Annotated in this window: 376 protein-coding genes and 4 pseudogenes; 206 read left to right on the top strand and 174 right to left on the bottom strand. The window is 33.1% G+C overall.

Annotated features, from left to right (window positions below; all coding sequences use genetic code 11):
• Positions 1-146: 146 nt before the first annotated feature.
• The 4 genes from HM985_RS09165 to HM985_RS09150 form a co-directional block, all read right to left on the bottom strand.
• Positions 147-680: a hypothetical protein gene (locus HM985_RS09165; protein ID WP_179375960.1), complete on the bottom strand. Its 534-nt coding sequence runs from the start codon at positions 678-680 to the stop codon at positions 147-149.
• Positions 681-1,343: 663 nt separating this feature from the next.
• Positions 1,344-1,844 (bottom strand): helix-turn-helix domain-containing protein, encoded by a 501-nt coding sequence (locus HM985_RS09160; protein ID WP_317167130.1) that lies wholly within the window; start codon positions 1,842-1,844, stop codon positions 1,344-1,346.
• 369 nt (positions 1,845-2,213) lie between these two features.
• Positions 2,214-2,603 carry a RidA family protein gene (locus tag HM985_RS09155; RefSeq protein ID WP_179375988.1) on the bottom strand — a complete coding sequence of 130 codons (390 nt, stop codon included), beginning with the start codon at positions 2,601-2,603 and terminating at the stop codon, positions 2,214-2,216.
• Positions 2,604-2,767: 164 nt separating this feature from the next.
• On the bottom strand, positions 2,768-3,331 hold the full coding sequence (locus HM985_RS09150) for a Crp/Fnr family transcriptional regulator (RefSeq protein ID WP_179375959.1): 564 nt from the start codon (positions 3,329-3,331) through the stop codon (positions 2,768-2,770).
• A 328-nt stretch (positions 3,332-3,659) separates the two neighbouring features.
• Between HM985_RS09150 and HM985_RS09145 the strand changes: the two genes are divergently transcribed.
• Positions 3,660-4,964 (top strand): FG-GAP-like repeat-containing protein, encoded by a 1,305-nt coding sequence (locus tag HM985_RS09145; RefSeq protein ID WP_179375958.1) that lies wholly within the window; start codon positions 3,660-3,662, stop codon positions 4,962-4,964.
• Between the two features lie 423 nt (positions 4,965-5,387).
• Here the strand turns inward: HM985_RS09145 and HM985_RS09140 are convergent, their stop codons facing one another.
• Complete coding sequence (locus tag HM985_RS09140) at positions 5,388-5,861, bottom strand: hypothetical protein (RefSeq protein ID WP_179375957.1); 474 nt, start codon at positions 5,859-5,861, stop codon at positions 5,388-5,390.
• A gap of 286 nt (positions 5,862-6,147) precedes the next feature.
• On the opposite strand from HM985_RS09140, the gene HM985_RS09135 reads away from it, so the two are divergent.
• The 7 genes and pseudogenes from HM985_RS09135 (at position 6,148) to HM985_RS09110 (ending at position 12,507) form a co-directional block, all read left to right on the top strand.
• Entirely contained in the window at positions 6,148-6,618 is a 471-nt protein-coding gene (locus HM985_RS09135; RefSeq protein WP_179375956.1) for a T9SS type A sorting domain-containing protein, read from the top strand.
• 12 nt (positions 6,619-6,630) lie between these two features.
• Positions 6,631-8,178, top strand: coding sequence for an Lcl domain-containing protein (locus HM985_RS17360; RefSeq protein WP_179375955.1), 1,548 nt, complete (start codon positions 6,631-6,633; stop codon positions 8,176-8,178).
• A gap of 291 nt (positions 8,179-8,469) precedes the next feature.
• Positions 8,470-10,017 (top strand): hypothetical protein, encoded by a 1,548-nt coding sequence (locus tag HM985_RS17355; protein WP_262886520.1) that lies wholly within the window; start codon positions 8,470-8,472, stop codon positions 10,015-10,017.
• 98 nt (positions 10,018-10,115) lie between these two features.
• Positions 10,116-10,373, top strand: a pseudogene (locus tag HM985_RS17265) (IS110 family transposase); the annotation flags it as partial.
• 345 nt (positions 10,374-10,718) lie between these two features.
• On the top strand, positions 10,719-11,054 hold the full coding sequence (locus HM985_RS09120) for an ArsR/SmtB family transcription factor (RefSeq protein ID WP_179375954.1): 336 nt from the start codon (positions 10,719-10,721) through the stop codon (positions 11,052-11,054).
• Between the two features lie 102 nt (positions 11,055-11,156).
• The gene (locus tag HM985_RS09115; RefSeq protein WP_179375953.1) at positions 11,157-12,164 is read left to right on the top strand and encodes a permease; all 1,008 of its coding nucleotides are present in this window, start codon (positions 11,157-11,159) and stop codon (positions 12,162-12,164) included.
• Positions 12,165-12,174: 10 nt separating this feature from the next.
• Entirely contained in the window at positions 12,175-12,507 is a 333-nt protein-coding gene (locus HM985_RS09110) for a hypothetical protein (RefSeq protein WP_179375952.1), read from the top strand.
• A 1,034-nt stretch (positions 12,508-13,541) separates the two neighbouring features.
• Here the strand turns inward: HM985_RS09110 and HM985_RS09105 are convergent.
• The 4 genes from HM985_RS09105 to HM985_RS09090 all read right to left on the bottom strand — a co-directional run bounded on the left by HM985_RS09105 (position 13,542) and on the right by HM985_RS09090 (position 18,905).
• Positions 13,542-14,693, bottom strand: coding sequence for an alpha-hydroxy acid oxidase (locus HM985_RS09105; protein WP_179375951.1), 1,152 nt, complete (start codon positions 14,691-14,693; stop codon positions 13,542-13,544).
• Between the two features lie 80 nt (positions 14,694-14,773).
• Complete coding sequence (gene fucP / locus HM985_RS09100) at positions 14,774-16,078, bottom strand: L-fucose:H+ symporter permease (protein ID WP_179375950.1); 1,305 nt, start codon at positions 16,076-16,078, stop codon at positions 14,774-14,776.
• Between the two features lie 92 nt (positions 16,079-16,170).
• On the bottom strand, positions 16,171-17,610 hold the full coding sequence (aldA, locus tag HM985_RS09095) for an aldehyde dehydrogenase (RefSeq protein WP_179375949.1): 1,440 nt from the start codon (positions 17,608-17,610) through the stop codon (positions 16,171-16,173).
• A 395-nt stretch (positions 17,611-18,005) separates the two neighbouring features.
• The gene (locus tag HM985_RS09090; protein WP_179375948.1) at positions 18,006-18,905 is read right to left on the bottom strand and encodes an AraC family transcriptional regulator; all 900 of its coding nucleotides are present in this window, start codon (positions 18,903-18,905) and stop codon (positions 18,006-18,008) included.
• Positions 18,906-19,094: 189 nt separating this feature from the next.
• Here HM985_RS09090 and rhaD point away from each other — a divergent pair, with 189 nt between their 5' ends.
• From rhaD to HM985_RS09060, 6 genes and pseudogenes are all read left to right on the top strand, one after another.
• Positions 19,095-19,889 (top strand): rhamnulose-1-phosphate aldolase, encoded by a 795-nt coding sequence (rhaD, locus tag HM985_RS09085; RefSeq protein WP_179375947.1) that lies wholly within the window; start codon positions 19,095-19,097, stop codon positions 19,887-19,889.
• Positions 19,890-19,903: 14 nt separating this feature from the next.
• Positions 19,904-21,691: an L-fucose isomerase gene (locus HM985_RS09080; RefSeq protein ID WP_179375946.1), complete on the top strand. Its 1,788-nt coding sequence runs from the start codon at positions 19,904-19,906 to the stop codon at positions 21,689-21,691.
• Positions 21,692-21,757: 66 nt separating this feature from the next.
• Entirely contained in the window at positions 21,758-23,068 is a 1,311-nt protein-coding gene (locus tag HM985_RS09075; protein WP_179375945.1) for an FGGY family carbohydrate kinase, read from the top strand.
• 50 nt (positions 23,069-23,118) lie between these two features.
• Positions 23,119-23,362 (top strand): annotated as a pseudogene (locus HM985_RS09070) (class 1 fructose-bisphosphatase); the annotation flags it as partial.
• Positions 23,363-23,514: 152 nt separating this feature from the next.
• The gene (locus HM985_RS09065) at positions 23,515-27,645 is read left to right on the top strand and encodes a hybrid sensor histidine kinase/response regulator transcription factor (RefSeq protein ID WP_179375944.1); all 4,131 of its coding nucleotides are present in this window, start codon (positions 23,515-23,517) and stop codon (positions 27,643-27,645) included.
• Positions 27,646-27,748: 103 nt separating this feature from the next.
• Positions 27,749-28,099: a DUF4047 domain-containing protein gene (locus HM985_RS09060; RefSeq protein ID WP_179375943.1), complete on the top strand. Its 351-nt coding sequence runs from the start codon at positions 27,749-27,751 to the stop codon at positions 28,097-28,099.
• A gap of 581 nt (positions 28,100-28,680) precedes the next feature.
• Here HM985_RS09060 and HM985_RS09055 read toward each other — a convergent pair.
• The 4 genes from HM985_RS09055 to HM985_RS09040 all read right to left on the bottom strand — a co-directional run bounded on the left by HM985_RS09055 (position 28,681) and on the right by HM985_RS09040 (position 31,834).
• Positions 28,681-28,887 (bottom strand): hypothetical protein, encoded by a 207-nt coding sequence (locus tag HM985_RS09055; RefSeq protein WP_179375942.1) that lies wholly within the window; start codon positions 28,885-28,887, stop codon positions 28,681-28,683.
• Positions 28,888-28,908: 21 nt separating this feature from the next.
• Complete coding sequence (locus tag HM985_RS09050) at positions 28,909-29,103, bottom strand: hypothetical protein (protein ID WP_179375941.1); 195 nt, start codon at positions 29,101-29,103, stop codon at positions 28,909-28,911.
• Positions 29,075-29,773 (bottom strand): hypothetical protein, encoded by a 699-nt coding sequence (locus HM985_RS09045; RefSeq protein ID WP_179375940.1) that lies wholly within the window; start codon positions 29,771-29,773, stop codon positions 29,075-29,077. The genes HM985_RS09050 and HM985_RS09045 overlap by 29 nt, the downstream gene beginning before the upstream one ends.
• 135 nt (positions 29,774-29,908) lie before the next feature.
• Positions 29,909-31,834 carry a T9SS type A sorting domain-containing protein gene (locus HM985_RS09040; RefSeq protein ID WP_179375939.1) on the bottom strand — a complete coding sequence of 642 codons (1,926 nt, stop codon included), beginning with the start codon at positions 31,832-31,834 and terminating at the stop codon, positions 29,909-29,911.
• A 336-nt stretch (positions 31,835-32,170) separates the two neighbouring features.
• On the opposite strand from HM985_RS09040, the gene HM985_RS09035 reads away from it, so the two are divergent.
• The 5 genes from HM985_RS09035 to HM985_RS09015 all read left to right on the top strand — a co-directional run bounded on the left by HM985_RS09035 (position 32,171) and on the right by HM985_RS09015 (position 39,595).
• Positions 32,171-34,084 carry a sulfatase gene (locus HM985_RS09035; protein ID WP_179375938.1) on the top strand — a complete coding sequence of 638 codons (1,914 nt, stop codon included), beginning with the start codon at positions 32,171-32,173 and terminating at the stop codon, positions 34,082-34,084.
• Positions 34,085-34,264: 180 nt separating this feature from the next.
• On the top strand, positions 34,265-35,032 hold the full coding sequence (locus HM985_RS09030) for a T9SS type A sorting domain-containing protein (protein WP_179375937.1): 768 nt from the start codon (positions 34,265-34,267) through the stop codon (positions 35,030-35,032).
• Between the two features lie 316 nt (positions 35,033-35,348).
• Positions 35,349-36,686, top strand: coding sequence for a T9SS type A sorting domain-containing protein (locus HM985_RS09025; protein ID WP_179375936.1), 1,338 nt, complete (start codon positions 35,349-35,351; stop codon positions 36,684-36,686).
• 193 nt (positions 36,687-36,879) lie between these two features.
• Entirely contained in the window at positions 36,880-37,503 is a 624-nt protein-coding gene (locus HM985_RS09020; RefSeq protein WP_179375935.1) for a carboxypeptidase-like regulatory domain-containing protein, read from the top strand.
• Positions 37,487-39,595 carry an outer membrane beta-barrel protein gene (locus tag HM985_RS09015; protein WP_179375934.1) on the top strand — a complete coding sequence of 703 codons (2,109 nt, stop codon included), beginning with the start codon at positions 37,487-37,489 and terminating at the stop codon, positions 39,593-39,595. The genes HM985_RS09020 and HM985_RS09015 overlap by 17 nt, the downstream gene beginning before the upstream one ends.
• Before the next feature lie 418 nt (positions 39,596-40,013).
• On the opposite strand, the gene HM985_RS09010 is transcribed toward HM985_RS09015, so the two are convergent.
• The 5 genes from HM985_RS09010 to HM985_RS08990 all read right to left on the bottom strand — a co-directional run bounded on the left by HM985_RS09010 (position 40,014) and on the right by HM985_RS08990 (position 51,156).
• Positions 40,014-42,971 carry a sulfatase-like hydrolase/transferase gene (locus HM985_RS09010; RefSeq protein WP_179375933.1) on the bottom strand — a complete coding sequence of 986 codons (2,958 nt, stop codon included), beginning with the start codon at positions 42,969-42,971 and terminating at the stop codon, positions 40,014-40,016.
• A 218-nt stretch (positions 42,972-43,189) separates the two neighbouring features.
• Entirely contained in the window at positions 43,190-45,136 is a 1,947-nt protein-coding gene (locus HM985_RS09005; RefSeq protein WP_179375932.1) for a T9SS type A sorting domain-containing protein, read from the bottom strand.
• A gap of 238 nt (positions 45,137-45,374) precedes the next feature.
• Positions 45,375-47,213: a sulfatase gene (locus HM985_RS09000; protein ID WP_218843400.1), complete on the bottom strand. Its 1,839-nt coding sequence runs from the start codon at positions 47,211-47,213 to the stop codon at positions 45,375-45,377.
• A 24-nt stretch (positions 47,214-47,237) separates the two neighbouring features.
• Complete coding sequence (locus HM985_RS08995; protein WP_179375931.1) at positions 47,238-48,761, bottom strand: sulfatase-like hydrolase/transferase; 1,524 nt, start codon at positions 48,759-48,761, stop codon at positions 47,238-47,240.
• 10 nt (positions 48,762-48,771) lie between these two features.
• Complete coding sequence (locus HM985_RS08990; RefSeq protein ID WP_179375930.1) at positions 48,772-51,156, bottom strand: glycosyl hydrolase family 95 catalytic domain-containing protein; 2,385 nt, start codon at positions 51,154-51,156, stop codon at positions 48,772-48,774.
• A gap of 132 nt (positions 51,157-51,288) precedes the next feature.
• Here HM985_RS08990 and HM985_RS08985 point away from each other — a divergent pair, with 132 nt between their 5' ends.
• The 6 genes from HM985_RS08985 to HM985_RS08960 all read left to right on the top strand — a co-directional run bounded on the left by HM985_RS08985 (position 51,289) and on the right by HM985_RS08960 (position 61,399).
• Complete coding sequence (locus tag HM985_RS08985) at positions 51,289-51,483, top strand: hypothetical protein (protein ID WP_179375929.1); 195 nt, start codon at positions 51,289-51,291, stop codon at positions 51,481-51,483.
• Positions 51,476-52,999 carry a sulfatase family protein gene (locus tag HM985_RS08980; RefSeq protein ID WP_218843399.1) on the top strand — a complete coding sequence of 508 codons (1,524 nt, stop codon included), beginning with the start codon at positions 51,476-51,478 and terminating at the stop codon, positions 52,997-52,999. Before HM985_RS08985 ends, HM985_RS08980 begins: the two co-directional genes overlap by 8 nt.
• 38 nt (positions 53,000-53,037) lie before the next feature.
• A complete protein-coding gene (locus tag HM985_RS08975; RefSeq protein ID WP_179375928.1) occupies positions 53,038-55,590 on the top strand; it encodes a right-handed parallel beta-helix repeat-containing protein in 2,553 nt (850 codons plus the stop codon).
• Positions 55,591-55,615: 25 nt separating this feature from the next.
• On the top strand, positions 55,616-57,208 hold the full coding sequence (locus tag HM985_RS08970; RefSeq protein WP_218843398.1) for a glycoside hydrolase family protein: 1,593 nt from the start codon (positions 55,616-55,618) through the stop codon (positions 57,206-57,208).
• A gap of 30 nt (positions 57,209-57,238) precedes the next feature.
• On the top strand, positions 57,239-60,055 hold the full coding sequence (locus HM985_RS08965) for a chitobiase/beta-hexosaminidase C-terminal domain-containing protein (RefSeq protein ID WP_179375927.1): 2,817 nt from the start codon (positions 57,239-57,241) through the stop codon (positions 60,053-60,055).
• Positions 60,056-60,247: 192 nt separating this feature from the next.
• Entirely contained in the window at positions 60,248-61,399 is a 1,152-nt protein-coding gene (locus tag HM985_RS08960; protein ID WP_179375926.1) for an adenylyltransferase/cytidyltransferase family protein, read from the top strand.
• A gap of 76 nt (positions 61,400-61,475) precedes the next feature.
• On the opposite strand, the gene HM985_RS08955 is transcribed toward HM985_RS08960, so the two are convergent.
• The 12 genes from HM985_RS08955 to HM985_RS08900 all read right to left on the bottom strand — a co-directional run bounded on the left by HM985_RS08955 (position 61,476) and on the right by HM985_RS08900 (position 79,966).
• Positions 61,476-62,672, bottom strand: coding sequence for a putative glycoside hydrolase (locus tag HM985_RS08955; protein WP_179375925.1), 1,197 nt, complete (start codon positions 62,670-62,672; stop codon positions 61,476-61,478).
• A 52-nt stretch (positions 62,673-62,724) separates the two neighbouring features.
• Positions 62,725-64,254, bottom strand: a complete 1,530-nt coding sequence (locus tag HM985_RS08950) for a sulfatase family protein (RefSeq protein ID WP_179375924.1) — start codon at positions 64,252-64,254, stop codon at positions 62,725-62,727.
• Positions 64,255-64,318: 64 nt separating this feature from the next.
• Positions 64,319-65,467 (bottom strand): alpha/beta hydrolase, encoded by a 1,149-nt coding sequence (locus HM985_RS08945; RefSeq protein ID WP_179375923.1) that lies wholly within the window; start codon positions 65,465-65,467, stop codon positions 64,319-64,321.
• 15 nt (positions 65,468-65,482) lie between these two features.
• Positions 65,483-66,979, bottom strand: a complete 1,497-nt coding sequence (locus HM985_RS08940) for a sulfatase family protein (RefSeq protein ID WP_179375922.1) — start codon at positions 66,977-66,979, stop codon at positions 65,483-65,485.
• A 32-nt stretch (positions 66,980-67,011) separates the two neighbouring features.
• Positions 67,012-68,619 carry a sulfatase family protein gene (locus tag HM985_RS08935; RefSeq protein ID WP_218843397.1) on the bottom strand — a complete coding sequence of 536 codons (1,608 nt, stop codon included), beginning with the start codon at positions 68,617-68,619 and terminating at the stop codon, positions 67,012-67,014.
• A gap of 8 nt (positions 68,620-68,627) precedes the next feature.
• A complete protein-coding gene (locus HM985_RS08930; protein WP_179375921.1) occupies positions 68,628-70,496 on the bottom strand; it encodes an alpha-L-fucosidase in 1,869 nt (622 codons plus the stop codon).
• A gap of 2 nt (positions 70,497-70,498) precedes the next feature.
• Entirely contained in the window at positions 70,499-71,716 is a 1,218-nt protein-coding gene (locus HM985_RS08925) for a DUF6786 family protein (protein ID WP_218843396.1), read from the bottom strand.
• Between the two features lie 158 nt (positions 71,717-71,874).
• Entirely contained in the window at positions 71,875-73,392 is a 1,518-nt protein-coding gene (locus HM985_RS08920) for an arylsulfatase (protein WP_218843395.1), read from the bottom strand.
• A 4-nt stretch (positions 73,393-73,396) separates the two neighbouring features.
• Positions 73,397-75,280, bottom strand: coding sequence for a sulfatase (locus HM985_RS08915; RefSeq protein WP_179375920.1), 1,884 nt, complete (start codon positions 75,278-75,280; stop codon positions 73,397-73,399).
• Between the two features lie 22 nt (positions 75,281-75,302).
• On the bottom strand, positions 75,303-77,195 hold the full coding sequence (locus HM985_RS08910; protein ID WP_179375919.1) for a sulfatase: 1,893 nt from the start codon (positions 77,193-77,195) through the stop codon (positions 75,303-75,305).
• Positions 77,196-77,224: 29 nt separating this feature from the next.
• Entirely contained in the window at positions 77,225-78,409 is a 1,185-nt protein-coding gene (locus tag HM985_RS08905; protein ID WP_179375918.1) for a putative glycoside hydrolase, read from the bottom strand.
• 33 nt (positions 78,410-78,442) lie between these two features.
• Positions 78,443-79,966 carry an alpha-L-fucosidase gene (locus tag HM985_RS08900; protein WP_179375917.1) on the bottom strand — a complete coding sequence of 508 codons (1,524 nt, stop codon included), beginning with the start codon at positions 79,964-79,966 and terminating at the stop codon, positions 78,443-78,445.
• 213 nt (positions 79,967-80,179) lie between these two features.
• On the opposite strand from HM985_RS08900, the gene HM985_RS08895 reads away from it, so the two are divergent.
• The 6 genes from HM985_RS08895 to HM985_RS08870 all read left to right on the top strand — a co-directional run bounded on the left by HM985_RS08895 (position 80,180) and on the right by HM985_RS08870 (position 91,261).
• On the top strand, positions 80,180-83,311 hold the full coding sequence (locus tag HM985_RS08895; protein WP_179375916.1) for a TonB-dependent receptor: 3,132 nt from the start codon (positions 80,180-80,182) through the stop codon (positions 83,309-83,311).
• 177 nt (positions 83,312-83,488) lie between these two features.
• A complete protein-coding gene (locus HM985_RS08890; RefSeq protein ID WP_218843394.1) occupies positions 83,489-85,225 on the top strand; it encodes an alpha-L-fucosidase in 1,737 nt (578 codons plus the stop codon).
• Positions 85,226-85,235: 10 nt separating this feature from the next.
• The gene (locus tag HM985_RS08885) at positions 85,236-86,384 is read left to right on the top strand and encodes a putative glycoside hydrolase (protein WP_179375914.1); all 1,149 of its coding nucleotides are present in this window, start codon (positions 85,236-85,238) and stop codon (positions 86,382-86,384) included.
• A gap of 26 nt (positions 86,385-86,410) precedes the next feature.
• Positions 86,411-87,952: a sulfatase family protein gene (locus HM985_RS08880; RefSeq protein WP_179375913.1), complete on the top strand. Its 1,542-nt coding sequence runs from the start codon at positions 86,411-86,413 to the stop codon at positions 87,950-87,952.
• Positions 87,953-87,959: 7 nt separating this feature from the next.
• Entirely contained in the window at positions 87,960-89,363 is a 1,404-nt protein-coding gene (locus HM985_RS08875; protein ID WP_179375912.1) for a sulfatase family protein, read from the top strand.
• A gap of 59 nt (positions 89,364-89,422) precedes the next feature.
• Complete coding sequence (locus HM985_RS08870) at positions 89,423-91,261, top strand: arylsulfatase (protein ID WP_179375911.1); 1,839 nt, start codon at positions 89,423-89,425, stop codon at positions 91,259-91,261.
• A gap of 113 nt (positions 91,262-91,374) precedes the next feature.
• Here HM985_RS08870 and HM985_RS08865 read toward each other — a convergent pair whose 3' ends face one another.
• The 16 genes from HM985_RS08865 to HM985_RS08795 form a co-directional block, all read right to left on the bottom strand.
• Positions 91,375-92,478: a formylglycine-generating enzyme family protein gene (locus HM985_RS08865; protein ID WP_179375910.1), complete on the bottom strand. Its 1,104-nt coding sequence runs from the start codon at positions 92,476-92,478 to the stop codon at positions 91,375-91,377.
• A 938-nt stretch (positions 92,479-93,416) separates the two neighbouring features.
• On the bottom strand, positions 93,417-93,650 hold the full coding sequence (locus HM985_RS17260; RefSeq protein ID WP_246284985.1) for a hypothetical protein: 234 nt from the start codon (positions 93,648-93,650) through the stop codon (positions 93,417-93,419).
• Positions 93,651-94,081: 431 nt separating this feature from the next.
• Positions 94,082-94,681, bottom strand: coding sequence for a hypothetical protein (locus tag HM985_RS08855; RefSeq protein WP_179375909.1), 600 nt, complete (start codon positions 94,679-94,681; stop codon positions 94,082-94,084).
• Between the two features lie 16 nt (positions 94,682-94,697).
• Entirely contained in the window at positions 94,698-95,201 is a 504-nt protein-coding gene (locus tag HM985_RS08850; protein ID WP_179375908.1) for an RNA polymerase sigma factor, read from the bottom strand.
• A gap of 10 nt (positions 95,202-95,211) precedes the next feature.
• The gene (locus HM985_RS08845; protein ID WP_179375907.1) at positions 95,212-96,078 is read right to left on the bottom strand and encodes a TraB/GumN family protein; all 867 of its coding nucleotides are present in this window, start codon (positions 96,076-96,078) and stop codon (positions 95,212-95,214) included.
• Positions 96,079-96,214: 136 nt separating this feature from the next.
• Complete coding sequence (locus HM985_RS08840) at positions 96,215-96,739, bottom strand: hypothetical protein (protein WP_179375906.1); 525 nt, start codon at positions 96,737-96,739, stop codon at positions 96,215-96,217.
• 282 nt (positions 96,740-97,021) lie between these two features.
• Complete coding sequence (locus HM985_RS08835) at positions 97,022-97,312, bottom strand: hypothetical protein (RefSeq protein WP_179375905.1); 291 nt, start codon at positions 97,310-97,312, stop codon at positions 97,022-97,024.
• A 360-nt stretch (positions 97,313-97,672) separates the two neighbouring features.
• Positions 97,673-97,942, bottom strand: a complete 270-nt coding sequence (locus HM985_RS17440; protein ID WP_179375904.1) for a topoisomerase DNA-binding C4 zinc finger domain-containing protein — start codon at positions 97,940-97,942, stop codon at positions 97,673-97,675.
• Positions 97,943-98,049: 107 nt separating this feature from the next.
• Complete coding sequence (locus HM985_RS08825; RefSeq protein WP_179375903.1) at positions 98,050-98,562, bottom strand: DUF6933 domain-containing protein; 513 nt, start codon at positions 98,560-98,562, stop codon at positions 98,050-98,052.
• A 144-nt stretch (positions 98,563-98,706) separates the two neighbouring features.
• A complete protein-coding gene (locus HM985_RS17255; protein WP_317167132.1) occupies positions 98,707-99,117 on the bottom strand; it encodes a CPBP family intramembrane glutamic endopeptidase in 411 nt (136 codons plus the stop codon).
• 27 nt (positions 99,118-99,144) lie between these two features.
• A complete protein-coding gene (locus HM985_RS17250; protein WP_246284983.1) occupies positions 99,145-99,480 on the bottom strand; it encodes a hypothetical protein in 336 nt (111 codons plus the stop codon).
• Between the two features lie 186 nt (positions 99,481-99,666).
• Positions 99,667-100,560, bottom strand: coding sequence for a tetratricopeptide repeat protein (locus HM985_RS08815; RefSeq protein WP_246284982.1), 894 nt, complete (start codon positions 100,558-100,560; stop codon positions 99,667-99,669).
• 616 nt (positions 100,561-101,176) lie between these two features.
• Entirely contained in the window at positions 101,177-103,021 is a 1,845-nt protein-coding gene (locus HM985_RS08810; RefSeq protein ID WP_179375902.1) for a hypothetical protein, read from the bottom strand.
• A gap of 158 nt (positions 103,022-103,179) precedes the next feature.
• The gene (locus HM985_RS08805; protein WP_179375901.1) at positions 103,180-104,676 is read right to left on the bottom strand and encodes a P-loop ATPase, Sll1717 family; all 1,497 of its coding nucleotides are present in this window, start codon (positions 104,674-104,676) and stop codon (positions 103,180-103,182) included.
• A gap of 225 nt (positions 104,677-104,901) precedes the next feature.
• Positions 104,902-105,981: a hypothetical protein gene (locus tag HM985_RS08800; protein ID WP_179375900.1), complete on the bottom strand. Its 1,080-nt coding sequence runs from the start codon at positions 105,979-105,981 to the stop codon at positions 104,902-104,904.
• A gap of 174 nt (positions 105,982-106,155) precedes the next feature.
• On the bottom strand, positions 106,156-107,178 hold the full coding sequence (locus tag HM985_RS08795; RefSeq protein ID WP_179375899.1) for a HEPN domain-containing protein: 1,023 nt from the start codon (positions 107,176-107,178) through the stop codon (positions 106,156-106,158).
• Between the two features lie 1,080 nt (positions 107,179-108,258).
• On the opposite strand from HM985_RS08795, the gene HM985_RS08790 reads away from it, so the two are divergent.
• Positions 108,259-109,317, top strand: coding sequence for a flavin monoamine oxidase family protein (locus HM985_RS08790; protein WP_179375898.1), 1,059 nt, complete (start codon positions 108,259-108,261; stop codon positions 109,315-109,317).
• A gap of 52 nt (positions 109,318-109,369) precedes the next feature.
• On the opposite strand, the gene HM985_RS08785 is transcribed toward HM985_RS08790, so the two are convergent.
• The 5 genes from HM985_RS08785 to HM985_RS08765 form a co-directional block, all read right to left on the bottom strand.
• The gene (locus HM985_RS08785) at positions 109,370-109,627 is read right to left on the bottom strand and encodes a DUF6952 family protein (protein WP_179375897.1); all 258 of its coding nucleotides are present in this window, start codon (positions 109,625-109,627) and stop codon (positions 109,370-109,372) included.
• A 45-nt stretch (positions 109,628-109,672) separates the two neighbouring features.
• Complete coding sequence (locus tag HM985_RS08780; RefSeq protein ID WP_179375896.1) at positions 109,673-109,981, bottom strand: thioredoxin family protein; 309 nt, start codon at positions 109,979-109,981, stop codon at positions 109,673-109,675.
• Positions 109,982-110,080: 99 nt separating this feature from the next.
• Positions 110,081-110,719, bottom strand: coding sequence for a peroxiredoxin (locus tag HM985_RS08775; RefSeq protein ID WP_179375895.1), 639 nt, complete (start codon positions 110,717-110,719; stop codon positions 110,081-110,083).
• 142 nt (positions 110,720-110,861) lie between these two features.
• Positions 110,862-112,526: a Na+/H+ antiporter NhaC family protein gene (locus HM985_RS08770; protein WP_179375894.1), complete on the bottom strand. Its 1,665-nt coding sequence runs from the start codon at positions 112,524-112,526 to the stop codon at positions 110,862-110,864.
• 150 nt (positions 112,527-112,676) lie between these two features.
• Positions 112,677-113,876, bottom strand: a complete 1,200-nt coding sequence (locus tag HM985_RS08765) for an aminotransferase class I/II-fold pyridoxal phosphate-dependent enzyme (RefSeq protein WP_179375893.1) — start codon at positions 113,874-113,876, stop codon at positions 112,677-112,679.
• Between the two features lie 167 nt (positions 113,877-114,043).
• Here HM985_RS08765 and HM985_RS08760 point away from each other — a divergent pair, with 167 nt between their 5' ends.
• The 3 genes from HM985_RS08760 (at position 114,044) to lpdA (ending at position 117,754) form a co-directional block, all read left to right on the top strand.
• On the top strand, positions 114,044-114,502 hold the full coding sequence (locus HM985_RS08760; protein ID WP_179375980.1) for an Lrp/AsnC family transcriptional regulator: 459 nt from the start codon (positions 114,044-114,046) through the stop codon (positions 114,500-114,502).
• A 111-nt stretch (positions 114,503-114,613) separates the two neighbouring features.
• Positions 114,614-116,263 (top strand): S41 family peptidase, encoded by a 1,650-nt coding sequence (locus tag HM985_RS08755; RefSeq protein WP_179375892.1) that lies wholly within the window; start codon positions 114,614-114,616, stop codon positions 116,261-116,263.
• 90 nt (positions 116,264-116,353) lie between these two features.
• A complete protein-coding gene (gene lpdA / locus HM985_RS08750) occupies positions 116,354-117,754 on the top strand; it encodes a dihydrolipoyl dehydrogenase (RefSeq protein WP_179375891.1) in 1,401 nt (466 codons plus the stop codon).
• Positions 117,755-117,826: 72 nt separating this feature from the next.
• Here lpdA and HM985_RS08745 read toward each other — a convergent pair whose 3' ends face one another.
• Positions 117,827-118,432: a hypothetical protein gene (locus HM985_RS08745; RefSeq protein ID WP_179375890.1), complete on the bottom strand. Its 606-nt coding sequence runs from the start codon at positions 118,430-118,432 to the stop codon at positions 117,827-117,829.
• 325 nt (positions 118,433-118,757) lie between these two features.
• Between HM985_RS08745 and HM985_RS08740 the strand changes: the two genes are divergently transcribed.
• The 3 genes from HM985_RS08740 to HM985_RS08730 are packed head-to-tail and all read left to right on the top strand — an operon-like array spanning position 118,758 to position 120,371.
• A complete protein-coding gene (locus HM985_RS08740) occupies positions 118,758-119,351 on the top strand; it encodes an RNA polymerase sigma factor (RefSeq protein WP_179375889.1) in 594 nt (197 codons plus the stop codon).
• Positions 119,335-119,508, top strand: coding sequence for a hypothetical protein (locus tag HM985_RS08735; RefSeq protein ID WP_179375888.1), 174 nt, complete (start codon positions 119,335-119,337; stop codon positions 119,506-119,508). The genes HM985_RS08740 and HM985_RS08735 overlap by 17 nt, the downstream gene beginning before the upstream one ends.
• 35 nt (positions 119,509-119,543) lie before the next feature.
• Positions 119,544-120,371, top strand: a complete 828-nt coding sequence (locus tag HM985_RS08730) for a mechanosensitive ion channel family protein (protein WP_179375887.1) — start codon at positions 119,544-119,546, stop codon at positions 120,369-120,371.
• Positions 120,372-120,508: 137 nt separating this feature from the next.
• On the opposite strand, the gene HM985_RS08725 is transcribed toward HM985_RS08730, so the two are convergent.
• Positions 120,509-121,561, bottom strand: coding sequence for an arginase family protein (locus tag HM985_RS08725; RefSeq protein WP_317167129.1), 1,053 nt, complete (start codon positions 121,559-121,561; stop codon positions 120,509-120,511).
• An 85-nt stretch (positions 121,562-121,646) separates the two neighbouring features.
• Here HM985_RS08725 and HM985_RS08720 point away from each other — a divergent pair, with 85 nt between their 5' ends.
• Entirely contained in the window at positions 121,647-122,534 is an 888-nt protein-coding gene (locus HM985_RS08720) for a chromosome partitioning protein ParA (protein ID WP_179375886.1), read from the top strand.
• A 59-nt stretch (positions 122,535-122,593) separates the two neighbouring features.
• On the opposite strand, the gene hutI is transcribed toward HM985_RS08720, so the two are convergent.
• Positions 122,594-123,832, bottom strand: a complete 1,239-nt coding sequence (hutI, locus tag HM985_RS08715; protein ID WP_179375885.1) for an imidazolonepropionase — start codon at positions 123,830-123,832, stop codon at positions 122,594-122,596.
• A 224-nt stretch (positions 123,833-124,056) separates the two neighbouring features.
• Positions 124,057-125,454, bottom strand: a complete 1,398-nt coding sequence (fumC, locus tag HM985_RS08710) for a class II fumarate hydratase (RefSeq protein ID WP_179375884.1) — start codon at positions 125,452-125,454, stop codon at positions 124,057-124,059.
• 332 nt (positions 125,455-125,786) lie between these two features.
• Between fumC and HM985_RS08705 the strand changes: the two genes are divergently transcribed.
• Together HM985_RS08705 and HM985_RS08700 are read left to right on the top strand one after the other, a co-directional pair.
• On the top strand, positions 125,787-128,177 hold the full coding sequence (locus HM985_RS08705) for a DUF2339 domain-containing protein (RefSeq protein ID WP_179375883.1): 2,391 nt from the start codon (positions 125,787-125,789) through the stop codon (positions 128,175-128,177).
• Positions 128,178-128,226: 49 nt separating this feature from the next.
• A complete protein-coding gene (locus HM985_RS08700) occupies positions 128,227-129,390 on the top strand; it encodes a DUF3999 family protein (RefSeq protein WP_218843393.1) in 1,164 nt (387 codons plus the stop codon).
• 3 nt (positions 129,391-129,393) lie between these two features.
• Here HM985_RS08700 and HM985_RS08695 read toward each other — a convergent pair whose 3' ends face one another.
• Entirely contained in the window at positions 129,394-130,059 is a 666-nt protein-coding gene (locus tag HM985_RS08695) for an ABC transporter ATP-binding protein (protein WP_179375978.1), read from the bottom strand.
• 198 nt (positions 130,060-130,257) lie between these two features.
• Here HM985_RS08695 and HM985_RS08690 point away from each other — a divergent pair, with 198 nt between their 5' ends.
• Entirely contained in the window at positions 130,258-130,536 is a 279-nt protein-coding gene (locus HM985_RS08690; RefSeq protein WP_179375881.1) for a hypothetical protein, read from the top strand.
• Between the two features lie 44 nt (positions 130,537-130,580).
• Here HM985_RS08690 and HM985_RS08685 read toward each other — a convergent pair whose 3' ends face one another.
• The 8 genes from HM985_RS08685 to HM985_RS08650 form a co-directional block, all read right to left on the bottom strand.
• Positions 130,581-131,153: a type 1 periplasmic binding fold superfamily protein gene (locus tag HM985_RS08685; RefSeq protein WP_179375880.1), complete on the bottom strand. Its 573-nt coding sequence runs from the start codon at positions 131,151-131,153 to the stop codon at positions 130,581-130,583.
• Between the two features lie 13 nt (positions 131,154-131,166).
• Positions 131,167-133,563: a TonB-dependent receptor gene (locus HM985_RS08680; RefSeq protein ID WP_179375879.1), complete on the bottom strand. Its 2,397-nt coding sequence runs from the start codon at positions 133,561-133,563 to the stop codon at positions 131,167-131,169.
• 375 nt (positions 133,564-133,938) lie between these two features.
• Positions 133,939-134,433: a DUF6787 family protein gene (locus tag HM985_RS08675; RefSeq protein ID WP_179375878.1), complete on the bottom strand. Its 495-nt coding sequence runs from the start codon at positions 134,431-134,433 to the stop codon at positions 133,939-133,941.
• Between the two features lie 49 nt (positions 134,434-134,482).
• Positions 134,483-134,920, bottom strand: coding sequence for a DUF6146 family protein (locus HM985_RS08670; protein WP_179375877.1), 438 nt, complete (start codon positions 134,918-134,920; stop codon positions 134,483-134,485).
• A 301-nt stretch (positions 134,921-135,221) separates the two neighbouring features.
• Positions 135,222-135,854 (bottom strand): DUF937 domain-containing protein, encoded by a 633-nt coding sequence (locus tag HM985_RS08665; protein ID WP_179375876.1) that lies wholly within the window; start codon positions 135,852-135,854, stop codon positions 135,222-135,224.
• 142 nt (positions 135,855-135,996) lie between these two features.
• Complete coding sequence (locus HM985_RS08660) at positions 135,997-136,947, bottom strand: D-2-hydroxyacid dehydrogenase (RefSeq protein WP_179375875.1); 951 nt, start codon at positions 136,945-136,947, stop codon at positions 135,997-135,999.
• Between the two features lie 123 nt (positions 136,948-137,070).
• The gene (gene serC / locus HM985_RS08655; protein ID WP_179375874.1) at positions 137,071-138,132 is read right to left on the bottom strand and encodes a 3-phosphoserine/phosphohydroxythreonine transaminase; all 1,062 of its coding nucleotides are present in this window, start codon (positions 138,130-138,132) and stop codon (positions 137,071-137,073) included.
• A 112-nt stretch (positions 138,133-138,244) separates the two neighbouring features.
• Entirely contained in the window at positions 138,245-139,303 is a 1,059-nt protein-coding gene (locus HM985_RS08650; protein WP_179375873.1) for an acyl-CoA reductase, read from the bottom strand.
• A gap of 77 nt (positions 139,304-139,380) precedes the next feature.
• Here HM985_RS08650 and HM985_RS08645 point away from each other — a divergent pair, with 77 nt between their 5' ends.
• From HM985_RS08645 to HM985_RS08585, 13 genes are all read left to right on the top strand, one after another.
• The gene (locus HM985_RS08645; RefSeq protein ID WP_179375872.1) at positions 139,381-139,737 is read left to right on the top strand and encodes a 4Fe-4S dicluster domain-containing protein; all 357 of its coding nucleotides are present in this window, start codon (positions 139,381-139,383) and stop codon (positions 139,735-139,737) included.
• A 708-nt stretch (positions 139,738-140,445) separates the two neighbouring features.
• Positions 140,446-140,679 (top strand): hypothetical protein, encoded by a 234-nt coding sequence (locus HM985_RS08640; RefSeq protein WP_179375871.1) that lies wholly within the window; start codon positions 140,446-140,448, stop codon positions 140,677-140,679.
• A 391-nt stretch (positions 140,680-141,070) separates the two neighbouring features.
• Positions 141,071-142,264, top strand: coding sequence for a porin family protein (locus tag HM985_RS08635; RefSeq protein ID WP_179375870.1), 1,194 nt, complete (start codon positions 141,071-141,073; stop codon positions 142,262-142,264).
• Positions 142,265-142,391: 127 nt separating this feature from the next.
• A complete protein-coding gene (locus tag HM985_RS08630; protein ID WP_179375869.1) occupies positions 142,392-142,802 on the top strand; it encodes a hypothetical protein in 411 nt (136 codons plus the stop codon).
• Between the two features lie 86 nt (positions 142,803-142,888).
• Complete coding sequence (locus HM985_RS08625; RefSeq protein ID WP_179375868.1) at positions 142,889-143,365, top strand: hypothetical protein; 477 nt, start codon at positions 142,889-142,891, stop codon at positions 143,363-143,365.
• 280 nt (positions 143,366-143,645) lie between these two features.
• Positions 143,646-144,296: a peroxiredoxin-like family protein gene (locus HM985_RS08620; protein WP_179375867.1), complete on the top strand. Its 651-nt coding sequence runs from the start codon at positions 143,646-143,648 to the stop codon at positions 144,294-144,296.
• Positions 144,297-144,387: 91 nt separating this feature from the next.
• Positions 144,388-144,975, top strand: coding sequence for a hypothetical protein (locus HM985_RS08615; protein ID WP_179375866.1), 588 nt, complete (start codon positions 144,388-144,390; stop codon positions 144,973-144,975).
• A 284-nt stretch (positions 144,976-145,259) separates the two neighbouring features.
• Positions 145,260-146,909: a glycoside hydrolase family 30 protein gene (locus HM985_RS08610; protein WP_179375865.1), complete on the top strand. Its 1,650-nt coding sequence runs from the start codon at positions 145,260-145,262 to the stop codon at positions 146,907-146,909.
• Positions 146,910-147,463: 554 nt separating this feature from the next.
• Complete coding sequence (locus HM985_RS08605) at positions 147,464-147,841, top strand: hypothetical protein (protein WP_179375864.1); 378 nt, start codon at positions 147,464-147,466, stop codon at positions 147,839-147,841.
• Positions 147,842-147,898: 57 nt separating this feature from the next.
• Positions 147,899-148,591 carry a haloacid dehalogenase type II gene (locus HM985_RS08600; protein ID WP_246284981.1) on the top strand — a complete coding sequence of 231 codons (693 nt, stop codon included), beginning with the start codon at positions 147,899-147,901 and terminating at the stop codon, positions 148,589-148,591.
• 57 nt (positions 148,592-148,648) lie between these two features.
• Complete coding sequence (locus HM985_RS08595; protein WP_179375862.1) at positions 148,649-149,212, top strand: helix-turn-helix domain-containing protein; 564 nt, start codon at positions 148,649-148,651, stop codon at positions 149,210-149,212.
• A 74-nt stretch (positions 149,213-149,286) separates the two neighbouring features.
• Positions 149,287-151,827, top strand: coding sequence for a heavy metal translocating P-type ATPase (locus HM985_RS08590; protein ID WP_218843391.1), 2,541 nt, complete (start codon positions 149,287-149,289; stop codon positions 151,825-151,827).
• Between the two features lie 205 nt (positions 151,828-152,032).
• Positions 152,033-152,374: a hypothetical protein gene (locus HM985_RS08585; protein WP_179375861.1), complete on the top strand. Its 342-nt coding sequence runs from the start codon at positions 152,033-152,035 to the stop codon at positions 152,372-152,374.
• A 64-nt stretch (positions 152,375-152,438) separates the two neighbouring features.
• Here the strand turns inward: HM985_RS08585 and HM985_RS08580 are convergent, their stop codons facing one another.
• Positions 152,439-152,627: a hypothetical protein gene (locus HM985_RS08580; protein ID WP_179375860.1), complete on the bottom strand. Its 189-nt coding sequence runs from the start codon at positions 152,625-152,627 to the stop codon at positions 152,439-152,441.
• 20 nt (positions 152,628-152,647) lie between these two features.
• Complete coding sequence (locus HM985_RS08575) at positions 152,648-153,913, bottom strand: arylsulfotransferase family protein (protein ID WP_246284980.1); 1,266 nt, start codon at positions 153,911-153,913, stop codon at positions 152,648-152,650.
• Between the two features lie 648 nt (positions 153,914-154,561).
• On the opposite strand from HM985_RS08575, the gene HM985_RS08570 reads away from it, so the two are divergent.
• The 3 genes from HM985_RS08570 to ychF all read left to right on the top strand — a co-directional run bounded on the left by HM985_RS08570 (position 154,562) and on the right by ychF (position 159,920).
• Positions 154,562-155,008 carry a response regulator gene (locus tag HM985_RS08570; RefSeq protein WP_179375859.1) on the top strand — a complete coding sequence of 149 codons (447 nt, stop codon included), beginning with the start codon at positions 154,562-154,564 and terminating at the stop codon, positions 155,006-155,008.
• A gap of 7 nt (positions 155,009-155,015) precedes the next feature.
• Positions 155,016-158,603: a PAS domain S-box protein gene (locus tag HM985_RS08565; protein ID WP_179375858.1), complete on the top strand. Its 3,588-nt coding sequence runs from the start codon at positions 155,016-155,018 to the stop codon at positions 158,601-158,603.
• Positions 158,604-158,825: 222 nt separating this feature from the next.
• Entirely contained in the window at positions 158,826-159,920 is a 1,095-nt protein-coding gene (gene ychF, locus HM985_RS08560; protein ID WP_179375857.1) for a redox-regulated ATPase YchF, read from the top strand.
• A 105-nt stretch (positions 159,921-160,025) separates the two neighbouring features.
• Here ychF and HM985_RS08555 read toward each other — a convergent pair whose 3' ends face one another.
• The gene (locus tag HM985_RS08555) at positions 160,026-160,853 is read right to left on the bottom strand and encodes a phosphatase PAP2 family protein (RefSeq protein WP_179375856.1); all 828 of its coding nucleotides are present in this window, start codon (positions 160,851-160,853) and stop codon (positions 160,026-160,028) included.
• Between the two features lie 207 nt (positions 160,854-161,060).
• Between HM985_RS08555 and HM985_RS08550 the strand changes: the two genes are divergently transcribed.
• From HM985_RS08550 to HM985_RS08540, 3 genes are read left to right on the top strand one after another with little or no spacing between them, the layout of a single operon-like run.
• On the top strand, positions 161,061-162,920 hold the full coding sequence (locus tag HM985_RS08550) for a DNA topoisomerase IV subunit B (RefSeq protein WP_179375855.1): 1,860 nt from the start codon (positions 161,061-161,063) through the stop codon (positions 162,918-162,920).
• Positions 162,917-163,390: a hypothetical protein gene (locus HM985_RS08545; RefSeq protein WP_179375854.1), complete on the top strand. Its 474-nt coding sequence runs from the start codon at positions 162,917-162,919 to the stop codon at positions 163,388-163,390. Before HM985_RS08550 ends, HM985_RS08545 begins: the two co-directional genes overlap by 4 nt.
• Positions 163,391-166,036 carry a DNA gyrase/topoisomerase IV subunit A gene (locus HM985_RS08540; protein WP_179375853.1) on the top strand — a complete coding sequence of 882 codons (2,646 nt, stop codon included), beginning with the start codon at positions 163,391-163,393 and terminating at the stop codon, positions 166,034-166,036.
• Positions 166,037-166,142: 106 nt separating this feature from the next.
• On the opposite strand, the gene HM985_RS08535 is transcribed toward HM985_RS08540, so the two are convergent.
• Together HM985_RS08535 and HM985_RS08530 are read right to left on the bottom strand one after the other, a co-directional pair.
• Positions 166,143-166,529 carry a hypothetical protein gene (locus tag HM985_RS08535; RefSeq protein ID WP_179375852.1) on the bottom strand — a complete coding sequence of 129 codons (387 nt, stop codon included), beginning with the start codon at positions 166,527-166,529 and terminating at the stop codon, positions 166,143-166,145.
• Positions 166,530-166,569: 40 nt separating this feature from the next.
• On the bottom strand, positions 166,570-167,013 hold the full coding sequence (locus tag HM985_RS08530) for a helix-turn-helix domain-containing protein (protein ID WP_179375851.1): 444 nt from the start codon (positions 167,011-167,013) through the stop codon (positions 166,570-166,572).
• A 303-nt stretch (positions 167,014-167,316) separates the two neighbouring features.
• Between HM985_RS08530 and HM985_RS08525 the strand changes: the two genes are divergently transcribed.
• The 3 genes from HM985_RS08525 to HM985_RS08515 all read left to right on the top strand — a co-directional run bounded on the left by HM985_RS08525 (position 167,317) and on the right by HM985_RS08515 (position 169,596).
• Entirely contained in the window at positions 167,317-168,459 is a 1,143-nt protein-coding gene (locus HM985_RS08525) for a M14 family zinc carboxypeptidase (RefSeq protein WP_179375850.1), read from the top strand.
• A 74-nt stretch (positions 168,460-168,533) separates the two neighbouring features.
• Positions 168,534-169,013, top strand: a complete 480-nt coding sequence (locus tag HM985_RS08520) for an Lrp/AsnC family transcriptional regulator (protein WP_179315306.1) — start codon at positions 168,534-168,536, stop codon at positions 169,011-169,013.
• 73 nt (positions 169,014-169,086) lie between these two features.
• Entirely contained in the window at positions 169,087-169,596 is a 510-nt protein-coding gene (locus HM985_RS08515; protein WP_179375849.1) for a DinB family protein, read from the top strand.
• Here the strand turns inward: HM985_RS08515 and aroB are convergent.
• On the bottom strand, positions 169,593-170,663 hold the full coding sequence (gene aroB / locus HM985_RS08510) for a 3-dehydroquinate synthase (RefSeq protein WP_179375848.1): 1,071 nt from the start codon (positions 170,661-170,663) through the stop codon (positions 169,593-169,595). The two genes, HM985_RS08515 and aroB, sit on opposite strands and share 4 nt — an antisense overlap.
• A 101-nt stretch (positions 170,664-170,764) precedes the next feature.
• On the opposite strand from aroB, the gene HM985_RS08505 reads away from it, so the two are divergent.
• A complete protein-coding gene (locus HM985_RS08505; RefSeq protein WP_179375847.1) occupies positions 170,765-171,937 on the top strand; it encodes a proline dehydrogenase family protein in 1,173 nt (390 codons plus the stop codon).
• A gap of 98 nt (positions 171,938-172,035) precedes the next feature.
• Here HM985_RS08505 and HM985_RS08500 read toward each other — a convergent pair whose 3' ends face one another.
• Genes HM985_RS08500 through HM985_RS08485 form a run of 4 tightly spaced genes read right to left on the bottom strand, consistent with a single transcriptional unit; the run spans position 172,036 to position 178,242 of the window.
• Positions 172,036-174,405, bottom strand: a complete 2,370-nt coding sequence (locus tag HM985_RS08500) for a GumC family protein (RefSeq protein ID WP_179375846.1) — start codon at positions 174,403-174,405, stop codon at positions 172,036-172,038.
• An 11-nt stretch (positions 174,406-174,416) separates the two neighbouring features.
• Complete coding sequence (locus HM985_RS08495) at positions 174,417-175,193, bottom strand: polysaccharide biosynthesis/export family protein (protein WP_179375845.1); 777 nt, start codon at positions 175,191-175,193, stop codon at positions 174,417-174,419.
• Positions 175,194-175,225: 32 nt separating this feature from the next.
• A complete protein-coding gene (locus HM985_RS08490; RefSeq protein ID WP_179375844.1) occupies positions 175,226-177,121 on the bottom strand; it encodes a polysaccharide biosynthesis protein in 1,896 nt (631 codons plus the stop codon).
• On the bottom strand, positions 177,115-178,242 hold the full coding sequence (locus HM985_RS08485; RefSeq protein ID WP_179375843.1) for a DegT/DnrJ/EryC1/StrS family aminotransferase: 1,128 nt from the start codon (positions 178,240-178,242) through the stop codon (positions 177,115-177,117). The genes HM985_RS08490 and HM985_RS08485 overlap by 7 nt, the downstream gene beginning before the upstream one ends.
• A gap of 300 nt (positions 178,243-178,542) precedes the next feature.
• On the opposite strand from HM985_RS08485, the gene HM985_RS08480 reads away from it, so the two are divergent.
• Positions 178,543-179,514, top strand: a complete 972-nt coding sequence (locus tag HM985_RS08480; protein WP_179375842.1) for an ATP-grasp domain-containing protein — start codon at positions 178,543-178,545, stop codon at positions 179,512-179,514.
• Positions 179,498-180,154 carry an HAD family hydrolase gene (locus HM985_RS08475; protein WP_179375841.1) on the top strand — a complete coding sequence of 219 codons (657 nt, stop codon included), beginning with the start codon at positions 179,498-179,500 and terminating at the stop codon, positions 180,152-180,154. Before HM985_RS08480 ends, HM985_RS08475 begins: the two co-directional genes overlap by 17 nt.
• A gap of 19 nt (positions 180,155-180,173) precedes the next feature.
• Here the strand turns inward: HM985_RS08475 and HM985_RS08470 are convergent, their stop codons facing one another.
• The 10 genes from HM985_RS08470 to asnB (HM985_RS08425) all read right to left on the bottom strand — a co-directional run bounded on the left by HM985_RS08470 (position 180,174) and on the right by asnB (HM985_RS08425) (position 192,442).
• On the bottom strand, positions 180,174-180,788 hold the full coding sequence (locus tag HM985_RS08470; protein ID WP_179375840.1) for a sugar transferase: 615 nt from the start codon (positions 180,786-180,788) through the stop codon (positions 180,174-180,176).
• A gap of 4 nt (positions 180,789-180,792) precedes the next feature.
• Positions 180,793-181,929 carry a glycosyltransferase family 4 protein gene (locus HM985_RS08465; RefSeq protein WP_179375839.1) on the bottom strand — a complete coding sequence of 379 codons (1,137 nt, stop codon included), beginning with the start codon at positions 181,927-181,929 and terminating at the stop codon, positions 180,793-180,795.
• Between the two features lie 5 nt (positions 181,930-181,934).
• The gene (asnB, locus tag HM985_RS08460; RefSeq protein ID WP_179375838.1) at positions 181,935-183,839 is read right to left on the bottom strand and encodes an asparagine synthase (glutamine-hydrolyzing); all 1,905 of its coding nucleotides are present in this window, start codon (positions 183,837-183,839) and stop codon (positions 181,935-181,937) included.
• Positions 183,840-183,854: 15 nt separating this feature from the next.
• Positions 183,855-184,997, bottom strand: a complete 1,143-nt coding sequence (locus HM985_RS17405) for a glycosyltransferase (RefSeq protein WP_179375837.1) — start codon at positions 184,995-184,997, stop codon at positions 183,855-183,857.
• A 6-nt stretch (positions 184,998-185,003) separates the two neighbouring features.
• The gene (locus HM985_RS08450) at positions 185,004-186,074 is read right to left on the bottom strand and encodes a glycosyltransferase (RefSeq protein WP_179375836.1); all 1,071 of its coding nucleotides are present in this window, start codon (positions 186,072-186,074) and stop codon (positions 185,004-185,006) included.
• 6 nt (positions 186,075-186,080) lie between these two features.
• Complete coding sequence (locus HM985_RS08445) at positions 186,081-186,662, bottom strand: serine O-acetyltransferase (protein ID WP_179375835.1); 582 nt, start codon at positions 186,660-186,662, stop codon at positions 186,081-186,083.
• A gap of 6 nt (positions 186,663-186,668) precedes the next feature.
• Entirely contained in the window at positions 186,669-187,901 is a 1,233-nt protein-coding gene (locus HM985_RS08440; protein WP_179375834.1) for an O-antigen ligase family protein, read from the bottom strand.
• Between the two features lie 7 nt (positions 187,902-187,908).
• Entirely contained in the window at positions 187,909-189,447 is a 1,539-nt protein-coding gene (locus HM985_RS08435; protein ID WP_179375833.1) for a lipopolysaccharide biosynthesis protein, read from the bottom strand.
• Between the two features lie 4 nt (positions 189,448-189,451).
• Positions 189,452-190,393: a glycosyltransferase gene (locus HM985_RS08430; protein WP_179375832.1), complete on the bottom strand. Its 942-nt coding sequence runs from the start codon at positions 190,391-190,393 to the stop codon at positions 189,452-189,454.
• Positions 190,394-190,639: 246 nt separating this feature from the next.
• Positions 190,640-192,442, bottom strand: a complete 1,803-nt coding sequence (gene asnB, locus HM985_RS08425) for an asparagine synthase (glutamine-hydrolyzing) (protein WP_179375831.1) — start codon at positions 192,440-192,442, stop codon at positions 190,640-190,642.
• A 312-nt stretch (positions 192,443-192,754) separates the two neighbouring features.
• On the opposite strand from asnB (HM985_RS08425), the gene HM985_RS08420 reads away from it, so the two are divergent.
• Positions 192,755-196,843, top strand: a complete 4,089-nt coding sequence (locus HM985_RS08420) for a T9SS type A sorting domain-containing protein (RefSeq protein ID WP_179375830.1) — start codon at positions 192,755-192,757, stop codon at positions 196,841-196,843.
• Between the two features lie 78 nt (positions 196,844-196,921).
• Here HM985_RS08420 and HM985_RS08415 read toward each other — a convergent pair whose 3' ends face one another.
• From HM985_RS08415 to porX, 8 genes are all read right to left on the bottom strand, one after another.
• On the bottom strand, positions 196,922-198,301 hold the full coding sequence (locus HM985_RS08415; RefSeq protein ID WP_179375829.1) for a nucleotide sugar dehydrogenase: 1,380 nt from the start codon (positions 198,299-198,301) through the stop codon (positions 196,922-196,924).
• A gap of 115 nt (positions 198,302-198,416) precedes the next feature.
• Positions 198,417-199,436, bottom strand: a complete 1,020-nt coding sequence (locus tag HM985_RS08410) for an NAD-dependent epimerase (protein WP_179375828.1) — start codon at positions 199,434-199,436, stop codon at positions 198,417-198,419.
• 74 nt (positions 199,437-199,510) lie between these two features.
• The gene (locus tag HM985_RS08405; RefSeq protein ID WP_179375827.1) at positions 199,511-199,888 is read right to left on the bottom strand and encodes a hypothetical protein; all 378 of its coding nucleotides are present in this window, start codon (positions 199,886-199,888) and stop codon (positions 199,511-199,513) included.
• Between the two features lie 45 nt (positions 199,889-199,933).
• A complete protein-coding gene (locus HM985_RS08400) occupies positions 199,934-201,133 on the bottom strand; it encodes an alanine dehydrogenase (RefSeq protein ID WP_179375826.1) in 1,200 nt (399 codons plus the stop codon).
• A 100-nt stretch (positions 201,134-201,233) separates the two neighbouring features.
• Positions 201,234-201,767, bottom strand: coding sequence for a hypothetical protein (locus tag HM985_RS08395; protein WP_218843390.1), 534 nt, complete (start codon positions 201,765-201,767; stop codon positions 201,234-201,236).
• Positions 201,730-201,876, bottom strand: coding sequence for a hypothetical protein (locus tag HM985_RS08390; protein ID WP_179375825.1), 147 nt, complete (start codon positions 201,874-201,876; stop codon positions 201,730-201,732). Before HM985_RS08390 ends, HM985_RS08395 begins: the two co-directional genes overlap by 38 nt.
• 156 nt (positions 201,877-202,032) lie before the next feature.
• Complete coding sequence (gene tsaE / locus HM985_RS08385; RefSeq protein WP_179375824.1) at positions 202,033-202,488, bottom strand: tRNA (adenosine(37)-N6)-threonylcarbamoyltransferase complex ATPase subunit type 1 TsaE; 456 nt, start codon at positions 202,486-202,488, stop codon at positions 202,033-202,035.
• Between the two features lie 190 nt (positions 202,489-202,678).
• A complete protein-coding gene (porX, locus tag HM985_RS08380; RefSeq protein WP_179375823.1) occupies positions 202,679-204,226 on the bottom strand; it encodes a T9SS response regulator signal transducer PorX in 1,548 nt (515 codons plus the stop codon).
• A gap of 41 nt (positions 204,227-204,267) precedes the next feature.
• Between porX and HM985_RS08375 the strand changes: the two genes are divergently transcribed.
• The 19 genes from HM985_RS08375 (at position 204,268) to truA (ending at position 224,264) form a co-directional block, all read left to right on the top strand.
• On the top strand, positions 204,268-205,497 hold the full coding sequence (locus HM985_RS08375; protein ID WP_179375822.1) for an HD domain-containing protein: 1,230 nt from the start codon (positions 204,268-204,270) through the stop codon (positions 205,495-205,497).
• Between the two features lie 51 nt (positions 205,498-205,548).
• Complete coding sequence (gene lpxD / locus HM985_RS08370) at positions 205,549-206,577, top strand: UDP-3-O-(3-hydroxymyristoyl)glucosamine N-acyltransferase (protein WP_179375821.1); 1,029 nt, start codon at positions 205,549-205,551, stop codon at positions 206,575-206,577.
• On the top strand, positions 206,564-207,970 hold the full coding sequence (locus HM985_RS08365; protein WP_179375820.1) for a bifunctional UDP-3-O-[3-hydroxymyristoyl] N-acetylglucosamine deacetylase/3-hydroxyacyl-ACP dehydratase: 1,407 nt from the start codon (positions 206,564-206,566) through the stop codon (positions 207,968-207,970). The genes lpxD (HM985_RS08370) and HM985_RS08365 overlap by 14 nt, the downstream gene beginning before the upstream one ends.
• Before the next feature lie 237 nt (positions 207,971-208,207).
• Positions 208,208-208,993: an acyl-ACP--UDP-N-acetylglucosamine O-acyltransferase gene (gene lpxA, locus HM985_RS08360; protein WP_179375819.1), complete on the top strand. Its 786-nt coding sequence runs from the start codon at positions 208,208-208,210 to the stop codon at positions 208,991-208,993.
• Between the two features lie 57 nt (positions 208,994-209,050).
• Positions 209,051-209,617 (top strand): elongation factor P, encoded by a 567-nt coding sequence (gene efp, locus HM985_RS08355; protein ID WP_179375818.1) that lies wholly within the window; start codon positions 209,051-209,053, stop codon positions 209,615-209,617.
• Positions 209,618-209,697: 80 nt separating this feature from the next.
• Complete coding sequence (locus tag HM985_RS08350) at positions 209,698-210,633, top strand: UDP-3-O-(3-hydroxymyristoyl)glucosamine N-acyltransferase (protein WP_179375817.1); 936 nt, start codon at positions 209,698-209,700, stop codon at positions 210,631-210,633.
• Positions 210,634-210,839: 206 nt separating this feature from the next.
• Complete coding sequence (sucD, locus tag HM985_RS08345) at positions 210,840-211,712, top strand: succinate--CoA ligase subunit alpha (protein WP_179375816.1); 873 nt, start codon at positions 210,840-210,842, stop codon at positions 211,710-211,712.
• 117 nt (positions 211,713-211,829) lie between these two features.
• Positions 211,830-212,576, top strand: coding sequence for a 3-oxoacyl-[acyl-carrier-protein] reductase (gene fabG, locus HM985_RS08340; protein WP_179315289.1), 747 nt, complete (start codon positions 211,830-211,832; stop codon positions 212,574-212,576).
• Positions 212,577-212,622: 46 nt separating this feature from the next.
• Positions 212,623-214,656, top strand: a complete 2,034-nt coding sequence (locus HM985_RS08335; RefSeq protein WP_179375815.1) for a VWA domain-containing protein — start codon at positions 212,623-212,625, stop codon at positions 214,654-214,656.
• 10 nt (positions 214,657-214,666) lie between these two features.
• Positions 214,667-215,482, top strand: a complete 816-nt coding sequence (locus HM985_RS08330; protein ID WP_179375814.1) for a prohibitin family protein — start codon at positions 214,667-214,669, stop codon at positions 215,480-215,482.
• Between the two features lie 270 nt (positions 215,483-215,752).
• Entirely contained in the window at positions 215,753-216,610 is an 858-nt protein-coding gene (hisG, locus tag HM985_RS08325) for an ATP phosphoribosyltransferase (protein ID WP_179375813.1), read from the top strand.
• A 16-nt stretch (positions 216,611-216,626) separates the two neighbouring features.
• Positions 216,627-217,913, top strand: coding sequence for a histidinol dehydrogenase (gene hisD / locus HM985_RS08320; protein ID WP_179375812.1), 1,287 nt, complete (start codon positions 216,627-216,629; stop codon positions 217,911-217,913).
• 58 nt (positions 217,914-217,971) lie between these two features.
• Entirely contained in the window at positions 217,972-219,015 is a 1,044-nt protein-coding gene (gene hisC, locus HM985_RS08315; protein ID WP_179375811.1) for a histidinol-phosphate transaminase, read from the top strand.
• 224 nt (positions 219,016-219,239) lie between these two features.
• Entirely contained in the window at positions 219,240-220,373 is a 1,134-nt protein-coding gene (hisB, locus tag HM985_RS08310; protein WP_179375810.1) for a bifunctional histidinol-phosphatase/imidazoleglycerol-phosphate dehydratase HisB, read from the top strand.
• An 87-nt stretch (positions 220,374-220,460) separates the two neighbouring features.
• Complete coding sequence (hisH, locus tag HM985_RS08305) at positions 220,461-221,042, top strand: imidazole glycerol phosphate synthase subunit HisH (protein WP_179375809.1); 582 nt, start codon at positions 220,461-220,463, stop codon at positions 221,040-221,042.
• A 101-nt stretch (positions 221,043-221,143) separates the two neighbouring features.
• Positions 221,144-221,860: a 1-(5-phosphoribosyl)-5-[(5-phosphoribosylamino)methylideneamino]imidazole-4-carboxamide isomerase gene (hisA, locus tag HM985_RS08300; protein WP_173589088.1), complete on the top strand. Its 717-nt coding sequence runs from the start codon at positions 221,144-221,146 to the stop codon at positions 221,858-221,860.
• Positions 221,861-222,001: 141 nt separating this feature from the next.
• A complete protein-coding gene (hisF, locus tag HM985_RS08295) occupies positions 222,002-222,757 on the top strand; it encodes an imidazole glycerol phosphate synthase subunit HisF (RefSeq protein ID WP_179375808.1) in 756 nt (251 codons plus the stop codon).
• A gap of 72 nt (positions 222,758-222,829) precedes the next feature.
• Positions 222,830-223,432 carry a bifunctional phosphoribosyl-AMP cyclohydrolase/phosphoribosyl-ATP diphosphatase HisIE gene (hisIE, locus tag HM985_RS08290; RefSeq protein ID WP_173589090.1) on the top strand — a complete coding sequence of 201 codons (603 nt, stop codon included), beginning with the start codon at positions 222,830-222,832 and terminating at the stop codon, positions 223,430-223,432.
• Positions 223,433-223,478: 46 nt separating this feature from the next.
• Positions 223,479-224,264 (top strand): tRNA pseudouridine(38-40) synthase TruA, encoded by a 786-nt coding sequence (truA, locus tag HM985_RS08285; RefSeq protein WP_179375807.1) that lies wholly within the window; start codon positions 223,479-223,481, stop codon positions 224,262-224,264.
• 133 nt (positions 224,265-224,397) lie between these two features.
• Here truA and HM985_RS08280 read toward each other — a convergent pair whose 3' ends face one another.
• Complete coding sequence (locus HM985_RS08280; protein WP_179375806.1) at positions 224,398-224,619, bottom strand: hypothetical protein; 222 nt, start codon at positions 224,617-224,619, stop codon at positions 224,398-224,400.
• A gap of 302 nt (positions 224,620-224,921) precedes the next feature.
• Between HM985_RS08280 and HM985_RS08275 the strand changes: the two genes are divergently transcribed.
• The 3 genes from HM985_RS08275 to HM985_RS08265 all read left to right on the top strand — a co-directional run bounded on the left by HM985_RS08275 (position 224,922) and on the right by HM985_RS08265 (position 226,863).
• Complete coding sequence (locus tag HM985_RS08275; RefSeq protein ID WP_179375805.1) at positions 224,922-225,824, top strand: mechanosensitive ion channel family protein; 903 nt, start codon at positions 224,922-224,924, stop codon at positions 225,822-225,824.
• A 109-nt stretch (positions 225,825-225,933) separates the two neighbouring features.
• On the top strand, positions 225,934-226,098 hold the full coding sequence (locus HM985_RS08270) for a hypothetical protein (protein ID WP_179375804.1): 165 nt from the start codon (positions 225,934-225,936) through the stop codon (positions 226,096-226,098).
• Positions 226,099-226,185: 87 nt separating this feature from the next.
• Positions 226,186-226,863 (top strand): DUF2461 domain-containing protein, encoded by a 678-nt coding sequence (locus HM985_RS08265; RefSeq protein ID WP_179375803.1) that lies wholly within the window; start codon positions 226,186-226,188, stop codon positions 226,861-226,863.
• Here HM985_RS08265 and HM985_RS08260 read toward each other — a convergent pair.
• Positions 226,858-227,304 (bottom strand): hypothetical protein, encoded by a 447-nt coding sequence (locus tag HM985_RS08260; RefSeq protein ID WP_179375802.1) that lies wholly within the window; start codon positions 227,302-227,304, stop codon positions 226,858-226,860. The two genes, HM985_RS08265 and HM985_RS08260, sit on opposite strands and share 6 nt — an antisense overlap.
• An 8-nt stretch (positions 227,305-227,312) precedes the next feature.
• The gene (locus HM985_RS08255) at positions 227,313-227,729 is read right to left on the bottom strand and encodes a glyoxalase (protein ID WP_179375801.1); all 417 of its coding nucleotides are present in this window, start codon (positions 227,727-227,729) and stop codon (positions 227,313-227,315) included.
• Positions 227,730-227,913: 184 nt separating this feature from the next.
• On the opposite strand from HM985_RS08255, the gene HM985_RS08250 reads away from it, so the two are divergent.
• Both HM985_RS08250 and HM985_RS08245 read left to right on the top strand, forming a co-directional pair.
• The gene (locus tag HM985_RS08250; RefSeq protein WP_179375800.1) at positions 227,914-228,807 is read left to right on the top strand and encodes a DUF72 domain-containing protein; all 894 of its coding nucleotides are present in this window, start codon (positions 227,914-227,916) and stop codon (positions 228,805-228,807) included.
• Positions 228,808-228,841: 34 nt separating this feature from the next.
• On the top strand, positions 228,842-229,234 hold the full coding sequence (locus HM985_RS08245; RefSeq protein WP_179375799.1) for an acyl-CoA thioesterase: 393 nt from the start codon (positions 228,842-228,844) through the stop codon (positions 229,232-229,234).
• On the opposite strand, the gene HM985_RS08240 is transcribed toward HM985_RS08245, so the two are convergent.
• Complete coding sequence (locus tag HM985_RS08240) at positions 229,231-230,469, bottom strand: mechanosensitive ion channel family protein (protein WP_179375798.1); 1,239 nt, start codon at positions 230,467-230,469, stop codon at positions 229,231-229,233. The genes HM985_RS08245 and HM985_RS08240 overlap by 4 nt on opposite strands.
• Positions 230,462-230,758, bottom strand: coding sequence for a DUF3817 domain-containing protein (locus HM985_RS08235; RefSeq protein ID WP_179375797.1), 297 nt, complete (start codon positions 230,756-230,758; stop codon positions 230,462-230,464). The genes HM985_RS08240 and HM985_RS08235 overlap by 8 nt, the downstream gene beginning before the upstream one ends.
• Positions 230,759-230,891: 133 nt before the next feature.
• Between HM985_RS08235 and HM985_RS08230 the strand changes: the two genes are divergently transcribed.
• From HM985_RS08230 to HM985_RS08210, 5 genes are all read left to right on the top strand, one after another.
• The gene (locus HM985_RS08230) at positions 230,892-233,363 is read left to right on the top strand and encodes a zinc-dependent metalloprotease (protein ID WP_179375796.1); all 2,472 of its coding nucleotides are present in this window, start codon (positions 230,892-230,894) and stop codon (positions 233,361-233,363) included.
• Position 233,364: 1 nt separating this feature from the next.
• Positions 233,365-233,595: a hypothetical protein gene (locus HM985_RS08225; protein WP_179375795.1), complete on the top strand. Its 231-nt coding sequence runs from the start codon at positions 233,365-233,367 to the stop codon at positions 233,593-233,595.
• 393 nt (positions 233,596-233,988) lie between these two features.
• Positions 233,989-234,447 (top strand): cold-shock protein, encoded by a 459-nt coding sequence (locus HM985_RS17170; RefSeq protein WP_218843389.1) that lies wholly within the window; start codon positions 233,989-233,991, stop codon positions 234,445-234,447.
• A gap of 181 nt (positions 234,448-234,628) precedes the next feature.
• On the top strand, positions 234,629-235,222 hold the full coding sequence (locus tag HM985_RS08215; RefSeq protein ID WP_179375794.1) for a fasciclin domain-containing protein: 594 nt from the start codon (positions 234,629-234,631) through the stop codon (positions 235,220-235,222).
• A 113-nt stretch (positions 235,223-235,335) separates the two neighbouring features.
• Entirely contained in the window at positions 235,336-235,809 is a 474-nt protein-coding gene (locus tag HM985_RS08210) for a GyrI-like domain-containing protein (RefSeq protein WP_179375793.1), read from the top strand.
• Between the two features lie 24 nt (positions 235,810-235,833).
• Here HM985_RS08210 and HM985_RS08205 read toward each other — a convergent pair whose 3' ends face one another.
• Both HM985_RS08205 and HM985_RS08200 read right to left on the bottom strand, forming a co-directional pair.
• The gene (locus HM985_RS08205) at positions 235,834-238,068 is read right to left on the bottom strand and encodes a type IA DNA topoisomerase (RefSeq protein ID WP_179375792.1); all 2,235 of its coding nucleotides are present in this window, start codon (positions 238,066-238,068) and stop codon (positions 235,834-235,836) included.
• A gap of 63 nt (positions 238,069-238,131) precedes the next feature.
• On the bottom strand, positions 238,132-239,058 hold the full coding sequence (locus HM985_RS08200) for a M23 family metallopeptidase (RefSeq protein ID WP_179375791.1): 927 nt from the start codon (positions 239,056-239,058) through the stop codon (positions 238,132-238,134).
• A gap of 340 nt (positions 239,059-239,398) precedes the next feature.
• Here HM985_RS08200 and HM985_RS08195 point away from each other — a divergent pair, with 340 nt between their 5' ends.
• From HM985_RS08195 to HM985_RS08170, 6 genes are all read left to right on the top strand, one after another.
• Complete coding sequence (locus HM985_RS08195; RefSeq protein WP_179375790.1) at positions 239,399-240,952, top strand: DEAD/DEAH box helicase; 1,554 nt, start codon at positions 239,399-239,401, stop codon at positions 240,950-240,952.
• 90 nt (positions 240,953-241,042) lie between these two features.
• Positions 241,043-241,492, top strand: a complete 450-nt coding sequence (locus HM985_RS08190) for a KTSC domain-containing protein (RefSeq protein WP_179375789.1) — start codon at positions 241,043-241,045, stop codon at positions 241,490-241,492.
• Positions 241,493-241,521: 29 nt separating this feature from the next.
• Positions 241,522-243,072: an SDR family NAD(P)-dependent oxidoreductase gene (locus HM985_RS08185; protein ID WP_179375788.1), complete on the top strand. Its 1,551-nt coding sequence runs from the start codon at positions 241,522-241,524 to the stop codon at positions 243,070-243,072.
• A 279-nt stretch (positions 243,073-243,351) separates the two neighbouring features.
• Positions 243,352-244,470, top strand: a complete 1,119-nt coding sequence (locus HM985_RS08180) for a DEAD/DEAH box helicase (protein ID WP_179375787.1) — start codon at positions 243,352-243,354, stop codon at positions 244,468-244,470.
• 309 nt (positions 244,471-244,779) lie between these two features.
• On the top strand, positions 244,780-245,769 hold the full coding sequence (lpxD, locus tag HM985_RS08175; protein ID WP_179375786.1) for a UDP-3-O-(3-hydroxymyristoyl)glucosamine N-acyltransferase: 990 nt from the start codon (positions 244,780-244,782) through the stop codon (positions 245,767-245,769).
• A 186-nt stretch (positions 245,770-245,955) separates the two neighbouring features.
• A complete protein-coding gene (locus HM985_RS08170) occupies positions 245,956-246,147 on the top strand; it encodes a cold-shock protein (RefSeq protein ID WP_179375785.1) in 192 nt (63 codons plus the stop codon).
• A gap of 102 nt (positions 246,148-246,249) precedes the next feature.
• Here the strand turns inward: HM985_RS08170 and HM985_RS08165 are convergent.
• Positions 246,250-247,641: pseudogene (locus tag HM985_RS08165) on the bottom strand (NAD-dependent succinate-semialdehyde dehydrogenase).
• A 238-nt stretch (positions 247,642-247,879) separates the two neighbouring features.
• Between HM985_RS08165 and HM985_RS08160 the strand changes: the two are divergent.
• From HM985_RS08160 to HM985_RS08150, 3 genes are all read left to right on the top strand, one after another.
• Positions 247,880-248,386: a peroxiredoxin-like family protein gene (locus tag HM985_RS08160; protein ID WP_179375784.1), complete on the top strand. Its 507-nt coding sequence runs from the start codon at positions 247,880-247,882 to the stop codon at positions 248,384-248,386.
• A 70-nt stretch (positions 248,387-248,456) separates the two neighbouring features.
• Complete coding sequence (locus HM985_RS08155; protein ID WP_179375783.1) at positions 248,457-249,335, top strand: YihY/virulence factor BrkB family protein; 879 nt, start codon at positions 248,457-248,459, stop codon at positions 249,333-249,335.
• A 171-nt stretch (positions 249,336-249,506) separates the two neighbouring features.
• Positions 249,507-250,697 carry a CynX/NimT family MFS transporter gene (locus HM985_RS08150; protein ID WP_179375782.1) on the top strand — a complete coding sequence of 397 codons (1,191 nt, stop codon included), beginning with the start codon at positions 249,507-249,509 and terminating at the stop codon, positions 250,695-250,697.
• A 721-nt stretch (positions 250,698-251,418) separates the two neighbouring features.
• Here the strand turns inward: HM985_RS08150 and HM985_RS08145 are convergent.
• The 3 genes from HM985_RS08145 to HM985_RS08135 all read right to left on the bottom strand — a co-directional run bounded on the left by HM985_RS08145 (position 251,419) and on the right by HM985_RS08135 (position 253,802).
• On the bottom strand, positions 251,419-252,018 hold the full coding sequence (locus tag HM985_RS08145) for a DUF6642 family protein (protein WP_179375781.1): 600 nt from the start codon (positions 252,016-252,018) through the stop codon (positions 251,419-251,421).
• Between the two features lie 399 nt (positions 252,019-252,417).
• Entirely contained in the window at positions 252,418-253,146 is a 729-nt protein-coding gene (locus HM985_RS08140; protein ID WP_179375780.1) for a hypothetical protein, read from the bottom strand.
• Positions 253,146-253,802 (bottom strand): sigma-70 family RNA polymerase sigma factor, encoded by a 657-nt coding sequence (locus HM985_RS08135; RefSeq protein WP_179375779.1) that lies wholly within the window; start codon positions 253,800-253,802, stop codon positions 253,146-253,148. Before HM985_RS08135 ends, HM985_RS08140 begins: the two co-directional genes overlap by 1 nt.
• Before the next feature lie 107 nt (positions 253,803-253,909).
• Between HM985_RS08135 and HM985_RS08130 the strand changes: the two genes are divergently transcribed.
• Both HM985_RS08130 and HM985_RS08125 read left to right on the top strand, forming a co-directional pair.
• Positions 253,910-254,101 (top strand): hypothetical protein, encoded by a 192-nt coding sequence (locus HM985_RS08130; protein ID WP_179375778.1) that lies wholly within the window; start codon positions 253,910-253,912, stop codon positions 254,099-254,101.
• On the top strand, positions 254,098-255,027 hold the full coding sequence (locus tag HM985_RS08125) for a hypothetical protein (RefSeq protein ID WP_179375777.1): 930 nt from the start codon (positions 254,098-254,100) through the stop codon (positions 255,025-255,027). Before HM985_RS08130 ends, HM985_RS08125 begins: the two co-directional genes overlap by 4 nt.
• A gap of 42 nt (positions 255,028-255,069) precedes the next feature.
• Here HM985_RS08125 and HM985_RS08120 read toward each other — a convergent pair whose 3' ends face one another.
• Both HM985_RS08120 and HM985_RS08115 read right to left on the bottom strand, forming a co-directional pair.
• Positions 255,070-255,249, bottom strand: a complete 180-nt coding sequence (locus HM985_RS08120; protein ID WP_179375776.1) for a hypothetical protein — start codon at positions 255,247-255,249, stop codon at positions 255,070-255,072.
• Positions 255,250-255,520: 271 nt separating this feature from the next.
• Positions 255,521-256,195, bottom strand: a complete 675-nt coding sequence (locus HM985_RS08115; protein WP_179375775.1) for an NAD(P)H-dependent oxidoreductase — start codon at positions 256,193-256,195, stop codon at positions 255,521-255,523.
• 255 nt (positions 256,196-256,450) lie between these two features.
• On the opposite strand from HM985_RS08115, the gene HM985_RS08110 reads away from it, so the two are divergent.
• From HM985_RS08110 to HM985_RS08045, 14 genes are all read left to right on the top strand, one after another.
• Positions 256,451-256,795, top strand: coding sequence for a winged helix-turn-helix transcriptional regulator (locus HM985_RS08110; RefSeq protein WP_179375973.1), 345 nt, complete (start codon positions 256,451-256,453; stop codon positions 256,793-256,795).
• Between the two features lie 453 nt (positions 256,796-257,248).
• Positions 257,249-257,887 (top strand): DUF6266 family protein, encoded by a 639-nt coding sequence (locus tag HM985_RS08105; protein WP_179375774.1) that lies wholly within the window; start codon positions 257,249-257,251, stop codon positions 257,885-257,887.
• 167 nt (positions 257,888-258,054) lie between these two features.
• The gene (locus HM985_RS08100; protein WP_179375773.1) at positions 258,055-258,714 is read left to right on the top strand and encodes a DUF6796 family protein; all 660 of its coding nucleotides are present in this window, start codon (positions 258,055-258,057) and stop codon (positions 258,712-258,714) included.
• A complete protein-coding gene (locus tag HM985_RS08095) occupies positions 258,701-260,428 on the top strand; it encodes a CRTAC1 family protein (protein WP_179375772.1) in 1,728 nt (575 codons plus the stop codon). Before HM985_RS08100 ends, HM985_RS08095 begins: the two co-directional genes overlap by 14 nt.
• A 127-nt stretch (positions 260,429-260,555) precedes the next feature.
• Complete coding sequence (locus tag HM985_RS08090) at positions 260,556-260,936, top strand: hypothetical protein (RefSeq protein ID WP_179375771.1); 381 nt, start codon at positions 260,556-260,558, stop codon at positions 260,934-260,936.
• 1 nt (position 260,937) lies between these two features.
• Entirely contained in the window at positions 260,938-264,456 is a 3,519-nt protein-coding gene (locus HM985_RS08085) for a metallophosphatase (protein WP_179375770.1), read from the top strand.
• Positions 264,457-264,484: 28 nt separating this feature from the next.
• A complete protein-coding gene (locus tag HM985_RS08080; RefSeq protein ID WP_179375769.1) occupies positions 264,485-266,095 on the top strand; it encodes a glutamate synthase-related protein in 1,611 nt (536 codons plus the stop codon).
• Between the two features lie 11 nt (positions 266,096-266,106).
• Positions 266,107-266,853 (top strand): hypothetical protein, encoded by a 747-nt coding sequence (locus HM985_RS08075; protein WP_179375768.1) that lies wholly within the window; start codon positions 266,107-266,109, stop codon positions 266,851-266,853.
• The gene (locus tag HM985_RS08070; protein ID WP_179375767.1) at positions 266,853-268,259 is read left to right on the top strand and encodes an FAD-dependent oxidoreductase; all 1,407 of its coding nucleotides are present in this window, start codon (positions 266,853-266,855) and stop codon (positions 268,257-268,259) included. Before HM985_RS08075 ends, HM985_RS08070 begins: the two co-directional genes overlap by 1 nt.
• 42 nt (positions 268,260-268,301) lie before the next feature.
• Positions 268,302-268,679, top strand: coding sequence for a DoxX family protein (locus tag HM985_RS08065; protein WP_179375766.1), 378 nt, complete (start codon positions 268,302-268,304; stop codon positions 268,677-268,679).
• 114 nt (positions 268,680-268,793) lie between these two features.
• Positions 268,794-269,810 (top strand): S1C family serine protease, encoded by a 1,017-nt coding sequence (locus HM985_RS08060; protein WP_179375765.1) that lies wholly within the window; start codon positions 268,794-268,796, stop codon positions 269,808-269,810.
• 164 nt (positions 269,811-269,974) lie between these two features.
• A complete protein-coding gene (locus HM985_RS08055) occupies positions 269,975-270,862 on the top strand; it encodes a DUF6268 family outer membrane beta-barrel protein (protein ID WP_179375764.1) in 888 nt (295 codons plus the stop codon).
• A gap of 5 nt (positions 270,863-270,867) precedes the next feature.
• Positions 270,868-272,862, top strand: coding sequence for a polyphosphate kinase 1 (ppk1, locus tag HM985_RS08050; protein ID WP_179375763.1), 1,995 nt, complete (start codon positions 270,868-270,870; stop codon positions 272,860-272,862).
• Positions 272,859-273,488 carry a Pycsar system effector family protein gene (locus HM985_RS08045; protein WP_179375762.1) on the top strand — a complete coding sequence of 210 codons (630 nt, stop codon included), beginning with the start codon at positions 272,859-272,861 and terminating at the stop codon, positions 273,486-273,488. The genes ppk1 and HM985_RS08045 overlap by 4 nt, the downstream gene beginning before the upstream one ends.
• Before the next feature lie 6 nt (positions 273,489-273,494).
• Here the strand turns inward: HM985_RS08045 and HM985_RS08040 are convergent, their stop codons facing one another.
• Positions 273,495-275,291, bottom strand: a complete 1,797-nt coding sequence (locus HM985_RS08040; RefSeq protein ID WP_179375761.1) for an AMP-dependent synthetase/ligase — start codon at positions 275,289-275,291, stop codon at positions 273,495-273,497.
• Between the two features lie 211 nt (positions 275,292-275,502).
• Here HM985_RS08040 and HM985_RS08035 point away from each other — a divergent pair, with 211 nt between their 5' ends.
• The 3 genes from HM985_RS08035 (at position 275,503) to HM985_RS08025 (ending at position 279,025) form a co-directional block, all read left to right on the top strand.
• On the top strand, positions 275,503-275,952 hold the full coding sequence (locus tag HM985_RS08035; protein ID WP_179375760.1) for a TlpA family protein disulfide reductase: 450 nt from the start codon (positions 275,503-275,505) through the stop codon (positions 275,950-275,952).
• Between the two features lie 157 nt (positions 275,953-276,109).
• Positions 276,110-277,291, top strand: a complete 1,182-nt coding sequence (locus tag HM985_RS08030; protein ID WP_262886518.1) for an MFS transporter — start codon at positions 276,110-276,112, stop codon at positions 277,289-277,291.
• 465 nt (positions 277,292-277,756) lie between these two features.
• Complete coding sequence (locus HM985_RS08025) at positions 277,757-279,025, top strand: chloride channel protein (RefSeq protein WP_179375758.1); 1,269 nt, start codon at positions 277,757-277,759, stop codon at positions 279,023-279,025.
• A gap of 50 nt (positions 279,026-279,075) precedes the next feature.
• Here HM985_RS08025 and HM985_RS08020 read toward each other — a convergent pair whose 3' ends face one another.
• The 3 genes from HM985_RS08020 to HM985_RS08010 form a co-directional block, all read right to left on the bottom strand.
• The gene (locus HM985_RS08020) at positions 279,076-279,609 is read right to left on the bottom strand and encodes a cupin domain-containing protein (RefSeq protein WP_173589378.1); all 534 of its coding nucleotides are present in this window, start codon (positions 279,607-279,609) and stop codon (positions 279,076-279,078) included.
• Positions 279,610-279,793: 184 nt separating this feature from the next.
• On the bottom strand, positions 279,794-280,423 hold the full coding sequence (locus HM985_RS08015; protein ID WP_179313303.1) for an alpha-ketoglutarate-dependent dioxygenase AlkB family protein: 630 nt from the start codon (positions 280,421-280,423) through the stop codon (positions 279,794-279,796).
• Between the two features lie 67 nt (positions 280,424-280,490).
• Positions 280,491-281,990: a BCCT family transporter gene (locus tag HM985_RS08010; protein ID WP_179375757.1), complete on the bottom strand. Its 1,500-nt coding sequence runs from the start codon at positions 281,988-281,990 to the stop codon at positions 280,491-280,493.
• A gap of 204 nt (positions 281,991-282,194) precedes the next feature.
• Here HM985_RS08010 and HM985_RS08005 point away from each other — a divergent pair, with 204 nt between their 5' ends.
• The 6 genes from HM985_RS08005 (at position 282,195) to HM985_RS07980 (ending at position 290,543) form a co-directional block, all read left to right on the top strand.
• Positions 282,195-282,608: an HYC_CC_PP family protein gene (locus HM985_RS08005; protein WP_246284978.1), complete on the top strand. Its 414-nt coding sequence runs from the start codon at positions 282,195-282,197 to the stop codon at positions 282,606-282,608.
• A 111-nt stretch (positions 282,609-282,719) separates the two neighbouring features.
• Positions 282,720-286,466 (top strand): efflux RND transporter permease subunit, encoded by a 3,747-nt coding sequence (locus HM985_RS08000; protein ID WP_179375756.1) that lies wholly within the window; start codon positions 282,720-282,722, stop codon positions 286,464-286,466.
• A gap of 15 nt (positions 286,467-286,481) precedes the next feature.
• Complete coding sequence (locus HM985_RS07995; RefSeq protein WP_179375755.1) at positions 286,482-287,723, top strand: TolC family protein; 1,242 nt, start codon at positions 286,482-286,484, stop codon at positions 287,721-287,723.
• Positions 287,724-287,846: 123 nt separating this feature from the next.
• Positions 287,847-288,329: a DUF305 domain-containing protein gene (locus HM985_RS07990; protein WP_179375754.1), complete on the top strand. Its 483-nt coding sequence runs from the start codon at positions 287,847-287,849 to the stop codon at positions 288,327-288,329.
• Positions 288,319-290,118 carry an efflux RND transporter periplasmic adaptor subunit gene (locus HM985_RS07985; protein ID WP_179375753.1) on the top strand — a complete coding sequence of 600 codons (1,800 nt, stop codon included), beginning with the start codon at positions 288,319-288,321 and terminating at the stop codon, positions 290,116-290,118. Before HM985_RS07990 ends, HM985_RS07985 begins: the two co-directional genes overlap by 11 nt.
• 20 nt (positions 290,119-290,138) lie before the next feature.
• Complete coding sequence (locus HM985_RS07980) at positions 290,139-290,543, top strand: heavy-metal-associated domain-containing protein (RefSeq protein ID WP_179375752.1); 405 nt, start codon at positions 290,139-290,141, stop codon at positions 290,541-290,543.
• Positions 290,544-290,657: 114 nt separating this feature from the next.
• On the opposite strand, the gene HM985_RS07975 is transcribed toward HM985_RS07980, so the two are convergent.
• From HM985_RS07975 to HM985_RS07955, 5 genes are all read right to left on the bottom strand, one after another.
• Positions 290,658-291,977 carry a GAF domain-containing sensor histidine kinase gene (locus HM985_RS07975; RefSeq protein WP_179375751.1) on the bottom strand — a complete coding sequence of 440 codons (1,320 nt, stop codon included), beginning with the start codon at positions 291,975-291,977 and terminating at the stop codon, positions 290,658-290,660.
• Positions 291,978-292,116: 139 nt separating this feature from the next.
• Positions 292,117-292,881 carry a phosphoribosyltransferase family protein gene (locus HM985_RS07970; protein ID WP_179375750.1) on the bottom strand — a complete coding sequence of 255 codons (765 nt, stop codon included), beginning with the start codon at positions 292,879-292,881 and terminating at the stop codon, positions 292,117-292,119.
• The gene (locus HM985_RS07965; protein ID WP_179375749.1) at positions 292,856-293,245 is read right to left on the bottom strand and encodes a hypothetical protein; all 390 of its coding nucleotides are present in this window, start codon (positions 293,243-293,245) and stop codon (positions 292,856-292,858) included. Before HM985_RS07965 ends, HM985_RS07970 begins: the two co-directional genes overlap by 26 nt.
• Complete coding sequence (locus HM985_RS07960) at positions 293,232-294,686, bottom strand: nicotinate phosphoribosyltransferase (RefSeq protein WP_179375748.1); 1,455 nt, start codon at positions 294,684-294,686, stop codon at positions 293,232-293,234. The genes HM985_RS07965 and HM985_RS07960 overlap by 14 nt, the downstream gene beginning before the upstream one ends.
• Before the next feature lie 112 nt (positions 294,687-294,798).
• A complete protein-coding gene (locus HM985_RS07955; protein ID WP_179375747.1) occupies positions 294,799-295,476 on the bottom strand; it encodes an NUDIX hydrolase in 678 nt (225 codons plus the stop codon).
• Between the two features lie 173 nt (positions 295,477-295,649).
• Here HM985_RS07955 and HM985_RS07950 point away from each other — a divergent pair, with 173 nt between their 5' ends.
• Complete coding sequence (locus HM985_RS07950; RefSeq protein WP_179375746.1) at positions 295,650-297,476, top strand: collagen-binding domain-containing protein; 1,827 nt, start codon at positions 295,650-295,652, stop codon at positions 297,474-297,476.
• A 47-nt stretch (positions 297,477-297,523) separates the two neighbouring features.
• Here HM985_RS07950 and HM985_RS07945 read toward each other — a convergent pair whose 3' ends face one another.
• The gene (locus tag HM985_RS07945) at positions 297,524-298,096 is read right to left on the bottom strand and encodes a phosphatase domain-containing putative toxin (protein ID WP_179375745.1); all 573 of its coding nucleotides are present in this window, start codon (positions 298,094-298,096) and stop codon (positions 297,524-297,526) included.
• A 414-nt stretch (positions 298,097-298,510) separates the two neighbouring features.
• Between HM985_RS07945 and HM985_RS07940 the strand changes: the two genes are divergently transcribed.
• Positions 298,511-299,383 (top strand): outer membrane beta-barrel protein, encoded by an 873-nt coding sequence (locus HM985_RS07940; RefSeq protein ID WP_179375744.1) that lies wholly within the window; start codon positions 298,511-298,513, stop codon positions 299,381-299,383.
• A gap of 234 nt (positions 299,384-299,617) precedes the next feature.
• On the opposite strand, the gene HM985_RS07935 is transcribed toward HM985_RS07940, so the two are convergent.
• The 7 genes from HM985_RS07935 to HM985_RS07905 form a co-directional block, all read right to left on the bottom strand.
• Positions 299,618-300,622, bottom strand: a complete 1,005-nt coding sequence (locus HM985_RS07935) for an LLM class flavin-dependent oxidoreductase (RefSeq protein WP_179375743.1) — start codon at positions 300,620-300,622, stop codon at positions 299,618-299,620.
• 282 nt (positions 300,623-300,904) lie between these two features.
• Entirely contained in the window at positions 300,905-301,864 is a 960-nt protein-coding gene (locus HM985_RS07930) for a carbohydrate kinase family protein (RefSeq protein ID WP_179375742.1), read from the bottom strand.
• A gap of 11 nt (positions 301,865-301,875) precedes the next feature.
• The gene (locus HM985_RS07925) at positions 301,876-303,363 is read right to left on the bottom strand and encodes a mannitol dehydrogenase family protein (RefSeq protein ID WP_179375741.1); all 1,488 of its coding nucleotides are present in this window, start codon (positions 303,361-303,363) and stop codon (positions 301,876-301,878) included.
• A 26-nt stretch (positions 303,364-303,389) separates the two neighbouring features.
• Positions 303,390-304,358 (bottom strand): ABC transporter permease, encoded by a 969-nt coding sequence (locus HM985_RS07920; RefSeq protein ID WP_179375740.1) that lies wholly within the window; start codon positions 304,356-304,358, stop codon positions 303,390-303,392.
• A gap of 3 nt (positions 304,359-304,361) precedes the next feature.
• Positions 304,362-305,903 carry a sugar ABC transporter ATP-binding protein gene (locus HM985_RS07915; protein ID WP_179375739.1) on the bottom strand — a complete coding sequence of 514 codons (1,542 nt, stop codon included), beginning with the start codon at positions 305,901-305,903 and terminating at the stop codon, positions 304,362-304,364.
• Between the two features lie 20 nt (positions 305,904-305,923).
• On the bottom strand, positions 305,924-306,976 hold the full coding sequence (locus tag HM985_RS07910) for a substrate-binding domain-containing protein (protein WP_179375738.1): 1,053 nt from the start codon (positions 306,974-306,976) through the stop codon (positions 305,924-305,926).
• 43 nt (positions 306,977-307,019) lie between these two features.
• On the bottom strand, positions 307,020-307,931 hold the full coding sequence (locus HM985_RS07905; RefSeq protein WP_246284977.1) for a hypothetical protein: 912 nt from the start codon (positions 307,929-307,931) through the stop codon (positions 307,020-307,022).
• A gap of 240 nt (positions 307,932-308,171) precedes the next feature.
• Here HM985_RS07905 and HM985_RS07900 point away from each other — a divergent pair, with 240 nt between their 5' ends.
• Positions 308,172-308,906 carry an NUDIX hydrolase gene (locus HM985_RS07900; protein WP_218843388.1) on the top strand — a complete coding sequence of 245 codons (735 nt, stop codon included), beginning with the start codon at positions 308,172-308,174 and terminating at the stop codon, positions 308,904-308,906.
• 137 nt (positions 308,907-309,043) lie between these two features.
• Here the strand turns inward: HM985_RS07900 and HM985_RS07895 are convergent, their stop codons facing one another.
• From HM985_RS07895 to HM985_RS07865, 7 genes are all read right to left on the bottom strand, one after another.
• Positions 309,044-309,640 carry a DUF6515 family protein gene (locus HM985_RS07895; protein WP_179375737.1) on the bottom strand — a complete coding sequence of 199 codons (597 nt, stop codon included), beginning with the start codon at positions 309,638-309,640 and terminating at the stop codon, positions 309,044-309,046.
• Positions 309,641-309,902: 262 nt separating this feature from the next.
• A complete protein-coding gene (locus HM985_RS07890; protein ID WP_179375736.1) occupies positions 309,903-310,202 on the bottom strand; it encodes a hypothetical protein in 300 nt (99 codons plus the stop codon).
• Between the two features lie 127 nt (positions 310,203-310,329).
• Positions 310,330-311,064 (bottom strand): LytR/AlgR family response regulator transcription factor, encoded by a 735-nt coding sequence (locus HM985_RS07885; protein WP_179375735.1) that lies wholly within the window; start codon positions 311,062-311,064, stop codon positions 310,330-310,332.
• A 47-nt stretch (positions 311,065-311,111) separates the two neighbouring features.
• On the bottom strand, positions 311,112-312,128 hold the full coding sequence (locus HM985_RS07880; protein WP_179375734.1) for a hypothetical protein: 1,017 nt from the start codon (positions 312,126-312,128) through the stop codon (positions 311,112-311,114).
• A gap of 13 nt (positions 312,129-312,141) precedes the next feature.
• Positions 312,142-312,741: a YbhB/YbcL family Raf kinase inhibitor-like protein gene (locus HM985_RS07875; RefSeq protein ID WP_179375733.1), complete on the bottom strand. Its 600-nt coding sequence runs from the start codon at positions 312,739-312,741 to the stop codon at positions 312,142-312,144.
• Positions 312,738-314,063: a YHYH protein gene (locus HM985_RS07870; protein ID WP_218843387.1), complete on the bottom strand. Its 1,326-nt coding sequence runs from the start codon at positions 314,061-314,063 to the stop codon at positions 312,738-312,740. The genes HM985_RS07875 and HM985_RS07870 overlap by 4 nt, the downstream gene beginning before the upstream one ends.
• Positions 314,064-314,159: 96 nt before the next feature.
• Entirely contained in the window at positions 314,160-315,194 is a 1,035-nt protein-coding gene (locus HM985_RS07865) for a sensor histidine kinase (RefSeq protein WP_179375732.1), read from the bottom strand.
• A 494-nt stretch (positions 315,195-315,688) separates the two neighbouring features.
• Here HM985_RS07865 and HM985_RS07860 point away from each other — a divergent pair, with 494 nt between their 5' ends.
• The 6 genes from HM985_RS07860 to HM985_RS07835 all read left to right on the top strand — a co-directional run bounded on the left by HM985_RS07860 (position 315,689) and on the right by HM985_RS07835 (position 323,404).
• On the top strand, positions 315,689-316,726 hold the full coding sequence (locus tag HM985_RS07860; protein ID WP_179375731.1) for a hypothetical protein: 1,038 nt from the start codon (positions 315,689-315,691) through the stop codon (positions 316,724-316,726).
• 418 nt (positions 316,727-317,144) lie between these two features.
• Positions 317,145-317,963, top strand: coding sequence for a hypothetical protein (locus HM985_RS07855; protein ID WP_179375730.1), 819 nt, complete (start codon positions 317,145-317,147; stop codon positions 317,961-317,963).
• 177 nt (positions 317,964-318,140) lie between these two features.
• Positions 318,141-318,938: a DUF4349 domain-containing protein gene (locus HM985_RS07850; protein WP_179375729.1), complete on the top strand. Its 798-nt coding sequence runs from the start codon at positions 318,141-318,143 to the stop codon at positions 318,936-318,938.
• Between the two features lie 49 nt (positions 318,939-318,987).
• Complete coding sequence (locus tag HM985_RS07845) at positions 318,988-319,506, top strand: hypothetical protein (RefSeq protein WP_179375728.1); 519 nt, start codon at positions 318,988-318,990, stop codon at positions 319,504-319,506.
• Between the two features lie 300 nt (positions 319,507-319,806).
• Positions 319,807-322,107 (top strand): Lcl domain-containing protein, encoded by a 2,301-nt coding sequence (locus tag HM985_RS07840; protein ID WP_179375727.1) that lies wholly within the window; start codon positions 319,807-319,809, stop codon positions 322,105-322,107.
• Between the two features lie 655 nt (positions 322,108-322,762).
• Positions 322,763-323,404, top strand: a complete 642-nt coding sequence (locus tag HM985_RS07835) for a DUF6266 family protein (RefSeq protein WP_179375726.1) — start codon at positions 322,763-322,765, stop codon at positions 323,402-323,404.
• Between the two features lie 154 nt (positions 323,405-323,558).
• On the opposite strand, the gene HM985_RS07830 is transcribed toward HM985_RS07835, so the two are convergent.
• Positions 323,559-323,816: a helix-turn-helix domain-containing protein gene (locus HM985_RS07830; protein WP_179375725.1), complete on the bottom strand. Its 258-nt coding sequence runs from the start codon at positions 323,814-323,816 to the stop codon at positions 323,559-323,561.
• A 494-nt stretch (positions 323,817-324,310) separates the two neighbouring features.
• Between HM985_RS07830 and HM985_RS07825 the strand changes: the two genes are divergently transcribed.
• From HM985_RS07825 to HM985_RS07785, 9 genes are all read left to right on the top strand, one after another.
• Entirely contained in the window at positions 324,311-324,628 is a 318-nt protein-coding gene (locus tag HM985_RS07825; RefSeq protein ID WP_179375724.1) for a hypothetical protein, read from the top strand.
• Between the two features lie 95 nt (positions 324,629-324,723).
• Complete coding sequence (locus HM985_RS07820) at positions 324,724-325,665, top strand: hypothetical protein (RefSeq protein ID WP_179375723.1); 942 nt, start codon at positions 324,724-324,726, stop codon at positions 325,663-325,665.
• A gap of 14 nt (positions 325,666-325,679) precedes the next feature.
• Entirely contained in the window at positions 325,680-326,231 is a 552-nt protein-coding gene (locus tag HM985_RS07815) for a DUF6705 family protein (protein WP_179375722.1), read from the top strand.
• A 226-nt stretch (positions 326,232-326,457) separates the two neighbouring features.
• On the top strand, positions 326,458-326,850 hold the full coding sequence (locus tag HM985_RS07810; RefSeq protein ID WP_179375721.1) for a hypothetical protein: 393 nt from the start codon (positions 326,458-326,460) through the stop codon (positions 326,848-326,850).
• A 373-nt stretch (positions 326,851-327,223) separates the two neighbouring features.
• On the top strand, positions 327,224-328,864 hold the full coding sequence (locus tag HM985_RS07805) for an McrB family protein (RefSeq protein WP_179375720.1): 1,641 nt from the start codon (positions 327,224-327,226) through the stop codon (positions 328,862-328,864).
• On the top strand, positions 328,857-330,233 hold the full coding sequence (locus HM985_RS07800; RefSeq protein ID WP_179375719.1) for an McrC family protein: 1,377 nt from the start codon (positions 328,857-328,859) through the stop codon (positions 330,231-330,233). The genes HM985_RS07805 and HM985_RS07800 overlap by 8 nt, the downstream gene beginning before the upstream one ends.
• 39 nt (positions 330,234-330,272) lie before the next feature.
• Positions 330,273-330,719: a GNAT family N-acetyltransferase gene (locus HM985_RS07795; protein WP_179375718.1), complete on the top strand. Its 447-nt coding sequence runs from the start codon at positions 330,273-330,275 to the stop codon at positions 330,717-330,719.
• A gap of 154 nt (positions 330,720-330,873) precedes the next feature.
• A complete protein-coding gene (map, locus tag HM985_RS07790; protein WP_179375717.1) occupies positions 330,874-331,638 on the top strand; it encodes a type I methionyl aminopeptidase in 765 nt (254 codons plus the stop codon).
• 335 nt (positions 331,639-331,973) lie between these two features.
• Positions 331,974-332,585 (top strand): peptide-methionine (S)-S-oxide reductase, encoded by a 612-nt coding sequence (locus tag HM985_RS07785; protein ID WP_246284976.1) that lies wholly within the window; start codon positions 331,974-331,976, stop codon positions 332,583-332,585.
• Between the two features lie 36 nt (positions 332,586-332,621).
• Here the strand turns inward: HM985_RS07785 and HM985_RS07780 are convergent, their stop codons facing one another.
• Positions 332,622-333,488 (bottom strand): EamA family transporter, encoded by an 867-nt coding sequence (locus tag HM985_RS07780; RefSeq protein ID WP_179375716.1) that lies wholly within the window; start codon positions 333,486-333,488, stop codon positions 332,622-332,624.
• Between the two features lie 381 nt (positions 333,489-333,869).
• Between HM985_RS07780 and HM985_RS07775 the strand changes: the two genes are divergently transcribed.
• The 4 genes from HM985_RS07775 to HM985_RS17400 all read left to right on the top strand — a co-directional run bounded on the left by HM985_RS07775 (position 333,870) and on the right by HM985_RS17400 (position 336,735).
• On the top strand, positions 333,870-334,994 hold the full coding sequence (locus HM985_RS07775; protein WP_179375715.1) for a DUF4932 domain-containing protein: 1,125 nt from the start codon (positions 333,870-333,872) through the stop codon (positions 334,992-334,994).
• 155 nt (positions 334,995-335,149) lie between these two features.
• A complete protein-coding gene (locus HM985_RS07770; RefSeq protein ID WP_179375714.1) occupies positions 335,150-335,749 on the top strand; it encodes a GNAT family N-acetyltransferase in 600 nt (199 codons plus the stop codon).
• Positions 335,750-335,890: 141 nt separating this feature from the next.
• Positions 335,891-336,397 carry a phosphate ABC transporter permease gene (locus tag HM985_RS07765; protein ID WP_179375713.1) on the top strand — a complete coding sequence of 169 codons (507 nt, stop codon included), beginning with the start codon at positions 335,891-335,893 and terminating at the stop codon, positions 336,395-336,397.
• 164 nt (positions 336,398-336,561) lie between these two features.
• Entirely contained in the window at positions 336,562-336,735 is a 174-nt protein-coding gene (locus tag HM985_RS17400; RefSeq protein ID WP_317167131.1) for a DUF6688 family protein, read from the top strand.
• Between the two features lie 129 nt (positions 336,736-336,864).
• Here HM985_RS17400 and HM985_RS07760 read toward each other — a convergent pair whose 3' ends face one another.
• From HM985_RS07760 to HM985_RS07740, 5 genes are all read right to left on the bottom strand, one after another.
• Entirely contained in the window at positions 336,865-338,115 is a 1,251-nt protein-coding gene (locus tag HM985_RS07760; protein WP_179375712.1) for an Lcl C-terminal domain-containing protein, read from the bottom strand.
• 79 nt (positions 338,116-338,194) lie between these two features.
• On the bottom strand, positions 338,195-339,415 hold the full coding sequence (locus HM985_RS07755) for an ABC transporter permease (protein WP_179375711.1): 1,221 nt from the start codon (positions 339,413-339,415) through the stop codon (positions 338,195-338,197).
• Between the two features lie 2 nt (positions 339,416-339,417).
• A complete protein-coding gene (locus HM985_RS07750; protein ID WP_217363304.1) occupies positions 339,418-340,161 on the bottom strand; it encodes an ABC transporter ATP-binding protein in 744 nt (247 codons plus the stop codon).
• A gap of 6 nt (positions 340,162-340,167) precedes the next feature.
• The gene (locus HM985_RS07745) at positions 340,168-341,370 is read right to left on the bottom strand and encodes an efflux RND transporter periplasmic adaptor subunit (RefSeq protein WP_179375710.1); all 1,203 of its coding nucleotides are present in this window, start codon (positions 341,368-341,370) and stop codon (positions 340,168-340,170) included.
• A gap of 75 nt (positions 341,371-341,445) precedes the next feature.
• Positions 341,446-342,777: a TolC family protein gene (locus HM985_RS07740; RefSeq protein WP_179375709.1), complete on the bottom strand. Its 1,332-nt coding sequence runs from the start codon at positions 342,775-342,777 to the stop codon at positions 341,446-341,448.
• Between the two features lie 325 nt (positions 342,778-343,102).
• Here HM985_RS07740 and meaB point away from each other — a divergent pair, with 325 nt between their 5' ends.
• Entirely contained in the window at positions 343,103-344,107 is a 1,005-nt protein-coding gene (gene meaB / locus HM985_RS07735; RefSeq protein ID WP_179375708.1) for a methylmalonyl Co-A mutase-associated GTPase MeaB, read from the top strand.
• A 34-nt stretch (positions 344,108-344,141) separates the two neighbouring features.
• Positions 344,142-344,897, top strand: a complete 756-nt coding sequence (locus HM985_RS07730) for an acyl-[acyl-carrier-protein] thioesterase (RefSeq protein WP_218843386.1) — start codon at positions 344,142-344,144, stop codon at positions 344,895-344,897.
• A 173-nt stretch (positions 344,898-345,070) separates the two neighbouring features.
• On the opposite strand, the gene scpA is transcribed toward HM985_RS07730, so the two are convergent.
• From scpA to HM985_RS07685, 9 genes are all read right to left on the bottom strand, one after another.
• Positions 345,071-347,206 carry a methylmalonyl-CoA mutase gene (scpA, locus tag HM985_RS07725; protein WP_179375707.1) on the bottom strand — a complete coding sequence of 712 codons (2,136 nt, stop codon included), beginning with the start codon at positions 347,204-347,206 and terminating at the stop codon, positions 345,071-345,073.
• A gap of 51 nt (positions 347,207-347,257) precedes the next feature.
• On the bottom strand, positions 347,258-349,057 hold the full coding sequence (locus tag HM985_RS07720) for a methylmalonyl-CoA mutase family protein (RefSeq protein ID WP_179375706.1): 1,800 nt from the start codon (positions 349,055-349,057) through the stop codon (positions 347,258-347,260).
• 31 nt (positions 349,058-349,088) lie between these two features.
• Positions 349,089-350,414, bottom strand: a complete 1,326-nt coding sequence (locus HM985_RS07715; RefSeq protein ID WP_179375705.1) for a sodium ion-translocating decarboxylase subunit beta — start codon at positions 350,412-350,414, stop codon at positions 349,089-349,091.
• Positions 350,415-350,471: 57 nt separating this feature from the next.
• A complete protein-coding gene (locus HM985_RS07710) occupies positions 350,472-350,891 on the bottom strand; it encodes a biotin/lipoyl-containing protein (RefSeq protein WP_179375704.1) in 420 nt (139 codons plus the stop codon).
• 91 nt (positions 350,892-350,982) lie between these two features.
• Positions 350,983-351,342: an OadG family protein gene (locus HM985_RS07705; protein WP_179375703.1), complete on the bottom strand. Its 360-nt coding sequence runs from the start codon at positions 351,340-351,342 to the stop codon at positions 350,983-350,985.
• A complete protein-coding gene (locus HM985_RS07700; RefSeq protein ID WP_179375702.1) occupies positions 351,342-352,901 on the bottom strand; it encodes an acyl-CoA carboxylase subunit beta in 1,560 nt (519 codons plus the stop codon). The genes HM985_RS07705 and HM985_RS07700 overlap by 1 nt, the downstream gene beginning before the upstream one ends.
• Positions 352,902-352,939: 38 nt before the next feature.
• Positions 352,940-353,347 carry a methylmalonyl-CoA epimerase gene (gene mce / locus HM985_RS07695; RefSeq protein ID WP_179375701.1) on the bottom strand — a complete coding sequence of 136 codons (408 nt, stop codon included), beginning with the start codon at positions 353,345-353,347 and terminating at the stop codon, positions 352,940-352,942.
• Between the two features lie 242 nt (positions 353,348-353,589).
• Positions 353,590-354,213, bottom strand: a complete 624-nt coding sequence (locus HM985_RS07690; protein ID WP_179375700.1) for a MarC family protein — start codon at positions 354,211-354,213, stop codon at positions 353,590-353,592.
• Between the two features lie 332 nt (positions 354,214-354,545).
• Complete coding sequence (locus HM985_RS07685) at positions 354,546-354,746, bottom strand: CsbD family protein (protein WP_179375699.1); 201 nt, start codon at positions 354,744-354,746, stop codon at positions 354,546-354,548.
• 236 nt (positions 354,747-354,982) lie between these two features.
• On the opposite strand from HM985_RS07685, the gene HM985_RS07680 reads away from it, so the two are divergent.
• From HM985_RS07680 to HM985_RS07655, 6 genes are all read left to right on the top strand, one after another.
• The gene (locus HM985_RS07680; protein WP_179312977.1) at positions 354,983-355,567 is read left to right on the top strand and encodes a TetR/AcrR family transcriptional regulator; all 585 of its coding nucleotides are present in this window, start codon (positions 354,983-354,985) and stop codon (positions 355,565-355,567) included.
• Between the two features lies 1 nt (position 355,568).
• Positions 355,569-356,234, top strand: coding sequence for an NAD(P)H-binding protein (locus HM985_RS07675; RefSeq protein ID WP_179375698.1), 666 nt, complete (start codon positions 355,569-355,571; stop codon positions 356,232-356,234).
• Between the two features lie 15 nt (positions 356,235-356,249).
• Positions 356,250-356,882 carry an NAD(P)H-dependent oxidoreductase gene (locus HM985_RS07670; protein WP_173589246.1) on the top strand — a complete coding sequence of 211 codons (633 nt, stop codon included), beginning with the start codon at positions 356,250-356,252 and terminating at the stop codon, positions 356,880-356,882.
• A gap of 13 nt (positions 356,883-356,895) precedes the next feature.
• Complete coding sequence (locus tag HM985_RS07665) at positions 356,896-357,894, top strand: NADP-dependent oxidoreductase (RefSeq protein WP_179375967.1); 999 nt, start codon at positions 356,896-356,898, stop codon at positions 357,892-357,894.
• Positions 357,895-357,992: 98 nt separating this feature from the next.
• Positions 357,993-359,153 (top strand): iron-containing alcohol dehydrogenase, encoded by a 1,161-nt coding sequence (locus tag HM985_RS07660; protein ID WP_179375697.1) that lies wholly within the window; start codon positions 357,993-357,995, stop codon positions 359,151-359,153.
• An 8-nt stretch (positions 359,154-359,161) separates the two neighbouring features.
• Positions 359,162-359,968: a type 1 glutamine amidotransferase domain-containing protein gene (locus tag HM985_RS07655; protein ID WP_179375696.1), complete on the top strand. Its 807-nt coding sequence runs from the start codon at positions 359,162-359,164 to the stop codon at positions 359,966-359,968.
• 99 nt (positions 359,969-360,067) lie between these two features.
• Here HM985_RS07655 and HM985_RS07650 read toward each other — a convergent pair whose 3' ends face one another.
• Positions 360,068-360,928 carry a hypothetical protein gene (locus tag HM985_RS07650; RefSeq protein ID WP_179375695.1) on the bottom strand — a complete coding sequence of 287 codons (861 nt, stop codon included), beginning with the start codon at positions 360,926-360,928 and terminating at the stop codon, positions 360,068-360,070.
• 163 nt (positions 360,929-361,091) lie between these two features.
• On the opposite strand from HM985_RS07650, the gene HM985_RS07645 reads away from it, so the two are divergent.
• The 6 genes from HM985_RS07645 (at position 361,092) to HM985_RS07620 (ending at position 370,670) form a co-directional block, all read left to right on the top strand.
• The gene (locus HM985_RS07645) at positions 361,092-361,736 is read left to right on the top strand and encodes a thiamine phosphate synthase (RefSeq protein WP_179312972.1); all 645 of its coding nucleotides are present in this window, start codon (positions 361,092-361,094) and stop codon (positions 361,734-361,736) included.
• Positions 361,737-361,807: 71 nt separating this feature from the next.
• Positions 361,808-362,707, top strand: coding sequence for an EamA family transporter (locus tag HM985_RS07640; RefSeq protein WP_179375694.1), 900 nt, complete (start codon positions 361,808-361,810; stop codon positions 362,705-362,707).
• A 34-nt stretch (positions 362,708-362,741) separates the two neighbouring features.
• On the top strand, positions 362,742-363,662 hold the full coding sequence (locus HM985_RS07635; protein WP_173589239.1) for a glutaminase: 921 nt from the start codon (positions 362,742-362,744) through the stop codon (positions 363,660-363,662).
• A gap of 163 nt (positions 363,663-363,825) precedes the next feature.
• Positions 363,826-367,158, top strand: a complete 3,333-nt coding sequence (locus HM985_RS07630) for a transglutaminase family protein (protein ID WP_179375693.1) — start codon at positions 363,826-363,828, stop codon at positions 367,156-367,158.
• 19 nt (positions 367,159-367,177) lie between these two features.
• Entirely contained in the window at positions 367,178-369,730 is a 2,553-nt protein-coding gene (locus tag HM985_RS07625) for a circularly permuted type 2 ATP-grasp protein (protein ID WP_179375692.1), read from the top strand.
• Position 369,731: 1 nt separating this feature from the next.
• Positions 369,732-370,670, top strand: coding sequence for a transglutaminase family protein (locus tag HM985_RS07620; RefSeq protein WP_179375691.1), 939 nt, complete (start codon positions 369,732-369,734; stop codon positions 370,668-370,670).
• Between the two features lie 8 nt (positions 370,671-370,678).
• Here the strand turns inward: HM985_RS07620 and HM985_RS07615 are convergent, their stop codons facing one another.
• The 5 genes from HM985_RS07615 to HM985_RS07595 form a co-directional block, all read right to left on the bottom strand.
• Positions 370,679-371,731: a zinc-binding metallopeptidase family protein gene (locus HM985_RS07615; protein ID WP_179312966.1), complete on the bottom strand. Its 1,053-nt coding sequence runs from the start codon at positions 371,729-371,731 to the stop codon at positions 370,679-370,681.
• Positions 371,732-371,801: 70 nt separating this feature from the next.
• Entirely contained in the window at positions 371,802-372,758 is a 957-nt protein-coding gene (locus HM985_RS07610; protein WP_179375690.1) for an alpha-E domain-containing protein, read from the bottom strand.
• Between the two features lie 9 nt (positions 372,759-372,767).
• The gene (locus HM985_RS07605) at positions 372,768-374,204 is read right to left on the bottom strand and encodes a circularly permuted type 2 ATP-grasp protein (protein ID WP_179375689.1); all 1,437 of its coding nucleotides are present in this window, start codon (positions 374,202-374,204) and stop codon (positions 372,768-372,770) included.
• A 417-nt stretch (positions 374,205-374,621) separates the two neighbouring features.
• A complete protein-coding gene (locus HM985_RS07600) occupies positions 374,622-375,716 on the bottom strand; it encodes an alkene reductase (RefSeq protein ID WP_179375688.1) in 1,095 nt (364 codons plus the stop codon).
• A gap of 130 nt (positions 375,717-375,846) precedes the next feature.
• Positions 375,847-377,103: a DUF2130 domain-containing protein gene (locus HM985_RS07595; RefSeq protein ID WP_179375687.1), complete on the bottom strand. Its 1,257-nt coding sequence runs from the start codon at positions 377,101-377,103 to the stop codon at positions 375,847-375,849.
• 199 nt (positions 377,104-377,302) lie between these two features.
• Between HM985_RS07595 and HM985_RS07590 the strand changes: the two genes are divergently transcribed.
• From HM985_RS07590 to HM985_RS07580, 3 genes are all read left to right on the top strand, one after another.
• On the top strand, positions 377,303-379,453 hold the full coding sequence (locus HM985_RS07590; RefSeq protein WP_179375686.1) for an FUSC family membrane protein: 2,151 nt from the start codon (positions 377,303-377,305) through the stop codon (positions 379,451-379,453).
• A 103-nt stretch (positions 379,454-379,556) separates the two neighbouring features.
• Positions 379,557-379,850 (top strand): hypothetical protein, encoded by a 294-nt coding sequence (locus tag HM985_RS07585; RefSeq protein ID WP_179375685.1) that lies wholly within the window; start codon positions 379,557-379,559, stop codon positions 379,848-379,850.
• 276 nt (positions 379,851-380,126) lie between these two features.
• Positions 380,127-380,648, top strand: a complete 522-nt coding sequence (locus HM985_RS07580; RefSeq protein WP_179375684.1) for a 5' nucleotidase, NT5C type — start codon at positions 380,127-380,129, stop codon at positions 380,646-380,648.
• A gap of 119 nt (positions 380,649-380,767) precedes the next feature.
• Here the strand turns inward: HM985_RS07580 and HM985_RS07575 are convergent, their stop codons facing one another.
• A complete protein-coding gene (locus HM985_RS07575) occupies positions 380,768-381,133 on the bottom strand; it encodes a hypothetical protein (RefSeq protein WP_179375683.1) in 366 nt (121 codons plus the stop codon).
• A 352-nt stretch (positions 381,134-381,485) separates the two neighbouring features.
• Here HM985_RS07575 and HM985_RS07570 point away from each other — a divergent pair, with 352 nt between their 5' ends.
• Positions 381,486-382,823: an exonuclease domain-containing protein gene (locus HM985_RS07570; RefSeq protein WP_179375682.1), complete on the top strand. Its 1,338-nt coding sequence runs from the start codon at positions 381,486-381,488 to the stop codon at positions 382,821-382,823.
• Positions 382,824-382,857: 34 nt separating this feature from the next.
• On the opposite strand, the gene HM985_RS07565 is transcribed toward HM985_RS07570, so the two are convergent.
• From HM985_RS07565 to HM985_RS07555, 3 genes are all read right to left on the bottom strand, one after another.
• Entirely contained in the window at positions 382,858-383,034 is a 177-nt protein-coding gene (locus tag HM985_RS07565; protein WP_179375681.1) for an adenylosuccinate synthetase, read from the bottom strand.
• A gap of 304 nt (positions 383,035-383,338) precedes the next feature.
• Positions 383,339-385,834 carry an ABC transporter permease gene (locus HM985_RS07560; protein WP_179375966.1) on the bottom strand — a complete coding sequence of 832 codons (2,496 nt, stop codon included), beginning with the start codon at positions 385,832-385,834 and terminating at the stop codon, positions 383,339-383,341.
• Between the two features lie 44 nt (positions 385,835-385,878).
• Positions 385,879-386,568, bottom strand: coding sequence for an ABC transporter ATP-binding protein (locus HM985_RS07555; protein WP_179375680.1), 690 nt, complete (start codon positions 386,566-386,568; stop codon positions 385,879-385,881).
• 28 nt (positions 386,569-386,596) lie between these two features.
• On the opposite strand from HM985_RS07555, the gene HM985_RS07550 reads away from it, so the two are divergent.
• Positions 386,597-387,343 (top strand): arylesterase, encoded by a 747-nt coding sequence (locus HM985_RS07550; RefSeq protein ID WP_179375679.1) that lies wholly within the window; start codon positions 386,597-386,599, stop codon positions 387,341-387,343.
• An 83-nt stretch (positions 387,344-387,426) separates the two neighbouring features.
• On the opposite strand, the gene HM985_RS07545 is transcribed toward HM985_RS07550, so the two are convergent.
• The 3 genes from HM985_RS07545 to HM985_RS07535 form a co-directional block, all read right to left on the bottom strand.
• The gene (locus HM985_RS07545; protein WP_179375678.1) at positions 387,427-388,737 is read right to left on the bottom strand and encodes a DEAD/DEAH box helicase; all 1,311 of its coding nucleotides are present in this window, start codon (positions 388,735-388,737) and stop codon (positions 387,427-387,429) included.
• A 2-nt stretch (positions 388,738-388,739) separates the two neighbouring features.
• On the bottom strand, positions 388,740-390,080 hold the full coding sequence (locus HM985_RS07540; protein WP_179375677.1) for a DEAD/DEAH box helicase: 1,341 nt from the start codon (positions 390,078-390,080) through the stop codon (positions 388,740-388,742).
• A gap of 215 nt (positions 390,081-390,295) precedes the next feature.
• A complete protein-coding gene (locus tag HM985_RS07535) occupies positions 390,296-390,547 on the bottom strand; it encodes a cold-shock protein (RefSeq protein ID WP_179375676.1) in 252 nt (83 codons plus the stop codon).
• A gap of 191 nt (positions 390,548-390,738) precedes the next feature.
• Between HM985_RS07535 and HM985_RS07530 the strand changes: the two genes are divergently transcribed.
• The gene (locus HM985_RS07530; RefSeq protein WP_179375675.1) at positions 390,739-391,308 is read left to right on the top strand and encodes a Crp/Fnr family transcriptional regulator; all 570 of its coding nucleotides are present in this window, start codon (positions 390,739-390,741) and stop codon (positions 391,306-391,308) included.
• A gap of 69 nt (positions 391,309-391,377) precedes the next feature.
• Positions 391,378-392,118, top strand: a complete 741-nt coding sequence (locus tag HM985_RS07525) for an acyl-CoA desaturase (RefSeq protein ID WP_179375674.1) — start codon at positions 391,378-391,380, stop codon at positions 392,116-392,118.
• A 10-nt stretch (positions 392,119-392,128) separates the two neighbouring features.
• On the opposite strand, the gene HM985_RS07520 is transcribed toward HM985_RS07525, so the two are convergent.
• Together HM985_RS07520 and HM985_RS07515 are read right to left on the bottom strand one after the other, a co-directional pair.
• Positions 392,129-393,058: a mechanosensitive ion channel family protein gene (locus tag HM985_RS07520; protein ID WP_179375673.1), complete on the bottom strand. Its 930-nt coding sequence runs from the start codon at positions 393,056-393,058 to the stop codon at positions 392,129-392,131.
• A 178-nt stretch (positions 393,059-393,236) separates the two neighbouring features.
• On the bottom strand, positions 393,237-393,848 hold the full coding sequence (locus tag HM985_RS07515) for a peptidase associated/transthyretin-like domain-containing protein (protein WP_179375672.1): 612 nt from the start codon (positions 393,846-393,848) through the stop codon (positions 393,237-393,239).
• A 518-nt stretch (positions 393,849-394,366) separates the two neighbouring features.
• Here HM985_RS07515 and HM985_RS07510 point away from each other — a divergent pair.
• The 11 genes from HM985_RS07510 to HM985_RS07465 all read left to right on the top strand — a co-directional run bounded on the left by HM985_RS07510 (position 394,367) and on the right by HM985_RS07465 (position 412,204).
• Positions 394,367-394,819, top strand: a complete 453-nt coding sequence (locus HM985_RS07510; RefSeq protein WP_179375671.1) for a hypothetical protein — start codon at positions 394,367-394,369, stop codon at positions 394,817-394,819.
• Between the two features lie 242 nt (positions 394,820-395,061).
• Positions 395,062-396,375 carry a hypothetical protein gene (locus HM985_RS07505; RefSeq protein WP_179375670.1) on the top strand — a complete coding sequence of 438 codons (1,314 nt, stop codon included), beginning with the start codon at positions 395,062-395,064 and terminating at the stop codon, positions 396,373-396,375.
• A 102-nt stretch (positions 396,376-396,477) separates the two neighbouring features.
• Positions 396,478-397,941, top strand: coding sequence for a T9SS type B sorting domain-containing protein (locus HM985_RS07500; protein WP_179375669.1), 1,464 nt, complete (start codon positions 396,478-396,480; stop codon positions 397,939-397,941).
• Between the two features lies 1 nt (position 397,942).
• Positions 397,943-399,415 (top strand): PorP/SprF family type IX secretion system membrane protein, encoded by a 1,473-nt coding sequence (locus tag HM985_RS17235; protein ID WP_246284974.1) that lies wholly within the window; start codon positions 397,943-397,945, stop codon positions 399,413-399,415.
• 263 nt (positions 399,416-399,678) lie between these two features.
• On the top strand, positions 399,679-400,530 hold the full coding sequence (locus HM985_RS17230; protein WP_246284973.1) for a sprD domain protein: 852 nt from the start codon (positions 399,679-399,681) through the stop codon (positions 400,528-400,530).
• A 70-nt stretch (positions 400,531-400,600) separates the two neighbouring features.
• Positions 400,601-408,814 carry a T9SS type B sorting domain-containing protein gene (locus HM985_RS07490; RefSeq protein WP_179375668.1) on the top strand — a complete coding sequence of 2,738 codons (8,214 nt, stop codon included), beginning with the start codon at positions 400,601-400,603 and terminating at the stop codon, positions 408,812-408,814.
• Between the two features lie 28 nt (positions 408,815-408,842).
• Entirely contained in the window at positions 408,843-409,826 is a 984-nt protein-coding gene (locus HM985_RS07485) for a PorP/SprF family type IX secretion system membrane protein (RefSeq protein WP_179375667.1), read from the top strand.
• Between the two features lie 216 nt (positions 409,827-410,042).
• Positions 410,043-410,345 carry a ribosome hibernation-promoting factor, HPF/YfiA family gene (hpf, locus tag HM985_RS07480; RefSeq protein ID WP_179375666.1) on the top strand — a complete coding sequence of 101 codons (303 nt, stop codon included), beginning with the start codon at positions 410,043-410,045 and terminating at the stop codon, positions 410,343-410,345.
• A gap of 12 nt (positions 410,346-410,357) precedes the next feature.
• On the top strand, positions 410,358-410,804 hold the full coding sequence (locus HM985_RS07475) for an arsenate reductase family protein (protein ID WP_179375665.1): 447 nt from the start codon (positions 410,358-410,360) through the stop codon (positions 410,802-410,804).
• A 23-nt stretch (positions 410,805-410,827) separates the two neighbouring features.
• Positions 410,828-411,637, top strand: coding sequence for a DUF1853 family protein (locus tag HM985_RS07470; protein WP_179375664.1), 810 nt, complete (start codon positions 410,828-410,830; stop codon positions 411,635-411,637).
• Between the two features lie 3 nt (positions 411,638-411,640).
• Positions 411,641-412,204: a pseudouridine synthase gene (locus HM985_RS07465; protein WP_179375663.1), complete on the top strand. Its 564-nt coding sequence runs from the start codon at positions 411,641-411,643 to the stop codon at positions 412,202-412,204.
• Here the strand turns inward: HM985_RS07465 and HM985_RS07460 are convergent.
• Together HM985_RS07460 and HM985_RS07455 are read right to left on the bottom strand one after the other, a co-directional pair.
• On the bottom strand, positions 412,194-412,889 hold the full coding sequence (locus HM985_RS07460; RefSeq protein ID WP_179375662.1) for a hypothetical protein: 696 nt from the start codon (positions 412,887-412,889) through the stop codon (positions 412,194-412,196). The two genes, HM985_RS07465 and HM985_RS07460, sit on opposite strands and share 11 nt — an antisense overlap.
• A gap of 139 nt (positions 412,890-413,028) precedes the next feature.
• Positions 413,029-414,543, bottom strand: coding sequence for a DEAD/DEAH box helicase (locus tag HM985_RS07455; RefSeq protein ID WP_179375661.1), 1,515 nt, complete (start codon positions 414,541-414,543; stop codon positions 413,029-413,031).
• 137 nt (positions 414,544-414,680) lie between these two features.
• Between HM985_RS07455 and HM985_RS07450 the strand changes: the two genes are divergently transcribed.
• Positions 414,681-415,250 carry an ExbD/TolR family protein gene (locus HM985_RS07450; protein ID WP_179375660.1) on the top strand — a complete coding sequence of 190 codons (570 nt, stop codon included), beginning with the start codon at positions 414,681-414,683 and terminating at the stop codon, positions 415,248-415,250.
• On the opposite strand, the gene HM985_RS07445 is transcribed toward HM985_RS07450, so the two are convergent.
• The 3 genes from HM985_RS07445 to HM985_RS07435 form a co-directional block, all read right to left on the bottom strand.
• Positions 415,225-415,659, bottom strand: coding sequence for a 3D domain-containing protein (locus tag HM985_RS07445; RefSeq protein WP_179375659.1), 435 nt, complete (start codon positions 415,657-415,659; stop codon positions 415,225-415,227). The two genes, HM985_RS07450 and HM985_RS07445, sit on opposite strands and share 26 nt — an antisense overlap.
• A 145-nt stretch (positions 415,660-415,804) precedes the next feature.
• Positions 415,805-418,129, bottom strand: a complete 2,325-nt coding sequence (locus HM985_RS07440) for a T9SS type A sorting domain-containing protein (protein WP_179375658.1) — start codon at positions 418,127-418,129, stop codon at positions 415,805-415,807.
• Between the two features lie 220 nt (positions 418,130-418,349).
• The gene (locus HM985_RS07435; RefSeq protein WP_179375657.1) at positions 418,350-420,350 is read right to left on the bottom strand and encodes an alpha-ketoacid dehydrogenase subunit alpha/beta; all 2,001 of its coding nucleotides are present in this window, start codon (positions 420,348-420,350) and stop codon (positions 418,350-418,352) included.
• A gap of 147 nt (positions 420,351-420,497) precedes the next feature.
• Between HM985_RS07435 and HM985_RS07430 the strand changes: the two genes are divergently transcribed.
• From HM985_RS07430 to HM985_RS07410, 5 genes are all read left to right on the top strand, one after another.
• Positions 420,498-421,448 carry an isopenicillin N synthase family dioxygenase gene (locus tag HM985_RS07430; RefSeq protein ID WP_179375656.1) on the top strand — a complete coding sequence of 317 codons (951 nt, stop codon included), beginning with the start codon at positions 420,498-420,500 and terminating at the stop codon, positions 421,446-421,448.
• Between the two features lie 90 nt (positions 421,449-421,538).
• Positions 421,539-421,868 carry a translation initiation factor gene (locus HM985_RS07425; protein WP_179375655.1) on the top strand — a complete coding sequence of 110 codons (330 nt, stop codon included), beginning with the start codon at positions 421,539-421,541 and terminating at the stop codon, positions 421,866-421,868.
• A gap of 3 nt (positions 421,869-421,871) precedes the next feature.
• Positions 421,872-422,813, top strand: a complete 942-nt coding sequence (locus tag HM985_RS07420; RefSeq protein WP_179375654.1) for a DUF1835 domain-containing protein — start codon at positions 421,872-421,874, stop codon at positions 422,811-422,813.
• Positions 422,803-423,675, top strand: coding sequence for a nucleoside phosphorylase (locus tag HM985_RS07415; protein ID WP_179375653.1), 873 nt, complete (start codon positions 422,803-422,805; stop codon positions 423,673-423,675). Before HM985_RS07420 ends, HM985_RS07415 begins: the two co-directional genes overlap by 11 nt.
• 120 nt (positions 423,676-423,795) lie before the next feature.
• Positions 423,796-424,650: a substrate-binding domain-containing protein gene (locus HM985_RS07410; RefSeq protein WP_179375652.1), complete on the top strand. Its 855-nt coding sequence runs from the start codon at positions 423,796-423,798 to the stop codon at positions 424,648-424,650.
• A 341-nt stretch (positions 424,651-424,991) separates the two neighbouring features.
• Here HM985_RS07410 and HM985_RS07405 read toward each other — a convergent pair whose 3' ends face one another.
• Positions 424,992-425,666, bottom strand: a complete 675-nt coding sequence (locus HM985_RS07405; RefSeq protein WP_179375651.1) for a uracil-DNA glycosylase — start codon at positions 425,664-425,666, stop codon at positions 424,992-424,994.
• Positions 425,667-425,722: 56 nt separating this feature from the next.
• Between HM985_RS07405 and HM985_RS07400 the strand changes: the two genes are divergently transcribed.
• The 5 genes from HM985_RS07400 (at position 425,723) to HM985_RS07385 (ending at position 431,001) form a co-directional block, all read left to right on the top strand.
• Complete coding sequence (locus tag HM985_RS07400; RefSeq protein WP_179375650.1) at positions 425,723-427,216, top strand: YfcC family protein; 1,494 nt, start codon at positions 425,723-425,725, stop codon at positions 427,214-427,216.
• A gap of 48 nt (positions 427,217-427,264) precedes the next feature.
• A complete protein-coding gene (locus tag HM985_RS07395) occupies positions 427,265-429,433 on the top strand; it encodes an endonuclease MutS2 (protein WP_179375649.1) in 2,169 nt (722 codons plus the stop codon).
• A 23-nt stretch (positions 429,434-429,456) separates the two neighbouring features.
• On the top strand, positions 429,457-429,876 hold the full coding sequence (locus HM985_RS07390; RefSeq protein WP_179375648.1) for a thiol-disulfide oxidoreductase DCC family protein: 420 nt from the start codon (positions 429,457-429,459) through the stop codon (positions 429,874-429,876).
• 461 nt (positions 429,877-430,337) lie between these two features.
• The gene (locus HM985_RS17435; protein WP_394351835.1) at positions 430,338-430,454 is read left to right on the top strand and encodes a DUF4140 domain-containing protein; all 117 of its coding nucleotides are present in this window, start codon (positions 430,338-430,340) and stop codon (positions 430,452-430,454) included.
• Between the two features lie 139 nt (positions 430,455-430,593).
• A complete protein-coding gene (locus HM985_RS07385) occupies positions 430,594-431,001 on the top strand; it encodes a DUF4139 domain-containing protein (RefSeq protein ID WP_179375965.1) in 408 nt (135 codons plus the stop codon).
• Between the two features lie 150 nt (positions 431,002-431,151).
• Here HM985_RS07385 and HM985_RS07380 read toward each other — a convergent pair whose 3' ends face one another.
• From HM985_RS07380 to aroC, 4 genes are all read right to left on the bottom strand, one after another.
• On the bottom strand, positions 431,152-431,484 hold the full coding sequence (locus tag HM985_RS07380) for a hypothetical protein (protein WP_179375647.1): 333 nt from the start codon (positions 431,482-431,484) through the stop codon (positions 431,152-431,154).
• Positions 431,485-431,488: 4 nt separating this feature from the next.
• Positions 431,489-432,289 carry a sulfurtransferase gene (locus tag HM985_RS07375; RefSeq protein WP_179375646.1) on the bottom strand — a complete coding sequence of 267 codons (801 nt, stop codon included), beginning with the start codon at positions 432,287-432,289 and terminating at the stop codon, positions 431,489-431,491.
• A gap of 131 nt (positions 432,290-432,420) precedes the next feature.
• Positions 432,421-433,866, bottom strand: coding sequence for a dicarboxylate/amino acid:cation symporter (locus tag HM985_RS07370; RefSeq protein WP_179375645.1), 1,446 nt, complete (start codon positions 433,864-433,866; stop codon positions 432,421-432,423).
• A 108-nt stretch (positions 433,867-433,974) separates the two neighbouring features.
• Positions 433,975-435,045, bottom strand: coding sequence for a chorismate synthase (aroC, locus tag HM985_RS07365; RefSeq protein ID WP_179375644.1), 1,071 nt, complete (start codon positions 435,043-435,045; stop codon positions 433,975-433,977).
• A 212-nt stretch (positions 435,046-435,257) separates the two neighbouring features.
• Between aroC and HM985_RS07360 the strand changes: the two genes are divergently transcribed.
• Entirely contained in the window at positions 435,258-436,112 is an 855-nt protein-coding gene (locus tag HM985_RS07360) for a UDP-2,3-diacylglucosamine diphosphatase (protein ID WP_179375643.1), read from the top strand.
• Here HM985_RS07360 and HM985_RS07355 read toward each other — a convergent pair.
• Positions 436,104-439,031: an FAD-binding and (Fe-S)-binding domain-containing protein gene (locus tag HM985_RS07355; RefSeq protein ID WP_394351824.1), complete on the bottom strand. Its 2,928-nt coding sequence runs from the start codon at positions 439,029-439,031 to the stop codon at positions 436,104-436,106. The two genes, HM985_RS07360 and HM985_RS07355, sit on opposite strands and share 9 nt — an antisense overlap.
• 141 nt (positions 439,032-439,172) lie before the next feature.
• Here HM985_RS07355 and HM985_RS07350 point away from each other — a divergent pair, with 141 nt between their 5' ends.
• Positions 439,173-439,661, top strand: coding sequence for a hypothetical protein (locus HM985_RS07350; protein ID WP_179375963.1), 489 nt, complete (start codon positions 439,173-439,175; stop codon positions 439,659-439,661).
• A 71-nt stretch (positions 439,662-439,732) separates the two neighbouring features.
• On the opposite strand, the gene HM985_RS07345 is transcribed toward HM985_RS07350, so the two are convergent.
• Both HM985_RS07345 and HM985_RS07340 read right to left on the bottom strand, forming a co-directional pair.
• Positions 439,733-440,506 (bottom strand): TIGR03915 family putative DNA repair protein, encoded by a 774-nt coding sequence (locus HM985_RS07345; RefSeq protein ID WP_179375642.1) that lies wholly within the window; start codon positions 440,504-440,506, stop codon positions 439,733-439,735.
• Positions 440,507-441,769: a putative DNA modification/repair radical SAM protein gene (locus HM985_RS07340; protein ID WP_179375641.1), complete on the bottom strand. Its 1,263-nt coding sequence runs from the start codon at positions 441,767-441,769 to the stop codon at positions 440,507-440,509.
• 177 nt (positions 441,770-441,946) lie between these two features.
• Between HM985_RS07340 and HM985_RS07335 the strand changes: the two genes are divergently transcribed.
• The gene (locus HM985_RS07335) at positions 441,947-442,546 is read left to right on the top strand and encodes a hypothetical protein (RefSeq protein WP_246284972.1); all 600 of its coding nucleotides are present in this window, start codon (positions 441,947-441,949) and stop codon (positions 442,544-442,546) included.
• 147 nt (positions 442,547-442,693) lie between these two features.
• Here the strand turns inward: HM985_RS07335 and HM985_RS07330 are convergent, their stop codons facing one another.
• Positions 442,694-444,217: a GH3 family domain-containing protein gene (locus tag HM985_RS07330; RefSeq protein WP_179375640.1), complete on the bottom strand. Its 1,524-nt coding sequence runs from the start codon at positions 444,215-444,217 to the stop codon at positions 442,694-442,696.
• 281 nt (positions 444,218-444,498) lie between these two features.
• On the opposite strand from HM985_RS07330, the gene HM985_RS07325 reads away from it, so the two are divergent.
• From HM985_RS07325 to HM985_RS07295, 7 genes and pseudogenes are all read left to right on the top strand, one after another.
• Positions 444,499-445,008, top strand: coding sequence for a DUF421 domain-containing protein (locus HM985_RS07325; RefSeq protein WP_179375639.1), 510 nt, complete (start codon positions 444,499-444,501; stop codon positions 445,006-445,008).
• Positions 445,009-445,133: 125 nt separating this feature from the next.
• A complete protein-coding gene (gene gcvT, locus HM985_RS07320; protein ID WP_179375638.1) occupies positions 445,134-446,216 on the top strand; it encodes a glycine cleavage system aminomethyltransferase GcvT in 1,083 nt (360 codons plus the stop codon).
• Positions 446,217-446,239: 23 nt separating this feature from the next.
• Positions 446,240-447,079: a sugar nucleotide-binding protein gene (locus HM985_RS07315; protein ID WP_179375637.1), complete on the top strand. Its 840-nt coding sequence runs from the start codon at positions 446,240-446,242 to the stop codon at positions 447,077-447,079.
• A 52-nt stretch (positions 447,080-447,131) separates the two neighbouring features.
• Complete coding sequence (locus HM985_RS07310; RefSeq protein ID WP_218843385.1) at positions 447,132-447,419, top strand: 4a-hydroxytetrahydrobiopterin dehydratase; 288 nt, start codon at positions 447,132-447,134, stop codon at positions 447,417-447,419.
• Between the two features lie 290 nt (positions 447,420-447,709).
• A complete protein-coding gene (locus HM985_RS07305) occupies positions 447,710-448,456 on the top strand; it encodes a YebC/PmpR family DNA-binding transcriptional regulator (protein ID WP_179375636.1) in 747 nt (248 codons plus the stop codon).
• A gap of 169 nt (positions 448,457-448,625) precedes the next feature.
• Positions 448,626-448,790 (top strand): hypothetical protein, encoded by a 165-nt coding sequence (locus HM985_RS07300; RefSeq protein ID WP_179375635.1) that lies wholly within the window; start codon positions 448,626-448,628, stop codon positions 448,788-448,790.
• A pseudogene (locus HM985_RS07295) lies at positions 448,762-449,814 on the top strand (tyrosine-type recombinase/integrase). The gene HM985_RS07300 and the pseudogene HM985_RS07295 overlap by 29 nt, the downstream one beginning before the upstream one ends.
• Positions 449,815-449,921: the final 107 nt, after the last annotated feature.

Raw genomic sequence — 449,921 nt, 5'->3', positions numbered from 1 at the left:
CCTATGATAATAATTACAGAAGTACTTTAGCAATAAATTAATAAGTTTTTACTTGTTTTTTACCACAGTACTTTGTTGGTAGCCGTTTTATTAAAAAAAATTATTTGCTTTAAAGTAATTATATTCTAATACAGAACTTTAAGAACCTATTGGCCAATGTGGTCAATGAGTCCACTCGAAGTTGTTCTTTTACAATCATTTTGTTGCCACCTATCACATTTAGTACAATAGTCTCCATTAGGAAGGCAACCACAACAATGGGCACAACCTTCAGAAGTGCAAACTGTACCGCCGAGACGCATAAAACTCAAACTATTTTGAGATATTTTAAAATTTTTATTTGATTTTTTTTCAATCAATGCAACTTTAGAGGCTGATTTATCTGTATTATTAAACTTTAGATAAAATTTATTTTCAACTTCCATTAAATCTACAGAGGTAGCTACTTTGTTTAATTGCGTCATAGCCGAGTATTTATTGAATGAATTTATTAACATTTCATTAGGAACGGATACATTAATTTGATTTTCAACAATATAAGCCACTGTATTACCTGTAAATTTCTCTACTTTAAAATCATTTTGGATAATTTCAACAACTTCATTTGCTTCGTATTCATCATCATTTGAGCAAGAGACAAAAAAGAGTATTAATACTGCAGACAAGATTACTTTATTCATAATAATTAAATTTATGCTCCATTAATGGTCTTGAGCTGTTAATTTTTGACCTTCTTAGTAGTATTTATTCTTAACTTTTCAAAGCATAATATACAATTTTATTTTCACTTCTTCGAGATTCCGTAAGTCGGATGGTTATTAATTTGCTCTGTCGGTGGTCAAATGGCTACCAACTCGTTATATCAAAACTTTTATCAGTCATATCCCATAAATTTAGCAGGATATAACAAAAGTTTACTATCTTAAATAGATAGGAGTAACGAAGTTAACTCTATTAATTGATATAGCTATACGTATATATCTCTAAATCATGTGCTAAGTTAAAATTTTTATGCTATAAAACTTACGGTAAACCGTAATGCCCAAATTATAACAACCCAACCCTTCTATAACGCAAAACCACCAAGCTTTTACCTAGTGGTTTTTAAATCTCTATTTAGAGGATGCTATAACAGCACTCGCTTTTACTTGTGAAACTCATTTAGCAAATACCAACGGAATAGCAATTTTGCGTCTCGATAGCTATCGGGATTTGTAAGTAGGCTAGAAGTAGCCATTAATTTTATTAGGTGTTGGCGCTATGTGGCTTTCTGTTGTTCGCTATACGCTTTGTTTTGGCCGTGCGACTGCGTGTTTAATTGGCGTTGTCAGTTAAATGATTGTCTATACTTTAAAGGCGACATTTCGGTTTTCTTTTTGAAAAAGTCGGTTGAACGATTGTGGTTGTTCAAAACCTAATTCATAAGCAATTTCACTTATGGATAAATTTGTTGTTAGAAGTTTTTCTTTTGCTTTTTCAATGAGTTTTTCGTGAATGTGTTGTTGTGTGCTTTGTCCTGTTAGCAAACGCAACGTATCGCTTAAATAATTTGCGGAATAATTGAGTTGATTAGCTACATATTCCACTGTTGGTAATTCGCTATTTAAAGTTTCTGTGTTACTATAATAATCGTTCAAAAGTGCTTCTGTTTTTGAAAGCAAATCATTGTTTACAGCTTTTCGGGTAATGAATTGGCGTTCGTAAAAACGATTACCATAGTTTAATAGCAAATCAATTTGCGACAGCATAATGTCTTGTGTGTGTTTGTCGATATGCTGGTATTCTTTTTCTATTTTTTGAAATATCTCAACAACATTTTGTGCTTCCTGCTCAGAAAGGTGCAACGCTTCATTTAATGAATATGAAAAATAGCCATAATTTTTGAATTTTACTTTTTGGATTGTTTTATTTTTTAAGTTCTACAATGCAAAACTCGTCCTTCTTTAAAAAGTAAATGTTTCCAAATCAAGGTTGATTGTAACCGAATCGGGGTTGAAATATGGGGCTATGTGTTTCGCTTCTTTTGGTTGGTGTCTGCCATTACCGCCAACGTTTTTCTTTTATGAGCAGTAGCGGATTAAAACACGCTTGCTTTCCAGATGACCATATATTAAATTAAACACAATAGTGGTTGAAGTTTGCAACCGAACCGCTATTGTGTTTATACATTATTGGGCATTCATTTTTTAACTTTTGAATACCTTAATCAAATACTATTTTACTACTGTAGCTTCTAATTCTACTTTTAAAGTTTCAAAGAGACTTTTTACTTCCAATACAGTACTTGCCTGTTTTATGTTATGCTCAGTTATCCAATTTTGGAAAACATCAAAACACAAAAAAAGCTCTTCAGATGAAGTTGCATAAATGTTTAATCTCACAATATTTTCACATTCATATCCAGCTTCCTTTATAACGCTTTCTAAATTTTCTATAGCTTGAATTAATTGGGCTTTCATATTGGAAGTGCTTGATTTTCCATCATCATCTATAGCTGTTTGCCCAGAAATATAGAGCGTGCCTTCTGGCTTTGTAACTTCAACTGCTTGTACATAACTTCTTTCATTTTGCCATTCCCATGGGTTAATTATTCTTTTTTCCATTTGTTTTTCTTTTTTATTTTGTGCTAATGTTGACACCGTAGTTCATACTATAATTGCTAATAATTTATTTCTCATAATTGCAATTTTGTTTTTACACTACAAATATTTGAATAATAGCATTAATCGAGTGTGACATACATCACAATTATAAAGAAGCTTAAATATTAAGAGGAAAGTCGACTAAGTGTCTCGCGCGAAACACCTAAATAAGACGCTAAAAGCGTTTTGGGAACTCGTTGAAATAATAAAGGATATTGTTTAAGAAGTTGTTCATACCTTTCTTTAGCATTTGATGTTAAAAAAGATAAAATTCTATTTTGTGAAGCACTATGTCCTGAGTTAGATTTTTCTAGAAAGAATTGTTTCATTTTGGGTAATTCAGCCGATAGTTTTTGATAATTTTGAAAACTTAAGGAATATACTATAGTGTCTTCAATGCACTGCAAAGACATTTTAGCCTTGGTTTGTGAGAAATAAGCTGAAAAGTCACTTTCCCACCAATCTTCCATTGCAAATGATACAATATGTTGTTTTCCGTTTTTATCATCGTAAACTAATTTTAAAAGTCCATTAACAACTAAATAACAATTCTTTACATTTTCTCCTTCTTGAATAATAAAATCATTTTTTTTATATTTTTCGAATGAGACATGTGATAGAATAAATGAGAACTCCTCATCTGTAAGCGGTATTAAATTTTCAATATGTTCTTTTAATTTTTCTTTCATTTAAATAACGAATACTAATTTGTGATATTATATGTATTATACAGAAATAGGTTGATTCTATTTGGTTCATATTTTCACGTTCAAAAGATTTTTTTTCAGCCGTTTAGAAGGCAAAAAAACAGTTTGAACGAGGTCTGTTTTTAAATCGTAAGTTCAAGTAAATTTACATTATTTTTTCGATAGGATTTGTATTTGATGTTTGGATTCAGATGGACTTCAGCAGGTTTTCTGAGATCCAGGCTGAAATTTATTTACTCTAGTTTATAAATCATAAAACTAAACCTTTTAACCTAATCAAAGTCTAACAAGAAAAACAATACTACTTATAATGAAAATTCAAAACCTTAAACCTTTTGTGGGAATCCTGTTACTATTATCGATTCTATATAGTTGCAATAATGATTCTGATATTGACGAAGCGCTAATTACCATACCAACATTGCCTTATCAAGCTGAAGGATTTGTGAAAATTGAAAATGGTTCCGGAGGTTTTTTCGCAAATTTAGAAAGTGGAGATAGATTTAGTAGAGATCACGATAAAATAGGAGATGTTAATGGAGATGGTGTTATAGATCTTGTTATTGGTGCACGATCAGACGATGATGGTGGTGTTGATACAGGAGCTGTTTATATTTTATTTATGAATAGTGACGGAACTGTGCAAAACAACCAAAAAATATCGATGCTTGAAGGTGGTTTTACAGAAACTTTAAATGTAGGAAACTTTTTTGGTTATGGTGTTGCAGGCATAGGAGATTATGATTTGGATGGAATTCCTGATATTGCAGTATCTTCTCCAGTACCACCGAATAATTCATTATATATTATTCACCTTAATGTTGATGGTACTGTTAAAGATTATGTGAAAAATGAAAATATTATAGCAAATGGTTTAACGGCTATTGGTGATATTAATGGAGATCATCGAGTAGATTTAGTAGCTTGTAATCCAGGATCTGATGTTGGTGGAACTAATCGTGGCGCTATTGATATTTTATTTTTAAATGAAGCATCGCAAATAATGTATACAAATACGGTTACTATAAATTCTACACAAGGAGGTTTTGGAGTGGGTCTTGAAGATGGGGACCAATTTGGAGGGAGAGAAGTTGCTATGCTTGGTGATATCGATAACGATGGCACTAAAGAATTGGCAGTAGGCGCTTTTATGTCTGATGGAGGAAAAGGTGCCATTTGGATTTTATCTTTAAACAGCACTACTTTTAATGTAGAATCTAAAGTTAAAATTACTGAAGGTACGAACGGATTTACCGATGAGCTCGTAACCGATTTAAACCCTAACGGAACTTTTGGTGGGCAGTTTGGTCATGCAATGTGTGCTGCCGGAGATATAGATGGAGATGGCATTAACGAGTTAATTACAGGAGCCAATCAGCAAAATGAAGGTTGGGCTTATGTTTTGTATTTAAATGCCGATAAGACCGTTAAATCATTTACAAGAATAAATAATACTGATGGAGGTTTTAATTTGACTTTAGATTCAGAAGAGCGATTTTCTCGTTCAATATCATATGTTGGAGATTTAAGAGGTGATGGCTCAATTGCTATCAATATTGGAGGAGGTGCAGGAGGAACTGGAACACTATACACGCTGTTTTTTAGACCACAGTAATCTTTAAAGTATATTCAATAATTTTGATTAAGAAAATGTATTTTTTGTATTGAGTATATTTTTTGTTTAAATAATAGATAATGGTCTCGGCTATGAGTAGTTGCGTGATTTAGCACTTAACTTTACAAGTAGACCCCAAGTTGGAAATTCCGTAGGAATTTTTGTAAGTAGGGAAGAACCTAGCCATTAATTATACACGGTGTTGCCAACAGTGTTTTTAGTTAATAGTAAATTATAGTTTCAGAATTAGGAAAGGTAAATTTGTTATTTCCAGGATAAAAGTTAGCCATAGTCGGCAAGGTGCTGGGTTTGCTGATTGTTTCTTTTTTCTCTGTTTTGGAATCTTCCTTCTCACAATCTGATGTTTCTTCTTGATAAATCACCTTGCCGGTTGATAGATTATAATCAAAATTAAAGAAATTATCACAAGGGGAACCAAAGTTTACTGTTGCTCCAAGTTGCTCCAATTAATTGAAATTTCCCGGTTTGAAATCTAAACCTATGCGTATAATGCCATCTTTGACGAGCGCCTCCTGAATGATTAATTACAATACAATTTTTATTAATGGAAATTCCTTCAAAAGGATCTCCCATCATTCCTCCGTGTTCACTTGGTAATATGGCTCCGACTGATTTTTTCCACAATTCCCATTTGTTATGGTTCTTTTTGTAAATGTATATTTGCCTTTCCGTGCCCATATCCGTTTCTTTTTCGGTATCGTAAACTATAACTTTTTCAAAAACACCATCGTTATCTAAATCTCCTTCTTTTTTATCGAGAATTTTAAAGTGTTTTGGTGTTTGAATTCGTTCCGTTTTTTTGTTTTCTTGACTTTTACAGAGCATAAATGAAAAAAGAAATAGAACTAAAACGCATGTAGATATGGATATTTTCATAGTGTTGGTCGCGATCTCATATATGAAAAGTAGCGTGTGAAGCCCACTAACTTTTCGGATTTTGCAAGAGCCAAATTTATAATTGGGCGTACCTTGTAAATATAGTAAAAACCTCTTAGAAAGCTTTTAATAGCTATGTCTTATACGCTGTGTTGCTATTAGTTACTATTATTCAAATGCTTTTGTTATATTCGCCATCAACTAATCTAGTTAGACTTTCTTCTTAGACTTTTTTCTGCCCTTTTCATTGAGTTGATTTAAGACGAATCTAAAAAAAATCAATTAAATGAGAAACACTACACTCGTAGCCTGTCTATTACTTGCTACACCATTAATTTATTCACAAGAAAACGTTCCTGCCTCCGGAGGCGATGCCACTGGCAGTGGCGGTTCGTCCAGTTATTCAGTTGGCCAGTTGGCGTATACCACCAATACAGGAAATGGCACGGTTACACAGGGCGTACAACAAAGTATCGAACTGTTTACCTTGAGCAACCCAGAACTAGCCACCGTAAAGCTGTCGGTGGTGACCTATCCCAATCCAACATCAGATTATGTGGTATTGGCCATAAGCGACGCCAAATTTATAGGTTTGAGCTATGTTCTTTATGATTTACAAGGTAGAGCGGTGTCACAAGGTCAAGCACCCCAATCTAACACGCAAATAGACATGCGAACCTTAGAATTAGGCACCTATTTGCTTAAGGTAAGCCACAACAAAAAAGAACTAAAGACCTTTAAAATCATCAAAAACTAAGCGTAACCAATTATGAAGAAATTTTACACAATTTTAGCGGCGGTTTTATTAACGCTAAGCACGTTTGCCCAAACGCCAGAAAAAATGAGTTACCAAGCTGTTGTAAGAGACAGTGGTGATAACTTAGTCGCTAACCAACCCATAGGGATGCAAATAAGTATTTTGCAAACCACCGCAACAGGAACAGCGGTTTATGTAGAAACACAAACGCCAACAACGAATATCAACGGATTAGTAACCTTAGAAATAGGTACAGGAAGTGTTGTAAGTGGCGATTTTGCAACTATAGATTGGTCTGCTGATACGTATTTTATAAAAACAGAAACCGATCCAACGGGTGGAAGTAGTTACACTATTACCGGCACTAGCCAATTAATGAGTGTGCCTTACGCTTTATATGCAAAAACATCAGGTAGTTCTACGCCTGGTCCAACAGGCCTACAAGGTCCCTCAGGTAATGATGGTGCCGACGGATCCGATGGTGCTGATGGCACTAACGGTTTGGATGGAGCAACAGGAGCAACAGGGTCTACTGGGCCACAAGGCGCACAAGGTCCAACAGGAAATGATGGTGCTGATGGAGCAGATGGAGCAGATGGCACTAACGGTTTGGATGGGGCAACAGGAGCAACAGGGTCTACTGGGCCACAAGGCGCACAAGGTCCAACAGGTAATGATGGTGCTGACGGAGCAGATGGAGCTGCAGGTACTGACGGTACGGATGGAGCTACAGGAGCTACAGGGTTACAAGGACTACAAGGTCCTGCAGGTAATGATGGAGCCGATGGAGTAGGTATTGCACAAACATTAAGTTTTACATCACCTAACTTAACACTATCTGATAGTGGCGGAACAGTAGATTTAACATCACTTATTAATGATGCTGATAGTGATATTAGTAACGAAATTCAAAATTTATCAGAAGTACTTACTGAAGGTAATACAGCAGATGCTCAAATAAAAAACGTAACCGACCCAACAGATGCCCAAGATGCTGCAACAAAGGCTTATGTAGATGCATTAGAGGCGCAAATAGCAGCTTTAGATGCTCGAATTACAACTTTAGAGCCAGCAACTATAGGCGACTTTAGAAATGGAGGCGTGGTATTCTGGGTGGATCCTACAGATAATACCCATGGGCTAGTTTGCGCTATAGAAGACCAAAGTTCAGTAATACCATGGAATAATGGTTCTTACATAGTTACCGGAGCTACAGGTACCGCAGTTGGCACTGGCGCTGCAAATACAGCTACTATTATTACCGCACAAGGTGCAACAGAAACCGATTATGCAGCAGGTTTAGCAAGAGCCTATACAGGAGGTGGTTTTAACGATTGGTTTTTACCGAGTCAAGATGAGTTAAATGAAATGTACCTAAATAAAGCAGCTATAGAAGCTACAGCAACCGCAAATTCAGGTGCTGTTTTTTATAACGATTACTACTGGAGTTCTTCGGAGGTCAATAATTCTTACGCATGGTACCAGAGTTTCGCCGATGGCAATAAGCTCGGCTTCTTTAAGTACATCAGCTACTATGTGCGTGCAGTTCGGGCTTTTTAACCATTTAGTTATTTATCAATTTAAATAGTGCCGTGTAAGCGGTCGGTTTTTATTTTTTAAAAATGGCACTACATACGGAATTACTGGTTTACAGAAATACTTGTAAACTGGTATTAGAAGTTTTTATAAGCACCAAATATTTCCCCGAAGAATAATAAGTATAGTTTGGGTAGAGCTATGGAGTGCGTTGTATTGGTGCTAATGCGTTGTATTTAAAGAGCCAACAGAGCACAAGAAAAAACAGCGTTTATAAATGCGTTTTTAGATAATTTTGAAATTAAAATATTAAATATGAAAAAAAAATTATACATATTTTTAGTAGCCATATTACTAACGGCAACCAGTTTTTCCCAAACGCCAGAAAAAATGAGTTACCAAGCTGTTGTAAGAGACAGTGGTGATAACTTAGTCGCTAACCAACCCATAGGGATGCAAATAAGTATTTTGCAAACCACCGCAACAGGAACAGCGGTTTATGTAGAAACACAAACGCCAACAACGAATATCAACGGATTAGTAACCTTAGAAATAGGTACAGGAAGTGTTGTAAGTGGCGATTTTGCAACTATAGATTGGTCTGCTGATACGTATTTTATAAAAACAGAAACCGATCCAACGGGTGGAAGTAGTTACACTATTACCGGCACTAGCCAATTAATGAGTGTGCCTTACGCTTTATATGCAAAAACATCAGGTAGTTCTACGCCTGGTCCAACAGGCCTACAAGGTCCCTCAGGTAATGATGGTGCCGACGGATCCGATGGTGCTGATGGCACTAACGGTTTGGATGGAGCAACAGGAGCAACAGGGTCTACTGGGCCACAAGGCGCACAAGGTCCAACAGGAAATGATGGTGCTGATGGAGCAGATGGAGCAGATGGCACTAACGGTTTGGATGGGGCAACAGGAGCAACAGGGTCTACTGGGCCACAAGGCGCACAAGGTCCAACAGGTAATGATGGTGCTGACGGAGCAGATGGAGCTGCAGGTACTGACGGTACGGATGGAGCTACAGGAGCTACAGGGTTACAAGGACTACAAGGTCCTGCAGGTAATGATGGAGCCGATGGAGTAGGTATTGCACAAACATTAAGTTTTACATCACCTAACTTAACACTATCTGATAGTGGAGGAACAGTAGATTTAACATCACTTATTAATGATGCGGATAGTGATATTAGTAACGAAATTCAAAATTTATCAGAAGTACTTACTGAAGGTAATACAGCGGATGCTCAAATAAAAAACGTAACCGACCCAACAGATGCCCAAGATGCTGCAACAAAAGCTTATGTAGATGCATTACAAGCGCAAATAGCGGCGTTGGATGCACGGATTATTGCTTTGGAACCGCTACCAACTATAGGCGACTTTAGATATGGAGGCGTGGTATTCTGGATAGACCCTACAGATAATACCCATGGGCTAGTTTGCGCCATAGCAGACCAAAGTTCAGCAATACAATGGTCTAATGGTTCTTACATAGTTACCGGAGCTACAGGTGTAGCAATTGGTACTGGTGCTGCAAATACAGCTACTATTATTACAGCACAAGGTGCAACAGAAACCAATTATGCAGCAGGTTTAGCAAAAGCTTATACAGGAGGTGGTTTTAACGATTGGTTTTTACCGAGTGACGATGAGTTGAAAGAAATATTCCTAAATGGAGCAGCTATAGAAGCTACAGCAACGGCTAACGGCGGTGCTGTTTTTAATACTACTTTCTACTGGAGTTCTACGGAGGTTAATTTTGAGAAAGCGGAGATAAGTAAATTAACTAATAATGGCTCTGCAGCTAAGGGCTGGGGATATAATGTGCGCGCAGTTCGGGCTTTTTAAACTTTCTTAATAAATAAAAAGGCGGCATTTTTGCCGCCTTTTTTATGCCACAATTCTACCGCAGAAAAACATACAATATCGTTAATAAAATTGTTTAAAGTAGTGTAAAAGGTAGGCCACGAATAAGTAAAATGGGGCATAAAAAGTTGAGAAACTTATTATTTAGGCGCAGTTTTACTGCTTGCAAATATAACCAGGCTTGCAAAGCAATTTATGAGCGTATCGTTGCCAAAGGAAAGCGTAAAAATATAGTATCAATAGCGGTTTGTAGTAATCTACTAAAGCAGGCCTTTGCCATCGCCAAATCGGGATTAATATATGATGGAAATTATAAAAGTACTTTGGTGAAACATTAATACCTTTTCACTTGTTTTTTGCCACAGTACTTTGTTAGCATATGAGATCTTAATGCTCACCAATAACCTATTCTTTTTTGGCATTCAGTTTTACTTTATTTAGATCGCTTAAAATTTTGCCTTTGGGATCTGCATTCCTTGTAAAACTGAATCCTGGTGCGTGGCAGAGAAGGTTTTCTTTATTTTTTCTTTTAGCCTTAACTCGTTAATTGTTTGCAGCATACTTTACATTTGATGTATTTTAAAATTTTAAAACTTTAAAGTGATGTTTGTATCTCAAACTATTTTATATATTTGCATTTCTAATCATATGTACTTAATAACATATGTTAAATTAAATGATGAATGGATAAACAAATTAAGATATTTAAGGCCTTATCGGACCCGACAAGATTAAAAATTATTTGGTTGCTCCTTCATATTGATGAAAAAATTTGCGTTTCAGAAATTGTAGACGTATTAGATGAGTATCAATACAATGTATCGCGCCATTTAAAATTATTAAAAAATGTTGAGTTGGTCGAAGAGGTTAAAGAAGGCAAGTGGGTGTTTTACTATTTAACCCCCGTTAAAAGCGAATTTAGACAATTAATTGAAGCTGCCATAAAATTAATTCCAGAAGGGCAATTGCATCAAGAAATTAATAAATGTAAACTATTACTTAAAGAACGCGATAAATAAAATCTATTTCTACTTTTTACAAAAAAAAATAAGCTTTTGCTTTTTTTTATAAAAACACATGTGTTTTTGCGCATATGTAATTTAAACCTTAAAATAAATAATATGAACGAAAAATTGAATTTAGCATTAGACGAGTTTATACATGTTGGCGTTGTCCTCGTCTTAATTATTGCCATTGTATCTATAATTACCGGATTAATAAGGGCATTTATACCACAAGAAACAATTCAGAAGCGGCTATCAAAAACAGGGAAATATAGTGGTCTCATGGGAGCCTTACTGGGAGTTCCAACTCCATTTTGCAGTGCCTCTATGGTACCTGTGTCTATGGGGATGATAGAAATGGGCGCACCTTTTGCAATGGTATTTTCCTTTTTGCTTTCTGCTCCATTAGCTAATTTTGTTGTTGTTGGTTTTATTTTTGGTGTGTTCGGTTGGAAAGTAGCTTTAGTTTATTTTCTCATTGTATTTATGGGGTCTGTTTTATTTGGAAGTATCGCCGGTAATACATCTCTTAAAAACAGTGTAAAACTTGTAGATTTAAAATCTAAAACACAGAAAACCACCTGTGGTTCTCAAGCAGCAGTGGGGTGCAGAGCTGTTTCAAGTCTGTCTGAAGACTCTCGCGGAACTGTTCCAAAACCAAATACCTCTTCGCACTTATTTTCTTCGGGACTAGCTGCACAAACGCGTGCGTCTCATCCGAAACTAACAGAAGCTTTTAACTTTGGTTGGGCATTGTTTAAGCGTATTTTTCCTTATGTTTTACTCGGTGCGGTGATTAGTGCCGTATCTGCTGTGTTTGTCCCTGATGCATGGGTTGAAACATATCTTGGGAATGATAGTCCGCTTGCCATTCCTATAGCGGCAACTATAGGTATTCCGTTGTATTTACGTATTGAGATGGCGATACCTATTTTACAAGCGCTGATTGTTAAAGGAATGAGCATGGGGGCTGCTATGGCTTTAATTATAGGAGGTACTGGAGCTAGTTTGCCAGAAATAGCCATTATTTCTTCCATGTTAAAACTTAAAGCCATCATTGCATTTGTGTTTTCTGTTATGACTATGGCTATAGTAGGTGGTTTTATATTTTACATTTTCTTTTAAAAAATAGGGTATGCAATTTCTAAGTCATTTTTTTAAATCCATAATTAAAGCCTGTCCTTATTCTCTTTTAGGAAAGCACTGTATAAGTGCTTTTAAGGAGAAGCCAAATACCGATAAGACTATAAAAAATAAAATACAGATTTTTAAATCTGGTATAAAAACAGGGCGTAACATTGCGCTAATTGGTGTGTTTTGCCCTTTTCTGTGGTATGCCATATTATCTGGCGCTCATATAGATTTTATAATACTGAACGCCATTCATTCTGGAATTGTTGCGGGTATTGGGCTTGTAATTATTAGTGTTAACTGCGTTGCCCTCTATGCGCAGACAAGAAAAGGTTAATTAGGGGTATTAAGCACATGATTAACACTTATTGAACAAAAGCCGCTTTGTTGTTAACTGTTACAGCAAAGCGGCTTTTTTGTTTCCTATTTAATTCTATCACTATGATTTGCTTATTTAGGTGCCTACTTTAGGAATGAAAGTGCTCCCATAACAATACCTCATAACAGCTGCTATAATTTTGATAAATCACTAGAGTTAAGCCTTTAATTAGGTGTGATAATTGTACTCTATTTTGATGTTTGGGTGTTATTAATTTTATTGAATTGCGATTGACATAACGTGTTTACCGTAAATCAACTTTTTAACTGAGCAGCAATTGACTTTATCATAACCGTTTAACTTTTATGATGGAATTATGTACAAGTGTGTATTCTGAAGTCACGGGTTCTATTTCTAGAGACTCTGTGAGAGCGAACAATTTCAACTTTGCATAAAATAACGTATTGTCACTTATGTAAGAAATCGCAGCTCCTAGTAATGCTGTTATTGTATTTCACCTCATGAATTGCTCAAGCTATTTATACATTTATTTTTTATTTTTTTTTTGGGGGTAGCTTATGGTCCTTTTGTATGGGTTTTAAAAGAAGGTTGTTTGCTTCACTTAAAAAAATTTTATGAAAGCTATTTTTGGTCATGATCAGCAGGCCTTCAACACTTTCATTCTTATAATTTCTTCTTATTTAAGGTTGTCTTATTGATTGCTTTGTAACTATGCGATAGGTATTAGCATATGCTAATTGCTACATTTTATAATTTCTCTGGCCTTTTTACTAATCTCTGATCTCTAATATATGATTTAAGTTTTTAGATACAGAGCTCCTAGCAACAAGTAAAATTTATTTTAAAGTTATGGTAGATTCAAAATGATGCATTAACACCTATGTATGATTAACATTCACACTTCTTTTTTATCAATTAAATAAAAACAATAAAAGCAGATGGCTCATTCATCTTGAATAACTATGGATTACTCCATTTTTTGAGGAACATTTTTCCCTAATGCTCTATGTGTATTATCTAAATTATAGGCCTTATTTTATAAGTAAATGTTTTGGTAAATCTTCTACTCGTTCGCAGCACAATTGTTCCATAACTTGCTTTAATTCTGTTTTTAAGAGCGAAATAGTATGGTCACCACCTTTATTGCCTAAGGCAGAAACACCATACATGAATGAGCGTCCCATAAACGTGAATTTTGCCCCAGTAGCAAGAGATCTGGCAACATCTGGTCCAGATCTTATACCGCTATCCATCATTACTTCAATTTGATCACCATACTTCGCAGCGATGTTTGCAAGAGGCCTAATTGTAGATTCTCCTGCATCTAATTGTCGTCCACCATGATTAGATACAATAATACCATCCAATCCTAAACGAATTGCTTCTTTAGTATCTTCTTCTGAAGCCACACCCTTAAGTACAATCTTACCTTTCCACATATCTCGAATAGGTTTTATTTTTTCCTCATTTAGACGCCCTGAAAATGTAGCATCCATAAATTTGCCTAATTGTTTTAAGTCTAATCCTTTTGGCATGTATGGTTTTAATGTTTCAAAACTAGGTTGACCGTAACGCAAGGTATTCATGGCCCATTTTGGTTTTCCTAAAACTTGCATGATATTTTTAACAGACATTTTAGGAGGCATTGCTAAACCGTTTCTAATATCTCTTGGTCTAAAGCCAAAAGTAGGCACGTCGCATAGAATAACTAATACAGGACATTCTGCAGCAGCAGCTCTATTTATAATATCATCTCTTAAGCGATCTTCTGCTGGGTGATATAATTGAAACCAAGCCTTACCTTCAGTTAGTTCTGCGGCACGTTCTATACTTGTAGTTGTTACTGTGCTTAAAATAAAGGGCACATTATGTTTGTGTGCTGCTTTTGCTAAGATTTCTGGAGCATTTGGCCACATTAAACCTTGCAGTCCCACTGGTGCTATCCCAAATGGGGCATCGTACTCAATACCAAACAATTTCGTTTTTAAACTTGCTCCGTTAAAATCTCTTAGGTATTGTGGAATTAATTGTACATCTCTTAATTCTGAGGTGTTTCTATGAAGGTTAACATCTTCGTTACATCCACCATCAAGATATTCAAAAGCAAATTTGGGAATCATTTTTTCTGCTTTTGTTCTTAAATCATCTACTGATGGGTATTTTGAGTTGAATTCTATAGCCATTTTTTTATGCGTCTTATAGTTGATAAATTTTATCTATTTGTATTCTGTTTTCATTGAAAGCAAAATGAGCTGTCTTCTCCTTATTGGTCTTTATATATTTTTAAAGTTCTATAACCGTATAGCGCAATAAAACAAAAACAAATAAATGGAAGAATGAAAGAAAAATTGACTCCTGAAAACGGACCTATTTTTTCAGTATCTATCATTAATCCTTGTAAAATTGGCATTAAAGCACCTCCAACAATCGCCATTACTAAACCAGCTGCACCAATAGCAGTATCGTCTGCTCTTAAACCATCTAATGCAATACCGTAAATGGTAGGGAACATTAAAGACATAAATGCTGAAGTTGCCACTAGTAAATAAAGTCCTGCAATACCTTCGATTAAGATAACGCCAGACATCGTTGCCATAGCACACAATGCAAAAATCATTAGCAGTTTTCTAGAGTTGACATACTTCATTAAGAAGGTGCTAATAAATCGGCTACATAAAAAGATGGCCATTGCTATGATGTTATAGTTTTGTGCCTCAGCTTTGGGTATGCCTAAGTGGCCTGCGTATTGAATAATAAATGTCCAACACATAATTTGAGCGGCGACATAGAATAATTGTGCTAAAACTCCTTCTTTATATTTTCCGTTTTTGAATAGTCTTTTAAATGAAGATGCTGCACTCGTTGGATTTTCACTTACTGCTCTTTTAGGCATTTTAGTAACTGCTATAATAACTAACATTGCTATAACAACAAAGCCTAGAATAACATACGGATTTCTAATGATTCCTAAATCGTGTGTTCTAATAACCGCTTTTTGAGCTTCGTTTAAGGTGTTGAAAACAAGTTCACCTGCTTCATTTCGTATATCAGAATCTAAGGCGATTAAGATAAATTTTGAAGCTACAAACATGCCAAATAATGACCCTATAGGATTGAAAGCCTGTGCTAAGTTTAAACGTTGCGTTGCCGTGCGTTCATCTCCCATCGATAAAATAAAAGGATTTGCAGTGGTTTCTAAAAAAGCTAATCCGAATGTTAAGATATATAAAGACCCTAAAAAGAATCCGAAAACTTCAAATTTAGCAGCCGGATAAAATAATAAAGCCCCAATTGCATAAAGCGTTAAACCTAAAAGAATTCCTTTTTTATAACTGTATTTTCTGACGAAAAGCGCCGCAGGAATAGCCATAGTAGCATAACCACCATAAAAAGCTAATTGTACTAAAGCGGCTTTTGCCGTTGATATTTCCATTACAGTTCCGAATGCTGCTACCATAGGGTTTGTAATATCGTTAGCAAAACCCCAAAGTGCAAACAAAGATGTGATGAGTACAAATGGTACTATGACCTCTTTAGATACTACTGGTATTTTTGTTGAATTCGTCATTTCGTCTTAGTATTTTAGTTACAATGAAAAAAAAGCACCATTCAAATTAATATCTAAAAATGAATAGTGCTTTGATAATCTAATCTTAATTTCTATCTATATTGAGCATAGATTACCTTCGTTTGAAGGTATTCTTCCATACCGTGCTTTCCATCAGCTCCACCAATTCCAGACTTTTTCCATCCTGCATGGAATCCTTGAATCGCTTCAAAATGTTCTCTGTTGATGTAAGTTTCTCCGTATTCTAATTCTTCTGCAGCGTGCATTACTTTATTAAAGTTTTCTGAGAAAATTGATGATGTTAAACCATATTCAGAATCATTTGCTAGCGCAATTGCCTCATCCAAAGTGCTAAATTTCATTACTGGTAATACAGGTCCAAAAACTTCGTCTTGGATAATCTGCATATCCTGTCTTACATTAGTTAATAATGTCGGTTGGTAGAAATAACCTTTATCAAACTGACTAGATTTTTGGCCTCCAACTAAAACTTCTGCACCTTCTTTTTTAGCAAACTCAACCATTTCGGCTACTTTATCTAATTGCGCTTTAGAAACCAATGCACTCATGTCAGGATTGTTTTCAGAAAAAGCATCTTCTACTTTTAAAGCGTTCATTTTAGCGGTAACCATGTCTAAAAATTGATCGTGAATCGATTCTTCAACATATACACGTTCTGCACAATTACATACTTGTCCACTATAAATAATTCTAGAACCAACAACGGCATTAACGGCCAATTCTAAATTAGCATCAGCACAAACAATTGCCGGAGCTTTTCCTCCTAACTCTAAAGATACTTTCGTGATATTTTCAGAAGCCGCTTCCATAACTTTCTGACCAGCAAAAACACTACCAGTTAAACTGATAATACCTGTAATTGGGCTTTTAGATAAAGCATTTCCAACTATTGGTCCAGAACCACACACAAAGTTTAATACTCCAGCAGGTAATTCAATTTTTTGTATTAAATCTACCCATTCCATAATCGTATTTGGTGCAATACAACTCGGTTTAATGACACACGTATTTCCTGTAATTAAGGATGCTGCCACTTTTCTTGCCATTACAAAAAATGGGAAGTTCCAAGGTAAAATACCTACTGCAACTCCAATTGGTGCCTTGTGTAAAAAGATGTGCTCTTTTTTACGATCACTTTGTATAATTTCTCCTTCAATTCGTCTTGCAAAACCTGCGTAATAATCAAAATAATCTGCAGTAACATCAATTTCTACTTGGGCTAAACCTATCACTTTTGCTTGTTCTGCAGCTAAGGTCTTAGCTAGAAACACACGATTTTCACGAATTACACCAGCCATTTTATGTAAATAGCCCGCACGTTCAATGGCTGTTAAAGCTTTCCAAGCGTATTGTGATTCTTTTGCTGCATTTAAAGCTTTATTTGCATCTTCAATAGAACCATGTGGTATCTTTGATAATACTTCTTCGGTACATGGATTAAGTACTTTAGTTACTTCTGAAGAAGTAGATTTTACAAACTTTCCGTTTATAAATTGATTAAATTCTTTCATGAGTGTTTACGTTTAGTTTATGTTGTAATATGTTTAATGAATTCGATATTTTTATTATAAATAAACAATAGTTCGAATTCTTATTTGCCAATATGGTTGACAAACTTATATAACAATGTGTTTTTGGTATTTATCCATATTAATCAATAATATGTATAATTTAAACATGGAAGCGTTTCTATGTTTCGATTTTCAACTTTATTTGATGCTGAAAACCCTATGTATTGTCATAGAAATTTGCTAACCGACTAACTTAATGGTATTAGTTCTTTACAAAGAATGAAAGAAAAGGATAGAGTGCGTTTCTCAAATCCGTCAATTGCTTGCTCAAAATCTTCATAGTGTTAAAAACACTCATATTTAGGCTTAAGATGTAAACATTTTGAAAGGTAGGTCTAGGTGTATTTACCCGATTTGTATGATGCCGGAGTTAATCCTGTAACCGATTTAAACACTCGCGAAAAATGGTAACGATCAGAAAAACCTAAATTAAAAGCAACATCTTCAATGGATTTATTGGTGTGCTCAAATAGCTCACAAGATTTTGCAATTTTTCTATTTTGAACAAATTGATGTAATGTAACGTTCATTTCATCTTTAAATAATCTGGCAAATGAATTGGGTGCCATATTTACCAGCGATGACATTTCAGTATTACTTAATTTTTTATCAATATGAACTTCTATATAGCGAATCACTTTTAGTACCCGTTCGTCTATATTAATGGTTTTCCATAATTCGGGACCAATACTGGTAAGTGCTTCTTTAATGAAGGCTTGTAACTTTAAATTAAAGGTGAGTTTGAAATCTTTATTTTCAATTTTTAAGCGGCCAGTTAAATAGTTTAATCGATCCTTTAAATAATCGGTGAGTTCAATTTTTAAAATGCCAGGATAAACACTATCAAAAGGCACTCCTAAATTAAAGTGAGCGAAGAAATGAATTAAGAACATATTTTCTAAATCCGCTTCATTATGGTTCATATTCAGCTGTTTTCCTGAAACATGAATACCTTCTGTGTGAATGTGGTTTTTAGTGTATCGTGATGAAAATGAAGTAAACGGAGGAATAATGTAGATATAATTCGGATCCATTTCAAAAATAGTATCCTGATGAATTAATTGACCACCTGTGTTTTTATTCCAATATAGTCTCCAAAACGGAAATACCATTTCATGACAATCCCATAAATCTAACAACCAGTATCTGCAGCATAACATCTTTAATTTCAGGTCAATAAAATTTTGGTGATTTGCAGATGGATCGCCTAATTCAATTTCTTTTACAAACTTCATGAAGCACTAATGTTTGAATTAGATACAAAAATACGGATTTTGAATATTTAATAAGGTGTATTCTGTCTCTATTTTTGTTACCATAATTTTATTTGGCAAATGCTCTCACCATAACTACAAACGTCATCTTAAATGTGATGCTTAATAGGGATGTACCATTTGATAAATTAAAACAATAAACACAAACACATGAAAACGATAAAACTTCCAGTACAGGTAGAAGCAGAATTAAAAAAAGTATCCGAAGTCGCGGGTTATTTATGGCAACGTGAATGGGCAGAGCGAAACGCAGGAAATATTTCAATGAACTTAACATCTTACTTTACAAAAGAGGAAGTGCAAGGCATTGGGACAGAAGTGCCATTTGAATTTCCAAAAGGAGCTGCAGGATTTGTAATCTACATTACGGGTACGGGTTGTTATTTAAGAGATTTAGTAGATAAGCTTGAAGAAGCATCTTGTATTCTTTATATCAATGAAGACGCTACAGCTTATTCCGTTATTTGGGGAGGTAAGCGTGAAAACTTTGGACCAACGTGTGAGTTAATTTCTCATGCAAGTATCCATTTATTTAACTCTATTCATCATCCAGAAAACTTAGCGGTTGTGCATACGCATCCCTTAGAATTAATCTGTATGAGTCATCATGAGTTATTTGATAATGAAGAAGAATTGAACCGACAAATCTGGATGATGTGTCCTGAGGTAAAAGTATTTGTTCCTAAAGGCATTCACTGTACACCTTATGCTTTATCTAGTACAGCAGCTCTAGCAGAAGTCACTATGGAAGCGTTTAAAACAAGAAACGTATCCTTATGGGAAAAGCACGGAGCAACAGCAACAGCACCAGATGTAATGAAAGCATGGGACTTTTTAGATGTAGCCAATAAAGGAGCTAAAATGTTAATGATGTGTTGGGCAGCAGGTTTTCAACCCGCAGGACTTTCAAATGATCAATTAACAGAATTAGAGCAATTCACATAATAAAAAATATAATCATGAGTAGATTAATAGGTAGACTACCAAAAGTAGGCATTCGTCCGGTGATTGATGGACGTGAATTAGGAGTAAGAGAGTCTTTAGAAGTTCAAACTATGGACATGGCTAAAGCAGCAGCCAAATTAATACAAGACACCTTACGTTTTCCTAGTGGTGAAAAAATAGAAATTGTAATTGCAGATACAACTATTGGTGGTGTTGCAGATGCAGCAGCTTGTGCCGATAAATTTAAAAGAGAAGGAGTTGAAGTATCATTAACTGTAACGCCATGCTGGTGTTATGGAACAGAAGTTATGGACACTGACCCTTTAACACCTAAAGCCGTTTGGGGGTTTAACGGAACAGAACGTCCAGGTGCTGTGTATTTAGCAGCGGCATTAGCAGGGTATTCTCAAAAAGGATTGCCAGCTTTTGGAATTTATGGTAAGGAAGTTCAAGATGAAGGAGATCAAAGCATTCCTCAAGATGTATCTGAAAAAATATTGCGTTTTGTAAAAGGAGGTTTAGCCGTTGCCCAAATGAAAGGTAAATCTTATTTGTCTATAGGATACAGTTCTATGGGTATTGCAGGATCTATGGTAGATGTTAACTTTTTACAAGATTACTTAGGAGTAAGGGCAGAATTTGTAGAATCGGTAGAGCTTTTAAGACGTATTGATGAAGGTATTTATGACCATGACGAATTCGAAAAAGCATTAGCTTGGACCAAAGAAAACTGTATAGAAGGAAAAGATTATAACAGTCCTGAAGCTCAAAAATCGGCAGAAGTTAAAGATGCTGAATGGGAAAAGGTTGTAAAAATGACATTAATCTGTAAAGATTTAATGAACGGAAATCCTAAGTTGAAAGCCATGGGATTCGGTGAAGAATCTAAAGGTAGAAATGCCATTATGGGAGGTTTCCAAGGACAACGTCAGTGGACCGATTACCAACCAAACGCGGATTATACGGAATCTATTTTAAATTCTTCATTCGACTGGAATGGAATTCGTCAAGCGTACACATTCGCAACAGAAAACGATTGTTTAAATGCTATTTCTATGTTATTTGGACACTTGTTGACTAACAAAGCGCAATTGTTCTCTGATGTACGTACGTATTGGAGTCCTGAGTCTGTAGAGCGTGTAACTGGTAAGAAATTAACAGGCATTGCTAAGGATGGCATTATTCACTTAATCAATTCTGGTTCTACAACGTTAGATGCAACGGCACAACAAACAGATGCTGAAGGAAATCCTACCATGAAACCATTTTGGGATATTACAGAAGAGGAAGTTCAAAAATGTTTAGATAATACAAAGTGGCCTGCTGCAATTGCAGAATATTTTAGAGGTGGTGGTTTTTCATCACAATTTAAAACTAGAGGTGAATTACCAATGACCATGTGTAGATTAAACTTGGTAAAAGGGATTGGGCCAGTTTTACAAATTGTAGAAGGCTGGAGTGTTGAGTTACCAGAGGATGTTCACGAAATTTTGAATGAGCGAACGAATCCAACTTGGCCAACAACTTGGTTTGTGCCAAGAACAACAGGTACAGGTTTCTTTAAAGATGTCTATACTGTAATGGCAAAATGGGGAGCCAACCACGGAGCGATTTCACATGGCCATATTGGTGCCGATTTAATTTCTTTAGCGGCTATGTTACGTATTCCTGTTAATATGCATAATGTTAATGAAGACGACGTCTTTAGACCAAGTGCATGGTCTGCTTTTGGAGAAGGCTTAGAAGGAGCTGATTATAGAGCTTGTGAAAATTACGGTCCGTTGTACGGATTTAAAAACTAATTAGAATAACTCAAAAGGGTGCTTGGCTTAATAACTAAACACCCTTTTTTTAATTTTTGAACTGTGATGGTGAATGTAATTGCTGTAATAGATATAGGGAAAACGAATAAAAAAATACTCTTATTTAACGAAGAGTTTGACGTTGTATACCGAAACTCAACCCGATTTGATGAGGTTGTTGATGAAGATGACTATCCTTGTGATGATATAGAATCGATTGAAAATTGGATTCAAAATGAAATAAAAAGCATACAAGCTGAAGGAGACTATGCTATAAAAGCGATTAACTTCTCTACGCATGGTGCGAGCCTTATTTATTTGGATGCGCAAGGCCAAAGAATTACACCGTTGTATAATTATTTAAAACCATTAAGCTTAGACACGTATCATGAGTTTTATGATGCTTATGGAGGTCAGGAAGAATTTTCTAGAAAGACGGCATCTCCGGCTTATGGTATGCTAAATACCGGACTTCAAATATTAAAATTACAAAAAGAAAAACCAGAATTTTGGAATAAGGTAGAGACGATTTTACATTATCCTCAATACTTAAGTTATCTTTTTACCAAACAAATTACCGCAGACTTTACGTCTGTAGGTGCACACACAGCAACTTGGGATTTTGATACGATGCAATATCATCAATGGGTTTCTGATTACAAATTAAATTTGCCTACACCACAAAATGGTAAAAAAGCTATAGTCACCACCTTTAATGGAGAAGACATAGCGATAGGTACGGGGCTGCATGATAGTTCAGCGTCTATTATTCCCTTGCTAGAAACAGAAAAGGATAACGAATTTATATTACTATCTACAGGCACTTGGATTATAGCCATGAATCCTTTTAGTAAGGAAACCTTAACACAACTCCAGTTAAAAAATAATTGCTTGTGTTTTATGACTCCTCAGAAACAGCAAGTAAAATCGTCTATGCAGTTTCTTGGCAAAATTCATGAAGTGTATATCGCTACTTTAAGCACCTATTTTAAAGTGGACATCGATACCCATTTACGGTTAGCGTTAAATGAAACATTGTGTCGTGAGCTTATGAATACAAATGCACGCGTATTTTTAGCGGAAGGTATTGATAGTGACTTTGAAGCACATCCTTATTTATTAACTAATTACAGTAATTACGAAGCTGCCTATTACCAATTGGTTTTTGAAATTAGCAAAAAAGTTATTCAAGGTATTCATTTAATTTCCGATGAAAATTCGGCAATTAAAGACATCTATATTTCTGGAGGATTTAATAAAAATCTCATATTTATAGCTTTCTTAAAGCTATTAAAAAATGATATTGAAATAAAAATTTCTGATTGTAAAAATGAAAGTGCTTTAGGTGCTGCATTGATGATGAAATCATATATCTAAAAAAATAAAAGATTATTATGAGTCATTAAAAACCGACTTTAGGAGAATTTATTATTAATCACCAGGCTTTATTTCCCTTTTTTAGTGGAGAATTATCCCTCTTTTAAATGCTTTACGTTTAGCTGCCAAAGTGGTTAATTATGAAGTCAATAAAACGAGTTTAGTCGATTTTTTTTGCGATTCTGGTGCTGTTAATGTACAAGGTGAGCATCAGCAAAAATTAGATGTTTTTGCCCATAAACATTAATTCCATCTTTAAAAAATAGAACTATTGTTTGTGGTATTGCAACTGATGGTTAGAAAAGTACATTAGGTATCGTCTCTAAACATATCCATGAGCACGCTCCTATTTATTGTGGAAGTCCTTCTTAAGATAAAAAAATACTTGAATTTATTCGTCAATAAATTAAAATACGTATATTCTTGTATCAAACTAAATATATAACATGCTTAGAATTATATGCTTTCTTTGTGTTGTAACTACACTCTCTACTAAACAAGCTTATTCTCAGAATTTTGAAAGAATTTCTAATAAAGAAGGCTTTAATCAGAATACGGTTAATTCCATAGCACAGGATAAATATGGATTTTTATGGTATGCCACCCCCAATGGCTTAATTCGTTATGATGGCTATGAGTTTAAAACATTCAGCACCCAATCTAAAGGTGAGCAAGCCCTATCTAGTAATAATGTTACTTATTTATTTAACGATAAAGATGGTATACTTTGGATAGGTACCAATGTTGGTCTTAATATATATGTGCCTTGGTTAGAACGGTTTTTCACAGTGCCACTTGGTTATAACATCGATGTCAATAAGATTGCCTCTCAGAATGACGGGTATGTTTGGATAACATCTTCAAAGGATTTAATACGGTGCAAATTAAAAGATGTTAGCAATGGTATTTTTGAGGTATCGGAGAATCTTCTTGATTTAAAAGGAAAACCTCTAAAGATTAACACATTTACATTTGGACTTAAGTCATCGCTTATATTAGGTACAACTGAAGGGTTAACAAAAGTGACGTATCAATCAGACGGTTCAATTTTAAAATCGGTACTTCCAGATTTTAATAATTTTGACTTTTTTAAAGCTAAAGAGATTACCGAAATCATAAAAGTAGATAATATCTTTTGGATTGGTACAACAGAAGGGTTGTACAGTTCTAATTTAGATTCCCAATCAGATTATTTAGTCAAGAAAATAAACGTTCCTAACGAAGCTTCTAAGTTCTATGTTAATAGCCTTTTTAAGGATATTGCTAATGCCATATGGATAGGAACGACAGGAGATGGACTTTACAAATTTAATCCAATTCTAAATTCTTTTAAACATTTTAATTACGACTCAAAGAATAAAAACAGCATTAGTAGTCATCAAATCAATGCGGTATATCAAGATAGTTTTGATGTGCTTTGGTTGGGGACCGCACAAGGAGGAATTAATAAATTAGATCTTTATCAAAAGCCATTTTATTCTTATACTAACAACCCTTATGATAAGTTTTCTATTGGAGATAATTTAATCACTTCAATTTTAGAGGATAACACTGGCAAGGTTTGGGTTTCAGGCTATAATAAAAAATTGTTTAGAAGTATAGAAGCCGTTAATGAAAGCAATATCGATAATATTAAGTTTGCCGATTTAGAACGTAAATTGCCCATCGGCAATACTGATGTGATACGTTATATCTATCAAGATCAAAGAAATTATATTTGGTTTGGTACCGACAAGAAAGTTATTGTTTATAGCCCAATGCGCAAAGATTTTAAAACCATTGAGTTCTTGTCAAAAGGGGATAAGACCCCTCTGTTTTTAACTCGAAAAATTGCGCAAATTAGTGAAACAGAAATTGTTTTAGCAGGAAATAGAATTATCGTTATCGAAAATCCGTGGCAATCAATTAATGAATCTGAGCACCCAAAAATCAACATTAAATCGACTTTAAATATAACAGGTCGTAAGGTGCAGAGTTTTTTGCATGATAGTCATCGTCAATTTTGGTTTGGTACAGATAATGGTTTAATGCAATGTCAATATGAAAATGGAAAAATTGAAATTATTAGAGAATATGACAACAATAAGACAGGAAGTCGTAAACTAAGTTACAATAGTGTTTTCACCCTTCATGAAGATGATAAAAAGAATATTTGGATTGGTACGTTTGGTGGAGGCTTAAATAAACTGGAATTAGATACTGACGGTAATCCATTGAGAATAGCGTATTTCAGAAAAAATAATATCCTACCAGATGATGTTATTTATGGAATTTTACCACAAAAGAACAGTGCTAATTTATGGGTCAGTACCGATATGGGATTGGTTCGGTTTCATACAGATACAACTAAAGTAAATGTCTTTGATGTTAGTGATGGTTTAATCCAAAATAATTTTAGACAGTCTGCATATGCCTTAGGTGCATCTGGTTATATGTATTTTGGAGGCTTAAATGGCTTAACTATTTTCGATCCACAAAAAATAGCGTTAAACACTCGACCTCCAAGAGTTTTAATTACGTCGTTACTAATAAATAACCAACCTATAAAGATTGGTGAAAAATTAAATAATATTACGATTCTTGAAAAAGCCATTTCGGAAACGGATACTGTAACGGTTTCTAAAAGTCAGCGTATCATTTCCTTTAATTTGGTTGCTGAGCACACCTCTGCACCTGCAAAAAATAAAATAGCTTATAAACTAGAAGGTTTTAATAAAGACTGGGTAGAGACAGGCGAAGGTAAATCTGCTGTAACGTATACTAATTTATCTGCTGGCACGTATACCTTAAAAGTGAAATCCGCTAATGGTGATGGTATTTGGAGTGATTCTACCAAAACTTTAACGTTAGTCGTTTTACCGCTTTGGTATCAGACTTGGTGGAGTTATGCTGCAATCGCTTTTGTATTTTTGGGTGCAGGAGTTGGTATTGTTTTCTATTTTGTTCAACATGAAAAATTAAAACAAAAATTGATCTATGAGCAATTGGATAAAGATAAAATAGAAGTTATTAACCAAGGTAAATTTAAATATTTCACCAATTTATCTCATGAGTTTAGAACGCCATTAACATTAATTTCTGGTCCTCTAGATAGAGTTATAGAAAATAATAACAATCCAGAGAGCGAGCGTTTCTTAGCCATTATTAAGAGAAATACGCATCGGCTTTTAAGTTTAATAGATCAATTAATTACATTTAGACAAGCAGAGCAAGGGTATTTAAATTTAAACTTTACAAAATCTACTTTAGGAGATTTCTTATATCCGACAACGGAAGCTTTTGAAAATTATGCTTTGGAAAAGAATATTAATTTTTATTATAAAATAAGTTCTCCAAATGAAGAGATTGCTATTGACGTAGAAAAATTGGAAAGAATTCTTTTTAATTTATTGTCTAATGCTTTTAAAAATACACCGGTTCAAGGCACTATAAGTATTGAAGCTTCAATTGTATTTAAAGATAATGTTAAAAATATAAAAATTGATGTAATAGACACAGGTAAAGGTATTCCGAAGGAAAATTTAAATAATATTTTTGAACGTTTTTATCAATTAGGAAACGAAGATGGAAATGTTAGTGGAGGAGGAATTGGTTTATCTTTTTGTAAATCTTTGGTCGATTTATTTGATGGTCGCATTTCTGTAAAAAGTAAACCAAATAAAGAAACGCGTTTTAGAGTTATTATTCCATCTTCAAAAATTGAAGACGTTAATACGGAAGACCATGACGTGAAAAAAACATTCATAAAAAATTGGGTACCATTACAAGGCAATATTACTGAAGAGCTTGATGATGCTAAGAAAAGTAAAAAACAACATAACGTTTTAGTTGTTGAAAATGAATTAGATATTCAAGACTTTCTAAAAAGTGCCTTATCGGATAAATATAATATCACCATAGCCAACCATGGAGTAGAAGCACTAGAAGAAATTAAAAAAACAGAGTTTAGCACTATAATAAGTGATGTGATGATGCCGGAAATGGATGGATTTGAACTATGTAAACGCATCAAAGCTAATCCCGAGACTTGTCAACTTCCCGTTTTATTATTAACCGCTTTAGGGGATAATGTAGATTTAATTAAAGGTTTAGAATTTGGAGCTGATGAATATATTAGTAAACCATTTTCTTTAAAGCATTTAGAACTTCGACTGAAAAAACTAATAGAGAATAATGTTAAGATCAAGGCTTATTTTTCAAAGAATAGTTTCCCCCCAAAAGACAAAAAGGAATTAGGATTGTCCAAAAGGGATCTCGAATTTTTAGAGAATATCACTGAAATAATAGAAAAAAACTTATCTAATTCAAATTTTGGAGTCGAAGAATTGTCTACAGAAGCAGGATTAAGCTCCTCTCATTTCTATAGGAAGTTGAAGCAACTTACGGGACAAGTTCCCAATGCTTACTTACGTAATTTTAGGTTACAAAGGGCAGCGGAATTGTTAGCTAGCAATAGTGGTTTTAACGTTGCAGAAGTGATGTATCAAATCGGTATAGAATCTAATTCTTACTTCTCTACTTCATTTAAAAAACTACACGGTATATCGCCTTCAGAGTACTCAAAAAGGCAGAAATGATAGTTTTCAGCAATGAAATGATGCATTATAGAATGCCATTAAAGTAGATATTAATTAAGTTTGTTGTAAACAATAATTAATTAACCTTAACAATTTTGAAATTATGAAAAAAACAATAGTATTACTTGTATTTAGTATCGCCATGTGCAGTTCATTATTTGCTCAAAAAAATGCAGATAAAAAAATAGACCAAAAAGTTAGTGCATATGTAGAAGCTGTAGAAAGTGAGTTAACACTAACGAGTGAAGAAAAGGAAACATTAATAGCATTAAAAGAGGCACAGGTAAAGGCTACTTTTGAAATTAATGCTAAGTATGAAAAAGGTTCTGAAGAGCTAAAAGAAAAAAGAAAAGAAAGTAATAAAGAATTTTCTAAGTCTCTTAATAAAGCCTTTGGAAAAGACAGAGCTAAAGAAATAAAGGCGGCATCCAGAAAGAATAAGAAGAAAAAGTAAATTCTTTTATAAGTGGTAACTCTACATACCTATTTATAAAATAGGTGCAACACTTGCAATAGATTAAAAGCATTCAAGTTTATAGAAGAGTACTCTCTTATTGAAATTGACAAGTTTAATATCCTTTAAAAGTATTCAGATAATGAATACTTTTAAAGGATATTTTTTGGTAGCATAGTCTTGTTTTAAAGGTTAATAACTACATTAAATATTTCTTTTAGATAAAAGCGTTACAGTATTGTTTGTAGGAGTAATGACATATAGAATGTCGTTATAAATGATAATTTAAATGTTAGATTTATAATATTTTGAATTAGTAATTACTTTTTTCTGATGTTTAATTTAATCCATTTACTATAGAAGTATCAACTAATGGTAATATATAATCCACTAAATGAAAGTAGTGTGGTTATACGTTATTTTAGGCATAAGCATTTTAAATTTTATTGGTATCACCTTAGGCTGAAAAATTAATTAAGGTGTCACCTCTATTGGCATTTTAAAATCTCTTTAAGGGAATTGATTTTAGGCATATCATTACAATCTGTTTTCTAATTTAGAAAGCTTACATAAACCTATATCTAACAAGTTGCCAAAGCTGTTCTTACCCAAGTATTAGCTGCTGTACATACGTAAATATGTGTAGCAGTCACTCTTATTTCACCTTCAACTCGAGTATCAGTAGCACTAGCAGGTGCTGTATTTAATATAGATAGCTTATATTGAGTGGCCTCAGTTGTACCTTCAACCTCAAGAGCATGTGTCGTTGCTATTTTGGCAATACCCACTCTATCATTGGTAAAATCTCCCTAAATCAATGGAATAGCGCTATCTTCATTTTGAATTAATAATGTATTACTAACCGAAGCAAAAGCCGTATTGTAACCCGCTGAATAACCAATAAAGACGTTAGAATCTCCCGCTGTAAAGCGACCAGTATCTTTTCTGATTAACACATTATAATCTCCAACTGATTCATAGCCAGCAAACACCAATAAGTACATTCTCTGTTCCGGCTAATTCGCTACCAGCTCTTTGACCGATAATAACATTACCCGCTCTTGAAGACAAATCTCCTGCAAATGAACCGATAGCAGTATTATTACCAGATATGTTAGTTCTAAGTGCATTATGACCAAAGGCAGAGTTTCTTCGTCCTCTGGAATTACTGGCTAAGGCTCTAAAGCCAAAAGCAGAGTTATTTAAACTTGTATTTAAACTCAAGGCTTGAAATCCCAAAGCAGAATTAGCATCACCATTTACATTTGACATTAATGCGTTAAAACCAACACCAACATTTTGATTGTGATCAGCATCATCATTTAATCCTGGATCTATACCAATAAAAATAGAAGAACCGTCATTAGTGCCATCTATATCAGATTTTGCATCAGAAAGATCGTTTAGCTTTTCAATACTCGAAAAGCGAATCCAACTTGTTGTTGCTTGATCCCAGTAATAAAAACCTTTAGAATTTAAACCAACCGTAGTGGTTAGGTAAACAAGCATTGCATCTTGCGCAGCAGTAGGATCTGTTGCAGGGAAGGTATCTATTCTAGGAATTAAGATGCCATCTTCATTTGAAGGTGTTGCTTGATTAGATGCTGTAATATCTAACGTGGTTTTTGGATCTGTGTTTCCAATACCAACTTGTGCGTAAGAAAAAGAGAACATGAATAAGATAGTATAGAATATGATTTTTTTTACAACGTACGTCTCTAACTAATTTATTTTTTATAATATGAGGGGGCGGTTTATACTTTTTTAAAATTAATGTTCTTTTAGATTAGGCAATAGCAGAAATGATTTTTATTGTTTTATGAATTTAAATACTTGAATTTCATTAGTTTCTGAGTAGGCTTTTAGAAAATAGACTCCTTCGATTAATTTTGAAACGTTAAAGGTCGCTTGATTGTTATGAAATTCTAAAACTTTTTCACCGGTAATATTGTAAATAATTGCAGAATCAATTTCTTTTGATAATCTAAAGTTTTGCTTTACAGGATTAGGAAATAAAACAAGTGTATTAAAGTCCTCATTAGAATCGATACTTAAGGTCTCACCTACTAAATAAGCTCCTTCAGGTCTAACATAGGGTTCGTAGTCTGGTTTTGGTGACTGTAACATTCTGTCGTTTATGGTTTGCATTATAGCCATTTCATCGTCAGAAATAAAACCATCTGCAATAGTGGTACTCCATGTCATAGTTGCACCAGCATCCGTAAAGGTTCTCACAAAGCGGTAGGCTTGTTCAGTTCCAAAAACTAAATCGGCGCTAGATACACTCCATTGCTGTCTGATAGGTGTAAAATAGTGTTTTAATGCTAACTTACTACCATCATAAGAAGACCAAGGATTTTCAGTAATTAAAGGAAAAGAAAACTCTTCATAAGCCCAAGAGTTGGGTGGTGCACCTTGAGCTAATGGAGTAGGGTGGCCAGCTGTAAAATCCATATAAGGGTCGTTAGCTTCTAAGAAGAATACTCTATAATTTCTAGGGTCCTCATCATCAATTGCGTCTGAATCTACGTAGATCTGAGCTCCATCCTCATCCAATACATAAGACTTGGTAATATTGGTGGCGATAGCCGCATTTGGGTCTACTTCTCTAATCATGGAGATAAAAGCATTTAAGTCTCCCGGTAAATTAGATACATTATCTACCCAATAGCCATCAACTAAATCGTTAAATCGTTCAAAAAAACCTCTAGCTAAAGTTCTCCAAGCCAAACCTTCATCTCCACCAAAACTAGTATTGTAATAGTTTTCCCATCCTATAATAATTCCAGCTTCAGTGGCATCAACATTCCCTTGAATAACTGCAGGTCCTGCTCCATTAACATATAAAATGACTTTTTTTCCAGCATTTCTAAAAACGTCAATAACATCGAGAATAATCTGCTCATTTTCTATAGACGGCACCATTCCTGGATGAATTTCATTAGCAATATCTACATAAGGGTTGTCTCTTAACGTATAAAAATAGCCATGTGCTGGGTGCGTAAAGTTTGTAATGACATGCCCAACGGCAGGTAAATTGTCTACAATTTCTTGTGCCCCAGCAACCCAATCATCTCCACTATCATTATCTAATCGAATACCACCGTGAACATTAAACCTTACTCCCCACGAACCAGATAAGAATGTAGCAAGGGGTATTGTTTGTTCAGAATAACCAGAGATAGTATCAATATAATAGGTTGATGTTAATCCGCTAGTATCTGCAGAAGCAAATACAATCATTATTTGATCGTAACCTCCAGCAGTTAAAACATCGGAAGGAATTGTTTCTTGATCAAAATCGTAAGAAAAAGACTCCCAAGCTCCCCCTACAGAAAAATTTGCTTGTATGTATAGGTTGCTTGAACCTCCAATAGTTGAGTTTTTTAAAAACAATCTGATTCTACTATTTGTGGTGTTCAAATCAGAAGTTTGTATGGATGTGTATGCTTTTAACGCTATCGTATATGAGGACAAATTTGTTATAGGTACTGATAAATCAAAAATAATTCTTGAATTTTCTTGCCCATTTCTTTCGAATTTAGAAACAGTTGCATTTGAGTTTATGCCATTGGTCTCAGGGTTTGTTTCATCTATAGTAAAAAGTCCTTGTTGCGTGTTAGAAAACTGGATGTTATTTGTTTGACTTGAATTTTCGTACCAAACTTGCTGTGCTGCAACTGGAGTTAAGCTAAAAAATATAAATAAAATTATTATATTAATTTTGTTAATCATGCTTTTTAATTTTTTATAAAGATAATGGACAGGCTATTATTGTGGTTTCTCTAATCCATCAGCTTCTTACTGTAATCCTTCACAATAATTTATTTATAAATATCTGGGAATAAGCTTGTTATAGCTTTATTGTTTTGTTTGTGGTTTTGTCAGTTTGGAAAGATGTTGTTAGTAATCTGTACATCCAATTGTAATAAAAATGATAAATTGGTGGATTAAAGCAAGGTTTTAAGTAATATAAGTAACACTATTACGGTATCATTTTGTTATTTCGCTGAAGTCAATAAAATGTCAATAACACTTTTAAGAGCAAAGAAATAATTCAATAACCCTGAGATGAAATATAAAGCTTATATCAAATGTATTATTGTTGGAATTTTATGTTTTAGCTGTAATGCACAAAATTCAAAAGTAACTCATCAAAATACTCAGAGCACCGATAGACCAGAACCCAATGTTCTACTCTTACTTACGGATGATTTAGGATGGCAAGACGTAAAGGTGTACGATATAGATGAACCATCTCCATACGAAACACCAAACTTAGATGCCTTAGCAAAAAAAGGAGTTCAGTTTTGGCAGGCGTATTCTCCAGCGCCTACTTGTGCACCCAGTCGATGTGCCATCATGAGTGGAAACCATCCGGCAAGAGCTCAAAAGACACATGTGGTTGGTGGAGCACCTCCTACGGTTTATGCTAGTAAAGAGACGCAGCGTATTATGGATCCTTGGTATAGCGGACGTATGCCAGAAAACGAAATGACATTAGCGAGAGTATTGCAAGAAAAAGGTTATACTACAGGCCATACAGGGAAATGGCATATGGCTATTAACCACTTTGCATTTCCGCAACCCACAGATCAAGGCTTTGATGTTTCTACCGCAGATCGTGGAGCAACAGTTCCTCAAAAACCACACCGATTAACCGACTTTGCAACGACTGATGCTTCCGATCCTTACCGATTAGATGAGAATGGGTTTCCTTACCATCAAAACAGTCAGGATGCCTTAAATTTCTTAAAAGAAAATAAACAAGATCCTTTTTTCTTATATTACGCTACGTTTCTTGTGCATGCTCCCATTCACACGAGAAGTAAAGCACTTTTAGAGAAGTATTGTGAAAAATTAGGGGTGCCTTTTCCAACAGACCCCAATCATTGGGAGGTAGAAGGGCAGAACAATCCTTATTATGCGGCCATGGTAGAGATGTTAGATTATTATGTAGGACAAGTTTTTGATTATTTAGAAACTACCGATGATCCACGCTGGCCAGGTCATAAACTAAGTGAAAACACTTATATCATTTTTACTTCAGATAATGGGGGTATGGAAAATGCGCATGGCGATATCGTAACCGATAATTATCCATTAGACAAAGGAAAAATAAACGCTAAAGAAGGGGGAACAAGAGTCCCTTTATTGATTTCAGGTCCAGGCATTAAAAAAGGAGTAGAATCTGATGTTGTTGTAAACGGACTTGATTTTTACCCAACAATCCTATCCTTATTAGGAATTGAGAAACCAAAAGACAAACATTTGGATGGTGCAGATTTATCGACGTTGTTATTAAAAGACCCTACCGATTCTAAATTGGTACTTGATAAAAACGGCAATGAAAGAACGACGATGATGTGGCATTTCCCACATGCTTCATACCAAAGTACGTTGCGAATCGGTGATTATAAATTCATTAGAAATTATGATTACAAAAACAATTCTAGAACACCAGAATTTGAGTTATACAAATTATATACCACCAATAATGGAGTCGCAGAACGTGTAGATATTGAGGAGGTAAATAATTTAGCGATGTCTAATCCTGAGAAAACAAAGGAAATGAATGCGCAATTGACATCTGTTTTAACAGAAATGAACGCCAGTTACCCGTCTTATAATCCACTTTACAAAAGTGATATGGAGCATAAAGAAACTGTTCCTACGGTGTTATTTGCGTCAAAAGACCATAACCAAGTCACTTTTAAATACAAAGAAAATGGAGCTGAGGTGGTAAAAGCTGATTTAATATATACCACCAATGGTGGGCATCGTTATGAAGAGTGGTTTAAAACCGATGCTAAGATAAACGCTGATGGTACCATAACAGCTAATTTACTTAACGGCACAACACATTATATTATTAATGTAATTGATGCAAATAATTTCTTAGTTAGTTATCCTGAAATGCCTACGATTAAATCTCTAAAAGAGGAGAAAAAGAAATATTCGAACTATGCTTTAAGTAGCATATAATTAAGTTTTCTATTAAGTTGATAACAGTTATCTTTAGCTGGAAATAAAATTATAAACCATTGTTTTTTAGGTGTTTTTAATATTTATGCAGAAAATGAGCATACTTTTGGGTTAATTGAGCAAAGAAAAATAAAATAATATAACTAATTTTGATTAACTAATTTTAAAACCATATATATTATGAAAAAACAATTACTATTTACAGCAATTTTACTTTTTGCTACAGGTCTTACATTTGGGCAAGCAACAGTGCTTGATCCATTGGACTCTGAAACACAGCAAATTAGTGTAGCCGGTACAAATTTTACTCAAACTGGGGGACCTTTTGAACCAAACGGAAATGGTGCTCATCTTAATGCAACTGAACCAGAAGTTCTTAATGGATCTATTAGTTTTGATGTAGTTTCTTCTGGAGCAGATTTCGAAACATCAATTGTTTTTCACGTAAGAAAATTATTTGGTAATTCTGGGAGTGTAACTATGACTGTTGATGGCATAACTGACGCACCGATTAGTTTAGCTGCTGACGCTAGTGCAAGCAATCTTAATGCCTATGAGACATTTGATACGTTAACATTTTCGCAAAATGTTACTATTACATCTGTTCCTAAAACGATAACATTGGATATTAATATTTTACAAGACCTTTCTAATAGCGCTAGAATTAGATTCTATTGGCTTAGATTTTCTAATGAAACTTTAGGTGTAGATGATTTTGAAACACAAGAGACAAGTGTTAAAGTTTATCCTAACCCAACAAAAAATAGCTTTCAAATAGATGCTAACAACAGTATTGAGCGTGTAGAACTTTATAATATTACTGGCCAACTATTAAAAACATATAGCGAAGAATCTAGTTATGATATTAGTGATTTAGCAACAGGTATTTATATTGCAAAGATTAAGACGGAATTAGGTTCTAAAACAATGAGAATTGTAAAAGAATAAGATTCTGTATTCAAGTCTTTAAAGCAACGAACGTTGTTGTTATAAATCGATTAAAAAAAGTTTCTTCGTTAAATTTAACGAAGGAACTTTTTTGTTTTCTCACAACATCACAAAATATTGTTATCTCAGTTTTATCCAAAAATAAATTGTCAAATGCCTATACTTTTAAGACTCATTTTGAGAATGCCCTTCATTAGGCAATAAACCCATTATTTAACTATAATAGTTTTGATAGAAAAGTTTTTGGTTGAAATGAGCAAAGCGAAACCACCTTGTATAACGAACTTTGATAAACTAAATTTTAAAACTATATATTATGAAAAAACAATTACTATTTATCATGTCTTTTATGTTTGCCACTACGTTAGCATTTGCACAAGCTATTATAACAGTGGATGCAGTAGATCAAGATTTCAATATGGTTTCCCCTTTGGTAACTTCTGTTTCTACTGGTACGGCTGCTACTATAGGAGGAAATCCATCAGCATATACTCAAATAAGAGCAGATGAAGCTGGTTCTGATGATGTTGCAGGAACGTTTGATCTTATTGCTCAAACTTCATCAGGTACTACTGACGGTACTATTTCATTTGATTTTAGAAAAAGAGAATTTAATACAATGGCTATAAAAATTACGGTTGGGACTGAAACACCACAAACATTTACGTATAGCGCTACCGATGGAGGTACTGGTACCTACCAGCAGTTAACGGCTACTTATGTTGGAGCTGTTACATTTTCAACTACTCCAACGCCTATTAGATTTGAAATTACAGATTTAGATTTAGGTACTGCACCATCAATAACTGCAGCCAGATTATATAAATTTAACGTTACTGATAAGAATGTGCCTGAACCACCTTTGGATGCAGAAGCTGTTTTAGAAGCTGGAAATGAATGGTACCATAACTATAGCCCAGATACATTTAACGCATCACTTAATGAGGTACAAGGTGGTGAGTTTTTAGAACAAGCATCAGCCGTTGCTACACCAACAACTACTGGAAACAGCAGTCCATTTGTTGCCAAGTTTACAAAAGGAGATGATGTACACTCACAATTAAAGTTCCAATTACCAGCTGTAATTACCTCAGCAAATCAATCAGCTGCTATTTTTAAAATAAGAGCTTATGCACCGTCAACGAATGTAGATGGCAGTTCTGGTAGAAGGTTACGATTGTTTTTAAGAGATGGAGTTGAAACAGTAGGACAAAAGAATGTAACAATTGATGTTACTGTTTATGATCAATGGCAAGAGTATACCTTTGATTTTACAGGAATTACACTTACAGAAGGTGTATCTTATAGTACTGTAAACCTATTATTTGATCAACCAGATGCTGATTTTCTGGCTACAGGAAATATATATTATTTAGATGCTTTTCAAGGTCCAGCTGGAGCCACATTATCTACAAATGACTTTGAATTAAATAGTGCTTCTATTAATGTTTATCCTAACCCTGTAACTAACAGTTTTCAAATAGATTCTAATAACAGCATCGATAGCGTAGAACTTTATAATATTACAGGCCAGTTATTAAAAACGTTTAGTGAAGTAACTAATTATGATATTAGTGATTTAGCAACAGGAATTTATATTGCTAACATTAAAACGCAATTTGGCTCTAAAACAATAAGAGTTGTGAAAAATTAAAGTATTTGATTAAATAACAAATTAAATCATAAAAGAGTTCCTTAGTTACATTAACTATGGAACTTTTTTACTTTTCTACAACCTCTGCAAAGCATATTTATACTACTTGTTTTATAAGTAAACATATGCAAGGTAAAGGCTTTAAAAAACATAGTAAGCACTCTAATTTGAGATTTAAGAGATTTAATTAGTAATGAACACATCAAAACTTTTAATACTACTTTTTCTGACCTTGTCTAATAGTTTATTTGCTCAGTCTGAACCGCCAATTAAAGGGATCGTTTATGATGAAAGCAGGGTACCTATAGCATTGGTTTCCGTAGCGCTTCTAAAGCAAAAGGATTCTACATTTATCAATTATGCGCTTACTGATGTTAAAGGTGAATTTGCAATTTTTGATACTCCAAAGGACTCCCTGTTACTACAATTTTCATATTTAGGGTATATAACGCATTTTGAGACTATTCATTATAAAAACCAACCTATAGATATTGGTAATGTCATTCTTAAAGAAGATGCTTATGAATTAGATGTCGTAACGCTATCTGCAGTAATTCCTATTCAAATTAAAGAAGACACAATTGCTTTTAATGCCAATTCGTTTAAAGTGAACCCAAGTGATAATCTAGAAACGCTTTTAAAAAAATTACCAGGTATAGAGGTTGAATCTAATGGGGAAGTCGTTGCAAAAGGTGAAGAAGTAACCAAAATATTTGTCGATGGTAAGGAGTTTTTTGGCGGAGATCCGGCTATTGTATTAAAAAATTTATCGGCAGATGCCATTGCAAAAATTGAAATTATTGATAAAAAAAAGTGATGAGGCAGAACTGACAGGAGTCGATGACGGTAACAAACAGGTTGTGATTAATTTTACCTTGAAAAAGACGAAAAAGAATCAAGGTTTCGGAAAGGTATCCGCAGGTATGGGATTAGATAGCCGCTATTTTGGCAATGCTAACTATAATAAATTTTCGCCAAAAACACAGTTGGCAGTTATTAGTAAATACAATAACATCAATATTACAGGCTCTAATATTCAGGGATTCTTAGAAAATGCTGATGGTATTGCTGATGAGTCTGATGATGATAACAGTACTGCTGCTCAATCAAAAAGTTTAAGTGGGTATTTAAAAACAGGTGTTGTTGGCATTAATATAGGTCATGAGTTTAAAGAGAAAGAGTCTCTAAATGCGGACTATTTTTATAATCTTTCGGATAATCGTGGCACATCCTTTTCCAAAAGAATTTCTTTTGCCAATACTAATAACTATGATTATGAAGCTGATAATAGGTTTAATAAAGAGTCAAATAATCACAATTTTAATTTTAATTATAAAAACAAATCGAGTAGGAGTAACAGCCTTACTATTAAAGGGCGTTTAAATTCGGATGCAGTAACACAGTATTCAATGAGAGATGGATTTTATTCTACAGTAGATGGTGATTTAGTAACTTCAAATAAACAAAATTATAGTAATACCACCATTAAAAAGTCACTCGACTTTGACATCAATTTCTATCAAAAATTAGCTAAAATAGGGCGTAGTTTTAGTGTTGGGTTTAAAACCAAAATATACGAGCAAAGTAAGGACAATGAGCAGACCACTTTTATAACTAGGAATATTAACACTGATAATCCTTCAAATAGAGACATTTTTGCGCTTAGAGATGAAGTGTTTAATAACGGTTTGTATAATTTCAATTTTAAATTTACAGCACCCATAGTCGGAAATCATTACTTAAAGTTTCAATTCTTTTTAAGAGTCTTAAATCAAAATGAAGATATCTATCAATTTAAAACCTTTGCATCTGATGACGATGAGGATGAACTCCTTGGCTATAAATACAACCATAGAGAAAGTAGTTTTCAAAATCGATTTGGCTATAGTTATAGCACTAAAAAATTGAATATATTTTCTGGTATTGAGCTTCAAGAGCTCGATCGATCGTTTGGTGTCATTACAGAAGATCGTTTTACTAGTAACCAATTTTACGTTAATCCGTTTTCCATAGTGCAATACAAACCTATAAATGGTGTAAAATACCGTTTGGTCTATAATAGAAAAATACGCAGCCCACGAACTTCGGAAAGCTCAACAGTTATCAATGATCTCAATCCTTTCTATATAAGAAAAGGAAATCCTCAGTTAAAAATAGAAAAGACTGACGCTATTTCTTTAATTGCTAATATCTTCAACTACAAATCATCATTAAACTTTACAAGTAGGATTAAGTATCAGTTTTCAAAGGATGCTATTATTCAAAACATTACTATAGACGATGACTTTGTTAAAACGAGAAGCTATATCAATAGTGGAGAGCGACAAAAATTGTCCGCTTATTTTAATTTTAGTAAAAAAATAAAAGGCTTAGGAATTCGCTACGCTATAACCAACAGCAGTTTTTATAATACGTCAACGTCATTAATTAACTTACAACTTAACGATGTGGTTTCAAAAGATATCTCAATGGGGTTATCTTTAGAAAACGCGAATAAGAATGTTATAGATTTAAAGCTAGGGACCAACTTCAGTGTTAATAATACCTCATTTTCTATAGAGCAAAACCTTAATAGAACCTATAGAAAGCAACATTACTATTCCGCTATAGATTATGATTTTACAGAGAAACTAAATTTTAATACCCAATTTGATTATTTCGTGTTTTCAGATAATCAGTTTGCTACAGATTTGCAACTTCCTATATGGAATATGGCTATTTCCTATAGTATTGGAAATGGCCATAATAGTCTTAAACTGGTTTTTATAGATCTTCTTGATAAAAACGTTGATTTCGAAAGACGAAGCACGACTAACTTTTTTGAAGAAACCACCTCAGAAAGTTTAGGACGCTATATGATCTTGAGCTACACTTATCGATTAGGTAACCGAAAGCAACAAAACGATTAGAATTCTAAGAAAACAATAGAAAGTAGTCTTATTACTTCAATAATTTTAAAGTCGGTTTACTATCGCCTTCATTTATGACGTGTAAAACGCTAGTTTATAGTTTTTTTATAGTGTCTAAATTTGATGTATACCAAAAGAAGCAAACAGATCCTGGAGTACTCAATACCTCGGCAATTTTAGTTTCTCGATCTTGCAATTATGGCGAAAAAAAAGGCATATTAATTGATGATGTTATTGAACCATTTTTAATCCAAGTAATGTGCCACTAAATATTTAGTTTTATTCATACATTACATATTATCATTTTATTTAGTCAAGTTTAGAATCGTTAATTGACACTAAAAAAAAATGCCCTTTCGCTTCAGACGACGTATCTCTTCGATGCAAAAGGGCAATTTTTAATTCTATAAAATTGAGCTTATTCCTTCAATAATTTTAAAGTCGATTTACTACCATCTTCATGTATGACTTGCAAAAAGTATAAGCCTGTTTTGAGCTCTGAGATATCGATGTCTTGATACTGATTATTAAATTCGTATGCTTTAGCGCCATGTACACTATACAATATGCCTGATGCTACGGATTTTGAAAGACTAAAAGTACCTTTAACAGGATTAGGAAATAACTTAAGTGCTTCTCTAGCATCTATCACCTCATTAACACCTAATGTACTTAAATCTAAATGGTATGTAACAGCGTAAACTCTAAATCTTGGTGTAGTACCTGCGGTGGCATTGGTAAGGTTAGTTACTAAAAAATCCATAGTTTGCGCCGCTTCAGTTATTGTTGTTGGCATATCAAATTCATAATATAAATCAGCTGTGCTGTTAGTACTTGTGTATTCAAAACTCTGGGTCTCACCACCAATGGTAACATCAAAGTTTGCCGTATCACCTGCAAGTGACCGCACTCTAAATACTATCTTTTCACATAATACAGATTCAGTAGCTTTTACATTGATATTAAAACCATCGCCTCCGCCTTCTGTTCTCATTTGTACAAATGCACCACCAGTAGTAGTATTTCCTATCAATTCTGCATATACATCTGTACTTTCTGGTTCAAATTGTTGTTCTTCTTCCGTTGTATTAAGCGTTATTTCACTCAGTGGTTGTGTAGCTCCTAAAACATTAAAGAAGAGATCTACAAATCTTACTCTTGGTGTTAATCCACCTGAATTAGAAAGTGAGGTTGTTATGACCTGTATTTCTTTAGATGACTGTGTAAATGTCACTGGAGTATCAAATTCAAATAATTCTGGAGTATTATTATTTGTACTTGTATACGTAAAACTTTGTGTTTCTCCATCAATAATAATATCGACATTTACAGTATCTGCTGATTGAGATATAATTCCTAATGTAATTTTATCACAAGTTATAGTTTCAACATCAGCAGGAGCTTTTACATAAAATTTTGCTCCATCTCCGCCTTCTTCAGTCCTTGCTTGTAAATAAGCTGTACCACCTATCGTTGTATTCCCAATTAACTCAGCATATTCATCTACTACTTTAAAAGCTTGTTCTCCAACAGCGTTAGCAAGTATTATCTTATGAGGGTTAAATATTGATATGGCATCCGATATGACTACAAAATTATTTTCATCTATTAACGTAAACACAACTCCTGTCGCTACTTCTGGCACATCGGCTGTAATCACGTTACCATCTATGGTTGCAGGAAGTTCAAACCATTCTTCTTCTGGTGTGTCTACTTCTTCTATCCTATAAAGCAAATAAGCGGTTTCAATAATTGCATCTCCAGGATTAGTAGTTAGCGTTGCTGTGGCTACACCTGTATTCTCATCATAAACTGTTGAAGTTATAGAAGGAACAATATCTTGATTAACTAAAGGATCACCACTATAATCTGGATTAAAATGTGGTGTTCTTGTATCGTTTTCAGCTAAAAGCGTCTCTAGGTTTAAGATCATTTCATTTTTAAGCGATACAGGCATGGTATCTATAACATCCACCATCTCTTCGATATCACTGTCAGATCCATCGTCATTATATAATTGGTAAGCTTTATAATAATCTCCGTTATCATAGATTTTATACAATTTATAATTTCCACTTCTAATAGCTGAAGATGCTCTTTCATCTTGTCCATGTGGGTAATGCCAAAAAAGGTCTGTTCTTTCAGTATTGTCACTATTTTTTATTTCTGTTTCAGTGCCACTTAAAAAAGGAAATAAACTTACACCATCTAAATTATTCAGAACATTTGCATCAAGAACGGCATCTGCTCCAGTAACCTCCATAATTGTAGGATAAAAATCTAAATGAGAAACTATGTTATCATATACTTGATTTTCTACAATACCAGGTCCAGTTATAACAAATGGTGTACGCAAACCGCCTTCTTTGGTGTGTGTTTTACCTAAATCTAAAGGAAAGTTATCTGTAATAATTTCTGACCCATGATTTTCTGCACCTCCATTATCTGACGCAAATATGATATACGTTGTATCAAATAATTTCATCCCTGGATTTCTTGGATCATCTGTCTCTTTTAAATAATCTACTACTCTCCCTAAACTCCAATCTAAACTCGCAATCATCGCTCCATAATAGGGATTTGTTTGGCCTGGAGTCGTAATGTTTGCATCGGTTGTAGGCACAGGAATTCCTAATTTATTACAATAATATTCTAGTAATGCTAAATCTCTTGTTTGTATAGGTGAGTGAACTAACCAATGAGCCATGTATAGAAAAAAGGGTTCCTCTTTGTTATCATCCATAAAATCCAATGCTAGTTCTGTTACAGCATCATAAGGTCTTCCATCTGCGTCTAATCGATAAGGATCATCTTCTGCATCTGTGGCAAAGTCCACTGATCGGTCTCCCATACTTCTCGTAATTCCTCTATCAGTGTCTTGGTAATCAAACCCTTGATCTACAGCTTCTGGATAAATATTGTGATTAGCTGCCATATGCCATTTACCAACATGACCAGATACATATCCTAAAGGATTTAATGCTTCAGCTATGGTCACTTCATCGAGTTGTAATCTGCCAGGATAATACGACTCTATAGTTTTATTTGAAAGTTTAACTTTAGGTATTTGCCCTCCTGCGACATGAGTCATTTTGGTTTTAAGAGGCATTCTACCACTCATTGTACCTCCTCTTGACGGTGCACAAGTTGGTGCTGAAGCATAGGCTTGTGAAAAATTAGCTCCATCCTCAGCCAATGCTAACATATTAGGTGTTTCCCAAGGAACAACATCTCCAACATCATTCAACTGGGTGTCCTGCCAGCCTAGATCATCTGCATAAATAAAAACGATATTTGGTTTAATTATCTCTTGACCATTTGTTTGTGGTAAAAAAAGAATGCTGAATAATAAAAGTAACGTCGTGTTTCTCATCATGAAATTAGTTTATTTAAAAAAGTTTTATCAAAAGTTACATTAGTTGCGATTATACCAAATAAACCATAAAATAAGCCTAATAATTTGCTTCTATCACTCACATACTTCATAATAAAATAGAACCGTAGACTTATGCTTAGATTTTATTAGTCGTCTGTGAACGCTATAATCCAAATTATTTTAGTCTCATTTTATAATTCATTTGGTATTACTTATTTTTACTTGGATACTATTATTTTTCGAGTGATGCTATAATTATTCCCATTCGAAAGTTTAATAAGGTAAATTCCTGATTTTAAAGTAGACACGTCTAATTGTGTGGTGGTCGTTCCATTAGTCCATGTTTTATTCAGTACTTTAGTTCCTAGTATGTTTAGGACCGTTATGTTATTTATATCTGTAGTTGTTCTAGAAATTGTGAGTCGATCAGCTACTGGGTTGGGATACAACCTAACATCCGATTGATTAGTAAATTCATATGAATTTGTACTAAGCGTTTCACCGACTAGATAAGCTCCATCTGGTCTTACATATGGTTCAAAATCGGGTACAGGACTAGAAAGAAGTCTATCGTTAATTGCTTTCATAATAAGCATTTCATCAGCCATCATATGGCCTTCATCAGCATTAGCATTAGATATTGTAGTTGCAAATGTAACGCCAGCATTGGCATCTATTAGAATTTTAGAAAATCTGTAAGCATCTTCTATTCCAAATATTAAATTTGCGGAACTAACATGCCATTTATCTCTAATAGGAAACCATGCATGTTTTAATACTTGTTTTTTTTCATACATTGACCAAGGATTACCAACCATAGCAGGTAATGTAAACTCTTCGTATCCCCAAGAATTTGGCGGAGCACCACCAGCTAACGCAGAGACATGTCCTCTTGTAAAATCTTGAGAAGTATTGTTTCCTCTAAAGTTTGATACATCATAGTCGCTTTCATCTTCATCATCAACTCCATCAGAATCAACGGCAACTAATACGCCATCTATATAATGTTTATGACCAAACTCAGACACTGACATAGCAGCTTCAGGATCGGCATCTTTAAACATTTGAACAAAATCTTCTAAATTTCCATCGTCAAGAAGTGCTCCTGTTGTATCAAACCAATATCCATCAGCATACTCTGCTATCGCAGGAATAAATCCTTGAACTAAATTTCTGTAAGCTAAATATTCATCTCCATTAAAATTAGCTGTATAATAATCTACCCAAGCCGCTTTCGTTTCATCACTTGCTCTATCTAAATAGTTAGAAGATATGTACAAAATAATCTTCTTATCTGCATCTTTAAATGTTTGCAAAACGTCCAGCATGATTTGTTGATTCTCTGCACTAGGAACTAAACTTTCGTGTATCTCTGTAGCTACATCTACATTAGTATTATCTCTCATTGTAAAATAATGAGAGTGTGCAAAATAACTAAGGTTTGTAATAACATGCCCTGCAGCTGGAAGTTCTGCAACAACCTCTTGTGCACCTCCTAATGGATCATGGCCTGTAGCAACTTCTGCATCTAACCTTTCACCACCAAAAACAGGAAATGTAACTCCCCATGAACCTTGTAACCAAGCCGCTGGATGATTTCCTACAGTAGCTGTTTGATCTGTTGATCCGTATATCTCATCAATATAGTAAGTCATGGCAGGTTCTTCTACACTACCATTAGCAAAACCTATTGTCATAAGATCATAGCCATCAACATGTGGAACCACAACATTTTCAAAATGAAACGTAAACATTTCCCATTCTTGTCCAACTGTAAAATTCAATTGTTCATAAACACGTTGTCCTTCATCAGAACTATCAAAAAACACTCTTAATTTTGAATTGTTTGTAGTTAGCTCATCAGTAGGTATATCAATATAGGCTTTAAACGTAACTGTATAATCGGTTAAATCTGTTACGTAATTGAATAAATTAAATTCCAAAAAATCTTGTGTACCTTCAACTCTATTAAATTTAGAGACAATAGTGTGTGTATTAATTCCTGAAGTATTAGGGTTTGTTACATTCTCAGTGTACTCTATATATTCTTCGCTAACAAATTCAATTTTTCGTGTATTTGTTTCGTTTTGTAACCATAGAAACTGGGCATTAGATATCTGTAGAAATGATATTGAAAATAAAAAAAAATAGAAAAACTTTGGCATAACGATAGTTGCTTAATAGCCTCCAAATGAATCATCATGTTCATATTTTGAAGACCATGTAAAAATAAGATTAGAGACTTAACTACATTTTCTCTCATTCACTAAATGATTGCTCTATACTACCAATTTCACGTTATACAGTGGAATAGTGCTATTTTGAGGTAATATGTATAAATAACAAAAGAAGCACTATAGAATTTAATCCTATAGTGCTTCTTTAAATATGAAATAATTTTAATTATTTAACGGCAATTGCTTTAGTTGCAAATACTTTAGTCGTTTTTTGGTAGCCTCCATCAGGATAACCTATTAAGTAATTGTTTTCGTCAATTAAATTAAAGACGTAATGCGTTGTTCCTTTTGGCAATGCTACAGAAACATTATCATTCCTAAGATTCATAGAAACAGGAAACCAAATTTCACCACGTACACCACCATTAGTTGTATAAATTAATTCTGCTTTTACCACCTTAGATCCATTGTTTTGATATTTTAACCAAACATTTTTTCCATCTATGCCATGCTCAACAACAGTAGGTATTTTAGATTTATTAGGTAACGCAGATTTACTAGTTGGATTTAAATAAGGATATCTCGCATTTAGTTTTTCTAATCGTTCTGTTAAAAGACGATTCATCTCTTCTGTTTTCTCTGGCATTTTTTCTGCTAGATTTTGAGATTCTTCAATATCGACACGTTTAGAGCCATTTTCGTACAATTGATATAAGGCCAAATCGGTATTTTCTTCAGTAGCCTTATATTCACGTACAAGTTTAAAATCTCCAATTCGTAATGTAGATTGCATAGCGCTGTTTGGAAAGTGCCACATCATCGTATTTCTTGGTTTTCCAGTTTCAGGATCTAAAACTAATTTAGCATCTGTTGGGTCTTTATCTAGTAATGTAGATAAATCAGCACCATCGAATATTTGATTTGCATCTTTTGGAGTGTTTGTCCAACTTAGTATCGTAGGATAGAAATCCACACCATTTACCATAACATTAGATTCCGTATTTGCAGCAATATTTGGTCCTGTTATGATTAGTGGTACTCGTACACCACCTTCTTTTGCATTTATCTTTCCTTTGTCTAAAGGATAGTTGTCTGTAATAATTTCTTTTGTATGTTGTTCCATACCACCATTATCTGAAGTAAAAATAACATAGGTATTTTCGATTAACATATGTCCTGGCCATCTTGGATCTTCTGTTTCTTCAAGATATGTAATCAGTTGACCTGTATAATGATCTATCATTTCTATCATGGCAGCATAATAGGCGTTTTTTTGACCTGCTTTGTCCCACATGTCATTCTTTTTAGGATATTCTAATCCTAATTTCTCATAGTATTTACGCAATAAAGCTTCACTTCTTGTTTGTATAGGCGTGTGTACTAATCGAGAAGCATAAAACAGAAAAAATGGATCTTTTTTGTTTTGGTCCATAAAGTCAATACCGTCTTGAGTGATGTCATCAAACGGAAAACCATCTTCGTCTAGTGTAAATGGATCTGAAGAATCCGTCGTTGCAAATCCTTTTGTACGATCGGTCATTCTTTTATGAGCGCCAAAACCATGTTTTGAAAAATCGAATCCTTGATCTTTAGGTTCAGGATAGTCTGTTACAGCAATACCAACGTGCCATTTTCCTGAATGTCCTGTTTTATAGCCATTTGATTTAAGGGATTCAGCTATCGTCACTTTAGAAGCATCTAAAGCACCGCGCATCCAAGGACTAATCAAGGTAGATCCATGATTAAAAGGCAATGGTGGATGTCCACCTCTTACACTAGTTCTTTCTAGACGCACTGGGTGTTGGCCAGATAAGATTGCACCTCTAGACGGAGAACACGTCGTTGCAGGAGAATACGCTTGCCAGAATAAAACTCCTTCTTTAGCTAATCTGTCAATGTTTGGAGTTTCGAATGGAGAAGGCTCGTCAATATCATAGCATTTTACGTCTTGCCAACCTAAATCATCGGTTAAAATTAATACTACATTTGGCTTTTTTGGTCTTTCTTGTGCAAAACTGCTTGACGTAACTAAAAAAGCCATTCCTAATAGAAATACTTTTTTCATGATGATTATTACTTAATTATAAAACTAATTTAGTTCAGACACAAGGGTTTTACATCTTTGTCTGTACACGTTTAAAATCTCTAAATAGGCTTTATTCCCAACTAAGTTATTCTGTTCTTTAGGATCGTTTATAATATCGAATAGCTCTTCGTAAATTGGGGCTTCATTCGTTTCCGTAGATTGATTTGGAACATATTTATTTCGGTCGTTTTTCTTACCAAACGAACGAATGTACTTAAACTGTTTACTGCGTACTCCTTCTTGTCTAGGGTAACCTTGATCTGTAAATAAGTTTTCTAAAAAGATGTCTTCTCTCCAATCTGTATTTTCACCGGCAATTAGTGGAAGCATACTTTTACCTTGATAGGATTCCGGTGTTTTTACACCACACATTTCTAAAATAGTTGCAGGAATATCTTGACCAACAACCAATTCCTCAATCACTTTTCCTTTTGTTTTATCCTTGAAAAATGGCGAATACACAATCATCGGCACATGCACCGATTCATCATACAAAATGGTTTTTCCGCCTAATCCGTGTTCGCCTAAAAACAAACCATTGTCGGAACAAAATACAATAATAGTATTGTCTGCTTCTCCTATTTCCTTTAAAAAGGCGCGTAAATTCCCTACCATTAAATCGATAGCATAATTAGCGCGATCCATTTTTAGCTTTTCATTTAATAATTTGCCTTTATTAGACGTGACATAATATTTCATTAAATCGGATGGTGCATACACTTCTTTAGGCAAACTAATATCTTGAGGATAGTCATCTGGTAATTCCATTTTATGCTTTACATCATCGTATTTTGTTTTATAATACTCTGGATCTGTGTCTTCCGATCCCATACCACCAATACTAGAGGCATGCGGAAGATTTAAATTAATCCATGCCGAAAAGGGTTTGTTAGGATCTCTTTTCTTCAATTGATTTTTAATAGATGGGTCTGCGTTTTTATAAAAGTAATCATAGTTTTCATCTTGTGACAAATAAGCTTTGGTCGCTTCTAAGAACCCTTCTATTTGTGTTTTGTTTTTAAGGTTAGCAAACTGTTTGTGTCTTTTTGCAGGATAAAACCCCAAATGACCATTACCATAATAAGCAAAGTCAGTACCTTTATTTAACGGTGTATTTCTTTTATCTCCAATTTTGGTATGGTGTTTTCCAATAAAAGCCGTGGAATATCCCGCTTGTTTTAATTGCGACTGCCAACTGTCTTGATATGACTTTTCTGAAATCACATTATTAGAAACAGAGGTAAACCCAATTTTGTTTTTTCGTTCCCATTGTGCTGTAAAGATATTGGCTCTACTTGGACCGCAAATAGGACTTGTAATATAGGCGTTGTTAAAAAAGATGCCCTCTTTTGCTAACTGATCGATATTGGGTGTTTCAGCTATTGGGTCGCCTGTCATGCTCAGAGAATTATACCGTTGGTCATCTGAAAAAATAAAAATGACATTCGGTTTCTTTTGTTGTTCTTGTGCTTTGCATGCTATAAACGAAGCGCATATAAAAATGCTGTATAGAATAGATTTTTTCATGAGTTTATATTTAATAAGAACTGTAGTATTTATGACCAGGTAATCGTTTTGTTTTTTCACCATAACCAAATAGATTTTGCTCTGCTTCCGATTTTGGTAATTCTTGAATACTTAAATCTGTTTTGTTTATTTCTTTGGAAGTAATAATAACCGATTCATTTTGCTTTAAATCAATTTTGTAAGAACCATCTTCGGATTGATTTATAGAAACGGACTTCCCATCGATATAAAATTTAGGATTTTCAAAATCTACATGAACGACGCATGCATTTCCCTTTAAACTTTTTATAGATACAAATTCGGTAACCCCTTCTACTTTTTTAGCACTGACCAAAAATGCACCTTGTGTTCTTAAATCATGAAACGCCACATCTTTCCATTTTTTCGGACTAGCAGGAAATACGCGTATTTTTCCGCCCCAACTTTGCAACATCATATCGTGTAAACTTGTGGCAAAAGACAGCGGACTTTCAATAACCGGATTAATTTTTCCTTCGGAATACATCGTAGTAGACGAAATATTTTTATGCTTAATTAGAAAATCTAAATAATAATACGCTTTTTCAGCATCGCCTAAATTGGCATACATAGAAGATGCTCCAGTTGCTGTATAACCTGTAACTGGCATGGCTTTGATTTTCTTACCACTATTAAACGTAACATCCAACCAATGGTCTAACGACGTGCGCAGTAGTTTTTTATCTTCTTCTTTTTCTGGTGTGATTACCATCAAAGGATAAAAGGCTAATAGATGCGAATAGTGTCTGTGCGGATTAGCAAAAGGTCTATCTTTTCCTACCATAAGACCATTTTCATCGATTTGAAAATCCACTAAATTATCCAACAGATGTTTCCATTCTTTTTTAAGCGGGTCATTTAATTCATGCTTTTCATCAATATCAATTAGGGTTTGACAGCTCCAACGAATTAAGGCCAACGTGAAATTAATATCTTGACCACGACCAGGTTTGTATTCTGGCGACCAACTGTATTTAATATGAATTTTGCCGTCTTCTGCTTCTACAGGATTGTCTTTAATATAATTCAGATAGCTATTTACCGTCTTTTTTAAAATCGGAAACAATTTATCTCGCATACGACTATCATCGCCTGCAAATTGGCAATGCAACCAATAATCGTTTAACATCCATGCCAACATATCTGGCACTTTTGCTCCGTTGAAAGCGATGAGGTCTTGCGGCATTAAAGCAGCAACGGCAGCACTATTTTTCCAACTTCCAGGCACATTGTTTTCTAGGTTTTTAGCATATTTGTCAATGTTGTTTGGTAGAGATTCTCCAATAGACATTCTATTGGCTGTTAAATGCGTCCAATAGATGAGTTGCACATTTAAATCGCCCCAAACCATTGGCCAAAACGTTCGGTTATACCAAGGTCCCATTAAATCTAAAATTGGACCGTTTCCTCTAGAAGCAGAGCCTAGTTTATACATTTGTATCCAATAGAATGATTCTTTTTCCGCATCATTGATGGTTAAAAAACTTAATGGATAATAGTCGTGCCACCATTTTTGATGGGTAGATACAAAGTTGTCTTTTTGGATAAGTACTTCTGCAGATTCTAAATTTTCTGTAACTATTTCTAATGAATTGTGATCAGGAAAACAATGGTGTACACTCGCTATTAATTGTTGTTTTCCGGAAGGATTACCTGTTATTTTATAACCTGTAGTAGTTTCTCCTCTATTATCATACAAGGGTTGGTAACAGAATTTGTAACCGTTTTTCTCACTGAACGTCGGTTTGGGTGCCATTTCTAAAGTTACAGCCCTCATTTTATCCCATGTACCTCCTTTTGGTCCTCCACCACTCTTTAAAACTTCGTATACAGGTGGAATAGGATCTTCAGCATGCCATGTGATTTCTATGGCTTCATCTTTTGTATCTGTTTCAAAATAAATGATATCAGTGGTGCTATGTGTCAACCCTTTAATGTTATAACTTCCTTTAGACGTTGTGATAGTACCTATTAATTCTGCGTCCCATAAATCTAAACGCATATCAATGCCCGTAATCTTTCCTTTAGATCTCAGTTTAAAATGACCTAATGGTAAACGGCTTCGTTTAATCCAAAGCATTTCATCCGCCTTTGTTTCAGCTTCTCTATGATCGTAATAATCATGTCTACCAATATGTAATGAGATGACATTGTCGTTTTCCTCTGGACTTTGATACAATAAAAAGCCAACATTACCATTTCCTGAATAGGGCGCGGTTTGCCATTTGTCTGGAACAAGATCCCAAAGCAGGTCGTGCTTAGATAAAAAGGATTCGTAATCTACTTTAAAATCGACTTGATTATTCTGAGAAAATAAGGTGCTCGAAACAAGAATAAAAAGATAAAGAATACGTATTTCTAATTTTAATCGAAACATGGACTATTATTTGTTTAGATAATGAATAACAAATATATTTTATTAACTAAAGAAAGTTGTTCTCTAATCTTGCAATTACTTTCTTTATTTCAGCATTCGGAAAATATGTAGTGCGTAAACCAAATTTTAAATATGGAACCCTTTTGGTTACTAATCCGTATAGGAAAAAAAATTGAATTGACCCTAAGAACGTCCATGATGACGCGCGATGATTTGCTCAAGTTTAAATTGAGTAAGAAAATGGTCGATAACAGAAAACACATTGTAGCATTAATGCATAGTTTTACATTATTAATTCCAATATCCAATCCAGATCAAAATGTATAAATCTATAATTGCAATTTTTGTATTATGTTTTAGCCAACATATACGAGCACAAGAACAAGTAGATACTAGTCGTCCAAATATCATATTTATTTTTGCCGATGATATGGGAATAGGAGATGTTTCTCATACCACAGGAAAAGCGGCGACACCACACTTAGATCGTTTGGCAGAAGAAGGGATTCGTTTTACAGATGCACATACCTCATCTTCCGTTTGCACACCGTCTCGCTATTCACTTTTAACCGGTCGTTATAATTGGAGAACAAGTTTATCTAAAGGGGTCATCCATAAACCGACTGCAAAACCGTTGCTTAAAAAAGGTGAAACAACCGTAGCAAGTTTGTTAAAGCAAGCAGATTATCATACCGCAATGATTGGTAAATGGCATTTAGGTATCGGTTGGGAACTGTTACCTAATTATAAGAAGGAAAAATGGCAAATAGGTGGAGGATGGAATATCGATTATACTAAACCTGCGATAACGCCAACAAGTAATGGTTTTGATTACTTTTATGGCATAGCAGCTTCTTTAGATATGCCTCCTTATGTTTATATTGAAAATGAAAAAGTGACAGAACTTCCTTCTGTTATGAATGACCCAAAGATACGTTCTAGAAAAGGGCCTTCTGCACCAAGTTTTAAATCAGGTGAATGTTTACAAGTTTTTGCAGAAAAATCAGTGGATTATATAAATGAGAGAGCTGAAGAAAAAGAACCGTTCTTTTTATACTTGCCATTAACCTCACCACATACGCCTATTGTTCCTAGTGAAAAATGGAGAGGAAAGTCTGAATTAGGACCTTATGGAGACTTTTTAATGGAAACAGATTGGGTTGTAGGAGAAGTTTTAAAAGCTTTGGATAAACATAATTTATCCGAAAACACCATTGTTATATTTTCTACGGACAATGGGTGTTCGCCTGCTGCAAAAATTCCTGCTTTAAAAAAGAAAGGACACTCACCTAGTGGAAATCTAAGAGGAAATAAAGCCGATATTTACGAAGGTGGCCATCGCGTTCCTCTTATTGTTCGTTGGCCAGAAGTTATAACAGCAGGAACACAAACAGATAGATTAACATGTATGACTGACTTTATTGCTACTTGTTCTGATATTACAGGTATAAAATTAGATGATACATCTGGTGTCGATGCCATTTCTTTTTTACCAACGTTAAAAGATCCAAAGAAAACAAATAGAGAAGACATTATTAGCCATAGTATTAATGGTTCTTTTTCTATCAGAAAAGGAGATTGGAAACTAGCACTTTGTCCAGGGTCTGGTGGGTGGAGTACGCCAAGAGCAGGGCAAACTCCAGAAGGATCACCTAGTGTGCAGTTATTCAACCTATCAGACGATATTGCTGAGACAACAAATCTGCAGGATAAATACCCTGAAAAAGTAGAAGAATTAACCCAACTACTTCAATCTTATGTTGACAAAGGAAGAAGTACACCTGGGGAAATTCAAAAAAATGATAGAGACATCAATATATATGCAGAAGATAAAGCAAAATAAATTACAGCTTAAATAGCAATAAAAAAATATGTAAACGAATGAAAAACTTAATTACCTTATTATTAATCTTATCTATTGTACCAATGTATGCACTAGATATCCATGTCGCTACAAATGGTTCAGATTCTAATGAAGGAACGGCATCTAAGCCTTTGTTAACTATTGAAGCTGCTCAGAAAAAATTAAGAGCTAGTGGACGTTTAGGTAAAGAATCTTGTCAAATCATAATTCATCAAGGCACTTATAGATTAAGCACGCCTCTAAAGATTACAACAGAAGATAGTGGTACTGAACAATTTCCTGTTATGTATGCTGCAGCTAAAAATGAAGAGGTCGTAATTACTGGAGCGCAATTAATTTCCTCTAAATGGGAATTATTTAAGGATGGTATCTATAGAACTAACGTTGGTGATTTAAATGCTATCGATCAACTTTTTGTAGATCATACCAGACAACATATGGCTAGGTATCCAAATTTTAACGCAGGATTTATACCTACAGATGGTGATGATTCTGTACGTGGTAAAAAAGCAGGCACAGTTCCTTTTTCAGGAGCGACGCCAGACGCTTGGGATGCTAAAAAAGCGGCAGAATGGGAAAATCCAGAAGGCGCCATCTTAAATGGAATGCATAGAGGGCTTTGGGGAAGTCAGCATTATTTTGTAACGGGTAAAAACGATAAAGGAGAATTGGTTTACGAAGGTGGTTGGCAAAACAACCGATCTGCTCCGCCTCACAAAGGGTATCGCATGATTGAAAACGTTTTTGAAGAATTAGATGTTCCAGGAGAATGGTATCATAATACTAAGGACGGTTGGTTATATTATATGCCAGAAGCCCATATAAATCTTAACGACACAAAGATTGAAGCCGTCCTTCAAATTAAACACCTTATTGAAATTTACGGAGATCATAAACTACCTGTTGCAGAAATGGTTATTCACAAAAGTGGTAATGCACAAAAAGAAACCGTTGTTAAAAACTACGAAACGACTAATCCGGTAAAACATATTCAAATTTCTGGTATTCACTTTACAGGGACAAAAAGAACCTTAAAAGAAACCATTGAACCTTTATTGAGGAGTGATTGGTGTGTATATCGTGGAGGTGCTATTCATATACGTGGTACGGAGAATATTATTGTTGAAAATTGTTCTTTCGAAGAATTGGGAGGAAACGCTGTATTTATTGATAGTTATAATCGTCATATAGAAATTAAAAGCAACTTTTTTCAGAATAATGGTTCTACGGATGTGAACTTGGTTGGTTCCTTTGCGGCGGTTCGTGATCCTTCATTTAGTTTTCAACATCTTCCACCACCAATAGATGAAATAGACACTACAATTGGTCCAAAATCTGAAGAATATCCAGCAGATTGTATAGTTGAAAATAATTTAATGATGCGTTGTGGTCGTTTTGAAAAACAAGCCTCAGGAATCAATATTTCTATGTCATCAAGAATTACAATTGCTCACAATACTATTAGTCATACACCAAGAGCCGCCATAAATATTTGTGATGGAACTTGGGGAGGTCATATTATAGAATGGAATGATTGTTTTGAAACTGTATTAGAAACGCACGATCATGGTGCTTTTAATTCCTGGGGAAGAGATCGTTTTTGGTTTAGAGCTGGCCCATCAGGACCAGATTTAATGGATGAAAATGGAAAGCCTATGATTAGTAATTATATAGATAAGTATCCAAATATGCCTTTATGGGATGCATATCAAACAACAACAATTCGAAATAACAGAATGCAATGCGATCATGGTTGGGATATCGATTTAGATGATGGTTCCACTAATTATGAAATCTATAATAATATCAGTCTTTCAGGTGGTATTAAAACACGTGAAGGCTATCATCGTAATGTTACTAATAATGTAATCTTAGGTAGAGGATACACCTGTAATGTACCATACCCTAAACCAACGCACGATATTTTTGAAAGTAACATTTTATGGGGTGGAACAGTATACAAATCTAGTAATCCAACGCTTTGGGGTGGCATACGCAATAAAAATTTCATTCACAATCCAGACGCTAAAGATGTCGTTCCTGCTTACGGTGTTCAGCAGCAAACATTAGATGATGCAGAAAGTCTCTATGGAAATGTTCTTTTTATAGATCCTCAACATGGCGATTTTACAGTTTCAAACAAATCAGCAGCATTACAACTTGGATTTAAAAACTTTCCAATGTCTGGTTTTGGTGTTACTTCAGGTAAATTGAAGCGTTTAGCGATGAAACCTCAAATACATGCACCAAAAGAGGTCGCATCCAATGTGTATGTGGAGCAAAAGATGAAAGGATTATTTGGAGCTAAGTTTAAAACGCTAGAAACAGAAGCCGAACTTACAGCAACGGGAATGTTTGACACCTATGGCGTTTTATTGGTTTCTGTTCCTAAGGATAGTAAATTGGCTAAAATGGGATTTAAAGTGGATGATGTCGTATTTGAATTAAATTCGGAAAAAATAGCAAATGAACAAGATTTTATTAAAAACATGAAGCAATTAGCGAACCATGAACATACCGTAAAAGTGTGGAGACATCAAGAATCAAAAACATTTTCTTTTGAAAAATAAATCCTATAATTCATCTAAAAAAATCATGAAAACAAACCATAGAACACAAGTAAACAAAGGCTTTTTTCTGTCACTTACATTTTTATTATTGACAGCAAGCGGAATGCTACACGCACAAAATACTTGGACTATTGCGTCTCAAGAAGACTGGCAAGCGAATATAGCAACAAAATCAAATTTGGAAATCACCAATGGAAAAGTAATTCCTACTGAAAAGGAAGCCGTTTTTCAAAGCGCCATGAAAAAGTTTACAAAAAAAAGAGCTGCACAATCCATTACATTTTCTCAATCACCAGAATGGTTAAATTGGGAACAAATCCCTACTGCAGCACCAGCAAATTTAGGTGATGCTCCTGTCGCATTGCAGTTAGGAGATGGAAATTACTGGATGTTTGGTAAATATGATACTCGAAAGAATAATAAACGACCGAATGATTTTAAAAGTAAGGATACCATCTTAAAAGGTTATGATGTGGTGTTAAAAACAACACATCTTCAAAACCAATTTGATGCGCCATCAGGATTAAAAAAATCGCTAAAGGGCTATCATGCTTGGCATAGTATCGATATGAAAAACTGGGTGCATTATGGACCTATATCAGACATGTCTTCACGTTGGGTAACTTCTGCAGAATATATTGATGGAAAATTTTATTTTTATTACGATTTTCCAAACGATCAAGATCCGCATTTACTTATTGATGACAACTTAACTGATGGTCTTGTTGGGGAAAAGATGGGCATGGCTTTTAACGATCCCTCAGATGGTTCTGATTGTGCAGTCATTAGAGATTTAGATGGTAATTTTCATATTATAGCTGAAGATTGGTCGCCTATTGATGCTTCTACGCATGCTTGGGATTCGCCCTTAGCAACGCATGCAGTTAGTAAAGACGGTTTTAATGATTTTAAAATTTTAAACCCTCCTGTAGATGAACGCACCAAACCAACTGGTAAATTTGCGGAATATGCACATCCACATTGGTTTAAGGAAGACCCTGATAATTATCCTGGAAAACCGTCACCAATTGATATACCGAGACAAAAAATCAAAAAAGGAGACGTCGTTGCTTTTGGTAAATACGAAATCCATGAGCCAGAACAAAATTCTTTTGGAGATTGGGCTTCTATTTCTATTGGTGGTCAATATTATTTATTCGCAGATTATGATCCAGCAGGTAAGACTGGAGGAAAGCATATGAGTGTTGCTTGGTTTACGTCTGATGATATTAATAAACAATTTGAATTTTGTGGAAGTATAGGTCAAGGCCATCCAGATCCAGATATCATGTTTGCAGAAGGTAAATATTACTTGCTTACGCAAACTAGAAACGATTATGTAAGTACTGGTCCTTGGGTAGAAACTGTAGAAGTAAGAATGGGTGTAGATACCACTAATGATGGATTGGTTAATGAGTGGAGTGATTGGCAAGTTGTAAAAGAACAATATGATTATATCAAAGGTTTTTCTAAGCAGGTTGAAAAAACACCAGCACAGTTGAATTTTTCTGACTTACCTAAAGGCTATGGTTTTCAATTTGAGGTTAAAATGACGGATACTACAGAAAATGAATCAAAACCAATTTTAGATAAGGTAGTTGTGTCGTTTAAGAAATAAAAAATTAAAACCGAATTTAAGTTTCATAAGATGATGAAAAATATATTAACCGTTCTTATCGCACTGTTCGTGTTTGGAAACGCTTTTGCCAAAGCTATTTATGTATCATCTAAAGGAGACGATGCTAATTCCGGAACAAAAAACAGTCCTTATTTAAGTTTTGAAAAAGCCTTACAAGAGGTAAAAAAATATGCAGGTAACGAAGCCGTTACGGTCTGGTTTACTTCTGGAGACTATTATCTTAATAAAACCATTGAGATAGGTAGTGATTATTCTGGAACGGAAAAATATCCCGTTGTATTTTCAGTTATACCTGGAGCAAAAGTAATTATCAAAGGCTCTCAGCGATTAGAGCATCTAGAATGGAAAGCCTATAAAAATGGTATTTATCAAACGCAAGTTCCTGAAGGCTTGTCTATGGATCAATTATTTGTTAATGAAGAACGCCAAGTTAGAGCACGATTCCCTAATTATGATTATGAGAATCCACTTCGCGACGGGAAAGGATACCTTCAAGTCACAGGTGGTACAGATAAGCGTTATGATACATGGTTTTCCTATGATCCTGAAACTTTTTCAGATAAAACATGGGAGCATCCAGAAACAGGAATTGTGCATGGTTTCCAAAGTCATAACTGGGGAAATATGCAGTACAGACTTAAATCAATTAATAGAGAACAAAATAAAATTTTTCTAAACGAAGGTGGTTGGCAACTTCAAAGAACACATGGTATTGGAGGAAAAAAAAGTCATGCGTCTTACTATTTTGTTGAAAATATTTTTGAAGAACTAGATGTTCCTGGGGAATGGTTCTTAAATACAGAAACCCATACGCTTTACTATTATCCGATGCAAGGCGTAAAATTAAGTGACGTTAAAATTGAAGTTCCTGTTATAAAAGATATGATTCAGTTGAAGGGTACTAAAGAAGCACCTGTAAAACATATTCAATTTAAAGGATTCAATTTTACACAAACCAACTACACGTTTATGGAGGCTTATGAGCCGGTTGCTCGTGGAGATTGGGCTATTCACAGAGGCGGCACAATTTTTATGGAAGGTACAGAAAACCTGTTAATTGCAGATTGTAATTTTGAATATGTAGGTGGAAATGGTGTTTTTATGAGTGCCTACAATCGTAATAATAAAGTAACTGGTTGCCGGTTTGTGCATACCGGAGAAAGTGCAGTTTGTTTTGTCGGTTCGCCGGAAGCTGTTCGGTTTTATCAAACTTGGGATGATAGATTAATGGACGGAAAAAACTGGAATCACATGCGCGAGAATATGGACTTAGAAGCCGGTCCTAAAACTCCAGATTATCCAAAGAATTGCATTGTTGAAAATAGCATTATGCACGATTTTGGTGATGTTGGTAAACAAGTGGCAGGTGTTTACATTTCTATGAGTCATAAAATAACAGCGTCTCACAATACCATTTATAACTGTCCACGTGCAGGCATATGTATTAATGATGGTACTTGGGGCGGACACCTTATCGAATTTAATGATATCTGGGAAACCGTAAGAGAAACAGGAGAGCATGGGCCTTTTAATTCTTGGGGACGAGAGCGACAATGGAAAGGAGGTAGAGGAACCGATGAGCACTTTATAAAGGAATTGACGCGACTGGATGCTATTGACAATGTGGTTATTCGAAATAACCGAATCGCTAATTACCGTAAATCTATTAGTGCAGGAAATTGGACGATTGATTTAGATGATGGCTCTAGTTACTATGAGATCTATAATAATTTAAATTTAGGGTCTACCATTAAACTAAGAGATGGTATGGGACGAAAGGTTTATAACAACATAACCGTAAGTGCGGTGCCTTTAGGTTGGCATGTATGGCCCAAAAATTCTGAAGATGAAATTTATAAAAATATTTTTGTGATCGCTGGAACTTTACCTGGAAAAACGACGCCTACAAATAACTTTATACGTGAAGTTGCTTTACCAACCGATGTTAAATGGAGTACCAATTACGATAAAAACCTGTATTGGAATGTTAATAATCCTGAAGGTTATAATATGACACAAGATATGAATATGGAGGAATGGAATAGGAGAGGGTATGACCTAAGTTCTATTGTGGCCAATCCTAATTTTGTGGATCCAGTAAACGGTAATTATCAAATTCAAGAGAACTCACCAGCTTTAAAATTAGGTTTTAAGAATTTCCCAATGGATGAATTTGGTCATCAGATGACACGTATTTTGCCTTTTGGAGGTGATTTTGAAAATGAGCTTGAAGTTAGTTTAGAAGCAGATATTAGAGCCGAAAAGGGTTCTAAGGTTTATTTCACCACAGATGGTTCAGAACCCAATAGGAATTCAACAGTATATTCTTCACCATTTAAAATAAAGAACTCTACCGTAATAAAAGCAAGAACTTTTAATACTAACGGCATTGCAATAGGATTTACTGCGGAAGCCGTCTTTAATAACGTAAAAACAGTTACATATCCAAGTTGGTTAAGCACCTTAATTGCTGGTGAATTTAAGGCAGATAGTAGCAATCAGGATAAAATTACAAAAACCAGAAAAGCACTTGAAAAAGAAATACATGGCGCTTTGTTGATTAATATTGCAGACGATCCAGATTTAATAGATGCCACAGGTGGCTATAATTTTGGCTGTTACATTAAGTCTTTGGATCCTAAAAAAGGACAAATGTGGTTAGATGCTGGACTCGGTAAGGATTGGGTGATTCAAAAATTAAATAAGCATAAGATTTCAAATATTGCACATTTACAGAAGTTCCTTAAAACATATTCGGGCCAAACCGTAACGATTACTGCGGTGCGAGATTATGGTACTAAGGTATTTGAGGTAAGCATTCCTTAAGTGTATATGTATTATTACAAATAATATGTAATAAGAAGACTGCTAAAAGGTGTATCAGAATTCAATAATCAGATTTTTTAAGGATTAATCTTTATTTATCAAAAAATGTATGAAATTTGGAGACTAGTATAGTTAGGTGCTTTAAAACCCTATTATTTTCTAGATTCACATCTCATAATATAGATTAAAAGAATGACTAAAAAAGTATTTGTTTCAGGATGTTTTGATATGCTACATAGTGGGCATGTTGCCTTTTTTAAAGAAGCGGCAACGTATGGCGATTTATATGTAGGAATAGGTTCAGACGCGACAATAGAAAAATTCAAGGGTCGTAAAACCATTACATCAGAACAAGAACGACTTTACATGATTGATTCTATAAAGTATGTAAAAGAGGTTTTCGTTAATAGTAGCTCAGGAATTTTAGATTTTAAGGAGGAATTGAAACAATTAAATCCAGATCTCTTTGTGGTGAATGAAGATGGTTTTTCATCTATGAAAGAAGAGTTTTGTAATTCTTTGGGTATTGAATTAAAAATTTTAAAACGGGTTCCTGATGCAGATCTACCTCCCCGCTCAACCACTGCCATTAGAACGACAGGGAATTGTTCATTACCATATAGAATAGACTTAGCAGGTACATGGATAGACCAGCCATACGTTTCCAAGTATCATCCAGGATGGGCTATAACCTTATCTTTAGAGCCAATCATAGAGTATAATGAACGTTGTGGTATGTCTACATCAACAAGAAATGCGGCAAAAAAAATATGGCCACATTACTTGCCTTTTGATAAACCAGAAAAATTAGCTGAAATACTTTTTAAATTTGAAAATACTCCTGGTTCAGCATTAATTTCAGGAGCACAAGATGCTATAGGCATATGTATGCCAGGAGTAGTTAGGCATCATTATGATAATGGGTATTGGCCAACAAAATTCGAATCCATTCATTCTGAATCTACGCTTTCATGGTTAGAAGATCATCTTTGTATGGTGCTGCTTTGGCCAAGAGCACAAGAGCTAGACCTGTTAAAAGAAACCGATATAAATGAAACCAATGTAAAATCGCTTTCTGTTTCTGCAGATAAGGTATGGGACGCCATTAAAAGTGAAGATTTGGAAAAATTTGCTGAAGGATTTTTAGAATCATTTGAAGCACAAACTAAAATGTTTCCTGCAATGGTTGACCCGAAAATAAAGGCAGAGATTGATAAATATAAAGACAAAGCACTGGGATGGAAATTAGCAGGTGCTGGCGGAGGTGGCTATTTAATATTGGTCTCTGAAAAGCCAATAGAAGGTACTATGCGCGTTAATATTCGTAGAAAAGAAGTTTTGTAAATAATTTTGACCACATTACTTTTTTATAAAAATAGATACTTACTTCTAAAATTGAAATTCTATTACTATAATTTTTTTAATGCCAAGTTATCTTAGCTTGTCTAGTTTCAGTATCAACCCAAACGGAAGCATGTTCAAATTCGCGCGTAAACTCCCAACCTGTCGTTGAGGTTCTATGGTATGCACCTTTAGGTGCGCCTAATGGTTTTTGCAATTCTGGATAATCCATTAAAGAACCATGAGCCAATTGCCATCCCCAACCATATTGAAAATAAGAATATGGCTGAGCCCCAATTAAGTAGCAAGCGTGATAAAACTCTAATTTCTCTTTAGAAAGTTTTGCAAAACGTTCATTTCTAAATTTTCCTTTGTAAAATGAAGGGTCTGAAACAGCTAGGCTGTCATACTCTACACCAATTCTAAATATAGACATTTTTCCTGCTTTAGAAATTCTAAGCATATCTTCCCAATCCTTCAATAGTTTTTCTTTACTTAGTAAGTCATTTCCATAATGTTCAAACATATTGGCATCTATAAAAGGGAAAACATGTTGTGCAAGCTTAGCATTTGCATTGTTACCAAGCAATATTTTATCAGGACCTAATTTTTCTTTTAATGCTTTCATCATAGTTCCCATGGCTATTTGAACGTCTTGGGCTTTATCTTGGCGTAACCATGAAAAACCATGCATTTGATCTATAAAAGCACCATCGGCACCAGAAAACTCAACGCCTTCTGCTACCGTATTTACCCACCATTCTTGAAAATCAGGATTTAAAACATCAAAATAAAAAACGTTTTTTCGCTCCTCTAATGCTTTGGTTTCAGGGTTTTCTATTAAAAACGCCTTAAGCTTTGGATGATTATTAATGTTTTGATGCGTAAAATTCTCATTATAAGATGTAAATGGCCATGCATAAGCTGAATTAAAATAGAAAAGCACTTTCATATCTGGCTTTAACTTTTTAAAAGCTGCTACCTCATGCTTTGCACCTAATTCTGCAGCACCTAATTGTCCTTGTCCATGCGATTTTTCAATACAAATAAAATCTGTGCGTTCTGCAATATGGTTGACTTCTTCTGAGTGTAACACTCTTATTGGGTCACCAAACATATAATACATTGGGGTCGTTTTCCAATTAAATTTGGGATAAAATGGTTTTGTTTCAAAAGTACTACCATCACTTATTTTATAAGGGGGTTGAACTGTTGCACATGAACAAAACAATAAAAAAAATGATAATACGCTGTTGATAACGAAACTGCTTTTCATTAAAAAAATATTTTGTTCTTTATATAATATTTAAGGTGAATAAATTAGATTATTAATCTTTTGCTTTCTTTTTATTTTTTGCTTTCTTACTTCCATTAACAGCTGTTTTTTTCCATAAAATAATATCATCCATATCATTTTCAGAAAATTCTCCTTTAGTACTTCTTCCTGTTTTTATATCTAATTCCAATTGCTTTAAAAGTTGTTCCGCAATTTCAGGACGTGTTGTATATAAGTTTGTAGTCTCGGCAGGATCATTTTCCATATCATATAATTGCGCAACAGGCATCGTATCTAATGTTGGATCATCTTCTTTTGGAAAACTCCAACCTCCTGATCCCTTAGATAATAACAATTTCCATTTTCCTAATCTATACCCAAAATGGCCACTTATGGAATGATGAATAACGCCAGCTCTAGTACTATTGATAGCTTCCCCATGTAATGCTGGTAAAAAACTCACACTATCTTCTCCACTTTTGCTTGGCATAGCAACATCTGTTATTTCGGAAAACGTAGCGAAAATATCGGTTAAGCAAATTAAATCATTGTTTGTGGTGTTAGGTTCTATGTTATTCGGCCATTTTACAATAAATGGTATGCGATGGCCGCCGTCCCATAAATCGGATTTTGAACCACGATAGCCTGCACTTACAATATGTCCTTTATTTGCAAGCCCTTTGATATTTGCAGCTTTAGAGGCACCATTGTCACTAGTAAAAATCACCAATGTGTTGTCTGATAATCCGTTTGCTTTTAGCGCATCAGTTATAGCTCCCACAGTGGCATCTGTTTGCATTACAAAATCAGCATAATTACCAAGTCCACTTTTTCCTTGCCATTCTTTAGAAGGTACAATTGGTGTATGTGGAGATCCTAAAGGCACATATAAGAAAAAAGGTTTTTCGTCTTTGTTTTTTGCTTGTTGGTTAATATACTCTACCGATTTAGTTGTTAAACGCGGTAACATATTAATTACTTCATCATGAATAATTACTTTGTCATTTTCTATAACTGCTTTCATACTACCCGCGTGGTGAAAACCATGATAATAATCAAATCCTCTATGAATTGGCCCATCTGGTATCGTTGCACCCACAGGTGGTAAGTTTCTGCCTTTTTTACGAATGGTTGTTTGTGAAACAGGATCTATATATTGAAAATTCAAATGCCATTTTCCAATGATAGCTGTATGATACCCTTGGTCTTTAAGAAAATTTCCAATTGTTGGTCGGTCTTCTTTAATTAAATCTGGAGCAAAACCAGATACGACGCCACTTTGTAATTTTGTACGCCAGCTATAACGTCCTGTCATAATCCCATAACGCGTAGGTGTACAAACAGATGATCCAGAATGCGCATCGGTAAATGTCATCCCTTCTTGGTTTAATTGATCTATTTGAGGGGTTTTAATTTTACTAGTTTCTGGAGCTAAACTTTGTACATCACCATAGCCTAAATCATCACAGACTATCAGGACAATATTAGGTTTCTTTGCATTTTCTTGTGCGTTTGCAAACCAAGTAAAGGTGCCGAATAGTATTACAATTAAGCTTAGGGTATTAAGTTTTTGCTTTTTCATGGTTATATTAATTTAGTATTGTTGTGAAATAAAATTTTTTAAAGGAATCTTTATTGTATTCCGTTTATTTTAAATATGAATTAAAATAGTCTATTGTTGTTTTGATTATCGATTCTCGTGTTGGATTAATGTCGGCTCCAACTTTTCGCCAATTATGACCTGCGTTTTTTACAATTAATGTGGTTACAGGTGCGCCAACTTTATTCGCTTTTTCTGCCATATAATAAGCGTGTTTTACTGGGATAGTGGTGTCCTTATCGCCTTGGATCATTAATAACGGAGCGCTGTTTTTATCTAAATAATTAATCGGGCTCATTTCCTTATACAGCGCTAATTTATCTTTAGTTTTGGTATCTGGTTTTGTTATTCTAGCACCAAATCGATCTTTAAAATTGGGGCTATCATCATGATTGAATAAACTGATATCTTCAAAATCGCAAGGACCATACCAAGATACTCCAGCGACCATGTTATACCTGTAAGAAGCCAAATCAGGATCGCCTTTTAAAGTTTCTGGTGCACTTAATAATAGCATTTGGGAAATATGACCACCTGCAGAGTCTCCAAAAGAGAAAAACCGATTGGCATCAATGCCTAATGTTTCACTGTGTTTAGACAAATAACGCATAGCATCTTTACTGTCTATTACGCAATCTCGCATGGTCGTAGTTCCGTCTTTTTTCCAAAGTCTATAACTCACGGATACCACACAAAATCCTTTTTCTAAAAGCGCTGTATGCACAGTTTTAAAAGAAGCATTAGCTGCTCCGTGTCGGCTACCGGTTGCCCAGCCACCTCCATGTGTGTATATCACTACGGGTAATTTCTCTCCTTCCTTTGACGTTTTAGGATAATAAATATCTAAGTATAAATCCTCGTCTTCGGTAACTTTATAAAGCACATTTAACTTTCTTTTTCCTTCTGTCTTTAGGTATGGAATTTGCTTTTTAGCCGAAAATTCTTCAAAGCTAACGAGGGCATCTCCGTTACTGTCCAATAATTTATTTAAATTTTTCCATAGGCGTTTGTTGTCCTCCTCTGTAAATTGACCGTCTTTGTTTACATCTAATCTTTCCCAAGTTTTGTTAATGTAAACATCGCGATACGCTCCGTTGGATTGGTCTTCTGATTGCGCAATTCCTTTTAAAAAAGGAAATGTGATACCTAGAATTACTAATGAAACATTAAAATTAAATCTTCTAAATTTTGTCATAACTCTGCTGTATTCTTATTTATTACTATACCCTTGGCTTTTATAAGTCTCTAAAAGTTGTTCTAATTCTGCTACAACTTCAGGATGTTCGTTATAGAGATTATTCTTTTCTTCAGGATCATTAATCATATCGAATAACGTCCCAGGAGCTTCGTTTGGTTTTGGTTCTATAGACCTTGGTTTTGTAAAACCACCTGAACCTAATTCGGGAGTGTATTTCCACTTGCCTTTTCTAATGGAGAACACACCAAACATGGAATGATGCACAACGGCTTCTCTAATTGGAGTCTCTATATTAGAGGTATAAGCAGGCCAAAGATTATAACTATCTTCAGCACCTTTTTCCACGTTAGGTTGATTTAATATACCAGATAAGGTCGCAAACAAATCTGTTGTACACATGAGTTGATTCGATTCCAATCCTGCAGGAATGACACCTGGCCACTGTGCAATGTATGGCACGCGATGACCTCCTTCGTAAATATCGGCTTTTTGACCTTGGTATATATAATTGGCACGATGCGCAAATTTTTCTTTATCTCTTTCGGTCCAATTAGAGCCGTTATCAGAAGTCACAATAATTAAGGTGTTATCTAGTTTTCCTGCTTTTTCTAAGGCAGTAACAACTGCACCAACAGCATCATCTACCATGGTTACAAAATCACCATAATCGCCTGCTTCAGATTTACCAACAGCATCACCTACTGGTAACCAAGGTGTATGAGGTGCAGTTAACGCAAAATAAAGGAAGAAAGGTTGGTCTGTATTTTTTTGATCATCAATAAAAGAAACCGATTTTTTTGTAAAATTGTCTAAGACTTGATCAAAAACAAAATTTGGTGCTTTTTCCCCTGGCCTCCAACTAAGACCGCGACCCTTTCTTTTTACGTTTGTATATGCTGTAGGTAATTCAACAGCTTTTCCATTTTCGATATATAAGTAAGGAGGGATGTCTAATGATGCAGGAATGATATATGAATAGTCAAAGCCTAAATAACTAGGGTCTTTTATGGGTTTACTAAAATCTACATTGCTAACTCCGTCTTTTGCTTTTATAGTCTTATCTCCATCTTTTGGTTGCATATCTAAGCCTATGTGCCATTTTCCAATACATGCTGTGGTATAGCCATTACTTTTAAGATAAGAAGCTACTGTTGGCCTGCTTTCTTCTATTAAAGCAGGTTTGTAACCGTTTAAAACCCCTTTTTTTAAGGAACTTCTCCAGGCATAACGTCCAGTAATGATACCATATCGCGTAGGTGTACAGACAGAAGAATTTGTGTGTGCATCTGTAAAATGAACTCCTTCTGATAGCATTTTATCCATGTGTGGAGTTTGAATTCCGGATTCTGGATTTAATGACGACAAGTCTCCATATCCCATATCATCGGCCAAAATATATACAATATTTGGCGCTGTATTTTTAGTCGTAACATCTTGTTTTTCGCTAGAGGTTTGAGCCTTACAAGAAGTTATAAAAGCTAAGATGAAAAGGAATCGTAATATGTTCATTCGTTCTTTTAATATAATTATTGTTGCTTAAATTATTTTTTTAAAGCAAACTTTGCTTGAGGCCATTCTCCTGAAATAGGATCGTTTTTTTGAACTTTTCCAGGTGTACTTCTGCCGTTTTGTATGTGTTGGATTAGAATTGCTTTTAATTCCTTAACCTTTTCAGGGAATTGATTGGCAACGTTATTTTTCTCTTTAACGTCCTTTTTTAAATTGTATAGAATTTCTTCCGCAGTAACATCTTTATGTATTTTTGTTTCGCCAGAGGCCATAATACCTGAGTTTGGAGATACAATTAATTTCCAATCTCCTTTCCTAATCGCAAAAACACCATACTTGTCATGATGAATAGTGGCATCTCTTAAATAATCTCCTTCATTGGTTAATAAAGGCATCATGCTAAAACTATCTTCGGCCTCATTATCCTTAAAATCATAACCAATAATATCTGCACATGTTGCCATAAAATCCGTAGTGCATATGGTGGCCTCTGAAACCGAATTTGGTTTTATTTTTCCTGGCCATTTCACTAAAAATGGGACTCTGTGACCTCCTTCTAAATAACTTCCTTTATAACCACTATAAATATAACTTGGACTGTGTTTTTCCTTTTTTAAAGTTTTTAAATCGTTAGTAGTAGCAAAACCGTTATCACTTGTAAAGATGACTAATGTGTTTTCGTCAATGCCTTGTGCTTTTAGTGTTTCAAAAATACGACCCATTAAATCATCTATCATGATTACAAAATCGGCATAAGGACTTTTAATGTCGCTTTGACCTTTCCACGGTGCAATTGGTAACACGGGATTATGTGGAGAAGGCAAAGGAATGTACATAAAAAAAGGTTGGTCTTTATTGGCATTTTCCTTAATGAAAGCAATAGATTTATCTACAACATTAGGCAGTACGTCTTCATGTTTAAAATCATCCGCAATATCTCCTCTAATCCAAGTGGCATATGGTGATTGTTTTTTGGTTTGAGCCGAAATTCCTGTTGGTACCATGGTGGCCTTATTATTTTCTATATACACAAAAGGTGGCATGTTTAGGGATGCTGAAATCATATATGAATAATCGAAGCCCATATCATTAGGACCAAACTTTAAAGGTTGACTATAATCAATAGCCTTAAAATTCAAGCGATCTGATGTCTCTGAAAAATGATCAAACTCTTTGCTGTTGTTTTTCATCGTCCAGTTTAAACCCAAATGCCATTTTCCAATACTTGCTGTTTTATAGCCCTTATTTTTTAGCATCTGTGCCACTGTTAATCTGTTTTTCTGAATTAAACTAGGTGAATTTCCCCAAGTCACAAATTCCTTTAAAGGTGTACGCCAATTATATCTTCCTGTTAAGATGCCATATCGTGTTGGTGTACACACAGAAGAAGAGGTATGTGCATCTGTAAACTGCATGCCTTCTTTACCCATTTGATCTAAATGAGGTGTTTGTATTTTACTGTTTTCGTTATAAATACTTAAATCACCAATACCCAAATCATCTGCCAAAATGTATATGATATTTGGTTTTTGGGGTTTTGGTTCTTCTGTAGTATCGTTATTATCAAAACTGGTAAGCATAAAAAGTGATGCCAATAATAAGCTACTAATTATAAGTGTTTGAGTTGTTTTAGTTTTCATAATTTTATTTAATTATTTTTTAAAGTCACTTCTATAACGTAACCAAGTGCGTCTTTAGGCACTCCTGTTATTGTGGTTTGTAAGCCGTTTTTATTCTGATTCCAATTAAGGATCTTATCGCTTCCTAATAGTTTTACCTGTTCAATATCTCCTTCACCCTTTTTTAGTGATTTTATTAGAATTTCTCCTTCTGTATTGGTGAGTGAAATAGCGTAAACCTTGTTTCCTTTAGTCGTGAACCAAAAATCTTTAGACGTGAAATTTCGTAGAAAACCTTTGGCAGCTCTATGACCTGTACCATCTAATAATGTTTCTTCTTGGCCTTCGTTTGGTGTTTTCCAACGGGTTGTTCCGTAAACAGCATCTGCATTTTGATGAATCCATTTGCCCATCTCACGTAGGTTTTCTGCACTAGTTTCGGGCACATGTCCTTTTCCGTCAGGACCAATATTCAATAAATAGTTTCCTCCTTTAGATAGAATATCTACAAAATAATACAGCAATTCTTTTGGACTTTTCCAATCGTCATCATAAGATTTATAACCCCAAGAATTATTCGTAGTACCACAAGTTTCCCAATACTTTTCTAACGTTTCGGAGGCCGAAGGAATCTTATTATCTCCGGCATCTAAATAATCTCCAAATGCATAACCCACTCTTCGGTTAACTAAAACGTTTGGATTGTTATCATAAACGAGTTTATAAAACTGAAAGGCTTGTGCTTCTGTAGTAAAACCTGTGCCATCAAACCAAATTAAACGCAGTTCAGGTAACATGGTTAGTAATTCTTTTATTTGTGGATAGGCTTTGTTTTCCAGATATGATTCATGTGTGTTTTCACTTGGATCCCATAAATTTTTACCATTTGGGTGTGTATAAATCCCTAAAGAATCGTTTACTTTTTTGATGGTCTTGTAATTCCCATCGGTGCCATCCATCCAATCATTACCATGAGAATAGTACACTCCGAAATCTATACCTTCTTCTAAACAAGCGTTATAAAGTTCTTTTATGATGTCTGCTTTGTAAGGCGTGGCGTCAACCATATCAAATTCAGAATGTTTAGAATTAAACAAGGCAAAGCCATCATGATGTTTTGAGGTGATAACGATGTATTTCATACCAACATCCTTGGCTAATTTTACCACATTTTGCGCAAAGGATTTATCAGGATTAAAGGTTTTAGCTAGTTCTCTGTAGTCTTCTCTAGGAATTTGAAACGCATACATCAACCATTCTGCAACTTTTGGTCCTGGATGTGGTGCGTTGTTAATTTTAGTGCCTTTCCAAATGCCTCCAGCTTGTGAGTATAATCCCCAATGAATAAACATGCCAAGTTTGGCTTCCTTAAACCGTTTTAATGCCTCTTGTTTTTCTTTGGATTGATGCATGGCTAACCATTCTTGATGATACTTATCAGAACCAATAGGTTTTTTATAATGTGGAATTATTCTTAGGCTTTTAAAATCGGCATCAGTCGTTATAGAAAGTGTCTGTTTTTCTGTGTTTTTTATTGAGAATATGTTTTTGAATTCTGAAACTATGTCATTCGAATTAATAACGTAGTTTTTCAATAAGGATGCTTCAAATTCTTGTTCACCTATTTTTATTTTTACAGATTCATTATTTTTAAAGGATGCTTCAGTTGAAACCATTTGAAGGACATAATCAGACGGCTGTTTTACATTAAAATTCCAAGAAAAAGTAGTTCCGTCTTGGTCTGCATCTGTTTTGTCTAATACGATCCAATTATCAGTTTGATTGAAACGCTTGTTTTCAGATACATTAGCTTTTTCTTTTGTTGTACAGCTATATTGTACGATTAAGGCTATAAAGAGCGAACATATAAGTACTGTGTTGATTTTTAATCGCTTCATGATTATAACGATTTTATAATAACATCTAAGCTTACACCTAAAGTAGCTTTTGCAATGGTATTTAATTCGTGTTCATCGCCTTTTAAATGCATTGTAGTTTGAATATGAACCATGGTTTTATTTGGTTGTAATGCTGCCGCTGGTGATGAGGTTTCTAACTCATAAAATGGTCCCATTGGCGGAACACCTGGTTCTGGAGAACCATCATTATAAGCATTTATGACATCTCCTGCAAAAGGTTCTTCTTGGTGCTCCCATGCTGAATTCACATAGCCATGAGGTGCTTCTTGGGTATTATAAGTCACCAAAGTTAAAACTTTACCTAATGCATCATAGCTTCCAGCAATTCCTTTTGAGCGTTTTGAGTTGACACCAATTTTACTCCGTTTGGTCCCATCTCCCTTAAAAAACAATACATCCTCTTTTACTTCTAGATAGTCTTTAGGCACCTTACCAAAATAAGTGTCATTTACTTTTTGTCCTAACACAATTTCTTTTCCCTCTTTAAAAGGAATAATCATAGTCGTTTCTGGTGAGGGGTTATACATTCCTAAAATCCATATAGAGGGTAACCCCGTTTCTGGTAGCCATGGTTGATCACCAATATTTGTAATTTGATTATTGGTTTGGTAGCCTACAAACTCAATGTTTTCGGAAAACGGTGTTCTAAGGGTATTTTCAATGGATGCTTTATTTAAAATAGAAATCGAACGTCCAATACCCATTTTAAAAATGGTTCCACTTTTATTTATGAGTTCACAATGGTGTTCAAACGTCGCCGAATGATCTGTATGGGAAACCAAGGTAAAAGCCTCTGTATCTATTACTGCAGGAGTTTTCCAATTTGAAAATTCAAAATCGTCTTCTGGTTTAAAAAAGAGCGAAAACTGACCTCCTTCAGGACCTAACCAAAAACGTTCTTCACCTCCAAATACATAAATCTGATTTTCTAAGCGCCCCTCACGTTCTTCTTCTGAAAGAAACCCAGCTTCAATGACTTTTTTGTTAATCCATCCAAAACCTTCGCCTTCAGCTACATTTGTAGTGCTCGTCATAACACGTCCTTGAAATTGAGGTGCAATAACTACAGCACTCTGTCTTTCTTGCAAAACAATAATATCGGTATGTTTTTTTAGAAAGGTGAGGTCTTTAGAAAAACCGTGGTCTTTTTTCATAGTATCAATCATAGTTTTAGAATGGTTGTGTCCTGATAAATTCATTAGAATCTCAAATCGTTTTGCTACGAGATAAAAATTTTCAAGGTTACTAATTTGCAATTTTTTTTAGATTAACCTCATATCTAATTCAACCTAAAAGATATCTCTTTTAAATAAATAGATCATTTTAGATGCGCTAGAAATCATGACATTTCAGCTTTTTAGTTTTTTTCGGCAATCCCATTATTCGGACTCCAATTAGGAATCCCTTGGGCTTCTAGTTGCTCATAATATTTGGTATGTAATGGTTGTTGTTTTACGCGCTTTCGATTTTCGTTTATCATAAGTGGAATAGAGGCAGACCACCATTGGTTATAAGGTTGCTGAAATTTGGCTATCACATCAGGATGTTCTGAAGCCACATTTTCGCGCTCTCCAGGATCATTACTAATATCGTATAACTCTTCATTATTAACAAAACGCCATTGCTGACTTCTAACCGCCATTTTAGTGTATTTGGCTTCGGTTACCATTCCGGTTTTCCAACGTCCGCAATGCACAAATAGCAAACGGTCTTCCCAATTTACCGCTGTATTTTCTAATAAAGGGATTAATGACAAGCCTTCTAAAGGCTGCATTGTTTCTTGTAGCTTAGCTCCAGTTAATTCCGCAAAGGTCGGGTATAAATCTAAGTGTGCGGTAAGTTGGTTAATGTCTTTTCCTTCGGTTAAAACACCTTTCCAATACAAGAAAAGCGGCACATGATCGCCACCTTCGTTCGGTGAGTTTTTTCCACCTTTAAGATTAGCATTAAAATGTTTTACCTTTTCTCCATTTAAAGTGCCTCTTAAATGTGTGGCCCCATTATCTGTGGTAAAAATGACTAGCGTATTGTCTAAGGCATCCCATTCTTTAAGTTTGCTCATCAATCTTCCGAAGTTGTCATCGATGTTTTCAATCATGCCATATCTACTGGCAGTGCCTTCATCATAGCCTAATTCTAAAAAACGTTTTTTATAGTTTTCAGGAGCTACCAAAGGAGCATGTGGCGCATTTAATGAGAGATACGTAAAGAAAGGTGTTTCTGTAATAATCTGTTCTTTTGTCCAAGCCAGAGCAGCATCGAAAAACACATCCGTACAAAAGCCTTTGGTTTTTACAATGGTTTTATTGTGAAGTAAAACATTATCAAAATAAACATTGTCTTTATTCGGTGGGAAATCTCCTAAACTTACTTGACCAATACCACCACCTCCATGCATCAACACTTCGTTAAACCCTCTGTTTTGTGGTAGATAGTCTTCAGCATCTCCTAAATGCCATTTCCCAAAAAGTCCGGTTTTGTAGCCTGCAGATTGCAACGCTTGAGGCAGCGTGTACACATCCAAAGCCATGCGTTCGCGCTCTAGAATGGTATGGGTAACCCCAACTCTAAATTCATGACGCCCACTTAGTATAGCAGCGCGTGTTGGAGCGCAAGTAGGACTTACATGGTATTCTGTAAATCGTGTTGATTTTTCATAGAACGCATCAATATTTGGAGTCTTTACAACCTCATTTCCCATGCACGACAAATCGCCCATGCCTTGATCATCCGTCATTACAAAGATGATATTGGGCTTGCTATTTTTTAACGTATTAGTACTTTCTTGGGCATGGCCCATTTGAATAAAAAACAGGAAACACAAACAACAGTTGGTAGCCACATTTTTCATGATTCCTATTTTTATCTTCAACATTTAATTACTTAACTTTATGAAATTCGCCTTTTACCATAAATCGATTCTCATCGATTAAAATAATGCCGTATTCTTTTGCTTCCTTTGGAACCGTAAAGGTGTATTCTAAATTATTGCTTCCAACTGCAACAGGTACTTTGATATACGTAGATTTTACTTTACTTTTCTTACCTTTTTTATTAGCCTTAGCCTTGTCTGAGATTTTTACAAGCGCATAGCTTTCAATCACATTCGATTTTCCTTTTTCTAATTGAATAGCAACTTGACGAGATTTTGCATCAAAAACATCATTCACAATAACCGGAATGGCTGATACTCCATCTTCGGTTTTAAATTTAGAAGGGTCTTTATAAGGCAATTTGGCATCATAGTCTTTCAGATAGTTTTCTAATTTTGAAGCTAAGGCTTTCGTGATTTCTGGCTCTTCTTTGGCAATATCATTCTGTTCTTCTAAATCATAGCGCTTCCCATCTTTATACAAACGATGCAATACATAATTACCGGTGATAAAGTTTTTATATAATTTATAGTCGCCAGATCGTATAGCAGATTGATTTTTAGTCTCGTCGCCGTAAGGGTAATGCCACCATAAATCTTCTCGAGGTTTTCCATTATTATCTTTAACCTCACTTTCATTATTTAATAAGACACCTGAAACATCCAAACCATCTAAATCTGAACGATAGTCAGCAGGAATTTTACTATTGGTAAGGTTTAAAATGGTTGGGAAATAATCTAACTGATTAATTAAAACATCGTGTGTTTTTCCTTTTGGAATCTTTGGTCCAGAAATGAGCATCGGTACTCTAATACCGCCTTCTTCTGAATATTTTTTTCCCTTGTCTAAAGGGGCATTATCTGACATCACTTCTGCTTTACGAGTTTCCGCTCCACCATTATCAGATGAAAAGATGATGTAAGTGGTCTCGTATAATTTTTTACCAGGATTTCTAGGGTCATCTGTTTTCTTTAATAAATCTATCACACGACCTAAACTCCAATCTAAGGTGGTTACCATAGCCCCAAAATAAGGGTTATTCTGACCTTCTTTAGTCCATTCAGTATCTACTTCAGGAAGTTCTACGCCTAATTTATCAACATAATAGTCTAGTAATTCACGATTTTTTGTGTGAATAGGGTAGTGCACCATCCAATGTGCTAAATATAAAAAGAAGGGTTCTTCTTTGTTATTTTGTATGAATTCTAAGGCATTTTCAGTCACCGGATCTGTTGGATATGAAATGCCTTTAGGCGATTCCTTAGTGAAAGGGAAATACTTTTCTTCACTTAAGCGATAAGCATCATTTTTATCATGAGTTGCAAAAGCTGTTAAGCGCGTATTCGGTTTTTTTGGACCTTGATGCGCTCCTCTAGACTCATGTGCAAAATCAAAACCTTGATTGGTGGATTTTTGAATTTCAAGCGCTCCTGCATGCCATTTACCTACATGTCCTGTTTTGTAACCATTCATTTTTAAAGCTTCGGCGATGGTAAAGTTTTCAGGCATTAATCCTTCAGGAAAATAAGGACTCATATATTTTTCATTCCTCTGAGCCTTAGGAATGCCTCCTCCGCTCACATTAGTGATTCCTGTTTTAGCAGGATGTAATCCACTTAAGAGTGCAGATCGCGAAGGCGCACAAGTTGGTGCTGGCGAATACCCATTGGTAAAGTTGATGGCATCTTTTGCTAACGCTGTAATGTTTGGTGTATCCCAAGCACAAGGTTCGTCTAAATCGTTTAATTGTACATCTTGCCAACCCAAATCATCAGCATAAAATATGATAACATTAGGTTTTATTAATTTGTCTTTTTCCTGACTAGTTACATAGTTCGAAGAAAAAAAAGCTAGTAATACTAGGATTATAAATGTGTTGTTAGTTTTCATTATTTATTTAAAGCTTGAGTTTTTAGTTGATTTTATGAAATTCACCTTGTACCATAAATCGATTTTCATCTATTAAAATAACCCCATATTCTATGACGCCTTCAGGAACAGTAAACGTGTATTCTAAATTGTTTTTACCTGATTCTAAAGGTATTTTTATGTAGGTCGTATCATGTTTTCCATATTTGCCTGTCTTTCCGTTCTTTTTCTTTTTAAGCTTGGTTGCTATTTTTACCAAGGCATAAGGTTCAATCACCTTAGTTTTTCCTTTTTCTAAGGTTATAGATACTTTACGGGAATTCGTGTCAAAGGCATCGCTAACAATTACTGGAATCGATGCTGCAGTACCATTATTTCCTTCACTTTTAAATTTTGAAGGGCTTTTGTAAGGATATTGCGCATTGTAATCTTTTAGATATTTTTCTAATCTTGAAGATAAATCTTTTACGACTTCTGGCGATTTGTCTGCAATATCATGCATTTCTTCTAAATCGGCTCGTTTTCCATCGTTATACAAACGGTATAATTCATAATTACCTTCAATATGGTTTTTATATAATTTATAATCTCCACGTCTTATGGCAGATTGCATTTGGTGATCTTGATTATGTGGGAAATGCCACCATAACTCTTCTCTAGTTTCTCCTTTGTTATTTTTCACAACACTTTCATTGCTTAACAACACATTTGAGATATCTAATCCATCTAAATTTGAACTGTATTTAGCAGGTATTTTACTTTCTGTAAGATCTAAAATGGTTGGAAAAAAGTCCAATTGATTGATTAATGCCTCTTTTGTTTTTCCTTTTGGAATATCTGGACCAGAAATAACCATAGGCACTCTAATGCCACCTTCTTGAGCATATTTTTTACCTTCATCTAAAGGAAAGTTGTCTGTAACGATATCTCCATTGGCTTTTTCTACACCTCCGTTATCAGAAGAAAAAATAATATAGGTCGTTTCATATAATTTTTTACCAGGATTTCTAGGATCGTCTGTTTTCTTTAATAAATCGACCACACGTCCTAAACTCCAATCCAAAGTCGTTACCATAGCGCCATAAAACGGGTTGGTTTGCCCTTCTGTTTTTATAGGAATATCTTCCTTAGGGAATTCTATTCCTAATTTATCACTGTAATATTGTAGTAATTCTTTGTTTTTAGTATGAATAGGAGCATGTACCAACCAATGTGCTAAATATAGAAAGAACGGCTCTTCTTTATTAGATTCAATAAACTCAAGTGCTTTTTCTGTCACCATATCTTTTGGATAGGAAATGCCATTAGGTGATGCTTTTGTAAAAGGCGGATATTTTTCATCACTCAATTGATATGGATCATTTTTTTGATGCGTTGCAAATTCAGTGAGGCGGTTGTCTGGTTTTTTAGGGCCTTGGTGTGCACCTCTAGATTCGTAAGCAAAATCGAAACCCTGATTTGTTGATTCTTGAATATCAAGAGTTCCTACATGCCATTTTCCAACATGCCCCGTTTTATAACCGTTCATTTTTAAAGCTTCTGCAATGGTAAAGTTTTCAGGCATTAATCCTTTCGGAAAAAAGGGTGCCATATAATCTGAACGTCCAGCGGGTGCAGGTATAGCGCCTCCGCTTACATGGGTAACCCCTGTTTTAGTTGGGTGTAAACCAGAAAGCAATGCTGCTCTCGAAGGTGCACAAGTAGGTGCCGGAGAATATGCATTGGTAAAGGTTATTCCATCTTTTGCTAATTTGGATATGTTAGGCGTTTCCCATGGACTTGGTTCGTCTAAATTGTTTAATTCGGTATCTTGCCAACCTAAATCGTCAACATAAAAAATGATGACATTCGGTTTTATTAAATCCTTTTTTTCTTGACTAATTCCATAATTAGAAAAGAATAATAAAATTGCAAGTGCTGTTAAAAGTGATTTCATTTTTTATTTATAAAAAATTAAGAGTTAGTTTATTTCCAATCCAATTGGGCTGTTTTGTTTTGTATATCTAAGGTAACGTCTAAATATTCAAAAGACCTTGTGTAAATGTAGCCTTCACGTACGGCATAGCCTTTTGGCGCTCCTAGTTTATTCTCATACTGCGGAAACGTTTTAAGCCAAACCGCAGATTTTTGAATATCATAACCATCATGTGGGTAAACATAACTGTGTTTTTCAGCACAGACTAGAAAAATAGCCAATAGATAATCTAAGCGTTTTGTAAAATTTTCATTCATGCTTACTTTTTTTCTAGCGTCATCAATACCTGCTTCAGCATTTTCTAATCCTTTACCAATACCAAGAGACATCGCTATAACACTGCCTTCTCTCGCTGATTTTTGAACAGCCTCAATACCTTTTGCTAGGTAATCTTCATAAGTCATGCCAAAACTTTCATGTTCAAAGCCTTCTATGTAAGAACCATCAAAGAATTTTAAGTAGTCTCTCCCTGAATCTTTAAATTCTGGTCGCACACGAAGAATATTTGCAATTAATAAATTGTCTTTTCCTATTTGAGCGTCTAAATCTGCCATCATGGATATATAGCCCGTTTTAATTGCTTCTCGTTTTTCTTCTCCAACACGATTGTTAAAAAACATAGGGACTAAAACTTTAATATTCGCATCTAAAAACACCCCATCAATAAATGGGCTTTCGGTAACTTTTTTCACATGGTTTAACCAATATTCACGAACATCGTCTTCAGAGATATCAAAGAAGCCTGTTCTACCGTTTGGCATCAACGCTTTTTGTCCTTTAGTGTTAACTAATAAAGCTTCGGGATGTTTATATAAAAATTCTTCATCTTCATTATAACCTCCCCAGTTTACAATAACATTTTTGTAGTATAATATTTTGGCATCAGGATTTATTTTTTTTACAGCTTTGGCAGCCTTGATTGTGCCTTTTTCCGTGGATCCATACGCTTTACTTCCCGTTGTTTTTTCAAAGGTTGTAAGAGGAAATTTTGAAAGGTAGGTTAGCTCCTCTTTTGTAAATGCTTCAGATTTACGCAGATGCATATACAAAGGCATTTTGTCCCAAGAAAATTCAGGTAATTTTTGTTTTACCAAAGCTATTTCTTGTTTTTGTACTGAACACGCACATAAAGAAACGGCTAATAAAACTACTAAAAAGGACGATTTTAAACGCATTGTTACCTCTAGTTAATTTAATTGTATTTTCAACTATTCTGTAATTATTTTAAAACAAATAGCAGATTGATTTGGGATGTTTTTAAAATCATATGTAATAGCCAAACCCTCTTTGTTTCGGTTCCAGCTGATGATTTCATCACTACCTAACAACTGTATCTCTTTTATCTTTTTTTGTAAAAGCCCATCTTGCTTTAACACCTTAATCAAAATATCTTCTGTTGGTGGTGCTAATAGAAAAGCGTAGAGATTTCCATCTTTTGTGGTAAAACGAATGTCTTTTTCTGAGAATGGCTTTAAATTCTCACCAGCGCGTTTTGTCACAATTTCTAAAGGCCCTTCCCCAAAAGTTTTCCAAGGTCTGGTATTGTAAATACCGTCTTGATTCATTTTTACAAAGGCACCAAAGTCACTAAGCATTTTTATTTGATTTTCAGGAATCGTACCATCGCCTTTTAGCGCCAAATTAATCATTACAATACCATTTTTACTAATGGCATCAATAGCATTACCAATTAAAACATCTAATGACATTTTAGTGAAAGCATCTTTTCTGTAAAACCAGCTTCCAGATAAATCGGTTGCCCATATCCATGGATGCTCTTGTTGTTCCCCAAACATTCCGCGTTCTAAGTTATACGTAAATGCAGCTTTATTCTCTTTAGCATTTTTAAAGGATAAGACAGTGGTTTGTTTGCCGTTATTCTCTTTTAAATCCTTATTTAAATACTCTGAAAATAATTTAACACCCAATCCTTTTCCTGTTTTTATAGACGGATAAGGCGAATCGTTATTAAACATATCTGGATCGTATTTCTCTATTAAATCCCAAGACCGCTTGTACCAATGTTCGTTCCAACTATCTTGACTCGCAAATTCTTTCGTGTCATAATCCATATTAAAGAATTCCCATTCTGGTGTGCCTTTTTTCTGAAATTTCCGAGCCGTTCTAAAAAAGCGAGGTGACCAATATAAGTGTGTAGATACTCCAAATTTTAAATCATGTTTAAAGGCCGCATCTTTCCATTCTCTAAGAATATCTTTCTTTGGCCCCATTTTAACCGAATTCCAAGGAAAGAAGGAATCATACATGTCAAAATTATCGTGATGTGTGGCCACAGGCATTATAAAACGCGCCCCATTTTCTTTAACAAATTTTACAATGGCATTAGCATCAAAGTTTTCAGCTTTAAAGTCTGCTATAAATTTTTCGTAACCAAATTCTGAAGGAGGCCCATAGTGTTCCGTATGCCATTGCGTTAATTTTACCGTTCTAAGTCTGTCTGGTTCATTCCTAGCATCATAATCTTCATCACCATACATTCGTCTTCCGTAGTGTGATCCATCTTCAACTCTGTTTTCGTCTATTGAAGACGGAATTCCCCAATGCATCCAAACACCAATTTTACCATCTTGGAACCATTTTGGCGCTTTGTAGTTTTCTGCCATTGCCTCCCAGTTGGCATCAATTGTTTTTTTTGCCTGCTTCGTTTGACTAAAAACAAAGCAAGTACTTAGTAGAAAAAAAAGAAGGGTAGCGCGTTTCTTTATGAACATACGTTATTATTTATCAGGTACACAAAGTAACCATTTACTAATTTAGTAACGCTTCTCTATTCCGTCATTTTTTTGCTGTAAAAATTCATATGCACCGAGATCCCATAGTATTAAAGGGGGTGGTGGAAATGAGAAAATTTTAAAACGAACTGAGCAAGTTGATTGATGTTATTTGATACATATTTGTAACCAATAAAACTAACACATCAAGTCATGAAAAAAATTAACTCTAAAAACTTATTGTTTTTAATTCTGTTGCAATGCTTTATTGGTTTTGCTCAAGAGCACGTTGTTACCGGCAAAATTACAGATGAAAACAATGTCCCATTACCAGGAGCAAGTATTATAGAAAAAGACACTAAAAATGGTGCGACGACTGATATGGATGGTGAATATACTATACTGTTAAAGACTCCTGATGCTGTATTGGAGTTTTACTATTTAGGTTTTAAGACTGTAGAGTATTCTACAGCGGGAAAAACGATTATCAATGTTAAGATGTTAGCTGACTCTGAGTCTTTAAATGAAGTTGTTATTAATGTAGGAATACGTGCTTCGCATTTAGCAGAAGTAAGAGCTAAAAGAGATGCTGCTACTGTAATAGAAGCTATTACACCAGAAGATATTGGGGATTTTTCAGACACTAACGCAGCAGATGCTTTGCAAAGAGTTGCAGGAGTACAAATAGAAAGAGATGTTGATGGGGTTTCTGGAGACAGAGTTTCTATTAGAGGTATAGGGCCACAATTTGTTGGTGTAACAGTGAATGGTCGTACACCTTTATCTGCAGGTAATGAAGGTAAGTCTGATTTTAGAAAGTTTAATTTAAATGTTATTCCTACCGAAATTATTTCGGGAGCAAGAATTCATAAGACAGCCCAGGCAAAAGAAGTTACAACGAATATTGGAGGTTCTGTAGATTTTCAAACTATAAGACCGTTAGACGCAAGATATAGAAAGAAGAATTATTTCGCCAGTATAAATGTAAGAGGCGCCTCTAATACACCAATTGATGACCTTGATTTTGGTCAAAGATTTTCAGGTGTTTATGGAACAAAAATAAATGATAAACTGGGTATTGCTGTTTCAGTTATTTATGCCGATGAAGACAATATAAAAGATGAAACTTCTTTAAGAGGAATTACACAGGGTATAAATCTTACGGATGAAAATGGGACAGAGTATTCTGATGTAATTGTGGGAAGAACCATTAATAATTCATTGTTAAGAAAAAATGAAGTGCGTTTTGCAACATCTGCAGCTATACAATGGAGACCAATAGAAGAAATAGATATGGTATTAGACTATACCCGAACCACTGTAGAAGCTAATTCGGATAGACAGCAATTTCAGATAGGTTTGGGTAGTACAGGAGCTACTCAATTGTTAGGAGGAAACCATATTTTTGATGAAGGAGATCTTGATTTTAATGGAAATATATTAACGTATATAAGTCCTTCTTCAGAGGACAATGCTAGGACTACCATTACGAATGCAAATCAATTTTATGATAATGAGTCTACCAATAATATAATTGGCTTAAATACAACATTTACACCAATAAATAAATTAAAAATCATTTCAGATATTTCGTATTCAGATTTAGATTTTTTTCAAAATTTAACACAAATAACTCACAGAGTTCAAGGACGTAACGGAGGATATGATCAAACAAGTTTAGATATTGATTTGAGAGGGGAACTTCCTAGTTATGGATTACCCGCAGAGGCTTTTGATCCAGCTTCTTTCGACCTTAATAGAGTTTCACGCAGACTTATTAAAACTAAAGGGTATAATTATGCTACAAAATTGGATTTTGAATATGAGTTAGATAAAAAATCAAAAATATCTTTTGGAACTAGATATGCGGTAACTGATTTTGAAGCTAGACAAACAACTTCCTCACATACTGATAGTGATCAATTAGGTGGTCTGTATGGAGGTATTGTAGCGGAACTAAATGAAAGTGGTGCTTACAGTGATCTTTTAGGAGAGATTGCAGGCGTAGGTTTTAATGAAGGCAATGTTGCTGGTTTGGAAAACGGATGGGTTAAAGTCCCTGGACAAGCTGTATTAGATTTATTACCAGGGTATGCTGATATCGATGGAGGGAGTATTTTTGATTTTGATATAGATTTAAAAGACGTAGAGGCAGAAGAAAATAATTTAGGTTTTGATGCTAGAAGATCTTATGGTGCGAATGAATCTAGCACCGATTTTTATACACAAATGGACGTTAAGACAGCGATTTTTAAGCTACCTGTAAGTTTAAATTTTGGAGTTAGAGCTGTAAGAACACAAAATAAATCAAGAGGATTTAGTGGAGTAACATTTGAAGATGCAGATACTGGTGATGATATTGATGAGTTTTCAACAGAGAATTTTTACTATGAAGTAGAAACTTCAAGATGGGACGTATTACCTAGCTTTAATGCTAATTTATCATTAAAAAGGAATGTTAAGTTAAGATTAAGTGCTTATGGAGGAGTTTCAAGACCAAAGTTTGTTGATCTAATTCCAAACAATGAGATTACTTTTCTAACCAATATTGATCCTGCAGATGCAGCAGACTTAGCTAATTCGGGATTAAGAGGAACTATTGTTTCTGGTAACCCTGACTTAAAACCTTATACAGCGTGGATGTATGATACTACTTTAGAGTTTTATACCAATAACGGAGGTGCTTTTATTTTTAGTGCTTTTTATAAAGATCTTAAAAATTATATAGTAAAAGCAGTAACACCAGATCAAACATATCCAGGTGAAGAATTATTAGGGATACCATTACCTGATGGCACAGGTGGTACTGATGATTTGACTGGTTTGTTATTTGATATAACCACACCAATAAACATTACAGATGGCCGAATTTATGGTTTTGAAGTGGGCCTTAATCAACACCTTTCTTTTTTACCTGGTTTTGCAAAAGATTTTGGTATAAAAGCTAATTATTCTTACGTAGAGAGTGAATTTGATGGAGATTTAGGGGAGCAAGCTGATGGTTTTCCTGGTACAGCTAAGCATAATGCTAATGGAACTTTGTATTATGAGCGATCTGGTTTTTCTTTAAGGTTTACGGCTGCTTATAGAGGTGATTACCTGAGTAATTTAGGCGCTATCGGTGGAAATACACGTGCAGATGAACCACACTATACTGAAGGAAGCACAACCCTTGGGATTACCCTTAGAAAGAGTTTATTAAATAAAAAATTACAACTTAGTGCAGGCGTATCTAACCTTACAGGTGAGGATATTCGTAGGTTTCAAGGAGGTGATACTCGAAATTTTTCAGCTTATTATAGTAGAAATCCTATTTGGAAATTAACGATGAGATATAAGTTTTAATAATAATTTTTGAGGATCATTAGGTTGATAAATATAAATGACTCTCAAGACTATATCAATGCCATAAATATTGAAAGTCTGGAAAAGACTTCTAAAAGTTTTAAAATTAATAATAGTACGTATATGTTAAAGAATAGATGTTTTATAGTTTCCGTTTTACTAATCTTAATTAGTGTTTTGGACATAAATTCTCAAGAGAAGGATAAAAAAGGAATGGAAGAAATGTGGGGTGAAACTAGCGTTACTGGTGATGCCTTAAAAAGTGGAAAAGCAAAGTTGTTCGATGAAGGCAACTACGGCATGTTTATTCATTGGGGTTTATTTTCAAACCTAGGTGGGGTATGGGAAGATAAAACCTATTACGGCATTGGGGAATGGCTAATGAGCAAACGTGTGGCCGATATCTCTCCAGAAGACTATATGGAAACGGCAAAAACGTTTAATCCTACGGAATTCGATGCTAAACAGATTGCGCAATTAGCCAAAGATGCTGGTATGAAATATATTATCATTACTAGTAAGCATCACGAAGGTTTCGCGATGTTCGATTCTGAGGCGAGCGACTTTAATATTGTCGATGCCACACCATTTGGTAGAGATCCCATGCACGAGTTGTCTGCGGCATGTAAGGAATTAGGACTTGGATTCGGGTTTTATTATTCTCATAATCAAGACTGGACAGCACCAGGTGGTACTAGAGGTCCTGAAGTTGACGCGCAAGGCAACAAAATGGATTTTAAAGATTACTTCTATAATAAGTGTAAACCTCAAGTTAGAGAAATCTGTACCAATTATGGTGATATAGATTTCGTATGGTTTGATACTCCTGGAGATATGCCAAAAGAATACGTTGTAGAATTAGCCGATATGGTTAGAGAGTTACAACCAAATGCTATGATGTGTAGTAGAGTGGGTTATGGTATGGGAGACTATGCGAGTATCGGAGATATGGAAGTGCCAACTAGAAATGTTGAAGGCCTTTGGGAAACCGCAGACACCAATAACGATTCTTGGTCATATGCTTGGTATGATAATAATTTTAAAAGTCCTAAGAAAATCCTTGGTCGCGTTATTGAAACCGTCGCTAGAGGAGGTACGTATTTATTTAATGTTGGTCCGGATAGCAATGGTGCTATTCCAAATATAGGGATTGAGTTTTTACAAGAATCTGGTCGTTGGATTCAAAAATATCCACAAGTTATTTATGACGCAGGCAGTTCGCCTTGGGGTTTTGCATTGCCTTGGGGAGATGTCACTACAAACGATGAATCTCTTTATTTGTCTGTAAGTGAATGGCCAACGGATGGTAAATTATACTTACCTGGATTGAAGTCTAAAGTAAAAAGCATTTCACTCTTAGATGGAAAAAAAAGCAGTCCGCTTAAATTTTCTAAGGCTAAAGATTGGTTAGTTATCGATGTGCCTTATAAAGCACCAGACGAGTTAATATCTGTAATTGAAGTTAAGCTTAAAGACGCAGAACCTATTGTAGAAACAAACTTAGGTATTTACCCCAATGTGCCGACCAGATTATTAACCGAATTTGGAGAAGCTGAAGGCGCAGAACAAAAAAACGTACGTTGGATGGAAAAATTTGGCGAATGGAAACACGCCAATCAAGTAAGCAATTGGGAAGAAGACGGCATGGTTTGTTGGGAGGTTAATGTTCAAAAACCAGGTTATTATTATCTAGATTTAGAATATAAAGGAGAAGGACGATTGGTTTGGAAAACAACAACAGATGAAGGTATAAAAATTCAAAATCAGCAAGCAGCAACCGATAAGTATGCCTATCGCAGAATGGGAATTTTAGAATTTAAAACGGCAGGTAATCATATAATAAAAACGTCTTTGGTTGAGGGTGATGCGCAAACATCGAGTCTAAAATCTATTAAAATTTTACCAATAAAATAATGTAAGCATCATGAAGTTAACCTTTTTGCATAAAAGTTTATTTTTATTCAGTTTGTTTCTATTACAAGCAGCCTTTTCACAAAGCGATAAGCATTATCCAAAGTTTAGTTGGGACAAAGTTCCTGTAGCTTTTCATTTTGGTAAAAAAGGAAACCTTTTAACAAAATCTGAAGCAAAATTTGTAGCCTCTCATTCTAACTTCACAGTATTAGAAAAGGCACATGGTTTTCCAAAATACAAATATTCAGAAGAAGCTATTGCAGCTGATGCAAAAGTGTTAAAAGATTTAAATCCAGACATGAAAGTGGTATTCTATTGGAATGCTTTTTTAGATTATAATATGTATGAAGCGCATGAAGATTATCAAACAAAATCAGATTGGTGGCTTAAAACAAAAACAGGGGAACTAGATTTAAAAGATGATAAATTAAAGCGCTATGATTTATCTAATTCCGAACTTAGAGATTGGTGGTCTGATATTGCGTTAGACAATTTAAAGAATGATAACATTGATGGTGTTTTCTTTGATGCCTTGGTTCAGGTTACAAATCCAGGTAATAAACGCTTATGGGGAACTGAAAAATTTGATGCCATACAACAAGGGTTAAAAGATTTAATTAAAGAAACTAGAGCTAAAATTGGTGAAGAAAAATTAATCGTTTATAACGGTATACGTTCAACACCTGTTAGAAATAGTGGTAATGATTTTCCGGATTCTACAGATGCCATTATGATTGAGCATTTTGGATATTTTAATAGCAAAACAAAAGAGAGTATGCTTCAAGATATTCAAGAGATGGAAAAAGCAGGTAAGAGCGGAAAAATTGTAGTGTTTAAGACTTGGCCAGAAAATGCATGGGTAAACAAAGGGTTTATGGCTAAATCTGATAAAGAAAAAGCGGAAATTTCTAAAGAACACCTAACTTTTGCGTTGGCTTCTTTTTTAGCTGGTGCACAAAAACATTCGTATATTATCTATAATTGGGGGTATCGCTTAAGTATGGGATCACTTTTATGGTATCCAGAATTTGATAAACCATTAGGGAAGCCTTTGAACGAGATGCAAGTCAATGCATGGATTTTAACACGAGATTATGAACATGCCCGTGTTTGGGTCGATTTAGAAAACAAGAAAGCTACCATTGATTGGAAAGCATGAAAAACCATAAATAAAGTAAAAAAACCATGAAGATTAGTACCTACTGTTATGTTTTCATACTGATGTGTTTAACATCTTGGCAACAACAAACAAAACGAACGGAGAAGGTCAATAAACCCAACATCATTATATTTTACGCCGATGATATGGGGTATGGTGATTTGGCGATTCAAAATCCACAATCTAAAATCCCAACACCTAATTTAGATCAACTCGCTAGAGAAGGGCTGCTCATGACAGATGCTCATAGTTCTTCGGGGGTTTGTACCCCAAGTCGGTACGCCTTATTATCTGGTCGCTATCATTGGAGAGATTTTAACGATATCGTACATGCCATGGGCGAATCTGTTTTTAAAGAAAATCAGGTGACTTTACCTCGGATTCTTAAAAATAACGGTTATCACACCGCAGCTATTGGGAAATGGCATTTGGGTTGGAACTGGGAATCCATCAGAAAAAAAGAGGTTACTGAAAAAATACAAGCGAAACACGGAAAGAGGGATGTCGAAATTTGGCCAGCTCAGGCTTACGACTGGGATCAACCTATTCCTAATGGCCCGTTATCCATAGGCTTTGATTCTTATTTTGGCGATGGTACTATCAATTTTCCACCCTATACTTGGATTGAAAATGATAAGGTTACAGAAGCACCAACAATAACGCTAGAACACCCAAAGGAAGATTTTGCTTTAGAAGGCAACTGGGAGCTAAGACCAGGGCCAGCAGTTAAAGGTTGGGATTTTTATAACGTTTTACCTACGGTTACAAAGTCTGCAGTCAGCTTTATTAAAAAACAAAAAAAAGCGGAAAAACCGTTCTTTTTATATCTGCCTTTTCCGTCTCCACATGCACCAATAATTCCAAACGAAGCATTTAGAGGAAAAAGTAAAGCAGGTCCTTATGGCGATTTTGTATATCAAACAGATGATGCTATAGGTCAGGTTTTAAAAGCTTTAAAATCCATTGGTGCAGATGACAATACCATTGTCATTTTTACATCAGATAATGGCTCAGAGCGTTATGCTTACGATCGTATTAAAAACTACAATCACGATAGTTCTCATCCATTTAGAGGAGTAAAAAGAGATGTTTACGAAGGAGGCCACCATGTACCGTTTATTGTAAAATGGCCAAATAAAATAAAACCAGGGACTACAAGTTCTCAGTTATTTAGTCAAATTGATATTCTAAATACCTTAGCATCTATTACAAATAGTGATTTACCAAAAGGTTTTCAACACGACAGTTATAATTTTTCTAAGTTGTGGTTGGAAGAAAATAAAAAGGTTGTAAGAGCGAATATTATTCATAATACATTTACATCCAAATATGCCGTTAGAAAAGGAGATTGGCTGTATATCAATAATAAAGATGGCTATCACGCCAGAATACCAGAATGGTTTGTTGAAGGACAACGTTTTAAAACGGCTAAGGATACTGTACAGCTCTTCAATCTTAAAGACGATATTGGTCAAACCACAAATTTAGCAAGTCAATTCCCAGAGAAGGTCAAGGAGCTGGCCACAGACTTGCACAATGAACAGAAAACAGAAACGTTTAAAAATTAATTTTATAATGCGCATAAACCCATTAAAAAACATTGTGTTAGGTGTCGTAGTTATGACGATGCTTTCTTGCAACAACACTAAAAAAGAAATTGTAGCAGAGAAAGAAGGTACCATAATAGAAGATTCAAGGCCAAACATCATTTTTATTTTTGCAGATGATTGGGGTTATGGTGATTTAGGTGTTTATGGAAACACGGAAGTCGTGACTCCAAACATTGATAAAATGGCAGCTGAAGGGACACGGTTTACACAGTTCCATGTGACTAGTGGTGTTTGTTCACCAAGTCGATCTTCGGTGATCACAGGTCATTTTCCAGCGAGACATCGCGTTCATGCCCATTTTGCAGGAAATGAAGTCAATGCCAGACGTAACATGCCGAATTATTTAAATGATTCCTTACCCGTTTATTTACCTCAAACCCTACAAAAAGCAGGGTATAAAACCGCACATTTTGGAAAATGGCATTTAGGAGGTGGTGGTCAACCTCATGGAGATCCTTCAGCACCAGAACCTAAAACTTACGGTTATGATGAAGCTAGAGTTTGGAATGGAAACGGACCAACATGGAAAGGAGATCAAAAATGGCCAACCACACGATTTATGGATACGGATACCTTATGGGTACAAAGTTCAAGTCGAATAGCTGTAGATGAAACGATTGATTTTATAAAGGATAATAAAGGCAAACAACCCATGTTTGTTAACCTTTGGCTAAAAGATCCGCACACACCATTATGGCCTTCAGAGGAGCAACGCAAAGATTTTAAAGGCTTATCACCAAGTAAGGAAACCTATTATGCGGTTTTGAAAGATGCTGATTTTCATATTGGACGCTTATTGGAGTCCATTTCAGAAATGGGATTAGATGATAATACCTTAATTATTTTTTCTAGTGATAATGGTCCTGCAGGATGGGGACCTTCTAAAGAAGCAGGTTCCACAGCAGGTCTAAGAGGTCGAAAAGTAGATATTCTTCAAGGTGGCGTTGTGGTGCCTTTTATTGTAAAATGGAAAAATCATGTGGAAGAGAATAAGGTAGATTCGACAAGTGTATTGTCTACAGTAGATTTATTGCCAACCTTTGCTAGCTTAGCAGAAACAGCGCTACCAAAAGACTATAGTATTGATGGAGAGAATATAACATCAATCTTAGAGAATAAAAGTTTTGAACGCACCAAACCTTTATTTTGGGAATGGCGTTTTCCAAAAGTAAAAACAGATCATTGGGCAGAAGGAGCCGTAAGAAATGGCGATTGGAAACTCTTATTTAATGACGCCATTAATAAAGAAGAACTCTATAATATTTCTAAAGACCCGTTTGAAAAAACTAATGTCGCAGAAAATAACGAGCAACTTGTAAGTGAGCTTAAAAGCTTATGGATGGATTGGAAAAAAGAATTGCCCCAATAGATAAAAACGGTTTTGTACAAATGAATAGACATCATCTACTTTTAAAAAATAGAATTAAAATGAATAAAAAAATAATTGTATTAATGGCACTTATGGGATTTGCTTTGTCATGTACATCCCAATCCCAAAAAACAGCAACAACGAAAAAAGCAAAACAACCTAATGTGATTGTTATTATTACAGACGACCAAGGTTATGGGGATTTAGGAGCTCACGGTAACACCTTGGTTAAAACGCCTGCTTTAGACCAATTTCATGACGAATCTGTACGATTAACAGATTTTCATGTGGGGCCAACCTGCGCGCCTTCAAGATCGGGTTTAATGACCGGACGCTATGCGAATAGAGTTGGGGTTTGGCATACCATCGGTGGTGTATCTATTTTAAGGGAGGATGAAGTTACTATGGCTGACGTGTTTCAAGAAAATGGTTACGAAACCGCTATGTTTGGTAAATGGCACTTAGGAGACACCTATCCTTCTAGACCACAAGATAAAGGTTTTAAATACACCATTACGCATGGTGGAGGAGGCGTAGGTCAGACACCAGATTATTGGGATAATGATTATTTTGATGATACCTATTTTAAAAATGGAGTACCTACAAAGTTTGAGGGCTATTGCACCGATGTTTGGTTTGATGAAGCTATAAAATATATTGAAGATAAAAAGGACGAACCATTTTTCGCCTATATTTCTGCAAATGCACCGCACCTTCCTTATAACGTTCCGGAAGCTTATTATAATCAATATAAAGATTTAGACATTCCTGAGTTTCAAAAGATATTTTATGGAATGATTACCAATGTAGATGACAACGTTGCAAAACTTCAAAACAAATTGGAAGACTTAAAAATAGCAGATAATACGATCGTTATTTTTATGACGGATAACGGAACGGCTTCAGGCTATAAAACAGTAGGAGGTAAAAAACACGGTTTTAATGCAGGCATGAAAGGCACTAAAAATAGTGAATATGAAGGTGGACACCGCGTGCCATTTTTTATATCGTACCCTGGAAAGCAGGTTGAAGGCGGTAGAGATGTTACCGATTTAACCGCGCATTTAGATATTTTGCCCACCTTAGCGACCTTGTGTAATTTAGAATTGCCTGAAGGACAAAAAGAAATGGATGGCTCAGATATTTCTTCATTGATATTAGGCACTGAAGAAACCATTGGTAGAGATTATCTTATTACCGATTCTCAGCGTGTGCAAAGTCCTATAAAATGGAGAAAAAGTGCCGTGATGTCAGATAAAATGCGATTGGTGAATGGTAAAGAATTATATGATATTTCTAAAGATCCAGGTCAAGACAATGACTTAGCTGCACAGTTTCCTGAAAAAGTAGAACAAATGCGAGGCTATTATAACGAATGGTGGAGTTCTGTTTCTACAGAGTTTAATCAGTTTCCTATTATTGTTTTGGGGTCAGATCAACAAAATCCTATAGAATTAACCTGTCATGATACACACGTACACGATTCTAAAATTCCGTGGAATCAGAATTATATTAGGGAAGCGCAAAAGAATCCTGTTGGAGGTGAATTTACCGTAGCCTTTGAACAGTCAGGAACTTATACGATTGAATTGAGTAGATGGCCTTTTGAATCTAATTTAGCCATTAATGCGGCTTTAGAAGGCAAAGAAGGTACCATTTCTACAGAAGCAATTGCAGAAGGTAGAACGATGAATTTTAAATCTGGTGGCGTAAAAATTGGAGCTTGGGAACAAACTAAGACTGTAGAAAAAGATGCAAAAGTCATAAGTTTCAAAGGTAATTTTACTGAAGGAGAAACCGATATGAGTGCATGGTTTACAACCGCTAAAGATGAAGATTGGGGAGCGTTTTATATTAAAGTAACTAGAGTATCAACAGACTTTTCTTTGATAGACTAACCATTCTATAGATTACGTTTTACAGAACAATTGTTATTGTAAATCGTTTTATGAACTAAAAAAAGGGAACGCCAGCGTTCCCTTTTTTTAGTTATTCATGTGAGTAAAGTGTGTTATTCTTTAGATGCTAGCATCTTTGATGTTGCAACTGTTCTAAAGCCCATATGATCGGATCCTGAATCTACTGAAACCCCCATTTTAGCTGAAATTCTAAAACTTGCACAATACGAGGCGTGGCATAAAAAAGAGCCACCTTTCATCACGTGTTCTACTTGATACGGATTATTAGGATTGAAATGTGTATCAGGGCCTTTAGGATTTACAATAGGTTGAGACGTATCTAACTCACTATAATATTTTACATTAAAAAAATCACTGGTCATTTCCCATACATTTCCAGCCATATCATATAACCCAATACTATTTGCAGGATACGATTTTACTGGAGAAATAAATTCAAAACCATCTTGAGACTCATTATTTGTAGGAAACACCCCCTGCCACGTATTCGCATTCGCATCTAATTTTGCAGCATCATTGCCCCAGGTAAATATGGTATTTGTATTTTTACCTTGGGCCGCAGATTCCCACTCTGCTTCAGTTGGTAAACGTCTATTAGCCCATTCACAATAGGCTATAGCATCTTGGTAGGCCACATGGACTACAGGGTAATCATCTTGACCTTCAATCGTAGAGTTTGGTCCATCAGGATGCCTCCAATTCGCTCCTGTTCTCCAAGTCCACCATTGGCCATAGTTCTCCATGTTTACCACAGCATTTACACTTTTATTGAAAATTAAGCTTCCGGGCTGTAGAATAGAATCATGTGGTTTTGGTGTGTTGGGGGGTAATTCTTTTTTAATTTCTTCCCAATCAATCTCACGCTCTGCTATGGTTATATAATTTGTAGCCTCTACAAACGCCTTAAATTGCTTATTAGTAACTTCAGTAATATCTATAAAAAAACCATCAACAGTAACCCAATGCGCCGGTTTTTCTCTAGGCATAGCATATTGATCCGCATCTTTTGCTCCTTGTAAAAAGGTTTTTGTTTCAACCCATACCATGCCTTCAGGTGCTTCTATTTTTGAAATTGGTTTGGTTTCAGATTCTAATGATGTTTTACCCTCTTGGTTTTTACAGCTATAAACGGTTGAGAAAAGTAATAAAATGATCGAAAAATAAGTGAACTGGTTTGTTCTGTTTTGATAATGCATATGGGAATTGTTTTAATATAATTATTCAGAATGATCGCCTTATGGTCATAACGTGATTATTGAATGGTTGTTCTTTAAATGATTTATTCTTCCGAGTGTAAATAAATTAAATTTGAGTCATACTATAGCAAATTATGGCAAATGTTTTTTTGTTAATTTTTTACTATTAATTCACAGATGTTAATGTTTCTACTTAAAAAATAAGCCCTTGATTTTGTGCTTTAATTTTCAATTCAACACTATAAATTCCTGTATTAAAAATGTTCATATTACTATTTTTTGTGGTGTTCGACCTCTCCAAAAGGCTTTATAATCCTAATTTAGCTTGTCTGTCGTAAATTGCAGTTATTCATTGTATTGTTCAGGGTGCATTATGGGGGCAAAAGCGAGTCGGTAGGTTCTGCAAAAAAGTTTCGTTTTGTACCTTTAATTGAAAACTACCTCAGCCAATAAAAGCTCAAGGTGTAAAGTAATGTAGTTGTTTCGTCATGATATTAGTGGGGTTATAAATATATATCAAAAATAAGTATACCAGGTCATTTTACTTTACTTAAATAGCCCAAATACCTACTCAATTCGTGTAAAATGCTTTAATTTTAAGATCTCAAACAATTACCGTTGGTTGTTGTGACCTGCTTTTTACGTTTAAAGATTGGTAAATTGTAAAGAAGCCGCCGTAAATCTTGTCTCTACCAATCTTAATATTAGCCTCATTAAAATTAGCTTTAAGTTCTGTATGTCGTTTAATTCTACCAGTTTTAGAGCCTATTTTTTTTACGGTAGTCCTTAATCATTTTTTGAGAATAGATTACTTTTCCTGTTGCGTTTTTAGTCTTTTGTAGCAGGTTTATTTAGATATCCCACTTAAGCGTAGCAGATGCATGAATTCTTATAAAAAATAGTATAAATTACATGAATAAAACATCCATAGAGCCATTTTATTTTATACGCTGTCTTTTCTTTTGCTCTATCTCTTTTGCTACTGTTTTGCGTAACGCTTTTTTTGACATATCGACACCTGTAATGAGTTGCATATCAGTAGTAATGTCTTGTTGAAAATCTTTTTGAAACTCAAGTTCTTCAATCTTTTCCTTTAACTTTTTAATGGATTCATTATTTTCTATTTTTAAAGGTATTTGTGATGAGCTTCGCAGTTCATCGTTTTTATTCATATCTGTATTTTGTTGTACTAAGATTCTGTATGTACTTAACCAACAGGAGATAGTTGTTCTGGGAATGTTATATTCTTTAGAAAATTGGATGTTAGATAGTTGACTGCTAAATATTTGGTTAACGACTAAAAGTTTGGTTTCTAAAGTTGCTTTTTGATAACTTTTTTTCGCCAGTGTTTATTTTGTGTTTTCATAAATGACTGTAATTAACGGTTTAATTTTTAGTCAACCTATTTCAGGAAAATTCAGGGTCATAATTATGCACAACGCGTTTGTGTATAGTTTACTTCGTCTGTTCGCTGCGCTCGGGTGTTGCGTGGTTTAGCAACTAATTTAATAAACACTTACGAACCCGTGAAGACTCTGCAGGAATTTTCGCAAGTAGGGAAGAACCTAGCCATTAATTATACACGGGTTGTTGGTGTGTTTTATTATTCAACATCAAATTCTTTCAAGATTTTTTCAAGATTTTTAATATGCACACCGTACAATTTATTAGACCAAGATACTGTCATTAAATATATAAGTATAGCTATTACTATATATCCAAAAATATAAAGAATAAGTGTTGTATTTGCCATATTTAATAGGATTAAATCATTATATACTTTCTCATCAATTTTTACCGAACCAAGAAATATGCTCGCCATAGCTAGTGGAAGTAACAGGCTCCCTGAAATTATTGCGGTCTTATATACTTCTAGTGTTAATTTGAGGTCATAAATAAAGGCTACTACAGTTTCTTTACTATTATTGTTTAAACTGATATATTTGGTTAAAAACCAACTCATTTTTGCTAAATACCCCAAAGTAATAAGACTGGTTATGAACATAAATATGTAGTAAACAGTTTTTGGTAATCGATGCATTTCCAGAAAACTTGGGACGGCAAAAAAGATTACAATTAAAACGAGTTGTGTGATAATTTCACTTTTCATACTCTTCCTTACTTTTTGGATAGGCATCTTGCTAGTTTCTATATCTTTCATACTTACTGGAATTTTACTGCCATCCATACTTTCGGAATTCATTTTTTGTTTAATATTTTCAAAATTCATATCCTTGATTTTTTATTATTTCTTGTAATTTACTTTTTGTTCTATTTATTTTTACTCTAACATTAACTTCTGAAAGGCCTAAATTATCGGCTATTTCTTTTCCAGATAAACCATCAATAAATTGAAGGATTAATGCTTTTTCAATTTTATTTAATTCTTTTACCGCTTTATAAAAACAAGCTAACTGTTGGTCTTTTTCATTATTATAATCTTCATGTGCAATAGGATCAATTTTTTTAGAATTATAGTTGTCTGGTTTTCTTTTTTCTTTTTTAAAGTATACAATTGCCGTGTTTAATGCCACTCTGTACATCCAAGAAGAAAAGGCACTATTCCCTTTAAATGTCCTTAGCGATTTCCATAATTGCAGAATGATTTCTTGAAATAAATCTTGCTGGTCTTCAGTATTATCAAAGTACATTCTAGATACTTTATAAAGAATCCCTTTATGAGTATTGATTGCAGTTAAAAATTCTTGTTCCGTTAATTGCATAAATTTCCGTCTAATTAAATACTGGTGTCACAGTATACCCTTTTTGTCTTAAAAGATGAATTATGCCATAATCGTGGGTTAAATGAGCGGCGCCAACAGCAAATAAATTACTTCTTTCGGTCATCATTTCTGGCATTTTTTCTACCCAATTCTTATTTCGGTTTATTTGCATAATAGTTGTGGCATTCTCGTCCATATAAATATCTTTAGAAACTAAATCTACTGCAGTTGTAATATCTTCATTATTATAGGCGATTATGGCTTCACCAAAATCTTTTTTATAAGATTCAAATAACAGTATTTGTTTTAACGCAAAGTCTGTCGGATAAGCCGTTCTCATTATTTCCATCTGTTCTGCAACGTTTTCTAAACTATAAATTGACTTTTGCTTTTCTGTCGCTAATGTCATAAGCTCCATTTCTAAAGATTTTATTTCTTTACAGGGTAGCATTTTTTGAATCATTATGGTATTTAGAATAGATAGCCCATATGAGTCAAAATTTGATAAAGGTACACCCATTACATTCGTTACAAGCGTATCTAGTTCTTCGAATTGTTGTTCAGATAGCTCCTGAGATATTTTCTTTGGATTTTTCATTAATTCTTGCATTGCTTTTATCTCTTTTGGATCAGATAAATTTATTTCTAAAACTAATGCATCAACATTCTGAAGAGTTTGAGTTATTTTTTTAGAAATTTCAAAGTCGTCTTTACACATCACATGTAAAGTTCCTAAAACATAAGAAGGTTCTTTCAGTTCTGAATGTTCTATTTTCCACAACACAGAATTTTCCAAATTTACTTTATTTTGAGCTTGAGAAAAACTAAAAGTTAATGTAAATACTAATATTGCGATAATTGATTTAAGATGTTTCATTATTTTGTTTTTTTTTTAATTCGTTAGGTAAGTATTGGAAACAAAAAATTGTTACAAAAAAAATGAAAATTGTTTTTTAATATATGGAAAGTGTTGAGTGCGTTGTTCGGAATTTACATTACCAGCACCCCGTCATCTACAGGTATGGTTTAGACTCTCCAGAGGGTATTGTATCCGGCATATTTCCATAATACTTCACCGCTATCGGAAACTTCCTAAACGGTGCCGTCTCTACCTTCTGCAATAAGCGTATATCACTTACCAGAAGTTGTTCCCATACCGGGAATATTATATTTCTATTAGATAAGTAATCTACATCATGATGAGCTGTTTGTGGGGTGGTGCTATAAGACACCTCCCAATCTGTTGTTTGGTCGGCATTTATTTTTTGAAATACACCACCATACCCTTCAAAGGTAATGGCAGCATCGTAGACTTTTAGACATACCAACATACTACCGTCATCTAGTAGACTGGCATCATTTCCTATTGCGGCATCAAAGTCCCAACTAAATATTTCGTCACCATTATGATTAATTATATCTACACCTTGCCCTGTTTGGTCCACTACCAAAATACAGGTATAGGTGTCTGTTCCTCTTGTAGTATCCGTATCGCTACTTTCAATATCATCATCATAGCATGCTGTAAAAAGTGCCATAACGGCTACTAAGACTAAAGACGTTGTGAGTAGGCTAGTATTTTTCCTAAATTATATACTTTGTATGTTGTTAGTTTATTCTTCCAAAGGATGTGCTGCGTGTTTTAATTTTTTTTTGCCACAGTATATTGTTGTGTGTCGTTTTTCTGCGCTCGCATTTGTCTCAAATAATATTCGATTTGTAACATAATTTTTTTTAATAATAAATTTGATAATATAAAAATTAACGTAATTCATTATTCATAATATGAATTACGCTAATTTTTAATTCGATTCAATGATTTATTCGCAATTTTTCATTGCTTTTAAAACTGCATTTTCAAATTCTTTCAGTTCTTCTTTTGAAGAATACTTACCCTCAATTTCTTCTTGCAATTTGGCAGCTTCCATGGCAAATGCAGCACTTTTATTTGCATCAGACGCATCTAATTCTCCCGATTGAATTTGTTGCGTCATCTTTTGTGATTTACACATTAAGTCGGCAAGTTTCTGAGCGTCACTCTCGATTGTACTTCCGCAAGATGCTAATAATAATGTGCTAAATAAGCCAATCGTAATTTTTAAACTCTTCATTTGTAATGTAATTATTAATTGCCTACTTCAGGTTATCATTGGCTTTTCGGCTAATTCCCAACTTTGTAAATAAAATATTTTTCTTGAAGAATTCCTTACGGATTTCCTCATTCACATGTTATTTTATATAAGTTGCTGGTAGCTAGAAAGATGAATTTTGATTGTCTGAAATGTTACTTTAATGCACCCCAATGTGTTTTTATATGCTTGACTTCGTCTGTTCGATGCGCTCGGGTGTGATGTAGTTAAGCACGGAGTTTAGCAAATAAAAACGAAAAATTAAATCTGTATGGATTTGCGTAAGTAGGCTAAGGCTTATAACGCATTGTAATATTGCGTGTTTGGTATGTATCATTGTAATTATATCGTGTTTTTACACTTCGGATAATTTATGCACCCTAGAAATTTTCCAAATCGTCCACTTCTTTTTACCATGAAACCACTTTTGCAACCTGAACATAGAAACGTGTTTTCTAAAATGTCTATGTTGTTACATATTTGATCACAACTTGGGTAATGTGAGCAGCCTAGAAACTGATTTTTCTTATATGAATTTTGTCTAATTACTAAATGTCCTGTTTGGCAATATGGACAATTGGTTTTACTTCTTTTTTCGTTGTTTGACGTCAACAAAAAATCGTTATCTGTAATTAACTTTTCAGTAAATAAATCATAGATAGAAAATCCGTAAGGATTTTTATAAGTAGACCAGAACTAGCCATAATTTATATACCGTGTTACACACTAGCTTTTTCTATAATTTCACTCATTACTTGTTTCGGTAGATTCCAATTCAACTGTTTAAAAGGTGTCAAATTCAATTTCTCTGTTAATTCTCTAATCACAGTAGAATTAATAGCCTCATAGTCATATTTAAGGTAGTCTATCTTTGAAATATTATAGTTGATGATTCCTGTCATTTTTTTATCGTTATCAGTCGCGTAGAATTTTAACTCTCCAATATTATCAACAAGAAATTCTGCATCAGTCTTAATTTTTTCAAAATCTAATTGTGCGTAAAAATTTTCAAGGAAGAATAAATGAAGTTTATCTAGTTCAGTCGTCGAAAATCTCGGAATTATAACAGAATAGAAACTTTTAGAATTAATAAAAATTAAACATTTTTTTCTTGCAATATATAATACAGAAGCATTCCATTTACCGAAAATATTTTCAACATTCAGAGTTTTATTTTCAATTCTTTTTTTTATTAACTTTTCTAGTTTTTTTGTTGTAAATATTTCTGTCATCAGCTTGTGTGTGAATTTGTTGTATGTGGTTTACTTCGTCTGTTCGCTACGCTCGGGTGTTGTGTATTTAAGCACCTAATTTAGTAAATAAAAATCGTATAGGGAATCGTTTAGGATTTTCGCAAGTAGGCTAGAACCTAGCAATTAATTATACACGGTGTTGGCAATAGTATTTTCTTTCTTCCACTTTTTCATTATTAGAATCCAAATTCCAACTGAAATTATTAAAATGATTAACTTTTCAGTTCCGTTAATTCCATTTTTTATTAAAGGATTGAACATCATTATTTGAATTATCAAATGAAAACAAGCACTCGCAATAATAGATTTAGTCAATTCAGCTACTTGTCCGATTCCCCAACTTCCGATTATCATCATTCCAAAAAAGAAAAGATTTTCTCCAACTGTGGCTTTCGTTAAAAATGTCAAATGCCATAAATACCATATAGTTCCAATTAATAGATATTTTTTCCAAGGTTTTAATGTTTTTAATTCTTCTTGCAAATAACCTCTCCAACCATATTCTTCCATTATACAATAGAGTAAAGTTCCAATTATAGCTATAAGCCCATAAAAATGTGATTAGAGTTCAAATTTATTTTTCACTCCAATTACCGTCAAAATAATAATTGGAATAATTGCCATTATTATACTTTTCGATTTTGATGTTCCAAAAAGTGTTATCTCTGCTTTTCTGTTCTTTTTCAAAAAAGGAATAACTATTAACGCACCAATAATTACTCCACTACCTTCAAGAAAAACCACAGTCAGTATAAAAAGCCAAGTTGGTAATTGTTCTAATTGTGATTTGAGTTCGAAAATGTCAAATCTGAAAATATTGGATATAGCAGTAGCAATAATGAAAAATATCAATATCCTTTTCCAATTGATTTTATTCTGTTCGATTGCGTCTTTCATATTAAAGCTAACGGAATTGTATATGGTTAGTTGCGTGGTTAAGCAACTAATTTAGCAAATAATTATCGACCAAGAAAGTCCGCGAGGACTTTCGTAAGTAAGCAAAAAGCCAGCAATAAATTATATACGGTGTTACCCAACGTTTTTTATTATTTAAATATTTCTATAAAATGAAAACGTGTTTTTTTACCATCTTACTTGGTATGGATATGTTTCGTATTTAGAATTATCTTCAGATATTGTGTTTCCCATTTCTCCATCTAATTTTGCCTTTGCATATAACGTTCTAAATTCTTCAATTTTATTTAAACGTAATAAGCAAATGGATTTGTAATATTCTACATCAGAAAAATTAGGGTATGAGGATAAAGATTTATCGAATATAGCAATGGCTTCTTCCCATTTATTTTGTTCATATTTACTAATACCATAATAAAACAAATCTATAAAATGTGCTTCTCCCCATTCTTCCTCTTGTTCTTCAATATCTATTTTAAAAATTTCCTCTGCTTTTTTATATTTATTTAGTTGTAAATTACATAAAGCAATATGAAATTTATAAGTGTGGTCCATAACATAAGAATTACCTTCGGTTTCGATGCATTTTTCAAAATCTTTAATAGCATCTTTATATGTTTTAGAAAATATACACTTGATAAAAGCACGATAACTTAACCATCTTTCTGAATTATACATTACTGCTTTATTTAAGTATTCCATACCTACTTCATATTTTTTTGCTTTAAAATATGGCATAGCTTTTTGTTGCCAAAAATAAGCTACCGTACTATCAATTTTTAATCCTTGATTCAAGCAGTTTTGCCATTCTTGCATTTCAAATCTATAATTATAGGTTTTAGCACAATTAGTTACATATTTTTCTATTAATGAGTCTTGTCTAATTTTTTTTGTCTCAATAGTTTCTTTTATTGATTTATTTTGGTTCTTGCATTGAAGAAAAAATATACATAGAAAAAGAATCAATATATTATTAAATTGAATTTTATAATGAGTAAGAAATTGATTCATAAATATTTTTAAAGGTTTCAGGTTTAAATGTTGGGTAACTAGTTTTATCATAATTTTTATCACTCATACCCCACAAATTAACCACGTAATAGCAAGTGTTTTTAAAGATCTAAAGTCAGGAGTCCCAAAGTTAATGCTATTTCTAAAAAAATCCATACATAATGTTACGTACAGCTGCACTTCGTCAATAGCTAAGTTAACACCTTCAAAATGATATCGTTTACGGTAAACGGTACTAGCAAAAATCTAAAGTATAAATGGATATCAACCACAAAAACCACCACGCCATCGCCAAGTGGTTTTGTATTCATATCTTATAACTATGAATTTTACGGCACTTTCCAGTCCATTTTTAAGTCGATTAATGCCTCATCTAAAGCTTGTTTTGAGCGTTTAGGGTAGATAAGCGTTACATGTTTTCTGGCTTCAGCTCTTTTTGCTTTATTCGCTATTTAACTTTAACGATAAACGTTAGGATCAATGGCAGAAAACTTGATTTTTATGTCTTCACGTTGTCCCCAGGATAGGACGTGTTGCCTATAGGTCTCTAGGTGATTAATCGGCTACTTTAGTCGCTTAAAATGGAATAGGGCATCTGTGTGGCTTTGCTTAAGTAGGGGAGGGCTAGCCCTAAATTATATGCGGTGTTAGCCACTGGTTTTTCCTCTTACTTACTCAATGCTTTAATTATGCGTTCCTCGTTTATTATTATATCTCGGAATAAAACGTGTGGAAATGCCGTGTATTTCGAATTTTTAAAAGCTTCTAGAATGTTTAATAACGTAGAGGCGGTAATTAATGATAAATTCATTTCTGTGTCCATTTCGCAATCTGTAACAAAATCATCACTAAACTCTGGTGCAATAAGTAATATTTTTACAATGCGTAAATCATTTTTTAAGGCTAAATTTTGATAAGATTTCAACTGTCTTGAAACGGTACTGAATTTATTATACCCTCTTTCTTTATTCGTTTTACATTCTACAATTATTACTTCATTGTTATCCAAATTTAAAAGAATATCAATCATATCCTTTTTTGTATTCAGGTTGTTTTTAAATTCATCATCAACGTTGAATCCTAAACCTGTAAATATTACCTTAGTTAATTCCTCGAATTTAATTCCGAGTTCACTTTCTTTAATAGTAATACCATTTTCTTTTAATAAGTTTAAGTTTCTATAAGCCACATTTTCAAAGTTTTCTAAATATAAATTTTCGACATCTTTATAATGTTCTAAAATATTTAAAATATCATCGCCTCTTTGCTTTATAGCATTGTCCTTTATAAATTTGGTTAAGTCTGTTTTTACGATTAAATCTAATATATCTCTGGGTTTAATATTGTAATCGAGTAGAAAATCTGCTTTTAATACAAACTCTTCTTGCAGCTCAAACTGCTCTTTTATTTGCTTATTTAATTTGGGAAGCGATAGGTTTAATTCAGTTAATAATTTGTCAAAACCATCTAAAGATATTCCAACCTTTTCATCGCGTTCAACATTTTCAAAATGTTCTATAAGGCTATTAATCTTATCCTCTAAAACGCTTCCTTTTAGATTCGAAATGTTTAAACCTTTTTCACAGAGCTCGTTTAGGGTTTTCTTTTTTTCTGTCAATGTACTTCCTGGTTTGTAGATGTCTTCTAAAAGCAAGTTTGTAAATGAAACCCCTTCTTTTATAATTTCTTCTATTTTTTGAGCATAAGATAATTTTCTATCCCTATTATGTGCTCTCGCAATCTGGTTGATTATGGGCTCTCTTAAAAGCTTTAACGTTCTACGGTAAAATTTTTCTGCAACTTCTTTCTCTCTTACTCTACGTAACATTCTAACCATTTCGTCTGCAACATAGATGGTATTCTCTTTATTTGAAAAGAAAATGATCCCTATATTTTTTAGTCCTTTAATGACCTCTTGAATGTCTATTGTTTTGGCAGGTAAAATAGAGTAATTAATCAGTTTAATTTCTTCTTGGGAAAGTCCTAATTGTTTTGAAAGTGTTAGTATTATTGATAATTCATCAGAGGATATTTTTGCATCCCTATTGTTTTCAATATCGTTATGATAGGCTGTATGTAAACAAGCCTTGTAAATTTTATAATCTCTTTTTTTAGTCTCACTCAATTCTGACTTATCATTAGTAGAATCAGTACTGAGATTTTTAATTCTGCTATTCAGGTGTTTTATTTCTTTTTCGTACAAACGTGAAAACCAATCTTGTTTCATTATACAGTTGCCATCACGAATTATAATATCAATTAAAATATCTAATTGAGACGTTATTTCCTGAAACTCACATTTAATGTGTTCTTGAAACTCACCAGACGTAAGTTCAAAAATTCTAGAAATATTTTGATTATCCACAGACTTTAAGCCTTTATCTGAAGAACTTAAAATTTTCTGGATGTCTTTTGCGTTTTTTGGATTTTTAGATATGATATTATCGATTATCTTAATGAATGAGTTCTTTTCAATGGAACCGAGTTTATCTAAAATTTTCTCTAATTTCATATTGTTTGGTTGTTTAATTAGTTTTTAGTTGAATGGTTTCGATTGAAAATAATAGCTCGCGATAACACTTGATTTTACAATTTCAAACCAAATAGAAAAAAGATGAGGGTTTTCGTAAGTAAGCTAGGACTAGCAATAAATTATATACGGTGTTAGGGCTAGTTATTTTCTAAACTTGTTAAACCTCTTTTTATTAGGTGTATTAATTTTGGATCTAAAACTTTATAAATTTTTTCGTTATTTGGACCTAATTTAGAGTCTTCTTCTAATAATTTGTATTTTACCATGGATTCCAATTTTGCTGTACTCCATCTTGTTTTTTGATTAAAAGTGGTGTTTAAATCTAAGATGGTAATATAAATTTTTCTTGTTCTCAATATTAAATTTATCATACTAATGACATCTTTATTTTTACCTGTTCTTGATGGATACATAGATAAGTAATCATATCTATTAGAAAATTTTATTAAACCTTTAGATACAGATTCAGTATCAAAAGTTGTAGAATTACTATTAGAAGTTTGATAATCGTATATGTCAGATAAGCATGAAATTAAATCTCTTGGTGATTTATTTGACATATTAATAACGTTTTCTTTGTCAGCTATGATTGAAAAAAGACTTGAAAAACTTCTTGTATTTCCTGAAAAATGTAAAATCCGTTTATCAATTAATGGCTCCATATCACTTTTTCTCCAACTAATATCTATTTCTTTAAATTTATCAAAACGAACTTTTTTAGATAGAGTAGGTTTTACTTCTGACCATAAACTAAACGCTATTGCAATGTCATTTTGTAATAGTAGTTCAGTGTCTGTTAAAATATCTTCCGTGAAACTTGCTATTTTGCTTATTTCTTGATTTAAATCTTGAAATTCATCAACTTTATCAAACAGAACTACAGAAGATTTATAATATGTTTTTTTTGTGATTGAATTCAATCTATTCAAAAGTTCTTTAAGATGTCGTTTACTCTTTTTTAGTTCTTGTTCTTGTAAATTTGCTGAAATATTGATATTATCCATCTCAGATAAATATTCAGTATAAGCAGTATTCGTTTCGAAATTGTTAAGATTTAAAGACTCTGCAATTAGTTTTGATGTAATTAAAACACCTGCACCAATTAATGAATTAGTTGGTTTAACAATTTTATTATATAAATTAATAAACCAATTTTTTGTTTTTATACTTTTTATATTATCAAATCTAGTTTCGTATTCTGTCTTAGTTAGAGATTGAAAGAAAAGTTTAATTAATAAACAAAGAGCTTCTTTATCTTCTTGATTTAACTTTTTTAAATAAACTTTATTTTTATCCAAAAAAAGAACATATTTAGTTACAAATTCTTGTAAAATTAAATTCAACAATTCAATCTTATTATCAGTTAATGATATTTCATCAAAGCGATCTATAATAATGGTTAGAACTTGTTCTTTTTCTAAATCTGTTTTTAATTTATGAATAATTGAAGATTTTCCATGTCCTCTTTGACCTAAAATAAATCTACTAGTACCAGATTTTAAATCATCCAATAAGGTTTGATAGAAAGCTGGTTCATAAAAAATTTCATTATGGAATTCCATTTCTTCCTCAGCAGAAAATTTTGAAAATGGATTTCTAGAAAATCCTAGATTTGTATTTAATTTACTTGTCATTAATTTGGTTGATGTTAATTAGCTACAACGTTCTTTTATATGGCTCGTAGCGTATAAATTAGAAAATTATTTTAGGATTAAGCACAAGCCAGATTTTTAAATTTTACTATTTATCTTTTTATTGGAAATCGTCAAATTTAAAAATTTGGAGACTTTCCAAATACGCCTTAACTTTGATTAATCATCTAACTAGCTATGAGATGTATACGTTGTTGCTCACAGTTTTTATACGATGATTTCTTGAGCGTGTAACCTAATTATATGGTCAACATCTAACAAATTTCGTTCTTTATAAAAGTTCGTATGCTCTTCATAAGTCAACCATCTTGAGCCAATCATTCTTGCATTAAAAAGTTCGTCAAAAATCTTGTATGAAACATTTTTTCCGCTAACGTTCTTTTTGTTAAGTGATTTTTCCGTTTCCATAATCTTCTTTACTTCGCAGATTGGAACGTGTAATCCAGTACTTACCATTTTACTATCTGAACTTTGCAATTTACTTGTCGGACGCAGAAAAGCACAACAATAAGGAAGTCTATACCCTTTAATATTCTTTTTGCCTTTTTCGTTGCTACAATAACCTGCTTGACACAAATTTTTACTCATCTTTTCTATTTGAGCACTTAAACTACCAGCTTTAAAATTCAAACTTTTATTGTTCCAAGTTTTGTACTGCATATGCAAAAATCGAATTTGTCCACTTTTCGTATCTAAATGTTCGTAGATTAAATCAGCACCGATAATATTTTCTGCATTATCTGGATGTAGAAGCCTTAAACGAAGAACATTATTACTATCTAATTTGTAATCAACAAATTCCTCTCTTTCATAGATTTTATGCTTTAATTTTAAGTCTTCTCTGTCTGCTAAATATGTATCTCTATTTAAGATTTTATGTTCTGATATTTTTCTTGGTTGAAAATATTCAATAGCACTTTTATAGTCTCTAATGCGTTTTTTTAGAAATCTCTTGTTGTCCTCATTTAAAGCAAGGCTATCCAAGTCTTTCAGGTCTTTTTCGATTAAGTCTACTGGATTTACTTCTTTTTCAGGTGTTGATTGAACATCTGCTAATTCTTTGTAGTACTTAACCCAATCACTTTCATTTTTTCTGTCCAGCAATACCGTAATCGATTCGTACATTTCTGGATTCAAATCCTGCACTAAATCAATTGTTTGTTCGTAAGAAATCGGTTGGTTCAATTTTCTAGAAATACTAACAACTTCTCGCAATGCATTAACAAGTTGAAATGCTATATCTCTTCTGTCATCTTCGTTAACTTTATCGTTTGAAAAATAGTCCATATTTTATTGTTTCTCGATGTTTCTTAAATTGTGGGCAACGTGTTTGTATATGATACGTTGCGTGGTTTAGCACGTAATTTAGCAAATAAAAACCGAATAGAAAATCTGCGAGGATTTTCGTAAGTAGGCTAGTACTAGCAATGGATTATATACGGTGTTGTAGAAAGTACTTTTTTATATTTCTTCCTTTATTTTAATATCATATTTTGTTTCAATAAATAAGATTATTTCATCAATCGATTTTTCAATTGCCTTTAAAATATCTATATATCCTTCTTTTGTTAAAGTTCTGTCCAACGAAAAGTGATGAACAATTCCGTGTCGGTATTGTATTATTTCGGCTATTCGATTTTCAAGATATTTAATAGAATTACCAACTTTCTTTTTTTTATATAAAATACTTCTTACGTCAATATTAAGCCATTCTTTATATGCTTTATTTAGTTGATTTAGATTTTGAAATGTATAATTACTTGCAATAACTTCTTCTATAGTTTTATTATTTTTTGAAAGTTCAATTGCAGTTTGAAAGTCAATTTTTTGATTAAATTTTTCTCTTTTACTTATAGCGTTTTCATCGTATTTGATTAAAATTTTAAAACATTGAGAAAAGAAATATTCAAACATAGAAACAGCAAAAGGAACTAAACCATTGTATATAACTCTGCTTGGGTCATTCAAACTTAATAATTCAAGCATTTGAGTGTTTTCTTTTGTATTCTCAGGCATTTTTATTGATGCTTCAGGCATTGAATAAATTACTGCTTGAATGTTAGAGTCAACGTGTTCATAAATGCTTTTTATTCCTCTACTTAACGGTGTACTTTCGTCTTCCCATAGAGGTGCGTATCGGTTTTTTCCATAGTCACCATAAATATCTCCTCCAAATAATTTTCTTGCATTCTTCAATACATCATTAAGCATTTTAACATCGTGCCAACTAGCGCTATATACATTTCTTACGTGTAATGCCCAATCGTTATCAGTATACTCTTTTTCTTCTTTCTCGACTGGATATATATCTGCAGAAACTCCAACAATTGATTTAAAATCTTCAAATTCAAACCAAGAATAATTTAACGTTCCTTTTGACCATTCCCATAAATGTTCACACTTTACAAATCCTAGATTTTCTAAATAATCTTTGAGTTCTTTTTTACTTGCCTTTTTCGGGTATAATGTAATATCTCTCCCCATTTAGTAAATTGTATAATGTATTCTTGGTCTCATTTATTTACTCGGTTTGTATTTTCTACAACTCGTTATATCATAACTTCTATCACTCATATCCCACAAATTAATCACGTAATAACAAGTGTTTTAAATATTTAAAGTCATTAGCCACGAAGTTAATTGTATTTCTAATAAAATCTATACGTAAAGTTACGTACAGCTACGCTTCGTCAAGAGCCAAGTTAAAACTTTCTATTCTAAATCATTTACGGTAAACCGTAATAGCCAACGCATAACATTCAAAAACCTATACAGATCAAACCCGCTTTTTTTATACAACGTGGGCTAAATAGTTTCAATGCTATAGTTTTGGTCTGCTATAAAGGGGGGTAGGTGTTTAATTACAGGATGTCTTTTGTTTTATGGCTTTTAAGCTTGTTGTCGGTTCATCTATAAAAATTACTAGTAGTGTGGTACACTTGTAGTAATAGTATTTATAGAAAATTTACTTACTGCAAATCCTAGCGTCCAGTCAACCATTAATTAAGTGTTTCTATTCAAACATTAGGCGGTGTTTAGGTCCAAAACGCAGATATATAAAGTACAGGTTATAGCGTGGTTATGTCATGCTTATAGTGTTGTTATGGCACGGTTATATCGTGTTTTATCCCATCCTACAAGCTAAGAAGGTCATAGTAAATGATTTCAACCTTTAAAGTCATGAGTCCTAAAGTTAATCCTCTTTCTAAAAAAAGCGATATGTAACGTTACGTACAGCTGTGCTTCGTCAACCGCTAGTTTACAACCCTCTAAATGATACTGTTTACGGTAAACCGTGTTAGTAAAACCCTAAAGCATAAAACGGTAGCAACCACAGCAACCACTAAGCCTTCGCCAAGTGGTTTTATGATTTATAATAATAAGATTTACAGCTCTTTTTAGTCTATTTTTAAATACCTAAGTGCTGCTTCTAAAGCTTGTTTTGATGGTTTAGGGTTAAAGTTGAGTGCCTCTTTAAATTTATTAATTTTCACCTCAGCTTGCCGTCGGTTCACTCAGAAAAATTATTGGCAGTTTGCGGTTAACTTATCTATCTTTGGTAGCATGAATAAAAGCATCGTTATCATAGGAGCAGGGCTTTCGGGATTATATTTAGGATATCTGCTTAAAAGAGCCGGTTTTACGATTAAAATATTAGAAGCTAATGATCGCATTGGTGGCCGTATTTTTACAAAAAAGACCCATGACACCTCTGTAGAATTAGGGGCCACTTGGCTTTGGAAATATAACAAGGATTTAATGGCGTTGTGCCAAGAGTTAAACCTAACTTTATTTGAACAAGCTATGGCTGGCGAGGCTTTGTTTGAAGCCACAGCTGATGCTACCGTGCAACGTTTTAAGCTTCCTGAAAATCAAGACATCAGTTATAGAATAGCAGGAGGTACGGCAGCGCTATTAGAGCAATTAGCGGCTCATTTTTCTGAAGATGAGCTCCTACTGAATGCCACTGTAAACACCATTCAGGAGCAGGGTAGTAGCATTGAGGTTATTACGGCACATTCTAAATTTATAGCCGATCGTGTGGTGTCTACATTGCCGCCTCAGCTTTTAGTGCATTCTATTGATTTTCCTACGGCATTAGATAAAGATCTTGTAGAAGTGGCTAACCACTGCCATACTTGGATGAGCGCTTCTATAAAATTTGCAGTCGTTTATAACACTCCCTTCTGGAAAAAGAAAGGCTTATCTGGCACCGGTTTTAGTCATGTTGGTCCGTTTACGGAAATTTACGATCATTCTGATATCGAACATAAAAGGTTTGCCCTCATGGGGTTTTTGAATGGCAGCTTCGCTACTGAAACCAAAGCTCAGCGAGAATTACGGGTTAAAACTCAGCTTTTAAAGTTTTTTGGCGACGATGGTGAAAACTACTTGTCTTACGAAGACAAGGTTTGGAGTCAAGCTCCACTAACGAGTACAGCAACTGATACGTATTTAACTCCGCATGCCAATAATGGCCATCCTATTTTTCAAAGGGCATATTTGAATGGTAAATTTATTGTTGCAGGTTCTGAAACGTCCCCAAGTTATGGAGGTTATATGGAAGGAGCTATTTATAGAGGTCATCAAATAGCGCTTCAATTAAAACATCAGTTTCTATAAACTAAAAAATCTCAAGCTTTCACTTGAGATTTTATGATGTTCTTTGCGCTTACTATTTATCAATAGATCCTAAGACGCGTTTCATAAAATTATTAACGGCCTCTTTTTTAGGGGCTCCATCTTTAATCATTTTATTCACTTCAATAGCGCCGTACATGTTAGAGATTAATTCTCCAATAACATCGAGCTCTTCATCTTTAAGTGATGGTACTTCAGTTAACGCTTCTAAAGTTTCAATGGTTTCAATGATGTAATCTTCATCATTGTCTTCAATGAATTGCGTTAGGTGTTTTATTACGGGTAGTTTCATATGCATTTCCTGCGAAAGCAGGAATCTATTAAAAGGTTAAACAAATTAAGCTACTTCGTCAATAAGTTCTTTTAAAACATCGAACTTATTTGTTTGTACTTGGCTTTTAAATTCACCATTCTTAAATGTCGCAAAGGTTGGTAAATTATCTACCGTTGCTAATTTTCTACTTTCAGGAAATTTTTCAGCATCAGCGATCACAAAGGTTGCGCCTTCATGCTCTGTTGCTAATTTCTTGAATTTTGGTTTCATTATTCTACAATTGCCACACCATGTTGCTGAATACTGAACGATAACAGTATCATTACTATTAATTAATTCTTGTAGATTATCTTGTTCTAATTCTTGTATCATAATTTGGTATTTTTTATATGTCATTGTGAGCTTAGCGTGGCCATCGATCTATTTAAAAGGTTAAGATTGCCACGCTTTGCTCGTTATGAGAGTGAGTTTTTAGTGCGTTGCTAAATAAGCTGCAGTACCCTTAGCATTGGCTTGCATTGCATCTTGTCCTTCTTCCCAGTTTGCAGGACAAACTTCTCCTTTTTCTTGTACGTGCGTTAAGGCATCAACAATTCTTAAATATTCACTAACGTTTCTACCCAATGGCATGTTGTTCACGCTTTCGTGTTGGATGATTCCTTCTTCATCAATGATGTAAGTTGCTCTAAAGGTTACGTTGTCTCCTTCAACCGTTACCAATCCTGTTTCTTCATCAAACTTTTCATTAAAAATATCTAAGATTCCTAAAGCTGACGCTAAGTTACGGTTAGAATCTGCTAGAATAGGGTATGTTACCCCTTCAATTCCACCATTGTCTTTGGCCGTACTTAACCATGCAAAGTGTACTTCTGGAGTATCACAAGACGCACCGATTACAATTGTGTTTCTTTTTTCAAATTCACCTAAGGCTGCTTGAAACGCGTGTAATTCTGTTGGGCAAACAAAAGTGAAATCTTTTGGGTACCAGAATAATACTACTTTTTTGTTATTGTTTTTTGCTTCTTCTAGAACGTTCACCTTAAAAGTGTCGCCCATATCATTCATTGCGTTTACGTCTAAATCTGGAAATTGTTTTCCTACTAATGCCATGTCTTTATAATTTTAAAATTATTAATTGATTTCTATGGCAAAGATACTTCTGATTGGTAGATTTAAACGTTAATCAAATTCTAATTTTTTATAAGTAAATAGACGTTAGCTATCGTGAAGATTTATATGTGATGGTTAAGAGTTATTTATCCTTAATCATCTTTATTTTTAAATTTAAAGCTGCAAAAATTAAAGTCGTAATTGGGCTTAACCAATTGAAAATTGCATAAATAAAATATTCGCCGACACCCACACCTAAAACACCACTTTGATAGGCACCACAGGTATTCCAAGGGATAAGAACGGAGGTTACTGTACCAGAGTCTTCTAGCGTACGGCTTAAGTTTTCAGGAGCTAAACCTTTGTCTTCATAAGCTTGTTTAAACATTTTACCTGGAATTACAATTGCTAAATATTGATCTGAAGCTACAATATTTAAACCTAAACAACTTGCAACAGTACTACCAAATAACCCAAAAACAGAAGAAGCAATTGCTAATAATGATTTAGTGATTCTGGCCAGTGCACCAATGCCATCCATAATACCCCCAAAAACCATGGCACAAAGGATTAAATAGATCGTCCAAAGCATGCCATTCATACCTGTAGAACTAAATAGTTTTTTAAGTCTTTTAATGGTAATTAGCTTGTCTAAATTTTCAACTTTAGTGTTAATAATTTCTGGTTGACTGTATTGTGTTGCAAAAAAGTTTTGTAAATCTTCTTTGGTATAGATGCCTTTTAAGTCGTTATCTGTAAAAAGATTTTCTAATCGTCCTTCATCACTATTTATGCTTTCAATATCAGATTCAGATAAAGCTTGCCTATAAGTATCCTCTGAAATTGTAATATTAATATCTGTTAATACAGAAGTTGTAATCGTTTCTACAGGCGACTCTGTAATAGAATTTATCAGTTTTGGTTGAAAGATAAACGCAAATATTATAGCTAAAATGACTCCTGATACAAGGGCTGCCAAAGGTTTTGTTTTTAGTAAAATAAGACCAACTACGGCAACAGGTACCAGAAATAACCATGGTGTTATATTAAAATAAGTATCTATAGTTTCTAAAATAAAACCTGTATCAGAACTTCCTGTGGTATCTATATTGGCACTAATAATACCAAAAACAACTAAAGTTATAATTACTGTAGGCACCGTTGTTATACCCATATATTTAATATGGGTGAACAAATCTGTTCCGGCCATTGCTGGGGCTAAATTTGTAGTATCACTTAAAGGCGACATCTTATCGCCAAAATAAGCACCCGAAATAACAGCACCTGCTATCATACCAGGTTCTATGCCTAAAGCAGTACCTATGCCGACTAAAGCAATACCTACGGTAGCCGAAGTGGTCCATGAGCTTCCTGTTGCAATCGAAATTATTGCCGAGATAATCACTGAAGCTGGTAAAAATATTTCAGGACTTAAAACTTGTAACCCATAATACACCATTGCAGGAATAACGCCACTCACTAACCAAGTCCCAGCTAAAGCTCCCACTAAAAATAAAATAAGGACAGGGACAAAAATACTTTTAAGGTTTTCCCAGACCTCTGCCATCATGGTTTTAAAGGTGGTTTTATTAAAAAAACCAACAGCTGCAGCGATTGCTCCCCCTATTAATAGTATGATTTGATTGGTGTAAGCGCCAAACCACTCTTGACTTTCTACAAAAAAGATATTGTAAGCCAGTAAGGTCATTAAAATAATGACTGGGATTAGGGCTTCAAATAGACTTAGTTCTTTATTATTTATAATTTTTTGGTCTTCAAAATCTATTTGAGAGGGCTTATCTGGCATTTTAGTTGAGTTTAGTGTCGTAATGTTACGATTTTGTTAAGTCATTTGCAAATGGATTAAGACTGCGAATAGATTTTAGACACCAAAAAAGGCTAGGTTTTCATTTCTGAAAAAGCTAACCTTCAATATCATTAACACTAAATATTAACATTACAAAATATTCAATTTCTTCATACAAACTTTCATCATTTTATAAGTCCGTTCTATATCGGCATCTAATCCAATAGAAAAGCGAATTAACCCATCGCTTAAGCCCATTTCTTTCTGTTCATCTTCAGGGATTTCAGAAGATGTAGAGCTTCCTGGTGCACTAAATAACGTTTTATAAAACCCTAAACTCACCGCTAAATACCCTAAATTATCTTCTTGCATCATTTCCATTAAAGCATTGGCTTTATCTAATGACCCTACATCAATAGTTAACATACCTCCAAAACCATATTTTTCATTCATCATAGATTTAAATAACTTGTGAGATGGGTGAGACGCTAAGCCTGGATACACCGTTTTTAAGCCATCGTTTTCAAACTTTTCAGCCAAATATGTGGCATTATAACTGTGTTGCATCATTCTTATGTGCAGTGTTCTTAAGTTTTTTAACACAGAAGCGGCACGTAAACTGTCCATAGTAGCCCCTAATAACATCGCTGCACCACTGTTTACATTTCGTAAATCATTTATTAATTCGTTACTGCCACAAACCACACCGCCAACAGTATCTGAAGAACCATTTATAAACTTAGTTAAACTATGAACTACAATATCTGCACCTAGATTAATCGGTGAAATAGAGAGTGGCGAAAACGTGTTATCGACTACTAGTTTTAAATTGTGTTTTTTTGCTAAGAGCGCTAATCCTTTAATATCTGCAACTTCCAGTAACGGATTGCTTACCGACTCGCAATACAATACTTTAGTTTTTGGCGTCATAGCCGCTTCTACCATATCTAGGTTTGTAATGTCTACAAATGTGGTGTCTATGCCAAAACGAGGTATAAAGTTTTTTAAAAAAGCATAGGTCCCCCCATAGATTGTTCTACTACTTACGATATGATCTTCAGTACCACAAAGTTGAAGTAAAACAGGAGTTATTGCTCCCATACCAGAAGCTGTAACCGTTGCGGTTTCTGTACCTTCCATAGCCGCTAAAGCTTCACCTAAATATAAATTTGAAGGTGTAGAGTGACGGGAATAGAGGTAGCAGCCATCTGCGTTACCTTCAAAAGTATCGAACATTGTTTTTGCCGATAAAAAGGTGTACGTTGATGAGTCGGAAATTGATGGGTTCACTCCACCAAATTCTCCAAAATATTGTAAGTCTTGAATATTGTTTGCAGGTTTAAATGCCATAATGATTAGAGTATTAGTTGTTATTTTAAGTCAAATTTCGTTATGTTTAGACTATTAATCAATACCTAAGTGAAAATTTAGATTTATTAATGGAAATAAAGATAATTTGTAGATTTTAATTCCTTAATTTGCTTTTTTGAATGATTAATTCCGAAAAAACAATAAGTATGACTTTTGATGCTATTGATAGAAAATTACTTCACTTACTTCAAGCTGACAGTAAACAAACCAATAAAGCTTTAGCTTATCAATTAAATTTATCAGTTACTGCGGTTTATGAGCGTATAAGAAAACTTGAAAAAAGTGGTGTTATAAAAAACTACGTCGCATTAATAGATAAGACTAAAGTGCAAAAGGATTTCGTTGCTTTTTGCCATGTAAAGTTGGTGCAACATTCGCAAGAATACGTCGTAAGGTTTGAACGCGACGTTAACGAGTTAGACGAAGTTTTAGAGTGTTACCATTTAAGTGGTGATTATGATTATTTACTTAAAGTATTAGTAAAAGATATGAAAGCTTTTAGAGTGTTTATGGTCGAAAAACTAACCAAAATTAATCATATCGGGAGTACACACAGCATGTTTATGATTAATGAAGTAAAACATACTACAGAAATTACGGTATAAGAGACGCTATATTTAAGTTTATGGCATGGCATATTTTTAATTTTTGTTTAAAAGCAACTATTCTTTATATTTTTACGTCTCTATTAATAGAACCACTTAATCACTATTTAAATGAAATTGAAAATTAAAGACTTGCTAAGCATACCTTATATTAATCAGAATTTATTATTTATGCTTTCCTTGGTGCTTTTATTAGTTTCTTGTGCAAGTATTGAAAAACATAATGAACAAATTACAAAGTTACATTCAGTAGCGGATCTTCATGAAGACATAGATCATGTTTACGATCAGTTACAACGTCATCATCCCCATTTGTATCAATTTACTTCAAAGAGGGTTCTAGATTTTAAATTCGATAGTTTAAAGAAAGCACTTAATACACCAACAGACAGTCGTACGTTTTACAAGCAATTATCTGGTGTAACTAAGTTTATTGGCCAAGGCCATATGGCGTTGTATCCACCAAGTATAAAATATAACAGAAAAGAACGCAAAGCACTAAAAGATACTAAATTTGAGATTATTAATCTTGATTTCGAGTATGTAAACGATAAACTTTTAATAGCTAAAGCTAGAGGTAAAGATTCGCTTTTAACTCATGCAGAAGTTCTCGAGGTCGATGGAGAAAACTCACAAAATTTAATAAATAACTACATTAAAACAATAGCTTCAGATGGTTATAATACGACCTTTCATAAAAGGGTTGCAGGTTTTCGCTTTATGAGTTATTATGCTAAGGACAAGGGCCGTTTTGATAGTATTAGTTTAACATTAAAAAAATTAGATTCAACATTTGTAAAAAACTATAAGCGTATTTTAATAAAAGATACAACCACGGTAAAAAACGATGCTCTAAAAAAAGATTCATTAGATACCGTTAAAAAGGAAATTGCCAAATTAACAAAGGCTGAACGGAAAGCCAAAAGAAAGAAATTAAAAGCGAAACGAAAACATAATTGGAATTATGGTTACAATGCCAGTAGAAAAGAATACACCCGAAATCTTAATTTTATAGGAAAAGACAGTACAGTCGCTTTATTAAAAATTAGAGGCTTTTCTAACGGGAGTTATAAGGAGTTTTACGACGAAAGTTTTAAAACTATAGATTCTTTAAAACCAGACGCTTTGGTGATAGACTTACGTAATAATTTTGGAGGCCGACTAAATGAAATTACCTATCTGTATGCGTACTTAACAGATCAAAATTTTACGTTTATTAATCCAAGTGAGATTAACAGGAGATTTCCAATTTTGAAAAGTACTATGGCTAATACAACACCAACAGGACTTAAAATTTTGGCAGGTTTATTTTCGCCTGTATTGGCCACTATCGATATTTTAAAGACCAGTAAGAAGGACGGTCAATTATATTATAAATTTAAATCTGCAAAAGCGCAAGAACCTCAAGATCTTAATTATAAAGGCAAAATATATGTGTTGATTAATGGCAATTCATTTTCAGCCTCTTCATTATTGTCTACGCAATTAAAAGGGAGTCATCGTGCTGTATTTGTAGGGGAAGAGACAGGAGGAGCCTATAACGGCACTGTAGCTGGTTTTTATAAATCTTATCAAATGCCAAACACTAAAGTGACTGCTCGGATAGGGCTTGCACATATTGATGCACAATATAAAAAGCAACCAGATGGCTATGGTATAAAGCCCGATATTAAAATTACACCAACTTACAAAGACCGAATCAATGGGAATGATCCTGAATTAGAATGGGTTTTAGAAGATTTAAATCAAAAAAGTGAGTAATCATTGCCTTAATAATGTTTTAAAAATTCGTAAAATATTAATCTAAAGTGTATTTTTGTTAGCGTTTTTAATCAACGAAAAAAAAATCTCATGAAATCATACGATGTAGCAATAATAGGTTCTGGACCTGGTGGATATGTAGCAGCAATCCGTTGCGCACAATTAGGCATGAAAACTGCAATTATTGAAAAATACTCTACACTTGGTGGCACTTGCTTAAACGTAGGTTGTATTCCTAGTAAAGCTTTACTAAGTTCTTCTCATCATTATGAAGAAGCAACAAAACATTTTGAAGATCACGGAATTGAAATTCCTGGAGAGATCAAAGTGAATTTAGAAAAAATGATTGGTCGTAAGCAAGCTGTTGTAGATCAAACTACAGGAGGGATTGATTTCTTAATGAAAAAAAACAACATTGATGTTTTTGAAGGTTTGGGATCTTTTATAGATGCGACGCATATTAAGATAGAAGGGAAGGATGCCCAAGAAATTGAAGCAAAGAAAATTATTATTGCAACAGGATCTAAACCCTCTAACTTACCATTTATCACTTTAGATAAAGAACGTGTAATTACGTCTACAGAAGCCTTAAAACTTAAAGAAATTCCAAAACACTTAATTATTATTGGTGGTGGAGTTATCGGTTTAGAGTTAGGACAAGTGTACCGTCGTTTAGGAGCTGAAGTTACTGTTATTGAATATATGGACAGAATACTACCAACTATGGATGCTGGTTTGTCTAAAGAATTAAATAAAGTATTTAAGAAAGCGAAATGTAAAATGATGCTTTCTCATAAAGTACAATCTGTTGAGCGTAATGGTGAAGAGGTTGTTGTTAAAGCTGAAAACAAAAAAGGTGAAGTTGTAGAATTTAAAGGTGACTATTGTTTAGTTTCAGTTGGTCGTAAACCTTACACAGCTGGTTTAAATCTTGAAGCTGCTGGCGTTAAAATGAACGATAGAGGCCAGATCGATGTCAATGATCATCTGCAAACATCTGCTTCTAATATTTATGCGATTGGTGATGTTATTAAAGGAGCCATGTTAGCACATAAAGCAGAAGAAGAAGGTACCTTTGTTGCTGAAACTTTAGCAGGACAAAAACCACATATCGATTATAATTTAATTCCTGGAGTTGTTTACACATGGCCAGAAGTTGCTGCTGTTGGTCAAACAGAAGAAGAATTAAAAGCAGCTGACGTTGCATACAAAGTAGGTCAGTTTCCTTTTAGAGCTTTAGGTCGTGCTAGAGCCAGTGGAGATATTGATGGTTTTGTAAAAATCTTAGCAGATAAAACGACAGACGAAGTTTTAGGCGTACATATGATTGGTGCACGTTGTGCCGATTTAATCGCCGAAGCCGTTACTGCTATGGAATTTAGAGCATCTGCTGAAGATATTTCGCGTATGTCTCATGCCCACCCAACATTTGCAGAAGCCGTAAAAGAAGCTGCGTTAGCAGCAACAGATGATAGAGCATTACATGTTTAGGTTTTATAGCAATTAAACCTATTCAGCGTTTTGTTAAAACAAAAAAGGCGAACTTATTAAGTTCGCCTTTTTTTATTTCTTAATTTCATCTAGTTCTTTAATCAAATCTAATACCCTTAGCCTTTTACTGTAATCATGCTCATTAATATCTCTAACAAAACAGTAGGCACTTATGTCGGCATTCTTTACTTTTTGAGACAATTCTTCAACTTTAAAAGGCCCAAATTCTTTTGAGTTTTCAATATAATAGAATTCGTGATCATAGATCATAGTACTCACTTTTTTTAAATATTTTTCTTTTAAAAAGGTCTGTATATCTTCAATTGAATTTAACTCATCATTGTAATTCGTAGCATTTATATAAAGTGCAAACTCATCATCATCTTGGTTGTTAAGCACTAAAATATCATCATCCTTAAAATAAGCACTCACTTTTATTAGTCCATCTTCAGTCTCAATAGAAAGCATATTAAGAGGATCAATACTCCATGATGTTTTTATAACATTATGCTGCCTTGTTATTTCGAGACTGTTATTTGCTTTAAACGTGTAAATTGATTTTTTGTTAGAAATTCCATTAACTAACACCCATTGTTGGTTTATAAAAAGAGCATCATGATGAAGCTCAAAATTAAAAGGCTTTAAATTGGGTATTGTTTTATGGAGATATTCACTCATTTAGCTGGTTTCAGTAGGTCCATAGTTAGCACACAATACCAAAATTTGGACAGATGTTTTCTTAAAGTTAATAATTTTATAGTGATTTCAAAATTTCTTTATTCTAATTCGTGTTTAAAAGCCATGAAAACCAATGTATCACCTGATTTTCTCTATTAAAAGTAGGATTGACGGCTACCAAAGTATTATTCGGGGTTTTTTATTCCGTATTTTTGCGAACTGTTTAACAAAATATATTTTCTTAAAAAAAATAAAAATTAAGTGACTTGTCCTAAAAACGAGTGTCTTAAGCATAACAACAATTAATTACAGACCGACAAATTCCTTGACTAAAGACGCCATTCATACTCTAACCGATGAAGCGCTTGTAGAAGCAATCGTAAAAACCAACGACACTATGTTGTTTGAGGTGCTTTATGATCGGTACGCTACAATGGTTTATAATAAATGCTATGGGTTTGCAAATGGTATCGATGAGGCTAAAGATTTAACTCAAGATGTCTTTTTAAAAGTTTTTATAAAACTAGCAAGTTTTAAAGGTAAATCTAAATTCTCTACATGGTTATATGCTTTTACCTATAACCATTGTGTGAATTATGTTACAAGGAATACCGCTAAAAAAATTGAGAAACAATCTATCAGTAGTGAAGTTATTGATATTGAAAATATAGGTGAAGTTATAGATTCTACTCATGAGTTTGAGAACATGAGAGTTGAGCACTTAAAATCAGTTATGGAGCTTATATCTCCAGACGAGAAAATGATTTTACTATTAAAGTATCAAGACAATTTATCGATTAAAGAATTGGCCGGAGCTTTAGATATTGGAGAAAGCGCAGTAAAAATGCGATTAAAAAGAGCAAAAGAAAAACTGGTACAGAAGTACTCAAAATATACGAAAGATGGAGAATCCATTTAAGCAAATAGATCAGCCTTTAAAGGAAGTTCCTGCGGAGCTTAAAGGAAAAGTTATGCATGATATTGCCTTGGCAAAGCTTTTCATGGAGTTAGCTGAGCTCTTTTCGTATAATATTGGTCATATTATAGACAGTGTCACTAGCAAAAGAAAAAAATAGCACCCCTTATATATCTCTAACATAAAATTATTAGTATGGAAAATATCATAGCATTAAAGGATAGCGGAATGCAATCATTAGCATCAATGTGGCCAGAAGTTTCTGCTTTAGCCTTAAAATTACTAGGAGCCATTGTCGTTCTGATTGTAGGCTGGATAATTACAAAATTTGTAGTTAAAGCCATACAGAAGCTATTAAAAGTAGCTAAGGTTCATAAGCTTGATGAGAAGTTAAATGACATTGAGATTGTAGAAGGTAAAACTCTAAATTTTGATACGGCAAAGGTGGTTTCAAAATTAGTAAAATGGTTAATGTATATTATTTTAATCGTTGTAATATCTGACATTTTAGGATTAGACATAATTTCTAACCAAATCAATGATTTATTAGGTTACTTGCCTCAATTATTTGCTGCTTTAGCCATTTTTATAATTGGATTACTGTTTGCTAATTTTGTAAAAAATGGATTAAAATCGCTTTTCGATTCTATGGATTTATCAGGAGGAAAGATGCTTAGTCAAGTTGTGTTTTTCTTATTACTTACGTTTATTTCTATTACAGCTTTAAATCAGGCAGGTATAAACACAGAAATTATTACCAATAATATCACAATGATATTGGCAGCATTTCTATTAGCTTTTGCCATTGCATTTGGTTTTGGAGCTAGAGAAGTGGTCAATAAATTATTAAATACTTTTTATGCTCGCAAGACTTATGAGGTTGGGCAAAAAATTATCTTCAATGGAGACAGTTATACTATAGACGCTGTTCAGAGTATATCTGTCATCTTAAAAAATTCTAAAGGAAAATTAATAGTACCGATTAAAGATATTGTAGAAGCGCAAGTACTCATGCAGGATTAACTATAAGGTTAGGGTTATAGATTTTGTATTTTCATAAAATATTAATCTGCACGTATTTGACGCTCTAAAGAACTCTTTTCATTAATTTGATTAGAGTTTTTTAGTTTATTATTTAAATAATAATGGAATTATTCAGACTATTTAATATTACGCTTAGCACGAATAAAATCCGTAATAAGATAACTAATTAGTTTTCCTATTTGTGTTTCCGTGTTTGGTGTAGGAGTAGCTTCACAAATATGTAGATAAGCGGCATTCTCGTGCGCTCCAAAATAATGAACAAATTGTCGCGCTTTTTTTACACTAAAACCGCTAGGCGTCATAGCACTACTTGTAATGTTTTTAATCGCATCACAATCAACCTCAATACCAAAAGGTCTATCGTTAATATGGTCTGATGCCGCTTTTAATTCCGATGTATATTTAAGCTCATTTCTAACCTCAATAGCTTCGTAAGTATTGTATTTAATAGCTTTAACTTTTTTTAGCGTATTTAAGAGTGTATCCGAAGTGTAATTTTCATGTAGACCAAATATAAAGTAGTTTTTTAGAAAGCCTTCAGCATAAGCATGGCTAAAACCATTACCACTATGTCTGCCTTCATCTGCTCTAAAATCAGAATGGGCATCAAAGTTTATGACATTAATTCTTTGGTTATTTGCTAAAGCAGTTCCTTTAATATTACCGTAAGCATTATTATGACCGCCACCGATAATTATAGGGATTTTACCTGCTTTTCTTACAGAAGTGATTATATGTGTCACGTCCCTATCTATAATTTCTACAAAATTTCTCACCTTAGAAATTTCTTTCTTTTTAGAAAGATTTAATTCTAATAGAGCTTTACGCTCTTCAGCGTATTCTAAATGTCCTAAGACTAAAACGCGCTTAGCTTCTGTAAATGTGTTGCTTTGAATGTTTAATAAAATTTTTATCGTAGCGTCCCAAGCACCATAAGTCCCTGAATTTCCATGGTTTGCTATAACGCCAATATCCTCTTTAATTCCAAAGACAACATAGTCAACATCTAAATGCGCAATATCATCGTATATCTTAGTGAGGTTGGGTAGTACCTGTATATGTTCTCCAAATTTTGTTTCCCCTTTACGTTTCTTTAAAAGATGTTGCCTTTCTTTTTCTGTAAATAAATTAAAGTGGTGCATTTTGATAAATAATTTTGAATAATACATTAAAAGTACATTTTTATTTAATTACTTTGACCTCATATTAAGATTAATAAAAACTAGAATTAACAAGACTCAAAAACTAAACAAAATGGAAGGTGCTCAAAAATCAAACTCAGGATTAAAAGTAGGCTTAGGCATACTATTGGTATTATTCTTAGTAACCGCTTTTTATACTTCGCAGCTTTATAGCGAAAAACAAGAAAATGAAAAGGTTCTAATGAACGAAAAGAAGCAAGTAATGGCTGATCTAAACAATATGGCTAAAGATTATGATGAAGCTATTGCTGAAAGTGACGTTGCCAATGAAGATTTAATAGCTGCTAAGGAACGTATTCAAGGCTTAATGGATTCATTAAAAGTTTCTCAAAATAGCGTTGGTAGCTTATGGAGTTACAAAAAGAAGTATATGGCGCTACAAGAAGAAATGGATATTTTATTAACTGAAAATGACCGTTTAAAAGGTGAAAATCAATATTTAGCTTCATCTTTAGATAGTACGCAAGTACAATTAGCAGAAAGAACCGTATTTACAGATTCTTTATTGGTTCAAAACACGCAATTATCTACAGTAGTTAAAGATGCTGCAGCATTGCAAACCGTAGGGTTAATAGGAATGGGTGTGATAGAAAGAAATAACGGAAAGCAGATTCCGACAGAGCGTGCTAGACGAAGTGATAAAATTAAGCTTTGTTTTACTGTTGCTAAAAACCTATTGACAGAAGCAGGTGATAAAGAATTATACGTTCAAGTTATTGATCCAAATAACAATGTCTTAGGTGAAAACGCTCAGATTGAATTTGGTGGTGAAGTCTTAAACTACAGCTTAATTAGTCGATTTAATTATGAAAACAGAAACTTAAATATCTGTGAGTATATTAATGAATTAGAAGATTCTAAGTTTGAAGAAGGTCGTTATATCATTAATGTCTTTAATGAAAAATCAATTATTTCAACTTCAGAATTTGAATTGAAATAAGCCATACAATTCTTAGTATTGGTATAAAAAAATCCAGAAGTTAAAACTTCTGGATTTTTTTATTTTAATAATTGGCCATTAATAATAACATGTTCAACGGGATCGTGAGCAAAGGCATATGGAATCTCACTGTAATGATTCATAGGTTTTGTAATAATTATATTCGCTTTTTTACCGCGTGTTATACTCCCGTACATATTACTAATCCCCATGGCATAAGCCCCATTTATGGTTGCTGCGTTTATCGCTTCTTCAGGTGTCATTTTAAGTTTTACGCATGCAGCGCTCACAATAAAATTCATATTACCGCTAGGTGATGACCCTGGGTTGTAATCTGTAGCAATGGCTAGAGGTAAACCAGCATCAATAATTTTTCTAGCCTGTGTATAAGAAATACTTAAAAAATAAGAACAACCAGGTAATGCTACTGGTATTGTTTCGCTTCCTTTTAAAGCTTCAATATCTTCGTCATTTATTTCTTCTAAATGATCTACCGATAAAGCCTTGTGTTTTACACCAAGTGCAATACCTCCAAGAATATTAAATTGATTGACGTGTATTTTTGGTCTTAAATGGTACTTGTTTCCTGCTTCTAAAATGGCTTCGGTATCTTTTATATCAAAGTAGCCTTTTTCACAAAAAACATCAACAAAGTGTGTGATGTTTAATGCCGCAGCTTGTGGTATTAATTCTTCTGTTATAAGTTTAATGTAATCTTGTTTTTTAGACTTATATGCATTTGGAATCGCATGTGCAGCTAATAGCGTAGGGATAATTGTAGCTAAACTTTCTTGTTTTAATCGCTTTATTACTCGTAGCATTTTTAGTTCTGCTTCAACAGTTAAACCATAACCCGTTTTTATTTCTACAGCTCCAGTTCCCATAGCGATCAATTGATTTAATCGTTTTAAAGATTGTTCAAATAAATCTTCTTCTGAAGTCTCCTGAAGTACTTTTGCCGAGTTTAAAATTCCTCCACCTTTATTAGAAATATCTTCATAAGATAAACCGTTAATTCTATCTACAAATTCAGAAGTTCTATCGCCTGCGTAAACAATGTGCGTATGAGAATCACACCAAGAAGGTAGAACAATTCTACCCGTTGCGTCTATTACCGTTTCTGCATCAATACCGTCGCAGTCTTCCATTGCGCCGTATTCTATAATAGTATCGTTAACAATATAGAGATATGCATTTTCTAATACAGGTAGAGTTTTCATCTCACTACCTTTTAGTATGGTCGTATTATGTTCATGAACCTGAACGAGTTGTTTAATATTTGTTATTAATGTAGACATAATAATGAGGGTTTGTAGAGGTGTTATTTCAATAAAAAAACGCTAGTAACCATTTTCTAGCGTTTTCTTTATTTATAGAAAATTGACTTTTACTTTGTTTCGCAATTGTAAAAGTCAATTTATCATTTTAATTATATTTTAAATCATTGCTATTTTGACCCTATTATAATTTTAAAAAGAATTTCTAAGCCTATAAAAGTGCCATAAAACAGTCTGTTAGTATCTTATTTTAGGGTGCCCACCATATTTTCTGGTTTTACCCATTCGTCATAATCTTCAGCAGAAACATAACCTAAATTTACAGCTTCCTCTTTTAACGTTGTTCCGTTTTTATGCGCTGTATTTGCAATTTCAGCTGCTTTATAATACCCAATTTTAGTGTTTAATGCCGTTACTAGCATTAATGAATTATTTAATAATTCTTCAATAACTTTATGGTTTGGTTCTATGCCGCTTACACAGTGCTCTTCAAAACTGACACAAGCATCTCCTATTAATTGCGCAGAGTGTAAAATGTTAGCCGCCATCATTGGTTTAAACACATTTAACTCGTAATGCCCTTGTGTACCTCCTACAGAAATAGCAACATCGTTACCCATAACTTGAGCACAAACCATGGTTAAGGCTTCACATTGCGTAGGGTTTACTTTTCCTGGCATTATTGAACTTCCTGGCTCATTTGCAGGAATGATAATTTCACCAATTCCAGAACGAGGACCTGAGGCCATCATTCTAACATCATTTGCTATTTTGTTTAAAGACACAGCTAATTGCTTTAAAGCACCGTGCGTTTCAACAATAGCATCATGTGCCGCTAAAGCTTCAAATTTATTTTCGGCAGTTACAAAAGGCAATCCTGTAAATTCTGCTATATATTTAGCCACTAATACATCGTAACCTTCTGGTGTATTCATTCCTGTACCAACAGCAGTTCCTCCTAATGCTAATTCACTTAAATGTGGTAACGTATTTTGTAACGCTTTTAATCCGTGGTCTAATTGAGATACATAACCCGAAAATTCTTGACCTAAAGTTAAAGGAGTGGCATCCATTAAGTGTGTACGCCCAATTTTTACAACGGTCTTAAATTCTAATGATTTTTTATGTAATGCATTACGTAGTTTAATGACTCCAGGAATCGTTGTTTCTGCTATTTTCTTGTATGCTGCAATATGCATGCCTGTTGGAAACGTATCATTAGATGACTGTGATTTGTTAACATCATCATTTGGTTGAATTGTTTTCTCACCTTCACCAATAACGTTTCCAGCAATTTGATGTGCTCGGTTGGCAACAACTTCATTCACATTCATATTACTTTGTGTACCAGAGCCCGTTTGCCAAATCACTAAAGGAAACTGATCATCGTATTTTCCTTCTAAAATTTCATCACATGCTTGTGCTATTAAGTCACGCTTTTCTTTAGGCAATACTTCTAAATCACAATTCGTATAAGCCGCAGCTTTTTTTAAATATGCAAAACCATAAACAATCTCTAAAGGCATTGATGCCGTTGCGCCAATTTTAAAGTTATTACGAGAGCGTTCTGTTTGTGCTCCCCAAAGTTTGTCGGCAGGTACTTTAACCTCACCCATAGTATCTTTTTCTATTCGGTAATCCATCTCTATATGTATTTATTGCTTCACAAATTTAACAATTTTAAGGAGGGTAATAAGTATTATAACAGGTTTTATTTGAACAGTTCTTTGATTCATTAGTTGATAAGTTGTAGCTCTTTTTTTGTTAATAAAAATTAGTGAGATTAAAGCTGATATTTATCATAATTAGTTTCTATCTCTAAATTTAATCTCTCAGAGCTGTTGTATTTGTTCTGCTTTTAATGAAAAATTAAGTTATAAATAATAGAACTAAAGTTTATAAAATTGATGGTTCTAAATATATAAGTTATTTTAGCTTCGTCTTTTATACCAAAAGATACCCAAATTAACAATATATGGCACATAGTCAGGAGCTTATAGAGAAACTCATTGAAAAATTAGAAATCTTATTTAAAAAGCAAGCTGAGTTTAATTCTGAAATTAACAGTTTGAAAGACGAATTGTACCGCTTACAATCTGGTTCAATTTCTGATACAACGACAGAAGAAATACAATTATCTGAGCCTTTACCCGTAGAAGAGCATGATGTTAAAATTGTACATCAGGAAGAGATCGCATCGGTTATACGCGAAGAAATAGCGCCTGTTTTAGAATCTGCATCTCAAAATGAATTTATTGCGCAAGAAGAAGCTAAGGTTTTAGATAATAAACCAAAGTCTAAATCTAGTTTAGAAAAATTTATAGGTGAAAACCTTCTTAATAAAATAGGAATTCTTATTACTATTATAGGTGTTGTTATTGGGGCAAAATATTCCATTGAAAATAACTTAATAAGTCCTACAACCCGAATCGTTATTGGTTATTTAATGGCTATAGGTTTATTGGGTTTTGGTATAAAGCTGAAAGAAAAATACGAATCTTATAGTGCTGTGCTTGTTAGTGGAGCTATTGTTATTTTGTATGTCCTCACGTATTTTGCGTACGATTTTTATGGCTTAATACCGCAAGTACCAGCCTTTGTGCTTATGGTTGTTTTTACCACATTTACAGTGGTTGCAGCTATTAACTATAACAGGCAGGTTATAGCGCATATTGGTTTAGTAGGTGCTTATGCCGTACCTTTTTTATTAAGCAGTGGCTCTGGGCAAGTAGAAGTGCTTTTTGGTTATATGGCTATCATTAATATTGGAATTTTAATCCTTTCGTTTAAAAAATATTGGAAACCATTATACTATTCAGCCTTTATATTTACATGGCTAATTTATGGCTCTTGGTATTTCTTTGAATATGATGAAGTAGATCACTTTTATTTAGCATTAGGTTTTCTAAGTCTATTTTTCTTAATATTTTATGTCACATTTTTAGCTTATAAAATGCTAAGAAAAGAAGTGTTTAAAACAAGTGATGTTGTTTTGTTATTGCTTAATTCATTTCTGTTTTATGGCTTTGGTATTGCTATTTTAGAAGATAATGAAACAGGTTCTCAGTTGTTAGGCTTGTTTACGCTAGGTAATGCGGTGATTCATTTTATAGTGAGTGTAATATTTTACAAAAAGAAATTGGGTGATAAAAACTTATTCTATTTAGCATCTGCAATGGTATTGGTATTTATTACAATTACTATTCCTGTGCAACTTAACGGAAATTGGGTAACACTACTTTGGGTAACTGAAGCGGCATTATTATTTGGATTAGGACGTACAAAAGCAATTAAGGTTTATGAAAAATTATCGTATCCTTTAATGGTCTTAGCTTTTATAAGCTTGCTAGAAGATTGGTCTTATGGCTATAGTGTTTATTATGGTATTGATGAAGACAATATATTACCACTTATTTTTAATATCTACTTTTTAACCTCATTGTTATTTATCGCTGCATTTGGTGCCATTGTTTGGTTCTCTAAAAAAGAAGCCTATGTTTCTGCTTTAAAGCCAGGTTCTATTTGGAATCGTGTATTTAGTTATGGCATTCCTGCGATCTTATTATTTAGTGCTTATTATGCCTTTAGATTAGAAATAGAAACCTATTGGGATCAATTATATTATACTTCTCAACTAAGTATTCCTAACGAAACTACTTATAATAACGTTATTAATAATTATGATTTAAATGATTTTAAAATCATTTGGGTTTTAAATTATTCGCTACTCTTTATGTCTTTGTTAGCGCTAATTAATTTTAAGATTATAAAAAGTAAACCCTTAGATAAAATAGCCTTAGGCTTAATTGTAGTAAGTGTTTTTACGTTTTTAACTCAAGGTTTGTTGACGTTAAGTGAGTTAAGAGAAAGTTATTTAAATCCTTCAGAATATTTTGCTCAGGGTGAGTTCTATTTATGGATTAGATATGTCTGTTTTGCCTTTTTAGCTTTTGCTTTATATACGTGTTATCGTTTTATTAAACAAGCAGAGGTAAACAAAGGATTTAAAATTGCTTACGATATTTTATTGCACGTATCTATAATATGGGTTTTAAGTAGCGAGCTTATCCATTGGATGGATATGTCTGATTCTACACAGTCTTACAAATTAGGATTAAGTATCCTATGGGGTGTTTATTCGTTCTTGTTAATAGCCTTCGGGATTTGGAAAAACAAAACTTATTTACGTATTGGAGGTATTGCATTCTTTGGTATTACATTGGTAAAGCTGTTTTTCTACGATATTTCTCACCTCAATACCATTTCAAAAACTATAGTATTTGTATCACTTGGAGTGTTACTTTTAATCATTTCATTTTTATACAATAAATACAAAAATCATATTACTGATGACGTTAAAAACTAGACTATTTTTAAGTTTTCTCATTGCTTGTGTAAGCTTCTGTTCTGCACAAATGAAAACATATAATTATAAAAGAGCCATAGAGAATGTAGGTAATGAATGGCATAAAATTACGTTACCAGATGCTGTTTTTTCTAAAGTGAATTCAGATTTGTCTGATATTAGAATTTATGGAACTACAGTTAATAATGATACTATTGAAGCTCCGTATTTATTGAAAATTCGTTCTGAAAAAGTAATAAAGAAAACAATTCCGTTTCATCTTATTAATAAATCAAAAGGGAATGACGGCTATTATTTTACATTTCAATTAAATTCTAAAAATACTATTAATCAGATTGATCTAAATTTTAATAATCAAAATTTTGATTGGAAAGTCGAATTGCAAGGCAGTCAAAACCAAAACGAATGGTTTACCATTTTAGAAGATTATAGAATTCTTTCTATTAAAAATGAGACGACAGACTATAAATTTACAAAACTGGTATTTCCTGATGCTAAATATCGTTTTTATAGACTTATTGTAAAAGGTGCTGAGCAACCAAAATTTGAATCAGCGCAACTTTTTAAGCATGAAATATCTGGTGGAAGTTATATTAATCATCAGATAAAATCTATTAAAAATGAAGTTGTAAAACCTAGCAAAACAACTGAAATTGAATTAGAATTAGAGCAATTGGTATCTTTGAGTCACCTTAATATTAATGTTAACAATACTTTTGATTATTACAGACCTATTAAGATTGAATATAGAAATGACAGCCTTAAAACAGAAAAAGGTTGGATACATTATTACAAAACTATTACTGATGGTACCTTAAATTCTTTAGAAGCTAATTCTTTTAATTTTGATAATACCATTGCCAAACATATTAGATTATCTATTTATAATGGGGATAATCAGCCATTGTCTTTTGGAGAAATCACTTTAAAAGGTTACGAGTATCAGTTAATTACAAGATTTACAGAGCCTGCAGATTATATGTTGGTGTATGGTAATACTTCTGCAAGACATCCTAATTATGATATTGCTAAATTTGAAACAAAAGTACCTGAAGGATTAGAAGCTTTAAAAATAGGAGAGGAGCAAATTATAGAGAAACAAGAACAAGCTACGGTAGAACCATTATTAGACAATAAATATTGGCTTTGGGGAATTATAGGCGTTGTTATTTTGGTTTTAAGTGGTTTTACTTTAAAGATGTTGAAGAAATAGAAATTATTGATTAACAATCTTTCCGTCAACCATCGTTAATTTTCGGTCTGCCATATCTGCTAATTCTTGATTATGAGTTACAAGAACAAAAGTTTGGTTAAACTCATCACGTAATTTAAAGAATAAGTTGTGTAATTGCTCGGCAGATTCACTATCTAAATTCCCTGAAGGTTCATCTGCAAAAATAATATTTGGATTATTTATCAATGCTCTAGCTACAGCAACACGTTGTTGTTCACCACCAGACATACTGTTTGGTTTGTGGTGTATACGTTCGCTTAAACCTAAATAATCTAATAATTCTTTAGCCCGTTTTTCGGCCTCTGCCTTAGGGGTGTTATTTATAAACGCAGGTATACAAACATTCTCTAACGCCGTAAATTCTGGTAGTAACTGATGAAATTGAAATATAAAACCAATATTTTTATTTCTAAATTTAGCTAAAGCTTTGTCATTTAGGGTTTTTATAGATTGTCCGTTTATAATTAGCTCGGTGTCCGATTTATAATCGGGTTTATCTAGGGTTCCTAAAATTTGAAGCAGCGTAGTTTTACCAGCACCAGAAGCACCAACAATAGAAATAACTTCACCTTCTAAAATGGTTAAATCAACACCTTTTAAGACATGAAGATCTTTATAGGCTTTCTTAATTTGCTTTGCAGAAATCACAGTTTTACTCATATCATGTGAAAGTAATACTTAATAGAATAATCTACAATACTATGCTCTAAATTTGTTCTTTTTACTGAAAAGATTTATTTTATATAATTCTATTGATTTTGTAAATTACACGTTGTTAGTGCGAAAGTGACAGCAGCATTTTATTTGGAATAGTTATTGCTTTATCTATAGTAATTAATACATTATATGAATAAATACAAAAAATTAGGATTAAGTCTACTCTTTGATGCTTTAGGCTTAGTCTCATTTATAATTCCAGGAATCGGTGAGTTTTCTGATATTGTTTGGGCTCCAATTTCAGGTTGGTTAATGACTAAACTGTATAAAGGAAAAGCAGGGAAAGTCGCAGGAGTCATTTCTGTTGTAGAAGAAGCTTTACCGGGGTTTGATGTGATACCAACATTTACATTGATGTGGTTGTATACTTACGTTATTAAAAAAGACACACCAGAAATTAAAGCATAAAAAAAGCACTCCATTGGAGTGCTTTTTTTAGTTTAAACTATGTTTTAGTTGACATCGTATGTAAACGTTACGTTAGCGTCTGTTGCACCGCCTGCATTTGTAATGTCTCCAGTACTAACACCATCAGCACTTTTTGTTGGTTCATGTCTTAAAGTAACCACTACTATATTACCAGTTGAAGTCGCACCAGAATTGAATGTCGTTGATAAGCCGATAGGATTTCCATCAACATCTATATCAGTATAAGTAACACTACTATTAGCATTGTTAGTCGTAAATGTATAAAATACTTGGTGATCAACCCCTTCTTCTAATACTTCTTCAGTAATATCTTCAGCAGGGTTTTCAAGTTCATTTAAAAACTGAATGTCTCCTGTATATTCTGTATCTGCTAAAATAGTTCCTTCCGTAGAAAAAACAGGTGCATCTGGTCCATCTCCATCTAAATCTTGACTTTGAAGCACTACCACATCACCACTCGCTGCTGTTAATTCTAAACGCACTGTTGTAATGATTTCTTCTTCATTTACAGCTTGAGGGGTGTCATCATCAGATGAACAAGATGTTAATGCAGATAAACTTAATACGGTAATAAATAAAAATTTAATTGTTTTCATGTTTGAATTTTTTTTAATAGTTAAATTGTAATTGTAACATTATATTTCTTCCTAAGTCATCAGCAAAATAACGAAGGCGGTTTAAGTAAGCTCTATAGTTGGTGTCTAATAAATTATTCACACTAAGCGCAATATTAAGATTGGTTTTATCTGAAGTTTCTAAAGTTACTTCAGCATATAAGTTTAACAATTGATAAGCACTTGGAGGGGTACTTACATCTACTAAAACAGTTTCGTTTGTAGAAGCGATGTAAGTTTCAAAGTTATTATCTGGATATTTTGTTTGTTCAAAAGTCCAATCACTCGTCAAAGACGCTGAAAACTGTTTCCAATCGTTAGTGTAAGTGATACTGCTTCGAGTATTAAATGCAGGTATATTTATAAGCGGTCTATCATTTTCAATATCATTTCCTACAGTATAAGAAGATTTATTTGAAAAATTAAAATGCTCATTTATATTATAGTTTGCGCTTAAATCGATACCGTACAACTCAGCATCTGTTTGTAAATATTCCCAAACAGGAAAAGCACCTCTAATGGTTTGCTCAATGCCTGTTGGTTCTATATACATGTAATCATTAATGTGATTGTAAAACGCTTCTGCCGTTAAATTAAATTGTTCTGAGTTATGGTTATAACTTGCCGAAACTCTATTAGAAGTTTCTTTGGTTAAATTTAAATCACCCAATTCAATTCTAGCAGCAGAGTGGTGTAAGCCATCACTAAACAATTCTGAAGGATTTGGTGGTCTGCTAGATAAGCTATAGTTTCCTATAAAACTATTATGCTCATTAAGTTGATAATTAAACCCCGCTGAAGCCGAAAAATTATGATAATCAAACACCGGGTTTACCAAAAGCTGAGTTCCTAAATCTTCAAGGATGCTATTTGAAAAATCTTCATCATAACCACGTTCTTCCCAACGTGATGTGATATAGTATTTTTTAGCATCGATGCGATTGTAATCATAACGTAATCCAAAATCTAAAGTCATTTTAGCGTTTAAATTATGCTCAGCTGTAGTATAGATTCCAAAATCATACTTGTCATAATCCGGAATTAAGCGTCTTATGCCTGTATCTGGATTTGCAAAGTTATCTTGATATCTACCCATTATTCCAAATTTTAATTTATAACCTTTAATGGCATCTAATACAATATCTGATGATATGGTATGGGTTTGAAGTTTTAGGTCTAAAGCTGGTGTATCTCTGTCATCTCCAACACGAATATCATATTCATAACGTTGGTTGTTTTGGTAGTCGTATTGTAAATTTACTTTCCCAAAATTTTTAAAACGTTTGTAATACATGGCTTTAGCGAGTTGATGTGTTACCTCTTGTTTAGGGGCGTTTATGTCATAGCTAAAATCTTCTATCACCAAAGGTTCTGGGCTATTAATAGCGCTTACTAAATCTTCAATATTTCCAATATGAGACGCTTTAAGAATCCCTATTTCATTGTTTAGGTAGCTGTAAAAGACTTCAAAACCAGATTCAAAGGTTTGTTTTCCAGCGCGAAAAGTAAGTCCTTTAGAATTAGAACCTGTATTGGTTAATACATAATCTGGAGCTTCAAAATCACCATTTTGTTTCAGCGATCCTTGCACAGAAGCAAACCAACCTTTCTTGGTATACTTATTTAACTTGGTGTTAAAAGCATAACCTCTACCGTTAGTTTGTCCGCTAAGTGTTGTTGTTCCAAATAATGTATCTTTTAAAAATACACGCTCTGGGTTGGCAACAACCACGCCACCAATAGCATCACCTCCATACGCAAGTGCCCCAGCACCTTTAATTACTGAGATTTGAGATACGGCATTAACATCCATGTTAGGCGCGTGCTCAATTCCCCAGTCTTGGTCCTGTAGTCTTACATTATTATTTAACATAATTAATCGACTACTGTGCATACCGTTAATCATAGGTTTAACGATAGCACTTCCGGTATTAATAGAAGAAACTCCAGCAACCTCCTTTAGCGCGTCGCCAATACTTAAAGCAGAATACTTTTTTAGAGTCTGTTCTTTAAGAATGGTTTCTTGGGCTGTTTTGGTTTCCTTTTTATCTACATGTGCTGTTACAGAAACTTCATTAAGTTCCTCAATATGGTGCTCCATTAAAATGGTTTTAAAGGAATCTCCATTTATTTCAAAACTTACGGTTTTGGTTTCGCAATTCGCATGAGATATGGTTAATGTCAAGGTCCCAGGACATAAGTTTTCAATTTTGAATTTACCATCTAAGTCTGAAAAAGCATATTTACCACTTTCTTTTTGGTATATCGTTGCAGACTCAATTGGTGTTCCATCATGAAAATCTTTAAGTTCGCCTAAAAAAATATAGGAGCAATCTTGACCGTAGCTAAAGCTTGAGATAGCGATAACTAGACCTATAATTATTTGTTTCATCAAAATAGATTTATTAGTGTACTAGAAAACTGAAGTTCTAACTCACTTGAGGAGGACCTCTAACAAACCTTGTTAATTGCTGATAATTATTAAAAGAGATATAATGCGAAGAAAAGATCTTGGTTGTATTTTTATTACCTATGATATCATAGGTGCAAAACACCAAGAATTGTGTGTTTGTGAGTTTAAATTTATAAAAATCACAAGAGAAGTCAGATTCGTGAAAGTGCGTTTTATGCTCATTATCAGCATTACAAACTTTATGAGCATGATGGGTAAACGCGTGCGATAATTTTACAACAGAAGGGAATAGCACAGCCAACACTAGCACTAATGCTAATGTTTTAAATAAAGATGTCAGTGCTGTTTTTATATTCAATCTAAAAATCGATTTAGCCCGAATCTACGGAGCATTTTCTTTTCAAATTCCCAGAAAAATTTAAACTGCCCAAAGAGCCATCCAAAGGTTACTAATAGAATTTGATAAAAAATAATTCCAATGATAATATATAAAAACCAATAAAGCGTAAGGTTTAAGTTTTCTTTAGTAATTCCAATAAACCTTATAATAGGCTTTCCGATAAATAAAGATGATGAGCCTGTAAATGCAAATACCATAAACACACGAATCATTTCCCATTTACAATCGAGAATCCATTTTTTTTCTAGCTTTTTAAAAATGAATAAAGTGAGCTTTAATAAAAGGTAGAAAATAACAATTGCTGCTATAATGATTGGTATAAGTCCGTAAACGTCTAAAAAAGCATTAGCCATCTTAAAAGCCGAATAAGCTAGAATTACAAGACCCATAACTGGAAATAACAATTGCCAGTTATGTTGAATCTCCCAATGTTTTTTAAATTTTTCCATATACACGATGTCGCGCTGCAAAACTAAGAAATTAAGATGTATTTAAAGTCTAAATTCTAGGACTAAACGAAGAAAGACGTTGTTTATACTTTATTTGGAAATAAAGAAAGTAGTTATATAACTTATAGTTCACTTCATATCCGTAATCTGAATACGTATCATAATCTATGCGAACTTCATATAAATTAGGATCATAATTTTGAGGCTGAAGGTTTCGTTGGTTCCAGCTTTGTACCATTAAGGCGTTTCTAGATTCTAACCATTCTTGAGAATGATAGCCTTCTGGTCGGGCTGTGGAGAGTAACCACGAATTAAATCCAGGTTCTATGATAATAATTTCATAATCATTTTCGTCACTACTAATAGAGACGGTGTCGCTGGCTATAAGGTTATTTTGATTTTCATTATTAATTACAGGGCTTGTGTTGTACGATTTACAACTTGCAATAAGTATAAGGATAATGATGAACGGGATAATTTTTTTCATGCTTTAGTTGTATTGATTTTAATGGTTATATACTTTAATTTTATTCTTCATTTTTAGATGATGAATAGTTCAAAAAAAGTAGCTGCTATAAGACCTAAAGGTATTAAAAAAATTATAAGCTATTTAGGGCTTTACTTCGATTTAACATTGCAAAGCAACAGTATTTACAACTAAAGAGCAATGCTAAATGCGTAAATGAACCTTTTCGCTAAGTGAAGTACTTGTTTGGTGAAGTTTAAAATTTTACCATAAAAAAAGCAGCTGGTTAAAGCTGCTCATATCTCAGTAGGGGTAATAATTTTTATTTTCCGAACATACCGCCTAAAAGGCTACCAATTCCACCTTCGCTTTTGTTACCTCCTAAAACCATTCCGGCAACATCATCTACAACACTTCCGTCACCATCAGCGTCTAATATTTTTTCTAAGAAACTTTGCTCGTTAGATGCACTGCTACCACCAAGTAAACCTCCTAAAAGGCCACTAATATCAGATTGAGAACTTACATTATTTTGGCTAGCTTGCTTCCCTAAAACGCCCATTAAAATTGGAGCTGCTACTTTTAGAATGTTAGCTACAGAACCTGCGTCTAAACCCGCTTTCTGACCAATAACTTGTTCAACACCCTGTTGTTTACTTCCTAAAACATGACCAAGAATTTTTGCACCGTCATTTTTTACAGTATCATCTACACCGCCATCAAACAAACCACCAAGGTTGTCTAAGATACTTCCGTTATTTCCGCTTAAAGCGCCCATAAGTCCTGCTGCACCTTCTGGAGTGGCAGCATTACGCTCCATAGCTTTCATAAGTACAGGCAAAGCCATTGTTAATACGCTGCTTGTTTTATCTTGATCCGTTCCTGTAGAACCAGCAACACCACTAATAATGTTTTTTCCTAAATCGCTGTTTAATAAATCTAATATTCCTGCCATTTTATTTTTTATTTAAGGTTAGTAAAATATTGTATATGAAGGTACAAAAAAAAGTCCCACATATGTAGGACTCATTTTTTTTCGTTTGGTCACAATTTTAATAGACGTTTTAAAACTTCTATTCCTGTGAAATTAAAAATTACTAGCCAAGAATAGTTATAATTTGTTCTGCTAGCTCCGTACCAATTCTGTCTTGTGCTTCATTAGTTGCAGCACCAGTGTGCGGAGTTAGTGATAAAGCAGGATTCATTAATAATTGAATTTCTGGTTTTGGTTCTTTCTCAAAAACATCTAATGCTGCTCTCGATACTTTACCGCTTTCTATAGCTTTAACAAGTGCAATTTCGTTAACAACCCCACCACGTGCAGCGTTGGCGATAATTACACCATCCTTCATTTGGTTAAATTCAGCTTCGTCAATCACGTAATCTTTTTGTGCTGGTACGTGAAGTGTTAAGAAATCTGCTTGCTTTAAAACGTCTTCTTTAGAAATGGTCGTGATTTCAAATTTCACTTTCTGACCATCAAAGAAATCTAATTCTAGATTTGCTTTTTCTAAAAATGGATCAAAAGCTACAACTTTCATACCTGCACCAAGTGCCACCTTTGCTGTTGCTTGACCGATACGTCCAAATCCTAAAACCCCTAAAGTTTTACCTTTTAATTCCGTTCCTTTAGCATAAGACTTTTTTAAACCTTTAAAGTTAGCATCACCTTCTAACGGCATATCTCTATTAGAGTTATGTAAATAACGTGCTAAACCATAAAAATGTCCGAATACTAATTCTGCTACAGAATGTGAAGATGCAGCTGGTGTGTTAATTACTTTAAGCCCTTTGCTACGTGCATAATCTACATCAATATTATCCATACCAACACCACCACGACCAATAATTTTTAGGCTAGGGCAGTTGTCAATTAGATCTTTTCTTACTGTAGTTGCACTTCTTACCAATAGCACTGAAACCTCATTTTTATTGATGTAGTTTTCTAATTGTTCTTGTGCAACAGTTGTTGTTATTACTTCGTAACCTGCAGCTTCTAAAGCGTTAATTCCACTTTGAGATACTCCATCGTTTGCTAATACTTTCATGATTTTCTTATTTGTAATTTAAATGAGGTAAACGCTAATTTACCTCACTTAGAATAACGGTTATTATTTGTTGTTCGTTTGTATAAACCTTTAAAAACGGTTAAACAGAACGCCTTATTACTTTTAAGCTTTACTTTCTAATTCGCTCATTACTTCAACAAGTGCTTTTACACTATCTAAAGATAAAGCATTGTACATAGAAGCTCTATATCCACCAACACTTCTGTGTCCGTTAATACCGTTAATACCAGCTTCTCTTACCATAGATTCAAAAGTTTCTTTTAGATTTTCGTTTTCTAAAGTGAATGTTGCATTCATTAGAGAACGGTCTTCTTTTGCGGCATAACCTTTAAATAATGGGTTTAAGTCAATTTCAGAATACATCAATCTTGATTTCTTCTCGTTTTCTTTTTCAATAGCTTTAATACCACCTAGGTTTTTTAACCATTCTAAAGTTAACATCGATACGTAAACGGCAAATACAGGAGGGGTATTAAACATACTTCCTTTGCTTATATGTGTTTTGTAATCCATCATTGATGGAATTTTACGAGATACTTTACCTAAGATGTCCTCTTTTATAACCACTAAAGTTGTACCTGCAGGTCCCATATTTTTTTGAGCACCAGCGTATATTAAATCAAATTTAGAAAAATCTAACTGACGCGAAAAGATATCACTACTCATATCACAAACCATCGGTACTGGTGATGTAGGGAAATCCTTCATCTGTGTTCCAAAAATAGTATTGTTAGACGTACAGTGAAAATAATCGTAATCCTCAGGGATATCGTAACCTTTAGGGATGTAATTGTAGTTGGCACTTTTAGACGAACCTACTTCGTAAATATCATCATAGATTTTAGCTTCTTTTATAGCTTTGTCTGCCCAAGTACCAGAATTTAAATAACCTGCTCTTTTTTCTAATAGGTTTAATGCGACCATTAAAAATTGTGTGCTTGCTCCTCCTTGAAGAAATAAAGCTTTGTAACCCTTGCCTTCAAGTCCTAATAATTCTAAAGCTAAAGCTCTAGCATTTTCCATGACGTCCACAAACGGCTTACTACGATGCGAAATTTCTAATAAGGATAAACCGTCATCAAAGTTTAATACAGCTGCTGCTGCTTGTTCCATTACAGACTTTGGTAGTATACATGGTCCTGCGCTAAAATTATGTTTTTTCATGAAAATTATTATTTCATTTCCGAAGCTTCGGAAATATGATTTTATTAATTAAAGAGCTACAAAGGTGCTAATTAATTGGTTATTTAGTGTTATAGAATTGATAATTTTTACTCTATATTTTTAACAAAAATTCAATAGTGTCTTCTCCATCTGCATAATCCCAAAGCTCTGGATTTTGAGTTTCACCAAATTGAATTGTAGTGTCAGTAAAAGAACGTGAAACGACACATTGTATTTTATCGGCGTCTGTTTTTAGTTTTTCTTGTAAAGTTTTACTGTTATCGTAATATTCATAAAACACAGTAGCAATGGGTGAGGCGTAACTTTCATCTTCCTTTATCATTAGGAATCCGTTTTCTAACATGTCAAATTCACTCATTAGATACACTGCTTTATTATAGTCGTAATTGTTAGCGTATTTAGATTCGTTTATAATAGGGTTCCATTTGTATACGGCATTAAAGAAACCTTCAAAATTGTAATCTTTTGGTACAAATATTTTAGAAACATTTCGACAGCCTAAGCCATAGTAAATAAAAATGTCATCAGATAAAGCTTCGAGTTCTTCCTTAGTTTCGTTTCCTGTTAAAACTGCAGCAGAGTTTCTGTTTTTTCTAATAATAGAAGGTTTGTTCTTAAAATAGTATTCAAAATAACGTGCAGTATTATTGCTTCCTGTGGCAATAACAGCATCAAAGTTTTGTAATTTTTCTTCAGTAAATTTTATTTTTCCTTTAAAGTCAGGATTAACAATTTCTAGGTATTTTGCTAAGAAAGGAAGTAAATGTTTGTCGTTAGAAGATTGTTTAACCAATACAGTATGACCCGAAATTAGAACACTTAAAAAATCGTGAAAACCAACCAGCGGAATATTACCTGCCATAATTATAGCTACCGTTTGCGGATTCACAGTTTGAAAATCATACTTTTTTAACCATTGGCTAATGTTTTCTTCTGTTAGGGCCCTCGACCAATTTTTTAAGGTAAAAGCAATATTTTGTTTTGTAAACCAGCCATTATGTTCTTGAGCTAGCTTTAGTTGATGCTTAAAGCCCTCATAAAATAAATCGTTGGCTTGGACATTATCATTTTTTATGCTAATGTTATCTTGAAATTGATTTAAAAATTCGCCTAATTTTACAAAAGCGTTAATTCTATCTTGTAAATCCATAAAGAGTTTGGTTATACGATGTTTTGGCTTTATTTTTGCAATTGCAAATTTAAGCAAACAATACTAAAAAAATTACTATGGCAATTATAATCACAGACGAATGTATAAATTGTGGAGCTTGTGAGCCAGAATGTCCGAATACAGCGATATATGAAGGAGCTGACGATTGGCGTTATGCCGATGGTACAAGTTTAGAAGGAAAATTAGTACTTCCAAATGGTAAAGAAGTTGATTCTGAAGAAACACAAGAACCCATTAGCGATGAAGTTTACTACATTGCTCCAGATAAATGTACGGAGTGTATGGGCTTCCATGAAGAACCTCAGTGTGCTGCAGTTTGCCCTGTAGATTGCTGTGTGCCTGATGAAGACCATGTGGAAACTGAAGAAGAACTTTTAGGGAAGCAACGTTTTATGCACCCTGACGGTCATTAAACTTTAAATATATACCGCTTGTTGGTAGGAATCCTGAGTCTTTGGCTCAGGATTTTTTTATGTTTTAATTTGAGTTAATTTGCTATGTAAGGGGCATATATGTGGTATGTATTTCGATTGAATTCGGTTTTATTTATTTTTTAATTAGATGCTTAAAAATGTGTGTCATATGCGTAAACAGCATGATGCTGTTTTTTTTAGTAAGGACTTTAGGCGGTGTTACTTTTTATTATAAAAAACTAGTGGAGCTAATGCAGCAGCCCTTAAAAACAGTCTGCAGAGCGTTAGGTTTAGAGAGCGATTGCCGGCTGCTTTAGTATCCATAAGCATTTTAAAATGATGCCTCAATTGCTTATGCAACGTTATGACGGGGGTACGTTGTATAGCCGTTTGATTCGCTAGTTCTTAAAATAAAAAACTGGAGAATAGATTACCACTATCTTTAAATATAGAAACACCTAATTATGTGTACCAAAGTACAGCTTAAATTTAATTTTAAACGGACTATAGACGGATTAAAATAGTAGCGATAAAAGGTCACATTTGTTAGCAATGTAAATGTATATAAACCATAGTTAATTATGGGTTTTCCGAAAATTTTGTGTTTTTTTACATGCTAGGTTTCATATATGTACCATTACTCATAATAAAAAAAATATAAAATTAGAGCGCTCAAAATAGTTCTATTTACTACAACACAATAACAAAATGATTATCGAACAAGAACAAAAATTTAAAGAAGTACTTTCTAAAATAGAAACGGAAATTAATGAGCAAAGTTTTTTTAATAAGTTTTTAGAGTTGTATCCTGAAGCTTGGAAAAAACATAAAATGATGTTTTCAACATTTAATAAAAGTAAACAATTTGGACAAAAAATTCCGTTACCAAAACCTGAGGTTTCTTTACGAAAAGAAATTAGGGTGTGGTTACGAAAACAATAAACTTGGAATGATATAAATAGCTATAACAATGCGTCGTATCGCAGCATAAAGTGACTATATTGGTTTCTTGTAGCGTGTTTTGACAAAAAAAGAAATAACTGTTATAAATTTTATATGGCATTGTTATCGTTTTTATTAAATATAGATCTCGATTTAGCTCTAACGAAAGTCTAAAACTTCTGCGTATCTATTCATTTTTCTCTTATGTCTTTTTTAAATTTATCTTTCAATTTAAACTGTGTATAACTGATCGCTGGTCTTTGTGTGTTTAATAAAAATCCTATTGGGTTTTGTATTCTGTTTTTATTGGCTAAATTGGAGGCTTATTCGTGCAATTGGTCTCACTTAAATATATTAAAGGTCATTTAGAGCAACGTTAATAAATACACTTATGAAAAGACCACTACTCATTATATTAACCGCAATTTTAAGTACTCAGTGTTTTTCACAAATTTTATTCGAAAAAGGCTATTTTATTGCTAATAATGATCAAAAAACAGAATGTTTGATTAAAAATATTGATTGGAAAAATAATCCCACAAATATTCAATACAGACTATCGGAAAACGCAAAACAGCTTCAATTAACTATAGCCGATGTCAAGGAATTTGGGATTTATGATTACTCTAAATATGTAAGAAGTACTGTTAATATTGACCGTTCTAGTGAAGACATAGATGATTTAAGTCAAAATAGAAATCCAGATTTTAAAGAAGAAACACTTTTTTTAAAGGTTTTAGTTGAAGGTGCATCTAATTTGTACCAATATGAAGATGGAAATTTGTATCGTTACTTTTATAGCATACAGAATTCTAATAATATTAAGCAGTTGGTTTTTAAAAGCTATAGACTCCCTGGAAATTTAATAAGAGAAAATAATGGATTTAAGCAAGAATTATTGAATGTATTCGACTGTGAGCATATAAAAACTAAGGCTATTGAAAAACTAAGTTATACTAAAGTAGACCTCGTCCATATATTTATTAAATATAATGCGTGCCATAATTCAGAAATTGTAAATTATGACGAAAATCAAAGAAGAGATGTATTAAGTCTAGCTTTGCGATTCGGATTAAATAGTTCTTCATATTCTATGAAAAATACAATGTCGAGCTCTAGAGCCATTGACTTCGATAATCAACTAGGACTTAGAGTCGGATTAGAAGCGCAGCTGCTTTTGCCTTTTAATAAAGACAAATGGGCCCTTATTGTTGAGCCAACCTATCAATATTTTAAATCAGAAAAAGTAGGCTTGTCAACTTCAGATATTAACGTAGATTATACATCAATTGAATTGCCTATTGGTGTAAGATATTATTTCTTTTTAAATGAAAATTCAAAACTATTCATTAATGGTTCATATATCTTAGATATCACAAAAAACTCAAAAATATCCTATGAAACGGGAACAGTATTGGATATTAAAAATTCCTCTAATTTAGGATTTGGCCTAGGGTACAAACAAAATAATAAATATAGTTTAGAATTGAGATATCATACGAGTAGAAACTTGTTAAAATATTATCAAGCGTATCATTCTCATTATGATACATTATCTGTCATATTAGGATATTCACTATTTTAAAAAAACATTAAGTAATGCTGCTTATTGATTTTTTAATTGTTTTATCCTTAAAATTTCTGTGGTTCGTTTTTGTTAACTAAATTAGTTACTTAGCTATGGAATAACAGATGTGAGCTAAAATTAAACTATGGGATACGAGTTACATATTAAACGCGACGAAGAAACTCATAAGATTCATAAAAAGGAGTGGCTAGATTATATGGAATCGGACTCTGAATTTAATCGAATTGAAAGGTTTTCTGCCGCCCTTGGAGATGACGAATTGTTAACTGTTTCTACACCAAATGGTGGCCTTTGGAAATCAGATAAAGGCGCGGTTCCTTTTACCTTGTCTGAAGAATATGGAGAAATAACGGTAAAGCATCCCGAGCATTGGGTTATAGAAAAGATGCTTTCTATTGCCAAGCATCTAAACGCTGTTGTTATTGGTGATGACGGTGAGCTATATGATGAAAACTACCTTAAAGATCCATTTGGAAACCCGTTTGAAAACGAACGTTCAGAAAATGGAAAAAAATGGTGGCAGTTTTGGAAATAAAACTTAGGTTTCAATTTCTTATGTATAGCTAAGGTTCTTAATCTAAAACAACAACCTTATTTAGAATTTAAATAGGGATAAAAATTATGAGAAAATCTGTAATAATTATAATAAGTGTGTTTGTTATGGCAATTGTATGTTTTGCCTTTTTCTTTTGGTTTATAGCTCACTCATCACGTACTGATTTGTCTCAAGATACACGCTTTAAAGATTATTTGAATCGCCCTTTTTTAGTTAAACAGCCATCAGTATTAAAGCGAAGTGCTATTAACTCAAACAGGTTTAGGGATTATTATATAGATGTTTCTTCAGAAGACGTCTTTCAAAATGATAAAACGCTACTTAAAAAGTACCATATAGGTGATACAATAATTTTTACTTCAGCAAAAAAACATTTCAGCTATCATGTTGGTGAAAGCTATTATTTATTAGGTCATGACACTCTCGACTCTGGTGAAATTATAGAATTTGAATACGGTGCTAGCTTTAAATATTCACCCGCTATTTGGGAAAGTCTTGATGCGTTTTTAGAACGAAGAAAGTTAAAAAAGGATTTTCCATAAAACGACTTCTCATTCATCATTCCAAGTTATTTCAAAAAATGATGAATAGAAATTTATTACTTTTATATTTTATCTTCTTGTAATTAACAAGAGCAATTTTATGAAAGCGGAAATTTAAAAGCTAAAGGTAGAGTAGGCGTTTTACTTTTTATTCAGGTATTCCAAAACCGAGTACTTTTAGTAGAAATTTAAATTTAGTTGCTATTTTAGCAACCAACGAAAACTAAATATTAAAGGCATATCTATTTTTAAACCTTTAAACTTAATTATAAAAAAAATAATGAAGCCATTAAAAGATCAAACAGATGCAAAAATAGCAGAGGGACGAAAAGCTAAACCAGACTTTATGGAAGGAGTGGATGCTATTATTAATAAAGCAAAATCTTTTAAACAAGGGGATGATGCCATTAAAATTGGAGAGAAAGCGCCAAATTTTGAATTGCCTAATCCTGAAAATAAAAGCATAGCATTAACAACTTTATTAAATAACGGTCCCGTTGTTATTACATTTTACCGCGGCAGTTGGTGCCCTTACTGCAACTTGCAACTTAGAGCCATGCAAGCTAAATTAAGCGCTATTAAAGCTTTAGGAGCTACTTTAGTTGCTATAAGTCCAGAAGTACCTGATGGAACAATGACCAAAAGTGAAATAAGTCAAATGGAATTTATTGTATTGTCTGATCAAGATGCACAAGTTGCTAAACAATATGGAGTTGCCTGGGAGGTGCCCGAATTTTTAATGGAGCATATGCGCGTAGATCGTCATCTCGACTTAGAACAAATTAATAATGGTAATGGCCGTATATTACCAATTCCGGCCACTTTTGTATTAGGAAGTGATGGTATTGTTAAATGGAGTTATGTCAATGTCGATTATAGAACACGTTCAGAACCGGAGGAGATTATTAAGGCTCTAAAAAACTTATCTTAAGAACTTAGTTTTGGTATAAAGGTATTTAAATTTAGAAAGCATAGAATATTTACTTAGAGAACAACCCATTATGAAATGTAATATAAAAAGTATGAGAATTCTAATTCTAATTTTTTATTTAGGAACACTATCAGCAATTGCTCAACCAAAAATTTTTGATCAAGATTATTATAGTGTAATTAAAAATAGAACTTTAAAATTTAGCCAAGTCGAAGATATGGTCTACATTACAAGTTGTGCAGCGTTTGATCAATGTGAAGCCCTACCCAATTCTGAGCTTGTCGTAGTGAAAGATTCATTAGTCGCTCAAAATGTCAGAAAAGTGTTTTTTAAAAACCCAGATCCTGAGGCATCACCTGATCAGCGTTTTAAAGCGCTTTTTCTTATCGATTATAAAGACGGAAGAAAAGGGATCGGTGAAACCTATGAGCATATCACAGATAAAATTTTAGTTAAGCTTTACCCTAAATCAGAATTAATGCAACTCAAACCCATCGCAGCAATAAGTCCCAGAGAATCTCAAGAAATCCTTTTGGAATTTGACAGATTTAAGATTGATGAAGCAGACCCTAAAAATCACTATATTATAAATTGGGGTGAATTTAATAATCTGATTATCGAGCGCGGGTATAACCCAATTTCAGCAGAAAATGAGGTTATTAAAAAAGCCGAACAATAGGGGTGTTAATATCGTATATCTAAACGTATGACATGTGAGTAGCATTAATTTATGACATGGTTTCTTGTGGAAGTTAATAATTGGTATCCTTAGTCTTTGGCTAAGGATTTTTTGTACTTAAAATTGTCTGAAAATTTTATGCGCAGTTGCTCGAAAATATACCTTTTTCCGTCTTTTATTTTTTCAAAATACCGTAAATTGCAAATGAACTAAACGACATATAAATAAGGTATAGATTTACTTTATTCTTGTACAACCTAATAAAATCTAAGAACAGAATGAGAATGCTTACATTCAATGACAAACGGAACAATTCCACCGAAAAAAAGAAGAGTCCATTTAATTTAAACCTCAAAAACCTTAAAGGGGTGCAATTTCTAATTATAGCAGGTGTGTTAGTAGGGTGTTCTAACCCACCTAAAAAAGGTCCCTATAATGCTTATGAGGCAACTATTTATCAAACATCACAAGCAGGTGATAATCTTAAATTATTATCGAATGCTGTCTCTGATAAAATAACGTCAGAGGGAAGTAAAGTATCTCTAGAACTTTTTCCAGATGAAGAATTTCAAAAATATTATGGTTTTGGTGCTTCCTTTACCGAATCATCAGCGTGGAATTTAGCAACAATTCCTGTAGCATCTCGTAAAGACGTTTTAACTAAACTTTTCAGTCCTACCGATGGTGCAGGGTTCACGCTTACAAGAACTCATATTAACAGTAGTGATTATTCAAATACCCATTACACCTATGTTGAAGCAGGGGATGAGGATCTTTCAACCTTCAGTATTAATGAAGATATGAAAGGATTTTCTGGAGATGAAAATGAGCAAGTCCGTGGAGTAGAATTGGTTGAACCTGGCTATGATCTTATACCGATGATTTTAGAAGCCTCTAAAATTCCTGGTGCTGATTTTAATATTATAGCATCACCATGGAGTCCGCCCTCTTGGATGAAATCTGGTGAGACAGCAGAGATGACCAACGGTTCTTTAATGCCTAAGTACTATGGCCTTTGGGCAGAATACCTATCTAAATATGTTAGCGCTTACAAAGCTCAAGGTATTACTTTATGGGGGTTAACACCACAAAATGAGCCCTTGCATGCTATAGATGCACAATGGGATAGTAATGGGTTTACGCCAGAGCAAGGGCGCGATTTTTTAAGAGATCACCTAGGTCCTCAACTTGTAAAAGATGGTCACCTTAATCTCGATGACTTAGAATCTGGATTACGTGTATTGATTTACGATCATAATAAATCTACAATGAATAATTACGTGAATGCAACCTATGAAGATCCTGAAGCTTCTAAGTATGCTTGGGGAACAGCTTTTCATTGGTACACCAATTCAGAGTTAAAAGCGAACCATTGGTATGCTGATGAAGTCGCTGAATTGCAAAAGAATTGGCCAAACAAGGGAATGATTCATTCTGAGTCTAGTATTGATATTGACGCTAATGACCCAATTGGTCAATATTGGAGAGCTAGTACCGATTATGCAGGTACTTTTGTACCTTTTGAAACTTATGCTTATGATATTATAACAGATTTAAATCATGGCACTCAAGGTTATGTAGAGTGGTGTAGTATTCTAAGTCACAAAGGGCAGCCAAACCCTTATAATAACTATAACAGCGCACCGGTATTAATTAATCCGGAAACCGATGAAGTTATTTACACCCCTCTTTATTATTTATTAAGTCATTTTAGTAAGTTTATCCGTCCAGAAGCTCGTAGAATTGCTTTGAAAGGTGACCAAAAAGAAGGCTTGATTTACACTGCAGCAAAAAATACAGATGGTTCAATTGCCGTTGTTGTTTTTAATAGAAATGATGAAGCACAAGACTTATCGATTAAATTAGATGATAAAATTTTTAGCTCTAAAATTGAACCTAGAGCTGTTCAAACATTACTTTTAAAAAGTAAATAATGTAATTCTAAAAAGAATTTAATAAAATTAAAAAGTGTTCTATGTTTTAAGCATAGAGCACTTTTTTTATAGGTTAGTGTGAAAAAATAATGGTAATTATTTTTTTAGGAATTTTTTTATTTTTAATGGACTGAGTAAGGCTTGATTGATAGGCTAATTTATTGTTATCAATTATTTAACCATTAATTTTTGATATTAATAAAACTTTAAAATTTAGTCAAGTTGAAGATATAATCTACATCTCAGGATATAAAGCGCTTATTAAGTCTAATATAGAGGCTAGAAGTAGTTACGAAACATTAAAAATAATTTCTCTTATAGATGAGAATTATCAAGAAATATTTTTAGATGTACCTTTAAAGATTTAAGATATAGCGCACCTAAAAGAAAATGTTTAATGAAGCTAACAATGTATAAGTTATTGTAATTTTGATAAAGCTATTGCTGCGGTAATTATAAATTTGTAATCATTATTACTAACTTGCACATCGGTTTTTAATGATAAAACCTTCTGCTATAGTAATCGACTTTAGGAGCATTAATTTTTTAAGTATATGACATATCAAGATGATTTTATTGTGTTCTGGGAACAGGTAAAACAAAGTATAGAAGCAGGGACATTTGCCAAATTAACAATGGCAAAAACAATAGGGAAACCTGAGTTAAAAAATATTTTTCTTAGACCTATCAATTCTGATGATGGTTTTAAGGTGATGTTAAAATATAGCTTTAGACCAAGGGAAACAGAAGATATTGCAGAAGAAATGACTTTAGAAGCTGCATTAAAAATAGTACAATCACATTTAAAAAGCTCTTTTTTATCTGTTATATTATTTAGCACAGTAAAGGATGTTACTTTTAAATTAAGTAAGAAAGGTGTCGGTAGTATTACAGAAAGTCATCCTACTTTTAAAAACGTTACTCAGGCCTAGCTTAAGATAAATGTTGTATCTTATAAAACAGATTTTTTATAACATAAATTATTAATGATGGATAAAAACAAACCAAGTAGACCTAAAGTATTATTTTTTGATGTTAATGAGACGCTTTTAGATCTCACCGTTATGAAAAAGAAAGTTGGTGATGCTTTAAATGGCAATGATAGCTTACTTTCTTTGTGGTTTACAACGATGCTGCAATATGCTTTAGTCACCTCAGCAAGTGGTCAATATAAGCCTTTTGGGCATATTGGTGCAGCAGCATTGCAAATGGTGGCTGCTAATAACAATATTGTACTATCAGAAACTGAAGCACAAAATATTGTTGTAAAATCTATGCAAAATTTACCACCACATCCAGAAGTCAAGGAAGCTTTAGCTTTGTTAAAAAAAGAAGGTTATAAATTGGTAGCTCTTACCAACTCATCCAAAGAAAGTTTAGAAAACAAGTTTAAAAATGTAGGTTTAACCTCTTATTTCGATGCCTTATTAAGTATCGAAAGCGTCGGTAAATTTAAACCCTTTTCAGAAACATATCATTGGGCAGCAGCAGAAATGAATGTCAATAATGAAGATTGTATGCTAATTGCAGCACATGGTTGGGATGTTGGCGGAGCGCTTTGGGCTGGCTGGAGAGCCGCATTTGTAAGTCGACCAGGTCAGCAAAAGTTTCCTTTAGCACCTGATACCGAAATAACAGCCTCTGATCTTAATCAAATAGCACAAATTTTAATCACCTATTAAATTGCTTCACAGGTAGTTTGCTTTACAGGCTTAAACAGGTAATTAATCAAATTAAAAATGCAAACACTTCACATTAAAAATATGGTTTGTAACCGTTGCATTACTGCGGTTCATAATATATTGGATGAACATCATTTAAAAGTGACATCTATAGAGTTAGGAGAAGTGATCCTTAATGACACGCTATCTAATCCAGCAAAGATTCAACTTGGTGTTAGTCTTAATCGTTTAGGCTTTGAATTAATAGATTCCAAGAAAAGCCAAATTATAGAGAAGATTAAAAACAGTATTATTCAACTCGTACATTATAAAAATAGCCAACTCGATGTTAACCTTTCAGACTATTTAGTTACAGCATTACATCAAGACTATAGTGCGCTTTCTAATCTATTTTCCGAAGTAGAAGGTATCACCATTGAAAAGTACTTTATTGCTCAAAAAATAGAGAAGGTGAAAGAGTTGTTAGTTTATGATGAATTAAGCCTAAGTGAAATTGCCTTTCAGCTTCATTATTCAAGTGTCGCTTATCTTAGTAGTCAGTTTAAAAAAGTCACAGGGCTTACGCCAAGTCATTTCAAAAAAATTGGTAATGAGAAGCGAAAACCTTTAGATCAGCTCTAAATCTCATAAATCCTTTCCATAATACTATAATAAACTTGTCTGTAGGTTTTCTGAACTTTGTAACATAATAGAAAATGAAAGAAAATATGTCAGACTCTAAATTTATAAAAGTTAGTTTTCCAGTACTTGGAATGACTTGCGCTTCTTGTGCAGTAAGTGCAGAAACTATTGCTCAATCTGTTAAAGGGGTTAATGAAGCTTCCGTTAACTATGCTTCTGCACGATTATCTGTTACTTATAATACTGAAGAAACTAATGCGGAAGCAATTCAAAAAGCAGTACAATCTATAGGTTACGATCTTCTCATAGAAGATAACGATGAGCAACAAGATACCTTAGAAGCTATTAACAAAAAAGCCTATCAACAATTAAAACAAAAAGCGACTTGGGCTGTCCTATTATCCGTTCCTGTGGCCGTGATAGGGATGTTTTTTTTAAATATGCCTTATGCCAATGAAATCATGTTTTTGTTCGCAACACCTGTGGTATTATGGTTTGGACGTGGTTTTTTTAAAAATGCATGGAAACAAGCCAAACATCGTTCGGCTAATATGGATACGCTTGTTGCTTTAAGTACAGGGATCGCCTATCTTTTTAGTGTGGTAAATATGTTATTTCCTGAATTTTGGGAAACACGAGGTTTGGAAGCTCATGTGTATTTTGAAGCAGCATCTGTTATTATCGCTTTTATATTGCTAGGAAAATTAATGGAAGAAAAAGCCAAAGGAAACGCTTCATCTGCTATTAAAAAACTAATGGGTTTACAGCCTAAAACTGTAACGTTAATTTTACCAAATGGCGCAGAACAAAAAACACCTATTGAACAGCTTCAGGTAAACGATATTATATTAGTAAAACCAGGAGGAAAGATTGCTGTAGATGGTACATTGATTTCTGGTGAATCTTATGTCGATGAAAGTATGTTGAGTGGAGAGCCCATACCTGCATTAAAACAGAAAGACGATTTGGTTTTTGCGGGCACTATAAATCAGAAAGGAAGTTTTAGATTTAAAGCCACCAAAGTAGGGAAGGAGACCATGCTATCTCATATTATAAAAATGGTGCAAGATGCACAAGGTAGTAAAGCCCCTGTTCAGAAACTGGTCGATAAAATAGCCTCTATTTTTGTACCTACAGTTATGGGAATTTCAATGCTAACTTTTCTGTTGTGGCTATTTCTAGGAGGTGAAAACGGTATGGTTCAAGGGCTATTAGCAGCCATTACGGTTTTAGTTATTGCCTGTCCATGTGCTTTAGGTTTAGCAACACCAACTGCTATATTGGTGGGGGTTGGTAAAGGAGCAGAACATGGTATACTTATTAAAGATGCTGAAAGTTTAGAGTTAGCAAAGAAAATTGATGCGATTGTTTTAGATAAAACGGGCACGATTACTGAAGGCCAACCTAAAGTTACGGATGTTCAATGGCTGCAAAATGATGCTACTTCATTAGGGATTTTACTTGGCATGGAGCAACAATCAGAGCATCCACTCGCCGATGCTGTGGTTTCTCATTTTAAAGGAAACCCATCGGAAGTTGTTACAGCGTTTAACAGTCTTACCGGTAAAGGTGTAGAAGCAAAGCATCATGCTAAAGCCTATTATGTAGGAAATCAAAAACTTTTAAACGAAAATAAGATTACGATCGACATTCAATTGCAGGCTCAAGCTAATACTTGGAGTGCGGCAGCTAAAACCGTTATTTGGTTTGCTAATAGTGATCGTGCTTTAATGGTGATGGCGATTTCAGATGCTATAAAACCGAGTTCTAAGGCCGCTATTGCAGAACTTCAAGAAATGGGTATTGTTGTTTATATGCTTACAGGAGATAATGAAACGACAGCAAAAGCGATAGCTGAACAAACCGGAATTAAACATTATAAGGCAGAGGTTTTACCACAAGATAAAGCCGAATTTGTAACAGCATTACAAGCCGAAAATAAGGTTGTTGCCATGGTTGGTGATGGGATTAATGACAGTACAGCATTAGCTACAGCAAACGTGAGCATTGCTATGGGAAAAGGGAGTGATATTGCTATGGATGTTGCTAAAATGACGCTTATTTCCTCAGATTTAATGAAGATTCCTCAAGCTATTGCGCTCTCTAAATACACCGTAGCCACTATAAAACAAAACCTATTTTGGGCCTTTATTTATAATGTAATTGGTATTCCTATAGCAGCAGGAATTCTTTACCCTATAAACGGTTTCTTGTTAAACCCTATGATTGCAGGTGCTGCTATGGCTTTAAGTAGTGTTAGCGTAGTGAGTAACAGCTTAAGATTGAAACGAAAAAAGTTAGCAATTAAAAATAACACTAAATTACAGGAAACAGCGTCTTTAGAACACGCCCCCGTTTCGTCTACAAACGCTACTGATATGCATACTTTAAAAACTGAAAAGATGAACACTAAAGCTTTAAAATTCAAAACAAACATTAATTGCGGACACTGTATTGCCACAGTTACCCCTTATTTAGATAAAATAGCTAAAGACCAATGGGAAGTTGATACCGATAATGCGGATAAAATATTAACAGTAAAAACCGATGGAGTTGAAGCAGTCCAGGTGATAACAGCTATAAAAGACGCAGGTTATACCATTGAAGCTTTGTAAAAGGGGATAGGGGTAGCTCTTAGTGATCGGCGTGGCTTCTACCTAGGAAAAACAATATAGAATTTTTATTTTATAAATTAATTACTGCTAATTATATCTATAATGTAAAGAAAAACTAACTTTGCCCACGCATACTGAAGCAGTTTTAGTAGGTCAGATTTAAATATTGAATTTGGCCTTTATGCCTTAATTGATTTATAATATTATGGAAAAGAACGAATTTTTAGAACAACATATATTTACCGGTTTAGAAAACATCAATGATGGTTATGAATCAGAAGTGACACATTATTTTTCGGAAGCAGCATTTGCAACCGTTTTAGAACGAGCAGCACATTTTGGTCTTGGAATCTATGTTATAGAAGCTCGTTTAGAAGGTGCCGTTTTTGGAACATATGGGCACGACAAAGCTAAGAAGAAAGCTACAGACCCCAAATGGTATACGCAAGCCTTATCTGATTTTAAGAAGCGCCAAGCTGATTTGGTTTATGGGGCGACTTATAAAGTTTCTCAAAAACTGTTAGATCGTAACAGTGAGAGTGCATAGTTTCTAAGTTTGCTCTCAAATTAATATCGAAATCCTGAGTCTTTGGCTTGGGATTTTTTTTAGATTATAAACGTGCTTCATATTGGTTTGGTTGGTTCGGAAAGCACACGTAAGCCTTTATGGTGATTACTGTAAAGGTGGCATATCGTTGGTGTATTATGATGTGTTTGTATCTGGTTTGCGCTGATTGGTATGGATTTGGATTTCTTTTACATAAAAAAATGACTTTTACTAAGGCTTTAGTAAAAGTCATTTTTTTAAGGGCTTTATTTTTTAATTCACGCCTAAAAAAGTAAGTCGATCGTCATCTACAGGTATGGAGTAAACTCTCCAGAGGGTATCGTATCCGGCATATTTCCATAATACTTCACCGCTATCCGAAACTTCCCATACTGTTCCGTCTCTACCTTCGGCAATAAGCGTGTTTCCGTTAGGTGTACGTACGGCTCCTCCTAATCCGGAGCTGTATAGTTCTGAATCAGTGAATGACCATACCAATTCTGGTTCGTTATCTTCACCAGCAACAAGTTGATAAGGTGGATTTAATTGGTATTCAAAAACCGCCGATTGGTTATCGTAAATATTGTTAGAAAACACTAACATGTTTCCTGTATCTAACAAATTAGGATAATGTACATCGTTTATGGTGACGTCTCCTACGTTATCGTAAGCTAGTGGGTTACCAAAACGGTACACTAAATCTCCACCTAAATTATAGTTTCCGCCCGTACTTGTTGTTGCTTGGGCTGTAGTTGTGCTGTGGTCTATCACCCATATCTCGCTATAGTTATTAATTGTGAGATAGATAATGTTATTTGTTTCATCTACAGTAATACCATTAGCATGCATGATATCTCCATTGGCTTGCCCACTGTTGTAGTTAATGTCTATTTTGTTAGGGTTGTCTTGTACGGTACCATAATTAAGTTTCGCACTGTCATGATCTTGAATTAAATGATCTGTAGCATGCCATTCCCAAACGATTTCTTGGGTTACAGGATTCATTTCAATGATCGCTTCAGGATAAATGTCTTGACTACCTGAAAATCCCATTTCTGTTGCATCACTAACTAGAAGCTGTTCCCATACGGGGAATATAATATTTCCATTAGCTAAGTAATCTACATCATGATGGGCTGTTTGCGTGGTAGAACTGTAAGACACTTCCCAATCTGTTGTTTGGTCGGCATTTATTTTTTGAAATACACCACCATACCCTCCAAAGGTAATGGCCGCATCGTTGGCTTTTAAACACACTAACATACTACCGTCATCTAATAGACTGGCATCATTGCCTATTGCGGCATCAAAGTCCCAACTAAATATTTCATCACCATCGTGATTAATTATATCTGCACCTTGCCCTGTTTGGTCTACCACCAAAATATAGGTTGAGGTATCTGTTCCTGTTGTAGTATCGGTATCACTACCGTCGCTACTTTCAATATCATCATCATTACATGCTGTAAATAGTGCCATAACGGCTAATAAGGCTAAAGACGTAACGCTAGCTGAATTCATTTTCAATGTGTTTTTCATAGGATCTATTTTTATGTTGTGTATTTAGATGTCGTTTTTAGTAAAAACACGCGCTTGGTTATGAAAATAATGTGGATTTTTATTATAATCAACTTTTAGTTAGTAGGTTGTATGTAGTTTTTTTAGTTTTTTTGTTCTGTTTTGTATCTATTGTGCTAGCTAATTATTGGATAAATTTTGTCACCTTTAATTCTATTGCGATCAAAAAATAGAACCTCTTATTGTTTTAATATTTGAAAAAGTTCTTATAGAAGTCCAAGTCGCCACGTTTTAAAATTAGAATGCAATGCCGTGTTTTGTCTTGTTTGTAAAGTTTCAAAATAGCCGTTAACAAAAGAGATGATTCCTGTAAAAGAACCTTACAAGTTTGTTAATTTATTTGTAGATTTCGTTTGAGAATTAAGGGTAACAATTTATTAACTGTTTTTAATACTTGAGCTCTAGTTTTGTAACGTTTAATGTGCTTAATTTTATGCTATATAAAACAAAAAAAGCGTCGTAAATATATTTTATAAGGGTTAATTGACACTTTAATAAAATAAAGTTATTTTATTATTCTTAAATTTTTAATATTAATTTGCATCTCGTAAGAATATTATTTTAAATCACTTGATTGGGAGGTATATGCCCATCTTGAAACTCTGTAACATGGAAAATACTAAGCTTCACCTTTTGCTTGCTGATGATGATATTGACGATTGCGACTTCTTTACGGAAGCTGTAGATGAAATATCTAGTACCCTTACACTTTCGGTTTTAAATGACGGTGTAGCCCTTATGGATTTTTTATTGGCAGCGGACAACCCTGTTCCTCATCTTGTTTTTTTAGATATTAATATGCCTCGAAAATCGGGGAGCGAATGTTTAGAAGCTATGAAGTCTTCGGTTAAATTAAAGGCTATTCCTGTTGTTATTTATTCTACTTCGTTAGATCGTACGGTTGTTAATCATCTCTATGATTTAGGCGCCCATTATTACATACAAAAGCCCTGTGAATTCACTAATATAAAAAAGGCGATTACTAAAGCCATTTCGCAGGTTACTGCGCTTGAAACGTCAAAGCGTTCGAGAGCTCAATTTATTATTGAACCTTAATTATTGCATGAGTATTAAAGCTGAACAATTTAATTTTTTAGAAGGAGGCGGTGCTGTTGGAGCCCATATTAGAACTAAAGATTGGAGTACTACGTCTTTAGGAGCCCCAGAAACTTGGCCAGAATCTTTAAGGACTATGGTAAGGACTATGTTAGACCATCCTTTTGGAATGTGTATTGCCTGGGGCCCCTCATACACTCAAATTTACAATACGGGTTATCTCCAGTTATTAGATCGCACTAAACACCCTGATGCTTTAGGACGAAGTATAAGAGACACTTTGGAGGAGGTTTGGGATCCTATTGGTACACTGTTGGATAAGGCGATGAAAGGCGAAGCCGCTCGGTTTTCAGATTTTTTGCTGCCTTTAAATCAGAATGGAGACGTTGAAAGTTGCTATTTTGATTTAGCTTTTAGTCCTATTAAGCTAGTCTCTGGAGCCGTTGGAGGTGTCCTAATCACTATTGTTGATGTGCCCCATAAAAGACAGATAGAAGGCGAACAGAAGGCTCATGAAAATGAATTGGAGTTTGTATTGGAAGCCTCTAAACTAGCAACCTACGATTATAACCCGCTCACTAACATATTCACTTGCAACTCCAGATTAAAAGTCTGGTTTGGTTTGCCTGATGAAGCAGAACTAGCACTCAGTGATGCCCTTAATGCCGTTGCTAAAAATGATAAGGAACGCGTTTCTAATGCGATTAAAGACGCCTTAGAATACCGTTCAGGAGGTAATTATGATATCGAATATGCCATTATCAACCCACTCACCTCAAAAGAAACCATTGTTTATGCCAGAGGTCGTGCTTGGTTTAATGCCCATCAAGTAGCCTACCGGTTAACAGGTACCTTAGAAGATGTAACGGATCGAGTTATAGCCCGAAAGAAAATAGAAGAAAGCGAGCGAAATCTACGCCTTATGATTCTTCAGGCACCCGTGGCTATATCTATATTTAGAGATAGTGATTATAAGGTTGAAATTGCGAATAAATACGCTTTAGAATTATGGGGGAAAACAGCAGCAGAGGTTCTTAATATTTCGATTTTTGATGCCATGCCAGAATTAATCTCTCAAGGTATAAAGGAATTGTTAGATGCTGTTTCTGAGACAGGTCGCCGCTACGCGACCTCTGAGCGTCCTCTTCAAATTAAAAGAAAAGGAATTTTAGAGACCATATATATCAATTTTTCTTACGAAGCCCTTTATGATTCTGAATTAAACATTAATGGTATTATGGCCATAGGGTATGATGTTACCTCACAGGTTTTAGCTCGAAAAAAGGTGGAAGAAAGTGAACAAAATATGCGTGCTTTAGTTGATAGTGCACCATTTCCGATAGGGGTTTTTGCAGGGGAGGAAATGCGTATAACGCTTGCTAATCAGTCTATTATGGATGTCTGGGGAAAAGGAAATGATGTGGTTGGAGAATTATTTACCAATATATTACCCGAAGTTGATAACCTGCCTGTTTTTGAGCAAGTGCAACAGGTGCTGCGCACCGGAGTACCATTTCATGCTAAAAATGAATATGCCGATATTTTAACCCACGGCGTACTAAAACGCGGCTATTTTAATTATAATTTCACACCTATTAGAGATGCCGACGGCCATGTTCACTCTGTAATGAATACCGCAGCCGATGTTACCGAATTGAATGAAGCCAAGCAAAAAGTAGAAGAAAGTGAGAAACGCTTTAGAAGTTCTGTAATGCAAGCTCCGTTAGGTATTGTTGTTTTTAGAGGTCCTGAGAATGTTATAGAAATGGCCAATGCTAGTTATTTGCAAATTATAGATAAAACAGAAACAGAATTTGTAGGGAAACCACTTTTTGAAAGTTTGCCAGAAGTTGAAGAAGCTATAGCTCCTATTATAGCCGCTATTTATGATACCGGAAATGATTTTTATGGTTATGAGTTTCCAATAGGGTTAACGCGTAAAGGGAAAACAAAAGTTAGCTATTTTAACTTTGTTTACCATCCGTTAAAGGAAAATAACGTTATTACAGGTATTATGGTTGTTGCTACAGAAGTCACAGCTACTGTAAAAGCGAAGCATCTTATAGAAGAAAATGAAGAGAAATTAAAACTTGTTATAGAAGCTAGTGAGCTAGGAATTTGGGATTTGAATCTTAGAACTCAGGCGATGGAGGCATCGGATCGTTGTTATGATATTTTAGGTTTTTCTGATGGCAATGCCTTAACACAAGAAAAGTTAATTTCTTTTGTACACCCTGATGATGTAGATCTTAGAGAAAAGGCTTTTGAAAAAGCGTTTATATCGGGTGTATTACATTACCAAGTTCGGATAATAGGAGAAGATCAAGTGCTGCGTTGGAAAGATGTAAAAGGCAAAGTTTTTTATGATGCTGATAATGTGCCAGAACGTATGCTTGGTACAGTTAGAGATATTACAGAAGAACGAAACTTTCATCAGCAGTTATTAGATCGTGAAGAGAAGTTTAGGCTTTTGGCAGATTCTATGCCGCAATTTATTTGGACCTCAGATCCGGAGGGGCATCTTAATTATTTTAATCAATCGGTTTTTGATTTTTCAGGATTGACTTTAGAGCAGATAGAAAAAGATGGTTGGTTACAAATGATACACCCCGATGATAGCGCCGAAAATATACGGGTGTGGAATGAGACCATTAACTTGGGCAAGGATTTTTTATTAGAACATCGTTTCCGTAAGCATGATGGAGAATACCGTTGGCAGTTAAGCCGTGCTATCCCTCAGAAGGATGCTAATGGAGTTATTAAAATGTGGGTAGGTACCAGTACCGACATTCAAGAACAAAAAGAATCTACAACCAAGCTTGAAAATATGGTGCAGCAGCGTACTAACGAGTTGCAACAAAAGAATGTAGATTTGGAAAAAATGAATAAAGAGTTGCAGTCTTTCGTCTATATCTCTAGTCATGATTTGCAAGAACCTTTGCGAAAGATTCAGACCTTTGCCTCGCGCATAAAAGAAAAGGAGTTAGATCGTTTATCTGATAGTGGTAGGAATTATTTTTCTAGAATGCAGGTGTCCGCTTCTAGGATGCAAAATTTAATACAAGATTTAATAGCTTATTCTAGAACCAATCCTCAGGTGAGCACTTTTGATGTTTATAGTCTTGAAGCGATTATTGATGATGCTAAAGAAACGCTAAGCGAAGAGCTGGAAGATAACGAGGTGTTCTTTGAGCTTGAGGATATTTGTGATGTTAACATTATTGTTGTGCAGTTTCAGCAGGTGATTTTAAACTTGATTAGTAATTCTATTAAATTCTCTAAAGGAGATGTCCCCGTACATATAAAGATTAGTTGCGACATCTTAAAAGGAAAAGATACTGGTATTGCATCTTTAAAACCAGATTCTAACTATTGCCATATACGTTTTTCTGATAATGGTATTGGTTTTGAACAAGAATACCACGAAAGGATTTTTGAAGTTTTTCAACGTCTACATACTAGAGAAGATTATTCGGGTACAGGTATTGGTTTGGCTATTGTAAAACGTATTATAGAAAACCATGAAGGCTTTATTAGTGCTAAGAGTGGGTTAGGAGAAGGAGCTGTTTTTAATATTTATATTCCTGCGCCTTAATTATAAGCTTATAAATTATGATGTTTTATTATGTAAGAATACGCCAACTTATAAATTCATATAGAAAGCCTGAGCCTGTGGCATGAGAAATTTTGAACCCAAAATCATTTCAAAAAATATAATTCAAACTATTCTATGAATTAACTACATTTGCACTCGCAAAATTTGCGATAATTAATTAACAAGATTCCCTAATTTAGGGAATGAAAAACAAGTTTTTCGATGAAAGCAGGAATCGTAGGATTACCAAACGTAGGAAAGTCAACCTTATTTAACTGTTTATCTAATGCCAAAGCGCAGAGTGCTAACTTTCCGTTTTGTACTATAGAACCTAATATTGGTGTGGTAAATGTGCCAGATCCAAGATTAGAGAAATTAGAAGAATTGGTAAACCCGGAGCGTGTTATGCCAGCAACTGTAGAGATTGTTGATATTGCAGGTTTAGTAAAAGGAGCTTCTAAAGGTGAAGGTTTAGGGAATCAGTTTTTAGCTAACATTAGAGAAACCGATGCTATTTTGCATGTATTGCGTTGTTTTGATGATCCTAACATTATTCATGTTGATGGTTCTGTAGACCCTATTAGAGATAAGGAAACTATTGATATGGAATTACAGTTAAAAGATTTAGATACTGTAGATAAAAAATTAGATAAAGTAAAGCGTGCTGCAAAAACTGGTAATAAAGAAGCGCAAAAAGAAGAAGCAGTACTTTTAAAAATAAAAGAAAACTTAGAAGCAGGAGTCTCTATAAGAGCTTTAGAATTTTCTGAAGAAGATTATGAAGATTTCGTTGTGCCTTCTCAGTTTATTACCGATAAGCCTGTTATGTATGTTTGTAATGTGGATGAAAGCGCTGCAACTACAGGAAATGCTTATGTAGATAAAGTAAAAGACGCTGTAAAAGACGAAAACGCTGAGGTTTTAGTGTTGGCTGTTGGTACAGAAGCAGATATTAACGAATTAGACGATTATGAAGAGCGCCAGATGTTTTTATCTGATATTGGTTTGGAAGAGCCAGGTTCTGCGAAGTTGATTCGTTCGGCATACAAATTATTAAATCAGCAAACGTATTTTACGGCTGGAGTAAAAGAGGTACGTGCTTGGACAGTAAATGTTGGTGCAACAGGCCCTCAGGCCGCAGGAGTTATTCATACGGATTTTGAAAAAGGTTTTATTAGAGCAGAGGTTATCGCTTACAATGATTTTGTAGAATTTGGAAGTGAAGCTAAAGTGAAAGAAGCTGGTAAAATGCGTGTAGAAGGAAAGAACTACGTGGTAAAAGATGGTGATGTTATGCATTTCTTATTTAACGTTTAGGTTATTTTTGGCTGCCCGTTTGTAGCTGATTTTTAAATATATAAATGTGTATTTGTAATCGTTTTTCTATTATGGATATACATTTTTTTTTAGTATTTATTGAGTTTAAAAAGTGTAGTTAACGCTAAATCCTTGGTAAGTATCACCAAAGCGTGTTTGGCCCATAACAGGTGAAAACCCAAATTTGGCATCATCCTTACGTTTGTGTAATTCTGGAATATAATAGCCCGCAAGTGCGCCTAGTGTATAGCCTAATAAAACATCGGTTAAAAAGTGTTCACCAGCCTCTAATCTTAAATAACCAACGGCGGCGGGCAATACTATAGCACCAGCCCAAACGTATGGGATTCCCGCAGAATCTGGATTAAAATCTTGAAATGCTTTTGCTGTAAAAAATGTCGCTGTCGCTGTCGCTGCTACATGTCCAGAGTAAAAAGAACGTTGTCCGTTTTTAGACAAGCGTTTAAAATCTGAGTTGTCAGTATCATAAACATAAGGACGCGAACGGTTGGCTAATCCAGCAGTAATGGTATAAAGCGCACCAGTTGTAGCCATACTTTCTAAATAAATTCCTAACACTTGAGCGGTATGGTCATTTACTTCATCATCTAAAAGTAAGACCAATGGCGCTGCAAATGAGAGCGCAAAAGGTATGTCGCTTAGTGCTCTGGCATTATCAGAGTTGTTACCAGCAGCCCAACGGTCTAATCCGTTAATATTGTTTTGATTGTTAACTATATTTGTGAGTTCTGTTTGGGTTAGATCGTCTTTATTTTTAATGATAGACAATCCGTAAGCACTTGCTCCAAGCGCTGATACTGTCCATATACCATCTCGTGTCCATTTCCATTCGTATGGGGACACCGATTTTTGCTGTGCCATTACTGGAAGGTTTAAGAGTGCTATAATTAATGTTATGACAAATATTTTCATGGTCTTGTTTCTTACAGGTTTTTTACAAAATTATCAGTTGCAATAGATTTGATTTGTTCATAAGAATTGAATGTTGACCCGTTTACCGAGATTGTAGTGTGCATACAGTTATTAAAGCTATTTTGTTAATTACTTTAGTACTCTATTATTTCATTTTTTAAGGTATAGTATTATATTAGCCCTTCATCTTAACACTTGCCCAACTCTATGTCAGAACAGACGGATTATACTGAAGATAACATACGCTCACTCGATTGGAAAGAACACATCCGAATGCGACCAGGTATGTATATCGGAAAGTTAGGAGATGGATCCTCTCCTGATGATGGTATTTACATTTTACTAAAAGAAGTCTTAGATAACTCCATTGACGAATATGTGATGGGAGCAGGAAAGACGATTGAAATTTCTATTCAAGGAGAACGCGTTATTGTCCGTGATTACGGACGTGGTATTCCTTTAGGGAAAGTCGTAGATGTGGTATCTAAAATGAATACGGGAGGTAAGTATGATTCTAAAGCCTTTAAAAAATCGGTAGGTTTAAATGGTGTCGGTACCAAAGCGGTAAATGCACTCTCTTCTTATTTTAGAGTTGAGTCTACCAGAGATAATAAATCCGCCTCAGCAGAATTTAATCAAGGAAATCTTACCAATCAAGATCTTTTAGAAGATACCTCTCGAAGAAAAGGAACGAAAGTGTCTTTTATTCCTGATGAAATTATATTTAAAAATTACAAGTATCGTAGCGAGTATGTTGTTAAGATGCTTAAAAATTATGTTTATTTAAATCCGGGATTGACGATTGTTTTTAACGGTGAAAAGTTTTATAGTGAAAACGGTTTAAAGGATTTGTTATCTGAGAATATTAAGGATACTGATATGTTGTATCCAATTATTCATCTTAAGGGTAATGATATTGAAATTGCCATAACACATAGTAAAACACAATATAGTGAAGAGTATCATTCTTTTGTAAATGGGCAAAACACGACTCAGGGTGGAACGCACTTAGCAGCCTATAGAGAATCTATAGTAAAAACCATTAGAGAATTTTATGGTAAAAACTATGAAGCATCAGATGTTAGGAAATCAGTAGTAACGGCGATTGCCATTAAAGTTATGGAACCTGTTTTTGAGAGTCAGACCAAAACAAAATTAGGTTCTACAGATATGGGAGGCGAATTGCCAACGGTAAGAACTTATATTAATGATTTTGTAAAAACCTATTTAGATAATTTTTTACACAAGAATCCGGATTCTGCTGAAAAGCTTCAACGTAAAATTCTGCAAGCAGAACGCGAACGTAAGGAATTATCCGGAATTCGAAAATTAGCAAAAGATAGAGCCAAAAAAGCCAGTTTACATAATAAGAAATTACGCGATTGCCGTGTACATTTTGGAGATATAAAGCATGATCGAAATTTAGAATCGACTTTATTTATTACCGAGGGAGATTCTGCATCAGGTAGTATTACAAAGTCGCGCGATGTAAATACGCAAGCTGTTTTTAGTTTAAAAGGAAAGCCTTTAAATTGTTATGGATTAAGTAAAAAGATTGTTTATGAAAATGAAGAATTTAATTTACTTCAAGCCGCTTTAAATATAGAAGAGTCTTTAGAAGACTTACGTTATAACAATGTAGTAATTGCAACTGATGCCGATGTCGATGGTATGCATATTCGTTTATTGTTGATAACGTTTTTCTTGCAATTCTTTCCTGAAGTCATAAAAGATGGACATTTGTATATTTTGCAAACCCCATTATTTAGAGTTCGAAATAAAAAAGAAACCATCTATTGTTATTCTGAAGAAGAACGACGCGATGCGATGGAAAAACTAAAACCAAAACCAGAGATTACTCGATTTAAAGGTTTGGGTGAAATTTCGCCAGATGAGTTTGTCCACTTTATAGGAGAAGACATTCGTTTAGATCCTGTGATGTTAGATAAAGATATGTCCATTGAAGAATTGTTATCTTTCTATATGGGAAAAAATACACCAACACGTCAAGAATTTATAATTGACAATCTTAAAGTTGAATTAGATGTTGTTGAAGATGCTTTATGAGAACAGATAATAGGGAAATAAAAAACACTATCATTTCTATCTATTTTATAATATTAGTCGTGGCTATTTTATTAGCAACTATTTTTAAGTCTTATCATTTAGTAGAAGGAAGTTCTTTGTATGTTCTATTGGGTTTATTAATAGCTGTGGTTATTGTACATTTTGTAGCGCGTTTTTTTGAATATGATAGTGATGGAGCCAATGTTATTATTACCAATAGTGGATTGATATTAAATGATTATTTTAATTATCGAGAAAATAAAGTTGAAGTCGCTAGAAATAAATTAACAGGTTATAAGATTGTTAATTATTATTTATATAAGAGTCTAATTGTTTATACTACAAATAGTAAGGGGCAAGTTTCAAAGGAGCGCTTTAATATTACACTTTTGAAACGTAAAAAAGTAAGATACGTAAGGCAGTCTTTAAAAAAGATTATAAAAGAAAATAAATCGCACAAATTAGGATAGATGGCAGAAGAAGAACATGAAGAATTTATAAATGAGGATACCGGTAATCAGGAGACTATTACCAAAGTTACCGGAATGTATAAAGAATGGTTTTTAGACTATGCTTCTTATGTTATTTTAGAACGAGCAGTTCCGGCAATTGAAGATGGTTTTAAGCCTGTTCAACGCCGTATCATGCATTCTATGAAGGATTTAGATGATGGTCGCTACAATAAGGTGGCGAATATTGTTGGTCATACTATGCAATATCACCCTCACGGTGATGCAAGTATTGCAGATGCTATGGTGCAGATTGGTCAGAAAGATTTATTAATTGATACCCAAGGAAACTGGGGGAATATATTAACAGGAGATCGTGCTGCAGCATCACGTTATATTGAAGCCCGACTTTCTAAGTTTGCTATGGATGTGGTTTATAATCCTAAAATTACAGAATGGCAATCTTCTTATGACGGTCGTAGAAAAGAACCTATTAATTTACCCGTAATGTTTCCGCTGTTGTTAGCTCAAGGTGGTGAAGGTATTGCTGTTGGTTTGTCTACAAAAATATTACCTCATAATTTTATAGAACTGATTGATGCCTCTGTGAAGCATTTAAAAGGAAAACGTTTTACGATCTTACCCGATTTTCCGACAGCAGGTATTGCCGATTTTACTAATTACAATGATGGTTTACGTGGCGGGAAAGTAAGAGTGCGGGCTTTAGTCTCTCAACGTGATAAAAACACTTTGGTTATTACAGAGATTCCATTTGGTACTACGACCACTTCGCTTATAGATTCTATTTTAAAAGCGAATGACAAAGGTAAAATAAAAATAAAAAAGATTGAAGACAATACAGCTGCTAAAGTTGAAATCTTAATTCACTTGCCTGCTGGATTGTCACCAGATAAAACTATTGATGCTCTTTTTGCATTTACAAGCTGTGAAACTTCAATTTCACCATTAGGTTGTGTTATTGAAGATAACAAACCTTATTTTGTAGGAGTCACTGAAATGTTGCGTCGTTCTACAGATAATACAGTTCAACTTTTAAAAAGTGAGTTAGAAATAAAATTAAGCGAATTTCAAGAACAGTGGCATTTTGCATCTTTGGAGCGTATTTTTATTGATAAGAGAATTTACCGTGATATTGAGGAAGAGGAAACTTGGGATGGAGTTATTGCGGCAATTGATCGCGGACTTCAGCCGCACATCAAACATTTAAAACGTGAGATAACTGTTGAGGATATTACGCGTTTAACTGAAATAAGAATTAAACGTATTTCAAAATTTGATATTGATAAAGCGCAACAAAAGATTGATGCTTTAGAAGATCAGATCGCTGAAGTAAAACATCACTTAGAGCACTTAATCGATTATGCTATAGCGTTTTTTGAGCGTTTAAGAAAAGATTACGGTGAAGGAAAGGAGCGTAAAACTGAAATCAGAATCTTTGATGATGTTGATGCTACTAAGGTTGTGATAAGAAACACAAAGCTTTATGTAAATAGAGCAGAAGGTTTTATTGGAACCTCATTAAAGCGTGACGAATATGTTTGTGACTGTAGTGATATCGATGATATTATTGTATTTACAAATCAAGGTACTATGATGGTGACCAAAGTAGATTCTAAAACCTTTATTGGTAAGAATATTATTCATGTTGCTGTTTTTAAGAAAAAAGATAAGCGTACCATTTATAACCTCATTTACCGTGATGGCAAAACAGGACCTTCTTATGTAAAACGATTTGCAGTAACAAGTATGACGCGGGATCGTGAATACGATTTAACGAATGGAACCAAAGGTTCTGCGTTATGGTATTTTTCAGCGAACCCTAATGGAGAAGCCGAAGTTGTAACTATAATGTTACGCCAAGTTGGTAGTATAAAGAAGTTGAAATGGGATTTGGATTTTGCTGATGTTCTTATAAAAGGTAGGGTTTCAAAAGGGAATACCGTCACAAAATATGCAATAAAACGTGTTGAGCTGAAAGAAAAAGGAGTTTCGACGTTGAAGCCACGAAAAATTTGGTTCGATGATACGGTTCGTCGTTTAAATGTGGATGGAAGAGGTGAATTAATTGGTGAGTTTAGAGGAGAAGATCGATTGCTGATTATTAATCAATCTGGTATTGTCAAAACCATTACACCAGAGTTGACAGCGCATTTTGATAATGACATGATTGTTATGGAAAAATGGGTTCCCAAAAAGCCGATTTCAGTAATTTATTACGATGGAGAAAAAGAGCGGTATTATGTAAAACGATTTATAGTTGAGCATGAAGGTCGGGAAGAAGATTTTATTTCTGACCATCCCGATTCTCAGATAGAGATTGTTTCTACTGATTGGCGTCCAATTGCGGAGGTTGAATTTACAAAAGAACGTAGTAAAGAACGTAAGCCAAACCTAGAAGTTAACCTTGAAGAATTTATTTCAGTAAAAGGGATTACTGCCTTAGGTAATCAGTTAACTAGAGATAAAATAAACCAAGTTAACTTGCTAGAATCGTTGCCTTATGAGTTAGAAGATTCTGAAGAAGCGGTAACGGTTGTTGATACGGAAAGCTCAAAATCTCCCAGCGGTTCAGAGTCTCAAGCTGATAATGAAGACCAAGCTGATAATGAAGACCAAGGGGATCAAAGTCAAGGTTCCTTATTTTAATCTTATTAATTATTTTCCTTATAAAAAAAGCTGAAGTGATAGAAATCACTTCAGCTTTTTTTATAATTAAAAACCCACTTCCTTGTTGTTCTAGATCTTGTAGGTTTTAATTGACTCTTCTTGCTGTACCTTTTTCTACGCGAGAAGGTCTATTAGCTCTCTTTATAGCGCGTTTGTACTCGAAAGTATATGAATCTTCAGATGTAGAAAGAATCTTCATGTGGATCGCTTCTTTTTCAGCATTACTTGTTGGGTGTAGTTTTTTTAAAATAAACTCACAGTCGTTAATCCATCTTACAGAAGAAGAATCTTCAACTCCTTCATGGTAATCTATATTAAGGTCTTCTGTTCTCTTGAATCGGCTTGTTCGCTCAGTACCGTCTATGGTGTAACTAAACTCAAAAGTTCCTGTTTTAAAATCAGAACAATTACGTTCTGCTGTGTAGCAGCTGGTTAATAAACATAGGGCGAGTATAGGTAAGAGTAGTTTCATAATAATCTTTTGACAAAGATAATCAATAGCTCAATTAAAATTAAGGCTTATAGCTCTTAAAAGTTCCATTATTATAAAAGATGACTATTTTTTCTATTTCAGAATCTAAACCTAGATTCTGATTGTAATTTGGTGTTGGCTCATTGTGTCTGGTTTCGGTTTCTTGTTTGTGAATTTCGGGAGGTAGTTTAAGATTTGGAGTCGCTGGTGTTATTGGTTCTTGTGTTTTAGGTATTGGCGCTTGGGGAGTGTTAGGGTGGTATGGAAATGTTCCTTTGCCATTTAAGAGCCAGTATAATTCTACCTCAGGATATGTGTCTAAAACTTTCATAACAAAGTCTAAACTTGGTTTATTTCTTCCAGATAAAATGTGAGAAATACTAGAGCGTTGTACACCTATTTTTTCGGCAAAACTAGATGCGGATTCGTTGTAAAAATCTATAACTTTTTGTAAACGTTTTGTAAATTCTTCAGTGTTTATCATTGTAAACAATTTGTAGTATTAGTCGCTTGCACAAATGTAAACAATATGATTAATATATCCTAAGTAAAGAGTTTCTTTAGTAATTAACTATTAAAGTCTTTGTTCTGTTAACACCTTAAATCAACTGATATATAATGTTTTAAGTGCAATTTATTAAAAACTAATAAGATTTAGAATCTACCTGTTATATTGATGGCGTATAGAAAGTATTAGGTGTTTACGAATGTAACTTGTCGATTGAAATCAGTTGTTTACAATTGTAAATAGTTAAATGATTACATTTGTAACCAACAAAATAGTCCTATGAAATTAGATCTTTTAAACACCTTGTATACTGAAGTAAAAACACCAGAATTGCATGGTCGTTACATTACTAATTCTCATATAGAACCTTGTTTAGATAAGCTCTTAAAACCAATAAAAAAGACCTTAGGTTATTCTGTAGAAAACCGACCAATTTATAGTTTAACCTATGGACATGGTGCAATTAAAGTTCTATTATGGTCACAGATGCACGGTAATGAATCTACCTCTACTAAAGCACTGTTTGATTGTTTTAATCTTTTTGAAACTGGCAATAAAACAGCTGAACGTCTTTTAGAGCACTGTACTTTGGTTGTTATCCCTATATTAAACCCCGACGGTGCAGAGCGTTACACGCGTTTAAATGCTAATTTAGTGGACTTAAATAGGGATGCTCAAGACCTTACTCAACCCGAAAGCGAAATACTTCGACAAGCTTACTATATAGAGAAGCCCGATTATTGTTTTAATCTTCATGGTCAACGCACATTGTTTAGTGCTGGTGAAACAAACCATGTAGCTACATTATCGTTTTTGTCACCAGCGCAAGACTCAGAGCGCACGCTCACAGCCAATAGGAAGGCTGCTATGGTTATAATAGCTGAAATCAATAGATTATTACAGGACGAAATTCCTAATGGGATAGGGCGCTATGATGATGGCTTTAATTTAAATTGCGTAGGAGATACCTTTCAGAATTTTGGTGTTCCTACACTTTTATATGAAGCCGGCCATTATGCCAATGATTACGACAGAGAAGAGGTGAGAAGATTGATGTTTATTGCCATTCTTAAAGGTCTAGATGTTCTTATTGATAACGTTGAGCCAGAAAACTATAAATCTTATTTTTCCATTCCTGAAAACGGTAAGCTTTTTAACGATATTATAATCAGAAATGTGAAACGATCTGATATGGGGGCGCTTGTTGATGTGGCTATTCAGTATAAAGAAGTGTTGATTTCTAGTGAATTACGGTTTGTTCCTGTTGTTGATGCCATAACTGAGTTAAGCCCTAAATTTGGACATAAGGAAATAGATGCAAATGGTTCTACGGTAACAACATTAGACCATTCTGACTTAATACTAGGTTCCGAAATCGTTTTCGTAATGATAGATAATGAAGAAATCTCATTAAAACCTTAAAAATATTCATTTAAAATGAGTATTCGTTAAGTTAAATGTCTTAATTTTGCATTTACTTTAAATATTATAAGATTATGGCAAAATTTAAATTAGATGAGGTTGATCACCAAATTCTAGATATGTTGATTGATAATACACGTATTCCTTTTACAGATATAGCAAAAAAATTACTGATTTCTGCAGGGACAGTTCACGTTCGTGTAAAGAAAATGGAAGAAGCAGGTATTATTATGGGGTCTTCTTTAACCTTAAATTACCAAAAGCTAGATTACTCTTTTATAGCTTATGTTGGAGTTTTTCTTCAAAACACATCACAAACTAAGTTTGTTTTAGAACGCATTTCAGAAATTCCTTACGTAACAGTTGCACATATTACTACAGGTAAATTTAATATTTTTTGTAAGATCAGAGCCAAAGACACTATGCATGCCAAAGATATTATCTTTCTATTGGATGATATTGATGGTGTTTATAGAACAGAGACTATGATTTCTTTAGAAGAGAGTCTTAATGATAAAAAACGATTGATGCATACCATTTTTAATGAATTGTAAGCATTATAATATAAATTAATTAAACAAGCCCTTGGTTATTATAACTTGGGGTTTTTTTTTATAACATAGGCTAATGAATTTAAATACATCCGAATACAATGCGTTTTATCAGGTATACATCGATAAAACGAATAAAGAATTGAGTATTATTGAGGGCTTGAAGCAACAATTAGATGCCGTTGTTCTATTTTATCTCAGTATTGCTGAAGAAAAGCATAATTATGCTTATGCCGAGGGAAAATGGAGTGTTAAAGATGTATTATTACATATCATAGACACCGAACGTATTTTAGCTTACAGAGCAATGAGGATAGCTAGGCAAGATAAGACGCCTCTAGTGGGGTTTGAGCAAGATGACTATGTTCAACATGGTTTTGCTAAAAAACGATCTATGGAAAGCTTAATTGAAGAATATAAATCTGTTAGATTTGCTACAATTACCTTATTTGCCTCTTTAAATGCTGATGCATTATTCTCTATAGGTGAGGCTTCTGGTTTTCCGATATCAGTTAGAGCTTTAGGTTATATTATTTTAGGTCATGAACAGCATCACAACCTAATTATAAAAGCGCGTTATCTTTAATTGTTATAATAGTCAAAAGCTTCTGAGATTTGCTTATTGGTAGCTACGCAATCAATTTTAGGTTGTCCTATAGCTTCAAGAAGTACAAATTTTACCACACCATGACTATTTTTCTTGTCGTATTTTAATAATTCGACAATTTGTAATTGATCCGTTTTAGTAATTTCAACTTTAGAAAACGTTTTTAGAATGCCTTCATTGATGATTTCTAATTCATTATCACTTAAGTCACAAACTTTAGTCGCTAGGTAAGCTTCTAAAATCATACCTATTGCAATCGCTTCTCCGTGTAGAAGTGTTGTTTTTTCATCATTTTCTAGAAAGTAACTCTCTATAGCGTGACCTAGAGTATGTCCGAAATTCAATATTTTTCTTAGGCCTTGCTCTGTAGGATCAGACGTTACAACATCATTTTTAATAATTACCGACTGGTGAATTAAATTATCTAAATCAGAAATATCTAATTTTTCAAGATGTGTTAACGTATTCCAATACTTTTCATCATAGATTAATCCGTGTTTTAGCATTTCTGCAAATCCAGAAACCATTTCATTTTGCGGTAATGTATCTAAAAATGAAGTATCTATACCAACCATTTTACCTTCAGTAATTACACCAACCTGATTTTTTAAAACTCCTAAATCAACGCCTGTTTTACCCCCAACGGAAGCATCAACCATGGCTAACAAGGATGTAGGTATGTTAATGTATGGAATACCTCTCATGTACGTACTTGCTACAAACCCCCCTAAATCGGTAACCACTCCGCCCCCTAAATTAATTAATAAGCTTTTACGATCTGCGTTATATTCTGATAATGCTTCCCAAACCCCTTTACAAATGTCAATTGTTTTATGTTCTTCACCGTTAGGCATTTCCATAACTTCAATTACGATATCTCCAGACTCTAACCGTTCTAAAAATTTGGGTAAACAATAGTCATGCGTATTGGTATCAACTAAAACAAATATTTTAGAAGGTTCAGTTGTTTTTATATAAGTGTTAAGTTCTGTGTAAACATCAGAATTAAAGTATACAATGGCGTCTTTTGTGGTGATAGAATTCATAATAAAAATTATAATCAGTAATAAGATGTGAAAATACTTCCTTTTTAGAAAAAAAAGTAAAACTATAATAAATATATTTGCAATAATATATTCTTTAGCTAATGATAGATCGTTCACTTTTTGAGAACACCAGTACGGCTTTTACTTTGAAATCTGATTCAGAATTAGATCGTGCTTATTTTTTATTTAAAATGATTTCTTCTGAACCTTTGGTTCGTATTGGTACAATGGCAACTAATTTTGCGTTGAAAGCACATTTGCCAGTAGAAAAATTGATACGAGCTACCGTGTTTGATCATTTTTGTGGTGGTGTTAATGAGGAAGATTGTTTACCTGTAATTGATAAATTGTATACCGAAGGCGTGAGCTCGGTATTAGATTATTCGGTAGAAGGAAAAGCAGAAGAGAATCAGTTTGATAATGCTTTAGAGAAAATACTTAAGATTATAAATTTCTGTGACGCTAGAGAAGCGATGCCAATTGTGGTTTTTAAACCATCTGGTTTTGGTCGTTTTATATTGTATCAGAAAAAAACAGAAGGAGTAGCTTTAACTGAATTAGAACAAGCTGAATGGGGTCGAATTGTAGATAGGTTTGATGCGGTTTGTAAATTAGCAAAGTCTAAAGATGTTGAAGTTTTAATTGATGGAGAGGAAAGTTGGATGCAAGATGCAGCTGATGATTTGGTTGAAGAAATGATGCGTCGTTACAATAAGGATGTTACTATAGTTTATAATACACTTCAATTATATCGTTGGGATCGTTTTGATTATTTAAAGCAATTACATGAGCGTGCTAATGAAGGTGGTTTTAAAATTGGAATGAAGATTGTGCGTGGTGCTTACATGGAAAAAGAACGAGAAAGAGCCTTAGAAAAAGGCTATGATTCTCCAATATGTGAAAGTAAAAAAGTGACTGATGATAATTTTAATGGCACTTTAAACTACATACTTACGAATTTAGATAAAATTTCTGTTTTTATAGGTACACATAATGAAGCAAGTTGTTATTTAGCAATGGAGCTTATGGAGAGTTTAAGTATTTCTAAGCAAGATAATAATGTTTGGTTTGGTCAGCTGTTTGGTATGAGTGATCATATCAGTTTTAATTTGGCGGCACAAGGTTATAATGTTGCTAAGTACATTCCTTTTGGACCGGTAAAGGATGTGATGCCGTATTTAATTAGAAGAGCAGAGGAGAATACCTCTGTATCTGGCCAGACGAGTAGAGAATTAACCTTATTGAAAGCAGAAAAAAAGAGACGTAAAGCGTAATTGCATTATTTTTATTGATAAAATAAAAAAAGCCACTATTATTTATATAGTGGCTTTTTTTTTTTATGTTTAAATATGCGTATCGTTTCTAAAGATGACTAAGCTTTGCCAAATTTATACCATTTTTTATTTTTTCCTGGATTGTTGCCATAACCATAGCCGTAACCATAACCTTTTTTGTTAAAATCGGTGCCGTTTAGAAGTAAATTCATATTTGGTAATCTATGATCGTCATAAAGTGGTTTAGCTACTGCAGCCAATTGTCTTTTGTCTACATTATTAGCGCTAACTACATAGATAAACATATCTGCGAATTTAGAAATTAGTAAAGTATCACTTACTAATCCTACGGCAGATGTATCTACAATAATGTATTCATATTTATTTTCAAAATAATCGAATAATTCTTGAACTCTATCACTCATTAATAATTCAGAAGGGTTAGGGGGTATTGTCCCCGAAGAAATAACATCTAGGTAAGTGTTTGTTTTTAGTTTATTAACTATAGCTTCTGGTTTAATTGATTTATTGGCTATAAAGTCTGATAACCCAATTTGAGATGTTGGTTTCTCATTAAGGTATTTCATTATTTTAGGTACTCTAATATCCATTTCAATTAATAAAACAGATTTTTCTGAAAAAGAAATAGACGTTGCTAAATTTGTGCTTGTATGTGATTTACCTTCTTGTGCTCTAGTTGAGGTGATAAATACTTTTTTAGTATTCGTTTGAGTGTCTCTTAGTGTAAAATCGATATTAGATCGTATAATTCTAAAGGATTCAGCTTTTGGAGAATAATCTACTTTGGTAATTAGTTTTGTTTTTCTACTGGTTCGCGGAATATCACCAATGTATGGAATATCCAGAACTTCTAATAGATCATCTTTGTCGTAGATTTTAGTGTCTAATAAATCTTTTATGTAAAGAAATCCAACAGGGATTACAAGTCCAATGAGCATGGCAGCTAAATAAGTAAACATCTTATTTGGAGAAACAGGGGTGTAAGTAGAGTATGCTGTATCTATCACCTTAGCGTTTGCCGTAAACATACCAAGTCTTATTGCTGATTCTTCTCGTTTTTCTAATAGGTAAAGGTAAAGCGATTCTTTAATACTTTGTTGACGTTCTATATCTCTCAATTGTCTTTGCTTAGTAGGTGCTGAGTAGAGTTGCCCTCTAATTCTAGCATCTTCTCTGTTAAGATTTGTGAGTGTTATTTCACTAGATTTTTTCATGTTTTCTAGCGAATTAGACAAATTTTGTTTTAAAGAACTAATCTGATTATTTAAGTTGATGACTACAGGATTACTTTCAGAAGAGTTTTTTAATAGTTTATCTCGTTCTGCAACCAATTCATTATGACTTTTTGTAACTTGACTAATGTTTCCATCAGACAAGCCGATGTTTGAAGGTAAAAGATCTGAATTTTTATTCTTTTCTTTTAACTCCTCTTGCATATAATCGATTAACTGAATGTTATTTGTGGTATTATTTATTTGAGATTCATTCTGTCTTTCGCTTTCTAAATAAATATTTGCTTGAGAGCCAAGGGCTGTTAAATTATTTCTTTTTTGAAGTTGTTCTGCAGAGAAATCAACCTCTTCTAATTCTTTAAAAACTAATTCTAATCTATTATTAATGAAGTTAGATGTTACTTTTACAACTTCTTCCTTATCAATAATGACATCATTATTGTATTCTTTAACCATTTGATTAAGAATGTCTATAGCGCGTTCAGGAATGTTGTCTTCGAGTCCTAACTTTACAATACTAGATTCATCACCAGCAGAAACATAAAGGCTCGTTTGGTATTTGTTTACAACCAAAGCAACCGATTTTAATGTAATTCTTAAATTGCTACCAACTTTAGGGCTGTATTTTCCGCTATTAGGTATAATAACCACGTCTCCAAAACCGGTTTTTATACGATCACCAAAAGCATAAGGTTTTCCAAGGTTTTCATCTCTATCAATTAATGATTTCCCATCATCTTTAAATATTAAAAACTTGGATGGGGATTTTATCTTTATAAAGAGTGTTGTATCAACGGTGTGTATAACAGAATCTGGAGCGAAAAAATTTAATTTTACAGGAGGGTTATTATATATTTCTTGCTCTTTAATTTTACCTTGTTCAAAATAAGTAATATTAAGTTTTAGATTTTTAACAATGTTAGCGATTAAAGTTCGTGATGTTAATGTTTCAATCTCATCGTTTAATTGGTTAGATTTACCTGATAATAGACTGTTTCCGCTAAGTTCGGAAAGGCTAGGAAGTTTTTGAGACTCTTGTTCATTCTTAATTTTTATGGTAGCTGAAGCTTTGTATTGATTTGTGGAGTAGCGCAAGTGAGTGAAAGCTAATGCTAAGGCAACGAAGACAAACAGAGAAATAAATTTCCATTTAGAAAGGTATAAGTTGAGTGTTTTCTTTATTTCTTTTAAAGACGTAATATTTTTAGATTCCATATAAAACTAAATTATCTAATCAAAAATACAGCAATAACTGTTGTTAATGTACCAATCGCAGAAATTAAAACACCGTTATTTTGATTGTAGGTTGAAGAACGAATTCTAGCGTTATTCGGCTCGACATATATAACGTCATTTTGTTGCAGGTAATAAAGCGGTGAGTTTACCGAATTTATTGAGGTTAAATCAATAATAGCAAATTTCTTTTTTCCATTAACTTCTCGGATCAGCTTAACATTTTTTCGTTTACCAAAAATAGTCAAATCATTGGCGTAGCCTATAGCTTCTAATATTGTAACTCTTTCATCTTGCATTGTAAACGTACCTGGTGTAGATACCTCGCCAATTACGGTAATGGTAAAATTTGCTAACCTCACATTTACAATAGGATCTTTAGCCATAACTTTAATACGCTCTGTAAGTAATGCTGTTAGTTCTGTACGTGTCAGTCCTTCAATTTTTAAGGTTCCTAAAACAGGAAATTCAATATTTCCATTATAATCTATTAAGTAGGATTGTTGTTGTAATCCGCCTTGCGCACTTGTAATGTCTAGCGTATTGTTAGAAACGACAGGTAAATTAAAAGGTCTCACGGTGTCTGGGTCTAATGCAGAAACATTAATTGTTAAAATATCATCAGGTTTGTAAGTTAACTCAATAGGTTCTGAACTCAGTTGTCCTTCTTCTAAAGGTTCATCTTGAAAATAGATGAAATCTTTGCGAGAACCACAAGAGGTTGCTAATGCAATTGTTAATATTGAAATGATAAGAAAACGAATTTTCATGATTGAATTTGTTATGGATTGAATAATTGGAATTATTTTTTAATATCTAAAACCTCGTAAGTTGAATTGTTTGAAATGTATTCTGGTATTAAATTTTTTATCGAAGATACTATTTCTAAAGGCTGTGTAAGCGAGTTTATTGCGGTAAGTTTATTAATTTGTTTTTCAACAGTTAAAATATCTAATTGTCTAGATTTTGCAATCATAATTTTGTCGTGATAAGTCTTTTTTGTGTTTTCGCCATCAGCTAAAAGTTCTTCGTATATTTTTTCACCAGGTCGTAAGCCTGTAATTTTTATATTAATATCTTCAGGATAGCGTAAGCCAGATAAAATGATCATGTTGGTTGCAAGATTAAAAATCTTAATCGGTTCTCCCATGTCGAAAACAAAAATTTCGCCACCACTACCCATTGCAGCGGCTTCTAAAACCAATTGACAAGCTTCAGGGATTGTCATAAAATAACGCGTAATGTCTTTGTGGGTAACAGTTAAAGGCCCTCCTTTTTCAATCTGTTTTTTAAATAAAGGAATTACTGATCCGTTAGAACCTAGTACATTACCAAACCTAGTAGTTATAAATTTTGTATGTCCTTTACCTTTTAGGCAGCTAACGTAAAGTTCTGCTATACGCTTTGTAGCTCCCATGACATTTGTAGGATTTACAGCTTTATCCGTAGAAATAAATACAAATTTATCGACGCTATGTTTAACAGCGATATCCGCAACATTTTTTGTGCCACCAATATTAACGCTTACTGCTTCATATGGATTGTTTTCCATTAAAGGAACGTGTTTGTAAGCTGCTGCGTGAAAAATTATTTTGGGTTTATGTAAGTTAAATATTTGATCAATTCTTGTTTTATTTCTTACATCAGCAACAATGGCTTCGATATTTTCTAAACCCTGTTGTAAAAATTCTTGTTGAATATCGTAAAGTGCAGATTCCGCATTATCAATAAGGACCAGTTTTTTATAATTGTAAAGACTGACTTTTCTGCAAATTTCACTACCAATAGAACCTGCGGCTCCGGTAATTAAAATCACTTTATTATCGTATTGTTCTTCTAGATCGGGATTTTTTATGTTTATTGGATCTCTTCCTAAGAGGTCTTCAATTCTAACCTCTTTAATCTGACCAACACTTAAATCTCCATCAATCCAACTTTGTACAGGTGGAACAATTTTTACTTTAAGCCCCAATGAAAATAAATGTCCTGTGATTTGAAGTAATCGAGTAGGTTCTATGTTTTGAATAGAGATAATGACATCTTCAAGCGCTTTATTTTTAATAAATTGCACGTCAATTGACTCGATGCTATAAACTTTTAATAGGTTGATTTTTTTTCCTATTTTACGTTCGTCATCATCAATAAATCCAATAACGTTTAAACCACTTTTGGTATCATTTTCAATGGCATCATAGGTTAACATACCAGAATTCCCTGCGCCAAATATTAAAACATTAGATACTGAGTGAAAATCTTGAGTTATAGAATTGTAAATGGATTTAATAAATAACTTAGCTCCTATAAGAAACAAAATATTTAGTAATAAGTGAATATAAATAACTGATCCCGATAAATTTAATAGGCTTTCAGAACCAAGAATTTTTCTGCTTAAAAAGGTGCATAAAATTAACGTTGTTGCTAAAATATTGGCACCAATAATGATGTTTATAATGTCTTTAAACCCCGTAAAACGGACAACCCCTTTGTATGAACCAACTGCTATAAAACTTATGGCAGCAATAACAGCAACATATGGGATTTGGGTTAAAAGGGTTATAAAATCGAAATCTATTTGAAAATTGAAACGAATTAAATAAGCTAAAAAAAATGTAGCAATCACAACGAGAATGTCAAATAATAGCACAAGCCATTTTGAAGCATATTTTTCCGATATTTTATTTAAAAGTTGAATTAACATGTCCTAAAATAATTATTTACAGTAGTAATAACACGTTCTAATTCTTGGTCGGTAAGGTTTGATCCACTTGGTAAGCACAGGCCTTTTTCAAATAAGTCATCAGAAACACCATTAAGATAACTTGGATATTTCTTAAAAACAGGTTGTTGATGCATCGGTTTCCATAAGGGTCTAGATTCAATATTTTCTTGTTCTAAAGCGAGCCTTAAACCTTCGCGAGTCTCTTTGGTATCTAATAATATACATGACAACCAACGATTGGAAATGTAATTTTCAGGTTCTTTAAGAAATACAATTTTAGCATTGTTTTTAAAGCTTTCAACATAAAACTTATAATTAGAACGTCTTTTTTCAACATGACTATCAAGAACAGTCATTTGCCCTCTACCAATGCCTGCTACAATATTAGACATTCTGTAATTATAGCCTATTTGAGAATGTAAGTAATGAGGTGCATTATCTCTAGCTTGTGTGGCTAAGAAAATTGCTTTTTCTTTTAATTCTATAGTTTTAGTAACTAAAGCCCCCCCACCAGATGTTGTTATAATCTTATTACCATTAAAAGATAATACAGAGAAATCACCAAAAGTGCCACAATTTTTACCTTTATAATAACTCCCTAAAGATTCAGCGCTATCTTCTATAACAGCAATGTTATATTTTGAGGCGACAGCGTTAACTTCGTCTACTTTGTAAGGCATACCATATAAATGTACCGCTATAATAGCTTTTGGTTTGGTGCCTTTTTCGATTCTATCTTTTATAGCAATTTCTAATTGTATAGGGCAGATATTCCAAGTGTCTCTTTCGCTATCTACAAAAACAGGAGTTGCTCCTTGATAGACAATTGGGTTGGCTGATGCAGAAAATGTTTTACTTTGGCAAATGACTTCGTCTCCTTGTTTTACATCTAAAAGTATTAAACTTAAATGTAGGGCAGAAGTACCCGAAGCTAAAGCAGCAACATGTCTATCTTCTTTTATATAAGCTTGTAAATCCTTCTCAAAACCATTAACATTTGGTCCTAATGGAGCCACCCAATTAGAATCGAAGGCGTCCTGTATGTAGGGCAACTCATTGCCGCTCATGTGCGGTGACGAAAGCCATATTTTCGATTTCATAAATAAAAAATATTAAACAATTGATCTGATGACTATTCAATTTTATGTCAAAAGAGGGGAAAGAGACACAATCTGATTTAAGATTATAAATATCTATTTTTAACTTGGTTTGAACCAAATTAAAACGATGAAAAGTAAATATTTACGTCGTTATCAATTATCTAAAATAATTAATTCTTTTTATAATTATAATAGTATTAATCATTTAAATTGTAGCCTTCTATCCTCAAAGGAGAATATTAATTATCTTTATATTTTTGATGAATAAAAATAAACAGAAAATTAATCTAAATAAATAGCATGAATATTTTAATTACTTCAGCTGGGCGAAGAGTTTCTCTCGTAAAGTCATTTCAGAAAGAAATAAAAAAACAGAACCCACAAGCTAAAGTATTCGCAACAGATGCAGACCCTATGCTATCTGCAGCATGCCAAATTGCAGATGGGTTTTTTAAAGTACCAAGGTTAAATGATGGCAATTATATTTCTGTTTTGTTGAATTTTTGCAAGACTCATAACATTAGTTTGGTTATCCCAACAATAGACACAGAACTTCTTAAGCTTGCTAAAAATAAAATAAAATTTAAACAAGAAGGTATTTCTGTTTTAATCTCATCAGAAGAATTTGTTTCTAAATGTAGAAACAAAAGAGTCATACATGAGTTTTTTGAAGAAAACAATATAAAGGTAGCAAAAGAGTATGCAAAAGATAACTATGTTTTGCCTCTTTTTATTAAGCCGATTGATGGCAGTAGAAGTGTAGATACTTATTTAATTAGAACGAAAGAAGCATTGACAGATTATCATTTTAATAATGATAAATTGATGTTTTTAGAGTATTTAGATCATAACGAATTTGATGAATTTACTTGTGATTTATACTTTAGTAAAGATCACAAATTAAGATGTGTAGTTCCTCGAAAAAGAGTTGAAGTTAGAGATGGTGAGGTTTATAAGGCGTTGACAGTTAGTAATGTTTTAGTAGATTATATAAAGCAAAACTTAATATTTATTAAAGGAGCTGTTGGATGTATAACTGCTCAGTTTTTTTTACATAAAAAGGATGACAATAAAATTTATGCTATAGAGATTAATCCTCGTTTTGGTGGTGGCTATCCACTATCTTATTTATCTGGAGCTAACTATACAAAATGGATTATTGACGAATATTTATTTGATAAAACCATAGCTGATAAATTTGATGTTTGGGAAAGTAATTTATTAATGATTCGTTATGATGATGAAATTTTAGTACATGGATATAAAGGTTAATAAAAATACCGTTATTGTCTTTGACTTAGACGATACATTATATAACGAGTTAGATTATTTAAAATCGGCCTACAAGGCTATCGCTAAATCTTTAGAACCGAACCATTGGAAGTCTTTATATTCAAAGATGTTTTCGTTGTATAGATGTAAAATTAATGTTTTTGGATTTCTTGCAGATGCTTATAAAACAGAAATGGGGCCATTAATAGATATGTATAGAAACCACCAACCAGATATTCACTTGTTTGATGGTGTTATTGCTGTTTTTGATGCTATAAAAGCTAAAAACGGTAAAATAGGAATTGTAACAGATGGCAGATCAAAAACCCAAAGAGCCAAACTTAAAAGTTTAAATATTCTAAGCTATTTAGATACAATTATAGTTTCTGAAGAAATAGGTACTGAAAAACCAAGTAAAGTCAATTTTAAAGCTATAGAAAAAGCATTACCAGCAAGTAAGTATTACTATATTGCAGACAACTTAAAAAAGGATTTTGTGGCACCAAATGCTTTAGGCTGGAAAAGTGTGGCTTTAATAGATAATGGTAAGAATATACATTTTGAATCTCATGCGTATATGAATCCTGAAAACTTAGCTCAAAATTTTATTATAGACTTCAACGATTTTAATATTATTTAATAGTCTGAAATTAGTAGAGTTATTCTTTAGTACCAATAAATTCAGGCATGTCTAGAGTTTCTGAACTGCTAATATCCTTTCTATTAATTACTTTATCTATTGTTTTTATAAAAATTTTAAGATCTAAAGTAAAAGATTGATTCTCTACGTAATACACATCAAATTCAAATTTTTGTTCCCAACTAATGGTATTTCTACCGTTTACCTGAGCCCAACCAGTAATACCTGGTATAACGTCGTGTCGTCTGTATTGTCTTTTATTATATCGTTCTAGGTATTCTGGTAATAAAGGTCGCGGACCAATTAAGCTCATATCACCTTTTAGAATATTTATAAGTTGTGGTAACTCATCTAGAGATAACTTTCTGCAAAAGTTGCCAATCTTAGTCACACGCTCTGATGCAGGTAATAAATTTCCATCTTTATCCGTTTTGTCTGTCATCGTTTTAAACTTAATAATGGTGAAAATTCTACCATTTTTACTCGTTCGAGCCTGGTAGAAAAACGGTTTTCCATTATTGAGTATAAATAGGCAGATGATTAGAACTATAAATAGTGGCGAAATAATTAAGAGTCCAAAAAATGCGACTAAAAAATCAAAAATCCGTTTTATAAAATTACCGTATAGTTTCATTTCGTTATATTTTAAGAACACTTTTTATTAATTGTACTAAATCGTTATTTATAATGTTAACATCAAAACGTTCTTCTGCATATTTTCTACTGTTTATTCCCATGTCTTTTATTTTATCAGGATGTGTAATAAAATATTCCATAGGTTTAACTAAAGCTTCTAAATTTTGAGGCTCAATTAAAAATCCATTTTCACCTTCTTTTACAGCTTCTCTGCAGCCAACAGAATCAGTTGTAATTATTGGATTGCCACAAGCACAGGCTTCTAGCGTTGTTCTTGGTAAACCTTCTCTATAGTAACTTGGCAATACAAAGATGTCATTTTGGTGCAGGTGTTCTTCTATATTATTTTGTTTCCCATGAAAAACAATAATACCTTCTTTATGCATTTCATTAAGTTCATCTTCGCTAATAGCAGAAGGTGAAGTTTCGGGTGCTCCAATTAAATTAAATTCGGCTTTGGGATATTTGGCCTTTAATAGTTTTGCAGCCTCCATGTAAAGTGCAATGCCTTTTTCTTGAATTAATCTAGCGACTAATAGAAAACTGACCTTGTCTGATGCATTTTTTTCTTTAAATGTAAATTGATTGAGATTAACACCAGAACCGCTTACAAAATCTACACGTTGTTGTTTAGAAATTACTTTTCGGTCTAAGAATAATTGATAATCATCTTTATTTTGAAATACAATGATTTTATTCTTTCTAATGGAAAGTTTATACAATATTTCATTAAAACGTTGTAACGTTCTCGCTTTTGCAGAGAGACCAGTAAATGCATAACCAAGTCCTGTAATTAAAGAAATAACTGGTATTTTACAACTGTTAGCAGCCATCGATCCGTAAATCACTGGTTTTACAGTGTATGGAAATACTAAATCAATCTTGTTGTCTTTCATTATAGACTTTAATTCTTTAATAGATTTTAAATCATTTAAAGGATTTAGTCCTGTGCGTTGCAAATTAAACTCAATAGGAATCGCGCCCATAGCTTTAATTATTTTAGTATCACTTTCTGTATATTCTGGTGCTGCAGTAAAGACTTCAAAGTCGTTAGCGATTAAACTTTTAATAAAATCACCTCTAAAACGTATTAAAGAGCCAGCAAAAGATGCAATAAGTAATATTCTTTTTTTATCCATCTTTTCTAGTTTTGTTTGAGGAAATTATATTTATACCATTTTTGGAAACAGTAATAAGACCAAACTCTAAACGTGCTATCTTTTTTACTCTCTAAATGGTCTTTAACCAATTTGGTAATAACTTCAGTGTTAAATATGCCTTGAGATTTAAGTAATTGAGGTTCAATATAACTTTCTAATTCTTTTCTTAGGCTTTGTCTTAACCAATCTCCAGTTGGGCTACCAAAACCGCTTTTTCCTTTTTCTAAAAACTCTGCAGGAAACTGATCTCTAAAAGCTTCTTTTAAGATATACTTTTTGTTCCAGCCTTTCATTAAGTAATTCTCGGGTAAGGTATTGGTAAATTCCCATAACTCTCTGTTTAAGAAAGGAGCTCTACATTCTAACGAGGTCATCATGCTCGTTCTATCTACTTTTGCCAACATGCCACCTTCTAAACTTAACACTTTATCTACAAGTCTAAAATCTGTGAGCGTTTCTATTTTTTGTTTTCCTAAAACAGCTTTGTACTCTTGAAAAATATCCGAATCAAAATAATCAGGAGACATAATTTCAGCTAATTGCTGACTTGTATTAGCTAAAGAAATTATATTCCAATAAAACTCACCATCGTAGTCTATAGAATTTAAGAGTTTATTAATTTGAAATTTTCTACCGCGCGTATCATCTTTATTAATAAGATACTTATTACTCAACTTTGAAATACCTTTATGAAGCCCTTTAGGAATAACACTTGTGTATTTTTTATTCATTTTACCAATGTAATACTTGTTGTAACCACCAAATACTTCATCTCCACCATCTCCCGTTAAAGCAACGGTTACATGCTCTCTAGTTTTCTCGGATAATAGGTGAGTAGGTAAGGCCGCTGTATCTGAGAAAGGTTCATCGAAATTGACTAAAATTTCATGTATGTTATTTTTAAGATCGTTTTCATCAATAATAAACTCATGATGATTGCTGTTTAGCATTTTTGCAACGACTCTAGATTTATCAGTCTCGTCGTAAGATGCTTTTTTAAAGCCAATAGAAAATGTATCTATTTTTTTGTCTGTGGTTTGCGCTAAACACAACGAAATTATAGAAGAATCAACACCTCCAGATAAAAAAGTCCCTAAACCAACATCTGCAATAGATCTACTATCTACACTTTTATAAACGAGATCCTTTGTTTTTGACTTGGCATCATCAAAAGAAATGTTGATTGCCTTTGGTTTTGGTTCAGCATTAATTTTATGAATGGTAGTGTTGTGTGAAGCTAAATCATATGCAATATAATGATTGGCTTCTAACTTAAAAATATTGTCGTAAATAGTGTGTGGTGCAGGAATGTAAGTGAGTCTAAAATAAAGATTCAACCCTTTTTTTGAAATGTTAGGAGTGTAATCGATGGTGTTTATAATGGATTTTAATTCTGAAGCCCAGATAAATTCGTTATCAGTATGTGTATAGTAAAGTGGTTTTTCGCCAAAGAAATCACGAGCAATAAATAATTGGTTAATATTTTTATCGTAGATGCTAAAACCGTACATACCATCTAGCCACTGAAAGGATTCTGTACCATATTTCTCATAGGCTTTTAAGATGACTTCAGTATCACTAGAAGTCTTAAAATGAACACCTTCTGTTTCTAATTTTGATTTTAGGACTTTATAATTATAGATTTCGCCATTAAAAACAATAACGATTTGTTTATCGTCCGAAAATATAGGTTGCTTACCTGAAGATAAATCAATAATAGATAATCTTCTCATTCCCATACCAACCGTAAATTGGTCAGTTTCTTCAGAAAATAAACCGTCCTGATCTGGTCCTCTATGAATAATGAGATTATTCATTGTATTAAGGATGGATGATATTTGGTCCTTATCCTGATTGGTTTTTGTTATAATACCGTTAATTCCACACATGTAATACTCTCTTAATTAATGCTGTATAAAGTAATTGAATTTTTTATAAATACTTTTTAATTGATAGTCTTTTGAGCGTTGTAAACTTAATTGACTAAATTTTACTCTTTCTTCTGGATTATTGTGAAAATAATCGAGTGCTTTACTCAAGCCTATATGGTCATCATTATTAACAAGTAAACCGTATTTGGCAATAAAAAATTCACCATTTTTAATACTAATTTCTTCGTTTTCATTTAATAATTCTAGAGGTCCAGATAAACAGTTTGTTGATATACTTGGTAGACCGATGGCCATGGCTTCGATTAAAGCGTTAGGGAAACCTTCTGTAAATGAAGACAACACAAAGCAATGGCTATTTAGCAAATAATTGTTTACATTTTTTACTTTTCCTTCTAAGATAATGTTATCGCTTAATTGTGATTCTTTAATTTCATTTTGTAAATAATTGTATAAATCACCGCCACCTAAAATGGAAAACTCATATTTTAAATTAGAGGCTTTTATGGCACGAATGGTCATGATATGATTTTTTCTCTTATTTAAAGTTCCTGCAGTTATAAGTTTTAGTGTTTTGGTATTTAATCTATTTGAATCAATAATTGTTTTTGGAATTTCAATCGGGTTGTAAATAACCTCCATCGGAATTTTAACACCAAAGTTATCTCTTAAGTCTTTATTGATATGTATTGAGTTTGAAAACAGTTTATGACATCGGTTATAGAAAATAGGATAAAACCATTTGGAAATATAAAGTGATAATTTGCTAGTAACATTATCTGAAGGAAAACCACGCTCACTGATAATTGTTTTAACAGACCTGTTAAAACTAGACATGATACCATTTATAAGATTAGGTAATGCTAAAAATGATATAGAAATAGCTATATTTTGTTTATTTACAAAGTGATAATATTTTATAATAAAACTGATGGTATCTACAAATTTTAAATATGTAGGTCTATCAGGACCATTTTTATTAAAAATAATAACATCAACCTCTTTTGGAATAGGAAAATGAGTAACATTATAAAGCATAACAAGGGTAACCTTATAATCGGCCTTTAATTCTTTGAGTAAGAGGCTTATTACTTTTTCCGCTCCACCGCTTCCTAAAGCTATGGTTAAAATGCTAATATGTTGTTTAACTGGGTTCACAGGAGTTTAATGTAACTTTAAGATATCGATAAATAATTGTTCATATTGTTTAATAATTTTTTCCTTATTGAATTTTAGATAAACAGATTCTCTAATTTTTTTAGGATCCCAGATTCTCTTTTCTTGGAGCTTTTCTAAAAATTCTATTTCATTTTTAACTAAAAAGCCATTGACACCATCTTCTATAATTTCTTTTGTGCCACCAGGTACATCAAAAGCTATAACCGGTGTGCCAACCACACAACTTTCTAGCAATGCGTTTGGGAAACCTTCTAGATATGACCCTTGAAGAAAATAATCATGATTAATAATATAATCATTGACCTTATTTGTAAAAGGAATATGAATTATATATTTTAAAATAGATAATTCTTCTGCTTTTTTAAAAATTACTTCTTTTAAATTCCCATCACCGATTATGGTATATGAAAATGGGAATTTTAATTGCGATAAGATGTCTAAAATCCGGAAATGGCCTTTTACATTAACAAGTCTTCCAACCGTTATATATTTCCTAATGTTTTCATTGTTAGTTTTTTCTTTTATTAATGCTAAATTTGAGATTGGGTTATTAATTACGCACGTTTTATTTCTTGGTACGTTGTAGTTGTTAACCATGTCTTCTGCCATATCATTTGATTGGCAAATGAGCATGTCTAAATTATTAAATTGATTGGAAACGAAGTTAATAGGCGACCATTTTTTTGTACTTGTTTGATCTTTTCTTTTACTTAAAATAGTAGCTTCTCTTCCTATAAATTTTGTTCTCTTAAAATAGGGTGCAATTATGGACATTGCAATATTTGTATGAGATATAGAGCTTAAAACAATACTAGGTTTAAGCTTAAATATTAAATATGCAATAGTAGGTATTGCTTTTAAGACTCTCTTTTTCTTTAAATATTTAACCTCAACATTACTAACATCATAAGCAGAGTCTTCTGGGTAACCAATAACTAAAAGTAAGGGGGCGAATTTGTCTTTATCAATGTTTTGAGATACAAAAGAAATGACACGCTCAGCGCCGCCTGGTACTAAGGAGGGTATTATAAATATTATTTTTATTCTATTATCCATTAAGAACTATAAATGTTTAATGATTTTTTTTATATCAATTTCACTTATTACTCTTGCAGGAATACCTGCTATCATCGTATTTTCTTCACTAAAGGATTTATTAACCACAGCGTTTGCGCCAATAGCGGTGTTATTAGGAATTGAAATGTTACCATAAATTTTGGCACCAGGTGCAATATAAACATTGTCTCCCAACTGAGGTGCTTCTGACTCACCACCTGATGCACCAATATTTACACAAACGTGTATTCTACAGTTGCTACCTACTTTAGTATTACTATTAATTACGATAGTACCATAATGAACTATAGAAAGTCCGGGACCAAATACATTGGGGGGAATTGAAAAACCTAATTTAATAGAAATAGCTTTAAATTTATATTTTAAAAAATTTAGATACAACTTATTAATGATACCTTTTTTACAATTTTGAAAATACTCTACTTTTCTTAATAACTGTTGAAATTTCCAAATGTAATTAGGTGATACAATATTTTTAAATAATTGTGCGGTACTAGTAGCTTCTATTTTTAAAGCTTTTTTATCTTGTTTGACATAATGGTAATAGTCTGATTTTGATTGTATCATATTCTTTTATTTACTCATGCTTAATTGACTTCTTGTTTTTGAGTTTTTGTTATATAATAGACTATCAAAGAAAGCTAGACTAATTAGCAATGACCGTTCGTAATATATTGAATGAGATATAAGACCTTCAAAAACTAATAAAGCTAAGAATATAAGATAGTAAAATTGATCTTCTTTTAAAGAAAGCTTAAGACCTCGCCATAAATAAACAATATAAATTATTAATGCTAAAAAGCCATAGTTGATTGCTAAAAACAGATAATAATTATGTGTGTTTAAAGGCACAAATCTTTGGTCGGCTGTATAGCCTGTTCCGTATCCTAATGGGTTTTCTTTGAATTTATCAAAATACATTAATAATAAATCACCTCTTCCTCCTCCAGAGCCAACATCTTCTGCTATAACGCTACCATCGCTTTTCCCTAATAATAAATCTAGCCTTTCTCCAGCTGCACCCCTTGTAAATGCAGGAAAATTATCCTTAATTACACCAGCAAATAAAATAAGTCCAAGGTATAAACCAGTAAATAAAATTGCCATTTTAAAAAGACTTTTGATTAGAATCGGTGTTGTAATCTTAAAGTTTTTGTTCCAGCTATTAGCAGTACCAAAAATTAGTATAAGTATCACAGAGATAATACCACTTCTTGAGAATGTCAAGAATACAGAGATAACCATAGCGCTAATAAATACAATTCGTTTTGTTTTAAATTTATATAAAAAAACTAACACCCCTAAAGCCAAGAACTTTATGCCTGAAGCGGCTTGATTAGGGTTTTCACCAAAGCCACCTTTTCTCACAGCTTCCGCTAATTGAAGATTATATTTAGGCAAACCAATAAAAAAATCATACCACACACTACCTGCTAAGGTTGTGAAAGCACAGAAAATAACTAAAAAAACGAGCCATTTATCTTCTGTTCTAAAAAAATGAACAGCAAAAATATACATTAAGAGTGTTATGGCGTTTAAAGAAATGTTTGTTATTATAAGAGCGCTATCCACCTTAGATATTGCGGCATATATTATTGAAAAAAAGAGTATTACTGTAAAAACTATAAACGAATGAGATTTAAATAGATCGATATAATCTAGTACAGGATATTTTACAATACAAACTCCTAAGAATAGAGGTATGAAGAAAGAAGAAGGTTGAAAGGGAACAACACCTATTCTGAAAAAAAAAATATCAGCATAAGAAGCAAATAATATAAGTAAAATGGCTATTAAATATTTCATGGAAGTTTCACTTATTTTTTTTTCTTATTAAATTTGTAAAGCGTTTTATTAAGTTTTTAAAACCTAAACTAAATACACTTAACAAGACTAGATAAATGGCAAGAAATAGTGCTCCAAATTTTAACAGTTCAGTAAATAAAGAGAACAAATTTGCGTTTTCCTCTTTGTCTAAATACATTGACAGGTAATAGTAGCTTATAAAAGCTACAGATAAATAGAATAAATGCATTATAAAACCTTTCCAATAAATCCAATGATTAATTTTAAAACCATATTTAAAAACATAGTATGGTCTCCATAGCATTACAATGATGAATTGACTAATCATAGTACCTAAGAATACACCTAATACACCATATTTAAATACAAATAATATAGAAAAAAATAAGTTAATTAAACTTTGTATTACAGGAGACCATATATCTCCATAAAGTCCATAAGCTTGTTTGAAACTATCTATAGGTTGTCTTACTTGAAGCATAAAAAAAATGATAATTAAAATAATTAGGATAGTCTGAGATAATAAATACTCTTCACCTAACCATAAGGTTATTAATTCATCAAAACCTAAATATAATAACACTGTTGAGCAACCAGCAATAAAGAAACGTAAAGCCATAAATTCCCAAAAAACTTTAAGCATATTTTCTATGTTATTTTCAGCAACAAGATTTCCTACACTAGCGTTGGTGCCTTCAAACATTTTACTGACTAATAGGTTTATATTATTCATTATCATTTGGTAATTACCAACGAAGGCTACCATTGCAGGGTTAACCATCGAGAAAATAATAATATTGTCTGTGCTATTGCTTACAAATGTTCCTAGCTTATGAAAACTTATTTGCTTTATTTTTTTTAATAATCCTTTTTGATTGTTACGTATAACTTTAGTAATCTTTAAATTAAATATTAACCAAGGGTAAGTTTGTCTAACTTTTTTTCTTAAAATAAAAATATAAATAAAAGGGGTTAGTAATTCTAATAATATCCATAACCAGACATCCTTAAAGTAGATTAGTACTAAACACTGTAGAAACAATCTTAGTATAAATACAGATTGCCCTATGGTTATGTTTATAAAACCTTTTTGATCTGCTTGTAGTAGAAATGTATAATATGCGAAAAAATAACTTAATAAATTACTTATTAATAAGGCTGCAAATAGGAATATTATTTTAGCAAGATTTATATTGGTGTCTTCGAAAAAAAAAGGAAAAAAGAACAATAGCAACAGAGAAGATCCTAAAACAAAATAACCTATTCTTTTGTATAGAAAACCTAAATAACCAACTATTTCATTAATTTTATCCTTATTGTTATCATAAATAGGTTTATAGAGCGCAAAACCAACAGCAGTACCTATTCCTAGCTCTGAAAGATTTAAAAATTGCAATATACTTTTTAGAGTATCAACTGTACCAATAAAGTCATTACCAAGATTGTCGAGAAAAATGTTTCGAGAAAAAAACTGTATGAGTATATAGATTAATTGAAAAATTAAAGCTATCCAAGCGTTCTTTATAGTTAATGCTACTCTAGACATAAATTTATGATCTTGAGATCAGTTTACTATAGATATGAGAAATATACTCCATAATTACAAGAGGCAATGTAATAACCATAACTGACCTAAGAGTATAATTTTTTAAACTTACAGATTCTCCAATCGCTTTTCTAATTTTTTTTCTAAATATTCTATTTGGGTCTATATCTGTATTTCTAGATAGCAAAAAATAGTGATCTGTATAATAGTTGGTTACGTAGTTTTTTTTTGTTAGGTTTAATTCGGGTAAGTGAGTTATGTTATTACAAATATATTCTGTAGCCTTTATACCTATTTTTATCTTTTCTAATGAATACTTGCTTCTAATTATACTAACGTTATCTGTGTTATAATGATATAATTGTTGATTTATGTAACCTATCTGATCTATTTTATCTAAAACATCGATAGTAAAAAACACATCTTGATGAATTATTTTTGGTATAAACCTTAAATCATTAATTAAAGAAGTTTTGTACATGCGGCGCCAAACTGAAAATGCAGTATTTTGAATAATTCGCTTCATCATGGAAACTTTATCTTGAATTTCAAAATTGTAATTTAGGTTTAAATCGACATTGTTGCTGGTGGGGTTAATTTCTACAACATCTAAATTAAATTTAGTGAGATTAGTAATCATAATCTCTAACATTGATTCATTTATATAATCATCGCTATCCACAAATGAAATATAATCACCAGATGCTATATCTAATCCTGCATTTCTAGCGCAACTAGAGCCTTCATTTTGTTTATGTATAACAATAACTCTAGTATCTTGTATTTTGTAATTATCACATATATGACCTGAATTATCAGAAGAGCCATCATTGACTAGTATAATTTCAAAGTTTTGGTAAGTTTGATTAATGATACTATTAATGCATCGATCTAAGTAATTTTCTACATTATAAACAGGTATTATGACACTTATTTTATTTACCATTCAAAAAATAATAGTTTGCTAAATTTTAGAAATTAGATTTATCTATTTAAGGGATTTAGTATTAATTGAAACAAATTTGAATGAAATAATTTATATACTCTAAATTAATATATTAAAGACTCGTTTTTAACGATTAACTCCAAACAACTAAGATCATTTTATTATTAAAAGAGTAGAAGTAAAGCGTTTTAAGAAAATACAATTTATGATGTTATTTTTAAAATTGAATAAGAGTTATCTCTGATCTTAAAAATTAAATTCATCATACCATTTACTGAGTACATATACCTTCCATATGTATGGAGTATGATTTTTTTGCCCTTTCATATGTTCTTCTAATAAGATTTTAAATTTAGAACTATTTAAGTTCGGTACTTTATTTAAGAAGTCATCATTGAGTGCCTTATAAAACTCATCTTTCAATTCATGACGCATCCATTCTCCAATAGGGACGCTAAATCCACTTTTTGGAAGATTAAAAACCTCTTCAGGGATGTATTCTTTTAAGATGTCTCTCAAGATTCGTTTTTGCCTGCCTTTTTTATATCTAAAAGAAGTTGGTAAAGATCTTGCATATTCTATAACTCTGTAATCTAAAAAAGGACTGCGAACCTCTACAGAATATGCCATACTTGCTCGATCAACTTTTACATTACTATCATTTTCTAACCATAGTTTTATATTTAGATCAGCAGCTTTTTGTAATAAAGAATTAGACCATTTTTTATAACCTTGATAATGCGCTGTCCAGTTTTGCCTTTTCTCTTTTAAAATAAAACCCTTTCTTGAAAAAATATTTTCAATAAAATCATTTTCAGTTTTTGTTGTGAGCGCATTTCTAACACGGTAAGAATCTTTTCCAATAGCTTTAAGGAATATAGGTGCTGATAAAAATTTCCTAATAAAATAGGGGATTTTTATTATAAATTTATTTCTTTCTAAAGATTCAAAATGGTCATATCCTAAAAAGCTTTCGTCACCACCATCGCCTGATAAAGCTACAGTAACGTGGTTTTTAGCAATTGAATTTAAAAGCAATGAAGGAAGCGCAGAACTATCTGCAAATGGTTCGTCATATACTTCGATTAATTTAGGAATTAAGTCTAATATGTCCTTTGACGTACAAATTGTTGTATTATGGTTTGTTCCTAAAATCTCTGAAAATTGCTCAGCAATATTACTTTCATCATATTTTGGATTATCAAAACCAATTGAGAATGTATTTATTTTTTTATCGGATATTTTAGATGCAAGGCTAGTAATTAGTGCAGAATCGATGCCTCCTGATAAAAATGATCCGATAGGAACATCTGATTGGAGTCTAATTTTAACAGCATCTATTAATAAATTATGTAAGGTGTTTTTTGCATCTTTATAAGATATGTCCTTAATCTTAACTTCTTTTAAATTCCAATACTCTTCTATTTTTAATTTGTTAGTATTTAAATCAATGAAACAAAAATTACCAGGAGGCAGTTTAAAAACATTTTCAGCAATTGTATAAGGACTGGGAATATAATCAGTATCTAAATACATTGATATTGCATCTTCATTTATTGACTTACCTTGTAATAGGGGACGTATTTGACTACAAATTTCAAATCTGCCATTATTCCAATAATAATAAAACGGTTTCACACCTAAACGGTCTCTTGCAGAAAATACCTTATTTGTATTTGAATCATAAATACAAAAAGCAAACATGCCATTTATTTTTTCTAAAATATGTTTTCCCCAATGTTTATATCCTAATAATAGTACTTCTGTATCACTTTCAGTATTAAAAGAGTACCCAAGCTCTATTAAATCTTGTTTAATATCTTTATAATTATAGATTTCCCCGTTAAACACAATTGTTAAGTTATCAGAAACCATAGGCTGGTTAGAACGTGGGTCTAAATCTAATATTGAAAGCCGTAAGTGACCAAAATAAAGTATACCTTCTTTTTTAAACCCAGTGTAATTTGGACCTCTAAACGAAATTGATTTTAGTTTGTCTTTTATTATACCTTCTTCATAAGGTATGTTAGTTAAATATATACCGCACATTATTTAATAAACTTTTAGTAAAAAAACGGATTTTATTTTAATAACTGACAGGTTTTGATATAAAATCAATAGAATTTTTTTAATAAAAAATATTGAATGAGAATAACGTAGATAATTTCTCTAATATGTTAAAAATCAATTTATAACGTCTAAATATGATCTTTGGTCGTAAATATGTAGTATAATTACAGTATAATATAAAAATTCTTACAATTAATTTCGTTTAGTCGAAAAAATTAGTGATTTCATCTTTTTATTTATTTGTTTTGATAGATTGAGACACTATTTGGAAGTATATAAAGAATACCGTTCATGAAAGCCCCTACAAAAATAAAAAAACCATTATATTTATTCTTATTAGTATTTATTTTATCAGGTTATAAAATATGTGCACAAGAAAAAGCTTTTCCTAGTGCTTTTGGTGCTGGAGCCAATGTGTCAGGAGGCAGGGGAAAACCTATCTATTTTGTTAACAATTTAAATAGTACAGGTTTAGGTTCTTTTAGACAAGCCATATCAGATGCGGGTGTTACTAACGGTGGTAATATAGTGTTTAATGTTAGTGGCACAATAGAATTAGAACCAGTTGAAGATTGGTTAACCCTAAATGTGTCAAATTTATCTATTTGGGGGCAAACAGCACCACAAGGAGGAATTACAATTACAGGCACAAGGATTAAAATGCAACAGTGTAATAACGTTATTATTCGTTACCTCAGGATTAGACCAGATTATAGTGGTTCTGATGCTTTTGAAATAATTAGTTCATATGACGTTATTTTAGATCATGTATCAATTAATTGGGGAGGTGATGAGTCCGTAAGCACAAGATCTTATGGTGGTCAACCAACTTATAATATTACTTTTCAAAGATTATTAGTTGCAGAAAGTAAAACAGGGACTCTTTTTGGAAATACTGGTGCCCCTTCAGAAGCTTATGATTTAAGTATTCATAATTCTTTATATTTTAATGTATCGCATAGACATCCCAATTTATTTACAGATGGTAGAGGAGACATTATTAATAATGTCGTTTGGGATTGGCAAGCTAGATTATCAAGAATAGGAGGCAATGGAGAAGTTAACATGATTAACAATTATTATGGCATGGGGAGTCGAAATAATTTAGGAAATGAAGTAAATTGTATTGATACCAACTATAGTCCTTCTATTTATGCTGCAGGGAATTATATAGACAAAAATATATTTACAGATCCTGAAGCTGATAATAAGGTGTTATATGTAGAGTTTAATTTAGGAGCTCAAGATGTTCCAGCTCCAGATATTTATTTCAATGATATAGCTTACCCTTTACTTGGAGTACCTGTAGAAATTAATGCAGCAACCGATTCATTTACGGATGTTATAAATGATGTTGGAGCAAATGCATATATAGATAATAATGGTGTAGTACAAAGAGAATCTGATTTTATCGATGATGATTATCTAGAAGTAATTAACTTAGGTGAGGGGAGTTATGAAACTTATGAGAATAGTCCTGAGACCTTTACAAGTCAGCAAAGATACTTGGATTTTCATAATAATGTCTCTCATATTGCGTTAAGTACTAGACCAGATAATTATGATGAAAACGGAAATGGAATAGCAGATACTTGGGAGTCTAATTATATGAACGGGGCTTCTGCAACAGATACGGCTTCCAGTGGGTATACGTGGTTTGAAGAATTTGTTAATCAAGTAGATAATTATAATACAATAGCTGCAGAAAGCGTAACATTAACACCAAATACTACAGAATTAGCATTGTCAGATACGCTTCAAATATCAGTGAATTTTATACCTGTAAATACAACAAACCAAAATGGAACTTGGACCTCAAGTAATCAAGATATAGCCACCGTAAGTATTAATGGTCTTGTAACTCCTATTTCTGTAGGAGAAGTAATAATAACATTTAGATCAATAGAAGGTGAACTTTATGACGCAACTGAAATAACGGTTTTTCCCGAAGCGCTCCAAGCGAGCGCAAGTAATGACCAACAAATTTGTCATGGGGAAAGTGTTATTCTAACAGCTAGTGGTGGAGCAAGTTATCTATGGAATACTGGTGATATTACGGAAAGTATTGAAGTCTCTCCAGAAGAAACCACAGTTTATAGTGTTTCGATATCAGATAATTATGATCAGGTTGAAGCTATTGATATAATGGTTTCTGTAAATGCAATGCCAACAGCATATGCAGGTGAAGATCAGTTTATATGTTTCGGCAGTTCTACGGTTCTAACTGCCACAGGGGGAACGTCATATACATGGAATACGGGAGAGACAACAGCTTCTATTGAGGTAAGTCCTACGGAAGAGACAATTTATAGTGTAGAAGTTAGTGATAATTTTTGTTCTAGTATAGATGATGTTGTTGTTATTGTCAATGCAGCACCAGAAGTATCAGTATCTGATGATATTGTTATTATTGAAGGAGAGTCGACAACACTTTCTGTAACAGGGAGTGAATCTTATATATGGAGTACCGGAGAAACTACCACATCAATATTAGTAGCTCCCATAGTAACCACAGCTTACACAGTGACTTCTATTGGAGAAAATGGCTGTATTAGTAATGAGGAGGTCACAGTCACTGTTATTCCTGAAATGACGGTTAGTGCAGGAGAGGATATTACTATATGTAGTGGTGAAAGTATAACTCTATCAGCTTCTGGAGGCTCTATTTATACCTGGAGCACGGATCAATCTGGTGCAGAAATAAGTGTTAGTCCAACGATCACAACAACTTACACGGTAACTGGAGAAGACGATTATGGCTTTACTAATACAGATGAAGTTACTGTTTTTGTAAATGATATGCCGACTATAACGGTCAATGAAGATTTATTTATTATGATAGGAAGCTCAGTCACGTTATCAGCCAATGGAGGATCTTCATATCTTTGGAGTACAGGTGATACAATATCTGAAATAAGTGTATCCCCAGAAAATACTACAATTTATTCCGTAACAGGATTTTCTGAAAATGGCTGTCAAGATACAGTCGAGGTTACGGTTACAGTATTAGAGGAATTAAATGCCAATGCGGGTGAAGATGTTGCAATTTGTCTTGGAGAAAGTGTCATTTTAAATGCCTCAGGTGGTTCAATATATCACTGGAGTACGGGAGAAACAGAGGCATCAATAAATGTTAATCCAATAGAAACCACGACTTATACAGTTACAGTCTTTGATAATTTAGGTCGTTCCGATTCAGATACAGTGACTGTTAATGTTAATGCATTGCCAGTAATAAGTGTCAGTGAAAATATTAATATTACAGAAGGAGAAAGTACCGTTCTCACCGCAAATGGTGCTTTAACTTATTTATGGAATACAGGTGAAGTGTCTAATTCTATTACTGTTAGCCCACTAGAAACGACGACATACAGTGTTGTAGGAACTTCAGATTCGTGTAACAGTGAGATTGTAGAAATCGTAGTAACAGTGATTCCATCATTTGAAGCTTCAGCAGGGGTAGATTCAAGAGTTTGTGATAATGAGAGTTATGAAGTTATATTAACTGCGAATGAGGGGGATAGTTATTTATGGAGTACAGGAGAGACCACTCAGAGTATTACCGTAAATCCATTATCTACAACGTCGTATACGGTTGTTGTTTCTCAAGGAGAACAAACGGATTCTGATGATGTTACCGTCTATGTAGATCCTAGTCCAGAAGTCGTAATCGCTAATGGGGAAAATGTTGATATTCTTAATGGTGATTTTGTAACATTATCAGTGTCTGGTGCAAATACTTATGAATGGAACAATGGAGGATCTCAACCTAATCTAGCAGTAGGTCCCTCTATTACAACAGTCTATGAAGTAAAGGGCTTTGTAGGGCAATGTTATGATCAAAAACAAGTGATAGTTAATGTTTTACAACCTGTTGTTGCTGATGCAGGTGAAGATGTTTTAATTTGTTTAAACGAGTTAGTAACATTGTCAGCAAGTGGAGGTGATGACTACCTTTGGAGTACGGGAGAAACTACTCAAAATATATCAGTATCTCCTATTGAATCTACAGATTATTCAGTTACGGTCTTTAATGACTTGGATTTTGATGAAGCAACTGTTAGCGTCGAAATAGATTCCAATTGCTCCTCAGGTCAACCTGTAGATGATACAGATGAAGTACCAAGCCTATCACTACATTTATATCCAAATCCGGCAGAAGATATCGTTAATATAAAAATATCAGGTTCATTTATTATCTCTAATATCAATATTATTGATGTAACGGGTAAATTAGTTCATCATTCTAAAGTCAACAATGAAAATTTAAGCAGTACACTAACAGAACAAATAGATGTTAGTGCGCTTCAATCAGGCGTCTACTTTATAAAGCTTGAAGATCAAAGTAGAGTGGTAACAAAAAAATTAATAGTTAATTAATTATAAATGTTTGATATAAAAAAAAGGCACTAAACTTATTGGTTTAGTGCCTTTTTATATATATAATTTGTTAGAAATTTATTTTCCAATAGAAGAATACACAAATCCGATTGTTTCCATTTCTGATTTGTCTAAAATGTTTCTACCATCAAAAATAAAAGCTGGTTTCTTCATTTGACTATAAATCTTTTTCCAATCGTATGTTTTAAACTCATCCCATTCTGTCATTACTGCAATAGCATGTGCATCTTTAGTTGCTTCGTAAGGATCTTCAAAGGAAGTAACTAATTCTTTGTTCTCTTGTTCTGTTCTTGTATTAAGATAATTTAAATCATTTTGAACTTTCTTATCATTAACTTTAGGATCATAAACAGCGATATTAGCTTGTTCATTTAACAGGTGGTCTGCTACATAAATGGCTGCAGATTCTCTGGTGTCATTTGTATCCTTTTTAAAAGCCCAACCTAGCATCGCTATTTTTTTACCCGATACCGTATTGTAAAGTGTACTAATTAAATTATCAGAAAAACGACGTTTTTGATGATCATTTAAAATAATAACCTGTTCCCAGTAATCTGCGACTTGGTTTAAACCATAACTTCTAGCAATATAGACAAGATTCAAAATATCTTTTTGAAAACAAGAACCTCCAAAACCAATAGATGCATTTAAAAACTTTGATCCAATTCTAGAATCCATACCAATAGCCTTAGCAACTTCATTTACATTAGCTTCTGTATGCTCACATAATTCTGAAATGGCATTAATTGAAGAAATACGCTGTGCTAAAAAAGCATTAGCTGTTAATTTAGACAGTTCAGAAGACCATACATTGGTTCTTAATATTCTTTCTTGAGGTACCCAACTTCCATAAACATTCGCTAAGCTTTCAATGGCATCTTCAGATTCACCACCTATTAAAACACGGTCCGGATCTAATAAATCTTCAATCGCTGTTCCTTCTGCTAAAAATTCAGGATTAGATAAAATTTCAAATTTCACATCACTTCCTGTATTGTGTAAAATACTTTTAATTGCTTGAGCTGTTCTTACAGGTAAAGTTGATTTTTCAACAACAATTTTATCTGTAGTTGCAACTTCAGCAATATTTCTGGCACATAATTCTACGTATTTTAAATCTGCAGCCATCCCTTTTCCTTTTCCATAAGTTTTGGTAGGGGTATTCACAGAAATAAAAATCATTTCAGATTCAGCAATAGCTTCATCAATAGCTGTTGTAAAGAATAAATTTTTACCTCTAGTTTCTTCTACAATTTCAGCTAAACCAGGTTCGTAAATAGGCAATTTTGATACGTCTTTATCATTCCAAGCCGCAATACGCTCTTCATTTATATCAACGATGGTAACTTTTATATTTGGATTCTTTTTTGCTATTACTGCCATTGTTGGACCTCCAACATAACCTGCCCCGATACAACAAATTTTTGTTACTTTCATGCTTTTTAATGTAATTTGATTAAAGTCAATTTTATATATACTATCTCATTATAAAACGACCTCGTTGATTGATTGTTTTTAATAATGTAAATATAATTTATTTAAGTTTTAAAGATTAATTATAATAGCCTTTATACCAATTTACAAAGGATTTTACTCCTTGTTTTATTGTTGTTTTAGGACTGTAATTATAATCGTTGATTAATTCATCCACATCTGCCCAAGTGCGCTCTACATCACCTGGTTGCATTTCCATCATGTCTTTTGTGGCTGTTTTGTTTAGGTTTATTTCTATTTCTTTAATGAAATCTAATAATTTCACAGAACTATTATTACCTATATTATATAATTTATAGTATTGATTAGAATCGATCCTTTCTTTAGGTGATTTTTCAATAACTCGAATCACTCCTTCAACAATGTCATCGATATAAGTAAAGTCGCGCTCCATTTTCCCATGATTAAAGACTTTAATCGGTTTATTTTTAACGATAGCGTCTGTAAACAAAAACATAGCCATATCTGGTCTTCCCCATGGTCCGTAAACGGTAAAAAATCGTAAGCCAGTAGTTGGTATTTTAAACAAATGGCTGTATGTATGTGCCATAAGTTCATTGCTTTTTTTTGTTGCTGCGTATAAGCTAATTGGGTGGTCAACATTGTCTGCTGTAGCGAATGGTATTTTCTTATTCATACCATACACACTAGAACTACTCGCATAAACCAAATGCTTAATGGTATAATTTCTACAACATTCTAGTATGTTTAAAAAACCAACAAGGTTAGAATCTACATAAGTTTCAGGGTTTTCTAAACTATATCTAACACCAGCTTGAGCAGCTAGATTACAAACAATATCAAATTTTTCATTGTTGAATAATTTAGGAAGCTCCTCGCGATCTTCAATATTCATTCTTACAAAAGAGAAGTCTTGAGACGCACTTTTGCAAATGGTATTATAAATTGATGCTTCATCTTTAACGATGCCTAATTCTAATAATCTTGAATATTTGAGATTAACATCATAATAATCATTTAGGTTATCTAACCCAACTACTTGATGACCTTTAGATACTAGGATTTTAGATGTATAAAATCCTATAAATCCTGCTGCGCCTGTTACTAATATTTTCATGTTTTTAAATAATCTTTCAAAGATTAAAATTTAAAGGTTAATGTCTAAATTTTAAAGCTATTAATTTCATTTTATTAGTTGTAAGAGTACATAATATCGAGAACAGTTACAATTGAGTCACAGTTTTTAATCTGTAATTCTAAATCACGATCTTTAAAACTATTTTCTATCTGATATATTTTGCAGGAATCTATTTCTGTTTTACTTTCTGAAAAATTAACATTTCCAAATTTCACTAAATTGATAATGGTTGTAGAATCTAAAGCTTGTTTTGAAATAAAAAGAGAAGCTTTCTCTGAATATTTAAAAGGCTTAGAGCTAATATTTTTTACAGTTCTGGCATTAGGACCGTAGTCACAAGAGGCATCTTTTCCATTTAAAAAAAATAAAAGAAGAATTAAACCTAAAGTAAAACCTCCAAGATAATAACCTAAACGATGTATAAATTTCATAATAAGATAAATAGATCTGTTTTAACTATTAATGATAAAAACAGATTAGAAAATTAATAAATTGGCATCACTATACTCTAGACCAAACCATTCAGCCACAGATTTATTTGTTAAAATACCGTGGTAAAAATACAACCCATTTTTTAAACCACGATCAAAACGGAGGGCATTTTCTATTCCACCATATTCTCCTATTTCTAAAAGATAAGGTGTGAATATATTACTTATTGAGACCGAAGCTGTCCTAGAGTATCTAGCAGGTATATTTGGTACACAATAATGAATAACGCCGTTATATTCAAAGGTTGGGCGGTCGTGTGAAGTTACTTCACTAGTTTCAAAACATCCCCCCATGTCAATACTTACATCAATAACAACCGAGCCAGGTTTCATGTTAGAGACCATACTTTCTGTTACGATAATTGGTGCTCTGTTTGCACCTCTTACAGCACCTATAGCAACATCACAACGTTTTAAAGCTTTTAAAATATTTTTAGGTTGCATTGTTGATGTGTAAATAGATTGTCCTAATTTACTTTGTAGCCTGCGTAGTTTTGTAATTGAGCTATCAAAAACTTTAACATTAACGCCTAATCCAATAGCTGAACGAGCGGCAAATTCACCAACAGTACCAGCGCCTAATATGACTACTTCTGCAGGAGGAACCCCGTTAATGTTTCCCATCATTAAACCATTTCCGCCATTAACGTTTGATAGTAGTTCGGAAGCTATTAAAATTGAAGCTGTACCCGCTATTTCACTAAGTGAACTTACAGCAGGGTATTGCCCATCGTCATCTTTAATATATTCAAAAGCTAAAGCTGTAATTCTTTTTTTTGCTAATGCTTCAAAATAAGTTTTATTTTGAGTTTTAATTTGAAGTGCAGAAATTAATAAGGTTTGTGGATTAATAAGTTTTATTTCTTCTAAAGAAGGAGGCTCTACTTTGAGAATGATAGGGCAGGAGTAAACTTTAGAAGTATCTTTTGTTACCTCTGCCCCAGCTTCGCTATAACTTTTATCTTTAAAATTAGCTCCCTCACCAGCACCAGATTCAAATAATACGCGATGGCCATTAGCTGTTAATGCAGATACAGCATCTGGTGTTAAACAAACTCGGCGCTCCTGAAATTGAGCTTCTTTAGGGATCCCTATAAAGAGTTCTCCTTTTTGTTTAAGAATTTCTAAAGTTTCTTCTTGAGGTAATAATTGGGCTTTGGTAAAAGGTGATAAAGAAATGCTCATTTGAAGTTAATGACTTTGGTTTACCATTGCAATATAACAAATACCCTTGTATATTTAGATATAATTTATTTCTTCAAATAATTTTTATATTTCAAAACCTTTAAAAATACTGCTTAAGTTTTTTCCAAATACCTTTAGGTTTAATCATAAATTCCTCTTCAAGTTCTTCAAGTGTTTTATCTACATTATTAATTTTATTGAACATTTTTGCTCTAATAAGATATATTGAAGGAACAATAAGAACTAAAATAGGTAGTAATATAACAAATGTTCCTTCATCAAGCCTTCCTGCTTCTGAATTCCAGCTGTTTATAGATTGAAAAGCATACATAATAATAGGGACCAAAAGTGCGTGGTACCACCAATGACGGCAAGTGAAAAACCATATAGTTAATAAAATGAGAGGAATAAGTTTGCTCGTATAAACCCACATAGCGTACTGAGCCTCTTCCCAAAAACCGCTATCGTAAGTAAATAGGAAAGTGTCCCAAACTTTGACAGAGGGGACACTTTCATGTAAAGAATATAAAAGAGGTGTAGAAACTATTATAGTGGCTATAATTGTACCAACAATGGCACTTCTACTTAACCTTTTATTAACCGTTTGGGACGAGCTTTCTAAGTTTCTTTTCAATTTGTGTTGTAGTTTGTCCATCTAAGTCAATAATGTTAGAAGCTTGTGCAGTAAATAATACTCCTCCAAAGATAGCAATTGCTAATACTAGATTTTTTTTAGTTTTCATAATATAAGGGATTTAGTTAATTAATATGATTCAAATGTATAAGCATCGTTAAGCTTAAGCAAATGAGAAATTGTTAAAATCCGATAAATCATAGACTTGCAATTACGGTTTTTCCGCAAAATTAGTTTTATCTGTAGGAATATTAGTGTTAAATTTTTATTGTATTGGGTTCGTTTTAGTGTTTGTATGTGCTGTGTTTACGGTTATTTTTATTAATCTTTTGTCATCAGATAAATTAATGATCGTAATCGTTTGGTAAATTTCAGGTATTAATTCCTCAATACGTTCTGACCATTCCATAAATAGCCAATGGCTACTGTTGATATAATCTTCAATTCCAAAATTATAAGCTTCATCAATTGATTCTATTCGGTAGAAATCAAAATGGTAAATTTTATCGTTAGGCAAGTTATATTCATTCACAATTGAAAATGTTGGACTCGTAGCTTGGTCTTCACTTTTCATCGCTTTTAATAGAGCGTTGACAAAAGTTGTTTTACCTGCACCCATTTCTCCATTAAATAATATTACTTTTTCATGCAAAAGACTTAGAACTCTATTTGCTATAGTTTCAATGTCATCAAAATGGTATATAAATTCAATGGTTTTCACTAGTTCTTTAGTTCAATTTGAAATACAATGGTAAGGATTATTTTTTTAAAAACCAAGACGAATTCGCTTTTCGTCGGATATAATTGCACTTCATAGAGTTGTATATAATAGGATGCCTAGTTTTTATTTAAATAAAATGCTCTGTAAATAATATACAGAGCATTTTAATCATTAGATATGTTATTGCTATCTATTTTGGGTCTAACACTACGAAAGGAATAATCATTTCCTCAAGAGAGACGCCACCGTGTTGGTATGTGTTTCTGTAATAGCTTACATAGTGATTGAAATTATTTGGGTATGCTAAAAATAAATCACCTTTAGCAAAAATAAAAGAACTGCTCATTGTTAATGAGGGTAAGTGGACAGATTTAGGGTTTTTAATCGCTAACACATCTTTATCTTGGTAGGTTAAACTTCTTCCTGTTTTATAACGTAAATTTAAACTCGTGTCTCTATCTCCAATAACTTTTGTTGGTGCTTTTACGTTTATAGTGCCGTGATCTGTAGTTAAAATTAGTTTAAAACCAAGTTGTTGTGATAATTGAATCATTTCTAACAGCGGAGAGTTTTTAAACCAACTAACTGTTAGAGAACGATAAGCCTTGTCATTAGAGGCTAACTCTTTAACAACGTCCATTTCTGTTTTAGAGTGCGAAAGCATGTCTACAAAATTATAGACTATAACGCTAAGGTCGTTATCTTTTAAAGATCTAAAATTTTCAACTAATTTTTTTCCAGCTTTTAAATTTGTTATTTTATGGTATTCATGTTTTAAATGACTTAATCCTAATCGTTTAAGTTGCTCTCTTAAAAAATCATCCTCATGCATATTTTTACCTCCTTCATCAGTGTCATTTTTCCAGTATTGCGGAAATAGACTCTCCATATCTGCAGGCATCAATCCTGAGAAAATAGCGTTACGTGCATATTGGGTTGCTGTAGGTAAAATACTATAAAATGCCAGTTCGGACGCTTTTTTGTAGTAATTATTTACAATCGGCTCAAAAGCTTTCCATTGGTCATAACGCAAATTATCGATAACAACTAGCAACGTTGGTTGCTTATCGCTTAATTCTGGAACTACTTTTTCTTTAAATAAATTATGAGACATTACTGGAGCATCAGATTTAGGAGAAAACCAATCTTCATAATTCTTCTCAATAAATTTACCAAATTGCATGTTGGCCTCCGTTTTCTGAGATTCTAGAATGTCAGTCATTCCGATATCTTCAATATTTTCTAATTGCAACTCCCAGTAAATAAGTTTTTGATATAGATCTACCCATTCTTCATAAGAGTTTACCATAGACAAATCCATAGCTATTTTTCTAAACTCTTGCTGGTAATTAGATGTTGTCTTTTCTGAAATTAAACGAGAATGGTCTAAATTCTTCTTTAAACTCAATAGAATCTGATTCGGATTTACAGGTTTTATTAAATAATCAGCAATTTTATTACCAATGGCTTCTTCCATTATATATTCTTCCTCACTTTTCGTAATCATTACTACAGGTAAGTTGGCTCTGCGCTCTTTTATTTCATTTAAGGTTTCTAAACCTGTTAATCCTGGCATATTTTCATCTAAGAAAACAATATCAAAATTGGTATCGGTAATAATTTCTAAAGCTTCAGTACCACTTTGACACTTTGTAACTTGGTAACCTTTTTGCTCTAAAAAAATAATATGTGGCTTAAGTAAATCTATTTCATCGTCAACCCAAAGAATATTTATCATGTTGTGGTATATTTGTTATCTAATTAGTGAATTTTAAAATTTTGCCTACAAATAATAAGCTTAAAATCTTTAACGATCCAATTTACGGATTTATTACGATTCCGAATACTTTAATATTCGACATCATTCAGCATAAATACTTTCAAAGATTACGCCGCATTAGTCAAATGGGATTGTCTTATTTGGTTTATCCTGGCGCACATCATACCCGATTTCATCATGCCTTAGGCTGTATGCATTTAATGCAAAAAGCAGTCAATGTGCTTCGTTTTAAGGGAGTTGTGATTTCTGAAGAAGAAGAAAGTGGATTGCTAATAGCTATTCTCTTGCACGATATTGGACATGGCCCATTTTCTCACGCTATGGAACATAGTATTGTGGATCGTGTTTCTCACGAAGAAATATCGCTTCGATTTATGGAAGAACTCAATATTGAGTTTAACGGAAGTTTAACTTTAGCCATCTCAATTTTTAAGAAAGAATATCCAAGGCAATTTATGTGCGAGCTTATTTCGAGCCAATTAGACATGGATAGAGCCGATTATTTAAAGCGTGATAGCTTTTATACAGGTGTTGCAGAAGGGAATATTAATAGCGAACGTTTGATTACAATGCTTAATGTTGTAGATGATCAATTGGTACTTGAAGAAAAAGGAATTTTAAGTGTCGAAAAATTCTTAGTCGCAAGAGGTTTTATGTATTGGCAAGTATACTTGCATAAAACAAGTGTGGTGGCAGAGCAATTATTAGTTAGAATTTTAAAACGTGCAAAGGAGTTGGTTTCAATAGGGGTTAAACTTAATTGTAGTGAAGCGCTTTTTTTCTTTCTAAGTTCTGAGATTAATGCAGAAAGTTTTAATACTGAAACATTAGCTGTTTTTTCAAAATTAGACGACTATGATATTGTGGCTGCCATGAAAGATTGGCAAAATCATGAAGATTTTGTGATTAGTAATCTTTGCCAAATGATACTCGAAAGAAATTTGCTCAAAATAAAAGTGAAAAATAAACCAATAGACACGTTAAGTTTAAAAATACATGCTGAAGCATTAATTAATAAACATGATATTTCGGCTTATGAAGCTGAATATTTTGTGTTTCAAGGCATGCTAGTAAACCAAGCTTATGAGAATAAATTTCAGAAGATTAAGATCTTATTTAAGTCAGGAAAAATCAAAGATATTATAAAAGCATCCGATCAATTAAACTTAAAAGCACTAAGTAAACCGATTACTAAATATTTTATGTGCTATCCTAAAAAGAAAATGTGATCCTTTTTTTCTATTTTTGCGGAAACTAACCGTGCCATTAAAATCAATTTTTTGAAATTTACAGCAGAACAAATCGCAGGTATTTTAGAAGGAACAGTAGTTGGAGATCCTAATATTGAAGTCTTTAAACTCTCTAAAATAGAGGAAGGAGCTCAAGGATCTTTAACCTTTTTGTCCAATTTAAAATACACCCCCTATATTTATACCACTGAAGCATCTATAACTATTGTAAATGCAGATTTTCAGCCCACTAAGCCTATTTCTACAACTTTGATAAAGGTTGAAGACGCTTATGAGGGTTTTACAAAATTATTAGAATATTACGATCGTATAAAATCATTAAAAACAGGAATAGAGCAGCCTAGTTTTATTTCCGAAACTGTAAAAGTGCCTGATACAGCGTATATTGGTGCTTTTGCTTACATAGGAAATAATGTTAATATTGGTGAAAATGTAAAGATTTATCCGAATGCTTTTGTTGGTGACAATGTAACCATAGGTGAGAATACAACCATTTACCCAGGAGGAAAAGTGTATTCAGATTGTATTATTGGGAAAAGGTGTGTAATCAATTCAGGTGTTATAATCGGAGCAGATGGATTTGGTTTTGCACCTAATAAAGAGGGAAGTTATTCTAAAATTCCACAAATAGGAAATGTTATTCTTGAAGATGAAGTAGATATCGGTGCAGGCACAACTATAGATCGTGCAACGATGGGATCAACAATTTTAAGACAGGGAGTAAAATTAGATAATCAGATTCAAATTGCTCACAATGTCGAAATCGGAAAAAACACGGTTATCGCAGCTCAAACTGGTGTTGCCGGCTCAACTAAAATAGGAGAACATTGCCAAATTGGTGGACAGGTTGGTATTGCAGGACATTTAACCATTGGGAATAACGTGAAAATACAAGCACAATCTGGAATAGGTAGAAATATAAAAGATAATGAAGTTTTACAAGGATCACCGGCATTTGGTTATGGGGATTTTAATAAATCTTATGTTTATTTCAAAAACTTACCTAAACTTGCAAAAACTATTAACGAATTAGAAAAAAAAGTAGATGGCAATAATTAAAACGGAAACGAAACAAAAAACCATTGAAAAGGAAGTTACGCTTTCTGGAGTTGGACTTCATACTGGTGCTAATGTAAATTTGGTTTTTAAGCCTGGCGCAGAAAATACTGGGTTTGTTTTTCAACGCGTAGATTTAGAAGGTGCACCAAAAATTGAAGCAGATGCCAATTACGTTACAAGTACACAACGTGGAACTTGTATGGAAAAAAATGGTGTTGTTATTCAAACTTGCGAGCATGTTTTGGCAGCCTTAGTTGGTATGGATATAGATAATGCTGTTATTGAATTAGATGCATCAGAACCACCAATTATGGATGGTTCTTCTAAGTTTTTTGTAGAAGCTATTGAAGAGGCTGGTATTTTAGAACAAGAGGCTTTTAGAGAAGTTTACGAGATAACACAAGTCGTGTCATATACAGATGAAGAATCTGGGAGTGAGATTATTTTAATGCCTTGTAGTTCTTATCAGATTACTACAATGGTAGATTTTGGGACTAAAGTTTTAGGAACTCAAAATGCAACTTTAAATACTATTTCAGATTTTAAAACAGATATAGCAAACGCTAGAACATTTAGTTTTTTACACGAAATAGAAATGCTTTTAGAGCATGGATTAATTAAAGGTGGGGATTTAAATAACGCCATAGTTTATGTAGATAAAGAGCTATCTCCAGAAACTATGGAAAAGTTAAGAGTCGCTTTTAATAAAGATAATATTGCAGTTAAACCTAATGGTATATTAGATAATTTAACGTTGCATCATCCTAATGAAGCGGCACGTCATAAATTACTAGATGTGTTAGGTGATTTAGCTTTAATAGGGACACGTATTAGAGGTAAAGTTATTGCTAACAAACCAGGGCATTTTGTAAATACCCAGTTTGCTAAAAAGATGTCTAAGTTAATAAAGAACGAAAGACGTAATAATGTACCACAGGTTGATTTAAATGCTGTTCCAATTATGGACGTCAATCAAATTATGGACATGTTACCGCACAGACAACCGTTTTTATTGATTGATAAGGTTTTTGAATTATCTGACAATCATGTTATAGGTATGAAAAATGTAACAATGAATGAGGAATTCTTTAAAGGACATTTTCCAGGTGCACCAGTAATGCCAGGCGTTTTAATAGTAGAAGCTATGGCGCAAACAGGGGGGATTTTAGTACTTAGTACTGTTCCTGATCCTGAAAATTATTTAACGTTTTTCATGAAAATGGATAAAGTTAAGTTTAAGCAAAAAGTTGTTCCTGGGGATACCTTAATATTTAAGTGTTCGTTAATAACACCAATACGCCGTGGAATTTGCCACATGCAAGGTTATGCATACGCAAATGGTAAATTATGTGCAGAAGCTGAGTTAATGGCTCAAATATCTAAAGTAAAATAAACTTAGAAAGTGTTTGCATTAAATACACTTTATAAAATAAATATTAGAAAAATGGACCGAGCTGATTTCTAATTTAATTAGAGATTCAGTAAAGTTTAAAAGCGAACACATTTTTGCCGCTTTATAAAAATAAATATTAGAAAAATGAACCGAGCTGATTTCTAATTTAATTAGAGATTCAGTAAAGTTTAAAAGCGAACACATTTTTGCCGCTTTATAAAAATAAATATTAGAAAAATGAACCAACCGTTAGCATACGTACATCCTGGAGCAAAGATTGCGAAGAATGTGGTTATAGAGCCTTTTACAACAATTCATAATAATGTAAAAATTGGAGAAGGAACTTGGATTGGAAGTAATGTAACAATTATGGAAGGTGCTCGTATAGGAAAGAATTGTAATATTTTCCCAGGTGCAGTAATATCAGCAGTACCTCAAGATTTAAAATACAACGACGAAGATACAACTGTAGAAATAGGTGATAATGTCACCATTAGAGAATGTGTTACAATTAATCGTGGTACTACAGATAAAATGAAAACCGTAATTGGTGATAATTGTTTAATTATGGCCTATTGTCATATTGCACACGATTGTATTGTGGGTAACAACTGTATATTTTCAAACAACAGTACGCTTGCTGGGCATATTAATATCGGAGATTATGTCGTTTTAGCAGGTATGGCAGCAGTACATCAATTTTGTTCTATCGGAAACCATGCTTTTGTAACAGGCGGGTCTTTAGTTCGTAAAGATGTTCCTCCATTTGTAAAAGCGGGTCGTGAGCCGTTATCTTATGTTGGTATTAATTCAGTAGGATTAAGAAGAAGAGGGTACAGTACAGAGAAAATTAGAGAAATTCAAAATATATATAGAATATTATATCAGAAGAATTATAATAATACACAAGCTTCAGACTTAATAGAAGCTGAAATGGAGGCGACTCCAGAACGCGATGAAATACTTCAATTTATTAAGAATTCTCATCGTGGAATCATGAAAGGTTATTTCAAGTCAAATTAATTTTGAAACCTAACCTTTCAGCATCAACTTATAAACAACAAACAATTAAAACATTTTATGGCAAGTACATCAGATATTAGAAACGGATTATGTATAAAGTACAACAACGATATTTATAAAATCATAGAATTTCTTCATGTTAAGCCTGGTAAAGGACCTGCTTTTGTAAGAACAAAAATGAAAAGTGTTACAACCGGTAAAGTTCTAGATAATACGTTTTCTGCTGGTCATAAAATTGAAGATATTCGTGTAGAGACACATAAATTTCAATATTTATATAATGATGGTGAATTTTATCATTTTATGAATGAAGCAGATTATACGCAAATTAGATTGTTAGAATCTTCTATTGATAGAACTGACTTAATGAAGGAAGGTGAAGTTGTAACAATTCAGATCAATACTGAAGATAATATGCCACTTTCTGTAGATTTACCAGCCTCTGTTATTTTAGAAATAACAGCAACAGAACCAGGTGTTAAAGGAAATACAGCAACTAATGCCACTAAACCAGCAACGGTTGAGTCGGGTGCAGAAGTTAATGTGCCTTTATTTATTAATGAAGGTGATAAAATTAGAGTCGAAACTGAAAAAGGTACTTATAAAGAACGTATCAAAGAATAATTGGTAAAAAGTCATCATATATCAGTTTTTAGTAATTACTTGTTTCTAAAAACTGATACTATTTTATTCAATACTGAAATATGAAATTTCCAAAATCACATACGTTAAAAGAAATCGCTGCATTAATTGATTGTGAATTTAAGGGTTCTGAAGATTTTGAAATTCTCGGAATCAACGAAATTCATGTTGTAGAGCCGGGGGATATTGTTTTTGTAGACCATCCTAAATATTACGATAAAGCTTTAGAATCATCAGCAACGATTATTTTAATTAATAAAGAAGTCGATTGTCCCAAGGGAAAAGCACTTCTAATCTCAGACGATCCATTTAGAGATTTTAATAAAATAACAGCTCACTTTAAACCATTTAAGTCTGCTAATAGTGCTATTGCTTCTGATGCTATCATTGGCGAAGGCACTGTAATTCAGCCCAATTGTTTTGTTGGTCACAATGTCAGGATTGGTAAAAATTGTATCATTCATTCTAATGTTAGTATTTATGACGATGCTATTATTGGAGATCATGTTACCATCCATGCAGGTACTATTTTAGGTGCTAGTGCTTTTTACTATAAAAATAGACCGGAAGGTTACGATCAGTTAAAATCTGGAGGTCGTGTTATTATAGAAAACAATGTTGATATCGGTGCGCTTTGTACAATAGATAGGGGTGTTACAGGAGATACAACTATTGGTGAAGGCTCTAAATTAGATAATCAAATTCAAATTGGTCACGATACTGTAATTGGTAAAAAATGTTTAATAGCCTCACAAACAGGAATAGCAGGTTGTGTTATTGTAGAAGATAATGTAACTATTTGGGGACAAGTTGGTGTTAAAAGCGGAATTACTATTAAGAAAGGAACTGTGTTATATGCCCAATCTGGTTTAGGACATTCAACAGAAGAAGGAAAGACTTATTTTGGAAGTCCCGCTCAAGAAGCTAGAGTTTCATTCAAAGATTTGGCTTATTTGAAAAAAATCCCTGAAATACTGAAAAAATTGAATAGTTTGTAAGATTAGTTGAAAGTTGCAATCGCTAAAATAGTAAGTAACAGGTTTTATTTATTTAAAATTAGATCTCAATTACGTAAGAAGTGATGTTTACTAAAGAATTATCTAATCTTACATTAAAATAAAAATAAAAAAGAGGACGCTTTTGCGTTATAAATCTCTTATTTTTGCACAACGAAAATTATAAAACTTTAAATACACAATAGCAAATGAGCGTTTTAGTTAATAAGAATTCTAAGATTATAGTTCAAGGTTTTACTGGTAGTGAAGGAACATTTCACGCAGAACAAATGATTGAATATGGTACTAATGTCGTTGGAGGTGTAACTCCAGGTAAAGGTGGTCAAACACATTTAGACAGGCCTGTTTTTAATACAGTTTTAGAAGCTGTTGAGAAAGTAGGTGCAGATACAACTATCATTTTTGTACCACCAGCATTTGCTGCTGATGCTATAATGGAAGCTGCTGATGCAGGTATTAAAGTAATTATTACAATAACAGAAGGTATTCCTGTTGCAGATATGATTAAAGCTGCAGATTATATCAAAGGTAAAGACTGTCGTTTAGTTGGTCCTAACTGTCCTGGTGTTATTACACCTGGTGAAGCTAAAGTTGGTATTATGCCAGGTTTTGTATTTAAAAAAGGTAATGTTGGTATTGTTTCAAAATCAGGGACTTTAACATACGAAGCTGCTGACCAAGTTGTAAAACAAGGTTTAGGTATTACTACAGCAATTGGTATTGGTGGTGATCCAATTATCGGAACTACAACTAAAGAAGCTGTAGAATTATTAATTAATGATCCAGAAACTGAAGCCGTTGTTATGATTGGTGAAATTGGAGGTCAATTAGAAGCAGATGCTGCTCAATGGTATAAAGCAAGTGGAAGTAAAAAACCTGTAATTGGTTTTATTGCTGGTGAAACTGCTCCTGCTGGTCGTACAATGGGACATGCTGGTGCTATTGTTGGTGGTAGTGATGATACTGCTCAAGCTAAAAAGAAAATTATGGCAGAATGTGGAATCCACGTTGTAGATTCTCCTGCTGAAATAGGAAAGAAAGTTGCTGAAGTTCTAGGCTAAAATTTTCCTTATAAAACTGTTAAAAACCTTACAAAATATTGTGAGGTTTTTTTTATTCTTACAATTTGTAATTATTATATTTGATTATAATAACTATACAACAAACATTTACTTATTATGAAATTATTAGAAGGAAAAACGGCTATAATAACCGGAGCAAGTCGTGGTATCGGAAAAGGTATTGCTGAAGTTTTTGCTCAACATGGTGCAAATGTAGCATTTACATACAGTTCTTCTGTAGAAGCAGCAAATGAACTAGAAAAAGAATTAAATACTTTGGGTGTAAAAGCTAAAGGTTACCAAAGTAACGCTGCTAATTTTGATGAATCTCAAAAATTAGCTGAAGATGTATTAGCAGAATTTGGTGCTATTGATATTTTAGTGAATAACGCAGGTATCACAAAAGACAACTTGTTAATGCGAATGGGTGAAGCTGATTTTGATAAAGTGATTGAAGTGAACCTTAAGTCTGTTTTTAACATGACCAAAGCCGTACAACGTACAATGCTTAAGCAACGTAAAGGTTCTATTATTAATATGAGTTCTGTTGTAGGTGTAAAAGGTAATGCAGGACAAACAAATTATGCAGCTTCTAAAGCCGGAATTATTGGATTTTCTAAGTCTGTAGCTTTAGAGTTGGGATCTCGTAACATTAGAAGTAACGTTATCGCTCCAGGTTTTATTGAAACAGAAATGACAGCAAAACTTGATGAAGAAACGGTAAAAGGATGGAGAAATGCAATTCCTTTAAAACGCGGAGGAACTCCTGAAGATATTGCTAATGCTTGTGTGTTTTTAGCAAGTGATTTAAGCGCTTATGTGACAGGGCAAACACTTAATGTAGATGGTGGAATGTTGACTTAATAAGATCAACTTAATTATCAAAATCTATTATTTAAATTAAATTTTAATGAGTTCTGAAACTCTATTATATATAACAATTGCAGCAATAACAGCGCTAATATTAGCGCTGTTTCAGTATTTATATAAATCGAAATTAAAGTCTCATTTAAAATATCTACTTACTGGATTACGAACACTTTCAATTTTCGGGATTTTGTTATTACTTATCAATCCTAAATTTGAATCTTTCACCTATTTTGATGAAAAACCAACTTTGGTTTTAGCTGTAGATAATTCTGAATCCATTGCTTATTTAAAGCAAAATGATAAGGCTTTAGAGATTTTTAATACATTGAAAAACAATTCAGAATTAAATGAACGTTTCAATATTGAATCTTATGCCTTTGGTAAGACTGTAAAGACTTTAGATAGCTTAAATTTTAATAAGCGTCAATCTAATTTGTCATTAGCTTTAAAACAATTTGGTGAAGTTTATAATAATCAAACAGCACCAATTTTAGTGCTTACAGATGGAAATCAAACGTATGGTACGGACTATAGTTATATTTCTAAAAGCGTAAAGCAACCAATTTATCCAATAATTTTAGGAGATTCTACCGTATATTCAGATTTAAGTATAAAGCAACTTAATGTAAACCGTTATGTCTATTTAAAGAATCAATTTCCAGTTGAAATTATTGCGAACTACACAGGGAATACTTCTATAAATACAGAACTAAAAATTTGGTCAGGGAATCATGTCGTATACAGAAAAGCCTTACAATTTGACGCGACAAAATCTTCAGAAATAATTTCAACGTCATTATTAGCAAATAGTGTTGGGGTAAAAACCTACAGAGTTGAGTTAGTGGCATTAAATAGTGAAAAAAACACAGTCAATAATTTTAAGAATTTTGGAGTTGAAGTTATTGACCAAAAAACAAATATCGCTTTAGTTTACGACCGAATGCATCCCGATTTAGGGGCGCTTAAAAAAGCGATTGAAAATAATGAGCAAAGAAGTGTTTCTATACTAAAACCAAAAGATGTACTTTCTAAGATAAATGATTTTCAATTATTTATACTCTATCAGCCAGATAACAGTTTTAATGAGTTACTCAAAGAGATTAAAGAATTAAATAGCAACACATTTGTTATTTCAGGCGAAACAACAGATTGGAGTATGTTGAATAATAGTCAGGATTATTTTAAGCAAACCGTAACCAATCAGACCGAAGATTTTCAGCCAAGTTTAAATAGAAATTATGGTACTTTTATAATTGATAATATTGATTTTAATAACTTTCCTCCCTTAACATCAGAGTTCGGTTCTTTTAAAATGTCAGTGCCTTTTGAAGCTTTGTTATATAAGAGTGTTAATGGCATTGAAACAAAAGATATTTTACTTTCAACTTTTGAAATCAATAACACAAAGCACGCTATCTTAAATGGTGAAGGTATTTGGAGATGGAGAGCACAATCTTTTTTAAATACCAATGCTTTTAATACGTTCGATGAATTTATTAGTAAGTTAGTTCAATATTTAAGTTCAAATAAAAAACGTAAGCGTCTAAACATCGATTATAAATCTTTTTATAACGGTAATGATGATGTAATCATTACAGCTCAATATTTCAATAAAAACTTTGAATTCGATAATTCAGCATCATTAAGCATTGTTTTAAAAAACACAGAAAATAAGAATACAAAAGAAATTCCTTTATTGCTTAATAATGGAAATTATACAGTAGACTTAAGTGGAATAGAAGCAGGGGAATACAATTTTACTGTAAAGCATAATTCAGAGTCCATTTCGGCGTCAGGAAGTTTTAAAATTCTAGAATATAACGTAGAGCAACAGTTTTTAAATGCAGACATATTAAAGTTAACAGCACTTGCTAAAAATAGTAACGGTGAAGCATTTTTCTCATCTCAAGCAAGCTTATTAATCGATCAATTATTACAAGATAATCGTTATAAAACCATTCAGAAAAGCACTAAAAATATCGTACCTTTGATAGCGTGGAAATATCTACTCCTATTAATAGTATTGAGCTTATTTATAGAGTGGTTTATTAGAAAATATAACGGATTAATTTAAAAATATAAGAATGGAGAAATTACCAAAAATTGGATTGCCTATTTTAATAGGAGTTGTACTTTTAATCATCGTTTTAGCAAAATCAGCTGTAACTTTAGATTCTGGTCATGCTGGTGTTTTATATGAAACTCTAGGTGGTGGTGTAGATCCAGATCAAGTTCCATTAGGGCCAGGTTTTCATGTTATTGCACCATGGAATCGTGTGATTGAATATGAAACGCGTCAGCAAGAAGTTCCAGAGAAAATGGCAGTTTTATCTTCTAATGGTTTAGATATTAAATTAGACGCCTCAATATTATATCAGCCTGATCTTAAGAGCTTAGCGAGATTACATAACGAAAAAGGAGAGGATTATTTAAGCCGTGTACTTCAACCGGCAATTAGAAGTGCAGCAAGAAGTGTTGTTGGTCGTTACACACCAGAGCAATTGTATTCTAGTAAAAGAGATGCTATTCAAGAAGAAATTTTCGAAGAGACAAAGAAAATTGTAGAACCTCAGTACATTCAGTTAAATGATATTTTAATTAGAGATGTGACTTTACCACCTACTATCAAACAAGCTATTGAAAGAAAGTTAAAACAAGAGCAAGAATCTTTAGAATACGAATTTAGATTGGTTACTGCAGCGAAAGAAGCAGAAAAAGTAATTATTGATGCACAAGGTAAAGCAGATGCTAACCGTATATTAAGTGCTTCACTGACAGATAAAATTCTTCAAGATAAAGGTATTGAGGCAACAGTAAAGCTTTCAGAATCACCAAATAGTAAAACAATTATTATTGGTTCAGGTGAAAGTGGCTTACCGATTATCTTAGGAAATCAATAATTAATATCCACAAATATTAAATTTTTGCTAAAACTTATATTTTAATCGTGAAAAATTAGGTTTACTAAATTTTATTTAAAGATATTTGTATTCATAAATTAGAACACATGACACTTATTCAATTTCATCATCATTTTCATACTAGCAATCAGGCGAGGTGAATTTGTATTGAATAAAATCAAGATATATATTAAAACCCGTTTGAGAAATCAGATGGGTTTTTTGTTTTTTAAATTCTAGCTGAAATCTTAGACATAACCAAAACTAAAAATGAGTAAATTAAAAATTGCAGTTCAAAAATCAGGTCGTCTTAACGAAGACTCAATGAAAATTTTAAAAGAGATTGGTATTTCTGTCGATAATGGAAAAGATCAGCTTAAAGCTTCAGCACGTAACTTCCCCTTAGAAGTATTTTATTTAAGAAATGGGGATATTCCACAATATCTTAGAGATGGCGTTGTAGACGCAGCTATTATTGGAGAAAATGTATTAATAGAGAAAGGAAACGATCTTAAAATTGTAGAACGTTTAGGGTTTTCAAAATGTAAAGTGTCTATTGCTGTCCCAAAATCATCAAAAGCAAAAAGCTTAAAAGATTTAGACGGGAAGCGTATTGCTACTTCTTATCCTAATACGGTAAATCAATTTTTAGAAAAAGAAGGTGTAAAAGCTAATTTGCACATTATTAATGGTTCTGTTGAAATTGCACCAAATATTGGGCTTGCAGACGGTATCTGTGATATTGTATCGAGTGGAAGTACCCTTTTCAAAAATGGCTTAAAAGAAATTGAAGTCCTTTTGAAATCTGAAGCTGTTTTGGCAACGTCACCTATGATTTCTGATGAAAATCAAGCCTTGATCGATAAACTTCAATTCCGATTAAAATCAGTTTTAAAAGGAAGAGAAAGCAAATATATTCTGCTAAATGCGCCAAACGATAAGCTCGATGAAATTATAAGAATCCTTCCAGGAATGAACAGTCCGTCTATTTTGCCATTGGCAAGAGAGGGTTGGAGTTCTATGCACTCAGTAATAGACAAAAATGATTTTTGGAATATTATTGACGAATTGAAAGCGAATGGTGCAGAAGGTATTTTAGTTTGCCCAATTGAAAATATGGTACTTTAATAATTTTAGTTAGGTTATGAAATTATATACAAATCCAGATCAATCAGATTGGTCCGAAATATTAAAAAGACCAACACAAACGGTTGCAGATATTGAAGCTGTTGTGAATGAGGTTTTTAACGATGTTTCTAAAAATGGAGACAAAGCTATAGAAAAGTACACATCAAAATTTGATGGTGTAACATTAGAAGACACTATTGTTTCTGAATTAGAAATTGAAACAGCTGTTGCAAATGTTTCTGAAGCTTTAAAATCAGCAATTGCTTTAGCAAAATCAAATATTGAAACTTTTCATAAAGCTCAAAAAACAGATAAAGTTTTTGTAGAAACAATGTCTGGTGTAGAATGCTGGCAAGAAAAAAGACCAATTCAGAAAGTCGGACTTTATATTCCTGGTGGTACAGCACCTTTATTTTCAACAGTATTAATGTTGGCTGTTCCTGCTCAAATAGCAGGATGCAAAGAAATTGTCTTGTGCTCACCACCTAATAAAGAAGGAAAAATTGCTAATGAGATTTTATATGCTGCAAACCTTTGTGGTGTCACTAAAATTGTAAAAGTAGGTGGTATCCAAGCTATTGCAGGATTAACTTTCGGAACCGATACAATTCCTCAGGTATACAAAATATTTGGTCCAGGAAATCAGTTTGTAACCGTTGCCAAGCAATTAGCCACTAAATATGGCGTAGCAATTGATATGCCAGCAGGTCCAAGTGAGTTGTTGGTAATGGCAGATGATTCTGCAAATGCTGCTTTTGTGGCTTCAGATTTATTAAGCCAGGCAGAACACGGTAGTGATAGTCAGGTTATTTTAGTTTCAACATCTAAAGCTTTTGCAGATCAGGTTTTGGTTGAAGTTAAAAATCAACTCGCTGTTTTACCAAGAAAAACGATGGCCGAAAAAGCGATAGCCAATTCTAAATCTATAGTTGTCAATTCTAATGCTACAGCGATTGACTTAATTAACGAATATGGTCCGGAACACTTCATTGTAACTACAACAGATAATGATTTTTTTGTAGATAATATAAGCAATGCAGGATCTATTTTTATTGGAGACTTTACACCAGAAAGTGCAGGTGATTATGCTTCTGGTACAAACCATACATTGCCAACAAACGGATTTTCTAAAGCGTATTCTGGAGTTAACTTAGATAGTTTTCAAAAAAGCATGACGTTTCAAAAAATTTCTAAAGAAGGGATTCAAAATATCGGACATGCGATAGAGTTAATGGCTGAAGCTGAAGGTTTACAAGCCCATAAAAATGCGGTAACTTTAAGATTAAAGGAATTAAAAAAATAATTTAACGTCACTTCGAGTGATTTCGAGGTAGGAGAAATTGTATCGAGAAGTAATTAAAATGAAAAATTTCAACTTAAATAATCTCATCAGAGATAACATTAAATCCATCAAGCCTTATTCTTCAGCAAGAGATGAATATAAGGATATTACTGACGGTATGGTTTTTATTGATGCCAATGAAAACCCTTTTAATACGGATGTGAATCGGTATCCAGATCCTCAACAAACCAATGTTAAAGAGCGTTTATCTGAATTGAAACGTATCCCAATAAACAAAATTTTGTTAGGAAATGGGAGTGACGAAGTTTTAGATTTGATTTTTAGAGCTTTTTGTGAGCCTAATCACGATAAAATTATCACATTGCCACCAACTTATGGTATGTACGATGTTTTAGCGAATCTAAATGCGGTTGAAAATATAGAAGTTGAATTGCAGAAAGATTTTCAACCTAACATGGATGAAATATCGAGAGCAGTACAAACGCATACAAAACTCTTTTTTTTATGTTCACCAAACAATCCTACGGCCAATAGATTTGATGCGAAAAAGATTGAAGAATTAATTCGTAATTTTGAAGGTCTTGTGATTATTGATGAAGCCTATATTGATTTTTCAGCAGAAGAAAGTTGGTTAAGTCGACTAGAAGAGTTTCCTAATTTAATAATTACACAAACCTTATCTAAAGCTTATGGTTTAGCAGGGATTCGTTTAGGGATTTGCTATGCTTCTCAAGAAATTATCGCGGTTTTAAATAAAATCAAACCCCCTTACAATATCAATCAACTCACGCAAATTAAAGCCTTAGAGCGTTTAAATACGACATTAGTTGTAGATAATGAAGTAAAAAGCATTATTCTAGAAAGAGGGATATTAAATGAAGCCTTAAAAACTATCGATTTTGTAACGGAAGTTTATCCTTCTGATGCCAACTTTATATTAGCAAAAGTAGATGATGCTAATAAACGCTATCAACAGTTGGTAGAAAAAGGAATTGTAGTTCGTAATAGAACTAATCAACCTTTGTGCGAAAATTGTTTACGATTTTCAGTAGGTACAAAAGAAGAGAATGAGACGTTAATTCAAATATTAAAAGGATTGTAAATAAACGTCACATCGAGTGAATTTTGACTTTTCAAAATTTATATCGAGATGTATATTATTCTCGATGCAATTTTTTTTAAATAGAAAATCACTTGAATTGACGACAATAATAAAACGTTAATTCAATTATCGTAACGTTTGTCATTACGTAATTGAAGTGGAATCCACAAATAAATTATTAATCTAAAATTAGATTCCTGCCTGTGTAGGAATGACAGTAACATATGAAACCAGTATTATTCATAGACAGAGACGGCACTTTAATTAAAGAACCAGCAGACGAACAAATTGATGGGTTCGAAAAATTAGAATTCTATCCAAAAGTATTTCAATATTTGAGTAAAATTGCTAAAGAATTAAATTTTGAAATTGTGATGATTACCAACCAAGATGGTTTAGGGACGGAAGTATATCCTGAAGATACATTTTGGCCTGTTCATAATTTCGTTCTAAAGACTTTTGAAGCAGAAGGTGTTGTTTTTAAGGAACAATTTATAGACCGAACGTTTGCAAAAGATAATGCACCTACACGTAAACCAAATACAGGCCTATTAACAAAGTATTTTTCTGAAGATTATGATCTAAAGAATTCATTTGTTATTGGAGATAGACTTACAGATGTTGAATTAGCGAAAAACCTTGGAGCTAAGGGGATTTTTATTAATGATAATACCAATTTTGGAACTGATGAAGTTACCGTTAGCAATAAGGATTTGGAAGAATTTATAGCTTTAGAAACAAACGATTGGGAAGTGATTTATAAGTTTCTTAAAACTACGGAACGCGTAGGAAGTATTGAAAGAAACACTAACGAAACTAAAATTAAGATCGATTTAAATCTTGATGGCACAGGGAAAAGTAATATTGATACCGGAATTGCATTTTTCGATCATATGCTCGATCAGATTTCTCGTCATGGGCAACTCGATTTAAATATTAAAGTTGATGGAGATTTAGAAGTTGATGAACATCATACTATTGAAGATACAGCTATTGCTTTAGGTGAATTGTTTGCAACAACTTTAGGTAATAAATTAGGTATTGAACGTTACGGATTCTCTTTACCAATGGACGATTGTTTAGCACAGGTTGGTATTGACTTTGGAGGTCGTAATTGGCTTGTTTGGGAGGCTGAATTTAAACGTGAAATGATTGGTAAAATGCCAACAGAAATGTTTTTTCACTTTTTTAAATCGTTTACAGACGGCGCAAAGTGTAACCTAAATATTAAAGTAGAAGGTAATAACGAACATCATAAAATTGAAGCTATTTTTAAAGCGTTTGCAAAAGCGATTAAAATGGCTGTAAAACAAGATGTTGAAAAAATGATTTTACCATCAACAAAAGGAATGCTGTAATCGTATTTTGTTATTCTTGAGAAACAGGAAACCACAATAATAAAACTAATAGATTCCTGCCTTCGCAGGAATGACAATAAACTGTCAATGAAACTATCAATAGTAAATTACGGCGCAGGAAACATTAAAAGCATACAATTTGCTTTTCAACGTTTAGGATACGAAGCTATTTTAACTGATAATCCAGAAGAAATTAAAACATCAGATAAAGTAATTTTCCCAGGGGTTGGTGAAGCAAGTTCTGCCATGATTAAATTACAACAAAGTGGTTTAGATCAATTAATTCCAACGTTAAAACAACCCGTTTTAGGGATTTGTTTAGGCATGCAACTAATGTGTAAGCATAGTGAAGAAGGCGATACCAAAGGACTTGGTATTTTTGATGTGAATGTCAAGCAATTTTCTAATCAGGTAAAAGTGCCTCAAATGGGATGGAATACCATTTCTAACTTAAAATCTGATTTATTTAAAGGTATTAAAGAAAAAGAACATATGTACTTGGTGCATAGTTATTACGCTGAACAATGTGAAGCATCTATTGCAACTTCAGATTACGAATTAGAATATGCTTCAGCATTAGAGAATGGTAATTTTTATGGTGTACAATTTCATCCTGAAAAAAGTAGTAAAGCCGGTGAGCAATTGTTGAAGAATTTTATTGAACTTTAAGATTTTAAAACATTAATAAATGTCACCTTGAGCGGAGTCGAAAGGTCTTGACAGAAATAGTTATTAATTAAAAAAGAAATTCCATTTTAGTGGAAAATGTTATGAGAATAATCCCAGCCATAGATATTATTGACGGAAAATGTGTGCGTTTAACCAAAGGCGATTACGACACAAAAAAAATATATAACGAGAATCCTTTAGAAGTCGCAAAAGCTTTTGAAGATGCAGGGATTCAGTATTTACACGTTGTAGATTTAGATGGTGCAAAAGCGAGTCATATAGTTAATTATAAAGTGCTTGAAAAAATTGCAACCCAAACAAATTTAAAAATTGATTTTGGCGGAGGATTAAAATCTGATGAAGATTTAAAAATAGCATTTCAATCTGGAGCAAATCAGATTACAGGAGGAAGTATTGCTGTTAAAAACCCGGAAGTATTTGAAGGTTGGATTTCTAAATTTGGCTCAGATAAAATAATTCTTGGAGCAGATTGTAATAATGAAAAAATTGCAATTAGTGGTTGGCAAGAAGAAAGTGATTTAGAAGTTATTCCATTTATTAAAGACTATCAATCTAAAGGAATTACAGATGTTATTTGTACTGATATTTCAAAAGACGGAATGTTAGAAGGTCCTTCTTTTGAGCTTTATAAACGCATTTTAGAAAGTGCGAAAGCTATTAAGTTAATAGCTTCTGGCGGAATTTCTAAATTTGATGAATTACCAAAATTATTAGAAATGGGCTGTGACGGTGTCATCATTGGAAAAGCAATCTATGAAAATAGAATTAGCCTAAAAGAATTAGAACAATTTCTATAGCCAATCGTCACTTCGAGTGGTTTTGAGTTACGAAAAAATGGTATCGAGAAGTAAATGCTTTGTATAATTATTATAGAAAAATTGATTTTTAAAATCACATAAATTAATGTTTCTACTTAGGTAGAAATAACAACAAAACAGATGTTAACAAAACGAATAGTCCCTTGTTTAGATATTAAAAACGGAAGAACTGTAAAAGGAGTTAATTTTGTAGACTTAAGAGATGCAGGAGATCCTGTAGTTTTAGCAAAACAATATGCCGATTTAGGAGCTGATGAACTGGTGTTTTTAGACATCGCTGCAACCTTAGAAAACAGAAAAACCATGCATGATATGGTTTTAAAAGTAGCAGAACAAGTTAATATTCCTTTTACAGTTGGTGGCGGAATTTCTTCTATAGAAGATGTCGATAATCTGTTGCATTGTGGTGCAGATAAAGTGTCTATTAATTCTTCCGCTGTAAAACGACCAGAATTAATTAATGAGCTTTCAGAAAAATTTGGAAGTCAATGTGTTGTAGTTGCTATCGATGCAAAAGAAGTTGATGGCGAGTGGCTTGTACATTTAGCAGGAGGCACAATTCCGACAGAATTAAATTTATTCGATTGGGCAAAAGAAGTAGAACAACGCGGAGCAGGTGAAATTTTATTTACATCAATGAATCATGATGGTACAAAAGCTGGTTTTGCAAATGAGGCTTTGGCTAAGTTGTCAGATTTGGTAAATATTCCAATTATAGCTTCTGGTGGCGCAGGAACCATTCAACATTTTGTAGATACTTTTAAAGACGGAAAAGCAGATGCAGCATTGGCTGCTAGTGTATTTCACTTTGGCGAAATTCCAATATTAGAATTAAAAGAAGAATTAAGAATAAAGGGCATACCTGTAAGACTATAGCAAAAATATTACTTAGATATATCTTACAATCAACCCCAAATAAAATAGTCGATGAGACGAAATTAATATATTATGAACGTAGATTTCAATAAAAATCCAGATGGATTAGTGCCTGCTATTATTCAAGATAATAACACAGACAAAGTATTAATGTTAGGTTACATGAATGCTGAAGCGCTTAAAAAAACATTAGAGTCTAAATTAGTCACTTTTTTTAGTAGAACAAAGCAACGTCTTTGGACTAAAGGTGAAGAAAGCGGTAATGTTTTAAATTTAGTAGATATTAAATTAGATTGCGATAGTGATTCTTTATTAATAAAAGTAAATCCAAAAGGCCCAACATGTCATAAAGGAACTGATACGTGTTGGAACCAAGATAATGTAACATCTTACGGTTTTATTTCTGAATTAGAGAGCACCATTGAATCTCGTATAAATGCTGCTGATTCAGAAAAGTCATATGTTGCATCTTTATTTGCAAAGGGGATTAATAAGATCGCTCAAAAAGTAGGGGAAGAGGCTGTAGAAGTTGTTATTGAAGCAAAAGACGATAATGATCACTTATTTTTAGAAGAAAGTGCAGATTTATTATTTCATTACCTAATGTTATTGCAAGCCAAAGGTTTTAAAATTGATGATGTTGTGTCTGTATTGAAATTAAGAAATAAAAAATAGACATTGCTTTTAGAGTCATTAATAAATTAGAGTTCCTCATTATTATATGTTTGATAAACGTTTTTATTACCTTATTAAAATTCAGTATTTAGGCTATCGTTTTCATGGTTGGCAAAAACAACCCGATGTTAAGACGGTACATCTTATGATAGACCGTACATTGAAATATATTCTTCAAGATACAAGGTTTAAAACTTTAGGAGCAGGTAGAACAGATGCTATGGTGTCTGCAAATGAAGCGGCTTTAGAGTTATTTATTTATAATGAACCGATTCAAGATTTTGATGAATTTTTAGCGCTCTTTAATCATAATTTACCACAAGATATACGTGCGTTATCCATTAAAGAAGTTGATAAGAAATTTAATATCATTCAAGATTCTAAGTTAAAGGAATACCACTATGTGTTTTCAGAAGGTCAGAAAAACCATCCGTTTTGTGCACCAATTATGACGACTATTTTAGAACCTTTAGATGTTGAGTTAATGAAAAAAGGTGCACAGTTATTTTTGGGGACTCATAATTTTAAAACCTATTGTTACCGTGCAACAGATAAAGGAGAATATATTAGAACTATTGAAGGCTGTGAGCTAGTTGAAAATGATATTTATACGGCTAGCTTTTTTCCAGAGAAATCTTACGTGCTTAAAGTTGTAGGTAAGGGATTTATGCGGAATCAAATCCGGTTAATGTTTGGCTGCTTAATAAAGTTAGGTAGAGGGGATCTTACTTTAGAGTATATTGAAGCAACTTTAAAATATGAGAGTACTGAAGTTATGGATTATATAGCACCAGCTTCAGGTTTAATTCTACATTCAGTAAACTTTGAATAAATAAAAAGGTATGAGTTGAAAAAACTCATACCTTTTTATTTTGGTTTAATATTTGATTTATCTTTCAATTCATTTAAAAATAAATCATTGCACTTGTTTCCTTATGACATTTATTAATGTTTAAAAAAGAAAATTAATCGGCAACATGTAATTTTGGTTCTTTATCTACAAATTTACCATTTACAGATTCACCTAAAATTATAACTTCTTTAGAGCGTTCGTACATTTTTATAGCACGATGCATCTGTAACTTGGTGCCACTGTAAAGTTTTACACCTGATTTTGAGCCCTTGTTTCTTATCTCAATATAGAAACCGTCTTTGAGTGCTGTTGGTCTTGTTGCTGGTCTACCCATAAATATTATGATTGTTTTTAAAAAGTGGTGCATGATAATAAAAATTATCACAATTCACAAATTTATTTTAGAACAATTAACATTGAGAGACATGTTTAAGGTCTAAATTCGTCAAAACACACTATTTTAATCATTTTTTAATTTAAAGATCATCAAATTATAGAATTTTAAATATGAACCTTATATAATGCGTTATTCTGAATTTTTAAAAACCTATTAGGGTTAAGACTTATAGGATTAGAGCAACATATATAAATGTTTATCATGGATATTTGCGTTGGATAACAAAAAAAACTGCTTTTATGAAAGACCAATTTAATGCTGCTCTAGGAAATTTAATAGATAAACTTATCGGATGGTTTAACGCCATTATTGAAAACATTCCGAATTTTATATTAGCCATTTTGGTGTTGGTTATTTCCTATTTTGCTGCAAAATACGTAAGCAGACTTGTTAAAAAAATGGTTGATAATCGTGTTGAACAAGATTCAATAAAAAACGCCTTGTCTCGGGTTGTTGCCGTTTTGGTTGTCGCTTTAGGGTTATTTATCGCTTTAGGAGTTTTAAACTTAGGTAAAGCATTAACATCATTACTTGCTGGTGCTGGTGTTGTTGGTTTAGCCATTGGTTTAGCACTCCAGGGAACTATTGCCAATACATTTGCAGGACTTGTATTATCTTTTAGAAAGAAGATTCAAATAGGTAATTGGGTAGAAACTACGGGTTTTTCAGGTGAAGTTATAGATATTAATTTAAAAGATTTTACCTTAAAAGAAGCAGATAACAATATTGTTATTATTCCCAATAAAACAATTTTAGAAAATCCTTTAAAAAATTATTCATTAACCACCAAAATGAGAATCTTCTTAGAATGTGGGGTTGGTTATGAATCTGATTTAGAAAAAGTACAGAAAATTACAAAGGACGTTATTGCTAATACTTTTGATCAGATAAATTCACCAGAAGATGTAGAGTTTTATTATACCGAATTTGGTGATAGTTCAATTAATTATTTATGTAGATTTTGGATAGAAGCAGAAAGTATGCTCGAAAAATTAAAGGCAAAAACGGATGCAATTATTGCAATTAAAAAGGCTTATGATGCAGAAGGTATCAATATTCCATTCCCTATAAGAACTTTAGAGTTCAATAATAAATTAGATTTAAACTCTTCAGGACCAAAAGCGTCAACATCTAAGAAATAAAAAAATTAGCTATTAGGCTAATGAGTTAAAACTCTTAGGATAAGAGCAAACCAAATAAAACCGACTTAACGATATTTGTTATAACAATAACCAAATAAAAACAATCAAGATGAAAAAATTTAGTTACGTATTTATAGCGCTATTTAGTTTAAGTTTAATGACTACAAGTTGTAGAGAGCAAAAAGATACAGGAGATAAAATCGAAGATGCTGTTGATGATACAGGTGATGCAATGGAAGATGCAGCTGATGATGTTGAAGATGCAGTAGATTAATCTTTAATGTTAATTACAATAATATTATAATACTAAAAGCCATCGTTAAGATGGCTTTTTTATATTTTTATACAAATTTTAATTCCTATGAATCATTCTATCCCTAAAGAAGTATTTACATTTTTTAAAAAGCTTGAAAAAAACAACGATCGTGATTGGTTTAACGAACACAAACCAGAATTTAAAGCGATTGAAGCAAAGATGAAGACTTCTTATAACTATTTAGGAGAATTAATGAATGTTCATGATCAAATAGAAAAAATTAAAATTTTTAGAATTTACAGAGATGTCCGTTTTTCTAAAAACAAATTACCTTATAAAACACATTTTAGTGGTTCTTATGCCAGAAAGAAACCAGAATTACGTGGCGGTTACTATGTACACATTCAACCTAATAATGAATCATTTATTGCAACAGGATTTTGGGACCCCAGTAAGGAAGATTTATTACGCATAAGGAAAGAGTTTGAAATGGACGACTCAGAAATGCGAGACATTTTAAACGATGAAGCCTTTAAATCGACTTGGGGAGATTTTACAGGTGAAGAATTAAAAACAGCACCTAAAGGATTTAATAAAGAACATCCATCCATAGACTTAATAAGAAAAAAGCAATTTATATTTGTTAAAAAGTATACGGATAGTGAGGTTTTAGCTGATGATTTTATAACAAACGTTAATAAGGCGTTTATAGATGTAAAACCATTTTTTAATTACATGAGCGATGTTTTAACCACTAACTTAAATGGTGAAACAATATTATAAGACTTCTGTAATTGTATATCTTTTACTGTTAAATTCAAATTGATGCCCTTTAGACTTCGATTTTACATGTTGTCCTATCGGTGATTGCAGAGAGATTATGTAATAGTCTTGAGTTTCAATTTCTATTTTGCCAATACTAATGGCTATAAAAAAAGAAAGACTATCTGTTTTTACAATACTGCCTAAAACAACCTGCTCTGAAACTAAATTTGGACGAATAAGCTGTAAATAGTCCTTGTTCTTTTGTGCATCACCAAGATAATTCATGTTCTTTTCAAGGTCATCTAAAAGTTTAGAATTCCCAGAATCATCCTGCTCATTACTTACTTTATCATTACTTTCAATAGATTCTTTTATTAAATCTATCTCATTTTTGTAATCTTTAATGCGCTTATTAACGAGAAGATTACAAAGGTCTAATAATTGTGTTTTTATTTTCATTGCAGAAACTAAACCGCCTTAAGAATTTCATTTGTTGCTAAAACTTGAATACTGTCTATTAATCGCTCTTTAACAATATTCATCATTCGTTTATTTAAAGCAGAAGAATGCTGTATGTACAATTGATACTCTTCAACAGAAAACTGACCTATAATCATTCCTTTAATGGAATTCCTGAATTTAGTATCCTTATGTGTTGCATTATCAATGTAACTTAATTGCTTTTCTAAAGAAAGCTCATAAAACACATTTTTGTGCTTGGTAATATAATTTTTAAACACAGCAATTAATAAATTGTGTTGAAACTTAACAACAGGTCGTATTGTTTTGTTTTGAAACAACTCTTCAGCACCCATGTTGTCATAGATTTTAGCAGAAGCAATTGTAGGTCTTAAAGCTAATAAGTCTTCGGTTCGTGAAGTCATAGTGAAGGTTATTTTAGGATTAATTTTTATTAAAATTAAGTATTAACAGACCTCAATTAATTAGTTGAAAAATATGTTGTTAACGTGGTTATTAACAAATGCAATTCTAATATAGAATAATCATATCTCTTTTCGACTTAAACAAAATGCTTTAAGCTTTATCTTTGAGTAAAATAAATTGCTTATGAAATTTGGACGTGTAGATGACCCTGGTAATATTGATTTTACTTTGCCCCCTGATCATTCAGAGACCTTAAAAATGTTACACAAAAACCCATCAGAACTAACTAATATTTCTGTAGGTTGTGCTAAGTGGAATAAAGCTGATTTAAAAGGGTTTTATCCAAAAGGAACTAAAGATGAGTTAGAATATTATTCTAGTCAATTTAACGCTATTGAATTGAATGCTACATTTTACCGAATTTTTCCTCCAGAGCAATTTTCAAAATGGTACGATAAAACACCTCTTAATTTTAAGTTCTTTCCGAAAATAAACCAAGAGATTAGTCATTGGAAACGTTTAAATGAAACAATCACCCCTATTGTAGATCATTATTTAAATAGTGTTATAAACCTAAAAGAAAAATTAGGTTGTGTATTTTTACAAATGCATAACAATTTTGCACCTAAAGATTTTGAAAAGGTTATTGATTTTGCAGAAAGTTGGCCTAAAGAAATTCCGCTAGCTGTTGAGTTTAGACATACAGATTGGTATAATGATAAAGCTATATCTGAAGATTTATATCTTCTTTTAGAAGAAAATAATATCTCAAATATAATTGTAGATAGCGCGGGTAGACGCGATATTATGCACATGCGATTAACAAATTCTAGAGCTTTTGTGCGCTATGTTGGTGCTAATCATCAAAGTGATTATGCAAGATTAGATGATTGGGTAAAACGTTTAAAACATTGGAAAGAAAATGGTATTAAGGAAATAAACTTCTTTGTGCATCAAAATATAGAGGAAGCATCACCATTGCTTTCTTCGTATTTAATAAAGCAATTAAATGCAGAATTAGGCACTCATTTGAAAATTCCTAATGAGCACTTAAATACGCAACAAACACTTTTATAATAATATTAATAACGAAAGTTTAAAACAAAAATATATGAGATTTCACACACGTAAATGGGTTAAACCCGAAGATTTAAATCCTAATGGTAGTTTATTTGGAGGTCAACTTTTGGCTTGGATAGATGAAGAGGTCGCTCTTTATACAGTAATTCAGCTTGAAAATTCTAAAGTAGTAACAAAGTATATGTCAGAGATTAACTTTATGTCATCTGCACGTCAGGGAGATATTGTAGAGATTGGTATTTTGGTTACAAAATTCGGAAAATCTTCACTAACTTTAAAATGTGAAGCTCGTAATAAAATGACCAGAGAGACCATACTAACCGTAGATAATATTGTAATGGTTAACCTTGGTCCTGATGGGGTACCAGCACCACACGGTAAAGTTGAAGTAGAATTTGTAAGAGACCGATTAAAGGATTCTTAATCCTTATTACCTAAAGCAAGTTCGTAAACTTCTAAATCAAAATAAGAGACTGCAGCCAATGTATGGTCAAATATGTCACCAATGATGTATTCGTAATTTACCCAACGTTGATCTTTGCTAAACGCATAAATCTCCATTGGAATACCTTGTGCTGTAGGTTCTAATTGACGTACCATTAAAGTCATATCTTTATTAATGGCAGAATGGTTTTCAATATACGTTTGAAGATATTTTCTAAACACACCAAAATTGGTAAGATTTCTCCCGTTTATTAGAACAGATTTATCAATATTGTGATCGTTGTTGTAAGTTTCAATTTCTTTAGAACGCGTTTTTAAATATTCTGAGACTAATTCTATTTTACCAAAGCGCTTAATAGCTTCATCATTAAGAAAATTGATGGAAGACGTTTTAATAATGACCGAGCGTTTAATACGGCGTCCACCAGAATCGTTCATACCTCTCCAGTTTTTAAACGAATCAGAAATTAAAGCATAGGTAGGGATAGTCGTAATCGTCATATCCCAATTCTGTACCTTTACAGTGGCTAAGCTTATTTCGGTAACTTCACCATCGGCTCCGTATTTTTCAAAGGTTATCCAGTCTCCAATTCTAACCATATCGTTAATAGATACTTGTATACTGGCAACGAAACCTAAAATAGTATCTTTAAAAATAAGTAATATTACTGCAGAAGCAGCACCTAAGGTTGTGGCGAATTTTATAAAAGAAACCCCTGTAATAATCGCTAAAATTGAAAAGAATCCTAGCATCCATGCAAAAATCATAAAGACTTGCATATAGCTATCAATAGGTTTGTCTTTAAACTCTACTAAAGTTTTTAGATAATCTTTTATAGAGCTTAAAAGGCTTCTTATAATTTGAAGTGTAAGTACAATGGTTATAACCTTTAAGGTTTTCTCTATAATATTTTGTGCATATTCAAAATCAGTAAATACTTGAGGTACAAATTCTATTAAAATTAGCAAGGGAATTATATGGGCAATATTTCTTGGAAGCTTGTTGGCAATAAGAATATCATCGAAATTAGTTTTGGTCCGCTTAGCAACTCCTGCCGAAAATTGCCAAAGTAAACGTTTGGTAATAAAATCGATTATAAAAGCGGCTAACACTAATGCAATAAGAAGTCCAAGCATATTAAGATACATTGAAGTATCTTCAGATAAACCTTGTTCTAAAAGAAAATCGTATAAAATGTGTTTAATATTAAGCACGTCTAGATTTTGTTAAGTATTTATGATCAATATAAAATGTTCCGAAGGGAATAATAGAAGCTAATAATACCATCCAAAATGTACGTGTAGTCCATTTCATATCACTGCTAATTAATACAGCCATTACTACGTAAGCCATAAATAAAACACCATGTGGCATTCCCAATAATTTTACATATTGTGGATCTTCGTAGATGTATTTTATGGGGGTTGCTATAAACAATAATAAGATATAAGAAATACCTTCTAATAAAGCTATAATCCTAAAAACGGGTAGTAATTTTAACATGACATAAAATTTGTGCAAAAGTACTTCAGAATTAAGTAAAAAGAGAAGAATTTAACAGCTTTTAAGAAATTAATGAAAACTTAAATTCTATTATTTATATTTAGGCAAAATATCTATTTACCAACCTTTATTTATGAGAAAAATTCTATACTTAGCCTTGTGTTCATTCGTTTTTGTATCGTGTTCTACAGTGCAATCAACGAGCAGTAAAAAAGGCACTTCTAAAACCGCCCAAGCAAAAACAGACAGTCCTAAAAAGAGTCAAAGTAAAATTAAAGATTACGATAAAGTCATCACTAAAGATGCTATTACAGATAAAGGTTTATTTAATGTTCACTTAGTAGGAGAGCAGTATTTTTTCGAAATCCCGATGGAACATCTTAATGCAGATATGCTATTAGTAAGTCGTTTTGCTAAATTACCAGCAAATCTTGGAGGTGGTTATGTTAATGCAGGCTCAAAAACGAATACCAGAATGATTAATTGGGAACGTTTTAGAGATAAGATACTTATCAAAGAAAAATCTTCAAGCGCCATTGCTTCAGATAGTTTACCAATTAATGTTTCCGTAAAATCTAATAATTACGAGCCAACATTATATGCTTTTGATATTGCTGCGTTTTCAAAAGATTCGTCGTCTGTTGTAATTGATGTTACAAGCTTTTATAGTTCGGATGTGAAATCTATTAGCGGATTAGGTTCAAGATTACGTTCGTCTTATAAAGTGAAGAATTTAGATAAGTCTCGAAGTTTCATAAACTCGGTAAGGAGTTTTCCTGAGAATATAGAAGTGATTCAAGATTTTACATATAACGCTTCAAATCCACCAGTAAATACAGGAGATGAAACGATTAGTGTACAGATGAATCAATCTATGATTCTACTTCCTAAAACACCGATGCAACCCCGCCTTTTTGATGAGCGTGTTGGTTGGTTTACGTTAAGTCAATATGATTATAGCAGTGAAGAATTAAAATCGGATCAAAAAACCTATTTAAGACGTTGGAAATTAATTCCGAAAGATATTGAAGCTTATAATAGAGGCGAGTTGGTAGAACCTGTAAAACCAATTGTTTATTATTTAGATCCTGCAACACCAATGAAGTTTCGATCTTATATGAAAGAAGGTATTGAGTTATGGCAAAAAGCATTTGAAGCTGCCGGATTTAAAAATGCAATTATAGCTAAAGATCCTCCAACTAAAGCTGAAGATCCAGATTTTAGTCCAGAAGATATTAGATATTCAGTGGTAAGATACGTTGCCAGTACAACTAGAAATGCAACTGGTCCGAGTGTTTCAGACCCCAGAAGTGGAGAAATAATTGAAAGTGATATTATTTGGTATCACAACCATTTACGCTCATATAGAAATCGTTACATGTTAGAAACAGGAGCGGCAAATCCTTCTGCAAGAACATTAAATACGCCAGATGAAGAGATTGGTGAAATGATGAAAATGGTGATTGCGCACGAAGTTGGTCATACCTTAGGATTACCTCATAATATGAGCGCAAGTTACGCCTATGATGTAGAAAGTTATAGAGATGGCGAATTCACTCAAAAGAATGGAATTGCAGCAACCATTATGGATTACGCGCGTTACAATTATATAGCACAGCCTGGAGATGAAAACATTCGTTTTATAAGACAATTAGGCCCTTATGATAATTATGCAATTAATTATGGATACAGATATATAGACAAAGCAACATCTGCAGAAGATGAAAAGGAAACTTTAAGTGCGTGGATTACTGAAAAAGCAGGTAATCCTATTTATAAATTTGGAAAGCAAAGCAGTCGTTTCGATCCTACAGCGCAAACTGAAGATATTGGTAACAATAGTATTAAAGCAAGTACTTATGGACTTAAAAATTTAAAGATAGTTGCTAAAAACCTTCCAAGCTGGACAAGTGATAAAACAGATAATTACGAAGATTTAGAAGAGCTTTATGGCGAATTGTTAAGTGTTTGGGGGCGTTATATTGGCCATGTCGTTACACATATCGGTGGAGTGGTAGAGGATACTAAAAACCCATCGCAAGAAGGTGTAATTTATACTCCAGAATCAAAAATAGAACAGAAAGCTGCTGTGGCTTGGTTGCATAAAAATGCTTTTGAAACACCAAGTTGGTTAATTGATAAGTCCATTCTTCAAAATATAAATTACGCAGGTTACACTGATCGAATGAGAAGTTTACAATCGCGTCATTTAAATAATATATTAAGCTTTGAACGCTTAGGTAGATTAATTGATCATAATGCTTTAGATACTAAAAATTATTCGGCTTTAGAATTATTAAGTGATATTAGAACCGGAATTTGGTCTGAATCAAAATCAGGTGTAAATGTTTCAGTTTTTAGACGTAATTTGCAACGTGCCTATTTAGACGCTATGTTAAAATTGATGAAAGAAGATTTAAACCCAAGCCGAAGTAGACAGTATTTTAATGTTAATCAATCTGATGTAAGAGCATTAGTAAGAGGTGAATTAAATGTTGTAAAACGCTCATTAACTTCAGCACTAAACGGACGTTTAAATTCTGAAACTAAATATCATTATCAAGATGGTATCGAGAGAATTAATAACATTTTAGATCCAAAATAATATGAAAAAATTAATTTTATTAGTTGTATTTTTTAGTTTTTCAACATCATTTTATATAAGTGCGCAATCTAAAAAAGCACAAAAAGAAGGGTTTGATGCGACGTATAAAAGTATAAAGTCTATAGTTAATTCTAAACATTATCAATATGTTGGTCATTCAGTTTATAATTCTGAAGGCAGAAAAATGTTAGATACAGATTCAAATCAACTTGAAATAAATAGAAAAAAGTAAATGGAACTTTAAACTCATTAGATTCATTTGTTTATGATACTAAAACGACTAATTCTAAAATCTCTAATTATAAAATTATACTTAATGATGATAAGCAAACAGTGGTCATTCAGTTTAATATAGACAAGGATAAATTTCGTATCGAAGTCAAACCAAACGGTAAAGCTTTTTTAACTTTAAATTCTGGTATTAATAATATTAGTCAAACTGGTATGATTAAAAGGATATAAATTGTATCTTTGTAACCGGTTTATTGAAAATATACTACACAAATAGCTTCATTCTTGAGTTATTTTTCTAGATTTTAATACTATTCATTGTTAAGTTAATTAACTTGTCTGCATTATAGATATTTTCAAAAGCAAACACACATATTAATATTTAAAACTACGAATGGCTAAATCACAACAGACTTTTAGTAAAAGTGAAAAAGAAAAAAAACGTTTAAAGAAAAGAGAGGATAAGCGTAAGAAAATGGAAGCGCGTAAACTCGACAGAGATGAAAATGGTTCTGAAGGAATCCCTATCGCTTATGTAGATCATAATGGTAATCTTACAGATACGCCACCAGATCCAACAATGAAAGTGAAGGTTAAAGCTGAGAATATTGTTCTTGGTGTTCCACAAAAAGAAGATTCAGACGAAGATCCATTTGATCCTATTAGAAATGGAAAGGTATCTTTCTACGACAGTTCTAAAGGATTCGGTTTCATTATAGATACTGAAACTAACGAAAAGCATTTTACGCACGTTAGTGGTATTATTGACGAAATTGTAGAAAACGACAAAGTAACTTTTGAATTAGAAAAGGGACAACGTGGAATGAATGCAGTAAGAGTTAAACAAGCATAACACTTTTAGTTAAAAATAAAAAAAGCCATTATAGTTTACACTATAATGGCTTTTTTTTGTTGAATATTATCATCTCATAATCAGTGTAATACTTTAGTTGAAATAAAATAGTGCCGTTTTTTTAAAACCTTACCTTCTAATCCTTCGTAGGTAGAGAAACAATATTATTAAAATTCAATTTATGAAAACTAAAACAATTATTTCAACATTAGCATTAGCGGTAACACTAATTTTTGGATCTGCTGTAATGGCACAATCTAAAATGGAAAAAGGTGCTAAAATGGAAAAAGGAACAAAAATGGTAGGTGGTGCAGAAATGTATCCTTCTAAAGATATTGTATCTAATGCCGTAAATTCTAAAGATCATACAACGTTAGTTGCTGCTGTAAAAGCTGCAGAGTTAGTAGAGACATTACAAAGTGATGGACCTTTTACTGTTTTTGCACCAACAAATGCTGCATTCGATAAATTACCAAAAGGAACAGTGGCAACTTTATTAAAACCAGAAAATAAAGCAAAACTTCAAGCGGTATTAACATATCATGTTATCGCGGGCAAATTCAGTGGAAAAGCTATTATGAAAGCCATTAAAAAAGGTAAGGGTAAAGCTAGTTTTAAAACCGTTAATGGAGAAATGTTAACGGCAATGATGGATGGAAAATCTTTAGTTATTAAGGATATGGCAGGAAATACATCTATGGTAACAATTGCAGATGTAAATCAATCAAACGGTGTTATTCATGTTGTTGATACTGTAGTTTTACCAGGTATGTAATAAAATAAGAATTAGTTTATTATGATTGGTTGGTATTGATGCTAATTCTTGAGGGCACAAGTTTTTAACTTGTGCCTTTTTTTATACCTTTAAAAACAAGAAAAATAAGCTAAATGTATCCGAGAATTATAAAGTGTAAAGCGAAAAGAGTTGTTGGGATTTCAACAAAAATGACTAAGGAGCAATATTTTAAAATAACACAATTATGGCAGGAGTTTATGCCTAGAAAAAAAGAAATTAATAATATAAATCCAAAGGAATTTATAGCAGTTCAACAATTCCCAAAAGAAACTACTATTGAAAACATTGTAGATTATACAATTTGGGCTTGTGTAGAGGTTTCGCATTTTAAAGATATTCCTAAAGGCATGTCATCTTTTGTAATTCCTGCTGGTGAATATGCTGTTTTTCTTCAAAAAGGAATGGATGCTTCAAAAACATATCAAAGTATTATGACACAATGGTTACCAATATCAGGTTATACAATTGATAATAGACCACATTTTCAAATTATGGGTGAGACGTATAAAAATGGAAGTCCAGATTCTGAAGAAGATTTTTATATCCCAATACAATCGATAGTTTAATCTTTTATCTGTTTTATTTCAGAATTAAAAGTTGACTCTAAAGTCGCAACCTGTTTTGTAATTACTACAGCCCAAAGCCGTTTTTCCTTTTAATACAGTTCCTGTTTTACATTTAGGACAAACATCACCCGCTTTAATAGGGGCTTTTTTGGCCGTTTGTTTTGGCTCGAATTTTAATTTGAAAGCCTCATCAAATCTTATTAATCCTTCTTGTGTTTGACCATCTATTTTAAACCCTTTTAAATTTACAGTCGACCCTTTGGTTATTAATCTAATAAATTGCTTTTCTGAAACCTTTTTATCACCAAAATTAAAAGGTAATGTAAAGTCGCAAGATTTGCCATAATGACTACAGCCATAAGCCGATTTTCCTTTTAATAAAGCACCTGATTTACATTTTGGGCAAGAGCTACCAACAAGTGCTTCGGTTTTAGGTTTTGATTTAGACTTCGCTTTCGATTTAGAAGTCGTTGCAGGTTTGTTGTTTACAGCAGAAATACGTGTTTGTACTTGTTCGCTTCTTACTTCGTAGACTAAAGCATCTACCATGCGCTTCATACCTTTTATAAAAGCACCAGCGCTTATTTTACCTTTTTCAATATCTTTTAATTGCTTCTCCCAGGTTCCTGTAAGTTCTGCCGATTTTAAAAGTTCATTTTTAATAGTATCAATAAGCTGAATCCCTGTTATAGTTGGTAGAATCTGCTTTTTATTCCGTTTAATGTATTTACGTCTAAATAAGGTTTCTATAATATTGGCTCTTGTAGATGGACGACCAATACCATTTTCCTTCATTAAATCCCTTAATTCATCATTATCAACTTGCTTACCTGCGGTTTCCATAGCGCGCAGTAATGTTGCTTCTGTATACTGATTGGGTGGCTTTGTTTGTTTCTCTAAAAATGAAGGTTCGTGTGGTCCTTTTTCCCCTTTAACAAAAGCAGGAAGTAAAGCATCTTCTTTTTTGTTAGATTTTTCAGTTTCAAAAACAACGCGCCAACCTTTAGAAAGAATCTCTTTTCCTGTAGTTTTAAAATTAACTTCTGCAGCTTTTCCTATAACTGTAGTATTCGAAACTTTACAATCGTCATAAAATACGGCAATAAAACGTTTTACAATAATATCATAAACTTGCTGTTCATTGTATTGTAAATGCGTTTGCATTCCCGTAGGAATTATGGCGTGGTGATCGGTTACTTTTTTATCATTAAAAACTCGAGAAGATTTCTTAATCTTTTTATTAAGAACAGGTGCTGTAAGCACTGAGTAATCAGTTAATTTAGATAAAATACCTTGTACTTTAGGATAAACATCATTGGGTAAAAAAGTGGTATCAACTCTTGGGTAAGTTACCGCCTTTTTTTCATATAATTTCTGTGCTATTTTAAGGGTGTCATCTGCTGAAAATCCAAATTTCGTATTACAATACACCTGCAATCCTGTTAAGTCAAATAGCTTAGGTGCGTATTCTGTTCCTTTCTTTTTGGTGATAGAAACAATCTCAAATTCATCTTCTTTTACTTTGTTTGCCAGAATTTCACCGTCTTCCATTTTAAGAAAACGACCTTCTTCATAACTAAAAAGTGTATCTCTGTAAAGTGTTTGTAATTCCCAATACGGTTGTGGTACAAAATTTTCAATTTCTTTAAAACGATTAACAAGCATGGCTAGAGTAGGGGTTTGAACTCTTCCTACTGAAAGTACTTGCTTATAGCCACCGTGTTTAACTGTATATAAACGTGTGGCATTAATGCCTAAAAGCCAATCTCCAATGGAACGCGAAAAACCTGCATAATAAAGATTATCGTAATCTTCAGAAGGCTTTAAGTTTTTAAAACCTTCTTTTATGGCTTCTGTTGTTAAAGAGGAAATCCATAAACGTTCTACTTTGCCTTTGTAATTTGCTTTATTAATGACCCAACGTTGAATGAGTTCTCCTTCTTGACCAGCATCCCCACAATTTATAACAACGTCTGCTCTGTCAAACAAACTTTTTACAATTCTAAATTGCTTTTTAATACCATCATTGTTAGAAACTTTTACCTCAAATTTTTCTGGCAACATGGGTAAGTTGTTAAGATCCCAACTCTTCCAATACGGTTTATAATCTGCGGGTTCGTAAAGTGTACAAAGATGTCCAAATGTGTACGTTACTGCATAGCCATTACCTTCATAGTAACCATCGTGTTTTGTTGTGGCTCCTAATACTGAGGCAATTTCTCTTGCTACACTTGGTTTTTCGGCAATACAGACTTTCAAATTCGCTTATTTTTTGCAAGCGCAAAAGTACAGAATTTTATAAATTATATTTTGGTTTTAAGACTATAAAAGTAATCTCTGACCAATTTTTAATTTAGATGTCTTTTTTATGGCGTTGCCATTGCATAGCGCAGCTATAGAAGTATTATTTTTTCTAGAAATGCCATAAAGCGTATCCCCTTTTTTAACCACGTAATATTTAGGTAGTTTAGCTAATTTCACTAATTTTTCTGCCTCATCAGCAGATTCTATTACAGTGACTTCACTAGCATGTCTAGAGCTATGGAACCTGGCATGCGTCCATTTTTGAGTAACCCATACGTGTTGCGTTCGTATTTCATTTTTAGATGAAAAATCAAAAAGATATTCAGGATATATTGATTCACCTTTATAACTTAACTCTAAATGTAAATGGCTTCCTCTAGAGTTTCCTGTGTTGCCTCCTTTTGCAATAAATTGACCTCTTTGGATGGTATCATTGGCCTTTGTTTCAATTTTAGAGAGATGCGCGTAGGTAGATTCTAGTCCATTATAATGACGAATAATAACAGTATTTCCATAGCCATTGACGTATTTAGCCAATCGAACAATACCGTCAAGTATAGCAACAACAGAATCGCCGGTAACTAAATCAATATCAATACCATTATGTGCACGTCCTCCTCGCCAGCCATAATGCGAGGTGATTACTTTTTCATGTAAGACAGGTGATGTATAAGTACTATCTGTAAATTTTATTTCTAAAGGAAACGCATGAAGATCGTTACGATAAGGATCATAAACAAAATTATCCCAATTTTCAGCTTTAATATCTACAGTATCAGCACTTAATTCTACTAATGGTATCTCAACAGTGTCAGAAGATAGTCCTTTAGTGAAAATTGTATTAGGAGGTAATTCAATTTTTATAGAATTGATAAGTGAGTCTTGCTGAGCGAATACACTTGAAGTAATGCATATAAACGCAATACAAAAAAATAGGTGTTTCATAAAAGGTATTAATAATCTATAACGTTCGAAACGCAAATATAAAACAAATATTATGTCAGCATTTTATTATGAGAACCACTGATGTTAATTAACATTTTTTTGTGTTTTTGTAAGTCGTTTTAAGATGAAATATAAATCCCTGTAAAAGAGGATCTATAAGATTAAATATATCTGTTTTTAATGCTGTTACATACAAAACAATGCTTTCAATAAAGAAAAAAAGGATATTACAATTAAACAATATAAGTTCATTTTATCGAGCATCTATTGGGGTGAAGCTTTTTTTGTGAGCTAAAGTGTTGTAAATTTGCAGCTTCATTAAATCTTCGAAACTAAATTTATGTCTGAAGCAAGAGAAGCTGTTCACGAAAAAAAAACGGATAAAGAATTATATGACTATCAACAAGGTGCGATAAGTCAGATTTTTGAAAAGTTTGATACGGAACGTGATGATTATCACTTACTTTACCAATTACCAACAGGTGGTGGTAAAACCGTTATTTTCTCTGAAATGGTACGTCAGTATTTAAAACACCATAACAAAAAGGTGTTAATTATGACGCACAGAGTTGAGCTTTGTAACCAAACAGCTAAGATGTTGAATGGTTTCGGTGTGACTAATAAAGTGGTGAATAGTAAGGCTAATTTAGATGATCAAGGTGATTATTCTTGTTTTGTAGCCATGGTTGAAACTTTAAACAATAGACTGAATGATGGTATTTTGGATATATCTGATGTTGGTTTGGTAATTATTGATGAGGCACATTACAATTCATTTACGAAGTTATTTAAGTTTTTTGAAAAATCATTTATACTAGGAGTAACTGCAACACCTTTAAGTTCTAATAAGGAGTTACCAATGAAGGATAATTACGATGAGCTTATTACAGGTGAAACGATTGAAAACCTTATAGAAAATGAGTTTTTGGCTAGAGCAGAAACGTATGCTTATGATATGGGATTAACCTCTTTAGAAGTTGGTTCTAATGGAGATTATACTGTAAAATCTTCAGAAGATTTGTACTCGAGCCCTTCAATGTTACAAAAGCTAGTGGATGCTTATAAAAAGCACTCATTAGGGAAGAAGGCATTAATCTTTAATAATGGTATTAATACGTCTATTAATGTATACTATGCTTTTAAAGAAGCAGATTTGCCCGTAATGCACTTAGATAATACGGCAACAAAGAAACAACGTAAGCAGATTTTGCAATGGTTTCATGAGACTCCAGATGCTATTTTAACTTCAGTAAGTATTCTAACAACAGGTTTTGATGAGCCTACAATTGATACCATTATATTAAATAGAGCAACAAAATCATTAACGCTATATTACCAAATGATTGGTCGTGGATCTCGTATATTAAATAATAAATCGAAATTTACAACTATTGATTTAGGTAATAATTTACATCGATTTGGTCCTTGGGGAGCAGATTTAGATTGGCAGACTATATTTAAGTCTCCTAACTTTTATGCAGATCGTATTAAAGATGATGATTCAATAGAATCTAACTTTAAGCATGATTTGTCAGACGAAGTTAAAGAAGAGTTCTCTAAATCTGAAGACACTTATTTTGATATCAAGCAAACTTACAAAGATGCTGTAGACGCTGGTGAATCTTCAAAAGTAGTACTTGAGCGCTCTATAGAACATCATGCTAAAATCTGTATTGAAAATAGTGAAGATGTATACGATGCCTTGGCTTTAGCTAAATTGCTAAAAGATGACATTAATCAACGTATAGAAACCTATGCTAAATGTATCAGTAGAAGTACTTATAACTTCTTAAAATGGTTAAAAGATGATTATCAAAAGAAACTAAGTTCGTATTTAAGAACTAATTTTGATGAAAAGTTTGAAGAAATTCACGGGTTTCCGCCTGAAGATTAAGGAAATATTGAGTTGTATTATTAAACATAATAAATTAACTCTAGTTTAATAAAATAGCGTAATTTCGCGCCTCAAAATAAAGCACTTAACATGAAACGCATAAACCAGTACAAAAAACTCTTTTCTGTAGAGGGTTCTCTAGATTTAAAGACCTTAAAGAAAACATATAGAAATCTTGTAAAAGAGTGGCATCCAGATAAATTTCAAGATGGTGATGCAGGACAAGAAGAAGCGGAATTAAAAAGTGTTGAGATTATTGACGGTTATCATTTCCTAGTAAGTATTGCACCAGAAACTAAGGCTGCAAATTTAGAGGAATACACCAAAACCATTATGCAGTCTAGTATTGTAGACTTTCAACATAAAGGTTTGTTATTAGAAATTACATTTTTAGATGGGGCAACTTACGAATATTTTGGAGTGCCTAAAAATGTATTTATCAAGTTTTTAAATTCAGATAAACAAATGCGATTTGCAAGACGTAGTATCTTCAACTCGTACACTTACAGAAAGTCTAAGAAAGAAACTCAAGACGCATAAGTTAGAGTAGAAGTAGTCCTTATATAGTTATGAGCCACGATAAATCCGATAAATCAGAAGAAATCTCAGCAAAAGAGATTGAAAGTTGTATTTCTATTTTAGAACGATTAATTGCTGATACAGATCAAATTTTCGAAATCCCAAAAGAACAGCGTACCGCTTTAATCAAAGCTTCGGGTCTATTATCACGCCCAAGTAGAGAAGAGTTTTCGCGTCGTAAAAAGGATGGAAAAAAAGCAGCGAAAAGAAAACAAGCTGCTCGTGATAAAAATGCTCGTAAGGAAACAGGGATTAGAAGTGCAAGAGAATCTCATGTCTTTGTAGCTCCTAAATTTTTACCTGAAGCCGACTTAAAAAAGAAGGATCAATTTGAATTAGAGTCACCTAGAAACTGTTACGTTTGTAAAACGTTATTTACTAAGTTGCATCATTTTTACGACACCATGTGTGAAGAATGTGGTGATTTTAACTACGCTAAACGTTTTCAAACCGCAGATGTTAAAGGTCAAGTAGCTGTAATTACAGGTTCTCGTTTAAAAATTGGTTATCACATTACTTTAATGTTATTGCGTGGTGGGGCAACTGTGATTGCAACAACACGTTTTCCTGTAGATTCTGCCTTGCGTTTTTCTAAAGAGGAAGATTTTACAGAATGGGGACACCGTTTAAAAATTCATGGTTTAGATTTAAGACATATACCAAGTGTAGAGATTTTCTGTAATTTTATAGAACAACGCTACGAAAGGCTTGATATTCTTATTAATAATGCGGCACAAACGGTTAGAAGACCTTCTGGTTTTTATAGCCATTTAATGCCAAATGAAGAACGACCAATTGAAGCGTTGCCTAAATTTGCACGCGATTTACTAAATGATCATAGTGAATGTTTAGTGGAATTAAAAGAGTTAACGTCGGGTGCTTCTCCTAATAAAAACATGCCAGTAACTTGGCATGGACCAGAACCAGGAATAGGTTTAAGAGCTTCGGCTAAATTATCTCAAATTCCTTATAGTTTTGATAATACTTTGGTGTCACAAGAAGTCTTTCCGGAAGGAGAATTGGATGCCGATTTACAACAAGTTGATTTAAGAAAAACCAACAGTTGGAGATTAAAACTAGGTGAAATTGAAACGACTGAAATGATTGAAGTTCAGTTGGTTAATTCTGTTGCGCCATTTGTATTGTGTAACCGTTTGTCTGAGGTGATGAAAAAGAATCCTACAGGTCAAAAACACATTATTAACGTTTCTGCAATGGAAGGGAAATTTCATTCTTTCTTTAAGGAAGATCGTCATCCACATACCAACATGGCAAAAGCCGCTTTAAATATGTTAACGCATACGGCAGCAGGTGGTTTAGCTAAAGAAGGTATTTATATGAATGCCGTTGATACGGGTTGGGTAACTGACGAAGATCCTGCAGAATTAGCAAAAAGAAAACAAGATTTACACGATTTTCAACCCCCTTTAGATATCGTAGATGGAGCTGCACGTGTTATGGACCCTCTTTTTGATGGTATAAATACCGGAAAACATTGGTCTGGAAAATTCTTGAAAGATTACCGACCTATTAGCTGGTAATTGAAGTTTAAAATGACATAAAGACTTAAATTGAAATGTCTGTTCGCGTGATTTTTATCCCGATAGCTTTTGGGATAAATAGTGTATCGAGAACAAATCTGAGTAAAATTCTTATTCTCAATATTAATTTCACTCATATTAAATCGTAAATTCACTCGAATTGAAGATTTTTATTAAATAACTTTACAGAGCAACATCTGAAATAATAGTATGTATTTTCGGAATTAAATAATGCAATATCCAAAGTACAAATTACCTTTGCATCATAATAAAAAAATCATGAAAACATTTTCAGAATTAGGGATTCATAAATCCTATATAAAAGGTTTAAAAGAACTTAACATTGTAGACCCTACAGAAATACAAGAAAAAGTAATTCCTATTTTATTAGCATCTAAAACCGATTTAATTGGTTTAGCTCAAACAGGAACAGGTAAAACAGCTGCTTTTGGTCTACCTGTTTTGCATTCTATAAATACAAAAAATTCTGAAGTTCAAGCTTTAATAATTGCACCTACACGAGAGTTGGTGCAACAGATACAAAAGCAATTGTTTCGTTTTACTAAATATATTGACGAGAAGATTTTCTCAGAAGGTGTTTATGGAGGTGAAAAGATGGACAAACAAATTAAAGCTTTAACCAGAACGACACATATTATAGTAGCTACACCGGGGCGTTTACTAGATTTAGTAGAACGTGGTGCTGTTGATATTTCTAACGTAAGAACGTTAATTTTAGATGAAGCAGACGAAATGCTAAGTATGGGGTTTAAAGAAGATTTGAACAAAATATTAGCCTATAATACTAAAAGACGTAATACATGGTTGTTTTCTGCAACGATGCCCGAAGAAATTAAGCGTATTGTAAATACTTACATGTCACCAAATGCTATTAAGATTGAGGTGAATAAAAATGCTTTGGTAAACGAAAATATTTCTCACCATTACATACATACTAATATTAAGGAAAAGTTGAATATGATTATCCGTATCCTAGATAAACGTCAGGAAGAACGAGGAATCATTTTTTGTAGAACAAAAGCAGGTACTAAAGCTTTAGCATTGCAATTACAAAACGAAGGTTTTGCTGTCGATGCTTTAGAAGGTGATATGCAACAAAAAGACCGTGATAAAGTTATGCGTGCTTTTAAGAATGAAAGTCTTCAAATCTTAGTATCAACAGATGTTTCGGCTCGTGGAATTGACGTTAATAATTTAGGTTTTGTATTACACCACCAATTACCAGAACAATTAGATTATTACACACATAGAAGTGGAAGAACAGCAAGAGCGGGTAAAACAGGGCAATCTATTGCTTTAATTATTCCTGGAGAAATGCAGAAAGTAATTGATATTCAATCGGCATTAGGAATTACATTTAGAGAATTAGCTATTTAATGATTATTTAAATTTAATTATTTATAATATAGATACTTAAAAGAGGTTAACTAAAGTTATAGTTAATCTCTTTTTTTTATTTAAATAAGTAATTTTAGTATTAAGATTTTATCTTTAATAGACTTTAAATTAGTCGTAATATATACGATATATAATTTTGTTATTCCTGTTGAAGTAGAAATCCATAGATAGTCTACCTCTAAATTATTTAAGAGAAAGAACAACACTTGAAGATTGCATTACTTTGTTTGATTTTCGAATTTAAATATTACCTTGTGTCTTTATAAACTATATATATTATTTACATCAATGGTATCACTTTCAATAGAAGACATTAACGCCTTTGTTAACGGCGAAGTTGTAGGAACAACAACACATAAAATTACTGGACTAGAGCAGATTCAAAAAGCAACAGAAAATCAGGCAACCTTTATTGGTAATCGTAAATTTGCAGCGCTTTGGAAAGATTCTAAAGCAAGTTTAGCCATTATTAATGATAACATTGATTTAGAACCTGGAGAGAATCGTGTATTGATTAAAGTTAAGAATGCCGATTTAACAATGGCCAAATTATTAGAGTCATTTACACCTGCAACACCGCATTTTGAAGTTGACATTCATCCATCGGCTACTATTGATCCTTCAGCCAAAATAGGTGACGGCAGTAGAGTTGGGGCTGGTTCTTATATCGGTAAAGATGTTGTACTTGGTAATAACGTTACCATTTATCCTAATGTTACTATTTTAGATGAAACGACGATTGGAGATCATACGGTCGTTTGGTCTGGAACCGTTATTAGAGAACGTTCTGAGATTGGCAGCCACTGTATATTTCATAATAATGTAAGTATTGGAGCTGATGGCTTTGGGTACCGCCCAAGTGATGATGGTAGAGGCTTAGTTAAAATTCCACATATCGGAAATGTGGTTATTGGTAATGCCGTAGAGATTGGTGCAAACTCTTGTGTAGATCGTGGTAAATTTAGTTCTACAATATTAGGAGATGGTTGCAAGATTGATAATTTGGTTCAAATAGCACATAACTGTGTGCTTGGTCGTTCTTGTATTATGGCAGGAAGTTCTGGACTTGCAGGTTCTGTAACGCTAGGTGATGGTGTAATGATTGGAGGTTCTGCTTCTATAAAAGATCATACTACAATTCATTCTGGAGCTACCGTTGGTGCTGGTTCTGGTGTTATGAATGATGTTGCTGCAGGAAAAACAGTGTTGGGTTATCCAGCCGTAGATTCTAGAGAAATGTTAAAACAATGGGTGGCGCTAAGAAAGTTAGCACGCTAGATTGTTGATTTTTAAATCGTAATATCAAGTCAAATAACGATTCTATAGTGCGTTTGCATCATTAGACATCGTTGTTAACTATATGATGTTATATTTATAAGTGTTTCGAAAGATTTTTTTAGAAAATTCAATTATTGGCACTATATTTGAAAACTATTAAGTAATTATTAAATAAAACATAATACAATGAGTACAGGAACAGTAAAATTCTTCAACGATGACAAAGGATTCGGATTTATAACAGAAGAAGGTTCAAACAAAGAACATTTTGTCCATATTTCTGGATTAATCGATGAGATTAGAGAAGGTGATGAAGTAGAATTCGAATTAACAGAAGGCAAAAAAGGTTTAAACGCAATAAACGTAAAAGTTATCTAATATAACGATTAACCTTAGTTACAAAAGCCCATCACTTAAGTGATGGGCTTTTTATATGCACGCTATTGATAGGCATGCTATTCAAATACTATTCTTTATGAATTAGCCTATCATAATTGATTTTGCATTAACAAATTCTTTCATACCAAATCCGCCGTGCTCTCTACCAAACCCAGAGTCTTTTACACCACCAAAAGGCATGTTAGGATAAGCTGTACCAAATTTATTGATAAAGACCATTCCTGTATCGAAATGTTTTTCGGCTAGCATAATGGCGTGATCGACGTCTTTAGAGAAAATGCCTCCTCCCAGTCCAAAACGACTATCATTAGCGATACGCATAGCATCCGCTTCGTCTTTGGCTCTTATTAATGCTGCCGCAGGTCCGAATAACTCATCATCGTAAGCAGGTTGTCCGCTGGTTACGTTTTCTAAAACCGTTGCAGGGTAAAAGAAGCCTTCACCATCTGGTATTTTACCTCCACAAAGTAGTTTCGCTCCATTTTCAATACTTCTTTCAACTTGTTCATGTAAGGTGTCTCTAAGGTCTTCTCTTGCAATGGGGCCTAATTTGGTGTCACTATCCATAGGGTTTCCCATTTTAAGGTTTTCCATAGCCTTTACAAAAGCGTCTTTAAATTCATCATAGACGGCATCAACCACCACAAATCGTTTGGCAGCAATACAGGTTTCGCCATTATTATAGATACGCCCCATAACCGATGTTTTGACTGCCAATTCTATGTCAGCGTCTTCTAAAACAATATAGGCATCATTACTTCCTAGTTCTAGGACTGATTTCTTTAAGGCTTTTCCTGCTTTTTCACCAATAATTTCACCAGCTTTAGGACTTCCTGTTAAGGTGATTCCTCTAACGTGTTTATTCTCAATTACTAAATCCGATTGGTCGTGATCTATAAGTAAGACGCTGAATAAACCTTCTGGTAATCCTGCGGCTGTAAAAATAGATTCTAATAATTTGGCTGTTCCTGTTACATTGGCAGCGTGTTTTAATAAAATGCTATTTCCTGCCATTAGGTTTGTAATAGTGTAACGGATAACTTGATACGATGGGTAATTCCAAGGTTGAATACCATAAATAACACCAATGGGTGCGTAGGTAATGATGCCTTTACTGCCATCTTGTAGTTTTCGTTCTTCATTCTTAAGGAATTCTGAAGCATTATCAGCGGAATAATCACAAATACCAGCACATAAATCCACTTCTTGCTGACTCTGCTTTAGGAGTTTTCCCATTTCATTGGTCATAAGTTCTGCCAATTCAGGTTTATAATTTAGTAATTCCTTACCTATAGCTTTGATAATTTTACCACGCTAATCGAAAGATTTTGTTTTCCAATCTAAAAATGCTTTATGCGATTTATCAATGGTATTTTTAACCGCCTCATCTGTCATATAGGTATATGATGTTAAGGTTTTGCCGGTTGTAGGGTTTATAGTTGTAATGTCGTTTTTAACTGCAGTCGTTTTCATAATTCGCTTTCTTTTTTTATTTACTTCAAAGGTCCATATCTATTAAGGAAGTTATTAACGGTATCCTTAATAATATTGACGTATATAAAATAGGGGACTTAGCGCGGTGTTTTTTGTGTGTTTTAGCTTTCGCATTAATAGAATTTGCAAACGAGACAACATGTGCGCCACATAATATCTAATTTAGAGCATTCCGATATTGGAATTAAAATTATTGAATCATAAAAAAGAAAGAGACATGTTAAAACCAAGACAGAAAACACCAGATTTAACCATAAATTTAACGAACGGAACAGAGTGGACGTTAAGCAAACAAGATCCAGAAGCGTTTACTATGATTATTGTTTATCGAGGTCTTCATTGTCCGGTGTGTAAAAAATACTTAGAAGAGTTACAAACTAAATTACCAAAGTTTAAAGAGCTAGGTGTTAATGTTGTAGCGATAAGCAGTGAAACTAAAGAATTAGCTATAAAAACAACTAAAGAATGGGAGATAGGAGATGTACCATTAGGTTATGAGTTCCCTATAGAAGACGCTAGAGATTGGGGCTTATATATTTCAAAAGGTATAAAAGATGAACCTGAAACATTTATAGAACCTGGTTTGTTTATTATTAGACCAAATCAAGAATTGTATTGCGCTTCTATACAGACCATGCCGTTTGCAAGACCAGAGTTAGATGATGTTATTAATGCCATTAAATTTGTATTAAATAAAGATTATCCGGCTAGAGGAGAAGCTTAATCCATAGTATCACTTTATACATACGTAAAGTCTTTCATTAGGCTTTACGTATTTTTTATTATTAGAATATATGACTGAAAAGCCCAAGTTTAAAATACAACATTTACCTCAATTATTAGTTGCGTCAGCCAAATCGTGGTTTGATGGAGAGCCCTTTCAGCGGAGTGCAGTTGTGGCTTACTATGCTGTTTTGTCGCTGCCAGCCCTAGTGATTATTATACTAAAAGTTGTTGGTAGTTTTTGGGGAGAAGAGCTTGTACAAGGAGAATTGCTTGGCGAAATCTCACAAGCCATTGGGCCTGATGCCGCAGATGCCATAAGAACAATGATTGAAAACCAAAGTGGTGAGCAAACAAACATTTTTGCAACCATTATTGGTATTGGAACCTTACTGTACGGTTCTACAGGGGTTTTCTTTCAGTTACAGTCGGCATTAGATACCATTTGGGAACAAGAACCTTCTTATAAAAATAACATTATTGCCACATTAATGAGTCGTGTAAAAAGCTTTGGGTTTATACTAATCTTAGGTTTCTTATTGTTAACTAGTTTTGTATTAACGTCATTATTAAGCACCTTTAGTAAACAACTCAATCGGTTTTTACCCGATAACTTATTTGATTATCTGTTTGTTGTAGATTTTTTAGTCTCTGTAGGTTTTGTTTATTTATTGTTTGCAACAATGTTTAAATATTTACCATCGGCCAAGATTAAATGGAAATCTGTAAGAACAGGTGCTGCGTTAACAACGTTTATGTTTTTAATTGGTAAATATCTGTTGGCTTTATATTTTAATACCATGGAACCTGGGTCTACATACGGAGCTGCGGGCTCAATCATTCTAATTATGCTGTGGGTATCATATTCTTGTTTAATCTTATTATTTGGTGCACATTTCACCAAGCAATATGCCGACCAATATGTAGAAGGAGACTATATTACGGGGTAATTATTGGTTGGTTTTCTATTTTTTGTGAGGCTATTGTAATAGTATAATCAATAAGGCTGCTTCTCAAAACAAACGCCTATTTTTGCTGTTTTTTTTAAGGTATTTCAATGCATTACGAAAACCTATGAACCTTCGCAATAATTCGACGTTTTGTAGCTCTTATTAAATATTATGGCAAAATTAGATCAAAATGGATTAAGTAAAGGATCCCGAACGCTACTGCTTGTCGGTGTACTATTCGTTTCTATAAATTTAAGACCTGCACTTTCTAGTATTGGACCTTTAATAGATATGATTCGTTTAGAGGTTAAACTTTCAGATACTTTATTAGGGTTACTAACCACTTTGCCATTATTGGCGTTTGGTGTAGTTTCTACCATGACCGCTTTATTTACCAAGCGTTTTGGCATTGGAAAGACGCTTTTAGGCGCTCTAATATTACTCGCCGCAGGACTTATAATTCGTTCTGCGGGTGGTGTTTTCCCTTTGTATTTAGGAACTATTATTTTAGGCATAGCGATAGCATTTGGAAATGTATTAATACCTGCATTAATTAAACGAAACTTTCCTCATAAAGCAGGCTTTGTCACTAGTTTATACTCCGGAATTATGTCTCTAGGGGCTGCTTTTGCGGCAGGCTTAAGTGTGCCATTGGCAGTAGAAATGAATCTTGGATGGAGAGGCTCGCTGGGGTCTTGGGCCTTATTAGCCATTTTTGCCATCATTATTTGGATTCCTAATATTAAGCGAATTAAACGTTTACCACCAAAACGGAGTTTTAAAGTCGCTATAAAAAAGTTAAGTGGTTCAATGCTGGTCTGGAAAATGGCCTTTTATATGGGCCTTCAATCTGCTGCATTTTATATTATTTTAGCTTGGTTGCCAGCCATACTCATTGATCGTGGGTTTGATGCGGCGTATGCAGGGTGGATGCTATCCTTATCTCAAGGCACCGGAATTATAGGGGCTATTTTGGTGCCTGTTTGGGCAGGCTCACGTAAAGATCAGCGTTTGGTTATTTTTTCTTTAGTTGTGATTGAACTTATTGGCTTAATAGGATTATTGATACCAGGAATCGGAATGGTTGAACTTTGGGTTAGCCTTATAGGCATCGTTATTGGTGGGACATTTGGGTTGGCTTTATTGCTTATTGTTTTACGATCGGATGATGCAGAAACCGCAGCAGAACTTTCGGGTATTGTACAATCTATTGGCTATTTAATTGCTGCCACAGGGCCTTTTATTGTTGGTGTAATTTATGACTTAACACAGGTATGGAATTATGCCATAATTTTATTAATAGTCTTAGCCATTGCCAAACTGGTTACGGGTATCGATGTAGGTAAAGACCGAAAAGTTTAAAGTGATCTTAGGTTGTAATCAATGTTCATCAATACGAGGTAGTTGTGTATAATGAGATGATCTCTCATGGTTTCTTTTAAAAGTATTTTACATAATATAAATTATAGGACATTTAGTAATAATAGAATTATAGGGGTATTGTAGCTTTATTAAACGGCTTATTGTTTTTTAGATCTGTAGTTGTAATGCTTTTTCAGCCCAAAGTATCACTTGATTATAATCTTCGAGAATTTTTATTGGAACTTCTTGAAAAGATGCTGCCAGAGTATTGCTTGTAAATAACTTTAATGGTTTTTAATCTGCTTTGGTGTTATGCTCAATATTGGTTTGGTCTATTTTAAAGTATAACGTTTCTTTTGTGATGCCATGCATGGTTGGTTTTGTTTTAAGCATTTTATACGTGTTGTTTTGGCGCTTCAAATATGTGATCTCTAAGCATGTGGTATGTGCCACATTTGCTGGTGTACTATTTATATTTATACTTTGCAATTGCAGACTTATATGCTGATGATCTATTTTACATAATAACAGTTGGCCTTTTACATCAACACCTAATACATTACTGTTTGGGAATTCCGTAAAGTGTTCATTTTTATCGAATTACTATGTATTAGTGCTTCACAGAACTCTAAATATCTTAGCTTTTTAATAGCCTTTTAATAGCCTTCACAACAAACTTTGGTTGACATGCAGTACCCAAACACTTTGTAAGCCACAGCCTTTAATAATACAATCTAAAATCTAGTAATTTGCAGACGTTATAATGCCTTTGGTGCAATTCTTCTACAACCGCTAACAGATCATCATCGTCTCTAAATAAATTAAAGAAAACTTCATCAAGTTTTGTGCTCGCTATGTCATTATAGGGATGTCCATAGCCCGAAATCGCTTTGGCCCCCGTAATATCTAAAAAATATTGTGCTTCTTCCTCATCTAAATCTAGAATTTTAGCATTAGAGAAATGTAAAATCTTACCGTCTAACTGGCCTTCAAAGAGTTCTGCAATTTCTTGTAAACTATAATAGTAGTCATTTAAACAAATATTGTTGGCTTCCCCCCTAATCACTAAATAGATAATCTCATAGGCCTTAAAGTGATGATCGTCTAATACCAAAGCGTTTAAGCTCTCCTCTAGCCCTTCAATAGTGTCGCAGGTCTTATAGATACTGGCTATGCCGTAGTTTAGGGCCAATTGTGCTAAGTTGTTTTGTGCTTCGGTTACCGTGTTGGTGTCTACATCACCAACGCCTTCTAAGCAATAAATAAAGTAATCGGTTTCTGTAAGCTGTTCTTGGGGTAATTGTGGTCTTTTTTCTAGCAAGCGTCTTAATTTAGGCAGCGTTTATAAGGCACAAAATTAAAACAATGCTTTTAATCTTTTTAGGGGTTTGGGGGGATTTTATGACGGATTGTATCAATCTGCTTCTAAAATACAAGTTGCTGAAGCTTTTAGAATTATCAATTCTATGTATTTGTTCGTGAAGTTGGAGAAATGTTATTTGTATTAATTAGTGCACTTGTTTTGGTATTTTAACTTGATGAAATGATATCTTGTATTGCTGATCTCTGATTGTGGTGCTCTTGCCATTCAAGTTTGTGTAAACCTGATTTTAAGAGAAATTTTGGTAAAGAATATTATAATTGGCTAGTGTCTATTTGTATATATTGTCATAATAGGATACATAAGTTACTCAATGATATGGCTTAACAATATATTTACTTATATAGGATATATATTCTCTTGTGTCATCCAACTAATTGCCTTTATAATTCTATCTCTAGAATACTTATCTTTATTCTTATGCCAAGCATAGAACTTTTTAATAATCAACTCATCGCTAAGAATTTCTTTGTTCTCTTTTATATCTTTCCAACAAGCAAATATAGTGGCTACAATTTCAACTTGATCAGTTGTTGCGCCTCTAAATTTTTCAATTATGAAATTAATTTCTGAAAGTTGATTACTGAAATATTTTTCAAACCAATCCTTATGACCTCCTGCCCTTTCCATAAGTCTATATTTTGGGAATTCATCAGTTTGATAACAGAACCATTTATGGTCTTTGAATTGTTTGTCAATTGATCTCATTAAATGTGGGTCATATGGCCCCATTGCTTGCTTCAAGAAATTAGTATGTAAATTCATATCAATTGTATTTTGACATAAATACATTATTTTTTGCAGTTTTAAATGACCTAATGTTCTTTCTGAATGTAGATTTAAAACAATTTCAGCAGCTAAAACAGTTCTCTTATGATAATCATTTTTCGTTATCTTAATATTTGATTTTTTAACATCAGAAAATATCTTTTTTGGGTCAATTTTACTTTTATCAGCTTCGAATTGATAGTTTTCAAATGTATTGTCAAATTCATTCAACTCATCGATGTTTTCAGGAAAACCAAAACCAATACTACCAAATAGGTTATTAATATTAGATTTTTTCATTATTCTTGTGATTGTGTGAATTTCATTATTTCTAAATAATCTTCAATCTTATCAATAGCTTCTTTTTTATAAGTTCGTATAGTGTTTTGCTTAACGCCTAAATGTTCTCTTAATTCTTTTTGTAGTTTTCTAGGTAAATTACAACCTAGTTTTTCATATTTCATATATGTAAGATAAACTGTTCTATGGCTACTAGGTAGCGATTTAATAGCTTTTAATTTTACTTTTATTTCTATACTTAAATTTGCATTTGGATAATCTGGTAAATCAATAACAATTGTTTCTGTCCCATCATAATAGAGACCAAGTCTTTTCTTTTTTTCAATTCTATAATAATCTATAAGTTCTCTTTTAGCTATTGCGTAGAGATATAACTTAAATGATTTATCAATATTTTCGCAATTAGCTTTTTCAAGTTTAAAACATCCTTTTTTTGCATAATTTTTAAAGGTAGATTCAGTTATTTGTTCTGCCACAGTTACGTTGTGCCCAAAATTCTTGCAAATAATTTCACATTTTTTCAAAAGATCTTCTTGAAATTTATAAAAAATAGCAAAAAAAGCAGAATCTCTTACCTGTTCAGGTTGCTCCTCATCTTGAAATAATGTTATTAATTCAAGAGTGCTTTTATTTTGAAATCTTTTCCAATCCTCCATTAAGGGCTTCAATTTATATACGCAAAAGCGTTGGTAACTGATTTACGTACTGATAGAAACGCATCGTGCGATAAATTTAACAATAATAATTAAAACAAACCCTGTAAATGGCGACAAACAAACCAGTTGGAGACAACGCAAGAAAAGGAGCAGTAAAAAAACGCTCACAAGTGCTAAACACTAAAACAAATCTTTATGTAAAACGAGACACAGAAACTGGAAAGTTTATGGACGTTAAAACATCTGGAGGAAAATTCAAAGGAGTTAGAAAAGAAAATAATTTAAAACACAATAAATGATTAAAAAAATTACATTTAACGAACATTTCGGTGTAACCGAAGAAAATACAGAACATCTAAACATTTTAATGGATAATGATTTAGAAGCATTTATCGATCCATATCATATTGCGAATAATTTAAATAATATGATGGCAAAAAAGATGTACTTAAGAAGTAAATCTTTTTTAGAAACACTTAATAGAAGTTTTATAGTGACTAATGATAGACAGAACGGATTAAAGTTTTTATCGCATTTACATGAAGCAAATGAGTATCATCTGGGTTATTCTCATAGTAACAAAGGAAAAGGTATTGGACCTACAAAAGCTGATGTAGTATTTGATTCATTATCTGCAAATAAATTTGCAAAAGCAGGAGTTTCCGTTACTAATGAAGCACATAATGTTCTACTATTAGTAAAAGGTATTGGTCAAGATAATATGTCTGATACTTTAGCTAATGTTTGTAGGGATATATTAGCTGAATTCACTTTTCAGCAATGTGTAAAATATGGTGTACCCGTTTTTGAAACAAAAATTGAATATTATGACCATTCTTCAGGAAAATGGATGACAAAAATGGCTAAATTACCTAAATTTAAAGGCAGGCATATAATTTTAGTTCCTCAATTTTTGACAAGTGGACAAAGGATTTACACAAATCGTTACAACTGGTTTATATCAAGTAATTTTATTTCTAAAGAGATATTAAGCGGTACTATTAAATTAGATGCTAGTGGCAAATTTATTAATGAATTAAAAGATGGAACTAAAAAACCGATAATTAAAAATATTAACAACCACTTTAGAAAACCAAAAGATAGATTAATTGACTTTGTAAAAAGCTACAATGGTTCACTTCTGGATTTTCAGGATTATGTTAAACTAAATTATCCTTCAATAGATTTAGAAAAGTTAATTCAGCTTTATAATAAAGCATCATAGGACGGAAACTCTTTAAGAAAAGGGTTTCCTCCTTTTCTTAAGTTAATACCAGCCTGATAATTGAAGATAACATCCATGAGGTACATTATAATCTTTAAGTTTATTCTTTCGAGGCCACCATTTGGCAAGTGAAACTCTAATTAGAGTGCCTTTTGGTATTATTTTTAAAGGTTCTACCATACCAACCCATTTTAAGCTCTTGCTAACCGTAATAAGTCCCATTATTTTGTAAGTGTAATAGTATCTATTCCCTTTTAATATTAAATCCTCATCACATATCCAAAAACCAACGAGGTATTTATTAGATTACCTGTTGGTTTATAAAGTGCTTAAAAATTACGGCTCAGAACTTATAAAGTTTTAAGGTCTTATACAACATAACTGTTTTATAGCAAAAAAATAACCGTAAACCCTTTATTTAAAAGGCTTACGGTTAGTTGGGGTATTAATAATATTCAGAATGACTAAAAAATCTATAATCATTAAGCATGGTTTACTTAAAGGTTACAATATCCTCAAAGTTTCGTCTAGATTTTCCAAATTCAGGATCTGCTTTTCTGTATCCAAAAGCCGTCATAAATGATAAACCATATTTATCGGTATCTACGCCAAACTTGTCTTTTAATAGGGCTTCTGCTTTTTCTTGGTGAAAGCCTTCAATAGGACAAGAGTCTATACCTATTAATGCAGCAGCTGTCATCATATTACCCAAAGCAATATAGGTTTGTTTAGACGACCAATCGAATAACTTTTTGTCGGTATCTAAATCAAAATCACGCTCTTGAAACTCTTTGTAAAATGTTGAGTACTTCTCAATAACCTCTTGTGGTAGTTGTTTAACATCTTTCATCATGTGCATAATATATTCTGAATCGTGTTTTACCATTGGTGCTTTCATACTTAAACCCAGAACAAAATGGCTTGCTGTATCTAATTTTAAAGGTGCACCCCATGCTACAGGTTTTAAGAGTTCACGTAATTCTTTGTCTTGAACCACAATAAAATGCCAAGGTTCAAACCCAAATGAACTCGGTGATAAATGTGCGGTTTCTAAGATGAATTTCATATCCTCATCTGATACTTTTTTTGTGGCATCAAATTCTTTTGTCGCATGTCTAAAATTAAAGGCGTTTAAGATGTCTGTTTTGGCAATGTTAGGTGTATTCATAATTCTATAGTATTAGCGGTTTAATTGTTTTTATAATTTAAACTATTAAAAGTATAGTGACAAAAGTATGTGTAGTTTTAGTTTCTTACAATAACGGTCAAAAAGGATAGTATAAAATTTATTTATTAAATAATTGATTTACAGTGTTTTAATAATTAAATAATCAACTATAAAAAGTATAGTTGTATTACTTAATATAGTACGATATATTTGTGCTCACAGAACTTAAGACTTCTATAAATTTTTAACGGTATGATGTATCACTATAAAGGAAAAGACTACCCGTGTTGCGCAAGTTTAACTATGGGCATTATTGGAGGTAAATGGAAGACGGTTATTTTATATCATTTAATGGATAGAACACTTCGGTATAATGAATTAAGAAAAGAAATGCCTAAGGTTACAGAACGCACCTTAAGCTTACAATTAAAGACTTTGGAAGAAGATGGTATTGTAAAACGAAAAGTATATACTTCTAAACCTCCTTTAAAAGTAGAATATTCGTTAACCGATTTGGGGAAAACGCTCATTCCAGTTATTCAATCCATTGCAAATTGGGGCGTATCTGTTGTTGAAGACAAAGAAGACGTTGTGGTGTAACACCGCATTGGTGTTTTTTACTATAGTTAGTTCTGAACCCCGTATGTCTAAAATGGCCGCTATAAGGCGCTTTAAAATTGCTAACGCTTAAAGGTTTTGCTGGCATTGTGTTATACCTATTGTTTTAATGGGGGCTTTATACATTTCTTAATGCTTTGCTATGCTTTACATTAGGAAACACGCGCACTATTTACAGCAATTTCCCTAAAACCCCACTAAATAAAAAAAATAATAATTTTAGTCCTAGCTCCTCCCACCCTCTTCCTACATTCCTTCGGGGATTCTTTATAAAACCCCTTGTTTTATGGGGAATTACCGAAGCATTCCCGAAGAACGATAGTATTAATCCCTTGTAAATCAATCTGTTTTCATCTTAAAAAATAAGGGCCCATGCGCTTTTAATTATTTTTTTTTATTACATTAGATTTTCTTAACACTTTAAACATCAGGGCTATGGCAACATTTAATGACGGTATTTTGGGCGGTTTTTCGGGTAAAGTAGGCGCTGTAGTAGGGAGCAATTGGCGGGGTAAAAATGTACTGCGGTCTGCACCGCGTAAATCTACCAAACCTATAAGTGCCGCACAACAGCGGCAACGCGATAAGTTTAAATGTGTATTGCAATTTTTAACGCCCCTAAAAGCCTTACTTACGGATACCTTTGGTGCTAATGTGGGGACTAAAACTCCGTTTAATAATGCCATGTCTTACCACATGAAAGAAGCCGTAAAGCATACCGCTACAGGGTTTACAATGGATTATAGCAAGGTGTTGGTCGGTATGGGTGGTTTATGTGGATTGGCACAGCCTTTGGTACAACCTGTTGCGACACATGCCCTAAATATCACTTGGGAAGATAACAGCACACAGGGATTGGCTTACCCAACCGATACGTTTTTAGTGGTGGTGTACGCGCCTTTATTACAGCGTTTCGATTATTTTATAACAGACAGCTTACGTGAAACAACAGGCTGCTTGCTCGATTTTCAAGCATCTTTTTATGGCGAAACCGTACACCTATGGGCCACTTTTACCAATCGCTCCTTAGCACTTACGGCAACCAGTAGGTATTTAGGGGCTTTTGTAATCTAATGTTTTTAATACTTTTTGGCGACACTCGGTATATTAGTAGGGTTTAATGAAAGGATGATGTTCACTTTATTAACCTTTAGTATCTCAGTAAGATAAGCGCTTTATTTTATTTTGAAAGGAATTTTAATAGTTCTCGACAAACTCGAAACCAACCTATTTAAAAATTAATGAAACGTACCAAAATTTTAGGCTATCTCGGTCTTTTTGCTTCTATCCTTGTAGGATTAGGCGAATACTTTTTACACTACTCCCCTTCTATTTTAGAACATTCTGAAGCTTATGCCTTTTTTAAAGAGGTCCCCTTAGATAATCTAACTATAGGTCATTTTTTAGCGGTGATTGGAATCCCTTTTTATTTTGCGGGCTATATCCATATCTACCGCATGTTAAAACCTGGGAATAAAACCTTAGCACAACTTGTTTTGGCTATTGGTTTTGTAGCTTTTACGGTGGGCGGAGTTTGGATAGGGTCTAGAGCCTCAATTGGTTACATTGTGCACTTAAAGGATGCAATGAACCCCGCAGTTTACCAAGATCTATTAACCCATTACACCAATCATATGGAAGTATTGGTACAAGCGCTACGGATTATTATCGCAACACTTTCGGTAGTGTTTGCTGTTGCTATTTTAAAAGGCGGCACGTATTATAAAAAATGGATGGCTATTTTTAACCCTATTGTTATTCTTATTCTATTGGTGGTTATAGGCCAGCTCATCCCTGCTATAGGGAAGCATATGCTACCCATACTTATGAATGTGACTCACTTTATAGTATTCGCATTATCACTATACCAACTAAAAACCAAATCTTATGAAATTCGTTAAAAACCTTTTAAAACTTGTAGGCATTGCCGTAGTCTTGTTCCTTTTATTTGTAATGGGCTTTTTCTGGCGCGACTCGGTTTCCGATAAATACGATATTAGTATTGCTGCTAAAGACATTCCTAAATTTTCGCCTATTACTTTAGATTTTGTACATCAATATCATGGTGAAAAATCATTACCTATTGCCCCTTCGGCTTTAATAGATATTAATAATGACAACGTTGATGAAGTCTTTTTTGGTGGCGGTATGCTACAAGAGGATGCTATTTTTGCGTATCGCAATAATGAATTTGTAGACATTTCTAAGGAGGTTAATTTGCCTAAAAAAGGAAACACCACCACAACGGTTGGGGCTGTATCTGCCGATTTTGATAACAATGGCTTTACAGATCTTATATTAAGTCGTGAAGACGGTCTTCATTTGTTTTACAATACCAATGGCACGTTTACAGAGGTGCTTATAGATACGCCCGTGAATGCCAAATCAAATCCTGCCGGAATTACGGTAGCCGATATTGATAAAGATGGCGATTTAGATATCTTTTTAGCCACTTACCTTAAAAAGGAATTGATGGAAGGGCAGAATATTTTTGAAGATTACAACTATGGTGCAACGAGCGAATTGTTGCTTAATAACGGCGATAATACCTTTAAGAGCATCACCAAAGCTGCTGGGTTAGATTATGTACACAATACATTTCAAGGTGTTTTTGTAGACATCGATAATGATACTTGGCAAGATTTAGTGGTGGTGCATGATACCGGCGAAGTGCGTACCTATAAAAATAATGGGGACTTAACCTTTACAATGAAAGCCAACCCAATGACCAAGCGATTTGCTTACCCAATGGGGCTCGCCGTTGGAGATTATAATAATGATGGTTGGGCAGACTTTATGTTCTCGAACACCGGGAGCACATTGCCAAACAAAATAGCGCAAGGCGATATAAAAGACACGTCTTTATTTACAGACAAATGGATGTTGTTTGAAAACCAAGGGGATTTTAAATTTACTGATGTAGCTGAAACCGCTAAAATAGCCGATTACGAATTTGCTTGGGGTTGTACCTTTGCAGATCTTAATAACGACGGCTTACAAGATTTAATGGTGGCCGAAAATTATGTGGACTTCCCACCTAGCAAGTTGTTTAAATTACCGAGTCGTGTGCTTATCCAAAAAGCAGATGGCACCTTTGCGCCTACTGAAGCAGAAAGTGGTCTTAGTAATCCTCATTTTGCGATTACCTCGTTAGTAAGCGACTTTAATAACGATGGGTACTTAGATATGATTTGGGTGAATATAGATACCCCAGCCTTAGCGTATATCAACCAAGGTGGTACTAACAATTACCTACAAGTCGATTTAGGCGAGTCTATTAATGTACAAGGTGCCAAAGTAACGGTTACGACCCCAAATAAAACACTTACGGAATGGTTAGTGACTGGTGAAGGTTTAGCCAGTGACCAAACGGCATTGCTTCAATTTGGATTAGGAACTACAGCGCGCGTTTTAAATGTAAAAGTACTGTTGGCTGATGCTAAAGAGATTTCTATAGACCATCCTGAAATTAATAGCATTTTAGATTTAAAAGTGGAAGTTGAAAAGGCTTTAATTGATGAAGCAACAGCAGAAGTAACTTTGGAAGGCGCTACAGAAGCGGCAACAAAAGAGGCTACAGAAGCCACTAGCCTTCTCACAACTAAAGACCAGTAAACCCTATTTGCACTAAAGTGCCCCTTTTATTTATAAGACCGTAACGGGTTGGGTAAACGGCTAACACTGATAGCACTGCTGTAAAAGGAATAAAATAGCCTACCCGCAGCAACAATAATAAAAACTAATGTTAAAAAACAGCAGCTATTATAGCATTCTTATTCTTCTCGTTATTGGGGTATTTGGTGCTGGAGGATTGGTTATTGAAGAATTTAAAACAGGTGAAGGTTGCCCAAAACTGTTACATATCCCTATGTGTTTAGTGGTCTTCATTTGTTTTATAATTCCACTTATAGCCCATCTCTTAAAAAAATGGAATGTCTTGTATTTTATATTTACAGGCTTAGCAGGTAGTATTGCTTTGGTGGCTTCTGTTATGCAATTTATGGGACATGCAGAATGTCCCAAAACAGCGTCTGACACACCTATGTGTTATTATTCGTTAGTGCTTTTTAGCAGTTTAATACTTCTAAAAATTTATCATTTAAAAAACAACAATCTAAAATAATATGAAAACAAATTTACCCATCAAAATCAGCATGCTTTTAATGCTGTTGTTCGTCAGTTATTTTTCAGGAGCACAAGAATTAGAGACCTCTGTTTTTGTGACAGGAAATACGGGGACCACCACCGATACTTCGGTGCTAAAACAAATCACTGAAGAAGCCAAAACCTTAGACGATTCAAAATTACTCATCTTAGGTAATGTGGTACCTAAAACAGGTTATAACAAAGCCTCAAAAGCACATATCACCTCGCCATTAGCGGTTTTAGAAGCTTTTGATGGTAAGGTGATTTTTACACCTGGGCATCATGAATGGGCTAAAAATGGTCATAGAGATGTAAAGGCTATAGAAGACTTTATTCAAAAAAACAGTAAGGCAAAATTCTATCCCGATGAAGGTTGCCCTATTAAAAAAACAGAATTGACGGATGCTGTGGTTTTAATCACTATTGATTCGCAATGGTATTTAGAGGATTGGAATACACACACCTATCTGAACGAAGATTGTGATATTAAAAACAGAACTCAGTTTTTCTTAGAGTTTGAGAGTATGCTAAAAAAATCGCAAGGGAAAACCATAATGGTTGCTATGCACCACGCGCTTTTTTCGAATACTAAAGCGAGTTTATTAGCAAGAACAGGTGGTACGGCTTTACATGATTTTCAGAATAAGCAAAACACAAAATTTAGAAACCGATTAATAACTCTGGCTAGGCAAACGGAAAACATCTTCTTTGTTTCGGGTCACGATAAAAATCTACAGTACATTAACACCTATGGTGTGCCTCAAATTATAAGTGGAGCCGCAGGGAAAATAGAGAAAGCAAGTCCAAGACATCAAAACGATTTTGGTGCTAACGAAAATGGGTATGCCCGTATCGATCTTTTTAAAGACGGTGCTGTTAGTGTAACGTTTCAAGGGATAACCACACCTTATACCACCACGGTTATTGCGCCCTTAAATAATGAAGCGACTTATACTTTTAAACCTAAAACAAGTTTTGATAAGACGTATAGTGCTTCGGTATATAGCTCAGAGGAAACTGAAAAAAGCAAGACCTACAAAGGGCTTTGGGGACAACATTACAGAACATTTTACAGTAAAGCCGTAAATGCACCAGTGGCTTTTATAGATACCTTAAAAGGGGGCTTAACCCCTATTAGACGTGGTGGAGGTCATCAATCTAAATCGTTACGCTTAGAGGATAAAGACGGTAAACAATACGTAATGCGTGCTTTACGTAAAAGTGCCATTAAGTTTTTGCAATCTACCGCCTTTCAAGACAAGTATGTAGAGGAAGACTTAGAAGGTAGTTTTGCAGATCGTTTTCTACTCGACTTTTATACCACAGCACACCCCTACACCCCAACAACGATAGGAACACTTGCCGATGCGGTGTCTATTTTTCATACCAATCCTGAGTTGTACTACATCCCTAAACAAAGCACTTTAGGAGCTTATAATGATGAATATGGTGATGAACTTTATATTATTGAAGAACGTGTAGAATCTGGACATCGGGATTTAGAGAGTTTCGGAAAACCTAAAGCCATTTTAAGCACCACTGATGTGTTGCAAGAAATTAATAAATCGGGGAAATCTATTGTAGATGAACCGTCTTACATTAGAGCCCGACTTTTTGATATGCTTATTGGCGATTGGGATCGCCATGAAGACCAATGGCGATGGGCCCTTTTTGAAAAAGAAGACGGTTCCGAAATCTGTAAACCTATCCCTAGGGATCGCGACCAAGCCTTTTCTGTTTTTGATGGAAGTCTACTCGCTTTTTTACGCTGTGCAATACCAAGCATCCGTATGATGCAATCGTTTGATGCCGAATTACCAAGTCCTAAATGGTTCAGTTTTGAGCCTTACCCCTTAGATATGACCTTTATTAATCAATCGAATTGGGCCGATTGGGAAAGAGAAGCTAAAACACTACAAACAGGTCTTACAGACCAAGTCATAGAAGATGCCTTTAAGCATTTACCAGAAGAAGTTAAAGGAGCTACCATAGAAGAGATTAAGCAAAAGCTAAAAGGCCGACGTGGAAACATTGTGTCTATAGCCCGTACGTATTACAACTATGTTAATAAACACGAAGTCATTACAGGAACTCAAAAAGATGATCGCTTTGAAATTATAAGACATCCTAATGGAGAGACCACTGTAGAAGTGCAACGAAAAGATCTAGACATCTTTAAAAGAACATTTACCAAAGCTGAAACCAAAGAAATATGGATTTATGGATTGGATGGAAATGATACGTTTAATGTCACTGGAGAAGGCGATGATTTTATTAAGCTTAAAATTATTGGAGGAAAGAAAAATGATACCTATAATTTTGAGAATACCAAAAAAGTAAAACTTTACGATTATAAAGATAAGAACAACACCATTGTAAACAAACACTCTAAGAAGTGGTTGGTAAATGATTATGGTATAAATAATTACGATTATAAAAAACGTAAGTATAGCATGAACCAGTTTTTGCCCATCTTAGGTGCCAATCCAGATGATGGGTTCCGTATTGGGTTTGTAGATAATTTTACAACTTACGGTTTACAACGTAATCCGTTTACTACAAAACACAGTTTAAGCGCGTCGTATTACACGGGGAACTCGGGTTATGATGTGTCTTATAGAGGCGAGTTTTCTAATATTTTTCACGATTGGAATTTTGCCGTAGAAGCCAAACATACCAGTCCTAATTTTGCACAAAACTTTTTTGGCTTTGGTAATGAAACCACTTATGATAAAGATGATGTGGACATTGATTTTAACCGTGTAAGTATTAAAGAATGGCATGCGGCTATCGCATTATTATGGTATGGTAGAGACGGTGGGTCTTTCTACTTTAAACCGTTAATAGAATCTTTTGAAGTTGAAAATGTTGCCGATAGGTTTATTAATAGTTTACCTGCAAGCGCTACCCTATTTGATAGACAAACCTACGCGGGTGCAGAAGTTAACTACAGTTTTAAAAATAGAGATGATGCTTCTTTTCCTACCATGGGATTAGATGTGGGACTTACCGCAGGGTATAAAGCCAATGTCGATGGTGGTGCAACAGCAAATAAATTTGGTTATCTTAAACCCCATTTAGCAATCAACCACCGCTTAAATAAGAGCGCAAGCTTAGTTTTAGCTACAAAATTAGGAGGTGAAGCAATTCTCGGTGATGATTTTGAACTGTACCACGCCGCACAATTAGGTGGTGGTGATAATTTACGTGGGTTTAGAAAAGAACGCTTTTCTGGGCAGTATAGCATGTACCACAATACCGATTTAAGATTACTATTAGGAAAGTTTAAAACCAGCTTTATCCCATTGAAGTACGGAATTACAGGAGGTTTTGATTATGGGCGTGTTTGGATAGAAGATGATGCTTCAGATAAATGGCATAATAGTGTTGGAGGTTCTTTTTGGGTCAGTGGCCTAGAATCCTTTACCGCTAACGTAGGCTATTATGGCAGTAGTGATGGTGGCAGAATTGCTTTTGTGTTAGGCTTTGCCTTTTAAATTAGATATTAACAAATACTATAATCCTATGAAAAAACCGGTAATTATTGCTCAAGTCAGTACGTTAGAAAACAAGGAACCCAAACATGCACTCGTTAACGGCTTAGATTTGGTCATTGTAAAATTTGATGAAGACATCTCTGTACTTTATGGACGATGTTTGCATAGAGGTGCTTTAATGTCTGACGGTCATGTTGATGGTGAGAATTTAATATGTGGTGTTCACGGATGGGATTACCGTGTAGATTCAGGCGTATCAGAATATAACAATAAGGAAGTCCTTCATAAATTTTCGACTAAAGTAGAAGGTGATGATTTGTTTGTAGATGCTTTTGAAATAGATGCTTATTTACAAAACTACCCACAACCTTTTAATCGTGATGCGTATTTAGGCGCTTATGCAGACACACATCCTGAAGAAACAGAACCCTACACCGGTTATATTAAAGAACTGGCTACAAATGGGTTAAAAAATATTGGGCATCATGGGTTTTCGGCCTCTATGGGAGTCGATAGAGATACGCTTCCTAAGTGGAACGACATTCAGTTTTTACCCGCACAATTGGCCTCAAGACCTTTGTTAGATGAAGAGGCCGTTGCCACTAAGGTGATTATAGGACCCAAGGCCAAAAAACCCTTAACATTAGATATGCCGCTTTTTGTCAGTGATATGAGCTTCGGAGCCTTATCTCGTGAAGCTAAAATAGCCTTATCTAAAGGCGCTGAATTAGCAGGAACAGGCATATGCTCTGGTGAAGGTGGTATGTTACCCGAAGAACAAGCGAGTAATTCAAAATATTTTTACGAATTAGCCTCTGCACAGTTTGGATTTTCTTGGGATAAATTAGATCACGTACAAGCCTTTCATTTTAAAGGCGGTCAAGGTGCAAAAACAGGAACTGGTGGGCATTTACCAGGCAGCAAAGTCAGTAAAGAAATTGCTGAGGTTAGAGGACTAAAAGAAGGCGAAACGGCTATTTCGCCAGCAGCAAATCCAAACTTTCATACGGTAGAAGACTTTAAAGTTTTTGCCGATAAAGTAAGAGCACGTACAGGAGGTATTCCTATAGGCTTTAAAATTGCTGCCAGTCATATAGAAAAAGATATTCAGTTTGCCCTCGATGTTGGTGTCGATTATATTATTCTAGATGGTCGTGGTGGCGGAACAGGTTCTGCCCCTACTATTTTAAGAGATCATATTAACGTGCCCACAATTCCGGCATTGGCAAGAGCAAGAGCTTATATGGATAAGGTTGGCGCTACAGATGTTACGCTTGTTATAACAGGAGGATTACGTGTTGCCGAAGACTTTGCAAAAGCCCTGATGTTGGGCGCCGATGCTATTGCGGTATCTAACTCGGCATTGCAAGCGATTGGTTGTTTAGGGATGCGTGCTTGCGGATCTAACAACTGTCCGGTTGGGATTGCAACACAAAAAGAATCGTTACGTAGCCGACTAATTATAGAGGCTTCAGCAAAACAATTACAAAATTACTTTGAAGCCACTAACGACTTAATTCGCGTTGTGGCACGTGCTTGTGGTTATGATGATGTGACAAAATTTAACCAAGACGATTTATCTACATACGATAGAGATATGCATTATTTAACAGGAATCAATTACGCAGGATTAAGATAAAACAATAGACCATGATAAAACAAATGCATTTAGCGGCTCAGTATTTAGCTGCAGCGGGAATTAGTTTTTTAGATAAAAAAGCAGACGATAGTCATACAAATTTAGGCTTCGATATTAAAAACGGCTGTCTGAGTACTCATGTACTTTCAGATCAAGGCGATCAATTGTGCTTAAGTTACGAACGGTTTGCTTTAGAATGGACATCGAACAAAGGGACGACCACTTTTGAATTGGATGGTGCTATGCATTCTGAAGTATTAAGCTGGTTAATAGAGACTTCTAAAGCGCAATTAAACAAAACGTATCACTATGAGTTTCACTACGATTTACCCTACGCTATAGATGACAACTTTACGTTTAGTTTGTCTGATTCTGACCAATTAGGCGCGTTAAAAGCGTTACGGGTTATGGCGCAATTGGTGCTTCAAAACATAGATGAACACTATAGCCTTAAAGCATCGATTAGAGTTTGGCCACATCACTTTGATTCTGGTATTTATAGTGCACTACCCGATTCCGATGTTACTGTTGGCTTAGGTTTAGCCATTCCTGATACGGTATGTGACAAATATTATTTATACAGCGCAGGTTACAAAAATGGAGCAAAAATAGCAACGTCTGCATTTCCTGCATTAACATTGGGGACGTGGAAATCTGGTGATTTTGTAGGCGCCGTATTAAATGCAGAGGCGTTAACCGTACAAGAAGGTGTTGCCTTTTTTGAAGCGACCATAAAGCAATTAAAAAACAACTTATAATGAATACAATAGATCTTTATGGCGCCGATTGGTGTCCGGACTGTCAAAGAGCAAAAGCTTATTTAAAAGACAACGGTATAGACTTTAATTTTATAGATGTCGATATTGACAAAAGTGCGACCGCTAAAGTTGAAGAAATTAATAATGGAAAGCGTATTATCCCTGCGGTTATAGTTAATGATAAACCTTATACCAACCCCGATAATGCCACATTAGCCAACGTTTTTGGGATTAACCAACAAGGACTTGTTAAACTCTATGGCGCTGATTGGTGTCCGGATTGTCAACGTGCTAAATCTTATCTTCAGGATAACGGTATCAATTTTCAATATATAGAAGTTGATAAATACCCATGGGCAGCAGAACTTGTTGAAGCAACCAATAACGGCAAACGCATTATCCCTACCATATTTGTTAATGATAAATCCTATACCAATCCCGACAACTCAGTTTTAAAAACGGTTTTGAATATTGGTCATGAAGCCGAAAAGCATATTTATGATACTATTATAGTGGGCGCAGGAGCGGCAGGTTTAACGGCTTCGATATACATACAGCGCGACCGATTTAGTTCTATCATTCTTGAGAAAAAGAACATTGGCGGTAATGCCTTTTTAACTGAAAAGATTGAGAATTACCCAGGTTTTACTAATATTTCAGGACCAAAACTAATGCAACGCATGTCGGAACAAGCTAAGACTTACGGTGCTAAAATTGAAACCGGTGTTGAGGTACAGTCTATTGAGAAAAAGGGTGCCTTTTTTTCTGTGACGTCTAATATGGGAGAATACCAATCTAAAACAGTGGTATTGGCATTAGGGTCTACCTACCGTAAATTAGGGATACCAAATGAAGTCGATTTAATTGGTGCAGGTATTCACTTTTGTGCCACTTGTGATGGAGCCTTTTATAGAGATAAAGAGATTATTGTTATCGGAGGAGGAAACAGTGCTTTAGAAGAAGGTATTTTTCTAGCCTCTTTTTGTAAAAAAGTCACCATTGTAAATCGTGGCTCTGAGTTTTCAGCTTCAGAAACTTACATTGAAAAGTTACCCTCTATTACCAATATTGAAACCCACATGAATAAAGAATCTTTAGCGTTTCTTAAAGACGATAAAGGCCAGTTTAAGGGCTTGAAAGTTAAAGATAGAACCACCAATAAAGAAGAAGAATTATACGCCGATGGCAGCTTTATTTTTATAGGATTAATTCCTAATACGGATAATGTTAAAGATTTGATTGCATTGAATCCACAAGGGTTTATTACAACCACGGCATTAGGAGAAACAAGCGTTAAAGGTATTTTTGCCGCAGGTGATTGTAGAGAAGGCGCTATTGCACAAGTTGCGGCCGCTACTGGCGAAGGTGTTTTGGCTAGTTATGGCATAAGACAGTATTTCAAATAAAAAAATTAATAAAAATTAATAATAATTTAAAACCAAATAAAAATGAATTTATTTAATAAAATAAGCAATTTAGTTGCTGCAGGACTCATGTTATTCTTTGCAATCCCAAAGTTAGTAGGCGTTGAAAAAAGTGTGCAAGGATTTAAACAGTTTCAATCCTTAGTACCATTAGACCCTACTGTTTTTAGAATCTTTACAGGTACTGTAGAGCTTGCCATTGCGCTTCTTCTTTTAGCCTATGCCATTAGAAACATTAATAATTTAGGAAAGTTGGCTTATTTTTTATTGTTGTCTACCATGATTGGTGGTTTAACCATGGAATTCTTTGCCAGACCAAAGCCAGAGATGCTACTCGTTGTAATTGCCCTCGTACTTTCTGCACTTTCTATATATAAACTGAAGCTATTATTAAAAAAGTAATAGGAGTCTCTAAAATGCACCTCTACACCACTCTACCGTTTTGATGGTGCATCTAAAAATGCTTGTTAATACCTAAACTAAAGGGCTTTTAAAGCCCTTTAAAGCCCTATAAAAATGATGATAAATAAAATAAGATGTATTGGGTATTTCCTGTTGCTCTGCCTTACTACAAGTGTAAATGCTCAAGATCTCTCTCTATTATTTGAACAGTTAGATGCTTCAGTGGTAACTATAGAAGTGGTAGAATATAAAGTAAAAAACCAACAATTAACAAGTTCTGGAGGTTTAGGATCTGGTGTTATTATAGACCAAGAAGGTTTAATACTTACTGCAGCACATGTGGTTGAGTCTGCAAATGAAATTAATGTAAAGCTTCAAAACGGAACCACATTTCCGGCAGATGTTATATCTAATTCTACTGCTGCTGATGTGGCGCTTCTTAAATTAAGAATTGTACCACCAAGTTTACAACCAGCAACATTAGGACGTTCTAATGACTCAAAAATAGGCGAGCAAATACTTATTATTGGTGCGCCACGGGGTTTAGAACATTCTTTATCCGTAGGACATGTGAGTCGTAAAATGGATAGAAACATGATTTCTAATGGAGAAATGGCAGGTTTTATACAAACAGATGCTTCTATTAATCAAGGGAATTCAGGCGGTCCCATGTTTAATTTAAAGGGGGAAGTGATTGGTATTGTAAGCTTTATTTTGTCGCATAGTGGAGGTTTTGAAGGCCTTGGCTTTGCTGTGGATATTGACACTGCAAAAAAGGTTTTATTTGATGTTAATAATTTTTGGACCGGCTTTGATGGTATTTTTTTAAATGAAGCCTTAGCAGGTGTTTTTAATACACCTCAAAAATCTGGTGTTCTAATTCAACGGGTCACCCCTAAATCATTTGCAGATAAAATTGGATTACAACCAGGACTTTTTCAAGCTGAAATATTAGGTCAGAATCTATGGTTAGGTGGTGATATTATTTTAAGTATTCAGGGGTTAAGTTGTAATGCGCCTCACGATTTAGGAAATATAAAAAAGCAGCTGGACTTGCTTAGTCCAGGTGATCAAGTTCTTATTGAAGTTTTAAGAAAAGGAAAGGTTATTGTTCTTCAATCTCAGTTTTAAATTAGAATCCCTCAATTAACGCTACAAAACCCTGTTTTTTAAGAGTGTATAGGTATATAAAATTACTTATTGCAAACATTGTACGGTGTTTTTATTATAATACAAAAACTTCGTATGGAACATTTTGTACCAAAATTACCTCATAAATTCAGCAGGAAAAAAGAATGAAAATTAGAACAATAATAAGCTTTATAAGCGCTGTATTTATTACAAATTTTAGTTTTGCCCAATTAAGCGATTTGGTAAAAATAGATTACACCATACTTCCAAGAGGAAACTCGGAAATTGAATATAGTCGCATACGCGGCTTATTTAACTACCCCATTCAACTCAAAAAAGAAGGCTCTTATTTATTATTAGGACTCGATTATTCTAACATTAAACTTGTTATGGATGCGCATCCATCATTTAATAAAGAAGCGCTTAGTGATTTTCAATTGCTAGATCTTAATATTGGATATACCGCAGCTTTAAAAAATGATTGGCGTTTAGGTATGCGATTAACCCCTGGTTTTAGTTCTAATTTAACGGCTCATGATTTAAGTTTGGAGGATGTTATCATTTCTGGAGATGTTGTTTTTATTAAAGATAAGACCAAGGATAAGACTATTAAAAAACCTTGGAGACTTATTTTGGGAGCTTCCTACTCTGGAAATCGTGGTTACCCTTTCCCCTTGCCTTTTATTAGTTATTACAGGAAGTTTCATTCCAAATGGTCCTATAATATTGGGATTCCAAAAACCAATTTACAGTACCATGCCTCGAGTCAGCATCGGTTTAAATTGTATGCAGAACTTGATGGTTTTACAGCGAATCTACAACAAGGTGTTACTATAAATAATACTTTAGAGGCCGAAAGTATTAATATGTCTATAGTTTTAGGTGGATTGCAATATGAATATCATATTTCTAAACACATACAGTTTTATGCAAGAGGCTCGTATATTCTGAATAATTCTGTAAATTTAAGAGCCAAAAACAAAGATGATATTTTAAAACTAGATAGCTCTAATGCCTTATACTTAAGAACAGGAATTAGATTTAAAATTTAAGAACAATGCTGAATACAAAGGACTATTATAATAGAGATTTATCGTGGCTAAGGTTTAATCATCGGGTGCTTCAAGAAGCGGCAGATCAAAGAAATCCATTGTATGAGCGTATTAAGTTTTTGGCTATATTTTCTTCAAATTTAGATGAGTTTTTTAAAGTTAGAGTTTCAGATATTAGGCAAATAAAACAATTAGATAAGCCGCTTAGAAAACGCTTAATAACAAAACCTAATAAATTATTACGGAAAATTAAGAAACAAGTTGAGTTGCAACAAAAAGAATTTGGACGCCTCTTTTTTACTGAAATTATTCCTGCGTTAGCAAATGAAGGTATTCAGTTGTTATCTTATAAAGCATTTAATGAAGCGCAGCAGGCTTTTAGTAAAAAATATTACAAAGACACCCTTGCGCTTACAGAATCTTTAAGCGTAAGTGAAGACCAACCATTTCTAGAAAATGAGGCCTTATATTTAGTTGCTCAAATGGAAAATGAAGCGCTTATTTGGGTAAAAATTAATGAAGATACCCCTCGATTTGTAATGCTTCCCTCATCAGATGACAAGCATTGTATCACCTTTGTTGATGATATTTTAAAACACAATCTAAAAGCGATTTACAAGCAGGACTTTTACAGTGTGAAAATATCTAGAGATGCTGAATTATATATAGACAATGAATATTCTGGTAATTTATTAGATAAAATAAAAAATGCCCTCCCAAATAGAGTTCATGGACAAGTTACAAGAGCTTTAATTGATGAATTAACACCAGAAAAGTTACAACAAAAAATAAATAAGGTCTTAGATATTAATGAAACAGATATTGTCAAAGGAGGGACTTATCATAATTTTAAAGACCTATTTAGCTTCCCTAATCCGACCTCTAAAAATTTGTCGTTTTTAGATTTACCGCCTTTATTAGATGAAGAATTTTTGGGGTATTCAAATACTTTTGAAGCTATTAAATCTAAAGATCGGCTTTTGTATTTTCCGTACCAATCTTACCGTCCGGTGCTACAATTGTTAGAAGAAGCCTCTAATGATGCTAGTGTTTTAAAAATTAAAATTACTTTATATCGCATATCAAACGATTCTCAGGTTGCCAAAGCGCTTATTAATGCAGTTAAAAACGGAAAAGACGTATTTGTATTTATTGAAACCAAAGCACGTTTTGATGAAGAAAATAATATGAAATGGGGTAAAGTTTTAGAAGCAAACGGAGCCCATGTTATTTACAGCTACCCTGGCATAAAAGTACATTCTAAAATTTTATATATAGAACGCATTGAGGCAAATGCATCGCGTGCTTATGGTTATATCAGTACGGGTAACTTTAATGAGAAAACGTCAAGAATCTATACTGATTTTGGGTTAATGACAGCAAATCCCAAAATAACAGAAGAACTCTGTCAAGTATTTCAGATCTTAGAACGACAAATTATAATTCCAAAATCCAAGCAACTTTTAATATCTCCATTTACAACACGAAGTCAATTTACAGCACTCATAGATTTAGAAATTGAAAATGCCTTAGCAGGGAAAACGGCCTATATCATTTTAAAGTTAAATAGCCTTCAAGATGCCAAAATGATTAAGCACCTCTATAAAGCAAGTAATGCCGGAGTAAAAATAAGGTTGCTGATCCGTGGGATTTGTTGTTTGGTTCCGGGCATTAAAAATCAAAGTGAAAACATTATTGTAACCAGTATTGTAGATCGGTTTTTAGAACACGGCAGACTCTATATTTTTGGAAATAATGGAAAGGAAAAAATGTATCTTGGTTCAGCAGATTGGATGACTCGTAATCTAGACCATAGAATAGAAGTTATAATCCCTATTTTAGATCGGGATATTCATTTAAAATTAAAAGAAGTATTAGAATTACAACTCAACGATAATGTAAAATCTAGAGTTATAGATGCTAATCAAAACAATCATTATGTTGCTAAAGATGCCTTAAGTGAATCTTCGCAACATCAAATTTATAAAACTTTACAATGAGCAATAAATTAAAAGAAAAAGCAGAAGATAAATATTTAATGGACGAGTTAAATATTGATAAAGACGCCTTAAAGCAATTAAAAAAGAAATTAGCTAAAGTGGCACCAAGGTCTGAAAGAGGTGTGGAAACCTTGTTTCGGTTATTGTCTAAAAACCAGTATACGTTGAATACGATGATCGATACAAAATCTAATATTTTGATATCTATAAATGCCTTAATTTTATCGTTAATATTAGGAACTGTTATGGGGCAATTAAGTAGCGACCCGCATCTTATTTATCCGATAATCATGATCTTGATCACTAATTTGGCCTCCATTACTTTTGCTGTTTTTGCTACACGCCCAGAACTGGTACATGGACAAAGTGACGTTAAAAACTTGATGTTTTATGGCAACTTTCAGGACATGGAAGAAGCTGCTTATGTAGAGGGTATTACCAACTTAATGAATGAAGGAGATGAACTTTATAAAACCATAGCAAAAGACACCTATCATTTAGGAAAAACAATAGACCGTAAATTTAAATTACTACGTAAATCGTTTCATATCTTTTTGATTGGTATTGTATTGTCTGTCATAGCCTTTGTCAGTTGTCACGTATTTTTTGGAGGCTTAATGGGATAGGTTTATTTACTCCGAATACATTTTATCAATAAGCTCTTGGTATTTTTTCTGGATGACCTTTCGTTTTAATTTTAAGGTTGCTGTAATCTCCCCTGCTTCGATACTAAACTCCTTAGGAAGTAAGGTGAATTTTTTGATTTTCTCGAATTTAGAGAATTCTTTTTGCAGCTCTTCAAATCGTTTTTCAAAAAGGGTAATGATTTGGTTGTGCGTAATTAATTCTTCCACATCTTTAAAGCTTATTTTGTGCTCTAAGGCGTACTTCTTTAAGTTCTCAAAACTAGGCACCGCTAATGCTGTTACGTATTTTTGCTGATCTCCAATCACTGCAATTTGCTCTATAAATGAATCGGTAATTAGTGCATTCTCTAGTTTTTGAGGTGCAATGTATTTACCTCCCGATGTTTTCATTAGGTCCTTAATTCGGTCGGTAATTATTAAGTTGCCTTTAGCGTCTATTTTACCAGCATCACCTGTTTTGAACCAGCCATTTTCAAAGACTGCCGCTGTAGCTTCAGGTTTTTTGTAATAGCCTTTCATAACTCCTGGCCCTTTAACTAAGATTTCATTATTAGCACCAATCTTAATTTGAGTGCCTTTTATTGGTTTTCCGGCAGAATTAAATTCAAATTGTGTATCCCCAAAAAGCGTTGCTGTGGCTGTCGTTTCTGTAAGTCCATAGCCACATTTAATATTGAGTCCGAAAGAATGAAAGAAGGATACCATATCAGCAACGAGCGGCGCACCACCACAAGGCATAAACTTAATGTTTCCGCCAAAGACTTCTCTTAATTTGCTTAGTACTAATTTATCGGCGATTAAATATTTTAATTTTAAATTTAATGGCACATGTTTTTCTAATCGTTTGTGCTTGTTGTAGTAGTTGTTGCCTATGCCTAAGGCCCAACTTGCCAATTTCATTTTAGTCGGGGATGCTTCTTTTCTTTTGTCTTGAATAGCCGCAAAAATCTTTTCGAATATTCGAGGCACAGTACACATTACCGTCGGTTTTACTTCTTTAATAACTTCGACAATTTTTTTGGGATCTTGATTAAAGTATACTTCAATTCCTTTTTTCAAACAAAAGAATACCCAGCTACGTTCGTAAATATGGCTTAAGGGTAAAAAACTAAGCGACGTATCTTTTTCAGTGAGGTCTAATTCATAATCGTGCGCCGCTAATGAACCGCTAAAATTATTATAATCTAACATAACCCCTTTAGGTTCTCCTGTTGTACCAGAAGTATAGATAATACTTGCAATATCTTCTAATCCTTGCTCGTATGTTCTTTTTTTAAGTTCGATCTCTATTTGTTCGGTAGCTTGAAAAGCGCTAAAATCCTCTAAGTAAATAGCGTTATTGGAAGGGTGCAGTTTAATTGTTTTTGTTAAGGCTACAATTAATTTTAAATGCTTGGACGTTTCTAAGAGTTGGTAAGCTTTATCATATTCGTTTTGATCGCCAACAAAGAGTAAGTTCACCTCTGCATCATCAATCACATACGCGACTTCTTTTTTAGAATTCGTAGCATAAATGGGGATTGTTACTGCTCTAATACGCATGATGGCAATATCTGCAATGATCCAATTAGGACTGTTTTCGGAGAAAATAGCGATGTTTTGCTGCACCGATATCCCATAATTGATTAAGGCTTTAGAGAGTATTTCAATTCGAGATTCAAAATCTAACCAAGAAATCCCCTCCCAGGTATTAAGGGTGTTATTTTTAAAATGGATAGCATTTTTATTTTTAAAACGCAGACTATTTTCCTTTATTTCTTCTAATAAGTGTTTGTAGTTCATTCCCTGTTATTGGATTCCAATTAATGTAGGATTTGCCTAAGTAAAAGCACGCAAATTTACGAATAATTGGACATCATCGCTAAGTTTAGTACGTCTCTTCGATTAAAAGAGGAGACATTAATCATTTCATGTTATCCTTAGCTGTTTTAATTGAAAGCGCATTATTTATTCCTTAAATTTGTAGGCCTTTTTTAATACAGCATCACAATACATGAAAAACACCATAGACACCATAACCGTTTTAGATTTAGAAGGTATTCCGGTAGATTTGATGCGCACTTATAGAAATAAAATCTTATTACTTATTATTTATAATAATGATTGTTTAGGTTGTACGGGACGTGCCATTCCTTTGGCTTATGAGTTTCAGCAAGAGTTTTCTAGTATACAAGTGGTTGGGATTCATGCGGATTTTGTGGGTAGAACAGGCACAAAAGACACTATTAAAGCCATTTTTACGAGTGGTGAGCTTCCTTTTCCAATTTATAGAGATCCAGATCATCGAGTTTATGATCAGTTTACGTCTGAAGGGACTCCGCAATGGGTTTTAATTGCTGCAGATGGTACGCTCTTCCGTTCAGTATTTGGGTCTCAAGATAACGCAAAGAATCGGTTGTTTTATGCTTTGGAAAGTCTTGTGAAAACGGATACTCCGACTTAATTTCTTTTAATTAAACCACACGACTATTTTACAAGGTTCTCGATACCTCTCAACCATAAAGGGTCGAGGCACTCCAACTGACGGTAGATAGGAAAAAGCGTTAAATGATAGGAATTAACCCTATAACTGTTAATTATCAACTAATTTTAGGGCTTGTATGATTACTAATTCTTTTCTAAATATGTTATCTCCTAAAAAAAGCATCGCCATTATTACAGGGGTTCTCTTTCTAATTACGGCCTCAGTTAATTTAGAAATGCCGCTATTTAGAATCTATACCGAAAATGAACATTTTGGTGTGGGCATGGTAGGCTTTGCTTTTGCCTCTTATATTGGAGGGCTTTTGCCTACGGCATTGTTCTTTGGTGGGCTTTCGGATAAAATAGGTAAGAAAAAAGTGCTTATCATGGCGTTGTTGCTCTCTACACTTTCCGTTTTAATCATTAGTCTTTATCCTAACTTATATGTGCTGTTTGCCTCAAGAGTATTAGTCGGTTGTGCTGTGGCTTTGTCTATTGCAACAGGTAGTAGTTTTCTTTCAGATTTGTTTACAACGGATAAGGAGACCAATTCCTCTAATATTGTTGCCTTAGCTACCGCTTTAGGTTTTGGGAGTGGTGCTTTATTTACGGGGATTTATTTGGCCTATTACACCACATTAGTCCCGCTTACTTATTGGGTTGTACTGGTGCTTTCTGTTGTTTGGTTGTTGATCACGATGACCTTGCCAGAGTCGGGTTATAATCCAGATAAAAAAATGATAAAACTACCTTTATTTCCGAAAGGAGCTTTTAAGTTTAATATTTCCGTGGCTTTATTTTGGGCGGCGACCGGAGTTGTTATTTCTATCATCCCCACTCAGATCGCCAAGTTTGATCTCGGTGGATGGAGCGGTCTATCCTTATTTTTAATCAACGGCACAGGAGCGCTGTTTCTACCGATCGCCAAACGTTTTTCAGTCCGTAAGTGTATGACTATTTCTTATATTTTATTGCCTGTTGGCTTTACGTCTCTAACCTATGGTAGTATTAATGGTTATCTGCCTTTTGTACTTACGGGTTGTGCTATTGTTGGTATGGTGGCTTATGGCTTTGGTTATTTTGGAACCCTTAAAGGGGTTTCAGAACTTATCCCTGTAGAAAAGCCTAGAGTCGTTTCGGGTTATTTATTATATGGCTATTTAGGTTTTGGGGTGCCAAGTATTGTTTTGGGTTTAACCTCTGAAAAATTTGGCATTGAAAACTCACTCTTTAGCTATCTGTGTTTTACTGTAGTGGTCATAGGTTTTTTACTTTATGATCATTTTAAAACGTCGCAATCGGTTGTCGTTAAGCCCTAGATAAATATGCTTAGTGCGATTGGTTATTATAGTGAATTCTTACCTTCTCAGAAATGACAAAGAGACGGATGGAGTCAATTAAAACACCTCTTAAACCTTAATTTAGGTGAAGCGTATTTTTTAATTGATTTTCGATAAATTTCACACCTATTCTACAGTTTATTACAGGTTAGAAACTTTCGATTATTTCGTTTATCGAACAAATAGCATTATGATGATTATGTATATGCTTTATTTTGCAAACGATTTAATTGTTTTAAAGAGATGTCTGATATTTATCCAATAAAGAGTTAAATAGTTTGAATCGCTACTCTAACACTATAGAATAAACTAGTTTTGCCCATCTAAAAATTAACGGTTATTTTTTAAAATAGTAGCTCTAACCTATCGATAGATTAATAGATGAAACCCTATTTTAAATGGAGCTGTAATTTAGAACCATTGTAATAAAAGCGAGACGACAGAATGAAGTTAAAACAACGTAGAAAATTAGTCACTTATTTAAATATTTTAGACCAACCAGTCCGTTTTAATCCTTTTGTTTTTAGTAGAACGTTTTTATTATGGGCTTTAACGGGCTTATTAGGAGGTGTTATAGCAGGAGTATATTGGATTGGAATTGAATTTTTAACCCATCAATTAACTTTTTTTACGGGTTGGCAGGTCATTCCTTTAATGGCCACTTGTGGCCTTATAGCTGGTTTAATCATTCACTTTATTGGAGATCCAGGGGAAATACATTTAATCGTTAACAATATTAAATTTAATAAAGGAAAATTAGATCCCAAGAATAATCCGTCGATGGTGCTATCATCGTTACTATGTATTTCTTCCGGAGGTAGTTTAGGTCCAGAAGCCCCACTAATACAAGTTACAGGTTCTACAGGTACGTGGATAGGAAAACTGTTTCGACTTAAGGGTGAGGCTTTACGATCTTTAAGTATTGCTGGTATGGCCTCAGGTTTTACGGCTTTATTTGGTGCGCCTTTAGGGGGTAGTTTATTTTCTTTAGAAATACTTCATCATAAGCACGCTGTAGAATATTATAAGGCTATTATGCCTGCATTTGTTGCCAGTTGTTTTAGTTATTTGGTCTTTGCTTTAATTGTTCATTTAGGACTTGGGCCCATATGGGATTTGTCTGCCTATGAATATTCGGGCCTTTTTGATTTTGGTTATGCTGTTCTTTTTGGTAGTGTAGGCGCTGCTTTTGGATGGGCCTTTATTTTTTGCACTAAGTTTTTTAAAACACTTTTTGAGAAACGTCCTATTCCTATTTACATTAAAACACTTATAGGTGGGGTTTTACTAGGCGTTATAGCCTTTTATTTTCCAATAACGAGATACTTTGGGCATCATGAAATTAATACTTTACTTAAGGGAGAGTTTTCTTTGACCTTATTATTTTCTATTTTGTTCTTTAAGATTGTTGCCATTTCAATAACAGTGACATCAGGCTGGCGCGGTGGATTTATTATTCCCTTATTTTTTGTAGGTTCTGTTTTAGGTTTAATTATAAATCACCTATTTCCTTCGGTCAATGTTACTTTGGCCATAGTAAGTTGTATGGCTGCAATTAATGCTTGTGTTACACGTACCCCAATGAGTACCACTATTTTATTAGCTACTTTAACAGGATTTGGACACCTTATCCCTATATTATTTGCGAGTTTAACAGGCTATTTTTTAGCACCAAGACGTCCCTTTATAGCCTCTCAAATGGAAGAAGAATAATTAATCTAACACACTATTGAAGTTATAAAGCGAAGGCTCAATTCATTTTTTTACTTGCTTTTTTTTAAATACTCAGGTAACTCTTTACTTAACCAATCTTCACGTACAGGAACATGCACATCTAAATCTACGGTTTCTTCTAAAGCCCAAAACTCGTGTGGTACATTTTCTGGAAACACAATGACTTCTCCTGCTTTAACTTCGACAAACGTTTCTATACCATCAATCATTGTTTTGATTTTAACTTTTCCAGACATAATGTATGTAATCTGTTCGTTTGGGTGCTGGTGCCAAGGAATATGAGCTCCTTTTTCTAAATTAAAAATGGTCATTTGTCCTTTTTCGCCATGAAACCATTTACGTTTGATTCCTTCGCCAATTGTTTCAGATTCCATGTCATCAAAATTGAAATGTTGCACTTTTGAGGTTGCTATAGAATCTTTAGTTGTTATTTGTGCATTTGCAGTATGGCTAACAAACAATGTTGCTATGCCTAATGCTGCTATAATTGATTTGAAATTAGTCGCAAGTCTGAAATTAAAAGCGTTTAAGATGTCTGCTTTAGCGATGTTTGGTACTGTCATATTATATGGTTTTATAAAGTGGTTGATTAATGTGATACAAATTTAGAGGTATCCTTCTTCTTTCTTTAAGTACAAGAGAAGGTTTTGATGCTTTTTTAAGTATGAAATTCTCTTAATTTAAGTGAAGTCATCCTTATGTATATGATTTAAAATCATGTGAATCTTTATTATTACAATTATAAATTTACTTTATCCATCTAAAAGTGAGATTAATTCTAGGCTGAATTTGTTTTGAGGTTTTTGGTATTTTGTGTTTCCAATTATCTTGCGTTGCACCTTGCATAAGTAGTAGGCTTCCATGCGCTAACGGAATAGAAATCCGTTTTAAATCATGACGTGTGGCGTGTTTTAATTGAAACGGTCTTGTGGCTCCAAAAGTCACCGAGCCAATAACGGTATTTTTCCGTTGACTTTCTTCATAATCTTGATGCCAATCGACACTATCCTTTCCGTCTCTGTAGTAATTAAGTAAGCAGCGTGTAAATTTAACATCGACCTCCTGCTCTATGCGTTCCTTAATTTTTATTAACTCCGCAGTCCAAGGACGTAGCTTTGCTTTTTTTCCAACATAAGCGACTTCTAAATCCGTATCGCCATACCATGCCGTAAGTCTTGGTAAATTTACTTGTTTGCCATAAATGGTCATGGCATCTTGCTCCCAAGCGGTGTGGTTTAAGAGAGCTGTATATAGCGCATTGCTTTCTGCTTTAGTGAAAAAGTTTTCAAATAACGTTACATCAGCACCTGGTAAATCAAATGTTGTTTTACGAATTTCATCAGTAGAAAATAAATCGGTTTGATGCAATAGATCCATGTTAATACCCTCCAAATAGTTGGTCTGTTAATCGCATAAAAAGTCAAAACCTAACAGAAAAGAGGTGTTATTTTCTTTCTTGAACGTTATGTGTCCTAAGATCTTTAATAAAAAAGGCAAACATAATAATGATAAAAAAGGCAAAAGGTAATGAGGTTATAATTAAGAGGCGCTGTACAGCTTCTAAAACATTAATATTAGCTTTTACATTTCCTAATAAGACTAAAGCTATGGTAGCTAACAAAATGAAAATAGACCAAATGACACGATGTGTTTTACTCGGGTTTTTAGCTCCCTTATCCGTAAACATACTTAATACAAATACGGCAGAATCTACTGAGGTGATTAAAAAACTGATTAATAAGAAAACCGATGTTATGTTTAAAAAGGTCGCATACGGGTAGTGTTCAAAAAAGACAAATATGGAAGAAAATACGTTACCGAATTCATTGTTATAGACTCCCCATCCTTCAATTAAATTAAAAGCAGCAGTCCCAAAAACAGAAAACCAGAAAAAGGTGCCTAAACAAGGGATAATTAAAACCCCTAATAGCAACTGCCGTATGGTGCGTCCTTTAGAAATGCGAGCAATAAAAATACCTGTAAAAGGTGCCCAAGATAACCAGAATGCCCAATAATAGAACGTCCAACTTGTTAAAAACTCTGTTCCGGGATTATAATCGCCGATCGCCAAACTCATAGGGATAAAATCTATGATGTAATAAAAAGTAGCAGTAGCAAAAGACGTTAAGATAGCGCTCATATCGCTGGTAGCAAAAATAAATATGAGGATGGCAAGCGTGACTATAATATTTAATTTAGAAAATATTTGAATCCCTTTGTTAACCCCTTGCCAAGCAGAATAACAAGCCACAGCAGAAATAAGTACACAAAGTAAAATAGTTGTTGTTAAGCCAAAGTTGGCATCAGTTATATGATTAATACCTCCTTTTATTTGCGTTGTTCCCAAGCCTATGGCGGCAATTAGGCCAAAAACGGTTGTTATAATAGTGATGACATCGACAGTATGTTTAGCGGTGTTACTTTTAACATGATCTTCTATTGTGGCACTGATGCTTACTTTTCTTTTTTTAATATACAAGCCGTAACCAATAATTAAGGCAAAAAGACCATAAAAGGCCCACGCAGTTAATCCCCATTGGTAAAACGTAAACTCTAGTGCTAACGTATCTGCGGGTAAATTAGAACTGTAAGGTGAGTTTTGTTGCATATAAACAGGCTCTTGTACGGCCCGCAATAAAATACCAGACCCCATGCCCGCACTGTATAACATGGCCGTCCATGCCCAAAGCGAATATTCAGGTTGGGCTGTAGGTTGACCTAATTTTAGGTTTCCGTAACGCGAGCAGGCTATTGCTAACAAAGCTAAAACACAAGCAAAACCTAAGTAGAGGTAGAAATATCCAAAATAATTCCGTACCCATAAGGATGCAATATCTATGGCGTTGTAACTTGCTTCAGTAGCAAAAAACACCAATACAGTGCAGGTGAAAATGATGGCTATTGAAAAGGATAAAATGGAGTGTTTTTGAATGAATTTAAACATTAGAGATCCGTTGTGTTTTTACAAAAATAGGAATTAGAATGTAAATTTTAAGTTGAGAAGACGACATTATAAAAACCAAACTTAAATTATTAAAAATCCGTTTATTAAATGTCGATTTTACATTATCCCACATTACAATTACCATCCGTAAATTAACAAGAAATTATTAAAAAGATTTTTTGAATTGTTATCTTTGCAGTGCTTATGAAACAAGCTTTCCATAAAATAATGTCTTTTGCAATGGCTTTTGTAGTGTTATGCTCTACGATGTCGTTTACTTTGAACATGCATTATTGTGGAGATACTTTAGTGGAGACAGTGTTATTCCATAAAGCAAAAGGTTGTGGCATGAAAATGGAAAAACCTTTAGCTGAAGGTTGTGCCATTACAAAAAAAGATTGCTGTAAAAACGAACGGTCTGTCGTTGATGGTCAAGATGAACTGCAACTGTCTTTGGAAAAGATCACTTTAGAGCAGCAGCTTTTTATTACTTCATTTGTTTACACTTGCATTAACTTTTTCGAAGATCTTGAAGCAAAAACACCTTCTTACAAGACTTATAAACCGCCATTGGTCCGAAAGCAACTCTTCAAGCTAGACGAGACCTATTTAATTTGATTTTTAAACAATAGCCTGTTTTATCCTATGACTGCATAATGTTATAAGGATAATTTGCTGTATTCGGTGTTTTCCTAATACCAATGTCTAATTGTTTAATAATCAACGCTAATGCTAAATAAAAGCATCAAATTTTTAATAGAACATAAACTTGTAGCGGTTCTAATGCTCGCTCTATTTGTAGGATGGGGAACTGTTAACGCCCCTTTTAATTGGGAGACAAGTTTTTTACCAAGTGATCCTGTGGCGGTAGATGCCATTCCAGATATTGGTGAAAATCAACAAATTGTTTTCACAAAATGGGATGGTCGTTCACCACAAGATATAGAAGATCAAATTACCTACCCACTGACCTCTTCTCTACTAGGTATTCCTGGAGTCAAAACCATTCGTAGTTCTTCGATGTTTGGCTTCTCCAGTATTTATATCATTTTTGAAGAAGACATTGAATTCTATTGGAGTCGTAGTCGTATCCTTGAAAAACTCAATTCATTACCTAACGACTTATTACCAGAAAGTGTAAACCCTGCTTTAGGACCAGATGCTACAGGTTTAGGACAAATTTATTGGTACACTTTAGAAGGTAGAGATAAAGACGGAAACGTTACTGGTGGTTGGGATTTACAAGAATTACGAAGCCTACAAGATTACTATGTAAAATATGGTTTATCTTCTGCAAGTGGGGTTTCTGAAGTGGCTTCTATTGGTGGGTATGTGCAAGAATATCAAATTGATGTGAATCCAGAATTGATGCGCCAATACAACATTGGATTAAATCAAGTTGTAAAAGCGGTTAAAGAAAGCAATAAAGATATAGGTGCACAGACTTTAGAAATTAATAAAGTTGAATATTTAGTTCGTGGTTTAGGCTATGTAAAATCGATAGCAGATATAGAAAATGCCGTCGTCACTTCTAAAGATTTTACGGCCATTAAAATTAAAGATATTGCCAAAGTTTCTTTAGGTCCTGCCGCTAGACGCGGGCTATTAGACAAAGAAGGCGCAGAAGTAGTTGGTGGTGTTGTGGTAGCTAGATATGGTGCAAACCCTATGGAAGTAATTACGAATGTAAAAGCCCAAATAGAAGAATTAAAAGGTGGTTTACCTTCTAAGGTTTTAGCAGACGGACGTACATCTCAATTAACAATCGTTCCTTTTTATGATCGATCAGAACTGATTGCAGAAACCTTAGACACCCTTAGTGAAGCTTTAACCTTAGAAATATTAATTACTATTTTGGTGATTATTGTAATGGTCTTTAATTTAAGAGCTTCTATTTTAATTTCGGGCTTGTTACCTGTAGCTATTTTAATGGTATTTGTGACCATGAAACTCTTTAATGTGGATGCCAATATTGTGGCATTATCTGGTATAGCCATCGCTATTGGTACCATGGTTGATGTTGGCGTCATACTCGCCGAAAACATGATTCGCCATCTCGATGAACAGGAAAATGTCATTCCGACAGAACGAGGCACGAGCGACGAGGAATCTCATAACAAGAAACTATCCATAAACGAAGTTATTTACAACGCTACTGCAGAAGTTTCTGGCGCTATTTTAACTGCTGTTTTAACGACTATTATCAGTTTTGTGCCTGTATTTACAATGATTGGTGCCGAGGGGAAATTGTTTAGACCTTTAGCGTTTACTAAAACAATGGCACTATCAGCTTCTTTAGTGATTGCTTTGTTTATAATTCCGCCTTTAGCAGCTTTTTTATTCCGTAAAACAACCCTAAAAAACTCGTTTAAATACATTGTAAGTGGTGCTTTAATTCTTGCAGGAATTGTAATTGTGATAAGTGGTCATTATTTAGGCCTTATAGTAATCGCTTTTGGAATTTCTGCCTTATTAGGTGTTTTAGGAAAGCTAGATGCTAAAAAAGTAAATCTTCTTAATATCATTATCTCATCAATTGCCATTGTATTTCTATTGGCAGAATATTGGAGACCTTTAGGTTTTAATCGTAGTAGTTTTATAAACTTAATTTTTGTGTCTATTATTTGCTTCGGAATTTTAGGAATATTCTCAGTTTTTAGAAAATATTATGGCCGAATTTTACAATGGGTTTTAGCGAATAAGATGTTGTTTTTAATGGTTCCGATAACGGTTCTTATTTCTGGGTTTTGGATTATGAACAACACAGGAAAAGAATTTATGCCTTCTTTAAATGAAGGCTCTTTTCTACTCATGCCTACTTCTCTTCCGCATGCTGGAGTTGAAGAAAATAAACGTGTGTTGCAGCAATTGGATATGGCGGTTGCGACCATTCCAGAAATTGAAACAGTGGTTGGTAAAGCTGGTAGAACAGAATCTTCTTTAGATCCTGCTCCTTTGTCGATGTACGAAAACATGATTCAGTATAAACCGGAATACATGCGTAATTCCGAAGGAAAAAGACAACGTTATAAAGTAAATACTGATGGTTTTTTTGAGTTAAAAACAAAACGTTTTATTACTTCAGGAACATCCGTTGAAAACGCTCAATTAATAGAAGACAACGACGGAGAATTCTATAGAAACTGGCGACCAGAAATTAAAAGTCCAGATGATATTTGGAAAGAAATTATTAAAGTGACCAAGTTACCCGGTGTTACTTCTGCTCCGAAATTACAGCCCATAGAAACACGATTGATAATGCTACAAACAGGTATGCGAGCGCCCATGGGAATTAAAGTAAAAGGGCAAGATTTAAAACAAATTGAAGCTTTTGGGTTGCAATTAGAAAGTCTTTTAAAACAAGCTGAAGGTGTTAAAGTAGAAGCTGTTTTTGCTGATAGAATTGTTGGGAAACCTTATTTATTAATTGATATTGATAGAGAAAAAATAGCACGCTATGGCATTTCTATAGAGGATGTACAAAGTGTTTTAAAAGTTGCTATTGGTGGTATGGCTTTAACTCAAACGGTTGAAGGCCGAGAACGTTACGGCGTTCGCGTACGTTATCCTAGAGAATTACGTGGCAACCCAGAAGACATTAAAGATATTTATATTCCTGTAGAAAAGGGAAATCCTGTTCCTTTAAGTGAATTAGCGACTATTAAATATGAACAAGGTCCGCAGGTGATAAAAAGTGAAGATACTTTTTTAGTGGGTTATGTTTTGTTTGATAAAATAGATGGTTTTGCAGAAGTTGATGTAGTTGAAAATGCACAAGCTTTGTTTCAACAAAAAATAGATTCAGGGGAATTAACGGTTCCTAAAGGGATCAGTTATAAATTCACGGGAACTTATGAGAACCAATTGCGAGCAGAAAAAACACTAGCAGTTGTGGTGCCTTTAGCATTGGCTATTATTTTCTTGATACTGTATTTTCAGTTTAAATCGGTAACCACTTCGTTAATGGTATTTACCGGAATTGCGGTTGCATTTGCAGGTGGTTTTATTATGATTTGGTTATACGGACAAGATTGGTTCTTCAATTTTAGCTTCTTTGGCGAGAATATGCGAGATCTTTTCAATATGAAAACCATCAATTTAAGTGTGGCCGTTTGGGTTGGTTTTATTGCCTTATTTGGTATTGCAACAGATGACGGAGTTGTCATGGCAACTTATTTAACGCAAACTTTTGATCGTGAAAAACCATCAGATAAAATGAGTATTAGAGTTGCTGCTTTAGAGGCAGCTAAGAAACGTATTCGTCCGTGTTTAATGACAACTGTAACTACTATTTTGGCATTATTACCTGTTTTAACATCCACAGGAAAAGGAAGCGATATTATGATTCCAATGGCAATTCCAATCTTTGGAGGAATGGTAATTGACATTACCTCCTACTTTATCGTTCCGGTTTTATATAGCTGGAGAGAAGAGTTTAAGTTGAAAAGATTAGAGAGAAAAGAGCTTAGAAAATAGATATAAAAACATACAATGGAAAACTATAAAAATCATATAACACACAAAGTAGTCTTACTTCTTGGATCTTTATTCTTTGTTCTACAAGGAAATTCTCAAGAACTAGAAACCTACATTAATATCGCTTTAGAAAATAATCCTGAAATTCAGAAATTTGAGTTACAGTATCGAATTGCTTCCGAAAAAGTAAATGAAGTAAATACCTTACCAAATACCGAATTTAGTGCAGGTTATTTTGTGTTAGAGCCAGAAACACGAACAGGAACGCAGCGCTTTAAAGTATCGGCAAAACAAATGTTGCCTTGGTTTGGAACCATTACTTCTCGTGAAAATTATGCGAGTTCTTTGGCCGATACAAAGTACGAAGATATTGTAATAGCCAAACGAAAACTGATGGTTTCCGTATCTCAATCGTATTATAAATTATATGTAAATAAAGGCAAACAAGCTATTTTAGTAGAAAACAGCAAACTGCTTAAAACTTATGAAATATTGGCATTAAAATCGATTGAAGTCGGTAAAGCTTCTGCAGTAGATGTTTTAAGATTGCAAATGCGTCAGAATGAATTAGAACAACTCAAATTGGTTTTAGAACAACAGTATTTAGCAGAACAAACCGCTTTTAATAAGCTTTTAAATAGAGAAAATACGATTAAAATTGATGTTGTTGATGCATTAATAATGCCTTCCGAAGATTTTGAAATCAATACTAAAAACCTTGCTTTGCATCCTGAATTGCTGAAATACGACAAACTGTTTCAATCTATAGCACAATCAGAATTAATGAATCAAAAAGAAAGTCAGCCTTCCTTTGGTTTTGGGTTCGATTACATCAATATTAATGCAGGATCTGACATCACTTTTAGTGAAAAAGGAAAAGATATTTTAATGCCAACTGTGTCGTTATCTATTCCGCTTTTTAATAAGAAATATAAATCGAAAACGAAGCAAAACGAGTTACAACAACAAGAAATTGAAGCACAGAAACAAGAACGTTTAAATACTTTAGAAACGCTATTAGACAAAGCTGTAACCGATCGAATTTCTGCAAGCATCACGTATAAAACACAAGTTAAAAATATACAGCAAGCCAAAGATGCAGAAGCTATTTTAATTAGAAGTTATGAAACAGGAACGATTGATTTTAATGATGTTTTAGACATTCAGGAATTACAATTAAAATTTCAAATGGAACAAATAGCATCTATTAAGAACTATTATATTCAAACCACAATTATCAACTATTTAACGAAATAATGATAACACATACATATTCCTATTTTATGATTGCTGTATTAGCCATGGGTTTTGGCGCTGTTTCAGTTACAGCTCATGCCTTACGATTAAGAACAATTAAAGTTTAAATAAATATAAATTATTATGGAAAATTCAAATCATCACTCAAACAATGGAAACTATACAACTTTCTTTTTAATGTTAGGATTATCATTTGTAGCCATGTATATCACTATGTACTTAAATACTTACGCTATAGACCATGTTTATTTTAGTTTAACGCGCTTTTATATGGTGTGTCTAGGGATTTCAGCGATGGCGGTCATAATGCTATTATTCATGCTAAAAATGTATAAAAATAAAAAGAAAAATATAGCAATACTGATAGGAAATCTAGTGCTTTTTATTAGTGCATTAGGCCTCGTTAGAGCACAAGCACCAATTGTAGGAGATGTGTTTTGGTTAAAAGGGATGATTCCTCATCATTCTATAGCTATACTAACAAGTGAACGTGCAGATTTACAAGACCCCGAAGTTAAAAAATTAGCCAATGATATTATCGAAGCACAACGTAAGGAAATAGAAGAAATGAAAGCAATGATTAAACGATTAGAAAATGAAAAATAAAAAATTAGTCATTTATATAGGACTATTAGCGCTCGGCTTTTTATTAGGAGGGATGCTTTTTGGAGGAGCATCAGATACTGAAAATGAGGACATGCAAGTAACGGAGCACAACCATGTTGATGTTGAAGAGACAAGCCAGATGTGGACCTGCTCTATGCATCCGCAAATTATGCAACCAGAAGCTGGCGACTGCCCTATTTGTGGTATGGATTTGATACCTGCAGCACATAGTGCAGAAGGTTTATCTGTAAATGAATTTAAGCTTTCTGAAAATGCAATGGCCTTAGCTAATATACAAACTTCAATTGTAGGTAAAAGTATTTCTACAGTTGATTCTGGAGTAATGCTGTCAGGAAAAATTACAGAGAATGAAAATGAAACAGCTACAATGCCAGCGCATTTTGATGGAAGGATAGAAAAACTATACGTAAATTCGTTAGGCGAGCAGGTTAACAAAGGACAAGCTGTTGCTCAAATATATTCGCCAGCCTTAATTGCAGCGCAACAAGAATTAATAACAGCTTATAAGTTGAGAGCCTCACAACCGCAGTTGTATAAAGCGGTTAGAAATAAATTTAAGAATTGGAAAATTCATGGTGCGTCATTGGATGATGTAGAACAAACCGGACAAGTGAAAACGAGTTTTACTATTTATTCTCATGTTTCTGGTGTAGTTACTGAAATTGCCATAAATGAAGGCTCTCATATTATGGATGGAAAACCGATTTTTAAAGTGTCTAACTTAAATACGGTTTGGGCAAATTTTGATGTGTATGAAAATCAAATCAGTGAATTCAAAAAAGGACAAGCCATTGTAATCCGCACTAACGCATATCCTAATAAAACATTCAAAGGAAAGGTCGACTTTATAGATCCTATTTTAGATACCAAAACAAGAACGGTAAAATTAAGAGTTGTCTTAAATAATAAAAATGGACTTTTTAAGCCAGGTATGTTTGTAGAAGGAGAGCTTAAAGGAATTACTGATTCAAGTGAAGCACATTTTGCCGTTATCCCTGCTTCTGCGGTGTTATGGACAGGGAAACGCTCCGTAGTATATCTAAAGACAAACCCAAATGAACCTATTTTTGAAATGCGAGATATTATTTTAGGTCATCAAATAGGTGAAAATTATCAGATTTTAGAAGGTCTACAAGATGGTGATGAAATTGTTACGAATGGGACATTTACCATAGATGCTGCGGCCCAATTACATGGTAAGAAATCAATGATGAATAAGGACGTTGGCAAAGTTATGACGGGTCATGAAGGACATATAGGAATGCACATAAATACTTCTGAAGCTGAAAAGCCTTTAAATAAAAATGCAAGACTCAAAGTCTCTGAGGAATTTAAAAATCAATTAAACATTGTTTTTAATACTTATATTGAATTAAAAAATGCGTTAGCAATAGACGCTTCTGAACATGTGATAAATCAATCTAAGGTATTATTAGCTAATTTATCTAAAGTAAATATGAAATTACTCACGGATAACGATGCACATACACGTTGGATGTCATTAAAAAAAGACATAGAAACTACAGCACAATTAATTTCAAATACAGAAGATCTTAATATGCAAAGAACAAATTTTAAATACTTATCAGCTAGTATGGCAAACGCTTTAGAAGTGTTTGGTATTAACGAGAAGGTATATCATTTGTACTGCCCAATGTCTGATCATAATAAAGGGGCGTATTGGTTAAGTAAAGAAGATACCGTAGTTAATCCGTATTTTGGAGGAGCTATGCTGACTTGTGGGGACGTTAAACAAATTATTAAATAATAACAATAAATATAAAAACAATGAACAGAGTAATTTTGAGTGTAGCCGTCATCGCTGCTATTGGTTTAACAAGCTGTAATAACGATGTGAAGAAAGAAAAAGAAGTGACTACCATAGCTTCTGAAGTCTCAAAAGATATCACTATAGTCGATTTATCTTTTGGAGTAAGAGGTAATTGCGGTATGTGTAAAAGCACCATCGAAGATGCTGTAAAGGCTGTAGATGGGGTTACTGAGGCTACTTGGGATGTGAGTAAAAAGAAGATTGACGTCTCTTTTGACGCTACTAAAACAGACGCTATAGCGCTTCATAATGCTATTGCAGCCTCTGGTTATGATACTGATAAAGTAGCCGGAAGTGAAGTAGCTTACAAAGGTTTGCCCGATTGTTGTAAATATGAGCATGATATGGCTATGAATCAATAAACTGATCTTTTAAATAATATTTTAAACACCTATTAAAAAAAACGTATTTTGATAGGTGTTTATTTTTATGAAATAAAAAGGATAGAGAATATCGTAAAAGGGTTAGGTTAGATATTATACCTTTAAAAAGGTAAAATAAAAGGTGGTACCACTCCCCTCTTCACTTTCTAACCAAATACGACCTTTGTAATGGGTCATAATTTTTTTTACAATAGAAAGGCCTATCCCCGAAGAAGTGCTGTTACTTTCTAATTTAGTGAATACCTTAAATATTTTTTCAAAATAATCGGGTTTAATCCCCACGCCATTGTCTTTAATAAAGAACTCAAAAAGGTTATCCTTTTCTGTAAAACCTATTTCGACTGTTCCTTTGTCCTTGTCACTATACTTAATGGCATTTTGTATTAGGTTTTGAAAAACCTGTTTAAATCTCCAGGTGTTACCATAGATAGTTGGTAGGTTGTTTTGTACGGTTATGGTAATGTTTTCTGGGATCAACATTGTTTCTAGCACCTCGTTGATGAGGTTATTAAAATCGACGAGTTTATCTTGACTTTCTAATTTATCGATGATGGAGTAATCAAGAATCCCTTTGATTAAGAAGTCCATTTTCTCAACATTAAATAATACTTGATGCAATGGCTTTAGATCATTTTCACTTAAAGTTTCTTTATGATCCTCCATAAACCAACCTACTAATGTGTGAATATTAATCAGTGGTGCTTTTAAATCGTGAGATACTACATGAGCATATTCGTTGAGTTCTTCATTTTGAAGTGACAAGTTTTGTAGTAGCTCTTCTTTTTTCTTTTCTTGAGCTTTAATGTGTTGTTCGTTTTCTTTTCTCTGAATCACATTAACCAACATATTGGCATATACAAACAAGATATTTTTTTCGTTTTCGGTATACTTATTTACTTTTTTAACCGCATCGAAGCCTATAAACCCGATGAGTTTGTTGTTTTTAATTTTAGGAATCGTGATTAAACTTTTAATACCTTGAGGTTCTAATACGGCACGTAAGCCCAATTCACCATCTTGTGGTAGTAAACTAACATCTTCTACATAAAAAGCGTCACCATTTTTATGTGCTTCTACCCATTGCGGAATGTAGCCTATAGGCACATTTTGTAGATTTTCTAGTTCTGGTTCTATATCTGAAGCACACCATTCATAGGTATTAGATGTTGTATTGTTTACAAAATCGTATGAAAAAATATAGCTTCGGTCTGTTTCTACAAATTCGCCAATCTGCTGCAGTGACTTTCTGATTAGGGTATCAATATCTGATAAATCAGAATTGATATAGGTCGTCGAAATATTAATTAGTAAATTTTGAAAGTGCAGTTGTCTTTCTATAATTTTATCTTTTTCTAGCTGTAATATTTTTTCAGTTTCAGAACATTGGTTTTGCTTTGCGTCGTTTTGCTTCATGCGGTTCTCAAGATTTTAGGACATCAATTTAGAGTTTTACTTTGCCTAAGATACTAGATCCCTTTATATTAAAAAAATAAGATTTATTAAAACCAATGGTTTTAATAGGTTTCTTGCTAAAAAGTGATCGTAATTATTTTTAAATGCCCTCTATTTTATATTGCGTTACAAAATCATCTTCAATCTCCTTATAGCTATTGGTACAGTATACATGATCTATAGTTTCTTTTAATTCCTTGAAACCATAATTAAATTGGGCATGGGTTACGTACAGACAAACTTTAGATGCTCCCTGTTGTTTTAAAGCTTCGGCTAAGAATTTAAAAGTTCTACCACCATCTGCTAAATCATCGACAATTAAACATGATTTGCCTTTAACATCTCCTTGAATACTAATAATAGGTTTTCCATTAACTCTAACTTTGTTAGATGGTACAAGGTCTGCGTTTAGTTGTTCTGCAATTTCGTGTGTTGTTTTATACGCTCCTGCATCTGGACTGACCAATACGGGATTACCAATTTGGTTAAAGGTTTTTTCTACGTATTGAAAATGCGATAGTTTTTCTGCATTATTAATTAATGCCAATGAAATAGGACTATGCGGATGTAGAATGGTTACTTTATCAAAGTTCATGTCGTTAATAAACTTACAAATTACTTTTAAATCAAAAGATTCTCCTTTATTAAAACGTCGGTCAGACCGTTGCCCAATTAAACAAAATAAGGTCAGTTGTGCAACCCTGGTTTTGTGCATGGCGTTTTCGGCGTCCCAAGCCTCTTTGATAGCCGCTGCCTTAAATAAGTCTTCATAGCTATTGCCTCTCAATTTTACATGTAAGTCACCATTTTTTACTATTTTAGCAGCAACTTGTCTGTCTTTAAATGTCTTTATTTCGTATGTCATCAGTCAATTTTTTTAAATTGTAATAAGCTTCTTTTAGGCCTGCTCTATCATCTAATAATATATTGTAATAAGGTTTTCTGGTTGGCATTAAAGGATTTTCATTAATTAAATCGAAAGGGATTTTACGCTTTTTTAAATCCGCTTTAATGACTTCTAATTTTTTACCTTCGTTGCCTGTAAAAAGTATCATTGTAAAGCCTAAAGCTTTGCAAGTTCTAAGTAGTGTTATTATTTTATCGTAATTGATCCCTTGGTTGTGGTAATCAAAAACAGTATTATCGTAATCGAAAGCTACAAAAAGATTTTTGTGTTGTAAGTAGTCTTCTCGTAGCCTTTGATAAAAATCAAAATCAAATAGATCCATTAATTTTTGCTCTTATTTCTTGTAAAGTAATTTGGTTTACAAATTCACCGTCTTTATAAATAACTTGTAATTCACCTTCATTTTCTTCTTCAGGAGTTATTTGATCCACCAATACGTATTCGTTATCCACAACCTCCACTTTAACTAAACCTTTGGCAGATTTTTTAATCCCATCATCTGTAATAGGATCCTTAAAAATCTGTCTTCGTTCTCCATTAACCACAACAGATGTTGCTTTCATGGCAAAACCAAAAGTATCTCTAGTGTTAAACTGGTATGTAAACGACCCGATACCTAAAACAACATTGGTTGTTGCAAACCCTTTATCACTTAGACGCTGGCAAATGTTTTCTGCTCTTTCGGTTGTAATACTATCTCCGTAAATCGCACCAATATGGCTATCTAAAACTTTATAACCTTGAGCGTTTGTGGTGCCCCCAAAAATATCCCATAGTAGCTCTACAACCCCTTTTTCTTGTGGTGTGTTTGCACCAAGCTTATGAGATTCACCACAGATAATAGCTACAGGATCTCCGCTATCTGGACGAATAACCAATTTACCATCTCTAGATAATACTTCTTCTTTAAGCTTTGGTAAATATTGAGTAAGTACTTTCCATAAATCCCAAGTATCACTTACTACAGATAGAATTCCGCTAGGATAGGTTTCCATTAACGTTTTAAAGGTTCCTATTTCGTCATCTTTAGTCCCTGCACACATCACAGAATGTTCTGTAGCATTTACAGAGCCTATTACAAAGCCTTCTGCATTATAGTACTTACGGAAACTGCTAATAACAGGCAGTGTATCGGATCCTAAAAAGACAGCACCGTGTCCCATACCAGAAGCAATGGCGCTTTGCAAGCCACCCATGCCGCGCATAGAGAAATCGTGTCCTTGAAAATCGATAAAAGCACTATTATCTTTATCAGTTTTTAAAACCCATTCTTTAAAAATCCGTTTGTAACGTAATGCAATAGACGCCGACGTCATCGGCTGCCATAGCATGGTTGATAGAATTGTTTCTAAAAAATTAGTGATCCAAAAGAACTTTTTATCGGTATTCACTACGGTAAGCATCGGCACTCTAATAGGTACCTCTACTCCTTCTGGTAACGATTTTACTTTTATAGGTAAAAATTGTAAATCGTGCAGTTCCTCGTAATGTGTTACATCATAATCGACTCCTAAGTAAAGTGATAACTCTTCTTTTAACTCATTACAAACCTCTGCTTTGGGTTTAGAAAAGAAGTTATCTTGAAAATAATTATGTAACCATTTAAATACATATTGTTGTCCGAATGACACTACTTTATTACAACCCTTTGGTGCGTAAGCATTGCTTCTCGGAGTCCAGTTAGAATAAACTTCTTCTGTTCCTTTTGGATATTGTTGGTGGTGTCCTGTTTTATAACCGTCGGTTAATAATAGTGCGTTCATATTTTTTTTGTTTGCGTAATTGTTACACAAATATAATTTAGATTATTAAAGTAAACAACTTTATAATGCGTTATTTTTACGCAAATACATTATTATATTGATTTTTAGTTATTTATATTTCAAAAATAATACCTTCTTTTTTACGTTTAAAGTAATGTTCTGGGTTAAATTGAAATAAATTGGCAGGTCTGCCAGAGCCTCTAGACACTTTTTCGTCGAGTTCGTCTAGGATATCTAGGTTAATGATCTTCTTTCTAAAGTTACGTCTGTCAATGGCTCTACCTAATACGGTTGCGTATAGTTTTTCGAGATCTGAAAACGGGAATTTTTTATCGAGAAGTTCAAACCCTATAGGTTGGTAAGTAATTTTGTCTTGTAATCTTTTTATGGCTTTTTCCAAAATGTGTTTATGGTCAAATGCTAATTCGGGTAAATCATTAATAGAAAACCACTGTACCTGCTCGGCATCTGTAGCGGCTACAATTTTAAAAGCATCCGGACGCACTAAACCAAAATAAGCCACTGATACTACCCTACCCCTTGGATCTCTGTTAGGATTGCCAAATGTGTAAAGCTGCTCTAAGTAATTGATTTTTATACCCGTTTCTTCTTGCAGTTCGCGCTCTACGGCTGCTTCTAAAGATTCATCATTTAAAGCAAAACCACCAGGAATGGCCCATTGTCCTTTAAAAGGTTCATACTTTCTTTTAATTAATACAATTGAAATATGATCTTCTTCGTATCCGAAAACTACAGCATCTACAGAGAGCCTTATGGATTGTTTGTTCATTATGTGTTGTTTGTACACAAATATATAGATTTCTATTTGGTTAAACTTTCAATTTAAATTCTAATTAACCTATTCGTTTTTATCTTTAAAAAGTTACTAACTATTCGATGAACAACACTTTAATAACACTTAAAATATTATTTTTGTTGTACTTAACCTACAAATCATAAAATATGAAAACAAAAATTGTATTCTACAATTTAGTTATCGGCTCCTTACTATTTAATGCTACTCATAGTATAGAGGCGCAGAATAATCCCATTAATCCCACGGTAGCAGCCACAAGTTTCAACGTTTTTACCTCTGGTAATGCCATAGCTATGAAAACAGAGTCTGAAGGTTCTTGGGCTATTGGTGGTGATTTAACATTAGATGGTACACTTAATATCTTTGGTGGTGAAAACTATTATAATGGAGATTCTCAACCAACAGCTTTAGTTGTAAACGGAAAAGTAAATTATACTTCTGGTCGGTTACAAGTTTTAGAAAACAACTACATTAAAATTGGCGACTTATCAACTAGTACTGTTTTTGAGAGAGACCAAAACAATGTTCTTGTTAATACTAGAATTATCCCAAATGGTGGTCATTTTGATAGTACACCAAGTATAGTGCTTTCTACATCTCAGAGTGCCGTATCTATTGCTGCAGATCCTCAAATAGATTTTACAGCTGCATTTCATCAGTTTGTCTCTATTTCATCATACTTAGGTGCTCAACCCACTAATACATCATGGAACTTCAATGCATTTAGTCAAGGAAAATTATGGATCGATTTAGTTCCTAATAGCACTAATATTCTTAATTTAACTATTGCAGAGTTTAATGGACTAAACGAAATTAAGTTTAATAATTTAATCCCTTCAGAAACGACACCTTTTATCATTAATCTTACCGATATTAGTACCCTACCCAATGTTGTTTCAATTCCTAGTTGGCCCAACGTTGTAGGGAGTGCATTAAGCTATGCGCCTTATATTTTATATAATTTCGCGAATGTAAGTTCTACAATTAATTACACAGGAGGAGCACAGATTTATGGTACAATTTATGCACCAACTGCTCGTTTTAATAACCGAAGTAATTTTAATATTGATGGACAGATTATAGTTGAAGCTTTTGAGCAAAACTCTGGAGAAGTACATCCTTATTTATTTGATACAACTATAGATTTCCCGCCAACGATTTCAGAAGAAGTCTGTGATGGCATCGATAACAACGGTGATGGTGTTATAGACGAAGGCTTTGCAGATACTGATGGAGATGGTGTTGCCGATTGTATTGATAACTGTCCTGAGGTTGCTAACGCCGATCAAGCTGATTTAGACGGTAATGGTATAGGCGATGTTTGTGACACACCTGTAACAGAAGAAATATGTGATGGTATTGATAACAACGGTGATGGTGATATAGACGAAGGCTTTGCAGATACTGATGGAGATGGTGTTGCCGATTGTATTGATAACTGTCCTGAGGTTGCTAACGCCGATCAAGCTGATTTAGACGGTAATGGTATAGGCGATGTTTGTGACACACCTGTAACAGAAGAGATATGTGATGGTATTGATAATAATGGTGATGGTGTTATAGACGAAGGTTTTGTTGATGACGATTACGATGGTGTTGCTGATTGTATAGATAATTGTTTATATGTTAACAATCCTGAACAAACAGATTTAAATGGTAATGGTATCGGAGATGAGTGTGAAGGTATTATAGGACGCCCTTATAGTTCTAATTTTGGTATAGAGGCTTACCCAGTTCCTTTTTCGGGTACTATAAATTTAAAATATACGATTAGCGTCGCTACTAATGCTACGATTGAAATATTCGATATCAGAGGAAGTGTATTAAAACGTATCAAGCAAACGCTTAGTAAGGCTGATGAACATGCTGTTATTGAAATCGATCTATCTAGAGAAACTAGAGAGAATAAAATTCTATTTGTACGTTTTATTACAAGTCAAGGCACTATTGTAAAACAAATTATGTCTAAGTGATAAGAATTATTACTTTGTAAACCATTAAAAGTCAGTTGATATTATTTTCATCTGGCTTTTTTTATATCATCATTAGTTTCATTTAATTTATCTTGAAGTGTTTCAATCTCTAAATTTTTTAAGAGAATTAATAAGTTAGGGTACCAACTCTCGTGATATCCGAGGTTTTCATTCTGAAATTCTTCAATAGCGCTCGCTTTCGTCCAATTTTGAATCACCATTCTATAAGCCGCAATAATTGTCCCTGTTCTGTCAGAACCATGCCAACAATGCACAAGAACAGGTTGTTCTGCAGATTGAATAACACGTAAGGCATTTAATATATCGTCTTCGTTTAGTTGTTTTGTTTTAATAGGTTGATGAATCAACTTAAAATCGAATTCTTTCGCTTTTCTTTTATTCGACCAACGCCGTCTTAAGTTAAGAATTGTCTTTATACCCATTTCTTCTAACATATTAAAACCTATTTTACTAGGTTGCTCTGAGCGGTACAACTTTTCATTAACTTGATATAAATTTTTAAAGTCAGCACCTCTTATTTGTTTTATTGTATCATTCTGAGCGTAATTAAAGTTCATGATTCCAATAAAAAAAAGGATTGTAATTGTTAAATTTTTCATCTTATGCTTTGCTATAAGATAATGAAAAATTTTTTAAAACTAAAATTAGTGCTCTGATAATTCTTACAAAATAAATGCTATTAAATTGCTTGCAAATGATCATCTATTCATTACCGTAAAACCGAGGTGTTTTGATTGTAATTATCTTAATTATAGACCCTAACAAAGAAGGTTTGATTATCAAAATTAGATGCTATCTAATGTTCTAATTTAAATCGTTGAGGTCTTATAGAATCACTAATTAAGCCTTTTTAAATATTGTAAATATTTTCTTTTTTGCGTAAATAAATTCATTATCTTTAATATTTATGTCAGATTTTAACAATTTGACATTATTAAACAATTATATTTGCCGCCGATTGTAGTCTAAATACGACTATAATTGATTCTAAATAATTAAAAAAAATAACAACAATGAAACAATCAATTACAATCATTGCAGCACTTTTAATAAGTACAATGTCTTATGCACAATTTCAAATCTCTGCTAGTGGAGGTTATGCTATTGGTAGTGCAGGTATGAAAACAGGAGAAATAACTAATGCTACAGAAACAGAAAATGCTTATGGTAGTTATGGTGAAGGCTTTAATGGACAAATAAGAGGAACGTATTTCTTTAATGAAACGTTTGGTGCTGATTTAAGTTTAGGGTATTTACATGGTTCTGATCAAACAGTAAGAGAGGTGAATTTACCAGGATTTAATGAAACAGATGCTGTTGCAAGAGCACGTGCTTTTGGTGCTGCCATTTCTTTAGTCTATAAATTTAATAATAATATTTACGGGCGTTTAGGGGCTTTAGTAAAATTAGGAGGTAAAACAGAAGCTGTAGTATCTAGTAAAACAACTTTTTCAGAAGCAGAAGCTAATGCTTTTGGAGTTCCTGTAGGATCTTATTCAGATACGAACTATGTAGAAGATTTTCATGGTCAGTTTCCTTTAGGCTTTGTGGCTGCTATTGGTTATGAGTATCCATTAAATGATAATTTTAGTGTTTTTGCAGAAGCTGAATATTACGGAATTAGCTTAAAACGTAAAGATTCTGAGATTACAGAATTTAATACAAATGTTGTTTTACCTGACGGAACAGTTGCTGTTCAAAGTCTTTACACATTAGATAACTTAGCACCAGGATTTGATAGAAAAACAACTTATGTAGATGAACTTTCTAATACTAATACAGATACTTCTAAAGAGCTAGCTGTAAAAGTACCTTATTCTTCATTCGGAATTAACTTTGGTATTACTTACAAGTTTAAACGTGCAAGCTCAGATAGCGCTATGTAATTCTGAATTGTTCTACTTATTATTCTAAAAAAGTTCCTATTGTTTTAATAGGAACTTTTTTTATGTCATACATTAAGAAAAGCCATACGGTATTTCTCTTTTTGGGAGTATTTTATTTCTGTTCTAAGCAATTTTATATTTACACAAAGCTTTCTATAGAAATAGAAACAAACTTAAAGGTTTTTATTCAGTCGCATAATGCTAAAAATAGATTCTAAATGTTTGTTTTCATACTTACTTCAATTCATTCATAATCTCAGCAAATAACTCCGCCGATCTTATTCTGTCGTTGATATCAAAAATGTGCGTTACGGCAATTAATTCATCGGCATTAGTCAGTGCTAAAAACGATTCTACTTTTTGTTTTACTGTGGCTTTACTTCCAATAAATGCATATTTAAGCATTTGACTCACCTGAGGATTTCTCATAATATCCTTTAAATCATCCGTCATTTCTGTTGGTGGTTGTACTTTAGCACGCCTGCCGGTAAATAAACCAACAAGCATTCTTATTAAAGAAGTTGCTAATCTTTCTGCTTCTTGGTCTGTTTCTGCTATAATAATATTGACACCCGCAATAACGTAAGGTTGTTCTAATACAGCAGAAGGTTTAAACTCTTGGCGGTACGTTGTTAAAGCTTTCCATAAGTGTGTTGGAGCAAAATGACTCGCAAAAGCGTAAGGCAAGCCTTTTTTTGCTGCTAAATGCGCACTATCTGTACTAGAGCCTAAAATAAAAAGCGGCACATCTACCCCTTCTGCAACCGTAGCTCGTATTTGAGCCTCTTCGTTTTCTACAGAAAAATAAGTTTGTATTTTTTCTATTTCATTCGGAAAAGAATGGGCTGCCTGCATAAAATCAGAACGGATGGCTTCGGCTGTTTCTCTGTCTGTTCCAGGTGCTCTTCCTAAACCTAAATCAATTCGATTAGGATATAAAAGACCTAAAGTCCCAAACTGTTCAGCCACAATTAACGGAGAATGATTTGGTAGCATAATACCACCAGAACCCACACGAATTGTTTTTGTGCCTTCTGCTATATAACCAATTAACACAGAAGTGGCATTACTCGCTATGTTTTCAGCATTATGGTGTTCTGCAACCCAAAAACGCTTATAGCCATAAGCCTCTGCATGCTCAGCTAGCTTTAAAGCATTATTAAATGTTTGCTTTAAGGTATGGTTTTCAGAAACTAATAAAAGATCTAATATGGAATAAGCTCTCTGTTTTGTATTCATCTAGGGGAATAAATGTCTTTAGGTTTGCTATTTACTTTATAAATAAGAAAACGCTAAGACACGTCTATTTTATGCCGTTTTCTTATTAAAAATGTAAATTTACAAAGCCCACAAATAAGTTTTAGATTAATAAAGTTAAATTTTTTAACAAGGGGCAAAAAAAATAATTTCATTTTACACTTCGCATAGTTTAGTAGCTTATTCATTTTTAAATAAAGCCCATCAAAAAGGCTCATAATGTGTGTTATGAGCCTTTAAAACAAAATATAGGGGTTTGGGGAATTAACAATTAATACTTTCGTTAATAAACTCATCAATTTTGCTTTGTTCTAATTTTGGGTTAGCCCCGTCGCTACCAGCAACAATGGCACCTACAGCACAGGCAAAGTCTATAGCGTCTTGTGGGGCATGTCCTTTAAGTAATTTATCGGTTAACGCGGCTAAAAAGGAATCGCCAGCACCAACGGTATCTTTGACTTCTATTTGATAGCCTTTATTGTAGTAGAAGGTTTCATTGGTATACAAAATAGCACCTTTAGCGCCTAAAGTGACACAAATAGATTCGGTATTGGTATGCTTTGCAATAAATTTTATACTTCCCTCAATTGATTTGGTCTCAAGGTTTAGGTTATAGATCATATTATCGATTTCATCTACATTATATTTATTGAAATCTGCAGCCTTCATAATCATGTGTGTTACGATTTCAATAATCTCATCATCATTAAACTTTATAAAGTCGGCCTCCTTCATTAAGCTACCTAGTAACTCTTGCGTGTAATATGGAGCTCTCAGGTTAACATCAAATATTTTGTAAGGAGCTATTTTTAACAAAGCGAATAGTGTTTCTTTGGTATTATAATCTCTAGCACTTAAGCTTCCGTAAATAAAAGCATCTGCTTTTTCGGTTAATAACCTTAGGTCTTTATTTAATTGAATACGGTCCCAAGCTCTTGGATAATTAATGGTGTAAGTTGCTGATCCTTTTTCGTTTAGTTTTACGTCAACTTCTCCCGTTTTTAAGTCGGTATCAATTTGAATAGTGTTTACCGCTACACCATTCTCTTTTATATATTCAAAAATGCCGTCGCCTTCAGCATCTTTTCCAATTCTAGTAATTATAGAAACGTCATTATTAAAAGCCTTTAATCTTAAAGCGACATTTAAAGGCGCACCTCCTATTTTTCTATGTGTAGGAAATACATCCCAAAGCACTTCTCCGAAACAAACTATCTTTTTCATATCACTTTAATTTAAGCAGGATTATTGACGTCTATAATGCTTTTTTCTACACCTTGTTTTACAATCTGTTGGTATGCTAATATAAAAGCCGTAACAAATTGTTTAGAGGTTTTGAGTTGCCCAAAAACTGATTCCATATCTAAGAAAGCCTCAGGATTTCCATTGGCAGCTTGTATGGCTTTATCATGTAGTGTTGTTGCCATAGCATCTTTTATGTTTAATGCTTTTCCTTTTTCGTCTTTACCTAAACTATAGATAGCCCAAGCTGCAATTAAGAATGCGGCATGGTCTATACTTCCTTTTGTTTCTAAGTTGGCTGTTATTGTTGGCAATACGAAAATTGGAATTTTAGCAGCGCTTTCAGAACAAATACGGTCTATTTGATCTTTAATGTTTACGTTTCCAAAGCGTTGTAATAAAGCAGTTTTATACGCTGGTAAATCTACACCCTCAAGGTCTGCTAAAGTTGGGGTTACTTCAGTATCCATGTAATGTTTAAGGAATTTGCTTATATGTGCATCATGGACAGCTTCATCAATTGTTGTGTAACCTCTTAAGGCGCCTAATACACCTAGAACTGTATGTCCTGCATTTAGCAAGCTTAGTTTCATTTTTTCGTAAGGCACAACATCATCAACAAACTGTGCACCAACGGCATCCCAAAGAGGTCTTCCATCTACAAAGTCGTCTTCAATAACCCATTGTTTAAAAGGTTCGCAAACCACAGGCCAAGCATCTTCAACACCAGTTGTTTCTTTTAATATTTCTATATCAGAAGCTGCTGTTGCAGGTGTAATACGGTCTACCATACTATTTGGAAAGGCTACATTCTTTTCAATCCAAGATACCAGAGAAGGCTCTGCCATTTTTACATAGCTTAAAAGCATCTTTTTAGCCATATGGCCGTTGCCCTGTATATTATCGCAAGATTGAATTGTAATGCCTTTAATCCCTTTTTCTTTTCTAAGTTTTAAAGCTTGTGTGAGGTAGCCGAACACTGTTTTAGGCTGAGAAGGATGTGCAATATCATGTAATATAGCAGGGTTTTTATCATCAAAAGCTTTAGTCGCTTCATTGTAGTTATACCCCCCTTCAGTAATGGTGAGCGTTACAATTTTGACTTGGGGATTTGCTATTTTTTCAATAACTTTTATAGGATTTGCTGGGGCAAAAAGGATTTCTGTAATAGCACCAATTACGCGTTTTGTAAGCGTGCCATTGAATTCTTTTATCATTAAAGTATAAAGCCCATCTTGAGCCTTTAAGGTGTTGTAAATATTAGTATCTGAAGGCAGAAGCGCCACACCACAAATTCCCCATCCAGTTATAGAGGTATCGTGTAATAATTGATCGGTGTAAAAGGCTTCATGCGCTCTATGAAAGCCACCAATACCTATATGTACTATACCTGTTTTTATTTGACTTCTATCGTATTTTGGAACAGAGATTTGTTCTGAGATAGCATCTAAATTTTTTTGATTTAATTTATAAGACGTCATCAATATTTTTTTTAAAAGTTATTTTTTTATTTGTTTTCAAAACGTTGTAGTAAAACGGCAAAAATGATAATTCCCCCTTTTACAACTTGTTGTGGGTATGATGGGACATTTAAGAGGTTAAGAATATTACCAATAAGGCCTAAAATTAACACTCCCATTAATGTATTTATAGCTGTTCCTCTACCACCATTTAAGCTTGCACCACCAATAACAACGGCTGCAATGGCATCGAGTTCCCAAGCCATACCCATATTTGGTGATCCTAAATTTGTTCTAGAAGCTACTACAATGGCTGCAATGGCTGCTAAAGCCCCCGAAATGGCATAAACCAAGAACTTGTATTTGTTCACTTTTATACCTGATAATCGCGAAGCTTCTTCGTTACTACCAATGGCAATAACCAAACGTCCAAATACATTGTAGCGCAGCATTACCATTGTTATAATAACAATGATGAAAAATATGATGGCTATATTAGGAATTCCAAGGGTTGCGTTGTTTGCAAAATCGGACATAAATAACCCGCCTGTAGTATTAAATGTAATTGGTGATCCTTTAGAATATATAAAGGCTAATCCTCTTGCAACGGTCATTAAGGCCAACGTAGCCACAAAGGGTGCCATTTTTTGGTAGGCAACTAAATAGCCTGAAACACTACCGAGACTAAAACCAATTATAATGGTTAGTACAATGGCTACAGGTAGAATAACTAAATTAATTAAGAGTGCAAATGTAACAGCAAGTAAAGCCACTAAAGAACCGACGGACAGGTCAATACCACCTGTAAGTATTACAATTAACATCCCTATACTAATAATCCCTATACCAGAGACTTGCTTTAATAAATTAGAAAGGTTAACCGTTGTAAAAAACACATCGGATATTAATGCTGAGAAAATGAGTAATAAAACAAAAATGAATACCGTGTTGTACTTGACTAAAAACTTAAGGAATCCACCAGAACTGCTTAGTTGTTTTTTTAGAGATAGCGCCATAACTTAGTTTTTTAATGGGTTAGGATTTGTTGATTTTAAAGCTTTGCCAATGGCGTAGCGTAATATGTTTTCTTCTGAGAATTGCTCTTTAGGTAATTCACCGTAAATTGTTCCTTCATGCATTACTAAAATACGGTCTGAAATACCCATGATTTCTGGCATGTCTGAAGAAATTACAATAACAGCAACTCCTTTTTTAGCGACCTCATTGATTAAGTTGTAAATTTCAATTTTAGCACCGACATCGACACCACGTGTGGGCTCGTCGATAATAATAACTTTACTATCAATACTTAACCATTTAGCCAAAGCCACTTTTTGTTGGTTACCACCACTTAGGTTTTTAACATCCACTTCAGAATGAGGTGTTTTAATATTCAGTTTATTAATGAGTCCTAGGATATTCTTGTATTCGTTTTCTATATTTATAAACCCTAGTTTACTTGATATCGCATCGAAATTAGTGACGCTTATATTTCGTCTTATCGATAAAGGTAAAAAGACGCCTTCCTCTTTTCGATCTTCAGAAACAAAACCAATTTGATAGGCTACAGCATCTACTGGCGATTTTGTATGGATTTCTTTACCATTTAAAATAATTGTTCCCGATTTCTTTTTATCCGCCCCAAAAATAAGTTTCCCCGTTTCTGTTCTTCCACTACCTCCAAGTCCAGCAATTCCTAAAACTTCTCCTGCTCTTACCGATAGGGATACATCTTTAACAACTCCGCGTTTTCCGGCCAAATTTTTAACTTCTAAAACAGGCACATCACCTATTTTAATTGCTCTAGAAGGATAAAGGTCTTTTAAGGCTCTACCAATCATTAAATGAATAACGGCATCGGTATTTGTATCCGCTACAGCAACACTACCTGTGTCTACCCCATCTCTTAAGACTGTAATGGTATCTGCTATTTCAAAAATTTCATCTAAATGATGTGATATATATATAATAGAAACCCCTTCTTTTTTTAGACGCATGAGGTTGGTAAACAATTTTTTAATGTCGTTAGGATCAAAAACGGTGGTAGGCTCATCTAAGATTAAGACTTTAGTGTCTTCTGCTAGTGCTTTAGCAATTTCGACCACTTGTTTTTGTACAATACTGAGGTCCCTTACTTTAGATGTGACATCTATAGAAAAACCTAAAGTATCTATAAGTTCAGCGGCTTGTTGGGTGATTTTCTTCCAATTCATCCAAAATTTATTGGCACCTAATGTGTGTAAATAGATATTTTCGGCAACGGATAAGTCGTTTACTAAAGACAATTCTTGGTACACCACATTGATGCCTAAAAGTTGCCCCTCGTGGGTGTTTTTAGGTTGAATTTCTTTGCCATCTAAAAAGACGTGGCCTTGATCTTTTTCGTGTACACCACTTAAAATTTTTATCAGTGTTGATTTACCGGCACCATTCTCGCCAAGTAAAGCATGTATTTCACCCGGCTTTACTTTTAAGTCGACACCTTGTAATACCGAAATTAAACCGAAGCTTTTAGTAATTCCGCGCATTTCTAAACGGTATTCTTGTTCTAAGTTTTTCATTTTCAAAAGGATATTAACCGTTAAAACAATGCATTAGGGTTGTAATATTTTGCGGCATTTTCTTTAGTTATTAATACAGGCGGTGTATAAGACTTTTTAGAAAAATCGCGTTTCCCATTTAGATATTGAATGGCATAATGGACTGCATTTTTACCAATGAGTTTAGGACTATTCATTGCTGTACAACCATAAAAATCAATATCCATAATGTATTTAATGGCCTCTTTTTGGCCATCAGCACCAGCAACGATTAAAATATCGTCCGTTTTACCGGCTTGTGCAATGGCTTTAATAGCTCCTAATACACAGACATCAGATTCTGTAATCACTACATTAATATCTGGATGTGCGACTAGAATATCTTCCATTGCTTTTAGTCCACCAGCATAAGACCAATTGGTATAAGCTTGGGCTTTTATATCAAGATCAATGTACCCCAAGCTTCGTAATTGCTCTTCTGTAATGCCTTGTAATAAACCTTGTTTTCGCGTTTTACCAACAGGATTTCCTGCATTACCGCTTAGTAAAGCGATATTCATTTTTTTATTTCCAAACTTTTTAGCCAACCAGGCTCCAGCTAATTCACCATTGGCTAAGTTGTTCGATTGAATGGTGGTTACAAATTCTGCCGAAGGATTAATAGAACTATCTATTATAAATACAGGAACCCCTGCGGCTTTAGCGACCTTAGTTACACCAACCAAGGCATCTGGATCTATGGGGTTTAGCAATAGTGCATCAATTCCTTTAGTAATCAAATCTTCAACAGCGGCGACTTGTTTTGTAATATCATTTTGTCCATCGGCAGATAAAAAAATCATACCATTAGCTTCTGTGGTGCTTTTTACACTTTGCAATAGCGCTTGGTAATAAGGAGCATTTAATGAAGGAGTACAATACCCAATTTTTTTTCCTGTTAGATCAAGTTCGCTTTCAATCTTCTCTCCTGCTTCTTCTGTGCTATTGGCATTTCCTTTAGTGCTATTTAATTGCTCTACACAGCTGGTTAAATTAAAGCATAATACGAGTGCTAAAAGCGCTTTTAAAACGATTTGAATGTGTTTCGTCTTCATAATTTATAGGATTCGTTTTTTTTTATTTTAGTTGTATAGGGGTTTAAAATAACATAAGGTCTAATTGTAAAACGGTTTTCTCTTGTTCTGGGTTCCACATTGCGGTGAGTTCAACAGGTAATTTATAGGTTCCTAAATGGATGTCTTTACCAAAGGTTGCACCTACATTAATTAGGTTTCCAGATCCTTCCGTGTAAAACGTCTTATCTGTAATAAATGACCAAGCACCACCTGCAAATACGGATAGATTAGAATCTCCTTTTTCCCAAACCTTACTTTTTACCTCAAAATAATGGGTCCAAGAATCTTCTAAACGACCATCTGATTTTATTTCATAATCACCAGAACCTCCACCAAGGATTGTTGCAAAATATAATAAGGTATTTGGACTGACATTGTAGCCTAAACTAATATCTACAAAGTTATAACCTTGGGTTTTATCGTAACTCCAATAATGAAGTTCATCGCCGCGCTCTTCTACTCCTGTATAATTATTATGAGAAACAGCTTCTATAAAGAAACGGTCTGAAAAACTATATTTGGTATAAATTGAGAACTCTTTATAACTAGCACTCACCGTTTCGCCTGTATTATAGTTCTCTACATCTACGCCCGAAAAACTAGAACCACCCCAAACCCCAAAGGTAAATTTGCTATTACGAGTGTTGTATTCTAAGCTTGCTGCAAATACCGCGCTAGGGTGTACAACAAAACCATGCCAGGTATGCATGTTTTTTAAGTGTGCATTTGCAGTAAATGCTTTATAATCGTCTTCTATTGTTTCTGTTACTTCTGTTGTTTGCGCCTTTAAAGTATTTAAGGTTGCGATTAAAAAAAGACTAACACATATTACCTTATATATGAAAGAAACATTTTGCTTTGGCATTACAGCTGTAGTTACACTTGTAGCGTGTAGAGAATTTTGTGCCGAGAAGTATTTTGTTAATGTGTTCATCTTGATGGTTGTATCGTTTATTTAATAAACGTCATAATTACGTTTGTTAGTCAAATGTATAAAATATTATTTGAATAATCCTAAAAAAATAAATCAAATAATATATTATATTAGCTTAATACTATGCTATATTGATATTTTATCCTTGATTCTATTAGGATTGCGCTGAATAAACATTTAATGTTAAAATGACGTTTATTAAATTATATTTTCTATTTTTATCCTCAATAACTCTATATTATGCCGAATAAAATTCTTAATATATCTGTAGATTGTGTCGTATTTGGATATGATACTAACACAAAATCACTGAATCTTTTACTTATAAAACGTTATTTAGAATCTGAAGCCACCAAGGAAATACTTGTTGATGATTATGTCTTAACGGGTTATCATGTTTATGAAGATGAAACATTAGACGATTCTGCCACCCGAGTTTTAAAAGAGCTTACAGGGTTAACAGATCAGTATAAGAAACAATTTAAAGCTTTTGGCAATCCTGATCGTTTAATGAATAAGAAAGATCTTATTTGGAGTGAAAAAGAAGCTTTTAATTTAAGAACCGTTACAGTTGCTTACTATTTTTTATTAAAAACCGAAGATGTTGATGTAGAGGCGAATAAATATAAAGCAAAATGGTTTCCGATAAGAGCATTACCCGAATTAGGATTTGACCACCAACAGATTATTGAGGAAGCCCATGAAGATTTAAAGATAAAATGTTTGGCAGAGCCTATTATTTTTGAGTTACTACCAAATAAATTCACGATTAATGATGTACAAGATTTATACGAGTCAATTTTAGGTATTGAAATTGACAACCGTAATTTCAGAAGAAAACTCATTAATAAAAAGTATATTATTCCATTAGATGAGAAACAAGTAGGTGTGTCTAAAAAACCAGCGCAGCTCTATATGTTTAGTAAAGATATTTATCAAAAGATGTATCATAAAAACTATTTGATTAGTATTTAGGTTTCAGAGTTATTTTATAGCGATCTCAGTTTTAACTGTAAGTCTTTGATTTATATTAAACAAAAAAAAGAGAGCCATTAACTAAATAATGTCCCTCTTTTCCACTCTAAACAATCTATCTATGAATTTTTACGATGTTATTCCATATCAATGATACCTACAACTTCGTAAGCTCTTGTACCATCAACTTGTACTTTTTCATATAGAATATTTGCATATTCGTAATACGTCTGGTTGTCAATCGTTACTTTTTCGTAATCGTCTGGTAAATCATAAACCACAGTTCCTATTTCTGGATCTACCACTTCGTATTCATTATTATACTCCACATAGAAGGTCCCATTTACGCTGTAATAATTATGGTTATTAAAACGTACTCTTTTGTAGTTTTGTGGTAAGGTTTTAATTCTAAAGCCTACTTTAGGTGCAATAACAATATAACGGCCTCTAGATTGTGTATAATATCTGTTATTAGCGTAGTAATAACTTTGTCCGTTATGTTTTACAACTGTTTTATTAGGTACTGACCTTACCGAAACTACTTTTTTAGTCGGTTTTTTATAGGTCACTTTAGAACTTGATATTCTTCTATTTGCAGTATTATTCGTTACTTTTTTTGTCGTTGTTACTACCGTTTTATTAGTTGCTTTACGTTTTGTCTGTGCAGGAACTTGAGAAGCAAAAGCTACAATAAAGGTTATTGGCAGTACATATGTTTTAATGAATGTTTTCATAATTATTAAAATTTAATAGATTAAACTTATTTTTTATTCAATACTTAGACTCTGTATTGTTTCAATAGTTTAAAGGTATTTGTAATTAGGCTCTAAAAAAACACAAATAGACGAGTCCTATAAATCCATCTATGAAGTCTTAAATTTTATAGATTCAATTTTTTACGGCATGCCAAATTTTAACGTTTTACGCTGATCATAAAACATAAAAAAAAGGTAACTAATTAAAGTATACCTTTTCTAGCTAATTAATCTAGGGGAATTATTTAAGTAAGTCTAGTAAACCTGTAAATTCAGAAAGGTTTAAACTTGAATTGTTATCTGTGTCTAATACGTTGAAATTATCGGACACAGCGCCAATCGCTTCAGTAGAACTTATCGCTTCATTATTATCTGCGTCTAATAGACTAAAAAGCGTTGAAACTTGTTGAATTGTTGAATTAGAACTTAAAGAACTTAATAAAGAAGTTGCTTGAGTTATCGTTGCTGTGTCCACGTTTTTAACACTACTACAGCTTAACATTGTGATTGCTAAGGTTAAGGTTAAAGCGATTTTTTTCATAAATATAATTTCTATTGATTATCAAAGTGCAAACGTAGTTCTATCTCCTGTTATTAGAAAAGAAAATAGACCAACACAGTGATTTTATAGCTTAAATATGAAAATCAATAGATGAAAAATAAAAATCTTATGAATTTAAAGAGTTATTATTAATAAATTCTACAAATTTTGGTTTGTAATGTTCTGATACTGTGATGCGCTGATCATTAATAATAATCTGACTGCGCTCTACAACATCAATGTTGCTTAATGACACAATAAACGATCGGTGTACGCGCATAAATTGTGTAGAAGGCAATTCTTCTTCAAGCGACTTTAAACTCATTAAAGTTAGAATAGGCTTTGGGTTATCTTTTATCCAAATTTTAATATAATCTTTTAACCCTTCAAAATATAAAACATCGGCTAGCTTAATGCGCAATTGTTTATATTCTGATTTTACAAAAAGAAATTCTTTTTCTTCAGATAAAATACTTTGTCGTTGCCCTTTTACCAATTCAAACCAGGTATTGGCTTTATTGGCAGCGGCCAAAAACTCTGCATAATCAAAAGGTTTTAGTAGATAATCTATAGCTTCTACCTTAAAACCTTCTAACGCATAATGATCGAAGGCCGTTGTAAAAATAACGCGTGTTTCTTTAGGTAGCATCTTAGAAAACTCTATCCCTGTAAGATCTGGCATCTGTATGTCTAAAAACAACAAGTCTACAGGGTTACTTTTTATGTACTCCATAGCTTCAATAGCACTACTACATTTCTTTTTTAAATCTAAGAACGGTGTTTTTTCTGCATAACTTTCTACTAAATTGAGAGCCATAGGCTCATCATCGACAATAACACAAGTAATTTTAATAGGGCTCATATATGGGTTGGTATTTTTAAGTGATTAAAATGGGTTTGAGATAAAGATTACTTTACAGTATACCTAACAAGGACTTCATTGTCTAAAATAACATTGGTAGACCATATAAATTTAGCATCATTTTTGTTATTATCAAACACATTTATAAAGTTAGTGTATGCAGGCTTATTATCTACCCCTATGGTTTTATTTGAAAACTCGGTAGCGTTAGGCCATTGGCTATCATTAAAATCTGGGGCTTGCCAGTTTGTTGGGGTTTCCCAATGTAAAGCATAATAGGTTGTACCGTCATTAGAATCTTGGGTAGTACAGGTTTCACTTAATCTTAACGCGCCTTCTTCTCTTGCACAAGATAAGTCTCTTAAAGGCGCTGTATAATAGGTTTGAGCTTTCCAATCTGCATTTGTAGTCGCTATTATTTTTCCGCTAGCATTTTTAAAAACCGCTACCATACCTCCATCGCCAGGATGAAAGGCTTGCCCCCTATTATCCTCTGAGCCTAAACCACTATTTTCTTCCCAATCGACTAGTTTCATGGCAATTGTAAACGGGGTATTCACTTTAAAACGCACAATGTTGGAATTAAACTGCGTAAACGGCACATTATCTTTCCCTACTGGAACACCATTAATATACATTTCAAAGTAATTATCGGCAAATACATAAGCGGTAATGACCTTGCCATCAGCATCTATTTCTATAATATCAGTACCGTCTAAAGCGGGTAAGGCTTCTTCATCAGAGGGATACTCTACTTGCGTACAAGGATTAAATAAATCGGACGCCATAGGAAAGCTATCATTTGTAAAATTGACTTTAGCAGGAACCGTCCATTCGAGCCCATCTGTAGTTTTAGCTATACCTATTGGTGCTTCTCTACCTCTCTCGCATTCAAATATATTTTGGGTAATGACTTTTGCTGGACCTTGAGATACCGAAGCGGTACCGTTGTAAACTTTTACTGTTTTTGAAGTTGTTTTTTTAGCGTTTTCACCATTTTTACAAGCTGTTATGGTAAAGCAGGCCAAAACAACTACAAGTGTTGTATGTTTTAAATGTTTCATTTTAGAATTGTTTTTAATTAGAATCTATAAATGTTAAAATGGTTCTGTCTATAATTTTTACAGTCCCTAAGGCGTTCATTAACACATTATAATCGACATTTAAACTGTGTTTTTTAGGTAAAGCCGCAGGGGTTTCTGATAAGGCATAAAGTGCAATGTTATACACATGCTCTCCTTTTCCACGCGAACAAGGCGACGTATAAGATATTGCTGTACCGTCTTTATTACCCCCCATAAACCACGTGCCTTTAGCGGCCATTTTATAAGGTATTTGTGTAACGCTAGGATCGATGTCCCATAATAACAGGTACGAGTTGATTTCTGTTTTATCATCCTTTTTAGGATAATGATACATTACAACGGCTAAAGATTTGGTGCCATCGGGTACATTTTCCCAAGACAGTGGTATGGAATTTTCAACATCATTTACCTTTTCTTCACACTTATAAGCGTCTAATAAAACACCGTTGGCTACCGCTTTACTTGTGAGTTTAAAATTGGCATTTAGAGTTTTAAAATCATCATAATTTACTTTTGTTGTTGTTTTTTTATGATGTTCACAAGATATTAGCCCCATAAAAAGCGTAAGAACTATTAATTTTGAATATTTCATTTTTCTCTTGGCTTATAGGTTTCTACTGTTGTTGTGCCATCAGGATTTATAAATTGATATGTATAATTATCGTCACTATCCCAATGGTATTTAATAATATAGGGTTTTGAATCTAAGATATACGTTAATACATAGTTATTAGCTTCTAAGCTTTTAAAATCTGTAATTTCAGCCCCTTTTAAAGGACGTAAAGCAGGACGTAATTCTTGTGTTCTGGGTTGTGGATATACTTGATTTTCTGGGGCCTCTGTTTTAGGATCTAATATAACCTCGCCTCGCATGCCTGCAATAAAATAAGGGTAGTCTTTAATGGTGTGGTATTGGTAAGAGCCATCGGCATTTGTTTTACCAAGGTATTGGTCTAAAGTATCTGTGGTTTCTCCATACACCGGAAAACCATCGACCGCATAAGCTACCGGATTGCCTTCCCCTACTTGGTCTTGTAAATGCAAAGGGGGTAAATGATAATGGTAGTCGTCTGCACGGCCACAATGTCCGCCCCAGCGGTCTAGTTCTCCAATGGCATTGGCATCTTCTCCTCTATTGTTTAACGGATTAAAAATAGGAATGCCATTAACCGCCACAGCAATAGCTCCTTTAAGTAAGTTGGTTTTTGTAGACAATGGATTTTTTGCCAGTTGAGGCTGTATAGGGATGGCCCAACTATTAGAGCCTGTATAATTTTGCTGAATTGGTACTTGTTGTTGCCAGTTGCTGATCCCTACCATCATCTCGTGATCTGGTAAACCGTTTGACGATACATATAAAAAATCTTTGTCTACATGTGTGGTAACGCCTTCAAATTTTTCGAAAAACGTTTGCATTACAGTCACCTTATTTTGTGGCACTTGCGCCGTGCTTACAGAAGTGGTATTTTTACACCCTACCATGACAATAACCCCCATACCGAGTACACCATAAGATAGGTACACTATTTTTTTTCGTTTTACAAGTTTAAAAACAGAAAAACACAATAGCAAACAGCCTAAGCCTATAAGTGCTTTATTAAGATAAGTAACTGATGGCAATTTAGTTGAAATAATAGCATCACTATTTAAGACTTTTATCAACTGGCTTTGGGTTTTAATATACTCCTGATCTGCATTTGAAAAAGCTGAAATGGGATAGCTTTTAATGTTGTGGTTATCGTCGCTAAGCCAAACGGTATGATTTTCATATTTAATAAAATCAGCCTTTATGATATCATTGCTTATTGTTACTTTCCATTGTCTTAAAGGCGTACCATGTCCGCCTTCATGGGCAAAAAGAAAGGTGCTTAATACTAATAAAAGGTTAATTATAATCGATTTTTTTATAGACATCACTTTTATTATTTTTAATAGGTCGATGGTTCGTTTACTTTAAATAAGGGTTGCCTATAGCATTACATTAGCTTTTTGCGTTATAATAAGGCTTATTTAGTCTGTTTCAATCTCCAAACTGGCTATAAAACGATGATCTTTCACTTCGGTTACAAACTTGCTTTTATTGGGGTAAAGCAGTTCTATTCGTTTTTCAATATTAGGAAGCCCAATACCAGAGCCACTTTTATCGTCTGTCTTTTTAGGAAAGTTATCGTTTTCAGTAGTAAATAAAACAGTTTTACCTGTGGCCGCCATGTTAATACAAATGGTACTTTCTTTACTCCCCGACACACCATGTTTAAAGGCATTTTCTATTAATGAAATAAAGAGCAAAGGAGCTATTTTAATACCGGTTTCTTCTGAAGGAAACTGATAATGAACCGTTGTTTTATCAGACACCCTAAGCTTCATTAGGTCGATATACTTTTTCATAAAATCTATTTCTTTAGATAAAGCAACCAATTCTTCATTAGTATCATACAACATGTAACGCATAAGCTTGCTTAGGCTATGAATAGAAGTTTTGGCTTGCTCTGGAGAAAGATCTACCATAGCATAAATGTTGTTTAGCGAATTAAAAAAGAAATGCGGTTGTAACTGGTAATGTAAATGTTGCAATTCGGACTTTAGTTTAATGTGCGCTGCCTCCTTACGCTCGTTTTCGGTTTGCACCCAGCGTTTGGTGGTTTTTATGGTAATAGAAAATAATAAAGGTGCCATATAAGACAGCATTTGTATGTAAAGAAACATTTTAAACGGTGGCCCATTACCATCTTCTTTAATCGGTTTTTTTAAGATTTCCTGAAAAAAAACACCTTCTATTTGTTCCTTTAGGGTTATAAATACAGCAATCATTACTAAATTGACTAAGACAAAAATCAGTATTTTTTTAGTGAATAAAAACCGATCTATAAGTGTAAAGTAATTGCTATAGAAAATAATGAAGTAAAAGCCTAAGGGAATCCAGAAATGTGCTATAACTCTTTCAATTTCTTGCGACTGGCCGTAAGATAAGACATAAGGCATACTGAAAAGTACTAGCCATACCAATAGATGCGAGAATAAGGTGATGTTTTTATTTTTGTACATTAGATTCTTTTTGTAAGGCGTCTTTTAGAATCGGTTATCTTAGCGATATTAAACGTTTTGCCTGTAACAGAATCCTTAAAACGACGAAATCAAAGGTAAAACTATTTACTTTCTTTTTGATACGGAATAGATGTTTAGGGAAATTGACTCTATGAATATTCAAATTTTATCGACTTTGATCTCATAAAATAGACAACATCCCTTGGGCGTAAGCTTTTATTAGCTTTTGGCCTATTAGGGTACTGTTTTCTCTAAAAAGCGCTATATGTTAGCGTTTCTATCGAGTTTTAAAAAAGAAATTCATTTATTACCAAATCATGACTATTGCGTTTAAAATAACGATTTAATACCGTATATAATTTATTCTTCATTGTAATTTGTTCTTCATTATAATCTGCTTATAAAAATCCTATCAGATTTTGTATATCGTAAATGTTTACTACTTTAGCTGCCAAATTATAAACTCATACATTAGCAAACATTCACTAAGAAAAATGAACAAAATTGTTTTATTACTTTTATTAATTAGTCTTAATTTATCTGCACAAAACGCTAAAAATGCAGGTTGGTATATTCAAGAATATCATTATCCAGAAATTCAACTCCCTTCTGAATTTAAAACCTATCAAATAAAAGTAAATCCAAATACGGATAATGTTATATTACTCATAAACAAAGAACAAAAATCAACCTCTTTTAAGAATCCTGATATTACTAAATCTGTTAATCGTTTAGTAGACATGCCGGGGTTCGCTTTGTCAGAAACTCCTGATTTTATTATTGAATTTACGGATCTAGGTGTAAAACACATTTTGAGTGTAGAAGAAAAAACACAAGGCTATGGCAGTGATAGAGGAAAAGTATACACTGGTAATGTTAATGTTTCATCATCAATTAAATTGGTTGTAAAAGATATAAACGATACTATTTTATATGATAAAGTTTATAAATTAAATAACCATAGTGAAAGTGCTGGTGTTTATAATAATGCGACAATAAAATCAAGTGATATTGCATTATCTCAGATAAAAAAACAATATAATGCTAACGTTATTGAATATCGATCTAATAAAAATTTAAACATTTCAGATAATGTCATTTCAAGCATAAGTAAATCTCTAAAATCATCATTTTCTAATTATTATGAGTCCAAAAGAATAAATCTTTTTCTTATAAAAAAGGAAGATAAATATGGGATTCAGAACAATGACCAAGTTGAAAAATTAATTGCAATGAATAAATTGGAATTTAATGATACTTACCTTGACAATTTAGAAAAAATAGCAAAAGAAAGCTTAACTATTTTTGAAAGCGAACTCGAAAAAATAAAAGATACAACCGATAAAAAACAAAAGAAAATTTACTGGAGTCTTTTAAGTAACATTTCTGGTGTTCATTATGCACTTGGTGATTATGATAAAGCCATTGAATATGCTAAAATGAGAGAACGTATTGATTATAATCCAAAATGGAAATACAATTTAGAAATAGCAGAAAAAAGGAAAGAAATAATTGATCAAATAAAAAAATAAATATCAATAGTCTCGAAAATGGGATCTATCTAATTAAGACAAAAATGGGAAGCACCTCAAAATTTATCAAAAAATAAGGTTTCCTAACATACCATTAGGCTCGTTGTTATGTCTAGCCTAATTACAAAAATTGAATAGATTTTGATTTGTCAGTTTACTGTCCTCAGATCTATTCAATTTTTTTTAGCTAAATATTTAACGCAACACTACGGTTATACGTAGTCTAAGATCAAATCTTAGTCGTATTTAATTTTACTTTTTTTATTACCTATTGCTCTTCTAAATACTAGAATCTTAGCAGATCTTTCTTTTCAATGTGTAATTTGCTAAATTAGTTGCATGAAACATACATTTAAACCATATCATATGCTTCAACTAAAAGGTTAATTATACAAACAACGTTGGCAATCATTAAGAAATGAATAAAACAATACTAATAGCACTGATTTTAGTAACAATTATAGCTTGTAAAACAGAAAAATCAACAGAAATAATTGTAATCGGAACACTTCATCGGCCAGAATCTAATTTTAACCCAGAGATTCTCTTCAATATATTAGAAGATATACAACCCGATTTTATATTAGAAGAACTCGATTCTTCTTTTTTTACTTCAAATTTTAGACATAAAAATGTTTCAAACAGTAATGAACGTATAGCATCTGAAAAATATATTGAAAAATACCCAACAACGCAATTGAGACCTTATGAATTTGAAGGCAGAAATGAATACAGGATAAATAGTGGTTCACGACCTACTGACGGGTTAACAACAAAGCTCATTGATAGCTTAAATAGGGCTGATTTATTAACAGAAGAAGAAGCTAAAATTCATCTTAAATATAAAGCACTCTTAGAACCATTAATAGTCTTAGCTTCTAAATCCCCTGAAAACTTCAACAAGCCATCAACAGATAGTATTTGCGCAGAAAGACAATATTATCAGTATACCATGCTTTCAAAAATAACCAATAGAAGAAATGAATTTGCAACACGTTATCATACCAAACCAAATGGTGAAAAAATAAGTTACAGAGATGGATATCAGTTGGCTGGTAATTTTTGGGATTTAAGAAATCAAACCATGGCTAAAAATATCATGCGGATTTCAGAACAGCATCCAGGTAAAAAAATTGTTGTACTCTGCGGATTTATGCATAGATATTATATTTTAAGTGAATTAAAAAAATTAACTAAGGATAAAAATATTAGCTTAAAAGAGTTTTACAACAACTAAAAACTGCTGCCAATATCCTCTTTGTTTATGGGTGTTCTGGCCGACTTCTTAAAAACCTTTCGGGTTTTACTTTATGTGTTTAAATGCTCGGGTTTATTTAGTTTTTATTTACTAAATTAGGTGTTTAAACCTCATAACTTACCGTATACAAACTTGTTACTCACAATTAAAAATAATATGAAGAAATTAATAAATACTATCGGAATTATCTTATTTATATTAATTGTAGGATGTGATAATTATGAACAAGATTCTAAAGCAATGAATTTAGAAGACATAAGGATGGATGTTGCAGAACAGCCCATTCTTGAAGAAAATAATGAAACACAACGAAAACTGATTAAAAATGGAACGCTTGAATTTGAATCTGAAAATATTATAGAAACCCGAAAAGCTATTTTTCAGGCAATTAAAAAATTTAAAGGATATGCCTCATCTGATAATGAATATAAAAACGCATACGAAATTAGTAGCACCTTAATTATAAGAGTTCCCACCGAAAATTTTGATAACTTATTAAATACAATTACAAGTGACGTTTCTAAATTTGACAGAAAAGAAATTAAAACTAAAGATGTTACTGCCGAATTTTTAGATATCGAAGCACGATTAAAAACAAAAAAAGAGCTTGAGAATAGATATTTAGAAATTATAAAAAAAGCAAATACAGTAGTTGAAATTCTTGAGGTTGAAAAACAGATTGGAGATTTACGTTCGGACATTGAGGTGATTGAGGGGCGATTAAAATTTCTTAATAATCAAGTGTCATTTTCAACACTCGGTGTTAGAATTTATGAAACGAGAGCTGAACATACTGAATTTGGTAAAAAGTTTAAAGACGGATTTAAAAATGGTTGGGAGAATCTTATCTTGTTCTTTGTGTTTTTAGTGAATATTTGGCCATTTATCTTAATAATTATCGGAACAGTACTTTTAATTAAAGTGTGGAGAAAAAAAAGAAAAAAGATTAAATAGTTGTGCAACACGATATAGAAACCTTAAAACAAACAAAAAAATCAACGCAATGAAAAAATTACTTATCGTATGTGTCATCCTATCTTTAGGCTTTAAAAATAAAGACACTTCTATAGAAACTTCAGAAGTTATGGTAACAACAGAACACCCGCAATTAGATTTTAATAAAACTAGTGCTACTTCTCAGTTTATAAGAACCACGCTATACAGAGGCACGTTAAACGAAACTGTTAATATTAGCTTGTATTTAAACGAACAAGAACATCCCTGTGGAGGAAATTTATCAATTTTAAGTGCCATGTATAAATATGATGATCAAGACAAATGGCTATTACTCAGTGTTACAACAGATGCACTAAAAAAGAAATACTGTCTGGTTGAAGATTATTTTACGGGTGTTTTATTTTTAGAAGAAAATGGAAGTCATTTTAATGGAACATGGATAAGCCCTAATGCCAAAAAACAATTCAAAATAGAATTAGAGACAGTACCGGCAGACAAATCCTCTATTGAGAAACTAGACGAAATTCTTTTTGATGATCTCTTGTACCATAAGAACGATTGTTAATTCAAAAAAAACAAACTAAAAGCGCATTCACCTTTCGTTAGGGTATACTTAGTACAACCTATTAAATAACAAAAACGAACGGCTTATAGCAACGCACCTCATTTATGGCTAGCCTTCTGCGACTGCCATAAAATTTGGTGTGTTTTATTTTTGAGTTCATTGGGCTTCTGTGGAGTAGCTTTTAATTTACGGCATGAAGTGCTCAACCTCACCATTCATTATAACCCGATCATAGATTTATTTCCCACTTCAAATTAAACCCTTTAGAACCATTGGAGTCTAACAAGCAAAATATTTAAAATGATAAAATACTTTTTATTCATAATTTGTTTTGGGGCAACCCTTTGTGCTCAAGAAAATAACCAGCACTTATCGGCAACAATAATCGGCTCTGGCTCACCTAAATTTAGTACGGAACGTTCGGGACCTTCTGTCTTAATTGCTTACAAAAACACTCATATTTTGGTCGATATGGGGAATGGTACCCAAGCCAATTTAAACAAAAACAATACTAAAATTAAAAGCATTGATGGTTTCCTTTTTACGCATCATCATTTAGACCATAATGAGGAGTTTACCCCTATTTTTATTCAGTCCCTACTTGGTGGAAACCATATTATTGTTGCTGGGCCAAAACCTACAACAACAATGGTGGCTAATATCCTTTCTATTTATGAAGAAGATATAACGTACCGACTCTCAAAATCTGGAAGACGTTTAAGCGATGTAAAATCTAACTTTACCGCTAAAAACTTAACAGATAACGCTCCCTTTTATATTGGAGATATAAAAATCACCTACACCCCAGTAAATCATACAATTGAAACGTTTGCTTATCGTTTTGATGCCGGAAATGAATCTATTGTAATTTCTGGCGACTTAAGTTACTCAGAATCCTTGCCTATTTTGGCTCAGCATGCCGATTATTTAATAATGGACGCTGGTGGTGCTATTGCATTAGGCAAGAAAAGAAATACAACAAAAAGTAAAAACACTAAAAAGCGTACTACAACTAGCGAAAAAGCGCACGTTAATTTAGCAGAAAGTTCTCAAATGGCTAAAGACGCTCATGCTAAAAATTTAGTGCTTACACATTTCAATTCTGTAAGTATTGATGAAGTGGCGACTTCTGCTGAAATACGCAAAAACTATTTGGGCACAATTATATATGGAAAAGACTTAATGACTTTACCGCTTAAAGAAAATAGTATTACCGAACAGAACATAACATTAAAATACAGCTATCCTATTGTTGATACAGGTGTACATGATTATTATTCGGATACCGCAAAAATTTCTAAGCCCTCTGTAGGAGATTCTTTTTACGGGCAAGATGCTAACTACAATGGCCATCAGCCCTCGTACACCAACAATAACGACGGTACGGTAACCGATAATGTTACGGGCTTAATGTGGGAACAAGATATGGGAACTAAAATGACGCTAGAAGAAGCCCTTAAAAAAGCAGAAAACACTAAATTGGGGGAGTATAATGACTGGCGAGTCCCTACAATTAAAGAACTTTATTCCCTGATACAGTTTACCGGAAAAGTAAAAGGCGCTACCGCCATTGATCTGTTTATCGCTACCGATTATTTTAATCAACCTTTAGGAGATCTTAAAAATGGAGAGCGCCAAATTGATGCACAAACTTGGTCTTCTACAGCCTATGTTGGAAAAACCATGCGCAGTGATGAAACCTTATTTGGGGTTAATTTTGTTGATGGCCGCATAAAAGGGTATCCTAAATACCAACCCAAATTAGGTACAGAAAACAAAATGTATTTTCGTTTAGTACGTGGAAATACAGCTTATGGTAAGAATAATTTTATAGATCATGGCGATGGTACGGTAAGCGATTATGCCACTGGGTTAATGTGGCAAAAAGCAGATGACGGTATTGGTAAAGACTGGAAAGATGCCCTAGCCTACTCCGAAAACATTGAACTCGCAGCACATTCTGATTGGCGTTTGCCTAATGCTAAAGAACTGCAAAGTATTGTAGATTATACACGGTCTCCACAAACCACCGATTCCCCTGCCATTGATCCGGTTTTTCAATCGACTCAAATTAAAGCCTCAAATGAAAATCTTGTACACTATCCATTTTACTGGACTGGCACAACACATTTAGATGGACAAAACCCTTATGCAAGTGCTGTTTATATTGCTTTTGGAGAAGCGCAAGGCCAAATGAAAGGCAGACTGATGGATGTTCATGGTGCTGGTGCTCAAAGAAGCGACCCAAAAAGCGGAAATAAACAAGATTACCCTCAATATTTTGGACCACAAGGAGATGTGAGATATGTTTATAATTATGTAAGATGTGTTAGAGATATCCACAACATAACCCCAACTGAGACCACACCACAATCTGTTAAAAAAACCGAACAGGCACAGCAAAACGAACAAAAAAATAAGCCTCAGCGTTTGCAAAACTCCGCCCCTTCTTTCCAAAAAATGTTAACCAATATGGATAGCAATACGGATGGAAAACTATCAAAATCTGAAGTAAAAGGTAAATTGAAACAAAACTTTGATAGACGCGATCAAAACAAAGACGGTTATATTACAGAAGATGAATTCACTAGAAGAAATTGATAAACCTCTAAATTTTATTTTTTTATAATCAGCTGTTGAAGTGTGCATGAACGTTAAAAGGCTAATTGTAATTTTACTAATCGAGCTGTTATAAAACTAAAAAGACTGTTTTTAGGGGTGTATCCACGTTTTATCTATCCATGGGTGACGCCTAAATTTTAGAAAAAAAGCCCCCACTTAAATGTTTAATAAGTGTAAAGAAGGCATTGGTTTATGGGTTCAATTATTAAATTATTATGCCAATGATGTATTGGTAGAAAGCGATGAACCTGTGCGCGGGCGGTTGTAAGGAAAAATTAAAAAAGTGGTACAGCCATGCACTGCGCATAAGCCTTTTATTATACCTAGGCCTATGATCGCCCTGTTTTCTCCTAAAAACTGCTATTTAAAAAAAATACAGCCCTAGCTTCCTCGAAGGATTCCCGAACAATACCCGAACAAAACCCTCTAAAAAATCCACTTTTGTGTCACCATGTGTCAGGATGTTTCAGAATGTGTTAGGGTGTGTTAGGGAGTGTCACTAGGAGTCAAAAGCGTTCACTTTGAATTAATTAGTATCAGAAGGCATCTATAAGTGTCAGCTCATGTCAAGGGGTTGTTTTTTAGTGTTTTAGGTTTTAAGTTCGTAACCTAATAATCATTAAAATTTAAAATTATGGCCACATTTGAAAAAGGCATACTTGGCGGATTTTCTGGCAAAGTAGGTAACGTAGTAGGCGCACGATGGCGCGGAAAAAATGTAATGCGTAGTTTACCACAGCGTGGTGATTATACGCCTACAGAACGACAAGAAGAACAGCGACAGAAGTTTAAAACCGTCATTCGTTTTTTAAGTCCCATTTCGGGGGTTTTAGACCTCTATTTTGGGAGTCCACAAGGCGATAAGTCGCGGATTAATTTAGCCACCTCTTACCATTTAAAAGACGCCGTGGTAAACACGGCACAAGGCATGGTGATGGACTATGCTAAGGTACTGATCAGTAAAGGTGACTTAAGAGGTGTAGATGCGGGCACTATAGCCACAGGCGCTGGGCAAACCTTAGATTTTGGTTGGCAAGACAATAGCGGGCAGGGCAAAGCCACCGCTACAGATGCGTTAATGGTAGTGGTTTATGCACCAGATCTTAACTTGTTTTACACCAATTTAGAGGTTGCTACCCGAGATGCCACAACGGCAACGGTAAATTTGCCCGACTTTATGGCGGGGTTTGAGGTGGAAGTTTGGGTGTCTTTTAGTAAACCCGAAACCAATTTTGCAGCTATTAGTACCTATATGGGGGCTGTTACAGTATTGTAAAAGCAAAACACTGTAAAAAATGAAATCTGTAAAAGGACTAATAAGGGCATGTTAGCGTATAACATATTATAAGTTATACGTTAATATGCTTTTTTTGTGTTTTGTAGGGGAAAAACTATTGAAAACGGAAAGTATAAATAAGAAAGCTGCGCTGTTAAAACTCTTTTACATTACGAATAGCGCGTTGCAACAATATTTTATTTAATAAGTGTTTAGGAAACATTGGCGTGTTACCTAATTTAAAACTAGGAATACGATTTGCTTTTCGTTGCCTGTAGATGGTACTGCGACTTACGTTTAAATGCTGCATGGTTTCATTGATTGTAAGCCAGATTTCATTTTCTAATGAATGAGTATCAAATTCTAAATGGATTCCTTGTACCACGGGCTTGTTGTTGTCTTCTTTTTTCATGATCGCTTGTTTTACATATATGTCTAATATATAGTTGTTTAGAAGTCTAATATAATAGATTTTTTTTAAAACGGTATAAACGGACTTAAAATAGTTTTAAATAAAAGCTTTGTGTTATGGTAAATTTTAAAGGCTTGTTAAGCTGTATTCACTTTTTGTTTTACAAGAGGTAATCCTAGTTTTTAAGATACTCAGGCTTTTGCGATTAAACACTAATTATTAAAATCCTTTTGGTAATTTATAAAAAAGAGCTACATTGGTCTACGGTCTAAAAACGATAGACAACATGCTTATTATTTGCCTCTAAACGTGTTGTTATCCCTTTTTTTTAAGGGATTATATGTTGTTTAGTGATTGATATAACTAGTTGTGGTTAATTTTGACCCAAACCAAAAGACAGTTAACTAATCGAAAAGTATGGTTAACTCATTAAAGGTTTGAAAAGAAATTGACCTATTATAAATTTGAATCACTAACTTTAAACAATCAACGGAATGAAAAACAAACGACTGAAAAACTATTTGAAAATTGGAATCCTACTATTAGGTATTCCTATTCTATTCTTCACCTGTGAAAAAGGCGAACAGAAACAAGAATTAGAAAGTAACTTTAAAACTGTTCAAGTAAATGATGCTATTAGTTTTCTGAATCTCAACAGTCAGAATTTAGCAAACAGAAATTCCAATGAAAGTTACTTAATTTCTGTATCTGATGATATTGTACAAGAAGAAATCACAGACAGCAATGAACTCTTAACAATTCTTCCTGCTACGACTATTTACGACCACCATTATAGTAGAATCCTGTATTAGAAATTAATAATGAAATACAAAGTGTTGTATTTAGTAAGATTGCTGATGAAAATTCCACAACTGACATTTTTAATGGAGATATATTAATTACGGATTTGGATGGTAATTTTTTAAATGGTTATAAGGTTGTTAATGGTATTTTAACCTCAGAATATTTTGAAAACAACTACCAAAATAGAAATGGCGAATTAACGGTAACAACAAATTCTAATCCAGATTGTCCAGATTGTCCATTTTCTGTATGTAGTTATTGTGATGCTTTAGACGAAGTCGTTATAATTGCTGGTGGAGGTAATAGCGCATCACCAATTAATTATGTTGTCTTACATAATATATTTGACTTTGATGGTGGTGGAAATTCTTGGGGTTCTGGAGGAGGAGGAAGTTCAGGTAGTAGTGGAACATCACCTTCAACTAGTGACCCTTGTGATAAGATTAACAGTCTTGGAACTAATACTGATTTTAAAAACAAAATGACTGATTTAAAAAACAGCACAGGTTTAAATTATGAAAAAGGCTATTATATTGGCCTAAACGGAGAAAATTCATTTACACCTATAAACGGTAATGCAAATCAACCATATATTGATATAAATCCATCATCACCAATTTCAGGTTTTATGCATTCTCACAATACTGAGGGAGATTCAATGTTTTCACCTGACGATATAAGAGCTCTTTATCAATTGTACGATAACAACCTAATGCAGAATTCAAGTACATTTACTTTTAGTGTAGTAACTAATCAAGGAACTTCATATACCATAGTAATTGATGATATTGCCGCCTTTAATAATTTTGGAATTGCAAATTTTAATAATCAAGCAAATTTTGTGAATTTTTCTAACACGTACACTATAGATTTTTTTGATGCAGTCAGCAGCGGATATGATTTCATTACCGCTCGTGAAATTGCTATGTTGAAAGCTTTAGGAAATTCTGGATTAATTTTAACTAAAGCTACTTCAAATTTCGATGATTGGAAAAAATTAAGCTCAAGTAGAACAAATGGCATAATTAATGGAGATTGTAACTAATAAATAATAAAAACATGAAAAATATAATTTTTATACTTATAGTAATTTTTAGCTTTTTAAAAATAGAAGCTCAAGAAATAGTAATTCTTAAAAAAGAGGCAAAAGAAAATACAGAAAACATAGAAAGCAATAAACATTATAAAGTACCAGATTCAACATCAGGAAAATTTGAAGGTATTTGGGTTTATAACGATAGCAATAAAACATTTAAAATTAAGATTGTGAATACCAAAACACTTGTTAAAAGTTCTGGTAATTATGTGAGTATCCTCAAAGGTCTTTACTGTTATTCTGACATAAATTCAAATTGTGAATTCATAGATATAGATAAAAGTCTTTTTTATTCTAGCGACCCATATAAATTATTCGGTAATAAAATTAGCTTTAATATTAATGATGTTGAATATAAAAAAATAGGTCATGTGATTTTTGAATTATTAGAAGATGGAACTGTAAAATGGACTTTGCAAGACAGAGAAGGAATAAGACTAGTTAAATCCGATGGAGCAAAACAAAATAAAGGTTTTTCAATTCCAACAAATGTTATTTTGACTAAAGAACAATAAAAAACTAACCACAACAATGTATATAAGAAATAGCAGTTAAGAACTAAACCAGTAGTTTGGCTCTTTCTGCTATCTTTTTTTATAATCTGAAAAGAAATAGCATTTTTATCTGCTACTTCTCATATACGGAGACGTTCTACGCAATTTAAAAACGACAATGAGAATATACAAAATTTTAATTTTTATTTTATTGATTTCGGGTTGTAATCAACCGAATTCTGAATTAATGGAACAACGAAAATCTTGGGGATTTGATAATTGGGAATCTGAATTTAAGGAAAGAGCGTTATGCTTATGTTTATTGGAGGGTTACGAAAATGAAGAAATCAAAAACTATATTTTGAAAAATGACAAATCGTATTATAACGGAATTGGAATCGCAATTTTTGACCCAACTCTGAAACAAATAATACGAAAAGAAGTTGCTAAAATAAAGCAGGACTCAATTCAATCAGTTGAAAGAGTTCCTGAACATTTAGTTGGAAAAAGAATTTTCAGTCATTGTATGGAATTTTATAAAAGCGAAAGATTGGATTCTATCGTGAAAAAAGAAATTCCTAAATGGAATGAAATAAAAAACATTCAAGCAGAAGTTTGGAAACATATACCAACTTACTAATGAATGAAACAAAAACTGCGTAAACACCGTGTATAATTAATTGCTTGGTTCTAGCCTACTTGCGAATATTCCTGCGGAATATTCACGGGTTCGTAAATGTTTGCTAACTTAGTCGCTAAACCACGCAACTAACCATACACAAACGCGTTGGCACCAATAAGAATATTAAAAACAAAAAACCAATAATAAGAAAGAATTCTCTCACTTCGATTTTTTGAAGACAAGATATCCTGAAAAAATTAATGCTGTAATTGAAAAATATCTATTATCTAATAAAAGAATTAATCTATTGTGTTAATGAATTTAATATATATAATTATCAAGGACACATTGCTGATCTGCCTTACATGCATCCATTAAAAATTGATTACAAATGATAGAAAATATTAATAAACAATTTAATCTGCAACCACTTTATTTGTTGCTTAAACTCCAGGTAGAAAAAGATACTAGCACTTCTGTTTTCAATAATATTGAACAAGAGCTCCAAGATTTGCGAAATTCACAGAGAGGAACAATAACCCAACAACTATATCGAACAGCTTTTGATTGGGGGAGTGAGAGTAAAGATAAAGGTATTGATATATATAGGAAAATTAATGACGGTGATGAAGCAGCATACCGTCAATTACAAGTAAGTAAAAAAATATCTTACTCGCAGCTTGAAAAAGTATCTCTCGATGAACTAATTAAAAAGATTTCGAAAAATAAAAATCAAGTTAACTCTGAACGTATAGAGCAAACAGATATATATGAGTCTAAATCAAAAAAACCTAAGGGCAATAATAGTGCAATTAACTATCCTTTAAATACAATTCTCTACGGCCCTCCAGGTACAGGAAAAACATACAATACAATATTAAGAGCTGCACAAATAATTGAGAATCGCGCAATCGACTCATATGATGAGGCACTTGATATATTTAAAACAAACCTTCATAGCAGAATTGAATTTATCACTTTTCATCAGAACTACAGTTATGAAGACTTCATTCAAGGTTTAAGGCCAGAAACGAAAGAAGAAAATGAACAATTAAAATTCAAAAAGTCTAACGGAGTCTTTAAGATTATTGCCGATAGAGCATTATCGAATATCAAAGAAAGTGAAAAAGATCCTGAGGAACTTAGTCAGGTTAATGCGTTTTCAGAAGCATTAGAAATATTAAAGGATAAAATTCTCGAATCAGATGAACCAATAAAAATAAATGAGACAGCATACTTCACAGCCGTTGAAGATGATGCTTTTCGCTATTCAGGTGATAGCTGGACTCTAAATGACAAAGGTTTTAATGATTTTAGAATGAAATATTCTGATTTAGTGAGATTCTTTGAAGAAGGAGTAAAAGAAAGAAGGGAAATTAAAAACCTCGAAAACATTTCTAGACTCGCTAAACAACATGCTACTTATTTTATCAAAGCCTTTGAATTGGTGAAATCCTTAATGCCAAAGAGCATAAATAAAACTCTAAAAACTGATAAGAAAAACTATGTGATAATCATTGACGAAATAAACAGAGCCAATATTTCAAGAGTTTTTGGAGAACTTATAACGCTTATTGAACCTGACAAGCGTTCACATGGTGCAATTCCATTGGAAGCTCGCCTACCTTCTGGCGATCTATTTATTGTTCCTTCTAACTTGTTCATCATTGGCACAATGAACACCGCTGACAAATCAATTGCACTATTAGATATCGCTCTAAGAAGAAGATTTGAGTTTGAGTCAATGTATCCGAAATACGAAATAGAGAATCAAGAAATCTATGATGTTGAAATTCTTGAAAAAATCAACAAACAAATAATTAAGTCAAAAGGACATGACTTCCAAATTGGACACGCTTATTTTATGGGGGATAATAAAGACCTTATTCAAAGGATGAATAAGAAAGTTATTCCATTGCTCCTTGAGTATTACATGAATGACGAAAAAGAAGTTAAAGGAATTCTGAATTCCGCAGGTCTTATTATTGAAGAAAATTCTTGGCCACTAAGAATAACTCGCACTAATGATTAATCTATTTGAATATCAAAATAAGGTAGATATTCAAGCTTCATTTGATGGCTTGGAAGGATTTCTTGATGAAATATGGAATAGCCGTGAAAAGAATTCTTTCTATTCAGAAAATGGCAACGATAAAATAGAATCACAAAGATTCCTTCAATTTATACATAAGTCTAACGAGTTAAAATCCAATAAATATGTTGGCGTAATTCACTATGAAGGAAGTAAAATAAACCTTTTGCCAAAGATATTTTACGACTCTGAAAAAGACTATTCAACCAATGAAGTAAATCAGATTCAAAATCATATTCTTTGGTGGCTAAGCTATTGCCGAAAAATTAAATTCCCAAACTATCAAGCTTCATTAGGTAGTGCAAAAAGTGACTTTTTTGAAGTTTTAATTTACCTATTCTCAAAATATACTCGAGAACTTTTAAACTCATCCATCTACCAACAGTACGAAGAAGTTAATCGTGAATTATCCTTTATAAAAGGAAGACTGAACACTAGCGAATACATAAATGAAAACTTAAGCAAAGGCAAATGGCACAAACTCAATTGTACTTATGATGCTTTCGTTTTCGATAATGAATTCAATCGCATAATAAAGTATGTTGTCACTCTCCTATTTAATGTTACCTCAAGTCAGGATAACAAAAAGAACTTAAGAGAAATCCTCTTCATATTGGATGAAGTATCAGATGAAAGGGCAACTGCTGAACAATGTTCTAGAATCTCATTCAATCCAATGTTTGGTGAGTTTGAAACTGTCCGTGATTATTGCCAATTATTCCTTAACAACTGTATTTCGTTTGACTACAAAAATGACTTAAAACTCTTCGCTTTTCTGCTACCAATGGAATATGTTTTTGAAGACTTTATTTTTGGTTTCATTGACAAAGAATTAGAGGTTGTAACAGCCAAATCTCAAAGAAGTGACACTTATTTAGATGAAGGTAAAGCCTTTAATCTAAAACCAGATTTATGGCTAAAAACAATTGATAAATCTCTGATTGCAGATACAAAATATAAGATTGTTTATTCTGATGAGAAAGACCCTAAGAAAGGAATATCTCAGAACGACCTATATCAAATGCTTGCTTATGCCGTAAGGTTTGAGGTGGATGAAATTATCTTATTCTATCCTAACACAATTAAGCAAGGTCAGGAAGAAGAAACAGAATTGACAATTAAAGATGCTTTAGCAGATGGTAAAGAGATATCTATCAGAGCATTTCAGTTACCGATAATTAATAGAGCATTACTCGAAATGGATTTAGTTACAAATACTGATTTGAGCGAACTGTTTGAATCAACAAGACTAGATTTAATAAATAAAATTGAAAAAATACTGGTGCCAACAATGTATATAGCGCATTAAAACGCGCCATACACAAACTCGTTGTACATCACTAAAAAAATGAAATTAATAAGAACAAATTCTGAAAACAAAGACTTTATCAACCTTGTAAAGTTATTAGATTTTGATTTGGCTGAGAGAGATGGAAATGAACATACTTTCTTTGCTAAGTATAATAAGATTGACGACATTAAATATGTTGTAATTGCTTATCAAAAAGAGAAAGCTATAGGCTGTGGTGCTATAAAAGCGTTTGACAAAAACACTATGGAAATCAAAAGAATGTATACTTCATTTAATCATAGAGGAAAAGGAATTGCATCCAGAATTTTATCTGAATTGGAAAATTGGACTACTGAATTATACTGTGATAAATGTATATTAGAAACTGGAATTAAGCAACCTGAAGCTATAGGACTTTATCTAAAAAATGGATATCTATTAATCCCCAATTATGGTCAATATATTGAGATTAAAAATAGCAAATGCTTTAAAAAACGACTATAAAACGCGAATGCAGAACACTGTGTGTAATTGATTGGTTTTAATTTGCTTACTAAAATATCACGGACTTTCTATTTGGTTTTTATTTGCTAACTTTAGTGCTTAAACACTCAACTACCCATAGACAAAAACGTTGTAGCCAATTAAAAAAAAAGAAATGTCAATAACAAAGGAATCTGAATTAATCGGAATGAAAAAAATTAGTGAAGTTGTTGGGACTACACTAAAATTAATGAGGGAATATGCTAAAATTGGAATGTCGACTAAAGAACTGGATGAATATGGAGGTGAAATTTTAAAAAGTTATGGTGCTAAATCTGCACCGTATGAAACTTATGGATTTCCTGGTTATTCTTGTATAAGTATAAATAAAGAAGCAGCACACGGAATACCATCAAATAAAAAAATATTGAAAGAAGGAGATTTAATTAATATTGATGTTTCTGCAGAACTTAACGGATTTTGGTCTGACAATGGTGGCTCTTTTGTTCTTGGAAAAGACATTCATAATCATCAACCTCTTGTCGATGCTTCTAAAAATATATTACTTAAAGCTATAAACACTATAAAAGGCGGAGTGAAAATTTCTGACATTGGATATTTAATAGAAACTGAAGCAAAAAAGTCAGGATTTAAAGTTATTAAAAACTTGGCTGGTCACGGCGTCGGTAGAAGTTTACACGAAGAGCCTGAAAATATTTTAAACTACAGAGTTAAAAGTAATAGGGAAAGATTCAAAAAAAACACAACAGTAGCAATAGAAACTTTTATTTCAACAAATTCAACTGTTGCTGTAGAATTGAATGACGGTTGGACTTTAGTCGGTAATAAAGGTGGATATGTAACTCAACACGAACAAACAATATTAGTAACTGATAAATTTCCTATCATTTTAACAGAATCAAATGAAATTTGGAATTAAATAACTGGCTACAGCACTGTGTATAATTAATTGGTTTGTTCTTCACTACTTGCGAAAATTCTTGCGGGATTTTTACAGGGTCGTAAAAGTTTGCTAAATTAGTTGCTTAACCACGCATGTTAAGCTTAAAACTTACTTGTTCTTACTACGTAATATGGATTACAAGAAGCTTTAATTGAAAAAAATGTTTGACATGAAATTCTGCTGGTAAATAATTAATATTGTAAGCGTTATAAAGTTATCATGACTATTTACAAAGTTATACGTACAAAAATTGATGTTTTCAATCCAAAAATAAAAGGAAATATTATATTTGACTTAGTAGCCCTAAAAAAATGGATAGTTTATCTGCCACTCATAACTTGGTGGACAACCCTGCTTTTCAGCAAATAACAATGACAAAAAAAGAACTATTACTTAAGCCACAACTGTTAGAGGAAACACTATATATAGCGGGTGGATGTCTTTGGGGGGTGCAAGAGTTTTTTAAATATATACCTGGTGTGCTTAAAACCGAAGCTGGCAGAGCCAACGGAACTACCAATTCTACAAAAACACCCTATGATGGTTATGCTGAATGTGTTAAAACAAGCTTTGACATCAATAGCGTTTCGGTTGAAGAATTAATATATTATTTATTAGAAATCATTGATCCTTTTAGTATCAATCAACAAGGCAACGATATCGGAAAAAAATATCGTACAGGAATTTATAGTAGTAATCAAAATCACTTGATAAAAGTTAAAAACTGCATAAAACAAATAGAAGAGACATTAAACGCTAAAAATAAAACGTTTAAAACAATAGCCATTGAGGTTCTCCCGATAACTAATTTTGTTCCAAGCGATACAAAACATCAGGATAGATTAACCTCACACCCCGAGGACTATAGTTATTGTCATATTCCTTTAAACGTTTTACATAAGTATAAGAATAGCGACTCTTAATCTATCTCAATGAGATTAAACAAAAAAGGATTATAATTAATATTTAATTCGTTTTGTGATATATTCATTTAATGCAAGAGAGGAAAAAATAAGACTTCCTCCAATTATAATTTTAACAAGATCGGCCTCTTTATTCCATATAACAAGGTTTACAATTAAACCTAACGGAACTAATGCGTTATTCATAATAGCTAAAGAGCCTGTATTTACTTTAACAACACCTTTGTTCCAAAAATAATAACCTAAGCCAGAAGCCACAGCACCAAGATATATTAAAATTGCCCATTGCAAAGCGGTTGTTGGTAATTTTTGGGTAGATCCTAAAATAAAAAAAGCAATTAAAGCCACTAAAAATGCACCAATAAAGAACAATCCAAAAATAGTATATTTAGGAGTGTTTTGTAATTCTGGTGTCGATTTTAAAACAGACTTATAAGCCACTTGTCCAATAGCAAAACAAAGGTTAGCGCCTTGCGTGATTAAAAAACCTAAAACGACATGTTCACTAACACTTGAGTATTGTATGTAAGCAGCTCCTAAAACTGCTATTAACGCTGTAAAAAGATGTACGCTATGAAAGCGTTTGGTTAAAATATCATTTAATAAAGTAATATAAATTGGAGTCAATACACTAAAAAGCAACACTTCTGGAACAGTAAGAAAATTAAACGACTGAAAATAAGAACAATACATTAACCCTAATTGAATAGAGCCAATACCAATAAGCTTGACTATTGTTTCCCTCTTGATGTCTTTTAGCCTTAAAAAAGGTAAAAATAGTATTGTAGCAATACCTATGCGCATTAATACAGAGAACCAAGCGTCGACATTTCCTGAAAGATAAACACCAATTAAACTAAAAGAAAAAGCCCAGATAATAGTAACGCCAAATAAATACCGCATAAATAAATTCTTAATTATTAATAAGATGATTTTTATAACAAACTTCTCCCCTATTTATCACAATTTTAAAATCATTAAATAAAATGAAAAAATTTAATCAAAACTTTAATGACAATTTATAAAATGCTTTAACGAAGGCACTTTATAACATGTAAATAATAAACAAAGTAAAACATAAATAAAATGATACACAATGCGGTTAGTAACCCTTTTTGTTTTCAAAATAATTAAGCCTTATAAATATCCTGAGTAGCTGCTAATACCATGTATAATTAATTGCTAGGTTCTTCACTAATTTGTAAATGTTTCTTAAATTAGTTGCCTGAACTACGCCACTAAACATTCACAAGAACGTTAACAGCAATTAAAAAAACAACATAAATGAAATTTAAAATATTAATCGTATTAATAGTTGTATGCTTTTTCAAAACCTACGCACAAGATTATGAAGTTCATTTCGATAAAGAATACGTAGAAGAAAATAACAAAAACGTTTCTATTGAAATCAATGAAATTCAAGAGCTGATATACATAATTTTTGCAAATACAGAATTTGCAAAGGAAAATCCAAGAATGGTAAAAAGCGACACGGAATATTATGATGAAATGATTAAACATTTTTCAAAATATACCAACTTACCAATAGTGCGCAAATTTGATAAATTATTAAAAGAAAATTTACTTTATTATTTTGTGTTGGCTGGAAATGCCTATGGATATGAGTTTAAGGACAAAAATATAGTTCCTACAGGAGTTTATAATTTTCCTGCTAAGGGGGTTGGAAATCTTGAAGTGGCATTAAATCCGATACCTGAATTAGTAATAGATTTAGAAGAGTTTGCTAAAAAGTCGAATTACCGTAAATTTTATAAACAAAATACGGATTATTACAGTTCCTTAAAACAAGATTATCAAAACTATGCCCAAATTGACCTTCAAACAAAATGGTTACAGAATAGGTTTGATTATAAAATAAATAGCTTTAGAGTTCTGACTTCACCACTGATTTCTTCAATGAACGCTACTCAAACTTTTGAAGATAATAATTTTAAAGAAACGCTACTTTTTCTACCAACTATTAAGAATAATGATGATTTGTCTCAAAAGTTAAATAAAGCCATTAACACCCGTGTGATTTTTACAGAAATTGACCATAATTACGTTGGTAAAGTCAGCGAAAAATTTACAGAAAGAATTGATAGTATTTTTAAGCAAAGAGAAAAATGGGTTGATGTAAATAATAAGGGAACACAATATTATCCGACTCCCATAAAAGTGTTTGACGAATATTTAACTTGGGGTTTGTTTATCTTATATGCTAATGATAATTATGAACAAGAAATACTAATAGAGGTCGTTGATAATATAAATGAAATATTGATTGATCGAGGTTTTTCAAAAGCGAAAGCATTTAATATTAAGCTTTTAGAGATTTATAAAGCCAACAAAAAGGCACATATCTCTGATTTATATCCAGAGATACTGAAATGGAGCTCTGAACAATAACAGCTGGTAACACGTGTAAAATTAATGGCTTAGTTCTATTATCGTTTTTAAATAGTGTAAATGAAATCTTATTGAATTCTAATTGCGCAATTCCTTTTTCATACCTTCGTGCACTAGTCAATAATCTTACGCAAATAAGGCAACAAACTTCTAAAATGAAAATTAAAATTCTTAAATCTAGCATTCAGCTTGAAAACGACAGCGTATTACTTCTACCATTTGATAACAAAAGAAATGAAGAACTCAAAAATATAATCTTCGATAAAGAAATTTGGGAGTTTATGGGCATCAGTGTAAGCAACGAACAAGGTCTTAAAAACTATATTGCAAAAACAATTAAGGACAAAAACAACCGTTTAATTTATCCTTTTTTAGTTATTGATAAGGCAACTAATAAAGTCGCTGGTTGTACAAGATATAGTAATGTCGATTCCGCAAATAAAAAGGGAGAAATCGGTTGGACTTGGTACGGAACAGAATTTCAAGGCACAGGATTAAACAAAGCGTGTAAGTTTGAATTACTACAATTTGGTTTTGAAACTATTGGTTTTAAACGAATACAATTTAGTGCAGATCAAGATAACTTAAAAGCTCAAAAAGCAATAGAAAATTTAGGTGCCAAAAAAGAAGGCGTTTTGAGAAACAACTATGTTGCTTCAAACGGAAAAAGTAGAAATGAAGTCTATTATAGCATCCTTAAAGACGAATGGAAATCACTCAAAGATGAAATTTTCCCAGAATTTATAGAATACTAAACCTATATTTTTTTAAGATATATTATAAGTAGTATAGATAAAGTACGTTATATACTGCATTGATTAACATTTAATTGCCTATTTATTTTTTGGGGATATGCTTTTCTTAGAAACTGGTTGTGCAACATTAAATAAAACGACATGTTGAATTTAAAATCAATTTTTATTTTAATATTCTCTTTACTTCTAAATCATTTAGTATCTAGCCAGAATACAAATGAAGAGCAAAAGGATATTTGGAGTGGAACGTATAATTTAAAACCTTATTTGGAAGAGCAACAAGATACCATAAATTCTCAAATCTACATTATTCAAAAAGCATCGGAAGCAAAAACGGAAAATCTTACAAGTAAATATAAAACTGATTTGTTACGTTGGCACATGGTCAACCAAAACGATTTAGAAAAAGAGCGTGTTATATTGCGAAGATTTTTAATTAATGACCAATACAATGAATATGAAGAATTTGGTTGGACTGAATTATATAAATCTGGAGCAATGAAATGTTTAGATGGTGGGCATTTTTTTATTTGTAAAACTATTGAAGGTGGCACAGTTACAATAGACGAAGAAAAATTTGTATCTAAAACTGGGATTTTTGGAATTATGTTACATCACGGACTCTTTGAGTTAGATAAAATTGAGTAACTACGTTGATTGATGTTGTTACTTATTTAAATGCTACAGCATATATGCTTACGTCTTAGAACACCGACGTCCTAGTGCTAAAGTTCGTTCTTTTTTCTATCTTTATCCCTAATCCTTAAGCTATTAAAAAAAGGCATAAAACTGTTGAGTATCTTACCTAACTCATTTTATTTTTAATTAATGATAGTTCTAATAATATTTCAACAAAAATAAACACCATAAAATTATCAAACATCACTTATATCTTAATGAAACCTTTAGAATGGTTTTTCTTAATGTGTTTATACTTATTTTGTAACAAGCCCGAAGAAAAAATAAAACAACAATATAATAACTAAAATTGCGCATATAAGAAATGACTGCATCTTATGCCTAACCAAAAAAAGAATTACTTCAGAAATAATAAGTAATAAAAATCATTCAAATAAAAAGCCTCTATTGAGGCTTTTTATTATCTAAAATATAATTTAGTCTATATTTCTAACCAAGCGCACATAGTTATAATAACGCTCTCCGCCTTCACTTGCTGGTCCGTTTTCGTGTTTTGTATCAAATCGCACTGCTCCTGCTCCATGAAAATCTAAGCCTTCGTTGTTTACGGCTCGTCCAAAAGCCACATACCACGCATAATAATACGGTTTCCCTTTTTGGAATCTTGCAGAAGTACTAGACCAAAAATAAGGATAATCTAAATCGCTATTTTCATTTGTAATTTCTGATGTATTAAATATTGGATCTATGGCTGGACCTTCTTTTGAAGCATCTTGAGCCCCTGGTGCATAATCATAATCAACGATGCCTTGTAATTCTTTTATGTTTGGTAAACGCCAATCGCTATAATTTGCTAATTTAGAGTCTTCTGCATACATTAAGGCTTGTTTCCAATCTAAGCCTTTACGACTATCATTTTTAGACCACATTAAGCCCGTAGCTTTATCTGTAATGGTTTCATCTCCATTATCTTTAAAATTGTTAACAGCATAAGCATCACCTCGCACAGCACGAACATGTTTTAACATTGGGTTGCCTGTTGGTCGCTCTCCATTACCAGGAGGAGGAGGTCTATTTCCTTTTTCTTTATTTTCGCTATCTAAACCTTGTGGTTTTTGATCTCCAAGGGGTGGACCTTTGCGCTCTCCTCGATCTTTTGGTGCTTCACCAGGATAGGCTTTAATATGTCCTGTGGCATGATTGACTCCAAATGCAGCTGTATATTGTCCTTCTTCGGTATGCCCAACATAAGTATCACTCACCCAATATTGTTCACTTTTATCGACATGTTCGTTATTTACAAGTGAAAAATAAGTTGTATCTAAATATGGCCAACCTTCACTAAAATCGCTAATAGCATATAATTCTTTAGTTGTTGGTAGTCTCCAATCATCATAGCCACCAAGCTCTAGGTTTTCGGTATAATCCTTAGTATCTTGCCAATTAAAACCTTCTGTCGCTGGTATTTCTTGCCATGATAATCCTGTGTTGAGATCTTTAATAGTACCATCTCCATTGTTAAGATATGCCATCCTCTTACCTTTTAGGTAATTGGCATCTTGACCGAATAATGAATCCGTTGGCTTTAAATCTGTGATTATATTTCCATCTTCATCATACAGAGACACTTGTCCTGTTGCTACCTGCACATAGCTCTTCTTGGCCATTTCAGTTTGTTGTGTGTTTTCAACTTGTGTTTTTGTTGTTTTATCACTTTTACAAGACATAGCAAATATTGCTAGAGATGAAAGTATTAAAACTTTAAAATTAAAGATTTCATATGTTTTATTATTAATTTGAATTTAATTACTCGTAACGTAACGCTGTAATAGGATCTAAAGCAGAAGCTTTTCTTGCAGGATACCATCCAAAAAAGATACCTGTAATCGCACATACAGCAAAAGATATTATAATAGAATACAAAGCGACGCTGGTAGGCCAATTCAAAAACTTCTCTATGAAAACAGTTGCTCCAAGCCCTAGAATAACACCTAAAACTCCCCCTGTAATACTAATTAAAATAGCTTCAATTAAAAACTGCATTAAAATATCTGCACCTTTAGCACCAACAGCCATACGTAGTCCAATTTCCTTGGTTCTTTCTTTAACAGACACATACATAATGTTCATAATTCCAATACCACCAATCAATAACGATATACTTGCAACTGCGACTAAAAGAATGGTTAACATCTCACTTGTTGAACTAAATGTAGAAATTAACTCTTCCATAGAACGTACACTAAAATCGTCATCTTCATTATCCATCAATTTGTGTTGAGAGCGTAAAATTTCAGTCACTTGAGTTACAGCTTCTGGCGCATCATCTTCACTCACTGCTGAAGCCATGACTTGATTTAAATAATCAATGGCTAGAATACGTTTTTGAACTGTGGTGTATGGTGCTATAACCACATCATCCTGATCTTGACCAAAGGTGTTTTCTCCTTTTTCTTCTAAAACTCCAATGACCTTAAAAGGAATATTATCGAAACGAATCATTTGCCCTACGGGTTCTCTACCGTCAGGAAACACATTATCTACAACAGTTTGCCCAATAAGAGCGACTTTAGAAGCCGATTGAACCTCAGCATCAGTAAACATACTTCCGCTTTGTAAATCCACAACTTTTATATTTAAATACTCTGGGTTAACACCATAAATAGTACTTGGCCAGTTATTAGAACCGTTAATTACTTGTCCGCCGCCATTTACAACAGGTGTAATGTAACTTAACATTGTAGCTTTCTCTTTTATAACATTATAATCATCAAGTGTTAGGGTTTGTACATCTCCTCCACTTCCTCTTGCAGGACCTCTATCATCAGCACCAGGTCTAATAGTTATCATATTAGAACCCATTGCAGAAATTGTTGTTCTTATACTTTCTTTAGAACCTTCTCCGATCGCTAACATAGCGATGACTGATGCCACACCAATGATGATACCTAACATAGTTAGCAATGTTCTTGTTTTATTAAGAATGATTGCCTTTGTAGCGATTTTGAATAAATTGAATAGTCTCATAATTAATCGTCTTGTTTAGGTAATTTAGCTAATTGGTCTGCTGCAGATTGTATATTATGATTTAAATAATCTTGCATAATATCTCCATCTTTTAACACAATTGTTCTATTACTAAATGTTGCAATATCTGGCTCGTGTGTTACAAACGTAATTGTAATTCCTTTTTTGTTTAACTCTTGAAACAAAGACATGATCTCGTAAGAGGTTCTTGTATCTAAATTTCCTGTAGCCTCATCTGCAAGAATCATTACAGGGTTGTTTACCAATGATCTGGCAATAGCAACACGCTGTTGTTGTCCTCCCGAAAGTTGCGAAGGTGTATGATGCAATCTATCACCTAAACCAACCATCTCTAAGGCTTTGACTGCGCGTTCCCTTCGCTCTTCAGAAGTTACTTTGCTATTATATAATAAGGGTAATTCTACATTTTCTATAGCAGATGTTCTTGCTAATAAATTATACGATTGAAAAATAAATCCAATCTTTTCGTTTCGTATGGTGGCCAATTCATTTCGACTTAAGTCTTTTACTTTTACACCATCAATTTCATAAAGACCTGAAGTTGGTTGATCTAAACAGCCTAAAATATTTAACATTGTACTTTTACCAGATCCACTAGATCCCATTATGGTCACAAATTCTCCTTCGTTAATGCTAAATGAAATTCCTCTTAATGCGTGAACTGTTTCAGTTCCCATCGTAAATTGACGCTTTAAGTCTTCTATTTTAATTATTTCTTTACTCATGGCTCTTTACTTTTTCTTTCCTCCTGGACGTTGGGGCATAAATGGACTTTCGCTTGTACCTGCAGGATTAACTTCTGATTTAGAAACTCCTTTTAAACTATAAACTAACTTATCACCTTCATTAATTCCGCTTAAAATCTGAACATTTACACCATCACTAGCACCTAGAGTTACTGTTTTTTCAGTAATACTTCTATCCTTGCCAAGTACCCAAAGTGTTTTACTATCTGCTGAAGCACTTGTTGTTCCGCTTTGTAAATTATGATGCGCATTATAAGTTGCTAGAGTTTCTGTTTCAGGTTTAAAATTGATAGCTTTAGCTTCAGCTGTTAACACATCATTTAATTCTAAAGTGAAAATTGAAATGGTAGCCGTTAATCCTGGTTTTAATTTTAAATCTTCATTATCAGCTTTAATAACTACCGTATAGGTGACGACGTTTGAAGTCACTGTAGGATCTAAACGTACTTGTGTTACTTCTCCATTAAACGTCTCACCGATGTAAGCATCTACAGTAAACTCTACACGTTGCCCTTCTTTTACACTTCCTATATCTGCTTCATCAACATCTGCTTCAACCTGCATTTGTTTTAAATCTTGAGCAATGGTGAATAAAGTTGGTGTACTATAACTTGCAGCAACGGTTTGTCCTTCGTCTATATCTCTAGATAATACAACACCATCTATTGGCGAATAAATATTTGCATAACCTAAGTTGGTTCTTGCAGATTGTAAATCTGATAAACGTTGTGTTACGGTTCCTTTTGCTGTTTGATAGCTATACTCTGCATCATCGAAATCAGATTTACTAATCACCTGATTGTTAAACAATGTTTTTTGTCTTTCGTAAATAGTTTGCGTGTAATTTCTTTGACTGACAGCATTATCATAAGACGCTTGTGCTTGTGTAAGTGATGCTTTTAGATTTGTTTTATCTAATTCTGCGATAAGTTGTCCTTCTTTAACTTCACTATTATAATCTACAAGTACCTTTTCTACCACACCAGAAACTTGTGTACCAACATCGACTTGATTAATAGGTTCAATCGTTCCAGTTGCTGTAACCATAGTGGTTACATTCGCTGTTTTAGCAACAACCGTTTTAGCTTCTATAATGATGGCATCTTCACCTTTAAAAAAGCTGAAAGCTGCAATAGCTAGCCCGACTAAGACAATGCTACCGATAATTATTTTCTTTTTATTTTTCATGATGGTTTTGTTTATCGTTTCTTATTAAATACTAACATTTCACATATAAAAATGTGCCGTATATACTTGTTTTGATTATAGTTTTATTTCGTTTCCTTGATAATATTGTAAAAGTTGGTGATACAATACGTTTAAGTATTTTGATTGTAAATAGTTCTGTTGTGTGTTAGTATACGTATTTTGACTAATGACTAAATCAGTAGTACTCAAGGCTCCTAATTCATATTTTTTCTGTGCTAATTCATAAGATTGCTCTGCGGCATCTTTAGAAGCTGCTGCTGCAATCACTTGCTCTTGTGCAGATATTGCATTTTGATAAGCGGTTTCTACACGTTTGTAAAGATCCTTTTCTGTAGCCTGTTTCTGAATTTGTGCTTTTTCAATATTAATCGTCGCTGTTTGCACTGCAGCTTTAGTTTGATTTCTGTTGAATATTGGAATACTCAATGACAAACCTAGTTGCTGATTAAAATTCACATCAAATTGATCGGTAAAATTGTTATCGTTAATACTCGTATAACCAGATCCTAAACTTCCAGATAATGTTAAAGTTGGCAAATACCCACCTTTAGCAATATCTAATTCTTTCTCTGTAGCTGCAATATTAACATCACTCGCTTTTATCTCAGGTAAAATACCTAAAGCCTTATTGTAAATATCAAGCTTATCTAATTCTAGATTTACCACATCCATGTTTTCCGAAATAGCTTCAATTTCCAAATCATCTGCAGGTGTTAATTCTAATAACTGTTTAAGAGTAATGATATATTGTTGGTAATCATTTTTAGCTGCAATAATGTTGTATCTGTTTGTTGCCGCTTGGCTTTGTGCTTCTGTGTAGTCGCTTAAAGCTATAGTTCCAGCATCTAAGCGTGCTTTAGCTCTTGCCACTTCATTCTCTGAAGCCTCTAAATTGTTTTCTGCAATTGTAATGCTTTCCTTACTGTAAAGCGTTTGTAAATAGGTTTCTAAAATATTTAGAATAATATTGTTTTTTTCTACATCTTCTTCAAGAATACTCTGATCTAACAATAATTTACTTTGCTTAATTTGGTTGGTAATTTGATTCCCTTGAAATAAAGTTACAGAACTATTGATGCCTACATTTGTACTGTGAATTTGATCCGTTACATAATCACTAGTAATAGGATCAATAGTATTTCCGCTAGAAAAACTTTGAGATGCACTTCCAAATAAATTAGGTAATCTTGATGATTTTGTTGCACTGTAATCAACTTCAGCAAGTTCCTTATTTAAATTCGCTTCTTTTACTGTAATATTATTCTCTATCGCATATGCTATACAATCTTCTAAAGACCATATTTTTTGAGATGAATCCGTTGGGTTTTCTTGAGCAAAACCGAGCTTTGCAAAAAGTAAAACTACGAGTAGTATATATGATTTCATTTTATAGTGTTTTAATTGAACACTTCAAAGGTGAAACTATAAAGCCTAGTCTTAAACTGTAATATAAGTTAGCATCAATTACCTATACAAATCATTAGATTTTATCGACGAGATATTTTTGTACGATAGCTTCTACAAGACGTTTTAATATAAAATGGTCTTATTATTTTTTTTATAAAATGTTTCGTTTAAAGTAAAAAGACCTTTCTTTTTTTATAAAAAAATGATTTAAAAAGGTTGTTTCTACTATGTTGTCTTTTGCATATTCTGTATCTTTGTTAGTGCCGAGAATCTCTTGATAACTACAGAGTATTATACCACTAAAATGAAAAATTATAAACCTAAAAACAGATTATCCTCAAAAGCTTATATCGATGGTGTTTTAGCTGGAGATCGTGTTGTATTATCTAGAGCGATTACAATTATAGAAAGTAATTTAGAAAGCGATAAAATCTTAGCAAAAGAAATTGTTCAGCACATATTACCAAGTTCTGGGCAATCTATTCGCGTTGGCATTACAGGAGTTCCTGGTGTTGGAAAAAGTACATTTATTGAAGCCTTTGGTTTATATCTGGTTAAAGAAGGTCATAAAGTTGCTATTTTATCCATAGATCCAAGCAGTCAGCGCTCTAAAGGTAGTATTCTTGGAGATAAAACAAGAATGGAAGAATTATCAATGTTAGAAGAAGCTTACATTAGACCTTCCTCTACTGGAGATACTTTAGGAGGTGTTGCTAATAAAACAGGCGAAACCATGTTGCTTTGTGAGGCCGCGGGTTACGATGTTATTTTAGTGGAAACCGTGGGTGTTGGACAGTCGGAAACGGCTGTACATGGTATGACGGACTTCTTTCTACTCTTAATGCTTTCTGGTGCTGGTGATGAACTACAAGGCATTAAAAAAGGGATTATGGAAATGGCAGATATGGTGGTCATCAATAAAGCCGATGGAGATAACATTACAAATAGTAAAATAGCAAAACGACAATATCAAAATGCCTTACATATATTTCCTCTATCAGAATCTGGCTGGAGTCCTGTAGTTAGTACAGCATCATCAACAAAGCATACAGGAATTTCTAATGTTTGGGATCAGATACAGAATTATAAAACACTAGTTGACGAGAATGGTTATTTCTTAAAAAATAGAAACCATCAGCAAATAAAGTGGATGTATAATAATATCAATGAAGAATTGAAACACATGTTTTATGGTTCTAAAAACATTAAAAGTGAACTCGTTCAACTAGAAAAAGACATTGTATCTTCTAAAATATCACCAGTAAAGGCAGCACTGCAGATTCTTAAGAAATTTAAAAATTCCTTTTAGAAGAAATTCATCTATAAATCTTCAAAAAATTGCGATGATGACATTTAATAATTATTTTGACAAGCAGTTTGAATTACGCTATTTTGAGATGAATGAATTAGGGCTAGCAACACCAGCTATAATGTTAGCCTTATTAGAAGAAACTGCTGCAGAACATTGTTATTTTATAGATTATAGTTTATTTAATTTATTTGAAAAGAATATCGGTTGGGTCTTATTTTCTGGTGTCTTACAGATGGACCGTTATCCAAATTATAAAGAAAAAATTACGATTAGAACTTGGTTGTCTAATTACTCGACTATTAAAGGTTACAGAGAAAATCTGATTTTTGATGAACATCAAAATATTATTGGTCGTGCAAAAGGCTTATGGGTGTTTTTCGATATTGAAAAAAGAAAACCTACTCCAATTTTTCAAGATATTAAAGAGAAATGGTCTTGCTATACTGAAAGTGCTATTGCTACAAATATTAAGAAGAAAATAAATGCAGTAGAACAAGCTGATTATTCAGGAAAATTTAAGGTTCATAGATTTGATACAGACATGAATAAGCACGTTAATAATATTCGATATTTACAATGGGTTATTGAATCGATACCTGAAACTATTGTAAATACACACTTTTTGCATGTTATTGATGGTCGCTTTATTTCAGAAGCTCAGTTTGGTGATACTGTTATTTCATTAACAAAAGCGCTTGATACCCCAAATAATTTTCAACACACAATAAAAGTAAAAGGGAGTGATAAAGTTTGCGCTACAGCAACTACTATTTGGAAAAAATATTAATGGTTACCTTACTGAATATAACAATACAAAGCCTAAACAATTATAATGTTTAGGCTTTTCTATGGTTAAAAATTTATAACAAGTATCAGTTTAGGCGTGGTCTTAAAAATTCTCTCTTCTCTAGTTTTAAATGTGCTTCAACCTTCTTAATGTGATAATTTTATATTTAGAGTTTATTCTTTCTCTAAATATTTTTCCATAATGGTAATTGCGGATTCTGATATTACAGTACCAGGTCCAAAAATGGCAACTACTTTTCGTTCCAATAAAAAGTCATAATCCTTAGCTGGTATAACTCCACCTGCAAAAACCATGATATCTGGTCTTCCTAATTTTTCTAACTCATTAATTAATTGAGGAATTAAGGTTTTATGTCCTGCAGCCAAACTAGAAGCACCAACAAAATGCACATCATTTTCTATGGCTTGTTTGGCCACTTCTTCAGGGGTTTGGAATAACCCTCCCATATCTACATCAAAACCTAAATCTGCAAAACTAGAAGCAACAACTTTTGCACCTCTATCATGTCCATCTTGCCCCATTTTAGCAATCATAACTCTAGGTCTCCGGCCTTCAATTTCGGCAAACTTATCAGTCATTTTTTGAGCTTTAGCAAAAGTATCATCGCTTTTAACTTCTTTACCGTAAACACCACTAATTAATTTTGTAGCCGCCTTATGGCGTCCGAAGTGTACTTCTAAAGCATCTGATATTTCACCTAAAGTGGCAAAGTTTTCGGCTGCTTCAACAGCAAGCTCTAGTAAATTTCCTTTTTTACCTCCTGCACAATCCTCTAAGGCTTTCAAATTCGCAGTAACAATTTCTGAATCACGTTCTGCTTTCATTTTATTTAAACGCGCAATCTGAGAATCCCTCACAGCTGTATTATCAATATCTAAAATTTCTATATTTGATTTTTCTGTGGTTTTAAATTTATTGACACCCACTAAAATATCTTGTGCAGAATCTAAACGTGCTTGTTTGCGAGCAGACGCTTCTTCAATTCTTAATTTAGGAACTCCAGTTTCTATAGCTTTAGCCATTCCACCAAGCTCTTCAACTTCTTCAATTAGTGTCCATGCTTTTTTAGCAATTTCTTGCGTTAAATATTCTACATAATAAGAACCAGCCCAAGGATCCACGGATTTGGTCATTTGGGTTTCATCTTGAATAAAAATCTGAGTATTACGTGCAATCCTTGCAGAGAAATCTGTAGGTAAAGCAATCGCTTCATCTAAAGCGTTGGTGTGTAAAGATTGTGTACCACCCAAAGTGGCTGCCATTGCTTCAATACACGTACGAGCTACATTATTAAAAGGATCTTGCTCACTTAAACTCCAACCAGACGTTTGACTATGTGTACGCAATGCCATTGATTTTGGGTTTTTAGGATTAAACGATTTTATGATTTTTGCCCAAAGCATACGCGCTGCACGCATTTTTGCAATTTCCATAAAGTGATTCATTCCTACCGCCCAGAAGAATGATAAACGTGGTGCAAATTCATCAATTTTTAAACCTGATTTTAATCCCGTTCTAATATATTCCATACCATCAGCTAAGGTATACGCCAATTCAATATCAGCCGTTGCACCAGCTTCTTGCATATGATAACCACTAATAGAAATGGAATTGAACTTGGGCATGTTTTTGGTTGTGTAATCAAAAATATCGCCAATGATACGCATGGAAGGTGCCGGTGGATAGATGTAAGTATTACGCACCATAAATTCTTTCAAGATATCATTCTGAATGGTTCCTGAAAGTTTATCTAATGTTACACCTTGTTTTTTAGCGGCAGCAATATAAAACGCCATAATTGGCAATACAGCGCCGTTCATAGTCATAGAAACCGACATTTTATCTAATGGAATTTGATCGAACAAAATTTCCATATCTAAAATAGAATCTATAGCAACACCAGCCTTACCAACATCACCAGTTACACGTGGGTGATCGGAATCATAACCACGGTGTGTTGCTAAATCAAAAGCTACTGAAAGTCCTTTCTGACCAGCAGCTAAATTTCTTCTGTAAAAAGCGTTTGACTCTTCTGCGGTTGAAAATCCAGCATATTGACGAATTGTCCATGGGCGCATGGCATACATTGCACTGTAAGGGCCTCTTAAAAAAGGAGGCACACCAGCTGTATAATGTAAATGTTCTGCTTCTGAAATATCGTCTTTTGTAAAATGTTTTTTTACAGGAATGCCTTCAGGAGTATTCCAAATTTCTTTAGTCTCTTCTTTTGTTTCAACGGTATGTTTTACAGCTGAATTTAATGTTATATCTGAAAAATCGGGTTTCATGTCGTTTTTATTTAGAGATTTCAATAGTAATATGCAATCGCAAAAGCGCTATCATACTTCTAAGGATTTAAAGTTTTTTTGGATTTTTTCTTGAATAGAAGAAAGTGTTACAAGAATATCTGCTCTCGTATTAACCACACCATCTAAGCCAGATTCAGTTAATTCGTCCATGTTTTTTGGTGCGCCTGCTAACAATAATACTTTGTCTTTATTAAGCTTCCTAAATGTATTTATAAACTCTAAAGCTGTAGCGTCGTAGTCTTCGTCTGAACTACAAATTACAACCACATGAGCTTCTGATTTTGCACTTTCAGTAGCAGCTACATTCGCGTTTTCAAAACTTTCTTCTTGGTGAACATCAAATCCACTAATGCCCATAAAATCGTAAGCAAATGCTGCTCTCGCTTTTCGCATCGTTAAATTACCGTAACTCGCTAACTGAACAATAGGTCGTACATTGGTTTGATCTACTAACTCTTCTGTAACTCTACGCATCGCTTCTATTTCTAGAGATGCGCGTCTTGGAGTTAATACTTCTGGGTTGGAAGTCATCCCTTTTGATAGAAGCTTTTTGTCTACAGTTTCCATAAGGTTTGGATATTTATTTATCCCAACCATTGGTATTCTACGTTGACTAATTAATTTTAGTTTTTGTAAACGAATTTCACCGATTTGTTGTTGAATAGTTTCGTTTTCAAAAGCGGTATAGAAACCTCCTTCACTTTCAATCGCTTTAAATAACTCTAAAGCTTTTTCTGCTATTTTAGAACTCACTTCTTCAATATAATAAGAACCATCAACAGGATTAGATACTTTACCAAAATAAGATTCTTCTCTTAAAATGGTGGTGATATTACCAGCTATTCGACTTGAAAAATCAGAAGGGTTTTTAAACTCTCTATCATAAGCATCAATTAAAACACCATCAACATTTCCTAATATAGCAGCCATTGCTTCTGTGGTACAACGTAATAAGTTAGTTTCAGCATCGGTTACAGATTTGCTCCAAATAGAAGTTTTAGCAGTCATCGTATTACAGAAATCTACAACATCATATTTAGCTGCAACTTCAGCTAATAAATTGTTAAAGGCTCTAAATTTTCCTATTTCAACAAAATATTCTAACCCAATAGCAAGTTCTACATTTAAATGATCAAATATGCTTTGAACAGCAATACCTTTTTCTTTTAATTTTTCAATTAAAAAAACCAAAGAACTCAACGTGTAAGCAATTTCTTGAACTTGATTAGCGCCAGAATCTAAATATTCTGTTCCTGAAATTGTAATAACTTTGAAGTCAGGAAAATATGTGACGAGCTTTATTAATTCTGCAATAACATCAATTTCATTGTCATCAAAAACGCCTGTTGTAACATAATTTGATATTAAACCCGTATCTATAAATCCTTTTAATTTTGCTTCTTTAGCAAATGCGACTAAGGTTTTGGTAAAAGCGACAGCGTTTTTTTTTAATTTAAATGAGACCGCGATTTCATTTAAATTAATACCTTTTAATAATTCGGCTACAGGTACTGTTTCTTTTAATTGAAAAATAAGACCATTAACACCTTCTTGAACAGCGACTAATGCTAACTTATTTCCATTAGCAACAGATGTAACAGCTATGGTTCTGTAATTGACTAAAGTCTGAGAATTTTCACCTGTATTTTTTAGTTGTGTTATTTTATCTTCAATTGTATAGCAAGGTTGAATCTTAATACCTGTTAAGTTTTTCCAAACTAGTTTTCTATCAAAATCTGCACCTTTTAAATCTACTGTAACCCTTTCCATCCACTGTTCTTTTGAAACAGGTGAGAATTCTGAAAAAAGTGGTTTGTTTTTAGTATTCATAATATTAAAATTATTTAATTCATCGTTGTTGTTATCCTAAGAAACTTAGTATAATACCAGCTGCAATTGCAGAACCAATAACCCCAGAAACATTGGGTGCCATGGCATGCATTAACAAGTAATTACTTGGATCTGATTTTAAACCTTCGGTATGAACAACCCTTGCACTATCAGGTACTGCTGAAACACCTGCTGCACCAATTAAAGGGTTTATTTTATTCTCACCTTTTAAGAAAAGATTCATAAACTTAGCAAATAATAAGCCTCCCATAGTTGCAATTACAAATGATATGGCACCTAAGCCAAAGATTAACATCGAATCTTTAGTGATAAAGATATCTGCTTGTGTCGAAGCACCAACGGTAACCCCTAATAATATAGTTACGATATCGATCAGTTTTGTTCTTGCAGTTTCTGCTAAACGCTCAGTTCTGCCTGATTCTTTTAATAAATTCCCAAAGAATAACATACCCAATAAAGGTAAGGCACTTGGTGAAATAAATAAAGTTAAAATTAAAGCGACTACAGGGAATATCATTTTCTCTTTTTGTGTTACCGCTCTTGGTGGTTTCATTTTAATTTTTCTATCTTTTTTTGAAACCAATAAACGCATTAAGGGAGGTTGAATTACAGGTACTAATGCCATGTAAGAATAAGCAGCAATAGCGATTGGTCCAATTAAATTTTTAACGGTTGTACCATCTGCAAGGACATTTATACCGTTTGCTAATTTAGACGAAAGGAATATAGCTGTTGGTCCATCTGCACCACCAATAATTCCTATAGCACCTGCTTCGGGAAGGTTAAATCCTAAATAAAGAGCACCTAAAAACGTAGCAAAAACACCAATTTGTGCAGCACCGCCTAATAACATTAGTTTTGGATTTGCTATTAAGGATGAGAAATCCGTCATTGCCCCAATTCCTAAGAAAATAAGTGGTGGATAGATCCCTTTTACCACACCAAAATAGAGGTAGTTTAAAACAGATCCTGTTTCATAGATTCCTGTTTGATTTCCTGCAACGAAAGGAATATTTCCTATAATAACACCAATCCCAATTGGTATTAATAATAAGGGTTCATAATCGTATTTAATTCCTAAGTATATAAAAATGATTCCTATAAAAATCATTAAAATATGTCCTGATGTTGCATTTGCAAATCCGGTATAATTATAAAATTTCTCTATACCTTTAAATGCACCATCTAGAACACTTTCATCATCTGCATTGTCTACTACTTGCGTTGTAGATACGGTTGCACTGTCTACTGCGTTTATATTTGTGCCTAATCCAAGTACTGGTTTAATAAAAATCAGTAATGACAAAACACTAAATATTATAATTAGTTTTTTCATTTTTTTCTTTTAACTAATGGTTAGTATTTATAATTGAGTCAAGTAGAATATAGCATTCTATTCTAGCTCAATCATTACTGCATCTTGTAATACTTGTTGCCCTACAGTTACTTGTATGGCTGTTACAGTCCCAGCTTTTTCTGCTACGATATTATTTTCCATTTTCATGGCTTCTAAAACTAATAATTGATCATTTTCTTTTATAATATCCCCGATTTTTACATTAATCGATAGAATAACACCTGGTATTGGTGCTACAATTTTAGTAGTTGCAGATTTTGGATTAACCTTTAAAGGTACAGCAGGTTGTTTTGAAGCAGATCGAATTAAAGTTGGTGTTTTAGTCGTTTTTACATCTGCCTTTAGTACCACATCATAAGAGGTACCATTTACCTCTAAATTAATAACATTGTCTTCATGTGATTTTATATTAACCGTATAGCCGTTTTCGTTGACTTTAAATTTATAAGTTTTCATGTGGTTTAATTTATTGCTTTTTAACAGACACATGCTGTTAGCTATTCATCATCTTTCTTAGCGATTAACTTTTAGCATGCTTGTTTTATATTTATAATCTATTTTGAATGCCGTAAATTTTTGAACTCCACGGTGAATAAGCTTTTTTAACTTGTTTTATAGTTAGTATGCCACTTTCATGATCGTGTTGTTCGCTCATATACATATGAATTGAAGCACCAATTACTGCTGAAATTTCACCTGTAAAATCGCTATTGTCTTTAACTTTAATTTCACTGATTTTTTTATCTTTTCCTTTCGTGATTATTTTATATAAATAAAGCATCACCGGCAAACCGTAATTAAAGAAAAGTGCTAGTGTAACTAATGCACCAAAAACAATTAGAAGCCCTGTAATTAGTATAACATAACCTTCACTTATAGGATCTGTATTTAATAGAATCTGTATCATTATAATGGGATGTTTGAGTGTTTTTTAGGTGGATTTACATCTTTTTTATTTTGAAGTAGCTCTATAGCTCTAATTATTCTGAATCGAGTATTTCTAGGCTCAATAACGTCATCAATAAATCCATATTTAGCAGCCTGATAAGGGTTTGCAAACTTATGTGTGTATTCATCTTCCTTTTTCTGAATGTAATCTTCTTTTTCTGTGTCGTCTTCAATTTTTCTAATATTAGAACCTTCTAAAACTTCTACAGCACCCTTTGCTCCCATTACCGCAATTTCTGCAGTTGGCCATGCGTAGTTTAAATCACCTCTTAATTGTTTACAACTCATAACATCATGAGCACCACCATAAGATTTACGTAGTGTAATCGTTACTTTAGGCACTGTAGCTTCACCATAAGCAAATAGTAATTTTGCACCGTGTAGAATGATTCCTCCATATTCTTGCCCCGTGCCCGGTAAGAAACCTGGTACATCTACAAGCGTTACAATAGGAATATTAAAAGCATCACAGAAACGAACAAATCGTGCTGCTTTTCTTGAAGCATCAATATCTAAAACACCTGCATAATATTTGGGTTGATTGGCAACAATACCAACTGGACGACCGTTAAATCGTGCAAAACCAACACAGATATTTCGGGCATAATTTCTATGGACTTCTGTAAACTCACCGTTATCTGCAAGAATTGAAATAACATCAACAATATCATAAGGTTGATTTGGGTTTTCAGGAATAATATCATTTAAGGCATCTTCTAATCGGTCTATCGGATCGTTACACTGTATAATTGGCGCTTCCTCAAGGTTATTTGCAGGCATATAACTTAGTAACTTACGGATAAGAAGTAAGTTTTCTTCGTCACTTTCTGCTAAGAAATGAGAAACACCAGAACGGGTAGAATGAATTTTAGCTCCACCTAATTGCTCTGCTGTAACCACCTCGCCTGTTACCGATTTTACCACTTTAGGCCCTGTAACAAACATGTAGCTTGTTCCTTCTGTCATAATTGTAAAATCTGTTAGTGCAGGTGAGTAAACCGCTCCACCAGCACAAGGACCTAGTATGGAAGAAATTTGAGGAATAACACCTGAAGCCATAATGTTACGTTGAAAAATTTCGGCATAACCCGCTAAAGATCTTACCCCTTCTTGAATACGTGCTCCACCAGAATCATTTAACCCTATTAAAGGCACTCCAATTTTCATGGCCATATCCATAACTTTACAAATCTTTAAAGCATAAGTTTCAGATAATGATCCGCCGAAAACTGTGAAATCTTGAGCGAATAGATAGACAATTCTTCCATCAATGGTTCCATGCCCAGTAACAACGCCATCTGAAAGATAAATTTGCTTGTCTAATCCAAAAGATTTTGTTCTATGTGTCACAAACATGTCAAACTCTTCAAAACTATCATCATCTAAAAGTATATCTATACGTTCACGAGCGGTGAGTTTACCTTTAGCATGTTGAGAATCGATACGTTTCTCTCCACCTCCTAATTTAGCTTGGACTCTTTTTTCTATAAGCTCGTTAATTTTATCTTGATTTGCCATAAAAATTGTGTATTACTTATATATGCTATGATTTGATATTAGTTTCTTTTTGAACAAAGTTCGGTGAGTACCCCTAAAGTAGATTTAGGATGAAGAAAACCGATATCTAAACCTTCAGCCCCCTTTCTCGATTCTTTATCGATTAGTCTGACTCCTCTTTCTTCTACGGTTTTTAAAGCTTCAGTAGCATTATCTACAGCAAAAGCAATGTGGTGAATACCTTGTCCTTTTTTTGAGATAAATTTACCTATTGGTCCATCTGGCGATGTGCTTTCTAATAATTCTATTTTTGTGTTACCTACCAAAAAAAAGGCTGTCTTCACTTTCTGATCGACAACCTCTTCTATAGAATAACATTTTAAGCCTAAAACGGTTTCATAGTATTTAATAGATTCTTCTAAATTTTCAACTGCGATACCTAAGTGCTCTATATGTGAAATATTCATAATAAGATATTTTATTTCAACAAATTTAGTTTACAGTAGGTTTTTATAATATGACAGATATCATATAATGAAATAACATTGTTTTTTTTATCATACCTTCAAAAAATTATGATTTATAATCTGGAAATATGAATTAATCTTATAAAAACAAAAAAGAGGATCGTTATAATAACGATCCTCTTTAAATCTTTTACACTACTAACAAATTGCAGTAGTAATTATAATGTGTTATTATTTTAAACTTATTGTGTTATTAAGTTAAACGAAATTTTAATCCCTTGTATAATCATTCCTGTTCCGATGATAGCAATAATTAAACCCATTATTTTTCCAATTACTGAGATTACATTATTACCAACTATACCAACAATAAAATCACTTAAACTAAAAGTAACATAAGTTAACAGGCTCATAAATCCGAAAATAGCAATCACTAAAAATATTTGTAAAGCGCTTCCGCTAGAGACAAAATTCATAGCTGTTACAATAGTCCCTGGACCCGCTAAAATAGGAATAGCTAATGGTGAAACTGCAATGTTTTCATCTTCATCAACATTTTTTAAGTTCTTTACATTCGATTTTTTAGATTGTAGCATTTCAAAACCAATATAGAAGATTAAAATACCTCCAGTAATTTTAAATGCAGGAATACTAATATTAAATAATTCAAAAATATACTTACCTAATAAAATAAATACAGTTACAATAATAAAGGCAATGATGTTAGCTCTTTTATTGATATCCTGTTTGGTTGCTCTATCTTCACCTTGCGTTAAAGATAGGAAGACCGTCATGTTTGATATCGGGTTGGTAATGGCAAAAAAGCCTGTAAACACAGTTATCGAAAAAGTAATAAGATTATCCATTAATCGTTGGATTTTAAAATTTTAAAATGATCAAATTACTTCATTATTTTTAAAGTCATTTGATTTTTGGTTAAAAAAAGAGTTCTTGACTAGATCAAGTGATCAAAGTGATCAAATAGTTTAAAAAAAAGGTAAAACTTTAATCATTAAAATTAGCCCCATAATTACTGACTTTCAATAAAATATAAATGTTAGCTACATTGAAAAATAAAAGTGCTAATTTATATTTATTTAAAATATATTTAACTAATTTATCTCATATAATTTATACATTATTAGTAATAAAAAAATCCCGCTAAAGCGGGATTTTAATTTATTGTTATTCAAGGTAATTAATAACTGATATCATTCAGAAATTTATTGACATTCTCTTTGGTTTCACCTGTACGTTTTTGAATACGTCCTATCAATTCATCTTCCTTTCCTTCGGCATAATCTAAATCGTCATCAGTGAGTTCACCCCATTTTTGCTTAATTTTTCCTTTAGCAATATTCCAATTTCCTTTTGCTTTATCTTCCCATGCTTTTGACATAATTCTTGAGTTTTTGTAGTTAATGCAAATCCTTGTGATTCGCTATGATGTAAAGATAATAGGCTTTGTAAAGGTGTTTTAGCTCTATTCATTTATTAGTTGACTCGTTTCACTAAACATTGTTATCCTTGTTAATAGTAGATAATAATTTATTTATAAAACTAAACATAAACCTTTGTTAAAAAAAAGAATGAACGTTCATTTTTAGTTACATTTGTACCAGAATTAAAATTATCATGGCAAAACTTCAAAAAAGTATAGACAAAAGAAACGCATTAGTTAAAGCAACTATAGAGTTGGTCAATAACAATGGATTTCACGCTACGCCAATGAGTAAAATTGCAAAAATGGCAAAAGTATCGCCTGCAACAATTTATCTCTATTTTGAAAACAAACAAGATTTAGTTAATCAAACTTATATCGAAGTTAAAGCAGAATATACCAATTATGCTTTTGCAACTTACGAAGAAAATATGTCCGTTGAAGATGGTTTTGAATTGATTTGGAAACGCATAGCAGATTTTAAATTAAAAGAGTGCGAACACGCTATGTTTTTAGCCCAATGTGATAATACACCAATGATAGATGAACCCAGTAGAATTGAAGGTATAAAACACCTACAACCCCTACTCGATCTTTGGCAACGCGGCAAAAAAGAAGGTTTAGTAAAACCTCTATCTGATTTTATTTTGTACGCCTATGCCATTAATCCTCTATCATTTTTAATGATTACTCAAAAAAGAGGTGCATTTCAATTGAACGAATCTCATATACAAGAGGCTTATCAAGCGGCTTGGGATAGTATTAAAGTGAATAAGTAATATGAAAAAAACAGCTATCCTCTTAGGAGCTTCAGGCTTAACAGGTTCTCATGTGCTTCAAAAGTTAATTGCTGATGAACGTTACGAGACCATCAAATTATTTTCGAGATCTAGAATTGAAAGTTTGCCTCAAAATAAAGTACAACAGTTTACAGGAAACTTACTAGAATTAGAACAATTTAAAACCGACTTTATAGCGGATGAAATATACTGTTGTATAGGTACTACAAAATCAAAAACACCAGATAAGGTGATGTATAAAAGAATTGATTATGGTATTCCTGTTGCAGCTTCAAAATTAGCAAAAGCTAATGGCATCAACACCTTTTTGGTAGTCTCTGCAATGGGTGCGAATAAAAAGAGCAGTGTCTTTTATAACAAAACTAAAGGAGAAATGGAGCAAGATGTATTAGCAGTAAAAATAGCTAACACTTATATCTTCAGACCATCTTTAATTGGAGGTAATCGAGAAGAATCTAGATCGCTTGAAAATTTAGGATTAAAGATTTTCAAAATCATTCAACCTTTATTTATAGGGCCTCTACAAAAATATAAAGTCGTAAATGCAGCAACAATTGCCACAGCGATGATTACAATAGCAAATACAAATAAACAAATAGAAGCCATTATTGCTTCAGACAAAATTAACACAATAGGAAACAATTAATAAAAAAGAAAAACTATGGAATTATTAGATAAATTAAAATGGCGTTACGCAGCTAAAGCAATGAATGGTGAAACTGTTCCTGAAGAAAAATTACATAACATTTTAGAAGCCGCACGCTTAGCACCAACATCAAGTGGTTTACAACCTTTCGAAATCATCGTAGTTGAAAATAAAGACTTAAAAGAACAAATTAGACCAGTAGCTTGGAACCAATCGGTAATTACAGACTGCTCTCACCTACTCGTTTTTGCAGCTTGGGACACTTATACACCAGAACGCATTAATCATATGTTCGATTTAACAAATGATATTCGTGGTTTTAAAAATCAAGGTTGGGAAGACTACAGACAAATGTTATTAAATTCTTATCCTCAAAAAGATGCAGAAGAGAATTTTAATCACGCTGCTAAACAAGCCTATATCGCTTTTTCTCAAGCTTTAACTGCTGCTGCTTTTGAAGGTGTTGATGCGACACCAATTGAAGGATTTGACCCAGATGCTGTAGATAAAATTCTTGGATTACGAGAAAAAGGATTACGCAGTGCCGTTTTAATGCCAATTGGTTATAGAAAAGAAAATGAAGATTGGTTAGTAAATCTTGTTAAGGTGAGAAAACCTATGGAAGAGTTAGTAACTGTAATGAAATAAAAAATAAAACATGATGACAAAGACTATATTATTAAAAAATAGACCTCAAGGAAAACCATCAATATCTAATTTTGAATTTACAAAAGATGATTCAGAATTATCAATTAAAGATGGAGAACTACTTTTAGAAACCACTTATGTTTCTGTAGATCCTTATTTAAGAGGAAGAATGAGCGATGCAAAATCGTACGTACCACCTTTTAAACTTAACGAACCTGTACATTCTGGCGTTATCGCTAAAGTGATCAGTTCAAAAAATGAAAAATTTACAGAAGGAGACTATGTTTCTGGTATGTTAAACTGGCAAACAAAACAAGTTTCAAATGGCGAAGGACTTAATAAGGTAGATCCATCTAAAGCGCCATTAAGTGCTTATTTAGGGATTTTAGGTATGACTGGTTTAACCGCGTATTGTGGCTTAACAGAAATAGGAAAACCTAAAAAAGGAGAAACTTTAGTCGTTTCTGGTGCTGCTGGAGCCGTTGGTTCTGTGGTTGGACAAATCGGAAAAATACTAGGATTAAGAGTGATTGGTATTGCGGGTTCTGATGAAAAAGTAGAGCTATTAAAATCAAAATTTGGTTTTGATGAAGGGATCAATTACAACACGACTGAAAACATGCAAGAAGCTATTGCTAAAGCAGCACCAAACGGTGTAGATGTTTATTTCGATAATGTTGGAGGACCAATTTCGGATGGTGTTTTAGTGAATATTAACCAATTAGCAAGAATCATTATTTGTGGTGCAATTTCAGTTTACAACAGTACAGAAGCACCAAAAAGCTTAAGTGTACAACCATTTTTAGTAAAAAACAGTGCTTTAATGCAAGGTTTTATCGTTTCTAATTATGCAGCTAAATTTCCAGAAGCGATTAAACAATTAGCAACTTGGTTAGCTGAAGATAAATTAACCTATTCTGAAACTGTAGTTGAAGGTTTTGATAACATTCCTCAAGCTTTTATAGACTTATTTGATGGTAAGAATAAAGGTAAAATGGTTGTTAAGATTTAAAAATCAAATGACAACTAGTCCTAATAGTTTCATTCCTAGAATTGTTCACTAGAGAGCATTTTAGAATGGATTATACAAAATAAAAAAAAGAAAAGAAAATGAATAATTTTGAATTTAAAAACCCTACCAAAATCATATTTGGTAAGGACACGATAGAAAAACTAGAAAACGAAATTCCTAAAGATGCAAAAGTCCTATTACTTTATGGAGGCGGAAGCATTAAAAAAAATGGTATTTACGATCAAGTAAAAACAGCTTTAGCAAAAGTAGATGTTGTTGAGTTTGGAGGTATTCCTGCTAACCCAGAGTATTCTAAATTAATGGAAGCTCTAAAAGTAATTAAAGACGAAAATATCACCTATTTACTAGCTGTTGGTGGTGGATCTGTAATTGATGGTACTAAATTTTTATCTGCTGCTGCTTTATATGAAGGAGATACACCTTGGGATATTTTAACCCAAAATATTAGAACGACAAAAGGAATGCCTTTTGGTACGGTATTAACTTTACCAGCAACAGGTTCTGAGATGAATTCTGGTTCTGTTATTACAAGAGCTGAAACTAAAGAAAAACTAGCTATGGGAGGTCCTGGTTTGTTTCCTCAGTTTTCTATTTTAGATCCACAAGTCATTACTTCTATTCCGCAACGTCAATTGGCAAACGGAATCACGGATGCTTTTACACACGTTTTAGAGCAATATATGACCTATCCTATTGGCGCTTTATTGCAAGATCGTTTTGCTGAAAGTATTTTGCAAACCTTAATCGAAATCGCACCAAAAGTATTGAAAGATCCTACAGATTATAAAGCCGCTTCTAACTTTATGTGGAGTTGTACTATGGCTTTAAATGGATTAATTCAACAAGGTGTTCCTGGAGATTGGGCCGTTCATGCTATTGGTCATGAGTTAACAGCCTTATTCGGAATTGATCATGCACGTACCTTAGCGGTAATTGCACCAAGCCATTACAAATATAATTTTGAAGATAAAAAAGAAAAATTAGCACAGTACGCTGAGCGTGTTTGGAATATTACAGAAGGAACTACTAATGACAAAGCTTATGCTGCCATTGATAGAACGGAAGCATTTTTCCATGAATTAGGAATTGATACTAAACTTTCAGATTACACTAAAGATTATGAGGGGACTGCTGAAGAAATTTCAAAACGTTTTGTAGAACGTAAATGGATGGGATTAGGAGAGCACAAAACCTTATCACCAGACCGTGTAGAGAAAATTGTTAAAATGGCTTATTAATTTTAGAAATGAAATTAATAAAAACCATGGCTTTTGTACTTATCAGTATAACAGCTTTCAGTTGTAATAACGCACAAAAAGAATCACCTTCTGAAAACGTTTCAGAAGCTATAAAAGAATTTAAAAAACAACATACAATGAACGTATTATTTGTATTAACGTCTCACGATCAATTAGGAGACACCGGGAAAAAAACAGGATTTTGGGTTGAAGAATTCGCTAGTCCATATTACACCTTATTAGATAAAGGTGCAAACATAACTATTGCAACACCAAAAGGTGGTGCAGCACCAATAGACCCAAGTAGTGATGGTCCTGATGCTGCAACAGCAGCAACAGAACGTTACAATAAAGATGATGAGGCAAAACAAAAAATAGCAAACACAAAAGTATTAGCAGATATAAATGCTGATGATTTTGATGCGGTATTTTACCCAGGAGGTCACGGACCATTATGGGATTTAACTAACGATGCTAATTCTGTAGCGTTAATTGAGAAGTTTGACCGTCAAGAAAAACCAATTGCTTTTGTTTGTCACGCCCCTGCTGTTTTAAAAGATGTTAAAAATGCAGATGGAACAGCTTTAGTTAAAGGTAAAAAAATAACCGGTTTTTCTAACAAAGAAGAAGCTGCAGTTGGTTTAACAGAAGTTGTACCTCTTTTATTAGAAGATATGCTTATTGAAAACGGAGCGATGTATTCTAATAAAGAGAATTGGGCACCTTACGCTGTACAAGACGGAAACTTAATTACAGGACAAAACCCTGCATCTTCTGAACTTGTTGCTGAAAAATTATTGGAAGCACTAAAATAATCTCTCAAGATTAATTACCCTAATTAATAACAAAAAGCCTGTATAACATTATGTTTACAGGCTTTTATTTGTTTAGTTAGTAATTAAAATCAGTTGTGTTTAATCATCACATGTAGCAATAAATAAACTGTTTTCAGTGAATGTAATGCCTTTTAAATCTTTTACTTCTGAAGCAATTTTATAAAATGGTTTTAACTCATTTTCATTAGGATATTCATAATATGGAAAAAACTCATTACCATATTCTAATTTTTGAGGTAAGATTTCTGTTTCGGTATACGTTTTGGCAAAATTTAAAGTTTCTTCACTTAAATCTTCATAATTTTTACCTTTTCTAAGCTTTGTATATTCATCTAACAACAAAACACCGTCATGGTATTTCGCAATAAATGAACCGGCTTGAGAATAGTTTTCTGATAAACCAGCCAAAATAAAATCATTGTAATTTTCTTCGATCTTAAAACTGTATACACTTACACTATCCGTTGGCTCATCGTCATAATAATGGTCTTCTTTTGGTACACTTACTTCTAAAGTATTCAATTTTCCCTTTTGCTTATAATAGTAAGGATAGCTGAAACAATTTGCATTTTTATTAAATATTGGTGTAAAAGATTCTTCACTTATTTTATTAAAACGAACGGCTAAATCTTCTCGTGAATCTACACCTATACTAACATTTACAGAATCTTTAAGCTCTGAATTAAAACGTCCATATAGCACAAACTTCGCTTCGGCATGATACGTAAATTCATAAATACCATCTGCTTTCAGTTTCCAAGTTCCTTTTCTTGCTCCACCAAAATAAGCCACTATAAAAGTTTGGTTGGGTAGAACAATAAAGGTGCTACCGCCTTCGGGGTTACCGCTGCTTTGAGCATAGGATCCCGAAATTTGATCATTCTGTGCATATAGGTTTGAAGAAATAAGTGTCATAATTATAAATAAGGCTTTCATCATATCGTAATTTATAAAATTAAAGATATGTTGAATTTTTAATACATAGGAATTATTAAAATATATTTAAATAAAACTTATGTAACATTCCTATGATTAGCATACACTCCACTAAACATTTGTATTTTTGCATGCTTGTTGCAACATCATAACCTTAATTAAAAACATGATCGTATCTAAACTACATTATATATCTGAAGGAAATACACCTGAAGAACATTTACAAAACATACAAAGTGCTTGTACCTCTGGCGTAGAATTAGTGCAACTAAATTTACAAAATCTATCTGAAGACCAACTATTGGAAGTCGCTAAATCTGCTAGAGAAATTACATTCCATTTTCAAACCCGATTGGTTATCAGTAAAAATTACAAAATAGCAAAAGAAGTTAAAGCGGAAGGTGTTTATTTGGAAACAACTGACGTCTGCCCTACTGAAGTTAGAAAACATTTACACACTTGGCAAATTATAGGAAGTGCAGCGCATAATCTTCAAGATTGTGAAACCTTAATCACTAAAAAAGTAGATTATATCTGTTTAGGGCCTTTTAAATCTTCAACAACTAGCAAAACTGATATTCCTGAGCTAGGACTAAAAGATTACGAAGCCATCACAGCTATTTTAAATACAGAAATCCCAATACTTGGTTTTGGAAATATTACCACAGATGATGTGACTGACCTCTTAGAATCTGGCCTTTCAGGAATTGCTGTAGACCAAGCCATCACGCAAAATTTTGATAGTATTAAAGTCTTTAATCATTTACTAAAAGCATCTGTTACAGCAGAACAACGCCATACTTTTGAATAAGTACTTAAGCAAATACCTAAACAACCAGCAAATCACCATTCACAAATAACGAATCACTAATCACAATAAATATGTGGATGTATTTAGGCTTATTAGCCGCACTTTTTCTAGGACTACATAACTTATGTAAAAAACATGCTGTACAAGGAAATGAAGTATTCCCTGTACTTTTAGGTACCGTTTCTAGTGGGTTTCTATTTGTAGCGAGTTTCTATGTATTGTCTTTGTATTTTCCAGAATATGCCTTATCAAACGGTTATAATTTTCAGAAAATCCCTTGGCAAACGCATGGTTATATTTTTATAAAATCAATAATCATGGCGAGTTCTTGGATTCTTGCCTACCAAGCGCTTAAGCATTTACCGATTACCATTGTAACCCCAATACGATCGGCAGGTCCGTTTTTTACCTTTATTGGCGCCATTTTAATTTATCAAGAACGTCCTAATTTTTTACAATGGATTGGTTTTTTCCTCATTATCTTCTCGGTTATTCTCTATTCTAAAATCGGGAAAAAAGAAGGGATTAACTTTAAGCGTAATAAATGGATCTTTGCTATTATTGGCGCGACTTTTTTAGGGGCTTCTAGTGGATTATACGATAAATTTTTAATTCAGAATCTGACCTTAAATCCGCAAACCTTACAGTTTTGGTTTTGTTTATATACCATTCTAATTCTATTAATTATATTAACCATAACTTGGTTTCCGCATGCCGAAAAACGTAAAGCTTTTAAATTTAGATGGTCTATAATAGCCGTTGGTATTTTATTACAAGCGGCCGATTACTTCTATTTTAAAGCACTTCAGGATCCTGATGCATTAATTATGTTGTTGTCTGCTATAAAACGAAGCCAAATACTAATAGCAGTAGTTGTTGGAGGTCTTGTTTTTAAAGAACAAAACAAACGAAAAAAATTAGTGCCTCTAATAGGTATTATGATCGGTGTAGGCTTAATTTTGTATTCATAAAAAATAGATCAATAATTTTAACAAAGCACTATACATGGGATCAGATTTTACAATCATCATTGAGAAAGCATATAAGAAAATAAGTCTGATTAAAGATGAAGGAAAAGTAGCAACTTACATCCCTGAATTAGCTAATGTAGATCCTGATATGTTTGGTGTGCATGTTACTAAAATTGACGGGACTAATTTTGGAATTGGTAATCATCTCGAAAAATTTTCAATACAGAGTATCGTTAAAGTATTATCCTTAACGTTAGCGTATAAAATTGTAGGTGAAGATTTATGGAAACGTATTGATGTAGAACCTTCAGGAACTAAATTCGATTCCCTTTTATTGCTTGAAACCTATGGGGGGATTCCTCGTAATCCGTTTGTAAATTCTGGTGCTATAGTCATTTGCGATGTTTTAATTTCACATTTAAAAAATGCAAAAGAAGAATTTTTAGATTTTGTAAGAGATTTAAGTGATATTCCAACACTCACCTACTCTGATAAGATTGCCGATTCAGAAAAAAGAACAGGCTTTAGAAATGTAGCGCTTTGTAATTTTATTAAAGCCTTAGGTAATATTGAAAATGACCCTGCTGAAGTCTTAGATTTTTATTTTGATATCTGTTCTTTAGAAATGACTTGTCAGCAGCTTTCGCAGACTTTTACTTTTTTAGCAAATAATGGTCGTAAAATTAGTGATGATAAAAAAATAATATCTAAAACGAAATCAAAACGTATTAATGCTTTAATGTTAACTTGTGGTTTTTATGACGAGTCGGGTGAATTTGCTTTTAGAGTTGGTTTACCTGGAAAAAGTGGTGTTGGTGGTGGTATTGTAGCGTTATATCCTAATAATTACACAATAGCTGTGTGGAGCCCTAAACTAAACAAACACGGCAATTCTTTTAAAGGTATGGAACTGCTTGAAGATGTCACAACATATTCTGAATTGAGTATTTTTTAATCCTTTAAATTATGGTTTTAAAATCATTTTTGCTTTTCTTTATATTAATTCATAAAAATTTAACAAACACTTTACTACAATATCATTTTCAGGTAAAATATCTTATTTTGCAAAGAGATAGGTCACTTTCAACCTTTCGTTACTAAAACCTTATACTTCTTATATGGCATTAAAAATTGTAATATCTCACAAAACGACCTACAAATACGATCGTAAAGTTTCATTGTCACCACATGTTTTTAGATTAAGACCAGCACCTCACTCTAGAACACCAATAGAATCTTATTCGATTAAAATAACACCAGAAGATCAGTTTTTTAACTGGCAACAAGATCCATTTGGTAATTACGTGGCACGTTTGGTATTTCCTGAGAAAACAGATGAATTGTCTGTAGACGTAGAAATTATTGCAGATTTAAAAACCATAAACCCTTTTGATTTTTTTATTGAAGAGTATGCAGAAGAATATCCTTTTGTATATACCGATACTGTTAAGAAAGAATTACAACCGTATTTAGAAATCACAGATAAAGGCAAATTATTAGAAGGCTTTTTAAAAACCTTAGATTATACACCGAGGAAAACGATCTATTTTCTAATAGATATCAATCAGAAAATTTATGAATATCTAAATTATAATATCCGAATGGATCCTGGTGTTCAAACCTGTGAAGAAACGCTTGATACCCAAAAAGGATCTTGTAGAGATTATGCTTGGTTATTTGTACAAACCTTACGTCATTTAGGTTTTGGGGCGCGTTTTGTTTCTGGTTATTTAGTACAATTAAAATCTGATGAAAAGTCTTTAGACGGACCTTCAGGACCTGAGGAAGATTTTACAGATTTACACGCTTGGGCAGAAGTTTACCTGCCTGGTGCTGGTTGGATTGGTTTTGATGCCACTTCGGGGTTATTAGCAGGTGAAGGCCATATACCATTGGCTTGTACGCCTTCTTTTGAAAGTGCAGCTCCAGTTTCAGGTATGACAGATGTTTGTGAAACAGAATTTTTCTTTGAAAATTCTGTAAAACGAATTTTAGAATCACCAAGGGTTACAAAACCTTATACAGAAGAACAATGGAAAGCCATAGATAAGCTTGGGAATAAAGTAGAAAAACAACTTCAAAAAAACGATGTTCGCTTAACTATGGGAGGCGAACCTACGTTTATTTCAATTGATGATTTAGAATCCCCTGAATGGAACACAGCTGCAGATGGTCCATACAAAAGAAAACTAGCTAAAGACTTATCTAAACGGTTATATGAAGAGTTTGGTCATCGTGGTGTTTTTCATCATGCACAAGGAAAATGGTATCCTGGAGAACCTTTACCAAGATGGCAAATAGAAATTTGTTGGCGTAAAGATGGAAGACCTATTTGGTTTGATAAAAAATATTTAGAAACTTTTGCAGATGCTATTGTTATTCCTAAACATACAGATAAGTTATTTTTAGAAACCTTAACCAAATATTTAGGTGTTTCTACGCAGCATATTCTACCTGGTTTCGAAGATGCGTTCTACTTTTTATGGGAACACGGAAACCTACCTATAGACATCGACCCTACCAAGGACAGAGATAATACACTTGTAAAAAATAAATTAAAGGAAATATTAGAAGGAGGAACATCCGAGCCTGTGGGGCATTTATTACCTTTAAATAATACACAAGGAAAATGGTTTACAAGCGAATGGACGTTTAGAAGACAACATTTATTTCTAACCCCCGGGAATTCGCCAATGGGATTAAGATTACCTTTAAATTCTTTACAAGAGAAACCTGAGCACGAAATTTTTCCTTCTTATGAACCTGATCTATTTTCTAAAAAGAAACGTTTACCAAGTTTTAGAAATATCATAAAGAAAAGGCATCAAGATTATATTGAAAACGGTTTAGACCCAAACCAACCTAACTATTTTGTAAGAACAGCAATCTGTGCAGAAGTAAGAGAAGGTAAACTCTATTTATTCTTACCGCCTTTAGATTCGGCAGAAAGTTTCTTAGATTTAATTACAGCGATTGAATTTACAGCCAAAGAATTAGATGTTCCTGTTATTATGGAAGGTTACGACCCGCCAAAAGATAACAGACTAGAGTCACTTAAAATCACACCAGATCCAGGTGTAATTGAAGTTAATGTGCATCCGGTAACCAATTGGAAAGATTTATGTCATAATACATTTACTTTTTATGAGCAGGCCAAATTATCGCGTTTAGGAACTGAGAAATTTATGCTCGATGGTAAACATACCGGAACTGGAGGTGGAAATCACGTTACTTTAGGAGGTACAAGTCCAGCTGATAGTCCACTACTTCGTCAACCGAGTTTACTAAGAAGTTTATTAACCTTTTGGCAGCACCATCCTGGTTTAAGTTATTTATTTTCAGGATCATTTGTGGGGCCAACAAGTCAGGCACCAAGAATAGATGAAGCTAGAACAGATAGTTTATACGAACTAGAAATTGCCTTTAGCCAAATCCCAAAAGATGGCGAAGTTCCATTTTGGTTAACCGACCGTTTATTTAGGCACCTTTTGACCGATTTAACAGGAAATACGCATAGAGCAGAATTCTGTATCGATAAATTATACTCACCAGATTCTTCAACAGGACGTTTAGGGATTTTAGAATTACGTGGTTTTGATATGCCACCACACCCTAAAATGAGTCTCGTACAAATGTTGCTCGTTAGAACCTTAGTGTCTTGGTTTTGGAAAAAACCATACGAACATAATTTAGTACGTTGGGGAACCGAATTACATGATAAATTCTTAATAGAACATTATGTAAGAGAAGATATTAAAGACATTGTTTCTCAATTAAATAAAGCAGGTTATCAATTTGAAGAAGATTGGTTTAATCCATTTTTCGAATTTAGATTTCCGCTGCATGGTATGGTTGAAATTAACAATATTCATTTAGAATTAAGAGCAGGAATTGAACCTTGGAATGTTCTAGGTGAAGAAATGACTGGCGGCGGAACGGCAAGATATGTAGATTCTTCTCTTGAAAGATTACAGGTAAAAGTTTCTAATTTTATAGATGAACGCTTTGTATTGACTTGTAACGGTGTTAAAATACAATTGAAAAACACAGGAGTTCGCGGCGAATATGTTGCAGGTATTCGTTATAAAGCATGGAATCCATATTCGGCTTTACACCCAACCATTTCAGAAGATACCCCTCTAGTTTTTGATGTTGTAGATACCTGGAATAAGCGATCTATTGGTGGTTGTACGTATTTTGTAGCACATCCTGGCGGAAGATCTTACGATGCTTATCCTATAAATAGTTTTGAAGCTGAGTCTAGAAGAATCAATCGTTTTTGGGAATTTGGTCATACACAAGGTGAAATTAATCCGGTAGAAAACATTAATCAAGAAACGGAAAGTCCAAATAGATCGGTTGAGAAAAATAATAGTTCAAAAAGTTTTACTTACAAAGAATTACCTATTAATTTTGAATTCCCATATACGTTAGATTTACGTAAAAAATAAAAGATTGGATATTCATCCTATGAAGACCAAAACAAAGACATTATTTGAAAATTATTTTTCAGCATCAAAAAGTTATGATGAGCTACTCACTTCTAAAATGAGTATTAAAGACAATTGGAAAACATTGTCTAAAAACATATTGAATATTGGTCCTGAAAACTTAGCGATAAAGCAAACAGAAATCAATTGGCTTTTAGCAGAAAATGGTGTTACTTATAATGTTTATAACGATCCAAATGGATTAAACCGTCCTTGGGATTTAAATATTGTTCCTTACATCATTCATCAAAACGAATGGAACCAAGTAGAAAAAGGAATTCAGCAAAGAGCAGAAATTCTAAATCTTGTTTTAAAAGATTTATACGGTAACAGAGCGTTACTTAAAAATGGAATAATTCCACCAGAAGCCATCTATGCACATAGTGGTTTTTTACGTGCTTGCGACCAGATACAATATAAAAGCGCTAAACAACTTTCAATCTATGCGGCAGATTTAGCTCGTGGTCCTGACGGAAGATTGTGGGTTGTAAATGATAGAACACAAGCACCTTCTGGTATGGGATATGCTTTAGAGAATCGGTTTTCTACAAGCAAAATTATACCAGAATTATATACAGATATCAACGTAGCACAACCCTCTAACTTTTTTAACGACTTTAATACATTGTTGCAAAATTCAGCATGTACAAATGTTGAAAGTCCAATGGTTGTGATTTTAACCCCCGGACCGCATAATGAAACTTATTTTGAGCATTCTTATTTATCATCTTTCTTAGGCTACCCATTAGTTAAAGGGAATGATTTAGTGGTTAGACACGGAAAAGTTTGGTTAAAATCACTAAAAGGTCTAAAACAAATTGATGTTATTTTAAGACGAATTGATGATACCTTTATGGATCCCTTAGAGTTACGAGAAGATTCTTATTTAGGAGTTGCAGGATTGCTCGAAGCTGTTCGTTTACAAAATGTAACTATTATAAACCCTATTGGTAGTGGTATTTTAGAAAACCCTGCTTTAATTCCTTTTATGGAAAATATTTGCAAATATTTTTTAGACGAAGAATTAATCTTACCTCAAATCGCCTCTTGGTGGTGTGGACAAGAAAAAGAAAGAAAACATGTTTTAGCAGACTTACCATCATTTGTGGTAAAACGAATAGACAAATCCCATAGAGAACATATTTATTTCTGTGAATTTTTAGATAAAAAAGCACTTAAAAATCTTAAAAAAGAAATCTTACAATATCCTTACAAATTTGTAGCGCAAGAAAAAATATCCTTCTCTACAGCACCTAATTATATTAAAAACCTGCTAGAACCACGTAAGATTTCATGCAGAACATTTGCTATAGCAAAAGATGATGGTTATAGTGTTATGCCTGGTGGATTGGTTAGAGTAGCGCCAGAACGTGAAGAGTTATTTGTATCTAACCAACGCGGAGGCACAAGTAAAGATTTTTGGGTTATTAACGATAAACCACAGCCTAATCTTCAAAATTATTCTTGGAGTAAAACAAATTCTAGCCCATCAATAGACATCAACGATGTACCAAGCAGCACTGCTGAAAATTTATTTTGGTCCGGGAGATATATAGGAAGAGCTTTAATCACGGCACGCTATTTAAGAATGGTATTGAGCCAAATGACACACGCACAATACAACGACCGAAAACCAGAATCTGAAAGTTTAAAAATATTATTTCAATCTATTACTAAAATCACCTCTACCTTTCCTGGGTTTATGACGGAAGATGAAGACGTTTTAAAAAACCCATTAAATGAAATTAAAGACATTATAATTGACGAAAATAAAATAGGCAGTTTTGCACAATCCATGCAAAGTTTCCATTTCTCTTATTATGCACTTCGTAATTTATGGTCTAGAGATATGTGGCGTGTTTTTGACGGCATTGAAAAACATATTAAAAACTTAAAAAAAGAAGAAAATTATACCGTTTATAAACTGACTAGTTTTTTCGATAAAATTATTACCAGACTCATTGCTTTTATGGCACTTACAGAGCAAAGTATTTTAGTTAGACAAGGACTTCTACTCTATTTTATTGGATTACAGATAGAAACAAGTGCTATGAATATCGAAAAATTTAGAGCCTTACTTATCGTAAATTATGATGAAGAGTTAGAATATGAAATTTTAGAATCGTTATTAAACAGTCACGAAAGTTTAAATATATATAGATACAGTTACAACTCTTACTTAAGTATAGAGAACGTCATAAATTTAATCATCCTAGATAAAGAATATTCAAGATCTTTAACTTGTCAATTACACCGACTAAAAAAGGATATTGATAAATTACCTGCTACCAATAAAAACGCTGAGCTCACCCTTTGTCAAGAAAAAATGAATCTTGTTATTTCTAAAATGGAAAGTTTAGATTTAGAAGATATGCTAGAAATAGACCAAAAATCTAATATGCGCCAGAATCTTGATGATTTATTATCAGATTTAAGCGAGTTGCTGCACACGACATCCATGTCTATTTCAGATACTTATTTTAATCATTCTCAACCACAAAAGCAGTTGGTAAACAGAAATATTACAAATTAATATGATCTTTGACCTTTGGCATAAAACTAAATATTCTTACGAAAACGGAGCTTCCTTTTGTCACAATATCACGACGATTAAACCGAAGAGTTTTCCTGGACAAACACTTTTAGAATATAGCTTAGAAATTACACCTACACCAACAGATATTTCAGAACGTTTAGATTACTTCGGAAATTCTGTGACGCGATTCTCTATTCAGCAACACCATAAAGAATTGATTGTTATTGCGCGTAGTAAAGTAGATCGAAACTATGAGGCTCAAGTTAATGAAGCAGAATTTGCAAAAGGAAAAAAAGTTACTATAGCAGAAACAAAAGTACATTTAAAAACTACGGATTCTGAAATTATTGATGTCCGCCAATTTGTAATGCCATCACCTTTAATCTCTAACAATAGTGAAGAAATTAGAGCCTATGCTGCTGTATCTTTTAAACCTGAGCGCTCTTTTTATGAAGCCACTTACGAATTGATGCAACGCATATATACTGATTTTGATTTTGTTCCTGGCTTCACAAATATTGCAACACCTTTAAAAGAAGTGATGGTAGCAAAGAAAGGGGTTTGTCAAGATTTTGCACAAATTGCAATTGCTTGTGTACGTTCTATGGGGTTACCTGCCAAATATGTTAGTGGTTATATTGAAACAATCCCCCCAGAAGGAAAGGAAAAATTAATAGGAACCGATGCATCACATGCTTGGTTTTCTGTTTATATACCAACATATGGCTGGGTAGATTTTGACCCTACAAATAATCAAATTCCAAAAAACCAACACATTGTTGTGGCTCATGGTCGAGATTATTACGATGTACCACCTTTAAAAGGTGTAATTTATAGTATGGGTAAAAACACGATGGAAGTTTCTGTAGATTTAAGACCTGCTAAATCACAAGATATTGAAAGAGTGATACAAAGTCAATCACAATCTCAGCAATAGTATTTAACTTAATTCCGTTTTACTAATAACAGCTTATGGATAAACCTTAGTTTTTCTATAATAGCAGGTGAAATTACAAAAGGATAAACATCTGGTATGCCCATCGCTCTATTAATACTATTTACGGCTAATGATAAAGGCACACACTTTTGTACAATTTCATCAAAATTAGTTTTTGTGTAAGGATCAAATGAAACTTTCGTTTTTAAAGCTTTGGTTTTAAACTTGGGTTTTACATGAAGTCGAAAGAAATAAGCCGTTTCAACCATATCCATAATATGTAAATAATGCGCCCAAGTTTCTGCCCAATCTTCCCAAGGATGAGCTGTGGCATAAGCACTAATATATGATTTTCGCCAATCTTTAGGCGGACCTGATTTATAATAAGTTTGTAATGCTTCAGAATAATTTAGAGTTTCATTCCCAAAAATAGTTCTAAATTCAGATAATATTTCCGGTTTATTTCTTACTAGACGTTCCCAATAATAATGCCCTACTTCATGTCGTAAATGCCCTACTAATGTTCTATAGGGTTCAATCATATCTTTTCTAGCTTGTTCTCTTAAAACAGAATTACCTTCTCTTATTAAAATAGTAATAACACCATTGGCATGCCCTGTCATTAATTTAGGGTCGTCTTGCTTTTTTACAAAATCGAAACAAAAACCATCAGGATCTCTTAGTTTACTAATGATCGGTAAACCTATTTTTTGAAGTTGATATATTAAACGATGTTTAGCAATTTCAAGATGTTGCCAATTTTCAAAATTATCTAATTCTGGATTCGATAAATTGGGAATGGTTCTATTTAATTGGCAGGCTTTGCAGTAATCTTCAGGACTATTTTTTTCTATAACCCAATTACAAACGTGATAAGAATGATTTTTACAATATTTATATGCAACATGTTCTCGGTCCGATATAAGCGCTTCAGTATCAGGTTTAAAAGTGAGCATCATTCTATCCTCTGCTCTAAAACCTGTTAAATGCCCACAGTTATCACAAGTGTAATTCTCAAAAAACACCGAATAATTACAATTTCCACATTGAAATATCTTCATATTTAATTCCTGTATAAACTGTTTTGTTTTAACTTATACTGTAACACGCAAATATAATTGATTTTTCAATTTAATTAACATGGGGTTCTATAGAAAAGAAAGCTTCATAAATTGCTGTAGAAATATCATTTAGTTTCCCTTGAATGTCGTCTAAATACTCATGCAGTCCTTTAGCAATAATATCGTTAATATCTGTAAATTCTAACTGAGCTTTTAAAGCTCCTAATTGCCTTTGTGCATTATTACAGTAACCAAAAGAACTACCACATAGTCTAACAATAGATTGTTCTGCTCGTATTAAACAATTCAATATAGACCTCGGAAAATCGGTATCTAATATTAAGAATTCCGCAATACTCGTTGAAGATAATTTTCCGTATTTTTTTCGATACATATCGTAAGCACTTACAGATTTTAATAGTGCCGTCCATTGTATTAAATCTAATGAAGACCCCACTTGCTTTGCAGAACCTAAAAGTAGATGGTATTTAACATCTAGAACTCGAGATGTTTTGTCTGCACGTTCTATAAGTTGACCAAGTTTAGCAAAATTCCAACCTTCATTTCTAGAAATTGTAGCGTCATAAATTCCGTACAATAATTGACATCCATTTTTTATATCACTAAAAAAATGACGCACTTCAGAATCATTTAAACGCTTTTTCTCTGAAGCCTTTTTTACCAAATAATACAATGCATTAATTTGCTCCCAAACCTCTTTTGTGATCTCAGGTCGTATAGCACGTGCGTTTTCTCTTGCATTGATAATACAATTACAAATAGAATTTGGGTTCTCTGACTCAAAAGCCATAAAATTTATGACTTTATTTTTTTCTGCCTTTTCATGCAGCGATTCATATAAAGGCCAATCTCCTGTAATAACCACAAGAGGTTTCCATTGTTGCTCCTCGTTGGGAGATAATTCTAGCGATAAATTAAAATTAACATCCATAAAACGCGCATAATTTTCAGCACGTTCAAGATATCTATTCATCCAATATATAGTGTTTGCAACTCTACCTAACATAATTTTATTTTAACTGTTTAATACCCAGGTATCTTTACTCCCTCCTCCTTGAGAAGAATTTACAACTATAGATCCTTTTTTTAATGCCACACGTGTTAATGCGCCCGGAATAATCTTAATATCGTCACCAAATAAGGCATAGGGTCTTAAATCTACATGACGTCCTTCAATAGTATCATCTGTAAGCGTTGGTACACGAGATAAATTAATCATCGGTTGTGCAATATAATTACGGGGTTTATGCTTGATTTTAGCAATAAATTCTTGTTGCTCTGCTTTCGTTGATTTTGGCCCAATGAGCATCCCATAACCTCCTGAAGCATCCGTTTGTTTGACGACTAAATTATGGATATTTTCAATCACATATTTTCGGTCACTTTCTTCATCACAGATATATGTTTTTACATTTGGTAAGATCATATCTTCACTCAAATAGTATTTTATAATTCTTGGAATATAGGCATAAACCGCTTTGTCATCTACAACGCCAGTACCTGGCGCGTTAACTAAAACAACATTACCTTTTAAATAAGCTCTAAATAAACCAGGGGTTCCTAATAGTGAGTTTTTATTGAAAACTTCTGGATCGATAAAGTCATCATCTACGCGACGATAAATAACATCTACGCGCTGTAAGCCATGCGTTGTTATCATATAAACAATATCATTTTTCACAATTAAATCGCGACCTTCTACTAACTCTGCCCCCATTTGCTGCGCTAAATAAGAGTGTTCAAAATAAGCCGAATTGTAAGTTCCTGGGGTTAAAACAACAACAGTTGGGTTATCAACTTCAGAAAGTGATTCTAAAGTGTCTCTTAAAATATGAGTGTAGTTATAAACTGGTTTTACATCTAATTTCTCAAATAATTCGGGGAATGTACGTTTCAAAATTTCTCTATTTTCTAACATGTAAGAAACTCCTGAAGGACACCTTAAATTATCTTCAAGCACATAATATTGACCATCTCCTCCTTTAATTAAGTCAGAACCTGTAATGTGACACCAAACATCTTTAGGTGGTTTAAAGCCTTCTAATTCTTTTAAATATGAAACACTCGAAAAAACCATCTCTTTAGGAATGATTTTATCTTTTAGTACATTTTGATCATTATAAATATCTTGAATAAACATATTCAATGCTCTGATACGTTGTTGCAAACCTTTTTCTAAATGATTCCATTCTTTATTATTAATAATTCTTGGAATGATATCTAAATGTAGAATGCGCTCTACACCCTGATTATCATTATAAACATTAAAAGTCATGCCTAAAGAGAGTTGTGATCGATCTGTTGCATGTTGCAGTTGATTTAATTTTCTTAGACTCATTTTTTCAAGCCGTTCTAAAAACAGTTTGTAATTAGGTCTAACAGCATTATTTTCATCAAACATTTCGTCATAAAACCCTTTGGAATCGTAAGTGGAGAAATCTAGTTTTGGCATAAGTGTTTAAAGTATCAGGTACAAGTTTTAAACGCATTTTTAGATATTTATATTAAGCTAAAAAGCTCAATTAACACTTAAAGGCGAATTGAGTTAATAAAATATAATGATAATGTATTATTAGTCATTGTATTCCTACAAAGTACAAAAAATATCATATAGATACTAATCCCGAAGTACACTTTGTGATTCTCATAATTTAACAGTAAAAATAATATTAAAAGAAAAAATTAACATTATTATAATTCATAATACCCAAATAAAGCTAAAGAGTAAAGCTTAACGTATACTGCGCGAATAAAGAAATATAGAGGATTTAAGTCGCTGTAAAATGAAGTTTTTTTATATTTTAATTAAAAAAAAAGCATCACTCAACATAAGTTAAGCGATGCTATTTCTATTGTAATATAAATTCTTTTATTTAGAAGCAAACGGATAATCGGTATACCCTTTTTCTCCTGTGGTATAAAATGTATCCTTATCCCAATCTGCCAATTCTAAATGATTTTCAAAACGTTCTACTAAATCTGGATTAGAAATATAAGTTTTACCATAAGCTACTAAATCGGCATCACCATCTGCAATGACCTTATTTCCTTTTTCCTGATCAAAACCACCATTAATCATTAACGTTCCATTGTATAACGGACGGAAGTGCTTAGCAATATCAGTAACCGCAAACGGTACATCTGTAACATCTGTAAAAGGTTCTGATAAATGGACATAAGCCAAATTATAATCGTTTAGTTTCTTAATAATATATTCAAACGTCGGAATAGTGTCTTCATCTACCGTAATTCCAAATATACCATGAGCCGATGGATTAAAACGGGCGGCAATCTTTTCTTCAGGGATCACTTCTTTTATAGCATCTAAAACTTCAAAAAAGAAACGGGTATTATTTTCAATACTTCCCCCATAATCATCCGTTCTATGATTAGAACAATTATTGAAAAATTGTTGAAATAAATAGCCATTTGAGGAATGAATCTCTACCCCATCAAATCCAGCTTCAATAGCATTAACTGCTGCCTTTTGAAAATCTTTAACCGTACGTTTTATATCTTCAATAGTCATTTCCTTCGGCGTCACCGTTTCTTTAAAACCTGAAGGCGTATAAGATTGTGCTTTGGGATTAATTGCTGAAGCTGACACTGGTAATTCACCATCATGGAAATCGGGATGCGAAATACGCCCCACATGCCATAACTGAATAAAAATCTTGCCGCCTTTATCGTGAACACGACTGGTTACGGTTTTCCAACCCTCTACTTGAGCGTCCGAGTGTATGCCTGGTGTATTTATGTAACCAACGGCTTCCTTAGAAACTTGTGAGCCTTCAGTTATAATTAAACCTGCCGAAGCTCGCTGCTCATAATACAAGCCTTGCAAGTTATCTGTTGCAACTTTCCCAGTGTTATTAGCGCGACTACGCGTCATAGGGGCCATAACAACTCGATTATTTAAAATTATATTCTTATGATAAGGTAATAAAAGCGGTTCTTTTTTCATTGTCTTTTTTTTAATTCTAATTATTAAAGTTACAAACTTTCAAAAAGCAATACCAATGCCCTAGATCAATTAGCATAGATTTAACTTTTATTGAAATCGATAAAACAAAAGGTTTAATAAGCTCCTAAAACTATTCTTCAATATCTCCTTCGGGCAATTCTAATGCTTTTACGGACTGAATGGCATTACCAGCAATCCCTTTTACAGAGCCATACATATCAATGGTATTAATCACCACTTTTTCAATTTGTTTTTCACGTTGTTTCCAAATCCGTTGCATGGAACGCTTTTCACTATCTAAATCCGATTTCATTTGTGTAAAACCTTCTACAATTGCTTCAATAGACATTCTAAACGTACTGCTAGTTAGGTAGTCGTAAAGTAAGTCCATTTTATCTCCCTTGTTTTCTTGGGTAACTAAAGCATTGTTTACTTGTAAAATTCCTTCGCGCAAAACGGTACAAAGTCCTTTGAATTCTTCATAATTACAAATCCAAATCCCATCGCGTAAGCCCATTCTGTCCATATCAGATGGCATCACCTCGGTAACTAAAACACCAACACTAGCACCACGATCTCTAATATCGGCTTTAAACTTCTCAATCCAGGTGGGTTGAAAATCTTTAGTACGCTTACTCTCGTAATAAATGGTTCCGCAATTTTGCTCCGTTCTAGTGTGCACCACCTGAATACAGTCTCCACCACGAGCACCTTTTTTAATTTCTTCAATAGTATCTAGTGGGAATTTTGAAGCTAACCACTCCTCTATCGCTAATTCCTGAACTTCACCTTGCAGTTGCATAGAGCCTTGCTCTTGCTTACGTTTCATTTCTTCTGTAAGCTTTTTCTGATCTTCCAATTGCTTTTGCATTTCTTTAAAACGCAATTCATTTTTATCTTCTTCAGATTTTTTAATCTTCTCCTTTTCAGACAGTAGAATCTCATTTAGTTTTTTCTGAGCTTCTGCTTCAGCAGCTTCTTTTAGTTCTCCTTTTTCACGCTTTAACTTTTCAATTTCAGCTTTAGAACGGTTCAGTTCTTTTACTTGCTCTGATTTTTCATTCAACTCTTTTTGAAGCGCTTCAAACTGTTCAGATTGTTCATCCTTTAGCTTTTGCTTCAACTTAGTCTCAATCTCACGTTTATCGGCTTTCAATTGATTTTCTAAGCGTTCTTGAAACAACTCGTTTTCTCGCTTTTTAGCTTGCTCAAAACGAAGTTTGTCTTGTTTTAATTTGTCTTGCTCTAGCTCATATTGCTTTTTAGTTTGAGCAATCTGAGATTGGTATTTCTGCTTTATTTCTTCTTCCAGTTGGTGAGATAAAATATCCTGAACATCTATAGAGGTTCCACAATTAGGACATTTTATTTGAGTTTCATTTTTCATGTGTATGGCGATTCATTTAATGCGATGTCCAAATTTACTATTTACTAAAATGATAATTGCAATACCGAAGCTTTTTTAATGATAGGTTATATTAAGTACTAAATATAGGCTTAGAATAAACTCTGTTTTCCCAACAGATATTAAGCACTATTCCTTAAATTTACACTGCTAAACAATACATGACGCCTCAATTGATAAAATGAAGCAGCTTACGTCTTATTTAAAACAAATTCCATGGCTTACTTCATTTAGAACTGCCTTTCTAAGTAACCCAAATAGACTTTTATCCGTTAAAGCCACATTTGTAATTGGTTTACTAATCATCATTATGGTGAGTTTTGGCTTACCTTTTTATGCAGTTACTTTAGGTTTAGGTGCTTTAGCGGGTGCACTTTCCGAAACTGATGATCATCCTAAAGGGCGTTTAAAGTCGTTAGCGCTAAAAGTCGTCAGCTTTGCAATCGCTAGTTTTTCTGTAGAATTATTGCAACCTTACCCAGTAATTTTAGGTATAGGGCTTTCTCTGTCAACTATTGTTTTTATCTTAATCGGTGGTGTTAGCGAACGTTTTAGGGGAGTCACTTTTGGTGCATTATTAGTGGGTATATATACCATGATAGGTACTCAAATTAGCCCTAATTGGTATTTACAACCTATCCTGCTAACTTCAGGTGCTTTTATATATGGAACGTTTTCATATATTTTATTACGAATTAAGCCTTATAGTTTATTAGAAGAGCAACTTGCTAGAGGGTTTGCTGCACTTTCGTTATATTTTAATGAGAAATCAAAATTATTTCCAAGCACTAAAGGAGAAGAAAAAGAAATTAGAACAAAATTAGCATTATTAAATGTGCAAACGGTTGAAGCTTTAGACCGATGCAAAGAGGTATTAAATAGTTACGGTGACTCATTAAAAGACCAAACTCCATTAAAACCTTACTTCTATTACTTTATGGTTTTACAAAGTTTACACGAGCGTGCCACATCGAGTCACGAACGCTACGACCTTTTAAGTGAAAATTCTTCTAATAAAGACTTAATTGGTGGCATACGCCAATTATTAAAAGAGATATCTACGGCAACTCAAAGATTCGGGAATAGTTTACTTACAGGAATGCCATATAAACACCCAACAGCTGCAGATTGGCTTATTAAAGCGGTTTCAAATTCAGTTAAAAATAATGATTTAAATCCATCACTTCCCATAAAACTATTGATTCAAAATTTATCGCAATCACATTATATATTAAAAAATATAAAGGAAAATTACAATAATATTTCATTGCCTAAATTAGAAAAAGAGACGCGTAGTTATTATCAAATATTTAAACTTCAACTTAATATAGATCATCCTAAAATGCGTTATGCATTGAAGTTAAGTTTGGCTTTTTTAATTTCTTATGCCACCTACAAATATTTTAATATTGAAAAAGGCGAATGGATTGTACTCACCGTTTTATTAGTCTTACAACCAAGTTATAGCGAAACCAGAAAGTTTCTACTTCAAAGAATTTTAGGCACCTTAGCAGGAGTTGTGAGTGGTATTGTAATTATAAAACTATTTACGTTTTATGGACAAATTGCTTTAATGATTGCCTCGGCTTATTTGTTTTTCTTTTGGTTAAAACGCAAATATTCTATTAGTGTTATTTACGTTACATTTTTTGTTATGTGTGCTTTTAACATCATCGCCAATAAAGGGGTCGATGCTATGGGCCCACGTTTAGTAGATACCGTACTAGGGGCTTTTATTTCCTTTTTAGTGGTTCGATTTTTATGGCCTAACTGGCAATACAAAAAATTGCCTTCTCTTTTAAGTGAAGCTGTTCTAAAAAATTCAGCTTATTTAAAAGCTATTTTAAACGAATACGAAAAGCCTTTAACAGACGATCTAGACTATAGAATAGCCAGAAGAGAAGCCCACAGAGCGGATAATGCTTTGGTTAAGGCATGGCAAAACATGCAATTAGACCCTAAAAAACATCAAAAATTAAAAGTAACAGCTTTTAGACTAACGTATCTTAATCACGCATTACTTTCATATCTGTCAGCGCTTGGCGCGCATAGAGCTCAGAATAACAAACAGACTTTAAATATATTATCTTTTGAGAATCATATCTTAAAAACCTTAGAAGAAGCGTTTAATTGGTTAACGATTGAAGATAATAGCCAAATAAGCCATATTGAAGACGATTTAGAAGAATTACGACAATTGTTACATTCTAAGAAAGAGAAAGCTGTACGTATAGAATATAGCCTATTGTTCAACATTACTGAGGTTACCCAACGGATTCTAAAACAGGCACAGTTATTTAAACTCGCCGAAGGAGAGAACGCAAATAAGTGACTTTAGATTTTATAAACTTTAAAAGCATTAAGATTTTGAGCTATTAAGTCAAGCATGTCATTACCTAATTACTAATTTTGAGTGAACCTCAAAATGAAGTAACATGAAAAGTGAAGACAATAAAGCAAAATACAATTCAGAAATAACAAAAGAAGACAAAAAGGTTTTAGGTGATCAATCGAGAAACTTAAGGCAAGACAGTGGGGATGATGAGATCCTTAAAAAACGTGAAAATGAGCCAGACTTTGCTGCAAAAAATTTAGATATTCCTGGGGGCAGAAATGCTAGACCTTTAACAAACGATAGACATTCTGATGAAGAAAATCGCCACCACAGTTTAGGAAGTGACCATAACGAAAACTTAGAATTAGATATTGATAACACTAAAGACAACTAATCTTACTCAAAATAATAGTGTTCATTTTTATTACCTATAGACTTAAAATTCTTAGTAATAATTTCCAATTAGGATGGAGCATTAGTCGAGAGAATAAGAACTTAAAACATCTGTGCAACCGTCCCGATTTTTTCATCGGGATCTGTTGTTGTATAATGGCTGCCAACTCCTAAAAAAGAAACTTACTAAGTCACCATAACATTAAATAAATATTAAAACGTCTTTCCTATTTGGCTTTTTCCTACATTATCCTGACCTTAGTGAAAAACAAACGCAATGACAATATTTGTAGATATGGACGATGTCCTAGCCGATACCTATGGCAAACATATTGAAATGTATAATGCTGAACATCAACAAGAATTATGTGTAACTAATATCACTGAGGGAGAAATGTGGCAAAATGTACCAGAAATCCACAAAAAAAGTATTCTAAATCATGCACGTCAACCTGGTTTCTTTAGAGATTTAAAACCTATAAAAGATGCCATACAAATTATGGAAGCTTTGTATGCAAAACATGAGGTTTATATTGCTACGGCTGCAACGCAATTTCCGAATTCTTTACAAGAAAAAAGTGAATGGTTAGAAGAATATATGCCTTTCATTACTTGGGAACATCAAATTATGTGTGGACACAAGTTTATTTTAAAGGGCGACTTATTAATAGACGACAGAACCTATAACTTAGAGAAGTTTGATGGAGATACATTGTTGTTCAACTCACCACACAATGTACATGATACAGGCTTTACTAGAGTTTCTACCTGGTTAGAAATTGCAGAGCAATTATTGTAAATACCATCAAGAACGAGTTTAAATATAAAAAAAGCCTTAGTAGACACTAAAGAGATACTCAAATCCTTTATTTGTTCTGCTCTAATACTTTGTATAAACCACATTTGTACCTCTATTACCTAAATTAAAGCTAAACATTTATTTTTTTTAGGAATCATAAAATTAATTATAGGATTTTTTAGCTTCGTAGACATTCCATCTAAAGAAAATCTAAGCTTATTAAGAGCCATCAATATAGCTAATACAAAATTTTCAGCTTTACAGCTCACGATCAATGGGAATGCTTCATCTTTAACTTCCGTGTTCAATGAGCATTTCATGCTATTGAGTGGTATATTTTTTACATTCTCATCAGATAGATGAACTTTTATTTCTAAAATATCTGTATCATAGTTTTCTAAATTACCTGATATTAAAGATTTTAAATAAAATTGGTCTTTCTCATTTATAGCTATCGTTTTATTGATGTTAAATTGAATTTTCATGATTATACTTTTTTAATTATTAAAATTTAATAGCGCTATTCTTTTTTTTGAAATTTTAAAGAATTCATGAGTCAGTCAATTCAATAATGATATGCTTTCCATTTTTTTAGTTGACTTTTTGTTTTAGGTTTCATTTTAGGGTAATTTATATTATAATTTAGTTGTTTTATTTTTCTGATTATGAATCACTTATAATATAATCAATTGTTTATTAAAAAATATAAAAACAAGGTTAAGTCTTTGTTAAAGGTCTACGATAAGCACATCATGGCTTACTTTTATTAAAATCCCAGCAAAAACAATTATCTTGCAATGTACAAGAGTTCGCTATAAAAAAAACAAGCCTTAAAGCATGATCTACACTATTATTGATGTTGAAACCACAGGAAAAAGCAACCGTCTTACCGAAATTTCAATTTTTAAATTCGATGGTGATACCGTTATAGATGAATTTACATCATTAATTAATCCCATTACTTTTATCCCTGCTCATATTGTAGCGCTTACAGGCATTGATAACAATTTGGTAGCTGATGCGCCGCTTTTTGAAGATATTGCGCAACAAATTTTAGACATTACCGAAGACACCATTTTTGTCGCTCATAATGTAAATTTCGATTATAACGCCATTGGTGGTGAATTTAAGAAATTAGGCATAGAGTTTAACCGAAAAAAGTTGTGTACCGTAAGATTATCTAGACGCTTATTACCAGGACATCGTTCGTACAGTTTAGGTAAATTATGCAAAGATTTAAACATAGATTTAGTAGGCAGACACCGTGCCAGAGGGGATGCAGAGGCTACGGTAAAATTGTTTCAACTTATGTTAGAGCAACCTGAAGCGGATGCCGTTTTTAAAGAATTTTTAAATAAGAATTCTAGAGAAGCAACCTTACCGCCTAATCTTCCTAAAGAAACTTTTGAAGCCTTACCAACTACAGCAGGCATTTATTATTTCAAGAATAAAAAAGGGAAAGTCATTTACGTAGGTAAAGCTATTAATATTAAGAAAAGAGTTCTAAGTCATTTCTATAGCAAAACGAAAAAAGCTCAAGATATGGTTAGAGAAACCGGTGATATCGATTTTGAAACTTCAGGAAGCGAACTTATAGCACTACTTATGGAAGATGCAGCTATAAAGCACCATTTCCCAATTCATAATAAAGTTGCTAAACGTACACCTCAAGCCTTCTCTATTGTGTCTTACCAAGATCGAAAAGGCATTATACATTTAGCCAGCAATAAAGGGAATCTTGTTCCTAATCCTATCGTTACGTTTTATAGCCTTAGAGAGGTTAGAGCATTTTTAGAAAAGCTTTGTGCAAAGTATAATTTATGTCCTAAATATTGTCATTTGCAAGAAGATGTCTCAGAATGCTCACATTACAACCTTACCGAATGTAAAGGTGTTTGTAGAGGTGAAGAAACTGTAGAAGACTACAATAATAAAGTTTTAGAAGCCATCTATGAGGTCTCAAATCAGAAAACCGATATTATTCTAAGAGAAAAAGGCAGAACAGAATACGAAGAAGCCTTCATCATGATTAAAGAAGGTGAATATCTTGGCTATGGTTTTATTGAAAAAGAAGTACAAATCAATCTTGTTGAAGAGCTAGAAGATTTCCTCATACCTCAGAAAAACAACAGAGACATTCAAAAAATCTTAAAACCATATATCGTAACCATATAAAGCTTTTTAAAAATATATGTAATTACAATACCCTTTACGAATCATCTTTCTTCTTTTTCTTCAAAATAAAAAACACACCAATAATTACTATAGGCATAACAATGTATACAATAATATCAAAAGGTGCTGATATATCTATAGGGGTATTACTTCCTGGTTTTGGTGTACCCGTTGGTGTTTGTAATCGTAAAAGAGTGATGATATTTAACATAATTCTGTGTTTTAAAAGGTTGACTTTTAAAATACAAAACAATAACTAAGTTAATCTTAAAATAAACTTAAACCTAAATTCACAACCGCAAACAGTTTTAAATACAAAGAATATTTAAGCATACCCTAATCTATTCAATTATTTTTTACACCTATTTTAATAAGAATTAAAATTCAGAGCTCTCCCGGGTATACGTCGGGTATACGTCGGGTGTACGTCGGGTATGCCTCGGGTCAGTCATTTGTAATTCTAGCGGTATTAAACCATTATAATTTAAGCTGCTTAATTATTAATACACAAACCCCTACCCTTCTTTACGTAAAACTGCTAATGGCGAGCTTTTTAATACCGTTCTAATATTACTTAGACCAATAATTAAGACCAAGAGCGTAATACCTGGTAAAAACACTAGAAATGGAATTGCAGAAGGTACAAACGGCTCATTAAATAATAAAAGTGCCAAACAAAGACTACTTAACAAGGCTAATAAAATACCAACTAAACTACCTAACAATCCTAAAAACAAATATTCAAAAGCCGTTATTTTCAGAATTTGAGCATTCTTTGCTCCTAAAGTTCTTAGCAGAACACTTTCTTTAATACGCTGATATTTGCTGGTTCTAACAGAGCCAATAAGGACAATAATCCCTGTAACCATACTAAAGAATGCCATAAAATTAATAACCCAAGATACTTTATCTAAAATGTCTTCTACAATATTAAAGACTTGACGCAGATCTAAAACCGTTAAATTAGGAAATTTAGCAATCAGTTCTCTTTGCAACTTAGCAGAATGTATTTCGTCAGAGACAGAGGTCATAATGACATTAAATTGTGGTGCTGACTCTAGTACTCCTACCGGAAACAATACTGTGAAATTAGGATGCAATTGCCTCCAGTCTACAGCTCTAATACTCCCTACAGTGGTTTCCATTAAAACTCCTTGAATATTAAATATCACAGCATCCCCTACTTTAAGGTTGGTGCTTTCTACTAAATTATCTGAAATTGAAATTTCAACGGGCGCACCTGGCTCCAATCGTGGGGTCCATTTACCATCCATTAAAGTTTCAGAACCGATTAAAGAATCTCGGTATGTCGCTCTAAATTCATGATTTAAAACCCAGCGCCTTACTTGGCTTGTAGAATCTTGACGTAAATCATTTACTAAATTACCATTAAGACTATGTAAGCGCATAGTTACAATTGGAATCACAGACATTACAGGCAAGTCATTGGCTTTAATACTTTGTTCTACAGCTTCGCGTTGTTCTGTTTGCACGTCTAATAGAATTAAATTAGCATCACCAGAGCTTTGCTCAATATCTGTTTTTGCTAAAAGAATATCTTTTGTGAAATAAAGTGTACTTATTAAAAATGTACCCAAACCAATAGCTACGACTAAAACCACGGTTTGGTTGTTGGGTCTAAATAAATTTAATAAACTCTGACGTGCTGTAAAACTCCAACGTGAAGGAAAATAACGTCTAACGCTATTTATACTCAGGGTGGCTACACCCGCTAATGTAGCAAAAGTAATGAGCGTGGCAGCTACAAAAGCTAAAGCATAGATAGCATTATTAAGTAACCAAAACGAGAATAAAAATAAAAAGAGCAAAATAGCACTATACACAAGCAGCTTCACTTTTAATGGCTCTTGTGAGGCTTTCTCATCTACACGCAAAACTTCTAAAGGAGAGACATACCAAGTTCTAAGTAATGGTAGTAAAGCGAACAATACCGACATAAATAACCCTAGAAACACACCTATAATTAAAGGTTGGGCTGATATTGATATTTCCACTGAAAACGGTAAAAAATCTTTCAATAAATAAGGAAACAAAGTCTGAACACCAATACCTATTAATGAGCCGATAAAGCCCCCAAGAATACCAATACCCGCAATTTGAATTAGGAATATAAGGAAGCTTTGTAAGCGAGACGCTCCCATACATTTTAATACCGCTATCGCTCTTAGCTTCTCTTTTATATAAATATGTACTGAACTAGCAATACCAATACAACCTAATAATAAGGCGATAAAAGCTGCAAGATTAAGAAAGTTTCCAACATTCTCATAGCGCTTGCCTAAACGCCTACTCGTGCTAGTGTGTGTGTCTAAATCTAACTCTTCACCTTCTAAAACAGGTTTCATGTCTTTTTCAAATTGATCAATATTCAAAGAATCGGATCTTTTATAGAAAAATTGATATTCTTTACGGCTTCCAAATTGAAGTAATCCAGTGGCTTCAATAGACGCAAAAGGAATAATAATCGGTGGCGCTACAGAGGTCGAAATGGCTGTACTTCCTGGTATCGCTTTTAAGGCGCCAGAAATAGGCAACGTTAAGTTTCCTACTTTAATAGAATCCCCTGGTTTAATATCAAATTGAAGCATTAAAGTAGCGTCAACTAAAGCTCCACTTAATTCTTGATAACTTGTTGATGCAGTGCTTGGTTCTGTATTAATAGTCCCGTAAAATGGAAAACGACCTTCTAGACCTCTTACTTTAACAAGTTTAGTCCCACCATTCTTAGGAAAAGCTATCATCGATACAAAGTTAATTTCCTTAGCATCGGGTTGCAGTGAATCAATAATTTGTTGCTCGCGCTCAGTGGGTGCTTGTTTACTCTCTAGAGTAAAATCGGCCCCCATTAAAGCTTTAGATTGTAATTTTATATTGTCTTTAAGATTACTACTAAAAAGCTGAATCGATACGACTGCCGAAATCCCTAATATGATGGAAGCCATAAAAAGCAATAATCGCACACGACTTGCCTTAGCATCTCTCCAGGCCATTTTAAAAAGCCAGGTTGTATTTTTACTCATGTATGGTAGAATGTTTACAGTACTTCTGTACGTTCATTAGTTAAGATATGCCCTCCTTTTAATCGTAAGATTTGCTGAGTTCTGTTCGCTAAATCTAAATCGTGAGTAATGATCACTAAAGTGGTTCCTGCTTCTTTGTTAAGTTCAAAGAGTAATTGAATCACTTTTTCTCCAGTTTCTTCATCTAAATTCCCTGTAGGTTCATCAGCAAATAAAATAGAAGGTGCATTAGCAAAAGCTCTAGCTAATGCCACACGTTGTTGCTCCCCGCCTGAAAGCTGAGAAGGGTAATGATGCACACGCTTTCCTAGTCCGACTTTTTCTAGTAATTCTATGCTTTTTTTAAGAGCACCTTTATCTCCTTGTAATTCTAAAGGTACACTCACGTTTTCTAACGCTGTTAGTGTAGGTAAAAGTTGAAAATTCTGAAATATAAATCCAACATCTTTATTTCTCAACTGCGCACGTTGATCTTCGTTAAGCGTATTTAAATCATGTCCGCAAAGTTCTACATTACCAGCATTAGGCTGGTCTAAACCAGCACACAAGCCTAATAAAGTAGTTTTACCACTTCCTGATGGTCCTACAATAGAGAAAGTTTGACCTTTTTCTACTGCAAAAGAAATATCATGTAAGACCGTTAATTGTTTGTTACCGCTAGAATAAGTCTTTTCTAGACCAGTTATCTTTAATATATTTGGCATACTAATTATTAATTAAATAAGACACTTTATGTCAATGGCTGAAAATACTCAATTGCATTTAAATCTACTAACCTCAGTAGCTCAGAAATTCTTAAAGTTTTGTTATTTTATAATTTTGTTATTAGTCGTTTCTTGTGGCGAAAATAACACTGAAAAGAAAATAAAAGAAACAACCTCCAAAAACGAAACAGAGCAGACAGAAGTTACAGATACCGCAACTAAAACTATTCTATGTTTTGGTGATAGTATCACAGCGGGTTATGGCTTAGATGATGTTACGGATGCATTTCCTGGTGTAATACAACAGAAAATCGATTCATTAAATTTAAATTATACGGTTGTAAATTCTGGTGTAAGCGGTGAAACAACAGCTGGCGGTAAAGCACGTATTGATTGGGTTCTAAATCAAAATATTGATATCTTTATCTTAGAATTAGGTGCAAATGATGGTTTAAGAGGTGTAGATGTTGTAGAAACCTCTGAGAACCTTCAGACAATTATAGATGCCGTAAAGGATAAAAAGCCAAAAACTAAAATTGTTCTTGCAGGCATGCAATTACCGCCAAACATGGGACAAGAATACACTAATGACTTTAAGCAAGTTTTTATAACGATTGCAGAAAAGAATAATATAGAATTAATTCCTTTTATTTTAGAAGACGTTGGTGGTATTGCTGAGTTAAATCAGAAAGATGGCATTCACCCAACGGTTGAAGGTCATAAATTGGTTGCTAACACCGTTTGGAAAACCTTAGAACCTTTACTTGAAAAATAGTTGTTCTAAGTAAGCCTAAATAAAAAGACCTCACCAACTTTAAAAGTAGTGAGGTCTTTTTTTATTAAGAGATAGGCGAATTATTAAACCACATAAACACGCACTTTCTTTTTCTTTAATCGTGAATTATTCAATTCTGAAACTAAACCTTCCGCAAGACTTGCTGGTATAGAGACAAAGGCACAATCTTGTTTTAATTCAATAATTCCTAATTGATCTTTCTTAAGCTTACCTTGTTTAAAAAATAAACCTGCAATATCTCCTTTAGAGATTTTATCCTTTCGACCTCCAGAAATAAAGAGGGTTTCCCAATAGGTTGGTTTTATTGTAGACTTATTAGAAGTATCTGCAACATCCGTAGCGTCTATAAACTCAGGTAACAACTGATCTTTCCACTTTAAAACATAAGCCGTTCCTTTTGCAGAAACACGAGCTGTACGACCGTTTCTATGAATAAATTCTTCTTTATGTAATGGTAATTCATAATGAATAATAAATTCCATTTCTGGTACATCAATTCCTCTTGCGGCTAAATCCGTAGCAATAAGTAATTGATAGGTTCCATTTCTAAATTTAATTAAAGCACGCTCTCTATCTTTCTGCTCCATGCCGCCATTAAAACAACCATGTGTAATACGGTGTTTATTTAGAAAATCGCTTACAGTTTGAATACTGTCTTTTAAATTACAGAAAATAATACCTTGCTGACTGCCTAAGTGCTTCAGTAACTCCAATAACGTTGTTAGCTTACTTTTATCTGGTGAAATTACCAACTTAATAGCGAGTTTAGAAACCTTAGTGTGCAAATAATCAATCACTGTTGGATTCTTCAAACCTACAAAATCAGGTATTTCAACACCTTGTGTAGCCGAAGTTAATACACGTTTATTTAAAGCCGTTAAGTCTTTAATAATGCCTCGCATTTCATATTCAAAACCAACTTCTAATGATTTATCAAATTCATCTAAAACCAATGTTTTAATAGCTTCTTTACTAAAACGTTCATTTGAAAAATGATCATCAACACGCCCAGGCGTACCGACTAAAATAGCTGGCGCATGTTTTAATTCAATCTTATCTTTAGACATCGCTCTACCACCATAAACCGCATTGACTTTATAACCAGACCCCATAGAACGAATCACTTGCTCTATCTGAATGGCTAATTCTCTTGAAGGCACTAAAATTAAAGCTTGAATATCATCACAATCAGGATCTAAACTTTGAATCAACGGCAAAGCAAATGCTAAGGTTTTCCCTGTTCCTGTTGGTGAAAGTAATATAGTATTTGCGGTATTAGGAATGATGTGCAAGGCTTCTTCTTGCATAGGGTTTAAAGCTGAAATGTTTAGTTTTTCTAATATTTCAGCTTGATTCTTTACGGGTTCTGCCATAATTACTTCTTTATCTTTGGTTTTGAAGCTTCTGGTTTTTCGACCTTGCTTTGCGTTTGTAACAAATAATTTGCAAGAATTTTATCGACTAATTCTTCTTTCGTTAAATGATGAAAGATAGTTTTTATTTCAGATTTTAAACCTTCAGAAACCTCACGATTCGGTTTTGTTTTAAATATTTTTTTTGCCCATAATAAGGTATTATTATCTTCTATACTTTGAGCATCTGCTTTTTTAATTTCTTTAAAAGTGATTCCTAATTCATCTTCAAAACCATCAATATCAATAACTTCTTCTTCCTGTAAAACCGTTAAAGACAAACCTTTTGCTCCTGCTCTTGCAGTACGTCCACTTCTATGCACATACGCTTCATAAGTATCTGGTAAATGATAATTAACCACATAAGAAATATCTTTAACATCAATACCACGAGCTGCTAAATCTGTAGCAACTAATATTGAAATATGCCCTTCTCTAAACTGACCCATAATACGATCTCGAATACCTTGAGACAAACTTCCATGAAGTGCTCCTGAAGAAAACTTATTTATAGCTAAATTTTTAGCTAACTTATTTACAGCAGCTTTAGTTTTACAGAAAATAATACCGCGTTGCCCTGCTTTAGAATTTAAGAAATGCATTAAAATTTCTAGCTTTTCTATAGGTTCTACAACAACAAATTGATGATCTATGCCTTGATGCCCTAAAGTTTCCATGTCTGCTTCAACCTGAACCACATGCTTAGACATGTAATTCTGTACCAATTGCTTAATGGCACCAGAAAGTGTTGCCGTAAACAAAAACGTACGTCTCGCTTTAGGGATCGCTTTAATGATAATATCTAAATCCGTTTTTAAAGCGCTTACCATTTCATCTGCTTCATCTAAAACAAGATATTTAAGCGTTTTAATATTTACAGCTCCACGACTTATTAAATCTACCAAACGACCTGGTGTTGCTACAATAATATGCGTCTTTTCTGTTAATCGTTCTATTTGTGGCTTTATAGGAATCCCTCCAAAGGTCGCCGCTATAGAAATTGCTGAACTATGCTTTGAAAAGTCTACTAAATTAGCATGAATTTGTTGTCCTAACTCTCTTGTTGGTGCTAAAATTACAGCTTGAATATTGGTATCTTCAACATCAATTAATTGTAATAATGGCAAACCGAAAGCAGCAGTTTTCCCTGTTCCTGTTTTTGCAATTGCAACAACATCATCCTTTTTATTAAGGATAACAGGAATGGCTTTTTCTTGAATATCTGTTGGAACAGAAATCTTTAATTCCGCTAAACTTTGTATAAGTTCTGCGTTGATTCCTAAATCGGAAAAGTGCTTAGACATAAAATATAATTTTTGCAAAGGTAAGAATACCGTTTTTGGTAATGGGAAAAATAAATGATTACAGTACTGAACTATTTTTCTATTGAAATTAAAGTTATAACTGAAGGGTGACAGATTCTACTTTAAATATAATTAAAATAGACTTCTAAACACCCTGAAAATATTAGGTATAAAAAAACCATTAATTAAAATGGTTATATATTTGATGCTTGTAATTATGATTTCCTAATCACACGGACATTAGTGGCTATCGGCCCTTTTTTGCCTTTTTCAACATTAAAGCTCACTTTGTTCTTTTCTCTAATCTTGTCTACAAGATTTGTAGTGTGTACAAAAATCTCTTCGTTAGAATCATTAATAATAATAAATCCAAATCCTTTTTTAGCGTTAAAAAACTTCACGATGCCTTCTTTCGTTTCTAATTCTTTATTGCTACCAAACAATTTATTTATTAAATTTCTAATCATGATTTCTGTTATATTATTTTTTAAAATGTAAAAAAGTAATCGATTACTTTTATTTGTTACGGTTGCAAAAATAACATAAATAATAGATTTTGTAAGAATCCTTCTAAATATATCCATGAATATTATATAAATTCATCTTTATCACTGCTTGAATATGTATCTTTGAACTATAAACTCATAGAAGAAAACAGGTGCAGCAAATAAAAGACTATCTAGACCAATTAGCTACGATATCGCAGCCAGATTGGGATTTTTTTACTTCAAAGCTGCAGCGTCGCACAATAAAAAAGAAATCGATTTTCTTAAAAATCGACGAAATTGAAAATCATATTTCTTTTATAGAATCTGGTGTGGTTCGATTATTTATACCTAAAGAAAACCCTAGTAAGGAAATTACGTTTGGTTTTAGCTTTAAAGATCAGTTTGTGAGCGCTTATGATTCCTTTTTAACACAAACGCCATCTGCTTATCAACTCCAAGCTTTAACTGATACGACACTTTTAAGTATGACATATTCTGATTTACAAGAAGTATATAAAAACACCCAAATAGGTAATATAATAGGGAGATTAACGGCAGAACGTCTTTTTTTATTGAAATCTAAACGTGAACAGAATTTATTGAATCTTACAGCTGAAGAACGTTACTTAAAACTTTTTAAAGAGCGTCCAGAACTTTTGAAGATTATTCCGCTTAAATATATTAGCTCCTATATAGGAGTCACAGCACAAGCCTTAAGCAGAATAAGAAAACGTTTATAATAGTCGTTTTATTGATTTAGGTTCATTGTTTTGCTTCAAACATCAATTTATCTTTGCAAAAAAAATGTTATGATTATTATTCTTTTTGTTTTAATACTTTGGTATGGAGGCTTGTTTTTTCAGTCTTTCTTTTTGCATCGTTATGCTGCTCACCAAGTATTTACAATGTCTAAAACAGTTGAGCGAATTACGTTTATATTAACTTGGGTTTTTCAAGGATCTAGTTACCTGAGTGCTTATGGATATGGTATTATGCATAGAATGCATCATGCTTACACGGATACAGAACAAGATCCACATTCTCCTTCTTATGATGCTAATGTTTTTGCAATGATGTGGAAAACTAAAACTATTTATCAAGATATAAATAAACAACGTATTGCTATTGACGAGCGTTTCACTAAAAATGTACCTCAATGGAAGTCGTTCGATTCTTTTGCTAGCTCTAGATTTTCTAGGTTATTATGGATATCTCTTTATGTTTTATTTTTCGCCTTATTTGTAACAGCTTGGTGGCAATGGCTATTATTACCAGTTACATTTTTAATGGCTCCAATTCATGGTGTAATTATTAATTGGTTTGGTCATGTTTACGGATACGTTAACTTTAAAATGAAAAATACAAGCAAGAATTTATTTCGCTTCGATTTCTTAATGATGGGTGAAGGTTACCATAATAATCACCATAAATATGCAAGTAGAGCTAATTTTGGTGTTAAGTGGTACGAGGTTGATGTTACTTATGTAATTATTAAAATATTAGATGCGCTTGGTGTTATTAAGTTGAAACCCATTCGTATAAAAAAATAACCATTCTAATTTATTTAGAAATAAAATTATTGGCAATGTCTCGAGGATCTTTACGAACACGTAAAGGGATGTCTTCCTCATTGCCGTATAATTTAAGCTCCATAATGTCTGCAGGAAGATTAAGACCTTTTTCTGCTAAGACTTCTTTAACTTTTTTAATAATGAGACCTCTTAAAATACGTGAAGCCTTTCTATAATCTAGGGTTTCTACCCAAAAGAAAACTTTTAGATTAACAGTGCTTGTTGCGAGTTCATTTTCTATCACAAAATTATCATGGATATCATCGTGTACAATCTCTGGGTGTGTGTCTAGTATGTGATTAATGACATTTTTGGCTTCTTCAATATTATCTTCATACCCGATGCCTACAATGAATTCATTCCTATAAAAGCCATCTGCAGTATAATTTTCAACAGCCTTGGTAAGGACATCACTATTGGGTATAAAGATATCACGCCCATTTGGTGTTTTTATATGTGTATATCTAAAATTTAAAGCTTTTACTTTTCCAAATAAATCAGCGACCATAATAGTATCGTTAACATTGAAAGGTCTATTAAAGGCAAGTATGATACCTGCTAGAAAGTTTTTCCCTATATCTTGAAAAGCAAATCCTAAAATAATTGCAGCACCACCTGCTGCTGTTAATATTCCTGTAGCCACTCCGCTTAAACCAGCAACCTGTAATGCTAGTAATATAGCTATTAATATAAAAATAATTTTAATAGCTTGCGCTAAAAACCTAGCCATCAAAGGATCTTCAGCTTTCTTTAAAATTCTTTTTTTATAAATATTAGTCAAAAATCTAGCGATTAATACTCCTATTATTACTACAAGTATGCCTAAAGCTATTCTTGGTAAAATTTCTAAAAAATTATTGTAATATGTTTCAATTGAATATTGAACTTTATCTGTTGTAGATTTCTGAGCTGTTGTCATCTTATACTTACTAATATGTAAAACTATACATGTAAGAAAGCTTAAATACGACGAAGGTTTTAGCTGGAAAGAAATTAATATTAATCTATATAAGTGAAGTAAAAAGCAACGCTATATTTTTAAAACGGAAAAGCATCTTAATATATTAGGAGGTTCATTTTAAAATAAAACTAAATAATTATTTTACTAATTCGTTATTTCTTTTCAATACAATATTTCGTTCAGCCATCAAAACACTAGCTGTAGTTGTTAATTTAAGTATGCGACTCGTATCTCCTTTTTTTGCCATTTGTTTCCTACATCTTTTAGTTAATAAAGGATCTTCATCAAATAAAAATGTTTCTACTGCATATTCATTCATTGTAGGTGGTTTAATTAAAGGAAATATCTGCTGTAATTGATTATATCTTCTATCTCCACCAGGAACAAATGTATAAAACGTGTAGTGGCCATCAACATCTGTTTTAACCCAACTTCTATGAAAAACATAACGCTCGTCACCATTCTTTCTTAGATCAAAAGTACCATCTTCATCAGGTTGCTCTATAAAAAGAATAACATCTTTAGCGGGTGTTACCCCATCGCTTTGATAAATAATACCTGTCAGTTTTAATTTATTTTTTTTCGATCTGTAATCTGGAATTGTATCTGTATTGGTTAATTGCTTCTCTGCACGATCATATATAGGACTACTATTTAAATCAGAATTACTTTTTGAGGTTTGTGCTGTAAGCGAATTAACAACAGTAGCAAAACACAAAATACAGATAGGTATTAATAGTTTTTTCATTAGAATAAGTTTTATGGGATTAAACAAAAGTCATTCTTTTTAAAGTGTAAAACCTTAAAAATCATATTAATGCAGTGTATTCTCGTTAAACAGAATAAAAAAACAAAAATCACCGATGAAATACACTTTGCTTATGTTTAGACGTTTATACCTAACATGTGCTGTTTCTAAATTCTTATAATCTTATCATATTTTAATATTAATGCCAAACTTTAACTTTAAATAAATCTGTAAAAAGTATCTATATTTAAGAGTTAAATACTTTAGTTTTTATGATAAACAGATACTTGTTTTATGAATTTTTAAAAATATAATTACACTTTATAATATTGAATATTCATTTAAAACATAAAAGTATTTCGTCGATAAAATATGCGCTTAGTCAATTAAAATAACACTTTAACCGTTAAATATGTATTTCGTGCGTGTGCTTTTTTTATTAAAAATGACTTGATAAAGTTGTTTTATCTAATAAATTGTATAGATTTGTGACACTAAGATTAATTAAAAGCTTAAATATGAAAACTAAAACTACTTTTTTTTGCATTCTTTTTCTACTATTAGCGAGCATAAGTTTTGCTCAAGGAAGGGATGGCTCTCAAAGTATTATCAGCGGTAAAGTAAATATAAAAAAATACCATAGTCGTGATGAATTAAAACAGATGAAAAAAGGTGACTTACTTGTTCTTTATATAGAACGAATAGAAGTTATTGTAAACATCTTACCGAATATTGCATTTGCCACAAAACCTGGGGTTACCATGCAATCTTTAGGTATACCAGACACAAAGGATAATAAAAAGGCTTTAGAGGAAAATATTGAAGCTTCAACTTCTTATTTTGATAGTACAATTGAATTTCAAAAGAAGATATTACCTTATTCTGATACTATAGATTTAGTAGCTGCAATTTTATTCTATGAATCAACATTAAAATCGTTGCATACATATGATGATTTTAAAAGAGAATAGTTAGTTTTTTTAATTATAAAATGTGTTTTTTACTAAACCTTGACTGTAGTGAGTCAAGGTTTTTTTTTGTTTAATTTTTTTGTCAAAATATTCTTTTTATGCGTTAAAAAGGTTTTTTAAGTAGTATTTGGATTACATTCAATGTTATATTAGGTATTTTACCGATATTATTTGTGTTTCATAGATAAAGTTCTTATGTTTGAACTATAAAGTTTAAAACCCCTCATTAAAAATTATCTATTATGAAAAAAATAGCACTTACTACACTCTTCTTTCTTCTTGTGTTAAGCAATGCATTTGCTCAACAAGAAAAAGGAATTACAGGATATAATAATTGGCTTGATTCATGGACAGACTTTCAGCCGAACAAAGCTAGTTACGAAGAACCTACTCAAATACTTTCTGGTAACATTTCTGAAAACACTGTGTTAACAAAAAGAAATACATATTTATTACTTGGCGATGTATTTGTTACAGATAGTACAACTTTAACCATAGAGCCTGGAACTGTTATATTAGGAGATTTCAAAACAAAAGGATCTTTAACGATATCTAATGGTTCTAAAATTATTGCAGAAGGTACGACTACCGATCCTATTGTTTTTACATCTAATAAGGCGGATAGAAAACCTGGTGATTGGGGTGGGCTTTTTATATTAGGAGATGCTCCTCTTAATATTTTAGGAACAGCAACTTCTCTTAATTATGGATTAAAACCATCATCTACAAAGCATATCACTTATGGTGGTGAAAATATTGAAAGTAATTCTGGCTCTTTAAATTATGTAAGAATTGAATATGCAGGAAAAAGAACAAAAGAATTTGGTAATTACAGTGCACTAACTCTTGCTGGGGTCGGATCTGCAACGACCATTAAAAATGTAATGGTTAGTTATTGCGAAGGGCACTCATTTAATATTTTGGGTGGTGAGACCAATTTAACAAGAACAGTTTCATATAGATCAAATAATAATGATTACGACTTTAATTTAGGAGCTCAATGTAATATAGACAACTCTTTAGCTATAAGATCACCTTATATCTCAAGTGCTGATGGATCTCGTTGTTTATCAGTAAAATCTTATGATTCTAAAGAAAATGCAGACAGTTCTAAAAAGCAAACTTTTGTAAATGCTATTAATCTTACTTTAGTTAATGCGAGTAACGATTTGAAATATGATATGGAAATAGGTTTAGTAAAAGAGGCTATTTTTATTAGTACAGATGTTTCTTTCCACATTAATAATAGTGTTATTTCAGGATTTCAGCCTGCTGTAATATTAGACAGTAGAATTCCTATAAATAACGATAATCTAGCAAAAATAAGATTTACTCGTTCTTATTTTAATAATTGCAAAGGTAATATTTATAGAAAAGGATATTCCAACAATGATGATTTAGAAAGTTGGTATGGCAGTAGAGCTTTTGACAATGTTTACTCAAAAGGTCCTGATGATGAGACTTTTATAGACTCTGAAAATAGTAGATATCCGGATTACAGATTGCGTATCAATAAAATTATTGCTTCAAATGAAACGGATAACACGAAAGAATAATCTTAAATAAGAATTTAATAGAAAAAATATTTACAACTAAGCTGTTGTGATTCCTGATACAAACAAAACTAGCTTATAGATAAAACTACAATCCCTATCCTAATGCTTAAATTTAATTATCTTAATAATCTCTATTTTGTATTCTGCTTTTTTACCATCCCTATGGTAGAAAGCTCAAATGCGCAAATAGTAATAGGGACACCTAACTTAGGTTTTACTCAAGCATGTGCTAGTGATTCTTTTAATACTTATTATGCTACTTTTATATTTTCACCTGATTCAGATCTAAGTGCTTCAAATCAATTTAGTGTTGAATTATCTGATGGTGACGGTGATTTTTCAAATTCTACAATTATTTATACAACTGATGCTGGTGAGATAACTAGCTCCCCTGCAACATTAGGTTTCTCGTTACCAGAGACAACAGCTGGTGAAAACTATCGGATTAAGATTAGATCTACGGGGCCGGTTGCTTCGAGTTCTAGATCAGTCCCATTTGCTGCCTATTATAAAATTCAAGATTCACCATTTACGATTAACAATTTAATAGCTACAGGTGCTTTCTGTAGCGGTGGAAGTTATTTGTTATCGATTGATAACCCAGGAGATGGCACTAATGACTCACCTTTGCAATATCCAAATCTAACTTATCAATGGTATAGAGAAACAGGGCCGACAACCTCTACTTTTGTAGCAGATGGTCCTACATTAACAGTAGATACAGAAGGAACTTATTTTGTAGAAACAAACTACGGAAGTTGTACTTCTAATTCTTTTTCTAATCGTGTAACAATAACTCAAGCAGCCTCTGGGGAGGCAAACGCAACAATCATTTCTAGTTTAGGAAATCCATATTGTCCTGAGCAAGGCTATACGGTTCTAAACACTATAAGTGGTGAAAGCTATCAATGGTATAAAGATGGAAATCTTATACTTGATGCTACAGAACAAAATTATCAAACGATTGAATCTGGGGTATTTTCTGTTCAGGTTAATTTGGGTGAATGCTTAGCTTCTGGCTCAATTGATCTGGTAAGTGAGTTATTTGATAGTACTATTGATGTTCCTGAGTTTAATGAAATGTTAGCCGATGAATCTTTAACGGTAAATGTTACAGACACCGCAAATAGCCCTGAATATGAATGGTATTTAAACGGTGCTATTATTTCTGGGGAAACAGAGGCCACTTATATCGCTACTGAATCTGGGAATTACAAAGTTGTTATTTCGGAAACAGTAGGTTGTAATGTATCTATAGAATATGAGTTTGCTATAGAAGAAGCATTAGATCTTTTCCCTGAAGTAGCAGAAATCCCTAATCTAATCAGTCCAAATGGGGACAGTATAAATGACACTTGGATTATACCTTCAGAATATGTTAGTGGCACTGATACGGAAGTTCTTATCATGACTAATCAGGGTAAAGTTGTTTTACAAACAAATAACTATCAAAATAATTGGCCAGAAAATGATTTGAATTTAACAAGCGTTAATCAAGTCTATTATTACGTAATTACAACAACAGATAATAAAACAAAAAAAGGATCAATAACGGTCGTAAAATAGTATGAGAACATTTGTTTTACTTATTATATTATGTGTTTACTCTACGCAGGGATCCTATGCTCAACAAGAAGATGGGGTAGTTTCTTATGATCTTCCAACACGTAATTCACTTACCTTTAATCGTTTTACCTTAAACCCTACTTTTAGTTTTGTTAAAGAACAAACAAAGTATATTAGCTTTTACAATAAAAGAGAATGGGTACAATTTGAAAATGCACCACTCACCTATTTAGCAAGTTACTCAGGACGTTTTGGTGAAAATATAGGTGCTGGTTTAGGTTTGTTTCAACAAAACTATGGTGTTTTAACAACCTTTGGTGGCGTTCTAAATTTTGCCTACAACGCACAGTTAGGTTACGATAATAATTTAACTTTTGGACTTAATATAGGAGCCTACAAAAGCGGAGTTAATACGGCTAATGTCATTACCAATTTTGATGATCCATCATTACAAAATACTCCTGACAACTTTCTATTAACTGTAAATCCAGGAATTAACTACGGTACAGAGTTTCTAGATTTTGGACTTGCACTTAATAATTTGGCTTTATATAATGTGAATACTTCTGCATTAATTGAAGAAGATCCAAAACAAAGTGTACAAGCACACTTTATGTATACAGGTTACATGAGAAGTAGAGGATTTTTTGATGAAACTAAATTTACATCTTTAATAAGATCAGATTTTCAAAAAGAAGAAACCATCATTTCTGCATTAGCGATGGTTACCATTCCAAAAGGTATATGGGCTCAAGTAGGTTATAATACTTTATACGGAGCTTCTGGTGGAATTGGATTAAACATAACGACGCAAATAGCTATTGAATATAATTATGAAACTGCTTTTGGAGATTTAAGTAGTTTTGGTGCATCTCATGAGATTACACTAGCCTACCGTTTTAAGAATGACGATAACCGTGCAGACGAAGTAAGTAGTATACTTTCTAGCGGAAATAAAAGACGTAAAATTGTTAAAACAACAAACCCAAAAGTTGCTAGTTCTACAACAAAAAAAGCACCTCAGACTAGCACGAATGATGAGAAAAAGAAAAAAGAACAAGCGATACTATTAGCTGAACAAGAAGCTAAATTAAAATTAGAATCTGATAAGAAAGCTGAAATTTTAGCAGCACAGCAGGAGACTGAAGCTAAAGCAAAACTTTTAGAGGAACAAAAAACTCAAGAGTTAGCAGAGTCTCAAGCTAAAACAGATAAGGCTGAAGCTGATAAAATCGCAAAAGAAAGAGCTGAAACTAGAGCTAAACTCTTAGCAGAACAGAAAGCTCAAGAAGATGCTGCTGCACAAGCCAAACGCTTAGCAGAACAGAAAGCTCAAGCCAAACGCTTAGCAGAACAGAAAGCTCAAGAAGATGCTGCTGCTCAAGCCAAACGCTTAGCAGAACAGAAAGCTGAAGAAGATGCTGCTGCACAAGCCAAACGCTTAGCGGAACAGAAAGCTAAGCCAAACGCTTAGCAGAACAGAAAGCTGAAGAAGATGCTGCTGCACAAGCCAAACGCTTAGCGGAACAGAAAGCTGAAGAAGATGCTGCTGCACAAGCCAAACGCTTAGCGGAACAGAAAGCTCAAGAAGATGCTGCTGCACAAGCTAAACGCTTAGCAGAACAGAAGGCTCAAGAAGATGCTGCTGCACAAGCTAAACGCTTAGCGGAACAGAAAGCTGAAGAAGAAGCTCAAGCTAACGAAGTTGTTAATCCTACAGATAAATTAGGTAAATCTATGCTTGCTATATCTAAATCAGCAGATGAGTCTAAAGCTATACAGAATGATTTATTAGAACAATTCGATGCCATTATAGAAATTAAAGACCAAGACCTTAAGGATTTAAAACAGGAAAATGATTTAAGTGAACAGGGTATAGCTGTTCAACAAAAAGCTTTCAAAAGTGTTACAGAAGAGAATAATAGACTTGGCGGTATTAGATCTGACTTAGATAAAATTATAAAAGAGCGAAGTGAAAAAATCGACGAGCTAACTCAACTTTATGAAGAAAGAGCTGAAAATAGTGAATTTGCTATGGATGAAGTAAATCTGTTTTATAAAAAAGAAATTAAAAAGTTAGAAGCAGAGCAATTAAAAGCTGAAGAAATAAGAGCTGAATTAGATCTTAAATTAGAAGAAATTAGAATTGCTACAGAATTTGAAAATAGAAGACGTATTAAACGTGCTGCTTTTAGCAACGAAGAAGATAGATATAGTCAAGATAGAGCGATGCTAAAAACAATTAAAGAGACCACGCCTTTAAGTGAAACACCATTAAAACCAGAAGATTTTGATTTTGGAGAAATTCAAGGAAATAACATTAAAATCTTAAAGAAAATTAAAAACATTGAGAGTGGATATTATCTTATCATAGCAGTTCATAGTGATGCAGATAGTAGAGATAAATTTATAAAAAATGTTGTTGCATCAGGAAGAACGAATGTCGATTTCTTTCACGACGTAAACACTAGTAAATATTATATATTCTATGATAAATTCGATGACATAGGAAGTGCAACTAGTGCATTGTCATCTAAAGGAGATAGACCATATAATGGAAAAATGTCAATTGTAAAAATAGAAAACTAATAGAAGTCAACCCAACCCTTCCTTTATACTTTGCCTCAAGTTATAAAGTGATAAATAAAAACAAATGATCATGAAAAAAACTACTTTTTCTAGAATAGCAATAATTGCTCTCTTTCTTTTATTGGGACAACATATGTTTGCTCAAAACCTCGTGCCGTTTTCACCTAGATACGATCAAGCCATTAAAGGAGATATTCTCTTAATTGGAAATAGTAATGTGGGTTTGCATGTTTCTGACCCATATAATGGAGGTAATACTAATAATGAAGTAAATGCTGCTGTTTATGTAGATATAGATGGCGATGCTAGTACATTTAATTCTAGTAGTGCTAATTTAGATGTACCTAGTGCTGAGAGTTGTTATGAAATTGTTTATGCTGGTCTATATTGGAGTGCTGTAGTTGATGGAGATGAGCCTAAGTCTGACATAAAATTTAAAGTTCCTGGAGCAAGTTATGTAGATATTACAGGTACACAAATTTACTACCAAAATGCCTCTAATAATAGTAGTTCTAACACTTATGCTTATTATCATGATGTTACAAACTTGTTAGCTTCTCTGTCAGATCCTGAAGGTTCTTATACTGTAGCTAATATTTCTTCTTTAGTAGGTCCACAACCAAACTCAGAAGGACTTTCTGCTGGATGGTCGTTATTTGTTGTTTATGAAGATCCATTATTACCAAGTAAGTACATTACTTCTTTTGATGGTTTTACAAAAATTTCAAGTTCAAATAATGCAACCTTTCCTGTTAGTGGATTTACCACCATACCAACAGGACCTGTTCGTTCTAAATTTGCATTTAGTACTATTGAGGGAGATAGAAAATATACTGGCGATTATTTAGAACTTAACGGAACAACTATTAGCGTTACAAATAATGCTGGTAATGTTATACGTCCTGGAAATAACTTTTTTAATAGTACGGTTTCAGACATTGATCCTATTACAAATACATCAGAATTATTTACTGATAGAACACCAAGCAGTTCAAATACTTTAGGGTTTGATGCTGGTATAATAAATATACCTAACCCAGGTAATTCATTAATTGCTAATGGAGCAACGTCAGCAAACATTAGCTTAGGAAGTAATAATGATATTTATTACTATTATTTTAGTGCCTTTGCAATTGAAATTATAGCCCCTAATGTTGTGTTAACCAAAATTGTTGAAGATGATGCAGGAAATGACATTGGCGGTCAGCTCGTAGGTTTAGGGTCTTCTTTAAATTATGTTATTGGGTTTCAAAATACAGGTAATGATGATGCTACAAATTTTACAATAAAAGATATTTTACCTGTAAATGTTCTATATAATCATCCAACAGATTTAATTCTACCTTCTGGGGTTACAATTAATAGTTATAATCCCACTACAAGAGAACTTATTTTAAATGTAGATGATTCTCTTGTTGAAGAAAATGATCCTGTTTATGAAATACGTATTGAAGCTCAGGTTGTTGATGATTGTGGTCAATTAGCTGATGCATGTTCAAATATTATTAATAATCAAGCTTTCGCAACTTATCAGGGAACTGTAAATCCTGATTTTACAATTAGTGATGACCCTAGTTTAAATAGTAATACGGGTTGCTTAATTACACCACAAGCTACTAATTTTTTAACAGATCTTGATTGTACTTTTGAGCAAAGTGAAATCCTTTGTGGTGATAGCGTAGAATTAACTGCTGCTGATGGTTACGATTCTTATGCGTGGTCTACCAGTCCAACAGGAGTACCTGTGATTGGAACTTCACAAAGTATAACGGTTACTGATACTAATACTTATTATTCTTATAACACAGCAATTGCTCCATGTCAATCGATTACTCAGCAATTCAATGTGCAACTTTTTGGATCTGATACAACAAATCCTGCAATTCCTTATGCAGATGAAGTTGTAACTTGTCCTAACAATGGAGAATTATTACCTAATATATTTTTATGTGGTGCTGATGATATAAGAATTATTCAACCCAATGTATCAGATTCAACCAATATTACATGGGAGATATTAGATGAGACCAGTTGTGATGCCGTTTCTAATTCAGATTGTGCCAATGAAAGCACATCATGTACATGGAATTCAATTCCAGCTGAGTCTGGATTAGTAGTAGATACGGCTGGACAATATCGTATTACTATCAACTATCCGGGAGGTTGTTTTATTCAGTTTTACTTCAATGTTTATCAAAATGATATTAATCCTACAGTTGAATCAACAGATATTATTTGTGAAACCAACGGAACTATTACTGTAAACAATGTACCTGCAGGTTATGAATATAGCATTGATGGCACAAACTATCAAACTAGTAATGTGTTTTCAGTTGATACTGTTGGTACCTATACAATATATATAAGAGAATTAAATGCTTCACCAAACTCGTGTGTATTTACAGTACCTGACGTTCAAATTAGAGATCGAGAATTTAGCGGGACTGTTACAGTTACCCAACCGCTTTGTCATGGAGATAAAGGAAGTGTGCATTTATCTGCAAATGACGTGGATCCACAATATTCATTCACATTAACGCAATCTGGAAACCCAGTAAACAGTGTTGGTCCTATTATAGACAATAACTACACGTTTCAAAATTTAAATCCAGGAACTTACACTGCAACTATCGAATCTGAAAATGGTTGTACATATACGGAAGATTTTACAGTCATTGAACCTGCTATATTAACAGCTACTGTGGCTTTAACAGCCCCTTTAAATTGTTCAGGAGGTGAGTTAACAGTTTATCCTGTAGGAGGCACTTCTCCTTATTATTATTTTGTGAATGGTTCAACGGATTTTCAGTCAACTTCTACAATTGAAATATCTGCTTCTGGAACTTATGATATTACAGTAACAGATTCTAATAATTGTAGTACAGATGTAACAATTGTTGTCGATGAGATTTCAGGGCCAGACTTTACTATTGACACTACTGATCCTAGCTGTGCTGATACTAATAATTCTGGATCAATTACAATTAATGTAAGTAATCCAAATGGAAGTAGTATTAATTACAGTATTGATGGAGGGGCAACATACGTAAGTTCTAATGTATTTACTAGCCTAGCTGCTGGAGATTATGTTGTTTTACTTCAATATACTTCAGGATCTGATGTTTGTGAAACAGCTCCTCAAACAGTAACTATTAATGAAGGCGTTACTATTATAGGAACAGTAGAGTTAACAACACCCCTAACTTGTATTTCTAATGGAACAATTACAGTTACAGATACTACAGAAGGTGTTCCACCATATAGTTACAGTATCGATGGTGTTACTTTTCAATCGAGTACTGTTTTTAATAATTTATCAGAAGGAGATTATACTATTATTGTAAGAGATGCTACAGGTTGTACTTCAGCAACAGATGAGATTACAATAGACGCGTTAAATCCTCCAACAGATTTAGTTTTTGATAACTTATCTGTAACCTGTCCTACGAATACTACTACAGTAAACATTATAAGTACTACAGGGGGCATAGGAACATTAGAATATCAGATTATTTCACCAGCATCAGCTGCAACAGCATACCAAACCTCAACAGCATTTTCAGGAATAGAACCAGGAACTTACACATTTCAAGTTAAAGATGAAAATGACTGTACTTACAGTGAATCTTATACGGTAGATCCAATAGCGACTCCAACATTAGATGTTACCTTAACAAAAGTCTTGGATTGTTCTACAAATCCAGATGCTATTTTTACAGGAACAATGACAGGTACAGCACCTTATACGTATGCTGTTTCTTTTAATGGCGCTCCTTATACAAATGTAGGATCTACAGGAACACCTTTAACACATACTGCTGCAGATGCAGGAACTTATCAATTTGAAATTACAGATGCTAATGGTTGTACTGCTGAATCTTCATTAATTACATTAAACCCATTATCACTGCCAGACTTTAGTGCTGTAGTGCAAGTGGAACCTATTTTATGTAATGGTGATTCAAACGGATCAATTGATGTTACTATTGATACATCGTATGGAACACCTCCATTTGTAATTAATGTTAATAATGACACCACAGGAACTGACTACGGCACACAAACGACTAGTTTACCAGCAGGAACTTATTCTGTAACTGTTACGGATGCCAAATTATGTACTGATACTGAAATCGTAACAATTGATCAACCAGATCCTATTGTTGTAGATTATCAAACTATTGATATTACTTGTGGTCCTTCAGGTGTTTCTCAAGGATCGGTTATTATAAACTCTGTAACAGGTGGTGTTGGTCCTTATAATTATTTTGTAACAGGATCAAATGGTTATGCAGAATCTGAACTTAATAACTTAGGAACTACATCTACGGTCTTTGATGTTGTTAATTTTGGTTTATACCAAATTAATGTTGTCGATGCTAATGGTTGTTCTGTATTAATTCAAGATGTGTTAGTGGCTTCACCTCCAACAGATTTAGATATTAACGTTACAGCTACAGTAGACTGTGCTACAGGAGGAGAAGTTTTAGTACGTGTCGGATCTACTTTAGCTAGTGCTGGACCTTTCTATTTTAGTATTTACGAAGGACCTGGGTTTAATTATCCAACAGGTACTTGGTTAGCTGAAGACACTGCAGGAAGTGAGTCTGCGACATTCACAGGGTTAATACCAGGTGTATTGTATACATTCATTGTATATGACCAAGCTACAAATTGTAGCTATTATGAACCTGCAACCGTGCCTATTCCAACAAATTCAACATTAACAGCAACAGCTGTAACTGCAAATAACATTACATGTACAGGCAGTGGAGATGGAAACGTATCATTTACCATAAACAGTCCTTATGGATCTGACGTAGATGTAGATTATGATATTTTTGATTCTTTAAGTTTAACTTCTACAGGAAATAGTGGATCAGGAACAGTAACTGCAAATGGTTCATTAACTATTAATAATTTAGGAACATTGCAGTTCGGTAACTATTTTGTTTCCATAAGAGAAACTTCTGGTCCTAATGCAGGTTGTGGAATTGTAACACTTCCTTTTAATATAACGGAATCAGCTTTTCTTTTAGAATTAGCAGTTTCTATAGATCAAAATGCTAATTGTGCACCTAATTCAGGCATTATAAGTGCAATTGGTTCTAACGGAACACCTCCTTATCAATACCAAATAACAACATCAGCCGCTGCTCCACCAGTTTCAGATGCAAATTGGGCTTCTACGAGTACATTTAATAAGGATGCAGGTAGTTACTATGTACATGTTACAGATGCCTATGGCTGTGTACAAACAAGTAATGTTCAAGTTTTAACTATGGATGATACTCCTGAAATTTCAGCAACATTAACAAATCAATGTACTGCTGCTGAAGGAGAATACGAAATAGATGTCGCTTTAAACGTGTTAGGAGTACCTCCTTATTCGGTGAGCATTAATGGTGGTGCTTTTCAAGCACAATCATTTCCTTTTACAATTACAAACTTATATTCAGGAACACATACTGTAACGATCAATGATGTTAATGGTTGTGGAAATACTGTTTCAATAGATATTGTTCCACCTATTACAATAACACCTGAAGTTACTGTGCTTCCAACATGTAATGATGATGATGGTGAAATAGCAATGACAGGTACCGGAGGTTCTGGTTCTTACAATTATAGTATTTCACCAAGTGCTTCTTCTATCAGCTTAACTGGCAGTGTGTTTACAGGAGTACCTTCAGGAACTTATGCAATTACTATTACTGATGCGGTTACAGGATGTACCGATGAAGTTTCAGTTGTTCTATCTCCTGCAGTAGTACCAATGTTTACGTTATCACCGACAAGCGTAACATGTTTTGGAGACAATTCAGGATCGTTTGAATTAAATGTATCTAATTATTCTGGTGCTTACAGTTATGAAGTATTTAATAACTCGGGAGTATCAGTAACGGGAGTTGTCAATGCAAATACATCAACTAACCCAGAAACTGTTACAGGTATGGAAGCTGGTACATTTACAGTTGTTATTATAGAAACAGATGTTCCTTTTTGTTCAGCTTCAAATAATGTAACTATTACTTCGCCTTTAAATGCTTTAAGTCTTAATATTTCTGAAACATCTAATGTAACATGTACAGATAATGAAGGAACTATAAATGCTGTTGCATCTGGTGGATGGGGAGATTATGAATACGAATTAACAGGCGCTGCTACAGTTGCTTATTCTTCTAATAGTTCATTTACTGGACTTTCAGCAGGAAACTATACGGTTAATGTAAGAGATGCTGGAGGTTGTATTGTAACGGAAAGCATTACGTTAGAAATACCAGATCCTATTACGGCTACATTTACACCTAACACTACAATGCTATCTTGTTTTGGTGATCAAGGTGCAAGCATAACAATTACTAATGTTATTGGAGGACAAGGTTCTAATTATACCTATACATTAAATACTGTATTACCTACACCAAGTGCATCAGGTCCACAAACATCTAATGTATTTGAAAACTTAGGACAAGGAACTTATTTTGTAACTATTAATGATGGTTATAATTGTGAGGCAACATCTTTAGATATTGTAATTTCAGAACCAACACCGATAGAAGCAAGTTTAGTGAGAACAACAACACAGACTTGTTTATCAGAATCGACTTTAACGTTAAGTGCCACTGGCGGAACAGGACCATACACCTACAGTGAAAATGATACTTTTTCACCTGACCTTGGAACATTTAATACAAGTACAACCTTATGGGTTCCTGATGGTACTTATTCTTATTATGTAAGAGATGCCAATGGTTGTGTGGCAAATATTTCAAATGAAATTACTATTGATCCTTTACTTCCTTTAGTAGTAACACTAGGAGCATCCAACTTATTTATCAATTGTTTTGGTGAGAATACGGGATCTATATCAGCTACTGCAACCGGAGCTTTAGGAAACTACATATATACATTACAAGATAATTTAGGTAATACTGTTAGTGCACCTCAAACAAGTCCTGGTTATTTCACAGAACTTATTGCAGGCGATTATGTTGTTCTTGTAGAAAGTGGTGATTGTGCTATTACTTCAACATCAATTAGTATTACAGAACCAGATGATGCTTTAGATGCTTCACTTACCTCTAACAATGTAACCTGTGCAGGAAGTAATAATGGATCTATTGAAATTACGGCTTCTGGCGGAACAGGAGTTATTAAGTATGCTATTTCACCACAATTAAACCAGTTTTTTACGACTAGTACTTTTGAAAACTTAGCACCTGGTGATTATATCGTTAAAGTGCAAGATGAATTAGGATGCGTAATAACATTCAATTCTACTATAACCGAACCATTACCTGTAATCTTAAGCATTGTTCCAAATTCACTCTTTCCTGAAGTTTGTACAGGAGCGTTAGAGGGAGAGTTTAGTATTGCGCTCTCAGGAGGAACATTACCTTATAGTGTTAGCTTAGATAGTTATGATGGTCCTTATACGGATGGAAGTGCAACTCAAACTGAATTTGATTTTACCAATTTAGAAGGTGGAGATCATATTGTATTTGTAAAAGATGCTGAGGGATGTGAGTCTGAATGGAATATCACTTTCCCAGAATCAGTTAGCATTTTACCAGAAGTTGTTATTGAAAATATATGTGATAATAATGTTCAAGGTAATATTGTAACGGTTACTGTAGATGCTTCTATTGACGATCTTACACTTCTAGAATATTCTTTAAATGGTGGACCATATCAATCTGATAATGTATTTACAAATTTACCAGAAGGTACAGGGTATTATATTGATGTAATGCATGAAAACTTATGTGTTCAACGTACTGACTTATTCGATATTGACACCGTAGCCCCTGTAACGTTAACATTAGCTGAAGGTGGATTAAATGAATTTATTGCAACTGCCACTGGTGGTAGAGGTGATTACCAATACACATTGAACGGAGAAGATGTTGGCTCAGAAGACACCTACATAATTACAGAGTCTGGTTTATATACTGTAACCGTAACTGATAGTAGTGGTTGTTTTGCAACAGCACAGATTCAATTAGAATTTCAAGATATCTGTATTACAAATTGGTTTACGCCAAATGGAGATGGTAATTTTGATACATGGGCACCAGGTTGTACAGATAACTACCCTAATCTTACCTTCGATATATTTGATCGATATGGACGTAAAGTAGCGAATTACCATGTTGGTGAAGCTTGGGACGGTAGATATGATGGTCGTGAGTTACCTTCTGGAGATTATTGGTTTGTGGTACAAACTAATGATGCAACAAACGATAGAGAATTTGTTGGACACTTTACATTATACAGATAATAGCATATAATAATAGACAGATAGTATTATGAAAAAAATAGCCCTATATATTCTTTTTTTGGTCTTTGCACAGAGTTATGGTCAAGAATTAAACCTACCTGTATTTACGCAATATTTGGCAGATAACAATTTTGTGATTTCACCAACTTATGCCGGAATTGGTGATAATTTAAAAATCAGAGCCAACGGTTTAACCCAATGGGTTGGTATTAAAGATGCGCCAGACAATCAGTCGCTTTATGCAGATTTTAGAATTTCTGATCGTACAGGTGTGGGAATATCGGCATACAATGATAAAAATGGAAACACACGTCAAAAAGGTGTTAAGTTTTCTTTCGCTCATCATATTACATTAGATTATAAGTCTAAACAATTCCTTTCATTTGGGTTGTCTTATAATATTAATAATTTTAGAATAGCCACAGAAGATTTTAATACAACTTATGATACACCTATTTTAGATCCTTATATTACAGGAGATAAAGGACAATCAAATAATAATTTTGATGCAGGACTATTATACCGATGGAAAGCATTTTACTTAAGTTTTAATGCTAATAATATCTTAAGTAAAGACATAGATGATTATGTAAATATTGAACCGAGCCTACTTTTAAATTATCAAATTTATACAGGTGTGGTTATAAAAAGTAAGAGTAACAGAGATGTAGAATTAGAACCCTCTATTTTTTACCAAATGTTTAGTAGTGATAAACGTTCTACTACGGATCTAAATTTTAAATATAGAAAGTTTAATAGAAAAGGAGATTACTATTTTGTAGGAGGATCTTACCGTTTTCTTAACGATCAATTTATGACACCTTTAAATGTTGGACCAATAGCTGGTATAACTTTTAATCAATTCTTTTTTGCTTACTCTTATCAATCGACTATTAATGATTTGTCTTCGTACAACTCAGGAACCCATATGGTAACTATAGGATTAGACTTCTTTCAGGGTGCAAGTAACTGTGCTTGTACAAAAGGAACTAGTCAAAGTTATTACAGATAAGCATATTGCTTCTCTCCTATTCTTACTAACGTTATCACTTATGATTGATTAAATTATAAGTGGTAACGTTTTTTTTAATTCAAATTCTACATTTCTTAGTTCTAAGATTAATATTTTTTTCAGTCTATCGTAATTCCGTTAAGACTTGATTCTTTTCAGTTAAAACGAAGGAGGAACAATTGTTACCTTGTTTAAAATTAATAACAGAAAAAAATTATGGAAATTATATTTGAATACAACGATGTAGCCTCAAGCGATCGCTTAGAAGAACATGCTAAAGAAAAATTAGAAAAACTGTTTACACGTTATGATTTTGTAATTAGAGCGGATGTTTTTTTTAAATCAGAAAACACAACTAGTGACGAAACAGGAAAAACGGCTGGTATAAGACTTAGCGCACCAGGACCTCGATTATTTGCAGAGTCATCTAAAGAAAATTTTTATGATGCTATCTCTGAAACAGTAAATGAATTGATGCGTCAATTAGAAAAGAGGAAAGATAAAATGAAAACTTATTAAAAAAAAGAAACTATGGGAGTGATAAGCAGAGATAAAAAACAAATTAATTGCGTGTATGCAAGTGATTCAGATTTTGGGAAACAATTAGAAGGCTATTTAGAATCTTCAGGGAAAGATATTTTAATGGTAAACATTACCAACACAATGCCAACACCAACACAATGGCAAGAATTGGCAAAAGAACTTAATGTAGGTATTGAGGATTTATTAGATTTATCTAAAGTAGACGGAGTTAGGAAAACTTCTAATTTTGATGCCAACGATTACTTAACCATTTTAGATAAAAACCCAAAAATACTTAAGGGAGCTATCATTATTAATGGAGATAAAACAAAGCACATTACTAATGTTACTGAAGTTTTAGAATATTTTAATATTGACAGTGCAGGTATTGAAAAAAGACTGCATACTGATGAACCAGATATTAATAAATCTACGGAGAACGAGAATTTTGTCTAAATTAAATTTTAATTTTGTGTGCAATGGATAAGAGCACACTATTAAGGTACAAAGGTTACGTAAAAACGCCTTCACTTTTTAAATCTAGTGATTTTACAGAAATCGATGCTTTAAAATTACCTTTAACTTACAAATTATTAGATACAGATAGTAAATTCAAAAATCATAGGTTGGGCAAACTTGTGGAAGAATTTGTGTTTCATCAATTAAAACAACAACCGGATGTTCAGGGGATTATTGAAAATATACAAATACAAAAAGAGCAACAAACTATAGGTGAGATTGATGCTCTTTTTTATGAAAAAGAAAAACCTGTACATCTAGAAATCGTATATAAATTCTATTTATACGACACGTTTCAATCCTACACCAATCCCCTATCTTACTGGATTGGCCCAAACAGAAAAGATGCACTCTGTTATAAATTAGAAAAACTAAAAAACAAACAATTTCCGCTTCTTTATAGAAATGAAACCAAAAATCAATTAAAAGATTACAATATTAATATTGCTGAGGTTTCACAAAAACTCTATTTTAAAGCACAGTTATTTTTACCTTATAGAAGAAATAACATTAATATAGGTGCAATCAATGAGCAATGTGTGTATGGATTCTATATTTCATATAAGGATATTAATGTTTTTGAAACCTATAAATTTTATATTCCAGAAAAATTAGATTGGCTAATAGATCCGCACGTTAATGTAGAATGGCAAGATTTCAATTTGGCTAAAGATATAATTGAAAAACAAATAAAAGAAAATCGTTCACCTTTAGTTTGGCTTAAAGTGAATAATACTAAATTTGAAAAATGTTTTATCACCTTTTGGTAAATTATGAGCGTACAAAATTACTATAAACTTTATAAGCCTTACGGCTATTTAAGCCAGTTTGTAAATCATCAGAATAAACGTCGGTCTAAAAAACTTTTAAGTGAAATTTGCAGTTTACCAGAAGGAACTATGGCGGTTGGTCGTTTGGATGAAAAATCTGAAGGCTTATTACTATTAACTACAGACGGAAAATTCAGTAATCATATCACTAGCCAAAATATTGAAAAAGAATACCATGTGATGGTCGATGGTCAAATAACATCTGAAGGTATTTTAGAATTAGAAAAAGGTATAGAGATTTCGGTTGGGGGAAAACTTTACAAAACAAAACCTTGTAAGGCTTCAATATTAAATAATACATCTCATATTATAGAGCGATTTGTTAGAGACGATCGTCACGGTATTACTTCATGGTTATCCATTACAATAACCGAAGGAAAATTTAGACAAGTAAGAAAAATGACAGCTAAAATAGGTTTGCCAACATTGAGGTTGGTTAGAGTTAGAATTGGTGAATATCAATTAGAAGATATGACGCCAGCTGAGGTTTTAACTATTAATTACTAGAGTCTTCATCGGTACTTGCAGTTTTTTCTGCAATAGATACTTTTTCATTATTAAAAACAATAACCGCTTTCACTCCTGTTAGTAGATTCCATTCTTTTGAAGAAATTTGATTTCCCTTATCGTCATAAACAATAAATTCAGCTGTATTTGGTCCAGATTCACCTTGGTTTAAAGCAATAATTTCTATGGTATTTCTGCCATCTTCCAAGTTCACTTCAACACGTCTATAACTACCGGTTAATAATAAATTAGGTTTTATAACGGTACCATTAGCTAAGATTTTAACGCGATCACCATCTGGATATTGGTGATCTCTACAAACTATATTTACAAATTTAGTATCTACGCGATGCTCACCAAGAAATTGATCGGACATCGTCCTTACAATACCACCTTTAACAGCTTCCTTAAACCAACGTTGCTCAAATATTTCTCCAGGATTTTTTAAACCGTCATCTTCAGTCATTGAAAATGGTTTCTCAGTTTCCTTTATTACAAACTTTTTCTCAGACTCTTCAATACCACTCGATTTCTCAGTTTCTTTTTTAAGAATTGGTTCAACTTTTACTTTAACCAAAGCTGAATCCTTTTCCGTTTCAGATACTTTAGCAGGAATCCGAATAGATTTTGTCTTCTTATCTGTAACTTGAGCAAAAGCCGTTGTGCCGCAACAAATGCAGAACATAAATAATATGAGTTTAATAGTTTTCAATATTAAAAAAATGGCTTTAAAAGGTTATGAAGTTTAAAATACAATAATTATACCTCAATACTTCTCTGTTTCAAAATAAACGCTTAAAAATAGAAATCATTACAAAAAAAAGTTAAAACTTACCATTAAAGCTAATTCTTAACTTTCTATTATACTCTCCAAATAACCAATCTTTATAATTCTGAGTACTATTCATTATACAGTAGCAATATTGCTTTATTCTGAAGGCAATTTCATCTTGTAATTCTTTAATAAGTTCTCTAGCGTCATAAACATCTTCACTATTATCAATGCACATTTGTGAATGCTGAGCAATAGAGCGTTCAATAACAGTAAAGGATTTTTTGCCTTCACTCATTACTTTTTTATACTCTTCTTTAACATCAAAATTTAAAGTATATGATTTTTTAAATTTTACTTTAAGATAATCTGGCATTTTATAAACAAAATCGCGTTCTAGTAAGTCATCATCAATTATGTTTTCTAAATAATAATCAGGATGTTTAAAAATATGTTGCCAATCTACTGGTTGATTCCATGGTCCAAATCTAGCTTCATTATTTCCTAAATCAATAACCTGAAAAGTTTTACGATCTTTATAAATACGACTTCCACGGCCGATCATTTGAAAATACAAGGTTAACGATCTTGTAGCTCTATTTAAAATTATAGTTTCTACAGACGGCTCATCAAAACCCGTCGTTAAAATACTAACAGATGATAGTACTGCGTCTGGCGTATGTTTAAACCATTTTAAAATCTCTTTACGATCTTGCTTACTTGCTGTGTTGTCTAAATGTTTAACATTATATCCTGCTTTTTTGAAGGTATGATAAACTTCTTTAGACGTGTAGATTCCATTATTGAATATTAGCGTTTTTTTACCTTTTGCCATTTCCTCATAACCTAAGAGCAATTTTGATTGCATTAAACCATTAGTGTATAATGCTTCAGAAGATTTTACGGTATAATCTCCATTGATCCCAATTTTTAAAGAAGTTAGACCAACATCATAATTTGAGACCTCTGCATTGGCCAAAAAACCATTTTTAATAAGTGTAGAAATATCATCACCTACAATTAATTTTTTGTAATTATCTTTCATTGGTAATTTTATGTTACTACTCAATGGTGTTGCTGTTACTCCTAAAATAAAACAGTTTTCGAAAAATTTGAATAATTTTCTAAAAGAATTATAATGAGCTTCATCAATGATGACTAAACCTATATTTTTTAGCTCAAACTCATTATCAGATAAACGATTGTTTAGGGTTTCAACCATAGCCACAAAACAATCATAATCATCTTGATCTGGAAGCGTTTTTACTTTGCTATTAATTACTTTGTTTCTAACATTAAAACCAGATAAAACGTTAGATGTTTGTTTGCAAAGTTCTATTCTGTGCGTAAGAATTACAACTTTCTTTTGGTGTTGTTCGGCATAACGCCTTACAATTTCTGAAAAAATAACTGTTTTTCCACCACCTGTTGGTAATTGATATAAGAGGTTGAAATCATCAGGTTCATCTCGCATAACATCGAAAATGCGATTAAGGTCTTTTATTTGATAATCATAAAGACTTTTTTCAGTTGCATTTTGTGGTATGGTTTCGTTTTCTGACGGCATATAGGAGCTTTAGCTATTGGTTAATTTCGCAAAAATACTACTTTGTAAAGGTTTATGAAATGAATTGATAAGAAGTTTTAACAATAATGGTACTGTTCTTGTATTAACAAAGTCTTAACGTTTAAATCTTTATAATTATGAGATCATTTCGAAGACTTTCTGCAACGGTCAATGCAGGATCAATGGCAGACATTGCCTTTTTATTACTTATTTTCTTTTTAGTCACTACAACTATTTCTACAGACAAAGGGATATTACGACAATTACCTCGTATTTGTGATACTGCTGATTGTACGGCAGATATCCACGAGCGAAATTTACTACGAATTTCTATGAATGAAAAGCAAGAAATTATGATTGAAGAAGAATTTGTACAATTAACGGATATTAAAAATATTGTTGAAACTTTTATCGATAATAATGGTATTAATAATTGTGATTATTGTGACGGTTTAGGAAACTTAGAATCTTCAGATCATCCAACAAAAGCCGTTATTTCTTTAAGTCATAACGCTTCAACAAAATACAATTTATTTATAGCCGTACAAGACGAAATAACAAAAGCATATTATGGTTTGCGCAAACGATATTCTAAACACATGTTTAAAAAAGAACCCAATCAATTAACTAAAGAAGAATTGAAAATGGTACGAGAAGCTTATCCTTTTATTGTTTCTGAAATTATGGTAGATCGTTCGTTAGAATAATGGAATCTTTGATAGGAAGGCAGTATTCAATTTCAATTTTCTTTCTACCCCATTGTTTTGCTTTAGTGACATCATTATCCATATAAATATCAATGCGTTTTCTCCAACGACGATGCATTTTATCTTTAACGATATACAAACTGTCAAAGCCTTGAAGTTTTACTTGGGTATTATGTATTAGTCCAGAATCTAATAAGTCTCTAGAGACCGCTATGTATCTTAATCCTGGTTTTAAACTGTCTCCAAAAGCAGTTATACTTGGATTAGAATTAGTTTGATAAGCTAGTGAGTTATATGCGGTAGCAGTCACTTTTATAGTGCGCTTATGACAAGCTTTCTTTGCAATAGGTTGATTACAATTATAAAAGCAAATAATTATTATAAAAATGAGACTGATATGTATCTTCATGTTTTAAATATAATAAATCTGTTTAGAATATTGTGAAAAACAGATGGCATTCAAAATAATTACAATAAGAGCCTTAAAATAAAAACCGTCAGTTTCTAGTGAAAGAAACTGACGGTTTTATAAAATTTATTAAAATAGTAGAAGCTTATTTTTTAATTAGCTTTTGAGTCATTGAACCAGAAGCAGTAGATAGTTTTATAAAATACATTCCGCTTTGATATGAAGAAAGATTTAAAACATTTGAATTGTTTGAATCTAAATTACCTTTTTGTATACTTTGACCTAAGGTATTGAAAATTTGGTAGTCTACATCTTCATTAAGATTTGTTAAATCTACATTTAAAATATTGGTTGTTGGGTTAGGATAAAGACTTATTAAGTTATTCAAATTAAATTCATTTATACTTAATGGATCTTCTATTCTAAATGTAACCGATTCAGAAGAACCAAATTCACCACCAGAAATTATAGTATTTCCATTTTCATCCGTTAAACTATATGATCCAGAACCATAAGTACAGCAAATACCATCTCCATATTCATCGTATATTGTAAATGTATAGCACTCATTGAAATTTGTGATAGTTATTATTTCTTGATTACCAGTTGAGCTATCGTAATCTATAAGTGGACCATTGCTTACGGTTGCGCCAGAACTATCTAATAATTCCCAAGATGTTTCATCGCCATACTGATCTGTTAATATATCTAAAGTTAGTGTAGATGTTGTATAAGCACTAGCTACTGTAAAACTATATCCAAAAGTATCATTTATTGTATTATCATCTTGAATTCCATTAGGATTAGAAACGCTAATAGAAAACACATGACTACCAGCGGCAAGATTTGAATATGCAGGTATCGCAACAATAGCACTCTCACCTGCCAATAAATTTCCTGTCCAGTTTATAATTATACTTGTTTCATCATCTAAATAATAAGTGATATCTGCAGAAGTTAAAGTTAATAAACCAGCATTTTCAAGTGTTACGTCTGGACTAAAATCTTCGTCACAAATATTAGAGCTATTACCAGAACCTGCATTTACTGTAGCATCAAGATCATAAGTTACTAACGCAGGATATTGATCTAAAATTTCAACCCCTGAATTAGAAGGGTCTAACCAATCTTTTACTCTTGTTGATGATGTTGAGCCATAATCCCAAGCGACTCCAAAACGGCCATAAATATCAAATCCACCATTATCAGTTGTTCCAGAACATGCTGCTGAGCCACCTGAAAGCATACCGATTAAATGACCTGTTTCATTAAATAAACCAGAACCCGAAGATCCACCTTCAGTAACTCCTAAGTCCCAATCATTAATTTGCCACATCTGAGCGTTACTATTTCCGTTAAAAGTAGTCGATGTTCTTGTAGCGCCATCATCATCTCTACTTACTTTTTGAATATCTCCACTTGGGTGATGTATTCCAAAATTAAGATTTGGTGTTGTTGTTTTAGAGTTATTCCATCCTGCCCAAACCACATCTGGGTTATTTGCAAAAAAGCTCGCATCTGTAATTTCTACTAACTCTACATCAGATTGCGAACTGTTAGCTCTTAAAGTTGCACCACTAACAGTTTGGTCATAAGATCCATTACTACTTGAAGCTGTTGTTGCACAAACAGGATTGGGACTTCTCCAGTTAAATCTAAAAGCCCAACTGCCTTCTCCTCCACCACAATGGTTTGCGGTTAGGAAATAAGGAGTTCCATCATTATTAGTATTATTTACTAAAGTTCCAGAACAAAAGCCTGAACCATTAGTCACAAGCATACCTACAGCTTTTTTCACATTATCCTTAACAGTATCTATATTGTATGGATCCGATGCAGGTGCAATATCGCAATCTACATCTTGATTACAATTACCAGAATCTCCTAGAGCTTTCTGAAAAGAATCAGCCGTTCTATAGCCATGAATAACAGAACCAACTGTTATTTTTGCTTCTCCAGCTACATTAGCTGGTTGATAGTATTCAATCCATGCCTGATCTCCTTCTACTAACCAGGTTCCTAAAACTTCTTCAGCGTTATTGTTGTGATATGTAAATGGTCTTAGCAAATCTGTTTTTTCGTTATTGTACACATAAAGTTTTGCTCCTTCGGGAATTTGAAATACGTCAAACATAAAATTTAAGGTGTAAGCTCCTTTGGAAGTGTAAGACATTCTCCAGATACGATCGCCATTATCTAATGTTGTCCACTCACCTACGTCATTGAAGTTGTGATCAACATAAATATCATGACCAAAACGCCAAGGGATAGATTTGTCTTTATCATTGATTTCGTCTTCTTTTTGTAATTTCTCTAAATCGAAAGAAGGTAATCTGAAAGGGACTAACTCAGTAGTTTTTGTTTTTGCTTTAGCTGTCGTCCAACTAGGAGGTTTAATATCGTTGGGGATTTGTTGGGCAAAACCAACACAATAAGCCATTAATAATGTAAATAGTAATTTTAGTTTCATAAGGGAATTCATTAAATTGTTAAATAAATAACCATTTGTATTAAACATTGTCATTTTATAGTAAAAACATAATAGTTAGTTTAACTATCATAAAAAATGTCACAAATGGATCAGGGATTATAGAATATAAAAATAGAAAAAGTTTAACCTTATTTTATGCATTTTAGACTTAAAAGCTTTATTTATCTACTAAAGACACGTTCTAGTCGACGAACGGCGATTAGTATAATAAGAGCTCATTTAAGACGTTTTCAAACTTACTCTTAGCTAAGTACTGCGTTTCTAGTTGATTAATAAATGGTATTGGAGTTTCCATACTAGCCACACGTTTTACCGGTGCATCCAAATATTCAAAACACTCTTCCATAAGTAAAGCAGAAATATCACTTGCAATACCACCAAACAAAGAATCTTCTTGAAGAATGATTGCTCTTCCTGTCTTTTTAACTGAATTAATAATAGTATCTTTATCTAAGGGCTGTAAAGTTCTTAAATCAATTAAATCTGCTGAAATTTTCGGATTCTTTTCTAAGGTTTCTAAAGCCCAATGTACTCCGGCTCCATAAGAAATTATAGTAACAGCTTCACCCTCTTTTAATAACGCTGCTTCACCAAAAGGAATGGTAAAATAATTTATTGGTACATCTTGTCGAATACTTCTATATAAAGCTTTATGTTCAAAAAACAGCACTGGATTAGGATCATTAATAGCTGTTGCCAATAACCCCTTGGCATCATAAGGAAAAGCAGGATATACGACTTTTAAACCAGGTGTTTTTGTGAACCAAGCTTCATTAGTTTGTGAATGAAAAGGTCCTGCTGCAACACCTCCTCCACAAGGCATTCTAATAACGACATCGGCCTCTTGTTGCCACCTGTAATAAGACTTAGCTAAGTAATTAACAATAGGATTAAAACCTGATGTTGCAAAATCTGCAAATTGCATTTCTACAACTGATTTGATTCCTGAGATAGATAAGCCCATAGCTGTTTCTACAATGGCAGATTCACAGATAGGGGTATTTCGTACTCTACCTTTTCCAAATTGCGCAACAAAACCTTCCGTTATTTTAAAAACACCACCATATTCGGCAATATCTTGTCCCATAATAACAAGGTCTTTATGCTTTTCCATTGACTGTTTTAATCCTTCAGAAATAGCATCTATTAATCGTAGTTCTTTTTTATTTTCACAGGGACTAAAGTGTTCATAATTAAATGACTTGTAAACATCATTCAACTCAGTAGTTTCATCTGCTATAATGTCTGGTTCGGCATAAGCTAATGCTAAAGATTGTTCTATATCAGCCTTAATTTCTGTACTGTAAGTGTTCTCAATTTGTTGTGTAAGAATTTTTTCACTAAACAAATAGCTTCTGTAATTTTCTATGGGATCTTTAGATTCCCATTCAGTCATTAATGCTTCAGGAACATATTTTGTTCCACTAGCCTCTTCATGTCCACGTCGTCTAAAGGTTTTAAACTCTATTAAAATAGGTCTAGGTCGTTTTCTAATACTTTCGGCTAATTTTTGAACTTTTGTATAAGTTTCTATTATATTATTTCCATCTAAAATAAAAGAGTCAATGCCATACCCCTTACCTCTATCTGCCAAATGTTTGCAATTATATTGCTCTTCAGTAGGTGTAGAGAGTCCGTATCCATTGTTTTCAATACAAAAAATAACAGGTAATTGCCAAACTGATGCAACATTTAAGGCCTCATGAAAATCACCTTCGCTAGTTCCTCCCTCTCCAGAGAAGACAGCTGTTACATTTCCATTATTTTTTAAAATATTTCCTAGGGCAATTCCATCAGCAACGCCCATTTGAGGGCCTAAATGAGAAATCATACCAATTATATTATACTCTTGGCTACCAAAATGAAACGAACGATCTCTTCCTTTAGTAAAACCACTTAATTTACCTTGCCACTGACAAAACAAACGTTGCAATGGGATTTGGCGTGATGTAAAAACACCAAGATTCCTATGCATTGGTAAGATATATTCACTGGGCTTTAAAGCCATCGTAACACCTACAGATATAGCTTCTTGTCCTATGCCCGAAAACCATTTTGAAATTTTACCTTGTCTTAAAAGAATAAGCATTTTTTCTTCAATTAACCTTGGTTTTAACATGTTGTAATAAAGCTTCAACAAGGTTTGATCTGTTAGATTTCTTTTGTTGTAGTCAATTTTACTTTTATTGATCGTTGGCATAGCGTGTTGTTTCTGTAATGTTTCAAATGTAAATAAAATTGATTCAATAATATAAATAAGGCTTCATTTAGTCTCTAGATGCTGTTTTCTGTTTATATCACTATTATTGTTACTTTTGTATATTCATAAATTTTAAACAAATATCCCATGGATAGAATACCTAGTGTAGATTTAAAGGATTTCATTTCTGAAGACCCTAAGCGAAAACAAAAGTTTATTAATGACATAGGTAAAGCATATGAAGACATTGGCTTTGTTGCTTTAAAAGGTCATTTTTTAGATGATACTTTAGTAGATAGCTTGTATTCTGAAGTTAAGAATTTTTTCGATTTACCAGTAGACATTAAAGAAGGTTATGAAATACCAGGAATTGGTGGTCAACGTGGTTATGTCTCTTTTGGGAAAGAAAGTGCGAAAGGTAAAAAAGAAGGGGATTTAAAAGAATTTTGGCATTTTGGTCAATATGTTGAAGATGATGAAGAACGACGTAAAACATACCCTGAAAACGTTGATGTAAAAGAATTAGATCATTTTAATGACGTTGGTAAACAAACGTATCAAATGCTCGAGAAAACAGCAAAATATGTTTTGCGTTCATTAGCATTGTATCTTAATTTAGAAGAAACTTATTTTGATAATTATATACATAATGGAAATTCAATTTTAAGACCTATTCACTATCCTCCAATTACTCAAGAACCTAAGAATGCTGTAAGAGCAGCTGCGCATGGTGATATTAACCTTATTACTTTGTTAATGGGTGCCCAAGGCAGAGGCTTACAAGTACAACGAAATGATGGCGAATGGATTGACGCTATTGCAGAACCAGATGAATTAATGATTAATGTTGGGGATATGCTATCTAGACATTCTAATAACAAGTTAAAATCTACCATTCATCGTGTTATTAATCCGCCAAGAGAACTTTGGGGAACATCGCGCTATTCAATGCCATTTTTTATGCACCCTGTAAGCGAGATGAAATTAGATGTTTTAGAGAGTTGTATAGATGATGAAAACCCCAAACAATTTGAAGATATCACTGCAGGCGAATTTTTAAACGAACGTTTAATTGAACTAGGACTTATTAAGAAATAATAGTCTGTTAGCCATCTACAGATATCAATGCACCAAAATAGTGCATACAAAGAACTGAAGATTGCCAACTAAACTACTGAAGACTAAAAAATGGATTTACAAGATCAATTAAAAAATCTCTTCCCAGACCACACACCAGAACCTACTAAAACAACTGAAGATTCTAAAAACAATTTATGGCTACAAGATGATCCTATAATTTGTAAGTACGAAAAACGAAAAGGGAAACCTATTACTATTTTAGAAGGTTATACAGGAGCTACAGAAGATTTTAAAAAATTAGCTAAAGAACTAAAAACCAAACTTAGTGTTGGTGGTAGTTTTAAGGACGATAAAATTATTATTCAAGGAGATTACCGTGATAAAATCATGACACTTCTTAAAGAAAAAGGTTTTAATGTTAAGCGTGTAGGTGGTTAAATTATGGAAAAACAATGTTTGCATATTACTAACGGTAATAATTTATCAGATTATTTAAAAGATTTAAATTTTAAAGACGATATACTCACTTGGCAAGAAATGTTATGTGAAGGACCTACAATAGCTAAGATAGATTCTGATGAATTTATTGAACTTCGTATTGCTTTTCTTAAGGAGCACTATAATATTGAAGTTGACAAAAAAGATATGAAGCATGAGCTTGCTAAATTAGATGATGTAGAGGCTTATTCAGAAATTAATCTATGGTTTGAGTACGATTTGTATTGTCACATCAATTTGTTAGGTGTCATCAATTTATTACATCAAAAAGAAATTGATAAACCATTATATCTCATTTGTAGTGGACGTGTAAAAGGAGAAAAAAGTTTAAAAGGCTTAGCAGAATTAAGTCCAGGGCAACTTAAATCTCATTATGAAAATAAAGTAAGGTTAACACAAAAAGATATTGATTTAGCCATTGCTTTATGGCGTACATACTGCGGAAAAGATCATAATATTTTTAAACCTTATATTGTTGAAGAATCCAACTTTAAATACATGAGCAATTGCTTAAAAGCTCATTTAGAGCGTTTTCCGCATCAAAAAAGTGGTTTAGGAAATATTGAAGCTAATATTTTAAAGATTATTAAAGAAAACGAAGTTAAATCTATAAATCACTTATTAGGTTATTGCTTAAATTATCAAGGCTATTATGGTTATAGCGATATTCAGTTATCACTAAAAATCCAAGAATTATCTTTATTTTACACCATTGCTGAGGAAAGTGTTAAACTTAATAGAAAAGGACATGAAGCCTTATTACATCAACATAACTTCGCTTTAGAAATCAATAATAATATGTTTTATGGAGGTGTAAATCGCTTAGAATATCAATTTAGCGAAGATCAAAATAGACTTATTAAAACAATATGTAATGCCAATTAAAGATTCAGAACTTATATTAAATCCAGATGGTAGTATTTATCATCTTAATTTAAAACCAGAAAATATCTCAGACACTATTATTTTTGTTGGAGATCAAGATCGTGTTGAAAAAATAACGCAACATTTTGATAGTATTGAATTTTCAACTCAAAAACGTGAGTTTAAGACACAAACCGGATATTATCAAGGCAAAAGACTAACTGTTATTTCTACCGGAATTGGTCCAGATAATATAGACATTGTCTTAAATGAATTAGATGCTTTGGTTAATATTGACTTAGAGACAAGACAACCAAAAGAAGTTTTATCTAGTTTAAATATTATTAGAATTGGGACCTCTGGATCGCTTCAAGAAGATATTCCTGTAGATACTTTTTTAATTAGTACACACGCTTTAGATATTAATGGCATGTTACACTTCTATCAAATTGATGGCATTAGCAATCCTGAAGTTGAAGATGCTTTTATAGAACATACCAATTGGGATAAAAATAAAGCACGACCAATTATCATTGAAAACAGTAAGTTTTTAGAAAAAGAATTTGAAAGCGATAAAATTTTTAAAGGAATGACAGGGACTGCAGGTGGATTTTATGGACCACAAGGCCGTATATTGCGCTTACCTTTAAAAGATGCAGGTCTTAATTCTAAATTAGATAATTTTGTATATAAGGATTTCAGAATTACTAATTTTGAAATGGAAACATCTGTAATTTATGGTTTATCAAAATTATTAGGACATGAAGCTTTATCCTTAAATGCTATCATTGCTAATAGAGCTAATGGTGATTTTAGTAAAAACCCAAAAAAAACAGTAGAGAAATTAATTAAATATGCATTAGAACGTATAATTAATATCTAAACTGAAGATAAATATACTATGTAATCTGTTTTTTTTGGGAGAGTGCATATAGTAAAAGCGTTTAATAAATAGATTTCTGTCTTCTCAGAAATAGTTATAGAATATAAGTTCAGTATAACAATGAATAAAGTAAATATTGGTGGAGTACCAGAACACTTTAACCTAGCTTGGTATTTAACATTAAAAAATGGCGAATATAAAGACAAGGGTATAAATCTAAGGTGGAATGATTATTATGGTGGTACAGGTGCCATGACCAAAGCATTACGATCTGGAGAAATAGACATGGCTGTTATATTAACAGAAGGGATTGTAAAGGATATCATTGAAGGTAATCCTTCTAAAATTGTTCAAACCTTTGTAGAAACCCCTTTAGTTTGGGGTATTCATGTTGCAGCAGATTCAAAATTTCAAACTATTGAAGATATAAAAGGAACAAGAGCAGCAATAAGTAGATATGGATCTGGCTCTCATTTAATGGCTTATATTAATGCTAAGAATAATGGTTGGGATTTAGAAAACGACCTTAATTTTGAAGTCATAAAAAACTTAGATGGAGCTATTAAAGGCTTAACTGAAAACGAAGCTGATTATTTTATGTGGGAGAAATTTACCACTAAACCTTTAGTCGATGATGGTACTTTTAGAAGAATAGATAATTGCCCGTCACCATGGCCCTGTTTTGTAATCGCTGTAAGACAAGAATTTATTGATAATAATCCAGAAGATCTAAAAATTATTTTAGATATTATTAACGAAACAACTTCAGAGTTTAAGTCCATTCCTAGTATTGATAAAACAATTGCTGATCGCTACAAACAAGAACTAGAAGATGTACAAAATTGGCTGTCAATTACAGAATGGTCACAAAAAATAATGGATAAAGAGACTTTAAACAATGTACAAAAACAACTATTTGATTTAAATATTATTTCTGAAAAAATAGAATACTCAAAATTAATTCATAAAATTTAGAATTCCATTAAAAATGAATATTTAATTGATTTATCAATAAGTTTCATCATTTACTAAGGCTAAGTAGTTGACCTCTTTTTATTTAGGATTAAATATATTTATGTAGTTGTCTTTTTGAATTCAAAAAAAACAATTACATTTGTAAAACCCTTTAACTAACGCTTAACAAAAACTTAATAAATGATTAACCTATCTTAATCTGGTAAATATGATAATAAATATTGTTTTAATTTTGTGTTCTTTAGTTGTATTGAATTTTTTATTGCTGCTTTTTAGTTGCAACAAAACGTCTAAAAAGACAGTTCAGAAACATGCAAATTTAACAAAAGTGGCAAACGAGCCTAAAATAACTTCCAATCAATTGAGCACACGCCATCTTGCTCCAACAGGGAGTTAGTTTTACTAAAGTGCTTATTCCCGAACCAATATCCCCTATTTGCGCTCAGTGGTGATGGATGTCCACTCTCTAAGATATGATGCTTACTCCTATCAATTAGTTTCATTTTCTTCTTAGCAAACCCACCCCAAAGTAAAAAGACAACATTGTTTTTTTTAGTACTAATTGCTTTAATGACTTCATCAGTAAATTGCTCCCATCCTTGTTTTTGATGGCTGGCAGCTTCATGAGCTCTAACTGTTAATGTTGCATTTAGCAATAATACCCCTTGATCAGCCCAAGGAGTTAAGTTTCCTGTTTTAGGGTAAGGGAGTTCTAAGTCTTGTTCAATTTCTTTAAAAATATTAACTAAAGAAGGCGGGTGTTTTATACCCTCTTTAACAGAAAAACTTAAGCCGTTAGCTTGCCCTACACCATGGTAAGGGTCTTGTCCTATAATCACAACTTTTATATCTTCAAATTGGCAATGGTTAAAAGCATTAAAAATATCGGATTTTTTCGGAAAACAAATTTGATTTTTATATTCTTCATCGACAAATGAGAGTAAGTCTTTAAAATATGGTTTTTTAAATTCTAAATTGAGTTCATTTTTCCAGCTTTCGTTAATATTTACATCCATATTTAAAAACAAATTACATTCTATAAGTTTATATTTGGCGTCAAATTATTTTAAAGATGAAACATCTAAAATTTCCTTCTGCACAAACCATATTATTTATAATTGCCGGTTTGGTAACACTTTTAACATGGGTTATTCCTGCAGGAAAATATGACACTTTAAGCTATAACACCTCCACTGACAAATTTACACGATTAAGTCTAGATGAAGAAATAAGTTTAGCAGCCTCTCAAACCACGCTCGAAGATTTAAATATTAAAATTCCGATACAAAAATTTACTAATGGAGATATTTATAAACCCATCAATATTCCAGGGACTTATAAAAAACTAGAATCTCAGCCACAGAATTTTTATGATTTTGTAAAATCACCTGTAAAAGGGATTATTGAAGCAGCAGATATTATTTTTCTTGTTTTAATTATTGGGGGTTTAATAGGAATACTTAATAAATCAGGTGCTTTTGATGCGGCAATAGGTCAATTAGCCATTTTATTAAAAGGACGAGAACCATTGCTCATTGTTTTAGTGACTACTCTAGTAGCTTTAGGTGGAACCACTTTTGGCTTTGCCGAAGAAACCATTGCTTTCTTCCCTATTTTAATTCCTGTTTTTTTAGCTGCAAAATATGATGCTATTGTTGGTGTTGCTAGCATTTTCTTAGGCTCAGCTATTGGTACCATGTGTTCTACTATTAATCCATTTTCTACTATTATAGCTAGTGATTCGGCAGGTATTAGCTGGACCACAGGTTTATATGGACGTGTTTTTATGCTTCTTTTATGTCTAACCATTACGATACTTTATATAATGCGTTATGCAAAGCGTGTTAAAAATGATCCAACTAAATCCTTGATTTATGATCAAAGAGAAGAAATTGCTAATTTATTTGCCATAAAAGACACCACGAATATTAATTTTAACTGGCGACTAAAACTCGCTTTGTTTGTGTTTACAAGTTGTTTTATTATAATGATTATTGGTGTATCAATGTTAGATTGGTGGTTTGTAGAAATGACCACAGTTTTTTTAATAGGTGCAATTATTATAGGATTTATTATTAAAATTAGCGAGACCGATTTTATAGAGACTTTTGTAAAAGGCGCTAGTGATTTATTAGGTGTGGCGTTAATTATAGGTATTGCTAGAGGTGTTACCGTTTTAATGACAGATGGTTTAATTAGCGATACTTTACTCTATTATGCAAGTGATATTACTACGGGAATGAATAAAGGTGTTTTTGCAAGCGTACTAACTGTAATTTACTCGGGCTTATCATTTTTTATTCCTAGTTCTTCTGGTATGGCTGTTTTAACCATGCCTATTATGGCACCTTTAGCAGATACCGTTGGTATTGGTAGAGAAGTTGTTGTTAATACTTATCAATACGGATTAGGTTTATTTTACCTTATTAATCCAACAGGCTTAATTTTAGCTTCTTTAGCAGTTGCTAAAATTAACTATAGTAAATGGTTAAAATTTATTTTTCCATTATTTATTATGCTTCTGTTAGTTACGCTAATAGTATTGGCAATGTCTTCATATTTATAATACCACTTTAAAATGCTAACTTTGTAAATCTAAAAATTAAAAAAGTACATGATAAATATTCATGAAAAAACCTTAAAAGACCTTGAGTTTTATACGGTTTTACAACAAGTTAGTAAACATGCACTCACTGCTTTGGGTAAAGAAGCAGTTTTAGCAATTCTTCCATTTAATGAAGAGGAAGAGTTAAAACGCGAGCTTATCTACGTTAATGAATATTTATCGTCTTTTGATAATGATAATAGAATACCAAATCATGGATTCGATACCATTGCCAAAGAGTTAAAACTACTTAAAATAGAAAATACATATCTCGAAGTTTCAAGCTTACAGAAATTGGTAAGCATGTCTTTAACAGTAAATGCTATTTTAAAATTTTTAGAAAAATTTAAAGAGTATTATCCAAAGCTTAAAGCGTTTAGTCAACATATAGAAATAACTACATCGCTTATTACACAAGTTGATGCTGTTGTTGATCGGTTTGGTGATATTAAAGATAATGCTTCCCCCCTTTTATCGAACTTACGTAAATCTATAAACCTATTAAAAGGTAAGATTAATGGTAGTTTTTCTTCGGCTTTAAACACATATAACAATCTCGATTATCTCGATGATATTAGAGAATCTGTAGTAGATAATAAGCGTGTACTGGCTGTAAAAGCAATGTATCGTAGAAAGGTTAGAGGTGCCATAATGGGAGGTAGTAAAACAGGCAGTATTGTTTATATAGAACCAGAAACAACACTTCAATATACGAGAGAACTTAACAATTTAGAATACGAAGAAAAAGAAGAAGTTATAAAAATATTAAAAGAGCTAACAGATTATATTAGACTCTTTGCACCGCTGCTTCATAATTATCAAGAGTTTCTAACACAATTAGATATTATTTCTGCAAAGGCAAAATATGCAGAAAGTATGAATGCTATCTTACCAGAATTTTCTGAAGAACGTAGTATGAATTTGCGAGATGCCTATCATCCGCTACTCTATTTAACGAATAAAGAAAATGGTAAAAAAACATTTTCTCAAACGATAGGTTTAGAAAAAGATAGTAGAATTATTGTTATTTCTGGACCAAATGCAGGTGGGAAAAGTATTACATTGAAGACCGTTGGCTTATTACAAGTGATGATTCAAAGTGGAATGTTGATCCCTGTTCATGAAAGAAGCTATGTTTGTTTATTCGATCGAATACTAAGTGATATTGGCGATAATCAATCTATAGAAAACCATTTAAGCACGTATAGTTACAGATTGAAACAGATGAATTACTTCCTTAAGAAGTGTAATAACAAAACACTCTTCTTAATTGATGAATTTGGAACAGGAAGTGACCCTGAATTGGGTGGTGCTTTAGCGGAAACTTTTTTAGAAGTATTTTATGAACGAGAAGCTTACGGAATTATAACTACGCACTATTCAAATTTAAAATTACTAGCTAATGAATTGCCTCATATCAAAAATGCAAATATGCTTTTTAATGAGAAAACATTAGAGCCTATGTACAAATTGGTTGTTGGGCAAGCAGGTAGTTCTTTTACGTTTGAAGTTGCACAAAAAAATGGAATTCCATACAGCTTAATCAATAAATCTAAAAAGAAAATTGAACGTGGTAAAGTTCGTTTTGATGCTACTATTGCCAAGCTACAAAAAGAACGTAGTAAGTTAGAACGTACGGAACGCTCACTTAAAGAAAATGAAAAAAAGAAAATTTCTGAAGCAGATAAACTTGAAGAAATTAATGCTAAAGTTCAAAAGAAATTAGAGAACTTTCAAGAATTGTATGATTCTAACCAACGTCTTATTTATTTAGGCCAAAAAGTAAATGATATTTCTGAACAATACTTTGAAGACAAGAAAAAGAAAGTACTAATGGACGAGTTATTCCGATTAGTGCAAATTGAAAACTCTAAGCGTAAAAAAGTATCTGCAAAACAGAAAAAAACAATCAAAGCAAAAGAGAAACAAGTAAAGCAAGAAGCGGAAAAGAAAGTTGAAGTTATCCGCGAAAAGAAAAAAGAGGCTAAGAAAAAAGCTATTAAAGTAGAAAAACCAAAAGCTATTTTAAGACTTAATGATCGCGTGAGAATGTTAGACGGTAAAGCGGTTGGTACTATTGATAGTATTGAAAAAGGAAAAGCCAATGTTAACTATGGTATGTTTACAACTAACGTTAGTTTAGATCAGTTAGAATTGGTGCAAGCCATGAAAAAATAAAATACGTTTATTACCTTTATATAATGATAGACATTCCAAACAATAAACAATTAATACTTTTTGATGGTGTTTGCAATCTTTGCAATGCTAGTGTATTATATGTTATTAAAAGGGATACAAAGCATAAATTTCTATTTGCACCACTTCAAAGTGCTATAGGAAAACAAATTATTAAAAAATTTAATATCGATACCGAAGAAACAGATTCTATTTTACTTTACAATCCTTTAAAAAAGAAGCTCTCTTATAAATCTACAGCAGCATTGCTAGTTGCCAAGTACCTTGGATTTCCTATAAATTTATTAACAGTATTTTTAGTTCTACCTTCTTTTTTAAGAAATTGGGTTTATAATTATATTGCTAAAAATCGTTATAAATGGTATGGTAAAAAAGAAGCTTGTATGATTCCAACTCCAGAATTAAATTCTAAATTTCTAGATTGAATAAGAACTAAGATAAAAAAGCCCTTTTCCTAACCAATGAAAAGGACTTTTTAAATTAACAACTTACTTAAAACTCAATTAAAAAATATAAACCTTCAATTTGATCATAATAACAAATTGATTTATAATATATTAAATTAAGTGTACAAATATAAAATTAAGACGGTTATTAAATTAAAAACTTCGATATAATAACTTATTTATTTGATTGGTGACTGCGATTTGCAATTAATAACTATCAATGACCTATTTATTCTTTACTCATTGATAAGCTAAGTTCAATAATTTAAAAATAGACTTTACTCAAATAGACTTACAATGATTAAATCGTTACTCTAATTTTAGTTTTCATACAAAAACCAACATTTATGAAAACCACACTCATACCGCTCAAATTTCTTAAAATATTACTAATCCTAATAAGTATCAATTCAACTTATGCTTTTCAATAATCAAGTAAAATAGATGCGGTTACCGTATATTTATATGATGCTGAAATTAATAGAATGGCTTCTATAGAACTAAATTCTGGTAAATCTGAAATTACTTTCAATGATCTATCCCCTTACATTGAATAAAGTAGCATTCAAATTTCAGGATTACAGAAGACATCAATTCTCTCTATTAATTACGGTATTAATTATTTGTCTAAGAAAAAGCAAAGTGATTCTATTTTAACTTTACAAACTAAATAATCTATTACCCGCAGAAGCTAATATTTATTTTGAAGGCAGCTATTCAGGGAAAACTAATATTAATCCAAGTGCAACCACAGATAGTTTAACAGTTTCTCTTGGAGTTGATCCTAACATTATTGTGAAGCGAAAGCAACGAAATGATTTTAAAAAGACAACATTTATAGGAAACAATAAAGTGATTCAGAAAGCTTTTGAAATTGAGGTTAAAAACAATAAACTATCAGATATTCAACTTACTATATTAGACCGTATTCCCATTAGTCAGCATAAAAATATAAAAATTGATGCTATAGAAACTGAGAACTCAACTTACAATGAAGAAAGCGGAATTTTAAAATGGTTTTTCAATTTAAAATCAAGTGAAATAAAAAATGTTAAACATTCGTACACTGTAAAATTTCCGAAAGAAAAACGCGTTAACCTATAACACTACCAAGCCTCAAAAACAAAATGGCATCAATTAAACCCTAACTTCTGTTAGTTAGGAACGAGTTTAATTCTCTATAAGATTTTTGTCTAGTATCTTATGAGTATCAACAAATACGATAGAACCGTTATTTTTATTTTGAGGCTTTTTTTAATTCTTTAATAAGCGTTCTAAAAAGCGATACATATTCTGTTCTGTTATATCAAAATCATCATCAGATAGAAAGAGTACTCTTATATCTTCAAGTAAAATATCAATATCATCTTTGGTATAGTGATGCTGCTCTAAGCTTGTCTTAATTTTCTTGATGCCCTGATAATCGTTATCTCGATTAAATTCATCATGAATATCTTGAAACGTACTCTTATCAACTAAAGAAAGAATCATTTTTTTTTCTTCTATACGCTCTTTAAAGTCTGAATTTGCTGCAAAAAGCAAAATGTAGGCTACGAGTTCATCTCGTGTCCAGTCTATTGTATTCATGTATTCAATTTGTTAAACTTCCGTATTCTGTCCATGAGCCATCATAGACAACTAAATTATTATAATTACAAAGTGTTGCCCCTAAGGCTAAAATGCAAGCTGTAATACCAGAACCACAACTAAACACAATTTTCTCTTTATTTTCAACTAAAGTATTAAATATTGGTAAAAGTTGGTCCTTCGACTTCATTTTATAACCATTAAATAACACGGTATAAGGTAGGTTTTTAGAATTAGGAATCGTTCCCCGGCGTAAACCTTCTTTAGGTTCGTCTACTTTGCACAGAAAACGATCTTCTGAACGTGCATCAACAACTAAGGTATTTGCATCATTACAGAACCTATTAACACCTTTAAAGTTAGTCATTAAGTTTGCATTAAATTCTACTTTAAAATTTCCTTTAGAGTACGTTTCTTTGTTATAATTTTTAACTTCAAAATCTTGTAATTGCCATTCTGGTAAACCTCCATCTAAAACAGCGCAATTTTTAAAACCAAACACTTTAAATAACCACCAAACTCTGGCACTTGAATAAATGCCCTTGTCATCGTAAACAACGATAAATGAATTGCTGTTAACACCTAGTAATTGGGTTTCTGTTTGAAATTGTTCTTTTGAAGGTAGTGTACTTGGAAATGGAGCCGAAACATCACTAAATTTCTTTTTTATATCAAAGAATCTAGCATTTGGTATTCGAGTTGAATTAACATCAATTACTTTATTAATTGTAGCATCGAACAAAACTAAATTAGGGTCGTTAATGTGATCATTAAGCCAATCTACCGAAACCAAATTAGAATTCATATAAGTTGTTTTCAATAGATTATTTATTAAGTCTATTAAGTAAAATTATTTGTGCTAAATTAACTTTCATTTATACGATTTATTAGAATGTTATAAATTTAAAAATTATTTTTAATTTAATACAATGTAAACTAAGAATCTAAGTCAAAAGTTTCTGAAGGGTTCTCGTGTTCATTATAATCTAACATGTTTTCGCCATCTGCAATGATAGAACAAACAGCTGCATCACCGGTAACATTTACAACCGTTCTAAACATATCTAAAATTCTATCTACTGGGAAAATTATAGCAATCCAAGCGGGATTAAGTCCTACAGAACTCAATACAATAATTAACATCACTAAACCAGCACTTGGCACTGCAGCAGAGCCCACAGATGCTAAAGTTGCTGTTAACACTACTGTTATCTGTTGTCCTATTGTTAAATCTATCATGTGCATTTGTGCTAAAAAGATAACGGCTACGGCTTGATACAGGCTTGTACCATCCATATTTACCGTTGCACCTATGGGAAGCACAAAACTGCTTATTTTTTTGTTTACACCTAAGTTTTCTTCAACACATTCCATAGTTACAGGAAGTGTAGCCGCACTACTCGATGTAGAAAATGCCAAGGTTTGTGCAGGACTCATCGCTTTAAAAAAACCTTTATATGGAATTTTCTTCACGAAGAACTTTAAAATCATTGGATAAATTACAAAGATCATTAAAAGTAGGCCGATTAAAACCGTCATGGAATACCAGCTTAATCCTTTAAAGATTTCAACCACTTTACCAATATCATCTCCTGCCATTTTACTAACCACACCTGCCAATAGTGCAAACACAAAAAATGGTGCGCCTTGCATAACAATATCTACCATTTTAAGAAAAACTTCATTCACCCCATTTACAAAATTCATCACAGGAAGTGATTTTTCTGATGGTACAAATAATAAACAAACCCCAAAGAATATGGCAAAAAAGATAATTTGAAGCATTCTACCGTTATTAGATAACGATTGAAAAAAGTTACTAGGCACAATATCAACTAACGGTTGCAATGGTGTAGAATTTTCACCTGTTTTGACAGACTTCATTTTATCGGCAACAGCAGCATCTTTTAATTGACTTTTAGATAATTCTGAAATTTCTTGAGCGCGTTCAAAATATTCAGGCTTTTGCAAATAGTTAATACCATCCTTAATTACATGACCTTCATTGGCCGCCCAAATTTCATAACTAATACGGTTATCTATTCTACTTTGTTCATCTAACATTTCACCTGGTTTAACTAAATTAACTAGTAATAGTCCTAACGAAATTGCCATAATAGTTGTTACCAGATAAATCCCTAGTGTTTTTCCGCCCATGCGACCTAAACTTTTAGGATCACCAATATTTGCAACACCTCCTATTATTGAAAATAAGACTAGCGGAACTGCTATTAATTTTAATAGGTTTATAAAAATAGTACCGAAAGGGTCAATCCAATCAATGGTAAATTGACTCCAACCCATTGCGCTTGAAAGTAAAGCCCAAATGATTCCGAAAACCATTCCTATTATAATCTTCCAGTGTAATGCTAGTTTTTTCATACGCTATATTCCTCTTAAAACAGGAATTTTATCATTATTTATTAGGGTTTAATGCTATATCTTCAACTTCGATAAACTGACAATAACACACTATTATTAAGTTTTAATCTACCAATCTCTAGACTCTTGTCTACGTAGAAGCATATTGTCTGCAATGACTAAAGCAGCCATGGCCTCAACTATAGGTACCGCTCTTGGTACAACACAAGGATCGTGTCTGCCTTTACCTTGCATTTCTACAATTTCTCCCGCACTATTTAAAGCATCTTGTTTCTGAATTACTGTTGCAACGGGTTTAAACGCTACTCGAAAGTAAATATCCATACCATTACTAATACCTCCTTGTATACCACCAGATAGATTAGTTATTGTACTACCATCTTTGTTAAATAAGTCATTATGTTCACTTCCTGTCATTTTTGCACCACAGAAACCACTACCGTACTCAAAGCCTTTGACAGCATTAATGGATAACATAGCTTTTCCTAATTCGGCATGTAATTTATCAAAAACAGGTTCACCTAATCCGACAGGTACATTTTGAATAACACATGTAATAGTACCTCCTATTGTGTCTCCTAATTTTTTAATTTCTTCAACTTTAGCTATCATTTTTTCTGCACTAACTTCATCAGGGCAACGAATAACGTTAGATTCTGTTTTACTAAAATCTAAAGCTTGATAGGGTTTATCAATAAAAATCTCACCTACAGAAGAGGTAAATGCATTTATTTTAATAGACGCCATAAATTGTTTAGCAATAGCACCGGCAACAACTCTAGACGCTGTTTCTCGAGCAGAACTACGCCCTCCACCTCTATAATCTCTTACTCCATATTTTTTTTCGTAAGTGTAATCGGCATGGCTAGGACGGTAAACATCTTTAATATGTGAGTAGTCTTTAGATTTTTGATTGGTATTATGAATTACAAAACCAATAGGTGTCCCGGTAGTAACACCCTCAAAAATACCAGAATAAAACTCTACAGTATCGGGTTCTTTACGTTGTGTAACTATTTTAGATTGACCAGGTTTACGACGATTTAACTCATTCTGAATTTCTTCAAAATCAAGTTTAATTCCTGATGGACATCCATCTATAACACCACCTATTGCTGCTCCATGAGACTCGCCAAATGTAGTGAGTTTGAATAACTTTCCGAATGAATTTCCTGCCATTACAATATAATTTTATGCTAATGTAAATCTTCTAGCACAGAAACGAAAATGGAATAGTGGTTTTTACAGTGTTATTTCAATGTTAACTTGTTTTTTAACGTGCTTCTTTTTCGTAACAAAATGATAACAGTTAGCTGATGGTTAATTAATTTTCTTTTGACCATAAGTTAATAGAAAACCTTGTTCTTTGTAACAGACTCAAAAACAATGTTGTGAATTTAAAACGAAAAGTTGAAATAGCCGTTATATCAGATGTACACTTGGGTACCTTTGGTTGCCAAGCTAAACAACTTTTAACTTATTTAAATAGTATTGAACCTAAGAAGCTCATTTTAAATGGTGACATCATTGATATATGGCAATTTAAAAAACGCTACTTCCCAAAATCACACTTAAGTGTTATTAAAAAAATTATGGATTTTGCCGCTCAAGGTGTAGAAGTGGTTTACATCACAGGAAACCATGATGAAATGCTTCGGAAATTTACGGATACTGAAATTGGTAATATATCTATCGTTAATAAGTTAGTATTAGAATTAGACGGTAAAAAAGCGTGGTTTTTTCATGGTGATGTATTTGATATCTCTATTCAAAATGCAAAATGGTTAGCAAAACTTGGAGGATGGGGTTACGATCTTTTAATATTAATTAATGGTTGTGTCAATTGGTGCTTAGAAAAACTTGGAAGAGAGCGCTATTCCCTATCCAAAAAAATAAAAAATAGCGTAAAAGGCGCTATAAAATATGTTAACGATTTTGAGCAAGTTGCCACAGATTTAGCGATTGAAAATGGCTATGATTATGTAATTTGTGGACACATCCATCAACCAAAAATGCTTGTTAAAGAGAATAAGTTAGGGAAAACAACGTATCTAAACTCTGGCGATTGGGTAGAGAATTTCACAGCACTAGAATACCAATTTAAACGTTGGAAAGTCTATAACTATAATAATGACAAGCTCTCCCCTTTTTTTGCTGATGAAGACATTAAAGAAATGAATACGCAAGATCTCATTGCGGCTATTACTATTGTACAGCAGCCAAAAAGAAAGAAAAAATCAAAGTAATGCTTCTTTCAAAATTGTAATTGGATGTTTTGCGATTCTGCCTGTTCCGTCTTTAATTTGATGTCTACAACTTGTTCCATTTGCTGCAATCTGAGTATCACCTGAAGCTTTTCTAACCGCAGGGAATAATGTTTGCTCGCCTATTTGCATACTAACATCGTAGTGCTCTTTTTCGTACCCAAAACTTCCTGCCATACCACAACAACCACTAGGAATAATTGTTACTTTGTAATTTGCAGGTAGATTTAAAATATCAAAACTAGATTTCTGATTGGCTAATGCTTTTTGATGACAGTGACCATGAAATTTAATGGTCTTAGCTTCTTTAGTAAATTGATCTGAAGTAATATGTCCTAACTCAATTTCTTGCTGAATAAATTCTTCAATAATAAAAGTATGCCTTGCGATAGATTTTGCCGTTTCTTTATCATCTGCCAACTTTAAATATTCATCTTTAAAAGTTAAAATTGCAGAAGGTTCAATTCCTATTAAAGGGGTGTTTTCTGATATTAAATCTTTAAAGTGTGAAATGTTTTTATTTGCCATTTTTTTAGCATCTTTCACTAAACCTTTAGATAGCATTGCACGCCCCGATTCTGAATGCGAAATAAGGTTGACTTTATAATTTAATGCCGTTAAAAGCGTAATGGTATCCACACCTATTTCGGTGTCTAAATGATTGGTAAATTCATCATTAAACAAATATATTTCTTTAATAAAACTAAACTTAACTATTTCATTTTTAAAATTTTGATATTCTTTATGTAAACTCTTACTTGATATCAAAGGTAAGCTTCGTTTTTTAGCAATTCCACCAACCGATTTTATAATAGAACTTGTAAAACTATTGGTAAACATAAAATTAGTGATCCCAGGAACAAGACTTGCAAAACCGTTAATCTTATTGTTAAAGGCAAACAGTTTTGTACGCATTGGCACACCATTTACTTTCTGATATTGGTATTGAAACTCAGCTTTTAAACTCGCAATATCAACACTACTTGGACATTCACTTTTACAAGCTTTACAACTTAAACATAAATCGAAAACTTCTTTTAGCTCTTCATGATCAAAGCGATTGGCTTTTTCTGAATTGGTTAAGAATTCTCTCAATGTATTGGCACGACCTCTGGTAGTATCTTTTTCGTTTCTTGTGGCTCTATAACTCGGACACATTACGCCTCCAAATTCGGGTAATTTTCTACAATCTCCAGAGCCATTACATTTTTCTGCAGCACGTAAAATTCCTTGAGATTCAGAAAAATCGAGTAAAGTTTCAATTTCAGGTTCTTTTCGTCCTACTTCATAACGTAAACTTTTATCCATAGGATAAGCGTCTACAATTTTCCCTGGATTAAAAATATTATGAGCGTCAAAAGCTAATTTAATTCGTTTTACAATGGCATAATTTGCATCTCCAATCATCATTGGTATAAACTCTGCTCTCACTATACCATCGCCATGCTCACCAGACATGGATCCTTTATATTTCTTTACTAATTTAGCAACATCAGTTGTTATTTTTCGAAATAAAACAACATCTTCTTCCTGTTTTAAATCTAGTATAGGTCGTAAATGCAACTCTCCTGCTCCTGCATGTGCATAATACACCGCGTTTTGGTGATAGGATTTCATTAATGCTGTAAACTCAGAAATATAAGCATCTAAATCTTCAACAGCCACGGCCGTATCCTCAATACAAGCTACCGCTTTTTTATCGCCTATAATATTTCCTAACAATCCTAAACCAGCTTTTCGTAATTCTACAGCTTTATCAATATCTTCCCCTTTTAAAATTGGCGCCGCATAAGATAATTGAAGTGTGTTTACTGCAATTAAAAATTGTTCAATATCCTTATGTAATTGAGCTTCTGTATCTGCTTTTAATTCACACATTAAAATAGCAGCAGGTTCACCTTCTACAAATTTTCGGTTTTCTTGCTGTGTTTTATTGTGTTTTGTAAGATTTAAAATGGTATGATCCATCATCTCACACGTATGCAAATTATATTGCATTACAGTTGCTACAGACTTTAAACAGTTAGCTATACTTTCAAAATGTAAAGCTATTATAGCACTTTCTGTTGGTGGCAACACATCTAATTGTAATGTGATTTCTGTTGTAAAAGCTAATGTTCCTTCACTACCAGACAATAATTGACACATATTAAAATCTACGTCTGAATTGGATAAAGCTGACGATTTTATCAATTCATCAATAGCATAACCTGTATTTCTTCGGTGTATTTCTGGCTTAGGGAAATTATCTTGAATTTGCTTCTGAACGGTTTCCGAATTCAATTCACTATAAATCTCATTATAAATAGCGCCTTCAAGATTATCTAATTTTAATTTCTCTTGAAACGCTTCTTTAGATAAATTTGAAAATTCAGCATCACTTCCATCACTTAAAATAGTTTTTAGATTGATAACTTTTTCACGAGTTACACCGTATTGAATGGATGTAGTACCGGAAGAGTTGTTACCAACCATTCCACCAATCATACATCGGTTAGACGTGGATGTATTTGGCCCAAAAAATAATCCAAAGGGTTTTAAATAATTATTAAGTTCATCTCTAACTACGCCCGGCTGTACCGTAATCGTCCGTGTTTTTTCGTTAATATCTAAAATCCGCGTGTAATACTTAGAAACATCTACTACAATTCCATCTCCTACGCATTGACCAGCTAAGGATGTTCCTGCCGTTCTAGGGATTAAAGATGTTTTATTGTCATTGGCAAAAGCAATCAATAATTTAATATCATTATTGTCTTTTGGTAAAGCCACTGCTAAAGGGAGTTTTCTATATACAGAAGCATCCGTTGCATATAACTTTCGCATTAAATCATCAGTATGTAAATCTCCTTTTAATTTTGATTTTAAAGTTTGAAGTTCTATGCGCATTTCATTTTTCATAAGGGTTAATAATCGATGGATACGAGTTATAAATTTGTCTTAAAAAAATGGTCAATCAGTCAATTTTACTCTAATTTTGACGTTATGAAGATTAGTATTAAACAAGATGCTAAAATTATGAATTTAAACTCTAAAATTATTATGAAGAAATTATTTTTATTAGGATTATTTACCGTTGGATTTATAGGATTATCAAGTGCTCAAGAAATAGCTGACAATGCTATTGGATTAAGATTAGGAGATAGTGATGGTTTTGGGACAGAAATTTCTTACCAACGCGCATTGGGCGGTAATAATAGATTAGAGGCTGATTTGGGTTGGAGAAGTGGTAATAACTATGATGGTTTTAAATTAGCGGGTTTATACCAATGGGTTTGGAATTTAGAAGGAGGATTTAACTGGTATGCTGGAGCAGGTGGAGGACTTGGTTCATACAGTTACGATGACAATTATGATAATAATGGAGATTATGATGAGACTTTTGTTTTTGTTGCTGGAGATGTAGGATTAGAATACAGTTTTGATTTCCCTCTATTATTGTCATTAGATTTTAGACCAGAATTAGGTTTTGGAGACTATAATGACGATTTAGATTTCGATATAGCTCTAGGTGTCAGATACCAATTCTAAAAAAATAAATGACATATAATGTATAGACCACCTTTAACGAGGTGGTTTTTTTATGTTATAAAATGTCTATTTTAGATGGGCTGTTTTTCACTTAAATATTTCCAATAGCGTTTGGGAATATGTCTAATATGAAGTTTCATATTTTTACGCGATTCAATATTAGTGGCCTTAAAATAATCTTGCCATAGTTTTTGAAATTCAAATTCTTGTGTGGCAAAAAACGCATCGTTTGTTTTGGTAAAATCAAAATTATCAGGAAAATCCATTTGCATTACTTCTACATTTTTTAAATCGTAAAACATTCCATAATTCCGTTTAATATCATAGATCACCCATTTTTGGTCGGCATAACGCCTTTTAAAATGCTTTTCAATTAAAGGTAGCACGTTAAAATCGGGTTCTATATTGGCAAAATAAATATCATCTTTTGTAAGTCTGAATCTTACAAAAGCTTCCATTCTATGCTTTTCTCGACCTACAGATTTTGCTATTTGTGCTATTTTTAAAATGGAAGGGTGCGAATAATCTTTATCAACTTTATGATACTGCGAAAAGGTATATTGTATGTAGTCTAAAAGCAAGTCCTCTACTCCACTCTGTTCACTTAAAAAGGCATAATATAATTGGTAACTTCCTTGTGAAGATAATTTAGATTTTATGCCTTTCCATACCCGATTAGCTTTAGCTTCATTTGTATGAATGGTTTCATTTTCTGAAAACAAACCTTGCTGTACAGTAAACTCATTTTGAATCGTTACCGTTTTCAACTTATGCTCAAACACATAAAAAACAGCAGACAGAAATCCATCAAACGTGCCATCGTATATTAAATTTTTAGCCGTCATTTACCCGAATAAATTCAATTGATTACTTAATGTTTTTTGATATTTACTAGTGGAATTCTGAAGTATAAATCCTTTTATTTTTTCGGGTGTTAAATCTCGTTTTTCAAACTGATTACTTTCGCAAACCATAAAATACTGTGCTCTATTTAGAGCGACTCCTATTTTTTTGAGGTGTTCCCAATTTAGTTTTCTAAAACGCCTAGCGTTAATAATTTTAAATACCGATTTCATACCCAAACCTGGTATTCTGGCTAACATGCGTTGATCTGCTGTATTTACATCTACAGGAAATTCATGTAAATTTCGCAAAGCCCAACTTAATTTTGGGTCTACGTCTAAATCTAAATTCTGATGTTTTTCGTTTAAAATTTCGCTGACATCAAAACCATAAAAACGCATGAGCCAATCCGTTTGATACAATCTATTTTCGCGAAGCATTGGAACCTCGCTTCCTATTTGCGGCAATCGACTATCATAACTTATAGGTACGTAACCCGAATAATAAACGCGTTTTAGATTATAATTTTTATAAAAATGATTAGACGTTTGCATGATCTGAAAATCATTCTCACCACTGGCTCCAATAATCATTTGTGTACTCTGACCTGCAGGAGCAAATTTAGGTGTACTTTTTATAATTTTCTTTTCAGCATTGTATTGAATAATTTCATTTTTCACCTTTACCATTGGCTTAATAAAATCTTCTCGTTTTTTATCTGGTGCTAATTTTTTAAGTCCAGCTTCTGTAGGTATTTCAATATTAACGCTTAATCGGTCTGCGTAGAGTCCGGCTTCACGCATCAATTCATCTGAAGCTCCAGGAATAGATTTTAAATGAATATAGCCATTGAAGTTTTCTTCTTGTCGTAATTTCTTTGCCACAGCGACCAAGCGTTCCATGGTATAATCTGCACTTTTAAAGATACCTGAACTTAGAAAAAGCCCTTCAATATAATTCCTTCGATAAAAATTAATCGTTAAATCTACCACTTCTTGCACTTTAAAAGCAGCACGTTTAACATCGTTGCTTTTTCGGGTAACGCAATACGCACAATCAAAGATACAATGATTGGTAAGTAGAATTTTTAGTAATGATACACAGCGACCATCTTCGGTATAGGAATGACAAATCCCCATTCCTGTGGCATCACCTAATCCTTTGTTGGTATTAGCACGCTTACTTCCGCTAGACGAGCATGACACATCATACTTTGCAGCATCTGCTAGTATTTTTAATTTTTCTTGGGTACGTTGAAATGACAAATGTTTTCCTCTTTAAATTTAATTTATTTTATAAAATACAAAACTACTACATATAGCAGCTTTAAGTTACCTCTAATTGTAGCAATTAGTAATTATAATTCTTAAACGTGTAAATGGGTTAAGATTTTCAGGAAATCCTTTAAATGCTTTTAGTAGTAAAACGTAAATTTAATTATTATGAAAAAATTCATAGTCTTAATCACAATAATCCTGAATCAACATATGAGTGCACAGCACATTATACCTGAAGATATAAAAGACAACGTAGAAACTGCCTTGCAATATTATCCGCAACTGGAGCATACTAAAATTGAATTTCGCTTTAAGAAAAATATAAAAAAATCTACCATGCAAGCGCGACCTATGTTTAGTAGTTTTTTTAAGAGTCGAAAAAATAGAAATTATGTCATATTGATTAGTGAAAAATTTCAGATTGCAGATAAGGAATTTTCAACACGTCATATTCCTGATGCTATATTTATTGGGTGGATTGGTCATGAATTAGGCCATGTGATGGATTACCAAAACCGAAGTAAACTAAATTTAGTTTGGTTCGGATTAAAGTATCTTTTATCTCAAAATCATGTTATAGAAGCGGAGCGTGCTGCCGATAGTTTTGCTGTGGCTCATGGCATGGAAGATTATATTTTAAAAACTAAAGATTTTATTTTGAATAATGCAGATATCACACAATCTTACAAAAATCGAATTATAAAATACTACTTATCTCCAGAAGAAATAATGCATTTAGTGGAAGAGCGGGACGCTAGTAAGTAACTTAATTTAACAGAACATATAGGAACTAATGAGCTGTAATCACAATTTTAGCTACAAGATTCATTCTGTTTCTCACTTATTCTCAAGAAGCTATTCTTTAGATAATAGCTTCTTTTATTTGATGTTTTAAAATGTTCTACGTAATAATTACTCATTAATAAACGCTTCCCAATCAGCAAATTTTTCCTCTCCCATAACACGCTCCATTTTTACTTGCCCTCCTTTTTTCTTGTTTCTTTCGTTCCAATCGTGAAAACGACTTGGTGAAATTACTTTGACCTTTACACCTTTTAAAGCTTTGCTTCTTGCTACTTTATAATTTTTATTGGCTGTTTTTAACGCTTCATCTAAAGCATTTGCCATTTGTTTTTCATCTGCACCTTTAAGGTCAGATCCTAAATACCAATAATGATAAAATTCATCATCATCTCCACGTTTGGCGCAAATGGTATATTCAGGAATTGTAGTATTAAATTGTTCTTCTAATTCTCGCATAGCAGTATCCATTTTATTTACTGACAATTGAGAACCCACGGTGTTAAGAAAGAATTTTGTTCGACCTGTAATTTTAATTTCAGCACGTTCTATATTTGTAAATTCAATAGTATCACCTATTAAATAACGCCAAGCACCACTAACGGTGCTAATTATTAAAACGTAATCTTGATCTAATTCCACTTCGTCTAAAGTTAAAGCTGGTGCTTCATTTTTAAGAGAACCGTCTTCATTTATGTATTCAGGTTTAAAGGGCACAAATTCAAAATAAATACCATTATCGGTATTTAATTGCATGGCATCAGTTTCTGGTCTGACTTGCGTTGCAATATAACCTTCAGAAGCCAAATAAGTATCAATTACTGTGACAGGTTTACCTAGTAAAGCCTTAAAACTTTTTTCATAAGGAGCGAAAGCGACACCTCCAGAAGTATACACTTGTAAGTTTGGCCAAATCTCATGAATATTATTTAGATTATGATAGTCTATTACTTTTTGAAGCATTAATTCTATCCAAGATGGAATTCCGCTCAAAGCACCAATATCCCAATCTTTTGCTCGCTCTGCTATTTTTTGCACACGCTCGTCCCAATCTTCAATTTGTGAAATCTCTTCTCCAGGTTTATAATAGCCTTTAAACCATGATGGAATATTACTTGCGCTAATTCCGCTAATTTCACCTTCTAAATGATTATTGCTTTCTTCTAGGTCCGTTGAGCTACCAAGCATCATAATTTCTTTTTCGAAAAAATCGGCAGGAAGATCAAAATTCTTTAGAGCAAACACCTGTTTGATTCCTGCATTTCTTATCGCTTCAATCATGGCATCTGTTACCGGAATTCGTTTACTCGTTTTCCCTGTAGTACCAGAACTTAGAGCAAAATATGATGGTTTTCCTGGCCAAGTAATATCACTTTCTCCTTCGTGATATTTTTGCCACCACTTATTATTAATTTGATTATAATCGAAATAAGGTACAGACTTAGCAAAACTTTTTTGCGGATTAGAAGTTTCTAATATATGTTCAAAATCATAAAATTTACCGAACTGCGTATTCTTAGCGGTTTCTAGTAATTCTTTTAAGACTTTTTCTTGTGCTTCTTCATGAATTATTTCAGACGAAAATGTGTCTTTCAATTCAATTACTCCCTTAATAATGTTTCCTAAAATGGCCATTTTTTCGATTATAAATATTAAAAATTTCTTTTTTACTAAGGTCATTAAATCGGTAGAAACAACGTATTCCGTTCGCTAAAAGAATTAACCCATTTAGAAAATTATGGTTAAAATTATTTTTCTTTGAATTATCAAAAATAAAATATGCGCTTTTAGCGTTCTAATTTCAACCATTTATTATTTATAACTGTATAATTTAATCCGATTAATCTAAAAATTATATGAGTTAAAATAATCTAACCAACCATGACATATTTGGAGGAACAAAAAAATAAAAAAACATGGATGATTGGTTTAAATTTTCTACAGATGAATCTTTGTCTACAATAATTACTGTTATAGGCATTTATATTACTTTAATCATGGTAACACGGTTAAACGGTAAACGTAGCTTTTCTAAAATATCTAGATTCGATATTGCTATGACGGTTTCTATAGGTTCTGTTTTAGCCACAGTTATAGTATCTAAATCAATGACGCTTCAATATGCTATTCTAGGTTTAGTCATTATATATAGTTTACAAATGTTGGTTGTAGCGATTAGACACTGGAAACCTATTCAAAGTTTAGTAGATAATAAACCTACTTTTTTAATGAAAAATGGTCAACTTTTAAGAGATAATCTAAAAAAATGTAAAGTGACCGAATCTGATGTAAAAGCCAAATTACGAGAAGCTAATGTTATTCGACTTTCTGAAGTAAAAGCTATTATTTTTGAATCTACAGGAGACATTTCTATATTACATGGCACTGATGATAAGTTGATTGATGATTGGATTGTTGATTTTTAAAATCAATTAACCTTTAGAATTTAATCTGGTATGGCTGTTATAGTCTAATTTCATTAGAGTTTATTTATCATGAAAATCGTAAAAATTATGTAGTTTTGCACATCTAAAAATAAAAATTTATCATTATGAAAGATACTGCTTTATCCGCTACTCACGAAGCACTTGGTGCAAAAATGGTTCCTTTTGCTGGTTATAATATGCCTGTGCAATACGAAGGTGTAAATATTGAACACGAAACCGTAAGAAAAGCTGTAGGTGTTTTTGATGTCTCGCATATGGGAGAATTTTTAATTGAAGGACCAAATGCTTTGTCTTTAATACAAAAAGTATCGAGTAATGATGCTTCTAAATTAGAAATTGGTAACGCACAATACAGCTGTTTACCAAATGATGATAATGGTGTTGTAGATGATCTAATTATATACAAATTAAAAGAAGAAACTTATTTATTAGTTGTTAACGCTAGTAATATTGAAAAAGATTGGAATTGGATTACTTCAAAAAATGATATTGGTGCTGAAATGCGTAATTTAAGTGAAGATTATTCGCTATTGGCTATTCAAGGTCCAAAAGCAGTTGAAGCTATGCAATCTGTAACGAGTCATGATTTATCTGCTATTAAATTCTACAACTTTATTGTTGGTGATTTTGCAGGTATTGAAAATGTAATTATTTCTGCTACAGGTTATACAGGTAGCGGTGGATTTGAAATATATTGTAAAAACACTGAAGTAAAACAAGTTTGGGATAAAGTCTTTGAAGCCGGTGCTGATTTTGGAATTAAACCCATAGGTTTAGCAGCAAGAGATACTTTGCGCTTAGAAATGGGATATTGTTTATACGGTAATGATATTGACGATACAACATCTCCTATTGAAGCAGGTTTAAGTTGGGTTTGTAAATTCAATAAAGAATTTACAAATAGCGAAGCTTTAAAAGCTGAAAAAGAACGTAAACCTGAACGTAAATTAGTAGCTTTTAAATTGGACGAACGTGGAATTCCACGTCATGGTTATATTATTTTAGATGCCGAAGGACAAATAATAGGTGAGGTAACATCAGGAACTATGAGTCCTAGTTTAAATATTGGTATTGGTATGGGTTATGTTTCTAAATCTTTTGCGACTATAGATAGCAAAATATTTATTCAGGTACGTAAAAAAGCGATTCCTGCAACGGTTGTAAAACCGCCTTTCTATAAAGGTTAATTGATTAGAATGTAGCTTGATTAATGACGAAGAAGAAATTAGACCCTCAAAAACATCGTATACTTATACTTGGAGCAAGTGGCTACATCGGAAATGCTATATATAAAGAGTTAAGTCCTTATTTTAAAACCTTTGGAACTTATAGAACACCTCTAAAAGCCTTTGAAATTAATAAACAATTCTTCCACTATAACTTAGAAGAAGATGATGTTTATGAAATTTTAGAGGCTTGCAAACCGACCATTATTATTTCTGCACTTCGTGGGGATTTTAATGCACAAACGATTGCACATCAACATATCGCAGAATACGCATTAACATTTGGATCTAAAATCATTTTTCTTTCGTCTGCTAATGTTTTTGATTCTTACAGTAAATTTCCAAGTTACGAATTAGATAAAACTCTAAGTCATAGTATTTACGGTCATTTTAAGATAAAGATCGAAAATTTACTTTTACGTCTTCCTGAAAAGCAAGTTGCTATTATTAGAGTTCCTATGATTTTTGGTGCTGCCTCTCCTAGAGTTGAAGCACTAAAGCAAGCAATTTTAGACCATGAAGCTGTTGAAGTATTTCCTAATTTAATTATGAACGTTATGTTAGACAAGAAACTAACACAACAAATTCATTATATTATAAATAGGAGTAAACATGGGGTATTCCATTTAGGAAGTACTGATTTAGTATACCATAATGAATTTATAAAAGAAATTATAGACTTATTAACGGATAAAAAAGTAGTTTTAAAACAAGTCTACACATCAAATGAAGATCGTTATTTAGCAGTTTTACCAAAGTTTAATAAGTTACCTAAGCATCTTCAGATTACGAGTCATGAAATTATTGAAGAACTAACTAAATGATTTTGTTTTACATCTAGTAAAGTGTTATTTTTAATGCAACTAAAACCATATTATGAAACTAGATGACGCTACAATAGAAAAGAAATTATTAAACTTTCCTGATTGGGATTACTACGAGAACGCGATTCATGCCGAGTTTGAATTCGAAAATTTTAAAGATTGTTTCAGCGCAATGAGTAGAATAGCTTTTGAATGTGAAGCTCACAACCACCATCCGGATTGGAGTAATTCTTACAATATTTTGAAAATAACTTTATCTACACATGATGCAAAAGGTGTAACTAATAAAGATTTTAAACTGGCAGAGGCTATTGAAGCGATTGTAGAGGTTGAAGAATAGTTGAACAACTGATTTTATCTATTCTAAAATTTTACAAATGTGAGCTGCATAATAGAAAATACAACTATTAAGCACCTCACATTTTATGTTTTTACGAGTCATTAGCTTTTATCTCATATTTTTTTTGCATTTTAATGCTTTCGTATTCAAACAATTTTCAATATTTTCTTAGCTTTGCTACGGTTAAGAATTTCACTTAGTAAATGCTATGTGTTATTTCTATTACACCACTTAAAACATAAAACCTAACAAGATCACTGTTTTTACAGAGATTTAAAATAAATTTTAAAATGGGAAGAGCTTTCGAATTTAGAAAAGCAAGGAAAATGAAACGTTGGTCAGCTATGAGCAAAGCCTTTACACGTATTGGTAAAGATATTGTAATGGCGGTAAAAGATGGAGGTCCAGATCCTGATAGTAATTCGCGTTTAAGAGCTGTAATACAGAATGCAAAGGCTGTAAATATGCCAAAGGTCAACGTAGAACGTGCTATTAAAAAAGCAAGTGAAAAAGGCCAAGGTGATTATAAGGAAGTCCTTTTTGAAGGTTACGCACAACATGGTATTGCTGTGTTGGTTGAAACTGCAACGGATAATAATACACGTACGGTAGCTAATGTTCGTTCTTATTTTAATAAAACAGATGGTAGTTTAGGAACTTCTGGTTCGGTTGTTTTTATGTTTGATCATACTTGTAATTTTAAAATTAAAGGTGATGATTTAGATTTAGAAGAATTAGAATTAGAGCTTATAGACACTGGTGTAGATGAAATTTTTGAAGACACTGATGAAGATGAAAACGGAACGGAACATACAAGTGTTTTGATTTACGCACCGTTTGAGAGTTTTGGAAGTATTCAGTCTTATTTAGAGGAAAATAATATTGAAATTATTTCTTCTGGATTTGAACGTATTCCACAAGTTACAAAACAAGTGACTCCAGAACAAGCAGAGGATGTTGAAAAACTTCTAGAAAAATTAGAAGAAGATGATGATGTACAGAATGTATATCATACTATGGAAGAAACTGCAGAATAGTTTCTTCCCCTAATTATTATTGACATTTACATATAAAAAAATCATGCTTATTTGAGTTATTCAAATATTTAGTTTAACTTAATTGTTTAATATTCAACACTAAACACACAAATTTATTTATTTTTGGATAGGTTTGTGTGTTTAAAAGTGATTTAATTATTCGATTATTATGACTATAATACTTCTACCTTTAGAACATAAAAACATTGATATTATTGGAATTAAATTTTCTTTTAACTATAAATTAAAAGAAAGTTTAAAAACCTACGAAGCTGTTAAATGGTCTAATATGCATCGTATTTATTATGTTCCGGATAGTGCAAGGGATATATAATTTTCTAAGAGAAAAAGGACATTATATTGATTATGGAGCTTTAAAAAAGCCTATAGCAAAAGCTAATACAAAATCTAAAAAAATACTTAAGAGTTCTCAAGCTGAACTTTATAAAAATCTACAACCCGAAAAGCGAATAATTATAAAGGAGTGTGTTGGTTACTTAAAAAGTAAACGTTTAAGTGAAAGTACAATATCTACTTATGGTCATTTTATACTTCGTTTTGTAGATTTCACAAAAGATATTCCTAAAATCGAATGGAATATAAGAACGCTTGAGCTATTCTTAGAAAAAGTGATTGCTTATGAAAATTATAGTATTAGCAGTCATAGACAATGCATTAGTGCATTAAAATATTTTACAGCTTTTTGTAACGTGCCTGATTTTGATTCTCAAAATATTGAACGCCCCAAAAAGAGTCGATACCTACCTGTTGTTTTATTTAAAGAAGAAGTTATTGATCTTTTACAAGTTACCAAAAATCTAAAACATCGCGCTATTATTGGACTAATTTACTCTAGTGGATTAAGAATTGGTGAATTATTGAATTTACAATTAAGAGATATAGACTTAGACAGAAATCAATTATACGTAAAACAAGGCAAAGGCAGAAAAGACAGAACGGTTGTTTTGAGTCAGGTTTTAAAACCTCTACTTCATAATTACATTAGTACATACCGGCCAAAAACTTTTTTTGTAGAAGGTCAACAAGGTAATATTTATAGTGCAAGTTCGGTACGTAGTTTTTAAAAAAAATCGTGTGAATTAGCAAATATTTCCAAGAGTGTAACACCACATACATTAAGGCATAGTTTTGCAACACATATGTTAGAAAACGGTGTAGACTTGCGCTATATTCAAGTTCTTTTAGGACACAGCAAACCAGAGACCACAATGATCTACACCCATGTGGCCCAGCATAGTTTAATGGAAATAAAAAGTCCTTTAGACGTTACGGTTGGCAATATGACAAAAATGGATAATAACAACGAAAAACCGTTGTTATCCCGAAAATTTCAATGATAATTTACTATTATTGTGATGATATAACCAGTTAACTACAAGCTGTCTCGCCAACTAACATTTTTCTTAAATTGAAACATCGTAAGCCCTAATTTGATTGATTACTC

Source organism: Winogradskyella wichelsiae, from assembly GCF_013403925.1.
GTDB lineage: Bacteria > Bacteroidota > Bacteroidia > Flavobacteriales > Flavobacteriaceae > Winogradskyella > Winogradskyella wichelsiae.
Note: the sequence above shows the minus strand (reverse complement) of the source record. Positions and strands in the feature narration are given on the sequence as shown.

Bases quoted from the DNA above. Each gene is read 5' to 3' on its own strand.
- HM985_RS07510 (WP_179375671.1), top strand. From the start codon at position 394,367: ATGAAAACTAAAACTACTTTTTTTTGCATTCTTTTTCTACTATTAGCG.
- HM985_RS08115 (WP_179375775.1), bottom strand. From the start codon at position 256,195: ATGAATACACCTAACATTGCCAAAACAGACATCTTAAACGCCTTTAAT.
- HM985_RS07835 (WP_179375726.1), top strand. From the start codon at position 322,763: ATGGCCACATTTGAAAAAGGCATACTTGGCGGATTTTCTGGCAAAGTA.
- lpxA (WP_179375819.1), top strand. From the start codon at position 208,208: ATGAACCAACCGTTAGCATACGTACATCCTGGAGCAAAGATTGCGAAG.
- ychF (WP_179375857.1), top strand. From the start codon at position 158,826: ATGAAAGCAGGAATCGTAGGATTACCAAACGTAGGAAAGTCAACCTTA.
- HM985_RS08690 (WP_179375881.1), top strand. From the start codon at position 130,258: ATGAATAAATACAAAAAATTAGGATTAAGTCTACTCTTTGATGCTTTA.
- HM985_RS08095 (WP_179375772.1), top strand. From the start codon at position 258,701: ATGAAATTCGTTAAAAACCTTTTAAAACTTGTAGGCATTGCCGTAGTC.
- HM985_RS07775 (WP_179375715.1), top strand. From the start codon at position 333,870: ATGAAATTTAAAATATTAATCGTATTAATAGTTGTATGCTTTTTCAAA.
- sucD (WP_179375816.1), top strand. From the start codon at position 210,840: ATGAGCGTTTTAGTTAATAAGAATTCTAAGATTATAGTTCAAGGTTTT.
- HM985_RS08630 (WP_179375869.1), top strand. From the start codon at position 142,392: ATGGGATACGAGTTACATATTAAACGCGACGAAGAAACTCATAAGATT.
- HM985_RS08500 (WP_179375846.1), bottom strand. From the start codon at position 174,405: ATGGAATCTAAAAATATTACGTCTTTAAAAGAAATAAAGAAAACACTC.
- hutI (WP_179375885.1), bottom strand. From the start codon at position 123,832: ATGTCTACATTAATAACAAATATTAAACAACTCGTTCAGGTTCATGAA.
- hisF (WP_179375808.1), top strand. From the start codon at position 222,002: ATGTTAACAAAACGAATAGTCCCTTGTTTAGATATTAAAAACGGAAGA.
- HM985_RS08705 (WP_179375883.1), top strand. From the start codon at position 125,787: ATGGCACATAGTCAGGAGCTTATAGAGAAACTCATTGAAAAATTAGAA.
- HM985_RS08010 (WP_179375757.1), bottom strand. From the start codon at position 281,990: ATGTTTAAATTCATTCAAAAACACTCCATTTTATCCTTTTCAATAGCC.
- fabG (WP_179315289.1), top strand. From the start codon at position 211,830: ATGAAATTATTAGAAGGAAAAACGGCTATAATAACCGGAGCAAGTCGT.
- HM985_RS08805 (WP_179375901.1), bottom strand. From the start codon at position 104,676: ATGACAAGTAAATTAAATACAAATCTAGGATTTTCTAGAAATCCATTT.
- HM985_RS08975 (WP_179375928.1), top strand. From the start codon at position 53,038: ATGAAAAACTTAATTACCTTATTATTAATCTTATCTATTGTACCAATG.
- HM985_RS08730 (WP_179375887.1), top strand. From the start codon at position 119,544: ATGGAAAATATCATAGCATTAAAGGATAGCGGAATGCAATCATTAGCA.
- HM985_RS08955 (WP_179375925.1), bottom strand. From the start codon at position 62,672: ATGAAAAGCAGTTTCGTTATCAACAGCGTATTATCATTTTTTTTATTG.
- HM985_RS07905 (WP_246284977.1), bottom strand. From the start codon at position 307,931: ATGAACACATTAACAAAATACTTCTCGGCACAAAATTCTCTACACGCT.
- HM985_RS07980 (WP_179375752.1), top strand. From the start codon at position 290,139: ATGAACAGAGTAATTTTGAGTGTAGCCGTCATCGCTGCTATTGGTTTA.
- HM985_RS07605 (WP_179375689.1), bottom strand. From the start codon at position 374,204: ATGCCAAAACTAGATTTCTCCACTTACGATTCCAAAGGGTTTTATGAC.
- hisIE (WP_173589090.1), top strand. From the start codon at position 222,830: ATGAACGTAGATTTCAATAAAAATCCAGATGGATTAGTGCCTGCTATT.
- rhaD (WP_179375947.1), top strand. From the start codon at position 19,095: ATGAAAACGATAAAACTTCCAGTACAGGTAGAAGCAGAATTAAAAAAA.
- HM985_RS09120 (WP_179375954.1), top strand. From the start codon at position 10,719: ATGGATAAACAAATTAAGATATTTAAGGCCTTATCGGACCCGACAAGA.
- HM985_RS08335 (WP_179375815.1), top strand. From the start codon at position 212,623: ATGAGTTCTGAAACTCTATTATATATAACAATTGCAGCAATAACAGCG.
- HM985_RS07560 (WP_179375966.1), bottom strand. From the start codon at position 385,834: ATGGCCTGGAGAGATGCTAAGGCAAGTCGTGTGCGATTATTGCTTTTT.
- HM985_RS08870 (WP_179375911.1), top strand. From the start codon at position 89,423: ATGAATAAAAAAATAATTGTATTAATGGCACTTATGGGATTTGCTTTG.
- HM985_RS07440 (WP_179375658.1), bottom strand. From the start codon at position 418,129: ATGAAACTAAAATTACTATTTACATTATTAATGGCTTATTGTGTTGGT.
- HM985_RS07805 (WP_179375720.1), top strand. From the start codon at position 327,224: ATGATAGAAAATATTAATAAACAATTTAATCTGCAACCACTTTATTTG.
- HM985_RS09040 (WP_179375939.1), bottom strand. From the start codon at position 31,834: ATGATTAACAAAATTAATATAATAATTTTATTTATATTTTTTAGCTTA.
- HM985_RS09150 (WP_179375959.1), bottom strand. From the start codon at position 3,331: ATGAAAGAAAAATTAAAAGAACATATTGAAAATTTAATACCGCTTACA.
- HM985_RS07870 (WP_218843387.1), bottom strand. From the start codon at position 314,063: ATGTCTATAAAAAAATCGATTATAATTAACCTTTTATTAGTATTAAGC.
- HM985_RS09030 (WP_179375937.1), top strand. From the start codon at position 34,265: ATGAAAAAACAATTACTATTTACAGCAATTTTACTTTTTGCTACAGGT.
- HM985_RS08745 (WP_179375890.1), bottom strand. From the start codon at position 118,432: ATGAGTGAATATCTCCATAAAACAATACCCAATTTAAAGCCTTTTAAT.
- HM985_RS08230 (WP_179375796.1), top strand. From the start codon at position 230,892: ATGAGAAAAATTCTATACTTAGCCTTGTGTTCATTCGTTTTTGTATCG.
- HM985_RS08450 (WP_179375836.1), bottom strand. From the start codon at position 186,074: ATGGATAATAGAATAAAAATAATATTTATAATACCCTCCTTAGTACCA.
- HM985_RS08480 (WP_179375842.1), top strand. From the start codon at position 178,543: ATGAATATTTTAATTACTTCAGCTGGGCGAAGAGTTTCTCTCGTAAAG.
- HM985_RS08265 (WP_179375803.1), top strand. From the start codon at position 226,186: ATGAATCATTCTATCCCTAAAGAAGTATTTACATTTTTTAAAAAGCTT.
- HM985_RS07410 (WP_179375652.1), top strand. From the start codon at position 423,796: ATGAATAAAGTAAATATTGGTGGAGTACCAGAACACTTTAACCTAGCT.
- HM985_RS08255 (WP_179375801.1), bottom strand. From the start codon at position 227,729: ATGACTTCACGAACCGAAGACTTATTAGCTTTAAGACCTACAATTGCT.
- HM985_RS08465 (WP_179375839.1), bottom strand. From the start codon at position 181,929: ATGGATAAAAAAAGAATATTACTTATTGCATCTTTTGCTGGCTCTTTA.
- HM985_RS07665 (WP_179375967.1), top strand. From the start codon at position 356,896: ATGACAAAGACTATATTATTAAAAAATAGACCTCAAGGAAAACCATCA.
- HM985_RS07305 (WP_179375636.1), top strand. From the start codon at position 447,710: ATGGGAAGAGCTTTCGAATTTAGAAAAGCAAGGAAAATGAAACGTTGG.
- hisH (WP_179375809.1), top strand. From the start codon at position 220,461: ATGAAACTATCAATAGTAAATTACGGCGCAGGAAACATTAAAAGCATA.
- HM985_RS07515 (WP_179375672.1), bottom strand. From the start codon at position 393,848: ATGAAAAAACTATTAATACCTATCTGTATTTTGTGTTTTGCTACTGTT.
- HM985_RS08940 (WP_179375922.1), bottom strand. From the start codon at position 66,979: ATGAACATATTACGATTCCTTTTCATCTTAGCTTTTATAACTTCTTGT.
- HM985_RS07840 (WP_179375727.1), top strand. From the start codon at position 319,807: ATGATAAAATACTTTTTATTCATAATTTGTTTTGGGGCAACCCTTTGT.
- HM985_RS08815 (WP_246284982.1), bottom strand. From the start codon at position 100,560: ATGATAAAACTAGTTACCCAACATTTAAACCTGAAACCTTTAAAAATA.
- HM985_RS09140 (WP_179375957.1), bottom strand. From the start codon at position 5,861: ATGAAAATATCCATATCTACATGCGTTTTAGTTCTATTTCTTTTTTCA.
- HM985_RS07420 (WP_179375654.1), top strand. From the start codon at position 421,872: ATGGAAAAACAATGTTTGCATATTACTAACGGTAATAATTTATCAGAT.
- HM985_RS07550 (WP_179375679.1), top strand. From the start codon at position 386,597: ATGTCAATGGCTGAAAATACTCAATTGCATTTAAATCTACTAACCTCA.
- HM985_RS07590 (WP_179375686.1), top strand. From the start codon at position 377,303: ATGAAGCAGCTTACGTCTTATTTAAAACAAATTCCATGGCTTACTTCA.
- HM985_RS07810 (WP_179375721.1), top strand. From the start codon at position 326,458: ATGGAACAACGAAAATCTTGGGGATTTGATAATTGGGAATCTGAATTT.
- HM985_RS08025 (WP_179375758.1), top strand. From the start codon at position 277,757: ATGAAGTTAAAACAACGTAGAAAATTAGTCACTTATTTAAATATTTTA.
- HM985_RS07660 (WP_179375697.1), top strand. From the start codon at position 357,993: ATGAATAATTTTGAATTTAAAAACCCTACCAAAATCATATTTGGTAAG.
- HM985_RS08180 (WP_179375787.1), top strand. From the start codon at position 243,352: ATGAAAACATTTTCAGAATTAGGGATTCATAAATCCTATATAAAAGGT.
- HM985_RS08005 (WP_246284978.1), top strand. From the start codon at position 282,195: ATGAAACAAGCTTTCCATAAAATAATGTCTTTTGCAATGGCTTTTGTA.
- HM985_RS07965 (WP_179375749.1), bottom strand. From the start codon at position 293,245: ATGGATCTATTTGATTTTGATTTTTATCAAAGGCTACGAGAAGACTAC.
- HM985_RS07600 (WP_179375688.1), bottom strand. From the start codon at position 375,716: ATGAAAAAAGAACCGCTTTTATTACCTTATCATAAGAATATAATTTTA.
- HM985_RS07940 (WP_179375744.1), top strand. From the start codon at position 298,511: ATGAAACAATCAATTACAATCATTGCAGCACTTTTAATAAGTACAATG.
- HM985_RS07390 (WP_179375648.1), top strand. From the start codon at position 429,457: ATGATAGACATTCCAAACAATAAACAATTAATACTTTTTGATGGTGTT.
- hisC (WP_179375811.1), top strand. From the start codon at position 217,972: ATGAAAAATTTCAACTTAAATAATCTCATCAGAGATAACATTAAATCC.
- HM985_RS08090 (WP_179375771.1), top strand. From the start codon at position 260,556: ATGTTAAAAAACAGCAGCTATTATAGCATTCTTATTCTTCTCGTTATT.
- HM985_RS07650 (WP_179375695.1), bottom strand. From the start codon at position 360,928: ATGATGAAAGCCTTATTTATAATTATGACACTTATTTCTTCAAACCTA.
- HM985_RS07815 (WP_179375722.1), top strand. From the start codon at position 325,680: ATGAAAAATATAATTTTTATACTTATAGTAATTTTTAGCTTTTTAAAA.
- HM985_RS08880 (WP_179375913.1), top strand. From the start codon at position 86,411: ATGAAGATTAGTACCTACTGTTATGTTTTCATACTGATGTGTTTAACA.
- HM985_RS07910 (WP_179375738.1), bottom strand. From the start codon at position 306,976: ATGAAGACGAAACACATTCAAATCGTTTTAAAAGCGCTTTTAGCACTC.
- HM985_RS07895 (WP_179375737.1), bottom strand. From the start codon at position 309,640: ATGAAAACATTCATTAAAACATATGTACTGCCAATAACCTTTATTGTA.
- map (WP_179375717.1), top strand. From the start codon at position 330,874: ATGTCAATAACAAAGGAATCTGAATTAATCGGAATGAAAAAAATTAGT.
- HM985_RS08725 (WP_317167129.1), bottom strand. From the start codon at position 121,561: ATGTATTATTCAAAATTATTTATCAAAATGCACCACTTTAATTTATTT.
- HM985_RS08840 (WP_179375906.1), bottom strand. From the start codon at position 96,739: ATGGCACTTTTTACAGCATGCTATGATGATGATATTGAAAGTAGCGAT.
- HM985_RS07880 (WP_179375734.1), bottom strand. From the start codon at position 312,128: ATGAAACATTTAAAACATACAACACTTGTAGTTGTTTTGGCCTGCTTT.
- HM985_RS08775 (WP_179375895.1), bottom strand. From the start codon at position 110,719: ATGGCATTAGTAGGAAAACAATTTCCAGATTTAGACGTAAACGCAATG.
- HM985_RS08615 (WP_179375866.1), top strand. From the start codon at position 144,388: ATGAGAATTCTAATTCTAATTTTTTATTTAGGAACACTATCAGCAATT.
- HM985_RS07575 (WP_179375683.1), bottom strand. From the start codon at position 381,133: ATGAAAATTCAATTTAACATCAATAAAACGATAGCTATAAATGAGAAA.
- HM985_RS08960 (WP_179375926.1), top strand. From the start codon at position 60,248: ATGACTAAAAAAGTATTTGTTTCAGGATGTTTTGATATGCTACATAGT.
- HM985_RS08055 (WP_179375764.1), top strand. From the start codon at position 269,975: ATGAAAATTAGAACAATAATAAGCTTTATAAGCGCTGTATTTATTACA.
- meaB (WP_179375708.1), top strand. From the start codon at position 343,103: ATGAAAAATTATAAACCTAAAAACAGATTATCCTCAAAAGCTTATATC.
- HM985_RS07470 (WP_179375664.1), top strand. From the start codon at position 410,828: ATGGATAAGAGCACACTATTAAGGTACAAAGGTTACGTAAAAACGCCT.
- HM985_RS08935 (WP_218843397.1), bottom strand. From the start codon at position 68,619: ATGAAAACTAAAACAACTCAAACACTTATAATTAGTAGCTTATTATTG.
- HM985_RS17230 (WP_246284973.1), top strand. From the start codon at position 399,679: ATGCTTGCTATATCTAAATCAGCAGATGAGTCTAAAGCTATACAGAAT.
- HM985_RS09165 (WP_179375960.1), bottom strand. From the start codon at position 680: ATGAATAAAGTAATCTTGTCTGCAGTATTAATACTCTTTTTTGTCTCT.
- HM985_RS07770 (WP_179375714.1), top strand. From the start codon at position 335,150: ATGAAAATTAAAATTCTTAAATCTAGCATTCAGCTTGAAAACGACAGC.
- HM985_RS09035 (WP_179375938.1), top strand. From the start codon at position 32,171: ATGAAATATAAAGCTTATATCAAATGTATTATTGTTGGAATTTTATGT.
- HM985_RS08945 (WP_179375923.1), bottom strand. From the start codon at position 65,467: ATGACAAAATTTAGAAGATTTAATTTTAATGTTTCATTAGTAATTCTA.
- HM985_RS08190 (WP_179375789.1), top strand. From the start codon at position 241,043: ATGAAACGCATAAACCAGTACAAAAAACTCTTTTCTGTAGAGGGTTCT.
- HM985_RS08535 (WP_179375852.1), bottom strand. From the start codon at position 166,529: ATGAAACTACTCTTACCTATACTCGCCCTATGTTTATTAACCAGCTGC.
- HM985_RS07450 (WP_179375660.1), top strand. From the start codon at position 414,681: ATGAGATCATTTCGAAGACTTTCTGCAACGGTCAATGCAGGATCAATG.
- HM985_RS08160 (WP_179375784.1), top strand. From the start codon at position 247,880: ATGTTAAAACCAAGACAGAAAACACCAGATTTAACCATAAATTTAACG.
- HM985_RS07380 (WP_179375647.1), bottom strand. From the start codon at position 431,484: ATGAATACAATAGACTGGACACGAGATGAACTCGTAGCCTACATTTTG.
- HM985_RS07585 (WP_179375685.1), top strand. From the start codon at position 379,557: ATGAAAAGTGAAGACAATAAAGCAAAATACAATTCAGAAATAACAAAA.
- HM985_RS08550 (WP_179375855.1), top strand. From the start codon at position 161,061: ATGTCAGAACAGACGGATTATACTGAAGATAACATACGCTCACTCGAT.
- HM985_RS07995 (WP_179375755.1), top strand. From the start codon at position 286,482: ATGGAAAACTATAAAAATCATATAACACACAAAGTAGTCTTACTTCTT.
- HM985_RS08120 (WP_179375776.1), bottom strand. From the start codon at position 255,249: ATGGGACTTATTACGGTTAGCAAGAGCTTAAAATGGGTTGGTATGGTA.
- HM985_RS08670 (WP_179375877.1), bottom strand. From the start codon at position 134,920: ATGAAAAAAATTATCCCGTTCATCATTATCCTTATACTTATTGCAAGT.
- HM985_RS09065 (WP_179375944.1), top strand. From the start codon at position 23,515: ATGCTTAGAATTATATGCTTTCTTTGTGTTGTAACTACACTCTCTACT.
- HM985_RS08030 (WP_262886518.1), top strand. From the start codon at position 276,110: ATGATTACTAATTCTTTTCTAAATATGTTATCTCCTAAAAAAAGCATC.
- hisA (WP_173589088.1), top strand. From the start codon at position 221,144: ATGAGAATAATCCCAGCCATAGATATTATTGACGGAAAATGTGTGCGT.
- HM985_RS07945 (WP_179375745.1), bottom strand. From the start codon at position 298,096: ATGAAAAATTTAACAATTACAATCCTTTTTTTTATTGGAATCATGAAC.
- HM985_RS09105 (WP_179375951.1), bottom strand. From the start codon at position 14,693: ATGGCTATAGAATTCAACTCAAAATACCCATCAGTAGATGATTTAAGA.
- HM985_RS08520 (WP_179315306.1), top strand. From the start codon at position 168,534: ATGGCAAAATTTAAATTAGATGAGGTTGATCACCAAATTCTAGATATG.
- HM985_RS08650 (WP_179375873.1), bottom strand. From the start codon at position 139,303: ATGGATTTACAAGATAGAATTAACGCTTTTGTAAAATTAGGCGAATTT.
- HM985_RS07520 (WP_179375673.1), bottom strand. From the start codon at position 393,058: ATGACAACAGCTCAGAAATCTACAACAGATAAAGTTCAATATTCAATT.
- HM985_RS08470 (WP_179375840.1), bottom strand. From the start codon at position 180,788: ATGAAACTATACGGTAATTTTATAAAACGGATTTTTGATTTTTTAGTC.
- HM985_RS08905 (WP_179375918.1), bottom strand. From the start codon at position 78,409: ATGCGTTTAAAATCGTCCTTTTTAGTAGTTTTATTAGCCGTTTCTTTA.
- HM985_RS08515 (WP_179375849.1), top strand. From the start codon at position 169,087: ATGAATTTAAATACATCCGAATACAATGCGTTTTATCAGGTATACATC.
- HM985_RS08900 (WP_179375917.1), bottom strand. From the start codon at position 79,966: ATGTTCATAAAGAAACGCGCTACCCTTCTTTTTTTTCTACTAAGTACT.
- HM985_RS07850 (WP_179375729.1), top strand. From the start codon at position 318,141: ATGAAGAAATTAATAAATACTATCGGAATTATCTTATTTATATTAATT.
- HM985_RS08170 (WP_179375785.1), top strand. From the start codon at position 245,956: ATGAGTACAGGAACAGTAAAATTCTTCAACGATGACAAAGGATTCGGA.
- HM985_RS08495 (WP_179375845.1), bottom strand. From the start codon at position 175,193: ATGAAAATTCGTTTTCTTATCATTTCAATATTAACAATTGCATTAGCA.
- HM985_RS17235 (WP_246284974.1), top strand. From the start codon at position 397,943: ATGAGAACATTTGTTTTACTTATTATATTATGTGTTTACTCTACGCAG.
- HM985_RS07475 (WP_179375665.1), top strand. From the start codon at position 410,358: ATGGGAGTGATAAGCAGAGATAAAAAACAAATTAATTGCGTGTATGCA.
- HM985_RS08525 (WP_179375850.1), top strand. From the start codon at position 167,317: ATGAAATTAGATCTTTTAAACACCTTGTATACTGAAGTAAAAACACCA.
- HM985_RS09005 (WP_179375932.1), bottom strand. From the start codon at position 45,136: ATGCCAAAGTTTTTCTATTTTTTTTTATTTTCAATATCATTTCTACAG.
- HM985_RS09010 (WP_179375933.1), bottom strand. From the start codon at position 42,971: ATGATGAGAAACACGACGTTACTTTTATTATTCAGCATTCTTTTTTTA.
- HM985_RS08680 (WP_179375879.1), bottom strand. From the start codon at position 133,563: ATGAAACAAATAATTATAGGTCTAGTTATCGCTATCTCAAGCTTTAGC.
- HM985_RS07780 (WP_179375716.1), bottom strand. From the start codon at position 333,488: ATGCGGTATTTATTTGGCGTTACTATTATCTGGGCTTTTTCTTTTAGT.
- HM985_RS08215 (WP_179375794.1), top strand. From the start codon at position 234,629: ATGAAAACTAAAACAATTATTTCAACATTAGCATTAGCGGTAACACTA.
- HM985_RS08785 (WP_179375897.1), bottom strand. From the start codon at position 109,627: ATGAAACTACCCGTAATAAAACACCTAACGCAATTCATTGAAGACAAT.
- efp (WP_179375818.1), top strand. From the start codon at position 209,051: ATGGCAAGTACATCAGATATTAGAAACGGATTATGTATAAAGTACAAC.
- HM985_RS08490 (WP_179375844.1), bottom strand. From the start codon at position 177,121: ATGTTAATTCAACTTTTAAATAAAATATCGGAAAAATATGCTTCAAAA.
- HM985_RS08555 (WP_179375856.1), bottom strand. From the start codon at position 160,853: ATGAAAATATTTGTCATAACATTAATTATAGCACTCTTAAACCTTCCA.
- scpA (WP_179375707.1), bottom strand. From the start codon at position 347,206: ATGAAACCCGATTTTTCAGATATAACATTAAATTCAGCTGTAAAACAT.
- HM985_RS07330 (WP_179375640.1), bottom strand. From the start codon at position 444,217: ATGGCCATTTTAGGAAACATTATTAAGGGAGTAATTGAATTGAAAGAC.
- HM985_RS08950 (WP_179375924.1), bottom strand. From the start codon at position 64,254: ATGAAAAAGCAAAAACTTAATACCCTAAGCTTAATTGTAATACTATTC.
- HM985_RS08590 (WP_218843391.1), top strand. From the start codon at position 149,287: ATGAAAGAAAATATGTCAGACTCTAAATTTATAAAAGTTAGTTTTCCA.
- fumC (WP_179375884.1), bottom strand. From the start codon at position 125,454: ATGGATTACCGAATAGAAAAAGATACTATGGGTGAGGTTAAAGTACCT.
- HM985_RS07690 (WP_179375700.1), bottom strand. From the start codon at position 354,213: ATGGATAATCTTATTACTTTTTCGATAACTGTGTTTACAGGCTTTTTT.
- HM985_RS08250 (WP_179375800.1), top strand. From the start codon at position 227,914: ATGAAATTTGGACGTGTAGATGACCCTGGTAATATTGATTTTACTTTG.
- HM985_RS07565 (WP_179375681.1), bottom strand. From the start codon at position 383,034: ATGTTAAATATCATCACTCTTTTACGATTACAAACACCAACGGGTACA.
- HM985_RS07975 (WP_179375751.1), bottom strand. From the start codon at position 291,977: ATGAAGCAAAACGACGCAAAGCAAAACCAATGTTCTGAAACTGAAAAA.
- HM985_RS08685 (WP_179375880.1), bottom strand. From the start codon at position 131,153: ATGAAAACAATTAAATTTTTATTTATTACCGTATTAAGTTTATCTGCA.
- HM985_RS09020 (WP_179375935.1), top strand. From the start codon at position 36,880: ATGAACACATCAAAACTTTTAATACTACTTTTTCTGACCTTGTCTAAT.
- HM985_RS07885 (WP_179375735.1), bottom strand. From the start codon at position 311,064: ATGAGCCCTATTAAAATTACTTGTGTTATTGTCGATGATGAGCCTATG.
- HM985_RS08225 (WP_179375795.1), top strand. From the start codon at position 233,365: ATGAAAAAATTAATTTTATTAGTTGTATTTTTTAGTTTTTCAACATCA.
- HM985_RS07955 (WP_179375747.1), bottom strand. From the start codon at position 295,476: ATGAACAAACAATCCATAAGGCTCTCTGTAGATGCTGTAGTTTTCGGA.
- HM985_RS07960 (WP_179375748.1), bottom strand. From the start codon at position 294,686: ATGAACGCACTATTATTAACCGACGGTTATAAAACAGGACACCACCAA.
- HM985_RS08070 (WP_179375767.1), top strand. From the start codon at position 266,853: ATGAATACAATAGATCTTTATGGCGCCGATTGGTGTCCGGACTGTCAA.
- HM985_RS07935 (WP_179375743.1), bottom strand. From the start codon at position 300,622: ATGAATACAAAACAGAGAGCTTATTCCATATTAGATCTTTTATTAGTT.
- HM985_RS17260 (WP_246284985.1), bottom strand. From the start codon at position 93,650: ATGAATAAAAACGATGAACTGCGAAGCTCATCACAAATACCTTTAAAA.
- HM985_RS08475 (WP_179375841.1), top strand. From the start codon at position 179,498: ATGGATATAAAGGTTAATAAAAATACCGTTATTGTCTTTGACTTAGAC.
- HM985_RS08415 (WP_179375829.1), bottom strand. From the start codon at position 198,301: ATGAAAGTAACAAAAATTTGTTGTATCGGGGCAGGTTATGTTGGAGGT.
- HM985_RS07720 (WP_179375706.1), bottom strand. From the start codon at position 349,057: ATGAATACTAAAAACAAACCACTTTTTTCAGAATTCTCACCTGTTTCA.
- HM985_RS08365 (WP_179375820.1), top strand. From the start codon at position 206,564: ATGGCAATAATTAAAACGGAAACGAAACAAAAAACCATTGAAAAGGAA.
- HM985_RS08595 (WP_179375862.1), top strand. From the start codon at position 148,649: ATGCAAACACTTCACATTAAAAATATGGTTTGTAACCGTTGCATTACT.
- HM985_RS08980 (WP_218843399.1), top strand. From the start codon at position 51,476: ATGTATAAATCTATAATTGCAATTTTTGTATTATGTTTTAGCCAACAT.
- HM985_RS07700 (WP_179375702.1), bottom strand. From the start codon at position 352,901: ATGGCAAATCAAGATAAAATTAACGAGCTTATAGAAAAAAGAGTCCAA.
- HM985_RS07345 (WP_179375642.1), bottom strand. From the start codon at position 440,506: ATGACGGCTAAAAATTTAATATACGATGGCACGTTTGATGGATTTCTG.
- HM985_RS07300 (WP_179375635.1), top strand. From the start codon at position 448,626: ATGACTATAATACTTCTACCTTTAGAACATAAAAACATTGATATTATT.
- HM985_RS08665 (WP_179375876.1), bottom strand. From the start codon at position 135,854: ATGGCAGGAATATTAGATTTATTAAACAGCGATTTAGGAAAAAACATT.
- HM985_RS07715 (WP_179375705.1), bottom strand. From the start codon at position 350,414: ATGAAAAAACTAATTATAATATTTAGTGTTTTGTCATTACTGATTTTT.
- HM985_RS07670 (WP_173589246.1), top strand. From the start codon at position 356,250: ATGGAATTATTAGATAAATTAAAATGGCGTTACGCAGCTAAAGCAATG.
- HM985_RS07430 (WP_179375656.1), top strand. From the start codon at position 420,498: ATGGATAGAATACCTAGTGTAGATTTAAAGGATTTCATTTCTGAAGAC.
- HM985_RS08985 (WP_179375929.1), top strand. From the start codon at position 51,289: ATGGAACCCTTTTGGTTACTAATCCGTATAGGAAAAAAAATTGAATTG.
- HM985_RS07855 (WP_179375730.1), top strand. From the start codon at position 317,145: ATGAATAAAACAATACTAATAGCACTGATTTTAGTAACAATTATAGCT.
- HM985_RS08045 (WP_179375762.1), top strand. From the start codon at position 272,859: ATGAGCAATAAATTAAAAGAAAAAGCAGAAGATAAATATTTAATGGAC.
- HM985_RS07465 (WP_179375663.1), top strand. From the start codon at position 411,641: ATGAGCGTACAAAATTACTATAAACTTTATAAGCCTTACGGCTATTTA.
- HM985_RS07950 (WP_179375746.1), top strand. From the start codon at position 295,650: ATGAAAACAAAAATTGTATTCTACAATTTAGTTATCGGCTCCTTACTA.
- HM985_RS08625 (WP_179375868.1), top strand. From the start codon at position 142,889: ATGAGAAAATCTGTAATAATTATAATAAGTGTGTTTGTTATGGCAATT.
- asnB (WP_179375838.1), bottom strand. From the start codon at position 183,839: ATGTGTGGAATTAACGGTATTATAACAAAAACCAATCAGGATAAGGAC.
- HM985_RS08780 (WP_179375896.1), bottom strand. From the start codon at position 109,981: ATGATACAAGAATTAGAACAAGATAATCTACAAGAATTAATTAATAGT.
- hisB (WP_179375810.1), top strand. From the start codon at position 219,240: ATGAAACCAGTATTATTCATAGACAGAGACGGCACTTTAATTAAAGAA.
- HM985_RS08765 (WP_179375893.1), bottom strand. From the start codon at position 113,876: ATGGCATTTAAACCTGCAAACAATATTCAAGACTTACAATATTTTGGA.
- HM985_RS08065 (WP_179375766.1), top strand. From the start codon at position 268,302: ATGAATTTATTTAATAAAATAAGCAATTTAGTTGCTGCAGGACTCATG.
- HM985_RS08080 (WP_179375769.1), top strand. From the start codon at position 264,485: ATGAAAAAACCGGTAATTATTGCTCAAGTCAGTACGTTAGAAAACAAG.
- HM985_RS09075 (WP_179375945.1), top strand. From the start codon at position 21,758: ATGGTGAATGTAATTGCTGTAATAGATATAGGGAAAACGAATAAAAAA.
- HM985_RS08260 (WP_179375802.1), bottom strand. From the start codon at position 227,304: ATGAAAATAAAAACACAATTATTAGACCTTTGTAATCTTCTCGTTAAT.
- HM985_RS08835 (WP_179375905.1), bottom strand. From the start codon at position 97,312: ATGAAGAGTTTAAAAATTACGATTGGCTTATTTAGCACATTATTATTA.
- HM985_RS08430 (WP_179375832.1), bottom strand. From the start codon at position 190,393: ATGGTAAATAAAATAAGTGTCATAATACCTGTTTATAATGTAGAAAAT.
- HM985_RS08795 (WP_179375899.1), bottom strand. From the start codon at position 107,178: ATGGGGAGAGATATTACATTATACCCGAAAAAGGCAAGTAAAAAAGAA.
- HM985_RS09110 (WP_179375952.1), top strand. From the start codon at position 12,175: ATGCAATTTCTAAGTCATTTTTTTAAATCCATAATTAAAGCCTGTCCT.
- HM985_RS08200 (WP_179375791.1), bottom strand. From the start codon at position 239,058: ATGAAACACCTATTTTTTTGTATTGCGTTTATATGCATTACTTCAAGT.
- HM985_RS07625 (WP_179375692.1), top strand. From the start codon at position 367,178: ATGAAGACCAAAACAAAGACATTATTTGAAAATTATTTTTCAGCATCA.
- HM985_RS08150 (WP_179375782.1), top strand. From the start codon at position 249,507: ATGGCAAAATTAGATCAAAATGGATTAAGTAAAGGATCCCGAACGCTA.
- HM985_RS07630 (WP_179375693.1), top strand. From the start codon at position 363,826: ATGGCATTAAAAATTGTAATATCTCACAAAACGACCTACAAATACGAT.
- HM985_RS07555 (WP_179375680.1), bottom strand. From the start codon at position 386,568: ATGCCAAATATATTAAAGATAACTGGTCTAGAAAAGACTTATTCTAGC.
- HM985_RS08990 (WP_179375930.1), bottom strand. From the start codon at position 51,156: ATGTTTCGATTAAAATTAGAAATACGTATTCTTTATCTTTTTATTCTT.
- hisG (WP_179375813.1), top strand. From the start codon at position 215,753: ATGAGTAAATTAAAAATTGCAGTTCAAAAATCAGGTCGTCTTAACGAA.
- HM985_RS07795 (WP_179375718.1), top strand. From the start codon at position 330,273: ATGAAATTAATAAGAACAAATTCTGAAAACAAAGACTTTATCAACCTT.
- HM985_RS09145 (WP_179375958.1), top strand. From the start codon at position 3,660: ATGAAAATTCAAAACCTTAAACCTTTTGTGGGAATCCTGTTACTATTA.
- HM985_RS07680 (WP_179312977.1), top strand. From the start codon at position 354,983: ATGGCAAAACTTCAAAAAAGTATAGACAAAAGAAACGCATTAGTTAAA.
- HM985_RS08845 (WP_179375907.1), bottom strand. From the start codon at position 96,078: ATGAAACATCTTAAATCAATTATCGCAATATTAGTATTTACATTAACT.
- HM985_RS07920 (WP_179375740.1), bottom strand. From the start codon at position 304,358: ATGGCGCTATCTCTAAAAAAACAACTAAGCAGTTCTGGTGGATTCCTT.
- HM985_RS08570 (WP_179375859.1), top strand. From the start codon at position 154,562: ATGGAAAATACTAAGCTTCACCTTTTGCTTGCTGATGATGATATTGAC.
- asnB (WP_179375831.1), bottom strand. From the start codon at position 192,442: ATGTGCGGTATATATTTAACTAACATACCTTATGAAGAAGGTATAATA.
- HM985_RS07485 (WP_179375667.1), top strand. From the start codon at position 408,843: ATGAAAAAAATAGCCCTATATATTCTTTTTTTGGTCTTTGCACAGAGT.
- HM985_RS07375 (WP_179375646.1), bottom strand. From the start codon at position 432,289: ATGAATTCTAATTTGGTTTCGGTAGATTGGCTTAATGATCACATTAAC.
- lpdA (WP_179375891.1), top strand. From the start codon at position 116,354: ATGAAATCATACGATGTAGCAATAATAGGTTCTGGACCTGGTGGATAT.
- HM985_RS07730 (WP_218843386.1), top strand. From the start codon at position 344,142: ATGATGACATTTAATAATTATTTTGACAAGCAGTTTGAATTACGCTAT.
- HM985_RS07825 (WP_179375724.1), top strand. From the start codon at position 324,311: ATGAAAAACAAACGACTGAAAAACTATTTGAAAATTGGAATCCTACTA.
- HM985_RS08275 (WP_179375805.1), top strand. From the start codon at position 224,922: ATGAAAGACCAATTTAATGCTGCTCTAGGAAATTTAATAGATAAACTT.
- HM985_RS08910 (WP_179375919.1), bottom strand. From the start codon at position 77,195: ATGAAATCACTTTTAACAGCACTTGCAATTTTATTATTCTTTTCTAAT.
- HM985_RS08350 (WP_179375817.1), top strand. From the start codon at position 209,698: ATGAAATTTCCAAAATCACATACGTTAAAAGAAATCGCTGCATTAATT.
- HM985_RS07845 (WP_179375728.1), top strand. From the start codon at position 318,988: ATGAAAAAATTACTTATCGTATGTGTCATCCTATCTTTAGGCTTTAAA.
- HM985_RS17360 (WP_179375955.1), top strand. From the start codon at position 6,631: ATGAAGAAATTTTACACAATTTTAGCGGCGGTTTTATTAACGCTAAGC.
- HM985_RS08125 (WP_179375777.1), top strand. From the start codon at position 254,098: ATGATTAAAAAAATTACATTTAACGAACATTTCGGTGTAACCGAAGAA.
- HM985_RS08445 (WP_179375835.1), bottom strand. From the start codon at position 186,662: ATGATACAATCAAAATCAGACTATTACCATTATGTCAAACAAGATAAA.
- HM985_RS08270 (WP_179375804.1), top strand. From the start codon at position 225,934: ATGAAAAAATTTAGTTACGTATTTATAGCGCTATTTAGTTTAAGTTTA.
- aroC (WP_179375644.1), bottom strand. From the start codon at position 435,045: ATGGCAGGAAATTCATTCGGAAAGTTATTCAAACTCACTACATTTGGC.
- HM985_RS08995 (WP_179375931.1), bottom strand. From the start codon at position 48,761: ATGAAAAAATCTATTCTATACAGCATTTTTATATGCGCTTCGTTTATA.
- HM985_RS08040 (WP_179375761.1), bottom strand. From the start codon at position 275,291: ATGAACTACAAACACTTATTAGAAGAAATAAAGGAAAATAGTCTGCGT.
- HM985_RS08035 (WP_179375760.1), top strand. From the start codon at position 275,503: ATGAAAAACACCATAGACACCATAACCGTTTTAGATTTAGAAGGTATT.
- HM985_RS08000 (WP_179375756.1), top strand. From the start codon at position 282,720: ATGCTAAATAAAAGCATCAAATTTTTAATAGAACATAAACTTGTAGCG.
- HM985_RS07540 (WP_179375677.1), bottom strand. From the start codon at position 390,080: ATGTCTAAGCACTTTTCCGATTTAGGAATCAACGCAGAACTTATACAA.
- aldA (WP_179375949.1), bottom strand. From the start codon at position 17,610: ATGAAAGAATTTAATCAATTTATAAACGGAAAGTTTGTAAAATCTACT.
- HM985_RS08825 (WP_179375903.1), bottom strand. From the start codon at position 98,562: ATGACAGAAATATTTACAACAAAAAAACTAGAAAAGTTAATAAAAAAA.
- HM985_RS07685 (WP_179375699.1), bottom strand. From the start codon at position 354,746: ATGTCAAAAGCATGGGAAGATAAAGCAAAAGGAAATTGGAATATTGCT.
- HM985_RS07350 (WP_179375963.1), top strand. From the start codon at position 439,173: ATGAAGAAATTATTTTTATTAGGATTATTTACCGTTGGATTTATAGGA.
- HM985_RS08245 (WP_179375799.1), top strand. From the start codon at position 228,842: ATGAGATTTCACACACGTAAATGGGTTAAACCCGAAGATTTAAATCCT.
- HM985_RS09060 (WP_179375943.1), top strand. From the start codon at position 27,749: ATGAAAAAAACAATAGTATTACTTGTATTTAGTATCGCCATGTGCAGT.
- HM985_RS08640 (WP_179375871.1), top strand. From the start codon at position 140,446: ATGATTATCGAACAAGAACAAAAATTTAAAGAAGTACTTTCTAAAATA.
- HM985_RS08400 (WP_179375826.1), bottom strand. From the start codon at position 201,133: ATGAGCATTTCTTTATCACCTTTTACCAAAGCCCAATTATTACCTCAA.
- HM985_RS08850 (WP_179375908.1), bottom strand. From the start codon at position 95,201: ATGCAATTAACGGAACAAGAATTTTTAACTGCAATCAATACTCATAAA.
- HM985_RS08735 (WP_179375888.1), top strand. From the start codon at position 119,335: ATGGAGAATCCATTTAAGCAAATAGATCAGCCTTTAAAGGAAGTTCCT.
- serC (WP_179375874.1), bottom strand. From the start codon at position 138,132: ATGAAAAAACATAATTTTAGCGCAGGACCATGTATACTACCAAAGTCT.
- hpf (WP_179375666.1), top strand. From the start codon at position 410,043: ATGGAAATTATATTTGAATACAACGATGTAGCCTCAAGCGATCGCTTA.
- HM985_RS09115 (WP_179375953.1), top strand. From the start codon at position 11,157: ATGAACGAAAAATTGAATTTAGCATTAGACGAGTTTATACATGTTGGC.
- HM985_RS08565 (WP_179375858.1), top strand. From the start codon at position 155,016: ATGAGTATTAAAGCTGAACAATTTAATTTTTTAGAAGGAGGCGGTGCT.
- HM985_RS07315 (WP_179375637.1), top strand. From the start codon at position 446,240: ATGACGAAGAAGAAATTAGACCCTCAAAAACATCGTATACTTATACTT.
- HM985_RS08485 (WP_179375843.1), bottom strand. From the start codon at position 178,242: ATGAAATCGAAAATATGGCTTTCGTCACCGCACATGAGCGGCAATGAG.
- HM985_RS08755 (WP_179375892.1), top strand. From the start codon at position 114,614: ATGAAATTGAAAATTAAAGACTTGCTAAGCATACCTTATATTAATCAG.
- HM985_RS07925 (WP_179375741.1), bottom strand. From the start codon at position 303,363: ATGACGTCTTATAAATTAAATCAAAAAAATTTAGATGCTATCTCAGAA.
- HM985_RS08700 (WP_218843393.1), top strand. From the start codon at position 128,227: ATGAAAACATATAATTATAAAAGAGCCATAGAGAATGTAGGTAATGAA.
- hisD (WP_179375812.1), top strand. From the start codon at position 216,627: ATGAAATTATATACAAATCCAGATCAATCAGATTGGTCCGAAATATTA.
- HM985_RS07500 (WP_179375669.1), top strand. From the start codon at position 396,478: ATGCTTAAATTTAATTATCTTAATAATCTCTATTTTGTATTCTGCTTT.
- HM985_RS09080 (WP_179375946.1), top strand. From the start codon at position 19,904: ATGAGTAGATTAATAGGTAGACTACCAAAAGTAGGCATTCGTCCGGTG.
- HM985_RS08060 (WP_179375765.1), top strand. From the start codon at position 268,794: ATGATGATAAATAAAATAAGATGTATTGGGTATTTCCTGTTGCTCTGC.
- HM985_RS07985 (WP_179375753.1), top strand. From the start codon at position 288,319: ATGAAAAATAAAAAATTAGTCATTTATATAGGACTATTAGCGCTCGGC.
- HM985_RS08645 (WP_179375872.1), top strand. From the start codon at position 139,381: ATGGCAATTATAATCACAGACGAATGTATAAATTGTGGAGCTTGTGAG.
- HM985_RS08130 (WP_179375778.1), top strand. From the start codon at position 253,910: ATGGCGACAAACAAACCAGTTGGAGACAACGCAAGAAAAGGAGCAGTA.
- HM985_RS07335 (WP_246284972.1), top strand. From the start codon at position 441,947: ATGAAAAAATTCATAGTCTTAATCACAATAATCCTGAATCAACATATG.
- HM985_RS08540 (WP_179375853.1), top strand. From the start codon at position 163,391: ATGGCAGAAGAAGAACATGAAGAATTTATAAATGAGGATACCGGTAAT.
- HM985_RS08410 (WP_179375828.1), bottom strand. From the start codon at position 199,436: ATGAAAATATTAGTAACAGGCGCAGCAGGATTTATAGGATTTTATACA.
- HM985_RS09045 (WP_179375940.1), bottom strand. From the start codon at position 29,773: ATGTTCTCTTTTTCTTACGCACAAGTTGGTATTGGAAACACAGATCCA.
- HM985_RS08085 (WP_179375770.1), top strand. From the start codon at position 260,938: ATGAAAACAAATTTACCCATCAAAATCAGCATGCTTTTAATGCTGTTG.
- HM985_RS08330 (WP_179375814.1), top strand. From the start codon at position 214,667: ATGGAGAAATTACCAAAAATTGGATTGCCTATTTTAATAGGAGTTGTA.
- HM985_RS07970 (WP_179375750.1), bottom strand. From the start codon at position 292,881: ATGACATACGAAATAAAGACATTTAAAGACAGACAAGTTGCTGCTAAA.
- HM985_RS08280 (WP_179375806.1), bottom strand. From the start codon at position 224,619: ATGGGTAGACCAGCAACAAGACCAACAGCACTCAAAGACGGTTTCTAT.
- fucP (WP_179375950.1), bottom strand. From the start codon at position 16,078: ATGACGAATTCAACAAAAATACCAGTAGTATCTAAAGAGGTCATAGTA.
- HM985_RS08875 (WP_179375912.1), top strand. From the start codon at position 87,960: ATGCGCATAAACCCATTAAAAAACATTGTGTTAGGTGTCGTAGTTATG.
- HM985_RS08930 (WP_179375921.1), bottom strand. From the start codon at position 70,496: ATGAAGCGATTAAAAATCAACACAGTACTTATATGTTCGCTCTTTATA.
- HM985_RS08235 (WP_179375797.1), bottom strand. From the start codon at position 230,758: ATGTTAAAATTACTACCCGTTTTTAGGATTATAGCTTTATTAGAAGGT.
- HM985_RS07525 (WP_179375674.1), top strand. From the start codon at position 391,378: ATGATTATTATTCTTTTTGTTTTAATACTTTGGTATGGAGGCTTGTTT.
- HM985_RS07490 (WP_179375668.1), top strand. From the start codon at position 400,601: ATGAAAAAAACTACTTTTTCTAGAATAGCAATAATTGCTCTCTTTCTT.
- HM985_RS09000 (WP_218843400.1), bottom strand. From the start codon at position 47,213: ATGAAAAAAGTATTTCTATTAGGAATGGCTTTTTTAGTTACGTCAAGC.
- HM985_RS08585 (WP_179375861.1), top strand. From the start codon at position 152,033: ATGGAAAAGAACGAATTTTTAGAACAACATATATTTACCGGTTTAGAA.
- HM985_RS07740 (WP_179375709.1), bottom strand. From the start codon at position 342,777: ATGAAATCATATATACTACTCGTAGTTTTACTTTTTGCAAAGCTCGGT.
- HM985_RS08635 (WP_179375870.1), top strand. From the start codon at position 141,071: ATGAAAAGACCACTACTCATTATATTAACCGCAATTTTAAGTACTCAG.
- HM985_RS07765 (WP_179375713.1), top strand. From the start codon at position 335,891: ATGTTGAATTTAAAATCAATTTTTATTTTAATATTCTCTTTACTTCTA.
- HM985_RS07645 (WP_179312972.1), top strand. From the start codon at position 361,092: ATGATCGTATCTAAACTACATTATATATCTGAAGGAAATACACCTGAA.
- gcvT (WP_179375638.1), top strand. From the start codon at position 445,134: ATGAAAGATACTGCTTTATCCGCTACTCACGAAGCACTTGGTGCAAAA.
- HM985_RS09135 (WP_179375956.1), top strand. From the start codon at position 6,148: ATGAGAAACACTACACTCGTAGCCTGTCTATTACTTGCTACACCATTA.
- HM985_RS07675 (WP_179375698.1), top strand. From the start codon at position 355,569: ATGAAAAAAACAGCTATCCTCTTAGGAGCTTCAGGCTTAACAGGTTCT.
- HM985_RS08600 (WP_246284981.1), top strand. From the start codon at position 147,899: ATGGATAAAAACAAACCAAGTAGACCTAAAGTATTATTTTTTGATGTT.
- HM985_RS08855 (WP_179375909.1), bottom strand. From the start codon at position 94,681: ATGAATTCCGAAAGTATGGATGGCAGTAAAATTCCAGTAAGTATGAAA.
- HM985_RS08405 (WP_179375827.1), bottom strand. From the start codon at position 199,888: ATGAAATTTATACATCGTTTAGGTTATTATCTTGGAGGTTTTACTTTA.
- HM985_RS07610 (WP_179375690.1), bottom strand. From the start codon at position 372,758: ATGTTAGGTAGAGTTGCAAACACTATATATTGGATGAATAGATATCTT.
- HM985_RS08610 (WP_179375865.1), top strand. From the start codon at position 145,260: ATGCTTACATTCAATGACAAACGGAACAATTCCACCGAAAAAAAGAAG.
- HM985_RS08920 (WP_218843395.1), bottom strand. From the start codon at position 73,392: ATGTTGAAGATAAAAATAGGAATCATGAAAAATGTGGCTACCAACTGT.
- porX (WP_179375823.1), bottom strand. From the start codon at position 204,226: ATGATAAATATTCTTTGGGTTGACGATGAAATAGATTTACTTAAGCCA.
- HM985_RS07325 (WP_179375639.1), top strand. From the start codon at position 444,499: ATGGATGATTGGTTTAAATTTTCTACAGATGAATCTTTGTCTACAATA.
- HM985_RS07400 (WP_179375650.1), top strand. From the start codon at position 425,723: ATGAAACATCTAAAATTTCCTTCTGCACAAACCATATTATTTATAATT.
- HM985_RS07865 (WP_179375732.1), bottom strand. From the start codon at position 315,194: ATGTACAAAAATAAAAACATCACCTTATTCTCGCATCTATTGGTATGG.
- HM985_RS08140 (WP_179375780.1), bottom strand. From the start codon at position 253,146: ATGAAAAAATCTAATATTAATAACCTATTTGGTAGTATTGGTTTTGGT.
- HM985_RS07875 (WP_179375733.1), bottom strand. From the start codon at position 312,741: ATGAAATATTCAAAATTAATAGTTCTTACGCTTTTTATGGGGCTAATA.
- HM985_RS08720 (WP_179375886.1), top strand. From the start codon at position 121,647: ATGGAAGGTGCTCAAAAATCAAACTCAGGATTAAAAGTAGGCTTAGGC.
- HM985_RS07930 (WP_179375742.1), bottom strand. From the start codon at position 301,864: ATGAAAAAGATAGTTTGTTTCGGAGAAGTGCTTTGGGATGTATTTCCT.
- HM985_RS07750 (WP_217363304.1), bottom strand. From the start codon at position 340,161: ATGAGTAAAGAAATAATTAAAATAGAAGACTTAAAGCGTCAATTTACG.
- HM985_RS08770 (WP_179375894.1), bottom strand. From the start codon at position 112,526: ATGCCAGATAAGCCCTCTCAAATAGATTTTGAAGACCAAAAAATTATA.
- HM985_RS08440 (WP_179375834.1), bottom strand. From the start codon at position 187,901: ATGAAATATTTAATAGCCATTTTACTTATATTATTTGCTTCTTATGCT.
- HM985_RS08895 (WP_179375916.1), top strand. From the start codon at position 80,180: ATGAAAAAAATTAACTCTAAAAACTTATTGTTTTTAATTCTGTTGCAA.
- HM985_RS08810 (WP_179375902.1), bottom strand. From the start codon at position 103,021: ATGAAATTAGAGAAAATTTTAGATAAACTCGGTTCCATTGAAAAGAAC.
- HM985_RS07860 (WP_179375731.1), top strand. From the start codon at position 315,689: ATGAACAAAATTGTTTTATTACTTTTATTAATTAGTCTTAATTTATCT.
- HM985_RS07915 (WP_179375739.1), bottom strand. From the start codon at position 305,903: ATGAAAAACTTAGAACAAGAATACCGTTTAGAAATGCGCGGAATTACT.
- HM985_RS08970 (WP_218843398.1), top strand. From the start codon at position 55,616: ATGAAAACAAACCATAGAACACAAGTAAACAAAGGCTTTTTTCTGTCA.
- HM985_RS08660 (WP_179375875.1), bottom strand. From the start codon at position 136,947: ATGAAAGTATTAGCAAACGATGGAGTATCTCAAAGTGGAATTAACGCT.
- HM985_RS08100 (WP_179375773.1), top strand. From the start codon at position 258,055: ATGAAACGTACCAAAATTTTAGGCTATCTCGGTCTTTTTGCTTCTATC.
- HM985_RS07785 (WP_246284976.1), top strand. From the start codon at position 331,974: ATGGATAGTTTATCTGCCACTCATAACTTGGTGGACAACCCTGCTTTT.
- HM985_RS08110 (WP_179375973.1), top strand. From the start codon at position 256,451: ATGTATCACTATAAAGGAAAAGACTACCCGTGTTGCGCAAGTTTAACT.
- HM985_RS08965 (WP_179375927.1), top strand. From the start codon at position 57,239: ATGATGAAAAATATATTAACCGTTCTTATCGCACTGTTCGTGTTTGGA.
- HM985_RS08505 (WP_179375847.1), top strand. From the start codon at position 170,765: ATGATAGATCGTTCACTTTTTGAGAACACCAGTACGGCTTTTACTTTG.
- HM985_RS08015 (WP_179313303.1), bottom strand. From the start codon at position 280,423: ATGGATCTATTGCATCAAACCGATTTATTTTCTACTGATGAAATTCGT.
- HM985_RS07415 (WP_179375653.1), top strand. From the start codon at position 422,803: ATGCCAATTAAAGATTCAGAACTTATATTAAATCCAGATGGTAGTATT.
- HM985_RS07545 (WP_179375678.1), bottom strand. From the start codon at position 388,737: ATGGCAGAACCCGTAAAGAATCAAGCTGAAATATTAGAAAAACTAAAC.
- HM985_RS07830 (WP_179375725.1), bottom strand. From the start codon at position 323,816: ATGAAAAAAGAAGACAACAACAAGCCCGTGGTACAAGGAATCCATTTA.
- HM985_RS07445 (WP_179375659.1), bottom strand. From the start codon at position 415,659: ATGAAGATACATATCAGTCTCATTTTTATAATAATTATTTGCTTTTAT.
- HM985_RS07990 (WP_179375754.1), top strand. From the start codon at position 287,847: ATGGAAAATTCAAATCATCACTCAAACAATGGAAACTATACAACTTTC.
- HM985_RS07710 (WP_179375704.1), bottom strand. From the start codon at position 350,891: ATGAAAACTTATAAATTTAAAGTCAACGAAAACGGCTATACGGTTAAT.
- HM985_RS07405 (WP_179375651.1), bottom strand. From the start codon at position 425,666: ATGGATGTAAATATTAACGAAAGCTGGAAAAATGAACTCAATTTAGAA.
- HM985_RS08195 (WP_179375790.1), top strand. From the start codon at position 239,399: ATGTCTGAAGCAAGAGAAGCTGTTCACGAAAAAAAAACGGATAAAGAA.
- HM985_RS08545 (WP_179375854.1), top strand. From the start codon at position 162,917: ATGAGAACAGATAATAGGGAAATAAAAAACACTATCATTTCTATCTAT.
- HM985_RS08420 (WP_179375830.1), top strand. From the start codon at position 192,755: ATGAAAGCCCCTACAAAAATAAAAAAACCATTATATTTATTCTTATTA.
- HM985_RS08865 (WP_179375910.1), bottom strand. From the start codon at position 92,478: ATGCATTATCAAAACAGAACAAACCAGTTCACTTATTTTTCGATCATT.
- HM985_RS07505 (WP_179375670.1), top strand. From the start codon at position 395,062: ATGAAAAAAATAGCACTTACTACACTCTTCTTTCTTCTTGTGTTAAGC.
- HM985_RS07705 (WP_179375703.1), bottom strand. From the start codon at position 351,342: ATGATACAGATTCTATTAAATACAGATCCTATAAGTGAAGGTTATGTT.
- HM985_RS07460 (WP_179375662.1), bottom strand. From the start codon at position 412,889: ATGTTCTGCATTTGTTGCGGCACAACGGCTTTTGCTCAAGTTACAGAT.
- HM985_RS07535 (WP_179375676.1), bottom strand. From the start codon at position 390,547: ATGATTAGAAATTTAATAAATAAATTGTTTGGTAGCAATAAAGAATTA.
- HM985_RS17170 (WP_218843389.1), top strand. From the start codon at position 233,989: ATGGCTAAATCACAACAGACTTTTAGTAAAAGTGAAAAAGAAAAAAAA.
- HM985_RS07370 (WP_179375645.1), bottom strand. From the start codon at position 433,866: ATGAAAAAACTAGCATTACACTGGAAGATTATAATAGGAATGGTTTTC.
- HM985_RS08575 (WP_246284980.1), bottom strand. From the start codon at position 153,913: ATGAAAAACACATTGAAAATGAATTCAGCTAGCGTTACGTCTTTAGCC.
- HM985_RS08135 (WP_179375779.1), bottom strand. From the start codon at position 253,802: ATGGAGGATTGGAAAAGATTTCAAAATAAAAGCACTCTTGAATTAATA.
- HM985_RS17250 (WP_246284983.1), bottom strand. From the start codon at position 99,480: ATGAAAGACGCAATCGAACAGAATAAAATCAATTGGAAAAGGATATTG.
- HM985_RS17355 (WP_262886520.1), top strand. From the start codon at position 8,470: ATGAAAAAAAAATTATACATATTTTTAGTAGCCATATTACTAACGGCA.
- HM985_RS08105 (WP_179375774.1), top strand. From the start codon at position 257,249: ATGGCAACATTTAATGACGGTATTTTGGGCGGTTTTTCGGGTAAAGTA.
- HM985_RS07310 (WP_218843385.1), top strand. From the start codon at position 447,132: ATGAAACTAGATGACGCTACAATAGAAAAGAAATTATTAAACTTTCCT.
- HM985_RS08580 (WP_179375860.1), bottom strand. From the start codon at position 152,627: ATGACTTTTACTAAAGCCTTAGTAAAAGTCATTTTTTTATGTAAAAGA.
- HM985_RS07640 (WP_179375694.1), top strand. From the start codon at position 361,808: ATGTGGATGTATTTAGGCTTATTAGCCGCACTTTTTCTAGGACTACAT.
- HM985_RS07395 (WP_179375649.1), top strand. From the start codon at position 427,265: ATGATAAATATTCATGAAAAAACCTTAAAAGACCTTGAGTTTTATACG.
- HM985_RS09050 (WP_179375941.1), bottom strand. From the start codon at position 29,103: ATGTACTTATTGGTGTTTGCTGGCTATGAATCAGTTGGAGATTATAAT.
- HM985_RS07620 (WP_179375691.1), top strand. From the start codon at position 369,732: ATGATCTTTGACCTTTGGCATAAAACTAAATATTCTTACGAAAACGGA.
- HM985_RS08915 (WP_179375920.1), bottom strand. From the start codon at position 75,280: ATGAAAACTAACAACACATTTATAATCCTAGTATTACTAGCTTTTTTT.
- HM985_RS09025 (WP_179375936.1), top strand. From the start codon at position 35,349: ATGAAAAAACAATTACTATTTATCATGTCTTTTATGTTTGCCACTACG.
- HM985_RS08435 (WP_179375833.1), bottom strand. From the start codon at position 189,447: ATGTCTAGAGTAGCATTAACTATAAAGAACGCTTGGATAGCTTTAATT.
- HM985_RS07355 (WP_394351824.1), bottom strand. From the start codon at position 439,031: ATGAAAAATGAAATGCGCATAGAACTTCAAACTTTAAAATCAAAATTA.
- lpxD (WP_179375786.1), top strand. From the start codon at position 244,780: ATGGTATCACTTTCAATAGAAGACATTAACGCCTTTGTTAACGGCGAA.
- HM985_RS08885 (WP_179375914.1), top strand. From the start codon at position 85,236: ATGAAGTTAACCTTTTTGCATAAAAGTTTATTTTTATTCAGTTTGTTT.
- HM985_RS08925 (WP_218843396.1), bottom strand. From the start codon at position 71,716: ATGAATTTATCAGGACACAACCATTCTAAAACTATGATTGATACTATG.
- HM985_RS09090 (WP_179375948.1), bottom strand. From the start codon at position 18,905: ATGAAGTTTGTAAAAGAAATTGAATTAGGCGATCCATCTGCAAATCAC.
- HM985_RS08790 (WP_179375898.1), top strand. From the start codon at position 108,259: ATGAATAAAAGCATCGTTATCATAGGAGCAGGGCTTTCGGGATTATAT.
- HM985_RS07900 (WP_218843388.1), top strand. From the start codon at position 308,172: ATGCCGAATAAAATTCTTAATATATCTGTAGATTGTGTCGTATTTGGA.
- HM985_RS07800 (WP_179375719.1), top strand. From the start codon at position 328,857: ATGATTAATCTATTTGAATATCAAAATAAGGTAGATATTCAAGCTTCA.
- HM985_RS07890 (WP_179375736.1), bottom strand. From the start codon at position 310,202: ATGAAAAAAATCGCTTTAACCTTAACCTTAGCAATCACAATGTTAAGC.
- HM985_RS08800 (WP_179375900.1), bottom strand. From the start codon at position 105,981: ATGGACTATTTTTCAAACGATAAAGTTAACGAAGATGACAGAAGAGAT.
- mce (WP_179375701.1), bottom strand. From the start codon at position 353,347: ATGAATATTTCACATATAGAGCACTTAGGTATCGCAGTTGAAAATTTA.
- HM985_RS07655 (WP_179375696.1), top strand. From the start codon at position 359,162: ATGAAATTAATAAAAACCATGGCTTTTGTACTTATCAGTATAACAGCT.
- HM985_RS07435 (WP_179375657.1), bottom strand. From the start codon at position 420,350: ATGCCAACGATCAATAAAAGTAAAATTGACTACAACAAAAGAAATCTA.
- HM985_RS08155 (WP_179375783.1), top strand. From the start codon at position 248,457: ATGACTGAAAAGCCCAAGTTTAAAATACAACATTTACCTCAATTATTA.
- HM985_RS07755 (WP_179375711.1), bottom strand. From the start codon at position 339,415: ATGAGACTATTCAATTTATTCAAAATCGCTACAAAGGCAATCATTCTT.
- HM985_RS07595 (WP_179375687.1), bottom strand. From the start codon at position 377,103: ATGAAAAATGAAACTCAAATAAAATGTCCTAATTGTGGAACCTCTATA.
- HM985_RS08185 (WP_179375788.1), top strand. From the start codon at position 241,522: ATGAGCCACGATAAATCCGATAAATCAGAAGAAATCTCAGCAAAAGAG.
- HM985_RS08760 (WP_179375980.1), top strand. From the start codon at position 114,044: ATGACTTTTGATGCTATTGATAGAAAATTACTTCACTTACTTCAAGCT.
- truA (WP_179375807.1), top strand. From the start codon at position 223,479: ATGTTTGATAAACGTTTTTATTACCTTATTAAAATTCAGTATTTAGGC.
- aroB (WP_179375848.1), bottom strand. From the start codon at position 170,663: ATGAATTCTATCACCACAAAAGACGCCATTGTATACTTTAATTCTGAT.
- HM985_RS09155 (WP_179375988.1), bottom strand. From the start codon at position 2,603: ATGGAAAAAAGAATAATTAACCCATGGGAATGGCAAAATGAAAGAAGT.
- HM985_RS08620 (WP_179375867.1), top strand. From the start codon at position 143,646: ATGAAGCCATTAAAAGATCAAACAGATGCAAAAATAGCAGAGGGACGA.
- HM985_RS08675 (WP_179375878.1), bottom strand. From the start codon at position 134,433: ATGGAAAAATTTAAAAAACATTGGGAGATTCAACATAACTGGCAATTG.
- HM985_RS08390 (WP_179375825.1), bottom strand. From the start codon at position 201,876: ATGAAAACTAAAAAAAATCTAGTATTAGCAATTGCTATCTTTGGAGGA.
- HM985_RS07635 (WP_173589239.1), top strand. From the start codon at position 362,742: ATGGGATCAGATTTTACAATCATCATTGAGAAAGCATATAAGAAAATA.
- HM985_RS08020 (WP_173589378.1), bottom strand. From the start codon at position 279,609: ATGACAGTACCAAACATCGCTAAAGCAGACATCTTAAACGCTTTTAAT.
- HM985_RS08210 (WP_179375793.1), top strand. From the start codon at position 235,336: ATGTATCCGAGAATTATAAAGTGTAAAGCGAAAAGAGTTGTTGGGATT.
- HM985_RS07580 (WP_179375684.1), top strand. From the start codon at position 380,127: ATGACAATATTTGTAGATATGGACGATGTCCTAGCCGATACCTATGGC.
- HM985_RS07570 (WP_179375682.1), top strand. From the start codon at position 381,486: ATGATCTACACTATTATTGATGTTGAAACCACAGGAAAAAGCAACCGT.
- HM985_RS07760 (WP_179375712.1), bottom strand. From the start codon at position 338,115: ATGTCTTGTAAAAGTGATAAAACAACAAAAACACAAGTTGAAAACACA.
- ppk1 (WP_179375763.1), top strand. From the start codon at position 270,868: ATGCTGAATACAAAGGACTATTATAATAGAGATTTATCGTGGCTAAGG.
- HM985_RS08075 (WP_179375768.1), top strand. From the start codon at position 266,107: ATGATAAAACAAATGCATTTAGCGGCTCAGTATTTAGCTGCAGCGGGA.
- HM985_RS08530 (WP_179375851.1), bottom strand. From the start codon at position 167,013: ATGATAAACACTGAAGAATTTACAAAACGTTTACAAAAAGTTATAGAT.
- HM985_RS08605 (WP_179375864.1), top strand. From the start codon at position 147,464: ATGACATATCAAGATGATTTTATTGTGTTCTGGGAACAGGTAAAACAA.
- HM985_RS07455 (WP_179375661.1), bottom strand. From the start codon at position 414,543: ATGCCGTCAGAAAACGAAACCATACCACAAAATGCAACTGAAAAAAGT.
- HM985_RS07425 (WP_179375655.1), top strand. From the start codon at position 421,539: ATGGATTTACAAGATCAATTAAAAAATCTCTTCCCAGACCACACACCA.
- HM985_RS07745 (WP_179375710.1), bottom strand. From the start codon at position 341,370: ATGAAAAATAAAAAGAAAATAATTATCGGTAGCATTGTCTTAGTCGGG.
- HM985_RS07615 (WP_179312966.1), bottom strand. From the start codon at position 371,731: ATGAAGATATTTCAATGTGGAAATTGTAATTATTCGGTGTTTTTTGAG.